Here is a 340,495-nt window from a genome sequence, read left to right on the forward strand (position 1 = left end):
ACAACGAGGAGCGACCCAAGAAGGTGCTCGGCGGACTGACCCCGAGCGACTACGCCAGCCAGCTGGCATCCGCTACGATTGATCCCGGACTCTAAACCGCCTTGCTACTGAAGGCGGGGGGACGTCGATCGAGTGCGAAACAAGCAGAAAATGAGCAAGACGCTCGAAAGTGAGCCACGCGGAAAGATGTTCGAGCGCGCATGCGGCGCCTACTGGGTCGTGGGCGTTCTTCTGGCATTCGTCCTTCCTGAGGGTAGCGGGCTGGACACGGCACTTGGGATCGAGGCATCCGATGTTCCGTTTGCCATGATATTGATCGAAGTTCCGGGCCGGCTCGACCATGTCGGCCTCTACTTTCTAGTCATGTGGATGTTGATGCCAGCGCTGTTGCTATGGCTATACAGGCACCCGCAGACACGAGCACAGTTCGAGCAGTATGGCTTCGTTCGTATGGATCTTGCCCGGGTGGTTGGGGCGAGCCTTGTATCCGTCACGATGATCGCCGGCTTTGTCTACTTTGTTTTAATGGCGCCGATCACCTGCCCAAAGGTGACCGCCCGTGGGACGGCGCTGATCTGCTTCGCTGCAAGATACAGGCTTGGGCTTGGGGTGGTCGGTGGAGGGCTGATGCTCACAATTGCGCTCGCCGCCTATTGCGCCATTTTCAGGGTTCCGGCGATGTGGAGGGAATACTTGGGTCAGGATGGATCGTGAGCTGGATCGGCCATTGTTGACACAATCAAGCGTCGGGTCTTGCAGCCGGCCCCTCGTAAGGAGCCAGCCCGGTCGGCCGGCCTGCAATGCATGACCATGGGCGAGACGCGTCTATTAGGTGTTTATTGGACGGGTTAGACCTCCCGCCGCCAAGGGGCGACAATGCGGCCTCAGGGCCACCGCCAGCCCATCGTGCCGTCCATGAGCCTTGCATCCCCCGCCCCTGTCGCGCCGCCAATCGATCCGGCCGCCCTGCGCCTGTCCGTCGCGCCGATGATGGATTGGACGGATTCGCATTGCCGGGTGTTCCATCGGCTGCTGGCGCCGCATGCGCGTTTGTATAGCGAGATGGTCCATGCCAATGCGGTGATCCACGGCGATCGCGAGCGCTTGCTGGGGATGGATCCGGTGGAGCATCCGGTGGCGCTGCAGCTGGGCGGCAGCGAGCCGGCGTTGCTGGCCCAGGCGGCGCGTATTGGCGCGGACTGGGGCTATGACGAGATCAACCTCAACTGCGGCTGCCCGTCCGACCGGGTGCAGGCGGGGCGCTTCGGTGCCTGCCTGATGCGCGAGCCGGGCCTGGTCGCCGATTCGGTGGCGGCGATGGTGGCTGCCAGCGCCACTGCGGCGCGGCCGGTGCCGGTGACGGTGAAGTGCCGCCTGGGGGTCGACGACGACCACGATTACGACCGCTTCCGCGCCTTCGTCGACACCGTCGCCGAGGCGGGCTGCGGTATGTTCATCGTGCACGCGCGCAATGCCTGGCTGCAGGGCCTGAGCCCGAAGGAGAACCGCGAAGTGCCGCCCCTGCGCTACGACTGGGCGTACCGGCTCAAGCGCGAGCGGCCCGACCTGCAGGTTGTCGTGAACGGCGGCATCGCCGACGCGGAGGAGGCCACCGCGCACCTGGCGCACGCCGATGGCGCCATGCTCGGTCGCGCCGCCTACCACACGCCCTACCTGCTGCACCGGCTCGACGTGGCCTGGTTCGGCGGTCAGCTTCAGCCGCGCGCGGAGCTGCTGCGGGCGATGCGCCCCTACGTGGAGGCGCAACTGGCGCGCGGGGTCTTCCTCAAGCACATCAGCCGCCACCTGCTGGGCCTGTTCGCCAACGAACGCGGCGGCCGTGCGTTCCGCCAGGTCCTCAGCGAGGGCGCGCACAAGCCCGGGGCGGGGTGGGCGCTGGTCGAGGAGGCGATCGCGATCACCGAGTCCTTCGCCCAGCCCGTCGCGCAGGACGCGTGATCACCCGCGATCCCGGGGCCTTCCTCGCGCAGGCCCGCCGCTGCGGGCCGGACTTCGGACCGGCGACCGCGCGCGCGGCCTTCCTGGTCGCGCCGGAGGGCTTCCGGCGGGCCGAGCAGTCGGCGCTGGACAATGCCTACATGGCCGAGGGGTCGAGCTTCGAAGCCGAGCGCGCGCTGGCCCAGCACCGCGCCCTGCATGCCGCGCTGGCAGCGTCCTGCCCGGTCCTGTGCTTTCCCGGCGACCCGGACACGCCCGACGCGGTCTTCCCCAACAATGCCTTCGCCAGCGCGCCGGGCCGCCTGCTGGTCGGCCGCATGCGGCACCCGGTACGGCAATGCGAGACCGCGCGCGATGACATCCGCCGCTTCTTCGGCGAGGTCCTGGGCGTGCGCACGATCGACCTGTCCGGGCAGCCGCATCCCTGCGAGCTGACCGGATCGCTGGTCATCGACCGGGCGCGGGGACTGGGCTACTGCGGCCTGTCCGAGCGCTGCGACGAGGACGGCGCCCGCCTGATGCACGAGGCCTTCGACCTGCGCGCGACCCTGGTGTTCGATCTCGCGCCGGGCGAGTACCACGCCAACGTGGTGATGAGCGTGCTGGCCGGGCGCTGCGTGCTGCTGTGCGAGGACGGCTTTGCCTCGCCGGCGGTGGCCGCGGCCATCGCGGACCTGTACGCGCCGCACGCGATCCGCCTGTCGGCCGCCGAGCGCCGGGGTTTCGTCGCCAACTGCATGGCCCTGGACGCCGACACGGTCTGGATGAGCGCCCGCGCCGGGCGTGCCCTGGACCCACTGCACCGGGCCGCCCTGGGGCGGGCGGGCTTCGCCGTGCGCGAGGTGCCGCTGGACGCCATCGAGGCGGCCGGGGGCTCGCTGCGCTGCTGCGTCGGCGAAATTTTCTGAGTGTCCTCAATCACTTGTCTTTCACACTGAAACCGGGCCAGCACTTGCCAAGAACCTGAATGCGTGGCTGAATGGGCCCCGCCCACCCCCGGAAAAGTTCAGACCGGATTCACCGCCTGATTCAGAGAATGCCCCTGCAGCCCAACGCCCGCAGCCCATTCCCCCTCCGCCGTCCCAGCGGTGGCCTGCGAGGCACGTCCCGGAGTCGCATGACCAACTTTTCCACCCCCGCCTTCACGTCCCGCATCGCCGCGCTCAGCCTGCTTGCCGCTTCCCTGGCGGTGATGGGCGGCGCCTCCGCGCAGGGCGCGAGCGACGGCCGGGCGCAGGCCCCGCGCAACCCGCAGCACCAGGCGCCGCAGCCGCCCGCGCGCGCGCATGCCCGCGGCAGCGACCAGCGCGCCCTCAGCGAAGCCGTGCGCCGGGTCGAGCGGCGTACCGGTGGACAGGTGCTGAGCGCCGAGCGCGTCCCCTTCGACGGACGCAACGTCAACCGCATCAAGGTGGTCGATTCCCGTGGTCGCGTCCGCGTCTACATGGACGACCCGACCTCCGCGCGTCCGATGCGCGGGCAGCCGGTCCCGCAGCGCGACCGCCGTACACGCGGCGACGACGACTGAAGCTCCAAGGTGTACGTATCGGCGGCGCCTGAACAGCGCGGCCTTCCCTCCACGGAGTTCCCCCGAATGGAGTTCCCATGCGAATTTTGCTTGTAGAAGACGAAGCCCCCTTGCGCGAGACCCTGGCCGCGCGCCTCAAGCGCGAAGGCTACGCGGTCGACGCCGCGCAGGATGGTGAAGAAGGCCTGTACATGGGCCGCGAGGTCCCGTTCGACCTCGGCATCATCGACCTCGGCCTGCCCAAGATGTCGGGCATGGAGCTGATCAAGGCCCTGCGCGAGGAAGGCAAGAAGTTCCCGGTGCTGATCCTCACCGCGCGCTCGAGCTGGCAGGACAAGGTCGAGGGCCTGAAGCAGGGCGCCGACGACTACCTGGTCAAGCCCTTCCACGTCGAGGAGCTGCTGGCGCGCATCAACGCGCTGGTGCGCCGCGCCGCCGGCTGGAGCAAGCCGACCCTGGAGTGCGGTCCGGTCATGCTCGACCTCGCCGCGCAGACGGTGAGCGTCGAGGGCCAGAACGTCGACCTGACCAGCTACGAGTACAAAGTGCTCGAGTACCTGATGATGCACGCCGGCGAGCTGGTCTCGAAGGCCGACCTCACCGAGCACATCTACCAGCAGGATTTCGACCGCGATTCGAACGTGCTCGAGGTCTTCATCGGTCGCCTGCGCAAGAAGCTCGATCCGGAAGGCAGCCTCAAGCCGATCGAGACCGTGCGCGGTCGCGGCTACCGCTTCGCGATCCCGCGCAGCGGCGAGTAATCCGCGCGGCCCACGCCGCGCGGAACGCATCGCGCGCCCCCGCCGCCCCGTCCCCATGGCGGGGCGGCGTCGTGTCCGGCCCCGCGAAGGCCGCCGGCGCGATCCGTGCGGTCGAGCCAAAGTCATGCAAGGATTGGCGATGTCATCCACCACCCGCGGCCCCGTCGCGATGCGCCCATGAGCTGGGGCCAGCCCCGTTCCCTGCAGGCACGACAGTTGCTGGCGGCCAGCCTGGGCCTGCTGGCCTTCCTCGCGCTGGCGGGCTACGCGCTCGACCGCGCCTTCATCGAGACCGCGGAAAGCAACCTGCACCAGCGCCTGAAGAGCTACGCGCTGGCCTACACCGGGCAGGGCGAATTCGCCCGCAACGGCGAGTACATGCCGCCCTACGACGCGGTCGATCCCCGCTTCGACCGGCCAGGCAGCGGCCTGTACGCCGAGATCGTCATGGCCAACTCGCAACACTGGGATTCGGTGTCCGCCGTCGGCCCGGAGCTGCCGCCGGGCACCATGCTCGAACCCGGCCAGGAGCGCTTCGAAGGGCCGCTGTCGATCACCGAACTCGACGGCAGCCAGGGCGAGGCCTACCGCTACGGCTACGGCGTCGTCCACGACACCGGCGAGAGCGAGGACGGCCTGCCGTACACGATCTACATCCTCGAGAACACGACCCAGCTCAGCCGCCAGGTCGCGGTGTTCCGCGAAGCGCTGTGGCGGTACCTCGGCGGCGCCGGCCTGATCCTGCTGCTGCTGCAGGGCCTGATCCTGCGCTGGAGCCTGCGCCCGATGCGGCGCGTGATCGACGAGCTCAAGCGCGTGCAGCGCGGCCTGCTCTCGCGCATGAGCGGTCGCCACCCGCGCGAGCTCGAGCCGCTGACCGAAAGCATCAACGCCTTCATCGAAAGCGAGCGCGAGAACCTGGAGCGCCAGCGCAACACCATGGCCGACCTCGCCCACAGCCTGAAGACGCCGCTCGCGGTGCTGCGCGCGCGCAGTGGCGACGACGTGCCGGTGGAGGAGCTGCGCGAGGAGGTCGACACGCAGGTGCGGCGGATGACCGACCTGGTGTCCTACCAGTTGGGGCGCGCCGCCCGCTCGGGCCATGCGCTGTTCGCCGCGCCGGTGGAGATCGAACCCTACGCGGACCAGATCGTGCGCAGCCTGGAGAAGATATATGCCGGCAAGGGCGTGCTGTGCGAGTTCGAGATCGACCCCGGCATCGCGTTCCACGGCGAGCCGGGCGACCTGCAGGAGGTGCTGGGCAACCTGCTGGAGAACGCGTTCAAGTGGGCACGATCGCGCGTGCTGCTGACCATCCGCCCGAGCGAGGGCGCGCCGAACCGCCGGCCCGGCCTGATGCTGTGCGTCGAGGACGATGGTCCCGGCATCCCGGAGGAGAAAGTGGCCACGCTGCTGCAGCGGGGCGTGCGCGGCGACGAACGCGTGCAGGGCCACGGCATCGGCCTGGCCACCGTGCAGGACGTGGTGCGCAGCTATCGCGGTTCGCTCGAGGTCGGGCGCTCGCAGGAGCTGGGCGGCGCCTCGTTCGAGGTCCGCTTCCCGCCGGGATTGTAGGGTTGGGTGTGATTGGTTATTCGTAATTCGTGATTCGTGATTCGGCGGTGCTGCCTTCGAACCCGGTCCGTGCATCGGCTTCGTAGGATGGGTAGCGCGAAGCAAAACCCATCGTGTGGTCAATCGCGCGGCGGAGGTAACCTGCGCCGGCTTGGTGCAATGCGCTTTGCTTGTTGCGCGGCTACGGCGGCGTGGCCCCCATGCCCGTCATCCCAGCGAACGCTGGGATCCAGCTTTGGGCGTGGTGGCGGATGGGTGATTCGTGATTCGGGATGGGATCGCGGATCGGCGGTGCTTCATTCGCACCCGGGCCGTGCGCCCGCTACATGGGAAGGGTCGCGCGAAGCCGAAACCGTCGCTTGGGATTTGAGCTACGACCGATGGGTTTCGCCTTCGGCTCTACCCATCCTACGGGTCTATCGTTTCACCATTCCCCATTCCCCATTCCCCATTCCCGCTCTCAAGCAAACGGGGAGGGGCCGTAGAAGCGGGTGAGATGGGCGGCGACGGCGGGCATCGTGCGGGCCAGGCGCGCGGGGTCGCTGAAATGGTATTCGCTGGCCACGGCGAAGAACTCTTCCGGGGATTCGGCGGCGTAAGGGTCGATGTCGGACGGGTCGTCTTCGCCGCTCGCATCGAGCTTCTCGTTGAAGGCGTCGAACGCGGCCTGGAAGTCGCGCGCCCATTCGCGCTGCCACGGGCGCGGCAAGGGCGGGGTGCCGTCCATCTCGCCGTCGAGCGCATCGAGCTTGTGGGCCATTTCATGGACCGCCACGCAGAAGCCTTCGCGCGGGGTTTCGCAATCCGAGCGGACGTCGCCCCAGGAGAGGATCAGCGGGCCTGCGTCCCAGGATTCCCCGATCAGGGTGTCGTCGCCTTCGTGGACCACGCCGGCGACGTCGACGTGGTGGCGGCGGACGCGGAAGGCCTCCGGATAGACGATCAGCTGCGCCCAGCCGTGCAGGCCTTCTTCGCCGAATTCGAGCAAGGGCAGGCAGCACATCGCCGCCAGTTGCGCACGCTGGCCGGCATCCAGAGCCAGGCCGTCGACCGGGGTCACGGTCTTCTCGTGCAGGAAGCGGGCGGTCAGGGCGGCCAGGCGTTGCGAGCGGACGTCGTCGAGAGCGTCGATCCAGGGCACGGCCCCCCGCACGGCCTGCCACTCATGCGCCGCCAGGGGCTCGGGGCGGGCGCCCAGTCGTCCAAGCCATCCGAACAAACCCGAAGCGCCGGTTCAGCGCACCATGCCGGGCAGGAAGCTGTGCCAGCGCGGCGACTGCAGGCGGCCACTGGGGGCCGCATCGCCATGCACGCTGGGCTTGGCGCGGGTTTCGTTCGGGGCCGGCTTGCTGCGCGATGCGCGCGGCTGGGCGGTGGCCTGCTTGGACTCGGTCACGGAAGGGGCCGAATCCGAACAGCCTCCACCGTTCGGGCTGCTGAGCTTGACCTCGCGCGCCACGACGGGCGCGGCCACGAGGGCGATCACCAGGCAAAGGCAGATCCGGAACATGACAGGTCCTTGCTGCAAGGGCTGGGCGGAGTCCCAGTCCTTTCCCGACCATATCAGGTTTTCATCAGGTTTTCACACCGCGCCCGGACCGCTCGTCAGCAGCGGCCCGGGCCTCGCGCATAATGCGCGGGTCGTTGAACGTGGGCGGGGCCGTGATCGAGGAACGCGAACTGCTGGAACGCCTGATCGCCGGGCCGGTCTCGGGCGACGCGTTGGCGCGCGAAGGCGGGCTGAGCCGGGCCGCGGTGTGGAAGCGCATCCAGGCCCTGCGCGATGCCGGCGTGCCGATCCAGGCCCAGGCCGGACGCGGCTACCGCCTGGAGCGGCCGATGGACCTGCTGTCGCCCGCCACCATCCTCCGGGCCCTGGACCCCGCCGCTGCGGCCAGCCTGCATGGCCTCGAGGTCGAATGGAGCCTGGACTCCACCAACAGCGCCCTGTTGCGACGGACCCCACCGCTGCCGCCGGGCCGGGTGGAGGTGCTGCTGGCCGAACGCCAGACCGGGGGGCGCGGTCGTCGTGGCCGGCACTGGGCTTCGCCATTGGCCGCGCACCTGTACCTCTCGGTGGCGCGCGGCTTCGAAGGCGGCCTCGCCCGCCTGGGCGGGCTCAGCCTGGTCGCCGGCATCGCCGCGGTGGAGGCCCTGCATGCCCTGGGCATCGGCGCGGCGCGCCTGAAGTGGCCCAACGACATCGTCGTCGAGGCGGCCGATGGCCTGCGCAAGCTGGGGGGCGTGCTGGTCGAAGGCGGCGGGGAACATGCCGGCCCGGTGCGCGCGGTGATCGGCCTGGGCCTCAACGTGCGCATGCCCCCGGCCGAGGCGGCCGCGATCGACCAGCCCTGGTGCGACCTGGAGGCCCTGGCCGGCCCCGGCGTGGACCGCAGCCGGGTCGCGGCGACCCTGCTGTCGCACCTGTTGCCGGCGCTGGATGCCTTCGATGCCGGCGGCCTGGCGCCCTTCATGGATCGCCATGCGGCGCTGGACGTGCTCGCCGGGCGCGCGGTCCGCCTGCACGGCGAGGGCCTGGCGGAGCGGCAGGGCACGGCCCTGGGGCTGGCTGCGGACGGCGCACTGCGGGTCAGGCTCGACTCCGGCGACTGCTGCGACGTCCACTCGGGCGAGGTCAGCGTGCGCCGCCTGGAGTCGCCGGCATGAATGCCGTGCCCACGCGCTGGCTGTTCGACCTGGGCAACACCCGGCTCAAGTGCGCGCCCCTGCACGCGGACGGCAGCGTCGGCGAGGCGGTGGCGCTGGATCACCACGGCGCGGAGGTCGACCTGGCCACCGCGATGGCGCGCGCGCTGCCGGCGCGGATCGAGGTCGCGTACCTGGCGTCGGTGGCCTCCGCGGACACGACCGTCGACGTGCTCGATGCCTTGTCCGCGCGCTGCCGTCGCATCTCGCGTGCGCGCACGCAGGCCGTGTTCGATGGCGTCGCGATCGCCTACGCGCGACCGCAGAAGCTCGGTGTCGATCGCTTCCTCGCCCTGCTCGCGGCGCATGCGCGCGGCGGCGCTGCCCTGGTCTGCGGGGTCGGCACGGCGCTCACCCTGGACCTCGTCGACGCCGATGGCCGCCACCATGGCGGGCGCATCGCGCCGTCGCCGACGCTGATGCGCGAATCCCTGCACGGCCGTGCCCGGCAACTGGCGCCGCAGGGAGGCGCTTACGCGGTATTCGCCACCGACACCGAGGACGCGCTCGCCTCGGGCTGCGACGGCGCCGCGCTGGCCCTGGTCGAGCACAGCCTGGCCGAGGCCCGCCGACGCCTGGGCGAAGCGCCGCGCCTTTACCTGCATGGCGGCGGCGCGGACGACCTGGTCGCGCGCCTGCCGGGCGCGCTGCCTGCGCCCGGCCTGGTGCTGGAGGGGCTCGCGCGCTGGGCAGAGGTCGAGGCCGAGCGTCCCGGCCCGCCGGTGTCCTAGAATCCCCGCATGCTGATCCGTTCCCTGATCGTCTTCCTGGTGGTGCTGAACCTGGGCGTCTCCGCCTGGTGGATCTTCCACGCACCGCCCCCGGCCGCGCCCGAGCCGGCATTGCCGCTGGGCGTCGCCCGACTGCAACTGGCCACCGAAGCGGCCGCCGCGCCGACCGATGCCGATGCGGGCCCGGTCGATGCGTCGCCGTCCGACGACACCCGCGTCGCCCAGTGCGCCGGCTTCGGTCCGTTCGCCGAGGACGAGGTCGTCGCGGCGCGCAACGTCCTCGAACCCCGGGTGCTGCGCCTGGTGCCGCGCCGCCAGGAAGAAGGGCCCACTCGCGGCTGGCGCGTCTACCTGCCGCCGTTCGACAGCGTGGAGGCCGTCGAGGCCGCCGCGGGCCGGGTATCGGAGGCGGGCTTCAGCGATTACTTCATCGTCCGCGACGGCATCGAGGCCAATTCCCTGGCGCTCGGACGCTACGGCAGCGAGACGGCGGCGCAACGCCGCGTGGCCGAACTCGCCGAGAAGGGCATCGCTGCGCGGGCGATGCCGATCGGCAGCGGCGCGGCGCGCGTGTGGCTGGACGTGGAAGCCAACGCGGCCTTCGACGTGGAGCTCGCGCAGGCCGACGCAGGGGCGCCCGGCCACGTCATGCTGGACTGCGCGCCGGCGCCCTGAGCCGGCGCTGACCCGGCCCGGCCCGCGCCTCGGGCTGGCCGGACGCATCGGTTAGAATGTCCCGCCGTGCCGGCTTAGCTCAGTTGGTAGAGCAACCGCCTTGTAAGCGGTAGGTCGTCAGTTCGACTCTGACAGCCGGCACCAGTCCTGGAGACATCCCTTCGCACAGGAGCCGCGCATGAGCCGTGTTTATCCCCCCGTATCACTCATTGGCGCCCCGACCGACGTTGGCGCCGGAGACCGGGGCGCGCGGCTGGGCCCTGAGGCCCTGCGCATCGCCGGCCTTGGCGAAGCCCTGGTCGCGCGCGGCGTCGACGTACTCGACCGCGGCAACCTCGACGGCCCGCGCAACCCCTGGCAGCCGCCGCACGAAGGCTACCGCCACATCAACGAGGTGGTGGCCTGGAACCGGCTGGTCATGGACGCCGTCTACGCCGAACTGAAGGGCGGGCGCATGCCGATCCTGCTGGGCGGCGACCACTGCCTGGGCCTGGGCTCGATCACCGGCGTGGCCCGCCATTGCCGCGAGAACGGGCGCAAGCTGCGCGTGCTGTGGCTCGACGCGCACGCCGACTTCAACACCAGTCAGGTCACGCCCTCGGGCAACATCCACGGCATGCCGGTGGCCTGCCTGTGCGGCATCGGCCCGCGCGAGCTGACCCACCTGGGCGGCGACGGCCCGGCGATCACCCCGGACGTGGTGCGGCAGATCGGCATCCGCTCGGTCGACCAGGGCGAGAAGCGCCTGGTCAAGGAACACGGGCTGGAGGTCTACGACATGCGCTACATCGACGAGGTCGGCATGAAGCGCACCATGGAGGCCGCGCTGGCGGACATGGACGAGGATACCCACCTGCACGTCAGCTTCGACGTCGACTTCCTCGATCCCAGCATCGCGCCCGGTGTCGGCACCACCGTGCCCGGCGGTCCCAACTACCGCGAGGCGCAGCTGGTGATGGAAATGATCGCCGACAGCGGGCGGCTGGCATCGCTGGACATCGTCGAGCTCAACCCGGTCATCGACACGCGCAACGTCACCGGCGAGCTGTCGGTCGACCTGGTGGAAAGCCTGTTCGGCAAGTCCACCCTGATGCGCGACTGACGGCACCGCCCGCAGCGCGAACCTGAACCGAATGCCGCCGCGGCGGCGCGTTTTCACATCGCCGCGATGGCCGGTGTCGTGGGATAGCGCCCAAGCATGCAGTCGCATGCGGGCAAGACACTATCCACGAGGAGTCGCGACATGAAACGTTTGACTGCACTGATGCTGCTGGCCATGTATTCGATGACCTTCCTGAGCGCCTGCAACACCATGGCGGGCGCCGGCAAGGACGTCCAGGACGTCGGCGAGAAGGTCGAAGAGAAGGCCGAGGATTGCAAGGACGGCAAGTGCTGATACCGAGCGCTGCATGCCGCTGACGTCTGTCCCCCAGGGGTGACGGAGGCGATGGAAGAGGCCGGGCTTGCCCGGCCTTTTTCATGGGCGTCTTCAGGCGCGCAGGTGCGCCAGTGCCCGTCTGGCGAGCCAATGCCGGAACTCCGCATTTGGTTTCGCAGGATGGATAGCGCGAACCAGGACCCATCATGTCGGCTCCGTGCGTGGACGATGGGTTTCGCCTTCGGCTCTACCCATCCTACGGGTCCTCCGGCCGCCACGGCCTGCGGTGCTCGGCGGCCTCTAAGTCGCGAAGATCAAGATCAAGATCAACGCCAACGGCAACGGCAACGGCAACGACCACACGCCGCGTAGCCTCGTAGGATGGGTAGCGCGAAGCAAAACCCATCATGTCGCTTCCGGGCGGGGACGATGGGTTTCGCCTTCGGCTCTACCCATCCTACGGTTCTGCGGCCGCAATACGAGGTAAACGGCAGCCTTCTCGGCCAGGTCGCTCGACTCAGCTCTCACCCTTGGCCCGCCGCGAAAACGGCGCACAGGACATGGCGCATGACGCGTGTCGGCAGCCGGTGAAGCCGGGCCTGAACCGTTGCCGGGGATTCACCGAGGTCAAGTGGTGCGTAACCGAATCATGATTCGATCCGAACGGCGGGATTGCGATGCTGTCCCTGCGGTCGACGACGAGGACCGCTCCCCCACGCAAACAAAAAAAGAGGAACCATCATATGAACAAGGACATCATTGCCGGCAAGTGGACGCAGATCAAAGGCCAGGCCCAGGCGAAATGGGGCGACCTGACCGACGACGTATTCGATGTCGCCGAAGGCAACTCGGAATACCTCGCGGGCAAGCTGCAGGAGCAGTATGGCTGGGAGCGCGAGCGCGCCGAGCGCGAGGTGAGCGACTTCGAGAAGAGCCTGCACTGATTCCGGGTCGCGCGACCCGTTGAGGTCGCGACCATGGTTCTCGAGACGACGGGCCGGCCTTGTGCCGGCCCGTTTCGTTGTCCGTGTGTCCTTGCCTCGCGCGGGCGGCGGGCATCCGGGAGCCCCAGCGCCCCCTTTGCGATGCCCGGCTCAGCGCCAGCCGGGCGGGTCCGCGACGAAGCCGGAGGGGAACGCACGCGGCTCGGACGGAGCGTGCGGATGCCGCGGCATGATCCCCATCGCGACCAGCCGGTGCCGGGCGTCGTAGCGCAGTTCGGTGACCTGCATGGGCCGAGACGACGCCCGGGCGAAATGGGTCTGCGACACCGGCGACCACGCGCGTTCGCCATGGCCCGTCCCGAGGGTCTGCACCTCGCTTTCCTCGGCGGCGATTGCGCGCGACGCACGGGCGCCCGCGTCCGCGACCGGTGCAGCCGGTGCGTCTTCTGCGCGCGAAGCCTTGCCGTCGGCACGGCCGATCAATGGCCTGGCTTCCAAGCGCGGCCTGGCCTCGTCGAACACCGCGATGCCGATGACGCCGACATTGCCCGGACGCCCGGTGCGCGAGGCATAGGCATCGGCGTGGTCGGTGAACACGAAGCGTGCGACGTCCGACATGGACTTGCGCCAGCCGTCGATGCGCACGGTCTGCCATGGCCCGAGTACGTAACCCGTCTGCGACGGATGCGCGGTCTCGCCGCTGATCGCGTTGACGCCGTCGACCGAAAGGACCACCAGCACGCGGCGGTCGGAGGCATTGGTCATGCGCACCGCGTAGCGATGCCCCGGCGTGCCGGCGACCCACTGCCGTCGGCCGTCGGGCCAGGCCTGCAGGACGCTGTCGCCCGCATCCTCGTCGACGATCGACAGCTGTACCGGATGGCCGGGGGGATGGGCGATGCCGCGGTGCCCCGCGCGCGCGGGCGCATGGGCGAGCAGGGCGGTGGCGAGCACCAGGACGGCGGCCTGGAGGGCGGGCAGGGGCGAGCGTTGCATGGTCGATCTCCGACGGGGCGTACGGCATCCAACGCGCGGCCGGCGGCAACGGGGTTGGCAACGCGGCGGGCGCCGCGCTCCGGTAAACTGCACCGTCGTTTCGCAGGTGCCTCCGTCCGATGCAAGCCTCCTCCCCCTCGCGCCCCACACGTGTCCTGACCGGCATCACCACTTCGGGCACGCCCCACCTGGGCAACTACGTCGGCGCGATCCGCCCCGCCGTGGCCGCCAGCCGCGGCCAGGGCGTGGAGAGCTTCTACTTCCTCGCCGACTACCATGCCCTGATCAAGGTCCAGGACCCGGCCCGCGTCCAGCGCTCCACGCTCGAGATCGCGGCGAGCTGGCTGGCCTGCGGCCTGGATCCGGACACGGTGTGGTTCTACCGCCAGAGCGACGTGCCGGAGGTGCAGGAGCTGACCTGGCTGCTGACCTGCGTGGCCGGCAAGGGCATCCTCAACCGCGCCCATGCCTACAAGGCGGCGGTCGACAAGAACCGCGAGGCGGGCGAGGACGACGACGCCGGCATCACCGCCGGCCTCTTCATGTATCCGGTGCTGATGGCGGCCGACATCCTGATCTTCAACGCCGACAAGGTGCCGGTGGGACGCGACCAGATCCAGCACATCGAGATGGCGCGCGACTTCGGCCAGCGCTTCAACCATCTCTACGGCGAGCACTTCGCCCTGCCGGAAGCCGCGATCGAGGAGAACGTGGCGACCCTGCCGGGCCTGGACGGCCGCAAGATGAGCAAGAGCTACGACAACACCATTCCGCTGTTCGCGCCGCGCGAACAGCTGCGGAAACTGATCTTCTCGATCGTCACCGATTCCACCCCGCCGGGCGAACCCAAGGCCACCGAGGGCTCGGCGCTGTTCCAGCTCTACCAGGCCTTCGCCAGCGGGGCCGAGACCGCCGCCATGCGCGATGCGTTCCAGGCCGGCATCGGCTGGGGCGACGCCAAGCAGCAGTTGTTCGAGCGCATCGACCAGGAGATCGCGCCGCTGCGCGAGCGCTACGAGGCCCTGGTTGCCGACCCTGCCGGGATCGAACAGGTCCTGCGCGAGGGCGCCGCGCGCCTGCGCGCGACGTATGCGGTGCCGCTGCTGGCGCGCCTGCGCGAGGCGGTGGGCCTGCGCGACCTGTCCGCCCGCATGGACGCTGGCGACGAGGCGATCGCGAAGGCCGCCCCGCCGGTGTTCAAGCAGTACCGCGAAAGCGATGGCCGGTTCTACTTCAAGCTCGCCCATGGCGACCGCGTGCTGCTGCAGAGCGAGGGCCATGCCTCGCCACGCGATGCCGGCCAGCTGGTCGCGGCGCTCAGGCAAAGTGCCGGCGACCGCGTGCTCCACGATCCGCAGACAGGCATCCTCCTGGATGAGCGCCTGGTGGGCCACCTGGGCGAGGGCGTCGCGATCGACGAACTGGTGCAGGCGCTCGGCCTGTTCTCCGCGGAGGCCTGAGCGCGATGGGCGAGACGGTCCAACTCAACCTGGCCCTGATCCTGTTCCTGCCGTGGTTCCTGATCCTCGGCGTGCTGTACTGGCTGTTCCCGCGCCAGCCGCGGCCCCCGGCGCGCTGGGTGTTCGATGCCGCGACGCTGGTCGTTGCGGTGGTGGCCTTTCTCGTGGGCATCCACTGGGCGCATGCGAACGCGGATCCGGGTTACGGTCGGATGTGGGCGCAGGTGCTGGCCACCGCGCTGGGCTACGGCATCTTCCTGGCGGTGATGACGGTGGCCTTCTTCCTGCGCCGGGCGTGGCTGCGTCGCCTCGCGGGAGATTGACCGCGGCTTGATCGCCCGGGGCGATCCAACGCATCCTCGGGCCCTGGGCGCGGGGCCTCCCCGTGCCGCCCGGGCATCACGAGGAGACGCATGAGCGCCGAGCACGGCATTTACACCATCGACACCGGCTTCCATCGGCCCCGCTTCGACGCGGCCTACCTGATGGTCGAAGAGGGCCGGGCCGCGTTCATCGATTGCGGCACCAACCACAGCGTGCCGCGCATGCTTGAAGCGCTTGCGGCACAGGGCCTGGGGCCGGGCGACGTCGACTGGCTGGTGCTCACCCACGTCCATCTCGACCATGCCGGTGGCGCGGGCGCGCTGATGCGCGAACTTCCCCGCGCCAGGCTGCTGGTGCATCCGCGCGGCGCGCCCCACATGATCGATCCCTCCAGGCTCATCGCCGGCGCCACCGCGGTGTACGGCGAGGCCGAAATGGCGCGCAGCTACGGCACGATCCTGCCGGTCGCCGCCGAGCGCGTGGTCGAGGCGCCCGACGGCCACGAATTCGCGCTGGCCGGCCGTCCCTTGCGCTGCATCGACACGCCGGGCCATGCACGCCACCACCTGTGCCTGTGGGACGCGCGCAGCCGCAGCTGGTTCACCGGCGATACCTTCGGCCTGTCCTACCGGGAGTTCGACACGGCGCAGGGCGCGATCGCGATCCCCACCAGCTCGCCGGTGCAGTTCGAGCCCGAAGCGCTGAAGGCCTCCATCCGCCGCCTGCTCGACGCCTCGCCCACGGCCATGTACCCCACCCATTACGGGCGGGTCGAGGAGGCCGAACGCCTCGCCGACGGCCTCTTCGTCCTGGTCGACGGGATGGTCGAAGCCGTCCGCCACGCCGCGACCGCGGGCGACGACGCCCATGCCCGCCTCGTCGAGGCCCTGCGCACGCTGTACCTGGGGCACCTGCGGGCCCATGGTGTCGCACTGCCCACCGCGGAGGTCCTGGAGGTGCTCGGGGTCGACATCGAACTCAACGCGCAGGGCCTGCTGGTATGGTGGCAACGTACGGCGTCGGCCTGAACGGCAGGCCCGTACGAATGGAAGCGACCTCCGGGTCTGAGGCGTCCATCACGGGGCGTCGCCGGTGCCGGGGATACGCTGCACTCAACGGACGCCTGCCTCGCCCATGGTCAACCTGCGCCATCGATCGCCGACCACCGCCTTCCGGCCGGACACGCTCCGGGCGGGCCATGTCCTCGACCCGGTGCGCGAAGCGCGGCGGCAGGCCGCGCTGGAGGCCTACCACGTCCTCGACACCCGGCCCGAACAGGCCTACGACGACATCGTCCGCCTGGCGGTGACGATCTGCGCCACCCCCGGCGCGCTGATTTCACTGATCGACCACGAACGGCAATGGTTCAAGGCGCGCCTGGGCGTGGACGTCGAACAGACGCCGCGCAGCCACGCGGTCTGCGACTACGCGATCCGCACGCCCGGGCAACTGCTGGTGGTGGGCGACACCCAGGCCGACGCGCGCTTCGCGCACATCGACATCCGCCTGGAGGGCAAGCCGATGCGTTTCTATGCCGGCATGCCGCTGCGCAGTCCCGATGGCCATGCGCTGGGCACGGTTTGCGTGGTCGATACGGTGCCCCGCGACCTCGACGCCAAGCAGCGCGAGGGCCTGGAAGTGCTGGCGCGGCAGACCCAGCACCTGCTTGAGCTGCGTCGCTACGCGCACCAGCAACGGCGCCTGCTGGCCGAGCGCGAGGCCTTCGCGCAGGGCCTGGAAGAGGCCCGGGCCGACCTGCAGCGCCGCAACGAGCAGCTCCAGCACAGTGCGCACCACGACCAGCTGACCGGCCTGATGAACCGCGTCGGCCTGGCCCAGTTGCGCGAGAACACCGAGGCGATGGCGCGCCTGACCCGCGAGCCGTACAGCCTGATGCTGATCGACGTGGACCACTTCAAGCAGGTCAACGACCGCCATGGGCACCTGCTGGGCGACCGCGCGCTGCAGGCCGTCGCCGATGCGGTCGAGCGCTCCATCCGCGGTGGCGACGTCGCGGTGCGCTACGGCGGCGAGGAAATCCTGGTGGTGCTGCCGAGCACGCGGCTGGCCGACGCCGCCGAGGTCGCCGAGCGCCTGCGCCTGCGGGTCACGCAGGCGGCGCTGCCGTTCTCGCTGACCGTGTCGATCGGCGTGGCCGGGGGCGAGCCGGGCACGGCGCTGGCCGAGCAAGTCTTCGACCGCGCCGACCAGGCGCTGTACCGGGCAAAGTCGAGCGGTCGCAACTGCGTCGTCGTCGACGACACGCCGCTGCTGGGCTAGGGGCCGGGCGGGACGCGCTTCAGTCCCATTCGGTGGGTGGCGCGCCGCGCTCGGGATGCTTCATCCGCACGATGCAGAAGCGATGGCCCGTGGGCGCTTCCATCACCCACCAGCGCTTGACGTAGGCGACCTTGCGCGCCCCCAGCGCTTCCAGCCGCGCCGCCTCGGCGTCGACGTCGTCGGCTTCGATGTCCAGGTGCACGCGCGAGGCGTGGTCGACCTTCTGCACTTCGATGTGGAGGTCGCCCGGCGTGTCGCCGAACTGCTGGTACTCGGCGCTGCCGTCGCCCGCGTCGCGGTCGGCGATGCGCACGCCCAATGCCTGGCTCCAGAAGTCCGCCGCGGCGTCGAGGTCGTCGGAGCGGCAATCGATGATGAATCCGGCCAGTCGGCTGCGGTGGGCCATGGCATTGCTCCGTGGGGGCCTGGCCCGATCCTACGCCGGACCGGCCGATGGGGCGCGTCATGCGTCGGCGACTGCTGACAACACCCTGGCAGTTGCGCCGACCCCGAGGGCCGCCGGCGGAGCATGTCGCATGCTTCCGCCGATTCCCGATTCCCGATTCCCGATTCCCGATTCCCGATTCCCGATTCCCGATTCCCGATTCCCGATTCCCGATTCCCGATTCCCGATTCCCGCCCTTAGTCCGCCAGGGCGAGGTCGTCGATCATCGCGCGCAGGAAGCGCGCCGCCTCGCCGCCGGTGCAGGCGCGGTGGTCGAAGGTCACCGACAGCGGGATGACCTTGTGCGCTTCCACGCCGCCCATCACCGGCGTCATCTGGTGGCGGCCACGACCGGCGGCGATGATCGCCACGCAGGGCGGCACGACGACCGGGGTGGCATAACGGCCGGCGAACATGCCGAAGTTGGACAGCGAGATCGTGTAGCCGGTCAGTTCCGACGCCGGGATGCTGCGGTCCTCAACCTGGGTGCGCAGGCGGTTGACCGCCTCGCGCACGCCGCGCGCGTCGAGCACGTCGGCGTTGCGCAGCGCCGGCACGAACAGCCCATCCTCGGTGTCCACGGCGATGCCGATGTCGACATGCGGGTGGAGCGTGCGGGTGAGCTGGTCGCCGTCGAACCAGGCGTTCAGGGCCGGCACCGCCCTGCAGGCCGCGACGATCGCCCGCACCAGTCGGCCGGTGATGTCGTTGCCGGCGGTCCAGGCGTGGATGTCGGCGTCGTCCGACAGCGTGGTCGGGACGACCTTGCTGTGCGCGTCGGCCATCACCCGCGCCATGTTCCGGCGCACGCCCTTGAGCTGCTCGGGCTGGCCGCTGGCAACGACGCCCGGCGGGCGCGTACGCATCGGGCGCCCGGCCTGCGAAAGCGTGCTGCGCTGTTGCGCTTCCCTTTGCGCCCCGGAAGAAGGTGCCCGCAGGGCGGATGGGGCTTCGCCATGTGCCGCGCCGCCGCCCGTCGCTTCGGCAGGCGGGAGCAGGCGCGATGAATCCGCCGCGGCCTGCTTGACGTCGGCCATCGTGACCACGCCGTCGGCGCCGGTGGCCCTGACCCGGGACAAGTCGACCTTGAGCTTGCGGGCCATCGCCCGCACCGCAGGCATCGCCTTGACGCCGCCCACGCTGCTGGCCCGTTCGCTGTGCACGGTGTCGGAGGACTGCATGGCGCCGACGACGGTGCCGCTGTCGGCGCGCTCGGCGTCGGACTTCGCGGCCGGCGTACCGGCGTCGCTGATCGCGCCGCCCTCGTCGGAGGCCACGACCTTGTCGTCCGGCGCCGGATCCGGGCTGCCGACGCTGTCGTGGTCGCCGCCGCCGTGGTGGTGGCCGGTGTCCTGGCCTTCGGCGCGTTGCGGCATCGAGGGATCGACCTCGAACTCGGCGAGCATCCGCCCGGTGACGATCACATCGCCGGCGTCGCCGGCGAGCTTGAGCACCTTGCCCGAGACGGGCGAGGGCACTTCGACGACGGCCTTGGCGGTCTCCATCGACACCAGGTTGTCGTCCAGGCGGATCGTGTCGCCCTCCTTGACGAACCACTCGACGATGGTCGCGTCCGGCAGGCCTTCGCCGAGGTCGGGCAGGTGGAAGGTTTTCTTGTGGCTCATGGGGTTCCCTGGAAGTCGTCGGTCAGCCGTTGGCGAGGGCGCGCCTGGCCGCGGCGACGATGCGGTCGACGCCGGGCAGGTACTTCATCTCGAGGCGGAACAGCGGGATGTGGGTGTCGTAACCGGTGACGCGTTCGACCGGCGCGAGCAGGTCGTACATCGACTCCTCGGCCAGGCGCGCGGCGATCTCGGCGCCGAAGCCCGCGGTCTTGGGCGCCTCGTGCACGATCACGCAGCGACCGGTGCGCGACACCGACTCGGCGATCGTCGCGAAGTCCAGCGGGCGCAGGGTGGCGACGTCGATGACCTCGGCGCTGATGCCCTCGGCGGCGAGCTTGTCGGCGGCCTCCAGGGTTTCCTTCACCTGCGCGCCCCAGGTCACCAGGGTCACGTCGCTGCCGTCGCGCAGCACGTAGCACACGTCCAGCGGCAGGTCCTCGCCGTCGTCGGGGACCACTTCCTTGTACTGGCGATAGATGCGCTTGGGCTCGAAGAAGATCACCGGGTCGGGGTCGCGGATCGCCGCCAGCAGCAGCCCATAGGCGCGCGCCGGCGAGGACGGCATGACCACCCGCAGGCCCGGCACGTTGGTGAAGATCGCCTCGTTGGCCTCGCTGTGGTGCTCCGGCGCGCGGATGCCGCCGCCCCAGGGCACGCGCAGCACCATCGGGCAGGTCAGGCGGCCGCGGGTGCGGTAGCGGAAGCGCGCGGCATGGCAGACGATGTGGTCGACCATGGGGTACATGAAGCCGTCGAACTGCGACTCGGCGACCGGCTTCATGCCCTGGCTGGCCAGGCCGACGGTGAGGCCGGCGATGGTGGTTTCGTCCAGGGGCGTGTCGAGCACGCGTTCGGGCCCGAACCGCTGCTGCAGCCCGGCGGTCGCGCGGAACACGCCGCCGTTGACGCCGACGTCCTCGCCGAGCACGAGCACGCTGTCGTCGACGCGCATCTCGTGGGCCAGGGCCTGGGTGATGGCCTCGATCAGGGTGATCGCCGCGGGGGTGTCGGCCGCGTTCGCGGCGGCGGGCCTGCGGGTGGCGACGGTGTCGTTCATGCGCGTGCCTCCTTCGCCTTGCGATCGAGCGCGATGGCCGCCTCGCGCTGTTCCAGCAGGTCCGGCGGCGGATCGGCGTACAGGAAGTCGAACATCGCCTCGACCGGCTGCACCGGGGTTTCCAGGTAGGCGTTGATCTCGACGTCGACCTTGCGGCCGCACTCCTCGATCCAGGCCTTTTCCTCGTCCTTGCTCCACAGGCCCTGGTCGGTGAGGTAGGTACGCAGGCGGGTCATCGGGTCTCGCGTCCAGGCGTCCTTGACCTCGGCGTCGTCGCGGTAGCGGCGCGCATCGTCGGCGGTGGTGTGGTCGTGCAGGCGGTAGGTGAGGAATTCGATGACGCTGCCGCCCTCGCCGTTGCGTGCGCGCTCGGCGCAGCGGCGCATGCCTTCGAGCACGGCGACCAGGTCGTTGCCGTCGACCTGCAGGCAATGCAGGCCGCCGGCCAGGCCCTTTTGCGCCAGGGTGCGCGCGCCGGTCTGGGCCGAGCGCGGCACCGAGATGGCCCAGCCGTTGTTGACCACGCACAGGACCAGCGGAAGCGCGTAGGCGCCGGCGGAGTTGAGCGCGGCGTAGAAATCGGTCTTCGACGAACCACCATCGCCGCAGCAGGCCACCGCCAGCTGCTTCTGCCCGCGCAGCTTGAACGCCAGCGCTGCGCCGGCCGCGTGCAGGCACTGGGTGGAGATCGGCACCGACCAGCTGAAGTCGTTGCGCGGGCCCCCGAAGTCGTTGCCGCGCTCGTCGCCGCCCCAGTAGAGCAGGATCTCGCGCGCCTGCACGCCGCGCATGAACTGGGCGCCGTACTCGCGATAGCTGGGGGCGAACACGTCGTCCTTCTCCATCGACGCGCCGATGCCGACGTGGGTCGCCTCGTGGCCGAGGCAGGACGCGTAGGTGCCCAGCTTGCCGGTGCGCTGCAGGGCGATCGCCTTGGTGTCGAAGGTGCGCACGAACAGCATCTGCCTGAACAGCGGCAGCAGGGCCTTCGGGTCCTTGAAGGCGGGGGGCATGTCGCCGACCGGTTGGCCGGCGGCATCGAGGTATTGCAGGTACTCGATCTCAAACCTTGCAGCGATGGTCATCGCACGGGATTCCTGTACAACACGATCCTTCGATCATACCCAAGGGCCGTGCATTCCCCGTTGCGCGCTGCCGCATGCAAGCGGGCGCGAAAACCGCTACGCAACTGCCGGACGGGGCGGTATGGTGCGGCCCGTGGGGCCCGGTCGCTGCCGTTCAGCGTGTCGTCGCGCCGGCGTCTTCGCGCAGGCCGGCACGCACGGAAAGGCCGGCGAGCTCATCGAGCACATCGTCGAGCCCGAGCAGGCCAACGCAGGGCATCGCGCCGCGCGCGCGGAGGCGCCCGGTCGCCAGCGCGCGGGCGATCGCGATCGACGCGGCGCACGGCACGTACAGGCCGTGTTCGCGTTCGGCGACCAGTTCCCAGCACAGCGAAAGCGGCCGCCCATCGTGGTCGCTGCCCGACAGCGATACGAACATGCCGCTGCAGCCGTCCCCCAGCGGCGCCAGGCGTTGCGCGATCGCCTGCATCGCTCCGGCCAGTGGCACCGGGTCGGGCAGCAGGCCCCAGCGCACCGGCCAGGACAGCAGCCAGCCGCCCAGCTGGTAGAGGTCCAGTCCCAGGCCGGCGGAGAAGCGGACCGCGGCGAGGTCGGGATGGCGTCGTGGCAGCAGCGCCAGGTCGGGCACGTCGCAGTCGAGCAGCCAGCGGGTGCCCAGCGGCGCCGGGAATACGTGGCGCACCGGTCCCTGCAGGCCATGCGCCACGCCGACGCCGGGGCCGCTACGCGGGAGGGGGCGGCCGCACCAGGACAGCACCGAGGCGAGGGTGGCACGGCCGGGCGCCTGCGCGGAGGCGGTGATGCCCACGTGGACGCCTTGCAGTCGCGCGAAGCGCGGGCGCAGGGCGTCGACCACCGCTCCGCTGAGCGCCGGCACCGAGCTGGCGCCGCTGCAGACCAGGCGGTCGAGGGCGCGGGCGCGGGCATCGAGCGCGTCGATGCCGAGCACGTGCGCGCGGCCGTCGGCGAGGTCGACGTAGTGCATGCCGGCACTAAGGGCAGCCTCGGCGACGCGCAGGTCCAGGTGCTGGAAGGGGCCGGCGGCATGTATCACCAGGCTCGCTCCCGTCGAGCGCAGGCGCTCGGCCAGGCCGGGGTCGCACAGGTCGACGTGCAGGACGCGGGCACCGTATTGCCTGGCCATTGCAGTGGCCCGGTCGCGGTCGCGTCCGCCGACCCAGGCCTCGCAGCCGCCGATTCCTGAGATACGTTCGACGATGAGGCGGCCGAAGTGCCCGTATCCGCCCAGCACCACCACGCCGAATGCCTTGCCTGCCACTGCGCCTCTGCGAGCCTGCCGCCCTGGGAAGTCGCCATTATCGCCGCGCATGCCCCAAGCGAAGAAGGCCGCGGGATCGCCGCGGCCTTCGGGGTGTCGCATGCAACGGCGGGATCAGCGACCGCGGTGGCCGATCCGGACGTCCAGGGTGTCGCGGTTGTTGCGGCGGTCCGGGTCGGGCGTCGCCGCGTCGACCTCGGCGCTGAAGTGGAGCACCTGGCCGGGCGGCGAGGCCGCGGCCACCACGACCGCGAAGGCCAGCCACTGGACGCGCCGCGACAGCGCGCCGGGATGGCGGCACTCGGCGCGGAAGCCCGTCGCGGTGTCGGCGAGCGGTGCGCAGGTCCAGCCACGCGGTGCGGCGATGGCGGCGCGACGGGCCGAGGTGCTGCCCTCGACGACGAGCGTGGTGCCCTCGGCGGCGTCCGGGCCTGCATTGCGCACCGGTACCAGGAAGGTGGCGATGGCATTGCCGTGGGTGGCGTGCGCCGCGCCCAGCAGGCGGACCGACAGGTCGGCCGAGCCCAGCGCCGCGACCGGGATCGCGATGCCGGCCTGGTTGTCGCCGTTGGCCGGATCGCGCTGCTGCGAGCGCACGGCGGCGCCGAAGCGAAGCGCGTCGCCGGCGCTGGCGGCCGGCACGATCGCGTCGATCGCGAATTCGGCCCGGGCGCCCACGGCGAACGCGGCGGTGGTGCAGGTCAGCGTGGTGGTATCGGCGTCCTGCTCCGGCGCGCCGCAGCTCCAGCCTGCCGGTACCGTCGCCGGCGCCGGCGCCAGGAGGGCGTCGAACACGAACGCGACGGCGGCCGATCCGGCCACGCCGGGACCGTCGTTCGCGGCGGTGGCCTCGAAGCGGACCGTATCGCCGACGCGGGCCGTGGCCATGTCGGCGGTGGCCTGGATCGACAGGTCGGCGCGGGCGAAGGCCGGCACGGCGATGCTCAGGCGCACCGGGTCGTGGTCGGAGGAGCGCACCGCGATCGTGGCATCGTCGAAGTTGTCGACGCCGAAGTCGGCGTTGACGCGCGGATGGTCGACGCGGAGCATGCCCGCGTCCATCGCCAGCGCCTCGTTGACCAGCACGTGGTCGAGCGTCTGCGCATTGCCGGCGAACACGTAGGAGTAGCGCTCCTCCGGGTCGGCGATCAGCTGCGAGCCGTCCACCAGCGGGGTCGTCAGCGGGCTCGGCACCCAGGCCAGTACCTGGTCGGCCGGCGCGGCGTCGCCGCGCACGATGCCCATCACATCGACGTAGCCGTCGTTCACCTCGAAAGCGTTGAAGTCGCCGACCAGCACGATGCGCTCGCCCGGATTGGCCTGCTGCATCTGCTCGACGAGCCCCGCCAGGTACGCGGCCTGCGCACCGCGCTTGGCGCGCACGCGATCGCCGCCGCTCGCCCAGCCGGAGCTGCCCGAGCCGACGTCGTCGATACCGTTGAGCGAGCGCAGGTGGTTGACCACGATCGTGAGCGGATAGCTGTCGGTGCCGTCCTGGTGGATCCGCGCGCGCAGCCGCAGCGGCGGGCGGTCGTTGAGCAGGCTGGTGCTGCCGTCGGGGTTGGCGAGCGTCGCGTCCTTGCCGAACTGGGTCACCTCCAGCACCTCGACGCGCGATGCGCCGCCGTCCACCGGACGCGTGCTGACGAGGAAGCCGACGTTGATGCCGCCCACGTCGTTGCCCGGCTCCAGGTAGGGCACGTAGCCGGGCGCGGAGGCGCAGGTCGCGTCGATGCGCTCGGACAGCAACTGCAGCACGCGCGCGTTCTCGACCTCCACCACGCCCAGCACGTCGGGCGTCTTGAGGTAGTCGCAGATCGTCGCCGCGGCCTTGGCCAGGCGCTTGTCCAGCGCCGCCGGGGTCAGCGTGGTCGCGCCGTTGCCATCGGCGACCTCGTCGAACAGGCGCAGCAGGTTGAAGCTGCCGACGGTCACTTCGTCGTAGGCGGCGTCGTTGACCGCTTCGGGCAGGCGGCCGCCCGCGACCGCCGGCGGCGTGGCGGCGTCGGGCAACAGGGCCCAGGTGCCATCGTAGTAGTCGAGCACGCCCAGCAGGCCCGCGACCTCCGCGTCGGTGTCCACCGAAAGCGGCGCAGCGCCCACCTGGCCCCAGCTGCGCACCATCAGGCGCTCGGGGTTGGTGTCGAAGCGCGGCGGGTCCTTGTCGGCCGGGATCGTGATCGCATCGAGCACGCCGATGCCGGGCTCGCGGAAGGGTCGCTCGACACCGGGCAGGGTCACGTGGAACACGCCGTTGGACGAAGCGGTGGCATCGTTCTCGTCGATGCTGCCGCCGGAGGGCGCGATGACGATCGCGGCGGCGACGCTGACCCGCATGCCCTCCAGCCGTTCGAGGCTGGCCGGCGAGGCCGTCGGCCCGAGCACGTCATCGCCCAGTTCGATCGCGGCCGGCAGCGTCTGGCCACTGGCCAGCACTTCCACGACCGGAGCGACGAGTTCGGTGATCGCCAACTGGTTGGGGTTCGAGGAGGGCGTGAACTCGGAGACCTTGGCGGTCACCTTCACCCGGTCGCCCACCGCGACGATCGCGCCGGGGGCGCTGGCGGTATAGACGAAGATGCCGTCGGACGTGGCCGGGTCGCCGTCGTCGGTGGCGCTCTGCAGGAAGAAACCGTTGTTGAACTTGAGCGCGGTGACCACGCCCTCGGTAACGACATCGCGGTCCGCGTAGGGCGAGGCCAGGCCGCTGCCCTGGATCTGCGCGATGCTCAGCGCGACCGGCGGTTCGGGCGGGTCCGGCGGCTCGGCGCCGCTGTTGCGCGGGTCGGGCGCGCCACGGGTGAAGTCGCTCCCGTTGTCGTCGGTGTCGACGCTGCCGTCGCCATTGCGCAGCGCCGCGGAGGTGTTGTTCAGCGCCGGCGTCGCCGCGCTGCCCTCGAAGCAGTTGGCGCTGCCGAAACCGACGAAATCCACGACCGTGGCGCCGCCCAGCGGGCAGGTGCCCGAGAGCGTGCCGCCGCCGTTGACCAGGGCCACCTTGCCGTTGCTCGACGAGAGCGCGATCGTGCCGATCGCGTCCGGCGTGGGCAGGTCGGCGCTGCCGCCGGCACCCTGCGCCTGCTGGACCAGGTAGAAGCCGCCCGGCGCGATGCTGCCGGCCAGCGTGGTCGCTTGCCAGCTGCTGCCGCTGGAGGAGGCGTACTGCACCGACCAGCCGGTCAGGTCGACGGCCGTCGCGCCATTGTTGCGCAGCTCGATGAAGTCGTTGCGCCAAGTCGAACCGGAGTTGCCGCCGCCGCCATAGATTTGGCTGACGACGACCTGGGCGTGGGCATGGGAGGCCAGTCCGAGCGTGGCCAGTAACAACAGTATCGCCGTCGATCGGCGGTATGGATCGCGCATTGCAGTCTTCCCTGTGGTCGCGAACGCCATACCCCCTTTTCGGAACCGGCCCCGGTTCCGTATGGCGCTGGCCGGACAGATTGACTGCCGGAAGTTACAGGAGCGTGAAGACGGCGGATGGCGATGCCAGGCTGCTGTCCGCGGGCCGCCTTGCGGTACCCTTGCGCGCCTGGGCAGGGAATCGAAATGACCGTCAAGAAGAACGAACGCGAGCTGGAATCCGGTATCCACACCGATCTGTCGGGCCGGATGAGCTATGGCGGCTACCTGCATCTGGACCGGCTGCTGTCGGCGCAGGCGCCCCTGTCCGATCCGGCGCACCATGACGAGTTGCTGTTCATCATCCAGCACCAGACCTCGGAACTGTGGATGAAACTCATGATCCACGAGCTCAAGGCCGCGCTCGGGCACCTGCAGCGCGACGAGGTCTGGCAGTGCCGCAAGATCTTCGCGCGCTGCAAGCAGGTGCTGCGGCAGCTGACCGAGCAGTGGTCGGTGCTGGAGACGTTGACGCCTTCGGAGTACATGGGCTTCCGCGATACCCTCGGGCCGTCGTCGGGGTTCCAGTCGCTGCAGTACCGCACCATCGAGTTCCTGCTGGGCAACAAGAACGAGTCCATGCTCAAGGTCTTCGCCTACGATCCGGCGCTGCAGGCCGGACTGGCCGAAGTGCTGGACGCGCCCAGCCTGTACGACGAGTTCCTGCGCTACCTGTCCCGCTTCGGCCATGCGGTGCCGGCGCGGCACCTGGAGCGCGACTGGCGCCATACCCACGTCCACGATCCCGCCCTGGTCGAGGTGTTCGAGCGCATCTACGAGGACACCGACCGCTTCTGGCGCGAATACTCGCTGTGCGAAGACATGGTCGACCTGGAGAGCCAGTTCCAGTTGTGGCGGTTCCGGCACATGCGCACGGTCATGCGGATCATCGGCTTCAAGCGCGGCACTGGCGGCTCCAGCGGCGTGGGCTTCCTCAAGCAGGCGCTCGAACTGACCTTCTTCCCGGAACTGTTCGACGTGCGCACCTCGATCGGTCCCGCCAGTGGTTACGGCGCTGCGCCGTCCCACGCCGGGGACTGAGGGCGCAGGCCGAGCGCCGGGGCCGCGCCCCGTTCATCTTTTCGCACGCCGGCATGCTGCGACGCAGCAATACGCCGTCGGTTTGACGTGGGGGGCCCGCGTCGGTAATTCTCGCCCGTCCCGTGCGTTCGGCACGGGCAGCACTTTCCGATAGCCAGCACGACGGGGGAGACCGCATGAGCGGAGCCGCATCGCAAACGCCGGGGCATGACGCCGCCATTCCGGAATTCAAACAGGTCCTGGGCCATCCCAAGCCACTCTGGATGCTGTTCATGTCCGAGTTCTGGGAGCGCTTCGCCTTCTACGGCATGCGTTGGGCGCTCACGCTCTACATCGTCGCCCAGTTCTTCGGCGGCGACGCCAGCGGCGAAGCCTACGCCGGACGCACCTACGGCGCCTTCCTCGCGCTGGTCTACGCCACGGCGATCTTCGGCGGCTACGTCGCCGACCGGGTGATCGGCTACCAGCGTTCGATCCTCGTCGGCGCGGTGGTCATGGCCGCGGGCCTGTTCATGATCACCATTCCCAACCAGCAGATCTTCCTGCTCGGCCTGGCGGTGGCGATCGTCGGCAACGGCCTGTTCAAGCCGAACATCTCCTCGATGATCGGCAAGCTCTATGCCCCGGACGATTCGCGGCGCGACCGCGGCTTCACCCTGTTCTACATGGGCATCAACGCCGGTGCGCTGGTCGCGCCGATCCTGACCGGCTGGCTCGCCAGCCAGGTCTTCGGCACCCCGATGGAGCAGAACTACCGCGTGGTGTTCATCGCCACCGGCATCGGCATGCTGATCAGCCTGGTGTGGTTCTACTTCGGACGCAGCCAGCTCAAGGGCATCGGTGCGCCGCCGGCGGACCGCAACCCGGGCAAGGCGATGACCGCGGTGATCATCGGCGTGCTGGTCTCGATCCCGATCGTCTACTTCCTGATGGCGAAGGTCGGCGGCGTCGGCCTGGCGTGGCTGCTCGGCGCGCTGTTCGTGGGCCTGTGCGTGATGCTGGTCGGCGCGGGCATGAAGACCGACAAGGTCGGCCTGCACCGCGTGCTGGCCATGCTCATCCTGTTCGTGTTCAACGTCCTGTTCTGGATGTTCTTCGAACAGGCCGGCAGCTCGTTCAACTTCCTGGCCCAGAACCTGGTCGACCGCGATCTGTTCGGCCCCGGCGGGTTCGTCTTCCCCACGGGCTGGTTCCAGTCGGTCAACCCGGTGGCGATCGTGATCTTCGCGCCGATCATCACCGCGATCTGGGCCTTCACCAGCAAGAAGGGCTTCGAGCCCTCGATCCCGCGCAAGTTCGGCCTGGGCCTGATCGGCAACGCCCTGGGCTTCGCGGTGCTGATGTACGCGCTGACCAACCTGGTCGACGTGGAGGCCAACACCATCCCGTTCTGGCCGCTGGTGCTGTGCTACGTCCTGCAGACCCTGGGCGAGCTGTGCCTGTCGCCGATCGGCCTGTCGATGGTGACCAAGCTGGCCCCGCTGCGCATGGTCGGCTTCGCGATGGGCGGCTGGTTCCTCAGCGTCGCGATCGGCAACAACCTGTCGGGCCTGCTGGCCGGCGAGATGTCCGGCGAGGAGGGCCTGACCGTGGCCTCCGCGCTGCAGGGCTTCAGCTTCAGCTTCTGGCTGCTGCTGGGCGCGGGCATCCTGCTGTTCCTGATCGCGCCCCTGGTCAACCGGCTGATGCACGGCGTCAAGTGACGCTCCGGCCCGTGCCCGCACAGCGGGCACGGCTTTGCCGGATCGTCATCCCCGCGGAAGCGGGGATCCAGTCAAGGACTTCCGTGCCCGCGAAGCGGGCATGGGCTTGGCTTCATTGAAACGAAAACGGCGGCCTTGGGCCGCCGTTTTCGTTCGCGGGCGTGGGCCCGGCGGGACGCGACCGGCGCCCGTCTCAGCCGCCGGCGGCCTCGGCCTCGGCCTGCAGCTCCAGCTCGTCGAGCCGGTCGAGCAGGCCGAACAGCAGCTCGCGCTCGGCGGCGTCGATGCCGCCCAGCAAGCGACGCTCGAAGTCCAGCGCCAACGGTGCGACCTCGTCGTAGATCCGGTAGCCGTCCTCACTCAGGCGCAGCACCGAGCGGCGGCGGTCGTCGTCATGCATCTCGCGCACCAGGCGGCCCGACTCGACCAGGCGCGAGACCGCGCGGCTGACCGCGACCTTGTCCATCGCCGTGCGCTGGGCGACCTCGTTGGCCGACAGGTCCCGGTAGCGACCGAGCACGGCCATGACACGCCACTCGGTGATGCTCAGCGCGAAGCGGTCCGAATACACCTGCGCGATGGCGCTGCTGACCCGGTTCGACAGCACCGAGAGGCGGTAGGGCAGGAACTGTTCCAGGTCGAGCTGGGCATGCCCGTGCGGGGCGTGTGGGGGCCGCGTCGTGTTCATGTTCGGGACTATCGCACCTTGCGCATGGTTTCATTTGTAACTATAAAGGAAGGGCAGGTCCGGCCCGCCGCGCCCCCGATCATCCGGGGGCGGCCCCGAGCATACAACCCGTCCATTCGTGCCGGGCCCCCGCGGGGCGCGCGGCACTTCGGCCGCCACTTTTTTCGTCTTCAGCAGTCAGGAGTTCGCCATGAGCGCCCAGCCCAACCTCGGCATGGAAGTCACCACCTTCGAGAACCCGATGGGGATCAACGGGTTCGAATTCGTCGAATTCGCCGCGCCGGCGGGCGAGGGCGCCCGCATGCGCGCCTACCTCGAGAACCTGGGCTTCACCGCGGTCGCCCGGCACAAGGCGCGTGACATCACGCTGTTCCGCCAGGGCACGATCAACTTCCTGCTCAACGAGTCGACCGGTTCCTTCGCCTCGGACTTCGCCGGCAAGCATGGCCCCTCCGCCTGCGGCTTCGCGATCCGTTTTCGCAAGCCGACCGCCGAAGTGCTCGAGCACGTGCTGGCCAACGGTGGCGAGAAGATCGACTTCAAGCCCGAGAGCGGCGCGGTCGACGCGCTCGCCATCAAGGGCATCGGCGACTGCATGCTGTACCTCGTCGACGACGCCCAGGGCGACCTGTACGCGGACTACGAGCCGCTGCCCGGCGTGGACCAGCACCCGGCCGGCTTCGGGCTCACTTTCATCGACCACCTGACCCACAACCTGTTCCTGGGCAACATGCAGAAGTGGTCGGACTACTACGAGAAGCTGTTCAACTTCCGCGAGATCCGCTACTTCGACATCAAGGGCGCCAAGACCGGCCTGCTGTCGAAGGCGATGACCGCGCCGGACGGCATCGTGCGCATCCCGCTCAACGAGTCCAGCGACGAGAAGAGCCAGATCAACGAATACCTGCGCGACTACAAGGGCGAGGGCATCCAGCACATCGCCCTGTTCACCGACGACATCTACGCCTCGGTCGAGAAGATGCGCGAGCGCGGCATCGAGTTCCTCGACACGCCCGACACCTACTTCGACGTGATCGAGCAGCGTGTGCCGGGGCATGGCGAGGACGTGCCGCGACTGGCGCGCAACAAGATCCTGATCGACGCCGATCCCGAGACCAAGCAACGCAAGCTGCTGCAGATCTTCACCCAGAACGCGTTCGGCCCGATCTTCTTCGAGATCATCCAGCGCAAGGGCAACGAAGGCTTCGGCGAAGGCAACTTCCAGGCCCTGTTCGAGAGCATCGAGCGCGACCAGATGAAGCGCGGCGTGCTTTGATGCCGTGACGTTCCTGGCCCCTCTCCCCACGGGAGAGGGGTTGGGGTGAGGGGTGGAGCATGGAAGGACGTCGGCGGGCAAGGCTGCCCACGAACACTTTGGAAACGGCGCGATCGTTGCGAAGGGACATGACGGACGCGGAGCGAGGGCTCTGGCGGCTGATCCGGTCCGGGCAGCTGGGCGGTGCGAAGTTCCGGCGGCAGCATCCGATTCCACCGTACGTCGTGGATTTTTGCTGCCTGGATGCGAAACTCGTCATCGAGCTCGATGGGTCGCAGCACACGCAACAGTCCGATGCCGCCCGCACGCGTTTCCTGGAGCGACAAGGTTACCGAGTGCTGCGCTTCTGGAACAACGAGGTCCTGTGTCAGCCCGACAGCGTGATCGCGGCGATCTTCGACGCGGTCGGCTGCCGGCCCCTCACCCCTTCCCCTCTCCCGGCGGGAGAGGGGTGATACGAGCGAGATGTCCGCATGCTGATTTCCTGGAACAACGCGATCCCGTGTCGGCCCGAACGCGCGGTCGCGGCGATCTCCGACGCGGTCGGCTGCCGGCCCATTGCCCCGTTCCCTTTCCCGGCCGGAGAGGGGTCACAAGAGCGAGACTTCCGATGAGTGTTGCAAGCAACGGTTACCAGTCCGGCTTTGGCAACGAGTTCGCCACCGAAGCCCTGCCCGGCACCCTGCCGGTCGGCCGCAACTCGCCGCAGCGGGTCGCGCATGGGCTGTATGCGGAGCAGTTGTCCGGTACCGCGTTCACCGCGCCCCGCAGCGAGAACCGCCGCAGCTGGCTCTATCGCATCCGTCCGGCGGCGATGCACGGGCGTTTCGAGCCGATCCAGCAGCCACGACTGCACAGCGCGTTCGGCGACGGACCGGTGACGCCGGACCAACTGCGCTGGAACCCGATGCCGATGCCCGGAGCGGCCACGGATTTCGTCGACGGCCTGTTCACCATGGCCGGCAACGGCTCGCCCGCGGGGCAGCACGGGATCGGCGTGCACGTCTATGCCGCCAACCGCGACATGGAGGGCCGCTACTTCTACGATGCCGACGGCGAGCTGCTGATCCTGCCGCAGGAAGGCCGCCTGCACATCGCCACCGAGATGGGCGTGCTCGAGGTGGAGCCGCAGGAGATCGCGGTGATCCCGCGCGGCGTGCGCTTCAGCGTGGCGCTGCCCGATGGCCAGGCCCGTGGCTACGTCTGCGAGAACTTCGGCGCATTGCTCAAGCTGCCCGACCTGGGCCCGATCGGCAGCAACGGCCTGGCCAATCCGCGCGACTTCCTCGCGCCGAACGCCGCCTATGAGGACCGCGAGGGCGACTTCGAGCTCGTCGCCAAGTTCCAGGGCCACCTGTGGCGCGCCGACATCGGCCACTCGCCGCTGGACGTCGTCGCCTGGCACGGCAACTACGCGCCGTACAAATACGACCTGCGTCGCTTCAACACGATCGGTTCGATCAGCTACGACCACCCCGACCCGAGCATCTTCCTGGTGCTGCATTCGCCCAGCGATACCCCGGGGACGAGCAACCTGGACTTCGTGATCTTCCCGCCGCGCTGGCTGGTGGCCCAGGACACGTTCCGGCCGCCGTGGTTCCACCGCAACATCGCCAGTGAGTTCATGGGCCTCATCCACGGTGTCTACGACGCCAAGGCCGACGGTTTCTCGCCCGGCGGCGCGTCGCTGCACAACTCGATGACCGGGCACGGACCGGACGCGGCGACGTTCGAGAAGGCCAGCGCCGCGGATCTGTCCAGGCCCGACGTGATCGAGGGCACCATGGCCTTCATGTTCGAGTCGCGGGCGGTGATCCGTCCCACAGGCCAGGCATTGGAGGCCCCGCACCGGCAACGCGATTACCAGGCCTGCTGGGCGGGCCTGCGCAAGCACTTCGCCCCACCGGCCTGACCCGGCACCGGGCCTTCAGCCCTCCGCGGCGATCAACGCGGAGGGCGCACGGGGCAGCTGCGCCAGCTGCGCCTCGGGGGTGATCTCCCGCAGGCGTTCGAGCACGCGCAGGGTGTAGGACGGCTTGCAGCTGGCGGCGATGCAGTCGAGCGAATCCGCGATCGACGCCATGATCGCGTCGGGTTCCCGGCAGGTCTGCAACAGCGCGGCCTGCGCGACCGCTTCGGGGTTGCGCTGCAACTGCAGCAGGCCGATCACGTACATCTTGGCCGCGACCACCGAGCGCCGCCGCGCCGGGGCCGGGTCCGTCCCGGGGGCAGGCGGCCGGTCTGCACCGCGGGGCGGCGGCGCGGCGGGGACCGGACCCGCCCTGCGCTCGCCGCGAAGCGCCATCAGCGCCTGGCCCAGTGCGCCCCGCGGCACCGCAACCCCACTGAGATAATCCTCCGCCAGCAGGCGGCGCACGGCGACGGCGGCCTCGACGCCGAGCAGGCCCCGGACCTCGTCCAGGGTCCGGGTGCCGTTGCAGATGATCAGGACCCGGCGCTCGAAGGCGCTGAGCGCATCGGAGCGGTCGGCGAGCGCGGCGTGCGCCCTCGGCGTCTTGTTGAGCATCAAAGCGGTGGTCCCCCTGTTGGCGCGTCCGGACCTTACGCATCCGCGGTGAAATCGCGATGACAGGTCCTTGCGGTGGGCGCCGCGCGGCGGCTCCACGCGGGCTGCACAAGCGCTCGGGGTAGGCTGTCGGTCGATATCCGCCCCCGACCGCCTGCCGGCGTCCGCGAGCGGCCCCGCGATCCACGAGGTATCCGATGAAGTCCTGGCCCACGATCGTTCTTCCCGCCCTGGCCGCGCTCGCGCTGGCTTCCTGCAATGCACCCGACGACACGGACGCCCCGGGCACCGCGGAGGATGCGACCAACGTCGCCCCGGCCGGCGCGTCGCCGGATGCGACGCCGCCCTCGCTCGACGACCAGCCGACCGAGGATGTCCCGCCCGCCACCGCCTCGGCGCTGCTGCCGCCGCCGCCGCGGGAGGGGGGCATGGCGCGACTCGATGGCTACGGACCCCTGCGCGTGGGCATGACGGCCGCCGAGGTCGAGGCGGCCTGGGACCAGGATGCGCCGCTGGGCGGGGGCGGCGCGCCCACCGGGGGCAGCTGCTACTACCTGTTCCCGGGCACCGACGCGGCCTCCGCGCCGGTGGCCTTCATGATCGAGAACGACACGTTCGTCCGCTACGACGCGCGCAGCGACGCCCTGGAAGCACCGGGAGGCGGCCACATCGGCGACAGTGCCGATGACATCCGCCAGCGCCACGCCGGCATGGTCGAGTCGCGCCCGCACAAGTACGTCGAAGGCGGCGAGTACCTGCGCGTCACCGGCGTGTCGGGGCAGTCGGGCGTCCTCGTGTTCGTGGTCGACGCCGCGGGCCGCGTGACCGGTTGGCACGTCGGCCAGGCGCCGCAGGTCGACTACGTCGAAGGCTGCTCCTGATCCGGGGAGGTATCCTCGTGCCGGATCGTCCGATCGCCTGACTGGGAGCAGCGCATGACCACCGCCATCGTGATGTTCGTCCTGGGCCTGGCCCTGCTTGCGCTCGGCGGCGACTCGATCGTCAAGGGCGCCTCCGGCCTCGCCCAGCGCCTGGGCCTGTCCCCGTTCGTGGCCGGCCTGCTGCTGGTCGCCTTCGGTACCTCGCTGCCCGAGCTCGCGGTCAACCTGCAGGCCGTGCTGGCCGGCGAACAGGCACTGGCGCTGGGCAATGCGATCGGCAGCAATGTCGTCAACTTCGGCCTCACGCTGGGGGCGGCGGCGCTCGCGGCGCCGCTGCTGGTGCGCTGGCGCGCGCTGTCGCCGCTGCTGTTGCTCCTGCTGCTGGGCACCCTGCTGGTGATCGCCTTCAGCCTGGACGGCACCCTGGGCCGCGTGGAGGGCGCCGGCATGCTGGTTGCCTTCGTCGCGGTGGTCGCCTTCGCACTCGCGCGCACGCGGCAGGAGGCTGTCGAGGTACAGGACGCCATCGCCGCCTACGCGCGCACGCAGACCGTGCTGGGCCTGAACCTGGTCCGTTTCGCGATCGCCGCGGCGCTGCTCTACTTCGGCGCGCGGCTGGTCGTGCAGAACGCTGCGCCCATCGGCGCGGCGATGGGCATGACGCCCCTGTTGACCGGCCTGTTGCCGGTGGCGATCGCGACCGCATTGCCGGAAATGGCCGCGGCGATCGCCGCGGCGCGGCGCGGGCAGGGCGACATGGTGGCCGGCCACGTGATCGGTTCCAGCCTGTTCAACCTGCTGGTGGTGCTGGGGGCGATGGCGGCCTGGCAGCCGGTGCCGATGGCGGCCTCGTTCGTCCACTTCGAGTTGCCGGCGGCCCTGCTGTTCGCCCTGATGCTGGTGCCGATGCTTCGCGGCGACCTGCGCATCAGCCGGGCCGAGGGCGGCATCCTGCTGCTGGGACTGCTGGGCTGGGTCGCGATGGAACTGGTGGCGCTCTACGCCTGATCGGCGCCCGGGTCGGGGGCCGACGGCATCGGCTGGGCGAATGCGTTGCGCACGTAGGCGGCGCGTTCGCTGGCGCCCAGGGACGTGTCGGCGTCGCGATCGACGATCTCCAGGCGCTCGCGCAGGCCACGCCGGTTGGCGACCTGGATCGCCAGGCCCGGGCGTGCGTTGAGTTCCAGGATCAGCGGGCCGCGATCGCGGTCGATGACGATGTCGACGCCCAGGTAGCCCAGTCCGGTCAGCTCGAAACCACCGGCCGACAGCTCCAGGATGCGGTCCCAGCCGGAGATGGCGACGCCTTCCAGCGGTTCCATCGAATCGGGGTGGCGGTCGACCGGCTGTCCATGCCAGACGCCGTGCGTGGTGCGGCCGCTGGCGATGTCGATGCCGGTGCCCACCGCGCCCTGGTGCAGGTTGGCCTTGCCGCCCGAATTGCGGGTGGGCAGGCGCAGCATCGCCAGCACCGGGAAGCCGCGATGGACGATGACGCGGACATCGGGCACGCCCAGGTGCGAGATCGTGTTGAACACGGCGTCGGGCTTGACCCGGTACTCGATCATCGCGCGGTCCGGGCGACCGCCGAAGCTGTACATGCCCGAGAGGATGTTGCCCAGGTGGTAGACGATGTCCTCGCGCATCATGCGCGTGCCGTTGATCTTCAGGTAGCCGTCGCCGAGGCGCCCGGACACCACGACGATGCCGTCGCCGCCGGCGCCGCAGGCGGGCTTGATCACGAAGTCCTCGCGGCCTTCGAGCAGGCGCTCGAAGCCGCGTGCGTCGTGGTAGCTGGAGACCACGCCATAGAGCTCGGGCACGGCCAGCCCCGCATCCAGCGCCAACTGCTTGGTCAGCAGCTTGTCGTCGACCCGCGGGTACAGGCGGCGCGGGTTGCGCCGGGCGATGTAGAGCGCGTTGCGCGCGTTCATGCTCAGCACGCCGGCGCGACGCAGTTCGCTGGGCAGCGCGAACCACCTCATCGCGGCTTGCCTGCCGCCAGCGCGCGGAAGCGCAGCAGTTCGCTGAGCCGGTAGCCGGTGTAGCGCCCCATCATCAGGGTGATGGCGAGCACCAGCAGCAGCACTTCCGGGAACACGAACACGAAGTACTCCACGCGCTCGTTGTACATCGCCAGGTAGCAGGCGATCGCGACCACCAGGCTGCCGACCGCCTGGGTGATCGCATCGGCCGGGCCATGCTCTTCCCAGACGATGGAGATGCGCTCGATGGTCATCGCCATGATCACCATCGGGAACAGCGCGACCGACAGGCCGATGTCGAACTCGAGCCGGTAGGAGAGCATGCTGACGAACAGCATCAGCAGGATCACCACGATCACCACCACCGCCAGCCGCGGCACCAGCAGCAGTTTGAGGTGTTCCAGGTAGAAGCGGACCGCCAGGCCCATCGTCACGATCACCGAGAACAGCAGCACGCCGGAGGCCAGGTCGGTCTCGCGGAACGCCAGCGAGATCAGGACCGGCATGAAGGTGCCGAACGTGCGCACGCCGATGACGTTGCGCAGGATGACGATCAGGAGGATGCCGATCGGCACCAGCAACAGCGACGCGTACACGTTCTGCACGTGCACCGGCAGGGTCGACAGCGAGTAGCTCATGATGGGCGAATCGATCAGTTCGCCCTTGCGGCCGACCATGTCCAGTGCCGGCTCGAGCTTGCGGCTGGTGGAGAACTGCAGCTCGGCATGGCGGGCATTCTCGACCGAGAACAGCGGCGCGTCGCCATGCCACCACACCAGCAGGTCGGGCGGATAGCCGTGCGAGGCGTCGGCCGGGTTGATCGGGATCCAGCGCTCGCCGTTGTTGACCTCCAGCCAGGGCTCGGGCACCGGATCGCGCGTGCCCTCGGACAGGCGCAGGCCCCAGACCATGCGCGCCGGGATGTGCGCGCCGGCGAGGATGTGGATCGCCGCGCGCGTCATGGCCTCGCGCGAGGCCGGCTGCGGGAGCAGCAACTGCACGTTCTCGTCGGGCGAGGGGTTGCCGAGCATCTTGACCAGCAGCGAGGAGAAGGTGGCGATGTCGGCGGACTTGCTGCGTACCTCGTCGAGGATCGCCTGCACCGCCTCGCCTTCCAGGCCATCGTATTCCGGCGTTTCCTCGAGCGCGGGGACGGCCTCGGGCTCGGTCTCGCGCGAGTGGCGCGCCACCGTGGCGCGGTAGTACAGCGCCTGCTGCCCGGACGCGCGGCGGATGCTCCACAGCGCCAGGCGGTTGTCGCCGCGGGTTTCGGTCTGCACGCCGTAGCCGCGCGAGACGAAGTTCTCGTCCAGGACGATGAAGCCTTCCGGCTCGGCCGGGATCGCCAGTTCGGCCTTGATCGCGCTGTTCTCGGGCTCGAAGCCCAGCCGCGCCTCGATGACCCAGCTCTCGACCTGGTCGGAGGGGCTCAGCGGGTAGCCGAGCACGCGCGCCTTGTAGCCGATCAGGCCGATCGCGGTGATGGCCAGCAGTGCGGCGAGGATCCTCAGGTGCCAGCGTTTCATGCGCGCGCCGCCGTCCTGGCGTCACGGCCGTCGGCTTCGGGGTCGCGCGCGCCCTGGCGGTTGCAGGCGGGGCGCTGGATGAAGGTGTCGCCCGGATCGACCAGGATCACCCCTTCCATGTAGTTGCGGCCCACCAGCACCGGGTAGACGAACGAACTGCGGTCGACCAGGGTGAACTCTTCCTTGCGGTTGACGTGGCCGACGCACATGCGCATCTCGACCACCGGGCGACGCTGGGTCGAGCCGTCGTGGCGGCGGATGCGCACGTGGCGGACCAGGCGCGCCTCGAAGGTCTCCTCGACGTCGTGGTCCTCGTCGCGGACCACGAAGCGCACGTAGCGCTTGCCGTCCTTCTTGAATTCCTCGATGTCCTCGGCGGTGAGCGAGGACGTCGTCGCGCCGGTGTCCAGCTTGGCCTTCAGGCGAAGCGGTCCGCGGCCGACGTCGACCCATTCGATCCAGCCAAGGATGTCCTTGCGGGTCACGGTGTCTTCGGCCGCGGCCGTGGGCGATGTCGCCAGCAGGCAGGCGGCGCAGAGGCTCAACAGGGCTCGGTGGATCATCGGCACTCCGTGCGGGATGGGTATGGCGGATCGAACAGGCAATGCTACTGCGCCGAGGGCAGGGTTTCGGCCCGGCACGGGGTGCAATCTACCCGAAATGTGCGCCCGGTCGGTGCCGGGACGGCGAAACTGCGGAGCCGGCCGCTCGCGCTCAGTCTTTCCCGTCGTCGGTCGCCGGCCCCGGCGCGCGCGGGCGCTGGCCGGGGTCGAGCTTGAGCGCCGCCAGCGACATCAGGTGCGCGCTGATCGGCGCGGTGATGAACAGGAACAGGGTGATCAGGACCTCGCGCAGGCCCAGGCCGTCCCCGGCCCAGGCGTGGTAGCCGATGGATCCCAGCAGGATGCAGCCCACGCCCAGGGTGGTCGCCTTGGTCGGCCCGTGCAGGCGCTTGAAGAAGTCCGACAGCTTGACCAGGCCGAAGGAGCCGACGAGCACGAAGCCGCTGCCGACCAGCAGCAGGACCGACAGCAGGATTTCCAGTGCCATGCTCATTCGACGATGTCCCGGCGCAACACGTACTTGCTGAGCATCACCGTGCCGACGAAGCCGAGCATGGCGATGACCAGGGCGGCCTCGAAGTAGACCACGCTGCGCAGCTGCATGCCGAAGAGGATCAGCGCGGCGATGGTGTTCACGTAGAGCGTGTCCAGGGCGAGGATGCGGTCGGGCACGCTGGGCCCGCGCAGCAGCCGGTAGAGGCTGAGCAGCAGCGCGATGCCGACCATGTACAACGACACCGAGACCGCCTTGTCCACCAGCGTGTCGCCGGGCAGCAGGGTGGCCGCCAGCGCCACCGGGGGCGGGCCCGCGAGGGCCGTGGCCGCGTCGAGGATCATGGGAAGATCTCCTTGAGCAGGGTCTCGTAGCGCGCCTTGATCTCGGCCACCTGCGCGCCGGGATCCTTGAGATTGAAGCAGTGCACCAGCAGGTGGCGGCGGTCGCCGGCCAGCTCGGCCGACACCGTGCCCGGGGTCAGGGTGATGATGCTGGCCAGGGCGGTGATGCCGTGGATGTTGGTCAGCTCCAGCGGGACCCAGACGAAGCCCGGCGTCAGCGCGCGTTCCGGACCGAGGATGCGGCGCGCGACCTCGATGTTGGACAGCAGCATGTCCCACAGGACCCGTCGGGTGAGCTGCAGGATCGCGATCGTGCGCCCGAAGTTCGCGCGCTCGGGCTCCAGCATGCCCGCCAGCCAGGGCAGCAGCAGGCCGAGGATGGCACCGATGGCGATCTGCCCGGGCGAGAAGTCCGCCACCAGCAGCAGCCACAGCACCAGCACCGCGACGCTCAGCGGGATGGAGGGCAGCAGGCGCTTCATGGCGACGGCTCCCGCAGCAGCGGACGCGTCGCGTGCGCCGCCTCCACGTAGTCCGCGGGCGCCTGCAGCTGGCGCGCGGCGGCTTCGGCGTAGGCCAGCACCGGTGCGGCCCATGCCGTCATGGCGATGCCGTAGGCCAGCAGCAGCACGGCGGCAGCGACATGGGCGCGGCCCGGGGGCGCCGGCACGGGCGTCGTGTCGGGCCAGGGCTGGGCGCGCCAGAAGACCTGGCTGGCGGTCCGCGCCAGTGCGACGACCGTCAGCAGGCCGGTCAGCAGGATCACCGTCCAGACCCAGGCCATCGACGTGGCGGGCACGGCGTCGAGCAGCAGGGTCTTGCCGATGAAGCCCGACAGCGGCGGCATGCCGGAGACCGACACCGCCGCGGTGGCGAACAGCAGGCCGAGCAGGGCGTTGTGGCGCAGCGGCCCGTTGCGGTCCAGGGTGTCGCCGGCGCCGCCGCGCTGGCGCCGGACAAGGTCGGCGATGAGGAACAGGGCGGCGGCGACGAAGGTGCTGTGGACCAGGTAGTAGAGCCCGGCGGCGAGGGTGTCCGTGGTGCCCAGCGAGAAGGCGATGAACAGCGTCGCCGCCGAGGCGATCACCAGGAACGCGACCAGCATCCGCAGCGAGGAGCTGGCCAGCACGCCGAGGGTCGCCAGCACCAGGGTGACGGCGCCGGCCGGGAGCAGCCAGGCCCAGGCCCAGTCGGCCAACATGGCCGCCGGCGTGCCCTCGGCGAGGCCGCCGAAGACCAGCGTGTACACCCGCAGCACCGCGTAGATGCCGACCTTGGTCATCACCGCGAACAGCGCGGCCACCGCGGCCGGCGCCCGTGCGTAGGCATTGGGCAGCCACAGGTACAGCGGCGCCAGCGCGGCCTTGGCGCAGAACACGACCAGCAGGATCCCGGACGCGGCGCGGATGAGCGACAGGTTGGCCGGATCGGCCTGGGCCGCGCGCTGGGCCATCTCGGCCATGTTGAGCGTGCCCAGCAGGCCGTAGAGCAGGCCCAGGGCGATCAGGAACAGCGTCGAGGCGGTGATGTTGAACACCACGTAGTGCAGTCCCGCCCGCATGCGCGGCCCGCGCCCGCCGCTGAGCAGCAGGCCGTAGGAGGCGATCAGCATTACCTCGAAGAACACGAACAGGTTGAACAGGTCGCCGGTGAGGAACGCGCCGTTGAGGCCCGCGAGCTGCAGTTGGAACAGCGCGTGGAAGTGGATCGCGCGACGGTCCCAGCCGCCGCAGGCGTGGAGCAGGCAGGCCGCGCCCAGCAGCGTGGTCGTGAGCACCATCAGGGCGTTGAGCCGGTCGACCATCAGGGCGATGCCAAGGCGCGCCGGCCAGTCGCCGAGCAGGTAGGCGGTGATGCGGCCCTCGTCGGCCACCGCGACCAGTGCGATCGAGATCGCCAGCAGGCAGGCCAGGCCCACCGCCGACAGCGCGCGCTGCACGACGATGCCGCGTCGCTCGGACAGCAGCATGACCGCCGCGAACAGCAGCGGCACCAGGATGGGCAGGACGGGCAGGTGGACGTGCAGGGCGTCGATCACGGCATGCCCTCGTCGCCGGCGTCGACGTGGTCGCTGCCGTTGTCGGCGCGGCTGCGCATCGCGATCACGATGGTCACCGCGGTCATCGCGAAGGCGATGACGATGGCGGTCAGCACCAGCGCCTGCGGCAGCGGGTCGGTGTAGTGCGCCAGGGTCGGGGCGACGCCGTCGCGCAGGACCGGCGGCTTGCCCACCACCAGCCGGCCGGCCGAGAAGATCAGCAGGTTGGTCGCGTACGACAGCAGGGTCAGGCCGAGGATCACGTCGAAGCTGCGCGCGCGCAGCATCAGGTAGACGCCTCCGGCGGTGAGCAGGCCGATCATGCTGGCCAGGGCGAACTCCATCAGCGAGCCTCCTGCGGGGTCCGGAGTGGGGTCGCGGGCGCCTTGGGCGGCCGGATGGTGCCCATCATCGACAGGATCAGCATCGCGCCGCCGAACACGACCAGGTAGACGCCGGTATCGAAGGCCATGGCACTGGCCAGCGGCATGGGGCCGAGCAGCGGCAGCTGGGGTTCGACGTGGCCGCTGGTGAGGAACGGATAGCCGAGCACCATCGAGGCCAGCCCGCTGAGCGCGGCGACCAGCAGGCCGGCGCCGATGCAGGCCACGTAATTGAAGCCCAGGCGCGATTCGACGTACTGCGAGCCCAGCAGCACGTACTGCAGCAGCAGCGGTACCGCGAGCACCAGTCCGGCGATGAAGCCGCCGCCGGGCGCGTTGTGGCCGCGCAGGAACATGTAGGCCGACACCGCCAGCGCCAGCGGGAACAGCAGGTGGCTGAGGTTGGACGGCATCGGCAAAGCGCCGGGCAGGCCCGGCATGACGCGGTCGGGGGCGATGCGCGCGCGCCGCAGCAGCGCATGCACCACCAGTCCGGCGATCCCGAACACGGTGATCTCGCCGAAGGTATCGAAGCCGCGGAAGTCCACCAGGATCACGTTGACCACGTTGCGGCCGTAGCCCTCGGGGAGCGAGCGGGCGAGAAGCTCGGTGGAGATGGTGTCCAAGGGGCGCGTCATCACCGCATAGGCGAGGCCGCCGATGCCGATGCCCACGACCAGGGCGATCGCGACGTCGCGCCAGCGGCGGGCCGGGTGGTTGCTGCGCTCGGACGCCTGCGGCAGGTAGTTCAGCGCCAGCAGCATCAACGCGATGGTCACCATCTCGACCAGCAACTGGGTCAACGCGAGGTCCGGTGCGGAAAACAGCACGAACACCAGGCTGACGGCGAGGCCGACCGCGCCCACCACCAGCAGGGCGACCAGGCGCTGGCGGTGCAGCACGACGGTGGCCACCGTCGCCGCCATCAGGATCGTCCACAGCACCCAGCCGGTGGGCGGCATGGGCTGGCTGCGGCCCACGCCCTCGGCCAGGGCCTGCCAGGTCGCCGGTCCGGCGAGCGCGACCACCGCCACGAGCACCCACCACAGCGAGCGTTGCAGGCTGCCCTGGGTGATGCGGAACGTCAGCCGGCGGGCGCCCAGCAGCAGGGCGCGCGTATTGACCCGGAACAGGTGGCGACCCATTGCGTGTCGGGCCACCGCGTGCAGGTCGATCAGGCGACGCAGGCCCAGGTAAAGCAGGCCGCCGGCGAGCATGCCGCCGATGCTCATCATCAACGGGTGGTTGAAGCCGTGCCAGATCGCCAGGCTGTACGCCGGCACCGCGTCGCCGAGCACGCCGTGCGCCGCCGTCGCGAGCACCGGGGCCACCGTCCACGCCGGGACGATGCCCACCATCAGGCACAGGATGGCGAGGATGCCGACCGGGATGCGCATGAAGCGCGGCGGCTCGTGGATCTCGCGCTCGACCGACCGCGGGCCGTCTCCGAAGAACGTGTCGTGCACGAAGCGCAGGCTGTAGGCCACGCCGAACGCACCGGCCAGGAAGGCCACCACCGCGACTGCGATGCGCATGGTGGCACCGCCGGTTTCCAGCTCCAGGGCCTGGGCGAAGAACATTTCCTTCGACAGGAAGCCGTTGAGCAGCGGAATGCCGGCCATCGCCAGTGCGGCGACGATCGCCAGCGCGCTGGTGTAGGGCAGGTAGCGGCGCAGGTTGCCCAGGCGCCGCATGTCGCGGGTGCCGGTTTCGTGGTCGATGATGCCGGCCGCCATGAACAGCGAGGCCTTGAAAGTCGCGTGGTTGAGGATGTGGAACAGGCCGGCGACCACCGCGAACGGCGTGGAAAGACCGAACAGCAGGGTGATCAGGCCCAGGTGGGAGATCGTCGAGTACGCCAGCAGGCCCTTGAGGTCGTGCTGGAAGATCGCGTTCCAGGCGCCGATCAGCAGCGTCGCCGCGCCGACCGCGCTGACCACGTAGAAGAACAGGTCGGTGCCCGACAGCACCGGGTACAGGCGTGCCAGCAGGAACACGCCGGCCTTCACCATCGTCGCCGAATGCAGGTAGGCCGAGACCGGGGTCGGCGCGGCCATCGCGTGCGGCAGCCAGAAGTGGAACGGGAACTGCGCGCTCTTGGTGAAGATGCCCAGCAGCACCAGCCCCAGGATCGCCGGGTAGAGCGTACTGGCGCGGATCGCGTCGCCGGCGGCGAGCACCGCGTCGAGCTCGAAGCTGCCCACCACCTGGCCGATCAGGATCACGCCACCGAGCAGCGCCAGCCCGCCGGCGCCGGTGATCGTCAGTGCCATGCGCGCGCCCTCGCGGGCGTCGTTCTTGTGCGACCAGTAGCCGATCAGCAGGAAGGAGGTGATCGAGGTCAGTTCCCAGAACACCGCCAGCAGCAACAGGTTCCCCGCCAGCACCATGCCGAGCATCGAGCCCATGAACAGCAGCAGGTAGCCGAAGAACCGGGGCGCGTCCTCGCGCCGGCCCAGGTAGTAGCGCGCGTACATCACCACCAGCGCGCCGATCGCCAGCACCATCAGGGCGAACATCCAGGCCAGGCCGTCCATGCGCAGCGAGAACGCCAGCCCGATCTGCGGGATCCACGGATGCGTGGCCTGCGGCACGTCGCCGGCAAGGACCCGGGGCGTCAGCGCGGCGAGGATGCCCAGTCCCGCGAGGGGCGCCAGCCCGGCCAGCCATGCGGTGGTCCTGCGCGACGCCGAACGGTAGAGCATCACCCCGAGGGCGGCCACGAAAGGCAGGGCTAGCAGCAGTTGCAGCATCTCGCTCCAGTGTCGGTGCGGCGCGGCACCGGGCCGCGCGTGGGCAGTGGGGGAGGCGGCGGCGGGCGACCCGGTCCGGAGGCCGGCGCGCCCTGCTCGCGACTGGCCATTCTACCCGAAGCCAATGCCGCGACCTCCGCGTCCGGGTGCCCCGGTATGCTGTGCCGATGACATGCCCGCGTCCGTTCGCCCCGCTCGTTCCAGCCCCGCCTCGCGCGCGCGCGAACGTGCTTATATGCGCCGCCGCGATCGCGCGCCGTGGACGGCCCGGCGGGCATCGCGCGGGCCCGGTTGCCGGCGTTCGCGGTTCAGCTGCCGATCACCTTGGGAGGTCCCGGTGCGCCGCGCGTTGATCCTCGGCGGCAGCGGTCAGGTCGGCGAGGCGCTGCTGGCGCGCCTGCGGGCGGACGGCTGGTCACTGGTCGCGGTCTCGCGCCAGCCGCGGACCGGTCCCGCGGGCGTGGCCTGGGTGCAAGGCGAGCTGGACGCCATGCCCGCGTTGCCGGCCGGCTTCGAGGCCGGCCGGCTGGACGCGATCTTCAGTGCCGGACCGCTGGATGCCTTCGCCCGCTGGTACGCCGGCAACGACGTTCGCGCGCCGCGGATCGTGGCCTTCGGCTCGACCAGCGTGGCGACCAAGCAGGCCTCGGTCGAGGCCACCGAACGCGACGTCGCCCGCCGCCTGCGCGAGGCCGAGGCGACGGTCCTTGCCCGGGCCCGCGAACGCGGTACCGCGGCGACCCTCCTGCGACCCACCCTGGTCTACGGCGCCGGGCGGGATGCGACGCTCACGCGGATCGCGGCGCTCGCCCGCCCGCGGGGCTGGTTCCCGTTGCCGCGCGGCGCCCGCGGCCTGCGCCAGCCGGTGCATGTCGAGGACCTGGCCGACGCCGCGGTCGCCTGCTGCGACGTGCCGGCCTGCGCCGGCCAGGCCTACGACCTGCCGGGCGGCGAGACCTTGCCCTACCGCGAGATGGTCGTCCGCGTGCTGGCCAGCCTGGAGCCGCCGGCGCGATGCATCGAGTTGCCCGGGCCGCTGTTCCGCCTCCTGCTGGGCGGCGCGCGCCTGGCCGGCATGGCGCGGGGTCTGGGCGCGGCGGTGCCGCGGATGCGCGAGGACCTGGTGTTCGACGCGACGCCAGCGATGCGCGACTTCGGCTACGCGCCGCGCCGCTTCGCCCCCGTGGCCGGCATGTTCGCGCCCGCGCGGCGGCCGGTGCCGTAGCGGTTCAGATCGTATCGGTCGGCGGGATTTCGTGCGGGCCGGTGGCATCGCGCGGCGCGCGGCTCTTGTGCAGCACGCGCAGGGCGATGACCAGTACGCCGCCGAGGACCATCGCGCCGCCGATCCACAGTTTGGGGCCGGGCCGGTCGCCCCAGAACGCGATGCCCAGGCCGACCGCCAGCACCGGGACCAGCAGCAGCCATGGCGTCACCTGCGCGACCGGATAGCGCTGGACCAGCACGTAATAGAGGCCGTGGCCCAGCAGCGACGAGATGAAGGCGGCGTAGAACGCGCCGAACCAGGCCACCGCACCGACATCCGGCAGTTTCGCCAGGGCGCCGGGTTCGAGCCACAGGCTGATCGCCAGCAGCGGCACCACGCTGAACACCGCCGTCCATCCCTGCATGCTGTAGGCATTGAGCTGCTTGAGCGGTTTCATCAGCACCGTGCCGGCCGCCAGGAAGAAGGCCGCGACCAGCATCAGCACCAGGGCCATCGGCCGGTCCAGTACCAGCGGGTCGAAGCCCAGCACCAGGACACCGCCGAAGCTGATCGCGATCGCGACGCCGGTGCGCCAGCCGAAACGCTCGCCCAGGACCGCCCAGGCCAGCAGCGCCGTCATCGGCACGTAGCTCTGCATGACGATCGCGGTGGACGAGAGGTCGCCGGCCAGCTTGAGTGCGCTGAAGCTCAGGCCGAAATGCAACACGCCCACGCACAGGCAGGTCGCCACCAGTCGGGGCCACTGGCCCGGTGCGGGTCGTTTGAGCACGAACACCAGCGGCAGCGCGAGCAGGGCGAAGCGCAGCGCGGTGAACAGGAAGGGCGGGATTTCCCGCATCGCCAGGGCCGAGGTCAGGAAATTGAACGCCCAGGCCAGGACGATGAGCAGCACGAGGAACAGGTCGCGGGTCGGCATGGAGGGTCCGGGGCAGCAGGGTGGGGCGGCCGACGTCCGGGTCCTGCCGTCGCCCGGGAGGTGGCGCGAGTCGCCAGTAGAACATGCGCGGGCAACGGCCGACAGCGTGGGATGGCCCGGCGCCGGCCAGTGGCCACGCCCGGCAAGGTCGCGGCCCGTGGTGTCGGTTGCGTGCGTGGAGGCCGCGGCGTGGGCGGCGATCAGGGGCTCAGTAGGGCCAGCCCAGCTTGCGGTACAGCTTCGACAGCACCCACACCGGGCCGATCAACAGGTAGCGCAGGTCGGTCAGGAAGCTCGGCCGCTTCCCCTCGAACAGCTTGCTGTGGCCGATGAACTGGCCGATCCAGGCGACCACGAACACGGCGATGGCCAGGTAGAGCAGCTGCATCGTCCCCAGGCTGCCGTGCAGCCATCGCGTCAGCCAGCCCATCAGCACGAACACCGCCAGCATGCCGAAACCGAGCGGGCGCGAGGCGCGGTAGTAGAACGCCCACGCGGCGAACATCGCCGCACCGGCCCAGAAGCCCGGTCCGAACCAGGTGCCCGGCGACGGGATGCACCACAGCAGCGCGACCACGCTCCACAGGATCGCGGGCACGCACAGCACGTGGATCGCCTGGTTGGCGGTGTTCTGGTGGTCGCCGGAATAGTGGGCGAACCAGATGTCGATCGGCCGGCGTGGGGCGGTCGCGTCGTGCGGGGTGTCGTGGACGGTGCTCATGGCGACTCCAGCGGGAATGCGCAGGCGTATGGCAGGCGCGTCCGAGCATAGCGGCAATGCCCGCGGGATGCCCGCGGCAGTGCAGCGTCGCCGGCCACCGGTCGGCTCGGCGCCTTCAGTCGACGCTGAGCCCGGCCAGGCGCTGCAGCGCCTCGGCGTAGCGGGCGCGGGTTCGCTCGATCACTTCCGGCGGCAGGCGCGGACCCGGCGCGGTCTTGTCCCAGTCCAGCGTCTCCAGGTAGTCGCGCACGATCTGCTTGTCGTAGCTCGGCGGGCTGGTGCCCACTTCGTACTCGTCGGCCGGCCAGTAGCGCGACGAGTCCGGGGTCAGCATCTCGTCCATCACGTACAGGCGGCCGTCGGCATCGGTACCGAACTCGAACTTGGTGTCCGCCAGCAGGATGCCGCGCTCGGCCGCATGCTCGGCGGCGAACCGGTAGAGGCGCAGCGTGGCGTCGCGGACGGCTTCGGCGAGGTCGGCGCCGCACAGCTTGACCGCCGTGTCGAAATCGATGTTCTCGTCGTGGTCGCCCACCGCGGCCTTGGTGGAGGGGGTGAAGATGGGTTCGGCCAGCTTCTCGGCCTGGCGCAGGCCGTCGGGCAGGGCGATGCCGCTGATCCGGCCGGTGCGCTGGTAGTCCTTCCAGCCGCTGCCGATCACGTAACCGCGGGCGATGCATTCGATCGGCACGGGCTTGAGCCGGCGCGCCACGACCGCGCGCTGCAGGTAGGGCGCCGGGTCGACGCCGGCCGGCAACACCGAGGCCACGTCGATGCCGCTGAGGTGGTTGCGGACGATGTGCTCGGTCTTGCCGAACCAGAAGTTGCTGATCTGGCAGAGCATCGCGCCCTTGCCGGGGATCGGGTCGGGCAGGACCACGTCGAAGGCGCTGAGCCGGTCGGTCGCGACCATCAACAGGTACTCGCCGGCGGGCGCGTCGTCCGGCAGGGCGGCACGGGGCAGGTCGAATACGTCGCGGACCTTGCCGCGGTGGCGCAGGGGCAGGCCCGGCAGTTCGGATTCGGACAGGACGTTCTGGGTCGATATGGTGGACAACGTGTATTCCCCGATCGTGCGATTCTGCTGCGTGCATCCCCCTGCGGGGCGGGGCCGGGAAGCCCGCGCCGACGCGACAGGGCCGGCCAGTGTACGCCGGTCCGGGCCAAGGTGCAGGTACACTGCGCGCGTGAATCGGGGCGCCTGTCCCGGTATGGCGCGCGGGGCCGTCCGCCGGCGGCCCCGGCACCTCCCTTTCCCCGTCCTGGAGCCCCATGAAACGCTGGTACGGAAAACTGCTGGGATTCATCGCCGGGGCCCTGCTGCTGCGCTTCAACCCGTTGCTGGGGGCCTTGATCGGCCTGCTGGTCGGGCATGCCTTCGATGCCGACTGGTTCCGCTCGCGCCGGGCCAACCCGTATGCGGTCTTCGACCTGGGCGAGGATGCCAGCGACGACGAGGTCGATCGCGCCTACCGTCGCCTGATCGCCCAGTACCATCCGGACCGCCTGCAGGGGGCTGCGCCCGAACTGCGCCAGCGCGCCGAAGTGCGGGCCCGCGAGCTGAACGCGGCCTACGACCGCATCAAGGCCCTGCGCAGGAAGCGCTAGCGCCGGGCACGGGCCCGCGGCGATGTCACGCCCGGACCCAGGGCTTAGAATGGCGTCCCGCCCTGCGCCGGCCGGCGCAGGGTGCCCGTCCACTCCCACATGGCCCCCCGCATGCAGCCGACCGTCATCGCCCCGTCCATCCTGTCCGCCAATTTCGCCCGCCTGGGCGAAGAGGTCGACAACGTGCTCGCGGCCGGTGCCGACTGGGTGCACTTCGACGTCATGGACAACCATTACGTGCCCAACCTGACCATCGGTCCGCTGGTGTGCGAGGCCTTGCGCAAGCACGGCGTCACCGCGCCGATCGACGTGCACCTGATGGTCGAGCCGGTCGACCGCATCATCCCCGACTTCGCCAGTGCCGGCGCGTCCATGATCAGCTTCCACCCCGAAGCCAGCCGTCACGTCCATCGCAGCATCCAGCTCATCAAGGGCGCGGGCTGCCAGGCCGGCCTCGTGCTGAACCCCGCCACCCCGGTGGAGGTGCTCGACTACGTGCTCGAGGACCTGGACATGGTGCTGCTGATGTCGGTCAATCCGGGTTTCGGCGGCCAGTCCTTCATTCCTTCCGCGCTGGAGAAGCTGCGCGCGGTGCGCGCAATGATCGACGCGCGCGCGCCCCACGTGCGCCTGGAGATCGACGGCGGGGTGAAGGTCGACAACATCGCCGAGATCGCGGCGGCAGGCGCGGACACCTTCGTCGCCGGCTCGGCGATCTTCAATGCCGGCGACTATGCCGATGTCGTGGGCCGCATGAAGGCCGCCGTGGCAGGCGTGCGCTGAGGCAGCACCCAGGCCGCTGGCGCAGCACAGCGGCGCAAGCCAGCGCTTGCCGAGCAGCCCGGGCAAGCGAAGCGCACCCGGGGCCCCGGTCCGAAGGGAGCATGGGCGATGCGTGGGAGGGCCGTCGCACCACGACTTCTTCCGGCCGGCCACCCGGGTGCGAGGGTCGACGGCAACGTGAAGAACAACAGCGGGATCCCGGCGTTCGCCGGGATGACGGTGAGCGGTGCCTGGCAGGCAGCATGAACCCCGGGATCCGCCGTGCGGATCCCGGGGTGGTCGTGCGTCAGCACTGAAAATTTGGAGGCGATCCTGCCTCCGCCCGTCGTCCCTGAGAATGGACTCCCATGCTCCGCGTCGACGATGACGGCGTCATGACAGCCGCATGCCGATGGCATGTCGGCCGTGCCGCGCGTCGCCGGCGTTCATGTCCCGGACAGCGGCTTCACGGCGACGCGCGGGCGGCTTGGCTAGCCTCGCGGCATGGACCCCACGACCACGCCCACTGCCTCCCCCGCGACCGCGCCGCGTTGGCGCCTCGTGCTCAATGGCAAGGCCGCCGGCGACGAGGATGTGCGCGCCGCCGTCCAGGCGCTGCGCGATGCCGGCGTCGACCTGGGCGTGCGCGTGACCTGGGAAAGCGGCGACGCCGAGCGCTACGTCGACGAGGCGCTCCGCGATGGCGTCGGCGTGCTGGTCGCCGGTGGCGGCGACGGTACGCTCAGCGCCATCGCCGCCGCCCTGGCCCACCACGACCGTCCCGCCGCCGACCTGCCTGCGCTGGCCCTGCTGCCGCTGGGCACCGCCAATGATTTCGCGTCCGCCGCCGGCCTGCCCGACACGCCCGAGGCGGCCCTTCGCCTGGTCCTGGAGACGCGCGCCCAGCCCATCGACCTGTTGCGCATCGAGTCCGACGGTGCCGTGCACTGGTGCGCCAACCTCGCCAGCGGCGGCTTCGGCACGCAGGTGACGGTGGAAACCGACGAAGGCCTGAAGAAAGTGCTTGGGGGACTGGCCTACCTGGTCACCGGCATCGCCCGCCTGGGGCGGATCGAGCCGGTGGCGGCCCGCCTCGACGGACCGGGCTTCCAGTGGCAGGGCGAGTTCATCGCTCTGGGCCTGGGCAATGGACGCCAGGCCGGCGGCGGGCAGCAGCTGTGCCCGGAGGCGCTCGTCGACGACGGCCGGCTCGACCTGACCCTGATCCCGCCGCTCGACGGCGAAGTCGGCGAGACCGTCGCCGCCCTGCTGACCGAAGGCCGCGAAGGCGCGCTCGAGCGCATCGCGCTGCGCGAACGGCTGCCCTGGGTCCGCCTGGAGAGCGAATCGGCCCTGGTCCTGAACCTCGACGGGGAACCGGTGCAGTCGCATCGTTTCCGTATCGACTGCGTGGGCGCCCGCCTGCGCATGCACCTGCCGCCTGGCTGCCCCTTGCTCGGCGTGCCCGGCGATCCCGGTGCGGCGACGGGCGCCGGGCCCGAGGCACCCCTCGCCGGCGGCCTGTTGCCCGCCTGAGCGGTGCGCCGGCGGCTGCCGCCCCGGATCGGCTAAAGTAGCGGCCATGACTGTCGGGGCGATCACGAATGCCGGCCGTGGCGACACGGGTTGGCGATGGTGGACAAGCGCAAGCTCGCCCACCGTTGCCATCGCCCTGCCGCACCCAAAGGAACTGCCGCGTGAATCGTCCAGCCCACACCGCCGCCCAGTCGCTCGAGCATTTCCAGCAGCTTGCTGCTGAAGGGCATACCCGGATCCCGGTCGTGCGCGAGGTCTTCTCCGACCTCGACACCCCCTTGTCGGTCTATCTCAAGCTCGCCGACGGCCCGCACACCTACCTGTTCGAATCGGTCGAGGGCGGCGAACGCTTCGGGCGCTACTCGATCATCGGACTGCCGGCGCGCCGCGTGTACGCCTTCGCCGGCCACACGCTCTACGTCACCGAGCACGGCGAGCTGGTCGAGCACCGCCACGTCGACGACCCCTTCGCCGAGGTCGAGCGCCTGCGCACCGAACACTCGGTGCCGCGCATCGAGGGCCTGCCCGGTTTCACTGGCGGGCTGGTCGGCTGGTTCGGCTTCGAGTGCATCGGCTACATCGAGCCGCGGTTGGCCGGCGGCGACAAGCCCGACGAACTGGGGACGCCCGACATCCTGTTGATGCTCAGCGAGGAACTCGCGGTCTTCGACAACCTGCGCGGACGCCTCTACCTGATCGTCCACGCCGATCCGCGCGAACCGCAGGCCCACGCCCGGGCGACCCGGCGGCTGGACCAGCTGGTGCATCGCCTTCGCCACGGCGGCACCAGCTATCCCGAGACCCTCGACCCCAACGGCCTGGACGAAGCGGACTTCGTGTCCGGCTTCACCCGCGAGGGCTTCATCGACGCGGTCGAGCGCTCCAAGGCGTACATCCGCGCCGGCGACATCTTCCAGGTGGTGCTCAGCCAGCGCATGTCGGTACCGTTCAAGGCCCGCCCGGTCGATGTCTACCGCGCGCTGCGGGCGCTGAACCCGTCGCCGTACATGTATTTCCTCGACGTCGGCGACATGCAGGTGGTGGGCTCCTCCCCCGAGATCCTGGTGCGCCTGCAGCACGACGAGCAGGGCAGGGGCGAGGTGACCGTGCGACCGATCGCCGGGACGCGTCCGCGCGGCGACACGCCCGAACACGACCTGGCCCTGGAGGCCGAACTGCTGGCCGACCCCAAGGAACGCGCCGAGCACCTGATGCTGATCGACCTGGGCCGCAACGACACCGGCCGCGTTTCCGAACCGGGCACGGTGAAGATGGGCGAGCAGTTCACCATCGAACGCTACAGCCACGTGATGCACATCGTCAGCGAAGTCACCGGCACCCTGAAGCAGGGCATGAGCTACGCCGACGTGCTGCGCGCGACGTTTCCGGCGGGCACGGTCAGCGGCGCGCCGAAGATCCGCGCGCTCGAGATCATCCGCGAGATGGAGCCGATCAAGCGCAACATCTATTCCGGCGCGGTCGGCTACATCGGCTGGCACGGCGATGCCGACACCGCCATCGCCATCCGCACCGCGGTCATCCAGGATGGCCGCCTGCACGTGCAGGCCGGCGCGGGGATCGTCCACGACTCCGATCCGCAGAAGGAGTGGGAAGAAACGATGAACAAGGGCCGCGCGCTGTTCCGGGCCGTCGACGAAGCCGCGCGCGGACTCTGAACGGGCGCCGTCAGCGGGGCGGACGATTCTCAGCAATGACTGCGATGCCTGCCGTGGCGGGCGCCGCGGCGCGCCGCCGAAACCGTCACGCGCGCCGCGTGTCCGCGTTTATCAATCCCAGACGTTGCCTTCACGAGGGACGGTGTTCATTGGTCCCGCGGGTCGCACGATCGCCCGCCGTATCCGGAAGCGAAGCAGGAGGGGATTGCGATGCAGCCTGTCGAAGATCGTTATGTACAGTCGCGCTTTTCCAACACGTTTCCGCGCACCGTCGAGCTGACCTGCCCGCACTGCTTCAAGCAGTCGGTCCTGGAAGCCCGCAGCTGGCAGGAGCACGGCCAGCAGGTCGCGGCCAGCGAGATGGTGTGCTCGCGCTGCGAGGAGCGCGTGCTGTTCGTGCAGCTGCTCAACGAGGACGGCGTCATCCGCGAGGGCGGCCTGTTCTGCCATCCCGGATCGGCCCGCCGCGAGGCGATGCCGGGCGTGGCCTACCTGCAGAACCTCTCGGGGCCGCTGGCGCGCACCTACGATTCCGCCCTCAAGCTCTACAACCACGCCGAGTGGGGCGCCTCGGCGCTGATGATCCGACACCTGCTGGCGGGGCTGGCGGTGCAGTTGCTGGGCGAGGAACGCCGCGACCTGCCGCTTGCCCAGCAACTGGAGGCGTTGCCGCAGGACCTCGACCTGGAGCGGCCGCTGCAGGACATCTCGCCCCTGCTCGACTCCAGCGGCACCTTCGGCCGCCAGTTCGAGGACGAAGCGGCGATCGACAAGGTCAGCGCCGACCTGCTGCTGGAACTGGCCGAGCAGCTCATGGCTTACCTGGTGGTCATGCCAGGGTCGATGGACGACCTGAAGAAGCGCATCGCCACCGCCCCCGTACCCCTGCGGCGCGGCAACACCGGCACCGCCTGAGCGACGCCCGGGGCGCGCGCCCGTGCCCCGGCGCAGGGTCGCGCGGCGCCCGCGCAGCCGGTACAGTGGGCCCATGGTCATGCGCGGCGCACATCGAGACATCGCCTGCACCCCGGCCGGGGACGCCGGGCGCGTAGGTGGCACCGCCTGGCGATGGTGGCGCTGAGGCCCCGCCGTCCCGACCCACCGCCCCCCGAGACTCCCCGCGTGACCCCATCGTTCCGACCCGCCCCGCCGCAGGGGCCTTCCCGGTCCTGCCCCGGACCCCGCCGCGCGGCGCAAGGCGCGATGGCGACCTTCCTTTCCCTCCTCGAAACCCGGGCCCGTGCCCGGCCCACACCGAGTGCGCGCCGATGCTGCTGATGATCGACAACTACGACAGCTTCACCTGGAACCTCGTGCAGTACCTGCAGATGCTGGGCGCCGAGGTGAAGGTGGTGCGCAACGACGAGCTCGACGTGGCCGCCATCGAGGCGCTGGCGCCGTCGCGGATCGTCATATCGCCCGGCCCCTGCACCCCCAACGAGGCCGGCGTGTCGGTGGCCGTGATCGAACGCCTGGGCGCGACGACGCCGATCTTCGGCGTCTGCCTCGGCCACCAGAGCCTGGGCCAGGCCTACGGCGGCGAAGTGGTCCGCGCGCGGCAGATCATGCACGGCAAGACCTCGCCCATCCGCCACGCCGGTGGCGGCGTGTTCGATGGACTGCCCGACGCCTTCGAGGCCACCCGCTACCACTCGCTGGTGGTCCGGCGCGAAAGCCTGCCCGACTGCCTGGAGGTCACCGCCTGGACCGAGGACGCGGCCGGCGGATTCGACGAGATCATGGGCCTGCGCCATCGCGAACACCCCGTCGAGGGCGTGCAGTTCCATCCCGAATCGATCCTGACCGAGCACGGGCACGCCATGCTCAGGAACTTCCTGGAGCAGCCGGGGCGGGCCTGAGCCGGGCCGCTCGTCTACCATTACGCGCGGCGCCGAGCGCCAGCCCCACGCGAACAAGGAGTCGCCCATGCCGATCAATGCGCAGGAAGCCCTGCAACGCACCATCGAACATCGCGAGATCTTCCACGACGAGATGGTCGAGTTGATGCGCCAGATCATGCGTGGCGAGATCAGCCCGGCGATGACCGCGGCCATCCTGACCGGCCTGCGGGTGAAGAAGGAGACCGTCGGCGAGATCGCGGGCGCGGCGACGGTGCTGCGCGAGTTCGCCCTGCCGGTCGACGTCGCCGATCGCTCGCAACTGGTCGACATCGTCGGCACCGGCGGCGATGGCGCCCATACCTTCAACATCTCCACCGCCAGCATGTTCGTGGTCGCCGCCGCCGGCGCGCGGGTCGCCAAGCACGGCAACCGCAGCGTGTCGTCGAAGTCCGGCAGCGCCGACGTGCTCGAGGCCCTCGGGGCCTGCATCGAGCTGCAGCCCGCCCAGGTCGCGCAGTGCATCGACAGCTGCGGGATCGGCTTCATGTTCGCCCCGGTCCACCACCCGGCGATGAAGGTGGTCGCGCCGGTGCGCCGCGAGATGGGCGTGCGCACGCTGTTCAACATCCTCGGGCCGCTGACCAACCCGGCCGGCGCCCCGAACATCCTGATGGGCGTCTTCCACCCCGACCTCGTCGGCATCCAGGTACGCGTGCTGCGAAAGCTGGGCGCCAAGCGCGCGCTGGTGGTCTGGGGCCGGGATGGCCTGGACGAGCTGTCGCTGGGCGCGGCCACCCTGGTCGGCGAACTGCGCGACGGCGAGGTGCGCGAGTACGAGGTGCACCCCGAAGACTACGGCATCGCCATGGCGGCGACCCGCAACCTCCAGGTCGGCGACGCGCTGGAGTCCAGGCAGATCGTGCTCGACGTGCTGTCGGGCAGCCCGGGATTGCCGCTGGAGATCGTGGCGATGAATGCCGGCGCGGCGCTCTACGTGGCCGGCGTGGCCGATTCCATCGCCGACGGCATCGCCCGGGCCCGCGAGGCCATGGCCTCCGGCGCGGCGCGGGCGAAACTGGACGAATTCGTCGCCCTCACGCGCGTACTGGGCGGCCTGCCGCCCGCCTGAATCCCCACCACCCATGCGCCGGCCCCGCGGCCGGTGACCCACGGAAGCCAAGCAACGCTCATGAGCGACATCCTCAACACCATCCTCGCGCGCAAGGCCGTGGAGATCGAACAGCGCAGCAGGATGCGCCCCCTGGAGATGGTTCGCGCCCGCGCCGAGGCCATGCCGCCCGCGCGCGGCTTCGTGCAGGCCATCCAGCGCAAGCGCGACGCGGGCGAGGCCGCGGTGATCGCCGAGGTCAAGAAGGCGAGCCCGTCCAAGGGCCTGATCCGCCCCGACTTCCGGCCGGCCGACATCGCGCGCAGCTACGAGGCCGGCGGCGCCGCCTGCCTGTCGGTGCTCACCGACGTCGACTTCTTCCAGGGCAGCAACCTGTACCTGGGCGAGGCGCGCGACGCCTGCGGCCTGCCGGTGCTGCGCAAGGACTTCACCGTCGACCCCTACCAGGTCTACGAGGCGCGGATGATCGGTGCCGACGCCATCCTGCTGATCGTCGCCGCGCTCGAGGACGGGCCGATGATCGAGATGGCGAACCTCGCGCACGCGCTGGGTATGGACGTGCTGGTCGAGGTGCACGACATCGACGAGCTCGAGCGCGCGCTGCAGACCGACTGCGAACTGATCGGCGTCAACAACCGCAACCTGCGCACCTTCGAGGTCTCGCTCGAGACCACCCTCGGGCTCAGGCAGGCCGTGCCGCCGGACCGTACCCTGGTCACCGAGAGCGGCATCGCCACGCCCGCGGACGTGACCCGCATGCGCGAAGCCGGCATCGACACCTTCCTGGTCGGTGAAAGCTTCATGCGCGAGGCGGACCCCGGCGCCGCCCTCAAGCGCCTGTTCGCGGCATGAGCGTCGCCGGCCCGCGCTATCCGCAGGCGGCGCCCGGCGCGCCGCTGGTGGTGTTCGACTTCGACCACACCCTGTACGACGGCGACTCCGGCAGCCACCTGTTCCGCTGGATGATCGGCCGCGCCTGGTGGCGCGTGCTGCTGGCGTTGGCGATCGCGCCGGTGTTCGGTCCGCTGGTGGCCTTCCTGCCGACCCGCCGCTTCGGCATCTCCGGGTTCGTCTGGGTGGGCTCGGTGTTCGGCCTGCACGGGCGCGGCGACCTCGATGCGGTGATCGACCGCTACGTCGATGGCCATGCCGGGGTGATCCGCGCGCGCCTGCTGCCCGTGGCGCTGGAGGTGTTCCGCGCGCATCGCGAGGCAGGCGACCGGGTGGTGGTGGCGACCGGTGCGCCGCCCGAACTGGCCCGCGCGATCCTGGCCTTCGTCGCCCACGAGGACGTGCCGGTCGTGGGGACCCAGGTCGGCCCGCGCTGGGGCGGCGTCGGCCCCGTGCGCCACTGCCACAACGAGATGAAGATGACGATGCTGCGCGACGCGGGCTTCGCTGGACCGGTCGAGAAGGCCTATTCCGACAGCTCCGCCGACCTGCCCCTGCTCAAGGCGGCGCGCGCGCCGGTGGTGGTCAACCCGAAGGCGAGCCGCGTGGCGATGTTCCGCGAGGTGCTGCCCGCCGGCACGCCGATCCTCAACTGGGGGTGCCCGGGCCGCGCGGGCGAGCCGGTGGCCTGATCGCGGCCCCCGGAACGCGACAGGCGGCCCGCAGGCCGCCTGTCGTGGCGAAGAAACCGGGGAATCCCGGGGTCAGTCGCGGGTGCCGTAGAGGACCACCGTCTTGCCGCGGGCGTGCAGCTTGCCGTCGGCCTGCAGCTTCTTGAGCACGCGGCCGGCCATCTCGCGGGAGCAGCCGACGAGGCGGGAGAGTTCCTGGCGCGACACCCGCAGCTGGGTCCCGTCCGGGTGGCTCATCGCCTCCGGTTCCTGGGCCAGGTCGTGCAGGGCCCGGACGATGCGGTCGGTGACGTCCAGGAAGGCCAGGCGGCCGGCCTTGCGGCTGGTGTCGAGGAGGCGGCGCGAGATCTGCGCGCCGATCGCGTACAGCAGCTTGGGCGCATCCGCCGCCAGGCGCGTCATGAGCAGGTCGTAGAAGCGGTCGTGGCCGATCTCGGCCAGCTCACAGGCCACGCGGGTACGCAGGATGACTTCGCGCTGCTGGCTCTCGATGAACAGTCCCAGCTCGCCGACGAACTCGCCGGGGCCGAAATAGCCCAGCACCAGCTCGCGACCGTCGTCTTCCTCGGTGATGATGCTGACCGAGCCGGAGATGACGTAATAAAGGGTGCTCGCCGGGTCGCCGGGCCGGAACACGTCGGTGCGCGACGGATAGCGGCGGCGGTGGCAGTGCGCGAGGAATCGCTCGATCGTGGACGCGTCCGGGGTGAGCGGGCTGTGCGAGCGGCGGAGAGCGGTGAGGTGTGCGACCGAATCGGCTGACATAGGTTTTTCTGGGCAAGTGTGGCCTTGACCCGCTGGAGCTTAGGGCCAAGCGACGCTCTTGGGCAAATCCTGACGTTTTTGCGAAGAGCGCCGGGGCCCTCCCGGGGGCGCCCGGCGGCCCGGGACGGCCCCCGCCGGGCGCCTTGCTTTCGTCGTCATCCCGATTGCCTCATAATCCCCGACCCAGTCGTCCCCCGGGTACAAAGTCGTGGTCAAGCCGTTGCCTCGCTTGAGGCTGCAGGGTTTCAACAACCTCACCAAGGCCCTCTCGTTCAACATCTACGATGTCTGCTACGCCGTGTCCGAGGACCAGCGCCAGCGGTACATCGAGTACATCGACGAGGCCTACAACGCCGACCGCCTGACCCAGATCCTCACCGACGTGGCGGAGATCATCGGCGCGAACATCCTCAACATCGCGCGACAGGACTACGATCCGCAGGGCGCCTCGGTGACGATCCTGATCTCCGAAGAGCCGGTGATCGACAAGTCGCAGGCCAAGGGCGTGATTTCCGACGCCGTGGTCGCGCACATGGACAAGTCGCACATCACCGTCCACACGTATCCGGAGACCCACCCGGACAACGGCATCGCGACCTTCCGCGCGGACATCGACGTCGCCACCTGCGGCGTGATCTCGCCGCTGAAGGCCCTGAACTACCTGATCGAGAGCTTCGAGTCCGACATCGTGGTGATGGACTACCGCGTGCGCGGCTTCACCCGCGACATCAAGGGCCGCAAGCACTACATCGACCACAAGATCAATTCGATCCAGGACTACCTGGCCAAGAACGTGAAGTCGCGCTACGACATGCTCGACGTCAACGTCTACCAGGAAAACATCTACCACACCAAGATGCAGCTGATGGACTTCGACCTCGACCGCTACCTGTTCGAGGAGAAGGCGCGCAACCTGTCGTTCAAGGAGCGCATGAAGATCGAGGCCCGGCTCAAGCGCGAGATCGAAGAGCTGTACCACGGGCGGAACCTCGTGGATTGATGGCTGGTGATTGGTGATTGGTGATTGGTGATTGGTCAAGAACCAACGCAAAAGGCCCGCGTGATGCGGGCCTTTTGCTTTCTCAAGCTCTTCTCGAATCACGAATCACGAATCACCAATTACGAATCACGAATCACCAATTACGAATCACGAATCACCAATTACGAATCACACCCTATAAGCCACCGCCTTCATCACCTTCGACGCCGCGGCCATGATGCCCGGGATCGGCGGCGGCAGGATGCGCGCGCCGGCGGCTTCGGCATTGTCGGCATGGCGGGCCTCGTCGGCCTTCATGACCTGGAGGATCGCGCGGCTGCGTCCGTCGGCCGCCGGCAGCGAGGCGAGGTGTTCGTCGATGTGCGCCTCGACCTGGCGTTCGGTCTCGACCACGAAGCCCAGGTTCCAGCCGTCGCCGCGAAGGCCGGCGAGCACGCCGATTGCGTAACTGCCGCCGTACCACAGGGGGTTGAACAGGCTGGGACGGCTGTCGAGCTCGCGCAGGCGATCCCCGCACCAGGCCAGGTGGTCGGTCTCCTCCTGCGCGGCGTGGAGGAGGTGCTCGCGGGTCGCCGGGTCGCGCGCCACGGTGGCCTGCCCGCAGTAAAGCGCCTGCGCGCAGACTTCGCCGACATGGTTGATCCGCATCAGTCCCGCGGCGTGGCGGCGCTCTTCCTCGCCCAGCACGACGTCGGGTTCGTGCAGGCCCGGGTTGGCGCGTTCGGCGAGCGGGGCGCCGAGGACGGTTTCCATCGCGCGCTGCGCCTGGTCGATGAGCCGGTCGAGCCGGCTGAGGTGGCGTGTCTGCATGACGCCATTCTAGGCGTTGGGGCGGCCACGGGCGATGAAGCCCATGCGGTCCCTCAGTCCGTGGCCAGTTGGTCGGCCAGCAGTTCCAGCGGATGCTCGATGCGGCGCCCCGTCCCGTTGCCCAGGTGCAGGCGGCAGCCGATGTTGGCGCTGAGGATGCGATCGGGCCCCAGGCGTTCGATCTGGTCCAGCAGGGGCTGGCGATGCGCCGCCGCGCGGGCGGGGTCGAGCAGCATGCGCGAGCCGGCCGCGCCGCAGCAGCCGGTGCCGGCATCGAGGCGCTGGACCTCCAGCCCCGGCACGCGCGCCAGCAGGGCCAGCATCGCCGCCGCGCTTTCGCTGTCGCGTTGGGTGCACGGCAGCTGCAGTGCGACGCGCGCACGCAGTGGACGGAAGCGGAGCCGGTCGCCCCGGGCATGCAGGTAGTGGAAGGCGTCGACGGCGACGCCGGGCGGCAGCGCCGCCGCGATCGCTTCGTGGCAGCCGCTGGCCAGGGTGAGCACGCGGGATGCGCCGGCGAATGCCCCGGCGTTGCGCCTGCCCAGGCGATCCTGTCCCGTGGCGTCGCCGGCATGCGCATGCAGGCTGCCGCAGCAGGCCTGCGCCGGCGGTGCGACGAGCGCGACCCCCAGCGCCTCGCACAGGCGCGCGAGGGCGTTGCGCACCGGGCCTTCGTAGGCACGCGCCACGCAGCCTTCGAACACGGCCACCCATGGGCGGGCATCGGTGGGGTCCGGACGGTTCGCGCGCGCGGCCGGCGTTGGCGGCCGGGGCAGGGGGCGCCAGGCCGTCGGCAGCAGCGGATGGGCGCGCCGGTAGGTGTCCAGGAGTACGCGGAGCATGCGCGGCCGGGCGACCAGCGTCTCGAGCAGGCGCTGGCGCAGGGCGGGTCGGCGACGCTGCCGCTGTTCGGCGCGCGCGGCCAGGAGCAGCGCGCCGTAGGACACGCCAGCCGGACAGGCGCGCTCGCAGGCGCGGCATCCCAGGCAGTGGTCCAGGTGGGCTTCGCCGGCCGGCGTGGCCGCGATCCGCCCCTGCGACCACGCGCGGGCGAGGGCGATCCGGCCACGCGGCGATTCGGCCTCGATCCGCTCCAGGGCATACGTGGGGCAGGCCGGCAGGCACAGCCCGCACTGCACGCAGCGGTCCGCCAGCGCCGCCAGCGATGCGGCACCGGTCGGAAGAGCGGGTGGGCAGGCGGACTCGGGCATCATCGGCGATGCTAGCGCAGTCTGAACGCGTCCAGGGGCGAACTTGCAGCGTCGGGGGCAAGCCGCTATCATTCCGCCTCTTGAGTTCCGCAAACAACGCGAGGTGAAGTTCCAGTCGCCCCGGGCACGGCCCGCGCGCGACTGCAACCAACCCGACCATGCACCCCCAAGTAGAGCCGTCATGAAGACTTTCACTGCCAAGAACGAGACCGTCCAGCGCGACTGGTACGTCGTCGATGCCGCGGGCAAGACCCTCGGCCGCCTGAGCTCCGAGCTCGCGCGCCGCCTCCGCGGCAAGCACAAGCCCGTGTACACCCCCCACGTCGATACCGGCGATTACCTCGTGGTGATCAACGCCGAGAAGATCGCCGTGACCGGCAAGAAGCTGCAGGACAAGATGTACCACCGCTTCACCGGCTACATCGGCAACCTGAAGTCCGAGACCCTGGCCCAGGCACTGGAGCGCCACCCCGAGCGCGTGATCGAGATCGCCGTCAAGGGCATGCTGCCGAAGAACACGCTCGGCCGCGCAATGTACCGCAAGCTCAAGGTCTACAAGGGCTCCGAGCATCCGCACGCCGCGCAGCAGCCGCAGCCCCTGGACCTCTAAGGTAAACGACACATGGCTATCCAGCAGAATTACGGCACCGGCCGTCGCAAGTCCTCCACCGCGCGCGTTTTCCTGCGCAAGGGCAGCGGCGCCATCACCATCAACCAGCGTCCGCTCGACGAGTTCTTCGGTCGCGAGACCGCGCGCATGATCGTGCGCCAGCCGCTCGAACTGACCCAGTCGACCGACAAGTTCGACGTCAACGTCACCGTGATCGGCGGCGGCACCACCGGCCAGGCCGGTGCGATCCGCCTCGGCATCGCGCGCGCCCTCGTCGAGTACGACGAGAGCCTGAAGTCCGAGCTGCGCAAGGCCGGCTTCATGACCCGCGACGCCCGCGAAGTCGAGCGCAAGAAGGTCGGCCTGCACAAGGCACGTCGCGCCACGCAGTTCTCCAAGCGCTAATCCACTTGGTGGCATTTGCGTTATAATCGGTCTCATAGCCCCGTCGCCAAGCGGTAAGGCACCTGACTCTGACTCAGGCATTCGGTGGTTCGAATCCATCCGGGGCTGCCATATCCGAACAAGAACGCCCGCCCATCCGGCGGGCGTTCTTGTGTCCGGGCTTCCGATACCCCGCTGCCCTGCGTCCGCGCGCGACGGTGCTGCAGCGCGGTAATCACCCCGTCGCTGCGTGCCGGATCCTTCGTGAAGGCATCGCCCAAGCGCGATCAGCGTCGCAAAACCGGAATCCCGCCTGGCCTGGCCCACCCACGCGGCGACGCACCACGGCCGCCGCCGCGCCCCGGGAAGGGCAGGCGCCGCTTGCTGGGGGCCGTGGAGGGCAGGGGCGCGCCTGCCTGCACCCGTGGATTCACGCACCCGGATACCTGTCGGTTCTGACAGGTGTCGAGCCATGGACGATGACGCTAATTTGCCCCTCGCCACGGGGATGGCGAGTCATCCAAAGGGGAAGGAAGTGCTGGGTTTCATGCGAAGGCTCATGGGCGGGCAGCCCACCAGCCACAAGGGCGGCGCGACGCCACGGGCGCCGATCCAGTTCGACGTGCCGACCGGGCGCGCGAGGCAGATCAAGTACGACCCGTCGCTGGTCGAGTCGCTGGAGAAGGACCACCGCGAACTGGTCGCCCTGTTCAAGGAGATCGGGCAGTGCGCCAAGCTCGACGAGTACGGCGACGTGCCGGCCCTCCTGCTGTCGTTCAAGACCCGGCTCGAAGCCCACCTGATCGCCGAGAACGTGCGCTTCTACAACTACGTCGAGAACACCCTCCAGGACGACGCGGAGAACTCGATGCTGATCCGCAGCTTCCGCCGCGAGATGAACAGCATCGCGCGAGGCGTGGTGGATTTCGTCAAGAAGTACCAGGTCGCCAGCTTCGACGTGCGTGGCCGCGCGGAGTTCCTGGAGGACTACAACACCGTCGGCGGCCTGCTGACGCAACGCATCGAACGCGAGGAGAACAGCCTCTACCCCCTGTACCAACCGCATTGACCGGCGGTACGCCACGTCCGCCGTCATCGAATCACAACGAGCGAGGACCGACATGGACGCGAACATGCATATGGAAGGCGACGCCGTACTGACCCCCCAGATCGCACGGTTGCGAGCGGGGCTGGAAAGCCACGGCGTGTTCGAGGAACTGCGAGACATCCAGGCGCTGCGCGCCTTCATGCAGGTGCATGTGTTCGCGGTCTGGGACTTCATGTCCCTGGTCAAGCGGCTGCAGCAGGACCTGACCTGCGTGCGCCTGCCCTGGATGCCCCCGGCCGACCCGGCCAGCGCCCGGCTGATCAACGACATCGTGCTGGCCGAGGAAAGCGACATCGATGCGGAGGGGCGGCCCGCGAGCCACCTCGACCTCTACCTCAAGGCGATGGAAGACGTGGGCGCGCCGACGCGGGCGTTCAGGCATTTCCTCGACCTGCTGGGCCAGGGCCATGGCCACGAGCAGGCACTCGCCGAGGCGGGGGCCCCCGATTTCGTCGCCGAGTTCGTCTGCGACACCCTGCGCACCGCCACCGGTGGCACCACCCTGCAGGTGATGGCCAGCTTCCTCTACGGCCGCGAGAACGTGATTCCCGGGATGTTCCAGGGCCTGCTCGACCGCTGGGGGCTCGACACCCTGCAGGCACCGGGCTTCGTCTACTACCTGGAGCGCCATATCGAGCTCGATGCCGACGAACACGGGCCGGCCGCCAGCCGCATGCTGGCCACCATGCTGGGCCGCCAGCGCGACGGGCTCAAGGTCGCCCGCGACGCCGCCCGACAGGCGCTCAACGCGCGCCATCGCCTCTGGGACTGCACGGCCATGCAGCTTCGCGAGATCGCCACGATGGCCGCCGAGCCGCGAGCCGCCACCGCCTGACGGCAGGCAGGCCAATCAGGCCGCGCGGGCCAGCGGTACGGCCCGCGTGGCCTGCAACCCACGCGCCACGGCCAGGTTGCCGGCATGCAAGGGCAGGCGGAACGCCAGGCTGGTCACCGAACCGATCCGCTGCGCCGGGCCCAGCCGTTGCACGTCGAGATCGAGCCGTCGCAACAGGCGCTCGAACCCGGCGCTGGTGACGCCGACCACGCAGTCCATCCCCTGCTGGGCGGAAAAGCACAGGACCTCGGCGACCAGCCGCGCGGGTATCCCGCCAAAACGGTGGCCGCATGCGTCGTCGTCGGGCGCACGCGCGGTGGTGACCGCGAAACGGCTGACCTCGATGATGCCGCTGCCGCGGGGCACGCCCGATGGCGCCGCGAGCGCAGGGAACACGTCGCTCAGCATGTTCGGCCCCAGGCTGGGCAGCAGGCGGCAACAGCCGATGGCCCGCTGGCCCTCGTGGGCGATCACGTAGTCCGGCCCGAGCAGGTCGAAGCGGTCGTGCTCGCGACCGACCTCCACCCGCACCGCCCATCCCAGGCGTTCGCCGAACACCTCGGCGCGCAGGCGCAGCATGCTGTCGAACAGGGCCGGCGGCAGGCGGGGCTCGCCGGCCCGGGCCACGGTGAACTCGATCATCCCGACACACTCCATGTCGAACGGGATGCACAGGGAACCCGATACCGTCGATTCGTGCAGCTGGCAGTTCCGACAGGGTCGCGCGACCCCGGCGATCAATGCGCCCCGATCAGACCCATCGACACCGCGCGTGCGACCGCCGCCTGGCGCCCGGATACGCCGAGCTTCTGGCTGGCGTTCTGGACGTGGAAAATGACCGTGCGCTCGCTGATGCCGAGCAGCTGGCCGATCTCCCAGCTGGTCTTTCCGGCCGACGCCCAGTAGAGCGACTCGCGTTCGCGGCCGGTCAACCGCGGTACCTGCGGCGGACGGGGCGGCGCGTTGAGCGAGTGGGTGAAGCGCCGGGCCGCCTCGTGCACGAAATGTGCCAGCAGGTGCAACTCGGCGATTCGCGACGACAGCTCCGGCGCAAGCCGCGCGTCGCCGGTGAACGATATCAGCCCCCAGTTGCTGCCCGGGCCATGCAGCGGGATGCTCAAGCCGGCACCGAGGCCGAATTCGGCGGCTTCGCCGAACATCTGCCGGATGCTGCGTGCGCGGGGATCGAGGGTGGTCCGCCGCTCCTGGCCCAGGCGGGCCCAGTCCAGCGGCACGGCGTGGTCGTGGCAATGCGCCACCACCGGATCGATGCGGATGTAATCGCTGCCCAGGTAGTGCTCGACCCAGGCCTCGGGGTAACTGCCGAGGGTGAACTGCTCGCGGCGGTCGTCGACCAGCGGCAGGTCGAGGGCGTAGAGCCAATGGCGGATGCCGATGGGCTGGACCAGCCGGTCGACGGCCTCGGTCAGCGCAGCGGCGGTCGGGCACTCGGCGAGTGCGGAAAGCGCCTCCAATGGCGCGGCCCCGGGGGGTAGCATGGCAGATCCTTCTGTCTTCCCTGGCGCAAGCCTAGCAGTCCCGCGACCGGGCGCTGACGCCCGTCGACCCGTTCCCGGCGACCGGTCACACTTGCGGGTCGCGCCGCTGCGTCCCGGCGCTGGCCGGCGTTAGGTTACAATTGAAACCATTGACCGACGGCACGTTCACGGCCGCCACGTACCCTCAGATCCCACCCCGCACGCAGGAGTCCGGTCCAGATGAAGCTCGGTAGTCTCAAGGAAGGGGGCCGCGACGGCACCCTGGTCGTCGTCTCGCGCGATCTCGGCCGCGCCGTCAAGGCCACGGGCATCGCGGACACGCTGCAGCGGGCGCTGGAGGACTGGTCGAACCTGGCGCCGCGCCTGAACGCCCTCTCCGAGGCGCTCAATGCCGGTGAGGCCGAGGGCGACTTCGCGCTCGACCCCGCGAGCCTGGCGGCACCCTTGCCGCGGGCCTACGAGTTCGTGGACGGCAGCGCCTACCTGCCGCACGTGGAGCGCGTGCGGCGCGCGCGGGGCGCCGAGGTGCCCGAAACCTTCTACACCGATCCACTGATGTACCAGGCGGTCAGCGCCGGCTTCTACGGCCCCCGCGACCCGGTCAAGGTGCCGAGCGAGGACTTCGGCATCGACCTGGAGGCGGAAGTCGTCGTGGTCACCGACGACGTGCCGATGGCCGCGTCGCCCGAACAGGCCGCCGGCCACATCCAGCTGGTCGGGCTGGTCAACGACGTGAGCCTGCGCAACCTCATCCCGGCCGAACTGGGCAAGGGCTTCGGGTTCCTGCAATCCAAGCCGCGTTCGGCGCTGGGCCCGGTGTTCGTGACCCCGGACGAGCTGGGCGATGCCTGGCGCGACAGCAAGCTGCACCTGCCCATGCTCACCCACGTCAACGGCGAGTGGTTCGGCGCGCCCGAGGCGGGCGTCGACATGCAGTTCAACTTCGCCCAGCTGGTGGCGCACGCGGCCCGCACCCGCCCGCTGTCGGCCGGCACCATCGTCGGCTCGGGCACCGTCGCCAACGAGGACACCTCGCTGGGCGCGTCCTGCTTCGCCGAGCGTCGCACCGTGGAGACCCTCGAGCACGGCAAGCCCAGCACGCCCTTCATGAAGTTCGGCGACGTCGTGCGCATCGAGATGCTCGACAAGAGCGGCGCGAGCGTCTTCGGTGCGATCGAGCAACGCATCGAGCAGCCCTGACGGCGACGCGCCGCCGACGACGGGTGGCCCCGGCGGCCGCCCGCCGTCGCGTCTGCGGTAAGGTGCGCGCTGGACCAGGGCCGCATCCGGGGAAACGAGGTGGAACCGTGAACGAGCGATTGAAGCTGTACTCCTACTGGCGTTCGAGCGCGGCCTACCGCGTGCGCATCGGGCTCAACCTCAAGGGGCTGTCCTACGACATCGAGCCGGTCCACCTGGTCCGCGATGGCGGCGAGCAGCACATGCCCGACTTCCGGGAGGCCAACCCCCAGGGCCTCGTGCCGGTGCTGCGGCACGGCAGCCGGGTCTTTCGCCAGTCGTTGGCCATCCTGGAATACCTGGAAGAAGCCTGGCCCACGCCGGCCCTGCTGCCGGGCGAGGCGCGCGACCGCGCCCGGGTGCGGGCGCTGGCGCAGGCGGTGGCCTGCGAGATCCATCCGCTCAACAACCTGCGCGTGTTGCAGCACCTGGAACACGAAATGGGCGTGGACGCCGACGGGCGCGAGGCCTGGGTCCGGCACTGGGTCGAGGACGGCTTCGAGGCCATCGAGGCGATGCTCGTGGACCACCCATCCACTGGACGCTTCTGCGAGGGCGACGCGCCCGGCCTGGCCGATTGCTGCCTGGTCCCGCAGGTCTACAACGCGCGCCGGTTCAAGGTGGACATGGCCCCGTACCCGACGATCGAACGCATCGAGGCCGCCTGCCTGGCCTTGCCGGCCTTCGACGCCGCGCGCCCCGAGCGCCAGCCCGACGCGCCGTCGCCGGCCTGAGTCGACGCGACCGGGAAAGGTTCTTCTCCCGACCGGGGGAGAATTCGGCTGATCCGGGTGGCCTGCATCGCAACCCCGCGCCGTCCGGCCGAACGTCCAGCGCACCGCGCTGGGACGGGGAGAACTCCCGAGCCTTTTGCCAAAGGCTGGATTCCAGCGTTCGCTGGAATGACGGTTTGTGGGTCCGCCGAACGGGTTTGGCCGCGCCGTCGCCGTAGGGTGGGTCGAGCCGAAGGCGATGCCCACCGTGGTTGCCGGCCGCGACGCACGGTGGGTTTTGCTTCACGCAACCCATCCTGCGATCCGGCCAATGGCCGCGCGATTGACGGTCTCGGCGTCACCACCACTCGTCATCCCAGCGAACGCTGGGATCCAGCTCATGCCGTCCTGCGATGGCCACGACCCGCGCGCGGCATCGCATCGCCTCGACCTCGTGCTCGACATCCATGGCACACCACTTCGCGCGAAAAGGCCGGATCCCAATGTGCGTTGGGGTAGGGCGCAACCGCTTGCAGGGCGCCGCCTCGCGGTTTGGCCGAACGCCTTGCGCGCAGCGCTGGGCCGGGTCGCCAAGCAAGATGCAAGGGCTGGATCCCAGCGTTCGCTGGGATGACGGCAGGGTGGCTCGAAGAGTGCGAAAAAAAAGCCACCCGCTTGGGTGGCTTTCCGTATCCGCCGCGGTGTGGATGCCAGTCTCAGTGCGATTCGGCGTCGAAGACGTCCGCGTAAGGGTCGTGCTCGCTGCCACCGCCCTCGGACAGGCGGAACTTGAGCGCCAGGCCATCGCGGGAGTCGGCGGCCTTGAGCGCCTCTTCCATCTCCACGCGACCTTCCTTGACCAGCCGGAACAGGCACTGGTCGAAGCTCTCCATGCCTTCCTCCAGCGTCTCTTCCATCGCCTGCTTGATCTCGTGGACCTGGCCGCGGCGCATGAGGTCGCGGATGTGCGGGGTGTTGATCAGCACTTCCGCGGCCGGCAGGCGGCGGCCATCGGTACCGATGACCAGACGCTGCGAGATGACCGCCTTGAGGTTCAGGGCCAGGTTCATCAGCACGTTCTTGTGCGCCGATTCGTTGAAGAAGTTGAGGATGCGTTCGAGCGTCTGGTCGGCGTTGTTGGAGTGCAGCGTGGCCAGGCACAGGTGGCCGGTCTCGGCGAAGGCAATGGCCGCCTCCATGGTCGCGGCGTCGAGGATCTCGCCGATCAGGATCACGTCCGGCGCTTCGCGCATCGCGTTCTTCAGCGCGTTGTGGAAGGCATGCGTGTCCAGGCCGACCTCGCGCTGGTTGACGATCGACTTCTTGTGCTTGTGCAGGTATTCGATCGGGTCCTCGATGGTGAGGATGTGCCCGGAGGTGTTGCTGTTGCGGTAGTCGATCATCGAGGCCAGCGTGGTCGACTTGCCCGAGCCGGTGGAGCCGACGATCAGGACCAGGCCGCGGGGTGCCATGATGATGTCCTTGAGCACCGGCGGCAGCTGCAGCTCCTCGATGCTGGGGATCACGCTGCGGATGGCGCGGATGACCATGCCCACCTCGCCGCGCTGCTTGAACACGTTGATGCGGAAGCGGCCCGCGTCCGGCAGCGCGATCGCCATGTTCAGCTCGAGGTCGCGCTCGAACGAGGGCACCTGGCCCTCGTCCATCAGCGAGTAGGCGATCTTCTTGACCATGCCCGGGGGCAGGCCCGTGTTGCCGAGCGGGTACAGTTTGCCCTCGACCTTGATGTAGACAGGCGCGCCGGTGGTCAGGAACATGTCCGACGCGTTCTTTTCCGTCATCAGCTTCAGGAAATAGCCGATGTCCATACTGCAGCCCCTCGTTCGATACGGTTCCGGCGGCCCGACGTTGCAAGCCGGCCACCGGCTTCAGACAATGGCCCGGCGATTTCGCAACCGCATGGCCTCCCCAATGATCCCAAGCTTCGCACAAATCCGTTACCTGCTAGTGGCTTCAGTTCTCGCTTCCGGCCTTTCCGGCTGCGCGAGCCTGCCGCCCCCGACCGCCGAACTGGCGGACGCCCAGCAGTCGATTTCCCTGGCATCCGACGCCGACGCCGACCAGTATGCCGCGCAGGACATCGCCACGGCACGCGAAGCGCTCAGCCGGGCGCAGGTGGCCATGGCGGAAGGCCGCGAGGACGATGCCCGCAAGTTCGCGCTGGCTGCCGACGCCGATGCCGACCTTGCCCTGGCCCGCAGCCAGGAAGCGAAGATGAACGCGCAGGTCGCCCAGCGACGCGCCGAGATCACGCAGCTGCAGCAGCGCCTGCAAGGGGAGGGTGGCCGATGAAGCGTCTTGCCGCCTGCCTGGTCCTCGCCCTGTGCGCCGCGCCCGCGGCCCAGGCCCAGAGCACCGACCCTTCCGCGTCCCTGGCGCAGCGCCTGGGGGCGCTCGACAGCGATCCCGCCGTGGCCAGCTACGGCGCCTACGAGCGCCTGCAGGCCCGGCAGGCGCTCGAAGCGCTCGACAAGGCGTCCAGCCGCAACCGCGAGGCCGCGCGCTACGTGGCCGAGCGCCGGGTGTCGATCGCCGAGATCGCGGCCCGCAACCAGGTCCTGCAGCAGGAACTCGGTCGCCTGGAGACCCAGCGCAGCGAACTGCTGATCGAAGCCAGTCGCCGCGATGCCGCCCAGGCCCGCGCCGAGGCCGAGCGCCTGCGCCTGCAGGCCCAGTTGCAGGCCGAGGAAGCGGCGCGCCTGCGCGAGCAGACCGAGGCCGGCGAAGCCGCGATGCAGGATGTCGAGAACGCCCTGGTGGGCGTGGCCGGCGTCGAGAACGCGCGCCTGAAGGCCGCCCGCGAGCGCGAAGCGGCCCTCGCGCGGCAGGAAGCCGAACTCATGGCCGGGGGCACCCTGCCGCCGTCGAAGCAGGAGCGCCGCGGCGAGGTCTTCACGCTGGGGGGCGAGGCCTTCGCCTCGGGCCGCGCCAGCCTGACACCGGCGGCCGAGGTGAGTACGCGTGCGCTGGCCACCTATCTGCAGGCCGGTGGCGGCAGGACCCGGATCACGGTCGAAGGCCACACCGACAACCAGGGCGATCCTGCCGCCAACCAGGCCCTGTCGCAGCGCCGCGCGCAGGCCGTGGCCGACGCCCTCGTGGCCGCCGGCGTCAGCGCTTCCCGCCTGCAGGTGGAAGGTCTTGGGCAGAGCCGGCCGCTGGGCGACAACGGCAGTGCCGAAGGCCGCGCGCGCAACCGGCGCGTCGAGGTCATCGTAAAATAAGTTTTGAAAACAACAACTTGTTGGGCATTCAAGGGCCCGGGCCGGTACGCCCCGGGCCCGTTCCCGGCCGCGGCTGAACCGCTCGTCGCCCGGAACAGCGGGCGTCTTGCCCCACCCGGGGGGGAGGAGTAGGGTCGGATATCCAAGCGATTGGTTTCCGCTTGGCGATGAGCCCGAGCCGATGACGCATTCGATCCCGCTGCCTGCTTCCGCCGCCCCCGACCGGGACGCGCCGGGGCTGCGCAAGGGCGGGAAGAGGGTGCTGCTGCATCCCCGGGCCGCCGTACAACCCGACCTGTCCGCGACGCCTCGGCCCATGGCCGGGGCGTTTTCGTTTGCGGGCACTTCCTGCCAGCCCGGCCGTCCGGCCGGACTTTCCCACCCCCGCCGTCAGGAGGTTTTCCATGTTCGAAGAACAGCCCCAGCCCGTCATCGAGGCGCTGATGAAGTCCAACCCCGAGTTCAAGCAGCTGTACCAGCGCCACAAGCTGCTCGACAAGAAGGTCAATGCGGCCGAACTCGGGGTCCTGCCCATCGATGACGTCACCCTGGGGCGGATGAAGCGCGAAAAGCTGGCCGCCAAGGACCGCCTGCTCCGGCTCTACGATCCCGACACCTCGCACTGAACGTCCACAGCTTCGCAAGGCGGCAGGCCTTCCTCGTCGGTACCTGCCGCCAGCGAACCCGGAGCCGCCGCGGCTGCCCCGTGCAGCCGCGGCGGTTGGCCGGTTCCCACCGCGGCGCGACCCGCGCCGCCTTCCGCTGACGCGATCCGCATGCCATGGGCGCATGCGGGGCGCCGACCCGGCGGCACGCCCGGTAGAATCCCCTCGAACGCCGCACGTCCGCGGCCCGTTGGAGACCGAGCGATCCCCATGGCCATACATGCCTCCGTACTCGAACTGATCGGCGCCACGCCCATCGTCAAGGCGCAACACCTCGACACCGGCGCATGCGAGCTCTACCTCAAGCTGGAGTCGCAGAACCCCGGGGGGTCGATCAAGGACCGCATCGGCCTGAAGATGATCGAGGCGGCGGAGGCCCGCGGCGACATCAAGCCCGGCGATACCCTGGTCGAGGGCACCGCCGGCAACACCGGCCTGGGCCTGGCCCTGGTCGCCCAGCAGAAGGGCTACAAGCTGCTGCTGGTGGTACCCGACAAGATGAGCCGCGAGAAGATCTTCAACCTCAAGGCCATGGGCGCGCAGGTCCTGCTCACCCGCTCGGACGTGGCCAAGGGCCATCCCGACTACTACCAGGACATGGCCGAGCGCATCGCCCGCGAGACACCCGGGGCCTACTTCGTCAACCAGTTCGGCAATCCCGACAATCCGGCCGCGCACGAGCAGGGCACCGGCCCGGAGATCCTCGCCCAGATGGCGGAGGTGGGTGGACTGGATGCCATCGTGTTCGGTTGCGGCAGCTCCGGCACCATGAGCGGCCTGTCGAAGTGCTTCGCCGAGCACTCCCCCGGCACCGAGCTCATCCTCGCCGACCCGGTGGGATCGATCCTCGAGGAATACGTCAACCGCGGCACCCTGAGCGAAAAGTCCGCCAGCTGGATGGTCGAGGGCATCGGCGAGGACTTCCTGCCCAGCATCTCGGACTTCAGCCGCGTCACCCGGGCCTACGCCATCGGCGACAAGGAGAGCTTCCTCACCGCGCGCGAGCTGCTGGAGAAGGAGGGCGTGCTGGGCGGCTCCTCCACGGGCACGCTGCTGGCCGCCGCGCTGCGCTACTGCCGCGAACAGACCGTGCCCAAGCGGGTGCTGGTGTTCGTCTGCGACACCGGCAACAAGTACCTGTCGAAGATGTACAACGACTACTGGATGCTGGACAACGGCTTCCTCGAGCGCGAACCCACCGGCGACCTGCGCGACCTGATCCTGAGGCCCTACGCCGCGCGCGATACCGTGGTCGTGGCGCCCACCGACCTGCTGGTGACCGCCTACCAGCGCATGAAGCTCTACGACGTCTCGCAGCTGCCGGTGATGGAAGGGGACGCGATCGTGGGCATCGTCGACGAGAGCGACGTGCTCCTCCATGTCTATGGCGACGAGAGCCGCTTCCGCGACCCCGTCTCCACCGCGATGGTCAGCAAGCTGGACAAGGTGCCGGTCGGGGCGCCGATCGAAACCCTGCTGCCGATCTTCGATCGCGGCCACGTCGCGATCGTGATGGATGGCGACCATTTCGTCGGCCTGATCACCCGGATCGACCTGCTCAACTACCTCCGTCGCAGGGTGGAGTGAGATGGTCGCGATGACCCGTGTGAGGGCTACGGGCGATTGACCGGGACTGAACGGGGGCGGGGAGCCGGGGAGTGGCGATGCTAGACTTCCCGGTCGCCGCGCGCCCCGCCGGCGGACACGACGTGGAAGCACTGGCAATGACAGAACGACAACCGGATGGCGATGGCCGCAAGCCCGGTCTGGGCACCCTCGCGATCCATGCAGGACAGGTGCCCGATCCCAGCACGGGTGCCGTGATGACCCCCATCTACGCGACCTCGACATACGTGCAGGCCAGCCCCGGCGAACACCAGGGCTTCGAGTACTCGCGCACCCACAACCCCACCCGGTTCGCCTACGAGCGCTGCGTCGCCGCGCTCGAGGGCGGGCAGCGCAGTTTCGCCTTCGGGTCCGGCATGGCGGCGACCTCCACGGTCCTGGAACTGCTCGATGCCGGCAGCCACGTCATCGCCATGGACGACGTCTACGGCGGCACCTACCGGCTGTTCGAGCGGGTCCGCAAGCGCACCGCCGGCCTGGAGGTCAGCTGGGTCGACCTGGGCGACGAGGCTGCGTTCGAGGCGGCGATCGGGCCGGCCACCCGGATGGTCTGGATCGAGACCCCGACCAATCCGATGCTCAAGCTGGTCGACATCGAACGCATCGCCGCCATCGCGCATCGCCACGGCCTGATCGTGGTGGTCGACAACACCTTCTGCTCGCCGATCCTGCAGCGCCCGCTCGAAAAGGGCGCCGACATCGTCATGCACTCGGCCACCAAGTACCTCAACGGCCACTCGGACATGGTCGGCGGCATCGTGGTGGTCGGCGACGACGCCGGGCTGGCGGAGCAGATGGCCTTCCTGCAGAACTCGGTGGGCGCCGTCCAGGGCCCGTTCGACAGCTTCCTTGCGCTGCGCGGCCTGAAGACCCTGCACCTGCGCATGAAGGCGCACTGCGAGAACGCAGCGGCGCTTGCCACCTGGCTGGATTCGCATCCCGCGGTCGAGAAGGTCATCTATCCGGGCCTGGCCTCGCACCCGCAGCACGACCTCGCCCGCCGCCAGATGGACGGTTTCGGCGGCATGATCAGCATCGTGCTGAAGGGCGGCGTCGAGGCCGCGCGCCGTTTCTGCGAGCGCACCGAGCTGTTCGCACTGGCCGAGTCGCTGGGCGGCGTCGAGAGCCTGGTCAACCATCCCGCGATCATGACCCATGCCTCGGTGCCGGCCGATCGCCGCGAACGCCTGGGGCTGAGCGACGCGCTCGTGCGCCTGAGCGTGGGCGTCGAGGCGGTGAAGGACTTGCAAGCGGATCTTGCTGAAGCACTGGGCGTGGGAGAGGGGGGTGACTGAATCTCCAGTTGGGAAGGATATCATGCCCTTTCACAAGCCTTCCGGCGGCGCGTCGCTGTTAAGTGACGCGACGGGCAGTCTGCGGCGTCCCGAGTTCTGGACGTTTGCAACTTGGTTGGACCTCATCACCAAATACCGACGATCCCGTCTGGGCATTTTGTGGATGTTCTTGCCCCCGACAGCGACCGTTTTCCTGCTTGGATACTTCTATGCCGGTCTCTCAAACAAGGACCCATTCGCGTTCATGCCATACATGGGTATGGGTTATATTTTGTGGCGGTTCATAACCCAAGTTATTGGTGAGTCGTCAAGTACGATGATCGGGCACAGAGCATTCATAATGGATGGCCGGACTCGTTTCACCGATTACGTTCTGAGATGCGTTTCCAAGGCCGGGCTTTACTTTTCGGCGGCGCTGGTGGTCGTATTGATAGCTTTCGCTCTTTCACCCGGCTTTAGCATTGTTAATATATTAACCCTGGTAGTTACCCTGCCAATATTTCTGTTGAATCTTTTTAGCGTGGGTGTGCTGTTGTCGCTGATCGGCGCACGCTATCCGGATACTCACGAGTTCACGACAACAATTTTTATATTCGGGTTCTTGCTCACGCCCATCCTCTGGTATCCGGAGCACATAGCTCACGGCACGCCACGCGCATTGCTTATGGATGTTAACCCAGCATTTCATCTCATTGAACTGGTGCGCGGGCCCCTGCTGGGTCGAACAGTTAGGATGGTGACTGTCGTTTATGTGTCGGTAACCTCGGTTGTACTCCCGATGTTGGCAGCATGGGCATATCGTCGTTACGCACGCTTTGTGCCGATCTGGATATAGTTGAGATATGGCGCACCTGAAAGTCGAAAACTTGGGTCTTGATGTGCCTTTGTACGTGCATGCAGAGCGCACCACCAATTCATGGCTGGCGGCGCTTGGGGGGGCGGCGTTGTCATCTCCCAAGCGTGAGTTTGTAACGCTTCTCGACGGCGTTTCCTTCGAAGCAAACGAGGGTGATCGAATCGCCATCATCGGAAGGAACGGGGCAGGAAAATCCACCCTGCTACAGTTGTTGACCGGAGCCTATCAGCCCACCAGGGGCTCCATCGACGTGGACGGTACGCGCCATGCGTTGATGAATATGTCCCTTGGGTTCAATCCCGAGGCAACAGTGGCTGAGAATATTCTTCTTCGAGGCGCGGCGATGGGCTCTCCTCTGGCATATGCTCGGGAGATGGTGCGTCCTGTGCTGGAGTTCGCGGAACTGGGAGAAAAATCCAATCATCGACTCCGAACTCTGTCTTCGGGGCAACGGATGCGATTGGGCTTTGCCATCTCGACTTCAGTGCAGCACGACATCATGCTGCTCGACGAATGGATCGGTACCGGTGACGCCGAGTTCATCGAGAAGGCCACCACGCGGATGATGGATCGCGTGGGAGGTAGCAAGATAGTGATTATGGCTACCCATAGCCTCAGCCTGATACGCAGGACCTGTAACCGCGCCATTTTGATTGATCGAGGGCAGCTCAAAGGGCGAGGCTCGGTTGATCGAGTTGTTCGGAAGTACAAGGACATGATGGCGAGACATGCACGACATGGAACGTGACGCTCCAACCGCTCGATGTGGAGGCTCGCCTGCGCCATGAACGCTTGGCCAAGGAGAAAGTAAGGTCATGCGGGTTCTCTTGATCGCACACGAGTATCCACTGAGCCCCTCTCCCCAGTCTCTTCGCTGGATGTATCTGAGCCGGGAGCTGGCGGCTCAAGGGGCTGAAGTGCATGTCCTCACACCGGAGGGAATGCCCGGCTCAGGGCCGCGGCTGGCGGTGCCGCAGGGAATCTCGGTCCATCGAACGTTTCCCGGTGTTGTGACCGGCGGTGTGAGGCTTGTGTCCAGGTTGAGTGCGCTTCGAAAGGCGAAGCGCGGCCCTGGGCGAGGGGTGACCGCTAGCGAAGGGGAGGCCTCTGGGCTAGCGAGTATCGCAGAGGCATCTTCCGTATTGAACTGGAAGGGCCGACTGATCGAAACCATCAGTCGCGTGGCTGCGCGTTGGTGGTTTCCGGATGCTCGCGGCGAATGGCGTTTTTTTGCGAGGCAGCGTCTGCTATCCCTCTTGCATGCGATCGACCCCCATGTCGTGATCAGTTCGCACGAGCCGGCAACCACGCTGCAGCTGGGCATGATGGCGAAGACCCTGGGATTTCCTTGGCTCGTCGATCTTGGCGATCCGGTCCTCGCCGAATACACACCTCGGCGATGGCGTCGTCGTTCCCTGCGCCTGGAAAGAATGACTTGCGAACGCGCGGACGCGATAACGGTGACTACCGATGGGACACGTCGCCTCCTTGTGGAAAGGCACGATGTCGATGCCGCGCGTGTGCAGGTTATGACACAGGGTTTCGACCCTGCGATAGGCGTGGACCCCTGCGTCGCAGTGTTTCAGCCTGAATTTCTCGAGCTGTTGTTCACCGGAAGCTTCTATGCATTCCGACGACCGGAGTCACTTGTGGACGCGGTCATCGCGGCGCCTGGTGTACGTCTGAATATCGCGACTTCTCGAGTGCCGGCGTCGCTCGAGATACGAATCGCGCAACACCCGGATCGAATCAGGTTGCTGGGATACCTGCCTCACGAGACTGTACGTGCACTCCAGCGAAACGCGGACGTTCTGGTCAACATCGCCAACGACAATCCAGAGCAGGTTCCCGGAAAAGTATTCGAGTATCTTGGCGCCGGGAGGCCGATATTGCACCTTGAGGCGGCAGCGAAGGACGAAGCAGGATTGCTCATCGAAGCCAAGCGGAGGGGTCTCCGATGCGCGATGGACTCGAGCGAAATACAGGTTGCGTTGGCCCAGCTTGCTCGCCTCAAGCACGAAGGGGCTTTCGACGCGGCGTTCGACCTTTCCGAAGAGAGCGTCCAGGAGTTCAGTTGGACCCATATCGGCAGGATTTTGGGGCGGCGGCTTGCCCTGCTTGTGGGAGGGAAGTGCATTTGATACGTCACGAACGCAAGCTTGGATCGCGCTCAGCACTCGAGAAGGCCCGTGGGCAGCTCGCTGCAGAGCGTATTCGAAGTGGCGAACTCCATAGACGTGTTGGGTCGATGGAAGAGAGCACCTCCTGGCGCATCACGCTGCCACTTCGATGGTTGGCGTCCATTTTTCGAGGAAGAAGTACGCATTCCCCTGAAAAGCTAGGCGGAACGACGCTGCCGGATTGGGTTCCGTACGAATTTATCCGTCCCGGTGGACGGCAAGCTGATGGCGATGGGGATTCGACGGTGATCGACCTGCGGCCATTCGCCGCCGGCTTGTTCGACGACTGGGTCATTGACTCATTTTCCCCCTCCATTGGCACGCCACCCCCGCGCGGCTGTGCGCCGATCGGGCGTCGTGATTCAAGCATCGCTCTTATAGGGGGGGCGGATCTAGCCCGCGAGCTTGCTTTTGAAGTCACCGTCTTTAGTATTGATGCGGCGACCGACCTATCCGTGCTCACCCGGGAGAAACCGGATTTCCTGTTGGTCGAGGTCAATCCTACAGCGCTGGACCCGACTTGGATGGAGCGCATCCTCGACACCTCGGGTCAGGGAATGGGTTCGATCGTGGGAGCATGTCGCTCCGTAGGCATCCCCGTTGTGGTCTGGCTCCGTGCGAAGGCGGTGGAGCTCGAGCGGATGATGGAATTCATCGGTCTCGCCGACCGCGTATACGCGGCCGACGAATTGCAACTCGAGGTAGTGGCGTCACGGCTGGGAGCGCAATGTGTGTCGCTACTTCCGCCGGCGGTCCAGCCTGCCCTTTACAATCCTGTACTTACTCCGCGCCTGAGCGAGGTGGCGACCCGATTGTCGGGGAGGGTGCTGGTCGACGACGTTCGCGAAACTTCGACCTCGCCTCTGAATCGATCAAGCAAAGCGCATACAGTCCCTCTGATTGCGGTAGACAGCTTTCGTCGCGCCCGATCCCTTGAGAAGGGCGAGTCGCCAGCACAAACCGCCAAGGGCGCCTTGGTGGATGGCCTGGACAAGTTGTTGCTGCAGCGAATGGTCGCGGCTGAGTTTTTTGACGTTTGCAGCGAGAGGCCCCGGTGGTGGGTGACTCAAGAAATGCTTAGGGCTGCCGCGTGCGGTGCAATCGTGGGCGCTTCGACGGAAACTAACGGTCTATGGCCACTTGCCGGCATCTTGCCCCTTGCGGGCGATTCGCCCGCAGCACTGCTGGCACTCAACGTCGACCCCGGTGCGACGAAGGCGTGGAGTCATCGTGCATTCCGCGAAATCGTGCAGCGGCACTCGCTTGCACGCCGACTTGAGTGCATTCGCGTCGACCTGGGGCTGATGGAAGCTCTTCCGAGCGCAATGGTGTCGGCGCTTCTGGTCAGCAAGCGACCTGATCGCTTGCCAGGATGCTTGGCATCGTTCTCCCGCCAAACGTATGAAGCGCTCGAGCTGATTGTTGTCGTGCATGGCGTTGCCGCCGATGACAACCTGCGCAAAGCAGCCGCCTCGGCCACGCGAAGGGTGCAGATTCTGGAGGCGTCAAGCCACCTGAGCTTGGGTGAATGTCTGAACTTGGCCGCCTCCAAGGCGCATGGTGACTATTGGGTGAAACTCGATGACGACGATCATTATGGCCCGCATTATCTTTCCGACTTGATGGCGCTTGCGACGAGCGTGCGTTGCGACGTGCTTGGAAAGCCCATGGTCTATACCTTTTTCGAAATCGATGAGGTGTTGGTTCGAGATCCTGTTCGCCAGGCCCTCACTCTCCAGCTTTTCGATCAGGACTGGCCGCGTGGTGTCGTGTGCGGCGCCACCTTGGGTGGTCGCATGGATGTGCTCGGTTCAGTCCCTTTTCCCACCAACTTGCGCAAGGGAACCGATACTGCCTTCCTGGAAGCCTGCGCGCGTCACGGTCTGCGCCTCCTTTCGGCAGACGGATTCAGTTACGTCTGTCACCGAAACCCCGCGCCGGGATTCCACACTTGGGAGGGCGCTGAAGCAGAGGTCCGCGCACGAGGCATCGTCGTCGGTAGTCGAGATCGGATCGCCGAAGAGGTGGATGGGTGATGCCAGGAACCGTTCCGATGGGGCGCATTTTCATACTCGGTAGCTGCGTATCCCGCGATGCATTCGAGCTTCCCGGTCACGGCTTCGAGTTATCCGGGTATCTGGCGCGGTCCTCGCTTGGCAGCGCGTTTTTGACGCGACCGGCGCCCGCGCCCATGCTCGCTGCGGCAACAGAGATCAAGAGTCCGTTTCAGCGTCGGATGGTCGAAACGGACCTCAACAAGCGCGCGTCGTCCGTCCTGCGCCGCGGCGGCTTTGACTTCGTCCTGCTTGATCTCATTGATGAGCGTTTCCCGCTCGCGGACTTCGGTACGATGCGTGGCGAGCCAGGTCTCGCCACCTTGTCGCTCGAGTTTGCGAGAGCCAGTAGATGGCGGGGGCGTCGTATCGCACCCGGTAGTACGGAGCACGTGGCTGCGTGGAGACGCGGCGTGCGTCGCCTTCTCCGACTGGTGCCGCCCGGAAGAATCATCCTGAACAAGGCATTCTGGGCTGGCCGGTTCGAGGATGGCAAGAGCCTTCCGGAGCCCGAGAAGATCGCAGCTAGCAACCGGCACCTGGCGACGATGTACGCCTTCCTGGCGAGGGCCGGAATCACCAAGGCCATAGACTATCCTGGCGGGCCACGTGCCAGTCCCACCCATCGCTGGGGCGTCGCCCCTTTCCACTATTCTGAGGCGACTTACAGATGGATGCTCGATGAGCTCGCGCGCATCTGCTGCGCGGATAATAAAGCGTTAGAGGAGTCGGGCTCGTCCATAGGGATGGGTCTCGATGGAGCACGAGAGGAGAGCGTTTAAGAGTGGTCATGGATAAGAATACGAGAACCATCGCCTTGCCCGTGACTGTCGGCGACGGCGCTCTGGATGCGAGCTCGATACCGGTGCAGGTGCCGGAGGCAGGTATGTCAACACTCTCAAAGGCATCCGCCGCCTTCGTGGGCAAGGGTGAGGTCGTGGTCGATGCGACGGCCGTAGCACCGCGTCGCGTAGCGATCTTCAGGGATGAGCTCGGTCTCGATGCCTATGCGATCGAACACATGGATGCGCTAGCTGCAGATCCCCCGTTTCGCATCGCATTGGCCTGGGCCGATGTGGCGTGCCAACCCGAGTCGGGTGCAGAGGCATGGCTGGGACAGCTCCTGTGCGATCGCTCCGCAGTTATCGCGGTGGGTTGGAAACCTGGGGCCCTCGAGGCCATAGCGTCGAAGCTCGCGTCGAACGGATATCTCGTGTTGGCCGCCTTCGACGAAGAGCGCCACCACGTGCTTGCGCCGGTGGCAAATGCGATTGAGCTGGAAAGGCTCACGTGTTTCCTCGCAGCTTGTCCCTTGTGGAGTGGCCATTCGGCGTTGTTGCCCCGCGATAAAGGTGCAACGGCTTGCGTGGCTGGCCGCGAAATGGACTCTGGAGGGCGACCTGGCGCTACCGAAGAACGGGAGGGGGGCGCGATGTCAACACAGGATGGTTCCGGTCCCGAGCCAAGCGATGCCGAGCATGCCCGGCGCCAGGACGAACTCATCGAACAGATCCGGCGCATGGACGATCGCCTCCGGCAGCAGGTCGAGGCCAATCGCAGGAAGGTCGAACAGCTGGCATCCGAGCTCAGGCTGCGCGTTGCCACGGCCGAACTGCGACACGAGGCCCTACTCAACGGCCGAGTGTTCGGGACGTTGCGACGGGTCGCCCGGTTGCTGCGCTTGCTGTCGCCCCTGACATGGGTACGGTCGCTCATGCCGGGGGAGGCGACAGCTGCCGTCCCCGCCGCAACGCAAAGCGCGCCGCTTCATGCAGGCTCGCGACGAGGCGCCTCTCCTGGATCTCCGGCCGCGGTGCAGACGCCCGCGGAACCGGCGGCGCTGCCATCCCCGCAGAGCATTCGTATCGCCGGGGTTTCATACATGAGCCGTCCGGAAGGAGGCGTGTCTGCGGCGGACATCGTTTATCCCGGCAATCCGCTGATCACCGTGGTCATGACCACGTTCGATACCGAGGAGTTCGTGGAGGCAGCCGTGCGTTCCATCCTCGATCAGACCTGGAAGAACCTGGAGCTCATCGTGGTGGACGACTGCAGTCGCGACAGTACCCGCGCCCGCGTCGAAGCGATCGCGAAGACGGACCCGCGTGTCAAGCTTTACTGCTACGGCGAGAATCGCGGCACATACTGGTGCAAGAACTTCGGCATCACGCGGTCCAACGGCGACGTTGTCACCTTCATGGACAGCGACGACATCTCCGAGCCGAAGCGGCTTGAGCTCCAGTTCGAGGCACTGAATCGTCCCGGCATTGCCGTCAGCACCTGCAACCACGTACGCAAGGACGAAGATGGCAAGGTCATCCTGATCAATGGGGTCGCGGAGCGCGTCGCCTACATCAGCCAGATGGTCAAGAGGAAAGTGTTCGACGAGATGGGCTACTTCGACACGATCCGCACCTCGGCCGACGATGAGTTCCTGCGACGCCTGCGCATCACCTATGGGCAGCAAGCGCAGGCCAACGTCAAGGAAGTCCTGTACATCGCCCTCCTGAGGGACGGGTCGCTGACCCGCGATCCGGCCAATGCGATCAACTTCGTCCAGCAACGTAACTCGGCGCAGAGCTTCCTGTCGCCGCAGCGACGCCACTACGCCGCCATGTGCGATCGTTGGCACAAGTTCCTCGTCGAGCGGAAGCTCAGGCCCTACGTGCCGTTCCCGGTCGTGCGGCGCCCCTTCCCGGTCTTTGGGAAGCTCGTCGTCGACGGGGGGCGCTACGACGGCAACATTATCAGCGCGTGCCTGGCCTCGTATCCGCCCCGGGAGGAGAAGCTGCGTGAAGTCGTAGCGGCGCTACTGCCGCAGGTCGACCACCTGTACGTCTACCTGAACGAGTACGAGGCGGCGCCTGAGTTCCTTCGCCATTCTCGGATAACGGTGGTGATCGGCAGCGAGAATCTTCGCGACAATGGCAAGTTCCACTTCATCGCGCAGGTTCCGGAGGGCTATTGCTTGACCGTAGACGACGACATCGCTTATCCGCCGGACTATGTGCAGTCCATGATCCGAAAGCTGGAGTTCTATGAGCGGAAGGTGGTGGTTGGCCTGCATGGCACGGTGTATTCGAAGCCGATCCGGAGCTTCTTTCGGGGCCGGACCCTCCTGCATTTCGAAGAGGCGCTCGCGCAGGATACCGTCGTGAACCAGCTCGGTACCGGAACCGTCGCGTTTCACACGTCGCTGTGGCGGCCGGAGCGGGATTGGTTCAGGACTACGGGGATGGCGGACGTCTGGCTGGCCGTCGAAGCCAGACGGCGTCGCATTCCTCTGGTCGCGGTGGAGCGCGCGGCGCTCTGGCTGGCCCCGCTGGGAGTCGAGGAAACCACCTTGTTCCGGGAGTTCCGCAAGAACGACGAACTTCAGACGCGGGTGGTCAAGGAGCTCTCCCCGTGGCGCGAGGAACTCAGCAATGAGCTCGCACTCAGCGTTCGCGCGAAGACGCAGCGACTGGGTGCCGCCTATGCGCGATTGCTGCCCCGCCTGGGCGTGGCGGCCGACGCGCCAACGGCATGAACCCCACAAGGCATCGGATGGCCGCAAGGCCCTCGTCAACTGGAACACCGGAGTAGGCAGGCATGGCAGGAATGATGACAACGAGGAGGCTTCTAGGCCTTGCAATGGCTGCTGCGGGCGTTGCCCTGCTGATCGCCGGCACGTTGCGTGGAAGCACCCCGGTGATGCTGATCGGCATGGTCGTGCTCGGGATGCTCGTCGGGGGTTTGGTCGTCGCGGTCCTCCAACGCGCGATCGTGGTGATGAATCTTGCTGCGGCAACGCGCGCGGATGTCGACCGCGCCCTTATGCTGATCGAAGCCCATCCGGCGCAACTCAAGCGCGCGATGGCGGAAGCGGAAGCGACGGATCGCGGGGAACGGCAGAAGTTGCGGGTCGCCGTCGAAACATCGATCTCCGGCGTGCAGAACGCGCTGGGTGAAAAGCTCACGCGGATGGGTGAGGCTCAGGCGCTCCAGTCAAGCATCATGACGGTAGCGTTGGGGCAAGCCCTTGAAACGCTTGCGGGTCGCCTGCAGGCGCTCGAGGCGGGGTTGGCTGGCCTGGAGGCGCATCTTGCCGGCCTCGATGCGCGTGTCGAGCAGGCGTCGGATTCTCTGCGCGAAGCCGGGTCCGTGCAGGATCAGCTCCGGCGACTGATGCTGGAGGGGAACTCGCTGGCGGTCCGTGCCTACCGGGATATCCATGCCGCGCTGGATGCCCACGCAGAGACTCTGGGCACGGCGACAACAGGCATCGACGCGCATTTCGTTGGCCAGCGTGCCGGGCAGGAGGCCCTTGCCGAGCGTTTCGATGTCCAGGCTGAGGCGGCGGAGCAGGTCCTCCGGCGGCTTGGAGACGATCTCCGCGATGGCCTGGCGCGCCAAGCCGCCGCAGACGTGGCGTCCAGGAATCGTGCGACGGAAGGCGTCGAGCGCGTGGTCGCGTTGATCGAAAGCCTCAGGAAGGGCTATGAGGCCGACAAGCAGGCACTCAAGGCATTCACGCACAACGAAAAGAAGTTGCGCAGCCTCTCTCGCGTCCCGCTGCAATGGCTGAAAACCGAGACCGTGAGAGAGGTGGAGGCGCTGATGCAGCTCCGTGAGCTGTTGGGGACGGAGGGGCCAACCCCTCTTCTTGGCGGATGGGCGATGGATCCGGAGGCGATGCTTTCGCTGGTCGAGCTCGTCCTCGAGCGCAAGCCGAGGTGCATCGTCGAGCTAGGCAGCGGGACGTCCTCGCTTTGGCTCGCGATGGCATTGAAGAAGAACGGCACCGGAAGGCTCGTTTCCTATGACCATCTCGGCGAGTACGCCGAATCGACCCGCAAGGCGCTTGAAGCCCATGGCGTCGGAGCCTTCGCTCAGGTGCGTGCCGCACCGCTCGTGGACGTCGCGATTGGCGAGGAGACCTACGCCTGGTATTCGCTTCCTGACGCGCCCGGCGAGGGCGAGATCGATTTGCTCATTGTCGATGGTCCACCCGGTGGGACGGGCCCTATGGCCCGGTTTCCCGCCATCCCCCGGTTATTCGACCAGCTCCGGGAAGATGCCATTGTTGTTGTCGACGACGCTTCGCGGCCGGACGAGAAGACGATGCTCGATCGCTGGGAAGCCGCGTTTCCCGCGTTGCGCCGTGGCCATGCCCTCGGCACGCGAACGGCCACGCTTTCCGTGTCCCGGTCCGTACGCACCGACGGTGCGGGGGAGCGTCCCGCGCCGGAAGGAGCCTCGGTTGATTCTCAGCGTTCGAAAGCCCCGGTCCACCGCGCGAAATGATGCCAGACCAAGGGAGGAGTGATGCGATGACGGCGCTGCCCATGTCTCCCACGTACGTGCATGATTACCTGGCCCGCTTCGCGCAACCGGGCGATGCGGGCCCATTCGATGCGGGCGCGCTCCGGGCGCGTTCGGTACCTGCGCGCGACCTGCTGGCGTGGGCGGTATCGTCGCAGCGTCTGGATCCCGATGCCCTCGCTTCGCTGCTGCGTCGGGCCGCCGACGGGGCCGCGGATGCCCTCGGGGCATGCGCGGACCTGGATCGAAGGATGCTCATGAGGCTCGCACGGATCACTGCGCTCCAAGCGGTGTTCCCCGGTGACATAGGCCTCGCGTACGACGCGTATCGTGTGCTCGAGTCCGTGCATGGAACAAAGCGGATTCCGCCACGCCACCTCGTGCTTGCCGCGCAGCTCGCCCTCCACGTCCAGGACTTCGCCGGCGCGACGCGCCTTGTGTCCGCGCTGAAGGCGGATGACCTGCAGCGGCGGTATCTCCTATGCGACCTCGCCAACCCTTTCGGAGGTAGTCCGCACGCCAACATGCCGCGCTGGCTGGCGCGGGTCAACGAGCTTGTGCTGGAGTCCGGGGTAGAAGCCCTCCATCTGGAGGATCGCGCGGACGTTCCTCCATTCGACCGGCTCAGGAGCAGCCCCGCGGCACGCTCGGTGGACGGGCCGCTCGTCACGGTCGCGGTTGCGAGTTGGTGTCCGGACCATGCGTTGCTGACGTCGGTGCGGTCGCTGCTCAGCCAGACATGGCGCAACCTAGAGGTCTTGGTGATCGACGATGCTTCCCCCGACCGGTTCCATGGGGTGTTCGATCAGGTTGCCGCTCTCGACCCCCGCGTCCGCCTCATCCGTCAGGCGCGAAACGGAGGGACCTACGTGGCCCGCAATCGAGCATTGCGCGAGGCCCGGGGCGACTTCTTCACGGTACAGGACGCCGACGATTGGGCCCATCCTCGCCGGATCGAGCGCCAGGTCGAAGCGCTGACGACGCGTTCCCACGCAGTGGCCAACCAATGCACCGGGATCCGCGTCGACGACCTGGTCAGGTTCAATTTTCCTGGGGTTTCGCCGTTCCGTACGAACGAGTCGTCGCTGCTCTTCAGGCGCGAGGCGGTCGTCGATCGGATCGGATACTACGATCAGGCGCGAAAGGCGGCCGATAGCGAGTTCTCGACCCGGCTCAGGAACGTGTTTGGCCATGAGGCGTGCGATGCCCTGGATGGAATCCTGACGGCGATTCGCCTCAGTCCCGACTCCCTCTCGCGCAGCGAGTTTCGGGCGGGCTGGCGGCACCCAGCTCGAAGCGCATACCGGCGTAATTTCGAGCGCTGGCACGATCGGACCACCCGCCTCAGGCTGCAAGGCGAAGGGGGGCAGCGGATGTTTCAGTCCCCGCATCGGTTCAAGGTCGAGAAGCCGTCGCGTGCACCGTTCGACGTCGCGTACCTGGGTGACTTCCGGGCATCGGCTCCGCTGGCGCACGAGCTCGCCGACGAGATGGTCGCGCTTGCCCGTTCCCACGCGCGAGTGGCCTTGGTGCACGCGGATTCATTCCTGAGGCTCTCGTCGCATGCAGTCGGGCATTTCGCGCCCGTCGTCTCGAACGCGCTTGCACACGGCCTCGTCGAGGAAATCGACCTTTCCGAAGACGTCGAAGTACGAAGCGTCGTCGTGACCGAACCCGACCTTCTGCATTTCCTCACGCCCATGCGCGTGGGCCTTCGCACCGGCAATGTCCTGATGCGCGCTGCCAACGGCCCGATCGCCACCGACGGGTTGGCGGCCTATGATCCCGACCGGTGCGAGGCTATATGCGCCCAGCTTTTCGGATGCGCGCCTGCCTGGTTCGCGACCGACCGCGTTGCCGGGAGGGGACTCTCGCGGGTATGGGGCGTGCGCGGCGAAAAGCACGCCAGGTGGCCCGACATCGTCGTTCCCGGGCATTGGCGCGGCCCCTCTCGCGGGCGCGGCGCTGGCCCGGCGGAGCGCCTTGTATTGGGCTTCCAGATCGACGCGCGCCTTCCCCTTGACGCCCAGCTGGCGCGCTACGCGGAAGTTGCGCCGGACGTGCTGTTCGCCTGGCACCACGACCCCCAGGGTGTCGCGTCGATACCCGTGACGCGGCCATACCTGGTCGGGCCGGGTACCGTGGAAAAGGCGACCGCCTTGACACTGGTCGACGCGTGGCTGAAGCTCGAACCGCGTAATGGCGAGCGGCGGCGTCCGCGGGACGTGCTCGAGGCCATGGCTGCTGGCTGCCTGCCGGTGATGGATCCTTCCTGGGAAGAGCTATTCGGCGAGGCTGCCCTCTATGCCGACGCGGGCAGTCTCAAGCAGTACTTGCAGGTGGCGGCTGCAGACGGCGGGCTTCAACTCGGATGCCGGGAGTCTGGAGCCGTCATGCTTGCCTCCGAAATGGACGCAGCTCGCTTCCGTACCCAGTTCACCCGGCTGCAAGACTGAATGCCACTGCCAAGAATATAATCGCGGGACCGTTGCTATCTCTGCTCCCTTGTCCGGGCAGCCTCGTGGTGACAAGGAGCTCATGGCCACCGGTAGCGGCGGCAAGACGCGGCGAAGCGAACCAACCGTCCGGCAGAGCCGATCCCCAACACATTCCCGAGTAACCCAAATGCACAAGTTTGCTTCAATTGCCGTGTCCACCGTGTTGCTTATCTGTGCCGGGTGTGGAAACGAAAGCACGGCCCCTTCACCGGCTTCCGCCCAGGACGAGGCACCCATGGCCGAGCCCACGGTCGTTCCGTCGCAGAAGCCGGTACCGGCCGATGCCATCGATTCCGTTATCGCGCACTTGGGTGACCGGGTCTTCGTCCGCTACGACCGGCGAGAGGATTCCGCAGGCCAAGGTAGCGAACGTCAGGTGTTCTTGGAGGTCGTCGAGGGCACGCTGGGGGATGCGGAAGCGGTGGTCTCCGAGGATCTCGTGCGAGCCGGCTACATCGTCGGCAAGCGCCGCGAAGACGCAAACGGTGCACGCCAGTTGTACCGGGCGCGCGAAGGAAAACCCATCCGCACGCTCGCTCGCGAGAAAGGCGTCGGGCCAGCGCTGAAGGATCCCCGTGCCGTGGCTTCGATCTATCTCAAGCAGTAGTGAAGCACCCCGGCGCCCGAAGGTACGCCGGGCGAATTGAAGTCAGAACGCCGAAGGAAGGTTTGCATGCTCGTCAGGCCCGATGGGAAGCCGTTGAAGATACTAATGCGTGGTGATTGTACGTGTCGCCGGTCGCTTGCGCTCAATCCTGATCTATTCAACGCCAAACCGTCCATCACTCAGAACGGCAAGTCGCCGATGATCCTGTTCCTTGACGCGATCGATGGTCGGACCGTTTCGCACGAGTATCTCGATTCGATCAGTGATGTGGCATCCATGCAACCCACGCTCCAGCGCTACTACATCGGCCAGGCCGACAGGGAAGTGGTCACCGAAACGGGTGCCGACCTGTTGATGCTGGATTCGTACGCTGACATGAACTTCGAGCTTTGGGAGGACGGGCAGGGCGTCAAGTTCTGGATCCACCCGGCGCATCTGAAGCACCGAGAGCGATTCCTTGAAGGGCATAGGAAACTGGGTCGGAGGACGCTCGAACAGTCGGTCAACGAGGCTGTGGAACTGATCCATCACGTGCGCAGAAACAATCCCGAGATCCCGGTCCTCTTCCTGAACCAGCAGACGGACTACTACCCGAAACTGGACGGGCGACTCGAGTATTACGATTTCGGCCGGCGGGTCGCCGAGCGTGAGGAAGGGGTGTATTGGGGCGGTGTCGAGGCCAGAGAGGACCTTGAGCTTGCGGATGTCGGCTCCTGCGGCCCCGGCAATACCCTGCACTTCCAGGGAACGACCTATCGGCGGATGCTCCAGCGCGCATTCGATGGTGGGCTTGCCGACGCGATCAGCGCGCGAAGCCGAGCATCCACCGCCGTTCCGGTGGCGAGCGCCGCTGTGGAACGGGCCTCGCCGGAGCCGAGGCAGGTTTCTGATGGCGATGCCGATGCGACGCCCCACCTCAGGCTTGCCTTCGACCGCGATAGTCGAACTTGCAACGAGGTGTGCGGTTCGTTCGTCGACCGTTCGGCGAAGGGGCTGGAAAACTACGTGCATTTCGAGTCGTTGGGGGAGTTTTCGCCCCGGCGCTTCACTCCGATGCTGATCGATCTTGACCACGTCGCGGATTTCGATGCGTGGGAAGCGCGTATCAAGAAGTTCGGCAAGGGCGCGCGAATCCGCCAGAAGAAGAAGGCGATTGCGCGTGGCTACTACGTCAAGCCTTTTGCCTGGAAGCTTTTCATTCCGGACGTACATGCCGCAAACACATCGAAGGAAGTTCGTTCAGGGGGCGCCATTCGCTCGACCCTGACGAAGTCGATTGACGAAATGGGCGGCGCTCCGGACAGAATGTTCGAAGTGGCGTTTCCCAAGTGCACGCGACACTGGGCAATGACGTTTGGAGTGTTTCAGTCGGAGCCAGGCCATGTCCAGGGCTCGGTGCAAGTGGACGAGCGACTGGGCGGATACATCTCATTGAGGCGGACCGGCGACCTTGCCGTGTACTCGCAGATCCTGGGGCATGGGGAGCACCTGGACAATGGTGTCCTGACGCTCTTGCACCATGAAGTGGTGAAGTGGCTCGTCGACCACGCCGATACTCATGCCAAGGGGCTGAAGTACCTGATGTACGGAGGCAAGGAGAACGGTACCTCAGAGCTCCTTCGCTTCAAGCGGCAGGCGGGATTCACGCCGCACTTCGTCACGCTCGTAGGCCAGTAGGGCGTCCATGGTGGGGGTGTCGACCGTGCGGGGAGCATTCCGGCCGGAGATTCAGGGACTGCGCGCGATCGCTGTCCTGCTGGTGCTGGTCTATCACGTCTGGCCGTCTTTCCTGCCCGGCGGCTTTGTCGGGGTCGACGTATTCTTCGTTATTTCCGGCTACCTCATTACCAGCTTGCTGCTCAGGGAGGTCGAGCGCAGCGGTTCGATCTCGCTGCCGCAGTTCTACGTGCGACGCGCCAGACGGTTGCTGCCGGCTGCGATCGTGACCCTATTCGCGGTAGTGGCAGCCACTGCCCTGTTGCTTCCGATCACGCGTTGGCGCGACGTCGCCCTCGAAGTGGTCGCCTCGACGCTGTACTTCGAGAACTGGTGGCTGGCCTTCAAGGCGGTGGATTACCTCGCGATAGAGGCCGATCCTTCGCCCCTGCAGCATTTCTGGTCGCTGTCGGTGGAGGAGCAGTTCTACTTCGCCTGGCCCGCGCTGCTGATCGCCTTGGCCTGGTTCTCCCGCGCCCGGCGCGTGCCGTTCCGGCGTGCCGTCGGTGCGATCGTTTCGATCGTGCTCGCGGCGTCCCTGGCGTATTCGGTGATCGCGGGGCTTTCGGGCAGCTCGTCCGCTTACTTCTCCACGTTCTCCCGCATCTGGCAGCTCGCCGCGGGCGCGTTGGTGGCGGTCGTCGGCTTTCTTCCGGGTCGCGCGGGGGTCGGCCTGCTCCTGGCGGGACTCGCGGGCATGGTGCTGTCCGCGATCGTGCTGGACGCCGGTATTCCATACCCGGGGCATGCCGCGCTGCTGCCGACGCTGTCGGCGGTCCTGGCGATCGCGGCCGGCGGCGCCCACGAAAGGACGGCGCTCACCCGCTGGCTGGGCAGCAACCGGGCGATCCAGTACCTGGGCGACATCTCGTATTCGCTGTACCTGTGGCATTGGCCCGTGATCACCTTCTACCGCGCATGGCGGGGCGAGGACCCGGGCCTCTGGGATGGCGCTGCGTTGCTAGGGCTCTCGGTTCTCTTGGCGGCCGTGAGCAAGAGGTATATCGAAGACGCATTCCGGCATGGGCCCGCCACGGCCGGCCGGCCGTGGCGTCCGCTCGCCGCCGCGGCCTCCGCCTCCATCGCCTGTGTCGCCATTGCCCTCGTCCTCGGGCGTGCCGGGGGGCTCGGGGTGCCCGCGCGGGACGTTGCTTCCGGACTGGATCAGGACCATCCCGGCGCCGCGGCGCTGTACTTGAAACCGGCGCGGACACCCCGCGAAGTGGACTTCCTGCCGAAGCTGGTCGACGTGGAGTTCGACGTGGCGTCGGCGTACCGGATGGGCTGCATCCAGGATATCGACGGCGACGAGGTCAAGACCTGCGTGTTCGGTTCGACGCCGGCAAGGATGAGGATCGCCGTCGTCGGTGACTCGCACGCGGTGCACTGGCTGCCTGCATTCAAGTGGATCGCCGAGCACTACGACGTCCAGGTTGTCGGCATCACCAAGACGAGCTGCATCACCGCGGGGCTGCCGACCTACCACCGGAAGCTCAAGCGCCCATACGTTGAGTGCGAACGTTGGACGCGCAACGTCGTCGATTACCTGAATGCGCAGGACTTCGACAAGGTTGTCCTGGTCGAGTCGCCGCGGCACGCCGTGTACGGCCGGCAGGGCGAAGGCTATGCCGCCAGTGCGGAAGCGCTCGCGCAGGGCATGAAGGACGTGTGGTCCGGGTTCCGGGACCGCTCGGCGGTCACGCTGATCCGTTCGACGCCCTGGCAGCCGACGATCGTCCGGGAATGTTTCGCGAAGAACGCTCCGGGCGGCGATGGCTGCACGGCGGGGCGTGACGCGGCGCTTTACGACGACGCGATACCCCGGCTCGCACGCCTCGCCGGTTATCCCATGCTGGATTTCACCGACCTGTTCTGTCCCGGGAGCGCGTGTCCGGCGGTGATCGGGAACGTGTTCGTCTACCGCGATGCGCATCACATCACGGCGACGTACATGCAGACGCTGGCGCCCGTCCTTCGCGAGCGCCTCGGTATCGACGGCGCCATCGCCCGCCGGCCAGGGGAGGCCGCCGGGCAGGTTCCCTCACTTAGCAAGGTCCGGCCGGCGATCGCCGCCGCCGCCGCGGACCGCGGGATCGCCTTCGACAGGCAATGCGTGGTCTCCACGACTTCGCGCGCGGTGAAGAAATGCGAGTTCGGCGACCGCGACGGCCGCATCACGGTGGCGGTCGTGGGTGACGCGACCGGCGCGAACCTGATGCCCGCGATCGATCCGGCCGCGATCGCATTGGAGTGGCGGGTCAATACGTACTTCAAGGACAGTTGTCTGTTCGGCGGCGAATCCGTTTTCCATCGTCGACTCAAGCGAGCGTTCAGTGAATGCTCGGCTTGGAATCGGCAGGTGCTGCATGAATTGCTCGTTTCCAAGCCAAACATCGTCCTCCTTGCGCAGTCTCCCAACTACACTGATGCGCGGGGAAGGTCCTACGATCAGGCAAGTGCCCAGCTGGAGCGTGGAATAGGTGTGTACGTTCGGGAATTGCAGCGGACCGGAATCCGAGTGGCCGTCGTCAAGCACTTGCCGAAAATGCCCTTCGACGTCCCCCTCTGTCTTGAGTCGCGGGCGGATACCAAGGCGTGTGGCGCGCCGCGACAAGGCGCCTTGAGCAATGGAGCTTTGTTCAGGTACGCAGTTTCGGCGAAGCCGGCTCTCGGGCTTGTCGACCTTAGCGACAGTTTTTGTGGTGAGTTACGATGCGAAGCCGTAATAGAAGACGTGCTCGTCTATCGGGACGGCATGCAGCCCACCGCTACGTTCGCAAAGACGTTGTCTGGGGCATTGGAAAGGCAGTTGCAAGACTTGCTCGTTGTGGGCGGCGTGGTTTCGTCGAGTGAGTCGCGTCGGTCGGGTGATTGACGACGCCGGTGTCGCAGTGCCTAAGCGACGAGGTGCCATTCAGCCAGCTTTGCGCGCTGACCGTCGTGGCACAGTGGCACGACAATGGCATGAATCCGGTCGGGAAAAAGCCGCAGCTCCGTCAGGGGGCTTGAGCTCGAGAGGGGGTTCTAGAGTGGGGGAATGTTGCCCCGGACACGCGACATGGGAGGTTGCTCAGCATCATTCGATGCTTGCATTGTGCTTCTTTTCCCATAGCGCGGTCGCAGCCTGAAGGTTGCCCTCTGCGCCAATTAGTTGAAGGAACTCGGGAAAGTCCCTTGCATGCTGCTCCATCTCAAACGGCATGACGTGGGTTTTGTCCTTCAGGAACGCATCGATATTGCTCGTAACCGCATCGATGTAGCCATAGCAAGCCTCGAGCGGATCTTTGGGAGAGGTCATGCAGATGGCTTCGCAGTACGCCCTCATGATCGAAGAGCGCATGTGCCAGCGGCGGTTGAAGCTTTGAGCCACGGCATCGCGATCGCGCTTCAGGTGCACATAGAAAGCGTCGTTACCGTATCGCTCCTCCAGATACCCCAGGAACCAGGCCAGGCGGTTATCGACTTCTATGTGTCGCAGGGGGTAATGGGCCCGGTCCGCCCCCATCAGTCTGGCTCGGGATTCATGGCCCACCGTGAAGTTGTTGATGTGGCCGACGGCCTTCGCGAAAGTCACCGAGCCGCAGCGCCCAGTGCACAAGACGAATACGTTCTGGATCCGTGAAGCGCTGGTCATGGTTGGGTGGGCTCCGCGTCAGAATGGATTCAGAAGGTAGGGGGCGGCGCTTGGTGGGGGCGGTCCCTGCGCTAGCTTGAGTGAAACATGCCGGCTCAATGCGTGCTGACAAGCTCCGCGATCCGAGCGGATGCCATGCCGTCGCCATATGGATTCGAGGCTGACGCCATCCGTTGGTAGACATCGGGCTCGTCCAGCAGTTGAGCAACGGCTTCTGAGATTTGTGAAGACCCGGTGCCAACGAGGCGCGATGTACCTGCGTCGATCGCTTCCTGACGCTCGGTAACTTCCCGCATGACCAGGACCGGCTTGCCCAAGGCGGGCGCCTCCTCCTGAATGCCACCCGAGTCGGTGAGCAGAAGATGGGATTGCTGCATGAGCCAGGCGAAAGGCAGGTAATCTTGCGGGGCAATCAGGAATACATTGGGCGTGTTGGAGAGCAAGCGTTCCACCGGTTCCCGAACTCTGGGATTCAAGTGCGCGGGATACACGATCTGTACGTCGCTACGTTTGGCGATTGAGCGTAGCGCAAAACATACTTCTTCGAAGCCTGGACCGAGATTTTCGCGTCGATGTCCTGTCACCAAGATCAGACGCTTATTCGGGTCGAGGAAGGAGAAGCGTGCCTTGAAGTGCGCTTTGGCCTCGGGATCGTCGCGCAGTCGATCCAGCGCCCATAGAAGGGCATCAATCACCGTATTACCGGTCACCGAGATGGTGCCGGGGTGGATCCCCTCACCGATCAGGTTGGCGCGCGCGCCTTCTGTGGGGGCGAAATGGAGGTCCGCCAGTGGGGCGACCAGCCGGCGATTCGCTTCCTCGGGCCACGGCGCGCACATGTCGCCAGTGCGCAGGCCTGCCTCCACATGACCCAAAGGTACCTTGGCGTGGAAGGCCGAAAGCCCCGCTGCCAATGTCGTTGTCGTATCTCCATGCACGAGCACCCTGTCGGGTCGCAGTGATCGAATGACATCGCCCACACCCGTCAGCACGGAGGCAAACAGAGCGTCCAGTCCCTGGCCAGGTTGCATGAGATCCAGGTCAATATCCGGCTGGATCTCAAACAGCTTGAGCGCCTGGTCGAGCATCTCCCGATGTTGAGCGGTCACGGCCACCCGTGTGTCGATGCTGGGCACCCGCCTGAGAGCCCGCACCACGGGCGCCATCTTGATCGCCTCCGGCCGAGTGCCGAAGACCACGAGGACCTTCTTGTTGGCGGCCATCGACCGTGCTCAGCCCAGCGCCGCTTCCAGTTCCGGCAATACCTTGAACAGGTCGCCCACCAGACCGATGTCGGCGATCTCGAAGATCGGCGCGTCGGCGTCCTTGTTGATCGCCACGATCGTGCCCGCGTCCTTGATGCCGGTCAGGTGCTGGATGGCACCGCTGATGCCGATCGCAACATAGAGTTCTGGGGCGATGATCTTGCCGGTCTGTCCGACCTGCATCTCGTTGGGCACGTACCCGGCATCGACCGCGGCGCGCGACGCGCCGACGCCCGCCCCGAGCTTGTCGGCGAAGTCGTAGATGATCTTGAAGTTCTCCGCCGAACCCACGCCGCGGCCGCCGGAGACCACGCGCTTCGCGCTCTGCAGGTCGGGGCGGTCGGAGCTGCCGGCCTCCAGGCCGACGAAGCGGGTGTGGGTCGGCAGGGTCGCCTCCACCGAGGCGGCCTCCACCGGCGCGCTGCCGCCTGCCTTGGCTTCCGGCCAGGACGCGGTGCGCACGGTCGCGACGACCGCGTGGTCGGCCGGGGCCTCCACGGTGATGATCGCATTGCCCGCATAGATCGGGCGCTTGAACGTATGGCTGCCTTCGACCGCCATCACGTCCGACACCTGGGCCACGCCCAGCAGGGCCGCCACGCAGGGCATCAGGTCCTTGCCGAAGGTGGTCGAGGGACCGAAGACATGACTGTAGCCGGCGGCGAGGCCGGCGACCTGGGGCGCCAGCACCTGGGCCAGCGCATGCGCGTTGGCTTCGTGGGCGACGGCCAGCACCTTCGACACGCCCTCGATCGCGGCCGCTTCGGCGGCGACGGCGGCCGGGTCGGCGGCGAGGACGACGACATCGATGGCGTCGGGCTCCAGTGCCCGCGCGGCGGAAACGCACTTGGCGGTCGAGGCGTTCAGCTTGACGTCCAGGTGCTCGGCGACGATCAGTACCTTGCTCATTACAGCAACCCCTTCTGCTTCAGTGCGGCGACCAGCTCGGCCGCGTCCTTGACCATGACGCCCTTGCTGCGCTTGGGCGGCGGTGCGTAGCTCGTGGTCTTGAGCGTGTCGCCGGCGTCGACGCCCAGGTCGGCGAACGCGATCGTGTCGATCGGCTTGCTCTTGGCCTTCATGATGTCGGGCAGCTTGATGAAGCGCGGCTCGTTCAGGCGCAGGTCGGTGGTGACCACGGCCGGCAGGTCGACCTCCAGGGTCTCCAGGCCGGCGTCGACCTCGCGGGTCACCGTGGCCTTGCCCTCGGCGACGTCCAGCTTGCTGGCGAAGGTCGCCTGCGGGCGGCCCCACAGCGTGGCGAGCATCTGGCCGGTCTGGTTGGCGTCGTCGTCGATCGCCTGCTTGCCCAGGATCACCAGGTCGGGCTGCTCCTTCTCGACCAGCTTGAGGAAGGCGCGCGCGGCGGTGAGCGACTGGATGCCGCCCTCGCTGACCACGTGGATGGCGCGGTTGGCGCCCATGGCCAGGCCGTTGCGCAGGTGGGCCTGGGCGTCGGCCGGCGCGATGGTGGCCACGACCACCTCGGTGGCGACGCCCTTGTCGCGCAGGCGCAGGGCTTCTTCCAGCGCGATTTCATCGAAGGGGTTGGCCGACAGCTTGACGCCATCGGTGACGACACCGGAGCCATCCGGCTTGACCTGGATGCGGACGTTGTAGTCCACCACGCGCTTGTAACCGACGAGGATTTTCATTGAGTGGGGTCCCAGACTGGAAGCTGAACGGTAGGGCGGGAAAGGCGCCACCGATGCTCGGGTGCATGACCCGATAGTCTAGCGTAATCGCCGTCCCAAGTTGATCGAGGACATGGCCTCGCCCGGCCCGCACATTGCTAGAATGCGCGCTCCGCGAGGCCCGCGCTCCCGCCGAGCGCTTCGAGACCGGCCAAGCCGCGCCCCCGGCGCGCCATCCACGGGCCGCCTTGTGGCTTACCCAAGAAAATGGAAGAAGACAACGTAATGAAGCCAATCAATGAATCCAGGATCTGCGTCGTGGGACTGGGCTACGTCGGCCTGCCGCTCGCCGTCGCGTTCGGGCGGAAGTTCAAGGTGGTCGGATACGATATCGATGCCGGCCGCGTGGCCCAGCTCAGGGCCGGCGTGGATCGGACGTTGGAGGTCGACGAGGCGGAGTTGCGTTCGGCCCCGGGACTGGAGTTCGCCGACTCCCTGAACGGGGTGTCGGATTGCAACATCTACGTGATCACGGTCCCGACGCCGGTCGACCTGGCGAAGAAGCCCGACTTCGACCCGCTCATGAAGTCCAGCGCGGCCATTGGCGGGATCCTCAAGCGCGGCGACATCGTGATCTACGAGTCCACGGTCTACCCGGGCGTCACCGAGGAGGTCTGCGTTCCCGAGCTCGAGCGCGCCTCCGGACTCAAGTTCAACGAGGACTTCTTCTGCGGCTACAGCCCGGAGCGGATCAATCCCGGCGACAAGGAGCGCAGCGTCGAGAAGATCATGAAGGTCACCTCCGGTTCGACCCCGGAAGTGGCCGACTTCGTGGACGCGCTGTACGGCGCGGTGATCCTTGCCGGCACGCACAAGGCCAGCTCGATCCGGGTGGCGGAAGCGGCCAAGGTGATCGAGAACTCGCAGCGCGACGTCAACATCGCCCTGATGAACGAACTGGCGCGGATCTTCCACCGCATCGGCATCGATACCCGTGACGTGCTGGCCGCGGCGGGCACCAAATGGAACTTCATGCCGTTCTCCCCCGGCCTGGTCGGAGGGCACTGCATTGGCGTGGATCCGTACTACCTGGCGCACAAGGCGACGATGCTGGGCTACAACCCCGAGCTGATCCTCGCCGCTCGCCGGATCAACGACGAGATGGGGCAGTACGTGGCCGATCGCGTGCTCCGGCACATGGCGCGCGCGAAAATCAACGTGGTCGGGTCGAGGATCCTGTTCCTCGGGCTGTCGTTCAAGGAGAACTGCCCCGACCTGCGCAACACCAAGGTCGTCGACGTGATCGAGGGGTTGCGCGGGACCCATGCCGACATCGATGTCCACGACCCCTGGGTGAAGGCCGGGGAGGCTGCGCACGAATACGGCATCGAACTCGTCGCCGAACCCGCCGCGGGCGCATACGACGCCGTGATCCTGGCCGTGCCGCACCGGGAGTTCGTGGGGCCGGCCGCCACCCTCGACGTCGGCGCGCTGGTCAAGCCCGATGGCATCGTGTTCGACGTGAAGGGGGTCCTCCCCGCCGGCGAGCGCACCTACCGGCTCTAGGCCACGGGGTTGCCGGGCGGCTCGAGCAGCACGATTTCCTGGGAGCCGCGCCAGCGCTCCCCCGGGGAAAGCAGGAGCGGCGTGGCGGCGCACGCCGCCTCGACGCACACGAAGCGCCTGTGGTCGCCCGGCTCGAGTTCGGGAATCGCCGATGCCTTCGAGGGGCCGGGGTTCCACGCCACGACGTCCCTGAACCCCGTCATCCGGATCTCCCGCAGCTGGCTTTCCTCGGCCAGGCGCAGCGGCTGGGTCGCGCCCGGATAAAGGCGGTCGATCTCACGCTCGAAGGTGACCGGACCCGGGTCGCTTCCCTGGGCGTCGTCGCGGGTGGCATCCATGTAGGCGTGGTCCTGGAGGCCTTCCAGGCGGGCCTTCGCGGCATCCTCGACCTGCAGGTAGGTATGCAGGGCCAAGGTGCACGAAAACGGATCCGAGCCGGTATTGCGCACCTCCAGCGACACCGTCAGGCGATCCGGCGCGAGCCTGGCTTCGAGTCCAAGCCGGAAGCCATGCGGCCACGCGCGACGCGTCGCCGCCGAGTCCACCAGTGCAAAGGAGCGCGTGCCGGGTGCATCGAGCATGCCGGGCTCCCATCCCAGCAGGCGCGCGAAGCCGTGGCGTTGTCCACTGCCCCTGGTGGCGAACTGGGGGAAAATCACCGGGATGCCGCCCCGGATCGCAACGCCCGGCGCCATCCGTTCGGTCGGGACGCAGAACAACTGTTCCCGGCCCCGCGCGATCCAGGACAGCACGTGACCACCGAAATCGCTGGCGCGCAGGTGCATGCCGTGGGCACGGGTGGTGAATGTCCTCAAATCAGCGCTCCGTTCGTTGGTTGGATGGCAGGGGCTGCACGACAGCTCGAGCGTGGACCGGAACATTACTGCATCCGCCGGGGATTCCCGATGGCTCACGCCGATTGAGATCGACTAACCTTCCCAGAACTGTCCTGCGGAGCGACGCATGCTTCATCCGGTAATCCTGAGCGGCGGCAGCGGCACACGCCTGTGGCCCTTGTCGCGCCAGAACCAGCCCAAGCAGTTCCTGTCCCTGATCGGGGACAGGTCCCTGTTCCAGGAGACCCTCCTGCGCGCCAGCAGGCTCGACGGCGCGCAGCCGCCAGTGACGGTGTGCAGCGACGACCATCGCTTCATGGTCGGCGAGCAACTCCAGGCAATCGGACTCGACAGCGGCGGCATCATCCTCGAGCCGGTGGCGCGCAACACCGCGCCGGCCATCGCGCTGGCCGCGATGCACGTGGCGGCGGGCGACCCCGACGCGACCATGCTGGTCATGCCGGCCGACCACCTGATCGAGGACGAGGCGTCGTTCCGGACCGCGGTGGAGACCGCGCTGGTCGAGGCCGGCCAGGGTTGGCTGGTGGCGTTCGGCATCACCCCCGACTACGCCGAGACCGGTTACGGCTACATCCTGAGGGGCGACGCTCTCGGCGAGGGCGCCTTCCGCATCGGGCGTTTCGTCGAGAAGCCCGACCTGGCGACCGCCGAACGCTATGTCGCCGAAGGCACCTACGCCTGGAATTCGGGCATGTTCCTGTTTCGTGCCGCGCGCTACCTCGAGGAGCTGGAACGGCATGCCCCCGACATGCTGGCGGCGGTGCGCTCGGCCTACGAATCGCGTGAAAGCGACCTCGACTTCACCCGCGTGCCGGAAGCGGCCTTCGCCGCGAGCCCGAACGACTCCATCGACTACGCGGTCATGGAGAAGACCGATCGCGCCGCCGTGGTCCCGGTCAGCTGCGGATGGAGCGACATCGGGTCCTGGTCGTCGCTGTGGGCGGTGGCCCAGCGCGACGACGACGGCAACCTGCACGAGGGCGACGTGATCTCGGTCGACAGCAGCGGCAGCCTGGTCCGCGCCTCCGAGCGCCGCCTTGTCGCCACCATCGGCGTGGAGGACCTGGTCATCGTCGACACCCCCGATGCCACCCTGGTCGCGCGCAAGGACCGGGTCCAGGACGTCAAGGCCGTCGTCGACCGCCTGAAGCAGGCCGGCCGCCAGGAGCACCTGTTCCACCGCAAGGTCTACCGCCCCTGGGGCAGCTACGACTCGATCGGCGTCGGCCCGCGCTTCCAGGTCAAGCGTATCGTGGTCAAGCCCGGCGCGGCCCTGAGCCTGCAGAAGCACGCGCATCGCGCCGAGCACTGGGTGGTGGTGTCGGGCATCGCCGAGGTGACCTGCGACGACCGCGTGTTCGACCTTCGCGAGAACGAGAGCACCTTCATCCCGTTGGGCAGCGTGCATCGCCTTCGCAACCGCGGGGACGTGCCGGTGGAACTGATCGAAGTCCAGTCCGGCGGCTACCTGGGGGAGGACGACATCGTGCGGCTGGAGGACGTGTACGGACGATCCTGAGCGCCCGCCATTGCCCCAACGTACGGTTCGGTCCGGCCACCCCGGCGCGTTAGACTGGGGGTATCCCTCAATGGAGTGGCCCCATGTCCCAGACCCCCGCTGCGTCGCCGGCAGGCGGCGCGAGCCAGAAACTGTATCCCGACGCCCGGAGCGCCCTGGAAGGCGTGATCGCCGACGACCAGACGCTGGCGGTCGGCGGCTTCGGCCTGTGCGGCATCCCCGAGGCGCTGATCGGTGCGCTGCGCGATTCAGGCGCGAAGGGACTGACCGCGATCTCCAACAATGCCGGCGTCGATGGTTTCGGCCTGGGCATGCTGCTGGAAACCCGGCAGATCCGGAAGATGATTTCCTCCTACGTGGGTGAGAACAAGGAGTTCGAACGCCAGTTCCTGGCCAACGAGCTCGAATTGGAGTTCAACCCGCAGGGCACCCTGGCCGAGCGCCTGCGCGCCGGCGGCGCGGGCATCCCGGCCTTCTTCACCGCCACCGGTTACGGCACGGTCGTGGCCGAGGGCAAGGAGACGCGCGAGTTCGGTGGCAAGCACTACGTGCTGGAGACGGCGCTGACGGCCGACGTCTCGCTGGTCAAGGCCTGGAAGGCCGACAAGGCGGGCAACCTGGTCTTCCGCAAGACCGCGCGCAACTTCAACCCTGCCTGCGCGATGGCCGGCAAGGTCTGCATCGCCGAGGTCGAGGAGGTGGTGGAAGTCGGCGAGATCGACCCCGACCATGTCCACCTGGCCGGCATCTATGTCGATCGCATCGTCCACAACCCGACCCCCGAGAAGCGCATCGAGCAGCGCACCGTGCGCGCCGCCTGAGCGCCGCGCCCGTCCCCGAACAGACAAGGATCCCGCACATGCCCTGGACCCGCGATCAGATGGCGCAGCGCGCCGCGCAGGAACTCACCGACGGCGCCTACGTCAATCTAGGCATCGGCCTGCCGACCCTGGTGGCCAACCACATCCCCGACGGGGTCGACGTATGGCTGCAGAGCGAGAACGGCCTCCTGGGCATCGGACCCTTCCCGACCGAGGCCGAGGTCGACGCCGACCTGATCAACGCCGGCAAGCAGACCGTCACCGCGCGTGCGGGGGCGAGCTATTTCGGCAGCGACGACAGCTTCGCGATGATCCGCGGCGGCCACATCGACCTGGCCATCCTGGGCGCCATGCAGGTCACCGACAAGGGCGACCTCGCCAACTGGATGGTGCCGGGCAAGATGGTCAAGGGCATGGGCGGCGCCATGGACCTGGTTGCCGGCGTCAAGCGGGTCGTGGTGCTGATGGAGCACGTGGCCAGGGACGGGAGCCACAAGATCCTGAACGAATGCACGCTGCCACTGACGGGGGTGGGCGTCGTGGACCGCATCATCACGGACATGGGCGTGATGGATGTCACGGAAAATGGACTGAGCCTGGTCGAGCTGGCGCCCGACGTGTCCCGGGAGGCGCTGGAGCAGGCCACTGGCTGCCGGATTGCCTGAACCACCGCGATACGCTTTTCAAATCTGCCAAGGGAGCCGCGCGTCGACTAGGCAAGCTTCTTAAACTGCGTCTACACTCAGCCTTCACGTAAGGGGGCGGCCCGGTTTGCCGGGTTGGTGAATCCATCCGGACAGGTGCGCTATGAAGAAGCTTTCCTTGTTGTTGATCCCGCTCGTGCTGTGCGCGTGCAGCCAGGACTGGTCCAGCGGACTCCAGACCGCCCAGGGCCCTGCACGACCGCAGGCGAGCGACGCCATGGCAGCGCTCCCGTCGCCCCCGTCCGGCGTCCAGGCCGGCAGGGCATCGTCGTTCGCGGCGTATCCCGATCGTGGTGCCCTGGCGCACTACACGCGCAACGTGCCGGACCGTAAGACCGGCGCCTACACCTGGCACGCCGCCGAGCTGAGCGAAGCGCATGCATTCCGCGCCATCGCCACCGGCGAGATGACCTTCGAGGCGCCCGACGGCACCCCGATCAAGCTGGCCTACCAGCGCCACATCGAGCACCCCGACGGCAATTGGAGCTGGGTGGGCGAAGCGGAAGACGGCAGCGGCCAGACCGCGGTCATCACCTTCGGTCCCGATGCCGCGTTCGGAACCATCCCGCAGGGCAACGACCTGCCGCCGCTCCGCCTGACGCTGGCCGACGGACGTGCATGGGTGGTGTCGGCCGACAAGGGCATGCTCGGCGAAATCCGCAACCAGGCCACGCACCCCGACGGCCCCGACTTCCTGGTCCCGCCGCGCGATCCGGTCGCGGCCTCTTCGGCCTCCGGCCAGGTGATGCACGCCGCGAGTGCGCCGGTGTCGGCTGCGGCCACCACGAGCGCCACGACGGTCATCGACGTGCTGGTGGGCTACACCAATGGCTTTGCGTCGTCGAAGGGGTCGCAGTCGGCCGCGGTCACGCGTATCCGCAACCTCGTCGACATCACCAACCAGGCCTACGTCAGCAGCCAGATCAATGCGGAGCTGCGCCTCGTCCACTCGATGCAGGTGACGTTCCCGGACAACACGAGCAACAACGACGCGCTCGAGAAACTCACCGGCTTCCGGGCGCCGTCCACCCAGACCACGCCCGATCCCGCGTTCAGCGCGCTGCGCGCTGCGCGCGAAACCTACGGGGCGGACCTGGTCGCGCTGGTGCGCAAGTTCAACGATCCGGAGAACGACGGCTGCGGCGTTGCCTGGCTGCTCGGCGGCGGCATGACGGGGATCGCTCCGAGCGACGAATACTTCGCTTACTCGGTGGTTAGCGACGGCCAGGACGCCGGTGATGACGGCAAGACCTATTTCTGCCGCGAGGAGACGTTCGCTCACGAGATCGGCCACAACCTGGGCTCGCAGCACGACATCGAAACCAGCAAGGACGATGACGGCGACCCCCAGCCGGGTGCCTACAGCTATTCATATGGCTACAAAACGTCGGCCGCCGCAGGTGATTTCTACACAATCATGGCTTATGGCGACTCGGGGCAGGCCAGCTACAGGGTGTTCTCGAACCCCTCGCTGACCACATGTGGTGGTCGTGCGTGTGGCTCGGCGACTGCCGACAATGCCCGCTCCATCAATAACACTGCTTCGATCATCGCCGGATTCCGTCCTTCTGCCGTTTCTGCTGATGCGGGTCGGAACGACATTGATGGAGACGGTCTCTCGGATCTGGTGTGGCGGTATGCCCCGAATGGGGTGGTTCAGACCTGGTATATGCAAGGGCTCGGCATTCGAGCCTATCGAAACGATGCGCTCTCTAACTCCTACAGGTTTGTCGGCAAGGGCGACCTCGATGGAGATGGTTTGATGGACTTGATATGGCAAGGCTCGGACTACCGGCTGTTGATATGGAGGAGTACTGGGTCCGGATTCCAGCAGATCAGCCGTAGCGGAATGAACAGTGATTGGCGTCTGGAGAGCGTTGCGGATATCAATCGCGATGGAAGAGCCGATCTGATCTGGCGTCAGCTGTCGTCGGGTTATGTCCAGTACTGGCTGATGAACAGCGCGCAGATTTCGAGCTATAGAACGCTCGCCCAGAGCAAGACGTATTCATTCCTCGCCGCCGGTGACTTCAATGGAGATGGATATGCAGATATCGCGTGGCGCAAGGTCGATAATCGGGTGGCGATCTGGACGGGGAATGGCTCCACTTTCAAAGAAGCGTCGCTCAATGGCCTGAATCGGGATTGGGCTGTCATTGACGCATTTGATGTCAATGGTGACGGGCGTTCCGACCTTGTATGGAGGCATGGGCCCACTGGTACTGTCCAGTACTGGCTTATGAATGGCACTTCATTGATGTCATACCGAAACCTCGCGCAAAGCACGACCTATCGTTATCTTGGGTCGGGCGATTTCGATGGAGATGGCATTGAGGACATGGCCTGGCACAAGGTCGACAGCAGGGTGGCAATCTGGAAGGGGAACAGGTCCACCTTCAGGGAAAACTCCTTTAATGGCCTCAACCGTAGTTATTGGACGACCCTGCAGTAGATGCACGTGAGCGGCCCGATCCCTGGTTGGGGCGTCTTTCCTCGGCCACGCAGGGATTTGCCCGGTGCGATGGCGCACAGCCCGGCGTGGCCGGACGGTAACGTACTTCGGTCCCGCAATCAGCCTGTAGGGGTCTTGGCTGGCGCCGGCACAGTCGGCCCTCGCTGGCTTTCGTATGGAGCGAAGACGACTCGGTGACGACGACAGCTTGTATGTAAAAGAATCATGTACAGCGATTCTTTCGATCACGCTGCCGACTTCTCCCGACTCAAGTTCGCTTCGGACGAACCCCGGTCGTGAGACGGACGTGTTGACTGCGGAGCCGGCGCCGAGCGCTCAGGAGAGAGTCGCCGAAAAACGGATCTGTGTGGGCGCTTCCTAGTGAAATCGCCTTCGAAAGAGGGTAATCGGTCCTGTGGTTTTTCATTTGCTCGCGCAGGCGTCTTCCAATTGCCTGCGTCTGGCGCCATGGGACTGTTGTTTGGCGCCATTTTCCGGGAAGTCGCAGCAGTAAACAGTGATCCTGACCTGCTGTGTGAAAAAAGGGAGAGCAGCGAGCACAGCTATCTACAAGTTCTGATAATTCGGTCCCGCGCCGCCTTCAGGCGTCACCCAGTCGATGATCTGGTAGGGGTCCTTGATGTCGCAGGTCTTGCAGTGGACGCAATTGGCGGCGTTGATCTGCAGGTGCCGGGCCGGGTTGCCGGCCTCGTCGGCCCGTTCGACGATCTCGTAAACGCCCGCCGGACAGAAGCGCGTGCAGGGGTTGCCGTACTCCTCGGCGCAACGGGTGACGCACACCGAGGTGTCGGCGACCTTCAGGTGCACCGGCTGGTCCTCGTCGTGTTCGGTGGCGGCGAAGTAGACGCCGGCCAGGCGGTCGCGGGGTTCCAGGGTCCGGTCCACGTAGTCCCGCCTGGGATGCTCGTGCTCGCCGAGCCGGTCCAGCGAAGACCAGTCGGGCGTGTTCCTGAGCGTCCACGGCGAGCGTCCACCCGTTACCGTTTCCCAGGCGGCGTTGAGCATGCCGAACCACAAGCCGCGCTTGAAGCCGGGCTTGATGTTGCGGACCTTGCGCAGCTCGGCCATGGCGTCGGAGTCGCGCAGCCGCGCGTCGAAGCCCACCGGCGACAGGCTGGTCGCGACCGCGTGCTCGGCGGCGAGCATGCCACTGCGAATGGCCTGGTGGGTGCCCTTTACCTTGGGCACGTTGAGCAGGCCCGCGGTGTCGCCTATCAGCAGTGCGCCGGGCATCTCCACCTTGGGCAGCGATTGCCAGCCGCCGGTCACGATCGCGCGCGCGCCGGCCGACAGGATGTTGCCGCCCTCCAGCAGCCCCTTCACCGAGGGGTGGTTCTTCCACTGCTGGAAGGCTTCCCAGGGCCGGTATCCGGGGTCCTGGTAGTCCAGGCCGCTGACGTAGCCCAGGGCGATCCGACCCTTGTCCAGGTGGTAGAGGAAGCTGCCGCCATAGGTCCGGTTGTCGGCCGGCCAGCCGAAGCTGTGCACGATCTTGCCGGGCGAGACGCGCTCCTCCGGCACCTGCCACAACTCCTTGATGCCGATCGAGTAGCCCTGCGGATCGCAGTCGGCATCGAGCTCGAAGCGCTTGACCAGGCGCTTGGTCAGGTGGCCGCGGGCGCCTTCGGCGAGCACCGTCAGCTTGGCGCGGATATCGATGCCGGGGGTATAGCCGGGCTTGTGCGAGCCGTCCTTGGCGATGCCCATGTCGCCGATGCGCACGCCCTGGACGCTGCCGTCCTCGCCATGCAGGGTCTCGGCGGCGGCGAAGCCGGGGTAGATCTCCACGCCCAGTGCCTCGGCCTGGGGCGCGAGCCAGGCGCACATGGCGCCCAGGCTGACGATCACGTTGCCGTGGTTGTCCATGCCGGGGGGCACCGGCAGGCGGCGGCCGCCGTCTTTGCTGAGCAGCCAGAATTCATCCTCGGTCGCCGGCACGCAGATCGGCGGCGGATTGTCCCGCCAGCTCGGCAGGAGGGCGTCCAGCGGGCCGGTCTCGATCACCGCACCGGACAGGATGTGCGCACCGATCGTGGAGGACTTCTCGATCACGCAGACCGACAGGTCGGGATTGAGCTGCTTGAGGCGGATCGCGAACGACAGGCCGGCCGGGCCCGCGCCCACGGTGACGACGTCGTACTCCATCACGTCGCGTTCGATGTCGGGGGCGTCGGTCGGGTGTTCGCTCATGCTGGCTGCTCCGGATGCGGCTTGCGTGTCCAATGACCGGGTATTGTCGCAAAAAGCCGCCCGCCCAGCGTGGAACATGACCGCCCTCGATCCGCCCCTGCCCGATGCCCGCCTGGATTTCGTCCCCGCCTGGCTCCCGCCGTCCGAGGCCGACGCGCTGCTGTCGACGCTGCGCTCGGACATCGCCTGGGAGGCGCACCGCATCCGCCTGTTCGGGCGCGAGCACGACGTGCCCCGGCTGAGTTGCTGGATCGGCGACCCGGGCGCGACCTACACCTACTCGGGCACGCGTTTCACGCCGCGACCCTGGCCGGCGGCCCTGTCAGGGCTGCGTGCGCGCCTGGCCGCGGAGCTGGGCGTGCCGTTCAACAGCGTGCTGGCGAACCTCTACCGCGACGGACGCGACTGCATGGGCTGGCACAGCGACGACGAACCCGAACTGGGGCCCGCGCCGGTCATCGCCTCGCTGAGCCTGGGCGGCGAGCGGCGCTTCGTGCTCAAGCACCGCCGCGATCCTGCCTTGCGCCGGGCCCTCGTGCTCCCGCACGGCAGCCTGCTGGTCATGGCCGGTCAGGCGCAGCGCCACTACCGGCATGCGCTGCCGCGCACGACACGCGAGGTGGCGCCACGGCTCAACCTGACCTTCCGTTGCATCCAGTCGTCCGTCGTTCAGGGCGAGGCGGCCTGCTGCTGGTAACGCGCGCCCTCGGCGAGGGTCCAGCCGACGATGTCGCGGCTGTTGCGGTTGAGGCCGGACTGGAAAGCCAGGACCACGTCGCCCACGGTCGGGCTGTCGGCGGGCACCGACTGGGCGAAGCTCCTCGAAGCGACGATGCGCTGGTCCTTCACGTGCAGGAGCTTGGCCTGCAGGTCGATCACCGCGCGTGGGACGGCTTCGCCCACGGGGTACTCGGACTCGAATCGCCGCAGCTCCAGCACCAGGCGGTAATCGGCGCTGATGCCGGTGCCCTGGCGGGCGACGCCGGCGATCCGGCCCGAGCTTTCCAGCGACTGCATCAGGCTGTCGGCGACCATGCTGCTGGGCAGCCGCGCCCAGCGCGCCCCCTGGTAGGTCTGGAACTCGTTGGGCGTGGGCCGCACGACGATCCGCAGCGTGTCCAGCGCCGTCGCCGCCTGGGGCTCGGTCACCGCCAGTTGCCAGTCCGCGCGCGGCCAGGCCGGGTCGGGCTGGACGTCGTGCACGATGTCGTAGCGGGTCAGGCTGTGCGTGGGTTCGCTGTCGCCGAGGATCGAGCAGCCGGCCAGCAGCGCGACCGCGGCCACGGGTGCCAGGACGCGCGCGAGCAGGCGCGAGTGAGAGCGGGGCAGGGCGCGGGGCTTCATTCGGGTACGAACTCCTTGGGCGCTTCGCGACCGAGCAGGTAGCGCGAGGGGTTTTCGTCGAGGCGGTCGCTGATCCGGCGCAGGTCGCGCACCAGCAGGCGCAGTTCCGACAGGGTCGGGCCGAGCTGGGCGAGGCCATCGTTGGCGAAGCTGCCGATCGCCGCGCGGTTCTCGCTGAGGATGCCGTTGGCATTGCCGGCGGCGGCATCCAGGTTGCCCAGCGTGTTCTCCAGCTTGGAGACCAGGCCGGGCAGCTTGTCCACCAGCTCGCGGTCGATGTTCTCGATCGCGCCGTTGGTGGTCACCAGGGTGGCGTGGAGCTGTTCGCTGGACTTGCGCGCCTCGACGATCAGCGCCTTGAGGTCGTCGCGCTGGTCGGCGATGGAGCCGGTCATCGACTCGATGTTGGCCAGGGTGTTGGCGACGCGCTCCACGTTCTCCTCGCTCAGCAGCTGGTCGAGGCGGGAGACGAGGCGGTTGGCGGTGTCGGCGATGTTTTGCAGCGCGGACGGCTCGGTCTCGATGACCGGGATCTCCCGGTGGTCGGTGTCGACCAGCAGCGGGGCGCCCGGGCTGCCGCCGGTGAGCTGGATGATCGGGCTGCCGGTGATGCCGGTCATCGACATCTTCGCGCGCGTGTCGGTCTTGACCGGGGCGTTGGCCTGGATGCGCAGCTTGGCCAGCACGCGGCGCGGGTCGTCCGGGGCCAGGCGCAGCTTCTCGACGGTGCCCACCGCGATGCCGTTGTACTGCACGGTGCTGCCTTCGGACAGGCCGGTGACCGGCTCGTTGAAGATCACCGCGTAGGCTTGCCAGCTCTTCTCGGAGGAGTACTTGGCCGCCCACAGCGCGAACAGCAGCAGGAACAGCGTCACCACGATGGTGAATGCGCCGATCAGCACGTAGTTGGCTTTCGTTTCCATCAGTCGCTGCCTTCTGTCCTGTCGCGGGGCCGCGCCTCGCGTGCGTCCTGCGCGGCGCGGGCGCGCGGTCCGTGGAAATACTCCTGCACCCAGGGGTGGTCGAAGCGCTCGACCTCGGCGATCGGCGCGTTGACCAGCACCTTGCGGTCGGCGATCACGGCCACGCGGTCGCAGATAGCGTACAGGGTGTCGAGGTCGTGGGTGATGAGGAAGACCGTCAGGCCCAGGGCTTGCTGCAGCGTCTGGATGAGCCGGTCGAAGGCCGCCGCGCCGATCGGGTCCAGTCCGGCGGTGGGCTCGTCGAGGAACAGCAGCGGTGGGTCCAGGGCCAGCGCGCGGGCGAGGCCGGCGCGCTTGCGCATGCCGCCCGACAGCTGCGCGGGCAGCTTCTCCAGTGCCTCGGCCGGCAGGCCGGCCAGCTTGACCTTCAGCAGCGCCAGTTCGTACAGCAGCGAATCGGGCAGGTGCGGGTGGTATTCCTTCAGCGGTACCTGGACGTTCTCGCCGACGGTCAGCGACGAGAACAGGGCGCCATCCTGGAACAGCACGCCGGTGCGGCGCTCGATCTCGCGACGCTGGGACGCGTCGTCGCTGCGGGCGTCGATGCCCAGCACCTCGATCTCGCCCTCGTCGGGACGGCGCAGGCCCAGGATGCTGCGCATCAGCACCGACTTGCCGGTGCCCGAGCCGCCGACCACGCCAAGGATCTCGCCGGGTCGCACCGAGAGGTCCAGGCCGTCGTGCACGACCTGTTCGCCGAATCGGTTGACCAGGCCCTGGACCCGGATGATCGGCGTTGCGTCGCCTGAGCGGCGTTGGTCGGGGGCGTCGGGCATTCAGATCCCCATCTGCATGAACCAGATCGCCATGAAGGCGTCGATGATGATGACCAGCGAGATCGCCTGGACCACGCTGGAGGTGGTGCGCTCGCCGACCGACTGCGCGGTGCCTTCGACCTGCAGCCCTTCCAGGCAGCCGATCAGGGAGATGACCGTCGCGAACAGCGGCGCCTTGGCCAGGCCGACGAGGAAATGCCGCAGCTCCATCGTGTCCTGCATGCGTGCCAGGTACTGCTGTGGCGGGATGTCCAGCGCGTAGGCGCCGACGGTGAGGCCGCCGAGCAGGCCGGCGATCATCGCCACGAAGGTAAGCAGGGGCAGCATGATCACCAGGGCGAGCACGCGCGGGATCACCAGCAGGTCGACCGGGTCGAGTCCCAGGATGCGGATCGCATCGACCTCCTCGCGGCTGACCATGGCGCCGATCTGGGCGGTGAACGCGCTCGCGGTGCGGCCGGCGAGGATGATCGAGGTCAACAGGACAGCGAACTCGCGCAGGAACGAGATGCTGACCAGCTCGACCACGAAGATGGTCGCGCCGAAGTCGCGCAGGATGTTGGAGCCCAGGAAGGCGATCACCGCGCCGACCAGGTAGCACAGCAACGCGACCAGGGGCACCGCGTCCAGGCCGACCTGCTCCATGTGGTGGACCGTCGCCGTGGGCCGGAACCGGCCGGGCTGGCGAAACATGCGCACCAGTTTGACCAGCACTTCGCCGAAGAAGCCCAGCAGCCCGCGGAATTCGTACCACTTGCGGTGCACCGCATGGCCCAGGCGCGCGAGCGCGTCGCTGACGCCCAGCTCGCGCTTGCGGCCGGGCCGGTCGTCGGCGACGTCCTCGATCGCCGCGACGAGGGCGCGGTGGTCCTCGTGGAACAGGCAGGTGTCGAAGTCGATGCCGCGGCGGCGGGCGAAACGGATCAGCTGCAGCACGCCGAGCGAGTCCAGCCGGGTCACGTGGCGCGCATCGAATCCGGTGGCGTCCGCCGGCGCTTCGCGCAGGGCCACGGTCACGTCGTCGGCGTAGTTGAGCGTCCAGCGTCCGCTGAGTCGGAGCCGGTGCGGCTGGTCGGGGGCGGCGTCGAGCCGCGGCGTGTCCGGTCGGGGCTGGTTCATGGTCGCTTGGCCGAGGATACAGGGCCGGCGCGGTCCCGTGTTCATGTGGCCCCACCGCGGGCCTGGCGAGGCTTGCCAACCGGCGCGCGCATGCCATGCTTGCCGCATGTCCACGCCCCTGTCCCCCGTGCCCGCGCCCGCGACCAGGCCCCGGCCGCTGAGCGATGCGCGCTACTCGGAACGCATCCATTTCGTCTGCGAACTGGCAGAGCGCCTGCATGCCTACGGCACCACCTCGCAACGGCTGGAGGGCGCGATCACGCTGATCGCGGACAAGCTGTCGCTGGAATGCGAGCCCTGGGCGAATCCCACCGGGCTGATCCTGACCTTCAGCGATCCGCTGCGGCCGCCCGGCGAAAGCGACGTGACCCGCGTGATCCGCCTCTCGCCGGGCGACAACGACCTGGCCCGCCTGGTCGAGACCGACCGGGTCGCCGAGGCCGTGCTGGCCGGTGAAATGGGACTGGCCGAAGCCCACGCCGCGCTCAAGGCGCTCGACGTGCCGCCGACCTACCGGTCCCGGATGCTCCTGGCGCTGGGCTACGGGATGTCGGCCTGTGCGGTCGCCGGGCTGCTGCGCCTGCCCTGGATGGAGATCGGCGTGGCCGCCGTCAACGGCCTGCTGATCGGCCTGCTGGTGCAGTTCGCCGAGCTCCGCCCGCGCCTGAAGGAAGGCCTGGAGGCGATCGCCGCCTTGATGGCGGCCAGCTTGACCCTGCTGGTGGCCAGCTACGTGGCGCCCTTGAACCAGAACACGGTGATCATCGCCTCGCTCATCGTCCTGTTGCCCGGCCTGGCCTTGACCAACGCCGTCAGCGAGCTCACCAGCCAGCACCTGATATCGGGCACGGCGCGCTTCGCCGGTGCGGTCACCATCGTGCTCAAACTGGGCATCGGCACCGCTCTGGCGCTGTACGGCGCCAGCATGCTGGGGCTGGAGCCGCAGGTGCGCGCCTGGCGCCCGCAGCCGGCCTGGGTCGAGGCCGGGGCGGTCCTGTTGGCCTCCTGCGCCTTTGCGATCCTGTTCCGCGGCCAGAAGCGCGACTATCCGGTGGTGATGCTTGCCGCCGCGAGCGGCTACCTGATCTCGCGCCATGTCGGCCTGGCCCTGGGCGCCCCGGTCGGGATCTTCCTCGCCGCGCTGATCATCACCGTCGCGGGCAATGCCTATGCCCAGTGGGTCAAGCGGCCCGGTGCGGTGATCCGGGTGCCGGGCATCATCATGCTGGTGCCCGGCAGCGCCAGCCTGCGGGGCCTGTTGACCCTGATCCAGCAGCAGGACGTCGGCGCGGGCAACCAGGCGTTGCTGGCGGTGCTCAATATCCTGTTGTCGCTGATCGCGGGCCTGCTGATCGGCAACCTGCTGTTGCCGTCGCGGCGGAACCTCTAGGCAGGCCGCGGCGGGTTCGGGATATCCGTCGTTCCCACGCGGATGGAAGCTTCGCCCCTTTCCGAAAAAGCAGACGGCCCGCCTCGGGGCGGGCCGTCTGGATACCGGTGTTCGCCGGCATGACGCATTGGCCAATGCGGTTCCGCAATGCGGAATCGCGCCCATGCGTCACTTGATCAGGAAATCCTCGACCTTGCGGCCCTTGGCGGTATACGCCGCCAGCCAGCGTGGCTGCTTGCCGCGGCCGGTCCAGGTGTTTTCGGCGTTGGCCGGATCGCGATACTTGGGGGCGACCTTGCCGGTCTTTCGGCTCTTGCGCGGCGCGGCGGCCTTCGCGGCCGGCGTCTTGCCGCCGAAGAGCTCGGCGATGGTGTAACCCTCGGCTTTGGCCTGGGCGGCAAGTTTCTTGCGGACGGTGGTGATGGGCTTGCGCTTGGCCAGGGTGGTCTTGCGCTTCTTGGCCTTGGTGATGAGGGATTCGAGCTCTTTCGCGGACAGGGTGTTCAGGTCAATCGACATACGGCCTCCGGGATAAAGGGGGAATAGCGTCAGTCGTCCATGGGAACGCCCTCGATGATAATCGCGGCGCGACGCTTCGTAAATGCGGCGATTCCCCTCCGTGCCGGAATCCAGGTCGATTCCGGCAGCTTTCCAGAAGGGGGTTTCAAAGCCCCAGGCGGGCCTTGAGGCCGGCTGTGTCGAGATTTTCGGATTCGGGCTCGGTGCGCGCACGGTATTCGTAGGTACCCGCCGCCAGGCCGCGCTCGGACACCACGATCCGGTGCGGGATACCGATCAGCTCGATATCGGCGAACATCGCCCCCGGGCGCAGGCCGCGGTCGTCGAGCGCGGTTTCCACGCCGGCCTCGTTCAACTCCCGGTACAGCGCCTCGGCGGCCTCGGTCACGGCCGGGTCCTTCTTGGGGTTGATCATGCATACGACCGCGCGCCAGGGCGCCATCGACTCGGGCCAGCGGATGCCGTTGGCATCGAAGTTCTGCTCGATCGCCGCCGCCACGATGCGCGAGACGCCGATGCCGTAGCACCCCATGGCGGGCACGACCGCCTTGCCGGTTTCATCCAGCACGGTGCATTTCATCGCTTCGGCGTATTTGCGCCCGAGCTGGAATACATGGCCGACCTCGATCCCCCGGCATATGCCCAGGGTGCCGTGGCGGTCGGGCGAACGGTCGCCCACGACCACGTTGCGGATATCGGCGACGGTTTCCGGCTCCGGCAGGTCGCGACCCCAGTTGACGCCGGCCAGGTGGAAACCGGCGCGATTGGCGCCGACCACGAAGTCGGCCAGCGCGGCGACGCTGCGGTCGGCCACCACGCGGACCGGCTGGCGCGGCGACACCGGGCCCAGGAACCCCGGCTCGCTGCCCAGGTGGGCCAGGATCTCGGCCTCGGTGGCCATGCGGTACTCGCCCAGGCCCGGCAGTTTGGCGAGTTTGATTTCATTGAGCACATGGTCGCCGCGGACCAGCGCGAGGACGAATTCGGTCTCGCCGTCGGCATTCGCGCCCATCAGCGCGATCGACTTGACGGTGCGTTCCAGGCCGATGCCCATCAGTTCGGCGACCGCCTCGCAGGTCTTCTGGACGGGGGTCTCGACCTCGCGCAGGCTTTCCTCGGCGGCGTGCCGCTCGCCTTCGGGCAGGGCCTCGGCCAGTTCGACGTTGGCGGCGTAGTCGGAGTCGGTCGAATATGCGATCGCATCCTCGCCGGATTCGGCCAGCACGTGGAACTCGTGCGAGGCGCTGCCGCCGATGCTGCCGGTATCGGCGAATACCGCGCGATATTCCAGGCCCAGGCGGGAGAATATCCGGCAATAGGCGTTGAACATGTTCAGGTATTCGCGGCCCAGGTCCTCGTCGGTGACGTGGAAGGAATACGCGTCCTTCATCAGGAACTCGCGCGCGCGCATCACGCCGAAGCGCGGGCGGATCTCGTCGCGGAACTTGGTCTGGATCTGGTAGAAGGTGACCGGCAACTGCTTGTAGCTGGCCAGCTCGTCCCGGGCGAAGTCGGTGATGACCTCTTCGTGGGTCGGGCCATAGCAGTACCAGGCGTCCTTGCGGTCCTTCATCTTCAGCAGCTGGCCACCGAACTTCTCCCAGCGGCCGGTCTCTTCCCACAATTCACGGGGCTGGACCGAGGGCATGAGCAGTTCGACCGCCCCCGAGGCATCCATTTCCTCGCGCACGACCCGCTCGACCTTGCGCAGCACGCGCAGGCCCAGGGGCGACCAGGTATACAGGCCCGCGGCCAGCTTGCGGATCATGCCCGCCTTGAGCATCAGCTTGTGGCTGACGAGCTCGGCGTCGGCGGGGGTTTCCTTGCTGGTATGGAGATGGAACTGCGACAGGCGCATCGGCGGGATTCTTGGACGGGAAAGCGGCCATTTTGCCGCGCGCGGGCGTGCGAAGCGAGCCCGCTGCCCGGGGAAGACGGGCAAACGGCCCGCCAGCAGGGCGGGCATGCATGAAGGCGGACGCGTCGCGCGTCCGCGAATGGGGTCAGGAGGCCTGGCAGTGGACCTGGATCGCCGCCTCGGCCAGCTGTTTCTGGGCCGCGCGCTCCTCGTCGCTCAAGGTGCCGTCGGCCTTGCCGTCGCCATCCTTGTCGATGCCCACCGGAGTGCCGCTGTCGAGCTGGTCGAGGTTGGAGCGGGCGGCGGCGCACTGGGCGTTGACCGCAGGGGCGGCCGCGCTGGCCTGGTTCTCCACTTCCGGGTCGGGGGTGTGGATGTTGCGGTTCTTGTAATTGTCACCCGCCGGCGGCGAATCGGAGTAATGGGTGACGCCGTTGGCATCCTTCCACTGGTAGACCTCGCCGGCCATGCCGGGCAGGGATACCACCAGCAGCGCGAGCAGCAGCAGGCCACGCCGGTGCGGCAGGGTTCCGGGGGTGCGGGGCAGGGGCTGGCAGGACATGTGCGACTCCATTGGCGGCAGAATTGCCGGCAGGCCCCGATTCCATCACCGCTGGCGCGGGCAGGCAAGCGATACACTCTACGGCATGCAAGAAACTCCGACTCCATCACGTCCCCGCGGCCGCGGTATCTATCTGCTGCCGAACCTGTTCACGACCGGCGGCCTGTTCGCGGGCTTCTACGCGATCATCGCGGCCTCCCAGGGGCATTATTCGACCGCCTGCATCGCGGTTTTCGTGGCGGCGATCCTGGACGGCGTCGATGGCCGCGTGGCCCGTCTGACCAATACCCAGAGCGAGTTCGGCGTCCAGTACGACTCGCTGGCCGACCTGATCAGCTTCGGCCTGGCGCCGGCGATGGTGATGTACCACTGGTCCCTGCAGACCCTGAAGTACGACAGCATGACGGCCGGCAAGATCGGATGGATCGCGGCCTTTCTTTACGCCGCCTGCGCCGCCCTGCGCCTGGCGCGCTTCAACTCGCAGGTCGCGGTGGTGGACAAGCGCTGGTTCATCGGCCTGGCCATTCCCGCGGCCGCCGGACTGCTGGCCAGTGCGGTATGGACGGCCGAGGAGTTGGGATACAGCGGCGAACAGCTGCGCTACGCCGCGCTCGCGGTGACCGTGTCGGCGGCCCTGCTGATGGTCAGCGGCCTGCGCTATTCCAGCTTCAAGGGCGGGCCGCGGCACGACCGCGTGCCGTTCCTGGCGATCATCGCCGTGCTCGTGGCGCTGGTGGCGATCGCGATCGACCCGCCGACCGTGCTGTTGGCGATCGCATCGCTGTATGCACTGTCCGGGCCGGTCTACTGGCTGGTGCGCAAGCTGCGCCGCCACAAGGGGGAGGGAGCCGCGTGAGCCTGCCGTGGACCGCCGAACAGCGCGAGTGGCTGCAGGCGCTCGGGCATCCGGTGATGGTGCCGGTGGACGCGCCCATGGACGCCATGACCGTGGCGGCCACTCCGGAGGGCGCGCCCGCTGCCCGCGCTGCGCCGCCGCCGGAGCGCGGGCCGATGCTGGGCATCCCCAAGCCGCGGCCGATGGCGCCTGTCCTCGTCGACCCGGCCGTGCCCAGGGCCCAGCCGGCCTCGGGCGCGCCCGTGCCCGAGGCGGTCAGGCTGGACCTGTCCGACCCGCTCTATCGCGCGTTGCTGCGGGCGACCGCGCAGCGGACGCCGCGCGAAGGCCAGGCCCTGCTGGCCGCGCTCGACTTCGAACTGGCGGCCCTGCGCGAAGGCGCGAACGCCAAGCGCGCGCTGTGGCAGGGCCTGCGTGCCGCGCGACGGGGGTCGCGCGGATGAGCGCGCAACCCGACAGCCGGCCGCAGGCCCTCGCCAACCTGCGGCCCATGCGCGAGAGCGACCTGGACGCGGTCTTCGCGGTGGAGATCGCGGCCTATCCGTTCCCCTGGACGATGGGCATCTTCCGCGACTGCCTGCGCGCCGACTATCCGGCCTGGGTGCTCGAGGACGACGAGGGCATCGTGGGCTACTTCCTCGTCAGCCTCGCCGCCGGCGAGGCGCACGTGCTGAACATCTGCATCGCGCCGGACCGGCAGGGCCGCGGCCACGGCCGGCGGCTTCTGCGCGCGCTGCTGCAGATCGCGCGTGCGCGCGGCGCCGAACGCGTCTTCCTGGAAGTGCGCCCGTCCAACCGGGGCGCGATCGAGCTCTACCACCAGGAAGGGTTCAACGAGATCGGTCGCCGACCCCGTTACTACCCCTCGCACGATGGCCGCGAGGATGCGCTGGTGATGGCGATCGAGCTGCTGGCGCACTGACGCCGGCCGGGGCCGGCGCCGCGCGCCGCCTAAAGCTTGGCGCGCTGGGCGACCAGGGCGTCGTGCTGCCGGGTCCAGTCGGCCAGGCGCTCGCGCTCCTGGTCCACCACCACCGCCGGCGCGTTGGCCACGAAGGTGGCGTTGCCCAGCTTGCCGTTGCACTTGGCGATCTCGCCGGTCACGCGCTTGATCTCCTTGTCCAGGCGCGAACGTTCGGCGTCCAGGTCGACCAGGCCTTCCAGCGGCACCAGCAGCTTCAGCTCGCCGACCACCGCGGCCGCCGCAGGCGGCGCCTCGGCGCCGTCCTCGAGGGCCTCGATCCGCTCCAGGCGGTTCAGGAAGCGCAGCTGCGAGCCGAACCGGGCGACGCGCGCGTGGTCGGCCGGCCCGCCGCCGGCCAGCAGCAGCGGCACCTGGCGGGTGGGCGCGACATTGAGTTCGCTGCGCACGCGGCGCAGGGCCGAGACCATCGACTTCAACCACGCCACGTCGATCTCGGCCGCCTGGAAACCCTCGACGTCCAGCTCGCCCGGGACCGGGTAGGGCCGGCGCATGATCGTGCCCGACAGGCCCAGGCGCGGCGCGACCGCCTGCCACAGCTCCTCGGTCACGAACGGCACCAGCGGATGCAGCAGCGAGAGCAGGCGCTCGAGCACGTGGAGCAACGTGTGCCGGGTGCTGTCGGCGGCGTCGGCGTCGTCGCCGCCCAGCGCGGGCTTGGACAGCTCGACGAACCAGTCGCAGAAGTCGTTCCAGGCGAACTCGTAGAGCACCTGGCTGAGCAGGTCGAAGCGGTAGTCGGCGAAATGGCGCGCGGCCTCGGCGGCGGTCTGGTCGAGGCGGGCGAGGATCCAGCGCTCGGCGTCGGTCCGCGGCCGGGGCGCACCGTCGAACACGCGGTCCTCGGTGTTCATCAGCACGAACCGGGTCGCGTTCCACAACTTGTTGCAGAAATTCTTGTAGCCCTCGGCGCGGCCGAGGTCGAACTTGATGTCGCGGCCCGGGCCGGCCAGCGCCGCCAGGGTGAAGCGCAGCGCGTCGGCACCGAAAGCCGGGATGCCTTCGGGGAATTCGCGGCGGGTGGCCTTCTCGATCTTCTCGGCCATCTTCGGCTGCATCAGCCCCGAGGTCCGCTTGGCGACCAGCGCGTCGGCGCTGATGCCGTCGATCAGGTCCAGCGGGTCGAGGACGTTGCCCTTGGACTTGGACATCTTCTGGCCATGCGAATCGCGCACCAGGCCGGTGATGTAGACGTCGCGGAACGGGACCTGGCCAGTGAAATGGTCGCTCATCATGATCATCCGGGCGACCCAGAAGAAGATGATGTCGAAACCGGTGACCAGCACCGACGAGGGCAGGAAGCGGTCGAAGCCGCGCGCGGCCATCGCCTCCGGGTCCGGCCAGCCCAGGGTGCTGAACGGCCACAGCGCGGAGGAGAACCACGTCTCCAGCACGTCGTTGTCCTGGCGCAGTGCCACCTCGTCGCCCAGTGCGTTCATCGCCCGGACCTCGGCCTCGTCGCGGCCGACGTAGGCCTTCCCGGCGTCGTCGTACCAGGCCGGGATGCGGTGGCCCCACCAGAGCTGGCGACTGATGCACCAGTCCTGGATGTTCTCCATCCAGTGGCGGTAGGTGTTGATCCAGTTGCCGGGGACGAAACGGACGTCGCCGGGCTTTCCATCGGTGCCCGCGGCCAGTTCCAGGCCGCGCGCGCCCAGGGCGTCCATCTTCACGAACCACTGGTCGGTCAGGTAGGGCTCGATGGCCTGGCCGCTGCGATCGCCGCGCGGCACCTGCAGTTTGTGCGCCTTCTCCTCGACCAGCAGGCCGGCGGCCTCGAGCTCGGCGAGCATCTGCTTGCGCGCGGCATAGCGGTCGAGGCCGCGGTACGCCTCCGGCGCGTTGTCGTTGATCGACGCGTCGGGGGCCAGGATGTTGATCATCGGCAGGCCGTGGCGCTGGCCGACCTGGTAGTCGTTGAAGTCGTGCGCCGGGGTGACCTTGACCACGCCGGTGCCGAACTCGCGCTCGACGTAGGCGTCGGCGATCACCGGGATGCGGCGGCCGCTCAGGGGCAGCTCGACCGTGGCCCCGACCAGCGCGGCGTAGCGCGCGTCGTCGGGGTGCACCATCACCGCGGTGTCGCCGAGCATGGTCTCCGGTCGCGTGGTGGCGACGACGAGGTAGTCGCGGCGCTCGCGCAGGATCTCGTTGCCGTCGGCGTCGACCTCGACGTGCTCGTAGTCCGTGCCATCGGCCAGCGGATAGCGGATCGACCACAGGAAGCCGTCTTCCTCCTGGTTGACGACCTCCAGGTCGGAGATCGCCGTCTTCAGCACCGGGTCCCAGTTGACCAGGCGCTGGCCGCGGTAGACCAGGCCTTCCTGGTGCAGGCGGACGAAGGCCTCGACCACGGCCTCGGCCGGCATGGCGTCCATCGTGAAGACCTTGCGGGTCCAGTCGCCGGAGGTGCCGATGCGGCGCATCTGGCGCTCGATGGTGTCGCCCGAGTGCGCCTTCCAGTCCCAGACCTTGCCGATGAAGCCCTCGCGGCCCAGGGAGTCGCGGGTCTCGCCCTTGCCCTCGGCGGCGAGGTTGCGCGAGACCACCATCTCGGTGGCGATGCCGGCGTGGTCGCTGCCCATCTGCCACAGCACGTCGAAGCCGCGCATGCGGTGGTAGCGCACCAGGGCGTCCATCAGGGTGTGCTGGAAGGCGTGGCCCATGTGCAGGGTGCCGGTGACGTTCGGCGGCGGCAACAGGATGCAGTACGGCTCGCCCTCGCCGGACGGCGCGAACACGCCGCTGGACTCCCATTGCTCGTAGAGGCGGGATTCGAACTGGGTGGGGTCGTAGCTGGGGGCGAGGGCGTGGTTCATGGGGGTCCTGGTCCGGGTCTGCCCGTCGTGCGAGTGCTCTCGCCGACGGGATGGCCGGCGCCCGCGGGGCGGGGCCGGCCGGAGGTCACATGTCGTGCTTCTTCACGTCGAGGCCGAGGGCCTGGTACTGCTTCCAGCGCTCGCGCAGGGGGCCGCGGGCGCCCTCGTCGGCCGGCACGACTTCCAGCACGCGCTCGAACGCGCCTTCCACCGCGGCGTCGCGCAGGTTGATCACGATCGGCCGAAGCGGCACGTCGGCGTCCGGGGTCGCGATGAGCACGTCGGCTTCGTCCTCGTCGACGTCGACGCCGACGATCTGGTGCGGGATGAAGGCATCCGGGTCGAACGCCCACAGCAGGTCGTCGAGCTGCTCGGCCTGGGCGGCGTCGCGCGCCAGCACCAGGGTCGGGATGCCCTTCTCGTAGGCCTTGCGGGCGAGCTCGCAGACCAGGCGCAGGGGTTCCTCGCGGAAGCGCGGCTTGGCGATCAGGTAGAAGTCGGCGCTGGGCATCGGTGGGGGGAATCGAGGGACGGGAATCGGGAATGGGGCGGGCAAAGGCAAGGGCGACCGCCGTCGAGGCGGCCGCGTGGGCGTGGGAAAAGGGGGCGGCTTACCATTCCCTTTTCCCCATTCTCAATTCCCGTTTCCCGCCTGGTCGATCAGCCACTGGCTGAGCAGGCCGACCGGGCGGCCGGTCGCCATGCCCTTGCGGCCTTCGTCGCTGCCGCTGCCGGCGATGTCCAGGTGCGCCCAGCGCTGGCCCTCGGTGAAGCGCGAGAGGAAGCAGCCCGCGGTGATCGCGCCGGCCCAGCGGCCGCCGATGTTGTAGACGTCGGCATAGGCGGAGTCGAGCATGGACTGGTACTCGTCCCATAGCGGCAGGCGCCAGGCGCGGTCGAAGACCTGCTCGCCGGCGGCCAGCAATTCGTTGGCCAGGTCGTCGTCCTTGCTCATCAGGCCGCTGGCGTACTTGCCCAGGGCGACCATGCAGGCGCCGGTGAGGGTGGCGACGTCGACCAGGGCGGCCGGCTCGAACTTCTGCGCGTAGGTCAGCGCGTCGCACAGGATCAGGCGACCCTCGGCGTCGGTGTTGCCGACCTCGATGGTCTTGCCGGACATGCTGGTGAGCACGTCCGAGGGGCGGTAGGCGTCGGCGTCGGGCATGTTCTCGACCGCCGGGACCACCACCACCAGGTTGACCGGCAGGGCCATGCCGACCGCGGACACGAACGTGCCCATGACCGTCGCGGCGCCGCACATGTCGAACTTCATCTCCTCGATGCCGCCCTGGGTCTTGAGGTTGATGCCGCCGGTGTCGAAGGTGATGCCCTTGCCGACCAGGACATAGGGCTTGCTGTCGCCGCCGTTGCTGTACTTGAGCACCACCAGGCGCGGCGGATTGGCCGAGCCGCGGCCGACGGCGAGCAGCGAGCCCATGCCCAGCTTCTCCATGTCGGCGACTTCCAGCACTTCGCACTCGGTGTTGTCGAAGCGGTCGGCGAACTTGCGGCCCTGCTCGGCCAGGTAGCCCGGGTTGCAGATGTTCGGCGGCAGGTTGCCCAGCTCGCGGGCGAACTGCACGCCGGCGGCGGTGCCCTTGCCCAGCGCCAGCGCGGCTTCGTCGTCGCCGCTGATCGAGAGGCGCTTGAGGCCCTTGTGCTCGCGGGCCTTGTTCTTGGCCCCCAGGGTGGCGGTGTAGCGGTAGGCGGCATGGTCGGCGGCGATCACGGCCTGGCGGATGGCCCAGGCGGCGTCGCGACCGGCGACCGGTAGCTCCGACAGCGTGAAGACCGCACGCTCGACCGGACCGGTCTTCAGCGCGCGGGTCGCGTCGGCGACCGCCTTGAGGTATTGCGCGACCCCGAACTTGGCCGCCTCGCCCAGTCCGACCACCAGCACGCGCGGGGCGGTGACGCCCTCCAGGTCGTGCAGCAGCGCGGTCCGGCCGGTCTTGCCGCTGACGTCGCCGCGCTCGGCCAGCGCCTTGATGCGGCCCTGGCTGGCGGCATCGATGGCCTGCGCGGCGGGGCTGAGGCTGTTGTCGGCGAAGATGCCGACGACGATGCAGTCGGCTTGGGCGGCGGCGGGGGCGTCGCGGTTCAGGTCGAATTCTAGGGCCATGAAACAGATTCCCGGGTAAGAATGAATAGTTTCCGTACAATCGACGGACGGGAGGCCTGCCTGGGCCTGCTGCCAATCCCGGCGCGGCGCCTACCGTGCCCGTCCGTTGTCGACGAAAGAACCCCCGAGTCTAAAGCAAGCCCGCCCGATGCCGAAGCTTGACCGATATCTGCTGAGCGAATTCGTCCAGTCGGTGTTCGCCACCCTGGTGATCCTGCTGATCGTCTGCATCGGCGGCGCCCTGACCGACGTGCTCGGCGACATCGCGCGCGGGCGGCTGCCGGCCGGCCTGCTGCTCAGCCAGCTGGGCCTGGTCCTGCTGAACTGGCTGCCGGTGATCCTGCCCCTGGCCCTGATGCTCGGCCTGATGCTGGCCATGGGCCGGCTCTACCGGGACGCGGAGATGCCGGTGATCGCCTCGATCGGCGTCGGCCCGCGCCGCCTGCTCAGGCCGCTGTCGTGGGTGGTGCTGCCGGTGGTGGCGGTGGTGGCCGCCTGTTCATTGTGGCTGGGGCCCTGGGCTGAACGGATCTCGCGCGAGATGATCAACGAGGCCAATCGCAACCTCATCGTCGCCGGCCTCGAGCCCGGGCGCTTCACCGAGCTGCCCGGCGGCAGCGGCGTCGCGTTCGTCGGTGAGATGGACGGCGAGGGCCAGCGCTTCGACCGGGTGTTCGTCTATCGCCAGCGCGGGGACCGGATCAACGTCGTCACCTCCAACCAGGGCGAACTGAAGACCGGCGAGGATGGCCTGCGCTATCTGGTGCTGAACCAAGGGTTCGAGGTCGAGGGCCCCGGGGCGGGCGGCAAGGACTTCCGGCTGATGCGCTACGCCAGCAACGAGGTGCGGATGCCCGCGGGCAAGGAGAAATATGCCCTGGACGAGCCGGAGGCGCAGCCCACGCTCGCCCTGGTCGGCGACCCGCGTCCAGAGGCGGGCGCGCAGTTGCACCGCCGCCTGGCGCCGCCGCTGCTGGCCCTGGCCTTCGCCCTGATGGCCATCCCGCTGGCGCGCAGCATGCCCAGGCAGCCGCGTTACGGCAGCATGTTGCTCGGCTTCCTGGGTTACCTGGTCGGCGTGATGCTGATGCTGGTCGGCACCGGCTGGCTTGCGGGCGGCAAGATCCCGCTCGGACTCGGCCTGTGGTGGCTGGTGCTGCCCCTGCTGGCCTTTGGCGCCTGGATCTACCTGCGCGACGGCAGCATGCGTCGGCCGAGGGCGCGCGCATGAGCCGGCCCTGGTTCAAGGTCCACGACCTGTATGTTGCCCGCGCGGTGCTCGGCGCGGTACTGCTGACATGGGGCGTGCTGTTGGGCCTGGACGTCATGCTGGCGCTGGTCAGCGAACTCAGCGACGTCGGCAAGGGGCGGTACGGCTTCATGCAGGCGATGGTCTACACCGGCCTCACCGTGCCGCGCCGGGCCAATTACCTGTTCCCCTACGCGGCGGTGATCGGTTCGCTGATGGCGCTGGGCCAGCTGGCCGCGACCTCCGAATTGACCGCGCTGCGCGCAGTGGGCCTGTCGCGCCGGCGCATCGGCATCACGGTCGCGGTCGCGGTCGCCCTGCTGACCGCACTCATGTCGCTCAGCGGCGAAACCGTGGGCCCGGAAGGCCAGCGGCGGGCCGACGCGCTCAAGGCCTCGTCCAAGTCCAACGACATGATCGTGGCGCAGTATTCCGGCGTGTGGGCGCGCGAGGGCGACACCATACTCAATGCCGCCGCCGGCCAGGAGCGCGACGACGGCGACGACCGCTGGATCGAGCTGCACGACGTGCACCTGTACGAATTCGCCGACGACGGCCGCCTGCAGTCGATGGCCCTGGTCAAGGTGGCCGAGCACCGCCCGGGCGGCTGGCTGCTGCGCGACGTCACCCGCACCTACTTCGACGAACGCTCGGTCACCGAGTCGCACGTGGACGAGGAGAAGTGGGAGTCGAGGCTCGATGCCACCGCGCTCACCGCCGGCACCGACCGCCCGCGCTACCTGAGCGCCAGCACGCTGCGCGAAGCGATCGAGTACCGCAAGCGCAACAACCTCGACGCCAGCGAGTTCGAGGAGCACTACTGGGGGCGGTGGTTCTATCCACTCAACGTGATCGTGCTGTGCCTGGCCGCGATCCCCTTCGCGTTCGGCCTGCTCAGAAGCGGTGGCACCGGCAAGCGACTGTTCGTCGGCATCCTGTTCGCACTGGGCTTCTACCTGCTGCAGTCCCAGTTCGTGCAGTTGGCGAAGGTCCTCAAGTTCGACTTCCGCATTGCCTACCTCCTGCCGACCCTGGTGATGGTGGCCGTCTCCGCCTTCCTCTTCCGCCGCCGCTCGGGGTGAGGCAAGACCGCTTGCGCGGCACAGCCGCGCGGTCTTGCCGAACGCCCAGCGCGCTGCGCTGGGCAGGGGTGAGGGGACGCGGCTTGCGAACCACCGGTTCGCGCGTCCACGAACGCCCGGGCGCTGGCGCCCGGGCCGGGGATAGAAACCAGCGCGAAGCGCGAGCCCGCAACGGCCCCAGAGGCGAAGCCGATGGGCGACCGCTTGCGCGGCACAGCCGCGCGGTCTTGCCGAACGCCCAGCGCGCTGCGCTGGGCAGGGGTGAGGGGACGCGGCTTGCGAACCACCGGTTCGCGCGTCCACGAACGCCCGGGCGCTGGCGCCCGGGCCGGGGATAGAAACCAGCGCGAAGCGCGAGCCCGCAACGGCCCCAGAGGCGAAGCCGATGGGCGACCGCTTGCGCGGCACAGCCGCGCGGTCTTGCCGAACGCCCAGCGCGCTGCGCTGGGCCGGGGTGAGGGGGCGCGGCTTGCGAACCACCGGTTCGCGCGTCCACGAACGCCCGGGCGCTGGCGCCCGGGCCGGGGGTAGAAACCAGCGCGAAGCGCGAGCCCGCAACGGCCCCGGAGGCGAAGCCGATGGAAGACCGCTTGCGCGGCACTGCCGCGCGGTCCTGCCGAACGCCCAGCGCTGGCTCCGGGACCGGGGTAGGACTCCCAGCCTTGCCAAACGCTGGATCCCAGCGTTCGCTGGGAAGACGATTCGTGGGGTCGCCGGATGGGGGCGGCTGCACCATCACCGTAGGGTGGGTAGAGCCAAAGGCGAAACCCACCGTCGCGAAATTTCATGCAAGACGCATGATGGGTTTTGCTTCGCGCTACCCATCCTACAGCGCTACCCATCCTACGATCGCGCCCAAGCTGTCATCCAAGCGAACGCTGGGATCCAGCCTTTGCCATGCCGTAGAGCCAAAGGCGAAACCCACCGTCGCGAAATTTCATGCAAGACGCATGATGGGTTTTGCTTCGCGCTACCCATCCTGCGGCGCTACCCATCCTACGATCGCGCCAAGCCGTCATCCCAGCGAACGCTGGGATCCAGCCTTTGCCATGTCGCCTTCGTAGGTGGGTAGAGCCGAAGGCGAAACCCGCCATCGCTCACGGCCACGACGCACGATGGAATGTTCTTCGCGCGACCTTTCTGCGGTGTTCGAAGCGACCCCGCCGATTGACTGCGATCGCATGCGGCGACGCGGTGAAAGCCGACATTGGCCGACGCGCGATCTTGCGCGGTGCAATGCGCTTCGCTTGTCGCACCCTGCGGATCAGGCTGTCGCCGAGGCGGCGCACGTTGCCGCGTTTCAACCGCGGGGATGGTGCCGGGCGTGGAGTTGCTTGAGCTGTTCGCGTGCGACCAGGGTGTAGATCTGGGTGGTGGAAAGCGAGCTGTGGCCCAGCAGCATCTGCAGCGAGCGCAGGTCGGCGCCGTGGTTGAGCAGGTGGGTCGCGAAGCTGTGGCGCAAGCCGTGCGGGCTGATCCGCGCGGGGTCGATGCCCGCCGCCGCCGCGTAGCGCTTCACCAGTTGCCAGAACTGCTGGCGCGAAGGCGGCTCGCCGCCATGACCGACGAAGAGGGCCGGCGAGGCATGGCGGCCCGCGAGCGCCGGCCGGGCGCCCGCCAGGTAGCGCTCGAGCCAGTGCCGGGCCTCTTCGCCCAAAGGCACCAGGCGCTCCTTGCTGCCCTTGCCGGTGACCCTGAGCACCCCCTGTCGGAGATTGACCCCGGTGGCAGGCAGGTTCACCAGCTCGCTCACCCGCAGGCCGCAGGCATACATCAACTCCAGCATGGCGCGGTCGCGCAGGCCCAGGGGCGAGGCGGTGTCGGGCGCCTTGAGCAGGGCGTCGACCTGGCTTTCGGTGATCGCCTTGGGCAGCGAGCGCGGCAGCCGTGGCGGCTCCAGCAGCGCGGTCGGGTCGTCGCGTCGATCGCCCCGGCGAAGGCTCCAGCCGAAGAAAGCGCGCCAGGCCGACAGCAGGCGCGCGTTGCTGCGCGGCGAGTACCCCTCGCGCATGCGCCAGGCCAGGTAGTCGAACAACGCCGCGCGATCCGCGCCGGCCAGCCCGCCCGCGCGGCCGTCGCGCCAGCGGGCGAACCCGGCCAGGTCGCGGCGGTAGCTGTCGAGGGTGGGCCGCGCCAGGCCGCTCTCGGCCCAGATGGCATCGATGAAGGCATCGATCCGCAGCGCATCGGCGTCCGGCAGGGCGGGCAGGGCCATCATCGCGGCGCGGCGATCGGCCGGCGACCGCGCTCGCCGCGCTGCGCGCGCGGGCGCGTCGTGATCGGGGGCGTCGGGCGTCATGGGTGCAGCTTAACGATTATGATTTCGCGATGGCATCCGCCCCCGCAACCCAAGATCCCGGCGTCCCGCCGCCGCGTCCCCTGATCGGCTGGCGCCTGCTGGCCCTGTTCTACGACTTCTGGCCGGTGCTGGCGCTGTGGATGCTGGCCTCGACGGTGTTCACGGTGGGCTACTACCTGTCGGGGCATGGCGCCCGCGAGAACATCGCGCCGTTCAGTGCGCTGCAGTGGCTGCTGTGGGGCGTGTGCTGGGGCTTGTCGGGGCTGTACGCGGTGGTCAGCTGGCGCCGTGGCGGACAGACCCTGGGCATGCGCCCCTGGCGGCTGCGGCTGGTCTCGGCCGGGGGCGGGTCGCCCGACCCACGCGCGCTGTGGCGACGCTACGCGGTCGGCAGTCTGTCGCTGCTGGCGGGTGGCCTGGGCTTCTGGTGGGCCTGGTTCGATCGCGACCGCCTGACCTGGCACGACCGTGCCAGCGGCACCCGCCTGCTTCGCGAACCGCCCCGCGAGCGCCGCTCGCGCGACTGACGTGCCGTTCAAGGTCCTCTTCGTCTGCGGCAAGAACCGGCTGCGCAGTCCGACCGCGGAGCAGGTGTTCGCCGACTGGCCGGGCGTGGAGACCGCGTCGGCGGGGATCGGCGCGGATGCCGACACGCCGGTGACGCCGGAGCTGCTGGCCTGGGCCGACATCGTGCTGGTGATGGAGCGCCGGCACCGGAGCCGGCTCTCGACGCGGTTCCGGCCCTGGCCGGGGCGGGCCCGCGTGGCCTGCCTCGACATCCCCGACCGCTGCGACTTCATGGCCCCCGCCCTGGTCGAGCTGTTGATGGCGAAGGTGCCGCGCCACCTGCCTGCGCGACGCGCAACCTGAACGCAGGGCACGGCCGGCCGCGGCGCGCCATGCCACAATCGAGGCCTTGCCCTCGGTGCATGAGGGGCCCACAGCCAGTCAGGACGTCACATGAAGCGCACCCTCCTCGCCGTGCTCGGCGCCATCAGCCTCTCCGCCTGCGCACAGGCCCCAGACGCCGATGCCGGCGCCGCCGCGAACGGCAAGACCCCCATGGTGTCCAACACCGTGCCGGCCGCCCCCGAGCCCGCCGCCGGCACCCCCGAGGCGCGCGCGGTGGCCGCCGTGCGCACGCTGAGCGAGAACCTCAAGCCCGAGCACGTCGGCGCCGCGCCGCTGCCGGGTTTCCGCGAGGTCATCGTCAGCGGCCAGATCGTCTACGTGAGCGACGACGGCCGCTACATGTTCCTGCCGGGTCAGGGGGGCGCGCTGTACGACACCACCACGCAGACCAACCTGAGCGAGGAAACCTTCGCCCACCTGCGCCGCGACCTGCTCAAGACGATCCCGGCCAGCGAGCGCATCGTGTTCGCGCCCAAGGACCCCAAATACACCGTCACCGTGTTCACCGACGTGGAATGCGGTTACTGCCGCAAGCTGCACAGCGAGATCGCCGAGTACAACCGGCAGGGCATCGCGATCGAGTACCTGGCATTCCCGCGCATGGGACTGGGCAGCGAGGACTACAAGAAGATGGTCTCGATCTGGTGCGCGAGCGATCGCAAGCAGGCGCTGACCGCGGCCAAGAGCGACAAGCCCGTCCCCAGCCTGGACTGCAAGAACACCGTCAACATGCAGTACAGCGTCGGCCAGCGCGCCGGCCTCACCGGCACCCCGATGATCCTCACCGAGGACGGCGTGCAGGTCGGTGGCTATGTCCCGCCGGAAGCCCTGCGGCAGACCCTCGACAAGCTGGCCGCCGATCGCGCCGGCCAGCCGGCGGCCCCGGCGGGCGGCGCCTGAGGTCGCACCCCGGCCCCGCCGCCGCTTTCCGGCGGCGGTAGCCCGGCCGGGCCATTCAGCCCCCCGCTCGGCGCGGAGGCGGGGGCTTGGGTACAATCTGCGCCCCGACGCAGCACGGTTCCCCGGACATGATCGTCCTCGAGGGCCCCCAGGCCCTGTCCTCGTTCCGCCGCGAACGCCTCCAAGCCCGCCTCCAGGCCGTCCACCCCGAACTCCGCCTGCTGGGCGCGTGGCCGGTCTACTGGGTCCAGCCCGAGGTCGGCGCCGAGCCCGACATCGACACCCTCTGCCGCATCCTCCAGGCCGGTCGCCAGGCCGAGCCGCACGCCGAGGGTGCGACCGCGCGCTTCGTGACCCCGCGCCTGGGGACGCTGTCGCCATGGTCCAGCAAGGCCACCGAACTGCTGCACGGTGCCGAGTTGCCGATCCAGCGGGTGGAGCGCGGCCTGCGCTACGACCTGGCCGGCTGGCCCGCCGATCCGGACACGCGCGCCGCGGTGGCGCGTGCGCTGCACGACCCGATGACCCAGTCGCTGCTGGAGACGCGCGAGGCCGGCGAGGCCCTGTTCACCGCACCCGGCCGGGGCGAGCTGGAGCGGATCCCGCTGGCGGGCATGGACGCGGCCAATGCGCGCCTGGGCTTGGCGCTGGCCGACGACGAGATCGCCTACCTGCGCGAGCGCTACGGCGTCCTCGACCGCGAGCCGTCCGACATCGAGCTGATGATGTTCGCGCAGGCCAATTCCGAGCACTGCCGGCACAAGATATTCAACGCCTCGTGGACCATCGACGGTCGCGAGATGTCGTCCAATGGCGGCCCTGCGTCGCTGTTCCGGATGATCAAGAACACCCACGCGCATACCCCCGAACACACCCTGTCGGCCTACAGCGACAACGCGGCGGTGGTGGCCGGCTACATGAGCGCCCGCTTTCGCCCGGATCCGGCCAGCGGCGGCTACGTCACCGAGCCGGAGGCCGAGTCGGCCTTCTGCATCAAGGTCGAGACCCACAACCATCCGACCGCGATCGCCCCGTTCCCCGGCGCGAGCACCGGCAACGGCGGCGAGATCCGCGACGAGGGCGCGACCGGACGCGGCGGCAAGCCCAAGGCCGGCCTGTGCGGCTTCAGCGTCTCGCACCTGCGCATCCCGACCCTGCCGCAGCCCTGGGAGCGCCCGCGCGCGCTGAACCCGCGCATGGCGCCGGCCCTGGACATCATGCTCGAGGGCCCGATCGGCGCGGCCGCGTTCAACAACGAATTCGGACGGCCCAACCTCGCCGGCTACTTCCGCAGTTTCGAGCTCGACGAAGGCCAGCCCGACGGCAGCGTGCTGACCCGTGGCTACGACAAGCCGATCATGCTGGCCGGTGGCCTCGGCGCGATCGACCGCGTCCAGGTCCAGAAGCACGGCCTGGCCCCGGGACACGCGGTGATCGTGCTGGGCGGTCCGGCGATGCTGATCGGCCTGGGTGGCGGCGCCGCCAGTTCGGTCGCCTCCGGCACCAGTTCCGAAGACCTCGATTTCGCCAGCGTGCAGCGCGACAACCCGGAAATGGAGCGCCGCTGCCAGGAAGTGATCGACCGCTGCGTCGCACTGGGCGAGGCCAATCCGATCTCGAGCGCACACGACGTCGGCGCGGGCGGCCTGTCCAATGCGATCCCGGAGTTGCTGCACGACTCCAGCGTCGGTGGCGTGATCGACCTCGACAAGGTGCCCAGCGACGATCCGTCGCTGAGCCCGATGCAGCTGTGGTGCAACGAATCCCAGGAGCGCTACGTCCTCGGCCTGCCGGCCGACCGCGTGGCCGAGTTCGCCGCGCTGTGCGAACGCGAGCGCTGCCCCTTCGCGGTGGTCGGTTACGCGACGGCGGAAGAGCGCCTGGTCGTGGGTCATGGCGCCACGGTCGAGAATGCCGGCGAAGCCGGCCGCGACTGGGCGATCGACCTGCCGATGGACGTGCTGTTCGGCAAGGCGCCGAAGATGCACCGCGATGCCACCCGCCCGGGCGACGCGCCCTGGCCCTCGCTCGACTGGAGCGGCCTGGACCTGCGCGAGGCCGCGCTGCGCATCCTGGCGCACCCCACGGTGGCCTCGAAGAACTTCCTGGTCACCATCGGCGACCGCACCGTCGGCGGCCTGACCGCGCGCGACCAGATGGTCGGCCCCTGGCAGCTGCCGCTGGCCGACTGCGCGATCACCCTGGCCGGCTTCGACAGCCATGTCGGCGAGGCGATGTCGATCGGCGAGCGCACGCCGCTCGCGCTGCTCGACGCCCCCGCCGCGGCACGCATGGCGGTCGGCGAGGCGATCACCAACCTGTGCGCGGCACCGGTGGAAGCGCTCAACCGGATCAAGCTGTCGGCCAACTGGATGGCCGCGGCCTCCCACGACGGCGAGGACGCCCGCCTGTTCGACGCGGTGCGTGCGGTCGGCATGGAACTGTGCCCCGAACTCGAACTCAGCATCCCCGTCGGCAAGGACTCGTTGTCGATGCAGGCCGTCTGGACGACGGCCGGGAATGGCGAATCGGGAATAGGGAGTGGTGAAGGCCGGATGGCGGAAGGCGATGTGGATCCTGCTGCATCGATTCCCCATTCCCCATCCCCCATTCCCGTGGAACACAAAAGCGTCTCCCCCGTCTCCTTGATCGTCAGCGCGTTCGCGCCGGTGCTGGACGTGCGCGCGCAGTTGACGCCCGTCATGGACCGCGAGGAGGAGTCGGAGCTGTGGCTGATCGGCCTGGGCGCGGGCAAGCAGCGCCTGGGCGGTTCGGTGCTGGCGCAATGCCATCCCGATGCCACGCTGGCGGGTCCGCATGGCGAGGGCCTGCCGGCGTTCGCCGGGCAGCCGTCGGAAGACGGTCGCCGCAATGCCGGCGTGCCCGACCTGGACAACCCGCAGCGCCTGCGCGACTTCTTCGAGCTGATCCGCGAAGCGCGCGAGGCCGGCCTGCTCAAGGCCTATCACGACCGGTCCGACGGCGGCGCCTTCGCGACCCTGTGCGAAATGGCGTTCTGTTCGCGGCTGGGCCTGGACATCAACCTCGATGGCTGGGGCGACGATGCCTTCCGCACGCTCTTCAACGAAGAGCTGGGCGCGGTGGTCCAGATCGCCAGCGAGGACCGCGCCGCGTTCGCCGACCTGGTCGCGCGCCACGGCCTGATCGATTGCGCGCAGCGCATCGCGCGCCCGACGACGGCGCCGGTGGTGCGTGTCTACGAGGACGGCGACACCCTGGCCGAATGGCGTTGGGACGAGCTGTTCGACGCCTGGTGGTCGACCACGCACGCCATGCAGCGCCTGCGCGACAACCCCGAGTGCGCCGACGAGGAACGCGAGGAGGCGCGCCAGTTCGCCGCGCCTGGGCTGAAGCCGAAGCTCGCCTTCGACCCGGCCGAAGACATCGCCGCGCCCTTCGTCAATACCGGAGCGCGGCCGCGGGTGGCCATCCTGCGCGAGCAGGGTGTCAACGGCCAGGTCGAGATGGCGCGTGCCTTCGACCGTGCCGGCTTCCAGGCCTTCGACGTCCACATGAGCGACCTGATCGCCGGTCGCTTCGCGCTCGACGACTTCATCGGCCTGGCCGCCTGCGGTGGCTTCAGCTACGGCGACGTGCTCGGTGCCGGTCGCGGCTGGGCGACGTCGGTCCTGGAGCGGCCCGCCCTGCGCGATGCGTTCGCCGCCTTCTTCGCGCGCCAGGAGACCTTCGCCCTGGGCGTGTGCAACGGCTGCCAGATGCTCAGCCAGCTCAAGCCGATCATCCCCGGGGCGGGCCATTGGCCGGAATTCCTGCGCAACGCCAGCGAGCAGTACGAAGCGCGCCTGGCCCAGGTCGAGGTGCTCGAGTCGCCGTCGGTGCTGCTGCGCGGCATGGCCGGCTCGAGGCTGCCGGTGGTGGTCGCGCATGGCGAAGGCCGCGCCGCGTTCGGCGAGGCGATCGATCCCGCCGCCGTGTCGGTGGCCCTGCGCTTCGTCGACGGCAACGGCGAGGTCGCGCAACGCTATCCGCTCAACCCCAACGGGTCGCCGGGGGGCATCACCGGCCTGAGCAGCGACGACGGCCGCGTCACGATCATGATGCCGCATCCCGAACGCACCCTGCTGAGTGCCAACCTCAGCTGGGCGCCGCGCGACTGGGGCGTCGACGCGCCCTGGCTGCGCATGTTCCGCAACGCGCGGGTGTTCGTCGGCTGAGGCCCGTCCCGCGCCCGTGGGCCGGGTGCATGGCTGTAACAAGGGGGCACGCGGGTTTTCGCGTGCCCCCTCGTCGTTTCGCGGGACCCGGACCGGCGTGGCGCGGAGGCGAGCGGAGCGTCGGATGTGTGATGCGTATCGCGGTTTGCTGCGACCGGCGGCGGCCGGATAATCCGTTCTCTCCTGATAGAGTCAGGTCCCGTCCGGCTGCGTGGCATGCGTGTCCGGACGGCCCTGCGGGCCGCGCGCGCCTTGTGCGGCGCGGTCCTTGGAGAGAAGCGTGAACGCACCCAGCGAAGAGGCAGACCCCGAAGGTATGGATACCGCGACATCCGGCAACCCGGCCGCCAGCGAGGCCGCCACGGGCACGGTCGCCCCCAGCGTCGACGAGCGCATCGTCGAGGCCCTGGTGCAGAAGGGGCGGCTGAAGGACGCCGACCTGGCCCGTGCGCGACGCCTGCAGGAGGAAACCGGCGGCAGCCTGCTGTCCCTGCTCGGTCGCCTGGGCCTGGTCTCCGAGCGCGACCATGCCGAGACCGTGTCCGCGGTGACCGGCCTGTCGCTGGTGGCGGCCAAGGACGCCCCGGACCTGCCCCCGGAGGACGTCGCCCTGAGCGTGAAGTTCATGAAGCAGTTCCATGTCTGCCCGCGCAACGTCACCGCGCATGCGGTGGAGCTTCTGATGGCCGACCCGCACGACGCCTACTGCGTGGATGCCGTGCGCCTGGCGCTGCAGCGGCCGCTGATCCTCAAGGTGGGCCTGCGTTCGGAAATCGACGCCCTCATCGAGCGCTGGTACGGCCAGGGCCGCAGCGCGATGGGCGCGATCATCGAGACCGCCGAGGGCGAGGGCAGCGGCGACATGGACGATGTCGAGCACCTGCGCGACCTGGCGTCCGAGGCGCCGGTGATCCGCCTGGTCAACCTGGTGATCCAGCGCGCCGTCGAACTGCGCGCCTCCGACATCCACATCGAACCCTTCGAGAACCGCCTCAAGGTCCGTTACCGCGTCGATGGCGTGCTGCAGGAAGGCGAGAGCCCGCCGCCCAACCTCACCGCGGCGGTGATCAGCCGCATCAAGATCATGGCCAAGCTCAACATCGCCGAGCGGCGCCTGCCGCAGGACGGCCGGATCATGCTGCGCGTGCAGGGCAAGGAGCTGGACCTGCGCGTGAGCACCGTGCCCACCGCGCACGGCGAGAGCGTGGTGATGCGCCTGCTCGACCGCGAAACGGTCGTCTTCGACTTCAAGAAACTGGGTTTCACCGACCATTTCCTGCCGCAGTTCCAGAAGGTGCTCGACCAGCCGCACGGGATCCTGCTGGTGACCGGCCCGACCGGCTCGGGCAAGACCACCACGCTCTACACCGCGCTGAGCAAGCTCAACACGCCCGACGTCAAGATCATCACCGTCGAGGACCCGGTCGAATACCAGATCGAGGGGATCAACCAGATCCAGGCCAAGCCGCAGATCGGTCTGGACTTCGCCCAGGCCCTGCGCTCGATCGTCCGCCAGGACCCGGACACGATCATGATCGGCGAGATGCGCGACCTGGAGACCTGCCGCATCGCGATCCAGTCGGCGCTGACCGGCCACCTGGTGCTTTCGACCCTGCACACCAACAACGCCGCCGGCGGCATCACCCGCCTGCTCGACATGGGCGTGGAAGACTACCTGCTCACCTCGACGATCAACGGCATCCTTGCCCAGCGCCTGGTCCGCCGCCTCGAACAGCGGCATGCCGAGAAGTACCTCGCCAGCGTCGAGGAGATCGAGAAGTTCGACCTGCGGCGCTACCAGCCCGAGGGCGAGATCCACCTGTACCGGCCGCGGCCTTCGGCGGTGTCGCCGACCGGCTACTCGGGTCGCACCACGATCATGGAATTCCTGGTCATGAACGACGCCCTTCGGCGCGCGGTGATGCGCCATGCGGGCATGGGCGAGCTGGAGCAGATCGCCCGCGAGTCGGGCATGCGCACCATGTACGAGGACGGCATCGCCAAGGCCCTGGCCGGCGAGACGACGATCGAGGAAGTGCTGCGGGTGACCGAGGATGCGTGAGTACTGGCCGGGAATGGGGAATCGGGAATGGGCAACCGGCAGAGCCGGTTCTACGTGTCCTGAGCCGCGCTTTTGCCACTCCCGATTCCCGATTCCCCATTCCCGGCACCGTGTCTGATGCCCCTGTTCAACTACAAAGCCCTCAACGCGCGCGGCGAGATGCTGGAAGGGCAGATGGAAGCCGCCAGCCGCGACGAGGTCGCGCTGCGCCTGCAGGAACAGGGACACCTGCCGGTGGAAGCGCGACCGGCGAGCGAGGGCGGTGGCGGGTCACTGTTCAAGGGCCTGCTCAAGCCCAGGAGCTTCTCGGGCGAGCGTCTGGTCCAGTTCACCCAGCAGCTGTCCACGCTGCTGGGCGCGGGCCAGCCCCTGGACCGCGCACTGAGCATCCTGCTGGAGCTGCCCGAGGACGAGGCCGCCAAGCGCACCCTCACCGACGTGCGCGACGCGGTGCGCGGCGGCACGTCGCTGTCGACGGCCCTGGAGCGCCAGCACGGCACCTTCTCGCGCCTGTACATCAACATGGTGCGTGCCGGAGAGGCCGGCGGCAGCATGCAGGAGACCCTCGCGCGCCTGGCCGACTACCTCGAACGCAGCCGCGCACTGCAGGGCCGCGTCATCAACGCGCTGATCTATCCCGCCATCCTGCTGGTGATGGTCGGGCTGAGCCTGCTGTTCCTGCTGGGCTACGTCGTCCCGCAGTTCGCGCAGATGTACGAGAACCTCGACGCCGAGCTGCCGCTGTTCACCCAGGTCGTGCTGGGCGTCGGCCTGTTCGTGCGCGACTGGTGGATCGTGTTGCTGGTGGTGCCCGCGCTGGCGCTGTGGTGGTTCGACCGCAAGCGCCGCGACCCGGTGTTCCGCGAGGCGCTGGACGGCTGGCTGCTGCGCCGGCGCTTCGCCGGTTCGCTGGTGGCGAAGGTCGAGACCGCGCGACTGGCGCGCACCCTGGGGACCCTGGTGCGCAACGGCGTGCCGCTGATGGCCGCGCTGGGCATCGGTCGCAACGTCATGAACAACCGGGTCCTGGCCGACGACGTCGAGAAAGCGGCGACCGACGTCAAGAACGGCGTGTCGTTGTCGGTGGCGCTCTCCAAGGGCAAGCGCTTTCCGCGGCTGGCGCTGCAGATGATCCAGGTCGGCGAGGAGTCGGGCGCGCTCGACACCATGCTGGTCAAGACCGCCGAGACATTCGAGCACCAGACCTCCCTGGCGCTGGACCGCATGCTCGCCGCGCTGGTGCCGCTGGTGACCGTGGTACTGGCGGGGGTCGTGGGCATGGTGGTGCTGGCGGTGCTGACGCCGCTGTACGACCTGACCAACGCCATCGGGTGATGCGGCCCGGATGCGTTATGACAATCTGAACGCTCGTCACGCGACGGACGGACGGGGGCGGCGGGAACGTCCCAAGTGCGGTACACATCGAAGGGCGTTCCATTCCGTCCTTGACGCCCGGTCGCCGCCATCGACGCCTTGATCCATCGCTCCACTTCGAACGACTTACGCACAACACGAGGATGCTGCCATGACCCACCGACGTTCACTGACCCGTTCCCCGTCCCCGGCCCGACAGGCCGGCATGAGCCTGATCGAGATCATCATCGTCATCGTGCTGATCGGCGCGGTGCTGACCTTCGTCGGCAGCCGCGTGCTGGGCGGCGCGGACCGCGCCAAGGCCAACCTGGCGAAGTCCCAGGTCACCACGCTGGCGCAGAAGGTCGAGTCCTTCCAGATGGATACCGGCCGCCTGCCGGGCAGCCTGGACGAGCTGGTCACCGATCCGGGCAACGCCCCGGGCTGGCTGGGGCCCTACGCCAAGGCGCAGGAACTCAACGACCCGTGGGGCCACCCGGTCGAGTACCGCACCCCCGGCGAGAGCGGTCCCTTCGACCTGGTGATCCTGGGCAAGGACGGCAAGGCCGGCGGCACCAGCGTCGACGGCGACGTGCGCTACGAATAAGCGCCGCGAGCGACCGCACCCTGATGCGCATGGCCTGCCACTCCCGGGCCCGCCCGGCGTCGGCGGGCCGCCAGCATGGCGTTTCGTTGATCGAGATGCTGCTGGTGGTCGCCCTGTTCGCGATCGCCAGCCTGCTGGCCGCGTCGGTGCTCACCGGCGGCATCAAGGGCATGCAGCTGCGATCGGCGGCCAAGGAGGTCGCCGCGCAACTGCGCTACACGCGTGCCCAGGCACTGGCGACCGGCGAAGCGCAGCGCTTCGTGGTCGATCCGCGCGCCCATACCTGGGAAGCGCCCAACGGCCGCCATGGCGAGATCCCCAGGGACGTGGCGATCCACTTCACCGGCGCGCGCCAGGCGCAGCCGGCCGACGGGCTGGGCGCGGTGATGTTCTTCAAGGACGGGGCGGCGACCGGTGGGCGGGTGGCGCTCAGCGTCGACAACGCGGCGTGGCACATCGACATCGCCTGGCTGACCGGCGAGATCCGCATGCGGCGCGCCGAGGTCGAGCCATGAGGCATCCGCCGCGCCACCCGTCGCGCCGACAGCGCGGCTATACCCTGATCGAGGTCATCGTCGCCTTCGCCCTGCTGGCGCTGGCGCTGGGCCTCCTGCTGGGCACCCTCTCCGGGGCGACGCGCCAGGTGCGCTGGTCGGGCGACGCCGGCCGCGCGGCGTTGCACGCGCAGTCGCTGATCGACCAGATGGGCATCGCCGCGCCGATTCGCGCGGGCCGGGACGCCGGCGACTTCGAGGACGGCCGCTACCGCTGGACGATGGAAATCACCCCCTGGGAAGATCCCGATGTCCCGCCCGACACGCCGTTGCCGGTGAACAACAACGGCAACCGCCTTTACGAGATCGCCCTTGCGGTGGAGTGGGGCGAGGGCGGTTCGGGCGAGCACCTGCGGCTGCGCACCCTGCGCCTGGTGCAGGGCGGACTGGAGGAGGCGCCATGAGCCGCGTCCCGCATCGCCGCGCCGCGGGCTTCACCCTGATCGAGGTGCTGCTGGCGACCGTGCTGCTCGCCGCCGGCCTGGCGCTGGCGTTCGCCACCCTGACCGCGGCCACCCGCACCGTGAACCGCGGCGAGGCGATGGCCCAGCGCGGCGAGCGCGAACGCGCGGTGCTGGGCTTCCTGCGCAAACGCATCGCCGCCGCGCGTCCGGTGGCGTTCGGCGTCGACGAACAGACCACCCTGCCGATGCGCTTCGTCGGCCAACCCGACCGCATGGCCTTCGTGGCCGACCTGCCGGACTACCTGGGCCAGGGCGGCCCCTACCTCCACGCCTTCAGCATCGAAGGCAATGGCGACGACAAGCGTGTGGTGCTGGACCTGCAGGTGGTGCAGGCCGGGCAGGCTTACGAAGACCTGCAGCCGCGACCGCCGGAGCTGCTGGTCGGCGAGCTTGCCGACGCCCGTTTCCGTTACCGCGCGCTGGACGGCAACGGCGAGCTGACGCCCTGGCTGGATCGCTGGGACACCAGCGAGCAACTGCCGCTCCTGGTCGAGGTCAGCCTGGTCGATGCCAACGGCCGACCCTGGCCGACCCTGGTGGTGTCGCTGCCGCAGGCCGGCAACCTGGCCGGCGGTGCGTTCGTGGGGGGGCTGTGATGCCGGGCCGTCACCCGCAGCCGGCGCGCGCGCGCGGCGCCGCGCTGCTGCTGGTGCTGTGGCTGATCACCCTGCTCACCGCACTGGTGGGCGGCTTCGCCCTGGCAGCGAAGGTCGAGGCGATGCAGGGCCGCGTGCTGGTGAGTGGACTGGTTGCCGAGAACGCGGCGCGTGCCGGCATCGAGTACGCGATGACGCGGGTGGACCTCAACGACCCCAAGCGCCAGTGGCGTCCCGACGGCCAGGGCCATGCGTGGCAGTACGGTGGCGCCGAGGTCGAGGTGAAGATCGTCGACGAGAACGGCAAGGTCGATCTCAACCAGGCCGATGCCGGCCTGCTCACCCGCCTGCTGCAGGTCCTGGGAAGCGACCCGCAGGAGGCCGCGCAGCTTGCCGCGGCGATCATCGACTGGCGCGACCTGGATATCCTGACCCAGGTCGCCGGCGGTGCCGAGGATCCGGACTACGCCTCCGCCGGGCGGCCCTACGGTGCCAAGGACGGCGAGTTCGAAAGCGTCGCGGAGCTGGAGCAGGTGCTGGGCTTCACGCCGGAGATTTATGCACGAATTGAGCCGCACGTCACGGTTTTCAGCGGCCTCGCGCGGCCGGAGGCTGCGTTTGCTTCATCACAGGTATTGACCGCGATGGGCATGGACGGCGAAGCGATCATCGAACAGCGCCGCCAGCTCGACCCGGTGACCGGCCTGCCGGTGGGTACCACCCCCGACGGTCTGTCGCTCGTGGGCAGCAGGAGCGGAACGTATAGTATCGACAGTCGCGCGCGGCTGACGGATGGCCGCGAAACGGTGGTGCGCGCGGTGATCCGGGCAGGGGGGAGCGCCGTGCCGGGCATGGCCTACACCGTGTTGCGCTGGGAGGAGGGAGTTTCACCGCGATGACAGGATTGCGAGACCGCCTTGGGCCGATCAGGGCCCGGCTGTGGCCGGGTGCGGGCCGTTTTCTGGACTGGTGGGCCCGGGGCCTGGCGGCCTGGCTTCCCGCCGGCATGCGCCGTGCGCTCGGCGTGGGCCGTGGTCGGCTCACCTTGCAGGCGGTGGCCGGCGAGATCGTCCTGGGCCGCGACCAGGATGGCGCGCTGCGCGAACTCGGCCGCATACCCGCGCACGACCCCGCCGTCGTCGTGGCGACGCCCGCCATCGCCGGCGACGCCGACCCGCTGGGCCGGCTGCTCGCGCCCCGCCTGGCCGAGCTGCCTCGCTGGCTGCTGCTGCCGGCCTCGAGCTGCCTGCGTCGCCGGCTCGTCCTGCCCGCGGCCGCCGCCGATCGCCTGCGCGACGTGGTGGGCTTCGAGGTCGACCGGCAGACGCCGTTCGATGTTGCCGACGTCGCGTACGACGCGCGCCTGCTCGGCCGCCGCGAACGCGATGGCCAACTGGACGTCGAGCTGGTGGTGGTCCCGCGCAGCGCACTGGCGCCCCAGCTGGCCGCGCTCGGCGCGCTGGCCGACGGACTGGCGGGCATCGACGTGGCTGGCGAGGATGGCCAACCGATCGGCGTCAATCTGCTGCCGCCGGAGCAGCGTCGCCAGCAACGCGATCCCTGGCGCGTGTGGAACTGGGGCCTGGCGACCCTCGCGGTGCTCGCCACCGGCCTGATGCTGTGGCAAGTCCTGCAGAACCGGCGTGCCGCCGCGGAGGCCTTCGAGGCCCGCATCGCCGATCAGGCCGCGGCCGGCCGCCAGGCGGCGGAAAAGCGCCAGCGACTGGTCTCGTTGATCGAAGGCCAGGCCTTCCTGGATGCGACCCGGGCCAAGCGCCCGACCTCGGTCGAGGTCATCGACGAACTCACCCGTCGCCTGCCCGACAACACCTATCTGGAGAAGTTGTCGCTGGAAGACCAGCGCATGATGCTGATCGGACTGAGCAGCGAGGCCCCCGCCCTGATCAGCCGCCTGCAGGGCGCGCCCTATTGGCGTTCGCCCGCGCTGGCGGGCGCGCTGCAGCCGGACCCCACCAGTGGCCGCGATCGCTTCACGCTGACCGCTGAGCTGGCCAACACCGCGCCGCCCGCGGGCGCCGCATCGCCGCCGCCATCGCCGGCCGCGCCCTCCGTACCGGCGCCGGCTCCGGCCCCGACGAAGCAGGAGGCCGTCGATGACGCCGGATAAGCGCGACCGCTGGTTGGCGCTGGGCCTGCTGGTCGGCCTGTGCGTGCTGGCCTATTTCGTACTCATCCACCCCTGGTGGACGGTGCCGATGATGGAGGTCGAGCAGCGGATCGAGACCCTGCAGCAGCGCGAGCTGCGCCTGCGGATGCAACTCGAACAGGAGCCGCAGGTCGACGCCCGCCTGGCCGAGCTGACCGAGCTGCAGGCCAGCAACCCGGGCTTCATGACCGAGTCCAATCCCGAGCTGGCGACCGCCGCGCTCATTCAGCGGCTGGAACGGGTGGTCAGCGATGCCAGTCCCGGGAACCGCAGCTGCGGCATCGTCAACCGGTCGCCGCTGGAGCCCAGCAACCGCGAGCCCTACACCCGGGTCACCGTGCAGGTGCGCCTGAGCTGCGGCAGCCGCGAGACGGCGGCGGTGCTGCACGCGCTGGAAAGCGGCTCGCCGCGCCTGTTCATCGGCAACCTCAACATCCTCGTCCAGCGCCGCTATTTCGCCCCCGGTACCGGCGGCGACACCGGCGAAGGCGGACAGGACGTGACCTTCGATCTCTATGGCTACCTGGTGCCGGCCGGCAAGGGAGGCATCGATGCGCCTCGATAACGCCGGACCCCGGACCTGGCTGCTGGGCGCCGTCGCCGGCTGGGCGATGATCGCCTTCCTGCTCGCGATCGTCGGCATGGGTGGCCGGGTGGTGCCCATCGAAGCCGGCGAGGACATGCGCCAGCCGCTGCCACCGGTGCCGCGGACCACCGCGCGCGCGCTGGGACCGATGGACCAGTACGCCGAGATATCCACCCGTCCGCTCTTCATCAGCGACCGCAAGCCACGCCCGTTCACCCTGCGCAATGACGACGAGGGCAAGGGCGAGGACAGCAGCTTCGACTACGTGCTGACCAGCGTGCTGATCACCCCGCGGCTGAAGATGGCGATCATCCAGCCCGCCGACGGCAGCGAGTCGGTCCGGGTCAAGCTGGACGAGGCACCCGAGTCGCATCCGGCCTGGCGCCTGGTCGAGCTGGCGGCGCGCTCGGCGGTGTTCGAGGGCCCCGAGGGCCGGCGGAACATGGAGCTGCGCGTGTTCGATGGCGAGGGCGGCACCGCACCCACCGCGATGAACCCGCCGGGCGGCACGCCGCCGGCGGGCCTGCCCGAGCCGCCGCGCGATCCGCCCGCCGGCCAGGTCGCCGACGCCGATGGCGGAAAGCCCGAGGCCGAAGCCAAGCCGGCGATGACGCCGGAGTCGCAGATGGAAGCGATCAGGCAGCGCATCCAGGCGCGCCGCGCCGCGCTTCGCGAGCAGTCCGAGAACCGCCAGACCCCGCCCCGACAGCCGATGCCCCCGGATCCGCCGTCGTCCCCGCCACCCAACCCGCCCGCCGAGAGCCGGTAGAGTGTCCGCAATGAATCCATCCCCCGAGCTTCGCGACCCGTCGGTCGCCGTGTCCACTGCCCCCACCCGCGCCGTGCCCGTGGGTGCGCGCGTCCGCGGCGCGACCCGGCAACTGCTGCTCGCCACGGCGATCGTCGCCGTGCTCAATGCCTGCGCGTCGTCGCCCGTGCCGCGGATGAGCCGCGAAGGCGACATGCGCGCGCAGACGGCAGGTCCGCAGTCCGCCGCGCCCGGCACCGTGGCCGATGTCGCGGCCGAGCCGCTGGAGGACGCCGAGAGCGGCCCGAAGCCGCAGATCCGGCGCGGCAGCGGCCAGGTCATCAACCAGGCGGCGGCCGCGGCGCCGCCGCCCAACCTCGGCGGCACCACGGGCGAGGCGACGTTCAATTTCGAAGGCGAGTCGCTGCATGCGGTCGTCAAGGCGATCCTCGGCGACATGCTCGGCCAGAACTACGTCATCGCGCCGGGCGTCCAGGGCACGGTGACCCTGGCCACGCCCAAGGCCGTCAGCCCGGCCAACGCGATGAGCCTGCTGGAAATGGTGCTGGGCTGGAACAACGCCCGCATGGTCTACGCCGACGGCCGCTACAACATCGTCCCCGCCGACCAGGCGGTGCCGGGCAACGTCGCCCCGCGCACCGGCAGCGCGACGTCGGCGCGCGGCTTCGAGGTACGCGCGGTGCCGCTGCGCTACATCTCGGCCGAGGAGATGAAGAAGGTCCTGGAGCCATACGCCCGCCCCAACGCGATCGTCTCCACCGATCCGGCGCGCAACGTCATCAGCATCGCCGGCACCCGCGCCGAGCTGGAGAACTACCTGCGCACCATCCAGATCTTCGACGTCGACTGGCTGTCGGGCATGTCGGTGGGCGTGTTCCCGATCCAGTCCGGCAAGGCCAGCGACGTGGTCGCGGACCTGGAAAAAGTGTTCGGCGAGCAGAGCAACTCCCCGGTGGCGGGCATGTTCCGATTCATGCCGCTGGACGGCGCCAATGCGGTGCTGGTGATCACCCCGCAGGCCGATTACCTGGACGACATCCAGGCCTGGCTCGAGCGCATCGACAGCGCGGGCGGCGACATGCGCCTGTTCACCTACGAGCTCAAGTACATCGACGCCGGCGAACTGGCCGAGCGCCTGTCCGAGGTCTTCGGCAACAGCAGCCGGGGCGGCGGCCGCAGCGGCGGCTCGCCGTCGCTGATGCCGGGCCTGGACCCGGTGGAACTGCAATCCACCGACAGCGGCAGCGTCGCCAACATCGGCGGCAAGGGCGGCGGCAGCGGCAGCGGTGGTGGCAGTGACATCGGCGGCATGTCGCTGGACCAGCGCCAGGGCGGCGGCAACGGCAGCGTCACCCTCGAGGTCGAGGGCGCGCAGGTCGGTGTGTCGGCGGTGGCCGAGACCAACTCGCTGCTGGTGCGCGGCTCGCCCGCGGCCTGGAAGTCGATCAAGGACGTGATCGAGCGGCTCGACGTGATGCCCATGCAGGTGCACATCGAGGCGCAGATCGCGACGGTCACGCTGTCAGGCGACCTGAGTTACGGCGTCAACTGGTACTTCGAGCGCGCGGTCACCGATGCGGGGCTGCCGAATGCGGTGGGTCGCGACACCTGGAGCACCCTGGCTGGCAGCGTGCAGTCGGCGGCCGGCGGCAGCGGCAATCCGGCCGGCCTGGCATGGACCTTCCTCGGCCGCAACGCGGCGGCGGTGATTTCCGCCCTCGACCAGATCACCGACGTGCAGATGCTGCAGTCGCCGTCGCTGTTCGTGCGCAACAACACCGAAGCGACCTTCAACGTCGGCGCGCGCATCCCGATCTCGTCGGTCACGGTCAATCCGAATGTCGGCGTGGGCGACACCATCAGCCAGGTCCAGTACCTGGAAACCGGCACCATCCTCAAGGTCCGTCCGCGGATCACCAAGGACGGCATGGTGTTCCTCGACATCGTCCAGGAGATCAGCGCGCCGGGCGACACCCCCGACGACAACGGCAACGTGCGCATCGACACCCGCAAGCTGAAGACCCAGGCGGCCGTGCAGAGCGGCGACACCGTGCTGCTGGCGGGCCTGATCAGCGAAGGCACCCAGCGCGGCTCCAGCGGCCTTCCGGGCCTGAGCCGGATACCGATCATCGGCGGCCTGTTCGGCCGGCAGACCTCCAGCTCGGGGCGCGAGGAGACGATCATCCTGATCACGCCGAAGATCGTGCGCAATCCGCAGGAAGCCCGTAGCCTGACCGACGAATATGGACGCCGTTTCCGAGCGCTGGAGCCGCTCAACCGCACGCCCAAGCACTGATGCCCGACCGCCCCGTCCGTCGCCGCGGACCCGAACATGGCTGAGTCGCCCATCGTCGTCGTGCCCGTCGGGGCCGACGACGTCGCGCTCGATGCCTGCCTCGGCGCACTCGAGGCGCATACGCCCGCCGATACGCGGGTGTGGCTTGCAGACGACGCCCAGGTCGGACCGCGGGGGTATGCGGTGATCGAGCGCTGGATGGCCGGCACCGCCCTGCAGGCCGACTACACGCGGCGCCAGCGCAGCATCGGCGAGGTCGCGCACCTGGACGAGGTCCTGGCCGCCTGCGGCGATGCCGACGTGGTCGTGCTCGCCGCGGACGTGCGTCCCACGGCGGGTTGGCTGCCCCGCATGCAGGCCTGCCTGCACGCGGACGGCGCGGTGGCCACCGCCACGCCCTGGTGCAACGCAGGCGAAGCCGCGGCCTGGCCGCGCATCGGCGAGATCAACCCGCTGCAACACGAGCCCGCCCGCCTGTCGCGGGCCGCCGCGGCCATGCCCGCGCTGTGCCCGGAGCTGCCGGCGGCGATCGCCCACGCGGTCCTCCTGCGCGGCAGTGCGCGCAGCCGCGCCGGCGGGCTCGACACCAGCAGCTACGGGGCCTGGTACGCGGCCCTGATCGACCTCTCGCTCCGCCTGGCCGGGCTGGGCTGGCGCAACGTCCTGTGCGACCAGGCCTTCGTCCTGCGCGAACGCGAGGGCCTGGCCTTCGACGGCGACATGGAACGCCTCGCGGTGCGCTGGCCGGGCTGGCATGCGCGGCTGGCCAACTTCCTCATGCACGATCCCCTGCGCGGACCGCGCGCCCGGCTCGAGGCCCTGCTCGCCGAACTCGGCCCGCCCGACCCCCAGCGCGACCTGTTCTGGGACGCCCACGAGGCACCACCGGCGGGCGGGGCGAATGGGAGCGGCGCGGCATGAGCGCAGCGTCGCCCGAGGCCGGGATCGCGGCGGTGGTGGTGACCTACCGCAGCCTCGAAACCATCGACGAATGCCTGCAGCGCCTGCGCCGCGCCGATGGCGTGGTGGAGATCCGCGTCGTCGACAACGGCTCGGACGACGGCACCGTCGACATCCTCCAGCGCCATGCGCTGCATGATCCGCGCGTGCGCTTCATCGCCAATCCCGACAACCCAGGCTTCGCGGTCGCGTGCAACCAGGGCGCCGCCGACAGCCACGAGCCCTGGCTGGCCTTCGTCAATCCCGACTGCCTGCCCGAACCCGATGCCCTGGCGCGCCTGCGCGCGCTGGCCGCGAGCGTGGATGAGCCCCTGCTGGGTGCCGACCTCGTGGACGAGGCGGGCATCCGCGATGCCGCCGCACGCCGCCACGACCCGGATTTCGCCGCCATGCTGCGGGGCCTGCTCAGCGGCCAGGGCCTGCGCAGCACGGCGCACGCCATGGCCCTGGCACCCGACGACAGCGTCGAACTTCAGCCGGTGGAGGTGGTGTCGGGCGCCCTGATGCTGATGCCGCGGTCGTTGTTCGAACGCATCGGCGGCTTCGACGAGCGCTACCGCCTGCACGCCGAGGACCTGGACCTGTGCCGTCGCGCGCGCGGGGCCGGCGCCACCCTGGCCGTGGCCAACCGCGTGCGCGTCGTCCACGTGCGAGGCGTGTCCAGCCGCAGCCGGCCGGTCTTCGTCGAGTGGCACAAGCACCGGGGCCTGTGGCGCTACTTCAGGACCTTCGAGGCACCGCGCCGCGGCCTGGCGATGCGCGCGGCCGTGTTCGCGACGATCTGGCTGCGCTTCCCCGTCGCCGTGATGCGCGCGCTGCTGCGCTGAAACGGCGTCGCGGCGGGCGACACCACCGGGTCCGAAGCATCTTGGTGCAATGCGCTTCGCTTATTGCACCCTGCGAAGGCTGATCCGGCCGTTGGCAGTGTGGCCGTTGACGGGGAGTGCGCCGCATCGCGCCGGCGCGCGCGGACGATGGGTTTCGTTTCGCTCGACCCATCCTGCGGCGACATGGGGCAATTGTTTCGCCCGGCCCGGCCTGCGATCGCGCGAGGGCGCGGGGCGCCTATCCGCGGTGCGCGTTCAGGGTGTCGCGCAGGTCCCGGGCGGCCCGGGCGGCCGCTTCGGCGTAGTCGTCGCCCTTGGAGGCATACAGCACCGCGCGCGAGCTGCTGACGATCAGGCCGGTGCCTTCGGCGTTGCGTGCGTTCTTGACCACCGCCGCGGCGTCGCCGCCCTGGGCACCGACGCCGGGGACCAGGAACGGGACGGCATCGCCGACGATCGCGCGCACGTCGCGCAACTGTCCGGGCCAGGTGGCGCCGACCACGAGGGCGCAGTTGCCGTGGCCGTTCCAGTCGCGCGCGACGGTCTCGGCCACGTGCTGGTACAGCGGGCGGCCGTCGACCATGAGGTCCTGCAGGTCGCCGGCACCCGGGTTGGAGGTCCGGCACAGGACAACCACGCCCTTGTCGGCATGGTCGAGGAAGGGTTGCACCGAGTCGCGGCCCAGGTAGGGGTTCACGGTGACGGCATCGGCGGCGTGGCGCACGAAGGCTTCGTCGGCGTAGTGCCGGGCGGTGCTGCCGATGTCGCCGCGCTTGCTGTCCAGGATCACGGGGATCCCCGGGTGCCGCGCATGCACGTGCGCGATCAGGCGCGTGAGGGCACTTTCCGCGCCAAGCGCGGCGAAATGCGCGATCTGGGGCTTGAAGCAACACACGTATTCGGCGGTGGCGTCGACGATGTCGCGGCAGAAGTGGAACACCGCATCGTCGTCGGCGGCGAACCGCGCCGGGAACTTCGACGGTTCCGGGTCCAGGCCGACGCAGACCAGCGAGTCGGCCTGTTGCCAGCGGGTGCGAAGGGTATGCATGAAGCTCATCGCCAGGCTCCTGGTCTCAGGTCACCACGATCGGTGCGTCGCGCGTGACGATCACGGTGTGTTCGAACTGCGCGGCATGGCCGCGCGGGCAGACCAGCGACCAGCCGTCGTCGGCCTCGATGGTCCGGATGCTGTGGGTGGCGAGGAAGGGCTCGACGGTGATGACCATGCCGTCGTGCAGGCGGCGCGTGTCGCGCGGATCGTAGTATCCCGGGATGGTGCCGGGCGCCTCGTGCAGGGCGCGGCCGACGCCATGGCTGCCGAGGTCGCGGAGCACCCGGAAGCCACGCCGCGCGGCCACCGCCTCGACCGTGCGGCCGATGCCGTTGAGCAGGTTCCCGGCGCGCAACTGCGCGACGGCACGGTCGCGGGCCTCGCGGGCGGCATCGAGCAGCCGCTGTTGTCCAGGACTCGGCGTGCCGACCACGAAGCTGGCGCCGGTATCGGCGAAGTAGCCATCCAGCTCCGCCGAGACGTCGATGTTGACCAGGTCGCCCTCGCGCAGAACGGTGCCATCGGGGATGCCGTGGGCCGCCACCCGGCCGATGCTGATGCAGGTCGTGCCCGGGAAGCCATAGGTCAGCGCCGGCGCCGGACGGGCGCCCGCCGCCTGCATGCGCGTCGCGGCGAGCGCGTCGAGGTCGCGCGACACCGCGCCCGCCACGGCGGCGTCGCGCATCTGCGCGAGGATGCCCGATACCAGGGCGCCGGCACGCCGGAGTCCGTCGATGTCGTCCTGGTGTTCGATGGTCAAGCCGTCGTCCTCCGTCCGCCCGCCGGCCCGTGGCGGGCCGGAGGCTCGTGTCGATCCCCGCGCTTACTTCAGCGCCTTGAAGCGCAGGCGGTGCGGGCCGGCGTCGTCGCCCAGGCGGCGCTTCTTGTCCTCTTCGTACTCGCGGTAATTGCCCTGGAAGAACTCCACGTGCGAGTCGCCCTCGAACGCCAGGATGTGCGTGGCGATGCGGTCCAGGAACCAGCGGTCGTGGCTGATCACGAAGGTGTTGCCCGGGAACTCCAGCAGGGCATCCTCCAGCGCGCGCAGGGTCTCGATGTCGAGGTCGTTGGAGGGTTCGTCGAGCAGCAGCACGTTGCCGCCCTGGAGCAGGGTCTTGGCCATGTGCAGGCGGCCGCGTTCGCCGCCCGATAGCGTACCCACCAGTTTCTGCTGGTCCTGGCCCTTGAAGTTGAAGCGGCCGATGTACGCGCGCGACTGGATCTCGATGCCATTGATGTTGAGGATGTCGAGGCCGCCGGAGACTTCCTGGAAGACGTTGTGGTTGCCTTCCAGCTTGTCGCGGCTCTGGTCCACGTAGGCCAGCTGCACGGTCGGGCCGGTCACGATCTCGCCGGAGTCGGGCTTTTCCTGGCCGGTGATCATCTTGAACAGCGTCGACTTGCCGGCGCCGTTGGGGCCGATGATGCCGACGATCGCGCCCGGCGGCACGATGAAGCTCAGGTCGTCGATCAGCAGGCGCTCGCCGAACTTCTTGCTGACGTTCTTGAACTCGATCACCGAGTTGCCCAGGCGCTCGCCCGGCGGGATGAAGATCTCGTTGGTCTCGTTGCGCTTCTGGTAGTCGACCGACTGCAGCTCCTCCAGGCGACCCAGGCGCGCCTTGCCCTTGCTGCGGCCGCCCTTGGCATTCTGCCGCGACCATTCCAGCTCCTTGGCGATCGCCTTCTGGCGGGCCTTCTCCTGGTTCTCTTCCTGCTTCAGGCGGGCTTCCTTCTGCACCAGCCACTCGGTGTAGTTGCCCTTCCACGGAATGCCGCGGCCGCGATCGAGCTCGAGGATCCACTCGGCGGCGTTGTCGAGGAAGTAGCGGTCATGGGTGACCGCCACGACGGTACCGGTGTAGCGCGCCAGGAACTGCTCCAGCCACTCGACCGACTCGGCGTCGAGGTGGTTGGTCGGCTCGTCGAGCAGCAGCATGTCCGGCTTCTGCAGCAGCAGGCGGCACAGCGCGACGCGGCGCTTCTCGCCGCCGGACAGGTTGCCGATCACCGCGTCCCAGGGCGGCAGGCGCAGGGCATCGGCGGCGACTTCGAGCTGCTGCTCGAGCAGGTGCGCGTCGCCCGAGGCGAGGATCGCCTCCAGGCGCTCCTGCTCCTTGGCCAGCGCGTCGAAGTCCGCGCCTTCCTCGGCGTAGGCGTCGTAGACCTTGTCCAGCGCGGCCTGGGCCTGCAGGACCTCGCCCACGCCTTCCTCGACCGCCTCGCGGACGGTCTTGGCCGGGTCGAGCTCCGGTTCCTGGGCCAGGTAGCCGACCTTGGTGCCGGGCTGCGGGCGGGCTTCGCCGCTGAAGTCGGTGTCCACCCCGGCCATGATCCTGAGCACCGTCGACTTGCCGGCGCCGTTGAGGCCCAGCAGGCCGATCTTCGCGCCGGGGAAGAAGGACAGGGAGATGTCCTTGATGATCTGGCGCTTCGGCGGCACGGTCTTGCTGACGCCGTTCATGGTGTAGATGTATTGCGACATGGGGGTTCTGGGCTCCGCGTGCGGACGGCGGCCGGCTGCTCGCGCAGGGCCGCGGTGATTCGGTCAGATGACCGCCGATTATCCCGCAAGCCCCCCGCCCGCGCCAGCGGGGCGGGCCCCGGGGCCGCGCTGCCGTTCAACTTTGGCGTAGACTCCGAAGTCCCCTCCCACCCCGTCCATGACCGGAGTAGCAATGTTCCCGCGCGATGCCCGTATCGAAGGATTTGACCCCGAACTCGCCCAGGCGATCGCCGACGAGGCGCGGCGCCAGGAAGACCACGTCGAGCTGATCGCCAGCGAGAACTACGCCAGTCCGATGGTGATGGAAGCGCAGGGCAGCGTGCTGACCAACAAGTACGCCGAGGGCTACCCGGGCAAGCGCTATTACGGCGGCTGCGAGTACGTGGACGTCGCCGAACAGCTGGCGATCGACCGCCTGAAGGCGCTGTTCGGTGAAGGCTCCACGGAAAACATGTACGCCAACGTACAGCCGCATTCGGGCAGCCAGGCCAACCAGGCCGTGTACCTGGCGCTGCTGCAGCCCGGCGACACCATCCTGGGCATGTCGCTTGCCCACGGTGGCCACCTCACCCACGGCGCCAAGGTGAACATCAGCGGCAAGCTGTTCAACGCCGTCCAGTACGGCGTCGACGACAACGGCCTGATCGACTACGACGAAGTCGAGCGCCTGGCGCTGGAGCACAAGCCGAAGATGGTCGTGGGCGGCTTCTCGGCCTATTCGCAGAAGATCGACTGGGCCCGCTTCCGCGCGATCGCCGACAAGGTCGGCGCGCTGCTGTTCGTGGACATGGCGCATGTCGCCGGCCTGGTCGCCGCCGGGGTCTACCCGAACCCGCTGCCGCACGCGCACGTGGTGACCTCGACCACCCACAAGACCCTGCGCGGCCCGCGCGGCGGCATCATCGTGGCCAGGGATCCGTCCGAGGAGCTGGTCAAGAAGCTGCAGAGCATCGTCTTCCCGGGCATCCAGGGCGGCCCGCTGATGCACGTCATCGCCGCCAAGGCGGTCGCCTTCAAGGAAGCCCTGGACCCGGCGTTCAAGGCCTACCAGGCGCAGGTGGTGAAGAACGCGCAGGCAATGGCCGGCGTCATCATCGAGCGGGGCTACAAGATCGTCTCCGGCGGCACCGAGAACCACCTCATGCTGATCGACATGATCGGCAAGGGCGTGACCGGCAAGACCGCCGAGGCCGCGCTGGGCAAGGCCCACATCACCGTCAACAAGAACGCGGTGCCCAACGACCCGCAGAAGCCCTTCGTCACCTCCGGCCTGCGCATCGGCACCCCCGCGGTCACCACCCGCGGCTACCAGGAAGCCGACTGCGTGGAACTGGCCCACTGGATCTGCGACGTGCTCGACGCCCCCGAGGACGAGGGCGTGATCGCCGCGGTGCGCGACAAGGTCACCGCGCAGTGCCGTCGCTTCCCGGTGTATGGCTGAGGGCCGGTGATTCGTGATAAGTGAAGGGTGATGGGCGTGAGCCCGTCCCCCCGTCCGGTCCCGGCAATCACGAATCACGAATCGCCCAATCACCACGCATGCACTGCCCCTTCTGCCAGCACACCGACACCCGCGTGATCGACTCGCGGGTGTCCGACGACGGCGCGACGATCCGCCGTCGTCGCGTCTGCGAGGCCTGCGGCGAGCGTTTCTCCACGCTGGAGACGATCGAGCTGAAGCTGCCGGTCATCATCAAGAGCGATGGCCGGCGCGAAGCCTTCGACGCACGCAAGCTGCGGGCAGGCTTCGACCGCGCGCTGCAGAAACGGCCGGTGTCCGAGGAGCAGATCGAGGCGGCGGTGCGGGCGGTCGTGCACCAGTTGCGCATGACCGCCGAGCGCGAGCTCGGCTCGATGCGGGTGGGCGAGTTCGTGATGGCCGAGCTGCGCAAGCTCGACCACGTCGCCTACGTGCGCTTCGCCTCGGTCTACCGGGCCTTCGAGGACGTGGCCGATTTCCGCGAAGAGCTCGACCGGCTGGAGAGCGACAACTCCGCCGAGGGCCAGCTGCCCCTGCTGGACGAGGCCCTGGCGGCGACGCGGCGACGCAAGCCCCGGTGAGCCGCTCCGTGGGGCGCGGGCCGGGTCTTTTCTTCCGACAGCCACGAGGACGACACCGAGCATGAGCGGACCGGTTTTCACCGCCCAGGACCACCTGATGATGAGCCGCGCGTTGCGGCTGGCCGAACGCGGCGCATTCACCACCAAGCCCAACCCGATGGTCGGCTGCGTGCTGGTCGACGGCGACACCGTGGTCGGCGAGGGCTGGCACGAGCGTGCCGGCGGTCCCCATGCCGAGGTCAACGCGTTGGCCGCGGCCGGCGCGCGCGCGCGTGGCGCGACCGCCTACGTGACCCTGGAGCCGTGCGCCCACACCGGGCGCACCGGCCCCTGCAGCCGGGCCCTGGTGGAGGCGGGCGTCGCGCGCGTGGTCGCGGCGATGCGCGACCCGTTCCCGGACGTCTCCGGTCGCGGCTTCGAGGCCCTGCGCGAGGCCGGGATCGAGGTCGTCGATGGCCTGATGGAGGCCGAGGCGCGCCACCTCAACCGTGGGTTCCTGTCGCGCATCGAGCGCGGCCGGCCCTGGGTCCGCGTCAAGCTGGCCACCAGCCTGGACGGACGCACCGCCCTGGCCAACGGCGAGTCGAAGTGGATCACAGGCGAAGCCTCCCGCCTCGACGTGCAGCGCTGGCGCGCGCGCGCCAGCGTGATCCTGACCGGGGCCGGGACGGTGCTGGCCGACGATCCCATGCTGACCGCCCGGCTGGGCGACGACACCCCCTTCGTGGCGCCCCTGCGCGTCGTGCTCGACCCCGGGCTGGCGACCGTGGCGCGAGGCCGGGTACGCGAAGGCGACGCGCCGACGCTGTACGTCCATGCCCCGGACGTGAAGCCGCCACGGCAACTGGACGCGCAGGTCGCCCCGGCGCCGGTGAAGGGCGGCCGCTTCGACCTGGAGGCCGTGCTGGCGCAACTGGCCCGCGACCACCAGGCCAACGAGGTGCACGTCGAGGCCGGCGCCACCCTGGCCGGTGCGCTGCTCGGGGCCGGGCTCGCCGACGAACTGCTGCTGTACGTTGCGCCCGTCCTGCTGGGCGCGCGCGCGCGGCCGCTGTTCGCCGACCTGGACATTGCCAGCATGGCCGAACGCCTGGAGCTCACCCAGGTGGATGCCCGCCGTATCGGCGACGACACCCGCCTGCTGCTGCGGCCGCGGGCCGGATAGGGCGGGGTGGCATGGGCAGCGGCGGTTTCAAGGACCACTTCTCCGGGGTCGCCGGCCACTACGCGGCGGCCCGGCCGGACTACCCCGACAGCCTGTTCGATGCGCTCGCCGCGGTGGTCCCGGCGACCGCCCACGTCTGGGAGGCCGGTTGCGGCAGCGGCCAGGCCACGCGCGGGCTGGCAGCGCGCTTCGCACAGGTACACGCCACCGACCCCAGTGCGGAGCAGCTGGCGCGCCACTGGGCGGCCGCGGTGCCCGCCGGGGGCCGCGTGACGCTCGCGGTCGAGCCGGGGGAGTCGACGGCGCTGGCCGATGGCAGCGTTGGGCTGGTGGCGGTGGCGCAGGCCCTGCACTGGTTCGACCGGCCCCGCTTCTTCGCCGAATGCCGCCGCGTGCTGGTGCCCGGCGGGGTGCTGGCGGCCTGGGGCTATGGCGACTTCCTGCCGCCGGAAGGCATGGTCGACGCCGTGGCGGACTATCGCCGCCAGATCGCGCCGTACTGGCCGCCCGAACGCGTCGAGGTCGACGCTGGTTATTCGGACTACGACTGGCCGTTCCCGGCCCTGCCCGCGGAGGGCGGCTGGCTGGAGGCCGAATGGAGCCTGCAGCGCTTCCTGCGTTACCTGGGCAGCAGCTCGGCCAGTGCGCGTTGCCTGCAGGCGACCGGCGACGACCCGGTCGCCCGCCACGCGCCCGCGCTCGCGGCGGCCTGGGGAGATCCCTCCGACCTGCGGCAGGTCCAGTGGCCCCTGTTCCTGCACCTGCGCCGCAAACCGGCCTGACCGGGCCCGTCGCGCGCGCTGGAACGCTGCATCGCGCCAGGGGCCGCGGCGCGTGGGGCCCGGATGCTAGAATTGCCGCGCCGGCCAGGCCCCTTGGGCCCGGACGGCACACTGACACGACGTCTTCAGGGCGGGGTGGAATTCCCCACCGGCGGTAGGCACGGGCAGGCGGTCACGCCGCGTCCGGGCGAGCCCGCGAGCGCCTCCGGCAGGGCCTGAAAGGGCCGGGCGGGAGGGTCAGCAGATCCGGTCCAATGCCGGAGCCGACGGTCAGGCCTTCCCCGCGCACCGGGGGCGGCCCACAGTCCGGATGGAAGAAGACGGCAACGCACGCTCCCACGGCCTGGCCGCGGGACGGGCGTGCCTCATGCCTTGTGGCGTTTTTCGCTCATCCATGCGGGAAACCTACACATGCAGAATCCTCTGCCTACGATCGCAAGCGCGGCCCCGGCCGTCCCCGGGCGCCCCGGCGCGCCTGCCCGCCCCTCGTTCCCACGGGAGGCATGCTGATGTTCACCGGCATCATCGAAGGCCTCGGCCGGGTCGCCGCCATCGAACCCCTGGGCGGCGACGTCCGCCTGCACCTGGAGGTCGGCAGCCTGCCGTTCGAAGGCGTGCGGATGGGCGAGAGCATCGCCGTCAACGGCGTCTGCCTGACCGTGGTCGCGTTCGACGCGGGGTCCTTCGCCGCCGACGCCTCCAACGAGACGCTGGCCCTGACCACCCTGGGCCACCTCGAACCCGGCGCGGTGGTCAACCTGGAACGCGCGATGCGTCCCACCGACCGCCTGGGCGGCCACCTGGTCAGCGGCCACGTCGACGGCCTGGGCCAGGTGCTGGCGATCAGCGAGGACGCGCGCGCCCAGCGCTGGCGTTTCGCCGCGCCCGCCGACCTGTTGCGATACGTGGCCCGGAAAGGTTCGATCTGCGTCGACGGGGTCAGCCTGACCGTCAACGCGGTCGACGCGGAGGGCTTCGAGGTCGCGCTCGTGCCCCATACCGTCGCCCATACCGCCTTCGCCCATGCCCGCGTCGGCAATGCGGTCAACCTCGAGATCGACCTGGTCGCGCGTTATGTCGAGCGCCTGCTGGCCGGGCGCGTGCAGCCGGAGTCGCAGCCATGAGTTTCGCCCCCATCCCCGAACTGCTCGAGGAGATCCGCAACGGCCGCATGGTCGTGATCGTCGACGACGAGGACCGCGAGAACGAGGGCGACCTGATCATGGCCGCCGAGCTGGTCAAGCCCTCCGACGTCAATTTCATGGTCACCCACGCACGCGGCCTGGTCTGCCTGTCGCTGACGCGCGAGCGCTGCGCCCAACTGGGCCTGCCGCCGATGGTCCGCGACAACACCTCGCAGCACCACACCAACTTCACCGTCAGCATCGAGGCCGCCGAGGGCGTGACCACCGGCATCAGCGCCTACGACCGCGCGCACACCGTGCGTACCGCAGTGCGCCCCGACGCGAAGCCCAGCGACCTGCACCAGCCCGGCCACATCTTCCCGCTGCAGGCACAGCCGGGCGGGGTGCTCAACCGCGCCGGGCACACCGAAGCCGCCGCCGACCTGGCGATGATGGCCGGGCTCGAGCCCGCGGGCGTGCTGGTGGAAATCCTCAATGCCGACGGCAGCATGGCCCGCCGGCCCCAGCTGGAAGTGTTCGCCGCCGAACACGGCCTGAAGATGGGCTCGATCGAGGCCCTGATCCGTTACCGCCTCGACACCGAACACACGGTCGAGCGCGTCGACGCCCGTCCGATCGAGACCGAGCACGGCGAGTTCCAGCTGGTCACCTACCGCGATCGCCTCAACCACGGCCTGCACTTCGCGTTGCTGCGCGGCGAGGCGGTCGCTTCCATCCCAACCCTGGTCCGGGTCCACGTCCAGAACCCGCTGTCGGATGCGCTGCACTGGCGGCGCCCCGACTTCGGCCCGGCGGTCGGCGACGTCCTCGCCGCCATTGCGGCCGAGGAGCGCGGGGCGCTGGTCCTGCTCGGCGACAGCGCCAGCCCCGACGCGCTGCTGCGCCGGATCCAGTCCGGCCCGGCGCAGGGCGGGGCGGACGGCGGGTCGCCGGAGCCCTCCGGCGGGCGCGGCCAGGCCCTGGGCGAATGGCGGCGCAATGGCGCCGGCGGGCAGATCCTGGCCGACCTGGGTCTGGGCAAGCTGCGGGTGCTGGGCACGCCGCGCAAGCAGATCGGCCTGGCCGGATTCGGCCTGGAGGTGGTGGAGTACGTCGAGCCCTGAACCGGCGTCGCGACGCCGTCACCGCTTGTCATGAACTAGCCGCTAAACTGACATCCTTAGACGAACACGACACGAAACCGCCCATGTCCCATATCGAAGGCGACCTGCGCAGCCCCCAGGGCGCGCGCTACGCGATCATCGCCAGCCGCTGGAATCCGCGCATCACCGACACCCTGGTGGCCGGTGCGCGCAAGACCTTCACCGACAACGGCGTCTCCGAGGACGCGGTGGACGTCATCCGCGTGCCCGGCGCCTGGGAGATCGCGGTCACCGCCGAGCGCCTCGGCGCGGCCGGCGGCCATGCCGCGATCGTGGCCCTGGGCTGCGTAGTCCGTGGCGACACGCGTCATTACGAACAGGTCGCCGACGGCTGCTCGGACGCGCTGATGCGGGTCTCGCTGGACTACGGCGTGCCGGTCGCCAACGGCGTGCTGGCGGTCGACCGCTTCGAGGATGCCGAGGCCCGCGCCGGCGGCAGCCACGGCAACAAGGGCGAGGAGGCGGCGCTGGTCGCGATCGAGATGGCGCACCTGCTGTCGCAGTTGCCCGCCGGCTTCGACGTGCCCGCCGACGTGTTGCATGAGGTGGCATCGTGAGCCGCCGCCGGGCCGATGGCATCGACCCGGTCGCGAGGACCCGCGCCCGCCGGCGCGCGCTGCAGGCGGTCTACGCCTGGCAGCTGTCCGGCGCACCGGTGCGCGAGGTGCTGGCGCAGTTCGCCCACGAGCAGGCGCGCGAGCACGCCGACCTGGCCTACTTCGAGGACCTGGTGATCGGCGTCGACGCGCACCGCAAGGACATCGACGCCGCGCTGCTGCCCTTCCTCGACCGCAGCGTCGAGGAGGTCGATCCGATCGAGCGCGCCGGGCTGCGCATCGCCGCGTACGAGTTGCGCCACCGTCCCGACGTGCCTTACCGGGTGGTCATCAACGAGGCGATCGAGAGCGTCAAGAAATTCGGCACCGAACACGGCCACACCTACGTCAATGGCGTGCTCGACCACGCGGCCGCCGAGTGGCGCGCGGTCGAGGTGAACGCGCCGCGCGGCGGCTGAGGCCCGCCGGTCCCGTGCCGCGCCCGATGGCGCGGCCCTCCCGGAAACGCCGCATGCACGACGCGCCGCCCGACCCGACCGAGTTCGACCTGATCAGGCGCATCCGACAACGCGCCGCGGGGCGCGACGACGTGGTGCTGGGTATTGGCGACGATGCCGCGATCCTCGATGCCGCGCCGGGTCGCCAACTGGTGGTGGCGATGGACACGCTCAACGCCGGCATCCACTTTCCGCTCGATACCGCGCCGGCCGACATCGGCTGGAAAGCGCTGGCGGTCAACCTGTCCGACCTCGCCGCGATGGGCGCCGAGCCCGCGTGGTGCACCCTTTCGCTGTCCCTGCCCGAACGCGACGGGCCCTGGCTCGACGGCTTCCTCGACGGCTTCCTCGCGCTGGCGGCGGCGCACGGCGTGGCCCTGGTCGGCGGCGACACCACGCGCGGGCCGCTGTCGGTCTGCGTGACCGCCCACGGCTGGGTGACGCCCGCTGCGGCACTGCGCCGATCGGCGGCATGCGTCGGCGACGACGTCTGGATCTCGGGCAGCCTCGGCGATGCGGCCGCCGGCCTGCGTTTCGCACTCGCCCCGGGCGAGCCGGCGGAGGACGACGAACGCACACGGGCGGCGGTGCGCGGGCTGCGCGATCGCCTGGACAGGCCGACGCCGCGGGTGGCCCTGGGCCGCGCGCTGGCCGGCCGGGTCCATGCTGCGATCGATGTCTCCGACGGCCTGTTGGCCGACCTGGACCATGTCTGCGAGGCCAGTGGCGTCGGCATGCGCGTGTGGGCCGGCGCCCTGCCGTGTTCGCCCGCGCTGTCGGAGACCGTGGAGGCCGACCTGCGTCGCGCGCTGCAACTGGGCGGCGGCGACGACTACGAACTGTGCTTCACCGCGCCCACGGCGCTGCGCGACGCGCTCGGCGAACTGTCGCTCGCCTTGGCGGTCCCGCTCAGCCGGATCGGCACGGTCGGCGTCGGCGAACGGGTCCGGGTGATCGACGCCGGACTCGACCAGGACGGCCCCGAATGGGTCCCGCCGCGACGGGGCTATGTCCACTTCGACCCCGACCCCGACCCCACGCCCGACCCGGCCCGCGAGCGCGACTGAGCGTCGGCAGCGCCGCCGCGGGTGCATGCGGCATTGCAGCGTGATCGCGTCCGTACCCGCTGGTACGGTCCTCGTCGACGCGTCAATGCGTCAGCGTATGGTCGCCGAGGGGGCGGGACCACCGGGATATCGGACATTTGGGAGGGTCGATCCATGGGCAGGAACGCAATTCGTCTCGCATGCGCCGTCGTGCTGCTGTGCGCCTCGGCGCTGGCCGCGGCCGGCGACTTCAGCAAGCGCTATGCCAGCATCCAGAGCTTCGACGGCACCGCGCTGGGCGCATTGGTGCTGGTGCCCGAGGGCGAGGGGCCCTTCCCGCTGCTGGTCATGCCGGCCAGCTGGGCGCTGCCGAACCTGGAATACCTGGGCCGCGCCCGCCAACTGGCCGCCGATGGCTACGTGGTGGTCAGCTACACCTCGCGCGGCTTCTGGGACTCGGCCGGGCGCATCGACATCGCCGGGCCGGCGACGGTGGAGGACGTCAGCGCGGTGATCGACTGGGCGCTGGCGAACACGCCGGCGGACCCGGCGGCGATCGGCGCCTCGGGCATCTCCTACGGCGCCGGCACCAGCCTGCTCGCGGCCGGCCGAGATCCGCGCATCAAGGCGGTGGCGGCGCTGAGCGGCTGGTCCGACCTGGAGGCGTCGCTGTATGCCAACCGCACGGTCAGCCAGCAGGGCGTGGGCCTGCTGGTGGCGGCGGGCGCGCTCACCGGCCGGCCCGGCCCCGAGCTGACGGCGATCACCGCACGCGTGCTGCTGGGCGACTACGACGGCGCGGTGCAGGGCGTGCTGCCGGTCGCGCCCGAACGCGGTGCGCGCAGCGAGCTGGCGCGGATCAACCTCAACGGCACGGCGGTCCTGCTGGGCAACGCGTTCAACGATGGCCTGTTCCCGCCCAATCCGCTGGTGGACTTCTTCAACGGGCTGACCGGCCCCCGTCAGCTGATCCTCGGCCAGGGCGACCACGCCACCGCCGAGCTGCCCGGCGCGCTGGGCCTGCCCAACGAGGTCTACGACGCCGCGACGCGCTGGTTCGACCACCACCTGCGCGGGCGCGACAACGGCGTGCCGGCCGAGCCGCAGGTGCGCATGGCCAGCCTTTCCGGCGACTGGCAGGCCTTCGGCGACTGGGACGCGGTGCAGGCCGACGCGACCGACTACGGCCTCTCGCGGCCGGGCGGTTTCGTGCCCACCGGCGGCCTGACCGGCACGCCGAGCAGCGGCTGGACGCACCGCATCGGCACCGGACTGCCCACCCTCGCCGACTCGGGCGTGGTACTGGTGTCGGGCCTCCTGCAGGGGCTGGGCCTGCCGGCGACCGCCTCGATCCCGCTGGTGTCGCGGGTGGGCGCGGCGGTATGGGTGGGGCCGGCAATGCCGGCGACGCGCACGCTGGTGGGCTCGCCGGCGCTGCGCATCACGGTCACGCCCAGCCAGGCGTCGGTAAGCCTGTTCGCCTACCTGTACCGCATGGATCGCTGGGGCACCGGTCACCTGCTCAGCCACAAGCCGTATTCGCTGCGCGGCGTGGCGCCGGGCGTCGCCACGCCGGTGGATATCGCGCTGGAAGCCACCGCCGCGGAAATCCGCGCGGGCGAGCGCCTGGTGCTGGTCATCGATACCACCGATCCGCGCTACGCCGACGCGACTTCGCTGGGCGGCACGGTCGCCTTCTCGTCGCCGGCCTCGCGACCGGCACGGCTGCGCGTCGCACTGAAATAGGCCCTGAATCGCGGTCGCGCCGCGATGGCGCGACCCGCGACGTACCGTGCAACTTGAACGTGGCGTTCAGTTGCTCACGGACTCCTCATACCCCCGGTGGAAGCATCGGGGCATGGATGCCACAGCTTCACCCACCCCGTTCTTCTCCGTGGCCGAGCGTCTCGTCCTCGACGCGCCCGACGACGACTGGGACCTGGTCCTGGACGAGGGGCCCATCGTCGCCACGGCGATCCACGATGGCCATGCCATGCGCCCGTCGCTCGCGCGCCACCTCGCCGTCGACGAGCCCGGCCGCCGGCGCGAGGAAGACCCGCTGACCGGTGCGCTGGTCGAGGTCGGCGACGTCCGGCTGCGGGTACGTGCCTCGCGCTTCCAGATCGACCTCAACCGGCCGCGGGACCTGGCCCTGTCGACCGATCCGGCCGATACCTGGGGCCTGAAGGTCTGGAAGGGCCCGTTGCCTCCGGGCGAACTGGCGACCTCGCTCGCGGCGCACGATCGCTTCTACGCGATGATGACCGAACTGATGGAGCGGCTGATCGCGCGCTGGGGCTGCGTGCTCCTGCTCGACATCCACAGCTACAACCACCGCCGGGACGGCGCCGCCGTGGCGCCGGCACCGGCGGGCGGCAACCCCGACATCGACGTGGGCGCCACCACCCTCGACCGCAGCCGCTGGGGCCACGCCGTGGAGCGCCTGGTGGAGGTGCTGCGCGAACATCCGGCCGCGGGGCGCGCGCTCGACGTGCGCGAGAACGTGCGCTACGACGGCGGCGGGCATTTCCCCGAGTGGCTCCACGCCACCTATGGCGACAAGGTCTGCGCGGTGTCGCTCGAGTACAAGAAGTTCTACATGGACGAGTGGACCGCCCGCGCCGACATCGCGGTGCTCGACGACCTGCGCCGTGGACTGGCGGCCGCGGTCGACGCCGTCCGCGGGGAGTTCCACGCATGCCGGTGAGCGCGATGCACGCGCCGGCGCGCGCGCTGCCCCCCGTGGCCGCGCGGATCGACGCCGCCCTGGTCGAGCTCGACCGCCAGATCGACTGGCTGCTGGCGCTCTCGCCGATCGACAACGATGGGGCCTGGCAGGCCTTCGAGGCCAGCGGTTTCCGCCAGGCGCCGCCGCTGCGCTACATCGACCTGGAGATCGACCTCGACGAGGCGCGTGCGCGCCTGGACGCGCTGCCCCTGGACGACATCGAGTCGCCCTTGCTGTCGGGCCTGCTCAGCGAGAAGCAGCGCGAGCTGGAGCGGCACCTGCAACTGGTGCGCCTGCGCGGCACGGAGGGCTTCGTCAACGCCAGCCTCGATCTGTTCGGGGGTGTCGATGCCGGCCTGCGCGCGCTGGCCGACGAGATCCTCGCGAGCGTGCCCCACGGGGTGCCGCTGGTCGCTGACGCCGGCATCGACGAGGTCGTCGAAGCGGTCGAGGCCGAACTGGACTGGTACCGCGGCCAGGCCGGCGACTTCAAGGCCGACGTGGTCGTGGACACCGACATCGGCTCGATGATGATGGTTTCGCACGGGACCTTCTACGTCGATGGCGGCATCCGCGTGCCGCGCGCGCGCGTGCAGCCGCTGGTGCAGCACGAGATCGGCACCCATGTCGTCACCCGCTACAACGGCGGCCACCAGCCCCTGCGCCAGCTCGAAGTGGGCCTGGCGCACTACGACGCCCTGCAGGAAGGCCTGGGCGTGCTGGCCGAATACCTCGCCGGCTACCTGCCCGGCGACCGCCTGCGCGTGCTGGCCGCCCGCGTCGTGGCGGTGGACATGGCCGTCGCCGGCGAGGGCATACCGCGGATCCACGCCTTCCTGCGCGAGACCCATGGCCTGCCGACCAACGAAGCCTTCGACATCGCGGTGCGCGCGCTGCGCGGCGGCGGCTTGACCAAGGACGCGGTCTACCTCAGTGGCCTGCGCGACCTGCTCGCCCACCTCCACGCCGGTGGCGAGCTGGGGCCTCTGCTGCGCGGCAAGTTCGCCCTCTCGCACCTGCCCGTCGTCGACCGGCTGGAAGAAGAGGGGTGGGCGGTGCCGCCGGCGCTGATGCCGCGCTACGCCCACGACGACCGCTTCGCCGATCGCCTGCAACGCTGCCGCGAAACCGGCATCGCCGACTTCTTCCACATGGAACCACGCGCATGAACGACCGCACCGCCTCGCCGAACAAGCTGGGCTTCGTCATCAACGACATGGCGACCGAGAAGGACAACTTCACCACGATCCGCCTGGCCCGGCGCGCCATCGCACGCGGCCACGAGGTCTCGCTGATCGGGCTGGGCGGCTTCATCTACGACAGCAACGGCGTGATCCGCGCGCATGCCCACCGCCCGCGCGGCACCGGCTATGCCGACGATGCCGAACTGCTGGCCGACCTGCAGGGCGACGACGCCCGGATCGAGCGCATCTCGGTCGAGGCGCTGGACGTGCTCATGTTGCGCAGCGACCCGGCCGACGAGGTGAACGAGCGGCCGTGGGCCCCCAACAGCGGGCTGCTGTTCGCGCAGTTGGCCGCGCTCAAGCACGTGATCGTGCTCAACGATCCCACCCACCTGACCGACGCCTCCAACAAGACCTATTTCCAGCACTTCCCCGAGGAGGTGCGGCCGGTCACCTGCATCACCCTGGACGCGGAGGAGATCAAGGCCTTCATCGCCGCGCACGACGGCCATGGCGTGATCAAGCCGCTGCAGGGTTCGGGCGGGCAGAGCGTGTTCGTGGTGACCCCCGACAGCGGCGGCAACCTCAACCAGATGATCGACGCGGTGACCCGCGACGGCTATGCCATCGTGCAGGAGTACCTGCCGCGGGCGGTCGACGGCGACCTGCGCCTGCTGACGCTCAACGGCCGCCCCCTGGAAGTGGACGGCACGTACGCCTGCATCCGCCGCTACAACGACAGCGGCGACGCGCGCAGCAACATCAGTGCCGGCGGCAAGTACGAGATGGCGGTGCCCGACGAGGATGCCCTGCGCATCGCCAGCATCGTCGCGCCCAAGCTGATGCGCGACGGCATGTACTTCGCCGGGTTGGACATCGTCGGCGACAAGATGATGGAGATCAACGTCGACACGCCCGGTGGCATCAACATGGCCGACGACCTCACCGGGCTGGATTTCAGCGGGCACATCATCGCCGACCTGGAACGCAAGGTCGCCATGCGCGACCACTACAACCGCACGCTCAGCAACACCGAACTGGCGATGATGTAGCCCACCACGTCAGTCGCCCAGGGCCTCGCGTACGCGAAGGCGCAGTTCGGGCAGGACGTCGCGCGCGAACCAGGGGTTGGCCTTGAACCACCCGACGTTGCGCGGGCTCGGGTGCGGCAGCGGCAGCCGGCCCGCGTCCAGGTGCCGCCGCCAGTCGCGCACCGCGCCGGTCAATGTCGCGGCACCGCGCGTCCCCAGCACATGGGCCTGGGCGTGGCGGCCGACCAGCAGGCTCAGCCGCACGTTCGTCAGCAGGGGCAGCAGCCTCGGGTGCCAGGTGGCGCGACACTCCGGACGCGGCGGGGCATCGCCCCCGCCACGCTTGCCCGGATAGCAGAAGCCCATCGGCACGAGGGCGACCCGGTCGGCGTCGTAGAACGTCGGGGTGTCGAGTCCCAGCCATTCGCGCAAGCGCCGGCCGCTGGCATCGTCCCAGGGCACGCCACTGGCATGCACGCGCGCGCCCGGCGCCTGGCCGATGACCAGCACGCGCGAGCAGCTGCTGGCCTGCAGCACCGGGCGCGGCCCGAGCGGCAACACCGCCGCGCACTGGGTGCAGGCGCGGATCTCGCACAGCAGCGCGGGCAGGGCATCGGCCACGGCTCAAGGCGGCAGCAGCTTGCCCGGGTTGAGGATCCCGTCGGGATCGAACTGCGCCTTGATCGCCCGCATGAGCGCGAGGGTCGGGGCGTCGATCGCGCGTGGGATGAAATCGCGCTTGGCCAGCCCGATCCCGTGCTCGCCCGAGAGCGTGCCGCCGAGCGAGATCGCCAGCGCGAAGACCTCCGCCATCGCCGACGTGGCATGTGCGCGTTGCGCGTCGTCGGCGGGGTCGTACATCAGGTTGACGTGCAGGTTGCCGTTGCCGGCATGGCCGAAGCAGACGATGGGCAGGCGCGAACGTGCGGCCAGGGCCTGTACGCCGTCGACGAGTTCCGGGATGCGCGACACCGGCACCACCACGTCTTCGTTGATCTTGCCCGGCGCCAGGGTCCGCAGGGCGGGCGACAAGGCCTTGCGCGCCGCCCACAGGCGGGCGCGTGCCGCTTCGTCGCCGGCCGCGTCCAGCGAGACCAGGCCGTCGCCGCGTGCCGCCTCCATCAGCGCTTCGACGTCGTGGGCGAGCGTGGCGCCGTCGCCGTCCGCCTCGATCATCAGCAGGGCGCCGGCGTCGCCGGGCAGGTCCGCGCCACCGACGTCGCGCGCCAGGCGCACGGCATGATGGTCCATGAACTCCAGCATCGAGGGCGTCACCGGCTGCGCCATCAGGCGTGCGACCGCCCGCGCCGCACTGGCGACGTCGCGATAGAGCGCGCGGATCGCGCGGCGCGCGGCGGGGGCCGGCGCCAGGCGCAGGGTCGCCTCCACGATCAGCGCGAGGGTCCCCTCGCTGCCGACCAGCAGGCGTTGCAGGTCGTAGCCGGTGGCGCCCTTGGTCGTCGCGCTGCCGCAGCGGATGAGATCGCCGGTCCCGGTGACGGCCGTGAGGGCGAGCACGTTGTCGCGACTGGCGCCGTACTTCACCGCGCGCGGACCGCCGGCGTTGCAGGCGAGGTTGCCGCCCACCGTGCTGTAGCCGGCACTGGTGGGGTCGGGGGGCCAGAACAGGCCGTGCGGCGCGAGTGCCGATTGCAGGTCGCCGTTGAGCACCCCGGGTTCGACGACCGCGCAGCGATCCCCCGCGCGGATGCCGAGGATGCGGTCCATGCGCTCGAACGACACCACGACGCCGCCGGCCACGGGAACCGCCGCGCCGGTCGTGTTGGTGCCGCGGCCGCGCGCGACGAGCGGCACGCCATGCCGGCGACAGGCCTTGACCAGGGCCTGCACGCAGTCCGCGTCGCGGGGCAGGGCGACGGCATCGGGCAGGGCTTCTCGTCGCGAGTTGTCGAAGCCATAAGTCAGGCGCTCGCCGGGGTCGGTGCGCCAGCCGTCGCCGAGCAGGGCGGCCATCTCGCGCTGGAGCGCGGCGGGCAGCGCGGACACGGGCTCAGGCATCGTCGGCGCGGAAGGCGTCGCGCAACCACGCCAGGCGCGGGGCGGCGGGATCGCCGCTGGCGTCGACCACGTCGAACCGACAGGCACGCGAGGCATGCCGCGGATGTTGCTGCAGGAAGATCTGCGCCGCGCGGACCAGCTTGCGACGCTTGTGCACGTCGACCGAAGCCGCGCCGCCGCCGAAGCCGGCGGTACGCCGGTAGCGCACCTCCACGAACACCAGCGTCTCGCCGTCGAGCATCACCAGGTCGATCTCGCCGACGCGGCTGCCGGCGTTGCTGGCGACCTCGCGCAGCCCGGAACGGGCGAGCTCGGCGCGGGCCGCGGCTTCCACCGCGGCGCCCCGCCCGCGGGCGTCAGCGGCGGTCGCTGCCATCCGTGAGCGGCATGACCACGCCGCTGATGAAGGTGGCCCAGGTCGGCGTGCGCTTGATGTTGCCGAAGCCGTCCATACGCAGGGTGCCCGTCGCGCCCGGGATGGAGGCATCGGTCCCGGTCACCAGGCGCTCCATGTAGGCCGACAACTGCCAGGCATCGAAGCCGAAGGCGAACAGGCGCGCCGCGCCCCCGCGCGCGGTCGGCAGGGTCTCGGCGGTGAAGGTGGCGGTGGGCAGTCCGCGCGCACCGCGCGCGGTCCAGGTCTCGGTCGGGAAGGCGATGCCGTCGAGGACGCGATCGTCCTCGGGCTTGCCGGTGCCCGACAGCAGTTGCGAGGTCGCCACCCGCGGCTTGCCGGCGAGCCCGGCAAGCGCCAGCTTGGGCATCAGTTCGCGCACGCTGTTGCCGCGCATCGACAGGAAGATCGCGTCGATGCCGCCCTCGCGGTTGGCGAATGGCGTCAGGTCGGCAACACCTTCCCCGACCACGTCGGTGACGGTGGCGCCGCGCGCGGCGAGGTGCTCGCGCAGCGCGTCGACCGCGCGGCGCTGGCTGTCCTCGCTGCCCGACACCACCAGGACCCGCTTGGCCCCCCGCGCGACCAGGTACTCGGCGGCGGCGGTGCCCTCGTCCTCGGGCGAGAGCGCGAACGCGGCATTGCCGGCGGGCGGCGACTGGCTGCCGCTGTTGAGCGCGAGGATCGACACCGGCAGCGCGCCGCGGGTGAAAAGGGCGTCGACGGCGTTCCGCTCCAGCGGGCCGACGACGAAGTCGTTGCCCTCGGCGACCGCGCGGTCGTAGGCCGACAGCGTGCCGGCGATGCTGCCGGTGGTGTCGTAGAAACTGACTTCCGGGCGGCGCCGGTGTTCGCCGTAGTAGCCCGCGAGGAAACCATCGCGCACCGGCGAGGCGGCGACCGCCATCTCGCCCGAGAGCGGGAGCAGCATGGCCAGCTTGACCGGCGGCCGGTAGCCGTCGGGATCGGCCGCCGGCCGGCCGTTGGCATCGAACGTCCAGGCGGTATGGTCGAACGGGCGCGGCAGCGGCAGGCCACGCTCGACCAGGGCCTGGCCCATGTAGTTGTAAAGCGGTTCGCCGGCCGGGAGGGCAGCGGCCTCGCGTGCCAGCGTGGCATCGTCGAGCTGCGACAGCAGTTCGCGGATCTGGCGCTCGTTGTCCAGGCGCGCCTGGCCCGTCAGCACCGTGCCGCTCTGCGCCAGCGCGCTTGCCTGCGCGACCACCGGGCTCATCACCACCTTCGAGGTGTCCGTCGAGCGGGTGGACATGCCACCGCAGCCGCCCAGGATGAGCATCGCGAGCGCGGGGCCGGCCAGCCAGCGTGCGGCGGGGCGGATCGAACGGGAATTGGACAGTGGGGGCATGGGCGATGTCCGCCGCGGCGCGGCGTTGTTCAGGAACCGGGTACGATTCTAACCGTCCCTTCGATGGAATCACCCGTCATCGCCGCATCGCCCGCCACCCTGCATGTCGTCGCCACGCCGATCGGCCACCTGGGCGACCTCAGTCCGCGCGCGCTCGAGGTCCTGGGCTCGGTCGCCGCGATATGCGCCGAGGACACCCGGCATACCCGGCAATTGCTGGCGCACTTCGGCCTCGAGCGCCCGCTGGTGGCCCTGCACGAGCACAACGAGGACGCGCAGGCCGGCCAGCTCGTCGAGCGCCTGCGTGGCGGCGAATCGCTCGCCCTGGTGTCCGACGCCGGCACGCCGCTGGTGAGCGACCCGGGTTACCGCCTGGTGCGCGCGGCACGCGCGGCCGGCATGCGGGTGTCGCCGGTCCCCGGCGCCTGCGCCGCCATCGCCGCGCTGAGCGTCGCCGGCCTGGCGTCCGACCGCTTCGCCTTCGAAGGCTTCCCGCCGGCCAAGGCGGGAGCGCGCCGCGAACGCCTGGCGCGCCTGGCATCGGAGACGCGCACCCTGGTCTTCTACGAATCCTCCCATCGCATCGAGGCCTCGCTGGCCGACATGGTCGAAGCCTTCGGGCCGGCGCGCCCGGCCGTCCTGGCACGCGAGTTGACCAAGCTGTTCGAGACGGTGCTCGATGGCAGCCTCGAAACCCTGCAGGCGGCGGTCTCGGCCGACCCCAACCAGCGCAAGGGCGAGTTCGTCGTCATCGTCGAAGGCGCGGGCGACGATGCCGACGCGCGGATCGCGGAAGGGCGACGTCTGTACGCCCGGCTGGTCGCGCACCTGCCGCCTTCGACCGCGGCCAAGCTGGCCGCCGAACTGAGTGGCGCGCCGCGGAAGGCGCTGTACGGCGGCTGAGCCGCCGGCCCTGCTTGCCCCGGGCCTGTCTCGCATCGCCAGCGGCCATGCGGCGCGGCGAAGCGCTACAATGCGCGCGGCGGAGTCGGCCAGGCAGTCGCGTCATGCAATGCATGCCGAGGAAAGTCCGGGCTCCACAGGGCACGGTGCCAGGTAACGCCTGGGCGGCGCGAGCCGACGGAAAGTGCAACAGAGAGCAGACCGCCGATGGCCCGCGAGGGCACAGGCAAGGGTGAAACGGTGCGGTAAGAGCGCACCGCGAGTCTGGCAACAGACCGGCACGGCAAACCCCACCGGGAGCAAGACCAAATAGGGAGACGATGCCGCGGCCCGCGGTGTCTCCGGGTAGGTTGCTCGAGCGTATCGGCGACGATGCGCCTAGAGGAATGACTGTCCACGACAGAACCCGGCTTATCGGCCGGCTCCGCCGCCTTTCTGGCTCAGTGAGCCAGAAAGGCCCCAAAGTTTGTCGCGACAAACTTCGAGCCCCAGGCTGTCCTCTCCAGACCCCCACTCGCCCTTTGGGCTCGTCGCCCCCTGGCTCAGGGTGCTGGGCGTCGAGCGCTGAAGAAGGTCATGGGGTGGGTGCGCTTGGGACAGTGGCGGGCGCCTCCACGCTGCGCGTGGACCTCGCGATGCTTCGCATCCCGGGGTAGGCGACTTCAGGGCTGTGATTGGGGATTGGGAATTGGTGATTCGTGTCGAGTTCCGGCTCGGGGCCGTGCCCCTGAGGGCTTGAGCGACCGTTCCGGGTGCTTATGCCGTCATCCCAGCCCGTAGGATGGGTAGCGCGAAGCAAAACCCATCGCGCATCGTGCGTGCAGCTTCGCGACGGTGGGTTTCGCCTTCGGCTCTACCCACCCTACGAGGCCTGTCCACGACAGAACCCGGCTTATCGGCCGGCTCCGCCGCCTTTCTGGCTCTGTGAGCCAGAAAGGCCCCGAAGTTGGTCGCGACAATCTTCGGGCCCCAGGCTGTCTTCTCCAGCCCTCCACTCGCCCTTTGGGCTCGTCGCCCCCTGACTCAGGGGGCTGGCCTGAAGGCTGTGATTGGTGATGGGTGATCTGGTGTCGATATCCGGCCCGGGGCTGTGGCGTCGAAAACCTGAACGTCCGATCCAGCTCTTTACTCTGCGGCATGGGGTCGACCACGGGCGTCGGTGCGGTGGGAATGCCGGACGGGGCCTGGCCGCCGCGTCGCGTGCAACAAGCAAAGCGCATTGCACCCATGTCCGAGTCGCCCCGCCGCCGGCAACTGAAAGGCTGGATTCCAGCGTTCGCTGGAATGACGGTGGGGGTGGTGCCAAGCCCGTAGGATGGGTAGCGCGAAGCAAAACCCATCGCGCGTCGTGCGTGCAGCTTCGCGATGGTGGGTTTCGCCTTCGGCTCTACCCATCCAGATCCGGCTCAGGGCCGTGGCGTCAATGGCCCGAACGAGCTATCCGGCTGCTTATGCCGTCATCCCAGCGAACGCTGGGATCCAGCTCTTTCCTTGAGGTGGGCGGCGGGGTCCGGGATCGGCCAGGGGCGTTGGTGCGATGCGCTTCGCATATTGCACCCTACGGGGCCGGGGCTGTGATTGGGGTTGGGGTTGGTCATTGCGCGAGGGCTTCGGTGCCCTGGCCGTATCGACGCCCCTTGATACCTGTCCGTCTATCGAAACCGGAGACGCGATATGCCGCGCCGATTCGACGCGCCATGTTGCGTCGCAGCAATCCGCGGCGGGCCTTGCCTGAACCAGTCTTCACACGGCCGCACGAGCCCTCCCAGTCTCAAAATATGAGACGAAACAAGGCTTAGTGGGTAAGTCTTGAACAAGTCTGTGAAGTTCTTCGCAAGCCATTGATGTGCCTAGTGAAAATGCACTGGAAAACTTGTTGACAAGCTTTGGGGGCGTGCCTAAGGTGGACATCCGAGGGAAAGCCGGGTTTTTTGTGGTTTTTCGTGGCCGGAGCCGCCCCGATCGGGCGTTTCCATCGACAGGCAGACCCGCCCGCAGAGGTGGGCGCCAACAGGTGAATCGATGTTCCAGGGCGAGACCGCCATCACGATTGACGACAAGGGCCGATTGGCGGTGCCCACCGCCCATCGCGAACTTGTCGCGTCCGAATGCGGCAACCGCCTGGTCATCACCTACAACCCCTTCGAGTCCGGCTCCCTGTACCTCTACCCGCAAGCCGTCTGGGAGCGCGTGCGCGACCAGGTCAACAAGCTGCCCAAGGCCAAGAAGGTCAACCGCAACCTGCAACTCAAGCTGGTCGGCGCGGCGACCTTCGTCGAACTGGACGGCAACGGCCGGATCACCGTGCCGGGCAGCCACCGCGCCGCGGTCGGGATCGAGAAGAAGGCCGTCCTGCTGGGCATGGGCGAGAAATTCGAGCTGTGGAGCGAGCAGGCGCATCACGCGCAGATCCGTCAGACGGTGTCCGACGACGATCTGAGCGACGAACTGCTCGACCTGCAGCTATGACGGGAGGTGGCATGGAGCGCGCGACCGCGTCATCCGGCCACCTTCCCGTGATGTACGCGCAGGTGCTGGACGGCCTGCGCATTGTCGGGGATGGAGCCTACCTGGACGGCACGTTCGGTCGCGGCGGGCATGCGCGCGGCGTGCTGGCACAACTCGGCCCGGGAGGCCGGCTGCTGGTGATGGACAAGGATCCCGAAGCGATTGCCGTGGCCGAACGTGAGTTCGGCGCGGACCCGCGCGTGGCGATCTTCCGCGGCAGCTTCGCCGCGCTCGCCGGTTGGGAAGCGACCGCGGCCGGGCTCGATGGCGTGCTCTTCGATCTGGGCGTCTCCTCGCCGCAGCTCGACGTGGCCGAGCGCGGTTTCAGTTTCGGCAAGGACGGCCCGCTGGACATGCGCATGGATCCCGACAGTGGCGAGAGCGCGGCGCAGTGGCTGGCCCGTGCCGACGAGCGCGAGATCGCCGACGTTTTGTGGACCTACGGGGAGGAGCGGCAGAGCCGACGCATCGCGCGCGCCATCGTGGCCGATCGCGAGGCGACCCCGCTGCTGCGCACCGCCCAGCTGGCCGAGCTGATCGCCCGGGTGATGCCGCGCGGCGACTCGAAGTCGGACAAGGGCCGGATCCACCCCGCCACGCGCAGCTTCCAGGCCATCCGCATCTTCATCAACCGCGAACTGGCCGACCTCGAGCTCGGCCTGGAAGCGGCGATGGCGCGGCTCAAGCCCGGTGGGCGCCTGGCGGTGATCAGCTTCCATTCGCTGGAAGACCGCATCGTCAAGCGCTTCATCGGTGCCCGCGCCAAGGCGCCGCCGGCCAACCGGCGGATGCCGGTCGAGCGGGCCTTCACCCCGAGCCTGCGGGCCATCGGCGGCGCGATCAAGGCCGGCGACGACGAGACCGCCGCCAACCCGAGGGCCCGCAGCGCGGTACTGCGCGTGGCCGAGAAGCTGGAGGGCGAGGCATGACGCTGCGCCTCGCCCTCGTCGTGCTGGTGGCCGCCAACCTGCTCAGCGCGTTGGCGGTGGTGTATGCCCGCCACGAGAACCGCCAGCTGTTCGTCCAGCTCACGCGCCTGGAAAAGGCCCGCGACGAGCTCGACATCGAGTTCGGCCGCCTGCAGCTGGAACAGGCCACCTGGGCGGAGAGCAACCGCATCGACCAGGTGGCGCGCGACCGCCTGGGCATGAAGTTCCCGGAAGGGCCCGAGATCGTGGTGGTGCGTCCATGAACCGCCGGCCGATACGCGGCCAGGGCCTGGGCGAACGCCTGGGCGAGTGGTGGCGCGCGCGTCGCGAGGCCTCGGGCGCCCGCGGTGGCCGGCCGCGCAGCAACCGCGCGCGCTACAACCCCCGCCACCGCCTCCTGCTCGTCGGCGGCGTGATGGGCCTGTGCGCCGTCGCGCTGGTCGCGCGGGCATTCACCCTGCAGGTCGTCAACAGCGAGTTCTACCGCAAGCAGGGCGACGAGCGGATCCTGCGCGAGATCGAGATCCCGACCTCGCGCGGCATGATCACCGACCGCAACGGCGAGCCGCTCGCGGTGTCCACGCCGGTCGAGTCGGTCTGGGGCAACCCGCAGGAGCTGGTCAAGGTCCCCGACCGCATCCCCGAGCTGGCCGAGGCGCTGGGCGTGCCCGCCGACGAGCTCATGCGCCGCATCAGCCAGCGCGCCACGCGCGAGTTCATGTACCTCAAGCGCCGGATCAACCCCGACCAGGCGCAGGCCATCCTCGCCCACGAGGTCCCGGGGGTGTACTCGCAACGCGAGTTCCGTCGCTTCTACCCGCAGGGCGAAGCGCTGTCGCACGTGCTGGGCTTCACCAACGTCGACGACAACGGGCAGGAAGGCCTGGAGCTGGCCTTCGACGAGTGGCTCAAGGGCAAGCCGGGCAGCAAGCGGGTGATCCGCGACAGCCGCGGCCGCATCGTCGAGAACGTCGAGCTGATCGAGGCCGCCCAGCCCGGCCACGACCTCAACCTGACCATCGATCGCCGCATCCAGTACCTGACCTTCCGCGAACTGCGCAAGGCGCTCGAGCGCACCGGTGCGAGCAGCGGATCGGCGGTCGTGCTGGACGTCGCCACCGGCGAGATCCTGGCGATGGCGAACCTGCCGACCTACAACCCGAACGCACTGGGCGGGCAGGGCGCGGACACCCGCCGCAACCGCGCGGTGACGGACGTGATCGAGCCGGGCTCGACGATGAAGCCGCTGACGGTGGCGATCGGCCTGGAATCGGGTGCGATCACCCCGACGAGCGTGTTCGACACCAACCCGGGCTGGATCCCCAATGGCCGCTACCGCACCACCGACCATCGCAACTACGGCGTGCTCGACACCACCGGCGTGATCCGCAAGAGCTCGAACGTGGGCGCGGCGAAGATCGTCCATCGCATCGACGACAAGGTCTTCTACGACTTCCTGCGTCGCATGGGCTACGGCAGCAGCACGCACAGCGGTTTCCCGGGCGAGTCCTCCGGCGTCCTGCCGGTGCCCGGCAGTGCGAGCTGGTACGGGACGACCAAGCAGGGCATGTCGTACGGGTACGGCCTGTCGGCCACGCCGTTGCAGATCGCCGCGGCCTACGCCGCGCTCGGCAACGGCGGCCGGCTGATCGCCCCGACCTTCGTCAAGGGCCAGCGCAACGAGGCCCGTCGGGTGCTGGACCCCACGATCGCCGGCGAAGTGCTGCACATGATGCAGACCGTGACCGAGCCCGGCGGCACCGCCACGCAGGCCGCGATCCTGGGCTACCACGTCGCCGGCAAGACGGGCACCGCCCGCAAGTACAACGCCAGCGGCGGCTACTCGCGGCGCTACATCTCCTTCTTCGCCGGCCTGGTGCCGGTGGAGAACCCCCGTTTCTCGATGGTCGTGGTGATCGACGATCCCGATCCCGCCAAGGGCTACTTCGGTGGCCTGGTGTCGGCACCGGTGTTCAAGAACGTCATGGACGGCGCGCTTCGCCTGATGGACGTGCCCCCGGACGACATCGAGACCTGGCTCGCCGCCCAGGCCGAGGAAGACGCCCGGCGCAGCGGTGCCACGCCGCCGCTGGCCGCGGCCGCCGTGCCGCGCGCCGGCGCCCAGGGGGGCACGCCATGACGACGATGCGCCTGGCCGAACTGCTGCCCGACATCGACGCCGTGCCCGCCGGGCTCTCGATCAACGGCCTGGTCATGGACAGCCGCGAACTGTCGCCCGGCAACGCCTTCGTCGCGATCGCCGGCTTCGGTACCCACGGCCTTGCCTTCGCCGACGACGTCCGCGCCAAGGGGGCCGCGGCGATCCTGTTCGAGCCCCCGGCACCGGACGCGCTGCCGGCGCCCGCGGACGCCATCGCCGTGCCCGGCCTGCGGGCGCGCCTGGGCGAGATGGGCGACCGTTTCCATGGCCGGCCGAGCGCCGGCATGGACGTGGTCGGCGTGACCGGCACCAATGGCAAGACCTCGACCGTCCAGTTGCTGGCCCAGGCGTGGACGCTGCTGGGTACCCGCAGCGCGACCATCGGCACGCTCGGCGCCGGCCTCTACGGCCAGGCCGTGGCGACCGGCTTCACCACCCCGCTCGTGCTGCGCCTGCACGGCCTGATCGCCGAGCTGCGCGACGCGGGCGCCGAGGCGCTGGCGATGGAGGTCAGCTCCCACGCCCTCGACCAGGGGCGCGCGGCGGGCGTGCACTTCGACGTCGGGGTCTTCACCAACCTCACCCGCGACCACCTCGACTACCACGGCGACATGGTCGCCTATGGCGCGGCCAAGGCCCGCCTGTTCGAATGGCCGGAACTGAAAGCGGCGGTGATCAACATCGACGACGCCTTCGGGCGCGACCTGATGGCGTCGCTGGGGACCGGCGTGAAGGCGCTGGCCTGCAGTTCCCACGGCAACCCCGACGCCGGCATCCGCGCGATCGATCTTCGACTGGATGCGCGCGGGCTGCTGTTCGACCTGCAGATCGGCGACGAGTCGCACCCGGTGATCTCGTCGCTGCTCGGCCGCTTCAACGTCGACAACCTGCTGGCCGTCGCCGGCGCCCTGAGCGCGTTCGGCGAGAGCCCGGCGCGCATCGCCGACGTGCTGTCGAGGCTGGAGCCCATCCATGGGCGCATGAACCGGCTGGGCGGCGATGGCCGCCTGCCGCTGGTGGTGATCGACTACGCGCACACCCCCGACGCCCTCGAGCAGGCGCTGGTCTCGCTGCGCGGGCACGTGCACGGGCGGCTGGTCTGCGTCTTCGGTTGCGGCGGCGAGCGCGACACCGGCAAGCGCCCGCAAATGGCGGCGATCGCCGAACGCCATGCCGACGCGGTGTTCGTCACCGACGACAATCCTCGCGGCGAAGACGGCGATGCCATCGTCGCCGACATCATGGCCGGCTTCGACCGGCCCGGCGCCGTCCGCGTCGTCCGCGACCGCCGGGCGGCCATCCTGGGCGCCGTCGCCGAGGCCGGCCGCAGCGACATCGTCCTCGTCGCCGGCAAGGGCCATGAGCCCTACCAGGAGATCGACGGCGTGCGCCACCCCTTCGACGACACCCGCGTCGCGGGCGAAGCCCTGGAGGCGCGCGCATGAAGCCGATGACGCTGTCGTCCATCGCCCGCGCCACCCATGGCCGCCTGCAGGGCGAGGACCGCGAGGTGGATGTACTGGCGACCGACACCCGCGCCCTGCCCGGGGCGGGCGCCGCGCTGTTCGTCGCGATCAAGGGCGCCAACTTCGACGGCCATGACCATGTCGAGGTCGCCGCCGGCGCAGGAGTGTCCGCCGCCCTGGTGTCGCGCGCGCTCGAGATCGCGCTGCCGCAAGTGGTGGTGGCCGACACCGAGCGCGCGCTGGCCGATCTCGCCGGCTTCGTCCAGGGCCAGCGTCCGGGCCGGGTGATCGCGATCACCGGCAGCAACGGCAAGACCAGCGTCAAGGCGCTGGTGACCTCGATCATGCAGCGCGCCGCGCCCGGCACGTACGCCACGCCCGGCAACCGCAACAACGAGATCGGACTGCCCCTGGCCGTGCTCGACGCACCCGAGGACGCACCGTTCGCGATCTACGAAATGGGCGCCGGCAAGCCGGGCGACATCGCTTACCTGGCGCACATCGCGCGCCCGGACGTCGCCCTGGTCAACAACGTCGCCCCCGCGCACCTGGAGCGCATGGGCAGCCTGCTGGGCATCGCCGACACCAAGGCCGCCATCTACGACGCGCTGCCCGCCGACGGCGTGGCGGTGATCAACGCCGACGACGCCTTCGCCCCGTACTTCGCCGAACGCGCCCACGGCCGCCGTCTCATCCGCTTCGGCCTGGAGGCCAGCGCCGACGTGCGCGCGCGCGACATCGCGGTGGAAGGCGCGGGCTCGCGCTTCGTCATCGAGACTCCCCTGGGCGACGCACCGGTGGGGCTGTCCCTGCCGGGGCGCCACAACGTCGCCAATGCCCTGGCCGCCGCGTCCATGGCGCTGGGCGCGGGCGCGGACCTCGACACGATCGTCGCGGGACTGGAGGCGGCGCGGCCGGTGCCCGGCCGACTGGTGACGCACCGGCTGCCCGGTGGCGCGCTGCTCGTCGACGACAGCTACAACGCCAACCCCGGCTCGATGGCCACGGCGATCGACACCCTGGTGTCCCTGGGGGGCGAGGGCTGGCTGGTACTGGGCGACATGCGCGAGATCGGCGACGACGCCGAGGCCATGCACGCCGAGGTCGGCCGCCGCGCGCGCGCCGCCGGCGTCCGTCGCCTGTTCGCCCTCGGCCCGATGAGCGCCTGTGCCGCGCGCGCGTTCGGCGAGGGCGCCGAGGTCTTCGACTCGCACGACACCCTCGCCGCGGCCCTTGCCGAGCGCATCGGCGCCGAGGCGCGGGTACTGGTGAAGGGGTCGCGCGGCAGTGCGATGGACCGGATCGTGGCGGCGCTGGTCCCCGCTTCCGGCGCGAACGCAACACCGACAGGGGATCCCCATGCTGCTTGAACTCTTCCGCTGGCTCGAGCAACTGCAAGGGCACTTCGCCCTGTTCGGCTACCTCACCTTCCGCGGCATCCTTGCCGCGCTCACCTCGCTGGGTCTCTCGCTGTGGTGGGGACCGGCGGTGATCCGCCGCCTCGCCCAGCTCAAGGGCGGCCAGCCGATCCGCAAGGACGGCCCGGAGTCGCACTTCTCCAAGGCCGGCACGCCGACCATGGGCGGTGCGCTGATCCTGCTCACCATCCTCGCCGCGGTGCTGCTGTGGGGCGACCTGCGCAACCGTTACGTGTGGCTCGTGCTGCTGATCATGGTGGCCTTCGGCTGGATCGGCTGGTGGGACGACTGGATCAAGATCGTCAAGCGCGACCCCAACGGCATGAAGTCGCGCTGGAAGTACCTGCTGCAGTCCCTGTTCGGCCTCGGTGCCGGTTTGTTCCTGTACTACACCGCCGACGTGCCGGCGGCGACCAACTTCTACGTGCCGTTCTTCAAGGCGGTCGCGCTGCCGCTGGCGGGCATCAGTTTCGTCGCCATCGCCTACTTCTGGATCGTCGGCTTCTCCAACGCGGTGAACCTGACCGACGGCCTCGACGGCCTGGCGATCATGCCCACGGTGCTGGTGGCGTGCGCACTGGGCGTGTTCGCCTATGCGTCCGGCCACGCGCAGTTCGCCGAATACCTGCAGATCCCGCGCGTGCCCGGGGCGGGCGAGCTGGTGATCATCTGCGCGGCGATCGCCGGCGCGGGCCTGGGCTTCCTGTGGTTCAACACCTACCCGGCGATGGTCTTCATGGGCGACATCGGCGCACTGGCGCTGGGCGCGGTCCTGGGCACCATCGCGGTGATCGTCCGCCAGGAGCTGGTGCTCGTGGTCATGGGCGGGGTGTTCGTGATCGAGACCCTGTCGGTGATGATCCAGGTCGCGTCGTTCAAGCTCACCGGCAAGCGGGTCTTCCGGATGGCGCCCATCCACCACCACTTCGAGCTCAAGGGCTGGCCCGAGCCGCGCGTGATCGTGCGCTTCTGGATCATCTCCGTGGTCCTCGTCCTCGTCGGCCTGGCGACGCTGAAGGTGCGCTGATGAGCGAACACGCGTCCAGGCAGGCCACCCGCATCGACGACATCCAGGGGCGTTTCGACCCCTGGCTGCTGGGCGTCGTGCTGGCGCTGGCGTCGCTGGGCGTGGTGATGGTGGGCTCGAGCTCGATCTACCAGGACGCCGATCCCTTCCACTACCTCAGCCGCCACCTGATGTTCCTGGGCGCGGGCGGGGTGCTGGCGCTGATGGCCGCGCGCACGGAACTCAAGACCGTGGAGCGCCACAACCACCTCATGCTGCTGGGCTGCGTGGTCCTGCTGCTGCTGGTGTTCATCCCGGGGCTGGGGGTGAGCGTCAAGGGCGCGCACCGCTGGATCAACCTGGGCGTCTCGAACTTCCAGGTGGTCGAAGCGGTCAAGGTGCTCTTCATCATCTGGCTGGCCAGCTACCTGGTGCGCTTCCGCGACGAAGTCAATGCGACCTGGATCGCGATGCTCAAGCCACTGGGCGTCGTCGTGCTGCTGGTGGCGCTGCTGCTGCTGCAACCGGACTTCGGTTCGTCCTCGCTGCTGTTGGCGATCACCGCGGGCATGCTGGTGCTCGGCGGCGTCAACATGCCGCGGATGTTCGGCCCGGTCCTCGTCGGCTTGCCGGTCCTGGCCTTCATCGCGGTGCTCGAGCCCTACCGCATGCGCCGCCTGACGTCGTTCATGGATCCGTGGGCGGATCCCTTCGGCAGCGGCTACCAGCTGACGAACGCGCTGATGGCGGCCGGTCGCGGCGAGTGGTTCGGCGTGGGCCTGGGCAGTTCGATCCAGAAGCTGTACTACCTGCCCGAGGCGCACACCGACTTCATCCTCGCGGTGATCGCCGAGGAGCTGGGCTTCGCCGGCGTGTGCACGGTGATCGCCCTCTATGCCCTGCTGGTGGGCCGCGCACTGTGGATCGGCCTCAAGTGCGTCGAGATGCGCCGGCACTTCTCCGGCTACCTCGCCTTCGGTATCGCGCTCTGGATCGGCCTGCAGAGCTTCGTCTCGATCGGCGTCAACCTGGGCCTGCTGCCGACCAAGGGCCTGACCCTGCCGTTGATTTCCTCGGGCGGCTCCAGCGTGCTGATGACCTGCCTGGCGATGGGCCTGTTGTTGCGGGTCTCCTACGAACTCGAACGCGCCCAGCGCCAGGTCGCACGCCTGCGTGGCGAGGACGGGGAGGGCGCATCGCCGCTCTCGCCCGAGCCGGTCCGCACGCCCGGCGCGCCGCGCAGCTCGCGCGAGGCCGACGCATCGCCGCGCGGCACCAGCCGCCTGCACCAGCGCATCGAGCCGGTGCTCGGGAGGTCCCCATGACCGCCGCGACCCAGGCGCCCGTGGTGATCCTCGCCGGGGGCACCGGCGGCCACATCTTCCCCGGCCTGTCGGTCGCCACTGCGATCCAGGCCCGCGGCGTGCCCGTGCGCTGGATCGGCTCGGAAGGCGGCATGGAGACGCGCCTGGTGCCGCAGCACGGCCTTACCATCGACACCCTGCGCGTGAGCGGCATTCGCGGCAAGGGCGTCAAGGCCAAGCTCGGCGCCCCGCTGCGCCTGTGGCGGGCCGTCAACGAGGCCAAGCGCCTGCTGCGCGGCATGCAGCCGCGTGCGGTGGTCAGTTTCGGTGGCTTCGCCGCCGGCCCCGGTGGCCTGGCCGCCCGCCAGCTCGGGATTCCGCTCGTCGTGCACGAGCAGAACCGCGCGCCCGGGCTGACCAATCGCGTGCTCGCGCGCATGGCGCGCGATGTCCTGGTCGGTTTTCCCGGCGCCTTCCCGACGCTCGACGAAAAGTGGGTCGGCAATCCCGTGCGCGAGGCGATCCTCGCCGTGCCGCCGCCGGAAGAACGCTTTGCCGGTCGTGAAGGCCCGATCCGCGTCCTCGTGCTGGGCGGCAGCCAGGGCGCCCGCGCGCTCAACGAGGCGGTGCCGCGCGCGATCGCCGCGCTGCCCACGACCGTCCGTTGCGAGGTCCGCCACCAGTCCGGCGAGAAGCTGTTGGACGCAACGCGCAAGGCATACGCCGAGCATCGCGTGGCCGCGAGCGTCGAGCCATTCATCGCCGACATGGCCCAGGCCTATGCCTGGGCCGACGTGGTGGTCTGCCGCGCCGGCGCGCTCACCCTGGCCGAGGTCTGCGCCGTCGGCGTGGCCAGCTTCCTGGTGCCATTCCCGGAGGCGGTGGACGACCACCAGACCAAGAATGCCGAATACCTGCGCGTGCGCGGCGCTTCGATGCTGCTGCCGCAGGGACCCTCGCTGCACGAGCGGCTGTCGGCGACGCTGGAGATCCTCGGCGAACGCGTCGACCTGCTCGGCCTGGCGAAGGCGGCGCGCGGCATGGCGCGTCCAGACGCTGCCTCGCGCGTGGCCGACGTCGTGCTGCGCGACCCTTCCACGACCCATCCCCAACAGGAGTCGGCCGCATGAGCGCGACCGTGCGCAGCCGCCGGCTGCAACACCATGGCGACCCCGCGCGCTCCGGCGCCGACGGCCAGCCCTCGCGCGTGCACTTCGTCGGTATCGGCGGCACCGGCATGAGCGGCATCGCAGAGGTCATGTCGACCCTGGGCTATCGCGTGTCCGGCTCGGACATGGCCGACAACGCCGTCACCCGGCGCCTGCAGTCGCTGGGCATCACGGTGCATCGCCAGCACATCGCATCGAACGTGCTGGGAGCAGACTGCGTGGTGGTGTCGAGCGCGATCCGCGCCGACAACGCCGAACTGATGGAGGCGCGCGCGCAGCGCATCCCGGTGGTGCCGCGCGCGGAGATGCTCGCCGAGCTGATGCGCTTCAAGCGCGGCATCGCGGTGGCCGGCACCCATGGCAAGACGACCACGACCTCGCTGACGGCGAGCGTGCTCGGCGAGGGTGGGGTGGATCCCACCTTCGTGATCGGCGGCCAGCTGCTGGCCGCCGGCGCCAATGCGCGCCTGGGATCGGGCGACTGGCTGGTGGCCGAGGCCGACGAGAGCGACGGCAGCTTCCTGCGCCTGAACCCGCAGGTTGCGGTGGTGACCAACATCGACGCCGACCACCTCGAGAACTACGGCGGCGAGTTCGCCCAGGTCCAGGCGGCGTTCGAGGAATTCATGCATCGGCTGCCGTTCTACGGGCTGGCCGTGCTGTGCATCGACGATCCGGAAGTCGCCGCGCTCGCCGCGAAGACACCCCGTCACGTCATGACCTACGGCACCGACGCCGAGGCCGACGTGCGCGCCGAGGACATCCGGCAGCAGGGTCCGAACATGCATTTCACCCTCTGCCTGCCCGACGCCACGCGCACGCCGGTCGAGCTTGCGCTGCCCGGCCGCCACAACGTGCTCAACGCGCTGGCCGCGGCCGCCGTGGGCTGGCAGCTGGGCGTGGAGCCCGACGCCATCGCCCGGGCCCTGAAGGGCTTCGCCGGCATCGGGCGGCGTTTCAACCTGCTCGCGGAACTGACCACCCATCGCGGCGCACGGGTCCAGGTGGTGGACGACTACGGCCACCATCCCAAGGAGCTGGAGGCGGTGTTCGCCGCCGCGCGGGGCGGCTGGCCGGACCGGCGCCTGGTGGTGGCCTTCCAGCCCCACCGCTATTCGCGCACGCGCGACCTGTTCGACGAGTTCGCCGCCGTGCTTTCCACCGTGGACGCCGCCGTGCTGACCGAAGTCTACCCGGCCGGCGAGGCGCCCATCGTCGGCGCCGATGCCAAGTCGCTGGCGCGCGCGATCCGTACGCGCGGCAGGATCGACCCGGTCGTGGTGGCCTCCGCCTCGGAGCTCCCGCCCGTCCTGTCCGACGTGCTCGAGGACGGCGACCTGTTGCTGGTCATGGGCGCGGGCGATATCGGCCACGTCGCCCAGGACCTGCTCGCCCATGGCTTCGGGGAGGGCGGGGCATGAGCCTGTCGCTGCCCCCGCCGCGCTTCGACGACCCGGCCGTGTTCGGGCGCGTCGCCGTGCTGATGGGCGGCACCAGCGCCGAGCGCGAGGTCTCGCTCGACTCCGGCCGTAACGTGCTCGAGGCACTGCGCTCGCGCGGCGTCGACGCCTTCGCGGTCGATGGCATCCCGGCGCTGGTCGACGCGATCCGCGACGGCCGCGTCGACCGCGTGTTCAACATCCTCCACGGCAACCGCGGCGGCGGCGAGGATGGCGTGCTGCAGGGCCTGCTCGACGCGCTGGGCGTCGCCTACACGGGCCCCGGCGTGCTGGGCTCGGCGCTGACGATGGACAAGATCCGCACCAAGCAGGTGTGGATGGCCGAGGGCCTGCCGACGCCGCGCTTCGTGCGCCTGGCGCCGGGCGACGACCTGGTGGCCGCTGCGCGCTCGCTCGGCCTGCCGGTGTTCGTGAAGCCTTCCAACGAGGGTTCGAGCGTCGGCGTGTTCCGCATCCTCGAAGAGGGCGACCTGCGCGCCGCGGCCGAGTTCGCCGCCGGTTACCGGGGCGAGCTGCTGATGGAACAGATGGTCCAGGGCAAGGAATACACCGTGGCCATCCTGGGTGGCGTGGCATTGCCTTCCATTCGCATCGAGCCCGCGGGCGAGTGGTACGACTACCATGCCAAGTACGTCGCCGACGACACGCAATACATCTGTCCGGGGCTGGAGGGCGAGGATGAGCTCGCCATCCGCCGGCTCGCGCTCGCGGCGTTCGTCGCCGCCGGCTGCAGTGGCTGGGGCCGCGTGGACGTGATGCGCGACGAGGCGCTGGGCTTCCAGCTGATCGAAGTGAACACCGCGCCGGGCATGACCAGCCATTCGCTGGTGCCCAAGGCGGCCGCGCAGGTGGGCGTCGACTATGCCTCCCTGTGCTGGCGCGTGCTCGAGCAGACCCTGGGCGCCGACGCGGGAGGTGCGCGCGGATGAGCGCACTTGCGCGCCTGCTGGGCTGGACCCTCGCGGTGGCACTGGTCGTGTTGCCGGTGGTCGCCGTGCTCAAGGGCTGGGTGGGGCAGTCGCAATGGCCGCTGACCCGCCTGCGCGCCACCGGCGAGTTCGAGCGCGTGGATCCCGCCCTGCTGCAGCAGACCCTCCTGCCGTATGCACGGCAGGGGTTCTTCGCCGTCCGCCTCGAGGAGGCACAGCGCGCGGTCTCGCGCCTGCCGTGGGTGGAGACCGCCGAGGTGCGCAAGCGCTGGCCCGACATCCTCGAAGTGCACGTGGTCGAGCATCGCCCGTTCGCTCGCTGGGGCGAGGAGCGGCTCCTGTCCGAGCAGGGTCGCCTGTTCCCGGCGGGGGGGATCGAGGTGCCGGCCAACCTGCCCGAACTGGCGGGCCCCGACACCCGCGTCTCCGACGTCGTCCGCTTCTACAACGACACCCGCGAGATGTTCGCGCCGATGGGCGCCAGCGTGCGTTCGGTCGAACTGGACGCGCGCGGCAGCTGGCAGGTGGTGTTGGCCAGCGGCACCGAGGTGGTGGTCGGCCGCGACCACGCCGGCGAGCGCCTGCGCCGCTTCGTGCGCGTCGCGCCGCAGCTGCTGATGCATCGCGTCGAGCCGCTCGCGCGCGCTGACCTGCGCTACACCAACGGATTCTCATTGACGTGGGGCGCCCCCGGGGCCCCTGCGCCGAACCCGCAACCGCAAGGACAATCATGAACCGCAAGGGCGACAAGTCGCTGATCGTTGGCCTCGATATCGGCACCTCCAAGGTGGTGGCGCTGGTCGGCGAGTATTCGCCCGACAACAACGGATCGGGCAATCCCATCGAGGTGATCGGGATCGGGTCGCACGAGTCGCGCGGCCTGCGCAAGGGCGTGGTGGTCGACATCGAGTCCACGGTGCAGTCGATCCAGCGGGCGGTCGAGGAGGCCGAACTGATGGCTGGCTGCGAGATCCGTTCCGTCTATGCCTCCATCTCCGGCAGCCACATCCAGTGCCGCAACTCGCAGGGCATCGCCCCGATCCGCGACGGCGAGGTCAGCCACGGCGACCTCGACCGGGTGCTGGAAGCGGCCAAGGCGGTGGCGATCCCGGCCGACCAGAAGATCCTGCACGCGATCCCGCGCGACTACGTGCTCGACGACTCCCAGGAAGGCATCCGCAACCCGGTGGGCATGACAGGCGTCCGCCTGGAAGTCCATGCCCACCTGGTCGTCTGCGCACAGTCGGCCGCGGCGAACGTGAGCAAGTGCGTGCAGCGCTGCGGCCTGCAGGTCGACGACCTGGTGCTCGGCGTGCTCGCCTCCAGCCAGGCGGTGCTGACCAGCGACGAACGCGAGCTCGGCGTCGTGCTGGTCGACATCGGCGCGGGCACCACCGACATCGCCGTCTTCGTGCATGGCGCGATCGCGCACAGCGCCAGCCTGCCGATCGCCGGCGACAAGGTCACCGAGGACATCGCGCACATGCTGCGCACGCCCACCCCCGAGGCCGAGCAGATCAAGGTGCGATACGCCTGCGCGCTGGCGCAGATGGCGACCGCCGAGGAATCGATCCAGGTCCCGTCGGTGGGCGACCGGCCGCCGCGCCGCATGCCGCGCCACTCGCTGGCCCAGGCCGTGCAGGCGCGCTACGAGGAGCTGTTCGAGATGGTCCAGGCGGAGCTGCGCCGCAGCGGCTTCGAACAGCACGTCCGCGCCGGCATGGTGCTGACCGGCGGCGCCTCGAAGATGGAGGGCGTCGTCGAGCTGGCCGAGGAAATGCTGCAGATGCCGGTGCGCGTGGGCATTCCCCAGCACGTCACCGGCCTGGGCGAAGTCGTCGGCAACCCGGTCCATGCCACCGGCGTGGGCCTGCTGCTGATGGGCAGCCAGATCGAACACCCCCGCCGCCCGGTGATCTCCACCGGCCGCGCGGGCTCGTTCTTCAACAAGTTGAAGAACTGGTACCGGGGGGAGTTTTGATTCTGGTGATTTGTGATTTGTGATTTGTGAAGGGCAACAGCAACAGCAACAGCAACAGCAACAGCAACAGCAGTCGCAAGAGCGGTGGATGAAGCGTAGAGCGGTAGGCGGGTGGAATCGAAGGCAGCAGGAAAACCCTAAAAAAACGTCAGTGGTCGGCATGAGTGAAGTGTGAGAGGTGCAAACCTCCAATCACGAATCACCATTCACGAATCACGGCACCTACAAGAGAGGACGAGGACATGGCACATTTCGAACTGGTAGAGAGCATGGCGCCCAACGCCATCATCAAGGTCATTGGCGTGGGCGGTGGCGGCGGCAACGCCGTGGCCCACATGGTCAGCAGCAACGTCGACGGGGTGGAGTTCATCACCGCCAACACCGACTCGCAGGCGATCAAGAACTGCGGCGCCAAGCTGCAGTTGCAGCTGGGCAGCAACGTCACCAAGGGCCTGGGCGCGGGCGCCAATCCCGAGGTCGGCCGGCAGGCCGCGCTCGAGGACCGCGAGCGCCTGATGGATGCGATGGAAGGCGCGGACATGGTGTTCATCACCGCCGGCATGGGCGGCGGCACCGGCACCGGCGCGGCGCCCGTCGTGGCGCAGCTGGCCAAGGAGATGGGCATCCTGACCGTCGCCGTGGTCACCAAGCCGTTCCCGTTCGAGGGGCGCCGCCGCATGCAGGTGGCGCTGAAGGGCATCGAGGAGCTGAGCCACCACTGCGACTCGCTCATCACGATCCCGAACGAGAAGCTGATCACCGTCCTGGGTCGCAACGCGACGATGATCCAGGCCTTCCGCGCCGCCAACGACGTGCTGCAGGGCGCGGTGCAGGGCATCGCCGACCTGATCGTCCGCCCGGGCCTGATCAACGTCGACTTCGCCGACGTGCGCACGGTCATGTCCGAGATGGGCCTGGCCATGATGGGCACCGGTGCCGCACGCGGCGACGACCGCGCGCAGGCCGCCGCCGAGGCCGCGGTGCAGAACCCGCTCCTCGACGACGTCAACCTGTCGGGCGCCAATGGCATCCTGGTCAACATCACCGCGGGCCCGGACTTCACCATGGCGGAGTTCGACGAGGTCGGCCGCACGGTCGAGCAGTTCGCCTCCGAGGACGCCACCGTGGTCATCGGTACCGTGCTCGACCCGGACATGCAGGACGAGGTCAAGGTCACCGTCGTGGCGACCGGCCTCAACCGCGCGGTGGCCAAGCAGGGCCGGCCGAACGAGCAGCGCGCGCCGATCCAGCTGGTCCGCAACGGCACCACCGGCCAGCCCGAGTTCAGCGCCATGGACGACGTGGCCCCGGCCACCGCCCCCAGCTTCGGCGGCAGCCTGCGTCGTGGCGGCGCCGCCGCGCACGAGGCCCCGGCCCCGGCGCCCGCGGCGGATGTCGCCGATTTCGGCGGCAGCGGCGACTACCTGGACATCCCGGCCTTCCTGCGTCGCCAGGCGGACTGAGCGTCCCGCCCGGCCCAAAGCCAGGCACCCCACGGGCCGGACTCGTCCCCGGCCCCTGGAACATTGGTCCCGGACCCCGTGTCCGGGGCGTTTTGACCGTCCCGTCACGGCGGGTCGGTCAGTTTCGCAACTTCGAGTGACACCCGGGCGACAGGGCCGGCTTTTCGTTCAGGTTCAGCTACCTGCATGATATTCTCGCCGTCACCTGACGCCCCCGCGTCCCCCGTCACAAGGCTCCCCGACCGACCATGCTGCGCCAGCGCACCCTCAAGAACGTGATCCGCGCCACCGGCGTGGGCCTGCACAGCGGCGAGAAGGTGTTCCTGACGCTGCGCCCGGGCCCGGTCGATGGCGGCATCGTGTTCCGGCGCGTCGACCTCGACCCGGTGGTCGAGCTGCCCGCGCACGCGGACCTGGTGACCGAGACCATGCTGTGCACCGGCCTCAGCCGTGGCGATGGCAAGGTGATGACCGTCGAGCACCTGATGTCGGCGATGGCCGGGCTGGGCATCGACAACGCGATCGTCGACCTGTCCGCGCCCGAAGTGCCGATCATGGACGGTTCGGCCGGACCCTTCGTGTTCCTCCTGCAGTCGGCCGGGATCGTCGAGCAGGACGCGCCCAAGCGCTTCATCCGCATCAAGCACCCGGTGGAAGTGCGCGATGGCGACAAGATCGCCCGCTTCACCCCGCACGACGGCTTCCGGATCGGCTTCACGGTCGAGTTCGACCATCCGGCCATTCCCTCTTCGCAGTCGCGGGCGGAGGTCGAGTTCTCCACTGCGTCCTATGTCAAGGAAGTCAGCCGCGCGCGTACCTTCGGCTTCATGCGCGACCTGGAGTTCATGCGCGAGCGCAACCTCGGCCTGGGCGGTTCGATGGACAACGCGATCGTGCTGGACGAGTTCCGCGTCCTCAACGAAGACGGCCTGCGATACGCCGACGAGTTCGTACGGCACAAGATCCTCGATGCCGTCGGCGACCTCTACCTCGCCGGCCGGCCGATCATCGGGGCGTACGAGGGCTTCAAGTCCGGCCACGCCCTGAACAACAAGCTGGTCCGCGCGCTGATGGCCGAGACCTCGGCCTGGGACGAAGTCACCTATGCCGGGGACGAGCCCGAGCCGGTGGCCTACGCGCCCGCGCCCGCCGGCGCCTGATCCCCCTCGTTCGAAGCATGGCGGCCGGCAGGCCGAGCGGACGCCCACCTGCGGCGCGTCCGTTCAGTTCGCAGTCACTTTGACGTGGTTCTTGGCACGAAATTAACGTGCCTCCGTCACAGACGTGAATACACGCCCTCGTGTTAACCAATATTTAACAAAATATTTCTTATTTGTTATCTATTAGTTAACAAACACGGGCGAAGCGCTCAGTAGGATTTCACGTCGCTTTGTCATCGACGGTGCAAGTCGGATACCGACCTGCTCGCGGGGAGAGCACTTTTCACGACTCGCCGTCCTCTTCGGGGGCCGGTCGAAGCGTATCGAGTGCCGCCTGCAGGGCTCTCCGGCTTTGCGATGACAGGGGGATGGCCTGAAGCGGTGCCCGTTCCGGCGGTGCATGGGGGGTCGAGGAGACCTTGACCACCACTTCGGTCGCAACAAGCCCGATGGAGCGGGCCACGTCGAGCAGTTCCGGGGCCGCAAGCCTCAGTTTGGTCCGCCAGACAGGAGCGTCGACGACAAAAACCAGTGTGCCTTCCTTCACGTTAGCCAAGCGCGCGTGCGGGGCAAGTGAAGGAGGCAGGTGGGGATGTAGGCGACGGTCGAGTTCGCCCAGCCATTCGGCTCGGCGGATCGGATCGCCGGCAGGTTCCGACAGCAACGCGCTCAGCGCGTCCTGCGGAGACGACTGGCGGCGGTGCTTCGACTTGGCTTTGGAATCAGACATCGGACTTATGACCTTCAATACATTTCAATCGCCGCGACGTACTGCCACCGGTCTGCTCGACCGCGGGCACCGCCTCGGCGCATCACGCCCCGGCCTCTATGCCTCGGTCCTCCTGGTGGCGGGCCTCGGCCTCGGACTGGGTGCCGCGGCCTTCGGCACCGCAACGCTCCGCGCCCAGGTCGCCGACCAGCAGGCGCAGATCGAGGATACCCGTCGCGAGGCGCAGCGCGAGGTGAACGCGCTTGCCGCCCGCCTCGGCGAGCTGCAGGCCGAGGCCAATCGCCTCAATGCCCTGGGCGAGCGCCTGACGCGCATCGGCCAGCTGCAGGACGGCGAGTTCGACTTCGAGAAGCCGGTCGGCGTCGGTGGCGCCGGGCCGGTGGAAGATATCAGCAAGCCCGAGCTCGACGAAGGCCTCGAGCAGCTCGACGCGCAGTTCGATGCCGCGGGCGAACAGCTCTCGGTGCTCGAGTCGCTGCTGTTCACCCGCCAGCTCGACCTCAACGCGGTGCCCTCGCGTTCGCCGGTCGCGCGCAGCTACATCACTTCGGGCTTCGGCTATCGCGCCGATCCGTTCCGCGGTGGTCGCGCGCTGCACAAGGGGCTGGATTTCGACGCCAACACCGGCGACGCGGTCTTCGCCGTCGCCGACGGCGTGGTCAGCTACTCCGGCCTGCGCTCGGGCTACGGCAAGGTGGTCGAGGTCGACCATGGCAACGGCTACGTCACGCGTTATGCGCACAATTCGCGCCTGACCCGAAAGGTCGGCGAGCTGGTACGTGCGGGGCAGGAGATCGCCAAGGCCGGTTCGACCGGGCGCTCCACCGGTGCCCACGTGCACTTCGAGGTCTGGGAGAACGGGCGGGTCGTGAACCCGCGCAACTTCCTCAACCAGCAGTCGCCGCTGAAGGGCTGAGCCCGGACGCCAGGTGGCCACCGATGCGCCGCGCCCCCCGGGGTGCGGCGTCGTCGTTTCCGGGCGCGGATATTCGCGTCGCCGCGGATGCACGGTTCTGCGGGCAGGCGCCCTCGTTCCGGCACTCGGCCGCAGCTCCCGCGCGCTCGCCGGCTTGCACGGCATGCCTTGCAGGCAAGCCTCCTCGTTCCGGCCCTTCGCGGCACAGCCGCTACGGGCGCTCGGAAGCCTACGAGGCAATGCCTTGTAAGCAGGCTTCTTCGTTCCGGCCCTTCGCGGCACAGCCGCTCCGGGCGCTCGGAAGCCTACAAGGCGATCCCTTGTAAGCAGGCTTCCTCGTTCCGGCCCTTCGCGGCACAGCCGCTCCGGGCGCTCGGAAGCCTACAAGGCGATGCCTTGTAAGCAGGCTTCCTCGTTCCGGCCCTTCGCGGCACAGCCGCTCCGGGCGCTCGGAAGCCTACAAGGCGATGCCTTGTAAGCAGGCTTCCTCGCCCCCAGCTACAATCGGGGTGCCTAGGGCGCCCGGCGCCCTTTTCTATTGGTGGATCCGGTCGCGTGCCGATCCCCTTCACGAACACAACCGGTTCCGTCCATGCTCAACAACCTGCTTACCCGTGTCTTCGGCAGTCGCAACGACCGCCTGCTGCGCCAGCTCCAGCGCTCCGTCACCCGGATCAATGCCCTGGAACCGGAGATCGAGAAGCTTTCGGACGCTGAACTGCAGGCCAGGACGCCCGAGTTCCAGAAGCGCATCCAGGACGGCGAGTCCCTCGACAAGATCCTGCCGGAAGCCTTCGCGGTCTGCCGCGAGGCCTCGCGCCGCGTGCTGGGCATGCGCCACTACGACGTGCAGCTGATCGGCGGCATGGTCCTGCACCTGGGCAAGATCGCCGAGATGCGCACCGGCGAGGGCAAGACCCTCGTCGCCACGCTCCCGGTCTACCTCAATGCGCTCGAGGGCAAGGGCGTGCACGTGGTCACCGTCAACGACTACCTCGCGCGGCGCGACTCGGCCTGGATGGGCAAGCTCTACAACTGGCTCGGCCTCAGCGTGGGCGTGGTCTACCCGGGCATGCCGCACGGCGACAAGCGCCAGGCCTACGCCGCCGACATCACCTACGGCACCAACAACGAGTTCGGCTTCGACTACCTGCGCGACAACATGGCGCTGTCGAAGGAGGACAAGCACCAGCGCGAGCTCAACTACGCGATCGTGGACGAGGTGGATTCCATCCTGATCGACGAGGCGCGCACGCCGCTGATCATCTCCGGTCCGGCCGATGAATCGCCGGAGCTCTACATCAAGGTCAACCGCATCGTCCCGAACCTGGTCCGCCAGGAGAGCGAGGAAGGCGAGGGCGACTTCTGGGTCGACGAGAAGCAGAAGCAGGTGCACCTGTCCGAAGCCGGCCAGGAACATGCCGAGAAGCTGCTGCGCGACGCCGGCATCCTGCAGGGCGACGAGGACGCGCTGTACAGCGGCCAGAACCTCAGCGTCGTCCACCACCTCAATGCCGCCCTGCGCGCGCATGCGATCTACCAGCGCGACGTCGATTACATCGTGCGCGATGGCGAGGTCATCATCGTCGATGAGTTCACCGGCCGCACCCTGGCCGGCCGCCGCTGGTCCGATGGCCTGCACCAGGCGGTCGAGGCCAAGGAGGGCGTGCCGGTCCAGCGCGAGAACCAGACGCTGGCAAGCATCACCTTCCAGAACCTGTTCCGCATGTACAACAAGCTCTCGGGCATGACCGGCACCGCCGATACCGAGGCCTACGAATTCCAGAACATCTACGCGCTGGAAGTGGTGGTGATCCCCACCAACAAGCCGGTGCAGCGCAAGGACCACCCGGATGCGGTGTTCCTCAACCGCAACGGCAAGTACCGCGCGGTCGCCAACGAGATCAAGGACGCCAACGCCAAGGGCCAGCCGGTACTGGTCGGCACGACCTCGATCGAGGTCTCCGAGCTGCTCAGCCGGCAACTGCGCGAGGCGGGCATCCACCACGAAGTGCTCAACGCCAAGCAGCACGAGCGCGAGGCGCACATCATCGCCCAGGCCGGTCGCCCGGGCGCGATCACCATCGCCACCAACATGGCCGGCCGCGGTACCGACATCGTGCTCGGTGGCGCGCTCGATGCCGAGCTGGAGGCCCTGGAGGCGAGCACCGGCGCGCCCGTCGACGAAGTCACCCGCGCCCGCCTGAAATCCGAGTGGCAGGCCCGCCACGATGCGGTGAAGGAAGCCGGCGGCCTGCACATCATCGGCACCGAGCGCCACGAGAGCCGTCGCATCGACAACCAGTTGCGCGGCCGTGCCGGTCGCCAGGGCGATCCGGGCTCGTCGCGCTTCTACCTGTCGCTCGAAGACAACCTGATGCGCATCTTCGCGGCCGACTGGGTGCAGAAGGTAATGGCGCGGATGGGACTGAAGGAAGACGACATCATCGAGAGCGCGCTGGTGACCAAGCAGATCGCCAACGCGCAGAAGAAGGTCGAGGCGCACAACTTCGACATCCGCAAGAACCTGCTCGACTTCGACGACGTCAACAACGACCAGCGCAAGGTCATCTACGGCCAGCGCGACGAACTGCTCGAAGCCGAAAGCGTGCAGGACAACATCGAAGGGATCCGCGAGGACGTGGTCGCCGACATCGTCGCCCGCCACGTACCGGTGGACTCGGTCGACGAACAGTGGGACCTGCAGGGCCTGGAAGCCAGCCTGGAGCAGGAGCTGGGCGTCAAGGTCGCCGTGGCCGGGCTGGTTGCCGGCAGCGACGAGATCGATGCCGAGGGGATCGCCGAGCATGTGGCCAAGGCCGTCGAGGCGCACTTCGCCGAGCGCGAGGCGCAGCTGGGCAGCGAGACCACGCGCCAGCTCGAGAAGCACATCATGCTCAACGTGCTCGACCAGAACTGGAAGGAGCACCTGGCCCGCATGGACTACCTGCGCCAGGGCATCCACCTGCGCGGCTACGCGCAGAAGCAGCCCAAGCAGGAGTACAAGAAGGAGGCCTTCGAGCTTTTCAGCGAGATGCTCGACAAGGTCAAGCGCGAGGTCGTGACCCTGCTCGCCCGCGTGCGCATCCGCACCGAGGAGGAGATCGCCCTGATGGAGGCGCAGGAGCGCGCCGCCGCCGAGGCCAAGGCCCGGCAGATGCAGTTCCAGCACGCCGACGTGGGCGGCTATGGCGCCGACGAGGAAGCCGCGGCGGCTGCCGCGCCCGGCCAGGGCTTCCAGCAGGCGGCCCGAGCGATGCCGAAGGTGGGACGCAACGATCCCTGTCCCTGCGGTAGCGGCCAGAAGTACAAGCATTGCCATGGACAGCTCGACTGACGGAGGCTGTCCGAGCCCCTTTCCCCCGGCGGTTCGAGCGGGCGGGGAGGGGGCGGGAATCCCGAAGGACCGGCTGGCCCCGCGGGGTCGGCGCATGGAGCGCGCGTGAGCAAGCGGATGGTGGATGTGGTGGCCGGCGTCATACGCGACGCCCGTGGGCGCGTGCTCCTGACCCGGCGCACCGAAGGCCGTGATTTCGCCGGCCGCTGGGAGTTCCCGGGTGGCAAGCGCAAGCGGGGCGAGTCGCCCGAGGCGGCATTGGTACGGGAGCTGCGCGAGGAGCTGGGCATCGAGGCCGCGCCCGGCCCCCACCTGATCAGCGTGCCCCAGGAGTACCCGGACAAGCGCCTGCGCCTGGACGTGCGCGAGGTCGCCGAATGGGAAGGCACGCCGCGCGGCCGCGAACAGCAGGCCATGGTCTGGGTGCCCCTGGAGAAGCTCGCGCGCTACACCATGCCGCCCGCGGACGTGCCCGTGGTGGCGGCCCTGCAACAGGCCGACCGCTACCTGGTCACGCCCACGCCGGACGACGACGACGGCCACTGGCTGGGCGCGCTCGACGCCTCCCTGGCGGCGGGCGCCAGCCGGGTCCAGTTCCGCGCACCGGGCTTGCCGCCTGCGCGCTGGAAATCGCTTGCCTCCTCGGTCGCCAAGCGCTGTCGTCGCGCGGGTGCGCAAGTGCTGCTCAACGCCGACGTCGAACTTGCCCGCCTGCTCGGGGTGGGTGTCCACCTGACTTCGTCCCAGCTCATGGCCCTGGAAGCCCGGCCCCTGGCCGCGGACCTGCCGGTCGGGGCGTCTTGCCATGACCTGCAGGAATTGCGGAAGGCCGAGGCCCTGGGGTGCGATTTCGCGGTACTGGGTACCCTGAAGCCCACGCCCAGCCACCCGGGGAACGCGGGCATCGGCTGGGACGGGTTCTCCCGACTGCGCGAACAGGTCTCGCTGCCGATCTACGCGATCGGCGGCCTCGGCCCGGGCGACATGGACGATGCGCGCCAGCATGGCGCGCAGGGCATCGCGGCGATCCGCGGCTTGTGGGCCGACGCCGTCGCGGCGTAGGAAAAAACTCCGACGTCCGCGCGCGGAGCGCAGTCGTGCACTGCTTCGGCGGCGGCAGGTGACGGCTTCCCGGGTCGCTCAGCCCGCCAGTTGGCGGTAGCGCCGGTCCAGGGCCGCGACATGCGACGGAAGCGCGCCCAGGCCGCCGTCATTGACGATGACGTCGTCGGCGAGTCCGAGCCGTTGCGCCCGGGTTGCCTGGGCCTGGATCATGCGCTGGGCGAGGGCGTCGTCGATGCCGTCGCGTTCCACGAGGCGCTGGCGCTGTACGTCCGTGGGGACATCGACCACGAGGATCCGGTCCAGCCACGGGTAGGCATCGCGTCCCCCGCCCTCGGCCAGCAGCGGGATCGCGGCGAGCACGTAGGGCCCCCCGGCGGCCGCGCACCTGGACTGAAGGTAACGGCGTACGCGCGGGTGGATGATTGCCTCCAGTCGTCGCCGGGCGTCGACATCGCCAAAGACCCGCGCCCGCATCGCGGCGCGGTCCAGGTCGCCCGAGGCGTCCAGGACGTCCTTGCCGAACACGTCGACGACCTCCGCGAGCCCGTCCGACCCGCGGGCCACGGCATCGCGCGCGGCGACATCGGCATCGGCGACTTCCACTCCCCTGGCCTCGAAGAGCCGGGTGACGGTGGTCTTGCCCGATGCGACGCCGCCGGTCACGCCGATGATGTAATCGCTCATGCCTGCATTATGCCGCGGAAGCCCGCGCCGCCGATGGCGCGCGCGTCAGGGCTCAGCCGAAGCCGGAATAGCGCAGGTAGCCGCCCACGATCCAGTCGCCCCAGAAGAACACGATCCACCCGGCGATGGCCAGGTACGGCCCGAAGGGGATGGGCGTGGCCTTGTCGCGGCCCTTGGCCGCCAGCCAGATCGAGCCGATGATCGCACCCACCAGGGAGGAGATGAGGATCGTCGGGAGGATGCCCTTCAGGCCCACCCAGGCGCCGATGGCCGCCAGCAGCTTGAAGTCGCCATGGCCCATGCCCTCCTTGCCGGTGATCTGCTTGAACACCCACCAGACCGACCACAGGCTCAGGTAGCCGCCGACCGCGCCCAGCAGGGCCGGCTTGGTGCCCATGTACAGGTTATCCGCGCTCGCGATCAGCCCCAGCCACATCAGGGGCAGGGTCAACTGGTCGGGCAGCAGCTGGGTGCGCAGGTCGATTCCCGACATCGCGATGAGGAAGCAGCTGAAAAGCGCCGCACCGAAGCCCTGCCAGCCGAATCCGAACTGCCAGACGCTCACGAGCGCCAGCAGCATGGTCAGCATTTCCACCAGGGGGTACTGGACGGAGATCCGGGTCTTGCAGCCCCGGCATCGGCCGCCCTGGATCGCCCAGCTGAACACCGGGATGTTCTCGTACCAGCTCAGCTGGCGCTTGCATTGCGGGCAGTGCGAGCGTTCGACCACGATGCCCGGTGGGGGTGGATCATAGGTCTCGGGCTCGCCCAGGACTTCACGGCTGTCGCGCTGCCATTCCCATTCCAGGCGCTTGGGCAGGCGCAGGATGACGACGTTGAGGAAGCTGCCCACCAGCAGCCCGAGACCGGCCACCAGCGGATAGCCGATGGCCGGGTTCTGGTCGAGGAAAGCCATGGATCAGGTCGCTTCCGGGGTCAGGGCCTGCATCAGACGGTCGCGGCCAGCTTGAAGATGGGCAGGTACATACCGATCACCATGCCGCCGACGAGGACGCCGAGCACGACCATGATGAGCGGTTCGAGGAGGCTGGACAGTGCGTCCACGGCATTGTTGACCTCTTCCTCGTAGTACTCGGCGACCTTGTAGAGCATCGAGTCCAACGCACCGGCTTCCTCGCCGATCGCGGCCATCTGGACGACCATGTGCGGGAACAGGTTGGTCTGCTTCATGGCCATGTTGACCTGGTAGCCGACGGCGACGTCGTCGCGGATGCTGTGCACGGCCTTTTCGTAGACGATATTGCCGGTGGCACCGGCCACGGTGTCCAGGGCCTCCACCAGCGGCACGCCCGCCTGGAAGGTGACCGCGAGGGTCCGGGCGAAGCGGGCGATCGCGGACTGGTGCATGATCTGCCCGATGATCGGCAGCTTGAGGATCAGGCGGTCCAGGAAGTGGGCGAACGCCGGCGACCGGTTCTTGAGCATGATGAAGGCCACGCCACTGCCGATGATGATGAACAGCATCAGCCACCAGTAGCCGATCATGAAGTCGCTGGCGGCCAGGATCAGCTGGGTGAACGCCGGCAGCTCGGCGCCGAAGCTGGCGAAGGTCGACTCGAACTGCGGCACGACGAACACCAGCAGGATGGCGCTCACGATCATGGCCACCGCGACCACGGCCGCCGGGTAGAACAAGGCCTTCTTGATCTTGCCCTTCAGGCTCTCGATGTTCTCCTTGTAGCTGGCCACCGTGTCGAGCACGGTCTCGAGCACGCCGGCCGACTCGCCGGCCCGCACCAGGTTGCGGAACAGCTCGTCGAACTGCACGGGGTGCTTGCTCAGTGCCTCGTGCAGGGACAGGCCGCTTTCCAGGTCGGAGCGGATCGTGTTGAGCATGTTCTTCATGCGGGGGTTCTTCTGCCCACCCGCCATGATCTCGAGCGAGGTCACGATCGGGACGCCGGACTTCATCATCGTCGCGGTCTGGCGTGCGAAGAACGCGATGTCGCGAGGCGTGATGCGCTTGCCGGCGGCGCCGAACAACGGCTTGCCCTTGACCTTGACCACCCGCGGAGTGATGCCCTGGCGCCGCAGCTCCGCACGCAGCATGTTGGCGTTCTTGGCGGGCTGTTCGCCCTTCATCACCTTGCCGCGCTTGTCGGTGCCCTCCCAGACGAACATGTCCTGGGGAGCGGCGCGCCGGGTGGCGGGAGGGGTCTTGGCAACTGTACGGGTCGCGGACATGGCTTAGTCCTTGGTAACGCGGTTGATTTCGGAAAGGCTGGTGATGCCGTTCTTGACTTTGAGCAGGGCGGACTGGCGGAGGTCCTTGACGCCGGCCTGCTGCGCGGCCTCGGCGATCTGCATGGCGTTGCCGCCGGCCAGCACGATGGTCTGGATCTCGTCCGACATCGGCATGACCTGGTAGATGCCGGTACGGCCCTTGAAGCCCTCGGTGCAGTCGGGGCAGCCCCCGGCCTCGTACAGCGTCAGGCCTTCGTCGATCTCTTCCTGGGTGAAGCCTTCGGCGAGCAGCGCATGGTCGGGCAGGTCGACGGGCTTCTTGCAGTCGTGCAGGCGCCGCGCCAGCCGCTGCGCGATGACCAGGGTGACCGAGGAGGTGATGTTGAACGGCGCCACGCCCATGTTCATCAAGCGGGAGATGGTCTGTGGCCCGTCGTTGGTATGCAGGGTGGACAGCACCATGTGGCCGGTCTGCGCTGCCTTGATGCCGATCTCGGCGGTCTCGAGGTCGCGGATCTCGCCCACCATGATCACGTCCGGATCCTGTCGCAGGAAGCTGCGCAGCGCGGCGGCGAAGGTCATGCCGCGCTTGATGTTCATCTGGACCTGGTTGATGCCGGGTACACGTATTTCGACCGGATCCTCGACCGTCGAGATGTTGCGGCTGTCGTCGTTGAGCATATTCAACGCGGTGTACAGCGACACCGTCTTGCCGGAGCCGGTGGGGCCTGTGACCAGGACCATGCCGTAGGGCTTGTGGATCGCATCGATGAAGAGCTTCTTCTGCTCCTCCTCGTATCCGAGCTTGTCGATGCCGAGCTTGGCGGCGCTGCCGTCGAGGATTCGAAGCACGATCTTCTCGCCGAACAGGGTCGGCAAGGTGCTCATTCGGAAGTCGATCTGCTTGCTCTTGGAGAGGTTCAGCTTGATGCGACCGTCCTGCGGGACGCGCTTCTCGGCGATGTCCAGCTGCGCCATCACCTTCAGGCGCGCGGAGATGCGCTGCTGCAGCTTGGTCGGTGCCTTGGCGACCTGCTTGAGCAGGCCGTCGATGCGCAGGCGCACCCGGTACTCGGTTTCGTAAGGCTCGAAGTGGATGTCGGACGCGCCGCGGCGGATCGCGTCCACCAGCACCTTGTTGACGAACTTGACGACGGGGGTGTCGTCGCCCTTGGCGTCGACGCCGGATTCGCCGCTGCCGTCGTCATCGACCCCGCCGACCTCGAGGTTCTCCAGGCCCTCGTCGTCCGAGCCTTCGAGCGCGCCCGCGGAGTCGAGCCAGCGCTCGAGGTTGCGCTTGATCGCTTCCTCGTCGACCAGGACCGCGTCGACGGCGAGGTTGGTCTGGAACTTGATCTCGTCGAGCGCGTGGATGTTGGTGGGGTCGGCGATGCCGACGAACAGTCGGTTGCCACGCTTGAACAGGGGCAGCACGTTGTGCTTGCGGACCAGTTCCTCGTTCACCACGCTGATGGCCGACTGGGTCGGATCGAGCGTGCCCGGATCGAACACGGGCATGCCGAATTCCACGGAATTGGCGGCGGCCAGGGCCGGCTGCGCGATCAGGCGCTTCTCCACCAGGTAGGTGGCGAGGGGCTTCTTCTCCGCTGTCGCGGCCGCCATGGCTTCACGCGCGACCGTCTCGTCCAGGGCCCCGTCCATGACCAGGCGCCGGGCAATGCCGGTGATACCCACCAAGTTGGCGGTCGAAACCGTGTTCATCTGGCCCCCAGACACTCTCCCCGGGTCGACTTTACCGCAATCCCGGGCTTTGGCGAACGGACGGAGCGCACCTTTCTGGAACGCGGTTTCAGGGTACTCTTTCGCACGATGAAAGGGGGATGCATGCGCGTTACCGTGGTTTTACCTGCAAAGAACGAGTCCGCTGGCCTGGCGATGACCTTGCCGGCGCTCGCCGGGGCGGTGCCGGGCGCGGAGGTGATCGTGGTCGACGACGGGTCCACCGATGATACGGCGGCCGTGGCGACGCTTCACGGGGCCACGGTGCTTTCCTCGCCCTATTCGATGGGCAATGGTGCGGCGATCAAGCGCGGGGCGCGCGCGGCCCGGGGCGATGTCATCGTATTCATGGACGCGGACGGGCAGCATGACCCGGCGCACATCCCCCTGCTGCTCGAGCGGATCGAGGCGGGCTACGACCTTGTCGTCGGTGCCCGGGACGGGACCGGGCAGGCCAACCTCCACCGGGGCCTGGCCAACCGGTTCTACAACACGCTGGCCACCTGGATGACCGGACACAAGGTGCTCGACCTGACCTCGGGCTTCCGTGCCGTCCGCGCCGACAGGTTCCGCGAGTTCCTGCACCTGTTGCCCAACGGTTTCAGCTATCCGACGACCAGCACCATGGCGTTCTTCAGGAGTGCCTATCCCGTCGCCTACGTCCCCATGGCCGTGTCCCGTCGCGTGGGTACCAGCAGCCATATCCGCCCGTTCCGCGATGGCGTGCGTTTCCTGCTGATCATCTTCAGGATCGCCACCCTGTATTCGCCCTTGAAACTGTTCGCGCCTGCTTCGGCCGCGTTCCTGGCGACGGGCCTGGGCTATTACGCCTGGACGTTCCTGACAACGGGGCGGTTCACGAACATGAGCGCGTTGTTGCTCAGCGCCGCAGTGATCATCTTCCTGATCGGCCTGGTGTCGGAGCAGATCACCGGCCTGACATACCTGGCGTCGCGCCTCGACTCCGAGCACCCCCGGCCCTGACGTGCCTGCGATGAACATGCTGCGCGTCGTCGCGAACTGGTTCTCCAGCACGCCGCTGCACCCGCAGTGGCTGATGGAGGACAGGGTGGTTCCGCCCGAGGTCGCCGGTTCGAGGGGCGTCGTGCTCGACATCGGCTCGGCCACGCGCTGGTTGCGGAGCCGGCTCGATCCCGACGCCTCCTATGTCGCGCTCGACTATCCCGCGACGGCGACGGCGCTTTATGGCACGCGGCCCGACGTGCATGCCGACGCCCGCGCGTTGCCGATCGCGACGGCATCGATCGACGTGGTCGTGTGCCTGGAAGTGCTCGAGCACGTCGAGTCGCCGGAGCGCGCCCTGGAGGAAATGCACCGCGTCCTCAAGCCCGGAGGGATCGCGATGGTTTCGATGCCGTTCCTCTATCCCGTGCACGACGCACCGCACGACTTCCAGCGATGGACTTCACATGGTTGGATGGCGCGGGCAGGGCAGGCCGGGTTCAAGGTCAGGCGCCTCGAGCCGGTCGGGCACTCCATCCACGCCGCGGCGGTGCTGGCGGCCCTCGCCGTGACAGGCCCGCTGCAGGGCGCGCGCGCCGGCAGCCTCTCGTGGCGCCTGCCCCTTGCCGTGCCGATCGTGCTGCTGGTCAACCTCTCGGCCTGTTGCCTTGCCTGGTTCTGGCCGCGCTGGTCCGCCATGTGCACCGGGCATCGCCTGCTGCTCGAGAAGGGACCATGAGCACGGCGTCCCCCCGCAGGCCGCGCCTGCTTGTGCTGGCCTCCACCTATCCCCGCTGGCCGGATGACCCCGAGCCGGCTTTCGTGCACGAACTGGCCAAGCGGCTGGTGGACGCGTTCGAGGTGACGGTGCTGTGCCCCCATGCCAGGGGAGCCGCGGCGAGGGAATGCATGGACGGGGTCCAGGTGATCCGCTACCGCTATGCGCCGGAACGCCTTGAAGTGCTGGTGAACGACGGTGGCATCGTCAACAACCTGAGGCGGCGACCCTGGACCGCGCTGCTGGTGCCGGCCTTCGTCCTGTGCCAGGCGGTGGCGCTCGCGGCCCTGGTGCGCCGATGGCGGCCCGAGGTGATCCATGCCCATTGGCTGGTGCCCCAGGGATTCCTTGCCGCTGCCCTGCGGGGGTGGGGAGGCACGTCGATCCCTTACCTCGTGACCTCACACGGTGCCGACCTGTTCGCGCTGCGTGGCCGCGCGACGCGCTGGATGAAGCGGTTCGCCGCCAGGCGCGCGGCCTGTGTCGCGGTCGTCAGCGAGGGGATGCGCGAGGAAGCCGTTCGCGCGGGCGTGGCACCCACGGCGCTGAGGGTGATGCCCATGGGCGTCGATCTCGAGCACCGCTACGTGCCGGACCCCACGGTCGCCCGCAGGAAGGACGAGTTGCTGTTCGTCGGCCGCCTGGTCGAGAAGAAGGGCCTGGACGTACTGGTCTCGGCGATGCCGGAGGTGCTGGCCCGCCGGCCGGACGCGTCGCTGCGTGTTTTCGGCTTCGGTCCCGAGGAGGCGCGCTGCCGTTCGCTGGTCGCCGCACTGCGGCTCTCCGACGTCGTCACGTTCGAGGGGCCCGCCACGCAGGACCTGTTGCCCGCGGCATACCGACGCGCCGCGCTGTTCGTCGCGCCGTTCATGCGCGCATCCTCCGGAGACCAGGACGGATTGGGACTGGTGCTCATCGAGGCGTTGGGCTGCGGGTGTCCCGTGGTCGTCTCCGAGTTGCCCGCCACGCGGGGACTTGCCAGCACGGCATCCGGGATCGCGACGGTGCCCCCGGGCTGCCCGGACCGGCTTGCCCGCAAACTGGTCGAACTGCTCGAGTCGCCGCCGCCATGCGTGGGCGGCGTGGATGCATACGATTGGCGAAGGCGCGCGGCGGACCACGCCCGGGTACTGAAGTCGATCCTGCCAGCGGGACATGGCGAATGACGGCGGCACGTCCGGAGCTCGCGAAGCTCGCCTGCGTGACGGTCACCTACCACCCCGACGTGGCGGTCGTGGTCCGGCAGTTGCGACGGTTGCCCGCGGAGGCGACCAAGGTCGTGATCGACAATGCATCGCCCGAGGCCCTGTGGTCCGAGCTGGTCGGAGCCATGGGCGACATCGAACGGGTCCTGGCCATCCGGCTTGGCGAGAACCTCGGGCTCGCGGCCGCTGTCAATCGCGCGGCCGCAGAGGTCGCTCGCCGCACGGATGCGTCGTGGCTGTTGTTGCTGGACCAGGACAGCGAGCCCGGCGAGCACGCCGTGGAAGCGTTGGTCGAGGCGTTCCAGGACGCCTGGCGGTCGGGTGGGTGCCCCGCCGCGGTGGGGCCGCTGCTGCTGGATCCCGCGACCGGCCTGAGCCACGGTTTCCATTGCGTGTCGGGGTGGCGCTGGTCGAGGCGCTTCCCGGAGCACGGCAGCGCCCCTATGGCCTGCGCGGGCCTGAACGGTAGCGGCACGCTGACGCGATTGCAGTGCTTCATCGATTCGGGTGGATTGGACGAAGGGCTCTTCATCGACCACGTCGACACCGAGTGGGGATTCCGGATGACGTCGCGCGGCGCCAGCTTGCTCGGGGTTCCCGATTCGATCTTCATCCACAGGATGGGCGAGGCCAGCAAGCGCATATGGCTCGGGGGCTGGATGAACTGGCCGGTACGCTCGCCGCTTCGCCACCGGTACCTGTTCCGCAACACGATCGTGTTGCTCGGCCGGGACTACGTGCCCCGGGTATGGAAGGGCTGGGCGGTGATCAAGCTGCTCCTTTCGGCCGTCGTCGTGCTGATCACCGGGCCTGCGCGCCTGCACAATGCCGGCGCGATGCTCAGGGGCGTCCTTGATGGCCTGCGCGGCCGGCGTGGGCGGCTGTGATGCATCGCGGGTCGACTTCGGGGCGCTTGGCGATCGACGTCTTCGCCAGTGGCGTCTGGATGGGCATCAGGCTGATTGCCCTGGCGGGATGGCTGCTGGCGCTTGCCCGTTTCGCGCCTGCCGACGACTTCGGTTGGCTGGCGGCGGTGCTGGGCGTATGCGCGGTCTGCACGCTGCTCTGCTGCCTCGGCATTCCCTATCTGTATTTCGCCGACGCCCAGGTCGGCGCCGGGGTGCGCCACGGACGCTGGAACGAGTCACTCGGCTGCATCCTCGCCTCGAGCCCGCCCATCGCCCTGGTGTCCAGCCTGGCCTTGTTCCTGTTGTTCGACGCGCCCGTTCCCTACGGTGTCCTGTTGTGCTTCGTGCTCGTCGAGGTCGCGTGTGCGGCGCTCATCCAGTCGTCCGCGCTGTGCATGCATGCCGATGGCCGGCTCGGGGCGGCCGCGGCGCTGCCCGCGCTGCCCGGCATCGGTCGGCTGGTGGCGGCCGCGGCGATCCTGTACGTGGAGCCCACCGGCCCCCGCGCATTCGAGCACTACCTGCTCGCGCACCTGGTGGTCAACGTGCTGGGCTGCCTCTTCTCAATGGGGTGGGTCGTGAAGGTCGGGGGGCTGCTCCCGGCGCCAAGGCTGCCGTCGCGCGGCACGCTCGCCGCTGGCTGGCGCTACGGTGCGATGGGGGGTGCCGCGCTGGCATGCAGCGAGCTGGACAAACCCTACGCCGGTCGTCTCGCGGGCCTGGAGGCAGCCGGCCACTATTCAATGGCCTATCGGATCTGCGCGGCCTTGTCCGTGCCCGCCACGGCACTCTCCGCGAGCATGCTCCCGCGGTGGGCAAGAGCCGTGGCCGAGCACGATGCACCTTACCTGCGCAGGTCCTTCGCCTGTTGCCTGGGGGGCGTGATGCTGGCCGGGATCGTGGTGTGGCTGGGCGTCAATGGCGTGACCCGGGCCCTCGATCCGGCGATCCTTGGGATATACCCGCGTTCGTGGACGATGCTCGGCACCCTGTCCCTGCTGGTCGGCGCGCTGGGCATGCACCAGGTCGCCGGGACCGCGCTGCTCGCACTGGGACGGCCGCTGGCGCGCAGCGCCGTGGATGTCCTGGGGCTAGGGGTCCTGGCGGTATCGATGTTCCTGGGCAATAGCCGCTACGGCCTCGACGGGATCGCCTGGGCGAGTGTCGTCAGCGAATATGTGGTCGTACTCGTCATGTCGCTGGTGGTTGTGGGTGCGATGACTCGCATGAAGCCGAAATCGAGGTGGAAGACCGATGGTTGATCGAAATCCTGCTGTCGAGGCGATCGTTCCCGCGACCGCTGGATGGGAGGCGGGGGAGCTCGAGATGCCCGGGCGCTGCATCGCCTGTGCCGGCAGTGACCTGGTAGGCAGGTACGCCGGCCTCGACGATCGCCTGGGCCGCATCCCGGGCTCCTGGGGGTTTCTGGAGTGCACCGCATGCGGTGCCTTGAACCTGGCGCCCCGCCCGACGCTCGAAGCGGTGGGCAAGGCCTATCCGGGTGACTACGTCACCCACGACGACGGTGCCGGCGTCGCGGCGCGCGATGATGGCGACGGTCCGGTCTGGCGATCCATCAACGGTTACCTGAACATGCGGTTCGGGGCGAATCGCAAAGCGGCGAGCCGATTGGGCGGATGGTGTGTCGGCCTGTTGTGGCCGGTACGCTTCCAACTCGACTACTTCTTCCGGCACCTGCCGCCGACGCCGGGACGCCTGCTCGACGTGGGCTGCGGCAACGGCGCGTTCCTCAGTCGAGCGGCCGACGCAGGATGGACCGTCGAGGGGATCGAACCCGACCCGCAGGCCGCCGCCGTGGCCAGGCGGACCGGTTTCAACGTCTGGGAGGCTTCGCTCGAAGATGTATCCCCGACGCAGCCCTTCGACCGGATCACGCTCTCGCATGTACTCGAACACCTGCATGAGCCCGGCGCGGCATTGCAGCGGATGCGCGGATGGTTGAAGCCTGGGGGCGAGATCTGGCTGGCCGTCCCCAATCCGGGTGGCCCCGGGCACCGCTACTTTGGCCGGAACTGGTTTTCCCTCGATCCGCCGCGGCACCTCTGCCTGCCGACGTCCCGGCAGCTGCTGGCGATGCTCGCCGACGCCGGCTTCGACTCCGCGCGCCTGGTTCGGCGAGGCCGGGGCGCCCGGAGCTCGATCCTTCCGTCGGCGCGCTATCGCAAGGAGCGTGGCGATGGAGACTCGCCCCTGGTGCGTCCCCTTGTCTGGTTGATCGACTTACTGGCGTCGATCTTTCCCGGCGCGAGCGAGGAAATCGTGGTGATCGCCCGGCGCGGGGACGCATGACCGTGCGTAGCGAGGCGCCCGGTGCCCCCAAAGGCCTGGAGTTCGTCGAGGCATGCCCGGTCTGCGGAGGCGGCCAGCTCGAGGAGCGCTACCGGGAGCTGGTCGACCTCGAGGAAGGGGTGCCGGGTTCGTGGTCGATGTCGGCCTGCAGGCGCTGCGGGAGCCTGCTGCTGAATCCAAGGCTCGATGCCGCGCACATTTCCAGCGCCTACACGTCCTATTACACGCATGCCTCTCCCGAGTACGAGAATCGCCTGCTCAGTGCCGACGACGCGCTTTCCTCGGTGGCACGGTCCTATCTGCAGGGGCGTTTCGCTTCCCCGGGGGCCAAGGGCCGCAGCGCGACGGCCCGCCTTTTCGGCCTGGCCTGGCCGCTCCGGCAGCAGGCCGACTACTTCATGCGGCACCTTCCGCCCGTAGCGGGCAGCCTGCTCGACGTAGGCTGCGGAGGCGGTGGATTCCTGGTGCGTGCCCGTGCGTTCGGCTGGGACGTGCAGGGCGTCGAGCCCGACCCCGTCGCCGCCGCGGTGGCCAGCGAGGTGTCGGGCGCCACGGTGGTTCCGTCGCTGGATGCGCTGGACGGACGGCTGTTCGACCGGGTAACGCTTTCGCATGTCGTCGAGCATGCCCACGAGCCGATGGCATTGATCGAAGACTGCGTCCGCCGTCTGCGTCCGGGTGGGACGCTCTGGCTGGCGACGCCGAACATCCACGGCATCGGCCACCGTGTGTTCGGCAGGCATTGGCAGGCACTGGAGACGCCCCGGCACCTGGCCATGCCCTCGGCTCCTGCGCTCGCGCAATTGCTCGAACGCGCGGGCCTCGTCGACGTGCGATTCGTTCGTCGCGGGCGCGGCGCGGGCAAGCGCATCCGGGCAAGCGCGACACGGACCGGCGCGCGTCGCTGGACCGTGCTGGCGCCTTTGCTCGCCTGCGTCGTCGACGTCCTCGCCAGCCTCGCGCCCCGGGCGGCAGAGGAACTGGTGGTGGTGGGCAGGAAGCCGGGCCCATGAAATCCCGGTGCGCCGCGATCATCGTCGAGTACCGCTCGGCCGCCAGGACGATTGCCTGCGTGGCTTCGCTGGCCGGGCAGGGGCTCGAGGAGATCGTCATCGTGGACAACAGCGACGACGGCCGCCTGACCTTCGATGCGCTGGCGCGAGGCCTCGGGCACGACCCGAGGGTGACCCTCCTCGATGCGGGCGGCAACCTGGGCTTCGCCGCGGGCATCAACCGGGGACTGGCCCGCCTGCCGGTGGGACACGGGCGCGTGCTGGTGATCAACAACGACGCGGTGGCGCCGTCCGGCCTGGTCGCGAGGCTCTCCACGGCGCTGGATGCGGCGCCGGAGGCGTGCATCGCGTTCCCGGCGCTCGTTCACGCGGGCGCGCCGCTGGGTGAAATCCATTACCACCGCTGGTTCGCGCTCCTGCTTTCCCGGCCGTGGCCGGGGACCTTCTGCGTGCCGCGGGGCTGCTGCATGCTGGTCGATCGCCAACGCTTGCCGCGCGAGCGTCTCTTCGACGAGGACTTCTTCATGTACGGCGAAGAGATCCAGCTGGGCTGGTCCCTGCGCGATCGCCCCGGCGCCCTCGTGTTCGTCGGCGACTGCGAGGTGACCCACGAGGGGTCCGCGGCGGCCGGGATGGGATCGCCGTTCTACGAGGAACGCACCGCGTTGGCCCACGTCCTGTTGACCTCCAAACTGGCCAACGGCAATCGACTCCTCCTCATTGCCCTGTTCGTGGCAAGGCACGGCTCGCTGTTGGCCAGGGCGCTGCTGCGCAGCCTGCGTGCACGCAGTGGCCTGCCGGTCATGGCGTACGCGAACGCCTGTGCCCTGGCTCGCCGTGGCTCGACCGGATTGGCCGGCACAACGGCGAAGCCGCCGCCATGAGCGGCAGGAGGCTTCGCGTCAGCGACAGCTGCTCGGCATGTATTTCGCGTCGAGGCCGCCGCAAGACCAGCTGATGCTGCCCTGGTTGTCGGCGGCCGTCATCACCAGGGTCTGGCCGCTGATCTTGGCGCTGGCGCTACTGCCGAAGAGGATCGTCACGCTACCGGTGTTGTCGACCGTCACCGAGCGCACGTAGCGACCCGTGATGGACGCGGGCTGCGCCATCCCGGCGACCGTGTTGTTAGCCGGGAACTGGCCGCTGTCCGCGTAGAAGGTCGCCACCGCCTCCTTGCCGGAGGTGGACAGATTGAGGCCCTCGGCCACCTGGCCGCGGGCGACATAATCCTGGTAGGCGGGGAGCGCGATCGCGGCGAGGATGGCGATGATGGCGACCACGATCATCAGCTCGATCAAGGTGAATCCTTCGTTCCTTCTCATAGTCCATTTCCCCTAGAACGTCTTGAGTGCGCGAATTGGGCGTCTACGACTTCAATCGGTGGTCCGATCCGGTCCCTTTCCCTGCTGTCGCGCGGCCAGGGTTTCCAGTTCGGCAACGTCGGCGTCCCACTGGCCGTCGACGTTGTGCTGCTTCACGTAGGCGAGGAGGGCGAGCCCTTCCCTTCTGCGTCCCTTGTTTTGATGCAAATTCGATGCCAACAAGAACCTGGAAAGGTTGACGTAATTCACGGTATTGGAAGGTTCAAGCGTCAAAGCCTCTCGGGCCATCCGGATGGCGAGCGCCGGGTCGTGCATCGCATTCCAGGCAAAGTTCGCGTAGATGGTGTGCAGCACCGCGGAGTGGGGATTCGCACGCAGGGCGATCACCAGCGTGTCGGCCAACTGGGGGTCCTCGAGCTCGCACCCGCCCTGCAGCCTGCAGTTCACGACGCCGTACAGGGACTGGATCTCCTCCGGGCCGGCGGTCTTGCCCGCTGTCAGCTTCGCGCGGAAAGCATCCCAGCGTTGCGCGGGTATGGGCCGGCCTGCCTTGCCGTCCATGACGATGAGCGCCTGCTCGGCCAGCGGCGAACTATTGGGCAGGCCGGCGGCCCGCTCGTACTCGGCCCTGGCGAAAGACCATGCGGGGGATCGGGGATCCCCCGCGGCCTGCTCGTAGAACTGGCCACCCAGCGCATAGGCGGCACGGGGCGACTCGGGATTGCGCGTGCCCAGGGCCAACGCGAGCCTCATGGGATCCCCCCAGGTATGGGCGTGCATGGCGCACAAAGCCGCCAGGGTGGCGCATACCAGGCCGGCGAGGAGGCCGCGCGTGCCCGGCGACACGTGCCGGAACATGGCGTAGAGGGGTTGCACGATCGCCAGCAGTGCCCCCAGCAAGGCGAAGTAGTTGCGGTGTTCGAACGCCAGTTCCAGCGGGATCACGTTGCTGGTGAGGGCGTGGCCCACGAAGAACCAGCCGATGCCCAGCGACGTCAGCGGCCAGCGATGCCTGCTCGCGAAGGCGGCGACCACCAGTCCCAGCAATAGCAGCAAGGACCACAACGTGGAGATGGGCGATAGAAGGCCGGTGGAGACCGGCCACTGGTCGTAATAAAAGACCAGGTGCTGCGGCAGCGGCAGCACTATCTGGCCCAGGTAGTGGCACAGGATGGGGAACTGGCTGAGCAGCCTTTCGCCCAGGCTGAAGTGGCGTCCGGAATAGGCGCCCGGCGCCAGCAGTGGCGGCAGCACGTAGGCCAGGAAGACGACGATGGCGCCCGTCGCCAGGACCGCCCAGAGGGCGGCCAGCGGCTTCGAGGGCCGCTGGCGGCCTGTCCGGAAGCGGAACAGGCACGCTTCAATCACGAATGCGTACGCCGGCGCCAGGAGGGCGGATTCCTTGAAGCCCAGGCCCAGGACCGTGGACGCGATCGAGGCGAGGAACCAGGGCCAGGCGACGCGGTCTTCCTGCTGGGCACACCGCGCCTTGAGGTATGCCAGCAGGGCCAGAATGACGAAGGTGTACGCGCCTACCTCCATGCGCTGGACGATGTAGAGCACGCCCGAGACCTGCAGGGGATGGACGGCCCACGCCAGCGCGAGGAAGAAGGCGGTCGCGCCCGGGTTGGGGACCGATGAAGGCGCCGATCGCGGAGCGGCCGTCGAGAGCAGCGCGCGGACGAGCAGGAATACGAGGATGGCGTTGCCCAGGTGCCAGCACACGCCGGTCAGCTTCATCGGCCAGGGGTCCATGCCGGTGAAGTAATGGTTCGCGCCGAAGCTCAGCATTGCCAGCGGACGCCCGGTGCTGCTTGCGATGCCGTGCCGCATCGCCCGGAGCCATTCGGTCGCGCTACCGTCCACCACGCGCCAGTCCGGGTCCAGGACCAGGTTGGCGTAGTCGTCGAAAAGGAAGCCGCCGCCCAGGCCGGGCCAGAACACGGCAAGGCCTACGCCCAGGATGAGGATGGAGCGAAGCAGGGCGTTGTCGGGGCGCATGGCGGGGAACGCAGGGGGCGAAAAAGAACAGGGCCGCTCGAGGCGGCCCTGTGGTACTGCCTATGGCAACCAGGAATCAGTTGCGGCAGGACGACGGCAGGAACTTGTCGTTGATGGAGCCGGTGTTGCAAGTCCAGGTCACGCTGCCCTGGTTGTCGGTCGGGACCAGGATGAAGGTGCCGCCGGCGATCTTGGCGCTGGCCGAGCCCGCACCCTTCATGGTGGCGGTGATGGTGCCGTTGGCGCCAACCGCGGTCTGGGCGACGTACTTGCCGGTGATGCTGGTCGCCTGCGACACGCCGGCCTGGGCGTTGGTGGTCGGCCATGCGCCGCGGTCGGCGTAGTACTCGGCCACGGCAACCTTGGTGCCGGAGGTCAGGCTCATCGCCTCGGAAACCTGCGAGCGGGCCACGTAGTCCTGGTAGGCCGGCAGCGCGATGGCGGCCAGGATGGCGATGATGGCCACGACGATCATCAGTTCGATCAGGGTAAAGCCTTGCTGCTTCTTCATTGGTAGTTCCCCTAGGAGTTGTTGAACTTCACGTGCCTGCCGGCCCGGGTCCCCGGTCCATCGGCTTGCCGTGCTTGCTGCACGTGCAGGAATACATACGCAACTCCCGTGCCAAGTCCATGAACGAGGCCTGTATCACGCTTGGGTCCCTGCGTGAGCCCATTGTGTGATGGCGGTCAATTTTAACGTGACGCAAAGCGGCATCAAGAGTGAAAAAAGTGACGCAAAACGTCACTTTTGTTGTTGAAATCCCGTTCCGCCGTGGGGCAATGCGGGCGGAATCCCGCTCTCCAGGGGCCCGATTGGAGGGGCCTGCCGACGGCAACAGGGCGCGGGACAGGGTGCCGGCGGGCCGGCAAGCGATCGGAGTATGCGGTGGCGCCGCTCGTGGAGAGCCCGGCGGCGGGACGCCGGGGATTCCGCGATCGGGACGCGGTGTGCGGAGAGGGCCGGGCGCCCCGCGCCCCGCCCCCGGGCTGCCCGACGGCGGCTCAGTCGATGCCGAGCTTCTTGAGCTTGTAGCGCAGGGCGCGGAAGGTGATGCCCAGCGATTGCGCGGTCTTGGTCTTGTTGTAGCGGTTTTCCTGCAGCGCGTGCTGGATCGCGGCGCGCTCGATTTCCTCGATGTACGAGGGCAGGGCGCTGGTGGCCGTGTCGCGCGGATCGATGCTGCGGGGGTCGACGCCGGCCGCGGCGGCGGCCTGGTGCGTGTCGGGACTGCCGCCGCCATTGCGCGGCAGGTGCAGGTCGGATGCGGTGAGCTCGTCGCCATCGGACAACGCCAGGGCGCGTTCGAGGATGTTCTCCAGTTCGCGCACGTTGCCGGGGAAGGGATAGTCGCGCAGCGCCTGCACGGCATCGTCGGCGAGGGTGGGAACGCTGCGGCCCTGGGCCTCGGCGAGGCGGCCCATGATCTTGGACGACAGGCCCGGCAGGTCCTCGAGCCGCTCGCGCAGGGGCGGCACGGCCAGCTCGATGACGTTGATCCGGTAATACAGGTCCTGGCGGAACTTGCCCTCGGCGACCAGTTTGGCCAGGTCCTTGTGGGTCGCCGACAGGATGCGCACGTCGACCGGATGTTCGGCGTTGGCCCCGACCGCGCGGACCGACTTTTCCTGGATCGCGCGCAGCAGCTTGACCTGCATCGGCAAGGGCAGCTCGGCGACCTCGTCGAGGAACAGGGTGCCGCCCTCGGCGGTCTGGAACAGGCCGGGCTTGTCGGCGTGCGCGCCGGTGAAGCTGCCCTTCTTGTGGCCGAAGAACTCGCTCTCCATCAATTCCGACGGGATCGCGCCGCAGTTGACCGGCACGAAGGGCGCGTCGGCCCGGGCGCCCTCGGCGTGGATGGTGCGGGCGACGAGCTCCTTGCCGACACCCGACTCGCCGGCGATGTAGACCGGGGCCTGGCTGCGGGCGACCTTGGCGATGGTCTGTCGGAGCGTCGTCATCGCCGGCGATTCGCCGTACAGGCGCGAGGCCACGGCGTCGCTGCCGGCCTTGCGGGCCTGCTGCAGGTCCAGGGCGTGGCGGACGAGGTCGCGCAGCACCGGCAGGTCGACGGGCTTGGCGACGAAGTCGAAGGCGCCGGCCTTCAGTGCCTCGACCGCGGCCTCGACGTTGCCGAAGGCGGTGATCATGGCGACCGGGGTCTCGGGGTACTTCTGGCTGATCTCGCCCACCAGGTCGATGCCCGAGCCGTCCGGCAGGCGCATGTCGGTCAGGCACAGGTCGTAGGTGTTGCGCTGCAACTGGTTGCGCGCATCGCCGAGGTTGGACGCGGTGTCGCAACGCACGCCCATCCGGCTCAAGGTCATCACCAAGAGCTCGCGGATGTCGCGTTCGTCGTCGACTATGAGTGCGCTGCGTGTTTCTGACATCGAGTCCTCCGCCCGCCAAGATAGCCGAACGCCGGGGTGTGGCCAAGCGGCTCAGGCCGCATTCATTGCCATTTCTGGGCTATTGGAGGCGTCGGTCACGTCCGGGCGGCCGAAGCGGGGAAGCGGATGCGGAAGCAACTGCCGACGCCGGGCGTGGGCACGTATTCCAGCGTGGCCTGGTTGGCCCGGCAGAGTTCGCGGGCGATATAGAGGCCCAGGCCGGTGCCGTGGGGCGAGGTGGTGTAGAAAGGCTTGAACAGCTGCCCCGCCTGGCGCTCGGGAATGCCCGGCCCGCGGTCGAGGACGTCGATCCGGCTGCCCCCGGCGCCATCGGGCTGGGCGTGGATGGTGATCCGGGCCGGCTCACCGGGCTTGCGTCCGTACAGGAGCGCGTTGTGGACCAGCACCGTCAGCACCTGGTGCAGCTGGCGGGGGTCGACCATGACCGGCAGCGAGGGGCGGCTGGACGTCGAGCTGAGGCTGTCGTCCTCCAGCGGATGCCCGGCCAGGTATTCGGTGACGAACTGCCTGCACAGGCCGACCAGGTCGACGTGCTCGGGCTTGGCCGGCTCGCGCCTGGCCAGGCCGAGCACGTTGTCGACGATCCCGTTCATGCGGGTGCCCTGCTGGTGGATGATTTCCAGCAGCCGGCGGTCGGCCGGCCGGATGTCGTCGGACTCCTCCAGCAACTGGACGGCATAGTTGATCGCTGCCAGCGGGTTGCGGATCTCGTGGGCCAGGCTCGCCGAGAAGCGGCCCAGGGTGGCCAGGGTGATCGATTCGGCCCGCTTGGACAGCAGCGAGGTGTCGTCGAGGAACACCAGGGTCTGGTCGCTGCCGGCGAGCAGGCGGGTGAAGCGGGGCACGATGTCGGAGAAGTCCGGGCTGGGCTGGAACGGGGTCTCGTCGTTCTTCCCGCCGTCGCGCCAGACCGCCAGCCGCCGCGCCAGTTCGGGCATGACCAGGTCCAGGTGCCAGTCTTCTTCGCGGGTGCCGCCCAGCAGCACGGTAGCGGCCTCGTTGGCCAGGGTGATCCGGTTGCGGCCGTCCACCAGCAGCACGCCGGTGCGCAGGCGGCGGATGATGAGTTCGTTGACCTCCACCAGGTGGGCGGTTTCCTCGCCGCGGCGTTCGGCGAGGTCCTGGCTGGCGCGCATCTGCCGGCCAAGGACGCTGGTCAGCGTGGCCATGGCCATGTAGGCCACGGTGAACATGAGCGGCTCGATCACCGAACGGGTCGTCTGGTCCTCGATGATCCGGGTCCAGAAGTGCTCCGCGGTCAGTCCGGCCACGGCCACCAGCGCCACGCCGATGCCGTAGCGGGTGGGCAGCAGCAGGGCGGCTGCGCCGATGTTGAAGATCAGCATGAGGGCGATGCCGGTGCTGGCGGCGGGGATCGAGTGCAGCGCCAGGATGCCGAAGAACAGGTCGGCGCTGATGCCGATCATCGTGCACAGGCGCAGGTCGCCCTTGCGGCCGAAGGCGAACAGCAGGACCGCGGAGAAGGCGTAGGCGATCGCCAGGGCCTGGGCGAACAGGGCGTGCCGGGCCTCCGGCAACTGCTCGGCGATGGGGCCGAACAGCACCAGCAGCAGCATCGCCGCTTCCAGCAGGCGGTAGAGGGTGAAGAAGTGGAGCTCGCGACGGAGCGCCTTGTCGGCGTCGGCGACCTGCAGGGCGGCGAGTTTCAGGGGCAAGCGCGGCGCTCCGTGGGTGGCTGGAGGGGGTGGGTGCGACGGGCCCCCGGGACCGAGTATAGGGAGCTGCGCCGGGGAAGTGTCGAAGCCGGCCCCTCCCGCCCCGGCCCCGGGGGGCGGTTTCCGGCCGGCCGGGACGCGGGTTTTGCCCGGGGCGCCCCAATCGGCGACAATGGCGGGCCCCATCGCGCCCGCTCCGGACTTTCCGGAACGCCGCCGCGAGGGACGTCTGTTCAACTCCCCTCGGTGACGCATGAACTTCCACGAATACCAGGCAAAGCAGCTCTTTGCCGACTACGGCATCGCAGTGCCGACCGGCCGCGTGGCCCGTACCCCCGACGAAGCCGTTGCCGCGGCCAAGGAAATCCCGGGCGACCTGTGGGTCGTCAAGGCCCAGATCCACGCGGGCGGCCGTGGCAAGGCCGGCGGCGTCAAGCTGGCCAGGACCTTTGATGAGGTCAAGGAATACGCCAAGGCCATGCTGGGCACGAAGATGGAGACCTACCAGTCGGCCGGCGTTGCCCTGCCGATCGATTCGGTCCTGATCTCCGAAGGCACCGACATCGACAAGGAGCTGTACCTGTCGGTGCTGGTCGACCGCGGCACCCAGTCGATCACCTTCATCGCCTCCAGCGAGGGCGGCGTGGAGATCGAGAAGGTCGCCGAGGAGACCCCGCACCTGATCAAGACCCTCAACGTGAACTACGTCGAAGGCCTGCAGCCCTACCAGTGCCGGGAGCTGGGCTTCTCGCTGGGCCTGACCGCCAAGCAGGTCGGCCAGCTGACCAAGATCATGCTGGGCCTGTTCAAGCTGTTCAACGAGAAGGATCTGGCCCTGGTCGAGCTGAACCCGCTGGCGATCCTGACCAATGGCGACCTCGCCGTGCTCGACGGCAAGGTCAACAGCGACGACAACGCCACCTTCCGCCACAAGGACCTGGCCGCGATGCGCGACATCCGCCAGGAGGACGAGACCGAGGTCAAGGCCAGCCAGCACGACCTCAACTACGTCACCATGGACGGCAACATCGGCTGCATGGTCAACGGCGCCGGCCTGGCGATGGCGACCATGGACGTCATCAAGCTGGAAGGCGGCGAGCCGGCCAACTTCCTCGACGTCGGCGGCGGCGCCACCAAGGAACGCGTCACCGAGGCCTTCAAGCTCATCCTCTCGAGCGACAAGGTCAAGGCCATCTTCGTCAACATCTTCGGCGGCATCGTCCGTTGCGACATGATCGCCGAGGGCATCATCGCCGCGGTCAAGGAAGTCGACGTCAAGGTCCCGGTGATCGTTCGCCTGGAAGGCACCAACGTCGAGGCCGGCAAGGAGTTGCTGAAGAACTCCGGCTTGGCGATCACGGCCGCCGACGACATCAACGACGGCGCCAAGAAGGCCGTCGCCGCCGTCGCCGCCTGAGTTTCGCCCGCGCTAACCCCGATCGCCTGCCCCCTTGAGTCAAGGGGGCGAATCCGGCGCAAGGCGCTGGATGGGGGATCTGGGGCAGCGTCCCTGCGGACATCGGCGCGCCGATGTCCGATGTTTCCGAAGCCAGTCAAATCCAAGAATTTCGAAAGGACCTTCAGCAATGTCCGTTCTCATCAACCGCAACACCAAGGTCATCGTCCAGGGCTTCACCGGCTCGCAGGGCACCTTCCACGCCGAGCAGATGCTCGAGTACGGCACCCAGGTCGTCGGTGGCGTGACCCCGGGCAAAGGCGGCACCGAGCACCTCGGCCTGCCCGTGTTCAACACGGTGTCCGACGCGGTCGCCGCCACCGGCGCCGACGCCTCGGTCATCTACGTGCCGCCGCCGTTCGCGGCCGACGCGATCCTCGAGGCGGCCGATGCCGGCATCAAGGTCATCGTCTGCATCACCGAGGGCATCCCGGTGCTCGACATGCTGCGCGTCAAGAACGTGCTCAACGACCACGAGGACGTGGTCCTGGTCGGCCCGAACTGCCCCGGCGTGATCACCCCGGGCGAGTGCAAGATCGGCATCATGCCGGGCCACATCCACAAGCCCGGCAAGGTGGGCATCGTCTCGCGCTCCGGCACGCTGACCTACGAGGCCGTCAAGCAGACCACCGACGTCGGCCTTGGCCAGTCGACCTGCATCGGCATCGGCGGCGACCCGATCAACGGCACCAACTTCATCGACGCGCTGAAGCTGTTCCAGGACGACCCGCAGACCGAAGGCATCATCATGGTCGGCGAGATCGGCGGCAGCGCCGAGGAAGAGGCCGCGGAGTTCATCAGCCAGTACGTGACCAAGCCCGTGGTCGGTTTCATCGCCGGTGCCAGCGCCCCGAAGGGCAAGCGCATGGGCCACGCCGGTGCGATCGCATCGGGCGGCCAGGGCACGGCCGAGGGCAAGTTCGCCGCGATGGAGAAGGCGGGCGTCACCACGGTGAAGTCGCCCGGCGACCTCGGCGCGGCGATCGCCAAGCGCCTCGCTGGCTGAATCGCGATCCGCCCCGTTGTACGAGAAAGGCCACCTCCAGGTGGCCTTTTTCATGCTGCGTGCGTTGGCGCCGGCGAAAGGCGGCCCGGCGCTAGACCCCGACGGGGTAGTCGACCATCACCTCGTCGCCGGACTTGCCGGCCAGGCCCCAGTTCCAGCGCGGGGTTTCGGTGATGCTGATCTCGACGTCGTGGCGCGGGATGCCATGGCGTTCCTCCAGCCGCTCGAACAGCAGCCGGATGAGCGCTTTCTTGGCCGACATCGAGCGGCCTTCGAAGCAGCTGATCTCCAGTACCAGGTAGCGGTCGGAATGGCCGGTCGGGAAGATGAAGTCCTCCGGCTCCAGGCCGAAGAAGCGATGGAAGCGGTGCTCGGCAGGCAGGCGGAACGCTTCCGTCATGCAGCTGTGGATGGTGTCCGACAGGGCGCTTCGGATCGGGTCCAGTTGCGATTTGAGGCCGTAGATCTTGATGCGGGACATGGGGCTGGACTGCTGGGTTGGCGGTGGCGGAAGGCTGCCGTCCGCGGTGGCGGGACGCTCGGGGGTGCGCCTGGAGGGAGATCCGTATCCTGTCGGGCCCACTCCCCGTGGGCCATTCCGGTCGCCGGCCGGGGCCGGGGCGGGAACGAGCGGCAGGGTATCAACAAAAAAACGCCGGGGGGAGGGAATCCCCCACCCCGGCGTGTCCGCAGGATCCGGACATTTCATTCGATCCAGTCGGGCCTGGCGCTCAGTACTCCGTGCTGACGGTGACGCCGTTGGCCGCCGTGACCCCGTATAGGCTGAGGTAGACATAGCCGGCGGGCGGGTGGTCCACCACGACGCTTTCGCTGTTCCCGGCGTTGGTCGAGCGGTAGTTGTGCGATGTCCGCGTGGCCCAGTTGCCGAGCGTGTTCACGAAGAGGTCGGCGTTGCCCGTGCCCCCCTTCATGGTGATCCGCAATGAGGCCGTGCCCTGTGGGATGTAGATGTACAGGTAGGCATGGTCGCCGGCGGCCACCGACACGGTGCGCGAGCAGTTCCTGCCCATGGCTTGCGCGCTGCCGGCGCACGCGGGCAGGTCGGCCCCGCCCGATACCGTGACGGCCTGCCGCCGGGTGTGCGTGGCCCCTGCGTCGTCGGTGACGGTGAGGGCGACGGTGTACGTCCCCGCGCTTGCGTAGGCATGGCTGGGACTGGTCGTCGTCGATCCAGAACCGTCGCCGAAGTCCCAGGCCCTCGACACGATGCGGCCGTCCGGGTCGGTCGAGGCGTCGGTGAATCGCGCCGCCAGCCCGTCCACCGCCACGCTGAACGCCGCGCTGGGCGCCTGGTTTGGCGTGCCGGCGCTGACGCTGACGGACCGGCTGGTGCTGGAGCTGGCGCCCGCGTCGTCGGTGACCGTCAGCTGGACCGTGTAGCTGCCCGCGCTCGCGTAGGTGTGGCTGGGCGAGGCGGCGGTCGAACTGCTGCCGTCGCCGAAGCTCCAGCGACGGGACACGATGCGCCCGTCGGGATCGCTGGAGCCGTCGGTGAAGCGGGCGGTGAGCCCGGTCGCGCTGGCGCTGAAGGCGGCCACCGGTGGCGTGTTGCCGCTGCCGCCGCACGAGGGCGTGCCGGGCGTGGCGACGCAGGGGAGCCATGCCTTGAAGCCGGCATCGTTACCGGTGCCGATGCTGGCCATGAAGCCGGCGTAGCCAGCGTAGTCGCCCGGTCGCAGGTAGCCCAGGATCGAGTCGACCTGGCCGCGCCGCTGCTCGAACATGTAGCGCACCGCGAGGTAGCCCCAGTTGTAGACCCGGGTCTGCCCGCTGTTGTAGTCGTTGCCGTAGATCGTGCTCAGGGCATGGGTCCCCTTCGCGGCCTCCTGCTGGGCGGCGGCATACAGGACGTCTCGATAGGAGTACGACATGTACTCGGCCAGGCCCTCGATCCACCAGATGGTGTCCTGCGAGATGGCGTCGCCGAAATCGCCGTGCATGTTGAAGCGTCCGTCCAGGTAGTGGACATACTCGTGGGTCAGGTTCCAGATCTCGAACGTCTCCGGCTGCAGCCATTCGGCCTCGTAGGCGATGAAGCGCGCCTGGTTGCCGCTGGCGGCGGGGTCGCCCTCCAGGTACATGCCGCCGTTGTTGGTGTCGATGCCGAAGATCGCCCCGGCATACGTGCCGTAGTCCGTGCTGCTGTCGAAGACCACCATCTCGAGCGCCGAGTTGTTGTCGTCCCGGACCGGGACACCCCCGGTCTGCAGCCTGTCGTGGAAGTAGTCTTCCTGCCCACCGACGATCTGGCAGGTCTGCGCCAGTTCTGCGGCACTCATGGCCTGGGCGCGGATCCTGAGCGTCGGGCTGCAGGTATGCCGCAGCGGCAGGGCGGCGGCCTCGACGCGCGCGGCGAAGTCGCACAGGCCGTAGTAGCTGCAATTGGCCTTGTCGTAGTAGTCGACCATTTCGCCCACGCCGACCCAAAGCGGAGCGGTGACGCCCGTGACCGCCGAGCGATCGATCACCGCCTTGGCGCGCGAACGCGACAGCGACTTCAGGGTCCCGCCGTATTGCAGGAAGCGTCCCAGCTCGCGTCCGGCGTTGGAGACGAGGTAGTCGTTTTCGCCGCCCATCAGGCTGAAGTTGCGGTTTACGAAGTCGTACAGCGTGTCGACGATCGAGGTGTCGGCCTGGACGGCCTGCTGGAATGCTGCGTCATAGTGGCCGCGGAACAGCACCAGGAAGGCGTTGTTGGTGGCGGCGCGCATCCAGTAGTAGGCGTCGTAGCGGCTGTCGAAGGCATTCAGCAGTCGCTTGACGACGTACAGGTAGCGGGCGTTCTCGGTCGCGCTGTCGATCAGGGTGACGAACTCGGCGAGTATCTCGCCGTGCACGTCGTTGACCAGCCCAAAGTTGGCGTTGCCGGCGAAGGCATCCAGCGCCGGCCTGATCGCCGCGCGCAGGGCGCTGCCGTAGTCGCCGACGCTGCCGTCGTAGTACTGCACGTAGTAGCCCGCGCGCAGGAACAGGATCAATTGCAGCGTGCTGTCTTGGTTGCTGCCGTCGTAGCGACCCGCCGAGGTGGCGAGCGCATTGGCCACGCTGACCATCTTCGCTTCGTTGAAGGTGTCGCGGGCGAGGCTGCCGCCGAGCGAGAACAGGCCATTGATGCAGCTGGTGGTCGCGCCCTTGACGGCGGCGACCAGCGAGGCGCCGCTCAGCATCGCGAACTGGTCGCTGGTGCACGTGGCCGTGGTTGCCGCGGCGGCGGCCATGCCCGTTGCCTGCAGCGAGGGCCGGCGCAGCACGTTGGCTCGGGGGCTGGCGTGGTCGTAGGCGGTGTCGACCCACTGGCTGACCGGAGGCTGCCGGGGCATGCGGCGGGCGACCGCGCGGCGATCCTCCTGCACGTGCTGTCCGAACACCTGGCGTTCGGTCTGCGGCGATTTCTCTACGGCTTGGGCGCGACCCAGTTGGCGTTGCGCGGCAGTGCCATCGCGCAGCAGGGCGCTGCGGCGATGGGCACGGTCCCGTGGACCCGCGTGGTGCGCCCCGGCAGCCGTGATCGCGGTGGCCGCATCGGGTGCGGGGCCCGTGACCAGGCCGGGCAGGCCATTCTGGCTGGCATAGCTGATGAACGACACGATGGCGGCGACGCTGCCGATCGTGGCCAGGCGCCGGGTACGGCGCTTGCGTGATGCTTGCATTTCGGTTCTCCCTTGGATGTATAAGGCGGACGATTCCGCCGACGGCGCCCCCCTGCGCCTTGCCGATCGATGCCCGGGACCTTGGGCCGCCCTGGCCGGTCCCGGGATGCTGCATGCGGGGAACGCGTCCCCGGCCCGCGTGCGCGTCCGCTGTGCACGTCGGGCGTGGTGCTCTGGTGTTCGTGTCCGGGACGCCGGTCCGCGTGTTGCGGCTCTCAGCCGAAAGGCCGGGTGATCGAGACCGCGGGCGGGGTGAACCAGCGGGCGCCCGTGCCGGTCACGTGGAAGTGGTCCTCGAGGCGGATGCCGAAGCGGCGCGGGACGACGATCATGGGTTCGTCGCTGAAGCACATGCCCTCCTGCAGCGGCGTGCGATCGCCCGGGACCAGGTAGGCCGGTTCGTGGATGGCCAGGCCGATGCCGTGCCCGGTGCGATGCGGCAGGCCGGGCAACCGGTAAGCGGGGCCGAGCCCGGCGCGGACCAGCAGGGACCGGGCGGCATCGTCGATGCGCTCGCAGGGGACGCCCACGCGGACCGCGTCGAAAGCGGCCTGCTGGGCTTCGCGTTCCAGCGCCCAGGTCGTGCGCTGGGCCTGGTCGGGCGTGCCGAACGCGTACGTGCGCGTGATGTCGGAGTGGTACCCCTGGACCTGGCAGCCGGTGTCGACCAGGACCAGGTCGTCCCGGCGAAGCCGTTGTTCTCCGGGCACGCCATGCGGATACGCGGTGGCCTCGCCGAACTGGACGGCACAGAAGGTGCTGCCGCCATCGGCCCCGAGGGCGCGATGGGTTTCGTCGATGAAGGCCCGCAGCTGCCGCGTGGTGACGCCTGGCTGCAGCGACTCGAACACCTGCTGCTGGACTTCCAGGGTGATGGACATGGCGTGCTGGATCAGCGCCAGCTCCGCGGCCGACTTGCGCAGCCGGCAGGCCTCGGTGACGGCCGCCGCGCTTTCCAGCGCCAGGGGACCGAGTGCGCGCTGAAGCGCCTCCACCATGAACCACGGGGCAAGGGGGTCCACCCCGGTCCGGCGGCAGCCGCCGTCGCGAAGCAGGGCCGCGACCAGCCGGGCCGGATCCTCGTGCTCCTGCCAGGTGCAGGTTTCGACCTCGACTTGGAGCGCGCCCCGCAACGAGCCGAGCTCGAACTCGGGGCACACGAGCCGGGGCGCTCCCGAGCGCGGCAGCACCATCGCCAGCAGGCGCTCCGTCCCGCCCCAGGGCAGGCCACTGAAATAGCGGAGGTTGGCCCCCGCAAGGATCACGCAGGCGTCCAGGCCGATGGAGGCCATGAGGCGCCGCGCCCGGGCGATGCGGTCAAGGTATTCCTCGCCTCGTATGGGGGCGGGACCAGGCGCGCCCCCCACGGGGACCTCGTCGGGCCCCAGGTGCGGGTGGGAACACGGATAGCGGGCGGTCTGGGCAGGCATCGGCGGGGTCCACTGCAATGCCCGTCGGGCGGGCGTCATGAGGCGGCAACAATACTAAGGTATATAAGATACGGTATACAGTTTGAGAGAGGCGTCTCTGTTTGGGTCGACGGGCCCTTCGCACCGGGCTTGGCGACGCCGCCAGGGGCCTGGGCACGACTTTCGGAGGGCCCCTCGGCGGGGCGGACCGCGCATCGCGGCCGTTAGACTGGTGCGATGAGCATCGTCAGCCGCAGCCTCTCCGACCAAGCCTTCGAGGTGATCCGCGAACGGATCCTTTCCGCGCGGATTCCCGCCCTTGCCCCGATCCGCCAGGAGGCCCTGGCCGAAGACCTCGGGATCAGCAAGATTCCCCTGCGCGAGGCGCTGACGCGGCTGGAGCAGAGCGGCCTGTTGCGCTCGCTGCCCAACCGGGGCTTCTTCGTGCCGGCGCTGAGCGCGACCGAGGCCGAGGAGGTGTTCGCCCTGCGGCTGAAGCTGGAGCCCGACGCCGCCGCCGATGCGTGCCTGGAAGCGGACGAGGCGCGCCGCGAAGCCGCGCGTTCGGCTCTGCGTGCCCTCGAGTCGGTCGATACGGGCGACAAGGCCGGACTGGCGACGCGCAACCGCAGCTTCCACCTGAGCCTGGTGCAGTCGGCGCGGCACCAGGTGACCGCGCAGCTGGTGGAACGCCTGCACCTGCTTGCCGATCGATACGTCCACAAGCATCTTGAGCCGGAAGGCCGATACCGTCGCGCGGACGATGAACACCAGCGCCTGCTCGATGCCTGGCTCGACCGCGACACCGACCGGGTGCGGACGCTGCTGCGCGCGCACCTGCAGCTCACGCTCGACGACCTGCGCGTGCAGTTGGCCGCCGCCGGCGACTGACGCGCGTCGCTGGGCTGGTGGCGCGCCTCCGCCATCTGGAACAATGCCCGCATCGCGCGCCGGCTTCGCACAGCCTGCGCTCCCCCGGCCGACGCGGCCGGTCCAAATCCCAGGTGGCTCCATGTCCCAGACGCTTCGAATCGCCATGGCCCAGTTCGACTTCCCGGTCGGCGCGGTCCAGGCCAATGCCGAACGCATCCTCGCGATGGTCAACGAGGCGCGCGACGAATACGGGGCCGACCTGGTGCTGTTCCCGGAGCTCGCCCTCAGTGGCTATCCGCCGGAGGACCTGTTGATGCGGCCGGGCTTCCTGGCCGACTGCCACGTCGAGATGGAGAAGCTGGCTGCGCGCGTCGCCGGCATCACCGCGGTGGTGGGGTGGCCGCAGTCGGCCGGCAGCGTGGTCTACAACGCGGCCAGCGTACTGCGCGATGGACGCGTCACGCATACCTACCGCAAGCGCGAGCTGCCGAACTACGCGGTGTTCGACGAGCGCCGCTACTTCACCCTCGATCCCGACGGCGAGACCTGCGTGTTCGAGGTCGACGGCATGCGCGTCGGCCTGGTGATCTGCGAGGACCTCTGGTTCGCCGAGCCGATGGCCGAAGCGGTGGCGGCCGGCGCCGAACTGCTGCTGGTGCCGAATGCCTCGCCCTTCGAGCGCGACAAGCATGCCGACCGCGACGCCCTGCTGGGGCGCCGGATCCGCGAGAGCCGCGCGAATGGCCCCGGCGTCGCCATCGCCTACCTCAACCTGGTGGGTGGGCAGGACGCGCTGATGTTCGACGGAGCGTCGGTGGTCGCCGACGCCGACGGCAGCGTGCACCCTGCCGCCGCGGCCTTCACCGACCAGTGGCTGGTGGTCGATTTCAACCGCGAGCACCGCGCCTTCCTGCCCGTGCAATGGATGGACGAGGGCGACGAGAGCCGCGATGCGCTGGCGTGGCGGGCCATCGTGCGCGGCACCGCCGACTATTGCCGCAAGAACGGCTTCGGAAAAGTCTGGCTCGGGCTGTCGGGCGGGATCGATTCATCGCTGGTGCTGGCGCTGGCGGTCGACGCACTGGGCGCGGAGAACGTGACCGCGGTGCGGATGCCCTCGCGCTTTACCGCCGACCTGTCGAACGACCTGGCACAGGTGCAATGCGATTCGCTCGGGGTGCGCTTGCTGACCCTGCCGATCGAGAAGCCGTTCCAGGGCTTCCTCGACGCGCTGGAAGGCACCTTCGAGGGCATCGATGTCGACACGACCGAGGAGAACCTGCAGTCGCGTACCCGCGGCGCCCTGCTGATGGCGCTGTCGAACAAGTTCGGGGGGCTGTTGCTGACGACCGGCAACAAGAGCGAGTACGCCGTCGGCTACGCCACCATCTACGGCGACATGTGCGGCGGCTACGCCCCGATCAAGGACCTCTACAAGACCGAGGTCTATGCGCTGGCGCGCTGGCGCAACACCGTCGGCGGCAGCGCGCCCCACGGCGGGCAGGTGATCCCGCAGGAGGTGATCGACCGGGCGCCGTCGGCCGAGCTGCGCGCCGACCAGAAGGACCAGGACTCGCTCCCGCCCTACGACGTGCTCGACGCCATCCTGTTGCGCTATGTCGACCAGGAGCAGTCGCGCGACGACATCGTCTCGGCCGGCTACGACGCGGCGACCGTCGACAAGGTCCTGCGCCTGGTGCGGATCAGCGAATGGAAGCGGCACCAGTCCGCGCCGGGACCGAAGGTCTCGCGCCGTGCCTTCAGCCGCGAGCGGCGCTACCCGATCACCAACGGCTACGGGTTCTGAACGCGCGGGCATAAGCCCCGGAAGCGCGTGGACCCTCCGGCCCGCGGGACTTTCGGCCCCTCATCGCCTGGGGATGGGCTTTTTCTTCGGGGTCACCGCTGGAAGGAGCAGGTCCTGCTGGCGTCGAGGCAGGGGGCGGCCGCCCCGGCGAAGCGAAGAGCTGGATCCCAGCGTTCGCCGGGATGACGGCGTTGGGCGAGGGCGGGAGTGGTGGCGAGCCGAGGCCCGTCCGACCCCCATTCCCCATTCCCCATTCCCCATTCCCCATTCCCCATTCCCCATTCCCCATTCCCCATTCCCCATTCCCCATTCCCCCAAAAAAAACGCCGCCCAGGGGGCGGCGTCCTCGCAACGGAAGCAGGCTCCCGTCACATGTTGTCGAGCGCCGACTTCTCGCCCGCGAAGGGGTTGAGCTTGCGCCAGTCGCTGGGATAGTCGGGCCAGTTCTTGCCGGCCAGGTACGGATGGTCGGGGTCCTTGGCCTGCAGCTCCTTGCGGGTGCTCTCGGCCAGCGCTTCGTTGCCCATGCCTTCGTAGGCGAGGGCGAGGGTGGCGATGGCGTCGTTCTGGTACATGCTGCCCGGGTAGGTCTTCATCAGGTAGGTGGCGCGGTTCGCCGCGGCCACGTAGGCCGTGCGCCGCAGGTAGTACAGGGCGACGTCCATCTGGTGGCGCGCGAAGGTATCGCGCAGTTCGGCCATCTTTTCCTCGGCGGCCGGCGCGTAGCGGCTGTTGGGGTAGCGGTCCACCACGAGCTGGAAGTCGTTGTAGGCCTGGCGCGGCGTCGAGAGGTCGCGCCGGCTGGAGTCCAGGCGCCACACGCGCTGCAGGAACACCGCGTCGCGGCTGGAGTTGGTCAGCCCGCGCAGGTAGTACAGGTAGGCCGCGTTGCGGTGGGTGGGGTAGGTGCGCAGGAAGCGGTCGATGCTGCTGATCGCGTCTTCGTGCTTGCCGGCCTTGTACTGGGCATAGGCGATTTCCATCAGCGCCTGCTCGGTGTACGGGCCGTACGGGTACTGGGCGACCAGGCGCTTGAACGTGGTCTCCGCGCCGGCCCAGTTCTCGTTCTCCATCGACTTGTGCGCTTTCTGGTAGAGCGCTTCGACAGGCTGGCCTTCATCGGCGTCCTTGTCCTTGAAACGCGAGCAGCCGGTGGCCACGACGAGGGCGAGCACGAGGATGCCGGCCAGGCGGGGCAGGGAACGGGCGAGGGTGGAACTTGCGGTCATGGGAGGCTTCAACGGGCGCCGAGGGCACGAACTGCCGATAATAGCAGTCCGGGCCCTCGTGGCCTTAATCGATGCCCAGCCCCGGCAAGGCCGCCCCAGACAATGACCGATACCGCCTCCCAGTTGACCGCCACCGTCCCCGACCATGCCGCCGGACGGCGCTTCGACGCCGTCCTGGCCGAACTGTTCCCGGCCTACTCGCGTTCCCGCCTGGCCGCGTGGATCAAGTCCGGCGACGCCCTGCTGGACGGCCAGCAGGTCCGGCCGCGCGACCCGGTGCGCGGCGGCGAGGCCGTGGTGCTGCGGGTGGTCGAGGAGGTCCAGACCCATTCCGCGCCCGAGGCGATCCCGCTGGAGGTGCTGTTCGAGGACGAGCACGTCATCGTCATCAACAAGCCCGCGGGCCTGGTCGTCCACCCGGGCGCCGGGAATCCCGCCGGGACCCTCGTCAACGCCCTGCTGCATCGCGACCCGAACCTGAACACGCTGGCCCGCGCCGGCATCGTGCACCGGCTCGACAAGGACACGTCCGGGGTCATGGTGGTGGCCCGCACCCTGGTCGCCCACACCGCCCTGATCGAGCAGTTGTCCTCGCGCCAGGTCCATCGGCAGTACCTGGCCGTGGTGGTCGGGGCAATGGTCGCCGGCGGCACCGCGGACTTCCCGATCGACCGCCATCCGCGCGACCGCATCCGCATGGCGGTGCGTGAGGACGGGCGCGAGGCGGTGACCCATTACCGCCTGCGCGAGCGCTTCCGTGCGCACACCCTGCTGGAGTGCCGGCTGGAGACCGGGCGGACCCACCAGATCCGCGTGCACATGGCCCACGTGAAGTACCCGATCATCGGCGATCCCATGTACGGCGGACCGCTGAAACTGCCGCGCGGGGCCACCCCCGAACTGGTCGAGGCGCTGCGGGGCTTCAAGCGGCAGGCGCTGCATGCCGAGACGCTTGAGTTCGCGCATCCGGTCAGCGGCGAGCCGGTCCGCTGTTCGGCGCCCATGCCGGCCGACATGCAGGCCCTGGTCGCGGTGCTTCGGGAAGACAGCCGCCTGGCCGACGAAGCGGCCCGCTGAGATGGCGACGCCGTGGTTCGAGGTCGACTGGCCTGCGCCGCCGCGGGTCCGCGCGATCAGCACGCTGCGCCACGGCGACGGCCAATCGCCGCCGCCCTTCGACGACTTCAACCTCGGGCTGCGCTGCGGCGACGCCCCGGAGAATGCCCGGGTCCACCGCGAGGCCCTGGTCCGGCGCGCGGGACTGCCCTCGGCGCCGCGCTGGCTGCGGCAGGTGCACGGCACGGGCGTGCTGCGCCTGGGGGCGGCCGGTGGCGGCGGCGAGCCGGAGGCCGACGCGGCGGTGACCGCCGAGCCGGGCGTGGTGATCGCCATCCAGACCGCGGACTGCCTGCCGGTGCTGTTCCGCAGCGACGACGGCCTGCAGGTGGGGGGCGCGCATGCCGGCTGGCGTGGCCTGGCCGCGGGTGTCCTCGAAGCGACGGTGGCCTCCCTGCGAACGCCGCCCGATCGCCTGCGCGCCTGGCTGGGCCCCGCCGCCGGGCCCGCTGCCTACGAGGTGGGCGAGGAGGTCCGCGATGCATTCGTGTCGCGCGAGGCGGGTGCGGAGGCCGCCTTCGCCGCGACGCGCCCGCGACACTGGAACGTCGACCTGTACGCGCTGGCGCGACGCCGCCTGGCCGCTGCCGGTCTGCCCCTCGAACGCATCCATGGCGGCACGCGCTGCACGATCTCCGAGCCGGCGGCGTTCTTTTCCCATCGCCGCGACGGGCGCAGCGGGCGCATGGCCAGCCTGGTGTGGATCGAGTAAGCGTGACGCGCGGCGATGGCGGGCCCGCGTGCATGCCATCGTCCGGGCGTGCCGCATACTGGAGGCGGACTACATACGGGGGCGGGGACATGAAGCGGGACAAGTTGGCCGTTGCGGCCACGCGCGTCGCGAAGCGGGACGGCGGCGATGACTGAGCGCGCCGCCCCGCGCTGGTTCGTGCCCGGCGACCTCAACGGCTTCTTCGGCCTGGTCGTCGACAACCTGTCGATCCTCGGTTTCATCGCGGCCGCGCTGGTCGGGATCTTCGGCTTCCCGGCCGAGGTCGTGTTCACCCGGATGTTCCCCGGCACCGCCTTCGGCGTGCTGGTGGGCAACCTCATCTACACCCTGATGGCGCGCCGGCTCGCGCTGCGCAGCGGGCGCGACGACGTCACCGCCATGCCACTGGGCCTGGACGCGCCGACCAGCATCGGCATGGCCCTGCTGGTGCTCGGCCCGGCGTTCACCCGCTTCCAGGCCGAGGGCATGGCGCCCGAGGCAGCGGCGCTGGCGACCTGGCAGCTGGGCATGGCCTCGCTGATGGTGATGGGCACGCTGAAGCTGGTGCTTTCGTTCGCCGGCGACCTGATCACCCGGGTCGTGCCGCGGGCGGCGCTGCTGGGGTCGATCGGCGGCGCTGCGCTGGTGCTGCTGGGCTTCCTGCCGCTCATCGAGACCCTGCGATCGCCGGTGGTCGGCCTGGCGACGTTCGGCCTGCTGCTGTACGTGCTGGTCGCGCGCGGCCGGCTGCCGGTCCGTATCCCGGGCGTGCTGCTGGCTTTCCTGGTGGGTACGGCGCTGTACTACGGGCTCGGCATCGCCGGCCTGGGGGCGCCGGGCTTCGTCCTGCCGCGCGCGATGCCGCTGGGCCTCACGTTGCCGTGGCCGGGGCTGGGCTTCATCGACGGACTGCCGCTGACCGTGCCCTACCTGTCGCTGCTGCTGCCCTTCGGGCTGTTGATGGTGGTGGGCGGCATCAACGTCAGCGAGAGCGCGCGCGCCGCAGGCGACGATTACCGCACGCGCGACGTGCTGCTGGCCGAGGCCGTCTCGACCCTGGTCGCCGGCCTCTGCGGCGGCGTCGCGCAGACCACGCCGTACATCGGCCAGCCGGCCTACAAGCACATGGGCGCGCGCATGGGCTACACCCTGCTGACCGGCCTGTTCGTCGGCATCGGCGGCATGCTGGGCATCGTGTCGGGCCTGGTGCAGTGGCTGCCGCTCGCGGTGCTGGCGCCGATCATCGCCTACGTCGGCCTGGACATCACGGTGCAGGCTTTCCAGAGCACCCGCCGCGAGCATGCGATCGCCGTCGCCCTCGCGTTCCTGCCTTCGGTCGCCTACCTGCTGGTGATCAAGCTCGGCAATCCGGCCTGGATCGAACCGGCGCGCTTCGCCGAGCTGTATGCTCACGGCGAAGGCAGCGGCCTGCCGGAGCTGGCCACCATCGTGGTCCTGGGCAACGGCTTCATCATCACCGCGATGCTCTGGGCCTCGGCCCTGGTGGCGATGATCGAGGGGCGCCTGCGACTGGCCGCGGGCTGGCTGCTGGGCGCGGCCGTGCTCTGTCTGTTCGGGGTGATCCACTCGGTGCACCCGCAGGGCGGCATTTACCTGCCATGGGCCTTGCAGGGGCTGGCCCGGGTCATCGCCTGGCAGTTCGCGGCGGGCTATGCGGTACTGGCGGGCATGCTGGCGCTGCTGTCGCTTCAGGCCGACGGACCACGCGATCGCGCGCCACCCGGGGCGTAGGCAGGCCTCGACATTGCCTGAACAGCCGTTTGCGCATCCTTGAATCGCGCTTGAATCGTCGGCGCGCGAGCCGCATTTCGCAGTCATGCGGCAATGCGGCCGCCCCCGTTTCCCGAGGATTCCCCACATGCGGATGGACAAGCTGACTTCGCGCTTCCAGCAGGCGATCGCCGATGCGCAATCGCTGGCGGTCGGGCGCGACCACAACGTGATCGAACCGGTGCACCTGCTGACCGCGCTGCTCGACCAGGCCGGCGGCGGCACCCGGCCGCTGCTGGTACAGGCCGGCGTCAACGTACCCTTGCTGCGCGAGCGCCTGGGCGAGGCGCTGGAAAAGCTGCCCAAGGTCAGCGGTCAAGAGGGCAACGTCTCGGCCGGCAACGACCTGGCGAGGTTGCTCAACGTGACCGACAAGCTCGCCCAGCAGCGCGGCGATGCCTTCATCGCATCCGAGCTGTTCCTGCTCGCCGCGCTCGAGGGCAGCAGCGAGGTGGGCAAGCTGCTCAAGGCCGCCGGCGCCGACAAGACGCGGCTGGAAGCGGCCATCGACAAGGCCCGCGGCGGCGAGTCGGTGCAGTCCGAGAACGCCGAGGAACAGCGCCAGGCGCTTGAGAAATACTGCGTCGACCTCACCGCGCGCGCCGAGTCCGGCAAGCTGGACCCGGTCATCGGCCGCGACGAGGAAATCCGCCGCACCGTGCAGGTGCTGCAGCGCCGGACCAAGAACAACCCCGTCCTGATCGGCGAGCCCGGCGTGGGCAAGACGGCGATCGTCGAGGGCCTGGCCCAGCGCATCGTCAATGGCGAAGTGCCCGAGGGCCTGCGCGGCAAGCGCGTGCTCGCGCTCGACATGGGCGCGCTGATCGCCGGCGCCAAGTTCCGCGGCGAGTTCGAGGAGCGCCTGAAGGGCGTGCTCAACGACCTGGCCAAGAACGAGGGCCAGGTGATCCTCTTCATCGACGAACTGCACACCATGGTCGGCGCCGGCAAGGCCGATGGCGCGATGGATGCCGGCAACATGCTCAAGCCGGCGCTGGCGCGCGGCGAGCTGCACTGCATCGGCGCGACCACGCTGGACGAGTACCGAAAGTACGTCGAAAAGGACGCCGCGCTCGAGCGCCGCTTCCAGAAGGTCTTCGTCGGCGAGCCCTCGGTGGAGGACACGATCGCCATCCTGCGTGGCCTGAAGGAGAAGTACGCGGTCCACCATGGCGTGGAGATCACCGACCCGGCGATCGTCGCCGCCGCCACGCTGAGCAACCGCTACATCGCCGATCGCCAGCTGCCGGACAAGGCGATCGACCTGATGGACGAGGCGGCGAGCCGCATCCGCATGGAGATCGACTCCAAGCCCGAGGAACTCGACCGCAAGGAGCGCCGCCTGATCCAGCTCAAGATCCAGCGCGAGGCGCTGAAGAAGGAAAAGGACGACGCGTCGAAGCAGCGCCTGGCCGACCTCGAGGCGGAGATCGCCACGCTCGAGCGCGAGTTCAACGACCTGGAGGAAGTGTGGAAGGCCGAGAAGGCCACCCTGCAGGGCGCGACGAAGATCAAGGAACAGATCGAGGCGGCCAAGCTCGAGCTGGAGGCCGCGCAGCGCAAGCAGGACTTCGGTCGCATGAGCGAGATCCAGTACGGCACCCTGCCGGAACTGGAGAAGCAGCTGCAGGCAGCCCAGGAGGCCGAGAAGCAGGGCTTCAGCCTGCTGCAGGACAAGGTTACCGCCGAGGAGATCGCCGAGGTCGTCGCGCGCTGGACCGGCATCCCGGTGTCGAAGATGCTCGAGGGCGAGCGCGAGAAGCTGCTGAAGATGGAGGAGCACCTGCACGCGCGCGTGGTCGGCCAGGAAGAGGCGATCAAGGTCGTCTCCGACGCGGTGCGCCGCTCGCGCGCCGGCCTGTCCGACCCCAACCGACCCAGCGGCTCGTTCCTGTTCCTGGGCCCGACCGGCGTCGGCAAGACCGAGCTGTGCAAGGCGCTGGCCGAGTTCCTGTTCGATTCGTCCGACGCGATGGTGCGCATCGACATGAGCGAGTTCATGGAGAAGCACGCCGTCTCGCGCCTGGTCGGCGCGCCCCCGGGTTATGTCGGCTACGAGGAGGGCGGCTACCTGACCGAGGCGGTGCGCCGCCGGCCGTACAGCGTGATCCTGCTCGACGAGGTCGAGAAGGCCCACCCGGACGTGTTCAACATCCTGCTGCAGGTGCTCGACGACGGCCGCCTCACCGACGGCCAGGGTCGCACCGTGGACTTCCGCAACACGGTCATCGTCATGACCTCCAACCTGGGCAGCCAGATGATCCAGGAGATGTCGGAGGACGACTCCGCCGAGGGCTACACCAAGATGAAGGCGGCGGTGATGGGCGTGGTGCAGAACCACTTCCGGCCGGAGTTCATCAACCGGCTCGACGACATCGTCGTGTTCCATCCGCTGGGCAAGGCGCAGATCCGCGAGATCGCCCGGATCCAGATGGCCGGCCTCGACAAGCGCCTGGCCGAGCGCGGCCTCAAGCTCGAGCTCGGCGACAACGCGCTGGCCCTGCTCGCCAACGTCGGCTTCGACCCGGTGTACGGGGCGCGGCCCCTGAAACGGGCGATCCAGCAGCAGCTGGAGAACCCGCTGGCGCAGCGGATCCTGGCCGGCGAATTCGTCGCCGGCGACACCATCGTCGCCGATGCCGAGGGCGGCCAGCTGGTGTTCCGCAAGGCCTGAGCCTTCCCGCCGCCACCATGGCGTCAACCCTCCGGCGGGCCCTCCCGGGGCCCGTCGCGGACGCGGCCGCGCGCGCGGGGCGGCCGCCTGCTAGACTCCTCCCCGCCTGAGGTGACCGCCGGCCCGATCCGGGACGGTGGTTGAAACGGGAATCCGGTGCGCCGGTCCGGCTCCACGCTCGTGGACGACCGGTCGGCAATTCCGGAGCTGCCCCCGCAACGGTAGGCGAGACAAGGTCCGCACGCAGCCACTGTGCTTGAAGCATGGGAAGGCGCGGACCGGGAACCGGCGACATGCGTCCGCCCGTTCCGCTCGCAAGCCCGGAGACCGGCCCCAGGCACGACCCGACATGCGGTGGGCGATGTCATGGGCTGCACGCGCCGCGTGCCGTCTCGATCCCGCTTTCCGCCTGTCCATTTCCATGCCATCCGCGCGGGCAGGCGCGGTCGAGGAGTCCCGAGTGCATCGCAACAACGCCGCATCCCGTCGTGCCGTCCTGGCGACGACGCTTTCCCTGGTATTCGTCCCCGTCGCCCCGGCCCTGGCCGAAGGCGCCGCCACCGACCTCGACAATGTCGTCGTCACCGCCACCCGCACCGCGCAGACCCAGGACCAGGCCCTGGCGGCGGTCAGCGTGATCGAACGCGAGGAGATCGAACGCCTGCAGCCGGCGTCGCTGCCGGACCTGCTGCGCGGGCGCGCCGGCATCTCGCTGGCCAACAACGGCGGGCCCGGCAAATCGACCTCGCTGTTCCTGCGCGGCACCGAGTCCGACCACGTGCTGGTGCTCGTGGACGGCGTCAAGATCGGCTCGGCGACCAGCGGCGGGGCCGCCCTGCAGGACATCCCGGTCGAGCAGATCGAGCGCATCGAGATCGTCCGCGGGCCGTTCTCCAGCCTGTACGGGTCGGAGGCGATCGGCGGAGTGGTGGAGGTGTTCACCCGGCGCCCGCAGGGCCCCTTCGAACCGAACGCGCGCATCGCCGCCGGCAGCGACGACACCTGGCGCGTCGCCGCCGGCGTGGGCGGACGCAGTGCCGGCGCGTTGGCGGGCGGGCGTGGCGGCTGGTACGCGCTGCAGGCCGCGCACGAGTCGACCGCCGGCATCGACGCCTACCGCGGTACCCGCAACGCCGATCCCGATCGCGACGGCTACCGCAACAGTTCGCTCACCGCGCAGGGCGGCTACCGTTTCGACGAACGCTGGGACGGCGACCTGCGCGTGTTCCAGGCCGAGGGCGAGAACGAGTACGATGGCGGCCCGGCGAGCGAGTCCGAGTTCACCGAACGCGTCGTGGGCGCGCGTTTGCGCTATGCGCCCGGTGCGCGCGCGACCTTCACCCTCAGCGCCGGCACCAGCGCCGACCTGAGCGAGAATTACTTCGATGGCGTGTTCAACTCGCGCTTCGACACCCGCCGCGAGCTCGGCGGCGTGCAGGCCGACCTGGGCCTGGGCACCGGCCTGCTGACACTGGGCTTCGACTGGCAGCGCGACGAGGTCGAGAGCAGCGAGGCCTACGCGCGCGACCGCCGCATCAACCGCGGCCTGTTCGGCCAGTGGCAACAGGATTTCGGTGCGCAGTCGTTGCAGGCCAGCGTGCGCCGCGACGACGACGGCCAGTTTGGCGGCGAGACCACCGGCAGCGTGCTCTGGGGCTGGGATTTCGCCCGCGCCCTGCGCCTGACCGCGAGCTACGGCACCGGCTTCAAGGCGCCGACCTTCAACGAGCTGTATTACCCCGGCTACGGCAATCCCGACCTGGGGCCGGAGACCTCGCGCAGCGTCGAACTCGGCCTGCGCGGCGAGCCGGCCTGGGGCCAGTGGTCGTTGAATGCCTTCCAGACACGCATCGACGACATGATCGCCTACGACGCGGACCTCGGGCAGTTCGGTGGGCCCAACAACATCGACCGTGCCCGCATCCGCGGCCTGGAAGCGGTGGTCGACACCCTGGTGGCCGGCTGGGACCTGCGCGGCAGCGCCACCTGGCTCGACCCGGAGAACGATGCCGGCAGCGCCGGCAAGGTGTTGCCGCGTCGCGCCCGGCAAAGCGCGCGCATCGACCTGGACCGCCGCTTCGGCGCCTTCAGCGGCGGCGCTTCGCTGACCGCTGCGGGCGAGCGCTACGACAACCTGGCCAACACCCGCCGCATGGGCGGCTACGGCCTGTTCGACCTGCGCCTGGGCTATGCCCTGGCCGAGGCCTGGGACCTGCGCCTGTCGGTCGAGAACGTGTTCGACAAGTCCTACGAAACGGCGATGTTCTACAACCAGCCCGGCCGGAGCTGGTTGCTGAGCCTGCGCTGGCATCCCGCCCGCTGAGCCGGCATCGCCGCTCCCCATTCCCACCACCACGAGGTCTGCCATGAAACCGCTGTCCAACCCGATGAACCTGGGCCTGTTCGCGGCGTTCTCCGCCCTGATGGTCGCCACGCGCTTCCATCATTTCGGCGATGCGCTGCACCTGCCCGATGCGTCGATGGCGCTGTTCTTCCTCGGCGGCCTGTACCTGCGCCGGCACTGGCAGTTCGTCGCGATGCTGGCGGTGGCGGTGGCCGTCGACTGGGCGGCGGTGTCGCTGGCCGGCGTCAGCGACTTCTGCATCACCCCGGCCTATGCGTTCCTGCTGCCGGCCTACGCGGTGCTCTGGTACGGCGGGCGGCTGTACGCCCCCCGGCTCGAGACGGGGAACAGCGCGTTGTGGGGCGCCGCGGCGGTGGGGCTGGTCGCGGCCTGCCTGTCGTTCATGGTCTCCAATGGCGCGTTCTACTGGCTCGGCGGCCGCTACGCCGAGCCGCACTTCGCCGAGTACGTCGCGCGCCTGTGGCAGTGGGGCCCGCTGTTCGTGCGCACCACGATGATGTACGTCGTCGTCGCCCTGGTCGTGCACGCGGGCCTGGCCCGCTTCCATCACGGACAGCGCGCATCCGGTACCGTCTGAATCCTGGGAGACACGCATGGCCATCATGAAAGACACCGCATCGCCCCTTCCCGTCGCCTCCACGCGCGACCAGTGGGCCGTGGGGCTCGCCCTGGCGGCCTTGATGGTCGCCACGCGCGGGCAGCATTTCGCCAGCGTCGATGCGCTGCCGAGCGCCTCGTGGGCGATTTTCTTCCTGGCCGGTGCGCTGCTGCGGCCGATGTGGACGCTGCCGGCCTTCTTCGTGCTGGCGACCGTGCTCGACCTGGGGAGCTATGCGGCGGGGACCATCACCGACTGGTGCCTGTCGCCGGCCTACTGGGCGCTTGCGCTCGCCTACGCCAGCCTGTGGCTGGGCGGGCGCGTGTATCGCGGGCTGCATCGCGATGACTGGCGCGACATCCCGCGCCTGGCGGTCGCGCTGCTGGTCACCGGCAGCGTGGCCTATCTGCTGTCGAAGGGCGGCTACTGGTTCTTCTCCGGGCGCTATCCCGACCCGGACCTGCAGGGCTTCCTCGCGCGCATCCCCGCCTACTATCCGCGGGCCCTGGGCACGCTGGCCGGTTACGTCGGCGCGGCCTTCGCGCTGCGGGCGATCTGGCGCACGGTCCTGCGCCCGGCCGCCATGGGCGAGGCACGGCCGTGAGCCGGGGCTCGGATCGCCTGGGGCGGACCGAGGAGGAGCACTACCGCGAGCGCGCGCAGCGCAAGAAGGCGCTCGTCGACCGCCGCATCGCGCGGGCCACGATCGACCGCGGCGTGCTGGTGGTGAACACCGGCAACGGCAAGGGCAAGAGTTCGTCCGGCTTCGGCATGCTCGCGCGCTCGCTGGGCCACGGGTTCAACTGCGGCGTGGTGCAGTTCATCAAGGGCAGTTTCAGCACCGGCGAGGACCTGTTCTTCCGCCGCTTCGGCGAGGCCTTCGCCGATCGCCTCGAATACCACGTGATGGGCGAGGGGTTCACCTGGGAAACCCAGGACCGCGGGCGCGACGTCGCCGCGGCGATGGCCGCCTGGGAGGTCGCCGCGCGCATGCTTGCCGATCCGGCGTTCGACTTCGTGCTGCTGGACGAACTCAACATCGCCCTCAACAAGGATTACGTGCCGCTCGAGGCCGTGCTCGCCGCGGTCGCCGCCCGTCCCGAGCGCCAGCACGTCGTCATCACCGGGCGGGGCGCGCCGGAGGCGCTGGTGGACGCCGCAGACACCGTCACCGAGATGCGCCTGGTCAAGCACGCCTTCAAGGCCGGCATCAAGGCCCAGCACGGGATCGAGCTGTGAACCAGACGTCCCGGCAGTGCCCGGCCCTGCTGGTATCGGCGCCCGCGTCGGGGCAGGGCAAGACCAGCGTGACCGCGGCGCTGGCACGCTGGCATGCCCGCCAGGGCCGCCGGGTACGCGTGTTCAAGACCGGCCCGGACTTCCTCGACCCGATGGTGCTCGAGCGTGCCTCCAGTGCGCCGGTCCTGCAGCTCGACCTGTGGATGTGCGGCGAAGCCGACGTGCGCGCGCGCCTGCATGAAGCCGCGGCCGGGGCCGAGCTGATCCTGGTCGAGGGCGTGATGGGCCTGTTCGACGGCTCGCCGTCCAGCGCCGACCTGGCGACCGCGCTGGGGCTGCCGGTACTGGCGGTGATCGATGGCGCGGCGATGGCGCAGACCTTCGGTGCGCTCGCGACCGGACTGGCGCGTTATCGCGACGGTCTGCAGGTGCATGGGGTGGCGGCCAACCGCATCGGCAGCGCCCATCACGCGAAGTTGTTGCGCGAGAGCCTGCCACCCGACCTGCACTGGCTGGGTGCCTTGCCGCGCGACCCGGCCATCGCCCTGCCCGAACGCCACCTGGGCCTGGTCGCGGCGGGGGAACTGGAGGACCTGGACGCGCGGCTCGACGCGTTGGCCGACGCCTGGGGCGGGCATGCCGCCACCGCACTTCCGCCCGCGGTCGACTTCGCGCCCGTCGAACGCCTGCCGGTGCCGCGCACGCTGACCGGGCAGCGCATCGCGATCGCCCGCGACGCCGCGTTCTGCTTCCTGTATCCGGCCAACCTCGAAATGCTGCGCGAGGCAGGAGCAGATCTGCGCTTCTTCTCGCCAGTGGCCGGCGACGCGTTGCCCGAATGCGACGCGGTCTGGTTGCCCGGCGGCTATCCGGAGCTCCACCTGGACGCGCTGTCGGCGAACACCGGCCTGCATCGTGAGCTGCGTGCGCATCGCGAGGCCGGCAAACCGCTGCTCGCCGAGTGCGGCGGCCTGCTGTTCGCGCTGGACCGCCTGGTCGACCGCGAGGGCGCGTCCGCCGCCATGGCTGGCTTGATGCCCGGCGAGGCCACCTTGCAGAAGCGCTTCGTCGCCCTGGGCATGCAGGAGGTCGACATGCCGGCCGGCCGGCTGCGCGGCCACAGCTTCCACTACGCGCGCGCGGAGATCGCCGCGACCCCGTGGACCCAGGCGCGGAACCCCAACGGCGGTCCGACCGCAGAGGCGGTCTACCGCGATCGCGCGATGACGGCGAGTTTCGTGCACCTGTACTTCCCCTCCGATCCCGTCGCGGCCACGGCCCTGTTCCGGCCATGAGCGGCCTGCCGGTACTGGTGGCGATGACGGCGGCGATCGCACTCGATGCCGTGTTCGGCGAGCCACGGCGGTGGCATCCACTGGTCGGCTTCGGGCGCTGGGCGCGGCAGGTCGAGCGGGCCTTGTACGACGATGCGCGCGCCCGCGGCCTGCTGGCCTGGGCGTTGGCCGTGCTGCCGCCGCTCACCGCGATCAGCGCGCTGTCCCTGCTTGCCGGATGGGCCGGTGCCTGGATGGCCGCGTGCGTGGACGCGGCCTGCCTGTACTTCGCCCTGGGACTGCGCAGCCTGGGCGAACACGCGCGACCGGTCGCGACCGCCCTCGAGGCGGGTCGGCTCGACGACGCCCGTTCGGCGGTCGGGCGCATGGTCAGTCGCGACACCGGCGCACTCGATGCGACGGGCGTCGCCGCGGCGGCGACCGAATCGGTGCTGGAGAACGGCAACGACGCCGTGTTCGGCGCGCTGTTCTGGTGCCTGCTGCTCGGTGGCCCGGGCGTGGTGCTGTACCGGCTGGCGAACACCCTGGATGCGACCTGGGGCTACCGGACGCCGCGGCTGGCGCGCTTCGGATGGGCGGCCGCGCGCATCGACGACGCCATGAACTGGATACCCGCGCGCTTGACGGCGCTGTCCTACGCGCTGTTGGGACGCACGCGCAATGCACTGGCGTGCTGGCACCGGCAGGCACCGGCCTGGGACAGCCCCAACGCCGGTCCGGTGATGGCCTCCGGCGCGGGCGCCATCGGCGTCCGGCTCGGTGGGCCGGCGCGCTATCACGGACGTTGGGAAGAACGCCCGCGCCTGGGCGAGGGCGCGCCCGCCGACGCGGCATCGATTGACGCGGCCTTGCGCCTGGTCCGTCGCACGACCGCCCTGTGGCTGCTCGCGACGGCGGCCGCGGTGTTGCTGGGTGCACTGCTGGGAGGGCGTTCCCATGCTTGAGCACGGAGGGCGCCTGCAGCGCGCCGCGCGCCAACACGGCATCGAGCCATCGGCGTGGCTGGACCTGTCCACCGGCATCAGCCCCTTCGCCTGGCCGGTGCCGCCGCTGCCACCCTCGGCCTGGCAGCGGTTGCCGGAGGACGACGACGGGCTGGACGCCATTGCATGCCGCTACTACGGCGCGCCCGGCGTACTGCCGGTCGCCGGCTCGCAAGCCGCGATACAGGCCTTGCCGCGCCTGCGTGGGCGCTCGCGCGTGGGCGTGATCCTGCCCGGCTACGCCGAGCACGCGCATGCCTGGCGCCAGGCCGGCCACCACGTCGAACGCCTGCCGGCGTCGCGGCTGCTCGAGGACGCGGAACGCTTCGACGTGATCGTGCTGATCCATCCCAACAACCCCGGTGGCGAGCGCTTCGGGCGCGAGGCGCTGCTCGCGCTGCATGCGCGCCTGGCCATGCGCGGCGGCTGGCTGGTGGTCGACGAGGCCTTCATGGACGCCACGCCCGGTGACTCCCTTTGCGCCCAAAGCGATCGCGAGGGCCTGGTGGTCCTGCGTTCCGTCGGCAAGTTCTTCGGCCTGGCCGGTGCGCGCGCCGGCTTCGCCTGTGCGTCGCCCGCGCTGCTGGCGGCACTGCGCGAGCGCCTGGGTCCGTGGACGCTGGCGGGCCCGAGCCGGTACGTGCTGGCGCGCGCCCTGGCCGACGTCGACTGGCACGCGCGGGCGCGCGCCTGGCTGGCGGCCCAGGGCGAACGGCTCGGGGATTGCCTGCACACCCATGGCCTGGCCGACGGCGGCGGCACGGCCTACTTCCAATGGCGCCGGCACCCGCGCGCGACGGCGCTGCACGAAGCGCTGGCCCGTCGCGCGGTGCTCACGCGCCTGTTCGATGCTGACGAAGCCGGCGCCGACAGCCTGCGCCTGGGCCTGCCGCCGGATGCCGCCGGCTTCGAACGCCTGGATCGCGCGCTCGGCGACGCGCTGCGCGAGGTCGCGCCGTGAACGCGTGCGTACTGATGGTGCAGGGCTGCACCTCCGACGCGGGCAAGAGCACCCTGGTCGCCGCGCTGTGCCGCTGGCTGCACCGGCGCGGCGTGCGGGTGGCCCCGTTCAAGCCGCAGAACATGGCACTCAATGCCGCGGTCACCGCCGACGGCGGCGAGATCGGGCGCGCGCAGGCGGTGCAGGCGCAGGCCTGCGGCCTGGCGCCGCGCACCGACTTCAACCCGGTGCTGCTCAAGCCCAGCAGCGACAAGGGCGCGCAGGTGATCCTGCACGGGCGCGCGATCGGGCAGATGGACGCGGTCGGCTACCACGACTACAAACGCGTCGCGAAGGCAGCGGTGCTGGCCTCGCACCAGCGCCTGGTCGAGGCCTTCGACGCGGTCGTCGTGGAAGGAGCGGGCAGCCCGGCCGAGATCAACCTGCGCGCCAACGACATCGCCAACATGGGCTATGCCGAGGCCGTCGATTGTCCGGTCGTGCTCATCGCCGACATTGATCGCGGCGGCGTGTTCGCCCACCTGGTGGGGACCCTCGCCCTGCTCTCGGAAAGCGAACGTGCCCGCGTGCAGGGCTTCGTGATCAACCGCTTTCGCGGCGACATCGCCCTCCTGCAACCGGGCCTGGACTGGCTGGAGCGCGAGACCGGCAAGCCGGTGCTGGGCGTGCTGCCCTGGCTGCACGGCCTGCACCTTGAGGCGGAGGACGCGTTGCCGCGCGAACATGCCGACAAGCCAGGGGCGGGCTTGCGGGTCGTGGTGCCGGCGTTGCCGCGCATCAGCAACCACACCGATTTCGACGCACTGCGCGCGCACCCCCAGGTCGATCTGCGTTTCCTGGGCCCCGGCGAGGCCTTCCCGCCCTGCGACCTGGTCGTGCTGCCGGGCAGCAAGGCGACCCGCGCCGACCTCGGATGGCTGCGGGCGCAGGGTTGGGACGCCGCGATCGCCCGCCACCTGCGCTATGGCGGCAAGCTCATCGGCATATGCGGTGGCCTGCAGATGCTTGGACGCGCGGTGCATGATCCGCACGGGATCGAGGGCGAGGCGGGCTCTAGCGAGGCGCTGGGCTGGCTGGACCTGGAGACCACGCTCCAGCCGGACAAGCAACTGCGCGAGGCCAGCGGGCACCTCTCGATCGAAGGCGTCGAGGTCCACGGCTACGAAATCCATTGCGGCAGCAGCGAAGGCCCCGCGCTCGCGCGCCCGCTGGCGATCCTGTCGGATGGCCGTGGCGACGGTGCGCTATCGGACGACGGTCGCATCCTCGGCACCTACCTGCACGGCCTGTTCGACACGCCCGGCGCACTCGCCGCGCTGCTGCGCTGGGCCGGGCTCCAGGACGCACGACCATTGGACATGGCGGCGCTGCGCGAGGCTGCGCTCGACCGCCTGGCCGACGCGGTCGAGGCCCACCTCGACACGGCGCGCCTGTCGGCCTTGCTGGTGGGGGCGCCATGCGAAGCCTGATCCTGGGCGGCGCCCGCTCGGGCAAGAGCGCGCTGGCCGAACGCCTGGCGCTGGCGGGCGGGGGGGCGGTGACCTACGTCGCGACCGGGCAGGCCGGCGATGCCGAGATGGCCGCGCGCATCGCACACCATCGCGCGCGGCGGCCCGCGGACTGGGCCTGCGTTGAGGAACCCGTGGCGCTGGCCGAGGCCCTGCGCCGGCATGCCACGCCCGACCGCTGCCTGCTGGTCGACTGCCTGACGCTGTGGCTCGGCAACCTGTTGATCGATCCCGATCCGACCTGTTTCGAGCGCGAACGTTCGGCGCTCCTGGAGCGGCTCCCGACGTTGCCCGGCACGCTGTTGATGGTCAGCAACGAAGTCGGCATGGGCGTCGTGCCGATGGGGGCGCTGAGCCGGCGCTTCGTCGACGAAGCCGGCCGCCTGCACCAGGACCTGGCACAGCGCTGCGAACGCGTGGTCTTCGTCGTCGCTGGCTTGCCGATGGCGCTCAAGGGCGCGCTCGAACCTTTCCCGATGGAGTCCGCTGGATGAGCGATACGTTCGACCCCACCCTCCCGGCCGCGCGCGTCGACACCGGCGCGGCGGAGGCGGCCCGCCTGCGCCAGTCACGCCTGACCAAGCCGCCCGGTTCGCTCGGCCGGCTCGAGGACGCAGCGATCGCCCTGGCCGGGCTCCAAGGCAACCCCCTTCCGGCGCTGAAGCGCGTCTGGATCAGCGTCTTCGCCGCCGACCATGGCGTCGCCGCCGAGGGCGTGTCGGCATTTCCGCAGGCGGTGACCGGCGAGATGGTGCGCAACTTCGCCGGCGGCGGGGCCGCGATCAGCGTGCTTGCCCGGCAGCTGGGCGCCACGCTCGACGTCGTGCACTTGGGCAGCGTCAACGATCCGGGCGCGATCGACGGCGTGCGGCGCGCATGGATCGCGCCGGCGACGGCGAACTTCTGCGAAGGCCCCGCGATGAGCGACCAACAGCTGCGCGAGGCGCTGGAGGCGGGCGCCGCTAGCGTGGCGCTGGCGCATGCCGATGGCGCCGACCTGTTCATCGGTGGCGAAATGGGCATCGCCAACACCACCTCCGCCACCGCGCTCGCATGCGCCCTGCTCGATGCCGCGCCCGCCGACCTGGCCGGCGCGGGGACCGGCCTGGATGCCACAGGAATCCGCCACAAGATCGCCGTCGTCGAACGCGGCCTGCACCGGCATGCAGGCGCCGACTCGGCACTGGAGCGCCTGCGCTGCCTGGGCGGCTTCGAGATCGCCGCGCTGGCCGGCGCCTGCATCGCGGCCGCGCAGGTCGGCCTGCCGGTGCTGGTCGATGGCTTCATCGGCACCGCGGCGGCCTTGGCGGCGGTGCAGGCCCATCCCGGTACGCGCGACTGGCTGCTGTTCTCGCACCGCTCGCGCGAGCGCGGCCACGCGCGCCTGCTCGACGCCCTGCAGGCACGGCCGCTGCTCGACCTCGACATGCGCCTGGGCGAGGCCAGCGGTGCCGCCGCCGCGGTGCCGCTGCTGCGGCTGGCCTGCGCGCTGCATGCGGACATGGCGACCTTCGAACAGGCGGGCGTGTCGGCGGCATGAGCGCCGCGCCTGCCCGGATCGACCTGCTGCGGCATGGCGATACCGGCCACGCCGGCTTCCGTGGCCAGCTCGACGATCCCTTGACCGGACTGGGCTGGCGGCAACTACGGGCGGCCGTCGCCGCGGGCGAGTGGGACGTCGTTGTCTCTTCGCCGCTGCGCCGCTGCGCGGATTTCGCCCGCGCCCACGCGGACGCGCACGGCCTGCCGCTGCGGCTGGAGCCGCGCCTGGCCGAGTACCGGTTCGGCGCATGGGAAGGGGTGCCGATGCAGGAATTGGCCGACACCCAGGGCGAGGCCCTCGGACGCTTCTGGGCCGATCCGCTGCGCTTTCCGCCGCCGGGTGCCGAGTCGATCGAGGCGTTTGCCGCGCGCCTGACCGGGGCGCTCGATGCGATCGTCGCCGACCATGCGGGGCGGCGCGTGCTGGTGCCCACCCACGGTGGCGCGATCCGGCTGTTGCGATGCCTGGCCGAGGGCCGGCCGCTGCGCGCGATGAGCGACTACGACGTCGGCCACGCATCGCTGCATCGGCTTGAATGGGCGGATCGCCCGGCCGTACCGGGGGCGGCGTGATGCGCGGGCTGTGGGTGGCGATCGGGTTCCTGACTCGCATCCCGGTGCCGGCCTCGGCATTCGCGGCACCCGATGGACAGTCGCGCTCGCTGCCCTGGTATCCCCTGGTGGGGCTCGTGGTGGGCGGACTCCTGGCCCTGTTGGCGGCGAGTCTGCCTGCATCGATGCCACAGCTCGTCGCTGGCCTGGTGCTGCTGGCCTGGGTCGGCCTGACCGGCGGCCTGCACCTGGACGGCCTGGCCGACAGCGCCGATGCCTGGATCGGCGGCATGGGCGATCGCGGGCGCACGCTGGCGATCATGAAGGATCCACGCAGCGGTCCCGCGGGCGTGGTCGCGGTGGTGCTGGCGCTGCTGGTGAAATTCGCAGCGCTGTCGAGCCTGCTGGCGCTGCCACCCGGCGGTGCCCGCTCCACCTCCGCGTTCCTGGGCTTGCTGCTGGCGCCGCTGCTGGCGCGGGCGGCGCTGGCCGGGGCGCTGCTGGGACTGCCCTATGTGCGCGAGGGTGGTATCGGCCAGGCCCTGCCGCTGGCTTCGCGACCGGCCTGCCACCTCGCCCTGGCGCTGACGGTGCTGGCCTGCCTGCTGCCGGCCCTGGGCCTGCCGGGCGTCCCGGTGGCCTGGCTCATGCCTGCCCTGGCTGCGCTGGTCGCGGCCGCGGCGATCGCGGGGCTCTGGTTGCGGGCCTGCCTCGTTCGCATCGGCGGGATCACCGGCGACACCTGCGGCGCGCTGGCGGAAATGGTCGAGGCCGGCGTGCTGGTCGCCGTGGCGCTCGCACTCGCCTGAGCGGGGCGCCCGTCAGGTCGCGCCGCTGGCGGGCGGCAGGTGGCGTTCGCCGCGGAAGGCGGGCGTGGCCATCACCATCTCCGCGAGGCTGTGCGCCAGCTCGCGCTCGGCCATGACCGCGCCGTCCGCGCCATGTTCGAGCAGGTGCTTGACCTCGTTGTCGCTGTGCGCCCGCGCGACGATCGTCAGCGCCGGGTTGACCCGTCGCAGCGTCGCGATGATCTCCCCGGCCTCGAGCACGTTGGGGATGGCCAGCATGACCGTGTTCGCCCGTTCCGGATGCGCCTCGGCGAGCACGATGTCGTTGGCCGCGTTGCCGCGGATCGACGGCAGGCCGGCCTCGCGGGAATGGCGGACCAGGTCCTCGTCGCGGTCGATCACCACCAGCGAGATGCCCTGCGCCACCAGCAGGCGGCCGAGCTCGCTGCCGACCCGGCCGAAGCCGATCAGGATCACGTGGTCGGACAGGTCGTCGGGGATCGGCGGTTCCACCTTCGGTACGGTCCTGCGCTCCTCGTTGTCGGCCAGGCGTTGTTCGCGCCGGTGCATCCAGCCGAAGAGCAGGGGGTTGAGCAGGATCGAGATCAGGGCACCGGCGAGGATCAGGTCCTGGCCATCCTCGGTCAGCAGCTCCAGCTGCAGGCCCAGTCCGGCGAGGATGAAGGAGAACTCGCCGATCTGCGCCAGGCTGGCGGTGATCGTCAGCGCGGTGGCGTTGGACTTGCCCATCACGCGGGCGATCGAATACACCGCGAAGGACTTGACCACGATGATGATGAACACCGTTGCCAGCACCTGCATCGGCCGCTCGAAGATGATCCAGGGGTCGAACAGCATGCCCACCGAGACGAAGAACAGCACCGCGAAGGCATCGCGCAGCGGCAGCGTCTCGGTCGCGGCCTTGTGGCTGAACTCCGACTCGTTGAGCAGCATGCCGGCGAAGAACGCGCCCAGCGCGAAGGACACCCCGAACATTTCCGCCGAGCCGAAGGCCACGCCCAGGGCGATCGCCAGCACGCACAGGGTGAAAAGCTCGCGAGAGCCGGTCCCGGCCACGCGCTCCAGGATCCACGGGATCACCCGCCGGCCGATGAGGAACATGAAGGCGAGGAAGGCGCCCATCTTGATCGCCACGCGGGTCAGTACGTAGACGACCGACGGTGCGTCCTCGCCGCCGGTGCCGCGCAGCACGTCGGCGAAGGCGGGGATCAGCACCAGCGCCAGGACCATCGCCACGTCTTCCACGATCACCCAGCCGATGGCGATGCGGCCCTTCTCGCTCTCCATCAGGCGCCGGTCCTCGAGCGAGCGCAGCAACACCACCGTACTGGCGACCGACAGCGACAGGCCGAAGATGATCCCGGCGCCCGCGGGCCAGCCCAGCATGTGCCCGAAGCCCCAGCCGATGAGCATCGTGAAGCCGATGCGCAGCAGGGCGCCCGGCACCGCGATCGCCTTGACCTCCAGCAGGTCGCGCAGCGAGAAGTGCAGGCCGACGCCGAACATCAGCAGGATCACGCCGATCTCGGCCAGCTGCGGCGCCAGTTGCTGGTCGGCGACGAAGCCCGGCGTGAACGGCCCGACCACCACGCCGGCCAGCAGGTAGCCGACCAGCGGCGACATGCGCAGCCGGTGGGCGAGGGCGCCGAAGATGAAGGCGACCACGAAGGCGCCGACGAGCAGGATGATCAGGGAGGTATGGTGCACTCGGGCTCCGGGCGGGGGGTGGGGGCGGGCGGTCCGCGCGGGGGCACGGATCGGGCTTCACAAACCCGAACATAGTGGCAGAAGCCGCATGGACGCCGGATCAACGCGCCGGCAAACCGTCGTGGCGCATTACAATGCGCGCCATGATTGCCTTTCGAGATTTCGCCCTGCGCCGGGGCGAGCGCCTGCTGTTGTCCAAAGTCGACCTGGCCCTGCACGCGGGCTGGCGGGTCGGCGTCATCGGCCGCAACGGCACCGGCAAGTCCTCCCTGTTCGCGGCCATCCGCGGCGAAGTCGAAGCCGACCGCGGCGACATCGACGTGCCCACGCGGGTGCGGATCGCCAGCGTCGCGCAGGAGACGCCGGCGCTGGACGACACCGCGCTGGATTTCGTGCTGTCGGGCGACGCCGAGGTGCACGCCGCCATCCAGGCCGAGGCCAATGCCTTCGCCAACGAGGACTGGGAGGCCGTCGCCGAGGCCCACCAGCGCCTGGAAGCGCTCAACGGCTACGACGCTGGCGCCCGCGCCGGCAAGCTGCTGCACGGCCTGGGCTTCACCCCCGACACCCACGACCGCCCGGTCAAGGCCTTTTCCGGCGGCTGGCGCGTGCGCCTGAACCTGGCCCGCGCGCTGATGACGCCGAGCGACCTTCTGCTGCTCGACGAGCCGACCAACCACCTCGACCTCGACGCGGTGCTGTGGCTGGAACAGTGGCTGCTGAAGTATCCCGGCACCCTGCTGCTGATCAGCCACGACCGCGAGTTCCTCGACGGCCTGTCGACCCATACCCTGCACCTGCATGACGGCACCGCCAAGCTGTACACCGGCGACTACACCGCATTCGAGCGCCAGCGCGCCGAGCACCTGCGCCAGCAGCAGATCGCGCACGACAAGGAACAGGCCGAGCGGGCGCACCTGCAGAGCTTCATCGACCGCTTCAAGGCCAAGGCCAGCAAGGCCAAGCAGGCGCAGAGCCGGGTCAAGCGCCTGGAGAAGCTGGCCGGCACCGAGGCCGTGCGCGTGGAGCGCGCGCTGCGGATCGAATTCCCGGCCCCCGACAGGTTGCCGCATGCCCTGCTGCGCCTGGCCGATGCCGACTGCGGCTACAGGCCCCTCTCCGATCGGGAGAGGGGTGAGGGTACGATGGCCGCCGAACCCTCATCCGGCGCTTCGCGCCACCTTCTCCCGGAGGGAGAAGGCAAAATGCACACCGTCCTTCACGGTGCCTCTTTCATATTGGAAGCCGGCGACCGCGTGGCCCTGCTCGGCCCCAACGGCGCCGGCAAGTCGACCCTGGTCAAGTCGCTGGTCGGCGAGCTCGAGCTGCTGGCGGGCGAGCGCAGCAGCCACCCCGACCTGCGCATCGGCTACTTCGCCCAGCACACCGTCGAGTCCCTGCGCGAAGGGGCGAGCCCGATCGACCACCTGGCCGACATCGCCCCCGGGGTCGCCACCCAGCAGTTGCGCGACTTCCTCGGCAAGTGGAGCTTCCCGGGCAATCGCGCCTTCGAGTCGGTCGACAGCTTCTCCGGCGGCGAGCGCGCGCGCCTGGCGCTGGCCCTGATCGCCTGGCGCAAGCCCAACGTACTGCTGCTCGACGAACCGACCAACCACCTCGACCTGGACATGCGCGAGGCGCTGGCCGAGGCGCTGGCCGACTTCGACGGCGCGATCGTGCTGGTCAGCCACGACCGCCACCTCATCGGCCTGGTCTGCGAAACGTTCTGGCGCGTCGCCGATGGCCAGGCCCAGCCCTTCGATGGCGACCTGGACGCCTACGCGGCGTGGCTGCGCACGCGCGACGCGTCGGCCGACGGCAAGGCCGGCGGCAAGCGCAAGGCGGCCGAACCAGCGGCGGTCTCGAAGCCAGCCGGCAAGGCGCGCAAGGCCAACCCGGTCAAGCTGGCGCAGGCGGAGTCGCGCGTGGCCGAGCTGGACGCGCGGGTGAAGGCGCTCGACGCGGCCCTCGCCGATCCGGGCAGCTACGACGCCGGGGGCGAGCGCCTGGCCCAGCTGAACCGCGAGCGCGAGGCCGCGGCCGCCGAGCTGGCCGAGGCGGAAGCCGAATGGCTGACGCTCTACGATGCCGCCTGAGCATCACGCGGCGTCGGGTATAGTGCCGCGCCATGTGATGCCGGTCCCGTAACCGGACCATTTCGATGCTTCGCGGCAGTCCTGCGCGACCGCCGCCCGAACCGGGATCCGGATGCGAAACGAACTGATCTACCTGGTGCTGATCTTCGGCCTGCTGGTGGTGCCCCGCGCGCTCCAGCGCTTCAAGATCCCTGCGCCACTGACCTGCCTGCTGTTCGGCGTCGGCGCGATGCTGGCCTGGGGCGACCAGTCCCACGACCCGCTGGTGGGCTGGCTGGCGACCCTGGGCATTTCGTCGCTGTTCCTGTTCGCGGGCCTGGAGGTCGACCCGGCGCAGTTGCGCAAGGGGCTGTGGCCACTGCTCGCGCACCTGGGCATCCGCACCCTCACCCTCAGCGTCGCCGCGTGGCTGGCCTGGCGCTACCTGGACCTGGACTGGCGCCCGGCGACCCTGCTCGCGCTCGCCTTGCTGACGCCGTCGACCGGCTTCATCCTCGACACGCTCGAACGCCTGGGGCTCGACGAGGCGGAGCGTTTCTGGGTGACCAGCAAGGCAATCGCCGGCGAACTGTTCGCCCTGATCGTGCTGTTCGTCGTGCTGCAGGCCAACGACCCGGTGCACCTGGGCCTGTCCTCGCTGGCGCTGGTGGCGATGATCGTCGGCCTGCCGCTGATCTTCATCGCGCTCGGTCGCTGGGTGGTGCCGCATGCGCCGGGTTCGGAGTTCTCGCTGCTGGTCATGGTCGGTCTGGTCGCGGCCTTCGCCACCGCCAAGCTGGGCGTGTACTACCTCGTCGGCGCCTTCGTCGCGGGCCTGATCGCGCGCCTGCTGCGCATCCGCATGCCGCGCCTCGCCTCGACCCAGAACCTGCACGCGGTGCGGCTGTTCGCGACCTTCTTCGTGCCGTTCTACTTCTTCAATTCGGGCACCAAGGTGCCCGAGGGTGCGCTCAGCTGGGAGGCCCTGGGCATGGGCCTGGCGCTTACCGCCGCGGTCCTTCCGTTCCGGATCGGCACCATCTGGCTGCAGCGCCGCTTCATGTTCGGCGAGGACCACGCCAGCAGCCTGCGCGTGTCGATCTCGCTGGCGCCGACGCTCATCTTCACCCTGGTGCTGGCGGGGATCCTGCGCGATCGCTTCGCGCTGTCGGACGCGCTGTTCGGCGCCCTGCTGCTGTACACCACGCTGACGACGATCCTGCCTTCGCTGGTGATGCGCGCGCCCTTCGACGTCGACCCGATGGACGTGCGGCGCAAGCCGGCGGCGCACCCCGAGGACGCGATCAAGAGCGACCATGCCAATGGCGCGGCCAAGGACAGCCGACCGGCAAGCTGAGCGCGACGCGACGTTGTACCGGGTTTGACCGCGCGGCGCCGATCGTGTTTCGGTAAAAGGCGGCACTGGCACGGAGCACCGAATGGGCGCGCTGCACACGCTCGATTACGTCGTACTGGCGGCGTACCTCCTGGTCCTGGTCGTGGTCTGCGCACGCGTCGCGCGACGCAGCCCCGACGCCGACGACCTCTTCCTTGCAGGGCGCAGCCTCGGTGCGGGCGTGGTGGGGCTGTCGCTGTTCGCCTCGAACATCTCCTCGACCACGCTGATCGGCCTGCCGGGCGCGGCCTGGTCATCCGGCATCGCGGTGGCCAACTACGAATGGATGGCCGCCCTGGTACTGCTGTTCTCGGCGCTGTTCGTGGTGCCCAAGCTGCTCGGCAACCGCCTGACCACGGTGCCGGAACTGCTGGAACGACGCTTCGACCCGCACCTGCGCACCTATCTGTCGGCGGTCAGCGTGTTCCTGTCGATCGTGCTCGACACCGCCGGCAGCCTGTACGCGGGGGCGATCGTGCTGAAGGTCTTCTTCCCGGTACTTCCGCTGGGCCTGACCATCGCCGCCATCGCGGTGTTCGCCGGGCTGTACACCGCTGCCGGCGGCCTGCGCGCGGTGGTGTATACCGACGCGCTGCAGGCGATCGTGCTGCTGGCGGGCTCGGCGGTGCTGGCGACCCTGGTGTTCGCCGAGTTCGACTATTCCTGGCAACGCGTCGTCGAGGCCGTTCCGCCGGACCACATGTCGCTGGTCCGGCCGCTCGACGATCCCGACCTGCCCTGGCTGGGAACCCTGGTCGGCCTCCCCATCCTGGGTTTCTTCTACTGGACGATGAACCAGTACGTCAGCCAGCGCCTGCTCGGTGCGCGCAGCGTCGACGCGGCCGGTTGGGGCGCCGTGCTGGCGGCGGTGCTGAAGTTGCTGCCGCTGTTCCTGATGGTGATGCCGGGCGCGATGGCGGTGGCCCTGCTGCCCGACCTGCAGCGCGGCGACGAGGTCTTTGCACGCCTGCTCGCCGAGTACGCACCGGTGGGCGTGGCCGGGCTCGTGCTGGCCGGCCTGCTGGCGGCGATCATGTCCAGCGTGGACTCGGCGCTCAACTCCGCGTCGACCCTGGTCACCGTGGACTTCGTGCAACCCCGGCGCCCCGGGCTGGATGCGCATGCGCTGGCCCGCATCGGCCGCGGCGTGACCTTGCTGCTGATGCTGCTGGCGGCGCTCTGGGCGCCGATGATCGACCGCTTCCCCGGCCTGTTCGCCTACCTGCAGCAGACCTTCGCCTACGTGACTCCGCCACTGGTGGCCGTATTCGTCATGGGCCTGTGGTGGAAGCGCCTGTCGGCCGGCCCGGCCCTGCGGGCACTGGTGACGGGGCACGTGGCCAGCGCCGCGTGGTTCGTCGCCACCCAGTTGGGGTGGCTGGACCTGCACTTCACCATCGTCGCTGGCGTGCTGCTCTTGCTGACGGTAGTGGCGGCACTGGCCTGGCAGGCGTTCGACGGCGGGCGGCCCCGCGACGCACAACTGGCCGCCGTCGACGCCGCGCGCGCGCGCGCGGTCGCCCGCCCGGTCGCCTGGGCCGCCGGCCTGGTGGTGGCGATCACCGCGTGCCTGGTGTTCGCCTTTCGATAGGCGAGCGCCGCCTCAGTCGCGGTCGAGCTCGTACACGTGGCGGCGCATGCCGCTGCCGGCGGCCTCCACCGCTTCCAGGAAATCGTGGCCCCAGCGCTCGACGTCGTAGCGCTCGACGATGTCGAACAGCTGGCGCTGGCGGGCCTCGGCCTCGTCGGCCGGCATCGCCAGCGCCTGCTCCAGGCCCAGCATCAGGTCGGCGGTGTCGTGCGGGTTGGTCAGCACCGCGCCCTTGAGCTCGGCGGCGGCGCCGGCGAACTCCGACAGCACCAGCACGCCGGCGCTGCCCTCGATGCCGTGGGCGGCGATGAACTCCTTCGACACCAGGTTGAGGCCATCGCGCAGCGGGGTGATCCACATGACGTCGGCGGCGGCGTAGTGCGCGACGACCTGGTCGAAGGGCAGGCCCCGGGCGAAGAAACGCACCGGCGTCCAGTCCAGGCGCGAGTGGCGGCCATTGATCCGGCCCACCGCCTGTTCGATCTGGGTCTGCAGCTGCCGGTAGACCGTCATCTCCTGGGCGGCCGGCACGCAGACCATCAACAGCGTCATGGTACCGCGCAGCTCCGGTCGCTCCTCCAGCAGGCGCTCGAAGGCGAGGAGCTTTTCCAGCGAGCCCTTGGTGTAGTCCAGCCGTTCGATCGAAAGCACGAGCTTGCGTCCGTGGAACTCCATCCGTATGTGCTCGATGCGGTCGCGGACTTCGCCCTTCGACAGCATCCCGCGGATGCGGCCCATGTCGGTGCCCACCGGATGCGCGCCCAGCGACACCAGCCGGTCGCCGACCCGGATCGCGGTGGTCATGCGGTCCAGGCCCACCGCGCAGCCGTAGGTGAGGAAGCGCGGGGCGCAGCCCTCGCGCGAGACCGTCTCGAACGGCATCGCGCCGCGCACCACGTCGACGAAATTCTCGACCTGGCGGGGGATGTGGAAGCCGATGTAGTCGCACTGCAGCAGGCTGCCGAGGATCTCGCGCCGCCAGGGCACCACGTTGAACACGTCCGCGGACGGGAAGTAGGTGTGGTGGAAGAAGGCGATCTTCAGGTCCGGGCGCATCTCGCGCAGGTAGGCCGGCACCATCCACAGGTTGTAGTCGTGCAGCCAGACGGTCGCTCCGTGCGCCGATTCCGCGGCGGCGGCCTCGGCGAACTTGCGGTTGACCTTCAGGAAGATGCGCCAGTCGCTCTCGCGGAAGCGGGCGCGCTCCCAGAAGGTGTGCAGCATCGGCCAGAAGGCTTCCTTCGAGAAGCGTTTGTAGAACGCGTCCACCTCGGACTTGCTCAGCGCCACGCGCGCGGCGGTGAGGTTGGGGTAGCGGTCGCGGTCGACGCTGGTGTGGGTCTCGAACGTGCCATGCTTGCCGTCGTCGATGCTCCACGCCACCCACGAGCCCTTGCGGCCACCGGCGAAGAAGCCCAGCAGGCTGGGGATGATCCCGTTGGGCGAGCGCGGCTGCCGGCGCTTGAGCTTGCCGTCCTCGACGTATTCCTCGTAGGGCAGGCGGTGGTAGACCATGACCAGGTCGGAGTCGCCGAAGTTGCGCGAGGCCGGGGTGCTCAGCTTGAGCTCGTCCTCCGGCAGCAGCCTGAAATGGCGGATCGCCTGCAGGATGCCGCCGCAGCCGGGCGCCTTCGCGTGCAGGACGTTGGCAAGGTGGCGAGTCGCGCGGGTCAGGGCCTTTTCCGACTCGCCGACGGCGACGCCCTGGAAGCCGGCGGTGAACATCGACAAGTCGTTGAGCGTGTCGCCGGCGACCAGCACCTTCGCGTGCGGCACGCCCAGGTGGTCGGCCAGCGCGACCAGCGTGCGTCCCTTGTCGGTGTCCGGCGGGAGGATGTCGAGGTAGCGGTCGGCCGAATACAGGACCGAGCAGCCCAGGGTTCCGGCCGCCTCCTCGATGTCCTCGCGGATGCCGGCCAGGGTGGCGGGGTCGCAGAAGTACGAGCAGCGGCGCTCCTGCGGCACGTCCTGGCGGACGAGGCCGTCGAAGCGGCCGATGACGTCGGCGACCGCATGCTCGCCCGGCCAGCGGGCGTCGATGTCGCCCTGCAGCGGGTGCACCGGCTGCAGCGTGCGGCCGTCGACCACGGTGGCGCCGACATCGCAGATGACATGGTCGGGCCGGGGCAGGGTGGGATCCGACAACAGCGGCATGACCGCTTCCAGGCCACGCCCGGTCACGAACACCAGTTGGATCTCCGGATGGCGGTCGACCAGCCGGTACAGGTGTTGGCGGTCCTCGGCCGATCCGGCGAGGAAGGTGCCGTCGAGGTCGGTGGCCAGCAGCATCCGGGGTGTGGCGGAGGCGGCCGGGGCGGAAGGTGTCGCGCGTGTGTCGGTCGGGTCGGTCAAGGGTCTTCCTGTGGCGGGAGGGCATGGGGGTAGGGACGGTCGGGGCGCTCGGGCGCCTCGGTCTCGGGCAGCAGTTCCAGCGCGGTGGGCGTGGTGCGCAGCATCGCGTGGAAGGTGGTGGCGTGCGCCAGGCTGCGGCGGCGCAACAGGCGCCGGCCCCCGGCGATCAGGGCCAGCAGTCCCAGCGAACCGGCGAAGAACGCAGGCAAGGCCTCCGGACCGAAGCGGGTCATCGCCACGCCGGCAGCCGCAGGGCCGATGGCCGAGCCGACGCCATTCAGGAGCAGCAGGCTGCTGCCGGCCGAGAGCGTGTCCTCGGGGGGCAGGTGGTCGAGCAGGTGGGCCACGCAGATGGGGTAGATGGCGAACGCCAGCCCGCCGAAGGCGAAGAACAGCAGGTACAGCGGCGGCCCCGACTGCCCGACCGGCAGTATCATCGCGAGCGACACGCCGGTGGCCAACAGGCAGACCAGCGCCAGCGTGGTGCGACGGTCGCCGCCGTCCGACAGGCGGCCGATCGGCCATTGCAGGGCCGCGCCGCCAACGATGGTCGCGCTCATCAGCAGCGCGATCCCGGACACGTCCAGGCCGATGCGGGTGGCGAACACGGCGCCCAGGCCCCAGAAGCCACCCATCGCCAGGCCCGCGAGCAGCGCGCCCATCGCCGAGGCGGGCGCGGCGCGGTAGAGGGCCTTGAGCGCCAGCCGCGGCATCGGCGGCAGTTCGGGTTGGATCATCCGGCTCGCGGTCACCGGCAATGCCGCCAGGCAGACCAGGACGGCGACCAGGCTGAAGAGTTCGAAGCCCGCCGCCGGCGCCAGGCGGACCAGCCATTGGCCCGCCGCCAGCGCCATCAGGTTGACGGCCATGTAGACCGCGAACACCTGGCTGCGCTGCTGGGGCGGCGCCTGTACGTTCAACCAGCTCTCGATCACCGTGTAGAGGCCGACCAGGGCGATGCCGGTCAGCAGTCGCAGCAGGCCCCAGGCCCAGGGCGCGACGAAGACCGCGTGCAGCAGGACGGTGGCCGCGCACAGCGCGGCGTAGAACGCGAACGCGCGGATGTGCCCGATCCGCTGGATCAGGCCGGGGGCTGCGTAGGTGCCCAGGAAAAAGCCGACGAAGTAGCCCGACATGACCAGGCCCAGCGTCTGGTCGTCGAACCCCTCCAGGCGTCCGCGCAGCGCCAGCAGCGTGCCCAGCAGGCCGCTGCCCATCAGCAGGAAAGCCACGCCGGCGAGCAGCGCGGCCAAGGGGCGGACGGTGGAGATCATGGAGGAGTTCGCGGGTTTCCTTCAGGCTAACACGTTGAAATATCAGGACATATTGCAGGTCGGGCCGTGATGGTCGCGTGCTTGCTGCGTTGCAGCACGAGGTCCCACCCTAGCGCGTCGGGATGTCCCGCGCTTGATTACCGCCCCGCAGGCCCCAGACTGGACGCCTCCCGGGCCCGTCCCGATTGCACCTGTCGAACCCCCGCCATGCCGATCTATGCCTTCGAGTGCGCCGCCTGCGGCCACCATTTCGACCGCCTCCAGAAGCTGTCCGACGCCGACCCCACCCAGTGCCCCGCCTGTGGCGAGGCGCAGGTGCGCCGGCAGTTGACCGCGCCGCAGTTCCGCCTTGCCGGCGGCGGCTGGTACGAGACCGACTTCAAGAAGGACGGCGACAAGAAGCGCAACCTCGCCGGGGACGGGGCGCCGGCCAAGACCGGCGCGGAGGGCGGCGGCAAGGCCGAGGCCAAGCCCGCCGCGACGCCGGCCCCCAAGCCGTCGCCGGACGCCGGCTGAGCCGACACCCGCGCCGCGGGCGAGCCGCCACCCCGCCGAGCCGCTAAAATGTCCGTTTCCCCGGCGCACGCCGGGCGTGCCTGTTTCCTGGAGCCTCCATGCGTACCCACTTCTGCGGCCTTGTCAACGAGGCCCTGATCGGCCAGACCGTCACCCTGTGCGGTTGGGCCGACGTCGCCCGCGACCTCGGCGGCCTGTGCTTCATCGACCTGCGCGACCATGAAGGGATCGTCCAGATCGTCGCCGAACCCGCGCCCGGCGTTGAGGGCAATGCCGAGGTGATCGCGGCCGCGGCCGCGGTGGGCTACGAGGACTGCCTGCGCGTCACCGGCGTGGTGCGCCGTCGCGAGTCGGTCAACGCGCGGATCCCCACCGGCCAGGTCGAAGTGGTCGCGCACAAGGTCGAGCGCCTCAACAAGGCCGAACCGCTACCGTTCCACGCGCACGAGAACCCGGGCGAGGATGTCCGCCTGAAGTATCGCTACCTGGACCTGCGCACCCCCGACATGCAGCGCAAGATGCGCACCCGCACGAAGCTGGTGCAGGCGCTGCGCCGCTGGCTGGACGCGCGTGGCTTCCAGGACATCGAGACCCCGATCCTGACCAAGGCCACGCCCGAGGGCGCGCGCGACTTCCTGGTGCCGGCGCGCATGCACGAAGGCGAGTTCTACGCCCTGCCGCAGTCGCCGCAGCTGTTCAAGCAGATCCTCATGGTCGCCGGCTTCGACCGCTACTACCAGATCGCGCGCTGCTTCCGCGACGAGGCGCTGCGCGCCGATCGGCAGCTCGAGTTCACCCAGCTCGACATGGAGTTCGCCTGGGTGACCGAGCGCGACGTCCAGGACACCAGCGAGTCGCTGGTGCGCGACGTGTTCCGCGAGGTGATGGAGGTCGAACTGGGCGAGTTCCCGCGCATGAGCTGGGCCGAGGCCATGCGCCGGTTCGGGTCGGACAAGCCGGACCTGCGCATCGCGCTCGAACTGGTGGACGTCGACGAACAGGTGAAGGGCTCGGGGTTCAAGGTGTTCACCGACTGGGCCGGCGTGGACGGCGGCCGCGTGTGCGCGCTGCGCATCCCGGGCGGCGCCTCGCTCAGCCGCAAGCAGATCGACGAATATGCCGCGCACGCGGCCAAGTACGGCGCAAAGGGGCTGGCCTACATCAAGTTGTCCGGGAGCGGCGAGGTGTCTTCGCCGATCGCGAAGTTCTTCGCCGACGAGGCCTTCGCCGGCCTGGTCTCCCACGTCGGCGCCGGCAACGGCGACATCGTGTTCTTCGGTGCCGGCCCGCATGCCACGGTGAGCGACTTCATGGGCGCGCTGCGCCTGAAGGCCGGCAAGGACTTCGGCCTCGTCGAAGCCGGCTGGAAGCCGCTGTGGGTCACCGACTTCCCGATGTTCGAGTGGGACGAGGAGGCGCAGCGCCACGTCGCGCTGCACCATCCCTTCACCGCGCCGGCGGTGGACGACATCGACGACCTGCGCGCGAATGCGCGCACGGCGGTCTCGCGCGGCTACGACATGGTGCTCAATGGCAACGAGATCGGTGGTGGCTCGATCCGCATCCATCGGCCGGCGATGCAGTCGGCGGTATTCGAGCTGCTGGGCATCGGCGCGGAGGAGGCCGAAGCCAAGTTCGGCTTCCTGCTCGACGCCCTGCGCTACGGCGCGCCGCCGCATGGCGGCATCGCCTTCGGCGTCGACCGCATCGCCGCGCTGATGGCCGGCACCGAGTCCATCCGCGACGTGATCGCCTTCCCCAAGACCACCAGCGCGCAATGCCTGATGACCGGCGCGCCGTCGCCGATCCCGGACGCGCAGCTCGCCGAGGTCCATGTCGCGGTCAGGCCGCGCGTCCGCAACGACTGAGAGCGGCCCTCCGGGCATGGCGGGGGCGGGACGCGGGCCTGCAGGGCCCACGCCCCTGCCTGGTTCACGATCCGTCCGGCTTCGTTGCGACGGTGCTCCATCCCCGCGCGTAGTATTGGATGCAATCGGATGCTTGGGGACGGCGGGCGGCGCTCGCCCACCCGGGCCATCGCATCGAACCCGAGGAGCCTGCCATGTCCATCCCGCAGCTGGTCCGAGTCGCCTGCACCGTGCTCCTGCTTGGCAGCGCGGGCCTGGCGACCGCACGCAACGTCACCGATCCCGACGCCCCGCGGCAATTGCAGGGCGACGGCCCCGTCAGCGTCAGCTGGAACGACCCGGCGACCTTCACCGAGATCCGCTACAGCGGCAACCGCTGGGAGGCCGAGCGTGGCGACTGGGTCGACGCGCTCGCGCGCCACATGCGCGACCGCATCGCCCGCGTGCTTCCGCCGGGGCAGTCGATGGCGATCAACATCACCGACATCGACCGCGCCGGCGACTACGAGCCCGGACGCGGCTTCCGCAGCGACCAGATCCGCGTCGTGCGCGACATCTATCCGCCGCGCATGGAGTTCGACTACATCCGGACCGGCGCCGACGGACAGGTGCTCGACCAGGGCCATGCGAAGCTCCGCGACATGGCCTATCTCTCGCAATCGACCCTGCGCTACCAGAACGACGACCTGGCCTACGAGAAGCGCCTGATCGATCGCTGGGTCGAAGGCATGGCATCCGGCTCTGGCAGCTGAAGTGACGGCTGCGGTGCGGCGGGTCGTGCTGTTGCATGGCCTGTGGATGCGCGGTCTTTCGATGCGCTGGCACGCGGGCCGCCTGGCGGCCGCCGGGTTCAGGCCCGAACTGTTCGATTACGCCAGCGTGACGGTCGACCCCGAGCGCGCCATCCCGCGCCTGGTCGATGTCCTGTCCCGTGCGTCCTGCCACGTCGTCGGCCACAGCCTGGGCGGAGTGCTGGCCCTGTCCACCTTGCGTCGCCACGCCGGGCTGCCGGTGTCGCGCGTGGTCTGCCTGGGTTCGCCGCTGTGCGGCAGCGCGGTCGCGCGCGACGCCGGCGGCGGGCCGTGGCGACGGATGACCGTCGGTCGCAGCGCCCCGGTGCTGCAGCGCGGCTGCCCGGAGATGCCCGACGGGATCGAGGTGGGCATGGTCGCCGGGGACCGGCCCCTGGGCCTGGGCCAGCTGTTCGGCCGGGTGGAAGGCCCGCACGACGGCACCGTGGCGCTGGCCGAAACCCGGCCGCCCGGCCTGCGCGACCACGTCGTGGTGCCTGCCAGCCACAGCGGCCTGCTGTTCTCGGTTCCCGCGGCCCGCCAGGTGCTGAGTTTCCTCCAGACCGGCCGGTTCCTGCACGCAGCCTGAGCCTTGCCTATAATTGCGCACCGCAGCAAACCCGGCTGCACCCCAATGCCACAGGCTCGACTCCAGGAATCCCATGGCCGGTCACTCAAAATGGGCCAACATCCAGCACCGCAAGGGCGCGCAGGACGCCAAGCGCGGCAAGATGTTCACCAAGATCATCCGCGAGATCTCCGTCGCCGCGCGTGCCGGCGGCGGTGACCCGACCAACAACCCGCGCCTGCGCAGCGCGATCGACAAGGCGCTGGGCGCCAACATGACCAAGGACGTCGTCGAGCGCGCCATCAAGAAGGCGACCGGCGAGCTGGAGGGCATCAGCTACGAGGAGATCCGCTACGAGGGCTACGCCCCCGGCGGCGTGGCCGTGATCGTCGACTGCCTGACCGACAACAAGGTGCGCACCGTGGCCGACGTGCGCCATGCCTTCGGCAAGTTCGGCGGCAACCTCGGCACCGACGGCTCGGTGGCCTTCATGTTCCGCAAGCTGGGCGTGCTGAGCTATGCCCCGGGCGCCGAAGAGGACGCGATCACCGAGGCGGCGATCGAAGCCGGTGCCGAGGACATCGTGGTCTACCCCGAGGACGGCTCGATCGACGTACTGACCCCGCCGGACGCGTTCGAGGCGGTCAAGGCGGCCATGGACGCGGCCGGACATGCCGCCGCCCAGGCCGAGGTGACCTACCGCGCCGACAACGACGTCGCCGTCGAGGGCGAGACCGCGCAGCAGGTGGCCAAGCTGCTGGACTGGCTGGAAGACCTGGACGACGTGCAGAACGTCTACTCCAACGCCGAGCTCGGCGAGGACGCCTACGCCTGAGCGCGTAAGCTGACGTTGTGACCCACGCCTCCTTCCCAGATTCGCTCCGGGCCTGCCATGCAGGCGCGGGGACGCGTATGCGGCGCCATCGCGCCATCCCGGGACCGGCGCGATGATCCGCGTCCTCGGCATCGACCCGGGCTCGCAGCGCACCGGCCTGGGCGTGATCGACGTCGGCAGCGATGGCCGCTGCCGCTTCGTCCATGCCGGCGTGCTGAAGCTGCTCGACGCGGAGGACTTCCCGTCGCGCCTGGGCCTGTTGTGCGACGGGCTCGAGGCCGCGCTCGACGAGTGGCAGCCGCAACAGGTGGCCATCGAGACCGTCTTCATGGACAAGTCCGCGACCTCCGCGCTCAAGCTCGGGCATGCGCGTGGCGCCGCCCTGGCCAGCGTGGTGCGGCGGAAGCTGCCGGTGAGCGAGTACGCGCCGCGCGTGATCAAGCAGTCCCTCGTCGGTCGCGGCGCGGCCGACAAGCAGCAGGTCCAGCACATGGTGCGCCTGCTGCTCAACCTGGGCGAGATGAAGCTGCAGGCCGATGCCGGCGATGCGCTCGCGATCGCCCTGACCCACGCCCACATGAGCGCGACGGCCGGGCGCACCGGCATCGCGGTCGCCCAGCTGCGGAGGCGCGGGTGAGCCCGCGGCCGCGCCACGAGGGCCCCCACGGCGGGCCGCGAACCGAGGTACGTGCATGATCGGACGACTGAAGGGCCTGCTGGTCCACAAGCAACCGCCGTGGCTGGTCATCGACGTCCATGGCGTGGGGTACGAGCTCGAGGCGCCGATGAGCACCTTCTACGACCTGCCCGAGGTCGGCCGCGAGGTCGCCTTGTTCACGCACTACGCGCAGAAGGAAGACAGCGTCTCGCTCTACGGCTTCATGAGCGAGTCCGAGCGCCGCCTGTTCCGCGACGTGCAGAAGGTGTCGGGCATCGGCGCGAAGATCGCCCTGGCGGTGCTGTCGGGCGTCAGCGTCGACGAGTTCGCGCGGCTGGTGCAGACCAGCGACGTGACCGCGCTGACCCGCATCCCCGGCATCGGCAAGAAGACCGCCGAGCGCATGGTGGTCGAGCTGCGCGATCGCGCGGCCGACCTCGCCGGCGGGGGTGCCTCCCTGTCCGGTGGGCTGCCGGCCGACGCGCAGGGCGAAGCGGTGATCGCCCTGCAGCAACTGGGCTACAAGCCGGCCGAGGCCGCGCGCATGGCCAAGGCGGCCACCGAGGCGGGCGACGATGCCGCCACCATCATCCGCAAGGCGTTAAAGTCCGCGCTCCGCTGAGCCGGCGCGTCGCAACCCCGGAAATCCCAGATGGCCAACGTACACAATCCGTCCAGCGCCGAGGCGTCCCAGCAGGCGACCCTCCAGGACCCGGCGAATGGCGGGCACGGACACGGCAACATCGGACTGTTCGGGCTCGTCGTCGGTGCGATCGGCGTCGTCTTCGGCGACATCGGCACGAGCCCGCTGTATACGATCCGTGAAGCCTTCTCGCCGCACTACGGACTGGTCGCCAACCACGACACCGTGCTCGGGGTGCTGTCGCTGGTGTTCTGGTCGCTGATGCTGGTGGTCACGCTCAAGTACGTCACCATCATCATGCGCGCCGACAACCATGGCGAGGGCGGCATCATGGCGCTGATGGCCCTGGCCCAGCGCAGCCTGCCCAAGGGCTCGAAGTCGGCTTACATGGTCGGCATCCTGGGCATCTTCGGCGCCTCGCTGTTCTTCGGCGACGGCGTCATCACCCCGGCGATCTCGGTGCTGTCGGCGGTCGAGGGCCTGGAGGTCGTGGCCCCGCAGCTGCACCACTGGGTGGTTCCACTGGCGGTCATCGTGCTGGCGGGCCTGTTCGCCAGCCAGCGATTCGGCACCGCCAAGGTGGGACGGGTGTTCGGGCCGATCACCGGCCTGTGGTTCCTGACGCTGGCGGTCCTGGGCGTGGTCAACATCCTGCACGAGCCGGAGGTGCTCAACGCGGTCAACCCGCTGTGGGCGGTGCGCTTCTTCGGCAATCACGGCTGGCACGGGATCTTCATCCTCGGCGCCGTGGTGCTGGCGGTGACCGGCGGTGAGGCCATCTACACCGACATGGGCCATTTCGGCGCCAAGCCGATCCGCTATGCCTGGTACTTCTTCGTCCTGCCGGCGCTGATGATCAACTACCTGGGGCAGGGGGCGCTGGTGCTCGAGGACCCGGCCGCGATCCGCAACCCGTTCTACCTGGGCGTGCCCGAGTGGGGCCGCGTGCCGATGATCGTGCTCGCCACCGCGGCGACGGTGATCGCCTCGCAGGCGGTCATCACCGGCGGCTTCTCGGTGGCGCGGCAGGCCATGCAGCTGGGCTACATCCCGCGCATGAAGATCCAGCACACGTCCAAGGAGACGATCGGGCAGATCTACATCCCGGCGATCAACTGGACGATGATGGCCATCGTGATCGCCCTGGTGCTGGGCTTCGGCAGCTCGACCGCGCTGGCCACCGCCTACGGCATCTCGGTGTCGGCGACGATGTTGATCGACACGCTGCTGCTGGCGATCGTGGCGCGCGCGCTGTGGCCGCGCTGGCGGCTGTGGGTGCTGCCGTTGTGCGTGCCGTTCTTCTTCATCGACCTGGCCTTCCTGACCGCGAACGGCGCCAAGGTGCTCGACGGCGGCTGGTTCCCGGTGGTGGTCGGCCTGTTGCTGTTCACGCTTCTGCGTACCTGGCGCCGCGGGCGCCAGTTGCTGCGCGACGAGATCCAGAAGGAGGGCCTGCAACTGGGCACCTTCCTCAACGGCCTGATGCTGGCCCCCCCGTTGCGGGTGCCGGGGACCGCCGTGTTCCTGACTGCCGACAAGGGCGTCGTGCCGCATGCCCTGCTGCACAACCTCAAGCACAACAAGGTCCTGCACGAGCGCAATGTCTTCCTCACCGTGGATACGCTGACGGTGCCCTACGCGCACAAGCGCCTGAAGATCGAGGCCATCGGCGACGACTTCTACCGCGTGGTGATCCGTTTCGGTTTCATGGAGACCCCCGACGTACCGCTGGCGCTGATGCGCTCGTGCGACGAAGGCGGGGTGTACTTCGATCCGATGGACACGACGTACTTCTCGAGCCGCGAGACCATCGTCGCCACCCGCGACCGCGGCATGCCGGTCTGGCGCGACAAGATCTTCGCGCTGATGCATCGCAACGCCGCGCCGGCGACCGGCTACTTCCACATCCCGGGCAACCGCCTGGTGGAGCTGGGCGCCCAGGTCGAGATCTGAGGGCAGGGCGGGGCGCGCACGCCGCGCCCGGCGTGGGCAGGACCCGCCACCGGCCGCGATGTGCGAGCATTGCGCGATGGCGGCGCCCCGTGCCCGCCGCGCCCCCTCCCACGACCGCAGGCCCATGAACGACCGCATCATCGCCGCCGACGCCACGCGCGAGGACGACGCCCTGGAGGCGTCGATCCGCCCCAAGCGACTGGACGAATACCTGGGGCAGCAGCCCGTCCGCGAGCAGATGAACATCTACATCGAAGCCGCGAAGGGCCGGGGCGAAGCCCTCGACCACGTGCTGATCTTCGGGCCGCCCGGCCTGGGCAAGACCACCTTGAGCCACGTCATCGCCAACGAGCTGGGCGTCAACCTGCGCGTGACCTCGGGCCCGGTGATCGAGAAGGCCGGCGACCTGGCCGCGCTGTTGACCAACCTGCAGCCGCACGACGTGCTCTTCGTCGACGAGATCCACCGCCTCTCGCCCGTGGTGGAAGAAGTGCTGTACCCGGCGATGGAGGACTTCCAGATCGACATCATGATCGGCGAGGGCCCGGCCGCGCGCTCGATCAAGCTCGACCTGCCGCCCTTCACCCTGATCGGCGCCACGACCCGGGCCGGCTTGCTGACCGCGCCGCTGCGCGATCGATTCGGTATCGTCCAGCGCCTGGAGTTCTACAACGCCGAGGAACTGACCCGGATCGTGCGCCGCTCGGCGCAGATCCTCGGCATCGACTGCGTTGCCGAAGGCGCCGCGGAGATCGCGCGGCGCTCGCGCGGCACCCCGCGCATCGCCAACCGCCTGCTGCGGCGCGTCCGCGACTTCGCCCAGGTGCGCGCCGACGGCTCGATCAGCCGAGAGGTGGCCGACGCCGCGATGGCGATGCTGAAGGTCGATCCCCAGGGTTTCGACGAGCTCGACCGCCGCCTGCTGGTGACGATCATCGAGAACTTCGATGGCGGCCCGGTCGGTGTGGAGTCGCTGGCCGCTGCGCTGAGCGAGGAGCGGGGCACGCTCGAGGACGTCATCGAGCCCTACCTGATCCAGCAGGGCTACCTGGTACGCACCGCCCGCGGCCGCATGGCGACCCACAAGGCCTACCGCCACGTCGGCCTGAAGCCGACCGGGCGCGACGACGACCTGTTCGTCGAGGCCGGGCCGCCGGTGCCCTGAGCCCGCAGTTCCGGGGCCCGGGGCCGGCCTGGGTCACACTGGCGCACTCCCATTCACGCTCTTAAACCAATGTTCAGCCTACCGATCAGGATTTACTGGGAAGATACCGACGCGGGTGGCGTGGTCTACCACGCGAACTACGTGGCGTACCTCGAACGCGCCCGGACCGAGTGGATGCGCAGCCATGGCCATGGCCAGGATGCCTTGCGCACCCGCGAGGACCTTGTGTTCGCGGTGCGCGGGGTCGTGGTGGACTACCTCAAGCCGGCGCGACTGGACGACGCGCTCGAGGTGACCGCGGTGCTCCGGCAGGTCCGGCGCGCCAGCATGGTGTTCGCACAGGAGGTGCGCCGCGGCGACGAGGTGCTGGTGGTGGCGCAGGTGCGCATCGCGGCCCTCGATGCCGCCGGTTTCCGGCCCCGCGCGATCCCGCCGTCCCTGTACGACCAGCTCAAGTCACTCGAAACCCCTTCGCCCTGATCCGCCATCGAAACACGCCCTGCCGGGCACGGAGAACACACGCATGATCCCATTGTCGAGCACGCTGCTGGCCACCGCCGTGGAACCGCTGCCCGAGGAGGCCGCGCAGGCGGCCACGAGCGCCCTGAGCCAGGCCGCCAACGTGACCGAGGCGGGCGGCGACCTCAACGTGGTCAACCTGATCCTGCATGCCAGCCTGCCGGTGCAGGCGGTGATGCTGGTCCTGCTGTTCGCGTCCATCGCTTCGTGGGTGATCATCTTCCGCAAGAAGCGCGTGCTCGACCGCGCCGAGCGCGAGGCCGAGCAGTTCGAGGAGCGCTTCTGGTCGGGGACCGAGCTGACCAAGCTCTACGCCGGCGCCACCGAGCGCAGCCGCGCGATCGGCGGCATGGAGTCGATCTTCGAGGCCGGCTTCCGCGAGTTCGGGCGCCAGCGCCAGCGCCGCGGCATCGACAGCAAGACTCAGCTCGAAGGCGCGCAGCGCGGCATGCGCGTGGCCGCCTCGCGCGAGCTCGACGGCCTGGAACAGAACCTGGAGTTCCTCGCCAACGTCGGCTCGATCTCGCCCTACATCGGCCTGTTCGGCACGGTCTGGGGCATCATGATCTCGTTCCACGGCCTGGCCAACATGAAGGAGGCGACCATCGCCACCGTCGCGCCGGGCATCTCCGAGGCCCTGATCGCCACCGCGATGGGTCTGTTCGCCGCGATCCCGGCGGTCTGGGCCTACAACCGCTACGCGACCAAGGTCGAGCGCATCGGTGGCCGCTACGATGCGTTCGCCGACGAGTTCGCCTCGATCCTCGAGCGCCAGTCCCAGGACTGACCCCGCCCCCTGCCTTCGGGCGTTGGATCCCACGAACACGAGAGGAATGCCATGTCCGGCATCGCCGCGCGACGCAAGCGCAAACGCAAACTCAAGGCCGAAATCAACGTCGTGCCCTACATCGACGTGATGCTGGTGCTGCTGATCATCTTCATGGTCACCGCGCCGCTGCTGAACCTGGGCGTCGACATCGAGCTGCCCAAGTCCAACGCCAAGTCCATGCAGGAGAAGAAGGACCCGATCGTCGTCACCGTCGATCGCGACGGCCACTATTTCCTGGTGCTGGAACCGGGCAGCAACGAGGCGGTCACCCGCGAGGAACTGGTCGCGAAGATGAGCGCGATCGTGGCGCAGAACCCGGACGTGCCGGTCTTCGTCGCCGGTGACGGTTCGGCGAGCTACCAGACCGTCTACGACGCGATGAACCAGTTGCAGAACGCCGGCGTGGAGCGCGTGGGCCTGATGAGCGCACAGAGGGACGAGCGCTGATGCGGGAGAATCGCGCCGACACCACGTTGGCCGTGATCCTCGCGGTCGGCCTGCATGCCCTGCTGTTCCTGTTGATGGTCGCTGGCCTGTGGTGGCACCGCGACAACCAGCAGGTGCAGGCCATGGGCTCGCCGATCTCGGCCGAGCTGGTCGACGCGACCGCACTGTCCTCGGAAATGCAGCGCACGCTGGCCAACCGGCCCGACCCGGTCGAGCCCCTGCCCGAGCCGGTCGCCGAGCCGGCCGAGGAAGAGACCGCGCCGCCGCCGCAGCCGCTGCCCGAGCCGGTGCCCGAGGATGCGCCCAACCCGCCGCAGCCGGCGGCGCAGGACTTCATCCCCGAACCGGAGGACACCAACCAGGACGCGGTGACCGACCTGCCCACGCCCACGCCGGCGGAAGAGGACGAGAAGATCCAGGAGGCCAAGCGCCGCCAGGACCAGGTCGACCTGACCGAGCGCAAGCGCCAGGAAGAAGCCGAGCGCCGCCGTCGCCTGGCCGAGGAACAGGCGCAGAAGGACCGTGACGCCAAGCTGGCCGAGATCCGCCGCCAGCGCGAGGCCGCCGCGCGCGAGGCCCGGCTGGCCGAGGAGAAGCTCAAGCAGATTGCCGACGCCCAGGCCCGTACCGCGTCCAACAGCGCGGCGAGCGCGCCGGCGGGGCAGGGCGGTACCGACACCGGCCTGCTCGCGCAGTACCAGGCGGCATTGACCCAGGCGATCCTGTCCAAGTGGACCCGCCCGGAAACCGTGCCCCTGGGCGCGCGCTGCCGCCTGGTGATCCGCCAGTTGCCGGGCGGCAACGTGATGAGCGCGGAGGTGGGCTCGCCCTGCGCCTACGACGAGCAGGGCCGGCGCTCGATCGAGGCCGCCGTCCTGAAGGCGCAGCCGCTGCCCTACGCGGGCTTCGAGACCGTGTTCGCGCGCGAGGTCATCCTCAATTTCGAGGCGCGCGACCACTGACGCCCGCTTTGCGCCTGTTCATCTTTGAGACCGCCTTAACGCCGAAGCTGTTAACACTTCACAGGCCCACACTGGAAATGCCCATGAAACGATCCCTGCGCTGGTTCGCCGCGTTGCTCACGTTGCTGCTGCCCCTCGCCGCGTCCGCCCAGCAGAGCCTGGAGCTGGACATCGTGGGCGGCAATGCCGCGGCCCTCCCGATCGCGGTCGTGCCGATGCCCTACCAGGGCAGTGCCGCCGCGCCCGAAACCGACATCGCCTCGGTGGTCGCCGCCGACCTCAACCGTTCGGGCCAGTTCCGCAGCCTGCCCGACGCCAACATCGTCGAGCGGCCCAGCCGCGGCAGCGAGGTCAACTACCCGACCTGGCGCGCCCTCAACCAGGACTACCTGGTCGTCGGTCGCGTGGTCGACGCCGCGGGCGGCAGCTACCGGGTCGAGTACGAACTGTTCAACGTCGCCACCCAGGAGCGCCTGCTCGGTTTCGCCCTGACCGCCCGCGCCGGCGCCATGCGCGACGTCGCCCACCAGATCGCCGACGCCATCTACGAGAAGGTGCTGGGCGTGCGCGGGGCCTTCTTCACCCGCATCGCCTACGTCACCGCCACCGGCACCGGTCGCGACACCCAGTACGCGCTGATGGTCGCCGACTCCGACGGCTTCAACCCGCAGACCGTGGTGCGCTCCTCCGAGCCGCTGTTGTCGCTGTCCTGGAGCCCGGACGGCAACCGCCTGGCCTACGTCAGCTTCGAGGGCGGCAACTCCTCGATCTACATCCAGAACATCGGCAGCGGCAGCCGCGAGATGATCGCCAAGTTCCGCGGCATCAACGGCGCGCCGGCGTTCTCCCCGGACGGCAACCGCCTGGCCCTGACCCTGTCCAAGTCCGGCAACCCGGAGATCTACGTCATGGACCTGGGCAGCCGCGCCCTGACCCAGCTGACCAACCACTTCAGCATCGACACCGAGCCGACCTGGTCGGCCGATGGCCGCAGCATCTACTTCACCTCCGACCGGGGTGGCCGTCCGCAGATCTACCAGGTCCCGTCCAGCGGCGGCAGCGCGACGCGTGTCACCTTCCAGGGCAACTACAACGCCAGCCCCGACGTCTCCTACGACGGCAAGAAGCTCGTCACCGCGCAGGGCAGCGGCAACACCTACCGGATCGCCCTGAGCGACAGCAGCCTGGGCTCGCCGCGCTGGACGACCCTCTCCCCCGGGTCCCTGGACGAATCGCCGAGTTTTGCACCCAACGCCAGCATGATCCTTTATGCTGCGCGCGAAGGCCGTAAGGGGGTCTTGTACGCGGTGTCCGCCGACGCCCGGGTGCGCCAGCGCCTGGTCCTCGCCGACGGCGACGTGCGGGAGCCGGCCTGGGGACCCTACCGAGACAAACGTTGAAGCCTGCCGGCTATACCCGACGTGCACGGGGTCTGATGCATGAATAGAAGGAAGAGTTCGCCCGGCCGCGCCACCCGCCGGATCCAATACACGAAGTAGAACCGTTCAACTACGCAGTATCCATCGCGATCAACCTGTCCCACGCAACGACGAGGAACAACCATGAACAGCATCACCCCGGCCACCATTGGCAAGACCGTCCTCGCCGCCGTCCTCTGCACGGCGGCGGTGGCCTGCTCCAAGAAGGTCAAGGAAGAGCCGCCGGCGCAGGAGCCGACCACCCCGGCCACCACGCAGACCCCGAGCACCCCGGGCGCCTACACCCCCGAGGACCTGGATACCGACGCCTGCCTGCGCCAGCGCGTGGTCTACTTCGACCTGGACCAGGACAGCCTGCGTCCGGAGTTCCAGTCGATCGTCGCCTGCCACGCCAAGTACCTGCGTGACCGCCCGACCTCGCGCATGACCCTGGAAGGCAACGCCGACGAGCGCGGCAGCCGCGACTACAACGTCGGCCTCGGCGAGCGCCGCGGCAACGCCGTGTCCTCGGCCATCCAGGCCAATGGCGGTTCCGGCAGCCAGACGACCGTCGTCAGCTACGGCGAAGAGCGTCCGGTCTGCACCGACTCGACGGAAGACTGCTGGGCGAAGAACCGTCGCGTCGAGATCGTGTACACCGCGAAGTGATGCGGGCCGTGTCGATGCGTCATCTGTTCGCATGCACGGCACTCGCGGCGGCCCTCGTGGCCGCCGCACCCGCGCACGCGCAGCGCATGAGCCTGGCCGATCGCGTCGCGCTGCTCGAGCAGCGTGCCGCCGACAACCAGGCCAATGTCGACCTCCTCAACCAGGTCAGCCAGCTCAAGGCCGAGGTCCAGGCCCTGCGCTCGCAGGTCGAGGAGTTGAACCACCAGCTCAACCAGCAGCAGGAGAGCGGCAAGGCGCAGTACCTGGACCTCGACGGGCGGATCAATCGCCTGGAAGGGGGCGGGGCACCGCCAGTGGACGCGGGCGAGCCCGTTTCCAGCGCTCCCGGCACGCGGTCGCCGTCGCCGACGGCGGCCGTCACCGAGACACCGCCCTCGGTATACGGCGACCCGGGCCGGATCGCCCAGACCGCCGACGAGCGCCAGGCCTACGACCTCGCCTTCGACGCACTCAAGGCCGGCGAGTACGCACAGTCCGCCAACCTGTTCCAGGATTTCCTCGCCCGTTTCCCGGCCGGCGCGTATGCGCCCAATGCCCTCTACTGGCTCGGCGAGAGCTACTACGTCACCCAGAACTACCCATTGGCCATGGGCCAGTTCCAGGCGCTCCTGGATCGCTACCCCACGCACGACAAGGCGCCCGGCGCGCTGCTGAAGGTGGGTTTGTCGCAATATGGCCTCGACCAGCTCGAGGCGGCCGAACGCACCCTGGCCGAGGTGACCGAGCGCTATCCGGGCACCGACGCCGCGCGGACCGCCTCCGACCGGCTCAACGCCATCCAGCTGAACCGCCTGCGCTGAGGCGGGCCACGGGCGCGCGGTCCCGCGCAGGGTCCGCTAGAATCCCCGCATGAATGCCGTCAACGCCGATGCGGCTGCCGTGTCGCCGGACCGGCTGCGCATCACCGAAATCTTCCTGTCCCTGCAAGGCGAGTCGCGCAGCATCGGCTGGCCGACGGTCTTCGTCCGCCTCACCGGCTGCCCCCTGCGTTGCCAGTACTGCGACACCGCCTACGCCTTCCACGGTGGTGAGTGGTGGGACACCGACGCGATTCTTGCCGAAGTCGCGCGCCTGGGCGCCCGCCACGTCTGCGTGACCGGGGGCGAGCCGCTGGCGCAGAAGCGCTGCATCGGCCTGCTCGAGCGGCTGTGCGACGCCGGCCTGGAGGTCTCGCTGGAAACCTCCGGGGCCATCGACATCGCCGCGGTCGATCCGCGCGTGTCCAGGGTGCTCGACATCAAGACGCCCGGCTCGGCCGAAGCGCATCGCAACCTGTGGTCCAACCTGCCGCTGCTGACCGCGCACGACCAGGTCAAGTTCGTGGTCTGTTCCCGCGAGGACTACGAGTGGGCCCGCGACGTGGTCGCCGAACACGGCCTGGTGGACACCTGCGACGTGCTGTTCTCGCCCAGCTTCACCCAGATCAAGCCCCGCGACCTGGCCGACTGGATCGTCGAAGACCGCCTGCCGGTGCGCTTCCAGCTGCAACTGCACAAGATCCTCTGGGACGACGCCCCCGGCCGTTGACCCGGCTGGCGGGCAACGCCGCTTCTCCCACTCCCCATTCCCGAACACCCATCCCCGCCATGAAAAAAGCCGTCGTCCTCGTCTCCGGAGGCATGGACTCCGCCGTCGTCATCGCCATCGCGCGCGAGCAGGGCTATGCCGTGCATGCGCTGAGCGTCCGCTATGGCCAACGGCACACCTCCGAGCTCGATGCCGCCGAGCGGGTCGCGCGCGACCTGGGCGCGGTCGCGCACAAGACCGTCAGCGTGGACCTGCGCAGCATCGGTGGCTCGGCGCTGACCGACGACATCGAGGTGCCGACCGACGCCGACGGCCACCCGGTCGGCGACGCGGCCCCCGAGGGCCACATCCCCGTGACCTACGTCCCGGCGCGCAACACCATCATGCTGTCGATGGCGCTGGGCTGGGCCGAGGTGATCGGCGCCGCCGACATCTTCTGCGGCGTCAATGCGGTCGACTACTCGGGCTATCCCGACTGCCGACCGGCCTTCATCGAGGCCTTCCAGGCCCTGGCCAACCTGGCGACGAAGGCGGGCGTGGAAGGCGCCGGACTGCAGGTGCACGCCCCGTTGCAGCACATGAGCAAGGCCGACATCGTGCGCGAGGGCCTGCGCCTGGGCGTCGACTTCTCGACCACGGTCTCGTGCTACCAGGCCGACGCCGATGGCCGCGCCTGCGGTCACTGCGACGCCTGCCGCCTGCGCGCGGAGGGCTTCGCCGCCGCGGACGCGGTCGACACCACCCGCTACTCCTGAGCCGTGCGCCGGGCCGGGCGCGGCGTGGGAGGCCCTATCCCACTCCGGGCGGCCTTGCGCTAGAATGCACGCCCCCGATGCAATGTCGGGCGAAGGCCACGGCGGCCCCACGCCGCGGCTTCCGGTTTCCCCGGGTCGTTAGCTCAGTCGGTAGAGCATCGGACTTTTAATCCGCTGGTCGTTGGTTCGAATCCAACACGACCCACCATCGAACGCTTGAGCAGACTGTCGAGCGGCGCACGGCTCATTCGGAGCGCCCTTCAGTCACACTGAACACGTAGGAAGGCAGACCGGCCGTGCGAATGACGCGCCCGGTCACCGTAATGCGGACGGGTGCCGTTCCCGGCGCAAGCGTACTGGCCAATGCACTCGAAAGCTCTGGATCATCGCCCTCAATGTCAAGGGCACGGCCTGGGCACGCAGGGTCCGAGAGCGTACTGCCATGTCGAGACATCCTGGCCGTGCCTGAGAGGGTCAGGGGCAAGCCCTCAAACCGGTCCGGAGCGCGCGCGACATCGCAGAGGGATTGCGTTGGCTGCATGTTCGAGCAAGCGGCAACCATCGCAAGCATGATCAGTGAATACGCTCTCATGACGGGTGAGCGTCCACTCAAGCCGTGAATCGCCCCGGGTTCACTAGACATCTCCAAGCCGTACATTACGGCAATCACGGAGGTGTGTATGAGTGGCAAGCGGTATACGGAAGAGTTCAAGGCCGAAGCGGCCCGACAGGTCATTGACCACGGGCGTCCCGCCCGGGAAGTGGCGGACCGGCTCGGGGTGAGCGTGCACTCGATGTACGAATGGGTGCGCATGCATCGCAAGGCACCGCAGGAACGTCACGACGACGCCGCGCTGGCGGTCGAGAACCGGCGACTGCAGGCGGAACTGCGACGGGTCACCGAGGAGCGCGACATCCTGAAAAAGGCCGCGGCGCACTTTGCCAAGGGATAAGGGCGAAGTACGCGTTCATGCAGGCACACCTGGATCAGTTCCGCGTCATCAGCATGAGTCGGGTGCTGGGGGTGCAACGCAGCGGGTTCTATGCCTGGCTGCGCCGGCCCCACAGCGATCGCCATCGCGAGGACCAGCGCCTGCTGGGCCTGGTCAAGCAGGCGTGGCTGGAGAGCGGCACGGTCTACGGCTACCGCAAGATCACCGACGACCTTCGGGACCTGGGCGAGCGCTGCGGCAAGCATCGCGTGGCGCGGCTGATGAAGGGCGAAGGCCTGCGGGCGCAGGTCGGCTATGGCCGGCGACCGCGTCCGCGTGGCGGACAGGTCTCGACGGTGGCGCCGAACCGGTTGGATCGCCGGTTCGACGTGCCCGCCCCGAACACGCACTGGGTCACCGACATCACCTACATCCGCACACACGAGGGCTGGCTGTACCTGGCGGTGGTCCTGGACCTGTACTCGCGACAAGTCGTGGGCTGGGCGATGCAGGCTCGGATGCAGGCCAACCTGGTGCTGCAGGCTTAGTTGTCGGCGGTGTGGCGACGCAAGCCGGCTCCGGGACTGATGCTGCACTCGGGCCAAGGCAGTCAGTTCACGGGGGCCGAGTGGCAGGCGTTCCTGAAGGCCCATGGCCTTGTCTGCAGCATGAGCCGGCGCGGCAACTGCCATGACAACGCAGTGGCCGAGAGCTTCTTCCAGTTGCTTAAGCGCGAGCGGATCAAGCGCAAGATCTATCTGACCTGGACCGCGGCGCGCAGCGACGTGTTCGACTACATCGAGATGTTCTACAACCCCAAGCGCCGACACGGCTCCAATGGAGGCGTCTCTCCGGTAGAGTTCGAACGGCAAGCGGGACTTTCAGGCTCGTAGGTGTCTATGAAACCCGGGGCGATTCACCACCTCGGCCAACGCCACGGTGCTCGGCTTCGGCATCACCCAGGCCGGCACCAGCGACGATGCGTACGTCAACGGCGTGTTCAACACGACCAGTTTCTGGAGCGACCCGTACGGCGGCGCCGTCGCTGGCGGCACGTCGCTTTCGTTCTCGGTGCCGCCGACGCTGACCGCCATCAACTACACGTTCACCTTCAGCGAGCCGGTCAACAATCCGGTGCTGCATGTCGACCGCCTGGGCGGCATCAACGGCGGCGTCTCCAACTCGTCCCTGTGGACGCTGGCCTCTTCCACCTCGCAAGGCGGCGCGGTAAGCATGACCCGGCTCAGCGGCAACACACCGTTCGTGGTCAACGCCACCACGTTCCGCCGGACGGTCAACGTAAGCATCGCCGTCACCCAGCCCGAGTGCGAGAACTCGTCGGTGGGGACCGGCTGTGGCTCCATCCAGTTCAACGGTACCGGCATCACCAGCCTGACCTTCAGCGTCGCCATGATCGGGTCGGCCGGTCTGGGCGATGGCGTCGAGTTCCGCTGGAGCACGACCGGTTCCAGCGTCGTCGTGCGCAAGCAGTCCAGCAACGGCACCGGCAGCTTCAACTTCAGCCGCGGTGGCGCACTGGGCACCGGCACGTTCGCGCTCAATACCGCCACCAGCAATCCCGCGGTGTCGGCGACCTTCCCGGTCAGCAACCACTCCCAGGCCATCACGATCACTGAAACCCTCGTGCCGGCGGCCTTCACCCTGACCGGCGCGAGCTGCGTGGACCAGACGGGCGCGACGGTGAACGCCACGCGGACGGGAGGTGCGCTGAGCATCCCCGCGGCCAACTACGGCGCGAACCAGACCATCACCTGCACGTTCAACAACAGCTTCAACGCGGAACTGGCGGTGACCAAGACCAACACGCCGACGCAGGGCGCGAACGACCAGGCGGGCGACCGCGTGGTCTCGGGCGCGGCGACGACCTACGCGATCGTGGTGCGCAACAACGGCCCGGGGGCCGCGTCGGGTGCGATCCTGCGCGAACCCGTCCCGACCGGCGTGAGCTGCAGTTCGGCGACCTGCGGTTCGGCCACCGGCGGCGCCGTGTGCCCCCCTGCCGGCTCGGTCACCGTCGCGGCGCTGCAGTCCGCGGCAGGCGTCTCATTGCCGACCCTGCCCGCGAACGGCTCGCTGACCTTCACGCTGCAGTGCGCGGTGCCCTGACGGCCCGGGCACCGAGATGCCCGGCCGCAGTGGCCCGGACATGCCCGCGCCGCCGGCGAGCGCCGGCGGCCGGGTCGATGCGGCGGTTCAGTAGTCGAACTGCAGGGTGACGTCGCCGGAGAAGCTTTCCAGGTTGATGTCGGCGTCGCCACCGCCATAGCGATGGGTGAAGCTGGCGCCAGGACCGTGCCTGGGGCGCTCGATGTTCGCGTCCGGGGCGCTCAGGTCGCCGCTGAAGCTGGAGGCCTTGACCGTCGCCGACAGGCTGCGCGGGAAATGCAGGTCGACGTCGCCGCTGACCGATTCGATGTCGATGCGGGCGTTGGGGGCCAGCGCGGTGCGCAGGTCGAAATCGCCGGATACGGTCTCGCCGGAGAACCGGCGAAGCTGGCTGTCGATCACGCGGACCTCGACCTCGCCCGAGACACTGTCGATGGCCACCTCGCCGTCGAGCCGGCCGGAGAGACGGATGTCGCCCGAGACGCTGTCGATGGACACGTTGCGGCTGTTGACGGTGAGCTTCAGGTCGCCGCTGACGCTGTCCACGCTCAGTTCGCCCGGTGCGCCGGCCACCGTGGCGTCGCCGCTGACGGTGTCGATGGAGAGCGAATCGGGGGCGACACCGGCGACGTCGATGTCCGCCGAGACCGAGTCGATCTCCAGGTTGGCGCGCAAGGGCACCATCACGACCAGGTCGCTGGGCTCGCTCTTGTCGCTGCTGGTGAAGAAGCCCAGGCCGCTGCCGCGGTTGGGGTACTTCACTTCTATGTCGAGGTGGCGCTTGTCGCCGGTGATCTCCAGCTTCTCGACGCCCTTGCCGAGCGTGCCGGTGATCTGGACCTCGGCGCGGTCCCAGGCGCGCACTTCGATGCGCCCCTTGAGGTTGTCGATGTCCACGCTGCCGCGCGGGTCGAGCGGACGGGTCTCGTTGATGGGCGTACCGGCGAGGGCGGGCAGCGCCGCCACGAAGAGGGCGGAGGCCAGCACGGGTGAGGCAATGGATTGGAATCGGGTCATGGCGGGCTCCGGTCAGGTATTGAGCATGCGCTGGCTCAGCGCGAGGCGTTGGGCGTAGGTGCGACGCAACTGGTCGAGCAGCAGGCGCGAATCGGGTTGCTGGGCGAGGGCGTCGAGGATCATGTCGGCATTGCGGTCCAGGTCGTTGATCGCCGGTTGCAGGCTCGGGTCGCCCGGCACGGCGCCCAGGGCGTTGAACGCGGCCTGGTATTGCCGGGTCAGCCCCGCGACTTCGCGCTGGTAGGCCCAGGCGGGGTCGGCGGCCGGGGGCGCCTGCGTGGCCGGCGCGCCGGTCGTCGCGACACCGGCCCCGGCCGGCGCATCGCCGGCGGGAGGCAGGTACCAGCCCAGCGTCGTGGCCACCAGCAGCAGGCTGGCCGCGAGGGCGAGAGGGGCCAGCCAGCGGCGCCGCGAGCGCGCGGTGGGTGGCGTCGTCGTCGCGGTGCGCGGCGTCAGGCGACCGGCGATGCCGGGCCACAGGTCGTGCGAGGGAGCCGCGTCGGTGCGCAGCCCGCGAAGCTGCCAGCGCAGGTCATCGGGCAGCGGGGCATCGGGCGTGTGATCGGTATCGGTTTCGTGTGTCATGGGATGTCTCCGGACCAGGCGGCCTCGCCGAGCCGTTCGCGCAACAGATGGCGCGCGCGATGCAGTTGCGCCTTGGAACTGCCGACCGCCATGCCCAGCTCGGCGGCGATTTCCTCGTGCTTCCAGCCTTCCACGTCGTACAGCACCAGGACGGCGCGGGCACGCGGCGGCAGGCTGGCGACCGCGCGCTCCAGGTCCATGGAAAGCGCGGTGGTATGGCCGGCCGAGTCGGCCTGGCCGAGCAGGTCGAAGGCATCGTCGTCGCCCTCGTGCTGCGGCCGGCTGCGCTGGCTGCGCATGTCCATGAGCGCGGTGTTGACCGCCAGCCGGTGCAGCCAGGTCGAGAACGCCGCCTCGAACCGGAAAGCCGGCAGCGCCTGCCAGGCCCGGACGAAGGCCTCCTGGGTGAGGTCTTCCGCGCGGGTGCCGTGATGCCCGACCAGGCGGCCGATCACGCCGTGGACGCGGCCTGAATGGCGCCGGTACAAGGCCTCGAAGGCCACGACGTCGCCCTCGACCGCGGCGCGGACCAGGCTCGCTTCGACGTCGGCGCCGGCCGCAGCGTCGGCGGGGGCGTCTTCGGCGAGGGGCGGGAGTTCGGCCACGGCGTTCAGCATAACCACTCTGATGCCGGTTGCCCGCCGGGGGTTTAAGCCGGGCCCGTCACGTTTCCGGAGAGCCGGTGCCGCACCGGCGATCCGATGCGTTGGACGGGGCCGGCGTCCGCCGGCTTGCCCGCCCGCGTCATTCCAGGCGGGCCAGGTGGTCGAGCAGGTCCCCGGCGTAGCGTTCGAGCTTGCGGGCGCCGATCCCGGGGATCTCCGCCAGCGCGCCTTCGTTGCCCGGCGCGGCCTCGGCGATCGCGCGCAGGGTACTGTCGTGGAAAATCACGTAGGCGGGCACGTTCTGCTCCTTGGCGACCGCGGCGCGCCATTCGCGCAGGGCGTGGAAGCGGCCCAGCGCCTCGGCATCGAGGTCGGCCTCGATCATCGAGGAGCGGTGGGTGCGCCCGCGGCGGCGCGGTTCGGGCTCGTGCCGGAAGGACAGGCGGCGCTCGCCGCGCAGGACGGCGCCGCTGGACGCGGTCAGCCGCAGTGCGTTGTAGCGCTCGGCATCGGCTTCCAGCAGTCCGGCGGCGACCAGCTGGCGGAATACGCCGCGCCATTGCCGCGCGTCGAGGTCGCGCCCGATCGCCCAGGTGCTGAGGGCGTCGTGGCCGAACTGCTGGACCTTGTCGGTGTCCTTGCCGACGAGGATGTCGATCAGGTGGCCGGCGCCGAAGCGCTGGCCGCTGCGGTAGACGCAGGAGAGCGCCTTGCGCGCGGCCTCGGTGCCGTCCCAGGTCTCGGGTGGCTCCAGGCAGTTGTCGCAGTTGCCGCAGCCGCCGCCGTGGGCGCCGGCATAGTCCTCGCCGAACCAGCCGAGCAGGGCCTGGCGCCGGCAGCCGGTCGATTCGCAATAGCCGAGGAGGGCGTCGAGTTTGTTGCGCTCCAGGTGCTTGCGCTCGTCGCTGGCTTCGCCGCGGTCGATGAGCGCGCGCAGGTTGACCACGTCGCCCAGACCGTAGCTCAACCAGGCCTCGGCCGGCCCCCCGTCGCGGCCGGCACGGCCGGTTTCCTGGTAATAGCCTTCCACCGACTTGGGCAGGTCGACGTGGGCGACGAAGCGAACGTCCGGCTTGTCGATGCCCATGCCGAAGGCGATCGTCGCGACCATCACCACGCCGTCGGCCTGGAGGAAATGGCGCTGGTTGGCGGCACGCGTCTCGGCCGGCAGGCCCGCGTGGTAGGGCAGGGCGTGCACCCCGGCTTCGACCAGCTGTTCGGCGATGGCTTCCACCCGCCTGCGCGAGAACGCGTACACGATGCCGCTCTCGCCCTCGTGCCCGCGCAGGAAGTCCAGCAGCTGGCGGCTGCCGGCGCCATCCTTGTGCACGACCCGGTAGCGGATGTTGGGACGGTCGAACGAACTGACGAACTGCCGGGCATCTTCCAGCGCCAGGCGCTCGACGATCTCGCGCCGCGTGGGCGCGTCCGCGGTGGCGGTGAGGGCGATGCGCGGGACGTCCGGCCAGCGCTCGTGCAGGACGGTCAGCTGGCGGTACTCGGGCCGGAAGTCGTGGCCCCATTGCGAGACGCAGTGGGCCTCGTCGATCGCGAACAGGGCGACCTGGCCGCGTTCGTGCGCGCGCCCCACCAGGTCCAGCATGCGCCCGCCGAGCAAACGCTCGGGGGCCACGTAGAGCAGGTCCAGGTCGCCGTCCAGCCACTGTCGCTCGATCCCGGCAGCGGCCTGGGCATCGAGCGAAGAGTTCAGGCTGGCCGCGCGAACGCCCAGCTGGCGCAGGCCCTCGACCTGGTCCTGCATGAGCGCGATCAGGGGAGAGACGACGATCGCGCAACCATCGCGCAGCATCGCCGGCAACTGGTAGCACAGCGATTTGCCGCCGCCGGTGGGCATCAGGACCAGGGCATCGCCGCCCTCGGCGACCCGCTCGACGATGGCCGCCTGCTCGCCCCGGAAGGCCGGGTGGCCGAAGGTGTCGCGGAGGAGGTCGAGGGCGTGGTCGAGGGTGTCGCGGGGCATCCGCCTAGGGTACCAAGGGAGGCGAGGGCGGAGGGGGGTGGATCAGGGGAGGGGTCTGGAAAAATGGGGTCAGAGTCATTTTTCCGTCGGTCCAGGTCGCTTCACCTTGCAGCCTGCAGGAAAAATGACTCTGACCCCATTTCTTGGGATCGGGAGCGCATTGTGCAGTGCGCGGGCTTCGCAAAGCGAAGCCCGCGGTCGCCAGACGCGCAGCGTTGCGACTTCACTGCAGCAGCGAGCGCAGCATCCAGGCGGTCTTCTCGTGGACCTGCAGGCGCTGGGTCATCAGGTCGACGGTGGGGTCGTCGCCGGCGCTTTCGGCGGTCTTGAGGGTCTTGCGTGCAGTGCGGCAGACGGCTTCGTTGCCGACGGTGAGCTGGCGCACCATCTCCTTCCAGTCGGCGGCGTCGGTCAGTCCCGGTTCCTCGGGGATCGAGGACAGGCGGGTGAACTCGGCGTAGGAGCCCGGCGCATTGAAGCCCAGGGCGCGGATGCGCTCGGCGACCTCGTCCAGCGCGGTCCACTGCTCGGTGTACTGCCCCTCGAACATCACGTGCAGGGCGTTGAACATCGGGCCGGTGACGTTCCAGTGGAAGTTGTGGGTCTTGAGGTACAGCGTGTAGGCGTCGGCGAGGAAATGCGACAGGCCGTCGGAGACCTTCTTGCGGTCGCTGGCCGAGATGCCGATGTCGATGGCCGGCGCGCTGGAGCCGGGTGCCGGGGATGCGGCCGGCTTGGGGGCCTTGCTCGCGGCCTTCTTGGCCGGCTTCGAGGTCTTGGACTTGGCCATGCGGTTTCTCCTTTGCAAGGGGTTGGGGCGACAATGGCCGCCCCGGTTCGCCATGTTGAAAGTGATAGCGGTTCAAACAACAGATGGAGTCTAGCGATCGAAATGCAAACGCGGCGTCACGGAAGGGGCGCCGCGACGACGCGCAGGGCAAGGCCTTGCAGGCCGCCCGTCGCGCGATCGACGGCGGCCTGAGCCGCGATCGCGGTCGGCTCCACGGCTTGTGGTCGCGCTGGAAGGGGCGACCTGCCGACGCGGCCGCTCAGGAAGCGTTCACCCGTGCGCTGGCGGAGTCGGTGGCCAGGCGCGAAGCGCGCGCGGCCGCGTTGCCGCATGCGCCCGCCGACCCCTCGCTGCCGATCGGGCGCGAGGCCGACCGCATCGTCGAGCTCATCCGCCGGCATCCGGTCGTGGTGGTCGCCGGCGAGACCGGATCGGGCAAGACCACCCAGTTGCCGAAGCTCTGCCTGGCGGCCGGGCGCGGCGCGGCGGGCATGATCGGCTGCACGCAACCGCGCCGGATCGCCGCGCGCGCGGTCGCGCGCCGCGTCGCCGAGGAACTGCAGGTGCCGCTGGGCGGTGCGGTCGGCTACCAGGTGCGCTTCAACGAGAACGTCGGCGAGCAGACCGCCATCAAGTTCATGACCGACGGCATCCTGCTGGCGGAAATCCAGTCCGACCGCTGGCTGTCGCGCTACGACACGATCCTGATCGACGAAGCGCACGAGCGCAGCCTCAACATCGACTTCCTGCTCGGTTACCTGAAACAGCTGCTGGCCCGGCGACCGGACCTGAAGGTGATCGTGACCTCGGCGACCATCGACACCTCGCGCTTCGCCGCGCACTTCGACGACGCGCCGGTGGTCGACGTCGAGGGCCGCAGCTATCCGGTGGAAGTGCGCTACCGCCCGCTTGAGGGCGAGGGCGACGACGAAGACGGCCGGCGCGGCGAACGCACCGTCACCGATGCGATCGTCGGCGCCTGCGACGAGATCACCCGCGAGGACCCGCGCGGCGACGTGCTGGTGTTCCTGCCGGGCGAGCGTGAGATCCGCGACGCGCACCAGGCACTGGAGCGGCGCAAGTACCGCCACACCGAGGTCCTGCCGTTGTACGCGCGCCTCTCCGTCCGCGACCAGGACCGGGTGTTCAATCCCGGTACGCAGCGGCGCATCGTGCTGGCGACCAACGTCGCCGAAACCTCCCTCACGGTGCCGCGGATCCGCTACGTGGTCGATCCGGGCCTGGCCCGCGTCAAGCGCTACAGCCAGCGCGGCAAGCTCGATCGCCTGCACATCGAGCCGGTGAGCCAGGCCAGCGCCAACCAGCGCAAGGGACGCTGCGGGCGCATCGCCGAGGGTACCTGCTACCGCCTCTACTCGGAGGCGGACTTCGAGTCGCGGCCGCTCTACACCGACCCGGAGATCCTGCGCGCGGCGCTCGCCGGCGTGATCCTGCGCATGCTGGCGCTGGGCCTGGGCGACATCGAGGCCTTTCCCTTCCTCGAGCCACCCGAGCCGCGTGCCATCGCCGACGGCTGGCAGCAACTCGCCGAACTGGGCGCGGTCGATGACCGGCGCCGCCTGACGGTGACCGGAAAGCTGATGGCCCGGTTGCCGGTGGACGTGAAACTGGCGCGCATGCTGATCGCCTCCAACGCGCACGGCTGCCTGCGCGAGATGCTGGCGATCGCCGCGTTCCTGGGCATCCAGGACCCCCGCGAACGGCCCGCCGACCAGCGCGGCGCGGCAGATGCCGCGCATGCGCGATTCGCCGATGCGAAGTCCGAGTTCGTCGGCATCCTCAAGCTCTGGGACGCCTACCAGGCGGCCCACGAAGAGATGACGCAGTCGCGCCTGCGCAAGTGGTGCGAGACCCACTTCCTTGGCTTCCTGCGCATGCGCGAGTGGCGCGAGCTGCATCGCCAGCTCAAGCTCATGGCGGCCGACCTGGGCTGGCAGGTGCCGGCCCGACGCGAGGACTTCGATACCGGCGCCTACGCCACCCTGCACCGCGCGGTGCTGGCCGGACTGCCCACCCAGGTCGCGCACCGCAACGACAAGGGACTTTTCGAAGGGCCGCGCGGACGTCGCTTCCAGTTGTTCCCGGGCTCGACGCTGGCCAGGAAGCCGCCGCCCTGGGTGCTCTCGGCCACCCTGCTCGACACCGAGCGCGTCTGGGCGCTCACCAACGCGGCGATCGAGCCCGACTGGGTGATCGCCGAGTTGCCGCACCTGCTGGCCAGGCGCCAGCACGACCCGCGCTGGTCGCGCTCGCAGGGACGCGTGGTCGGCAGCGAGCAGGTCAGCCTGTTCGGGCTGGTGCTCGCGCCCAGGAAGCCCGTCCATTACGGCGCGCTGTTCCCGGAGGAGAGTCGCGCGATCTTCGCCCGCGACGCGCTGGTCACCGGCGAGATCAACACCCGCAGTCCGTTCCTGGCACGCAACCTCGCCACCCTGGCCAAGGCGCGCGAGGAAGAGGCCAAGCAGCGGCGCGCCGGCATCGTCGTCGACGAGGACTGGATGGCGCGGTGGTACCTGGACCGGCTCCCGCCCGACGTGCACAACGCGCAGGCGCTCGATGCCTGGTACCGCAAGCTGCCGGCCGCCGGCAAGGCGGGGCTGGAGTGGTCGCTGGACGAGTTGATGATCGGCGACGAGACCGACGCCGACCGGTTCCCGCCATGGATCGCGCTGGGCGACGTCCGCCTGGCGGTGAAGTATCGCTTCGAGCCCGGCGCGCCCGACGACGGCATGACCCTGGCGGTGCCGCTGCACCTGCTCAATGCGCTGGACCCGGTACGCCTGTCCTGGCTGGCGCCGGGGTTCGCCGTCGACAAGGCCGCCGCGCTCATCAAGTCCCTGCCCAAGGCACAACGGCGCAACTTCGTGCCGGCCCCGGATTTCGCCCGCGCCTTCCACGAAGCCCATCCGGGTCCCGATGGCGGCGACGGGTTCGAAGGCAGCCTGGCGCGTTTCCTGAAGAAGCTCACCGGGGCCGAGGTCGCCGCGCTGGATTTCGACGGGGCGGCACTCGAGCCGCACCTGCGGATGAACCTGCGCCTGCTCGATCGCGACGGGCGGCGCGTGCTGGCCGAATCGCGCGATCTCGATGCGCTGCGCCGCGAGTTCGGCGAGCGCGCTGCGCGTGCGTTCGCCGAACGGGCGGCCGATGGCCTGGCCCGCCAAGGCATGACCGCGTTCCCCGACACGCCCATCCCGGTGTCCGTGCCCGGGGCCGGCGGCGTGCCGGCGTGGCCGGCGCTGCACGACGAGGGCGACAGCGTCTCGTTGCGCGTGCACGCCGAGCGCGACGTGGCCGAGGCGGCGCATCCGGCGGGCGTGCGCCGACTGCTCGCGCTGGCCAGCGCCGACCGCATGAAGCAGGCACGCAAGCAGTTGCCGGTATCGTCGCGGACGGGGTTGCTGTACGCGGCCATCGAAGCCGCCGAGCCCCGCGCGACCGGTATCCGCGACGGCGACCGCCTGCGCAACGACCTGGTCGATGGCGCGTTCGCCGCGCTGGCGCGCGAGGGGCTCGACGCGATCCGCGACGCCGCCGCCTTCGATGCGCGCGTCGCCGAAGTCGGGAAGGCCCTGTTCCCCGAGGCGGTCGAACGCCTGAAGCAGGCCGAGGCCATCCTTGCCGCGGTCGCCGAGGTGCGCGCCCGCCTGGAATCGCCGCTGATGGGCTGGGCCAGCGGCAACCTGGACGACATGCGTGCGCACCTGGCGGCCCTGGCGCCCCCCGGTTTCCTGCGCGACGTCCCCGCCGCGACCCTTCGCGAATATCCGCGCTACCTCAAGGCCCTGGCCCTGCGCGGCGAGCGCGCGCTGCGCGACCCGACCCGCGACCAGGCGCGCATGCTGGAACTCAAGCCCTTCGTGGATGCCCTGGACGCGGCGCGCGGGGCCGGCATGGCCCGGGACCCGGAGTGGCAGGCCTTCGGCCGCGACCTGGAGGAACTGCGCGTGTCGCTGTTCGCCCAGGAACTGGGCGCGCGCGGCGGCGTGTCGCCGAAGAAGCTCGCGCAGCGGTTGTCGCAGCTCCAGCGGTAGACGCCCGGGGGCAGGCCCCGGGCGCGGGCGTCATTCGATCCGCTTGACCTTGGCGTTCTTGTTGTAGCCCTCCACGGTCATGTACCAGGTGTTGCCGACCAGGCTGGGCTTGATGGTGACGTTGGGGTTGGGATTGCGCGCGCCGACCAGCGTCGCGTCGTCGACCTGCTCCCAGACCTGGCCGTTGTCGAGCGTGTAGCGACGCCCCTTGCCGAAGCCGCGGAACTCGCTGGTCATCCGGCCCGTGACCGGCTCGGTGGAGCCGAAGCTCAGGAAGCCGCGGTTGTCGTCCTCGACCTTCTTCTTGGCCGCGGCGGCCGCGGCGGTGGCGGCCGCGGTGGTCTCGGCGGAGATCTTGCGGCCAAGCCAGCGGTTGAGCTCGGCGAGCTCGCCGGCATCGAGCTTGTCCAGGCCCGCGGCCTTGAATTCATCGGCGCTCATCTGCTGCTGGATGGGCGCCTGGGCGTCGGCTTGCTGCGCCCAGGCATTGGAGGCCGTCGCCACCGGCAGCAGCGCCAACGCGCCGGCCAGGGCAAGTGTGCGAAGGTGGAAAGCAGGCATCATGGTGTTCCTCCAGGCAGTTGGCGCTAGTGTAGACGCCACCGGTCGGGACGACACCTCTCCCGTTTTTCCCCCGCAGCCGCATGACCGCCACCGAAGCCAAAGCCCTGCTTGCCGAGCCGGCCCTCGGCGTCGTGCCCGCCGACGCGCGGGACGCGCTCGCGCGTGCCTTCGACGCCCCGGGCGTCGAGGAGGGGGCCCGCGACGCACCGCCGGTGGTGGCCGACATGCTGGACTCGCTGGCCCGGCTCGGTGCCGACGGCGACACCGTGCTGGCGACCTTGCTACGGCAGTATCCGTCCCTCCCGGCGAAGCTGGGCAAGGATTTCCAGGACGCGCACCCGGCGGTGTTCGGCCTGCTCGAAGGCCAGCAGGCGGCGGCGCAGGTGCGCGAACTGCACGCGCAACAGGCCAACCGCGCCGGCAGCGAGGGCCTCCGGCGCCTGTTGCTGGCCATCGTGCGCGACCTGCGCGTGGTGTCGATCCTGCTGGCCCGACAGCTTGCGCGCATGCGCCATGCCGCGGCCCTGCCCGAGGCCGAGCGCCGCGCCCTGGCGCTGCTGACGCGCGACATCCACGCGCCGCTCGCCAACCGGCTCGGCATCTGGCAGCTGAAGTGGGAACTCGAGGACCTGGCCTTCCGCTACCTGGAGCCGGACACCTACAAGCAGATCGCCCGCCTGCTGGACGAGAAGCGCGGCGCCCGCGAGCGCTACATCGAGTCGGTCAAGCAGATCCTGCGCGAGGCGATGGCGGCGCAGGGCATCGAGGCCGACATCGCCGGACGCCCCAAGCACATCTTCAGCATCTGGAAGAAGATGCAGCGCAAGGACGCCCCGATCAGCGAGCTCTACGACCTGCGCGCGGTGCGCATCCTGGTCGGGGACGTCGCCGCCTGCTACGCCGCCCTGGGCATCGTGCATGCCCAGTGGGCGCCGGTCCCCAGCGAATTCGACGACTACATCGCCCGGCCCAAGCGCAACGACTACCGGTCCCTGCATACCGCGGTGATCGGCCCCGAGGGCAAGACCCTTGAGGTCCAGATCCGCACCCAGGAAATGCACCGGGCGGCGGAGCTCGGCGTGGCCGCGCACTGGAAGTACAAGGAATCCGGCAGCCAGGCCGCCGATGCCGCCTTCGACCGCAAGATCGCCTGGATGCGTACGCTGCTGGAGGCACGCGACGACGAGTCGCTGCTGGCCGGCGCGCTCGACAGCGAACTGGTCGAGGACCGCGTCTACGTGCTGACGCCAAAGGGGGAGGTGGTCGACCTGCCGGTCGGCGCCACGCCCCTGGACTTCGCCTACCAGGTGCATACCGAGATCGGCCATCGCTGCCGGGGCGCCAAGGTGGACGGTCGCATCGTGCCGCTCGACCACACGCTCGCGACCGGCGACCGGGTGGAAATCATGACGGCGCGGACCGGCGAACCGCGGCGCGACTGGCTGATCGAGTCCAACGGGTTCCTCGCGAGCAGCCGTTCGCGGCAGAAGGTACGCACCTGGTTCCACAAGCTCGACCGCGCCCGCAACGAACAGGCCGGCAAGGACATGCTCGACCGCGAGTTGCGCCGGCTCGGCCTGCTGGGCGCGGACCTGGCGCCGGCGCGCGAGCGGTTCAGCGTGGCCCAGGACAGCGACCTCCACATCCAGGTGGCACTGGGCGACCTGGGCCCGCACCAGGTCGGTCGGGTCCTGCTCGAGCACGAGCGCGCCGAAGCGGCGCCGCGCCCGGCGCCGCCACCCGTTCCCGCCGCGCCGCGGCGCCCGCGCGAGCGCAGCAGCGAATTCACGGTCGAAGGCGTCGGCAACGTCCTCACCCAGATGGCGCGTTGCTGCCAGCCCCTGCCCGGCGAACCGATCGTGGGCTACCTCACCCGCGGGCGCGGCGTCAGCGTGCACCGGCCCGGCTGCGCGACCTTCGCCCGCCTGGCGGCCTCGCATCCACAGCGCGTCCTGCCGGTGGAGTGGGGGCGTGCGGGGAGCATGCACGAGATCGACGTGGAGATGCGCGCGATCGACCGCAAATGGCTGCTCAAGGACGTCACCAACCTGGTCGCGCAGGACAACGTGAACGTCTCCAGCATGCGCAGCGAGCACGAGCGCGACGGCGCGCACGTGCGCCTGCACCTGCGTCTCAAGGTCGTCGATTTCGGCCAGCTGTCCACGGTGCTGGGGAAACTCGCGGCCCTGCCGGGCGTGGAGCACGCGCGGCGGGCGTGACCGCCCGCCTTCGCTGAAGCGCCGCTCAGGCATGGCGCGGGCGCAGCGACTATGCTGGACGCCCAATGGATCGTGACCCTCCAACTGCCGCCCGCGGGGGCGGGCCCCGTCGTGTCGAGCCGCGCATCGATGGCGGTCGCCTGGCGTCGATGCGCCTGTCGCGACCCGCGCCGGCGGATGCAGGTCACGCACGCCCGGCCTGGTGGTGGTGGGCCGTCGCCGCCCTGGGCGTGGCCATGCTGGTGCTCCTCGTCGTGCGCAAGCCACTGGCCGATCGGCTGTGGCCGGAAACGCGCGCGCAGCAGTTGCGGCTGGATGCGGCCCAGGCCCTGGTCGAAGGCCGCCTGACCGCGCCCGATGGCAGCGGCGCTCGCGAACTCTATGAGGCCGCCAGGGCGCTGGAGCCCGATCGCCTGGAAGCACGCGAGGGCCTGGCCCAGGTCGGCGAGGCGGCATTGCGCCAGGCCGAGGCCGCGGTCGATGGCGGACGCCCGGCCGAGGCCTGGCGCGCGCTCGAACTGGCCCGGCAGATGCACGTGCCGCGCGCGCGCCTGGACCAGGTCGAGGCGCGGCTGCGCCTGCTCGAGATGGATGCCGCGGATGTCGACCAGTGGCTGGTCGGCGCGGACTCGGCGCGGGTGGCGGGGCAACTCGTCGGCACCGCGGATGCCGCCCTTCCGTTGTACGAACGCGTGCTGGCGGTGCAGCCGGACCGGGTGGAAGCGCTGGAAGGCCGCGAGGACGCGTTGTCGGCCCTGGTCCGCCAGGCGTGGACGGCGATGGACGAGGGCGCACTGGCACGCGCCGGCCGGCTCCTGCGACTGGCGCGCGGCTACGATGCGGGTCACGTCGAGTTGCCCGATGCGCTGGCCGAACTGGCGCGCAGGGGCGAGCAGTTGCAGCAGGATGCCGCGCGCGCCCTTGCCCAGCGCCGCCTGCCCCAGGCGCAGGCACTCTGGAGCGAGCTGCTGGCCGCGGACCCGGCCAACACCGCCGCCCGCCGCGGCCTGGACGAGGTCGCCGGCGCATGGGCCGCGCGCGCGCGCCGGGAGGCCGCCGACTTCAATTTCGAGGGGGCCGATGCGGCCCTGCGCGAGGCCCGCGCGGCCGCGGGCGTACTCGGCACGTCGAGCGTCGACCTGGACGAGGTCGAACGCGACGTCGCCGCCGCCCGCCGGGTCAGCCAGCGGGTGCAGGCACCCGGCGGCGACCGGCTTTCGCCGGCGCAGCGGGAGCGACGGCTGGTCGACTGGCTGGAGCGGGCCGAGGCCGCCCGGGCCCGCGGCGACCTGCTGACGCCTCCCGGCGACAGCGCCTACGACCGGTTGGCCGCCGCCCGCGCGCTGGCGCCCGACGATCCCCGCGTGCGCGAGGCCACCGCGCGCATGCTGCCCACGGCGGTGGCCTGCTTCGACGACGCCCTTCGCGGCAACCAGTTGGTCGGGGCCGGGCGCTGCCTGGAGGCCAGTGCCGTGCTTGGGATGGACGGCGCGGCGCAGGCGGCGGCGCGAGAGCGACTGGCCCAGCGCTGGGTGGCGGTGGGCGACGAGCGCCTGGGCGCGGGCGAGCTGGCGCGCGCGGACGCGGCGATCGCGGCGGCCCGGGCACTCGATCCACAGGCCCCCGGGCTGGACGACCTGGTCCGCCGCTTCAGGGCCGCTTCGATCGAACCCTAGGCGCGTTCCGACGGCTCGTCGCCGCGCAACAGCACGCGGCGGACGACCCCGCGCCCGGCGTCCAGCGAGAAGTGCTGTTCGACGTTGCGGCGTGCGTTCGCCGCCAGTTGCTGCCACAGGACCTCGTCGCCGTGCGCACGCAGCACGGCGTCGGCGAACGCCGGCGGGGTGTCGGCGACCAGGACATCGTGCCCGTCGACCAGGTGCATGCCCTCGACCGCGCAGCGCGTGGCGACGACCGGTTGTCCGTGCGCCATGCTCTGGTTGACCTTTCCCTTGACCCCGGCGCCATAGCGGAGGGGGGCCACGGCGACGCGCGCGCCCTCCAGCCAGGGCGCGAGGTCGGGCACGTGGCCATGGACCTCGATGCCATCGTGGCCGTGCAGGCGCCGGATGGCGTCGGGTACGTCGCCCCCGATGCAGTGGAAGCGCAGTGCCGGCGCCCGCGCCCGCAGCAGCGGCCAGACCTCCGCGGTGAACCACAGCACGGCGTCGACGTTGGGCGGATGCCTGAAGCCGCCCACGAACATCACGTCGCTGCGCTGGCGGAAATCCGGGCCGTGCGCGGGCAGGTGGTGCAGGTTGGACAGGACCTCCACCCGCGTCCCCGGGGCGTCGCTTGCCAGCAACTCGCGCTCGACCGCGCTGACCACCAGGGTGGCATCGCTGCGGTGGACCAGGTCGAGTTCCAGCTCGCGGGTGCGTTCGGCGGCGCGCGCCAGCGCCGGATCACCGGCCAGTTCGGCGCCCCGGCGCTCGCGCAGGTAGTGCAGGTCGACCGTGTCGAACACCAGGCGCGCCCGGGGCGCGTGCTCGCGCAGCAGGGGCAGCATTTCCCGCATCACGTAATGCCGGCAGACCACGACCGTGTCGAATCGCGCCCCGTGTTCACGCAACCAGGCGGGGAACCGCCGGGCAAAGGGGGCGAACCAGGCCTCGATGCCCAGCGACTGCAGGTGCCGCGTGTGCTCGCCGTCCTCCCTGAGGTTCGCGGGCAGGAAGACGACATGGGCACCTTCTTCGCCCAGCAGGCGCATCAGGTTGACCAGGCGCAGCGAGCCGGAGTCGTGGTTGGGGCGCGGCGTGAGCGCGTCGACCACGAGCACGCAGCGCGCATGATGACGGTCGGTGACCCGGCTGAGCGGGACCTCGTGCCCGGGGTGTCCGGCGAGCCGCCTTTCCCAGCGCGACGCGAATTTGGCCTGGTTGCGCAACTGGTAGGCTTTCACGCCCTTGCGCGTGTCCGTGCCGGCGGTGGCGCCTTCCACGTGGACGATCCGGCTCCGGGGCTGCACCAGCACCTGCAGGCCGCGCTCGCGGACCTTCATGCACAGGTCGGTGTCTTCGTAGAAGGCCGGGGCGTAGAGCGGATCGAAGCCGCCCAGTTCGAGGAACAGGTCGCGGGCGATGGCCAGCGCGGCGCCGGAGCAGTAGTCGACGCGGCGCACGAAGGCCACGGCCGGGGCATCGGCGGCCTGGTGGCGCCCCAGTTTCTCCGCCGAACCGTCGCGCCGGACGATGCCCCCCGCCTCCTGCAGGCGCCCGTCCGGGTAAAGCAACTGGCCGCCGGCGACGCCGGTGCCGGGGTGCGCGTCGAAGGTGTCGATCAAGGCATCCAGCCAGCCCGGCTGGGGCACGGTGTCGTTGTTGAGAAAGACCAGGTAGTCGCCCTTCGCGATCGCGGCACCGTCGTTGCAGGCCGCGATGAAACCGCCATTCTCCGCGCGCCGGTGGTAGCGCAGGCCCGCCACCTGCCGCAGCGCGGCCTCGGTGTCGTCGGTCGAGCCGTCGTCGACCACGATCACCTCGAAGGTGGTGGCCGGTGGGTGCGCGGCGACCGCCCGCAGGCAGGCCAGGGTATGCGCGAACTGGTCGTAGACCGGGATCACGATGCTCGCCCGAGGCGGGTTGCTGCAGGGCAGGGTGAAGGGCGCGAACGGGCCGGTGTCGGGCAGGTAGAGGTCGGGGCGCTGCTGCCGCGGGACCCGCTGGAACTGCTTGAGCACGCGCTCCCAGGAGGCCCGCCAGCCGCGGGTACGCAGGCTCGCGAGGCCGCGACGGCACAGTCCGGTGATGCGGTCGATCTGGAAACGGATATCGGCGGCGCTCATGCGTATCCGTGCACTGGCATTGCTGAAGGAACTCCCATCGCGGGTCCGCGGCCGCCGCGGATGCGGGGTCGCGCTGCGCTAGACTCGCCGGAACGAGGGCGCCGCCCCGCCATTGTCCCACGCCGTGGCCCGAAACCCGCACAAGCACGTTCCGTACGAGGAAGACGAGATCGACGACGACAACAGTCCGCGCTGGCGTGGCCGGCTGGTGACCCTGGTCCTGGCCCTGGTGGCGCTGGGCCTGGGCTTCCTGGTCCCGTACATGATCTACCTGAACCACGAGGTCGGCGAGCGCTTCGGGCAACTGCAGTGGCAGATCCCCACCCGGGTCTACGCCCGCCCGCTGCGCCTGGAGCCGGGCCTGCGCATGGACGCCGACACCCTGCGCACCGAGCTGGCGGCCGCGGCCTATCGCGAAGGCGACGGCAAGGCGCCGGGTACCTATCTGCACGATGGCAGTCGCTGGGTCATCGCCAGCCGCGGCTTCAACGACGTCGACGGTCCAGTGGCCGCGCGCCGGGTCGAGCTGCGGCTCGCCTCGGGCCGCGTCACCCGCCTCGGGGGCGTCGAGGGGGAGAAGGGACCGGAGCAGGCCCGCCTCGACCCCGCCCGCATCGCCACGCTGTACGGACAGAAGCAGGAGGAGCGGCGCCTGGTCCGGATCCAGGACGTGCCGGACCTCCTGGTCACCGGCCTGCAGGCGGTGGAGGACCGCGATTTCGCCCACCACCACGGCATCGACGTCGGTGGGATGATGCGCGCAGCCTGGGTCAACCTGCGCTCGGGCGCGGCCCGGCAGGGCGCCAGCACCCTGACCCAGCAGCTCGCGCGCAGCGGGTTGCTCGGCATCGGTCGCGAGCAGACCTTCACCCGCAAGGGCAAGGAGATCCTCTATGCGATCCTGATCGAGTCGCGCTACGACAAGGGCACCATCCTGGAGGCCTACCTCAACCAGGTGTACCTGGGCCAGCGCGGCGCACAGGCCGTGCATGGCGTCGCCGCCGGCGCCGAGTTCTGGTTCGGGCGCGACCTGAAAAACCTCAGCACCGAGCAGATCGCGCTGCTGGTGGGCATCGTCCGCGGCCCGTCCTATTACGACCCGCGCCGGCATCCGGCGCGCGCGCTGGAGCGCCGGAACTTCGCGCTGGGGGAGATGCACGAGACGGGCCTGATCGACGATGCCGAGTACAAGCGCGCGCTGGAGGCCCCGCTGGGCATCAGCCAGACCCCGGGCAGCCTGTCGGCGAACCGCTTCCCGGCGTATATCGACCTGGTCCGGCGCCAGCTCGCGCACGACTATCCGGCCGACGCCCTGGCCGGCGCCGGCCTGACGGTGATGAGCGGCATGTCGCCTTCCGCCCAGGCCTACGCCGAGGCGGCCGTCATCCGCGCCCTGAAGGACCTGGACAACGACAAGCGCCCGCCGCTGGAGTCGGGGCTGGTGGTGACCGACGTCCACAATGGCGACGTCGTGGCCCTGGTCGGCAGCCGCGACTTCGCGACGCCGGGCTTCAACCGCGCGATCGAGGCCAGGCGCCCGGTCGGCTCGCTGATCAAGCCCTTCGTCAACCTGCTGGCCCTGGCCCAGCCGGGGCGCTGGTCGCTGGCGAGCTGGGTCGACGATTCGCCGGTCAAGGTCGCACTGGGGCGTGGACGGACCTGGGAGCCGGGCAATTCCGACGGCCGCAGCCACGGCACGGTGCGCCTGGTCGACGCCCTGGCCCATTCCTACAACCAGGCCACGGTGCGGATTGGCATGGCCGTCGCCCCGGAACGCATCGCCGCGCTGCTCAAGACGCTCGCCGGCATCGAGGCCCAGCCCAACCCCGCGTTGATCCTGGGCTCGCTGGACCAGAGCCCCTACGCGATGGCGCAGCTGTACCAGTTCCTCGCCTCGGACGGCGAAATCCAGCCGCTGCACGCGGTCCGCGGCGTCCTCGACGCCGAAGGTCGCGCGCTCAACCGCTACGACAAGGCCCCGGCGCCGGCGCAGGAGGGCGACGCGGTCGCCGCCCGGCTGATCACCATCGCGCTGCAGCAGGCGGTGTCCGGCGGCACCGGCCGACGCCTGGTCGCCGATGGACTGGGCCACCTGGCCCCCGCCGGCAAGACCGGCACCAGCAACGATGGACGCGACAGCTGGTTCGCCGGCTGGACCGGCGACCACCTGGCCGTCATCTGGATGGGCAACGACCAGAACGAGGCCACGGGCCTGTACGGCGCCACCGGCGCGATGCGGGTCTGGTCGAACATCTTCCGCAAGCTGCCCAGCGCCACGTTGAAGGTCAGCGACAAGGGGCTGGACTGGGCCTGGGTGGTCGATTCGGCCAGCACCGATGCCAGCTGCGAGGGTGCGCGACGGTTCGCATTCGTCGCCGGCCAGGCGCCGGCCTACGCGCCCTGCCCGCTGCCGGAACCCCCGCCGGTCGAGGAGAGCGGGCGTGGCGGCTGGCGCGAGTGGTTCGGTTTCGGCCGCGACCGCGACGACGAAGCCGAATCCGCGCGCGAGGAGGCGCCGACGCCATGAACCGACGCGCTCGGTCCCTGCCGGCCTCGTGCCTGCTGGCCACGCTGGCCTTCCTGGCCGGCTGCGCCACGCCCGCACCCGCCCCGGACGCCGACGTGCCCGCTTTCGACGCCGAAGCCGCGGTGGCCGCGATCCGGGCGACCGGCAAGGCCAGCGGCGGCGAACTGGACGTGCAACCGCTGCGCGATCCCCAGGTCACCGACCTGATGGCCGAGGCCGATGCCCTGGAGGCGCAGCGCCTCTACCGGGCCGCGGCCGAGCGACTGGACATGGCGCTCGAGGTCGCCGCCGACGACCCGAACGTGCTCCAGCGACGCGCCGAGCTGGCCCTGCTGCTCGACGAGCCCGATCGGGCCGAGCGTTTCGCCCTGCTCGCGCAGGCGGCCGGGACCGAGGTCGGGCCCTTGTGCCGCCGCCATTGGGAGACGGCGCTGCAGGCCCGCCGGGCCGGCTCGCGACCGCCGGAAGACGCCGGCCTGCCGCGTGTCTCCGAGGAGGAAATGACCCGTCGCCGCGAAGCCTGTACCGTGGCGCCCCCGCCGCGTTACTGAGCCTTCGATGGACGACACCGCTCCCCCGGCCGCCTCACGGCTGGCCCTGGCCGCGCGCGAAGCGCTGGAGGACGGGGGGCTGCTGGCCGCGAACATCGAGGCCTTCGCCCCGCGCAAGGCCCAGCAGGACCTGGCGGCCGCGGTCGCCGAGGCGTTCCAGTCCCGCGGCACCCTGATCGCCGAGGCCGGTACCGGTACCGGCAAGACCTTCGCCTACCTGGTCCCGGCGTTGCTGTCGGGCATGAAGACGATCGTGTCGACCGGCACGCGCGCACTGCAGGACCAGCTGTACCACCGCGACCTGCCGCGCGTGCGCGACGCACTCGGCGTGGGGCTCAAGACCGCGCTGCTGAAGGGGCGCGCGAACTACCTGTGCCATCACCGCATGCAGCTGGCCAAGGGCGAGCCGCGCTTCCACAGCCGCGAGATGGCGGCCCAGTTCCAGCGCATCGTGGCGTGGGCCGGGCGCACCCGCATGGGCGACCTGGCCGAGGTCGAGGGCCTGGGCGAGGAGTCGCCGCTGGTGCCGATGGTGACTTCCACCACCGACAACTGCCTGGGCAGCGACTGTCCCTTCTTCTCGGAATGCTTCGTCGTCCAGGCGCGCCAACGCGCGCAATCGGCCGACCTGGTGGTGGTCAACCACCACCTGCTGCTCGCCGACCTGGCGCTGAAGCAGGAAGGCTTCGGCGAGATCCTGCCGGGCGCCCAGGCCTTCGTCGTCGACGAGGCCCACCAGTTGCCCGATCTCGCCTCGCAGTTCTTCGGCGAGGCCTTGAGCGCACGACCGCTGGTCGAACTGGCGCGCGATGCGATCGCCGAGTGCAAGGAGGTGCCCTCGGCCCTGGCCACCCTGCAGGAGCCGGCGCGCGAGCTCGAGCAGGCCACCCGCGCCCTGCGCAGCGCGATGGACGACCTGCCGGTGCGTGGCACCCGCCAGCGCGCCGCCGAGCTGGAGGCCGCCGAGGCGGCGCAGGATGCCCTGGCGCACGCCCTGGCGACGATGCAGGCGGCGCTCGAGCCACTGGAGAGCGCCGCGCCTGGCTTCGAGGCCTGCCTGTTCCGCGCCCGCGACTATTCCGCGCGCCTGCGTCGCTGGCGCGACCCGGCGCCTACCGCGGAGGCCGAGGACCCGTCGCCGCCGCCTGCCGATCCGGACGACCGGGCACCGCCGACCCTGCCCGGCGACGTCGACAGCGTGCGCTGGTATGAGCTGAGCGCACGCGGCTTCCGCCTCAGCCGCACGCCGCTGGACGTGTCCGCACCGCTGGCCGAGCATCGCGAGCGTTCGCGAGCGGCCTGGGTCTTCACGTCGGCCACGCTGGCGATCGGTGGGCGTTTCGAGCACTACGCGCGCAAGCTCGGCCTGGAGGCGCCGCGGACCCTGCTCGCGCCCAGCCCGTTCGACTGGCCGCGGCAGGCACTGTGCTATTTACCCCGTGGGCTGCCCGAGCCGGCGTCGCGCGACTACGGCGCGGCCCTGCTCGATGCGGTGCGGCCCGTGCTCGAGGCCTCGGGCGGCCGGGCGTTCCTGTTGTTCGCCTCGCACCGCGCGCTGCGCGAGGTCGCCGCGCTGCTGCGGGCGGCCGAGGCCCCGTGGCCGCTTTTCGTGCAGGGCGAGGCGCCCCGCGGACTGCTGCTGGAGCGCTTCCGCGCCTCGGGCAATGGCGTCCTGCTGGGCGCGGCGAGCTTCCGCGAGGGCGTCGACGTCGCCGGCGAAGCGCTGAGCGTGGTGGTCATCGACAAACTGCCCTTCGGTGCACCCGACGATCCGGTGTTCGAGGCGCGCCTGGAGGCCATCCGCCGCGCCGGCGGCAATCCGTTCCGCGACGAGCAGTTGCCGCAGGCGGTCATCGCGCTCAAGCAGGGCGCCGGTCGCCTGATCCGGAGCGAGGGCGACCGCGGGGTGCTGGTCCTGTGCGATCCGCGCCTGCTCGGCAAGAGCTACGGGCGCGTCTTCCTCGATTCGCTGCCGCCCTTGCCGCAAAGCCGCGACATCGACGACGTGCAGGCGTTCTTTGGGGGAGAATGCAAGCCCCCGGTCCCGACGCCCACGGGCGAGGACCTGTTCTGAAGGAGGCCAGGCATGCGCAGCGATCCCCCCCGCGTCCACGGACTGGGTGGCGTTTTCTTCAAGGCCGATGATCCCGAGGCGCTGGGCGCCTGGTATGCCGAGCACCTGGGTGTCGGCGTGCAGGAGTGGGGCGGCGCGGTGTTTCCCTGGCGTCGCGCCGACACCGGGCAGGACGCCTTCACCGTGTGGTCGCCTTTCAAGGCGACCACCGAGTACTTCAAGCCCAGCGACAAGCCCTTCATGCTCAATTTCCGCGTCGACGACCTCGAGGCCACGCTCGCGGCCCTGCGCGAGGAGGGCTGCAACGTCCTGGATCGGCGCGAGGACGGCGAACAGGGCCGCTTCGGCTATGTCATGGACCCGGAAGGCCACCTGGTCGAACTCTGGGAGCCGGCGCCGGACGCCGCTTCGTCCGAGTCGGGCGCGTGAAGCTGCTGGCACTGGAAACCGCCACCGAGGCCTGTTCGGTCGCGTTGTGGCTGGACGGTGAGGTCGTCGAGCGCTTCGCGATCGCCCCGCGCCGGCATGCCGAACTGACCCTGCCCTGGGCCGGCGAACTGCTGGCCGAAGCCGGCATCGCCCGCTCGCAGCTCGATGCGATCGCGGTCGGGCGCGGCCCCGGGGCCTTCACCGGCGTACGCCTGGCCATCGCGCTGGCGCAGGGCATGGCCCTGGCGCTCGACCGGCCGGTGGTGCCGGTCTCGACCCTGCTCGCGCTCGCGATGCGCGCGCCGGGCGGCGGCGGGGACGGCCCGGTGCTGGCCGCGATCGACGCCCGCATGGGCGAGGTCTATGCCGCGGCCTTCGAGCATCGTGACGGTGCCTGGCGGGCGCTCGACCACGAACGCGTGTCGCCGCCCGGCGACGTCGAACTGCCGGACGGGTCCACGGCGAGCGGCTGGCACGGCGTCGGCACCGGGTTCGCCGCGCTCGATGGCGCCTTGCGCCAGCGGCTCGGCGCGCGGCTGGCGACGGTCGCCGACGACGCGCTCCCGCATGCGGCGGACGTCGCCCGCCTGGGTGCGGCGGCCTTCGCGAAGGGCGGGGCGGTGGCGCCCGAACGGGTCGAGCCGGCCTACCTGCGCAACAACGTCGCGCTCACGCTGGCCCAGCAACAGGCGCTCAAGGGCCGTTGAGGCGAGGCCTCAGTCGTCCACGAGCGTGCCGCCGGGGAGGAAGTTCCAGGTCCGGGTCACGTGCAGGATGTCCGGGTCTTCCTCGGTCCGCGGCAGCGGCGGGTAGGGCTCGGCCAGGCGCGCGATGCGCAGCGCCGAGGCGTCGAGCAGGGGCGTGCCGCTGCTCTTGATGATCTCGGCCCGCTCGACGGAGCCGTTGCGGCGGATCGCCACGCTGATCACCACCTGGCCGGCCAGCCGGCGTCGCCGCGCTTCGTCGGGGTAGTTGAGGTTGCCCACGCGCTCGACGCGGTCCACCCACTCGCGCAGGTAGGCGGCCCAGGCGTATTCCTGCGTGCTGGCGGAGACGAACTTGCGCTTGGGACGTTTCGCGTAGCGTTCCGAGCGCAGGTGGATCTCCGCCGCCAGGCGCGCCATCGCCATGTCGCGCTCGACCTTGCGGTCGCCGCGCGGCAAAGGCAACTCGTCGGGATCGGGCGTGTCGCGGGCAGGCGGTGCGCGGTCCTCGCCGCGGGTGCTGGCGACCACCCGCGCTTCCGGCGGGGGTTGCGCGGCGGGCGATTGCGCGCGCAGCGGCACCGGTGCCACCCCGGCCTCGGCCTGGGGCGCCTGCCCGGTCTGGTTGTCGCGCGGGCGGGTGGTCTTCTCGTGCTCGCCGCCGCCCTGGTTGCTGGCCTGGGCGAGGAAGTCCGCCTGGGCCTGCGTCAACGGGCTCTGGGTCTGGGTCAGGATGACGTCGAGGGTCGGCACCACCGGCGCCGCGCTCTCCAGCGCGAAGCCCACGCCGAGCAGCAGCACGCCGTGGAACAGCAGCGACAGTACCAGGGTGGCGGTCAGGCGCTGGTTCTCGTCGGGCACCTGCCGGACCGGTACGCGAGGGCCCGCCATCGCGGGAGCCGCGCCGCTCATGGGGCCCCGCGCGCGGTCCGGGCCGCGATCGCCGCCACCGGCCGGGTCATGCCGCCGCGGACGCCATCCGGCGCTCGATCACGTCGAACAGGTCGCCGGCGATGCGCGTGCCGTAGGCCGCATCGATCTCGCGGATGCAGGTCGGGCTGGTCACGTTGACCTCGGTCAGGTAGTCGCCGATCACGTCCAGGCCGACGAAGAGCATGCCGCGACGCTTCATCTCCGGCCCGACCTGGGCGGCGATCCAGCGGTCGCGCTCGCTCAGCGGCCGCGCTTCGCCGCGCCCGCCGGCGGCGAGGTTGCCGCGGAATTCGTCGCCCTGCGGGATTCGCGCCAGGCAGTAGTCGACCGGCTCGCCATCGACCAGCAGGATGCGTTTGTCGCCGTCGCTGATCTCCGGCAGGTAGCGCTGGGCCATGGCCAGCTGGCGCCCGCCGTCGGTGAGGGTTTCCAGGATCACGTTGAGGTTGGGCTCGCCCGCCCGGGCCCGGAAGATCGAGCGCCCGCCCATGCCATCCAGGGGCTTGAGCACCGCCTCGCCGTGCTCGGCGACGAAGGCCTTGAGGGTCGCGTTGTCGCGGGTGACCACCGTGGGCGGGCAGCACTGCGGGAACAGCAGGGCGGCCAGCTTCTCGTTGTAGTCGCGCAGGCCCTGGGGGTCGTTCACGATGAGCGCCCCGGCCTGCTGGGCGATGCCCAGCACCTGGGTGTCGTGGATGTACTCGGCGTCGACGGGCGGATCCTTGCGCATCAGGACCGCCTGGCCAGGGCTGAATTCAAATTGTGATGTGTGTCCCAGTTTGAACCATTGCCCTGGATCGTCCTCCACGGCCAGCGGGGCCGCCAGCGCGAAGGCCCGGCCGTCGCGCAGGAACAGGCCTCCCGGGCGGACGTAGTGGAGGCGATGGCCACGGCGCTGGGCCTCCAGCAGCATGGCGAAGGTCGAGTCCTTGGCGGTCTTGATGGATTCGATGGGGTCCATCAGGACGACGATGTCGAGCGTCATGGCAATGGGCAGGCGACGGGTCGGGCGATGGTAGCAGGCCGGTGTGCCGGGGCGTCGATCCGGGCTCCAAAACCGCGACCGGCACGGCTGAATGGCCCTTTTTTTCAGGGCCCGGATGCAATTCGTGCTTGACAGTTGCGGTCAGGCTTGGAATAAAGGCAGGCAAGCGAGGCGCCGCCATGCTCCACAAATAAAATGGCGCCCGCACTTGGGGAATACGGAATGCTTGACGAGGGCCGCAAGGGCAGCCTCGATGGACTGCGGGTCATGGTGATCGATGACTCCAAGACCATCCGGCGCACTGCAGAGACGTTGTTGAAACGCGAAGGCTGTGACGTCGTCACGGCCGTCGATGGCTTTGAGGCGCTGGCGAAGATCGCCGACCAGCAGCCACAGATCATCTTCGTGGACATCATGATGCCGCGCCTGGACGGCTACCAGACCTGCGCGCTCATCAAGAGCAACCAGCTGTTCAAGGGGACGCCGGTGGTCATGCTGTCCTCCAAGGACGGCCTGTTCGACAAGGCCCGCGGGCGCATCGTCGGCTCCGAGCAGTACCTCACCAAGCCTTTCACGCGCGAGGAACTCCTCGGCGCCATCCGCACGCACGTAACCAACGAACCAAGCAACGCCTGACCGGGGGGTAGGGCATCCATGGCACGCATTCTCTTGATCGAAGACTCGCCGACCGACACGGCGGTCCTCACCCAGTTGCTGGAACGCAACGGCCACCAGGTGCTTTCATCCGGCAGCGCCGAGGACGGGATCGAGGTGTGTCGCCGCGAACAGCCCGACCTGGTGCTGATGGACGTCGTCCTGCCCGGCATGAACGGCTTCCAGGCGACCCGCGCGCTGTCGCGCGACGCCGACACCAAGGCCATCCCGGTACTGATCGTCAGCACCAAGAGCATGGACACCGACAAGGCCTGGGGCCTGCGACAGGGCGCCAAGGACTACATCGTCAAGCCGCCGCGCGAGGACGAGCTGGTCGCGCGCATCAACGACCTGCTCGGGGACTGAGCGCGGCCGTGGACACGAACATGACGCCCTTCGAGGTCCTGGTCGACTACGAGCGTCGCAGCCTCGCGCACGTCGTCGGCCTGCCCGAGCAGATCGACGCCCCGGGCCTGTGGCGCGGCGTCGGCTACCGCATCGGCAGCCGCCGGCTGGCCTCGGGCTTCGACGAGGTCGTGGAAATCCTGACCCTGCCTCAGGTGACGCCGGTGCCCGGTGCCCAGCCATGGCTGCTCGGGCTGGCCAACGTGCGCGGCAACTTGCTGCCGGTGGTCGACCTCAAGCAGTTCCTGCAGGCCGAACGCACGGTCCTCCACGAAGGGCAGCGCATCCTGCTGGTGCGCCAGTCGGGCGGCAACCTCGCCGTGCTGATCGACGAGCTGTACGGGCAGCGCAGTTTCAACGAGGAGCAGCGGCACGACGCCGCCGCGGGCATGGACGCGTCCCAGGATGACGCCGGCACCTGGGCGGAAGGCCGTTACCGGCATTTCATCGATCACAGCTATCGGCTGGACGACACCGAATGGGGCGTCTTCAGCCTGGATCGCCTTACCCGCACTCCGGAATTCAGGCAGGCCGCCGCCGACTTCGCACGGCCTGAACTGGGCAATCGCAACACACTTGAGGTTGAATCATGAGCACTGACATGAATAACGCTGTTGGCAAGGTCCGCCAGTACGGCGTCAACACCTGGTTGACGGTGCTCGGCATCGCCCTGGTGGTGTTCGGCCTCAATACGGGCTACTCGGTCTGGAAGGCATCCCGCCTCGGCGGCGCGAGCTCCGCGGCCTCGGACCTGCAGGTGCTCTCGCAGAAGATGGCGGTGCAGGGCCGCGAAGCGGTCGGCGGCCAGCAGGACGCGTTCACCGCGTTCAAGGCCACCAAGGCGCAGATCGACGGCCACATCAGCAGCCTCAACAACAACTTCGGCGACACCACCGGCGTCGCCGGGCCGATCCGCGAGGTCACCCAGACCTGGCAGCCACTGGGCGAGAGCGCCGACAAGCTGATCCAGAGCGAGGAGGCCGTGCTCGGCCTGGCCGGAAACATCGACAGCTTCAACGCCAAGGTGCCGCAGCTGCAGGCGAACCTGGACGAGCTCGTCCGCGCCATGTCCTCCAGCGGTTCGCCGTCCTCGCAGGTCTACTATGCGCTGCGCCAGGTCGTGCTGTCGGGTACGATCGCCCGCCGCATCACCGAGATCCAGGCCGGCGGCAGCGGCGCCACCGCGGCCGGCGACGCGCTCGCGCGCGACGTGCTGGTCTTCGACAACGTCCTGACCGGCCTGCGCGAAGGCGGCGAGAATCCCTCGATCACCGCGCTCAGCAACCAGGGCGCGGTCAGCGCCCTCGGCCAGGTCGAGACCCTCTGGGCGGACATGCGCAAGGACGTCGACGCGATCCTGGGCAGCACGCCCAACCTGTTCCAGGCGCAGGCCGCGGCCAACACCCTGACCGAGGGTTCGGACGCGCTGGAGTCGGACAGCAAGACCCTGTTCAATGCCTTCACCTCGACCGGTTCGATGAAGGACAAGAACCTGCTGGGCAACATCTGGATCAGTATCGTCTCCGGTGCGATCGCCCTGCTCGCCATCGTCGGCTTGCTGTACTCGCTCAACCGCGCGCAGCAGGTCCGCTACCAGACCACGAAGGAACTCAACGACCGCAACCAGGAGGCCATCATGCGCCTGCTGGACGAAATGGGTTCGCTCGCGGAAGGCGACCTGACCGTGAAGGCGACCGTGACCGAGGACATGACCGGCGCGATCGCGGACTCGATCAACTTCGCCGTCGAGCAGCTGCGCAGCCTGGTGCAGACCATTACCGATACCTCGGTGCAGGTCGCCTCCAGCGCGCAGGAAACCCAGGCCACCGCCATGCATCTGGCCGAGGCCGCCGAGCACCAGGCGCAGGAAATCAACTCCGCCTCGAGCCGCATCAGCGAAATCGCGGACAGCATCAACCAGGTCTCGCGCAACTCGGCCGAATCGGCGGACGTGGCGCAGCGCTCGGTGCAGATCGCGACCAAGGGCGCCGGCGTCGTGCGCCAGACGATCGCGGGCATGGACAACATCCGCGACCAGATCCAGGAAACCTCGAAGCGAATCAAGCGACTGGGCGAGAGCTCGCAGGAGATCGGCTCGATCGTTGAACTGATCAACGACATCTCGGAGCAGACGAACATCCTGGCGCTGAACGCGGCCATCCAGGCGGCCTCGGCCGGCGAGGCGGGCCGCGGATTCGCGGTCGTGGCCGACGAAGTGCAGCGACTCGCGGAACGCGCCTCGAACGCGACCAAGCGAATCGAGACCCTGGTCCAGACCATTCAGTCCGATACCAACGAGGCGGTCAGCTCGATGGAGCAGACGACCTCGGAAGTGGTCGCCGGTGCGCGACTGGCCGAGGACGCGGGTACCGCGCTGGGCGAGATCGAAAAGGTGTCGTCCGACCTGTCGGGCCTCATCCAGGGCATCTCGAGCGCGGCGCAGCAGCAGACCAGCGCGGCGTCGAACATCACCGAGACCATGAACACGATCCAGTCGATCACCGCGCAGACCTCGCAGGGTGCGAGCCAGACGGCGGAGTCGATTGGAAACCTCGCGCAGCTCGCCGCCGACCTGCGCCGTTCGGTCGCCGACTTCAAGCTGCCGGCTTGACGCTGGGCTGGCAGCACGATGAGAGAACCGAGCATGAACACGCCGGGCATGTTCGATCCAGGGATGCGCATGGGGCGCAGCCACGCTGACGGGCAGGTCCGACCATGACCGTGATGAGCGACGCGATCGACACCACCACGCTGGGCTGGATCAAGCCGGAGCTGGACCAGACCCTGCAACAGGCCCGCGACGAGATCGAGGCCTTTGCGGAGAACAAGGGCGATACCGCCCGCATGCGCGCCTGCGCGGCCCACCTGCACCAGGTGCACGGCACGCTGCGCATGGTGGAGCTGTACGCGCCGGCGATGGTCGCCGAGGAAATGGAGCGCCTGTCGCTGGCGCTGCTCCACGGCGAGATCGAGAATCGCGACGAAGCCTGCGCGGTGCTGATGCGCGGCGCCGTCCAGCTCCCGGACTACCTGGAGCGCCTGCAGGGCGGCCACCGCGACATCCCGATCGTGCTTTTGCCGCTGCTCAACGAACTGCGCGCCATGCGCGGCGAAGTCGGGCTGAACGAAAGCGTCCTGTTCGCGCCCAACCTCGACCGTCCGCTGCCTTCCGACCTGCCGGCCTCGCTGCCGGCGAACGCCAAGGCCGGCAGCACCGCGAGCGCGCACCTGGCCGCGCTGCGCAAGGCCCTCAATGACTGGCCCGAGCACGCGGGCCCGGCCGATCCTGCCGCGCTGGTGAGTGCCATCGACGGGCTGCTTTCCGACGTTGCCGTCGAGCCGCTGCGGCGCATGTTGTGGGTGGCCCAGTGCGTTGCCGAGGCTCTTCGCGACAACGCCATGCCGGCGACCCGCGCCCTGCGCCACGCCTTCGGTGGCGTCGAGCGCGAAGCGCGCCAGATGCTGGAAGGCGACGACTTCAGCGGTCCGCGCAGCGGTCCCGCCGCGGAACCCACCCGCCAGCTGCTTTACCACGTCGCGCACAGCGCGGGTGGACATCCCGCGCTCGATACGCTGCGGGAGACCTTCAACCTCGACGCGCAGATGCCGAGCGAGTCGGAAGTCGAGCACGCGCGCGGCAGCCTGAGCGGCCGCAACCGCGAGCTGCTCGACACCGTGTCGGCGGCGATCAAGGAAGACCTGCTGCGCGTCAAGGACGCGCTCGACCTGCACCTGCGCACGCAGCAGGACGACGTCGGCGGCCTGGCGCAGCAGGTGGACGTGCTGACCCGCGTCAGCGACACCCTCGGCATGCTCGGCCTGGGCATGGCCCGCAACGTGGTCGTGCAGCACCGCGACATCCTGCGCGACATCGTCAACGGCCTGAAGCCGGCCGACGAGGGCGCCCTGCTCGATGTCGCCGGCGCCCTGCTGTACGTCGACGCCAGCCTGGACGACCAGGTGTCGCGCCTGGGCCACCAGAGCACCGAACAGGAAGGCAGCCTGCTGGCGAGCGAGTCGCGCAAGGTGCTCGACGTGGTCGTGCGCGAGGCGATCGCCAACTTCGGCGATGCCCGCCAGTCCTTCGTCGCGTTCGTGGAGACCAACTGGGACCACGACGAACTGGCCGAGGTCCCGCGCCTGCTGGACGAGGTCGGGGGCGCCATGCGCATCCTCGAACTGGAACTGCCGGGCGAGTACCTGCGCGGCATCAAGCGCTACACCGAGGTCGAGCTGATCGGCCGTCGCAAGGTGCCCACGGGCAGCCAGCTCGACACCCTGGCCGACAGCCTGGCAAGCCTGGAGTACTACCTCGAGGCGGTGCGCGAACAGCGCCCCAACCGCGAGCGGATCCTCGACATTGCCCGCCAGAGCCTGGAATCGCTGGGCTACTGGCCGGTGCCGAGCACCGCCGACCATGTGGTGGCCGGCGACCTGCCGGGTGCCATGCGCATCGACGACGACACCCGCGAAGCGGTGTCGCGTGCGCTGGGCGAGCTCGAGCGCGCACCCGCGCACACCGCCGGCACGCCCGGCGCCCCGGCGGCTGCATCCGGTAGCCCCGACACGCCGGCGATGGCGCCTGCGCCGGCTGACACGGCCGCGCCCGCCGAGCACGTGGCCGCCCACAGCCCCGTCGCCGACGCCGGCGTCGCCTCCGCGGGCTTCGAGCACAGCGACGACATCGACGACGATATCCGCGAGGTCTTCCTCGAAGAGGTCGAGGAGGAGATCGCCAACCTCGGCAACCTGCTGCCGACCTGGTACGAACAGCCGGGCGACAAGGAAAAGCTGCGCCCGATCCGTCGCGTCTTCCACACCCTGAAGGGCAGCGGTCGCCTGGTCGGCGCGCGCACCCTCGGCGAGTTCAGCTGGAAGATCGAGAGCATGCTCAATCGCGTGCTCGACACCGACAATGGCCGTGAGGCCAGTCCCGCGGTCGTCTCCGTGGTCGAGCATGCCTTTGCCGTACTGCCGCAGCTGCGCGACGCGCTGCAGGGTGGCGCGGTCGTCACCGCCGACCTGCCCGGGCTCGAAGCCATCGCCGATCGCGTCGCAGCGGGCGAGGAAGTGTTCTACACCGCGCCGGAGGTGCCGACCCAGGCCGCCGCCGCCGAAGCGCCGGCAAGCGTGCCGGAGCCGCCGCCGGAGATCGAAACGCAACCCGACGCCGTGTCCCCGGTCGAAGACGTCGAGGTCGAGGCCGGCGAACCCGAAACGACCGTCATCGACGAGGTCGCCGGGACGGAGCCGGAACACGAGCCCGCGAAAGAGCCGGAACCTGCTGGAATCCCGGCTTCGGTCGACCCGGTCCTGCTCGAGATCCTGGACGCCGAGGTCACCGGTCACCTGGCAACCATCGAGGACTGGATCGCCAGCGCCCAGGTCGTGCCGCAACACGTCAACGACGGCCTGCAGCGCGCCATCCATACCTTGAATGGCGCGTTCGCCATGACCGAGGTGCCGGTGATCACGGAGATCACGGCGCCGGCGGAAGGTTACGTCAAGCGCCTGCTGGTGAGCGGTGCGCCGGTGAATGCCGAGGGCGTCGCGACACTCGCGGCGGTGGCGCATGCCATCCGCAGCACGCTCGAGGCACTCAAGACGCCTGCGCCGCGCATCCCGGCGTTCGAGGGTCTGGCCGATCGCGTGGTGGAGTTGCGCGACGCATTGCCGGCCGTGCAGGCGCCCGTGGGCATCGAGACCATCGAGGAACCGGCGACCCCGGCGCTGCCGCCAGCGGCGGAGCGCGAGCGGACCGGCCACCTGTTGTCCATCGACCTCAGCAGCTTCGTCGGTCACGTGGACGCGGTGCCCTCGCATCTTGGCCGCAGTCCCGAAGCGATCGCTGCCGAACTCGACGAAGTCGCGCGCATCGAGCGCGAACGCGAAGAGCGGCTGCAGTCGGGTCGCATGGCGCCGCCGCGGGATGCGGCGTCCGAGGATGCGATCAACCGCGAAGCCGCATTGCTTGAAGCCGAGCGCATCGAGGCCGAACGCGCCGAGGCCGAACGCCTTGCGGCGGAGCGCATCGAAGCCGAACGCGCCGAGGCCGAACGCCTGGCCGCCGAGCGTGCCGAAGCCGAGCGCGCCGAAGCCGAACGCCTGGCCGCCGAGCGCGCCGAAGCCGAGCGCGCCGAAGCCGAACGCCTGGCCGCCGAGCGTGCGGAGGCCGAGCGCGCCGAAGCCGAACGCCTGGCCGCCGAGCGTGCGGAGGCCGAACGCGCCGAGGCCGAGCGCCTGGCCGCCGAGCGTGCGGAGGCCGAGCGCGCCGAAGCCGAACGCCTGGCCGCCGAGCGTGCGGAGGCCGAACGCGCCGAAGCCGAACGCCTGGCCGCCGAGCGTGCGGAGGCCGAACGCGCCGAAGCCGAACGCCTGGCCGCCGAGCGTGCGGAGGCCGAACGCGCCGAAGCCGAACGCCTTGCCACGGAGCGCGCCGAAGCCGAGCGCGTGGAAGCCGAACGCCTTGCCACGGAGCATGCGGAAGCCGAGCGCGTGGAGGCCGAACGCCTCGCCGCGGAGCGTGCCGAAGCTGAACGTCTGGAAGCCGAGCGGGTCCAGGCCGAAGAAGAGGCCGAGTACGCGCGGCTGGAAGCCGAATACGCAGCCAGCGAGCGTGCCGCGGAAGGCGCGGAGGACACGGACGGGCCTGAAATCGAGGATGTCGCCGACGCTGCGCCGGCCGATGTCGAACAGGCGTCCGAGCCAGCGCTCGGCCATGCCATCCTCGCCGCGATCACGGTCGAGGCCGATCCGGATGCCGACCTCGACCTGACCGACCTCGATCCCGAGCTCGTCGATATCTTCGTCGAGGAAGGCGGCGACCTGCTCGACCATTCCGACGGCCTGCTGGCGCAGCTGCGCCAGTCCCCCGAGGATCGCGACATCCTCGTCGGCATGCAGCGCGACCTGCATACGCTGAAGGGCGGTGCGCGCATGGCGGGCATCATGGCGGTCGGCGAACTCGGCCACGTCATGGAGTCGCTGCTCGAGGCCGTCGTCGAACGCCGCGTCGAGCTGGGCCGCGACAGCGTGCCGTTGCTCGAGCAGGGCTTCGATCGCCTGCATGCGATGGTCACCCGCGTCGGTGAGCGCAGGGCGCTTGCGATGCCCGAGGCGATGATCGCCGAGTTCGAGGCCCGCGCACGCGGCACCACGACCCTGGTCGAGGCCGACGCTGCTTCCCCGGTCGCCGCTGCGCCCGAGGCCACCCCGTCCGCGGGGGCGAGCGAGCCCGCCCGCGTCGAGGCGCCCGTCGCGCGCCCGGGCCTGTCGGCGCCTGTCGGCAGCGACACGCGGGTCGACGACGACGACGAGATCATGGTCCGCGCCCCGCAGGAACAGGTGCGTATCCGCGCCGACCTGCTGGACCGCCTGGTCAACTACGCCGGCGAAGTCGCGATCTACCGCGCGCGACTGGAGCAGCAGCTGGGTGCGTTCCGCGGCGCGATCGCGGAAATGGCGCAGACCAACACGCGTATGCGCGACCAGCTGCGCCGCCTCGAGATCGAGACCGAAGCGCAGATCGTCGCGCGCTACCAGCGCGAGGCCGACAGTGGCGAACCCGCGTTCGATCCGCTGGAGCTGGACCGCTTCTCGACGCTGCAACAGCTGTCGCGCGCGCTCTCGGAGTCCGCGGCCGACCATGGCAGCCTGCAACAGACCCTCGACGACCTGACCCGCCAGTACGAGACGCTGCTGCTGCAGCAGTCCCGCGTCAGCTCGGAGCTGCAGGAAGGCCTGATGCGCACCCGCATGGTGCCCATCGACGGCCTGCTGCCGCGCCTGCGCCGCGTGGTGCGCCAGGCTTCCGGCGAACTGGGCAAGCACGTCCAGCTCAAGCTCGACGGCTCGCAGGGCGAACTGGACCGCAACGTGCTCGAGCGCATGACCGCACCGCTGGAGCACATGCTCCGCAATGCGGTGGCGCACGGCCTGGAGACGCCCGAAGCGCGTCGCAAGGCCGGCAAGCCCGAGGAAGGCAGCATCCGCATCGCGGTGCGCCGCGAGGGCTCGGAAGTCGTGCTGGTCGTTTCCGACGACGGCAGCGGCCTGAACCGCGAGGCCATCCGCAAGCGCGGCCTCGAGCGCGGCCTCATCCGCGAAGGCGCGGTGCTGGGCGACTCCGACCTCGACATGCTGATCCTGGAGCCCGGTTTCTCTACCGCCAGCGAAGTCAGTCGCCTGGCCGGTCGTGGCGTGGGCATGGACGTCGTGGCCAGCGAGGTCCACCAGCTCGGCGGCACGCTCGACATCCGGTCCAAGCCGGGCAAGGGCGTGACCTTCACCCTGCGCTTGCCGCAGACGCTCGCGGTGACCCAGGCGGTGTTCGTCAAGATCGGCGAAACCAGCTTCGCGGTGCCGATCGCCTCCGTCCGCGGCGTCGGTCGCATCAGCCGCGAAGCGCTGGAAGGCCCGTCCCCGAGCTACGAGTACGGCGGCGAAGACTACGTCGTGCACGATCTTGGCCAGCTGATCGGCCATGCCCCGGCCAAGGCCGAGGGCCAGCTGCAGATGCCGGTCCTGCTGATCCGCTCCGGCGACCTGCGCGCGGCGGTCTGCGTCGACCAGGTGGTCGGCAACCGCGAGATCGTGGTGAAGTCGGTCGGTCCGCAGGTCGCCTCGGTGCCGGGCATCTTCGGCGCGACGATCATGGGTGACGGTCGCGTGGTCGTCATCCTCGACGTCGCTCCGCTGGTGCGCCGCCGCGCGGCCATGCCGGACGATGCCGCGGTCGAGCCGATGCAGAGCCACGAGCCGCGTCGCGTGCCCCTGGTCATGGTGGTCGACGATTCGGTCACCATGCGCAAGGTCAGCGGTCGCGTCCTTGAGCGCCATGGGTTCGAGGTCGCCACCGCGAAGGACGGCATCGATGCGCTCGAGCGCATGGCCGAAGTGGTGCCCGACCTGATGCTGCTCGACATCGAGATGCCGCGAATGGACGGCTACGAACTGGCCACGGAAATGAAGGCCGATTCACGTCTGCGCGACGTGCCGATTGTGATGATCACCTCGCGTACCGGCGACAAGCATCGCCAGCGTGCGCTTGAAATCGGCGTCAACCGCTACCTGGGCAAGCCGTACCAGGAGCCGGAACTGATGCGCAACGTGTATGAACTGCTCGGGATCGAACAAGAGAATGACTGAAACCGCCCGTCGCGTAGCCCTGCTGGTCCGTCCCGGCGTTGCCGGTGACCGCCTGCGCGAACTGCTGGCCGAGGCCGGCATCGAAAGCGTCCTGCAGGGCGATCCGACCGAACTGGCGGCCGAGGCGCTCGCCGAGTCCGGACCACAGGTGGTGCTGGTCGCGCTCGATCCGGAGACCGAGGACGCGCTGGAGCGGTTCGATTCCGTGCTCGGCAACCCCGACGTCGACGTGATCTACGAGGAAGCCGAGCTGGCCGCGGTACGCGAAGGCTGGGAGCAGGCGCGCTGGAAGCGGCACCTGCTGGCGAAGCTGCAGGGCCATGACCGCGTCCTGCCGCCGCGCCCCGATGGCAGCGCGGATGCCGACCCGGTGGCGCTGCAACTGCACAGCGTGCGCGATGTCAGCGACCAGGACCTGCAGGACTTCGATCCCGAACTGGCGTCTGCCGACACGGCGCCGGAGATGCCCGGCGATCCCGAGCCGTCGACGATGCCTGGCGATGCGCTGTCGCTCGACGAAGACACCGTGGACGACGGGACGACCCAGGTCGACGCCGATGCAGGCGGCGAACTGGCCTTCGAGACGGAGGCCCCCGGGAACGACGATGGCGCCCCCCTGACGCTGGAAGGCGATGTCTCCGGTTTCGAGATCACCCTGGACGACGCGGACGGACAGGCGGCGTCGTTCGAGACCGCCGGACCGGCGATCGACGACGCGCGTGTCGTGGAAGCGGCCGGGCCGGGCGACACGGGCGAGACCATCGAGCTCGACGTCGCCGACTTCCAGTTCTCGGCCAGCAGTTTCGACCCGGCACTCGCCGAAGCCGAGGAAGCCGCCGGCAATGGCGACAGCTCGGGTTTCGAGATCACCTTCACGCTCGACGAAGAGGGTCCCTCGACGTCTGCGCGCGACGGCGACGGCGGACTGGAAGCGCACCTGGAGAGCCTGATCCGGGCGTCTTCGGAAGATGCGCCCGCTCCGGCCGCGCAGGACGCAGCGGCGACCGCACCGGGCGACCCGGCGCCGCAGCCGCCGCCGCTCCCGCCCAAGGGCTCGAGCTTCGGCGAACTGAGCCTGGACGATGGCGATGGCACGTACGCGGCGCCGCAGACGCGGGCGGCCGACGACCGCTTCGGCCGTGACCTGGCCGATCTCGATCAACGCATCGCCTCGCTCGAACTGGTCGACGACAACGCCGAGCGCGGCGGCGGCGTACCCGGCGCCGTGCTCGTGATGGCCGGCATCGGCGGTCCCGATGCCGTCCGCCAGCTCCTGGGCGCGCTCCCCAACGACTTCCCGCGGCCGGTACTCGTCCAGCAGCGCCTCGATGGCGGGCGCTACGACCGCCTGGTGGCGCAGATGCAGCGCGCGACGACGCTGCCCGTCGAACTGGCCGAGCCGGGCCAGTCCGCGCGGCCCGGCGTGGTCTACATGCTGCCGGCGGGACTGGGCATCCAGTCGGGCGCCGAGGGCATGGGCTTCGTGGCCGAGGGCGAGATCCTCGCCGCCCTGCCGGCCGCCGACAGTGCGGTGGTCCTGCTCAGCGGCAGCGATCCGGCCGACGTCGACCAGGCGCTCAAGCACCGGGCCGGCGGGGCGCTGGTGGCGGGTCAATCCGCCGAAGGCTGTTACGACGCATCGGCCTCCGACCAACTGGTGGCGCGGGGCGGTGAATCCGGCCAGCCGGCCGAACTCGCACTACGCCTGGCCGAGCGCTGGCTCGCCTGAGGAATTCCGCCATGTCCCAGACTCCTTTCCATTCGAGCGAAGAACGCAGCGTCCGCGACATCCGCGGCGTGCTCATCCAGGTCGCGGGCGCGCGACTGATCCTGCCCAACGCGACGATCGCCGAAGTGCTCTCGTACGCCGCGCCGGAACCCTTCGCCAACGCACCCGATTGGTTGCTGGGACGGATCCGCTGGCACGGTTGGCAGGTTCCGCTGGTGGCCTTCTCGCAGCTGGCGGGCATCGACCAGGACAAGCCCGGACTGGGTAGCAAGGTCGTCGTGCTCAAGGCGCTGGGCGGCAATCCCCGCGCGCCGTACTTCGCCATCCTGACGCAGGGCTTCCCTCGTCTGGTGACCGTGGCCGACACCGGCATCGTGCTCGACGAGGACCAGGGCGAACTGCCTGCCGCCGTACACGCCCGCGTGGTCCACAACGACGACCTCGCCTTGCTGCCGGACCTGCAGTCGCTCGAGACCCGGATCGTGGACGCCATCGCCGAAGCGGCTTGAACGCCGCCGCATTGGCCGGTGGGGGCGGCCCCGGAGGCCGGTTGGCATCGGTCGACGCCCTGCGCGGCGTCACCGTGGCAGCCATGCTGCTGGTCAACAATCCCGGCGACTGGGGCCACGTGTATGCCCCCCTGCTGCATGCGGACTGGCACGGCTTCACCCCCACGGACCTGATCTTCCCGCTGTTCCTGTTCATCGTCGGCGTATCGATCAGCCTTGGGCTGGGCCGCCCGCTCGAGCAGGGGCGTCCGGCATCGCAGTTCCTTCGCCCCGTCGTGTCGCGTGCCGCGCGCATCATCGGGCTCGGCCTGCTGTTGCACCTGTGCGCCTACTGGGCCTTCGACCTCGCGCACTACCGGGTCATGGGCGTGTTGCAGCGCATTGGCCTGTGCTACCTGTTCGCGGCCCTGGCGATGCTCTACCTGTCGGCGCGCCAGCAGTGGATCGTGGTCGGCGCGCTGCTCCCGGGCTACTGGGCGCTGCTCGCCGCTGGCGGCACGCTGGACCCATGGACCAATGCCGCCAGCCGCTTCGACACCTGGGCGCTGGGCGTTCACTGCTACCTCTACGATCCGGCCACGGGCCTGGGCCACGACCCCGAGGGCCTGGCCAGCAGCCTCGGCGCGCTCGCGACGACCGTGCTGGGCCTGCGTGCCGGCGACGCGCTTCGCCACGGTCGGCGACGGGCGCTGCTGCTGGGCGCCGCGGGCGCGATGGTGCTGGCGCTGGCCTGGCAGCTCGCGCTGCCGATCAACAAGAACCTGTGGACGCCCTCGTACGTGCTGTGGAGCGGCGGACTGGCCTGCGCCCTGCTGTTGCTCGCCCATGAAGCGGTCGATCGCCGCGGCTGGCCGGCCTGGGGGCGCGCCTTCGGTGTCAATGCGATCGCGGCCTACGCCGGCTCGGCCTTCATGTTGTACGCGCTGGTCGCCCTGGGCGGTCTCGATCCCCTCTACCAGCATGGCTTCGCGAACTGGATGACGCCGCGCTTCGGGCCTTACGTGCCGTCGCTGGCCTACGCCCTGGCCTTCGTCGCGCTCTGGTGGGGGGTGGTGCGGGTCCTCGACGCGCGCGGCATCCATTTCAAGGTCTGACGTCGCCCCCGTTCCGGGGACACGCCGCGTCAGGCGAAGTCGCCGAAGCGCGCCTGCAACGCGGACAGCACCGCCAGGCCCGCGGTTTCGGTGCGCAGCACGCGTGGCCCGAGCCGCATGCCGGTGAAACCCGCTGCGCGCAGTTGTTCCAGGTCCTGGGGCGACCAGCCGCCCTCCGGGCCGATCGCCACGACCACGGGCTGTCCGGGACCAACCTCCAGCTGGCCCAGCGCGTGCGTGCCGTCCGGGTCGAGCGTCAGGCGCAACGGCGTTGGGGGCAAGGCCGCCAGTGCCAGCGGCAGCGGCAGGGGCGCTTCCACCGCCGGCACGCGCGCGCGTCCGCTCTGTTCGCACGCCGACACGACGACGCTGCGCCAGTGCGCCAGGCGCTTGTCCGCCCGCGCGCCTTCCAGGCGGACCTCGCTGCGTTGCGACCAGGCCGGATGCACGGCATCGACCCCCAGTTCGGTGGCCTTCTGGAGCACCAGGTCCATTTTTTCGCCGCGGGCGACGCTCTGCAGCAACACCACCGGCAAGGGCGACTCCTTGTCGACGTGCACGCCCTCGCCGATTTCCACCCGGACATGGCGTTTGCCGACCTCGACCAGGCGGGCCGGATGGTCGTGGCCGTCGCCGTTGAACACGATGCAGGTGTCGCCGACGCCCAGGCGCAGGACCCGGGCGAGGTGCCCGGCGGGACCTTCGGGCAGGTCGAGCGCCTGCCCGGCAACCAGCGGCAGCGCCACGTGGACGCGGGTGAGCCTCATGCCATCGCCTCGCCGGTGGCGATCTCGATGACCTCGGCAGTGGTCCTCGCCAGCAGGTCCAGGGCCTCGTCGTCCACGCAGTACGGCGGCATCCAGTACAGCACGTCGCCGAGCGGCCTCAGCAGCACGCCGCGCTCCAGCGCGGCCCGATAGGCTCGCAGGCCCACGCGCGATGCCGGGTCGAACGGCGTGCCGCGGTTGCCGTCGCGGGTGAGTTCGAATGCCAGGACCATGCCCGCCTGGCGCAGGTCGGCCACGTGGCGGTGCTCGCCGATCGGCGCCGCCAGCCGCGCCATGGCCGCGGCGGTGTCGCGGTTGCGCGCCACCACACGGTCCTGCTCGAAGATCCCGAGCGTCGCCAGCGCCGCGGCGCAGGCAAGCGGATTGCCGGTGTAGCTGTGCGAATGCAGGAAGGCCTTCTCGCGCGAGTCGTCGAGGAAGCCTTCGTATACCGCCTCGGTGGTCAGGACCGCCGCCAGCGGCAGCGAGCCGCCCGTCAGGCCCTTGGACAGGCAGAGGAAGTCGGGGGCCACGCCGGACTGTTCGCTCGCGAACAGCGTGCCCGTGCGGCCGAAGCCCACCGCGATCTCGTCGGCGATCAGGAACACGCCATGGGCGTCGCACAGCTCGCGTGCCAGGCGCAGATAGAGTGGATCGTGCATGCGCATGCCGCCGGCGCACTGCAGCCGTGGCTCCAGGATCAACGCGCAGACCTCGCCCGCATGCCGCTCGAGCAGCTCGCCCAGGGCGGCGGCGGCACGTCGTGCGCGTGCCTGCGGCGACTCGCCCGGCTCGCACAGGTAGGCATCCGGGGAGGGCGCGAAGATCGCTTCCGTCAGCAGGGGCGCATAGACCCGTCGATACAGCGGGATGTCGCCGACTGCGAGCGCGCCGAGGGTTTCGCCATGATAGCCGCCTTCCAGCGCGATGAACTTGTCGCGTCCCTCGATGCCGCGGTTGCGGAACCAGTGGAAGGCCATCTTCAGGGCGACCTCCACGCCGGCCGAGCCGTTGTCGGCGTAGAAGACCTTGTTGAAGGGCGCGCGGCCGGGCTCGCGCGGCGCGATCGCAAGCAGGCGCTCGGCCAGCTCGACGGCGGGCGCATGCGAACAACCCGCCAGGATCACGTGCTGGAGCTCGCTGGCCTGCCTGGCGATCGCCGCCGCGATGCGTGGCTCGGCATGGCCGAACAGGTTGACCCACCAGCTGCTGACGGCATCCAGGTAGCGATTGCCGTCGCGGCCGACGAGCCAGGGGCCTTCCCCGCGCTCGATCGGCAGCAGTGGCAGGGTGTCGGGATGCTCGCGCATCTGCGTGCAGGGATGCCAGAGCACGGCGAGGTCGCGCTCGCGCCAGCGGTCGGCGCTCGAAGCCCCGCCCTCTGCTAGCATCAGCGGATCGTGAATCGACTTGTCCATTCCCCCATTATCGTGCCTGCAGCGATTTTTCTCTTCCCCATGGCGCCGGCATGGCCGGGAGCGCCGCGATGAGCCCGCGCCTGCCGACCATCCACGGCATCACCGAGCACGAGGCCGGTCCCTACCGCCTGGAGCGGCTCGACCTGGAGTTCTCCAATGGCGAGCGCCGGCGCTACGAGCGGCTGCACAACCGCGGCCATGGCGCGGTGGCGGTCGTCCCGCTGATCGACGAGGACACGGTCCTGCTGGTCCGCGAGTACGCCGCCGGGATGCACCGCTACGAACTGGGCCTGGTCAAGGGGCGGATCGACGCGGGCGAGTCCGCGCTGGAGGCGGCCGACCGCGAACTCAAGGAGGAGGCCGGCTACGGCGCGCGCGACCTGAAGGTGCTGCGCGCACTGACCCTGGCCCCGACCTACATGAGCCACGAAACCCAGCTGGTGATCGCCCGCGACCTGTATCCCGAGCGGCTGCCCGGCGACGAGCCCGAAGCGCTGGAGGTCGTGCCGTGGAAGCTGGACGCGCTGGACCAGCTGATCCTGCGCGAGGACTTTTCCGAAGGCCGCTCCATCGCGGCGTTGTTCATTGCCCGCGAATGGCTCAGGACCCAGGCCCGATGACCCCGAACGCCCCCCTTTCCCCCGAACTGCGCGAATCGATCGTCGAACTGGCGTACCGCGCCGGCAACGCGATCATGGAAGTCTACGAAAGCGATTTCGCCGTCCAGCACAAGGACGACCGCTCGCCCCTCACGGCCGCCGACCTGGCCTCGCACCGCTGCATCGTGGAGGCCCTGGCGCGACTGACGCCGGACATCCCCGTGCTGTCGGAGGAGTCGGCCGACGAGATCGACACGGCCACGCGACGCGGCTGGACGCGGCTGTGGATCGTCGATCCGCTCGACGGCACCCGCGAGTTCGTCAAGCGCAACGGCGAGTTCACCGTCAATATCGCGCTCGTCGACGACGGCGAGCCGGTCTTCGGCGTCGTCCAGGCTCCCGTCACCGGCGTGTCCTGGTTCGGCGGGCGCGGGCAGGGTGCGACCCGGCGCGGGGGCGGCAACGACCGCGCGCTGGAAGTCCGCCGGCCGGCGGACGCCCCCTTGCGGGTGGCGGCCAGTCGTTCGCATCGCGACCCGCGCACCGAGGGCTTCATCGGCCGCATGGGCGAAGTCGAGCCGGTGGGGTTGGGCTCTTCGCTCAAGTTCTGCCGCATCGCCGAGGGCGGGATCGACGTCTACCCGCGCTTCGGCCCGACCAGCGAGTGGGATACCGCCGCCGCGCAGTGCGTGCTGGAAGGCGCCGGCGGCGCGGTGCTCGACCTGCAGGGACGGCCGTTCCGCTACAACCAGCGCGACACCATCCTCAACGGCGAGTTCGTCGCCCTGGGCGACCTGTCCCTGCCCTGGCGCGACTGGCTGGGCGCCTGAGCATGGCCGGCCCGCCGCGGGACGCAGACGTGGAGACCGGCCTGGCGCCCGGCGACATCTGTCGCCTGCTGGCGATCATGCGTGCCCTGCGCGATCCGGTCGATGGCTGCCCCTGGGACGTCGAACAGGATTTCGCCTCGATCGCCCCGTACACCGTCGAGGAGGCCTATGAAGTGGCCGACGCGATCGATCGCGGCGACCTGGACGACCTCAAGGACGAGCTGGGCGACCTGCTGCTGCAGGTGGTCTTCCATGCGCGCATGGCGGAGGAGCAGGGTGCCTTCGACTTCGCCGACGTGGTGGCCGCCATCAGCGACAAGATGGTGCGCCGGCACCCGCATGTCTTCGGCGACGACGAAGTCGGCGACGCCGCCGGGCAGACCGTGGCCTGGGAGGCGCTCAAGCAACGCGAGCGCGACGCACGCGGCGAGGCCGATGCTTCGGCGTTGGCGGGCATCGCCCGCGGCCTGCCCGAATGGCAGCGCGCAGTGAAACTGCAGAAGCGCGCCGCCCGCGTCGGCTTCGACTGGCCCGGCATCGCGCCGGTGCTGGCCAAACTGGCCGAGGAGATCGAGGAGGTCCGCGCCGAGTTCGAGTGCCTGCGGGCCCGCCCGTCCGATCCCGCCGCGCAGGCGCGACTGGAGGAGGAAATCGGCGACATGCTGTTCGTCTGCGCCAATGTCGCCCGGCATGGCGCGGTCGACGTGGGCACGGCGTTGCGCCGCGCCAACCTGAAGTTCGAGCGACGCTTCCGCGCCATGGAGGCCCTGGCGGCCGCCGACGGCGAGCGACTTGAGAACTTGGCGCTGGACGCGCAGGATGCGTACTGGGCACGGGTCAAGGCGCTGGAATGAAGGCCGCGATGCGCGCAGGGCGCTAGGAGGAACGTATGGGCTGGTGGTCCAGGTGGTTCGGCAAGCGCGGTACTGCGGAAAACGGCGAGCACGCCGTCATCGTCTCGTTCCAGTACGGATCCCCCGACACCGGGCCGCTGGCCGAGTTGGGGGAGCAGCTGCGCGCGGCACTGGGCGACAGCGGCGACGGCGAGTACGACGGGCACGAGATCGCCGAGGACGGCAGCGACGGCACCTTCTTCATGTACGGCCCCGATGCCGACCGCATCCTCGCCCGGGTCAAGCCGCTGCTGCAAAGCCACGGACAGCTGAGCCGCCTCACCGCGCGCCTGCGCTATGGCGAGGCGGGGCGCAACGCACCCGAAACCGTGCTCGAGCTCGGCTGAGGCGGCCGGCATGCGTTATTCCAGCTTCCGCGAGTTCTATCCCTTCTACCTGGGCGAGCATGCCAACCGCACCAGTCGGCGACTGCACTTCATCGGCAGTTGCGGGGTGCTGGTGCTGCTGGCGACGGCGTTGGTGCGCGGCAATGCGTGGTGGCTGCTCGCCGCGCTCGCCTGCGGCTACGGATTCGCGTGGGTCGGGCACTTCTTCTTCGAGAAGAACCGCCCGGCGACGTTCCGCCATCCGTTCTATTCCTTCGCGGGCGACTGGGTGATGTTCGTCGACATCCTGCGCGGCCGGATCAAATTTTGAGATTTGCGTCACGTTTTCAGGCGTTTCATCGCCGGGGCTGGCAGTCGTCCGCCGCATGTTCATCTGCCAGCAGGGAAAGCCCCCCTGTTCGGGCAACGCTTTCACGGGATATCCACTGCGTCTCCCGCAGCCTTCACGAAACTGAAGCGAGGGGTTTCCCATATGCAGGGTACACGTGAGGGCGGTCTGGTCCTGATCGTCGAGGACAACCGCAATATTTCCGAGATGGTGGGCGAGTATCTCGAAGGCCGCGGCTTCGAGGTCGACTACGCCGCCGATGGCCTGGATGCCTACCGGCTGGCCACCGACAACAGCTACGACGTCATCGTGCTGGACCTGATGCTGCCGCGCATGGACGGCCTGGAGGTCTGCAAGAAGCTGCGCGAGGAAGCGCGCAAGTCCACGCCGGTGCTGATGCTGACTGCCCGCGACACGCTCGACGAGAAGCTCAACGGCCTGTCCGTCGGCGCCGACGATTACCTGACCAAGCCCTTCGCGATCCAGGAGCTCGAGGCCCGCCTGCGCGCACTGATCCGCCGCGAGCGCCGCCAGGTGGGCGGCGAGGTGCTGAAGGTCGCCGACCTCGTGCTCGACCCCGCCAGCCTGCGCGTCACCCGCGGCGGCAACGAGCTGCAACTGTCGCCCATCGGCCTTCGCCTGCTGACGATCCTGATGCGCGAGTCGCCGCGCGTGGTGAGCCGCCAGGAGATCGAGCGCGAGATCTGGGGCAATGGCCTGCCCGATTCCGATACCCTGCGCAGCCATCTCTACAACCTGCGCAAGACCATCGACAAGCCCTTCGACAAACAGTTGCTGCATACCGTGCAGAGCGCGGGATATCGGATCGCCGACATCACGCAGTCGCCGGACTGAGCGCGGCGCTCGCCGGCTTCCCGACATGGCCCACGGACTGCACCGCCAGATCAAACTGGTGTTCATCCTGCATGCGTTGATCAGCGGCCTGCTGATCGCCGGCGGCGCGGTCGTGCTCGGCCTGCTGGTCCGGCACGCGGTGCTCGACCATCGCATGCAGGCCGAGGCGGATACGTTCTGGACGCAGCGCGCGCGCAATCCGGACCACCCGCTGCCGATGACCTCCACGATGGAGAGCTTCCTCGACACCGGGGGGCGGCTCGATCCCGCCCTGCCCGCCGACGTGCGCGACATGTCGGCGGGGCTGCACTGGATGCCGCTGCGGCACACGACGTTCTACGTGGACAGGCGCCCGGAGGGCGTCGTCTACTTCCGGCTGACGCCCGGCGACGTCGAACTTGCGATCCTGCTCACCGGCCTGGCCTGCCTGTTGCTGTCCATGCTGACGATCGCGGTCATCTCATGGCTGAGCTACCGGACCTCCAAGCGACTGGTCTCGCCGGTCAGCTGGCTGGCCAACGTGGTGGCCCGGTGGGATCCCCGCGCGCCCGACACCGAGGCGATCTCGGCGACCGCGCTGCCGGTGGATTCGGGCCGGGAGGTGCGCTCGCTGGCGCGCGCCCTGCGTGGCCTGGCGGGCCGCGTGGAGGCCTTCGTCGCCCGCGAGCGCGACTTCACGCGCGACGCCAGCCATGAACTTCGCACCCCCCTGACCGTGATCCGGGTGGCGACCGACCTGATGCTGGCAGACCCCTCGGCCTCGCCGCAGGCCCAGCGTTCGCTGGCCCGCGTGCAGCGCGCCGGGCGCGACATGGAGGCGGTGATCGAAGCGTTCCTGATCCTCGCCCGGGAAGCCGAGATCGCGCCGCAGAGCGAAGAGTTCGACGTGATGGACGTCGTCCACCACGAGGTGGATCGCATCCAGCCGCTGCTCAAGGGCAAGCCGGTGGACGTGACCATCGTCGACCAGGGCGGCCCGCGGCTCTACGCCCCGCCGAACGTGCTCAACGTCATGCTCGGCAACCTGCTGGGCAATGCCGCGCGCTTCACCGAAAGCGGGCACATCGAAGTACGCGTGTCGCCCGACGGCATCGAAGTGCGCGACACCGGCATCGGCATGGACGCCGGCACGCTGGGACGCGCGTTCGACCCGTTCTACCGTGCCGACCCCGAGCGCGAGGAGGGCAAGGGCATGGGCCTGTCCATCGTCCGGCGCCTCGGCGAGCGCTTTGGCTGGCCCGTGCAGCTCTTCAGCGAGCCGGGCAAGGGCACGACCGCGACGATCCGCTTCGTTGCCTGAACCCCGTGGCATGCTCGTGTCAGGGCCGCGTCAACGCGGCTGCGGCGCGCGCGTTGTCGCAAGGGTCTCCCTCCACCATCGACCGACCGAATGAACCGACACTCCGCTCCGTCCCGCCCCGTGCGCACCCCGGCCCGGGGCAAGCGGGCCGCCTGGCTGCTGGTCCCGCTGCTGGTCCTGGGCGCTGGCTTCTACGCCTGGCAGCACCGCGGCGCCGAAACGGCCGAGGGCGCGTACCGGACGGTCACCGTCGATCGCGGCGACATCCGCGTGGGCATCTCGGCCACCGGCAGCCTGTCGGCGATCTCCACCGTGGATGTCGGCAGCCAGATCTCCGGGCAGCTCACCGAAGTGCTGGCCGACTACAACGACCGCGTCCGCAAGGACCAGGTGATCGCCCGCATCGACCCCAGCACGTACGAAGCGCAGATCGCCCAGGGCGCCGCGGCCGTGGCCAATGCCCGCGCCGCGCTCGCGACCGCCGAAGCCGCCCTGCGCAACGCCGAGGCCGACTACACGCGCAAGAGCGAGCTGGTCGGCCGCCAGCTGGTGGCCCGCAGCGATGCCGACCTGGCTCGCGCCGCGCGCGACCAGGCCCGGGCGCAGGTGCAGGCGGCGCGCGCGCAGATCGAACAGCAGATCGCATCCACGCGCACGGCCCAGCTCAACCTGGACCGGGCGGTCATCCGCTCGCCGGTCGACGGCGTGGTGCTGACGCGTTCGGTCGAACCCGGGCAGACGGTCGCGGCGAGCCTGCAGGCACCGGTACTGTTCCAGATCGCCGAGGACCTGTCGAAGATGGAGATCGTGTTGGCGATCGACGAGGCCGACATCGGCCAGGTGCGCGCGGGGCAGGGCGTGTCGTTCACCGTCGACGCCTTCCCCGACCGACAGTTCCGCGGCGAGGTGCAGCAGGTCCGGCTGTCGGCGACCAACACCAACAACGTCATCACCTATCCGGTGGTGGTGTCGGTGGACAATGCCGACCAGTCCCTGTTGCCTGGCATGACCGCGAATGCGGAGATCGAGGTCAACCATCGCGAGGACGTGCTGCGGGTCGCCAATGCCGCCCTGCGCTTCCGGCCGGACGAGGGCGAGATCGCGGCGCCGGCGACCGGCGGTGGTGCGGGCGGCGGGATGCAGGACGCGTTGCCGCGCATCGCCGCGTCGCTCGGGCTCGACGCCGCCCAGCAGGCGGCCTTCGATGCGGCCCTCGAGCGGCTGCAGGCGCAGCGCGCCTCCCGCCAGGCGGCCGCCCCCTCCGCGGAGGGCGGTGGCGGTCGCAGCGTCCTGTTCGGCGGCGGACCGGGTGGGCGTCCGCCGGCGGCCAGTGGCTCGGGCGGGATGAGCGGCGCGATGCGGCAGCGGATCCAGGAGCGCTTCGCGCAGCAGTTCGCCGACTTCACTGCCCTGCTCGACGACGACCGCAAGGCGCGCTGGAACGCGGCCATCGGCGCCCTGCTGGGCGCGCGCCGGGCGCCGCTGTACCTGCTGCGCGACGGCACCCCGGTCGCGGTGATGGTCCGCGTGGGCGCGAGCGATGGCAGCTTCAGCGAGGTGTCGGGCCCGGTCGCCGAGGGCGAAGTCGTGATCACCGGCCGGACGCGCAGCGCGCCATGAGCGCCACCGTCATCGAAACGCGCGCGCTGGGCAAGGTCTACTCGCCCGGCACGCCGGCCGAGGTGGTGGCCCTGCATGACGTGGACATGCGCATCGACGCCGGCGAGCTGGTCTCGATCATGGGGCCCTCGGGTTCGGGCAAGTCGACGCTGATGAACCTCATCGGCTGCCTGGACACCCCCAGCAGCGGCCAGTACCTGTGCAAGGGGGTGGATGTCGCGACCCTCGATGCCGAGGCGCGGGCGCGCCTGCGGCTGGAGACCATCGGTTTCGTGTTCCAGGGCTTCAACCTGCTCAGCCGCATGAGCGCGCTGGAGAACGTGGCCATGCCGATGGGCTACGCCGGCGTGCCGCGTCCCGAGCGCCTGCGGCGCGCGCGCGAGGCGCTGGACTCGGTCGGCCTGGCCGCGCGCGAAGGCCACCGCCCCAGCGAGTTGTCGGGCGGACAGCAGCAACGCGTGGCCATCGCCCGCGCGCTGGTCAACCGACCGGCGTTGCTGCTCGCCGACGAGCCGACCGGCGCCCTCGACAGCCATACCGGCGAGGAGATCCTGGGCCTGTTCAAGCGCCTGCAGGCGGAAGGGCAGACCGTCGTGCTGATCACGCACGACCCGGGCGTGGCCGAGCATTGCGACCGCGTGCTGGAGATGCACGACGGCGCGCTGCACGAGCAGGCCCGCGCAGCGGCGGGGGGGCGCCCATGAACTTCCTGGAAGTCCTGCGCACCGCGGTGTTCGCCCTGCGCGGCAACTGGGTACGCAGCGCGCTGACCTCGCTGGGCGTGATCATCGGCATCGCCGCCGTCATCGTGATGGTGTCGGTGGGGCAGGGCACGCAGGCCGAGATCGACAAGCTGGTGTCGGGCCTGGGGTCCAACCGCCTCGACATCAGCCCCGGCGCCGGGCGCGGCCCGGGCGGCGCGCGCATGAGCGCCAGCAGCTACTTCACCATCGACGAGGATGATGCCGACGCCATCCGCCAGGACATCCCCGAGGTGCAGTACGTCGCCGCTTCGCTGCGTGGTGGCACCCAGGTGGTGTTCGCCGAGAACAACTGGTCCAGCCAATGGCAGGGCGTACAGGCCGACTTCTTCCCGATCGAAGGCTGGGAGATCGCCAGCGGCGCCGTCTTCGAGCCGCGCGACTACGGCACGGCCGCCAAGTCGGTGATCCTGGGCGACACGGTGCGCCGCGAGCTGTTCGGCGACGAGGACCCGGTGGGCCAGACGGTGCGCCTGGGCCGGGTGCCCTTCACCGTCGTCGGCACGCTCAAGCCCAAGGGCCAGGGCGGTTGGGGCCAGGACCAGGACGACGTGCTGCTGGTGCCGCTGGAGACCAGTCGCCGCCGCCTGATGGGTGCGATGGCGCTGCCGCCCGGCGCGGTGCAGCAGATCACCCTGGGCGTGACCCGTGCCGACGACCTGGGCTACGTGCAGGGGGAGGTCGAGGCGCTCCTGCGCCAGCGCCATCGCATCCAGCCCGGGGCGGAGGATGATTTCCGTGTCCGCAACATCGCCGAGATCATCGAGACGCGCACCGCCACCACGCGCCTGATGTCCTTGCTGCTGGGTGCGGTGGCGACGATCTCGCTGGTGGTCGGCGGCATCGGCATCATGAACATCATGCTGGTCTCGGTGACCGAGCGCATCCGCGAGATCGGCCTGCGCATGGCGGTCGGCGCCGGGCCGTCGGACGTGCGACGCCAGTTCCTGGCCGAGGCCATGCTGATTTCCCTGGTCGGAGGCGCGCTGGGCATCGTCATCGGCATTGCCGGAGCCCTGCTGGTGGGGCGCATGGGTTCGCTGCCGGTCGCGCTCAACGGCCAGGTGATCGCGCTGGCGGCCGGCTTCTCCGTGGCGACCGGCCTGTTCTTCGGCTACTACCCTGCGCGAAAGGCCTCGCAACTGGACCCGATCGAGGCGTTGCGGCAGCAGTAGGCGGTCGCTCGCCGCGGTATGCTCGGGACCTGGTGTCTTGCGCCTGGGCGGGAGGGTCCGATGCGTCGTATGTTGTCCACGTTGTTGCTGGTGTCGTCCATGGTGATGGCGATGAATGCACGGGCCGAAGACGCCCCTGGGCCGCCGCAGGCAGGCAGGACCGCCCTGGTGATCCACGGCGGCGCGGGCTTCGTGCCGCGCGAGTCGCTCAGCGACGATGACCTTCGCGAGATCCACGCCACGCTGGACCAGGCGCTGGACGCGGGCAATGCCGTGCTTGCCGATGGCGGGGCCGCCCTGGACGCGGTGCAGGCGGCGATCCGCGTGCTGGAGGAGTCGCCACGCTTCAACGCAGGCAAGGGTGCGGTCTTCAACGCCGTCGGCGGCCACGAACTCGATGCCTCGTTGATGGAGGGTCACACCCGGCGCGCCGGGGCGGTGGCGGGCGTGACCACGGTCCGCAGCCCGATCCTGCTCGCGCGGGCGGTCATGGAGCACAGTCCGCACGTCATGATGGCCGGCGCGGGCGCCGAGGCCTTCGCCGACACGCGCCCGGAGCTCGAGCGCGTGGACAACAGCTGGTTCGACACCGAACACCGCCGCCGCGCGCTGGAGAAGGCGCAACAGACCAGTGCCGGGATCGCCGGCGACGACGCGCCGGCCTATTTCGGCACCGTGGGCGCGGTCGCCCTGGACCGCCACGGCCATATCGCCGCCGGGACCAGCACCGGCGGCATGACCAACAAGCGTTTCGGGCGAGTGGGCGATGCGCCCGTCATCGGCGCGGGCACCTGGGCCGATGCGGGCTGCGGCGTCTCCGGCACCGGCTGGGGCGAGTACTACATCCGCAATGCGGTCGCCCATGACATCTGCGCCCGCGTGGCCTACCGCGGCGATCGCCTGGACGCCGCCGCCGAAGAAGTGGTCAACCGCATCGTCACCGACGCCGGGGGCGACGGCGGGGCCATCGCCCTGGACCGCGACGGCAACATCGCCATGCCGTTCAACACCGGGAGTATGTTCCGCGGCTGGATCCGGCCCGACGGCAGCCGCGGCACCGCGATCCACGAAGCCGAGTGATCGCGCGCCGCCCGCGACGGCGGCCGGTCATGCGGCTGTGGCAGAATTGCCCGCCGTGGCCGGCGCCGCGCCGCGCGCGGCCTGCATCCGGCGTATCGCCCCCATGCCCGACCCCAGGAGGTCCGTACCCCATGGCCGATGAATTCGGACACCTGCCGCGCGGCCCGCGCCGCATCATGAAGGCCACCGTCTGGTCGATGCAGGGACTGAAGGCCGCCTGGCTTCACGAGTCCTCCTTCCGCCTGGAGGTCTGCCTGTTCGTGGTGCTGGCGCCGCTGGCGGCCTGGCTGGCCCGGACCCCGGTCGAGGGCGTGCTGCTGGTCGGCTCGATGCTGCTGGTGCTCAGCGTGGAACTGCTCAATTCCGCCGTGGAGGCCGTCATCGCCCGTTTCGGCGACGAACACCACTTCATGGCCGGCCGGGCCAAGGACATGGGTTCGGCGGCGGTCTTCGTGGTGATGATGAACGTACTCCTGGTCTGGGGAGGCATCCTCCTGCCGCGGCTGTTCTAGAATGGGCGGCCCTGCCGGACGAACCCCGCGGACGCCCCGTGATTGAACTGCTGACCGATCCGAATGCCTGGATCACGCTCTTCACCCTCAGTGCCATCGAGATCGTGCTGGGCATCGACAACCTGGTGTTCATTTCCATCGCGGTCAGCAAGCTGCCGGTGCAGCGACGCGAGGTCGCGCGCAAGTTCGGCATCGCGGTGGCCTGCGTTTCGCGCATCTGCCTGCTGCTGACGCTCGCCTGGCTGGCGGGGCTGACACACGACCTGTTCCACGTCTTCGGCCAGGGCATTTCGGTCCGCGACCTGGTGCTGATCGTCGGTGGCGGCTTCCTGCTGGTGAAGGGCGGCATGGAAATCCGCGACCTGGTCCACGGCGAGCCTGACTCCGAGGACGTGCACACGCGGCCCGCGGCGTCGTTCGGCATGGTGATCGCGCAGATCGCGGTGATCGACATCGTGTTCTCGCTCGACTCGGTCATCGCGGCCGTGGGGCTGGCCGACCAGCGCGTGATCATGGTGGTGGCGATCCTGCTGGCGGTCGGCGTCATGCTCCTGGCCGCCCGGCCGCTGGGCCAGTTCATCGACAACAATCCCACGATCAAGATGCTCGCCCTGGCCTTCATCGTGCTGGTCGGCGTGTACCTGATCGCCGATGGCTTCGAGCAGCACATCCCGCGCGGGTACATCTATGGCGCGATGGGCTTCTCGGCCCTGGTCGAGTGCCTCAACCTGTGGGCCAAGCGTCGCGAACAGGAACGGCTCGGTCGCACCTGAGCCTCCCGTTTCCTTCGTTGGAGAAGTGAAGGCCGCGTGAGGGCGGGGTGGGTGCCGGCGTTGCGCGGCGCTCACGGCAGTGGTGCAATCGTGCGCAGTCCCGCCCATCCAGGAACACCGCCATGGCCGTCCCGCGCGCCGTCCCACCGGTCCGTTTTCCGTCGGGGGTCCTCCGGACTTTCCTGCTGCTCGTCGTCGCACTGTCGCTGAGCGGCTGCGGCTACAACACCATCCAGCAGAAGGACGAGGCGGTGAAGGCCGCCTGGTCGCAGGTCCTCAATGTCTACAAGCGGCGCGCCGACCTGGTGCCCAACCTGGTCGCGACGGTGAAGGGCTACGCCGAGCACGAGGAGGCGGTCTTCACCGAAGTCGCCGAGGCGCGCGCCCGGGTCGGCAGCATCAACGTCGACGCCAACGACCCTGCATCGGTCGAACGCTTCCAGCAGGGCCAGGCCCAGCTGCAGAGCGCGATCGGCCGCCTGTTGCTGGTCAGCGAGGCCTACCCGCAGCTCAAGGCCGACCAGAACTTCCTGCAGTTGCAGGCCCAGCTCGAGGGCACCGAGAACCGCATCAGCGTCGAGCGCCAGCGCTACATCCAGGCCGTGCAGGACTACAACACCTACATCCGCCAGTTCCCGACCAACCTCACCGCGATGGTCTTCGGCTACAAGCCCAAGCCGAACTTCAGCGTCGAGGACGAAGCCGCGATCCAGCAGGCGCCCGCGGTCGATTTCGGCCGCGACGCACCCGCCGGCGGCTGAGCGCGCGTGACCGGCACGCGCCTGCCGGGCATCGCCCGCCTGCTCGCGATCCTCGGCCTGTTCCTGGTGCTGCAGTCCGCGGCGTCTGCGCAGTCCCTGGCGCCGGTGCCGTCGCTCGACGGACCGGTGGTCGACACCACCGGCACCCTGGACGCCGCGACGCGGCAGGCGCTGGAGGCCCGCGCGCGGGCATTGCAGGACGCCAAGGGCAGCCAGCTGCAGGTGCTGATGGTCCCGACCACCGCGCCGGAGGACATCGCGCAGTACGCGGTGCGGGTGTTCGAGCAATGGCAACTGGGTCGCAAGGGCGTGGACGATGGCGTGCTCCTGGTCGTGGCCAAGGACGACCGTCGCGTCCACATCGAAGTCGGCTACGGCCTGGAAGGCGCGATCCCCGATGCCACCGCCCACCGCGTGATCCAGGAGTACCTGGTGCCGCGTTTCCGCGCCGGCGACTTCGCCGGTGGCGTGGACGAGGCCTCCCGCGTCCTCGCCGGCCTGGTCGAGGGCGAGCCGCTGCCCGCGCCGATGGCGGACCGTCGCGACGACGGCGGCAGTGGCGGCAACTGGCTGGGCGCGCTGTTCGCGGCCTTCGTCGTCGCCCAGCTGGCGCGGGCGATCTTCCGCCGCGTGCCGACGTTCCCGCGGGGCCTGTTGGGGGGAGCCCTCTCCGGCGGCATCGCGTGGCTGCTGTCCTCGGCGATGCTGGTCGGCGGGGTCGGGGCGGTGCTGGGCTTCTTCATCGGCCTGGCGAGCGCCAGCGCCGGGGGCGGGCGCGGCGGCCGTTTCGCCCGCGACAGCGGCTGGGGCGGATTCGGCGGCGGTTCGTCGTCCGGCGGCTGGGGCGGGTCCGGGGGCGGCGGGGGCGGCTGGTCCGGCGGCGGTGGCATGAGCGGAGGCGGCGGCGCCTCCGGGAGCTGGTGAGGTCGCCATGGAACGCCTGAAACGACTGGTACGGCACCTGTTCGCGGCGGACGCCCGGCACCTGTTCCCGGCCGCCTCGCTGTCGCGGATCACGCAGGCGGTGGTGGACGGCGAGCGGCGTCACCATGGCGAGATCTGCTTCGCGGTCGAGTCCGCGCTGTCGGCGGCGGCGGCGTGGAGCGGGGCCGACGCCCGCAGCCGTGCGCACGAGGTGTTCGCGCGGTTGCGGGTGTGGGACACCGCGGGCAACAACGGCGTCCTGCTGTACCTGCTGCTGGCCGAACACCGCATCGAGATCGTTGCCGATCGCGGCTACGACGGGCGCGTCAGCGAGGCCCAGTGGCGCGGGGTCTGCGAGGCGGTGGAAGCGCGGATGCGGGCGGGCGAGCCCGAAATGGCGGTGGTCGCCGGCATCGAGGCGATGTCCGACCTGGTGGCGATGCACTTTCCCCGCGCCGCCGATGCCGCCGATGCCAACGAACTGCCCGACGATCCGCACCTGCTATGAACCGCGTGGGGCCAGAGGGTCGGCATCCGGCCCAGAAGCGGACCCGGCTCGGGCACAATAGGACGCGTCGTCCCTTCCGGAGCCGTTGTCGCGCATGACCGTCCTGCACCAGATCGACCCGATCGCCTTCCACATCGGTCCGTTGAGCGTCCACTGGTACGGGATCATGTACCTGCTCGGCTTCGCCACCGCCTGGTGGCTCGGCCGCCGCCGCATCCGTGCCGGACGACTGCCCGGGGTCGATGAACAGGGCTTCGGCGACCTGCTGTTCTACGGCATGCTGGGCGTGGTCCTGGGCGGTCGCCTGGGCTACGTCTTCTTCTATGCCTTCGAGGCCTTGCTGGAAGATCCGTTGATGCTGTTCCGGGTCTGGGAAGGCGGCATGAGTTTCCACGGGGGTCTGATCGGCGTGCTCGTGGCGGGGCTGTGGTGGTCGCGCCGGCATCGCCTGCACTTCTTCGACGTCATGGACTTCGTGGCACCGCTGGTGCCGCCGGGACTCGGCTTCGGTCGCCTGGGCAACTACATCGGCGGCGAGTTGTGGGGCAAGCCGACCGACGCCGGCTGGGGCGTGGTCTTCCCCGGCAGCCTGCCGCAGCCCTTCGCCTCGATGTCCGCCGAGCGCCTGCGCGAACTGCACGCCAGCGGCAGCCTCGACGTGTTCGCGCGCCACCCCTCGCAGCTGTACCAGGCGGCGCTCGAGGGCCTGGCGATGTTCGTCGTGCTGTGGTGGTTCTCCAGCCGGCCGCGGCCGCGCTACGCCGTGTCGGGCCTGTTCGCGCTGATGTACGGGTGTTTCCGCTTCCTGGTGGAGTTCGTGCGCGTGCCCGACGCGCAACTGGGTTACCTCGCCTTCGGCTGGCTGACCATGGGCCAGGTGCTCAGCACGCCCTTGATCCTCGTGGGCCTGTACTGGCTGTGGCGCTCGCGCCGCGCGCCGGTCCTCGAGCCCCGTCCCGCTGCCCCGGTCCAGGAGTAAGCGATGCGCCAGTACCTCGACCTGCTGCGCCACGTCCTCGAGGAAGGCTCGGACAAGGGCGATCGCACCGGCACCGGCACGCGCAGCGTGTTCGGCTGGCAGATGCGCTTCGACCTCGCCAAGGGCTTCCCGCTGGTGACGACCAAGAAGCTGCACCTGCGCTCGATCGTGCACGAACTGCTGTGGTTCCTGCAGGGCGACACCAACATCGGGTACCTCAAGGACCACAAGGTGTCGATCTGGGACGAGTGGGCCGACGCCAACGGCGAGCTCGGCCCGGTCTACGGCCACCAGTGGCGCCACTGGCCGGACGGACGCGGCGGCGAGGTGGACCAGATCCGCTGGGTGGTCGACGAGATCCGCCGCAACCCCGATTCGCGCCGCCTGGTGGTGTCGGCCTGGAACGTCGCCCAGCTGCCCGACATGGCGCTGATGCCCTGCCATGCGCTGTTCCAGTTCTACGTGGTCGACGGCAAGCTCAGCTGCCAGCTGTACCAGCGCAGTGGCGACATCTTCCTCGGCGTGCCGTTCAATATCGCCAGCTATGCCTTGCTCACGCACATGGTCGCCCAGGTCTGCGGGCTGGGCGTGGGCGACTTCGTGCATACCCTGGGCGATGCCCACCTGTACTCCAACCATTTCGAGCAGGCCCGCGAGCAGTTGTCGCGCACGCCGGGGGCGCTTCCCAGGCTCGTGCTCAATCCGGCGGTCGAGGACCTGTTCGCGTTCCGCTACGAGGACATCGCCATCGAAGGCTACGCGCCGCAGGCGGCGATCAAGGCGCCGGTGGCGGTTTGAGCGCCGGCGACGCGGTCGACCTGGTCCTGGTGGCCGCGCTCGATCGCCGCCAGGCGATCGGTCGCGACAACGACCTCCCCTGGCGGCTGCCGGCGGACCTCAAGCGCTTCAAGGCGATCACCCTGGGCCATCCGCTGCTGATGGGGCGACGCACCGCCGAGTCCCTGGGGCGCGCGCTGCCGGGCCGTCGCAACCTGGTGCTGACCCGCGGCGGCCGGGTGCCGTTCGAGGGCATGCAGGCGGTGGCCAGCGTGGACGAGGCCCGGGCGATCGCCGCGGTCGATGCCGCCGGGCAGCTGTCCGTCATCGGCGGGGGCGAGGTGTATGCGCTGTGCCTGCCACTGGCGGCGCGCCTGCGGCTCACCCACGTGGACACCGAAGTCGAGGGCGCCGACGCCTTCTTCCCGCGCTTCGATCCCGCGCACTGGCGCATCACCGCCCGCGAGTCGCATCGCGCCGACGATCGCAACGCCTTCGACTACGCGTTCGTGGACTACGAGCGCCTGCCGGCGTAGGCGGGCAGGCGGCGCGCGCAGCGGCGCCTATCTGCGCGGGCCGCGCTCGTTGCGGGGTTTCTGGCGCTGGCGCGGCGGCGGCGCGGGCTGGTCGCGACCGGGCACCTGCACGATCCGCACGTCCTCGCCGTCGAGCTGCAGCGCGGTGAGCTTGCCGCCCCATACCGCGCCGGTGTCCAGCGCGTGCACGCCGTAGCCCATGAACAGGCCCAGCGTCGACCAGTGCCCGCAGACGATCTTGAGGTCGCGCTCGGCGCGGCCGGGCACCTCGAACCACGGGTACAGGCCCGCGGGCTGGGTGCCGGGGGTGCCCTTTTCCTCGAACGAGATGCGGCCGCGCGGCGTGCAGTAACGCAGCCGGGTCATGATGTTGATGATCGCGCGCAGGCGGTCGGTGCCGGTCAGGCGCGGGTTCCAGACCGGGCCGTCGCCGTACATGTTCTTGAGCAGGCGGCGGAACTGGTCGCCCTGCAGCTTCTGCTCGACCTCGCGCGCGTGGCGCTCGGCCATCGCCGGCGTCCACTTCGGCGCCAGGCCGGCATGCACCATCATCCAGCCCAGCTTGCGGTCGAGGTGGCAGAGCTTCTGCATGCGCAGCCAGTCGAGCAGGGTGTCGCGGTCCTCGGCGAGCACCACGCGTTGCAGGTCCGGATTGACCTTGCGCTGCTCTTCCTCGCTGCGCTGCCCGATCGCGAGCAGGGACAGATCGTGGTTGCCCAGGACCACGACGCTCTGCTCGCGCAGCGAGTGCACCAGGCGCAGGGTTTCCAGGGACTGGCCGCCGCGGTTGACCAGGTCGCCGCAGAACCACAGCCGGTCGCGGGCCGGGTCGAACGCGATCTTCTCCAGCAGGCGCTGGGTGGCGTCGTAGCAACCCTGCAGGTCGCCGATGGCCCAGATGCTCATCCTGGCCTCCCCTCAGTGCAGCGTGCGCGGCACGGTCAGGGTGAAGGCGGGGATGGGGGCGTCGAAGTGGGTGCCGTCGTCGGCGAGCATCCGGTAGTGCCCCTCCATCGTGCCCAGGTCGGTCTCGAGCATGGCGCCGGAGGTGTACTCGAAGTTCTCGCCCGGCTGCAGCCAGGGCTGTTCGCCGACCACGCCCTCGCCCTCGACCTCCTGCACCTTGCCGTTGGCATCGGTGATGATCCAGTGGCGGGCGACCAGGCGCGCGGGCATCGAGCCGCGGTTGCGGATGTTGATGGTATAGGCGAAGACGTAGCGGTCCTGGTCGGGTTCGGACTGGTCGTCGAGGTAGCGGGTGGCGACTTCGATGTCGAAGACGTATTCGGTCGGGGGATTCATGGTGACAGTGTACCCGGCGCGGCGCGGGCGATGAGCTGGGCGCGCCGGAGGGGCGTTCAGTCGTGGAGACGGTTGGCGAGGCGGATGAAATCGGCGACCTCGAGCTGTTCGGCACGCAGGTCGGGTCGGATCCCGGCGGCTTCGATCTCGGCGGCGCTACACTGTTGCGAGAGGGCGTTGCGCAGGGTCTTGCGGCGCTGGCCGAAGGCGTCGCGCACGACGGCGGCGAAGCGGACCGGATCGTCGATGCCGATGCTGCCGGCGGGCCGGGGCACCAGCCGCACCACCGCCGAGTCGACCTTGGGCGGCGGGCTGAAGGCGCCCGGCGGGACGTTGAACAGGGGCACGACCTCGCAGCTGGCCTGGAGCATCACGCTCAGTCGGCCATAGGTCTTGCTGCCGGGACCGGCCGCCATGCGGTCGACGACTTCCTTCTGCAGCATGAAGGTCATGTCGCGGATGACGGCGGCATGCTCCAGCGCGTGGAACAGGATCGGCGAGGACAGGTTGTAGGGCAGGTTGCCGACCAGGCGCAACGGGCCTTCCTCGCCGGCCAGCGCGGTGAAGTCCACGTCCAGGACATTGCGGTGGATGATCCGCAGGGTGCCGTGTGCGCGCGCCGCCTCGGTGAGGGGGAAGATCAGGTCGCGGTCGAACTCGATCACGGTCAGTCGCCCGTGCCGGTCCAGCAGCGGGAAGGTGATCGCGCCCTGGCCAGGGCCGATCTCGACCAGGCGGTCGTCGGGGCGCGGGTCCACCGCGTGCACGATCTTGTCGATGATGCCGCGCTCGTGCAGGAAGTGCTGGCCCAGGTGCTTCTTCGCTTCGGCGGCGAAGCCCTTCGCAGCGGGTCTGGCCTCGGTGCGGGGGCCGCGGTAGTCGTGGCCGGATCGTCGGTTCATCGGGGATCCCCGGTCGTGCGTGCGTCCAGGCGGGCGCGGGCGAAGGCGGCGCAGGCGTCGGCGGCGGCGAACAGGCTGGACGGGTCGGCCCGGCCGCTGCCGGCCAGCTCCAGTGCGGTGCCGTGGTCCACCGCGACGCGCGGATAGGGCAGGCCCAGGGTGATGTTGACGGCCTGTTCGAAGCCGCTGTACTTGAGCACCGGCAGGCCCTGGTCGTGGTACATCGCGAGCACGGCGTCGAAGCCGCGCAGTTTGGCCGGCAGGAAGGCCGTGTCGGCGGGCAGGGGGCCCACCAGGTGCATGCCTTCGCCCCGGAGCCGGGCCATCACCGGTTCGATCGTTTCGATCTCCTCGCGGCCCAGGTGGCCAGCCTCGCCGGCATGCGGGTTGAGCCCGAGCACGGCGATCACCGGCTCGGCGATGGCGAAATCGCCCTGGAGGGCGGCATGCAGCAGGCGCAGGGTGCGTTCGAGGCCCGGACGGGTGATCGCGGTGGCCACGTCGCGCAGGGGCAGGTGGGTGGTGGCCAGGGCCACGCGGACGATGTCGTTGGCGAGCATCATCACCACGTCGCAGCCGGCCCGTCCGGCCAGCAGTTCGGTCGTCCCGGTGTAGGCGATGCCGCCTTCGTTGATGGCCGCCTTGTGCACCGGACCGGTGACCAGGCCGTCGAAGCGGCCCTGCTGGCAGGCGTCGGCAGCCTGGCCGAGGGCCTGGATGACCGCGGGCGAATTGCGCGGTTCGATGACGCCGGGACGGCTGGCCACGGCGTTGGCGACCTCGTGCAGGACCAGGGTCCCCGGACGCTGCCCGTCGGCCTCGTGGCCGGCGACCAGTCGCAGTGGCAGGTCGAGGCGATGGGCGGCCTCGCCGAGGACGTCGGCGTCGCCGAAGACGGTCAGGTGGTGGTCGCGCGGGCGCTGGGCCAGCCGCACGCAGAGCTCCGGCCCGACGCCGGCCGGCTCGCCGGGCACCAGCGCGAGCCGGGGCACGGGGGGCATCTCAGCCGCCGGTGGCGTTGTCGGTCGCGCTGGCCTGCGGTCCGACCCGGATGTCCACGTAGGCCTCGCCGCGCAGTTCGCGCAGGTAGCGGTTCCACTCGTCTTCCAGCTTGCGGCGACCGATGGTCTCCGCGATCTGGTTGCGCTTGTTCTGCGCGTTGACGTCGGTCTGGCGCGAGCCGGTCCGCTTGATGATGTGCCAACCGCTGGAGGTACGGAAGGGCTGGGACACTTCGTCGTCGCCGAGGCGGGTGATCTGGCCGCCGAACTCGAGCCCGAAGGCGTCGGCGTTGAACCAGCCCAGGTCGCCGCCGCGGACCTTGCTGTTGAGGTCCTGCGACTCCTGGCCGGCCAGTTCGGCGAAATCGGCGCCGCCGGCGAGGCGCGCGGCGAGGGTGTCGATCTTCGCCTTGGCTTCGGCGTCGCTGGTCTGCTCGTCGACCCGGATCAGGATGTGGCTGGCCTTGTACTGGGTGACGGTCTGGCCACTGGTGTCCTGGCTCGCGTTGCGGGACTCGACCATCTGCAGCAGCTGGAAACCGCTGGGGCCGCGGAGCGGGTCGGTGACCTGGCCCGGACTCATGTGGCTGACCATCTGCACGAAGGCGCTGGGGATCTCGTCGCTGCTGCGCCAGCCCAGGTCGCCGCCTTCCAGTGCGTTGGGGCTGTCGGAGTAGCGCACGGCAGCCGCCGCGAAGTCCATCTCGCCCCGGTCGAGCAGCGACTTGATGCCGTCGATCTTGCCTTGCGCGGTCTTGATCTGCTCCGGCGTCGCGCCTTCGGGCAGGGCGACGAGGATGTGCGCGAGGTGGTACTGGACGCCACCGGCCTGCTGGGCCTCCATGGCCGCGTCGATCTCGGCGTCGCTGACCGAAACGCGGCTCTGGGCATAGCGCTGGCGCAGCTTCTGGACGAGCAGTTCCTCGCGGATCGAAGTGCGGAACTCGTCGAAGGTGCTGCCGTCGCGGGCGAGCTGGGCGTTCAGCTGGTCGATGCTGATGCCGTTCTGCCCGGCGATGTTGGCCAGGGCCTGGTCGACCTCCTGGTTGGTGACCCGCACGCCCGAGCTCTCGGCGCGCGCGACCTGCAGCTTCAGCAGCACCAGGCGCTCGATGACCTGCCGCTCGAGCACGTCGCGCGGCGGAAGCTGGGCCTCGCGTCCGGCGTACTGCGAGAGGATGTTCTGCATGGCCCGATCGAGCTCGCTGCGCAGCACGACGTCCTCGTCGACGATGGCGACGATGCTGTCGATCGGCCGGGTCTGGCTGGAAGGCGGCGTCTGCTGGGCCTGGACGGAGGTCGCCGACAGGGCCGCGGCGAGGGCACAGGCAAGGAGTTTCTTCATAGGATCGGATCAGGAGACGATTCGACGTTGTCGTCGGTGATGAGGGACGGCGGGACCAGGTACAGGTCGTCACGGTCATAGCCGAGGATAGCACGGCGCAACTCGCGCTCCGTCTTCTGCCCGGCCGAGCCCAGGCCCTTGAGTTCGAACTCCAGGCGCAGGGAATCGTTCAGGTCGCCGTCGCGATTGCGGATGTAGCGCCGCGCGATCAGGCGCACCGCCAGGCAGCAGCTTTCCCATTGCACGCCGGCGATGGACTCGAGCAGCTTGTCGTCCAGCAGCGAGTAGTAATAGCGCCCCACCAGGCTCCAGTTCTCGTTGACCGGGTAGAGGAAGGAGAAATCGACCTGCTCGAGCAGGTCGTCGCGGGTGCTGGGATCGAGCCGGTAGCGGTAGCCCAGGTTGACCACGCCGCTGTTGTCGAGCAGGTAGCGCACGCGCAGGCTGGCGAGGTCCTCGCCACGGAACTTCGGGTCCCACTGGTAACCGGCGTCGATGCTCCAGCGGTCGTTCGGCGACACGCTCACGTCGGCGATCCAGGCCGACTTGCCCTTCTCGATGGGTTGTTCGCGCCCCAGGGTGGTGCGCACGTCGTCCAGGTACTGGATCTGGCCGATGCTGGCGGCCAGGCGCTCGCGGCCGTCGTCCTCGCTGATCAGGCGCGTGGTCAGCGCGGTGGTGATCTGGTTGGCGTCGGTCTGGCGATCGGCGCCGGTGTAGCGGTTGTCGCGGAACAGCTGCCCCCAGCTGTAGGTCATCGGCCGGGTATCGAAGCTGGGCAAGCCGGTCTGGTCCCGGTAGGGGACGTTCAGGTAGTAGATCCGCGGCTCGAGCGTATGCAGGTAGCGTTCGCCGCCGATCTCGGTGCTGCGGTCGAAGAAAAGCCCGGCATCGACCGAGAAGATGGGCATGCTGCGGCTCGGCGACTTGTCGCCGGCGACGGCCGCGAGATCGTCGTCCAGGTCGTAGGCGGTGTAGCGCCAGGCCAGCGTGGGGCGCAGGAACCAGCTGTCCCCCTCCAGCGGCATGCTGACATAGGGCTTGATGTCCAGGCGGCTGCCTTCGTTGCGGACGTCGTGCCTGAAGCCCACGGCCTCGGCGCTGACGCCCGCCTCGAACCAGCGGCCGAAGGGCTGCGACCAGTTCAGGTACGCCCGTGGCAGCCGGTCGTAGGCCAGGCTGGACTCGCTGACGGTGTAGTCGGTGAGCTGCTGGTGGTCGGCCATCAGCCCCGCGTCCCAGTAGCGGCCACGACCGTAGAGGCCGACCGTGCTGACCAGGGAGTACGACGAGCGACCGAACAGGCTGTTGCTGAAGTCGTCCAGGTAGTGCGTGTCGCTCACCCAACCCAGGTTGGCGCGCGCATGCCAGTTGCCGCCGAACCAGCTGTCGTCGAGGTTGTGCAGGGCCTTGAGCCGGAACAGGCCGCGGTCGTCCTCGGGGAGGGTCGCGCCGGGGATCGGCAGGCCATTGGGGTAGAAGAGATAGTCGCGGGGCTCGCGACCGGGCAGCTTGTCGGTCGGCATCCACTCGCCGTAGACCTCGCCGCGACCTTCCGGGTACAGCCAGCGGAACTCAGTGCCCAGCTGCGCGCCGCGGTCGGTCATGATGCGCGGGGTGATGGTCGCGTCGTAGTTGGGCGCGATGTTCCAGTAGATCGGCTGTTCCCAGTCGAATCCGTCCCGCCCGGAGACCGAGATCGAGGGATACAGCAGACCGCTGCGACGGCGGTCGTCGGTGGGGAACATGAACCACGGCACGTACAGCACCGGCACGTTGCCGATCCGCAGCACGGCATTGCGCGCCACCGCCATGCCTTCCTCTGTATTGATGTCGATGCGGTTCGCGCGCAACTGCCATTGTTCGTGGCCGGGCACGCAGGTGGTGTAGGTCGAGCCGACCAGCGCCCCCTGCTCGCCGCTGAGCTCGATCCGCTCGGCGCCGCCGTTGCCGCGCCGCTCCACCAGCTGGTAGCGCAGGTCGCTGATGGTGTGCGTGTCGGAGTTCTGGTTGCCGGTGGCCTTCTCGGCGACGATGCGCAGCCCGGAGTCCTGGTAGCGCACACCGCCCTCGGCGCTGTACTGCCCGGTTTCCTCGTTGTAGGTCAGCGCGTCCGTGTTGAGGAACTGGTCGCCACGGACCAGTCGGACATCGTCCTGGACGATGACGTTCTCGCCGGTCGCGGCGCGCGACAGGGTGCCGCCTTCGATATCGGTGGGGGCGTTGGGGCGTTCGGCGGGCTTGGCGTCGGTGGCCGGCGCGTCGTCGAAGGCGGGGATCGCGTCGCCGATCGGGCACAGGCTCCAGTCTTCCTCGTCTTCGGCCGCCTGGACCGGAAGGGCCAGGGCGATGCAGAGCGACAGGGGGAGCAGGCGAAGGGATTTGCGCACGCGGTCTTCCGGCTATGGAGGTCAAGCGGCGGTTAGCTTGCCGCATCGGTGGTGGGGCGGCAATGACGCCCGCAGCCCCGCCGTTCATGTTGTCGAAGGCCGTGTGTGTCCGGCGTTACGGGCGCACGCCGGCCAGGACCCCCACGTGGGCCACGCTGCACTCGCGCAGCGCCTGCAGGTCGTAACCGCCTTCCAGCATGGATACCACGCGGCCGTCGCCATGGCGGCGGGCGATCGCCAGCAGCTCGGCGGTGAGCCATTCGAAGTCGGTCGCCTCGAGCTCGAGCTGGGCGAGCGGATCGCGCCGGTGGGCGTCGAACCCCGCGGATACGAGCAGCAACTGCGGGCGGAAACCGTCCAGGGCCGGCAGCAGGGTCTCGCGCCACGCCGCGCGGAAGGCGTCGCCGCCCGATCCCGGCGCCAGCGGTGCATTGACGATGTTGCCCACGCCGCGCTCGTTGGCGTGGCCGCTGTCGGGATACAGCGGCATCTGGTGCGAGCTCAGGTACATCACGCGCGGGTCGCTGGCGAAGATGGCCTGGGTGCCGTTGCCGTGGTGGACGTCGAAATCGACCACCGCCACCCGCGCCAGTCCGTGGCGCTCGATGGCATGCGCCGCGGCGACGGCGATGCTGTTGAACAGGCAGAAGCCCATCGCGACGGTGTCGGTGGCGTGGTGGCCGGGCGGTCGCACCGCGCAGAACGCGGTGGCCGGCCCCTTGCCCAGCACGGCGTCGACCGCGGCCACGCCCGCGCCCGCGGCGCGCAGGGCCGCCTCGGCCGAGTGGGGGCCGAGGACCGTGTCGGGATCGAGCGGGACCGGCTGGCCATCGGGCAGCGGTGTGTCGAGCACGAGTCCGAGCAGGCCATCGTCGTGGACGCGCAGCAACTGGCCGCGCGAGGCGCAGGGGGCGTCGTGCCAGTCCAGCGAGGGGTAGGCCTCGCGCAGCGCATCGATCACGCTTCGCAGGCGGGCGGGCTGTTCGGCATGGCCGGCCCCGGGGTCGTGCAGCAGGCAGGCCGGATGGGTGTAGATACGCATCTCGGGGCCGGGCGCGACGGGATCAGGCCTTGCGGCGGTCGTGGTCCCACAGGACCTCGCCGTGGCCACTGGCACGGGCGAGGACGCGGGCAAGCACGAAGAGCAGGTCGGACAGGCGGTTCAGGTAGCCGATCGCCTCCGGGCGCACGGCTTCGAGGCGGGCGAGGGCGACGGTTTCGCGCTCGGCCCGGCGCACCACCGTGCGTGCGACATGGCAGCGTGCCGCCGCCTCGCCGCCACCGGGCAGGATGAAGTCCTTGAGGGCCGGCAGCAGCGCGTTGAAGCCGTCCAGGCGGGCCTCGAGGCGGTCGATGTCCTCGCCGGTGATCGCCGCGTGCCCCGGGATGCACAGCTCGCCACCCAGGTCGAACATCTGGTGCTGCACGGCGGTCAGCAGTTCGCGGACGTCGTCGGGAACGTCGCTGGCCAGCACCATGCCGATGCAGGAGTTGGCTTCGTCGACGGTGCCGTAGGCGGCGACCCGGGCGGAGTCCTTGCCGGTGCGGCTGCCGTCGCCCAGGCCGGTGCTGCCGTCGTCGCCGGTGCGCGTGTAGATCTTCGAGAGCCGGTTGCCCATGCGAGGTGCGGGAAGGAAGGCGCCGGGCTCAGGCCGTCTGCGCGCGCAGCGCCGGCAAGCGGTGGCGCAGCAGGGCGAAGCCGCCGAACAGCAGGGCCGAGTAGAACAGGGTGCCCAGCACCGTCCACTGGAAGAAGGGGATGCCGGCGGTGTACGCCATGCCCAGCCCGCCCAGCGTCGCCGGGTAGGTCGGGTCGGCCAACCATGCGCCGAAATTGCTGACCGCGAAGAACACCACCGACCCGGCGAGGGCATGGCCCAGCACGCGCAGGCCGCTGACCTTGCCGCGCAGGCCCAGGCCCAGCGCCGTCACCAGGGCCACGCAGGCATAGCCCAGCCAGATGCCGAAGCCGCCGAACCAGCTGGCGTACAGGCCACCGTTGATCGAGGCCAGGGCCAGGTCCGACAGCAGCATGGCCACCAGCGGCACGATGAACGCCCACTGGCGCGAGGCGAAGTAGGCGCCGCCGAACAGCGCGATTGCCGCCACCGGCGAGAAGTTCGGCGGGTGCGGGAGCACGCGGGTCAGGGCGGCCACCAGGATGAACGCGACCAGCACCAGCGGCCCGGCCGCGAACGTGCCCCGGCGGGGCGACTCGGAGGGGGACGGGGCAAGCGGGGCGCTACGGTTCATGGGGCGTGGACTGGGGTGCGGACGGGAAGCCGTTAGCATACCGCAGCTGGCGCGCTCACCCGGTCGATGCGTGTTGCATGGCACCATGTGGCTCGGGTCGCCTCCGGGCGAACACTGCCCAGGCACTCCCCGAAGCCGGACCGGATACCCGACAGACAGCACATGGCGACAGACTCCCAGCCCCCCGCGACTTCCGATTCGACGCCCGAGCCCTGCCACGACGTACTCATCGTGGGCGGCGGGCTGGTCGGTGCCAGCCTGGCGATCGCCCTCGAGCGACACGGGCTGGACGTCGGCCTGATCGAGGCCGCGCCGCCGGGCTCGCTGCCGGCGGTGTTCGACGAGCGCAACCTGAGCTTCGCCGAGGCCACCGTCAACGCGCTGACCGCGCTGGAGGTGATGCAGAAGCTGCGCGCGCCGACGGGCGCTATCCGACGCATCCACGTCAGCCGTCGCGGCGATTTCGGACGCGCCACCCTCGACGCCGCCGCGCATGGCCGGGAGGCCTTCGGCCAGGTCGTGGTCGCGCGCGACTTCGGCGACGCGCTGGAGGCCCGCCTGTCCGAGTTGCCGGCGCTGGTGCGCTACCGGCCGGTGCGCTTCGTCGGCCTGGAGGATGCCCCGCTGGCACGCCACCGTTCGGTGCGCGTGGCCGACCAGGGCGGCGAGCGCGTACTGCATGCGCGGCTGCTGGTCGCCGCCGACGGCACCCGCAGCCAGGTGCGCGAGGCGCTGGGCATCGAGTCCGAGAGCCACGACTACCGGCAGACCCTGTTCGTGACGCGGCTGCGCGCCGAGCGCGCGCCCGACGGCACCGCCTACGAGCGCCTGGGCGAGCATGGGCCGACGGCCCTGCTGCCGCGCGGGGACCGCCACTTCGGCCTGGTGCACGGCATCGACAGCGCCCGGGCCGAGACGGTCGCCGCGCTGGACGAGCCGGCCTTCCTGGCCCTTGCGCAGGAGGCCTTCGGCTGGCGCGTCGGCCGTTTCCTGTCCTGTGGCCGTCCCAGCATGTACCCGGCGATCCGCCTGCTGGCCGCGCGCAGCGTGGCCCCGCGCGCGGTACTGGTCGGCAACGCCGCCCAGACCATCCATCCGGTGGGCGCGCAGGGCTTCAACCTGGGCCTGCGCGACGCGTTGACGCTGGCCGAGCTGATCGGTGCCGCCCGCGAGGGAGACCCCGACGCCGACTGCGGCGCCTCGTCGCTGCTCGATGCCTATGTCGAGCGGCGTCGCGTCGATCGCGACGAGACGGTCGCCCTGTCCGACGGTCTGGCCCGCCTGAGCGCCAATCCTTCACCGATGCTCGCCCCCGTCCGCAGCCTCGGCATGTTCGCGCTCGATCGCCTGCCGTCGGTGCAGGCGGCCCTGGTGGGCGGGGCGCTGGGCTATCGCGGCCACGTGCCCGCCCTGTGCCGCGAGGATGGGCGGGCATGAGCCGCCGCGACCTCCACGACGTGGTCGTGGTCGGCGCCGGCGTGGTCGGCGCGGCCGCGGCCCTCGCATTCGCACGCGACGGCCTGCGGGTGGCGCTGGTGGAAGCACGCGCGCCGCAGCCGTGGCGGGCCGACGCCCCCGACCTGCGCGTCTATGCCTTCGCACCGGACAATGCCGCCTTCCTCGACGACCTGGGCGCATGGGCCGGCGTGCTCGCCGCGCGCGCGCAACCCTATCGCGCCATGCGGGTGTGGGATGCCGGCGGGGGGGCGCCCCTGGTCTTCGATGCCGATGCCCTGGCGCGCCGGGAACTCGGCTGGATCGTCGAGAACGCCCTGCTGGTCGACCGCCTGTGGGCCGCGCTCGCGCCCGCCGGCGTGGAACTGCATTGCCCCGAACGCGTGCGCGCGCTGGAGCAGGATGCCGACAGCGCGAGCCTGGAACTCGATTCCGGCCTGCGCCTGCGTTCGCGCCTCGTGCTGGCGGCCGACGGCGGGGATTCCCAGTTGCGCGCGATGGCCGGGATCGAGACGCGCGTGCGCGACCATGGCCAGAGCGGCCTGGTCGCCTTCGTCGACCACGGGCAACCGCACCAGGCGACCTGTTGGCAGCGCTTCATGCCCAGCGGTCCGCTGGCTTTCCTGCCCTTCGAAGGAGAGGGCGGTCATCGCAGTTCGATCGTCTGGACCCTGCCCGAGGCCGAGGCCCTGCGCCTGCGGGACATCGACGAGGCCGCTTTCCTGATGGAACTGGAGCGTGCCTTCGACGGGCCGCTGGGCCCGATGACGTCGGTATCCGGGCGGGTGGCTTTCCCGCTCAAGCGGCAGCTGGCCGAGACCTGCCTGGCCGGGCGCATCGCCCTGGTCGGCGATGCCGCCCATGTCGTCCATCCGCTGGCCGGGCAGGGCGTCAACCTTGGACTGCGCGACGTTACCGCGCTGCGTGCCGTGCTGCGCGATGCGTCGCGTCGCGGCGCGGACATCGCGGCGCCCTCGCGGCTCGCGCGATGGGCACGTGTCCGGCGCAGCGAGAACGCCATCGCCGCGCATGCCTTCGACGGCCTCAACCGCCTGTTCTCCAATGACGCGGTGTTGCCGACCCTGCTGCGCGGGCCGGCGATGGGCCTGCTCGGCCGCTGGGCGCCGGCGACCCACGCCCTCTGGCGGCGCGCCGCCGGAGTCTGACGAAAAAGGCGATCCGACAAAGGCGCGGCCCACCCATCGGGCAGGCCGCGCAGGGTGGCGATCGGCTGGCGCGCGATCAGCGCACGTTCGCCCAGGCCTCGAACTCGGTGGTCGACAGGCGCCCGTCGGCATCGGCGTCGATGCGCTCGAACTGCTCGGCGACGGCGACGTGCGCGGATGCCTCGGAAGCGCTCAGGTAGCGGTCGCGATCACCGTCGAGCACGCCGAAGTCGGCCGCCGGGAACGCCACCGCCTGGCCCGAGGGAATCGATCGCACGGTCAGCTGCGGCGCAACCGGCTCGGGCACTGCGGCGACCGCGACCGGCGCCGGGGTGGCGGTCGCCGCCTCCGCTGTCGCCTCGGCCGCGGCCTGCGCCTGAGATGTCGCCAGGATCGCCGCAGCGGTGGCATTGGCGGCCTCGTTGGCCGCTTCGCGCGCCTCATGGGCGGCTGCGACCGGATTGGTGCCGCTCTCGGCGACGGTCTGCGCGCCCAGGGCGCGGTGGGCCGCGTTGGCGGCTTCGTTGGCGGCCTGCTCGGCGTTGATCGAGGACTGGGTGGCGACATGCGCCTGGGCCTGCGCGCTCGCCGCGCCATGCGCCGACAGCGCGCCGCCGTCGCGGGCCCGTGCCGCGGCCTCGGCGGCTTCCTGCGCGGTCGCCGCCTGCTGGCGGGCGGCGCGGGCCTCGCCGACCGCGATCTCGGCTTCGGCACCGGCATCCTGCCTGGCGACGACCTCGGACTGCGCCTGCGCGAACGCCGGCGCGCCGGTCATGGCCAGCGCGGTGAGCAGGGTGGCGGCGAGCACGCGCCGGGCGTCGTAAGCGGTGTGCAGGGCGGTATCGGGGTGGCGTGAACGGATCATCGTCGTGGACTCCTCGTTGGGACGCCACGAACGCTAGGCAGGCCAGGGTCAACCCGGTGTCAAATTCAGGAACCGCCGCTGAACCATGCGGTCTCGCATCGCGCACCCGTGCCGACGCCGCACGCAGGCATCAGGCCGGCCGCGCGTAGACCGTGATCTCCTCGCGGTCGTGGTAGAGCTGGCGGGCGCGCAGCACCAGGGGTCGGCCCGCCTGGGCCTGGAACAGGTCCAGGCACTGGCGGGTTTCGTCCCAGCGCTTCTTCATCGGCAACTTGAGGTTGAAGACCGTTTGCGCGCACCAGCCTTCGCGCAGCCAGTCGGCCATGCGGGTGGCCACGCGACGGGGCTGCTCCACCATGTCGCAGACCATCCAGTCCAGCGGCGAGTCGGGTTGCCAGCGGAATCCATCCACGCGCAGGTGCTCGAGCCGTCCGGTGTCGAACAGGTGCGTGCGCATCGGCCCGTTGTCGATCGCGATCATGTGCAGGCCGTGGCGCAGCATCACCCAGGTCCAGCCGCCCGGCGCGGCGCCGAGGTCGGCACCGCGAAGGCCGTCGCGCAACCGGGCCTCGCGTTCGCCGTCGTCCAGCAGGGTCATCAGCGCTTCTTCGAGCTTCAACGCCGAACGGCTGGGCGCGTCGGCGTGCATCCGCAGGCGCGGGATGCCCTGCGGCCAGGGTGCGCTGTCGCCGGGATGGCTGCGGCCCAGGACGGCATGGTCGCCGGAAAGGAACACCACGTGCAGGCGCGAGCGTCGTGCATCGTCGCGCGGGCTCAGCCAGCCCGCCTTGCGAAGCGCTGGACGCAGTGCGTTGCCGAAGCTGCGCGCGAGGCCCGAGAGCGGGCGCGCCTCGTCGGAGTCGGGATGCTCGACCCAGAGTTCGCCGAACGGCGGTCCGTCGCGGACGGGCACGTTGGCTTCCAGCGCCGCCAGGATCGGAGTGATCCGGTCCTTGGGGTCCAGGCCGCGGAGGTCGGCCAGGCGCAGCAGCTTCTGGCGGGCGAAGACGAGATCGGCGAAGGGCAGGCGACGCGCCAGTTGCGCGGCTTCGTCGCTGATGAACTCGACATGGCCGCTGCCGCGGCTCGCCTTCGGATACCCCGCGTGGCCGAGCAGGGCGGCGCGCTCGGCCAGCTCGGCGGCGAGCTCGGGCTCGAAACCGGGGCGGCAATGGCAGAACAGGGCGTCGATGCTCATGGCGAAGGCAGGCGGGAACGGCCCCCATGATCGCATCCCCGTCGCATTACGGGGTCGGCGACGCGACCGCGCTCAGTAACGGGGGCCGTCCAGCTCGCCGTAGCGGCGCAGCACCTCGCACGCGGCGTCGCGATGCACGTCGCGCACGACCTCGATGCCACGCTGTTCGAGCGCCCCGACCCAGTCCATGGGCAACGGACCTTCGTCGAAGTCGGTCAGCGCTTCCACGTCTTCGCTGCGCGCCCCGATCAGCAGGCGGTCGATGCCTGCCCACACGGTCGCGCCGTAGCACTGGCAACACGGCTGCGAGGACGTGGCCAGGGTGATCGGCCCGGCCGGTTGGCCCCGTGCGTCCAGGTTCAGGCGCACGCGCTGGGTGCGTTGCTGCGCCAGCATGTAGGCCATGGTCTCGGCGTGGGCGAGCGAGCAGCTGTGAGGCAGGACGCGGTTCACGCCGATCGCGATGATGCGGTCGTCCGGGCCGAAGACGGCCGCACCGAAGGGGCCGCCGCTGCCGGCGTCGATGTTCCGGCGCGACAGCGCGATCGCCAGTGCGACCTTGTCCTCGTCCAGGGGGTGGGCCGCCCGTGTGTCCACGGCTTCGTGGACCCACGCGGGCAGGGTCAGGTGGACCTGTGCATACAGCATCGGGGACCTCGTCGGCTTCGGGCTTACTGGAGCTGCACGCCGTTGTCGTTGGCCTGGCAGCTGCCGGCGACGCACTGGCAGCCCTGGATTTCGCGGAAGCCGCAGGTCGACATCATGCCGTCCTCCGCGCAGGCCGCGCGCACGCCCTCCGGGTCGGTGGGGCTGTTGACGTTGACGCAGGCCGGATAGGCGCCGCAGCAGTTGCCGACGTCCTTCACGGTGCAGTCGGCGTCGGTCCGGCAACTGCGGTCGACCTGGACGGGGCCCTGCGCCGGCGCCGGCGCCGTGGCGTCCGGCGGGGGCGCTTGCGCCTCGAGCGGCGGCGGGGTGGGGGCCTCCGGTGCGGTGGCCGGCGGGGCCTGGGCGGGCGCGGGCCCGGCCGGTGCGTCGGCC

297 protein-coding genes, 3 tRNA genes, 1 other RNA gene, 2 pseudogenes and 1 riboswitch are annotated in these 340,495 nt (G+C 69.6%); of the genes and pseudogenes, 209 read left to right on the top strand and 94 right to left on the bottom strand.

The genetic code is table 11. The features are described 5' to 3' along the window. Positions 1-150 precede the first annotated feature (150 nt). The 6 genes from H4F98_RS00005 to H4F98_RS00030 all read left to right on the top strand — a co-directional run bounded on the left by H4F98_RS00005 (position 151) and on the right by H4F98_RS00030 (position 5,823). The gene (locus tag H4F98_RS00005) at positions 151-714 is read left to right on the top strand and encodes a hypothetical protein (RefSeq protein WP_182684632.1); all 564 of its coding nucleotides are present in this window, start codon (positions 151-153) and stop codon (positions 712-714) included. Between the two features lie 201 nt (positions 715-915). Next, a complete protein-coding gene (dusA, locus tag H4F98_RS00010) occupies positions 916-1,959 on the top strand; it encodes a tRNA dihydrouridine(20/20a) synthase DusA (RefSeq protein WP_182684633.1) in 1,044 nt (347 codons plus the stop codon). Continuing rightward, positions 1,956-2,867 carry an arginine deiminase-related protein gene (locus H4F98_RS00015; RefSeq protein ID WP_343064695.1) on the top strand — a complete coding sequence of 304 codons (912 nt, stop codon included), beginning with the start codon at positions 1,956-1,958 and terminating at the stop codon, positions 2,865-2,867. Before dusA ends, H4F98_RS00015 begins: the two co-directional genes overlap by 4 nt. A 209-nt stretch (positions 2,868-3,076) precedes the next feature. Further along, positions 3,077-3,487, top strand: a complete 411-nt coding sequence (locus tag H4F98_RS16960) for a PepSY domain-containing protein (RefSeq protein WP_220479045.1) — start codon at positions 3,077-3,079, stop codon at positions 3,485-3,487. Positions 3,488-3,564: 77 nt separating this feature from the next. Continuing rightward, positions 3,565-4,248 (top strand): response regulator transcription factor, encoded by a 684-nt coding sequence (locus tag H4F98_RS00025; RefSeq protein ID WP_141519612.1) that lies wholly within the window; start codon positions 3,565-3,567, stop codon positions 4,246-4,248. Positions 4,249-4,425: 177 nt separating this feature from the next. Then, positions 4,426-5,823, top strand: a complete 1,398-nt coding sequence (locus tag H4F98_RS00030; protein ID WP_182684634.1) for an ATP-binding protein — start codon at positions 4,426-4,428, stop codon at positions 5,821-5,823. Between the two features lie 460 nt (positions 5,824-6,283). Here the strand turns inward: H4F98_RS00030 and H4F98_RS00035 are convergent, their stop codons facing one another. Continuing rightward, entirely contained in the window at positions 6,284-6,964 is a 681-nt protein-coding gene (locus tag H4F98_RS00035) for a M90 family metallopeptidase (protein WP_425487554.1), read from the bottom strand. Positions 6,965-7,057: 93 nt separating this feature from the next. Further along, positions 7,058-7,333 (bottom strand): hypothetical protein, encoded by a 276-nt coding sequence (locus H4F98_RS00040; protein ID WP_182684635.1) that lies wholly within the window; start codon positions 7,331-7,333, stop codon positions 7,058-7,060. A gap of 155 nt (positions 7,334-7,488) precedes the next feature. Here H4F98_RS00040 and birA point away from each other — a divergent pair, with 155 nt between their 5' ends. From birA to H4F98_RS00075, 7 genes are all read left to right on the top strand, one after another. Next, positions 7,489-8,490 carry a bifunctional biotin--[acetyl-CoA-carboxylase] ligase/biotin operon repressor BirA gene (birA, locus tag H4F98_RS00045; RefSeq protein WP_182684882.1) on the top strand — a complete coding sequence of 334 codons (1,002 nt, stop codon included), beginning with the start codon at positions 7,489-7,491 and terminating at the stop codon, positions 8,488-8,490. Then, positions 8,487-9,260, top strand: coding sequence for a type III pantothenate kinase (locus tag H4F98_RS00050; RefSeq protein ID WP_182684636.1), 774 nt, complete (start codon positions 8,487-8,489; stop codon positions 9,258-9,260). The genes birA and H4F98_RS00050 overlap by 4 nt, the downstream gene beginning before the upstream one ends. A 9-nt stretch (positions 9,261-9,269) precedes the next feature. Next, a complete protein-coding gene (locus H4F98_RS00055; RefSeq protein WP_182684637.1) occupies positions 9,270-9,935 on the top strand; it encodes an SPOR domain-containing protein in 666 nt (221 codons plus the stop codon). Between the two features lie 68 nt (positions 9,936-10,003). Continuing rightward, positions 10,004-10,079, top strand: a tRNA-Thr gene (locus H4F98_RS00060). Between the two features lie 34 nt (positions 10,080-10,113). Next, positions 10,114-11,037 (top strand): arginase, encoded by a 924-nt coding sequence (rocF, locus tag H4F98_RS00065; protein WP_182684638.1) that lies wholly within the window; start codon positions 10,114-10,116, stop codon positions 11,035-11,037. A gap of 141 nt (positions 11,038-11,178) precedes the next feature. After that, positions 11,179-11,331 carry an entericidin A/B family lipoprotein gene (locus tag H4F98_RS00070; RefSeq protein WP_182684639.1) on the top strand — a complete coding sequence of 51 codons (153 nt, stop codon included), beginning with the start codon at positions 11,179-11,181 and terminating at the stop codon, positions 11,329-11,331. A gap of 725 nt (positions 11,332-12,056) precedes the next feature. After that, a complete protein-coding gene (locus H4F98_RS00075; RefSeq protein WP_182684640.1) occupies positions 12,057-12,257 on the top strand; it encodes a CsbD family protein in 201 nt (66 codons plus the stop codon). A 150-nt stretch (positions 12,258-12,407) separates the two neighbouring features. Here the strand turns inward: H4F98_RS00075 and H4F98_RS00080 are convergent, their stop codons facing one another. Beyond that, complete coding sequence (locus H4F98_RS00080) at positions 12,408-13,253, bottom strand: hypothetical protein (protein ID WP_182684641.1); 846 nt, start codon at positions 13,251-13,253, stop codon at positions 12,408-12,410. A gap of 119 nt (positions 13,254-13,372) precedes the next feature. Here H4F98_RS00080 and H4F98_RS00085 point away from each other — a divergent pair, with 119 nt between their 5' ends. The 4 genes from H4F98_RS00085 to H4F98_RS00100 all read left to right on the top strand — a co-directional run bounded on the left by H4F98_RS00085 (position 13,373) and on the right by H4F98_RS00100 (position 17,317). Beyond that, positions 13,373-14,713 (top strand): tryptophan--tRNA ligase, encoded by a 1,341-nt coding sequence (locus tag H4F98_RS00085; protein ID WP_182684642.1) that lies wholly within the window; start codon positions 13,373-13,375, stop codon positions 14,711-14,713. Between the two features lie 5 nt (positions 14,714-14,718). Further along, positions 14,719-15,036: a hypothetical protein gene (locus tag H4F98_RS00090; RefSeq protein ID WP_182684643.1), complete on the top strand. Its 318-nt coding sequence runs from the start codon at positions 14,719-14,721 to the stop codon at positions 15,034-15,036. A gap of 90 nt (positions 15,037-15,126) precedes the next feature. After that, the gene (locus H4F98_RS00095) at positions 15,127-16,065 is read left to right on the top strand and encodes an MBL fold metallo-hydrolase (protein ID WP_182684644.1); all 939 of its coding nucleotides are present in this window, start codon (positions 15,127-15,129) and stop codon (positions 16,063-16,065) included. A 106-nt stretch (positions 16,066-16,171) separates the two neighbouring features. Further along, a complete protein-coding gene (locus H4F98_RS00100; RefSeq protein ID WP_182684645.1) occupies positions 16,172-17,317 on the top strand; it encodes a sensor domain-containing diguanylate cyclase in 1,146 nt (381 codons plus the stop codon). 19 nt (positions 17,318-17,336) lie between these two features. Here the strand turns inward: H4F98_RS00100 and H4F98_RS00105 are convergent, their stop codons facing one another. The 6 genes from H4F98_RS00105 to H4F98_RS00130 all read right to left on the bottom strand — a co-directional run bounded on the left by H4F98_RS00105 (position 17,337) and on the right by H4F98_RS00130 (position 26,171). Further along, positions 17,337-17,723: a VOC family protein gene (locus tag H4F98_RS00105; RefSeq protein WP_182684646.1), complete on the bottom strand. Its 387-nt coding sequence runs from the start codon at positions 17,721-17,723 to the stop codon at positions 17,337-17,339. A gap of 236 nt (positions 17,724-17,959) precedes the next feature. Continuing rightward, entirely contained in the window at positions 17,960-19,387 is a 1,428-nt protein-coding gene (locus H4F98_RS00110; RefSeq protein ID WP_182684647.1) for a dihydrolipoamide acetyltransferase family protein, read from the bottom strand. Positions 19,388-19,409: 22 nt separating this feature from the next. Next, entirely contained in the window at positions 19,410-20,444 is a 1,035-nt protein-coding gene (locus tag H4F98_RS00115) for a transketolase C-terminal domain-containing protein (protein WP_182684648.1), read from the bottom strand. Next, positions 20,441-21,529: a pyruvate dehydrogenase (acetyl-transferring) E1 component subunit alpha gene (gene pdhA, locus H4F98_RS00120; protein WP_182684649.1), complete on the bottom strand. Its 1,089-nt coding sequence runs from the start codon at positions 21,527-21,529 to the stop codon at positions 20,441-20,443. The genes H4F98_RS00115 and pdhA overlap by 4 nt, the downstream gene beginning before the upstream one ends. A 154-nt stretch (positions 21,530-21,683) precedes the next feature. Next, a complete protein-coding gene (locus tag H4F98_RS00125; protein ID WP_220479022.1) occupies positions 21,684-22,808 on the bottom strand; it encodes a saccharopine dehydrogenase family protein in 1,125 nt (374 codons plus the stop codon). Positions 22,809-22,922: 114 nt separating this feature from the next. Then, on the bottom strand, positions 22,923-26,171 hold the full coding sequence (locus H4F98_RS00130; protein ID WP_182684651.1) for a lamin tail domain-containing protein: 3,249 nt from the start codon (positions 26,169-26,171) through the stop codon (positions 22,923-22,925). A gap of 186 nt (positions 26,172-26,357) precedes the next feature. Between H4F98_RS00130 and H4F98_RS00135 the strand changes: the two genes are divergently transcribed. Together H4F98_RS00135 and H4F98_RS00140 are read left to right on the top strand one after the other, a co-directional pair. Beyond that, the gene (locus H4F98_RS00135; RefSeq protein ID WP_182684652.1) at positions 26,358-27,251 is read left to right on the top strand and encodes a tryptophan 2,3-dioxygenase; all 894 of its coding nucleotides are present in this window, start codon (positions 26,358-26,360) and stop codon (positions 27,249-27,251) included. Between the two features lie 176 nt (positions 27,252-27,427). Continuing rightward, positions 27,428-28,954: a peptide MFS transporter gene (locus H4F98_RS00140; RefSeq protein ID WP_182684653.1), complete on the top strand. Its 1,527-nt coding sequence runs from the start codon at positions 27,428-27,430 to the stop codon at positions 28,952-28,954. A gap of 193 nt (positions 28,955-29,147) precedes the next feature. Here H4F98_RS00140 and H4F98_RS00145 read toward each other — a convergent pair whose 3' ends face one another. Continuing rightward, positions 29,148-29,642, bottom strand: a complete 495-nt coding sequence (locus H4F98_RS00145; RefSeq protein WP_182684654.1) for a MarR family winged helix-turn-helix transcriptional regulator — start codon at positions 29,640-29,642, stop codon at positions 29,148-29,150. 214 nt (positions 29,643-29,856) lie between these two features. Between H4F98_RS00145 and hppD the strand changes: the two genes are divergently transcribed. The 3 genes from hppD (at position 29,857) to hmgA (ending at position 32,830) form a co-directional block, all read left to right on the top strand. Beyond that, entirely contained in the window at positions 29,857-30,918 is a 1,062-nt protein-coding gene (gene hppD, locus H4F98_RS00150) for a 4-hydroxyphenylpyruvate dioxygenase (protein WP_182684883.1), read from the top strand. A 128-nt stretch (positions 30,919-31,046) separates the two neighbouring features. Continuing rightward, positions 31,047-31,373 (top strand): endonuclease domain-containing protein, encoded by a 327-nt coding sequence (locus H4F98_RS00155; RefSeq protein ID WP_246372720.1) that lies wholly within the window; start codon positions 31,047-31,049, stop codon positions 31,371-31,373. Positions 31,374-31,528: 155 nt separating this feature from the next. Next, positions 31,529-32,830 carry a homogentisate 1,2-dioxygenase gene (hmgA, locus tag H4F98_RS00160; protein WP_182684656.1) on the top strand — a complete coding sequence of 434 codons (1,302 nt, stop codon included), beginning with the start codon at positions 31,529-31,531 and terminating at the stop codon, positions 32,828-32,830. 15 nt (positions 32,831-32,845) lie between these two features. On the opposite strand, the gene H4F98_RS00165 is transcribed toward hmgA, so the two are convergent. Beyond that, entirely contained in the window at positions 32,846-33,445 is a 600-nt protein-coding gene (locus H4F98_RS00165) for a hypothetical protein (protein WP_182684657.1), read from the bottom strand. Positions 33,446-33,642: 197 nt separating this feature from the next. Here H4F98_RS00165 and H4F98_RS00170 point away from each other — a divergent pair, with 197 nt between their 5' ends. Both H4F98_RS00170 and H4F98_RS00175 read left to right on the top strand, forming a co-directional pair. Continuing rightward, the gene (locus H4F98_RS00170) at positions 33,643-34,326 is read left to right on the top strand and encodes a lectin (protein ID WP_246372721.1); all 684 of its coding nucleotides are present in this window, start codon (positions 33,643-33,645) and stop codon (positions 34,324-34,326) included. Positions 34,327-34,380: 54 nt separating this feature from the next. Beyond that, positions 34,381-35,334, top strand: coding sequence for a calcium/sodium antiporter (locus H4F98_RS00175; RefSeq protein ID WP_182684658.1), 954 nt, complete (start codon positions 34,381-34,383; stop codon positions 35,332-35,334). On the opposite strand, the gene H4F98_RS00180 is transcribed toward H4F98_RS00175, so the two are convergent. The 9 genes from H4F98_RS00180 to H4F98_RS00220 all read right to left on the bottom strand — a co-directional run bounded on the left by H4F98_RS00180 (position 35,325) and on the right by H4F98_RS00220 (position 44,411). Beyond that, a complete protein-coding gene (locus H4F98_RS00180; RefSeq protein ID WP_182684659.1) occupies positions 35,325-36,311 on the bottom strand; it encodes an alpha-L-glutamate ligase-like protein in 987 nt (328 codons plus the stop codon). The two genes, H4F98_RS00175 and H4F98_RS00180, sit on opposite strands and share 10 nt — an antisense overlap. Then, positions 36,308-37,837: an inactive transglutaminase family protein gene (locus tag H4F98_RS00185; RefSeq protein ID WP_182684660.1), complete on the bottom strand. Its 1,530-nt coding sequence runs from the start codon at positions 37,835-37,837 to the stop codon at positions 36,308-36,310. Before H4F98_RS00185 ends, H4F98_RS00180 begins: the two co-directional genes overlap by 4 nt. Beyond that, the gene (locus tag H4F98_RS00190) at positions 37,834-38,400 is read right to left on the bottom strand and encodes an ATP-dependent zinc protease family protein (RefSeq protein ID WP_182684661.1); all 567 of its coding nucleotides are present in this window, start codon (positions 38,398-38,400) and stop codon (positions 37,834-37,836) included. The genes H4F98_RS00185 and H4F98_RS00190 overlap by 4 nt, the downstream gene beginning before the upstream one ends. A gap of 151 nt (positions 38,401-38,551) precedes the next feature. Next, positions 38,552-38,893, bottom strand: a complete 342-nt coding sequence (locus H4F98_RS00195) for a Na+/H+ antiporter subunit G (RefSeq protein WP_182684662.1) — start codon at positions 38,891-38,893, stop codon at positions 38,552-38,554. Continuing rightward, positions 38,890-39,126, bottom strand: a complete 237-nt coding sequence (locus tag H4F98_RS00200) for a K+/H+ antiporter subunit F (protein WP_246372730.1) — start codon at positions 39,124-39,126, stop codon at positions 38,890-38,892. The genes H4F98_RS00195 and H4F98_RS00200 overlap by 4 nt, the downstream gene beginning before the upstream one ends. 107 nt (positions 39,127-39,233) lie before the next feature. Continuing rightward, positions 39,234-39,719, bottom strand: coding sequence for a Na+/H+ antiporter subunit E (locus tag H4F98_RS00205; RefSeq protein WP_182684664.1), 486 nt, complete (start codon positions 39,717-39,719; stop codon positions 39,234-39,236). Further along, a complete protein-coding gene (locus H4F98_RS00210; RefSeq protein WP_343064696.1) occupies positions 39,716-41,275 on the bottom strand; it encodes a monovalent cation/H+ antiporter subunit D in 1,560 nt (519 codons plus the stop codon). Before H4F98_RS00210 ends, H4F98_RS00205 begins: the two co-directional genes overlap by 4 nt. Continuing rightward, positions 41,272-41,619, bottom strand: coding sequence for a Na+/H+ antiporter subunit C (locus H4F98_RS00215; RefSeq protein ID WP_182684665.1), 348 nt, complete (start codon positions 41,617-41,619; stop codon positions 41,272-41,274). The genes H4F98_RS00210 and H4F98_RS00215 overlap by 4 nt, the downstream gene beginning before the upstream one ends. Beyond that, the gene (locus tag H4F98_RS00220) at positions 41,619-44,411 is read right to left on the bottom strand and encodes a monovalent cation/H+ antiporter subunit A (RefSeq protein ID WP_182684666.1); all 2,793 of its coding nucleotides are present in this window, start codon (positions 44,409-44,411) and stop codon (positions 41,619-41,621) included. The genes H4F98_RS00215 and H4F98_RS00220 overlap by 1 nt, the downstream gene beginning before the upstream one ends. 337 nt (positions 44,412-44,748) lie before the next feature. Here H4F98_RS00220 and H4F98_RS00225 point away from each other — a divergent pair, with 337 nt between their 5' ends. Next, positions 44,749-45,636 (top strand): NAD-dependent epimerase/dehydratase family protein, encoded by an 888-nt coding sequence (locus H4F98_RS00225; RefSeq protein WP_343064697.1) that lies wholly within the window; start codon positions 44,749-44,751, stop codon positions 45,634-45,636. Positions 45,637-45,640: 4 nt separating this feature from the next. Here the strand turns inward: H4F98_RS00225 and H4F98_RS00230 are convergent, their stop codons facing one another. The 3 genes from H4F98_RS00230 to H4F98_RS00240 form a co-directional block, all read right to left on the bottom strand. Continuing rightward, the gene (locus H4F98_RS00230) at positions 45,641-46,555 is read right to left on the bottom strand and encodes a DMT family transporter (protein ID WP_182684668.1); all 915 of its coding nucleotides are present in this window, start codon (positions 46,553-46,555) and stop codon (positions 45,641-45,643) included. A 208-nt stretch (positions 46,556-46,763) separates the two neighbouring features. After that, a complete protein-coding gene (locus tag H4F98_RS00235) occupies positions 46,764-47,276 on the bottom strand; it encodes an Mpo1 family 2-hydroxy fatty acid dioxygenase (RefSeq protein ID WP_182684669.1) in 513 nt (170 codons plus the stop codon). 115 nt (positions 47,277-47,391) lie between these two features. Next, positions 47,392-48,324: a phosphoribosylaminoimidazolesuccinocarboxamide synthase gene (locus H4F98_RS00240; RefSeq protein WP_425487556.1), complete on the bottom strand. Its 933-nt coding sequence runs from the start codon at positions 48,322-48,324 to the stop codon at positions 47,392-47,394. 224 nt (positions 48,325-48,548) lie between these two features. Between H4F98_RS00240 and H4F98_RS00245 the strand changes: the two genes are divergently transcribed. The 9 genes from H4F98_RS00245 (at position 48,549) to H4F98_RS00285 (ending at position 57,411) form a co-directional block, all read left to right on the top strand. Then, a complete protein-coding gene (locus tag H4F98_RS00245) occupies positions 48,549-48,884 on the top strand; it encodes a J domain-containing protein (protein WP_182684670.1) in 336 nt (111 codons plus the stop codon). Between the two features lie 111 nt (positions 48,885-48,995). After that, the gene (gene rpe, locus H4F98_RS00250; RefSeq protein WP_182684671.1) at positions 48,996-49,667 is read left to right on the top strand and encodes a ribulose-phosphate 3-epimerase; all 672 of its coding nucleotides are present in this window, start codon (positions 48,996-48,998) and stop codon (positions 49,665-49,667) included. A 483-nt stretch (positions 49,668-50,150) separates the two neighbouring features. Next, positions 50,151-51,182, top strand: a complete 1,032-nt coding sequence (yegS, locus tag H4F98_RS00255; RefSeq protein ID WP_182684672.1) for a lipid kinase YegS — start codon at positions 50,151-50,153, stop codon at positions 51,180-51,182. 161 nt (positions 51,183-51,343) lie between these two features. Continuing rightward, the gene (trpE, locus tag H4F98_RS00260) at positions 51,344-52,858 is read left to right on the top strand and encodes an anthranilate synthase component I (protein WP_343064698.1); all 1,515 of its coding nucleotides are present in this window, start codon (positions 51,344-51,346) and stop codon (positions 52,856-52,858) included. 210 nt (positions 52,859-53,068) lie between these two features. After that, positions 53,069-53,773 carry a hypothetical protein gene (locus H4F98_RS00265; RefSeq protein ID WP_182684674.1) on the top strand — a complete coding sequence of 235 codons (705 nt, stop codon included), beginning with the start codon at positions 53,069-53,071 and terminating at the stop codon, positions 53,771-53,773. A gap of 353 nt (positions 53,774-54,126) precedes the next feature. Further along, positions 54,127-54,717, top strand: coding sequence for an anthranilate synthase component II (locus H4F98_RS00270; protein WP_182684675.1), 591 nt, complete (start codon positions 54,127-54,129; stop codon positions 54,715-54,717). 67 nt (positions 54,718-54,784) lie between these two features. Continuing rightward, positions 54,785-55,828, top strand: a complete 1,044-nt coding sequence (gene trpD, locus H4F98_RS00275) for an anthranilate phosphoribosyltransferase (RefSeq protein WP_182684676.1) — start codon at positions 54,785-54,787, stop codon at positions 55,826-55,828. 60 nt (positions 55,829-55,888) lie between these two features. After that, positions 55,889-56,680 (top strand): indole-3-glycerol phosphate synthase TrpC, encoded by a 792-nt coding sequence (gene trpC, locus H4F98_RS00280; RefSeq protein WP_182684677.1) that lies wholly within the window; start codon positions 55,889-55,891, stop codon positions 56,678-56,680. Next, positions 56,677-57,411 (top strand): haloacid dehalogenase-like hydrolase, encoded by a 735-nt coding sequence (locus H4F98_RS00285; protein WP_182684678.1) that lies wholly within the window; start codon positions 56,677-56,679, stop codon positions 57,409-57,411. The genes trpC and H4F98_RS00285 overlap by 4 nt, the downstream gene beginning before the upstream one ends. Positions 57,412-57,483: 72 nt before the next feature. Here H4F98_RS00285 and crp read toward each other — a convergent pair whose 3' ends face one another. Next, positions 57,484-58,176 (bottom strand): cAMP-activated global transcriptional regulator CRP, encoded by a 693-nt coding sequence (crp, locus tag H4F98_RS00290; protein WP_141519660.1) that lies wholly within the window; start codon positions 58,174-58,176, stop codon positions 57,484-57,486. 208 nt (positions 58,177-58,384) lie between these two features. Between crp and speD the strand changes: the two genes are divergently transcribed. Further along, positions 58,385-59,176 carry an adenosylmethionine decarboxylase gene (speD, locus tag H4F98_RS00295; RefSeq protein WP_141519661.1) on the top strand — a complete coding sequence of 264 codons (792 nt, stop codon included), beginning with the start codon at positions 58,385-58,387 and terminating at the stop codon, positions 59,174-59,176. Positions 59,177-59,344: 168 nt separating this feature from the next. Here the strand turns inward: speD and coq7 are convergent, their stop codons facing one another. After that, entirely contained in the window at positions 59,345-59,986 is a 642-nt protein-coding gene (gene coq7, locus H4F98_RS00300) for a 2-polyprenyl-3-methyl-6-methoxy-1,4-benzoquinone monooxygenase (RefSeq protein WP_182684679.1), read from the bottom strand. A gap of 53 nt (positions 59,987-60,039) precedes the next feature. Then, the gene (locus H4F98_RS00305; protein ID WP_182684680.1) at positions 60,040-61,197 is read right to left on the bottom strand and encodes a (Fe-S)-binding protein; all 1,158 of its coding nucleotides are present in this window, start codon (positions 61,195-61,197) and stop codon (positions 60,040-60,042) included. 181 nt (positions 61,198-61,378) lie between these two features. On the opposite strand from H4F98_RS00305, the gene rplM reads away from it, so the two are divergent. From rplM to H4F98_RS00330, 5 genes are all read left to right on the top strand, one after another. Then, positions 61,379-61,807, top strand: a complete 429-nt coding sequence (gene rplM / locus H4F98_RS00310; RefSeq protein ID WP_141519664.1) for a 50S ribosomal protein L13 — start codon at positions 61,379-61,381, stop codon at positions 61,805-61,807. A 12-nt stretch (positions 61,808-61,819) separates the two neighbouring features. Then, positions 61,820-62,212: a 30S ribosomal protein S9 gene (gene rpsI / locus H4F98_RS00315; protein ID WP_141519665.1), complete on the top strand. Its 393-nt coding sequence runs from the start codon at positions 61,820-61,822 to the stop codon at positions 62,210-62,212. Positions 62,213-62,248: 36 nt separating this feature from the next. Further along, a tRNA-Gln gene (locus H4F98_RS00320) sits at positions 62,249-62,323 on the top strand. A 415-nt stretch (positions 62,324-62,738) separates the two neighbouring features. Then, positions 62,739-63,260, top strand: a complete 522-nt coding sequence (locus tag H4F98_RS00325; RefSeq protein WP_182684681.1) for a hemerythrin domain-containing protein — start codon at positions 62,739-62,741, stop codon at positions 63,258-63,260. 64 nt (positions 63,261-63,324) lie between these two features. After that, the gene (locus tag H4F98_RS00330) at positions 63,325-64,134 is read left to right on the top strand and encodes a DUF3050 domain-containing protein (RefSeq protein ID WP_220479024.1); all 810 of its coding nucleotides are present in this window, start codon (positions 63,325-63,327) and stop codon (positions 64,132-64,134) included. 15 nt (positions 64,135-64,149) lie between these two features. Here H4F98_RS00330 and H4F98_RS00335 read toward each other — a convergent pair whose 3' ends face one another. Both H4F98_RS00335 and H4F98_RS00340 read right to left on the bottom strand, forming a co-directional pair. Then, positions 64,150-64,776 (bottom strand): acyl-homoserine-lactone synthase, encoded by a 627-nt coding sequence (locus tag H4F98_RS00335; protein ID WP_182684682.1) that lies wholly within the window; start codon positions 64,774-64,776, stop codon positions 64,150-64,152. A 95-nt stretch (positions 64,777-64,871) separates the two neighbouring features. Beyond that, positions 64,872-65,633: a helix-turn-helix transcriptional regulator gene (locus H4F98_RS00340; protein ID WP_182684683.1), complete on the bottom strand. Its 762-nt coding sequence runs from the start codon at positions 65,631-65,633 to the stop codon at positions 64,872-64,874. Between the two features lie 219 nt (positions 65,634-65,852). On the opposite strand from H4F98_RS00340, the gene H4F98_RS00345 reads away from it, so the two are divergent. Next, the gene (locus H4F98_RS00345; RefSeq protein ID WP_182684684.1) at positions 65,853-66,833 is read left to right on the top strand and encodes a fumarylacetoacetate hydrolase family protein; all 981 of its coding nucleotides are present in this window, start codon (positions 65,853-65,855) and stop codon (positions 66,831-66,833) included. Positions 66,834-66,940: 107 nt separating this feature from the next. Further along, the gene (gene maiA / locus H4F98_RS00350; RefSeq protein WP_182684685.1) at positions 66,941-67,606 is read left to right on the top strand and encodes a maleylacetoacetate isomerase; all 666 of its coding nucleotides are present in this window, start codon (positions 66,941-66,943) and stop codon (positions 67,604-67,606) included. 695 nt (positions 67,607-68,301) lie between these two features. Here maiA and H4F98_RS00355 read toward each other — a convergent pair. Continuing rightward, complete coding sequence (locus tag H4F98_RS00355) at positions 68,302-69,414, bottom strand: PilT/PilU family type 4a pilus ATPase (protein WP_182684686.1); 1,113 nt, start codon at positions 69,412-69,414, stop codon at positions 68,302-68,304. Positions 69,415-69,553: 139 nt separating this feature from the next. On the opposite strand from H4F98_RS00355, the gene H4F98_RS00360 reads away from it, so the two are divergent. The 16 genes from H4F98_RS00360 (at position 69,554) to H4F98_RS00435 (ending at position 92,506) form a co-directional block, all read left to right on the top strand. Further along, positions 69,554-69,898, top strand: a complete 345-nt coding sequence (locus tag H4F98_RS00360) for a DUF4398 domain-containing protein (RefSeq protein WP_343064699.1) — start codon at positions 69,554-69,556, stop codon at positions 69,896-69,898. After that, the gene (locus H4F98_RS00365; protein ID WP_182684687.1) at positions 69,895-70,830 is read left to right on the top strand and encodes an OmpA family protein; all 936 of its coding nucleotides are present in this window, start codon (positions 69,895-69,897) and stop codon (positions 70,828-70,830) included. The genes H4F98_RS00360 and H4F98_RS00365 overlap by 4 nt, the downstream gene beginning before the upstream one ends. Positions 70,831-71,234: 404 nt before the next feature. Beyond that, complete coding sequence (locus tag H4F98_RS00370; protein ID WP_141517252.1) at positions 71,235-71,456, top strand: HP1242/YdcH family protein; 222 nt, start codon at positions 71,235-71,237, stop codon at positions 71,454-71,456. Between the two features lie 249 nt (positions 71,457-71,705). Then, positions 71,706-73,082 carry a pyridoxal-phosphate dependent enzyme gene (locus H4F98_RS00375; protein WP_182684688.1) on the top strand — a complete coding sequence of 459 codons (1,377 nt, stop codon included), beginning with the start codon at positions 71,706-71,708 and terminating at the stop codon, positions 73,080-73,082. A 137-nt stretch (positions 73,083-73,219) separates the two neighbouring features. Next, positions 73,220-74,416, top strand: a complete 1,197-nt coding sequence (locus H4F98_RS00380) for a cystathionine gamma-synthase (protein ID WP_182684689.1) — start codon at positions 73,220-73,222, stop codon at positions 74,414-74,416. Positions 74,417-74,438: 22 nt separating this feature from the next. Beyond that, a complete protein-coding gene (locus H4F98_RS00385; protein ID WP_182684690.1) occupies positions 74,439-75,251 on the top strand; it encodes an ABC transporter permease in 813 nt (270 codons plus the stop codon). A 7-nt stretch (positions 75,252-75,258) separates the two neighbouring features. After that, positions 75,259-76,020 carry an ABC transporter ATP-binding protein gene (locus H4F98_RS00390; RefSeq protein WP_182684691.1) on the top strand — a complete coding sequence of 254 codons (762 nt, stop codon included), beginning with the start codon at positions 75,259-75,261 and terminating at the stop codon, positions 76,018-76,020. 394 nt (positions 76,021-76,414) lie between these two features. Next, positions 76,415-77,413, top strand: a complete 999-nt coding sequence (locus H4F98_RS00395; RefSeq protein ID WP_343064700.1) for a glycosyltransferase — start codon at positions 76,415-76,417, stop codon at positions 77,411-77,413. 107 nt (positions 77,414-77,520) lie between these two features. Then, positions 77,521-79,488: a glycosyltransferase family A protein gene (locus tag H4F98_RS00400; protein ID WP_182684693.1), complete on the top strand. Its 1,968-nt coding sequence runs from the start codon at positions 77,521-77,523 to the stop codon at positions 79,486-79,488. After that, complete coding sequence (locus tag H4F98_RS00405) at positions 79,488-80,288, top strand: DUF6270 domain-containing protein (RefSeq protein ID WP_182684694.1); 801 nt, start codon at positions 79,488-79,490, stop codon at positions 80,286-80,288. The genes H4F98_RS00400 and H4F98_RS00405 overlap by 1 nt, the downstream gene beginning before the upstream one ends. Positions 80,289-80,296: 8 nt before the next feature. After that, positions 80,297-83,035 carry a glycosyltransferase family 2 protein gene (locus H4F98_RS00410; protein WP_182684695.1) on the top strand — a complete coding sequence of 913 codons (2,739 nt, stop codon included), beginning with the start codon at positions 80,297-80,299 and terminating at the stop codon, positions 83,033-83,035. Between the two features lie 62 nt (positions 83,036-83,097). Next, entirely contained in the window at positions 83,098-84,792 is a 1,695-nt protein-coding gene (locus tag H4F98_RS00415) for a class I SAM-dependent methyltransferase (RefSeq protein ID WP_182684696.1), read from the top strand. A 26-nt stretch (positions 84,793-84,818) separates the two neighbouring features. Continuing rightward, entirely contained in the window at positions 84,819-87,266 is a 2,448-nt protein-coding gene (locus tag H4F98_RS00420; RefSeq protein ID WP_182684697.1) for a glycosyltransferase family 2 protein, read from the top strand. A 277-nt stretch (positions 87,267-87,543) separates the two neighbouring features. Beyond that, a complete protein-coding gene (locus H4F98_RS00425) occupies positions 87,544-87,915 on the top strand; it encodes a hypothetical protein (protein ID WP_182684698.1) in 372 nt (123 codons plus the stop codon). A 66-nt stretch (positions 87,916-87,981) separates the two neighbouring features. Then, positions 87,982-89,592 carry a hypothetical protein gene (locus H4F98_RS00430; protein ID WP_182684699.1) on the top strand — a complete coding sequence of 537 codons (1,611 nt, stop codon included), beginning with the start codon at positions 87,982-87,984 and terminating at the stop codon, positions 89,590-89,592. A 7-nt stretch (positions 89,593-89,599) separates the two neighbouring features. Beyond that, positions 89,600-92,506 (top strand): acyltransferase family protein, encoded by a 2,907-nt coding sequence (locus H4F98_RS00435; RefSeq protein ID WP_182684700.1) that lies wholly within the window; start codon positions 89,600-89,602, stop codon positions 92,504-92,506. A gap of 201 nt (positions 92,507-92,707) precedes the next feature. On the opposite strand, the gene H4F98_RS00440 is transcribed toward H4F98_RS00435, so the two are convergent. The 4 genes from H4F98_RS00440 to H4F98_RS00455 all read right to left on the bottom strand — a co-directional run bounded on the left by H4F98_RS00440 (position 92,708) and on the right by H4F98_RS00455 (position 96,185). Further along, positions 92,708-93,265: a hypothetical protein gene (locus H4F98_RS00440; protein WP_182684701.1), complete on the bottom strand. Its 558-nt coding sequence runs from the start codon at positions 93,263-93,265 to the stop codon at positions 92,708-92,710. Positions 93,266-93,360: 95 nt separating this feature from the next. Further along, on the bottom strand, positions 93,361-94,488 hold the full coding sequence (gene wecB / locus H4F98_RS00445) for a non-hydrolyzing UDP-N-acetylglucosamine 2-epimerase (RefSeq protein ID WP_182684702.1): 1,128 nt from the start codon (positions 94,486-94,488) through the stop codon (positions 93,361-93,363). 9 nt (positions 94,489-94,497) lie between these two features. Continuing rightward, positions 94,498-95,439 carry an electron transfer flavoprotein subunit alpha/FixB family protein gene (locus tag H4F98_RS00450; protein WP_182684703.1) on the bottom strand — a complete coding sequence of 314 codons (942 nt, stop codon included), beginning with the start codon at positions 95,437-95,439 and terminating at the stop codon, positions 94,498-94,500. Then, positions 95,439-96,185 (bottom strand): electron transfer flavoprotein subunit beta/FixA family protein, encoded by a 747-nt coding sequence (locus tag H4F98_RS00455; RefSeq protein WP_182684704.1) that lies wholly within the window; start codon positions 96,183-96,185, stop codon positions 95,439-95,441. Before H4F98_RS00455 ends, H4F98_RS00450 begins: the two co-directional genes overlap by 1 nt. A 264-nt stretch (positions 96,186-96,449) precedes the next feature. Here H4F98_RS00455 and H4F98_RS00460 point away from each other — a divergent pair, with 264 nt between their 5' ends. Further along, positions 96,450-97,730 (top strand): nucleotide sugar dehydrogenase, encoded by a 1,281-nt coding sequence (locus H4F98_RS00460; RefSeq protein ID WP_182684705.1) that lies wholly within the window; start codon positions 96,450-96,452, stop codon positions 97,728-97,730. Here the strand turns inward: H4F98_RS00460 and H4F98_RS00465 are convergent. Beyond that, on the bottom strand, positions 97,727-98,545 hold the full coding sequence (locus H4F98_RS00465; protein WP_182684706.1) for a D-hexose-6-phosphate mutarotase: 819 nt from the start codon (positions 98,543-98,545) through the stop codon (positions 97,727-97,729). The genes H4F98_RS00460 and H4F98_RS00465 overlap by 4 nt on opposite strands. Positions 98,546-98,693: 148 nt before the next feature. Here H4F98_RS00465 and H4F98_RS00470 point away from each other — a divergent pair, with 148 nt between their 5' ends. The 4 genes from H4F98_RS00470 to H4F98_RS00485 all read left to right on the top strand — a co-directional run bounded on the left by H4F98_RS00470 (position 98,694) and on the right by H4F98_RS00485 (position 104,083). Beyond that, complete coding sequence (locus H4F98_RS00470) at positions 98,694-100,106, top strand: mannose-1-phosphate guanylyltransferase/mannose-6-phosphate isomerase (RefSeq protein WP_182684707.1); 1,413 nt, start codon at positions 98,694-98,696, stop codon at positions 100,104-100,106. A gap of 83 nt (positions 100,107-100,189) precedes the next feature. Further along, positions 100,190-100,927 (top strand): CoA transferase subunit A, encoded by a 738-nt coding sequence (locus tag H4F98_RS00475; protein WP_220479025.1) that lies wholly within the window; start codon positions 100,190-100,192, stop codon positions 100,925-100,927. Positions 100,928-100,965: 38 nt separating this feature from the next. Further along, the gene (locus tag H4F98_RS00480; protein ID WP_182684708.1) at positions 100,966-101,592 is read left to right on the top strand and encodes a CoA transferase subunit B; all 627 of its coding nucleotides are present in this window, start codon (positions 100,966-100,968) and stop codon (positions 101,590-101,592) included. A 142-nt stretch (positions 101,593-101,734) separates the two neighbouring features. After that, positions 101,735-104,083 carry a reprolysin-like metallopeptidase gene (locus tag H4F98_RS00485; protein WP_182684709.1) on the top strand — a complete coding sequence of 783 codons (2,349 nt, stop codon included), beginning with the start codon at positions 101,735-101,737 and terminating at the stop codon, positions 104,081-104,083. A gap of 567 nt (positions 104,084-104,650) precedes the next feature. Here the strand turns inward: H4F98_RS00485 and H4F98_RS00490 are convergent. Beyond that, positions 104,651-106,294: an electron transfer flavoprotein-ubiquinone oxidoreductase gene (locus H4F98_RS00490; protein ID WP_182684710.1), complete on the bottom strand. Its 1,644-nt coding sequence runs from the start codon at positions 106,292-106,294 to the stop codon at positions 104,651-104,653. Between the two features lie 76 nt (positions 106,295-106,370). Between H4F98_RS00490 and H4F98_RS00495 the strand changes: the two genes are divergently transcribed. After that, positions 106,371-106,991, top strand: coding sequence for an alpha-ketoglutarate-dependent dioxygenase AlkB family protein (locus H4F98_RS00495; protein ID WP_182684711.1), 621 nt, complete (start codon positions 106,371-106,373; stop codon positions 106,989-106,991). On the opposite strand, the gene H4F98_RS00500 is transcribed toward H4F98_RS00495, so the two are convergent. From H4F98_RS00500 to H4F98_RS00515, 4 genes are read right to left on the bottom strand one after another with little or no spacing between them, the layout of a single operon-like run. Continuing rightward, the gene (locus H4F98_RS00500; protein WP_182684712.1) at positions 106,964-107,638 is read right to left on the bottom strand and encodes an ABC-type transport auxiliary lipoprotein family protein; all 675 of its coding nucleotides are present in this window, start codon (positions 107,636-107,638) and stop codon (positions 106,964-106,966) included. The genes H4F98_RS00495 and H4F98_RS00500 overlap by 28 nt on opposite strands. Then, a complete protein-coding gene (locus tag H4F98_RS00505) occupies positions 107,635-108,561 on the bottom strand; it encodes an MlaD family protein (RefSeq protein WP_182684713.1) in 927 nt (308 codons plus the stop codon). Before H4F98_RS00505 ends, H4F98_RS00500 begins: the two co-directional genes overlap by 4 nt. Next, entirely contained in the window at positions 108,561-109,397 is an 837-nt protein-coding gene (locus H4F98_RS00510; RefSeq protein WP_182684714.1) for an ABC transporter ATP-binding protein, read from the bottom strand. Before H4F98_RS00510 ends, H4F98_RS00505 begins: the two co-directional genes overlap by 1 nt. Next, on the bottom strand, positions 109,398-110,516 hold the full coding sequence (locus H4F98_RS00515) for an MlaE family ABC transporter permease (protein WP_182684715.1): 1,119 nt from the start codon (positions 110,514-110,516) through the stop codon (positions 109,398-109,400). Positions 110,517-110,622: 106 nt separating this feature from the next. Between H4F98_RS00515 and H4F98_RS00520 the strand changes: the two genes are divergently transcribed. Beyond that, entirely contained in the window at positions 110,623-111,906 is a 1,284-nt protein-coding gene (locus H4F98_RS00520) for a threonine/serine exporter family protein (RefSeq protein WP_182684716.1), read from the top strand. Between the two features lie 174 nt (positions 111,907-112,080). On the opposite strand, the pseudogene H4F98_RS00525 reads toward H4F98_RS00520, so the two are convergent. From H4F98_RS00525 to H4F98_RS00535, 3 genes and pseudogenes are all read right to left on the bottom strand, one after another. Continuing rightward, positions 112,081-112,425, bottom strand: a pseudogene (locus tag H4F98_RS00525) (H-NS histone family protein); the annotation flags it as partial. Between the two features lie 145 nt (positions 112,426-112,570). Beyond that, positions 112,571-114,283 (bottom strand): proline--tRNA ligase, encoded by a 1,713-nt coding sequence (locus tag H4F98_RS00530; RefSeq protein ID WP_182684718.1) that lies wholly within the window; start codon positions 114,281-114,283, stop codon positions 112,571-112,573. 145 nt (positions 114,284-114,428) lie between these two features. Beyond that, positions 114,429-114,845 (bottom strand): DUF4124 domain-containing protein, encoded by a 417-nt coding sequence (locus H4F98_RS00535; protein WP_182684719.1) that lies wholly within the window; start codon positions 114,843-114,845, stop codon positions 114,429-114,431. An 85-nt stretch (positions 114,846-114,930) separates the two neighbouring features. Between H4F98_RS00535 and pssA the strand changes: the two genes are divergently transcribed. Genes pssA through rimI form a run of 3 tightly spaced genes read left to right on the top strand, consistent with a single transcriptional unit; the run spans position 114,931 to position 116,623 of the window. Continuing rightward, a complete protein-coding gene (gene pssA / locus H4F98_RS00540) occupies positions 114,931-115,701 on the top strand; it encodes a CDP-diacylglycerol--serine O-phosphatidyltransferase (protein WP_182684720.1) in 771 nt (256 codons plus the stop codon). After that, positions 115,698-116,144, top strand: coding sequence for a hypothetical protein (locus H4F98_RS00545; protein WP_182684721.1), 447 nt, complete (start codon positions 115,698-115,700; stop codon positions 116,142-116,144). The genes pssA and H4F98_RS00545 overlap by 4 nt, the downstream gene beginning before the upstream one ends. Further along, the gene (gene rimI, locus H4F98_RS00550) at positions 116,141-116,623 is read left to right on the top strand and encodes a ribosomal protein S18-alanine N-acetyltransferase (protein WP_182684722.1); all 483 of its coding nucleotides are present in this window, start codon (positions 116,141-116,143) and stop codon (positions 116,621-116,623) included. Before H4F98_RS00545 ends, rimI begins: the two co-directional genes overlap by 4 nt. A gap of 29 nt (positions 116,624-116,652) precedes the next feature. Here the strand turns inward: rimI and H4F98_RS00555 are convergent, their stop codons facing one another. The 3 genes from H4F98_RS00555 to H4F98_RS00565 form a co-directional block, all read right to left on the bottom strand. Next, the gene (locus tag H4F98_RS00555; protein ID WP_182684723.1) at positions 116,653-119,502 is read right to left on the bottom strand and encodes a valine--tRNA ligase; all 2,850 of its coding nucleotides are present in this window, start codon (positions 119,500-119,502) and stop codon (positions 116,653-116,655) included. An 85-nt stretch (positions 119,503-119,587) separates the two neighbouring features. Beyond that, the gene (locus H4F98_RS00560) at positions 119,588-120,013 is read right to left on the bottom strand and encodes a DNA polymerase III subunit chi (RefSeq protein WP_182684724.1); all 426 of its coding nucleotides are present in this window, start codon (positions 120,011-120,013) and stop codon (positions 119,588-119,590) included. Between the two features lie 123 nt (positions 120,014-120,136). Further along, positions 120,137-121,624, bottom strand: coding sequence for a leucyl aminopeptidase (locus tag H4F98_RS00565; protein WP_182684725.1), 1,488 nt, complete (start codon positions 121,622-121,624; stop codon positions 120,137-120,139). A gap of 148 nt (positions 121,625-121,772) precedes the next feature. Here H4F98_RS00565 and lptF point away from each other — a divergent pair, with 148 nt between their 5' ends. Together lptF and lptG are read left to right on the top strand one after the other, a co-directional pair. After that, on the top strand, positions 121,773-122,855 hold the full coding sequence (lptF, locus tag H4F98_RS00570) for an LPS export ABC transporter permease LptF (RefSeq protein ID WP_182684726.1): 1,083 nt from the start codon (positions 121,773-121,775) through the stop codon (positions 122,853-122,855). Then, on the top strand, positions 122,804-123,955 hold the full coding sequence (lptG, locus tag H4F98_RS00575) for an LPS export ABC transporter permease LptG (protein ID WP_425487557.1): 1,152 nt from the start codon (positions 122,804-122,806) through the stop codon (positions 123,953-123,955). The genes lptF and lptG overlap by 52 nt, the downstream gene beginning before the upstream one ends. A gap of 1,300 nt (positions 123,956-125,255) precedes the next feature. On the opposite strand, the gene xerD is transcribed toward lptG, so the two are convergent. After that, the gene (xerD, locus tag H4F98_RS00580; protein ID WP_425487555.1) at positions 125,256-126,254 is read right to left on the bottom strand and encodes a site-specific tyrosine recombinase XerD; all 999 of its coding nucleotides are present in this window, start codon (positions 126,252-126,254) and stop codon (positions 125,256-125,258) included. A gap of 29 nt (positions 126,255-126,283) precedes the next feature. On the opposite strand from xerD, the gene H4F98_RS00585 reads away from it, so the two are divergent. The 17 genes from H4F98_RS00585 to H4F98_RS00665 all read left to right on the top strand — a co-directional run bounded on the left by H4F98_RS00585 (position 126,284) and on the right by H4F98_RS00665 (position 145,503). Further along, positions 126,284-126,781 (top strand): RDD family protein, encoded by a 498-nt coding sequence (locus tag H4F98_RS00585; protein ID WP_182684728.1) that lies wholly within the window; start codon positions 126,284-126,286, stop codon positions 126,779-126,781. Position 126,782: 1 nt separating this feature from the next. Next, positions 126,783-127,124 carry a phosphotyrosine protein phosphatase gene (locus tag H4F98_RS00590; RefSeq protein WP_182684729.1) on the top strand — a complete coding sequence of 114 codons (342 nt, stop codon included), beginning with the start codon at positions 126,783-126,785 and terminating at the stop codon, positions 127,122-127,124. Positions 127,125-127,214: 90 nt separating this feature from the next. Further along, positions 127,215-128,066 (top strand): DsbC family protein, encoded by an 852-nt coding sequence (locus H4F98_RS00595; RefSeq protein ID WP_182684730.1) that lies wholly within the window; start codon positions 127,215-127,217, stop codon positions 128,064-128,066. A gap of 128 nt (positions 128,067-128,194) precedes the next feature. Further along, the gene (purL, locus tag H4F98_RS00600) at positions 128,195-132,262 is read left to right on the top strand and encodes a phosphoribosylformylglycinamidine synthase (protein WP_182684731.1); all 4,068 of its coding nucleotides are present in this window, start codon (positions 128,195-128,197) and stop codon (positions 132,260-132,262) included. A 316-nt stretch (positions 132,263-132,578) separates the two neighbouring features. After that, complete coding sequence (gene gspE / locus H4F98_RS00605; protein WP_182684891.1) at positions 132,579-134,324, top strand: type II secretion system ATPase GspE; 1,746 nt, start codon at positions 132,579-132,581, stop codon at positions 134,322-134,324. Positions 134,325-134,441: 117 nt separating this feature from the next. Then, complete coding sequence (gene xpsF / locus H4F98_RS00610) at positions 134,442-135,659, top strand: type II secretion system protein XpsF (protein WP_182684732.1); 1,218 nt, start codon at positions 134,442-134,444, stop codon at positions 135,657-135,659. 190 nt (positions 135,660-135,849) lie between these two features. Then, entirely contained in the window at positions 135,850-136,284 is a 435-nt protein-coding gene (gspG, locus tag H4F98_RS00615; RefSeq protein ID WP_141519524.1) for a type II secretion system major pseudopilin GspG, read from the top strand. Between the two features lie 29 nt (positions 136,285-136,313). Beyond that, positions 136,314-136,799, top strand: coding sequence for a type II secretion system protein XpsH (gene xpsH / locus H4F98_RS00620; RefSeq protein ID WP_182684733.1), 486 nt, complete (start codon positions 136,314-136,316; stop codon positions 136,797-136,799). Further along, positions 136,796-137,242, top strand: coding sequence for a type II secretion system protein XpsI (gene xpsI, locus H4F98_RS00625; RefSeq protein ID WP_182684734.1), 447 nt, complete (start codon positions 136,796-136,798; stop codon positions 137,240-137,242). The genes xpsH and xpsI overlap by 4 nt, the downstream gene beginning before the upstream one ends. Then, the gene (locus H4F98_RS00630; RefSeq protein WP_182684735.1) at positions 137,239-137,898 is read left to right on the top strand and encodes a prepilin-type N-terminal cleavage/methylation domain-containing protein; all 660 of its coding nucleotides are present in this window, start codon (positions 137,239-137,241) and stop codon (positions 137,896-137,898) included. Before xpsI ends, H4F98_RS00630 begins: the two co-directional genes overlap by 4 nt. After that, positions 137,898-138,797 (top strand): type II secretion system minor pseudopilin, encoded by a 900-nt coding sequence (locus H4F98_RS00635; RefSeq protein WP_182684736.1) that lies wholly within the window; start codon positions 137,898-137,900, stop codon positions 138,795-138,797. The genes H4F98_RS00630 and H4F98_RS00635 overlap by 1 nt, the downstream gene beginning before the upstream one ends. Then, positions 138,794-140,026, top strand: a complete 1,233-nt coding sequence (locus tag H4F98_RS00640) for a PilN domain-containing protein (protein ID WP_182684737.1) — start codon at positions 138,794-138,796, stop codon at positions 140,024-140,026. The genes H4F98_RS00635 and H4F98_RS00640 overlap by 4 nt, the downstream gene beginning before the upstream one ends. Further along, positions 140,013-140,630, top strand: a complete 618-nt coding sequence (gene gspM, locus H4F98_RS00645) for a type II secretion system protein GspM (protein WP_182684738.1) — start codon at positions 140,013-140,015, stop codon at positions 140,628-140,630. The genes H4F98_RS00640 and gspM overlap by 14 nt, the downstream gene beginning before the upstream one ends. Beyond that, positions 140,617-141,420, top strand: a complete 804-nt coding sequence (locus H4F98_RS00650; RefSeq protein ID WP_182684739.1) for a hypothetical protein — start codon at positions 140,617-140,619, stop codon at positions 141,418-141,420. The genes gspM and H4F98_RS00650 overlap by 14 nt, the downstream gene beginning before the upstream one ends. 10 nt (positions 141,421-141,430) lie before the next feature. Then, on the top strand, positions 141,431-143,716 hold the full coding sequence (gspD, locus tag H4F98_RS00655; protein ID WP_182684740.1) for a type II secretion system secretin GspD: 2,286 nt from the start codon (positions 141,431-141,433) through the stop codon (positions 143,714-143,716). 36 nt (positions 143,717-143,752) lie between these two features. Further along, complete coding sequence (locus H4F98_RS00660; protein WP_182684741.1) at positions 143,753-144,637, top strand: glycosyltransferase family 2 protein; 885 nt, start codon at positions 143,753-143,755, stop codon at positions 144,635-144,637. Then, positions 144,634-145,503 carry a glycosyltransferase family 2 protein gene (locus H4F98_RS00665; protein WP_182684742.1) on the top strand — a complete coding sequence of 290 codons (870 nt, stop codon included), beginning with the start codon at positions 144,634-144,636 and terminating at the stop codon, positions 145,501-145,503. The genes H4F98_RS00660 and H4F98_RS00665 overlap by 4 nt, the downstream gene beginning before the upstream one ends. A 238-nt stretch (positions 145,504-145,741) precedes the next feature. Here the strand turns inward: H4F98_RS00665 and pyrF are convergent, their stop codons facing one another. The 3 genes from pyrF to ettA all read right to left on the bottom strand — a co-directional run bounded on the left by pyrF (position 145,742) and on the right by ettA (position 149,039). Next, positions 145,742-146,560, bottom strand: coding sequence for an orotidine-5'-phosphate decarboxylase (pyrF, locus tag H4F98_RS00670; RefSeq protein ID WP_182684743.1), 819 nt, complete (start codon positions 146,558-146,560; stop codon positions 145,742-145,744). A 16-nt stretch (positions 146,561-146,576) separates the two neighbouring features. Continuing rightward, positions 146,577-147,314, bottom strand: a complete 738-nt coding sequence (gene map, locus H4F98_RS00675) for a type I methionyl aminopeptidase (protein ID WP_182684744.1) — start codon at positions 147,312-147,314, stop codon at positions 146,577-146,579. A 63-nt stretch (positions 147,315-147,377) separates the two neighbouring features. Then, a complete protein-coding gene (ettA, locus tag H4F98_RS00680) occupies positions 147,378-149,039 on the bottom strand; it encodes an energy-dependent translational throttle protein EttA (protein ID WP_182684745.1) in 1,662 nt (553 codons plus the stop codon). A 193-nt stretch (positions 149,040-149,232) separates the two neighbouring features. Here ettA and glyA point away from each other — a divergent pair, with 193 nt between their 5' ends. The 13 genes from glyA (at position 149,233) to H4F98_RS00745 (ending at position 162,419) form a co-directional block, all read left to right on the top strand. Then, positions 149,233-150,501, top strand: a complete 1,269-nt coding sequence (glyA, locus tag H4F98_RS00685) for a serine hydroxymethyltransferase (RefSeq protein ID WP_182684746.1) — start codon at positions 149,233-149,235, stop codon at positions 150,499-150,501. 98 nt (positions 150,502-150,599) lie between these two features. Next, on the top strand, positions 150,600-151,121 hold the full coding sequence (nrdR, locus tag H4F98_RS00690) for a transcriptional regulator NrdR (RefSeq protein WP_141519539.1): 522 nt from the start codon (positions 150,600-150,602) through the stop codon (positions 151,119-151,121). A 61-nt stretch (positions 151,122-151,182) separates the two neighbouring features. Next, positions 151,183-152,286 (top strand): bifunctional diaminohydroxyphosphoribosylaminopyrimidine deaminase/5-amino-6-(5-phosphoribosylamino)uracil reductase RibD, encoded by a 1,104-nt coding sequence (ribD, locus tag H4F98_RS00695; protein WP_182684747.1) that lies wholly within the window; start codon positions 151,183-151,185, stop codon positions 152,284-152,286. An 11-nt stretch (positions 152,287-152,297) separates the two neighbouring features. After that, positions 152,298-153,068 carry a class I SAM-dependent methyltransferase gene (locus H4F98_RS00700; RefSeq protein WP_182684748.1) on the top strand — a complete coding sequence of 257 codons (771 nt, stop codon included), beginning with the start codon at positions 152,298-152,300 and terminating at the stop codon, positions 153,066-153,068. A gap of 509 nt (positions 153,069-153,577) precedes the next feature. Then, positions 153,578-154,192, top strand: coding sequence for a riboflavin synthase (locus H4F98_RS00705; RefSeq protein WP_182684749.1), 615 nt, complete (start codon positions 153,578-153,580; stop codon positions 154,190-154,192). After that, positions 154,189-155,316, top strand: coding sequence for a 3,4-dihydroxy-2-butanone-4-phosphate synthase (gene ribB, locus H4F98_RS00710; RefSeq protein WP_182684750.1), 1,128 nt, complete (start codon positions 154,189-154,191; stop codon positions 155,314-155,316). Before H4F98_RS00705 ends, ribB begins: the two co-directional genes overlap by 4 nt. 83 nt (positions 155,317-155,399) lie before the next feature. Further along, on the top strand, positions 155,400-155,912 hold the full coding sequence (gene ribH / locus H4F98_RS00715) for a 6,7-dimethyl-8-ribityllumazine synthase (protein WP_182684751.1): 513 nt from the start codon (positions 155,400-155,402) through the stop codon (positions 155,910-155,912). Then, positions 155,909-156,370 (top strand): transcription antitermination factor NusB, encoded by a 462-nt coding sequence (nusB, locus tag H4F98_RS00720; protein ID WP_182684752.1) that lies wholly within the window; start codon positions 155,909-155,911, stop codon positions 156,368-156,370. The genes ribH and nusB overlap by 4 nt, the downstream gene beginning before the upstream one ends. 53 nt (positions 156,371-156,423) lie before the next feature. Then, the gene (gene thiL, locus H4F98_RS00725) at positions 156,424-157,476 is read left to right on the top strand and encodes a thiamine-phosphate kinase (RefSeq protein ID WP_182684753.1); all 1,053 of its coding nucleotides are present in this window, start codon (positions 156,424-156,426) and stop codon (positions 157,474-157,476) included. A 153-nt stretch (positions 157,477-157,629) separates the two neighbouring features. After that, on the top strand, positions 157,630-159,201 hold the full coding sequence (locus H4F98_RS00730) for a CocE/NonD family hydrolase (protein ID WP_182684754.1): 1,572 nt from the start codon (positions 157,630-157,632) through the stop codon (positions 159,199-159,201). A gap of 112 nt (positions 159,202-159,313) precedes the next feature. After that, positions 159,314-160,162 carry an N-formylglutamate amidohydrolase gene (locus H4F98_RS00735; RefSeq protein WP_182684755.1) on the top strand — a complete coding sequence of 283 codons (849 nt, stop codon included), beginning with the start codon at positions 159,314-159,316 and terminating at the stop codon, positions 160,160-160,162. Further along, positions 160,153-161,352, top strand: a complete 1,200-nt coding sequence (locus H4F98_RS00740; protein ID WP_182684756.1) for a peptidase MATCAP family protein — start codon at positions 160,153-160,155, stop codon at positions 161,350-161,352. Before H4F98_RS00735 ends, H4F98_RS00740 begins: the two co-directional genes overlap by 10 nt. Beyond that, positions 161,349-162,419, top strand: a complete 1,071-nt coding sequence (locus tag H4F98_RS00745; RefSeq protein ID WP_182684757.1) for an ATP-grasp domain-containing protein — start codon at positions 161,349-161,351, stop codon at positions 162,417-162,419. The genes H4F98_RS00740 and H4F98_RS00745 overlap by 4 nt, the downstream gene beginning before the upstream one ends. Before the next feature lie 9 nt (positions 162,420-162,428). Here the strand turns inward: H4F98_RS00745 and H4F98_RS00750 are convergent, their stop codons facing one another. Genes H4F98_RS00750 through H4F98_RS00765 form a run of 4 tightly spaced genes read right to left on the bottom strand, consistent with a single transcriptional unit; the run spans position 162,429 to position 166,177 of the window. Then, the gene (locus H4F98_RS00750) at positions 162,429-163,019 is read right to left on the bottom strand and encodes a uracil-DNA glycosylase family protein (protein WP_343064701.1); all 591 of its coding nucleotides are present in this window, start codon (positions 163,017-163,019) and stop codon (positions 162,429-162,431) included. Positions 163,020-163,022: 3 nt separating this feature from the next. After that, complete coding sequence (locus H4F98_RS00755) at positions 163,023-164,417, bottom strand: FAD-binding oxidoreductase (protein ID WP_182684758.1); 1,395 nt, start codon at positions 164,415-164,417, stop codon at positions 163,023-163,025. Further along, positions 164,410-164,793 (bottom strand): YraN family protein, encoded by a 384-nt coding sequence (locus H4F98_RS00760; RefSeq protein WP_182684759.1) that lies wholly within the window; start codon positions 164,791-164,793, stop codon positions 164,410-164,412. Before H4F98_RS00760 ends, H4F98_RS00755 begins: the two co-directional genes overlap by 8 nt. Beyond that, positions 164,774-166,177: a penicillin-binding protein activator gene (locus H4F98_RS00765; protein ID WP_182684760.1), complete on the bottom strand. Its 1,404-nt coding sequence runs from the start codon at positions 166,175-166,177 to the stop codon at positions 164,774-164,776. Before H4F98_RS00765 ends, H4F98_RS00760 begins: the two co-directional genes overlap by 20 nt. Positions 166,178-166,240: 63 nt before the next feature. Here H4F98_RS00765 and rsmI point away from each other — a divergent pair, with 63 nt between their 5' ends. The 17 genes from rsmI to lpxC all read left to right on the top strand — a co-directional run bounded on the left by rsmI (position 166,241) and on the right by lpxC (position 186,034). Beyond that, positions 166,241-167,080: a 16S rRNA (cytidine(1402)-2'-O)-methyltransferase gene (gene rsmI, locus H4F98_RS00770; RefSeq protein ID WP_182684761.1), complete on the top strand. Its 840-nt coding sequence runs from the start codon at positions 166,241-166,243 to the stop codon at positions 167,078-167,080. An 81-nt stretch (positions 167,081-167,161) separates the two neighbouring features. Beyond that, positions 167,162-167,510: RNase P RNA component class A (gene rnpB / locus H4F98_RS00775), an RNA gene on the top strand. Between the two features lie 1,592 nt (positions 167,511-169,102). Further along, complete coding sequence (mraZ, locus tag H4F98_RS00780; protein ID WP_141517581.1) at positions 169,103-169,549, top strand: division/cell wall cluster transcriptional repressor MraZ; 447 nt, start codon at positions 169,103-169,105, stop codon at positions 169,547-169,549. 11 nt (positions 169,550-169,560) lie between these two features. Then, positions 169,561-170,517 carry a 16S rRNA (cytosine(1402)-N(4))-methyltransferase RsmH gene (rsmH, locus tag H4F98_RS00785; RefSeq protein WP_246372722.1) on the top strand — a complete coding sequence of 319 codons (957 nt, stop codon included), beginning with the start codon at positions 169,561-169,563 and terminating at the stop codon, positions 170,515-170,517. Further along, positions 170,514-170,780: a cell division protein FtsL gene (gene ftsL / locus H4F98_RS00790; RefSeq protein WP_141517579.1), complete on the top strand. Its 267-nt coding sequence runs from the start codon at positions 170,514-170,516 to the stop codon at positions 170,778-170,780. Before rsmH ends, ftsL begins: the two co-directional genes overlap by 4 nt. After that, entirely contained in the window at positions 170,777-172,657 is a 1,881-nt protein-coding gene (locus H4F98_RS00795) for a peptidoglycan D,D-transpeptidase FtsI family protein (RefSeq protein WP_182684763.1), read from the top strand. The genes ftsL and H4F98_RS00795 overlap by 4 nt, the downstream gene beginning before the upstream one ends. Before the next feature lie 5 nt (positions 172,658-172,662). Then, complete coding sequence (locus H4F98_RS00800) at positions 172,663-174,123, top strand: UDP-N-acetylmuramoyl-L-alanyl-D-glutamate--2,6-diaminopimelate ligase (protein WP_182684893.1); 1,461 nt, start codon at positions 172,663-172,665, stop codon at positions 174,121-174,123. Continuing rightward, the gene (locus tag H4F98_RS00805; protein ID WP_182684764.1) at positions 174,120-175,514 is read left to right on the top strand and encodes a UDP-N-acetylmuramoyl-tripeptide--D-alanyl-D-alanine ligase; all 1,395 of its coding nucleotides are present in this window, start codon (positions 174,120-174,122) and stop codon (positions 175,512-175,514) included. Before H4F98_RS00800 ends, H4F98_RS00805 begins: the two co-directional genes overlap by 4 nt. Continuing rightward, entirely contained in the window at positions 175,504-176,589 is a 1,086-nt protein-coding gene (gene mraY / locus H4F98_RS00810) for a phospho-N-acetylmuramoyl-pentapeptide-transferase (protein ID WP_182684765.1), read from the top strand. Before H4F98_RS00805 ends, mraY begins: the two co-directional genes overlap by 11 nt. Next, positions 176,589-177,893 carry a putative lipid II flippase FtsW gene (gene ftsW / locus H4F98_RS00815; RefSeq protein ID WP_182684766.1) on the top strand — a complete coding sequence of 435 codons (1,305 nt, stop codon included), beginning with the start codon at positions 176,589-176,591 and terminating at the stop codon, positions 177,891-177,893. Before mraY ends, ftsW begins: the two co-directional genes overlap by 1 nt. Beyond that, complete coding sequence (gene murG / locus H4F98_RS00820) at positions 177,890-179,002, top strand: undecaprenyldiphospho-muramoylpentapeptide beta-N-acetylglucosaminyltransferase (RefSeq protein ID WP_182684767.1); 1,113 nt, start codon at positions 177,890-177,892, stop codon at positions 179,000-179,002. The genes ftsW and murG overlap by 4 nt, the downstream gene beginning before the upstream one ends. Continuing rightward, complete coding sequence (gene murC, locus H4F98_RS00825) at positions 178,999-180,462, top strand: UDP-N-acetylmuramate--L-alanine ligase (RefSeq protein ID WP_182684768.1); 1,464 nt, start codon at positions 178,999-179,001, stop codon at positions 180,460-180,462. The genes murG and murC overlap by 4 nt, the downstream gene beginning before the upstream one ends. After that, positions 180,459-181,430: a D-alanine--D-alanine ligase gene (locus H4F98_RS00830; protein ID WP_182684769.1), complete on the top strand. Its 972-nt coding sequence runs from the start codon at positions 180,459-180,461 to the stop codon at positions 181,428-181,430. Before murC ends, H4F98_RS00830 begins: the two co-directional genes overlap by 4 nt. After that, entirely contained in the window at positions 181,427-182,164 is a 738-nt protein-coding gene (locus H4F98_RS00835; RefSeq protein ID WP_182684770.1) for a cell division protein FtsQ/DivIB, read from the top strand. The genes H4F98_RS00830 and H4F98_RS00835 overlap by 4 nt, the downstream gene beginning before the upstream one ends. Continuing rightward, on the top strand, positions 182,161-183,411 hold the full coding sequence (gene ftsA, locus H4F98_RS00840) for a cell division protein FtsA (protein ID WP_141517570.1): 1,251 nt from the start codon (positions 182,161-182,163) through the stop codon (positions 183,409-183,411). The genes H4F98_RS00835 and ftsA overlap by 4 nt, the downstream gene beginning before the upstream one ends. A 242-nt stretch (positions 183,412-183,653) precedes the next feature. After that, positions 183,654-184,874 (top strand): cell division protein FtsZ, encoded by a 1,221-nt coding sequence (ftsZ, locus tag H4F98_RS00845; protein WP_182684771.1) that lies wholly within the window; start codon positions 183,654-183,656, stop codon positions 184,872-184,874. Between the two features lie 248 nt (positions 184,875-185,122). Continuing rightward, positions 185,123-186,034 (top strand): UDP-3-O-acyl-N-acetylglucosamine deacetylase, encoded by a 912-nt coding sequence (lpxC, locus tag H4F98_RS00850; protein WP_182684772.1) that lies wholly within the window; start codon positions 185,123-185,125, stop codon positions 186,032-186,034. Between the two features lie 283 nt (positions 186,035-186,317). Here lpxC and H4F98_RS00855 read toward each other — a convergent pair whose 3' ends face one another. After that, positions 186,318-186,764, bottom strand: coding sequence for a DciA family protein (locus tag H4F98_RS00855; RefSeq protein WP_220479026.1), 447 nt, complete (start codon positions 186,762-186,764; stop codon positions 186,318-186,320). A 7-nt stretch (positions 186,765-186,771) separates the two neighbouring features. Between H4F98_RS00855 and H4F98_RS00860 the strand changes: the two genes are divergently transcribed. From H4F98_RS00860 to H4F98_RS00870, 3 genes are all read left to right on the top strand, one after another. Beyond that, a complete protein-coding gene (locus H4F98_RS00860) occupies positions 186,772-187,680 on the top strand; it encodes a M23 family metallopeptidase (RefSeq protein ID WP_182684773.1) in 909 nt (302 codons plus the stop codon). A 592-nt stretch (positions 187,681-188,272) separates the two neighbouring features. Then, positions 188,273-191,017 carry a preprotein translocase subunit SecA gene (gene secA, locus H4F98_RS00865; protein WP_182684774.1) on the top strand — a complete coding sequence of 915 codons (2,745 nt, stop codon included), beginning with the start codon at positions 188,273-188,275 and terminating at the stop codon, positions 191,015-191,017. A gap of 117 nt (positions 191,018-191,134) precedes the next feature. Then, positions 191,135-192,079, top strand: a complete 945-nt coding sequence (locus H4F98_RS00870) for a Nudix family hydrolase (protein ID WP_182684895.1) — start codon at positions 191,135-191,137, stop codon at positions 192,077-192,079. A gap of 78 nt (positions 192,080-192,157) precedes the next feature. Here H4F98_RS00870 and coaE read toward each other — a convergent pair whose 3' ends face one another. The 4 genes from coaE to pilB are packed head-to-tail and all read right to left on the bottom strand — an operon-like array spanning position 192,158 to position 196,693. Then, positions 192,158-192,766 carry a dephospho-CoA kinase gene (gene coaE / locus H4F98_RS00875; RefSeq protein ID WP_182684775.1) on the bottom strand — a complete coding sequence of 203 codons (609 nt, stop codon included), beginning with the start codon at positions 192,764-192,766 and terminating at the stop codon, positions 192,158-192,160. A 52-nt stretch (positions 192,767-192,818) separates the two neighbouring features. Continuing rightward, the gene (locus H4F98_RS00880; RefSeq protein ID WP_182684776.1) at positions 192,819-193,682 is read right to left on the bottom strand and encodes a prepilin peptidase; all 864 of its coding nucleotides are present in this window, start codon (positions 193,680-193,682) and stop codon (positions 192,819-192,821) included. A 32-nt stretch (positions 193,683-193,714) separates the two neighbouring features. Further along, the gene (locus H4F98_RS00885; protein ID WP_182684777.1) at positions 193,715-194,971 is read right to left on the bottom strand and encodes a type II secretion system F family protein; all 1,257 of its coding nucleotides are present in this window, start codon (positions 194,969-194,971) and stop codon (positions 193,715-193,717) included. A 3-nt stretch (positions 194,972-194,974) separates the two neighbouring features. Next, positions 194,975-196,693: a type IV-A pilus assembly ATPase PilB gene (gene pilB, locus H4F98_RS00890; protein ID WP_182684778.1), complete on the bottom strand. Its 1,719-nt coding sequence runs from the start codon at positions 196,691-196,693 to the stop codon at positions 194,975-194,977. A gap of 123 nt (positions 196,694-196,816) precedes the next feature. On the opposite strand from pilB, the gene H4F98_RS00895 reads away from it, so the two are divergent. The 8 genes from H4F98_RS00895 to H4F98_RS00930 all read left to right on the top strand — a co-directional run bounded on the left by H4F98_RS00895 (position 196,817) and on the right by H4F98_RS00930 (position 204,772). Next, entirely contained in the window at positions 196,817-197,695 is an 879-nt protein-coding gene (locus H4F98_RS00895; protein WP_182684779.1) for a glycosyltransferase family 2 protein, read from the top strand. A 10-nt stretch (positions 197,696-197,705) separates the two neighbouring features. Further along, positions 197,706-198,413 (top strand): class I SAM-dependent methyltransferase, encoded by a 708-nt coding sequence (locus tag H4F98_RS00900; RefSeq protein ID WP_182684780.1) that lies wholly within the window; start codon positions 197,706-197,708, stop codon positions 198,411-198,413. Between the two features lie 83 nt (positions 198,414-198,496). Continuing rightward, positions 198,497-199,618: a glycosyltransferase gene (locus H4F98_RS00905; RefSeq protein ID WP_343064702.1), complete on the top strand. Its 1,122-nt coding sequence runs from the start codon at positions 198,497-198,499 to the stop codon at positions 199,616-199,618. Beyond that, positions 199,615-200,544 (top strand): glycosyltransferase, encoded by a 930-nt coding sequence (locus H4F98_RS00910; protein WP_182684782.1) that lies wholly within the window; start codon positions 199,615-199,617, stop codon positions 200,542-200,544. The genes H4F98_RS00905 and H4F98_RS00910 overlap by 4 nt, the downstream gene beginning before the upstream one ends. A gap of 26 nt (positions 200,545-200,570) precedes the next feature. Then, positions 200,571-201,827, top strand: a complete 1,257-nt coding sequence (locus H4F98_RS00915) for a lipopolysaccharide biosynthesis protein (RefSeq protein WP_182684783.1) — start codon at positions 200,571-200,573, stop codon at positions 201,825-201,827. After that, complete coding sequence (locus H4F98_RS00920) at positions 201,820-202,875, top strand: class I SAM-dependent methyltransferase (protein ID WP_182684784.1); 1,056 nt, start codon at positions 201,820-201,822, stop codon at positions 202,873-202,875. Before H4F98_RS00915 ends, H4F98_RS00920 begins: the two co-directional genes overlap by 8 nt. After that, the gene (locus H4F98_RS00925; protein ID WP_182684785.1) at positions 202,872-203,888 is read left to right on the top strand and encodes a class I SAM-dependent methyltransferase; all 1,017 of its coding nucleotides are present in this window, start codon (positions 202,872-202,874) and stop codon (positions 203,886-203,888) included. The genes H4F98_RS00920 and H4F98_RS00925 overlap by 4 nt, the downstream gene beginning before the upstream one ends. After that, positions 203,885-204,772, top strand: coding sequence for a glycosyltransferase family 2 protein (locus H4F98_RS00930; RefSeq protein ID WP_182684786.1), 888 nt, complete (start codon positions 203,885-203,887; stop codon positions 204,770-204,772). The genes H4F98_RS00925 and H4F98_RS00930 overlap by 4 nt, the downstream gene beginning before the upstream one ends. 18 nt (positions 204,773-204,790) lie before the next feature. Here the strand turns inward: H4F98_RS00930 and H4F98_RS00935 are convergent, their stop codons facing one another. The 5 genes from H4F98_RS00935 to H4F98_RS00955 all read right to left on the bottom strand — a co-directional run bounded on the left by H4F98_RS00935 (position 204,791) and on the right by H4F98_RS00955 (position 211,290). Continuing rightward, entirely contained in the window at positions 204,791-205,210 is a 420-nt protein-coding gene (locus tag H4F98_RS00935) for a pilin (RefSeq protein WP_182684787.1), read from the bottom strand. Positions 205,211-205,261: 51 nt separating this feature from the next. Next, the gene (locus H4F98_RS00940; RefSeq protein ID WP_182684788.1) at positions 205,262-207,043 is read right to left on the bottom strand and encodes a tetratricopeptide repeat protein; all 1,782 of its coding nucleotides are present in this window, start codon (positions 207,041-207,043) and stop codon (positions 205,262-205,264) included. Between the two features lie 244 nt (positions 207,044-207,287). After that, on the bottom strand, positions 207,288-207,722 hold the full coding sequence (locus H4F98_RS00945; RefSeq protein ID WP_182684789.1) for a pilin: 435 nt from the start codon (positions 207,720-207,722) through the stop codon (positions 207,288-207,290). Positions 207,723-208,213: 491 nt separating this feature from the next. Further along, positions 208,214-209,599: a sigma-54-dependent transcriptional regulator gene (locus H4F98_RS00950; RefSeq protein WP_182684790.1), complete on the bottom strand. Its 1,386-nt coding sequence runs from the start codon at positions 209,597-209,599 to the stop codon at positions 208,214-208,216. Positions 209,600-209,694: 95 nt separating this feature from the next. After that, positions 209,695-211,290 (bottom strand): sensor histidine kinase, encoded by a 1,596-nt coding sequence (locus H4F98_RS00955; RefSeq protein WP_246372737.1) that lies wholly within the window; start codon positions 211,288-211,290, stop codon positions 209,695-209,697. 259 nt (positions 211,291-211,549) lie between these two features. Between H4F98_RS00955 and sucC the strand changes: the two genes are divergently transcribed. Further along, the gene (gene sucC / locus H4F98_RS00960) at positions 211,550-212,713 is read left to right on the top strand and encodes an ADP-forming succinate--CoA ligase subunit beta (RefSeq protein ID WP_182684791.1); all 1,164 of its coding nucleotides are present in this window, start codon (positions 211,550-211,552) and stop codon (positions 212,711-212,713) included. A gap of 169 nt (positions 212,714-212,882) precedes the next feature. Continuing rightward, positions 212,883-213,758 carry a succinate--CoA ligase subunit alpha gene (sucD, locus tag H4F98_RS00965; protein WP_182684792.1) on the top strand — a complete coding sequence of 292 codons (876 nt, stop codon included), beginning with the start codon at positions 212,883-212,885 and terminating at the stop codon, positions 213,756-213,758. 91 nt (positions 213,759-213,849) lie between these two features. On the opposite strand, the gene H4F98_RS00970 is transcribed toward sucD, so the two are convergent. The 3 genes from H4F98_RS00970 to H4F98_RS00980 all read right to left on the bottom strand — a co-directional run bounded on the left by H4F98_RS00970 (position 213,850) and on the right by H4F98_RS00980 (position 218,859). Continuing rightward, positions 213,850-214,239, bottom strand: a complete 390-nt coding sequence (locus tag H4F98_RS00970; protein ID WP_182684793.1) for a tautomerase family protein — start codon at positions 214,237-214,239, stop codon at positions 213,850-213,852. Between the two features lie 250 nt (positions 214,240-214,489). Then, positions 214,490-217,429 carry a collagenase gene (locus tag H4F98_RS00975; protein ID WP_182684794.1) on the bottom strand — a complete coding sequence of 980 codons (2,940 nt, stop codon included), beginning with the start codon at positions 217,427-217,429 and terminating at the stop codon, positions 214,490-214,492. A gap of 215 nt (positions 217,430-217,644) precedes the next feature. Next, positions 217,645-218,859 carry a M24 family metallopeptidase gene (locus H4F98_RS00980; protein WP_182684795.1) on the bottom strand — a complete coding sequence of 405 codons (1,215 nt, stop codon included), beginning with the start codon at positions 218,857-218,859 and terminating at the stop codon, positions 217,645-217,647. A gap of 216 nt (positions 218,860-219,075) precedes the next feature. Between H4F98_RS00980 and H4F98_RS00985 the strand changes: the two genes are divergently transcribed. Both H4F98_RS00985 and H4F98_RS00990 read left to right on the top strand, forming a co-directional pair. Then, the gene (locus tag H4F98_RS00985; protein WP_182684796.1) at positions 219,076-219,729 is read left to right on the top strand and encodes a GntR family transcriptional regulator; all 654 of its coding nucleotides are present in this window, start codon (positions 219,076-219,078) and stop codon (positions 219,727-219,729) included. 121 nt (positions 219,730-219,850) lie between these two features. Beyond that, a complete protein-coding gene (locus H4F98_RS00990) occupies positions 219,851-221,518 on the top strand; it encodes an NAD+ synthase (RefSeq protein ID WP_182684797.1) in 1,668 nt (555 codons plus the stop codon). 368 nt (positions 221,519-221,886) lie between these two features. Here H4F98_RS00990 and H4F98_RS00995 read toward each other — a convergent pair whose 3' ends face one another. Further along, positions 221,887-222,747: an outer membrane protein assembly factor BamD gene (locus H4F98_RS00995; protein ID WP_182684798.1), complete on the bottom strand. Its 861-nt coding sequence runs from the start codon at positions 222,745-222,747 to the stop codon at positions 221,887-221,889. Positions 222,748-222,849: 102 nt separating this feature from the next. Between H4F98_RS00995 and rluD the strand changes: the two genes are divergently transcribed. The 16 genes from rluD to H4F98_RS01075 all read left to right on the top strand — a co-directional run bounded on the left by rluD (position 222,850) and on the right by H4F98_RS01075 (position 240,892). Beyond that, a complete protein-coding gene (rluD, locus tag H4F98_RS01000; protein WP_182684799.1) occupies positions 222,850-223,824 on the top strand; it encodes a 23S rRNA pseudouridine(1911/1915/1917) synthase RluD in 975 nt (324 codons plus the stop codon). A gap of 1 nt (position 223,825) precedes the next feature. After that, positions 223,826-224,575, top strand: coding sequence for a peptidoglycan editing factor PgeF (gene pgeF, locus H4F98_RS01005; protein WP_182684800.1), 750 nt, complete (start codon positions 223,826-223,828; stop codon positions 224,573-224,575). A 147-nt stretch (positions 224,576-224,722) separates the two neighbouring features. Further along, entirely contained in the window at positions 224,723-226,327 is a 1,605-nt protein-coding gene (locus H4F98_RS01010) for a SulP family inorganic anion transporter (RefSeq protein ID WP_182684801.1), read from the top strand. A 127-nt stretch (positions 226,328-226,454) separates the two neighbouring features. Continuing rightward, a complete protein-coding gene (gene clpB, locus H4F98_RS01015) occupies positions 226,455-229,040 on the top strand; it encodes an ATP-dependent chaperone ClpB (protein WP_182684802.1) in 2,586 nt (861 codons plus the stop codon). Positions 229,041-229,132: 92 nt separating this feature from the next. Continuing rightward, a riboswitch (cobalamin riboswitch) is annotated at positions 229,133-229,390 on the top strand. Between the two features lie 71 nt (positions 229,391-229,461). Further along, positions 229,462-231,363 (top strand): TonB-dependent vitamin B12 receptor, encoded by a 1,902-nt coding sequence (gene btuB, locus H4F98_RS01020; RefSeq protein WP_182684803.1) that lies wholly within the window; start codon positions 229,462-229,464, stop codon positions 231,361-231,363. 43 nt (positions 231,364-231,406) lie between these two features. After that, positions 231,407-231,982 (top strand): hypothetical protein, encoded by a 576-nt coding sequence (locus tag H4F98_RS01025; protein ID WP_182684804.1) that lies wholly within the window; start codon positions 231,407-231,409, stop codon positions 231,980-231,982. Positions 231,983-231,998: 16 nt separating this feature from the next. Beyond that, on the top strand, positions 231,999-232,607 hold the full coding sequence (locus H4F98_RS01030; RefSeq protein ID WP_182684805.1) for a hypothetical protein: 609 nt from the start codon (positions 231,999-232,001) through the stop codon (positions 232,605-232,607). A 17-nt stretch (positions 232,608-232,624) separates the two neighbouring features. Next, entirely contained in the window at positions 232,625-233,242 is a 618-nt protein-coding gene (gene cobO, locus H4F98_RS01035) for a cob(I)yrinic acid a,c-diamide adenosyltransferase (protein WP_182684897.1), read from the top strand. After that, a complete protein-coding gene (locus H4F98_RS01040; protein WP_343064703.1) occupies positions 233,239-234,537 on the top strand; it encodes a cobyrinic acid a,c-diamide synthase CobB in 1,299 nt (432 codons plus the stop codon). The genes cobO and H4F98_RS01040 overlap by 4 nt, the downstream gene beginning before the upstream one ends. Then, positions 234,534-235,481: a CobD/CbiB family cobalamin biosynthesis protein gene (locus H4F98_RS01045; RefSeq protein ID WP_182684806.1), complete on the top strand. Its 948-nt coding sequence runs from the start codon at positions 234,534-234,536 to the stop codon at positions 235,479-235,481. Before H4F98_RS01040 ends, H4F98_RS01045 begins: the two co-directional genes overlap by 4 nt. Beyond that, positions 235,474-236,481 (top strand): threonine-phosphate decarboxylase CobD, encoded by a 1,008-nt coding sequence (cobD, locus tag H4F98_RS01050; protein ID WP_182684807.1) that lies wholly within the window; start codon positions 235,474-235,476, stop codon positions 236,479-236,481. Before H4F98_RS01045 ends, cobD begins: the two co-directional genes overlap by 8 nt. Continuing rightward, complete coding sequence (locus H4F98_RS01055; protein ID WP_182684808.1) at positions 236,478-237,950, top strand: cobyric acid synthase; 1,473 nt, start codon at positions 236,478-236,480, stop codon at positions 237,948-237,950. Before cobD ends, H4F98_RS01055 begins: the two co-directional genes overlap by 4 nt. After that, a complete protein-coding gene (gene cobU, locus H4F98_RS01060) occupies positions 237,938-238,483 on the top strand; it encodes a bifunctional adenosylcobinamide kinase/adenosylcobinamide-phosphate guanylyltransferase (protein WP_182684809.1) in 546 nt (181 codons plus the stop codon). Before H4F98_RS01055 ends, cobU begins: the two co-directional genes overlap by 13 nt. Next, positions 238,480-239,529 (top strand): nicotinate-nucleotide--dimethylbenzimidazole phosphoribosyltransferase, encoded by a 1,050-nt coding sequence (gene cobT / locus H4F98_RS01065; protein WP_182684810.1) that lies wholly within the window; start codon positions 238,480-238,482, stop codon positions 239,527-239,529. Before cobU ends, cobT begins: the two co-directional genes overlap by 4 nt. Continuing rightward, entirely contained in the window at positions 239,526-240,104 is a 579-nt protein-coding gene (locus H4F98_RS01070) for a histidine phosphatase family protein (RefSeq protein WP_182684811.1), read from the top strand. The genes cobT and H4F98_RS01070 overlap by 4 nt, the downstream gene beginning before the upstream one ends. Beyond that, positions 240,101-240,892 (top strand): adenosylcobinamide-GDP ribazoletransferase, encoded by a 792-nt coding sequence (locus H4F98_RS01075; protein WP_182684899.1) that lies wholly within the window; start codon positions 240,101-240,103, stop codon positions 240,890-240,892. Before H4F98_RS01070 ends, H4F98_RS01075 begins: the two co-directional genes overlap by 4 nt. Positions 240,893-240,904: 12 nt before the next feature. On the opposite strand, the gene ybaL is transcribed toward H4F98_RS01075, so the two are convergent. Then, positions 240,905-242,599, bottom strand: coding sequence for a YbaL family putative K(+) efflux transporter (gene ybaL, locus H4F98_RS01080; protein ID WP_182684812.1), 1,695 nt, complete (start codon positions 242,597-242,599; stop codon positions 240,905-240,907). Positions 242,600-242,742: 143 nt separating this feature from the next. On the opposite strand from ybaL, the gene H4F98_RS01085 reads away from it, so the two are divergent. The 3 genes from H4F98_RS01085 (at position 242,743) to H4F98_RS01095 (ending at position 247,661) form a co-directional block, all read left to right on the top strand. Then, the gene (locus tag H4F98_RS01085; RefSeq protein ID WP_182684813.1) at positions 242,743-244,695 is read left to right on the top strand and encodes an ABC-F family ATP-binding cassette domain-containing protein; all 1,953 of its coding nucleotides are present in this window, start codon (positions 242,743-242,745) and stop codon (positions 244,693-244,695) included. Between the two features lie 112 nt (positions 244,696-244,807). Next, positions 244,808-246,031, top strand: coding sequence for a cation:proton antiporter (locus tag H4F98_RS01090; protein ID WP_182684814.1), 1,224 nt, complete (start codon positions 244,808-244,810; stop codon positions 246,029-246,031). 82 nt (positions 246,032-246,113) lie between these two features. Continuing rightward, the gene (locus H4F98_RS01095; protein WP_182684815.1) at positions 246,114-247,661 is read left to right on the top strand and encodes an SLC5 family protein; all 1,548 of its coding nucleotides are present in this window, start codon (positions 246,114-246,116) and stop codon (positions 247,659-247,661) included. 12 nt (positions 247,662-247,673) lie between these two features. Here H4F98_RS01095 and ggpS read toward each other — a convergent pair whose 3' ends face one another. Together ggpS and H4F98_RS01105 are read right to left on the bottom strand one after the other, a co-directional pair. Then, on the bottom strand, positions 247,674-250,013 hold the full coding sequence (gene ggpS, locus H4F98_RS01100; protein ID WP_246372724.1) for a glucosylglycerol-phosphate synthase: 2,340 nt from the start codon (positions 250,011-250,013) through the stop codon (positions 247,674-247,676). Beyond that, positions 250,010-251,287 (bottom strand): MFS transporter, encoded by a 1,278-nt coding sequence (locus H4F98_RS01105; protein WP_182684816.1) that lies wholly within the window; start codon positions 251,285-251,287, stop codon positions 250,010-250,012. The genes ggpS and H4F98_RS01105 overlap by 4 nt, the downstream gene beginning before the upstream one ends. Before the next feature lie 207 nt (positions 251,288-251,494). Between H4F98_RS01105 and H4F98_RS01110 the strand changes: the two genes are divergently transcribed. The 21 genes and pseudogenes from H4F98_RS01110 (at position 251,495) to H4F98_RS16965 (ending at position 270,490) form a co-directional block, all read left to right on the top strand. Continuing rightward, positions 251,495-251,803 carry an FmdB family zinc ribbon protein gene (locus H4F98_RS01110; protein WP_182684817.1) on the top strand — a complete coding sequence of 103 codons (309 nt, stop codon included), beginning with the start codon at positions 251,495-251,497 and terminating at the stop codon, positions 251,801-251,803. 98 nt (positions 251,804-251,901) lie between these two features. Continuing rightward, entirely contained in the window at positions 251,902-253,671 is a 1,770-nt protein-coding gene (gene aspS, locus H4F98_RS01115; RefSeq protein WP_182684818.1) for an aspartate--tRNA ligase, read from the top strand. Positions 253,672-253,865: 194 nt separating this feature from the next. Beyond that, positions 253,866-254,423 carry a DUF3016 domain-containing protein gene (locus H4F98_RS01120; protein ID WP_182684819.1) on the top strand — a complete coding sequence of 186 codons (558 nt, stop codon included), beginning with the start codon at positions 253,866-253,868 and terminating at the stop codon, positions 254,421-254,423. Positions 254,424-254,469: 46 nt separating this feature from the next. After that, complete coding sequence (locus H4F98_RS01125) at positions 254,470-255,051, top strand: esterase/lipase family protein (protein WP_220479040.1); 582 nt, start codon at positions 254,470-254,472, stop codon at positions 255,049-255,051. Positions 255,052-255,124: 73 nt separating this feature from the next. Next, a complete protein-coding gene (locus H4F98_RS01130) occupies positions 255,125-255,865 on the top strand; it encodes a YebC/PmpR family DNA-binding transcriptional regulator (protein WP_182684820.1) in 741 nt (246 codons plus the stop codon). A 112-nt stretch (positions 255,866-255,977) separates the two neighbouring features. Beyond that, positions 255,978-256,502: a crossover junction endodeoxyribonuclease RuvC gene (gene ruvC, locus H4F98_RS01135; protein ID WP_141517078.1), complete on the top strand. Its 525-nt coding sequence runs from the start codon at positions 255,978-255,980 to the stop codon at positions 256,500-256,502. Between the two features lie 55 nt (positions 256,503-256,557). Beyond that, positions 256,558-257,145, top strand: coding sequence for a Holliday junction branch migration protein RuvA (gene ruvA, locus H4F98_RS01140; protein ID WP_182684821.1), 588 nt, complete (start codon positions 256,558-256,560; stop codon positions 257,143-257,145). A gap of 30 nt (positions 257,146-257,175) precedes the next feature. Further along, the gene (locus H4F98_RS01145) at positions 257,176-259,119 is read left to right on the top strand and encodes a potassium transporter Kup (protein WP_182684822.1); all 1,944 of its coding nucleotides are present in this window, start codon (positions 257,176-257,178) and stop codon (positions 259,117-259,119) included. 124 nt (positions 259,120-259,243) lie between these two features. Beyond that, positions 259,244-260,284 carry a Holliday junction branch migration DNA helicase RuvB gene (gene ruvB, locus H4F98_RS01150; protein ID WP_182684823.1) on the top strand — a complete coding sequence of 347 codons (1,041 nt, stop codon included), beginning with the start codon at positions 259,244-259,246 and terminating at the stop codon, positions 260,282-260,284. 69 nt (positions 260,285-260,353) lie between these two features. Beyond that, positions 260,354-260,764 carry a tol-pal system-associated acyl-CoA thioesterase gene (ybgC, locus tag H4F98_RS01155; protein ID WP_182684824.1) on the top strand — a complete coding sequence of 137 codons (411 nt, stop codon included), beginning with the start codon at positions 260,354-260,356 and terminating at the stop codon, positions 260,762-260,764. A 43-nt stretch (positions 260,765-260,807) separates the two neighbouring features. Further along, positions 260,808-261,590 (top strand): protein TolQ, encoded by a 783-nt coding sequence (tolQ, locus tag H4F98_RS01160; protein WP_141517084.1) that lies wholly within the window; start codon positions 260,808-260,810, stop codon positions 261,588-261,590. A gap of 51 nt (positions 261,591-261,641) precedes the next feature. Further along, the gene (gene tolR, locus H4F98_RS01165; RefSeq protein ID WP_182684825.1) at positions 261,642-262,079 is read left to right on the top strand and encodes a protein TolR; all 438 of its coding nucleotides are present in this window, start codon (positions 261,642-261,644) and stop codon (positions 262,077-262,079) included. Further along, positions 262,079-263,041 carry a cell envelope integrity protein TolA gene (gene tolA / locus H4F98_RS01170; RefSeq protein WP_182684826.1) on the top strand — a complete coding sequence of 321 codons (963 nt, stop codon included), beginning with the start codon at positions 262,079-262,081 and terminating at the stop codon, positions 263,039-263,041. Before tolR ends, tolA begins: the two co-directional genes overlap by 1 nt. A gap of 83 nt (positions 263,042-263,124) precedes the next feature. Beyond that, positions 263,125-264,441: a Tol-Pal system beta propeller repeat protein TolB gene (gene tolB / locus H4F98_RS01175; protein WP_182684827.1), complete on the top strand. Its 1,317-nt coding sequence runs from the start codon at positions 263,125-263,127 to the stop codon at positions 264,439-264,441. A 162-nt stretch (positions 264,442-264,603) separates the two neighbouring features. Continuing rightward, positions 264,604-265,128, top strand: a complete 525-nt coding sequence (pal, locus tag H4F98_RS01180) for a peptidoglycan-associated lipoprotein Pal (RefSeq protein ID WP_182684828.1) — start codon at positions 264,604-264,606, stop codon at positions 265,126-265,128. A 14-nt stretch (positions 265,129-265,142) separates the two neighbouring features. Then, a complete protein-coding gene (gene ybgF, locus H4F98_RS01185) occupies positions 265,143-265,949 on the top strand; it encodes a tol-pal system protein YbgF (protein WP_182684902.1) in 807 nt (268 codons plus the stop codon). A gap of 49 nt (positions 265,950-265,998) precedes the next feature. After that, complete coding sequence (gene queE / locus H4F98_RS01190; protein WP_182684829.1) at positions 265,999-266,676, top strand: 7-carboxy-7-deazaguanine synthase QueE; 678 nt, start codon at positions 265,999-266,001, stop codon at positions 266,674-266,676. A gap of 59 nt (positions 266,677-266,735) precedes the next feature. Continuing rightward, positions 266,736-267,431: a 7-cyano-7-deazaguanine synthase QueC gene (gene queC / locus H4F98_RS01195; RefSeq protein WP_182684830.1), complete on the top strand. Its 696-nt coding sequence runs from the start codon at positions 266,736-266,738 to the stop codon at positions 267,429-267,431. Between the two features lie 132 nt (positions 267,432-267,563). Further along, positions 267,564-267,639 (top strand) — tRNA-Lys (locus H4F98_RS01200). A gap of 472 nt (positions 267,640-268,111) precedes the next feature. Next, positions 268,112-269,256 (top strand): annotated as a pseudogene (locus tag H4F98_RS01205) (IS3 family transposase). A gap of 46 nt (positions 269,257-269,302) precedes the next feature. Further along, positions 269,303-270,490, top strand: coding sequence for a prealbumin-like fold domain-containing protein (locus H4F98_RS16965; RefSeq protein ID WP_182684831.1), 1,188 nt, complete (start codon positions 269,303-269,305; stop codon positions 270,488-270,490). An 87-nt stretch (positions 270,491-270,577) separates the two neighbouring features. Here H4F98_RS16965 and H4F98_RS01215 read toward each other — a convergent pair whose 3' ends face one another. From H4F98_RS01215 to H4F98_RS01235, 5 genes are all read right to left on the bottom strand, one after another. After that, complete coding sequence (locus tag H4F98_RS01215; protein WP_182684832.1) at positions 270,578-271,507, bottom strand: DUF4097 family beta strand repeat-containing protein; 930 nt, start codon at positions 271,505-271,507, stop codon at positions 270,578-270,580. A gap of 12 nt (positions 271,508-271,519) precedes the next feature. Continuing rightward, on the bottom strand, positions 271,520-272,092 hold the full coding sequence (locus H4F98_RS01220) for a hypothetical protein (RefSeq protein WP_182684833.1): 573 nt from the start codon (positions 272,090-272,092) through the stop codon (positions 271,520-271,522). Further along, positions 272,089-272,709 carry an RNA polymerase sigma factor gene (locus H4F98_RS01225; protein ID WP_182684834.1) on the bottom strand — a complete coding sequence of 207 codons (621 nt, stop codon included), beginning with the start codon at positions 272,707-272,709 and terminating at the stop codon, positions 272,089-272,091. Before H4F98_RS01225 ends, H4F98_RS01220 begins: the two co-directional genes overlap by 4 nt. A 127-nt stretch (positions 272,710-272,836) precedes the next feature. Continuing rightward, positions 272,837-274,678: a DNA helicase RecQ gene (recQ, locus tag H4F98_RS01230; RefSeq protein WP_182684835.1), complete on the bottom strand. Its 1,842-nt coding sequence runs from the start codon at positions 274,676-274,678 to the stop codon at positions 272,837-272,839. 223 nt (positions 274,679-274,901) lie between these two features. Next, positions 274,902-275,468, bottom strand: a complete 567-nt coding sequence (locus H4F98_RS01235) for a Dps family protein (RefSeq protein ID WP_182684836.1) — start codon at positions 275,466-275,468, stop codon at positions 274,902-274,904. An 83-nt stretch (positions 275,469-275,551) separates the two neighbouring features. Here H4F98_RS01235 and hrpA point away from each other — a divergent pair, with 83 nt between their 5' ends. Further along, entirely contained in the window at positions 275,552-279,523 is a 3,972-nt protein-coding gene (gene hrpA, locus H4F98_RS01240; protein WP_220479027.1) for an ATP-dependent RNA helicase HrpA, read from the top strand. Positions 279,524-279,553: 30 nt separating this feature from the next. On the opposite strand, the gene H4F98_RS01245 is transcribed toward hrpA, so the two are convergent. Next, complete coding sequence (locus tag H4F98_RS01245; protein ID WP_182684838.1) at positions 279,554-280,084, bottom strand: hypothetical protein; 531 nt, start codon at positions 280,082-280,084, stop codon at positions 279,554-279,556. Between the two features lie 83 nt (positions 280,085-280,167). Between H4F98_RS01245 and H4F98_RS01250 the strand changes: the two genes are divergently transcribed. Together H4F98_RS01250 and H4F98_RS01255 are read left to right on the top strand one after the other, a co-directional pair. Next, positions 280,168-282,306 (top strand): RelA/SpoT family protein, encoded by a 2,139-nt coding sequence (locus H4F98_RS01250; protein ID WP_182684839.1) that lies wholly within the window; start codon positions 280,168-280,170, stop codon positions 282,304-282,306. 65 nt (positions 282,307-282,371) lie between these two features. Next, positions 282,372-283,982 (top strand): hypothetical protein, encoded by a 1,611-nt coding sequence (locus tag H4F98_RS01255; RefSeq protein WP_182684840.1) that lies wholly within the window; start codon positions 282,372-282,374, stop codon positions 283,980-283,982. On the opposite strand, the gene H4F98_RS01260 is transcribed toward H4F98_RS01255, so the two are convergent. Next, positions 283,979-286,099 carry a glycosyltransferase gene (locus tag H4F98_RS01260; RefSeq protein WP_182684903.1) on the bottom strand — a complete coding sequence of 707 codons (2,121 nt, stop codon included), beginning with the start codon at positions 286,097-286,099 and terminating at the stop codon, positions 283,979-283,981. The genes H4F98_RS01255 and H4F98_RS01260 overlap by 4 nt on opposite strands. A 118-nt stretch (positions 286,100-286,217) precedes the next feature. Between H4F98_RS01260 and mrcB the strand changes: the two genes are divergently transcribed. Genes mrcB through tsaB form a run of 5 tightly spaced genes read left to right on the top strand, consistent with a single transcriptional unit; the run spans position 286,218 to position 292,381 of the window. Continuing rightward, positions 286,218-288,620 carry a penicillin-binding protein 1B gene (mrcB, locus tag H4F98_RS01265; protein ID WP_182684841.1) on the top strand — a complete coding sequence of 801 codons (2,403 nt, stop codon included), beginning with the start codon at positions 286,218-286,220 and terminating at the stop codon, positions 288,618-288,620. Next, the gene (locus tag H4F98_RS01270; RefSeq protein ID WP_182684842.1) at positions 288,617-289,171 is read left to right on the top strand and encodes a hypothetical protein; all 555 of its coding nucleotides are present in this window, start codon (positions 288,617-288,619) and stop codon (positions 289,169-289,171) included. Before mrcB ends, H4F98_RS01270 begins: the two co-directional genes overlap by 4 nt. A 7-nt stretch (positions 289,172-289,178) precedes the next feature. After that, complete coding sequence (yoaA, locus tag H4F98_RS01275) at positions 289,179-291,245, top strand: DNA repair helicase YoaA (protein WP_182684843.1); 2,067 nt, start codon at positions 289,179-289,181, stop codon at positions 291,243-291,245. 12 nt (positions 291,246-291,257) lie between these two features. Then, positions 291,258-291,674 (top strand): VOC family protein, encoded by a 417-nt coding sequence (locus H4F98_RS01280; protein ID WP_182684844.1) that lies wholly within the window; start codon positions 291,258-291,260, stop codon positions 291,672-291,674. Beyond that, a complete protein-coding gene (gene tsaB, locus H4F98_RS01285) occupies positions 291,671-292,381 on the top strand; it encodes a tRNA (adenosine(37)-N6)-threonylcarbamoyltransferase complex dimerization subunit type 1 TsaB (RefSeq protein ID WP_182684845.1) in 711 nt (236 codons plus the stop codon). The genes H4F98_RS01280 and tsaB overlap by 4 nt, the downstream gene beginning before the upstream one ends. Before the next feature lie 9 nt (positions 292,382-292,390). On the opposite strand, the gene H4F98_RS01290 is transcribed toward tsaB, so the two are convergent. Next, on the bottom strand, positions 292,391-293,269 hold the full coding sequence (locus tag H4F98_RS01290; RefSeq protein ID WP_246372725.1) for an energy transducer TonB: 879 nt from the start codon (positions 293,267-293,269) through the stop codon (positions 292,391-292,393). Positions 293,270-293,336: 67 nt separating this feature from the next. Beyond that, positions 293,337-294,296, bottom strand: a complete 960-nt coding sequence (gshB, locus tag H4F98_RS01295) for a glutathione synthase (protein ID WP_182684847.1) — start codon at positions 294,294-294,296, stop codon at positions 293,337-293,339. Positions 294,297-294,518: 222 nt separating this feature from the next. Between gshB and H4F98_RS01300 the strand changes: the two genes are divergently transcribed. The 8 genes from H4F98_RS01300 (at position 294,519) to H4F98_RS01335 (ending at position 307,834) form a co-directional block, all read left to right on the top strand. After that, positions 294,519-294,932: a response regulator gene (locus tag H4F98_RS01300; RefSeq protein WP_141518092.1), complete on the top strand. Its 414-nt coding sequence runs from the start codon at positions 294,519-294,521 to the stop codon at positions 294,930-294,932. Between the two features lie 18 nt (positions 294,933-294,950). Next, a complete protein-coding gene (locus H4F98_RS01305; RefSeq protein WP_141518093.1) occupies positions 294,951-295,316 on the top strand; it encodes a response regulator in 366 nt (121 codons plus the stop codon). Between the two features lie 20 nt (positions 295,317-295,336). Continuing rightward, positions 295,337-295,948, top strand: a complete 612-nt coding sequence (locus tag H4F98_RS01310; RefSeq protein ID WP_182684904.1) for a chemotaxis protein CheW — start codon at positions 295,337-295,339, stop codon at positions 295,946-295,948. Further along, positions 295,945-297,966: a methyl-accepting chemotaxis protein gene (locus tag H4F98_RS01315; protein WP_182684848.1), complete on the top strand. Its 2,022-nt coding sequence runs from the start codon at positions 295,945-295,947 to the stop codon at positions 297,964-297,966. The genes H4F98_RS01310 and H4F98_RS01315 overlap by 4 nt, the downstream gene beginning before the upstream one ends. 104 nt (positions 297,967-298,070) lie before the next feature. Further along, positions 298,071-304,502, top strand: a complete 6,432-nt coding sequence (locus H4F98_RS01320) for an Hpt domain-containing protein (RefSeq protein ID WP_182684849.1) — start codon at positions 298,071-298,073, stop codon at positions 304,500-304,502. Next, positions 304,495-306,231 (top strand): chemotaxis protein CheB, encoded by a 1,737-nt coding sequence (locus tag H4F98_RS01325; protein ID WP_246372726.1) that lies wholly within the window; start codon positions 304,495-304,497, stop codon positions 306,229-306,231. Before H4F98_RS01320 ends, H4F98_RS01325 begins: the two co-directional genes overlap by 8 nt. Positions 306,232-306,242: 11 nt before the next feature. Next, a complete protein-coding gene (locus H4F98_RS01330) occupies positions 306,243-306,740 on the top strand; it encodes a chemotaxis protein CheW (RefSeq protein ID WP_182684850.1) in 498 nt (165 codons plus the stop codon). Between the two features lie 41 nt (positions 306,741-306,781). Next, the gene (locus H4F98_RS01335) at positions 306,782-307,834 is read left to right on the top strand and encodes an acyltransferase family protein (RefSeq protein WP_281368111.1); all 1,053 of its coding nucleotides are present in this window, start codon (positions 306,782-306,784) and stop codon (positions 307,832-307,834) included. A gap of 29 nt (positions 307,835-307,863) precedes the next feature. Here H4F98_RS01335 and H4F98_RS01340 read toward each other — a convergent pair whose 3' ends face one another. Both H4F98_RS01340 and bioA read right to left on the bottom strand, forming a co-directional pair. Continuing rightward, on the bottom strand, positions 307,864-308,601 hold the full coding sequence (locus H4F98_RS01340) for a 16S rRNA (uracil(1498)-N(3))-methyltransferase (RefSeq protein WP_182684851.1): 738 nt from the start codon (positions 308,599-308,601) through the stop codon (positions 307,864-307,866). Further along, the gene (gene bioA / locus H4F98_RS01345) at positions 308,598-309,992 is read right to left on the bottom strand and encodes an adenosylmethionine--8-amino-7-oxononanoate transaminase (RefSeq protein ID WP_425487558.1); all 1,395 of its coding nucleotides are present in this window, start codon (positions 309,990-309,992) and stop codon (positions 308,598-308,600) included. Before bioA ends, H4F98_RS01340 begins: the two co-directional genes overlap by 4 nt. Before the next feature lie 95 nt (positions 309,993-310,087). Between bioA and nudE the strand changes: the two genes are divergently transcribed. The 19 genes from nudE to H4F98_RS01440 all read left to right on the top strand — a co-directional run bounded on the left by nudE (position 310,088) and on the right by H4F98_RS01440 (position 325,577). Then, a complete protein-coding gene (nudE, locus tag H4F98_RS01350; protein ID WP_182684853.1) occupies positions 310,088-310,639 on the top strand; it encodes an ADP compounds hydrolase NudE in 552 nt (183 codons plus the stop codon). Continuing rightward, on the top strand, positions 310,636-311,448 hold the full coding sequence (gene cysQ, locus H4F98_RS01355; protein WP_182684854.1) for a 3'(2'),5'-bisphosphate nucleotidase CysQ: 813 nt from the start codon (positions 310,636-310,638) through the stop codon (positions 311,446-311,448). Before nudE ends, cysQ begins: the two co-directional genes overlap by 4 nt. Before the next feature lie 2 nt (positions 311,449-311,450). Next, on the top strand, positions 311,451-312,302 hold the full coding sequence (mazG, locus tag H4F98_RS01360) for a nucleoside triphosphate pyrophosphohydrolase (RefSeq protein WP_182684855.1): 852 nt from the start codon (positions 311,451-311,453) through the stop codon (positions 312,300-312,302). A gap of 35 nt (positions 312,303-312,337) precedes the next feature. Then, entirely contained in the window at positions 312,338-312,688 is a 351-nt protein-coding gene (locus H4F98_RS01365; protein WP_182684856.1) for a hypothetical protein, read from the top strand. A gap of 10 nt (positions 312,689-312,698) precedes the next feature. After that, positions 312,699-312,998 carry an Mpo1-like protein gene (locus tag H4F98_RS01370; protein WP_182684857.1) on the top strand — a complete coding sequence of 100 codons (300 nt, stop codon included), beginning with the start codon at positions 312,699-312,701 and terminating at the stop codon, positions 312,996-312,998. Between the two features lie 162 nt (positions 312,999-313,160). Continuing rightward, a complete protein-coding gene (locus tag H4F98_RS01375) occupies positions 313,161-313,871 on the top strand; it encodes a response regulator transcription factor (protein ID WP_141518106.1) in 711 nt (236 codons plus the stop codon). Positions 313,872-313,896: 25 nt separating this feature from the next. Beyond that, positions 313,897-315,171 (top strand): sensor histidine kinase, encoded by a 1,275-nt coding sequence (locus tag H4F98_RS01380; RefSeq protein WP_182684858.1) that lies wholly within the window; start codon positions 313,897-313,899, stop codon positions 315,169-315,171. Between the two features lie 90 nt (positions 315,172-315,261). Continuing rightward, positions 315,262-316,791 (top strand): efflux RND transporter periplasmic adaptor subunit, encoded by a 1,530-nt coding sequence (locus H4F98_RS01385; RefSeq protein WP_182684859.1) that lies wholly within the window; start codon positions 315,262-315,264, stop codon positions 316,789-316,791. Further along, a complete protein-coding gene (locus H4F98_RS01390; protein ID WP_182684860.1) occupies positions 316,788-317,495 on the top strand; it encodes an ABC transporter ATP-binding protein in 708 nt (235 codons plus the stop codon). The genes H4F98_RS01385 and H4F98_RS01390 overlap by 4 nt, the downstream gene beginning before the upstream one ends. Beyond that, on the top strand, positions 317,492-318,727 hold the full coding sequence (locus tag H4F98_RS01395; protein ID WP_182684861.1) for an ABC transporter permease: 1,236 nt from the start codon (positions 317,492-317,494) through the stop codon (positions 318,725-318,727). Before H4F98_RS01390 ends, H4F98_RS01395 begins: the two co-directional genes overlap by 4 nt. An 81-nt stretch (positions 318,728-318,808) precedes the next feature. Further along, a complete protein-coding gene (locus H4F98_RS01400; RefSeq protein WP_425487559.1) occupies positions 318,809-319,807 on the top strand; it encodes an isoaspartyl peptidase/L-asparaginase family protein in 999 nt (332 codons plus the stop codon). A 131-nt stretch (positions 319,808-319,938) separates the two neighbouring features. Further along, positions 319,939-320,319, top strand: a complete 381-nt coding sequence (locus H4F98_RS01405) for a diacylglycerol kinase (protein ID WP_182684862.1) — start codon at positions 319,939-319,941, stop codon at positions 320,317-320,319. Between the two features lie 38 nt (positions 320,320-320,357). Then, the gene (locus H4F98_RS01410; protein WP_182684863.1) at positions 320,358-321,092 is read left to right on the top strand and encodes a TerC family protein; all 735 of its coding nucleotides are present in this window, start codon (positions 320,358-320,360) and stop codon (positions 321,090-321,092) included. A 122-nt stretch (positions 321,093-321,214) separates the two neighbouring features. Next, positions 321,215-321,853 (top strand): LemA family protein, encoded by a 639-nt coding sequence (locus H4F98_RS01415; protein ID WP_182684864.1) that lies wholly within the window; start codon positions 321,215-321,217, stop codon positions 321,851-321,853. Between the two features lie 6 nt (positions 321,854-321,859). After that, positions 321,860-322,777, top strand: coding sequence for a TPM domain-containing protein (locus H4F98_RS01420; RefSeq protein ID WP_343064706.1), 918 nt, complete (start codon positions 321,860-321,862; stop codon positions 322,775-322,777). 7 nt (positions 322,778-322,784) lie between these two features. Beyond that, a complete protein-coding gene (locus H4F98_RS01425) occupies positions 322,785-323,285 on the top strand; it encodes a TPM domain-containing protein (RefSeq protein WP_182684865.1) in 501 nt (166 codons plus the stop codon). A gap of 94 nt (positions 323,286-323,379) precedes the next feature. Further along, positions 323,380-324,264: a prolipoprotein diacylglyceryl transferase gene (gene lgt, locus H4F98_RS01430; RefSeq protein WP_182684866.1), complete on the top strand. Its 885-nt coding sequence runs from the start codon at positions 323,380-323,382 to the stop codon at positions 324,262-324,264. A gap of 3 nt (positions 324,265-324,267) precedes the next feature. Further along, entirely contained in the window at positions 324,268-325,062 is a 795-nt protein-coding gene (locus H4F98_RS01435; protein ID WP_182684867.1) for a thymidylate synthase, read from the top strand. Between the two features lie 20 nt (positions 325,063-325,082). Then, entirely contained in the window at positions 325,083-325,577 is a 495-nt protein-coding gene (locus H4F98_RS01440) for a dihydrofolate reductase (RefSeq protein WP_182684909.1), read from the top strand. 27 nt (positions 325,578-325,604) lie between these two features. Here H4F98_RS01440 and H4F98_RS01445 read toward each other — a convergent pair whose 3' ends face one another. The 9 genes from H4F98_RS01445 to H4F98_RS01485 form a co-directional block, all read right to left on the bottom strand. After that, positions 325,605-326,483 (bottom strand): symmetrical bis(5'-nucleosyl)-tetraphosphatase, encoded by an 879-nt coding sequence (locus tag H4F98_RS01445; RefSeq protein WP_182684868.1) that lies wholly within the window; start codon positions 326,481-326,483, stop codon positions 325,605-325,607. 12 nt (positions 326,484-326,495) lie between these two features. After that, positions 326,496-326,879, bottom strand: a complete 384-nt coding sequence (apaG, locus tag H4F98_RS01450) for a Co2+/Mg2+ efflux protein ApaG (RefSeq protein ID WP_182684869.1) — start codon at positions 326,877-326,879, stop codon at positions 326,496-326,498. Positions 326,880-326,935: 56 nt separating this feature from the next. Continuing rightward, positions 326,936-327,781, bottom strand: a complete 846-nt coding sequence (gene rsmA / locus H4F98_RS01455; RefSeq protein ID WP_182684870.1) for a 16S rRNA (adenine(1518)-N(6)/adenine(1519)-N(6))-dimethyltransferase RsmA — start codon at positions 327,779-327,781, stop codon at positions 326,936-326,938. Then, positions 327,778-328,782 carry a 4-hydroxythreonine-4-phosphate dehydrogenase PdxA gene (gene pdxA, locus H4F98_RS01460; RefSeq protein WP_182684871.1) on the bottom strand — a complete coding sequence of 335 codons (1,005 nt, stop codon included), beginning with the start codon at positions 328,780-328,782 and terminating at the stop codon, positions 327,778-327,780. The genes rsmA and pdxA overlap by 4 nt, the downstream gene beginning before the upstream one ends. Before the next feature lies 1 nt (position 328,783). Further along, a complete protein-coding gene (locus H4F98_RS01465; protein ID WP_182684872.1) occupies positions 328,784-330,127 on the bottom strand; it encodes a peptidylprolyl isomerase in 1,344 nt (447 codons plus the stop codon). Next, positions 330,124-332,517 carry an LPS assembly protein LptD gene (lptD, locus tag H4F98_RS01470; RefSeq protein ID WP_182684873.1) on the bottom strand — a complete coding sequence of 798 codons (2,394 nt, stop codon included), beginning with the start codon at positions 332,515-332,517 and terminating at the stop codon, positions 330,124-330,126. The genes H4F98_RS01465 and lptD overlap by 4 nt, the downstream gene beginning before the upstream one ends. Before the next feature lie 115 nt (positions 332,518-332,632). Next, positions 332,633-333,559: a histone deacetylase family protein gene (locus H4F98_RS01475; protein WP_182684874.1), complete on the bottom strand. Its 927-nt coding sequence runs from the start codon at positions 333,557-333,559 to the stop codon at positions 332,633-332,635. A 22-nt stretch (positions 333,560-333,581) separates the two neighbouring features. Beyond that, a complete protein-coding gene (locus H4F98_RS01480) occupies positions 333,582-334,136 on the bottom strand; it encodes a cob(I)yrinic acid a,c-diamide adenosyltransferase (RefSeq protein WP_182684875.1) in 555 nt (184 codons plus the stop codon). 28 nt (positions 334,137-334,164) lie between these two features. Continuing rightward, positions 334,165-334,770 (bottom strand): DUF6580 family putative transport protein, encoded by a 606-nt coding sequence (locus H4F98_RS01485; RefSeq protein WP_220479030.1) that lies wholly within the window; start codon positions 334,768-334,770, stop codon positions 334,165-334,167. Between the two features lie 162 nt (positions 334,771-334,932). Between H4F98_RS01485 and ubiH the strand changes: the two genes are divergently transcribed. Together ubiH and H4F98_RS01495 are read left to right on the top strand one after the other, a co-directional pair. Next, positions 334,933-336,207, top strand: coding sequence for a 2-octaprenyl-6-methoxyphenyl hydroxylase (ubiH, locus tag H4F98_RS01490; protein WP_182684876.1), 1,275 nt, complete (start codon positions 334,933-334,935; stop codon positions 336,205-336,207). Further along, positions 336,204-337,391 (top strand): FAD-dependent oxidoreductase, encoded by a 1,188-nt coding sequence (locus H4F98_RS01495; RefSeq protein WP_182684877.1) that lies wholly within the window; start codon positions 336,204-336,206, stop codon positions 337,389-337,391. The genes ubiH and H4F98_RS01495 overlap by 4 nt, the downstream gene beginning before the upstream one ends. A 76-nt stretch (positions 337,392-337,467) precedes the next feature. Here H4F98_RS01495 and H4F98_RS01500 read toward each other — a convergent pair whose 3' ends face one another. The 4 genes from H4F98_RS01500 to H4F98_RS01515 all read right to left on the bottom strand — a co-directional run. Beyond that, positions 337,468-338,256, bottom strand: a complete 789-nt coding sequence (locus tag H4F98_RS01500; RefSeq protein ID WP_182684878.1) for an EF-hand domain-containing protein — start codon at positions 338,254-338,256, stop codon at positions 337,468-337,470. Positions 338,257-338,386: 130 nt separating this feature from the next. Further along, a complete protein-coding gene (gene rlmM / locus H4F98_RS01505; protein WP_182684911.1) occupies positions 338,387-339,448 on the bottom strand; it encodes a 23S rRNA (cytidine(2498)-2'-O)-methyltransferase RlmM in 1,062 nt (353 codons plus the stop codon). Positions 339,449-339,526: 78 nt separating this feature from the next. After that, positions 339,527-340,102 carry a nucleoside deaminase gene (locus tag H4F98_RS01510; protein WP_182684879.1) on the bottom strand — a complete coding sequence of 192 codons (576 nt, stop codon included), beginning with the start codon at positions 340,100-340,102 and terminating at the stop codon, positions 339,527-339,529. Between the two features lie 23 nt (positions 340,103-340,125). Further along, positions 340,126-340,495: hypothetical protein (locus H4F98_RS01515; protein ID WP_246372727.1), on the bottom strand; the 370-nt coding region annotated here is incomplete at its 5' end.

This window comes from Marilutibacter spongiae (genome assembly GCF_014145325.1).
GTDB lineage: Bacteria > Pseudomonadota > Gammaproteobacteria > Xanthomonadales > Xanthomonadaceae > Marilutibacter > Marilutibacter spongiae.

What these genes read in the sequence shown, in the direction of transcription:
- H4F98_RS00005 (WP_182684632.1), top strand. Translation starts at nt 151, where the DNA reads ATGAGCAAGACGCTCGAAAGTGAGCCACGCGGAAAGATGTTCGAGCGC.
- dusA (WP_182684633.1), top strand. Translation starts at nt 916, where the DNA reads ATGAGCCTTGCATCCCCCGCCCCTGTCGCGCCGCCAATCGATCCGGCC.
- H4F98_RS16960 (WP_220479045.1), top strand. Translation starts at nt 3,077, where the DNA reads ATGACCAACTTTTCCACCCCCGCCTTCACGTCCCGCATCGCCGCGCTC.
- H4F98_RS00025 (WP_141519612.1), top strand. Translation starts at nt 3,565, where the DNA reads ATGCGAATTTTGCTTGTAGAAGACGAAGCCCCCTTGCGCGAGACCCTG.
- H4F98_RS00030 (WP_182684634.1), top strand. Translation starts at nt 4,426, where the DNA reads ATGAGCTGGGGCCAGCCCCGTTCCCTGCAGGCACGACAGTTGCTGGCG.
- H4F98_RS00040 (WP_182684635.1), bottom strand. Translation starts at nt 7,333, where the DNA reads ATGTTCCGGATCTGCCTTTGCCTGGTGATCGCCCTCGTGGCCGCGCCC.
- H4F98_RS00050 (WP_182684636.1), top strand. Translation starts at nt 8,487, where the DNA reads ATGAATGCCGTGCCCACGCGCTGGCTGTTCGACCTGGGCAACACCCGG.
- H4F98_RS00055 (WP_182684637.1), top strand. Translation starts at nt 9,270, where the DNA reads ATGCTGATCCGTTCCCTGATCGTCTTCCTGGTGGTGCTGAACCTGGGC.
- rocF (WP_182684638.1), top strand. Translation starts at nt 10,114, where the DNA reads ATGAGCCGTGTTTATCCCCCCGTATCACTCATTGGCGCCCCGACCGAC.
- H4F98_RS00070 (WP_182684639.1), top strand. Translation starts at nt 11,179, where the DNA reads ATGAAACGTTTGACTGCACTGATGCTGCTGGCCATGTATTCGATGACC.
- H4F98_RS00075 (WP_182684640.1), top strand. Translation starts at nt 12,057, where the DNA reads ATGAACAAGGACATCATTGCCGGCAAGTGGACGCAGATCAAAGGCCAG.
- H4F98_RS00080 (WP_182684641.1), bottom strand. Translation starts at nt 13,253, where the DNA reads ATGCAACGCTCGCCCCTGCCCGCCCTCCAGGCCGCCGTCCTGGTGCTC.
- H4F98_RS00085 (WP_182684642.1), top strand. Translation starts at nt 13,373, where the DNA reads ATGCAAGCCTCCTCCCCCTCGCGCCCCACACGTGTCCTGACCGGCATC.
- H4F98_RS00090 (WP_182684643.1), top strand. Translation starts at nt 14,719, where the DNA reads ATGGGCGAGACGGTCCAACTCAACCTGGCCCTGATCCTGTTCCTGCCG.
- H4F98_RS00095 (WP_182684644.1), top strand. Translation starts at nt 15,127, where the DNA reads ATGAGCGCCGAGCACGGCATTTACACCATCGACACCGGCTTCCATCGG.
- H4F98_RS00100 (WP_182684645.1), top strand. Translation starts at nt 16,172, where the DNA reads ATGGTCAACCTGCGCCATCGATCGCCGACCACCGCCTTCCGGCCGGAC.
- H4F98_RS00105 (WP_182684646.1), bottom strand. Translation starts at nt 17,723, where the DNA reads ATGGCCCACCGCAGCCGACTGGCCGGATTCATCATCGATTGCCGCTCC.
- H4F98_RS00110 (WP_182684647.1), bottom strand. Translation starts at nt 19,387, where the DNA reads ATGAGCCACAAGAAAACCTTCCACCTGCCCGACCTCGGCGAAGGCCTG.
- H4F98_RS00115 (WP_182684648.1), bottom strand. Translation starts at nt 20,444, where the DNA reads ATGAACGACACCGTCGCCACCCGCAGGCCCGCCGCCGCGAACGCGGCC.
- pdhA (WP_182684649.1), bottom strand. Translation starts at nt 21,529, where the DNA reads ATGACCATCGCTGCAAGGTTTGAGATCGAGTACCTGCAATACCTCGAT.
- H4F98_RS00130 (WP_182684651.1), bottom strand. Translation starts at nt 26,171, where the DNA reads ATGCGCGATCCATACCGCCGATCGACGGCGATACTGTTGTTACTGGCC.
- H4F98_RS00135 (WP_182684652.1), top strand. Translation starts at nt 26,358, where the DNA reads ATGACCGTCAAGAAGAACGAACGCGAGCTGGAATCCGGTATCCACACC.
- H4F98_RS00140 (WP_182684653.1), top strand. Translation starts at nt 27,428, where the DNA reads ATGAGCGGAGCCGCATCGCAAACGCCGGGGCATGACGCCGCCATTCCG.
- H4F98_RS00145 (WP_182684654.1), bottom strand. Translation starts at nt 29,642, where the DNA reads ATGAACACGACGCGGCCCCCACACGCCCCGCACGGGCATGCCCAGCTC.
- hppD (WP_182684883.1), top strand. Translation starts at nt 29,857, where the DNA reads ATGGAAGTCACCACCTTCGAGAACCCGATGGGGATCAACGGGTTCGAA.
- H4F98_RS00155 (WP_246372720.1), top strand. Translation starts at nt 31,047, where the DNA reads ATGACGGACGCGGAGCGAGGGCTCTGGCGGCTGATCCGGTCCGGGCAG.
- hmgA (WP_182684656.1), top strand. Translation starts at nt 31,529, where the DNA reads ATGAGTGTTGCAAGCAACGGTTACCAGTCCGGCTTTGGCAACGAGTTC.
- H4F98_RS00165 (WP_182684657.1), bottom strand. Translation starts at nt 33,445, where the DNA reads ATGCTCAACAAGACGCCGAGGGCGCACGCCGCGCTCGCCGACCGCTCC.
- H4F98_RS00170 (WP_246372721.1), top strand. Translation starts at nt 33,643, where the DNA reads ATGAAGTCCTGGCCCACGATCGTTCTTCCCGCCCTGGCCGCGCTCGCG.
- H4F98_RS00175 (WP_182684658.1), top strand. Translation starts at nt 34,381, where the DNA reads ATGACCACCGCCATCGTGATGTTCGTCCTGGGCCTGGCCCTGCTTGCG.
- H4F98_RS00180 (WP_182684659.1), bottom strand. Translation starts at nt 36,311, where the DNA reads ATGAGGTGGTTCGCGCTGCCCAGCGAACTGCGTCGCGCCGGCGTGCTG.
- H4F98_RS00185 (WP_182684660.1), bottom strand. Translation starts at nt 37,837, where the DNA reads ATGAAACGCTGGCACCTGAGGATCCTCGCCGCACTGCTGGCCATCACC.
- H4F98_RS00190 (WP_182684661.1), bottom strand. Translation starts at nt 38,400, where the DNA reads ATGATCCACCGAGCCCTGTTGAGCCTCTGCGCCGCCTGCCTGCTGGCG.
- H4F98_RS00195 (WP_182684662.1), bottom strand. Translation starts at nt 38,893, where the DNA reads ATGAGCATGGCACTGGAAATCCTGCTGTCGGTCCTGCTGCTGGTCGGC.
- H4F98_RS00200 (WP_246372730.1), bottom strand. Translation starts at nt 39,126, where the DNA reads ATGGTCGGCATCGCGCTGCTGCTCAGCCTCTACCGGCTGCTGCGCGGG.
- H4F98_RS00205 (WP_182684664.1), bottom strand. Translation starts at nt 39,719, where the DNA reads ATGAAGCGCCTGCTGCCCTCCATCCCGCTGAGCGTCGCGGTGCTGGTG.
- H4F98_RS00215 (WP_182684665.1), bottom strand. Translation starts at nt 41,619, where the DNA reads ATGGAGTTCGCCCTGGCCAGCATGATCGGCCTGCTCACCGCCGGAGGC.
- H4F98_RS00220 (WP_182684666.1), bottom strand. Translation starts at nt 44,411, where the DNA reads ATGCTGCAACTGCTGCTAGCCCTGCCTTTCGTGGCCGCCCTCGGGGTG.
- H4F98_RS00230 (WP_182684668.1), bottom strand. Translation starts at nt 46,555, where the DNA reads ATGCCGACCCGCGACCTGTTCCTCGTGCTGCTCATCGTCCTGGCCTGG.
- H4F98_RS00235 (WP_182684669.1), bottom strand. Translation starts at nt 47,276, where the DNA reads ATGAGCACCGTCCACGACACCCCGCACGACGCGACCGCCCCACGCCGG.
- H4F98_RS00245 (WP_182684670.1), top strand. Translation starts at nt 48,549, where the DNA reads ATGAAACGCTGGTACGGAAAACTGCTGGGATTCATCGCCGGGGCCCTG.
- rpe (WP_182684671.1), top strand. Translation starts at nt 48,996, where the DNA reads ATGCAGCCGACCGTCATCGCCCCGTCCATCCTGTCCGCCAATTTCGCC.
- yegS (WP_182684672.1), top strand. Translation starts at nt 50,151, where the DNA reads ATGGACCCCACGACCACGCCCACTGCCTCCCCCGCGACCGCGCCGCGT.
- H4F98_RS00265 (WP_182684674.1), top strand. Translation starts at nt 53,069, where the DNA reads ATGCAGCCTGTCGAAGATCGTTATGTACAGTCGCGCTTTTCCAACACG.
- H4F98_RS00270 (WP_182684675.1), top strand. Translation starts at nt 54,127, where the DNA reads ATGCTGCTGATGATCGACAACTACGACAGCTTCACCTGGAACCTCGTG.
- trpD (WP_182684676.1), top strand. Translation starts at nt 54,785, where the DNA reads ATGCCGATCAATGCGCAGGAAGCCCTGCAACGCACCATCGAACATCGC.
- trpC (WP_182684677.1), top strand. Translation starts at nt 55,889, where the DNA reads ATGAGCGACATCCTCAACACCATCCTCGCGCGCAAGGCCGTGGAGATC.
- H4F98_RS00285 (WP_182684678.1), top strand. Translation starts at nt 56,677, where the DNA reads ATGAGCGTCGCCGGCCCGCGCTATCCGCAGGCGGCGCCCGGCGCGCCG.
- crp (WP_141519660.1), bottom strand. Translation starts at nt 58,176, where the DNA reads ATGTCAGCCGATTCGGTCGCACACCTCACCGCTCTCCGCCGCTCGCAC.
- coq7 (WP_182684679.1), bottom strand. Translation starts at nt 59,986, where the DNA reads ATGCAGACACGCCACCTCAGCCGGCTCGACCGGCTCATCGACCAGGCG.
- H4F98_RS00305 (WP_182684680.1), bottom strand. Translation starts at nt 61,197, where the DNA reads ATGCCCGAGTCCGCCTGCCCACCCGCTCTTCCGACCGGTGCCGCATCG.
- rplM (WP_141519664.1), top strand. Translation starts at nt 61,379, where the DNA reads ATGAAGACTTTCACTGCCAAGAACGAGACCGTCCAGCGCGACTGGTAC.
- rpsI (WP_141519665.1), top strand. Translation starts at nt 61,820, where the DNA reads ATGGCTATCCAGCAGAATTACGGCACCGGCCGTCGCAAGTCCTCCACC.
- H4F98_RS00325 (WP_182684681.1), top strand. Translation starts at nt 62,739, where the DNA reads ATGCGAAGGCTCATGGGCGGGCAGCCCACCAGCCACAAGGGCGGCGCG.
- H4F98_RS00330 (WP_220479024.1), top strand. Translation starts at nt 63,325, where the DNA reads ATGCATATGGAAGGCGACGCCGTACTGACCCCCCAGATCGCACGGTTG.
- H4F98_RS00335 (WP_182684682.1), bottom strand. Translation starts at nt 64,776, where the DNA reads ATGATCGAGTTCACCGTGGCCCGGGCCGGCGAGCCCCGCCTGCCGCCG.
- H4F98_RS00340 (WP_182684683.1), bottom strand. Translation starts at nt 65,633, where the DNA reads ATGCTACCCCCCGGGGCCGCGCCATTGGAGGCGCTTTCCGCACTCGCC.
- H4F98_RS00345 (WP_182684684.1), top strand. Translation starts at nt 65,853, where the DNA reads ATGAAGCTCGGTAGTCTCAAGGAAGGGGGCCGCGACGGCACCCTGGTC.
- H4F98_RS00355 (WP_182684686.1), bottom strand. Translation starts at nt 69,414, where the DNA reads ATGGACATCGGCTATTTCCTGAAGCTGATGACGGAAAAGAACGCGTCG.
- H4F98_RS00365 (WP_182684687.1), top strand. Translation starts at nt 69,895, where the DNA reads ATGAAGCGTCTTGCCGCCTGCCTGGTCCTCGCCCTGTGCGCCGCGCCC.
- H4F98_RS00370 (WP_141517252.1), top strand. Translation starts at nt 71,235, where the DNA reads ATGTTCGAAGAACAGCCCCAGCCCGTCATCGAGGCGCTGATGAAGTCC.
- H4F98_RS00375 (WP_182684688.1), top strand. Translation starts at nt 71,706, where the DNA reads ATGGCCATACATGCCTCCGTACTCGAACTGATCGGCGCCACGCCCATC.
- H4F98_RS00380 (WP_182684689.1), top strand. Translation starts at nt 73,220, where the DNA reads ATGACAGAACGACAACCGGATGGCGATGGCCGCAAGCCCGGTCTGGGC.
- H4F98_RS00385 (WP_182684690.1), top strand. Translation starts at nt 74,439, where the DNA reads ATGCCCTTTCACAAGCCTTCCGGCGGCGCGTCGCTGTTAAGTGACGCG.
- H4F98_RS00390 (WP_182684691.1), top strand. Translation starts at nt 75,259, where the DNA reads ATGGCGCACCTGAAAGTCGAAAACTTGGGTCTTGATGTGCCTTTGTAC.
- H4F98_RS00400 (WP_182684693.1), top strand. Translation starts at nt 77,521, where the DNA reads ATGGAAGAGAGCACCTCCTGGCGCATCACGCTGCCACTTCGATGGTTG.
- H4F98_RS00405 (WP_182684694.1), top strand. Translation starts at nt 79,488, where the DNA reads ATGCCAGGAACCGTTCCGATGGGGCGCATTTTCATACTCGGTAGCTGC.
- H4F98_RS00410 (WP_182684695.1), top strand. Translation starts at nt 80,297, where the DNA reads ATGGATAAGAATACGAGAACCATCGCCTTGCCCGTGACTGTCGGCGAC.
- H4F98_RS00415 (WP_182684696.1), top strand. Translation starts at nt 83,098, where the DNA reads ATGGCAGGAATGATGACAACGAGGAGGCTTCTAGGCCTTGCAATGGCT.
- H4F98_RS00420 (WP_182684697.1), top strand. Translation starts at nt 84,819, where the DNA reads ATGACGGCGCTGCCCATGTCTCCCACGTACGTGCATGATTACCTGGCC.
- H4F98_RS00425 (WP_182684698.1), top strand. Translation starts at nt 87,544, where the DNA reads ATGGCCGAGCCCACGGTCGTTCCGTCGCAGAAGCCGGTACCGGCCGAT.
- H4F98_RS00430 (WP_182684699.1), top strand. Translation starts at nt 87,982, where the DNA reads ATGCTCGTCAGGCCCGATGGGAAGCCGTTGAAGATACTAATGCGTGGT.
- H4F98_RS00435 (WP_182684700.1), top strand. Translation starts at nt 89,600, where the DNA reads ATGGTGGGGGTGTCGACCGTGCGGGGAGCATTCCGGCCGGAGATTCAG.
- H4F98_RS00440 (WP_182684701.1), bottom strand. Translation starts at nt 93,265, where the DNA reads ATGACCAGCGCTTCACGGATCCAGAACGTATTCGTCTTGTGCACTGGG.
- wecB (WP_182684702.1), bottom strand. Translation starts at nt 94,488, where the DNA reads ATGGCCGCCAACAAGAAGGTCCTCGTGGTCTTCGGCACTCGGCCGGAG.
- H4F98_RS00450 (WP_182684703.1), bottom strand. Translation starts at nt 95,439, where the DNA reads ATGAGCAAGGTACTGATCGTCGCCGAGCACCTGGACGTCAAGCTGAAC.
- H4F98_RS00455 (WP_182684704.1), bottom strand. Translation starts at nt 96,185, where the DNA reads ATGAAAATCCTCGTCGGTTACAAGCGCGTGGTGGACTACAACGTCCGC.
- H4F98_RS00460 (WP_182684705.1), top strand. Translation starts at nt 96,450, where the DNA reads ATGAAGCCAATCAATGAATCCAGGATCTGCGTCGTGGGACTGGGCTAC.
- H4F98_RS00470 (WP_182684707.1), top strand. Translation starts at nt 98,694, where the DNA reads ATGCTTCATCCGGTAATCCTGAGCGGCGGCAGCGGCACACGCCTGTGG.
- H4F98_RS00475 (WP_220479025.1), top strand. Translation starts at nt 100,190, where the DNA reads ATGTCCCAGACCCCCGCTGCGTCGCCGGCAGGCGGCGCGAGCCAGAAA.
- H4F98_RS00480 (WP_182684708.1), top strand. Translation starts at nt 100,966, where the DNA reads ATGCCCTGGACCCGCGATCAGATGGCGCAGCGCGCCGCGCAGGAACTC.
- H4F98_RS00485 (WP_182684709.1), top strand. Translation starts at nt 101,735, where the DNA reads ATGAAGAAGCTTTCCTTGTTGTTGATCCCGCTCGTGCTGTGCGCGTGC.
- H4F98_RS00490 (WP_182684710.1), bottom strand. Translation starts at nt 106,294, where the DNA reads ATGAGCGAACACCCGACCGACGCCCCCGACATCGAACGCGACGTGATG.
- H4F98_RS00495 (WP_182684711.1), top strand. Translation starts at nt 106,371, where the DNA reads ATGACCGCCCTCGATCCGCCCCTGCCCGATGCCCGCCTGGATTTCGTC.
- H4F98_RS00500 (WP_182684712.1), bottom strand. Translation starts at nt 107,638, where the DNA reads ATGAAGCCCCGCGCCCTGCCCCGCTCTCACTCGCGCCTGCTCGCGCGC.
- H4F98_RS00505 (WP_182684713.1), bottom strand. Translation starts at nt 108,561, where the DNA reads ATGGAAACGAAAGCCAACTACGTGCTGATCGGCGCATTCACCATCGTG.
- H4F98_RS00510 (WP_182684714.1), bottom strand. Translation starts at nt 109,397, where the DNA reads ATGCCCGACGCCCCCGACCAACGCCGCTCAGGCGACGCAACGCCGATC.
- H4F98_RS00515 (WP_182684715.1), bottom strand. Translation starts at nt 110,516, where the DNA reads ATGAACCAGCCCCGACCGGACACGCCGCGGCTCGACGCCGCCCCCGAC.
- H4F98_RS00520 (WP_182684716.1), top strand. Translation starts at nt 110,623, where the DNA reads ATGTCCACGCCCCTGTCCCCCGTGCCCGCGCCCGCGACCAGGCCCCGG.
- H4F98_RS00530 (WP_182684718.1), bottom strand. Translation starts at nt 114,283, where the DNA reads ATGCGCCTGTCGCAGTTCCATCTCCATACCAGCAAGGAAACCCCCGCC.
- H4F98_RS00535 (WP_182684719.1), bottom strand. Translation starts at nt 114,845, where the DNA reads ATGTCCTGCCAGCCCCTGCCCCGCACCCCCGGAACCCTGCCGCACCGG.
- pssA (WP_182684720.1), top strand. Translation starts at nt 114,931, where the DNA reads ATGCAAGAAACTCCGACTCCATCACGTCCCCGCGGCCGCGGTATCTAT.
- rimI (WP_182684722.1), top strand. Translation starts at nt 116,141, where the DNA reads ATGAGCGCGCAACCCGACAGCCGGCCGCAGGCCCTCGCCAACCTGCGG.
- H4F98_RS00555 (WP_182684723.1), bottom strand. Translation starts at nt 119,502, where the DNA reads ATGAACCACGCCCTCGCCCCCAGCTACGACCCCACCCAGTTCGAATCC.
- H4F98_RS00560 (WP_182684724.1), bottom strand. Translation starts at nt 120,013, where the DNA reads ATGCCCAGCGCCGACTTCTACCTGATCGCCAAGCCGCGCTTCCGCGAG.
- H4F98_RS00565 (WP_182684725.1), bottom strand. Translation starts at nt 121,624, where the DNA reads ATGGCCCTAGAATTCGACCTGAACCGCGACGCCCCCGCCGCCGCCCAA.
- lptF (WP_182684726.1), top strand. Translation starts at nt 121,773, where the DNA reads ATGCCGAAGCTTGACCGATATCTGCTGAGCGAATTCGTCCAGTCGGTG.
- xerD (WP_425487555.1), bottom strand. Translation starts at nt 126,254, where the DNA reads ATGACGCCCGACGCCCCCGATCACGACGCGCCCGCGCGCGCAGCGCGG.
- H4F98_RS00585 (WP_182684728.1), top strand. Translation starts at nt 126,284, where the DNA reads ATGGCATCCGCCCCCGCAACCCAAGATCCCGGCGTCCCGCCGCCGCGT.
- H4F98_RS00595 (WP_182684730.1), top strand. Translation starts at nt 127,215, where the DNA reads ATGAAGCGCACCCTCCTCGCCGTGCTCGGCGCCATCAGCCTCTCCGCC.
- purL (WP_182684731.1), top strand. Translation starts at nt 128,195, where the DNA reads ATGATCGTCCTCGAGGGCCCCCAGGCCCTGTCCTCGTTCCGCCGCGAA.
- gspE (WP_182684891.1), top strand. Translation starts at nt 132,579, where the DNA reads ATGGATACCGCGACATCCGGCAACCCGGCCGCCAGCGAGGCCGCCACG.
- xpsF (WP_182684732.1), top strand. Translation starts at nt 134,442, where the DNA reads ATGCCCCTGTTCAACTACAAAGCCCTCAACGCGCGCGGCGAGATGCTG.
- gspG (WP_141519524.1), top strand. Translation starts at nt 135,850, where the DNA reads ATGACCCACCGACGTTCACTGACCCGTTCCCCGTCCCCGGCCCGACAG.
- xpsH (WP_182684733.1), top strand. Translation starts at nt 136,314, where the DNA reads ATGGCCTGCCACTCCCGGGCCCGCCCGGCGTCGGCGGGCCGCCAGCAT.
- xpsI (WP_182684734.1), top strand. Translation starts at nt 136,796, where the DNA reads ATGAGGCATCCGCCGCGCCACCCGTCGCGCCGACAGCGCGGCTATACC.
- H4F98_RS00630 (WP_182684735.1), top strand. Translation starts at nt 137,239, where the DNA reads ATGAGCCGCGTCCCGCATCGCCGCGCCGCGGGCTTCACCCTGATCGAG.
- H4F98_RS00635 (WP_182684736.1), top strand. Translation starts at nt 137,898, where the DNA reads ATGCCGGGCCGTCACCCGCAGCCGGCGCGCGCGCGCGGCGCCGCGCTG.
- H4F98_RS00640 (WP_182684737.1), top strand. Translation starts at nt 138,794, where the DNA reads ATGACAGGATTGCGAGACCGCCTTGGGCCGATCAGGGCCCGGCTGTGG.
- gspM (WP_182684738.1), top strand. Translation starts at nt 140,013, where the DNA reads ATGACGCCGGATAAGCGCGACCGCTGGTTGGCGCTGGGCCTGCTGGTC.
- H4F98_RS00650 (WP_182684739.1), top strand. Translation starts at nt 140,617, where the DNA reads ATGCGCCTCGATAACGCCGGACCCCGGACCTGGCTGCTGGGCGCCGTC.
- gspD (WP_182684740.1), top strand. Translation starts at nt 141,431, where the DNA reads ATGAATCCATCCCCCGAGCTTCGCGACCCGTCGGTCGCCGTGTCCACT.
- H4F98_RS00660 (WP_182684741.1), top strand. Translation starts at nt 143,753, where the DNA reads ATGGCTGAGTCGCCCATCGTCGTCGTGCCCGTCGGGGCCGACGACGTC.
- H4F98_RS00665 (WP_182684742.1), top strand. Translation starts at nt 144,634, where the DNA reads ATGAGCGCAGCGTCGCCCGAGGCCGGGATCGCGGCGGTGGTGGTGACC.
- pyrF (WP_182684743.1), bottom strand. Translation starts at nt 146,560, where the DNA reads ATGAGCTTCATGCATACCCTTCGCACCCGCTGGCAACAGGCCGACTCG.
- ettA (WP_182684745.1), bottom strand. Translation starts at nt 149,039, where the DNA reads ATGTCGCAATACATCTACACCATGAACGGCGTCAGCAAGACCGTGCCG.
- glyA (WP_182684746.1), top strand. Translation starts at nt 149,233, where the DNA reads ATGTTCCCGCGCGATGCCCGTATCGAAGGATTTGACCCCGAACTCGCC.
- nrdR (WP_141519539.1), top strand. Translation starts at nt 150,600, where the DNA reads ATGCACTGCCCCTTCTGCCAGCACACCGACACCCGCGTGATCGACTCG.
- ribD (WP_182684747.1), top strand. Translation starts at nt 151,183, where the DNA reads ATGAGCGGACCGGTTTTCACCGCCCAGGACCACCTGATGATGAGCCGC.
- H4F98_RS00700 (WP_182684748.1), top strand. Translation starts at nt 152,298, where the DNA reads ATGGGCAGCGGCGGTTTCAAGGACCACTTCTCCGGGGTCGCCGGCCAC.
- H4F98_RS00705 (WP_182684749.1), top strand. Translation starts at nt 153,578, where the DNA reads ATGTTCACCGGCATCATCGAAGGCCTCGGCCGGGTCGCCGCCATCGAA.
- ribB (WP_182684750.1), top strand. Translation starts at nt 154,189, where the DNA reads ATGAGTTTCGCCCCCATCCCCGAACTGCTCGAGGAGATCCGCAACGGC.
- ribH (WP_182684751.1), top strand. Translation starts at nt 155,400, where the DNA reads ATGTCCCATATCGAAGGCGACCTGCGCAGCCCCCAGGGCGCGCGCTAC.
- thiL (WP_182684753.1), top strand. Translation starts at nt 156,424, where the DNA reads ATGCACGACGCGCCGCCCGACCCGACCGAGTTCGACCTGATCAGGCGC.
- H4F98_RS00730 (WP_182684754.1), top strand. Translation starts at nt 157,630, where the DNA reads ATGGGCAGGAACGCAATTCGTCTCGCATGCGCCGTCGTGCTGCTGTGC.
- H4F98_RS00735 (WP_182684755.1), top strand. Translation starts at nt 159,314, where the DNA reads ATGGATGCCACAGCTTCACCCACCCCGTTCTTCTCCGTGGCCGAGCGT.
- H4F98_RS00740 (WP_182684756.1), top strand. Translation starts at nt 160,153, where the DNA reads ATGCCGGTGAGCGCGATGCACGCGCCGGCGCGCGCGCTGCCCCCCGTG.
- H4F98_RS00745 (WP_182684757.1), top strand. Translation starts at nt 161,349, where the DNA reads ATGAACGACCGCACCGCCTCGCCGAACAAGCTGGGCTTCGTCATCAAC.
- H4F98_RS00755 (WP_182684758.1), bottom strand. Translation starts at nt 164,417, where the DNA reads ATGCCTGAGCCCGTGTCCGCGCTGCCCGCCGCGCTCCAGCGCGAGATG.
- H4F98_RS00760 (WP_182684759.1), bottom strand. Translation starts at nt 164,793, where the DNA reads ATGGCAGCGACCGCCGCTGACGCCCGCGGGCGGGGCGCCGCGGTGGAA.
- H4F98_RS00765 (WP_182684760.1), bottom strand. Translation starts at nt 166,177, where the DNA reads ATGCCCCCACTGTCCAATTCCCGTTCGATCCGCCCCGCCGCACGCTGG.
- rsmI (WP_182684761.1), top strand. Translation starts at nt 166,241, where the DNA reads ATGGAATCACCCGTCATCGCCGCATCGCCCGCCACCCTGCATGTCGTC.
- mraZ (WP_141517581.1), top strand. Translation starts at nt 169,103, where the DNA reads ATGTTCCAGGGCGAGACCGCCATCACGATTGACGACAAGGGCCGATTG.
- rsmH (WP_246372722.1), top strand. Translation starts at nt 169,561, where the DNA reads ATGGAGCGCGCGACCGCGTCATCCGGCCACCTTCCCGTGATGTACGCG.
- ftsL (WP_141517579.1), top strand. Translation starts at nt 170,514, where the DNA reads ATGACGCTGCGCCTCGCCCTCGTCGTGCTGGTGGCCGCCAACCTGCTC.
- H4F98_RS00795 (WP_182684763.1), top strand. Translation starts at nt 170,777, where the DNA reads ATGAACCGCCGGCCGATACGCGGCCAGGGCCTGGGCGAACGCCTGGGC.
- H4F98_RS00800 (WP_182684893.1), top strand. Translation starts at nt 172,663, where the DNA reads ATGCGCCTGGCCGAACTGCTGCCCGACATCGACGCCGTGCCCGCCGGG.
- H4F98_RS00805 (WP_182684764.1), top strand. Translation starts at nt 174,120, where the DNA reads ATGAAGCCGATGACGCTGTCGTCCATCGCCCGCGCCACCCATGGCCGC.
- mraY (WP_182684765.1), top strand. Translation starts at nt 175,504, where the DNA reads ATGCTGCTTGAACTCTTCCGCTGGCTCGAGCAACTGCAAGGGCACTTC.
- ftsW (WP_182684766.1), top strand. Translation starts at nt 176,589, where the DNA reads ATGAGCGAACACGCGTCCAGGCAGGCCACCCGCATCGACGACATCCAG.
- murG (WP_182684767.1), top strand. Translation starts at nt 177,890, where the DNA reads ATGACCGCCGCGACCCAGGCGCCCGTGGTGATCCTCGCCGGGGGCACC.
- murC (WP_182684768.1), top strand. Translation starts at nt 178,999, where the DNA reads ATGAGCGCGACCGTGCGCAGCCGCCGGCTGCAACACCATGGCGACCCC.
- H4F98_RS00830 (WP_182684769.1), top strand. Translation starts at nt 180,459, where the DNA reads ATGAGCCTGTCGCTGCCCCCGCCGCGCTTCGACGACCCGGCCGTGTTC.
- H4F98_RS00835 (WP_182684770.1), top strand. Translation starts at nt 181,427, where the DNA reads ATGAGCGCACTTGCGCGCCTGCTGGGCTGGACCCTCGCGGTGGCACTG.
- ftsA (WP_141517570.1), top strand. Translation starts at nt 182,161, where the DNA reads ATGAACCGCAAGGGCGACAAGTCGCTGATCGTTGGCCTCGATATCGGC.
- ftsZ (WP_182684771.1), top strand. Translation starts at nt 183,654, where the DNA reads ATGGCACATTTCGAACTGGTAGAGAGCATGGCGCCCAACGCCATCATC.
- lpxC (WP_182684772.1), top strand. Translation starts at nt 185,123, where the DNA reads ATGCTGCGCCAGCGCACCCTCAAGAACGTGATCCGCGCCACCGGCGTG.
- H4F98_RS00855 (WP_220479026.1), bottom strand. Translation starts at nt 186,764, where the DNA reads ATGTCTGATTCCAAAGCCAAGTCGAAGCACCGCCGCCAGTCGTCTCCG.
- H4F98_RS00860 (WP_182684773.1), top strand. Translation starts at nt 186,772, where the DNA reads ATGACCTTCAATACATTTCAATCGCCGCGACGTACTGCCACCGGTCTG.
- secA (WP_182684774.1), top strand. Translation starts at nt 188,273, where the DNA reads ATGCTCAACAACCTGCTTACCCGTGTCTTCGGCAGTCGCAACGACCGC.
- H4F98_RS00870 (WP_182684895.1), top strand. Translation starts at nt 191,135, where the DNA reads ATGGTGGATGTGGTGGCCGGCGTCATACGCGACGCCCGTGGGCGCGTG.
- coaE (WP_182684775.1), bottom strand. Translation starts at nt 192,766, where the DNA reads ATGAGCGATTACATCATCGGCGTGACCGGCGGCGTCGCATCGGGCAAG.
- H4F98_RS00880 (WP_182684776.1), bottom strand. Translation starts at nt 193,682, where the DNA reads ATGGCTTTCCTCGACCAGAACCCGGCCATCGGCTATCCGCTGGTGGCC.
- H4F98_RS00885 (WP_182684777.1), bottom strand. Translation starts at nt 194,971, where the DNA reads ATGTCCGCGACCCGTACAGTTGCCAAGACCCCTCCCGCCACCCGGCGC.
- pilB (WP_182684778.1), bottom strand. Translation starts at nt 196,693, where the DNA reads ATGAACACGGTTTCGACCGCCAACTTGGTGGGTATCACCGGCATTGCC.
- H4F98_RS00895 (WP_182684779.1), top strand. Translation starts at nt 196,817, where the DNA reads ATGCGCGTTACCGTGGTTTTACCTGCAAAGAACGAGTCCGCTGGCCTG.
- H4F98_RS00900 (WP_182684780.1), top strand. Translation starts at nt 197,706, where the DNA reads ATGAACATGCTGCGCGTCGTCGCGAACTGGTTCTCCAGCACGCCGCTG.
- H4F98_RS00910 (WP_182684782.1), top strand. Translation starts at nt 199,615, where the DNA reads ATGACGGCGGCACGTCCGGAGCTCGCGAAGCTCGCCTGCGTGACGGTC.
- H4F98_RS00920 (WP_182684784.1), top strand. Translation starts at nt 201,820, where the DNA reads ATGGTTGATCGAAATCCTGCTGTCGAGGCGATCGTTCCCGCGACCGCT.
- H4F98_RS00925 (WP_182684785.1), top strand. Translation starts at nt 202,872, where the DNA reads ATGACCGTGCGTAGCGAGGCGCCCGGTGCCCCCAAAGGCCTGGAGTTC.
- H4F98_RS00930 (WP_182684786.1), top strand. Translation starts at nt 203,885, where the DNA reads ATGAAATCCCGGTGCGCCGCGATCATCGTCGAGTACCGCTCGGCCGCC.
- H4F98_RS00935 (WP_182684787.1), bottom strand. Translation starts at nt 205,210, where the DNA reads ATGAGAAGGAACGAAGGATTCACCTTGATCGAGCTGATGATCGTGGTC.
- H4F98_RS00940 (WP_182684788.1), bottom strand. Translation starts at nt 207,043, where the DNA reads ATGCGGCACGGCATCGCAAGCAGCACCGGGCGTCCGCTGGCAATGCTG.
- H4F98_RS00945 (WP_182684789.1), bottom strand. Translation starts at nt 207,722, where the DNA reads ATGAAGAAGCAGCAAGGCTTTACCCTGATCGAACTGATGATCGTCGTG.
- H4F98_RS00950 (WP_182684790.1), bottom strand. Translation starts at nt 209,599, where the DNA reads ATGTCAGAAACACGCAGCGCACTCATAGTCGACGACGAACGCGACATC.
- sucC (WP_182684791.1), top strand. Translation starts at nt 211,550, where the DNA reads ATGAACTTCCACGAATACCAGGCAAAGCAGCTCTTTGCCGACTACGGC.
- sucD (WP_182684792.1), top strand. Translation starts at nt 212,883, where the DNA reads ATGTCCGTTCTCATCAACCGCAACACCAAGGTCATCGTCCAGGGCTTC.
- H4F98_RS00970 (WP_182684793.1), bottom strand. Translation starts at nt 214,239, where the DNA reads ATGTCCCGCATCAAGATCTACGGCCTCAAATCGCAACTGGACCCGATC.
- H4F98_RS00975 (WP_182684794.1), bottom strand. Translation starts at nt 217,429, where the DNA reads ATGCAAGCATCACGCAAGCGCCGTACCCGGCGCCTGGCCACGATCGGC.
- H4F98_RS00980 (WP_182684795.1), bottom strand. Translation starts at nt 218,859, where the DNA reads ATGCCTGCCCAGACCGCCCGCTATCCGTGTTCCCACCCGCACCTGGGG.
- H4F98_RS00985 (WP_182684796.1), top strand. Translation starts at nt 219,076, where the DNA reads ATGAGCATCGTCAGCCGCAGCCTCTCCGACCAAGCCTTCGAGGTGATC.
- H4F98_RS00990 (WP_182684797.1), top strand. Translation starts at nt 219,851, where the DNA reads ATGTCCCAGACGCTTCGAATCGCCATGGCCCAGTTCGACTTCCCGGTC.
- H4F98_RS00995 (WP_182684798.1), bottom strand. Translation starts at nt 222,747, where the DNA reads ATGACCGCAAGTTCCACCCTCGCCCGTTCCCTGCCCCGCCTGGCCGGC.
- rluD (WP_182684799.1), top strand. Translation starts at nt 222,850, where the DNA reads ATGACCGATACCGCCTCCCAGTTGACCGCCACCGTCCCCGACCATGCC.
- pgeF (WP_182684800.1), top strand. Translation starts at nt 223,826, where the DNA reads ATGGCGACGCCGTGGTTCGAGGTCGACTGGCCTGCGCCGCCGCGGGTC.
- H4F98_RS01010 (WP_182684801.1), top strand. Translation starts at nt 224,723, where the DNA reads ATGACTGAGCGCGCCGCCCCGCGCTGGTTCGTGCCCGGCGACCTCAAC.
- clpB (WP_182684802.1), top strand. Translation starts at nt 226,455, where the DNA reads ATGCGGATGGACAAGCTGACTTCGCGCTTCCAGCAGGCGATCGCCGAT.
- btuB (WP_182684803.1), top strand. Translation starts at nt 229,462, where the DNA reads ATGCCATCCGCGCGGGCAGGCGCGGTCGAGGAGTCCCGAGTGCATCGC.
- H4F98_RS01025 (WP_182684804.1), top strand. Translation starts at nt 231,407, where the DNA reads ATGAAACCGCTGTCCAACCCGATGAACCTGGGCCTGTTCGCGGCGTTC.
- H4F98_RS01030 (WP_182684805.1), top strand. Translation starts at nt 231,999, where the DNA reads ATGGCCATCATGAAAGACACCGCATCGCCCCTTCCCGTCGCCTCCACG.
- H4F98_RS01045 (WP_182684806.1), top strand. Translation starts at nt 234,534, where the DNA reads ATGAGCGGCCTGCCGGTACTGGTGGCGATGACGGCGGCGATCGCACTC.
- cobD (WP_182684807.1), top strand. Translation starts at nt 235,474, where the DNA reads ATGCTTGAGCACGGAGGGCGCCTGCAGCGCGCCGCGCGCCAACACGGC.
- cobU (WP_182684809.1), top strand. Translation starts at nt 237,938, where the DNA reads ATGCGAAGCCTGATCCTGGGCGGCGCCCGCTCGGGCAAGAGCGCGCTG.
- cobT (WP_182684810.1), top strand. Translation starts at nt 238,480, where the DNA reads ATGAGCGATACGTTCGACCCCACCCTCCCGGCCGCGCGCGTCGACACC.
- H4F98_RS01070 (WP_182684811.1), top strand. Translation starts at nt 239,526, where the DNA reads ATGAGCGCCGCGCCTGCCCGGATCGACCTGCTGCGGCATGGCGATACC.
- H4F98_RS01085 (WP_182684813.1), top strand. Translation starts at nt 242,743, where the DNA reads ATGATTGCCTTTCGAGATTTCGCCCTGCGCCGGGGCGAGCGCCTGCTG.
- H4F98_RS01090 (WP_182684814.1), top strand. Translation starts at nt 244,808, where the DNA reads ATGCGAAACGAACTGATCTACCTGGTGCTGATCTTCGGCCTGCTGGTG.
- H4F98_RS01095 (WP_182684815.1), top strand. Translation starts at nt 246,114, where the DNA reads ATGGGCGCGCTGCACACGCTCGATTACGTCGTACTGGCGGCGTACCTC.
- H4F98_RS01105 (WP_182684816.1), bottom strand. Translation starts at nt 251,287, where the DNA reads ATGATCTCCACCGTCCGCCCCTTGGCCGCGCTGCTCGCCGGCGTGGCT.
- H4F98_RS01110 (WP_182684817.1), top strand. Translation starts at nt 251,495, where the DNA reads ATGCCGATCTATGCCTTCGAGTGCGCCGCCTGCGGCCACCATTTCGAC.
- aspS (WP_182684818.1), top strand. Translation starts at nt 251,902, where the DNA reads ATGCGTACCCACTTCTGCGGCCTTGTCAACGAGGCCCTGATCGGCCAG.
- H4F98_RS01120 (WP_182684819.1), top strand. Translation starts at nt 253,866, where the DNA reads ATGTCCATCCCGCAGCTGGTCCGAGTCGCCTGCACCGTGCTCCTGCTT.
- H4F98_RS01125 (WP_220479040.1), top strand. Translation starts at nt 254,470, where the DNA reads ATGCGCGGTCTTTCGATGCGCTGGCACGCGGGCCGCCTGGCGGCCGCC.
- H4F98_RS01130 (WP_182684820.1), top strand. Translation starts at nt 255,125, where the DNA reads ATGGCCGGTCACTCAAAATGGGCCAACATCCAGCACCGCAAGGGCGCG.
- ruvC (WP_141517078.1), top strand. Translation starts at nt 255,978, where the DNA reads ATGATCCGCGTCCTCGGCATCGACCCGGGCTCGCAGCGCACCGGCCTG.
- ruvA (WP_182684821.1), top strand. Translation starts at nt 256,558, where the DNA reads ATGATCGGACGACTGAAGGGCCTGCTGGTCCACAAGCAACCGCCGTGG.
- H4F98_RS01145 (WP_182684822.1), top strand. Translation starts at nt 257,176, where the DNA reads ATGGCCAACGTACACAATCCGTCCAGCGCCGAGGCGTCCCAGCAGGCG.
- ruvB (WP_182684823.1), top strand. Translation starts at nt 259,244, where the DNA reads ATGAACGACCGCATCATCGCCGCCGACGCCACGCGCGAGGACGACGCC.
- ybgC (WP_182684824.1), top strand. Translation starts at nt 260,354, where the DNA reads ATGTTCAGCCTACCGATCAGGATTTACTGGGAAGATACCGACGCGGGT.
- tolQ (WP_141517084.1), top strand. Translation starts at nt 260,808, where the DNA reads ATGATCCCATTGTCGAGCACGCTGCTGGCCACCGCCGTGGAACCGCTG.
- tolR (WP_182684825.1), top strand. Translation starts at nt 261,642, where the DNA reads ATGTCCGGCATCGCCGCGCGACGCAAGCGCAAACGCAAACTCAAGGCC.
- tolA (WP_182684826.1), top strand. Translation starts at nt 262,079, where the DNA reads ATGCGGGAGAATCGCGCCGACACCACGTTGGCCGTGATCCTCGCGGTC.
- tolB (WP_182684827.1), top strand. Translation starts at nt 263,125, where the DNA reads ATGAAACGATCCCTGCGCTGGTTCGCCGCGTTGCTCACGTTGCTGCTG.
- pal (WP_182684828.1), top strand. Translation starts at nt 264,604, where the DNA reads ATGAACAGCATCACCCCGGCCACCATTGGCAAGACCGTCCTCGCCGCC.
- ybgF (WP_182684902.1), top strand. Translation starts at nt 265,143, where the DNA reads ATGCGTCATCTGTTCGCATGCACGGCACTCGCGGCGGCCCTCGTGGCC.
- queE (WP_182684829.1), top strand. Translation starts at nt 265,999, where the DNA reads ATGAATGCCGTCAACGCCGATGCGGCTGCCGTGTCGCCGGACCGGCTG.
- queC (WP_182684830.1), top strand. Translation starts at nt 266,736, where the DNA reads ATGAAAAAAGCCGTCGTCCTCGTCTCCGGAGGCATGGACTCCGCCGTC.
- H4F98_RS01215 (WP_182684832.1), bottom strand. Translation starts at nt 271,507, where the DNA reads ATGACCCGATTCCAATCCATTGCCTCACCCGTGCTGGCCTCCGCCCTC.
- H4F98_RS01220 (WP_182684833.1), bottom strand. Translation starts at nt 272,092, where the DNA reads ATGACACACGAAACCGATACCGATCACACGCCCGATGCCCCGCTGCCC.
- H4F98_RS01225 (WP_182684834.1), bottom strand. Translation starts at nt 272,709, where the DNA reads ATGCTGAACGCCGTGGCCGAACTCCCGCCCCTCGCCGAAGACGCCCCC.
- recQ (WP_182684835.1), bottom strand. Translation starts at nt 274,678, where the DNA reads ATGCCCCGCGACACCCTCGACCACGCCCTCGACCTCCTCCGCGACACC.
- H4F98_RS01235 (WP_182684836.1), bottom strand. Translation starts at nt 275,468, where the DNA reads ATGGCCAAGTCCAAGACCTCGAAGCCGGCCAAGAAGGCCGCGAGCAAG.
- hrpA (WP_220479027.1), top strand. Translation starts at nt 275,552, where the DNA reads ATGGAGTCTAGCGATCGAAATGCAAACGCGGCGTCACGGAAGGGGCGC.
- H4F98_RS01245 (WP_182684838.1), bottom strand. Translation starts at nt 280,084, where the DNA reads ATGCCTGCTTTCCACCTTCGCACACTTGCCCTGGCCGGCGCGTTGGCG.
- H4F98_RS01250 (WP_182684839.1), top strand. Translation starts at nt 280,168, where the DNA reads ATGACCGCCACCGAAGCCAAAGCCCTGCTTGCCGAGCCGGCCCTCGGC.
- H4F98_RS01255 (WP_182684840.1), top strand. Translation starts at nt 282,372, where the DNA reads ATGGATCGTGACCCTCCAACTGCCGCCCGCGGGGGCGGGCCCCGTCGT.
- H4F98_RS01270 (WP_182684842.1), top strand. Translation starts at nt 288,617, where the DNA reads ATGAACCGACGCGCTCGGTCCCTGCCGGCCTCGTGCCTGCTGGCCACG.
- yoaA (WP_182684843.1), top strand. Translation starts at nt 289,179, where the DNA reads ATGGACGACACCGCTCCCCCGGCCGCCTCACGGCTGGCCCTGGCCGCG.
- H4F98_RS01280 (WP_182684844.1), top strand. Translation starts at nt 291,258, where the DNA reads ATGCGCAGCGATCCCCCCCGCGTCCACGGACTGGGTGGCGTTTTCTTC.
- H4F98_RS01290 (WP_246372725.1), bottom strand. Translation starts at nt 293,269, where the DNA reads ATGGCGGGCCCTCGCGTACCGGTCCGGCAGGTGCCCGACGAGAACCAG.
- gshB (WP_182684847.1), bottom strand. Translation starts at nt 294,296, where the DNA reads ATGACGCTCGACATCGTCGTCCTGATGGACCCCATCGAATCCATCAAG.
- H4F98_RS01300 (WP_141518092.1), top strand. Translation starts at nt 294,519, where the DNA reads ATGCTTGACGAGGGCCGCAAGGGCAGCCTCGATGGACTGCGGGTCATG.
- H4F98_RS01305 (WP_141518093.1), top strand. Translation starts at nt 294,951, where the DNA reads ATGGCACGCATTCTCTTGATCGAAGACTCGCCGACCGACACGGCGGTC.
- H4F98_RS01310 (WP_182684904.1), top strand. Translation starts at nt 295,337, where the DNA reads ATGACGCCCTTCGAGGTCCTGGTCGACTACGAGCGTCGCAGCCTCGCG.
- H4F98_RS01315 (WP_182684848.1), top strand. Translation starts at nt 295,945, where the DNA reads ATGAGCACTGACATGAATAACGCTGTTGGCAAGGTCCGCCAGTACGGC.
- H4F98_RS01320 (WP_182684849.1), top strand. Translation starts at nt 298,071, where the DNA reads ATGACCGTGATGAGCGACGCGATCGACACCACCACGCTGGGCTGGATC.
- H4F98_RS01325 (WP_246372726.1), top strand. Translation starts at nt 304,495, where the DNA reads ATGACTGAAACCGCCCGTCGCGTAGCCCTGCTGGTCCGTCCCGGCGTT.
- H4F98_RS01330 (WP_182684850.1), top strand. Translation starts at nt 306,243, where the DNA reads ATGTCCCAGACTCCTTTCCATTCGAGCGAAGAACGCAGCGTCCGCGAC.
- H4F98_RS01340 (WP_182684851.1), bottom strand. Translation starts at nt 308,601, where the DNA reads ATGAGGCTCACCCGCGTCCACGTGGCGCTGCCGCTGGTTGCCGGGCAG.
- bioA (WP_425487558.1), bottom strand. Translation starts at nt 309,992, where the DNA reads ATGCTAGCAGAGGGCGGGGCTTCGAGCGCCGACCGCTGGCGCGAGCGC.
- nudE (WP_182684853.1), top strand. Translation starts at nt 310,088, where the DNA reads ATGAGCCCGCGCCTGCCGACCATCCACGGCATCACCGAGCACGAGGCC.
- cysQ (WP_182684854.1), top strand. Translation starts at nt 310,636, where the DNA reads ATGACCCCGAACGCCCCCCTTTCCCCCGAACTGCGCGAATCGATCGTC.
- mazG (WP_182684855.1), top strand. Translation starts at nt 311,451, where the DNA reads ATGGCCGGCCCGCCGCGGGACGCAGACGTGGAGACCGGCCTGGCGCCC.
- H4F98_RS01365 (WP_182684856.1), top strand. Translation starts at nt 312,338, where the DNA reads ATGGGCTGGTGGTCCAGGTGGTTCGGCAAGCGCGGTACTGCGGAAAAC.
- H4F98_RS01370 (WP_182684857.1), top strand. Translation starts at nt 312,699, where the DNA reads ATGCGTTATTCCAGCTTCCGCGAGTTCTATCCCTTCTACCTGGGCGAG.
- H4F98_RS01375 (WP_141518106.1), top strand. Translation starts at nt 313,161, where the DNA reads ATGCAGGGTACACGTGAGGGCGGTCTGGTCCTGATCGTCGAGGACAAC.
- H4F98_RS01380 (WP_182684858.1), top strand. Translation starts at nt 313,897, where the DNA reads ATGGCCCACGGACTGCACCGCCAGATCAAACTGGTGTTCATCCTGCAT.
- H4F98_RS01385 (WP_182684859.1), top strand. Translation starts at nt 315,262, where the DNA reads ATGAACCGACACTCCGCTCCGTCCCGCCCCGTGCGCACCCCGGCCCGG.
- H4F98_RS01390 (WP_182684860.1), top strand. Translation starts at nt 316,788, where the DNA reads ATGAGCGCCACCGTCATCGAAACGCGCGCGCTGGGCAAGGTCTACTCG.
- H4F98_RS01395 (WP_182684861.1), top strand. Translation starts at nt 317,492, where the DNA reads ATGAACTTCCTGGAAGTCCTGCGCACCGCGGTGTTCGCCCTGCGCGGC.
- H4F98_RS01405 (WP_182684862.1), top strand. Translation starts at nt 319,939, where the DNA reads ATGGCCGATGAATTCGGACACCTGCCGCGCGGCCCGCGCCGCATCATG.
- H4F98_RS01415 (WP_182684864.1), top strand. Translation starts at nt 321,215, where the DNA reads ATGGCCGTCCCGCGCGCCGTCCCACCGGTCCGTTTTCCGTCGGGGGTC.
- H4F98_RS01425 (WP_182684865.1), top strand. Translation starts at nt 322,785, where the DNA reads ATGGAACGCCTGAAACGACTGGTACGGCACCTGTTCGCGGCGGACGCC.
- lgt (WP_182684866.1), top strand. Translation starts at nt 323,380, where the DNA reads ATGACCGTCCTGCACCAGATCGACCCGATCGCCTTCCACATCGGTCCG.
- H4F98_RS01435 (WP_182684867.1), top strand. Translation starts at nt 324,268, where the DNA reads ATGCGCCAGTACCTCGACCTGCTGCGCCACGTCCTCGAGGAAGGCTCG.
- H4F98_RS01445 (WP_182684868.1), bottom strand. Translation starts at nt 326,483, where the DNA reads ATGAGCATCTGGGCCATCGGCGACCTGCAGGGTTGCTACGACGCCACC.
- apaG (WP_182684869.1), bottom strand. Translation starts at nt 326,879, where the DNA reads ATGAATCCCCCGACCGAATACGTCTTCGACATCGAAGTCGCCACCCGC.
- rsmA (WP_182684870.1), bottom strand. Translation starts at nt 327,781, where the DNA reads ATGAACCGACGATCCGGCCACGACTACCGCGGCCCCCGCACCGAGGCC.
- pdxA (WP_182684871.1), bottom strand. Translation starts at nt 328,782, where the DNA reads ATGCCCCCCGTGCCCCGGCTCGCGCTGGTGCCCGGCGAGCCGGCCGGC.
- H4F98_RS01465 (WP_182684872.1), bottom strand. Translation starts at nt 330,127, where the DNA reads ATGAAGAAACTCCTTGCCTGTGCCCTCGCCGCGGCCCTGTCGGCGACC.
- H4F98_RS01475 (WP_182684874.1), bottom strand. Translation starts at nt 333,559, where the DNA reads ATGCGTATCTACACCCATCCGGCCTGCCTGCTGCACGACCCCGGGGCC.
- H4F98_RS01480 (WP_182684875.1), bottom strand. Translation starts at nt 334,136, where the DNA reads ATGGGCAACCGGCTCTCGAAGATCTACACGCGCACCGGCGACGACGGC.
- H4F98_RS01485 (WP_220479030.1), bottom strand. Translation starts at nt 334,770, where the DNA reads ATGAACCGTAGCGCCCCGCTTGCCCCGTCCCCCTCCGAGTCGCCCCGC.
- ubiH (WP_182684876.1), top strand. Translation starts at nt 334,933, where the DNA reads ATGGCGACAGACTCCCAGCCCCCCGCGACTTCCGATTCGACGCCCGAG.
- H4F98_RS01495 (WP_182684877.1), top strand. Translation starts at nt 336,204, where the DNA reads ATGAGCCGCCGCGACCTCCACGACGTGGTCGTGGTCGGCGCCGGCGTG.
- H4F98_RS01500 (WP_182684878.1), bottom strand. Translation starts at nt 338,256, where the DNA reads ATGATCCGTTCACGCCACCCCGATACCGCCCTGCACACCGCTTACGAC.
- H4F98_RS01510 (WP_182684879.1), bottom strand. Translation starts at nt 340,102, where the DNA reads ATGCTGTATGCACAGGTCCACCTGACCCTGCCCGCGTGGGTCCACGAA.